394 protein-coding genes, 6 pseudogenes and 3 riboswitches (1 of these 403 only partly in view) are annotated in these 461,373 nt (G+C 48.1%); of the genes and pseudogenes, 91 read left to right on the forward strand and 309 right to left on the reverse strand.

Annotated features, from left to right (window positions below; all coding sequences use genetic code 11):
• The 8 genes and pseudogenes from D328_RS28100 to D328_RS31855 all read right to left on the reverse strand — a co-directional run.
• Positions 1-6,725, reverse strand: a 6,725-nt coding sequence (locus D328_RS28100; protein ID WP_018882875.1) for a non-ribosomal peptide synthetase, incomplete at its 3' end; no start/stop codon positions are given.
• A 156-nt stretch (positions 6,726-6,881) separates the two neighbouring features.
• Complete coding sequence (locus tag D328_RS0100010; RefSeq protein ID WP_018882876.1) at positions 6,882-8,780, reverse strand: ABC transporter ATP-binding protein; 1,899 nt, start codon at positions 8,778-8,780, stop codon at positions 6,882-6,884.
• On the reverse strand, positions 8,755-10,626 hold the full coding sequence (locus D328_RS0100015; RefSeq protein WP_018882877.1) for an ABC transporter ATP-binding protein: 1,872 nt from the start codon (positions 10,624-10,626) through the stop codon (positions 8,755-8,757). The genes D328_RS0100010 and D328_RS0100015 overlap by 26 nt, the downstream gene beginning before the upstream one ends.
• A 354-nt stretch (positions 10,627-10,980) precedes the next feature.
• Positions 10,981-11,775, reverse strand: a complete 795-nt coding sequence (locus tag D328_RS0100020) for a thioesterase II family protein (RefSeq protein WP_018882878.1) — start codon at positions 11,773-11,775, stop codon at positions 10,981-10,983.
• 735 nt (positions 11,776-12,510) lie between these two features.
• Positions 12,511-13,299, reverse strand: coding sequence for an aminoglycoside phosphotransferase family protein (locus D328_RS0100025; RefSeq protein WP_018882879.1), 789 nt, complete (start codon positions 13,297-13,299; stop codon positions 12,511-12,513).
• A 162-nt stretch (positions 13,300-13,461) separates the two neighbouring features.
• Complete coding sequence (locus D328_RS0100030) at positions 13,462-14,763, reverse strand: pectate lyase family protein (protein WP_018882880.1); 1,302 nt, start codon at positions 14,761-14,763, stop codon at positions 13,462-13,464.
• Between the two features lie 315 nt (positions 14,764-15,078).
• Complete coding sequence (locus tag D328_RS0100035) at positions 15,079-16,158, reverse strand: alpha/beta hydrolase (RefSeq protein ID WP_154658929.1); 1,080 nt, start codon at positions 16,156-16,158, stop codon at positions 15,079-15,081.
• 238 nt (positions 16,159-16,396) lie between these two features.
• Positions 16,397-16,549: pseudogene (locus D328_RS31855) on the reverse strand (hypothetical protein); the annotation flags it as partial.
• Between the two features lie 711 nt (positions 16,550-17,260).
• On the opposite strand from D328_RS31855, the gene hflX reads away from it, so the two are divergent.
• Entirely contained in the window at positions 17,261-18,541 is a 1,281-nt protein-coding gene (hflX, locus tag D328_RS0100045) for a GTPase HflX (protein ID WP_018882883.1), read from the forward strand.
• Between the two features lie 127 nt (positions 18,542-18,668).
• Here hflX and D328_RS0100050 read toward each other — a convergent pair whose 3' ends face one another.
• The gene (locus D328_RS0100050) at positions 18,669-19,826 is read right to left on the reverse strand and encodes an AGE family epimerase/isomerase (protein WP_018882884.1); all 1,158 of its coding nucleotides are present in this window, start codon (positions 19,824-19,826) and stop codon (positions 18,669-18,671) included.
• 247 nt (positions 19,827-20,073) lie between these two features.
• Between D328_RS0100050 and D328_RS0100055 the strand changes: the two genes are divergently transcribed.
• Both D328_RS0100055 and D328_RS0100060 read left to right on the forward strand, forming a co-directional pair.
• Positions 20,074-20,961 carry an AraC family transcriptional regulator gene (locus D328_RS0100055; RefSeq protein ID WP_018882885.1) on the forward strand — a complete coding sequence of 296 codons (888 nt, stop codon included), beginning with the start codon at positions 20,074-20,076 and terminating at the stop codon, positions 20,959-20,961.
• A 132-nt stretch (positions 20,962-21,093) separates the two neighbouring features.
• Positions 21,094-21,885, forward strand: a complete 792-nt coding sequence (locus D328_RS0100060; RefSeq protein ID WP_018882886.1) for a DUF7402 domain-containing protein — start codon at positions 21,094-21,096, stop codon at positions 21,883-21,885.
• Positions 21,886-22,301: 416 nt separating this feature from the next.
• On the opposite strand, the gene D328_RS0100065 is transcribed toward D328_RS0100060, so the two are convergent.
• The 3 genes from D328_RS0100065 to D328_RS0100075 all read right to left on the reverse strand — a co-directional run bounded on the left by D328_RS0100065 (position 22,302) and on the right by D328_RS0100075 (position 24,745).
• The gene (locus tag D328_RS0100065) at positions 22,302-22,907 is read right to left on the reverse strand and encodes a pentapeptide repeat-containing protein (RefSeq protein WP_018882887.1); all 606 of its coding nucleotides are present in this window, start codon (positions 22,905-22,907) and stop codon (positions 22,302-22,304) included.
• Positions 22,908-22,925: 18 nt separating this feature from the next.
• Positions 22,926-23,555: a pentapeptide repeat-containing protein gene (locus D328_RS0100070; RefSeq protein WP_018882888.1), complete on the reverse strand. Its 630-nt coding sequence runs from the start codon at positions 23,553-23,555 to the stop codon at positions 22,926-22,928.
• A gap of 191 nt (positions 23,556-23,746) precedes the next feature.
• Positions 23,747-24,745 carry an aldo/keto reductase gene (locus D328_RS0100075; RefSeq protein WP_018882889.1) on the reverse strand — a complete coding sequence of 333 codons (999 nt, stop codon included), beginning with the start codon at positions 24,743-24,745 and terminating at the stop codon, positions 23,747-23,749.
• A 216-nt stretch (positions 24,746-24,961) separates the two neighbouring features.
• Between D328_RS0100075 and D328_RS0100080 the strand changes: the two genes are divergently transcribed.
• Positions 24,962-25,876 carry an AraC family transcriptional regulator gene (locus tag D328_RS0100080; RefSeq protein ID WP_018882890.1) on the forward strand — a complete coding sequence of 305 codons (915 nt, stop codon included), beginning with the start codon at positions 24,962-24,964 and terminating at the stop codon, positions 25,874-25,876.
• A gap of 19 nt (positions 25,877-25,895) precedes the next feature.
• Positions 25,896-26,426: a DUF4303 domain-containing protein gene (locus D328_RS0100085; RefSeq protein WP_026280927.1), complete on the forward strand. Its 531-nt coding sequence runs from the start codon at positions 25,896-25,898 to the stop codon at positions 26,424-26,426.
• Between the two features lie 201 nt (positions 26,427-26,627).
• Here the strand turns inward: D328_RS0100085 and hmpA are convergent, their stop codons facing one another.
• Positions 26,628-27,845 carry an NO-inducible flavohemoprotein gene (hmpA, locus tag D328_RS0100090; protein ID WP_018882892.1) on the reverse strand — a complete coding sequence of 406 codons (1,218 nt, stop codon included), beginning with the start codon at positions 27,843-27,845 and terminating at the stop codon, positions 26,628-26,630.
• Positions 27,846-28,055: 210 nt separating this feature from the next.
• On the opposite strand from hmpA, the gene D328_RS0100095 reads away from it, so the two are divergent.
• On the forward strand, positions 28,056-28,280 hold the full coding sequence (locus D328_RS0100095; RefSeq protein ID WP_018882893.1) for a hypothetical protein: 225 nt from the start codon (positions 28,056-28,058) through the stop codon (positions 28,278-28,280).
• Positions 28,281-28,508: 228 nt separating this feature from the next.
• The gene (locus D328_RS28105; protein WP_018882894.1) at positions 28,509-28,895 is read left to right on the forward strand and encodes a hypothetical protein; all 387 of its coding nucleotides are present in this window, start codon (positions 28,509-28,511) and stop codon (positions 28,893-28,895) included.
• A gap of 271 nt (positions 28,896-29,166) precedes the next feature.
• Here D328_RS28105 and D328_RS0100105 read toward each other — a convergent pair whose 3' ends face one another.
• Both D328_RS0100105 and D328_RS0100110 read right to left on the reverse strand, forming a co-directional pair.
• Positions 29,167-29,481 (reverse strand): DMT family transporter, encoded by a 315-nt coding sequence (locus D328_RS0100105; protein ID WP_018882895.1) that lies wholly within the window; start codon positions 29,479-29,481, stop codon positions 29,167-29,169.
• 3 nt (positions 29,482-29,484) lie between these two features.
• Complete coding sequence (locus D328_RS0100110) at positions 29,485-29,820, reverse strand: DMT family transporter (RefSeq protein WP_018882896.1); 336 nt, start codon at positions 29,818-29,820, stop codon at positions 29,485-29,487.
• 115 nt (positions 29,821-29,935) lie between these two features.
• A riboswitch (guanidine-I (ykkC/yxkD leader) is annotated at positions 29,936-30,035 on the reverse strand.
• A gap of 201 nt (positions 30,036-30,236) precedes the next feature.
• Here D328_RS0100110 and D328_RS0100115 point away from each other — a divergent pair.
• The 6 genes from D328_RS0100115 to D328_RS0100140 all read left to right on the forward strand — a co-directional run bounded on the left by D328_RS0100115 (position 30,237) and on the right by D328_RS0100140 (position 36,598).
• Positions 30,237-30,911, forward strand: a complete 675-nt coding sequence (locus D328_RS0100115; protein WP_018882897.1) for a response regulator transcription factor — start codon at positions 30,237-30,239, stop codon at positions 30,909-30,911.
• Positions 30,908-32,734, forward strand: a complete 1,827-nt coding sequence (locus D328_RS0100120; RefSeq protein WP_018882898.1) for a sensor histidine kinase — start codon at positions 30,908-30,910, stop codon at positions 32,732-32,734. Before D328_RS0100115 ends, D328_RS0100120 begins: the two co-directional genes overlap by 4 nt.
• Before the next feature lie 105 nt (positions 32,735-32,839).
• A complete protein-coding gene (locus D328_RS0100125) occupies positions 32,840-33,514 on the forward strand; it encodes a GDSL-type esterase/lipase family protein (protein WP_018882899.1) in 675 nt (224 codons plus the stop codon).
• A gap of 31 nt (positions 33,515-33,545) precedes the next feature.
• A complete protein-coding gene (locus tag D328_RS0100130) occupies positions 33,546-34,952 on the forward strand; it encodes an MBOAT family O-acyltransferase (RefSeq protein WP_018882900.1) in 1,407 nt (468 codons plus the stop codon).
• Positions 34,953-34,970: 18 nt separating this feature from the next.
• Positions 34,971-36,128: a DHHW family protein gene (locus D328_RS0100135; RefSeq protein WP_018882901.1), complete on the forward strand. Its 1,158-nt coding sequence runs from the start codon at positions 34,971-34,973 to the stop codon at positions 36,126-36,128.
• Complete coding sequence (locus D328_RS0100140) at positions 36,125-36,598, forward strand: DUF4358 domain-containing protein (RefSeq protein WP_018882902.1); 474 nt, start codon at positions 36,125-36,127, stop codon at positions 36,596-36,598. The genes D328_RS0100135 and D328_RS0100140 overlap by 4 nt, the downstream gene beginning before the upstream one ends.
• 80 nt (positions 36,599-36,678) lie before the next feature.
• Here the strand turns inward: D328_RS0100140 and D328_RS0100145 are convergent, their stop codons facing one another.
• A complete protein-coding gene (locus tag D328_RS0100145) occupies positions 36,679-37,089 on the reverse strand; it encodes an Lrp/AsnC family transcriptional regulator (RefSeq protein ID WP_018882903.1) in 411 nt (136 codons plus the stop codon).
• Between the two features lie 208 nt (positions 37,090-37,297).
• On the opposite strand from D328_RS0100145, the gene D328_RS0100150 reads away from it, so the two are divergent.
• Positions 37,298-38,056 (forward strand): MBL fold metallo-hydrolase, encoded by a 759-nt coding sequence (locus D328_RS0100150; protein WP_018882904.1) that lies wholly within the window; start codon positions 37,298-37,300, stop codon positions 38,054-38,056.
• Between the two features lie 216 nt (positions 38,057-38,272).
• Here D328_RS0100150 and D328_RS0100160 read toward each other — a convergent pair whose 3' ends face one another.
• Complete coding sequence (locus D328_RS0100160; protein ID WP_018882906.1) at positions 38,273-38,905, reverse strand: C40 family peptidase; 633 nt, start codon at positions 38,903-38,905, stop codon at positions 38,273-38,275.
• Positions 38,906-39,014: 109 nt separating this feature from the next.
• On the opposite strand from D328_RS0100160, the gene D328_RS0100165 reads away from it, so the two are divergent.
• Positions 39,015-39,356 carry a DUF3139 domain-containing protein gene (locus D328_RS0100165; protein ID WP_018882907.1) on the forward strand — a complete coding sequence of 114 codons (342 nt, stop codon included), beginning with the start codon at positions 39,015-39,017 and terminating at the stop codon, positions 39,354-39,356.
• Positions 39,357-39,368: 12 nt separating this feature from the next.
• On the opposite strand, the pseudogene D328_RS31405 reads toward D328_RS0100165, so the two are convergent.
• The 5 genes and pseudogenes from D328_RS31405 to D328_RS0100185 all read right to left on the reverse strand — a co-directional run.
• Positions 39,369-39,512, reverse strand: a pseudogene (locus D328_RS31405) (Lrp/AsnC family transcriptional regulator); the annotation flags it as partial.
• Between the two features lie 96 nt (positions 39,513-39,608).
• On the reverse strand, positions 39,609-40,295 hold the full coding sequence (locus D328_RS0100170; protein WP_018882908.1) for a cyclase family protein: 687 nt from the start codon (positions 40,293-40,295) through the stop codon (positions 39,609-39,611).
• Between the two features lie 38 nt (positions 40,296-40,333).
• On the reverse strand, positions 40,334-40,969 hold the full coding sequence (locus tag D328_RS0100175; protein WP_018882909.1) for a copper amine oxidase N-terminal domain-containing protein: 636 nt from the start codon (positions 40,967-40,969) through the stop codon (positions 40,334-40,336).
• Positions 40,970-41,241: 272 nt separating this feature from the next.
• Positions 41,242-42,723, reverse strand: coding sequence for an amidase family protein (locus D328_RS0100180; RefSeq protein ID WP_026280929.1), 1,482 nt, complete (start codon positions 42,721-42,723; stop codon positions 41,242-41,244).
• A gap of 135 nt (positions 42,724-42,858) precedes the next feature.
• A complete protein-coding gene (locus D328_RS0100185) occupies positions 42,859-45,177 on the reverse strand; it encodes a helix-turn-helix domain-containing protein (RefSeq protein ID WP_018882911.1) in 2,319 nt (772 codons plus the stop codon).
• Positions 45,178-45,471: 294 nt separating this feature from the next.
• On the opposite strand from D328_RS0100185, the gene D328_RS0100190 reads away from it, so the two are divergent.
• From D328_RS0100190 to D328_RS0100200, 3 genes are read left to right on the forward strand one after another with little or no spacing between them, the layout of a single operon-like run.
• Positions 45,472-46,086, forward strand: a complete 615-nt coding sequence (locus D328_RS0100190; RefSeq protein WP_018882912.1) for a DUF2239 family protein — start codon at positions 45,472-45,474, stop codon at positions 46,084-46,086.
• A 49-nt stretch (positions 46,087-46,135) separates the two neighbouring features.
• Positions 46,136-46,300: a hypothetical protein gene (locus D328_RS30530; RefSeq protein ID WP_018882913.1), complete on the forward strand. Its 165-nt coding sequence runs from the start codon at positions 46,136-46,138 to the stop codon at positions 46,298-46,300.
• 12 nt (positions 46,301-46,312) lie between these two features.
• Positions 46,313-47,221, forward strand: a complete 909-nt coding sequence (locus D328_RS0100200; RefSeq protein WP_018882914.1) for an alpha/beta fold hydrolase — start codon at positions 46,313-46,315, stop codon at positions 47,219-47,221.
• Between the two features lie 320 nt (positions 47,222-47,541).
• On the opposite strand, the gene D328_RS0100205 is transcribed toward D328_RS0100200, so the two are convergent.
• From D328_RS0100205 to D328_RS0100230, 6 genes are all read right to left on the reverse strand, one after another.
• On the reverse strand, positions 47,542-49,212 hold the full coding sequence (locus D328_RS0100205; RefSeq protein WP_018882915.1) for a type 2 periplasmic-binding domain-containing protein: 1,671 nt from the start codon (positions 49,210-49,212) through the stop codon (positions 47,542-47,544).
• 33 nt (positions 49,213-49,245) lie between these two features.
• A complete protein-coding gene (locus tag D328_RS0100210) occupies positions 49,246-50,115 on the reverse strand; it encodes a carbohydrate ABC transporter permease (RefSeq protein ID WP_018882916.1) in 870 nt (289 codons plus the stop codon).
• A 16-nt stretch (positions 50,116-50,131) separates the two neighbouring features.
• Positions 50,132-51,127 (reverse strand): ABC transporter permease, encoded by a 996-nt coding sequence (locus D328_RS0100215; RefSeq protein WP_018882917.1) that lies wholly within the window; start codon positions 51,125-51,127, stop codon positions 50,132-50,134.
• A 190-nt stretch (positions 51,128-51,317) separates the two neighbouring features.
• Positions 51,318-52,520 (reverse strand): Ger(x)C family spore germination protein, encoded by a 1,203-nt coding sequence (locus D328_RS0100220; protein ID WP_018882918.1) that lies wholly within the window; start codon positions 52,518-52,520, stop codon positions 51,318-51,320.
• Positions 52,517-53,623 carry a GerAB/ArcD/ProY family transporter gene (locus D328_RS0100225; RefSeq protein ID WP_018882919.1) on the reverse strand — a complete coding sequence of 369 codons (1,107 nt, stop codon included), beginning with the start codon at positions 53,621-53,623 and terminating at the stop codon, positions 52,517-52,519. The genes D328_RS0100220 and D328_RS0100225 overlap by 4 nt, the downstream gene beginning before the upstream one ends.
• Positions 53,624-53,651: 28 nt before the next feature.
• A complete protein-coding gene (locus tag D328_RS0100230) occupies positions 53,652-55,391 on the reverse strand; it encodes a spore germination protein (RefSeq protein ID WP_018882920.1) in 1,740 nt (579 codons plus the stop codon).
• A gap of 266 nt (positions 55,392-55,657) precedes the next feature.
• Here D328_RS0100230 and D328_RS0100235 point away from each other — a divergent pair, with 266 nt between their 5' ends.
• The gene (locus D328_RS0100235) at positions 55,658-56,602 is read left to right on the forward strand and encodes a hypothetical protein (RefSeq protein ID WP_018882921.1); all 945 of its coding nucleotides are present in this window, start codon (positions 55,658-55,660) and stop codon (positions 56,600-56,602) included.
• A gap of 211 nt (positions 56,603-56,813) precedes the next feature.
• On the opposite strand, the gene D328_RS0100240 is transcribed toward D328_RS0100235, so the two are convergent.
• From D328_RS0100240 to D328_RS0100320, 17 genes are all read right to left on the reverse strand, one after another.
• Positions 56,814-57,410 (reverse strand): DUF1349 domain-containing protein, encoded by a 597-nt coding sequence (locus D328_RS0100240; RefSeq protein ID WP_018882922.1) that lies wholly within the window; start codon positions 57,408-57,410, stop codon positions 56,814-56,816.
• A gap of 249 nt (positions 57,411-57,659) precedes the next feature.
• Complete coding sequence (locus D328_RS0100245) at positions 57,660-58,319, reverse strand: hypothetical protein (protein ID WP_018882923.1); 660 nt, start codon at positions 58,317-58,319, stop codon at positions 57,660-57,662.
• Positions 58,316-58,822 carry a hypothetical protein gene (locus tag D328_RS0100250; RefSeq protein ID WP_018882924.1) on the reverse strand — a complete coding sequence of 169 codons (507 nt, stop codon included), beginning with the start codon at positions 58,820-58,822 and terminating at the stop codon, positions 58,316-58,318. The genes D328_RS0100245 and D328_RS0100250 overlap by 4 nt, the downstream gene beginning before the upstream one ends.
• Positions 58,803-59,408: a TetR/AcrR family transcriptional regulator gene (locus tag D328_RS0100255; RefSeq protein ID WP_018882925.1), complete on the reverse strand. Its 606-nt coding sequence runs from the start codon at positions 59,406-59,408 to the stop codon at positions 58,803-58,805. Before D328_RS0100255 ends, D328_RS0100250 begins: the two co-directional genes overlap by 20 nt.
• 283 nt (positions 59,409-59,691) lie before the next feature.
• Positions 59,692-60,732, reverse strand: a complete 1,041-nt coding sequence (locus D328_RS0100260) for an NADH:flavin oxidoreductase (RefSeq protein ID WP_018882926.1) — start codon at positions 60,730-60,732, stop codon at positions 59,692-59,694.
• 491 nt (positions 60,733-61,223) lie between these two features.
• The gene (rbsB, locus tag D328_RS0100265) at positions 61,224-62,156 is read right to left on the reverse strand and encodes a ribose ABC transporter substrate-binding protein RbsB (protein ID WP_018882927.1); all 933 of its coding nucleotides are present in this window, start codon (positions 62,154-62,156) and stop codon (positions 61,224-61,226) included.
• Positions 62,157-62,170: 14 nt separating this feature from the next.
• Positions 62,171-63,139 (reverse strand): ABC transporter permease subunit, encoded by a 969-nt coding sequence (locus D328_RS0100270; RefSeq protein ID WP_018882928.1) that lies wholly within the window; start codon positions 63,137-63,139, stop codon positions 62,171-62,173.
• A gap of 1 nt (position 63,140) precedes the next feature.
• Positions 63,141-64,622, reverse strand: a complete 1,482-nt coding sequence (locus D328_RS0100275; RefSeq protein ID WP_018882929.1) for a sugar ABC transporter ATP-binding protein — start codon at positions 64,620-64,622, stop codon at positions 63,141-63,143.
• A gap of 16 nt (positions 64,623-64,638) precedes the next feature.
• The gene (gene rbsD, locus D328_RS0100280; protein WP_018882930.1) at positions 64,639-65,040 is read right to left on the reverse strand and encodes a D-ribose pyranase; all 402 of its coding nucleotides are present in this window, start codon (positions 65,038-65,040) and stop codon (positions 64,639-64,641) included.
• Entirely contained in the window at positions 65,040-65,918 is an 879-nt protein-coding gene (gene rbsK / locus D328_RS0100285; RefSeq protein WP_018882931.1) for a ribokinase, read from the reverse strand. The genes rbsD and rbsK overlap by 1 nt, the downstream gene beginning before the upstream one ends.
• Positions 65,919-65,924: 6 nt before the next feature.
• Complete coding sequence (locus D328_RS0100290; RefSeq protein WP_018882932.1) at positions 65,925-66,902, reverse strand: LacI family DNA-binding transcriptional regulator; 978 nt, start codon at positions 66,900-66,902, stop codon at positions 65,925-65,927.
• A 347-nt stretch (positions 66,903-67,249) separates the two neighbouring features.
• A complete protein-coding gene (locus tag D328_RS0100295) occupies positions 67,250-68,041 on the reverse strand; it encodes an energy-coupling factor transporter transmembrane component T family protein (RefSeq protein ID WP_018882933.1) in 792 nt (263 codons plus the stop codon).
• Positions 68,042-68,045: 4 nt separating this feature from the next.
• Entirely contained in the window at positions 68,046-68,894 is an 849-nt protein-coding gene (locus tag D328_RS0100300) for an ATP-binding cassette domain-containing protein (protein WP_018882934.1), read from the reverse strand.
• The gene (locus D328_RS0100305; protein ID WP_033411943.1) at positions 68,879-69,679 is read right to left on the reverse strand and encodes an energy-coupling factor transporter ATPase; all 801 of its coding nucleotides are present in this window, start codon (positions 69,677-69,679) and stop codon (positions 68,879-68,881) included. Before D328_RS0100305 ends, D328_RS0100300 begins: the two co-directional genes overlap by 16 nt.
• 99 nt (positions 69,680-69,778) lie before the next feature.
• Positions 69,779-71,338, reverse strand: coding sequence for a class I adenylate-forming enzyme family protein (locus D328_RS0100310; protein ID WP_018882936.1), 1,560 nt, complete (start codon positions 71,336-71,338; stop codon positions 69,779-69,781).
• A gap of 76 nt (positions 71,339-71,414) precedes the next feature.
• Complete coding sequence (locus D328_RS0100315) at positions 71,415-71,969, reverse strand: biotin transporter BioY (RefSeq protein ID WP_018882937.1); 555 nt, start codon at positions 71,967-71,969, stop codon at positions 71,415-71,417.
• A 313-nt stretch (positions 71,970-72,282) separates the two neighbouring features.
• The gene (locus tag D328_RS0100320) at positions 72,283-72,663 is read right to left on the reverse strand and encodes a hypothetical protein (RefSeq protein ID WP_018882938.1); all 381 of its coding nucleotides are present in this window, start codon (positions 72,661-72,663) and stop codon (positions 72,283-72,285) included.
• A 268-nt stretch (positions 72,664-72,931) separates the two neighbouring features.
• On the opposite strand from D328_RS0100320, the gene D328_RS28110 reads away from it, so the two are divergent.
• Positions 72,932-76,426 carry an S-layer homology domain-containing protein gene (locus tag D328_RS28110; protein ID WP_018882939.1) on the forward strand — a complete coding sequence of 1,165 codons (3,495 nt, stop codon included), beginning with the start codon at positions 72,932-72,934 and terminating at the stop codon, positions 76,424-76,426.
• Between the two features lie 185 nt (positions 76,427-76,611).
• On the opposite strand, the gene D328_RS28115 is transcribed toward D328_RS28110, so the two are convergent.
• From D328_RS28115 to D328_RS0100385, 12 genes are all read right to left on the reverse strand, one after another.
• The gene (locus tag D328_RS28115; RefSeq protein ID WP_018882940.1) at positions 76,612-78,048 is read right to left on the reverse strand and encodes a Gfo/Idh/MocA family oxidoreductase; all 1,437 of its coding nucleotides are present in this window, start codon (positions 78,046-78,048) and stop codon (positions 76,612-76,614) included.
• A 301-nt stretch (positions 78,049-78,349) separates the two neighbouring features.
• The gene (locus tag D328_RS0100335) at positions 78,350-82,474 is read right to left on the reverse strand and encodes an S-layer homology domain-containing protein (protein ID WP_018882941.1); all 4,125 of its coding nucleotides are present in this window, start codon (positions 82,472-82,474) and stop codon (positions 78,350-78,352) included.
• A gap of 245 nt (positions 82,475-82,719) precedes the next feature.
• Entirely contained in the window at positions 82,720-84,045 is a 1,326-nt protein-coding gene (locus tag D328_RS0100340) for an amidohydrolase family protein (RefSeq protein WP_018882942.1), read from the reverse strand.
• Between the two features lie 4 nt (positions 84,046-84,049).
• Positions 84,050-85,570 (reverse strand): allantoate amidohydrolase, encoded by a 1,521-nt coding sequence (locus D328_RS0100345; protein WP_018882943.1) that lies wholly within the window; start codon positions 85,568-85,570, stop codon positions 84,050-84,052.
• A 131-nt stretch (positions 85,571-85,701) separates the two neighbouring features.
• A complete protein-coding gene (hutI, locus tag D328_RS0100350) occupies positions 85,702-87,018 on the reverse strand; it encodes an imidazolonepropionase (RefSeq protein WP_018882944.1) in 1,317 nt (438 codons plus the stop codon).
• A 17-nt stretch (positions 87,019-87,035) separates the two neighbouring features.
• Positions 87,036-88,715, reverse strand: coding sequence for a urocanate hydratase (gene hutU, locus D328_RS0100355; protein ID WP_018882945.1), 1,680 nt, complete (start codon positions 88,713-88,715; stop codon positions 87,036-87,038).
• Positions 88,716-88,934: 219 nt separating this feature from the next.
• Entirely contained in the window at positions 88,935-90,476 is a 1,542-nt protein-coding gene (gene hutH / locus D328_RS0100360) for a histidine ammonia-lyase (RefSeq protein ID WP_018882946.1), read from the reverse strand.
• A 253-nt stretch (positions 90,477-90,729) separates the two neighbouring features.
• Positions 90,730-91,197 carry a hut operon transcriptional regulator HutP gene (gene hutP, locus D328_RS0100365; protein WP_081625192.1) on the reverse strand — a complete coding sequence of 156 codons (468 nt, stop codon included), beginning with the start codon at positions 91,195-91,197 and terminating at the stop codon, positions 90,730-90,732.
• 580 nt (positions 91,198-91,777) lie between these two features.
• A complete protein-coding gene (locus D328_RS0100370) occupies positions 91,778-92,473 on the reverse strand; it encodes a DUF4274 domain-containing protein (protein WP_026280937.1) in 696 nt (231 codons plus the stop codon).
• 43 nt (positions 92,474-92,516) lie between these two features.
• Entirely contained in the window at positions 92,517-93,548 is a 1,032-nt protein-coding gene (locus D328_RS0100375; RefSeq protein WP_018882949.1) for an alpha/beta hydrolase family protein, read from the reverse strand.
• A 385-nt stretch (positions 93,549-93,933) separates the two neighbouring features.
• On the reverse strand, positions 93,934-95,115 hold the full coding sequence (locus D328_RS0100380; RefSeq protein ID WP_018882950.1) for an NAD(P)/FAD-dependent oxidoreductase: 1,182 nt from the start codon (positions 95,113-95,115) through the stop codon (positions 93,934-93,936).
• Between the two features lie 324 nt (positions 95,116-95,439).
• On the reverse strand, positions 95,440-96,999 hold the full coding sequence (locus D328_RS0100385) for a CotH kinase family protein (protein WP_233426146.1): 1,560 nt from the start codon (positions 96,997-96,999) through the stop codon (positions 95,440-95,442).
• Between the two features lie 576 nt (positions 97,000-97,575).
• On the opposite strand from D328_RS0100385, the gene D328_RS0100390 reads away from it, so the two are divergent.
• Positions 97,576-98,640, forward strand: coding sequence for a bifunctional 3-deoxy-7-phosphoheptulonate synthase/chorismate mutase (locus D328_RS0100390; protein ID WP_018882952.1), 1,065 nt, complete (start codon positions 97,576-97,578; stop codon positions 98,638-98,640).
• Between the two features lie 174 nt (positions 98,641-98,814).
• On the opposite strand, the gene D328_RS0100395 is transcribed toward D328_RS0100390, so the two are convergent.
• From D328_RS0100395 to D328_RS0100510, 24 genes are all read right to left on the reverse strand, one after another.
• Complete coding sequence (locus D328_RS0100395) at positions 98,815-99,666, reverse strand: Cof-type HAD-IIB family hydrolase (protein WP_018882953.1); 852 nt, start codon at positions 99,664-99,666, stop codon at positions 98,815-98,817.
• A 168-nt stretch (positions 99,667-99,834) separates the two neighbouring features.
• Positions 99,835-106,209 (reverse strand): invasin domain 3-containing protein, encoded by a 6,375-nt coding sequence (locus D328_RS0100400; protein WP_018882954.1) that lies wholly within the window; start codon positions 106,207-106,209, stop codon positions 99,835-99,837.
• Positions 106,210-106,417: 208 nt separating this feature from the next.
• Entirely contained in the window at positions 106,418-109,021 is a 2,604-nt protein-coding gene (locus D328_RS0100405) for a LuxR C-terminal-related transcriptional regulator (RefSeq protein WP_018882955.1), read from the reverse strand.
• A gap of 180 nt (positions 109,022-109,201) precedes the next feature.
• Positions 109,202-110,293 (reverse strand): GerAB/ArcD/ProY family transporter, encoded by a 1,092-nt coding sequence (locus tag D328_RS0100410; protein WP_018882956.1) that lies wholly within the window; start codon positions 110,291-110,293, stop codon positions 109,202-109,204.
• 18 nt (positions 110,294-110,311) lie between these two features.
• Entirely contained in the window at positions 110,312-110,545 is a 234-nt protein-coding gene (locus tag D328_RS0100415) for a hypothetical protein (protein ID WP_018882957.1), read from the reverse strand.
• A gap of 1 nt (position 110,546) precedes the next feature.
• The gene (locus D328_RS0100420; protein WP_018882958.1) at positions 110,547-111,743 is read right to left on the reverse strand and encodes a Ger(x)C family spore germination protein; all 1,197 of its coding nucleotides are present in this window, start codon (positions 111,741-111,743) and stop codon (positions 110,547-110,549) included.
• Positions 111,740-113,320, reverse strand: a complete 1,581-nt coding sequence (locus tag D328_RS0100425) for a spore germination protein (protein WP_018882959.1) — start codon at positions 113,318-113,320, stop codon at positions 111,740-111,742. The genes D328_RS0100420 and D328_RS0100425 overlap by 4 nt, the downstream gene beginning before the upstream one ends.
• 218 nt (positions 113,321-113,538) lie before the next feature.
• Entirely contained in the window at positions 113,539-113,961 is a 423-nt protein-coding gene (locus D328_RS0100430) for a VOC family protein (RefSeq protein ID WP_018882960.1), read from the reverse strand.
• A gap of 101 nt (positions 113,962-114,062) precedes the next feature.
• Complete coding sequence (gene ascB / locus D328_RS0100435; RefSeq protein ID WP_018882961.1) at positions 114,063-115,550, reverse strand: 6-phospho-beta-glucosidase; 1,488 nt, start codon at positions 115,548-115,550, stop codon at positions 114,063-114,065.
• Between the two features lie 14 nt (positions 115,551-115,564).
• On the reverse strand, positions 115,565-117,481 hold the full coding sequence (locus D328_RS0100440) for a beta-glucoside-specific PTS transporter subunit IIABC (protein ID WP_018882962.1): 1,917 nt from the start codon (positions 117,479-117,481) through the stop codon (positions 115,565-115,567).
• A gap of 132 nt (positions 117,482-117,613) precedes the next feature.
• Complete coding sequence (gene licT / locus D328_RS0100445) at positions 117,614-118,447, reverse strand: BglG family transcription antiterminator LicT (protein ID WP_018882963.1); 834 nt, start codon at positions 118,445-118,447, stop codon at positions 117,614-117,616.
• A gap of 321 nt (positions 118,448-118,768) precedes the next feature.
• Positions 118,769-120,352, reverse strand: coding sequence for a glycoside hydrolase family 43 protein (locus D328_RS0100450; RefSeq protein WP_018882964.1), 1,584 nt, complete (start codon positions 120,350-120,352; stop codon positions 118,769-118,771).
• Positions 120,353-120,555: 203 nt separating this feature from the next.
• Positions 120,556-121,392, reverse strand: coding sequence for a carbohydrate ABC transporter permease (locus D328_RS0100455; RefSeq protein WP_018882965.1), 837 nt, complete (start codon positions 121,390-121,392; stop codon positions 120,556-120,558).
• 1 nt (position 121,393) lies between these two features.
• The gene (locus D328_RS0100460; protein ID WP_018882966.1) at positions 121,394-122,329 is read right to left on the reverse strand and encodes a carbohydrate ABC transporter permease; all 936 of its coding nucleotides are present in this window, start codon (positions 122,327-122,329) and stop codon (positions 121,394-121,396) included.
• A gap of 115 nt (positions 122,330-122,444) precedes the next feature.
• Entirely contained in the window at positions 122,445-123,761 is a 1,317-nt protein-coding gene (locus tag D328_RS0100465; RefSeq protein ID WP_026280940.1) for an ABC transporter substrate-binding protein, read from the reverse strand.
• A 299-nt stretch (positions 123,762-124,060) separates the two neighbouring features.
• Positions 124,061-125,821: a cache domain-containing sensor histidine kinase gene (locus D328_RS0100470; protein WP_018882968.1), complete on the reverse strand. Its 1,761-nt coding sequence runs from the start codon at positions 125,819-125,821 to the stop codon at positions 124,061-124,063.
• Between the two features lie 17 nt (positions 125,822-125,838).
• A complete protein-coding gene (locus tag D328_RS0100475) occupies positions 125,839-127,464 on the reverse strand; it encodes a response regulator (protein WP_018882969.1) in 1,626 nt (541 codons plus the stop codon).
• A 295-nt stretch (positions 127,465-127,759) separates the two neighbouring features.
• Positions 127,760-128,008: a hypothetical protein gene (locus D328_RS0100480; RefSeq protein WP_018882970.1), complete on the reverse strand. Its 249-nt coding sequence runs from the start codon at positions 128,006-128,008 to the stop codon at positions 127,760-127,762.
• A 166-nt stretch (positions 128,009-128,174) separates the two neighbouring features.
• Positions 128,175-128,825, reverse strand: coding sequence for a response regulator (locus D328_RS0100485; RefSeq protein WP_018882971.1), 651 nt, complete (start codon positions 128,823-128,825; stop codon positions 128,175-128,177).
• A 2-nt stretch (positions 128,826-128,827) separates the two neighbouring features.
• Positions 128,828-130,024: a sensor histidine kinase gene (locus D328_RS0100490; RefSeq protein ID WP_018882972.1), complete on the reverse strand. Its 1,197-nt coding sequence runs from the start codon at positions 130,022-130,024 to the stop codon at positions 128,828-128,830.
• 151 nt (positions 130,025-130,175) lie between these two features.
• Positions 130,176-130,652 (reverse strand): C40 family peptidase, encoded by a 477-nt coding sequence (locus tag D328_RS0100495; RefSeq protein WP_018882973.1) that lies wholly within the window; start codon positions 130,650-130,652, stop codon positions 130,176-130,178.
• A 4-nt stretch (positions 130,653-130,656) separates the two neighbouring features.
• Positions 130,657-130,794: riboswitch (cyclic di-AMP (ydaO/yuaA leader) on the reverse strand.
• Between the two features lie 309 nt (positions 130,795-131,103).
• Complete coding sequence (locus D328_RS0100500; RefSeq protein WP_018882974.1) at positions 131,104-131,712, reverse strand: GNAT family N-acetyltransferase; 609 nt, start codon at positions 131,710-131,712, stop codon at positions 131,104-131,106.
• Between the two features lie 134 nt (positions 131,713-131,846).
• On the reverse strand, positions 131,847-132,173 hold the full coding sequence (locus D328_RS0100505; RefSeq protein ID WP_026280941.1) for an Asp23/Gls24 family envelope stress response protein: 327 nt from the start codon (positions 132,171-132,173) through the stop codon (positions 131,847-131,849).
• Between the two features lie 193 nt (positions 132,174-132,366).
• The gene (locus D328_RS0100510) at positions 132,367-133,254 is read right to left on the reverse strand and encodes a LysR family transcriptional regulator (RefSeq protein WP_018882976.1); all 888 of its coding nucleotides are present in this window, start codon (positions 133,252-133,254) and stop codon (positions 132,367-132,369) included.
• A gap of 117 nt (positions 133,255-133,371) precedes the next feature.
• Here D328_RS0100510 and D328_RS0100515 point away from each other — a divergent pair, with 117 nt between their 5' ends.
• Together D328_RS0100515 and D328_RS0100520 are read left to right on the forward strand one after the other, a co-directional pair.
• On the forward strand, positions 133,372-133,716 hold the full coding sequence (locus D328_RS0100515) for an antibiotic biosynthesis monooxygenase family protein (protein WP_018882977.1): 345 nt from the start codon (positions 133,372-133,374) through the stop codon (positions 133,714-133,716).
• Positions 133,717-133,719: 3 nt separating this feature from the next.
• Positions 133,720-134,139: a GNAT family N-acetyltransferase gene (locus D328_RS0100520; RefSeq protein WP_018882978.1), complete on the forward strand. Its 420-nt coding sequence runs from the start codon at positions 133,720-133,722 to the stop codon at positions 134,137-134,139.
• Between the two features lie 27 nt (positions 134,140-134,166).
• On the opposite strand, the gene D328_RS30100 is transcribed toward D328_RS0100520, so the two are convergent.
• The 5 genes and pseudogenes from D328_RS30100 to D328_RS0100545 form a co-directional block, all read right to left on the reverse strand.
• Complete coding sequence (locus D328_RS30100; RefSeq protein WP_081625193.1) at positions 134,167-134,514, reverse strand: GNAT family N-acetyltransferase; 348 nt, start codon at positions 134,512-134,514, stop codon at positions 134,167-134,169.
• 11 nt (positions 134,515-134,525) lie between these two features.
• A pseudogene (locus D328_RS31410) lies at positions 134,526-134,679 on the reverse strand (MerR family DNA-binding transcriptional regulator); the annotation flags it as partial.
• 196 nt (positions 134,680-134,875) lie between these two features.
• Positions 134,876-137,020: a sucrose-specific PTS transporter subunit IIBC gene (locus tag D328_RS0100535; RefSeq protein WP_018882981.1), complete on the reverse strand. Its 2,145-nt coding sequence runs from the start codon at positions 137,018-137,020 to the stop codon at positions 134,876-134,878.
• A gap of 35 nt (positions 137,021-137,055) precedes the next feature.
• Positions 137,056-138,525 carry a glycoside hydrolase family 32 protein gene (locus tag D328_RS0100540; RefSeq protein WP_026280942.1) on the reverse strand — a complete coding sequence of 490 codons (1,470 nt, stop codon included), beginning with the start codon at positions 138,523-138,525 and terminating at the stop codon, positions 137,056-137,058.
• A gap of 340 nt (positions 138,526-138,865) precedes the next feature.
• Complete coding sequence (locus tag D328_RS0100545; protein ID WP_018882983.1) at positions 138,866-139,849, reverse strand: LacI family DNA-binding transcriptional regulator; 984 nt, start codon at positions 139,847-139,849, stop codon at positions 138,866-138,868.
• 156 nt (positions 139,850-140,005) lie between these two features.
• Here D328_RS0100545 and D328_RS0100550 point away from each other — a divergent pair, with 156 nt between their 5' ends.
• Positions 140,006-140,317: a hypothetical protein gene (locus D328_RS0100550; RefSeq protein ID WP_018882984.1), complete on the forward strand. Its 312-nt coding sequence runs from the start codon at positions 140,006-140,008 to the stop codon at positions 140,315-140,317.
• A 294-nt stretch (positions 140,318-140,611) separates the two neighbouring features.
• Here D328_RS0100550 and D328_RS0100560 read toward each other — a convergent pair whose 3' ends face one another.
• From D328_RS0100560 to D328_RS0100615, 12 genes are all read right to left on the reverse strand, one after another.
• On the reverse strand, positions 140,612-141,013 hold the full coding sequence (locus tag D328_RS0100560; protein ID WP_018882986.1) for an NUDIX hydrolase: 402 nt from the start codon (positions 141,011-141,013) through the stop codon (positions 140,612-140,614).
• Complete coding sequence (locus tag D328_RS0100565; RefSeq protein WP_018882987.1) at positions 141,010-141,513, reverse strand: DMT family transporter; 504 nt, start codon at positions 141,511-141,513, stop codon at positions 141,010-141,012. The genes D328_RS0100560 and D328_RS0100565 overlap by 4 nt, the downstream gene beginning before the upstream one ends.
• 76 nt (positions 141,514-141,589) lie before the next feature.
• Positions 141,590-142,285, reverse strand: a complete 696-nt coding sequence (locus tag D328_RS0100570; RefSeq protein WP_018882988.1) for a Crp/Fnr family transcriptional regulator — start codon at positions 142,283-142,285, stop codon at positions 141,590-141,592.
• Positions 142,286-142,349: 64 nt separating this feature from the next.
• Positions 142,350-142,784: a DMT family transporter gene (locus tag D328_RS0100575; RefSeq protein WP_018882989.1), complete on the reverse strand. Its 435-nt coding sequence runs from the start codon at positions 142,782-142,784 to the stop codon at positions 142,350-142,352.
• Positions 142,785-142,878: 94 nt separating this feature from the next.
• Positions 142,879-144,003, reverse strand: coding sequence for a GerAB/ArcD/ProY family transporter (locus tag D328_RS0100580; protein WP_018882990.1), 1,125 nt, complete (start codon positions 144,001-144,003; stop codon positions 142,879-142,881).
• A 62-nt stretch (positions 144,004-144,065) separates the two neighbouring features.
• Entirely contained in the window at positions 144,066-145,274 is a 1,209-nt protein-coding gene (locus D328_RS0100585) for a Ger(x)C family spore germination protein (RefSeq protein WP_018882991.1), read from the reverse strand.
• A gap of 33 nt (positions 145,275-145,307) precedes the next feature.
• A complete protein-coding gene (locus tag D328_RS0100590) occupies positions 145,308-145,553 on the reverse strand; it encodes a hypothetical protein (protein WP_018882992.1) in 246 nt (81 codons plus the stop codon).
• A 15-nt stretch (positions 145,554-145,568) separates the two neighbouring features.
• The gene (locus D328_RS0100595) at positions 145,569-146,801 is read right to left on the reverse strand and encodes a Ger(x)C family spore germination protein (RefSeq protein ID WP_018882993.1); all 1,233 of its coding nucleotides are present in this window, start codon (positions 146,799-146,801) and stop codon (positions 145,569-145,571) included.
• A complete protein-coding gene (locus tag D328_RS0100600; RefSeq protein WP_018882994.1) occupies positions 146,798-148,348 on the reverse strand; it encodes a spore germination protein in 1,551 nt (516 codons plus the stop codon). The genes D328_RS0100595 and D328_RS0100600 overlap by 4 nt, the downstream gene beginning before the upstream one ends.
• 245 nt (positions 148,349-148,593) lie before the next feature.
• A complete protein-coding gene (locus D328_RS0100605) occupies positions 148,594-149,139 on the reverse strand; it encodes a hypothetical protein (RefSeq protein ID WP_018882995.1) in 546 nt (181 codons plus the stop codon).
• Positions 149,140-149,222: 83 nt separating this feature from the next.
• Positions 149,223-150,026, reverse strand: coding sequence for a hypothetical protein (locus tag D328_RS0100610; protein WP_018882996.1), 804 nt, complete (start codon positions 150,024-150,026; stop codon positions 149,223-149,225).
• A gap of 523 nt (positions 150,027-150,549) precedes the next feature.
• A complete protein-coding gene (locus tag D328_RS0100615; RefSeq protein WP_018882997.1) occupies positions 150,550-151,272 on the reverse strand; it encodes a YebC/PmpR family DNA-binding transcriptional regulator in 723 nt (240 codons plus the stop codon).
• Between the two features lie 195 nt (positions 151,273-151,467).
• Here D328_RS0100615 and D328_RS0100620 point away from each other — a divergent pair, with 195 nt between their 5' ends.
• The gene (locus D328_RS0100620; protein WP_018882998.1) at positions 151,468-152,217 is read left to right on the forward strand and encodes a spermidine synthase; all 750 of its coding nucleotides are present in this window, start codon (positions 151,468-151,470) and stop codon (positions 152,215-152,217) included.
• 12 nt (positions 152,218-152,229) lie between these two features.
• On the forward strand, positions 152,230-153,138 hold the full coding sequence (locus D328_RS28125) for a helix-turn-helix transcriptional regulator (RefSeq protein ID WP_018882999.1): 909 nt from the start codon (positions 152,230-152,232) through the stop codon (positions 153,136-153,138).
• A 433-nt stretch (positions 153,139-153,571) separates the two neighbouring features.
• Here D328_RS28125 and D328_RS0100630 read toward each other — a convergent pair whose 3' ends face one another.
• From D328_RS0100630 to D328_RS0100655, 6 genes are all read right to left on the reverse strand, one after another.
• The gene (locus D328_RS0100630) at positions 153,572-153,982 is read right to left on the reverse strand and encodes a VOC family protein (protein WP_018883000.1); all 411 of its coding nucleotides are present in this window, start codon (positions 153,980-153,982) and stop codon (positions 153,572-153,574) included.
• Positions 153,983-154,192: 210 nt separating this feature from the next.
• Complete coding sequence (gene cysI / locus D328_RS0100635; RefSeq protein ID WP_018883001.1) at positions 154,193-155,914, reverse strand: assimilatory sulfite reductase (NADPH) hemoprotein subunit; 1,722 nt, start codon at positions 155,912-155,914, stop codon at positions 154,193-154,195.
• A 55-nt stretch (positions 155,915-155,969) separates the two neighbouring features.
• Positions 155,970-157,823: an assimilatory sulfite reductase (NADPH) flavoprotein subunit gene (locus D328_RS0100640; protein WP_018883002.1), complete on the reverse strand. Its 1,854-nt coding sequence runs from the start codon at positions 157,821-157,823 to the stop codon at positions 155,970-155,972.
• 294 nt (positions 157,824-158,117) lie between these two features.
• Positions 158,118-161,489, reverse strand: a complete 3,372-nt coding sequence (locus D328_RS0100645) for a HEAT repeat domain-containing protein (protein ID WP_026280946.1) — start codon at positions 161,487-161,489, stop codon at positions 158,118-158,120.
• A 339-nt stretch (positions 161,490-161,828) separates the two neighbouring features.
• Entirely contained in the window at positions 161,829-162,848 is a 1,020-nt protein-coding gene (locus D328_RS0100650) for a Gfo/Idh/MocA family protein (protein ID WP_018883004.1), read from the reverse strand.
• Positions 162,849-162,905: 57 nt separating this feature from the next.
• The gene (locus D328_RS0100655; protein ID WP_018883005.1) at positions 162,906-163,679 is read right to left on the reverse strand and encodes a sugar phosphate isomerase/epimerase family protein; all 774 of its coding nucleotides are present in this window, start codon (positions 163,677-163,679) and stop codon (positions 162,906-162,908) included.
• Positions 163,680-163,823: 144 nt separating this feature from the next.
• Between D328_RS0100655 and D328_RS0100660 the strand changes: the two genes are divergently transcribed.
• The gene (locus D328_RS0100660) at positions 163,824-164,633 is read left to right on the forward strand and encodes a helix-turn-helix domain-containing protein (RefSeq protein ID WP_018883006.1); all 810 of its coding nucleotides are present in this window, start codon (positions 163,824-163,826) and stop codon (positions 164,631-164,633) included.
• A gap of 119 nt (positions 164,634-164,752) precedes the next feature.
• Here D328_RS0100660 and D328_RS0100665 read toward each other — a convergent pair whose 3' ends face one another.
• The 5 genes from D328_RS0100665 to D328_RS0100685 all read right to left on the reverse strand — a co-directional run bounded on the left by D328_RS0100665 (position 164,753) and on the right by D328_RS0100685 (position 169,457).
• A complete protein-coding gene (locus D328_RS0100665; RefSeq protein WP_018883007.1) occupies positions 164,753-165,583 on the reverse strand; it encodes an ankyrin repeat domain-containing protein in 831 nt (276 codons plus the stop codon).
• Between the two features lie 22 nt (positions 165,584-165,605).
• Positions 165,606-166,442 (reverse strand): alpha/beta hydrolase, encoded by an 837-nt coding sequence (locus tag D328_RS0100670; RefSeq protein ID WP_018883008.1) that lies wholly within the window; start codon positions 166,440-166,442, stop codon positions 165,606-165,608.
• Positions 166,443-166,653: 211 nt separating this feature from the next.
• Positions 166,654-166,983 (reverse strand): helix-turn-helix transcriptional regulator, encoded by a 330-nt coding sequence (locus D328_RS0100675; RefSeq protein WP_018883009.1) that lies wholly within the window; start codon positions 166,981-166,983, stop codon positions 166,654-166,656.
• Positions 166,984-167,398: 415 nt separating this feature from the next.
• Positions 167,399-167,950 carry a phosphodiesterase gene (gene yfcE / locus D328_RS0100680; protein ID WP_018883010.1) on the reverse strand — a complete coding sequence of 184 codons (552 nt, stop codon included), beginning with the start codon at positions 167,948-167,950 and terminating at the stop codon, positions 167,399-167,401.
• Complete coding sequence (locus D328_RS0100685) at positions 167,928-169,457, reverse strand: glutamate synthase subunit beta (RefSeq protein WP_018883011.1); 1,530 nt, start codon at positions 169,455-169,457, stop codon at positions 167,928-167,930. The genes yfcE and D328_RS0100685 overlap by 23 nt, the downstream gene beginning before the upstream one ends.
• 183 nt (positions 169,458-169,640) lie before the next feature.
• Between D328_RS0100685 and D328_RS0100690 the strand changes: the two genes are divergently transcribed.
• A complete protein-coding gene (locus D328_RS0100690; RefSeq protein WP_018883012.1) occupies positions 169,641-170,024 on the forward strand; it encodes an iron-sulfur cluster biosynthesis family protein in 384 nt (127 codons plus the stop codon).
• 105 nt (positions 170,025-170,129) lie between these two features.
• Here D328_RS0100690 and D328_RS0100695 read toward each other — a convergent pair whose 3' ends face one another.
• The 6 genes from D328_RS0100695 to D328_RS0100720 form a co-directional block, all read right to left on the reverse strand.
• Positions 170,130-170,990: an energy-coupling factor transporter transmembrane component T family protein gene (locus D328_RS0100695; protein ID WP_018883013.1), complete on the reverse strand. Its 861-nt coding sequence runs from the start codon at positions 170,988-170,990 to the stop codon at positions 170,130-170,132.
• The gene (locus D328_RS30105) at positions 170,987-173,221 is read right to left on the reverse strand and encodes an ABC transporter ATP-binding protein (protein ID WP_169445781.1); all 2,235 of its coding nucleotides are present in this window, start codon (positions 173,219-173,221) and stop codon (positions 170,987-170,989) included. Before D328_RS30105 ends, D328_RS0100695 begins: the two co-directional genes overlap by 4 nt.
• Positions 173,218-173,799 (reverse strand): ECF transporter S component, encoded by a 582-nt coding sequence (locus D328_RS0100705; protein ID WP_018883015.1) that lies wholly within the window; start codon positions 173,797-173,799, stop codon positions 173,218-173,220. The genes D328_RS30105 and D328_RS0100705 overlap by 4 nt, the downstream gene beginning before the upstream one ends.
• A 1-nt stretch (position 173,800) precedes the next feature.
• Positions 173,801-174,451: a YkoF family thiamine/hydroxymethylpyrimidine-binding protein gene (locus D328_RS0100710; protein WP_051091084.1), complete on the reverse strand. Its 651-nt coding sequence runs from the start codon at positions 174,449-174,451 to the stop codon at positions 173,801-173,803.
• A 162-nt stretch (positions 174,452-174,613) separates the two neighbouring features.
• Positions 174,614-174,724, reverse strand: a riboswitch (TPP riboswitch).
• 70 nt (positions 174,725-174,794) lie between these two features.
• On the reverse strand, positions 174,795-176,027 hold the full coding sequence (locus D328_RS0100715) for an aminopeptidase (RefSeq protein WP_018883017.1): 1,233 nt from the start codon (positions 176,025-176,027) through the stop codon (positions 174,795-174,797).
• Between the two features lie 70 nt (positions 176,028-176,097).
• Complete coding sequence (locus D328_RS0100720) at positions 176,098-177,393, reverse strand: MFS transporter (RefSeq protein ID WP_018883018.1); 1,296 nt, start codon at positions 177,391-177,393, stop codon at positions 176,098-176,100.
• 166 nt (positions 177,394-177,559) lie between these two features.
• Here D328_RS0100720 and D328_RS0100725 point away from each other — a divergent pair, with 166 nt between their 5' ends.
• Positions 177,560-178,408 carry a polysaccharide deacetylase family protein gene (locus D328_RS0100725; RefSeq protein WP_018883019.1) on the forward strand — a complete coding sequence of 283 codons (849 nt, stop codon included), beginning with the start codon at positions 177,560-177,562 and terminating at the stop codon, positions 178,406-178,408.
• Here the strand turns inward: D328_RS0100725 and D328_RS0100730 are convergent.
• The 8 genes from D328_RS0100730 to nadB all read right to left on the reverse strand — a co-directional run bounded on the left by D328_RS0100730 (position 178,389) and on the right by nadB (position 185,655).
• A complete protein-coding gene (locus tag D328_RS0100730) occupies positions 178,389-178,748 on the reverse strand; it encodes a response regulator (RefSeq protein WP_018883020.1) in 360 nt (119 codons plus the stop codon). The two genes, D328_RS0100725 and D328_RS0100730, sit on opposite strands and share 20 nt — an antisense overlap.
• A 296-nt stretch (positions 178,749-179,044) precedes the next feature.
• On the reverse strand, positions 179,045-179,332 hold the full coding sequence (locus D328_RS0100735; RefSeq protein ID WP_018883021.1) for a hypothetical protein: 288 nt from the start codon (positions 179,330-179,332) through the stop codon (positions 179,045-179,047).
• Positions 179,333-179,508: 176 nt separating this feature from the next.
• Positions 179,509-180,333, reverse strand: coding sequence for a membrane protein insertase YidC (gene yidC, locus D328_RS0100740; RefSeq protein ID WP_026280950.1), 825 nt, complete (start codon positions 180,331-180,333; stop codon positions 179,509-179,511).
• Positions 180,282-180,626, reverse strand: a complete 345-nt coding sequence (locus D328_RS29960; protein ID WP_051091080.1) for a hypothetical protein — start codon at positions 180,624-180,626, stop codon at positions 180,282-180,284. Before D328_RS29960 ends, yidC begins: the two co-directional genes overlap by 52 nt.
• Before the next feature lie 97 nt (positions 180,627-180,723).
• Entirely contained in the window at positions 180,724-181,737 is a 1,014-nt protein-coding gene (locus tag D328_RS0100750; RefSeq protein ID WP_018883023.1) for an acyltransferase family protein, read from the reverse strand.
• Positions 181,738-182,089: 352 nt separating this feature from the next.
• Positions 182,090-183,205, reverse strand: coding sequence for a quinolinate synthase NadA (nadA, locus tag D328_RS0100755; protein ID WP_018883024.1), 1,116 nt, complete (start codon positions 183,203-183,205; stop codon positions 182,090-182,092).
• Positions 183,206-183,208: 3 nt separating this feature from the next.
• Positions 183,209-184,051, reverse strand: coding sequence for a carboxylating nicotinate-nucleotide diphosphorylase (gene nadC / locus D328_RS0100760; protein ID WP_018883025.1), 843 nt, complete (start codon positions 184,049-184,051; stop codon positions 183,209-183,211).
• Complete coding sequence (gene nadB, locus D328_RS0100765; protein WP_018883026.1) at positions 184,033-185,655, reverse strand: L-aspartate oxidase; 1,623 nt, start codon at positions 185,653-185,655, stop codon at positions 184,033-184,035. Before nadB ends, nadC begins: the two co-directional genes overlap by 19 nt.
• A 100-nt stretch (positions 185,656-185,755) precedes the next feature.
• On the opposite strand from nadB, the gene D328_RS0100770 reads away from it, so the two are divergent.
• Complete coding sequence (locus tag D328_RS0100770; protein WP_018883027.1) at positions 185,756-186,955, forward strand: IscS subfamily cysteine desulfurase; 1,200 nt, start codon at positions 185,756-185,758, stop codon at positions 186,953-186,955.
• 223 nt (positions 186,956-187,178) lie between these two features.
• Positions 187,179-187,718: a transcription repressor NadR gene (locus tag D328_RS0100775; RefSeq protein WP_026280951.1), complete on the forward strand. Its 540-nt coding sequence runs from the start codon at positions 187,179-187,181 to the stop codon at positions 187,716-187,718.
• A gap of 164 nt (positions 187,719-187,882) precedes the next feature.
• On the opposite strand, the gene D328_RS0100780 is transcribed toward D328_RS0100775, so the two are convergent.
• Complete coding sequence (locus D328_RS0100780) at positions 187,883-188,386, reverse strand: ferritin (RefSeq protein WP_026280952.1); 504 nt, start codon at positions 188,384-188,386, stop codon at positions 187,883-187,885.
• 261 nt (positions 188,387-188,647) lie between these two features.
• Between D328_RS0100780 and D328_RS0100785 the strand changes: the two genes are divergently transcribed.
• Entirely contained in the window at positions 188,648-189,181 is a 534-nt protein-coding gene (locus D328_RS0100785) for a hypothetical protein (protein ID WP_018883030.1), read from the forward strand.
• Between the two features lie 204 nt (positions 189,182-189,385).
• Here D328_RS0100785 and D328_RS0100790 read toward each other — a convergent pair whose 3' ends face one another.
• On the reverse strand, positions 189,386-190,240 hold the full coding sequence (locus tag D328_RS0100790; RefSeq protein ID WP_018883031.1) for a sugar phosphate isomerase/epimerase family protein: 855 nt from the start codon (positions 190,238-190,240) through the stop codon (positions 189,386-189,388).
• A gap of 595 nt (positions 190,241-190,835) precedes the next feature.
• Here D328_RS0100790 and D328_RS0100795 point away from each other — a divergent pair.
• The 3 genes from D328_RS0100795 to D328_RS0100805 are packed head-to-tail and all read left to right on the forward strand — an operon-like array spanning position 190,836 to position 193,944.
• Positions 190,836-192,326 (forward strand): alpha-N-arabinofuranosidase, encoded by a 1,491-nt coding sequence (locus tag D328_RS0100795; protein ID WP_018883032.1) that lies wholly within the window; start codon positions 190,836-190,838, stop codon positions 192,324-192,326.
• A 3-nt stretch (positions 192,327-192,329) separates the two neighbouring features.
• The gene (locus tag D328_RS28145) at positions 192,330-192,611 is read left to right on the forward strand and encodes a DUF6171 family protein (protein WP_018883033.1); all 282 of its coding nucleotides are present in this window, start codon (positions 192,330-192,332) and stop codon (positions 192,609-192,611) included.
• A gap of 43 nt (positions 192,612-192,654) precedes the next feature.
• Entirely contained in the window at positions 192,655-193,944 is a 1,290-nt protein-coding gene (locus D328_RS0100805; RefSeq protein WP_018883034.1) for a glycoside hydrolase family 27 protein, read from the forward strand.
• A 374-nt stretch (positions 193,945-194,318) separates the two neighbouring features.
• On the opposite strand, the gene D328_RS0100810 is transcribed toward D328_RS0100805, so the two are convergent.
• Complete coding sequence (locus D328_RS0100810; protein ID WP_018883035.1) at positions 194,319-196,733, reverse strand: glycoside hydrolase family 95 protein; 2,415 nt, start codon at positions 196,731-196,733, stop codon at positions 194,319-194,321.
• A gap of 247 nt (positions 196,734-196,980) precedes the next feature.
• Here D328_RS0100810 and D328_RS0100815 point away from each other — a divergent pair, with 247 nt between their 5' ends.
• Entirely contained in the window at positions 196,981-197,853 is an 873-nt protein-coding gene (locus D328_RS0100815) for a helix-turn-helix transcriptional regulator (protein WP_018883036.1), read from the forward strand.
• Between the two features lie 26 nt (positions 197,854-197,879).
• On the opposite strand, the gene D328_RS0100820 is transcribed toward D328_RS0100815, so the two are convergent.
• The 13 genes from D328_RS0100820 to D328_RS0100880 all read right to left on the reverse strand — a co-directional run bounded on the left by D328_RS0100820 (position 197,880) and on the right by D328_RS0100880 (position 208,832).
• Positions 197,880-198,479, reverse strand: coding sequence for an SMI1/KNR4 family protein (locus D328_RS0100820; protein ID WP_018883037.1), 600 nt, complete (start codon positions 198,477-198,479; stop codon positions 197,880-197,882).
• 78 nt (positions 198,480-198,557) lie between these two features.
• On the reverse strand, positions 198,558-199,133 hold the full coding sequence (locus tag D328_RS0100825) for a hypothetical protein (protein ID WP_018883038.1): 576 nt from the start codon (positions 199,131-199,133) through the stop codon (positions 198,558-198,560).
• Between the two features lie 352 nt (positions 199,134-199,485).
• On the reverse strand, positions 199,486-200,061 hold the full coding sequence (locus D328_RS0100830; RefSeq protein WP_018883039.1) for a cupin domain-containing protein: 576 nt from the start codon (positions 200,059-200,061) through the stop codon (positions 199,486-199,488).
• Positions 200,062-200,169: 108 nt separating this feature from the next.
• Positions 200,170-200,937 carry a hypothetical protein gene (locus D328_RS0100835; RefSeq protein WP_018883040.1) on the reverse strand — a complete coding sequence of 256 codons (768 nt, stop codon included), beginning with the start codon at positions 200,935-200,937 and terminating at the stop codon, positions 200,170-200,172.
• Positions 200,934-201,392 (reverse strand): hypothetical protein, encoded by a 459-nt coding sequence (locus D328_RS0100840; RefSeq protein WP_018883041.1) that lies wholly within the window; start codon positions 201,390-201,392, stop codon positions 200,934-200,936. Before D328_RS0100840 ends, D328_RS0100835 begins: the two co-directional genes overlap by 4 nt.
• Positions 201,393-201,492: 100 nt before the next feature.
• On the reverse strand, positions 201,493-202,494 hold the full coding sequence (locus D328_RS0100845; RefSeq protein WP_018883042.1) for a phosphotransferase: 1,002 nt from the start codon (positions 202,492-202,494) through the stop codon (positions 201,493-201,495).
• A 236-nt stretch (positions 202,495-202,730) separates the two neighbouring features.
• A complete protein-coding gene (locus tag D328_RS0100850; protein WP_018883043.1) occupies positions 202,731-203,453 on the reverse strand; it encodes an amino acid ABC transporter ATP-binding protein in 723 nt (240 codons plus the stop codon).
• On the reverse strand, positions 203,450-204,106 hold the full coding sequence (locus D328_RS0100855) for an amino acid ABC transporter permease (protein WP_018883044.1): 657 nt from the start codon (positions 204,104-204,106) through the stop codon (positions 203,450-203,452). Before D328_RS0100855 ends, D328_RS0100850 begins: the two co-directional genes overlap by 4 nt.
• 17 nt (positions 204,107-204,123) lie before the next feature.
• Complete coding sequence (locus D328_RS0100860) at positions 204,124-204,900, reverse strand: transporter substrate-binding domain-containing protein (protein WP_018883045.1); 777 nt, start codon at positions 204,898-204,900, stop codon at positions 204,124-204,126.
• A 449-nt stretch (positions 204,901-205,349) separates the two neighbouring features.
• Positions 205,350-206,243, reverse strand: a complete 894-nt coding sequence (locus D328_RS0100865) for a response regulator (protein WP_018883046.1) — start codon at positions 206,241-206,243, stop codon at positions 205,350-205,352.
• Positions 206,215-207,498: a sensor histidine kinase gene (locus D328_RS0100870; protein ID WP_018883047.1), complete on the reverse strand. Its 1,284-nt coding sequence runs from the start codon at positions 207,496-207,498 to the stop codon at positions 206,215-206,217. Before D328_RS0100870 ends, D328_RS0100865 begins: the two co-directional genes overlap by 29 nt.
• Positions 207,499-207,896: 398 nt before the next feature.
• Positions 207,897-208,250 (reverse strand): immunity protein Imm33 domain-containing protein, encoded by a 354-nt coding sequence (locus D328_RS0100875; protein WP_018883048.1) that lies wholly within the window; start codon positions 208,248-208,250, stop codon positions 207,897-207,899.
• Positions 208,251-208,334: 84 nt separating this feature from the next.
• Positions 208,335-208,832 (reverse strand): hypothetical protein, encoded by a 498-nt coding sequence (locus D328_RS0100880; protein WP_026280955.1) that lies wholly within the window; start codon positions 208,830-208,832, stop codon positions 208,335-208,337.
• A gap of 270 nt (positions 208,833-209,102) precedes the next feature.
• On the opposite strand from D328_RS0100880, the gene D328_RS28150 reads away from it, so the two are divergent.
• Both D328_RS28150 and D328_RS0100890 read left to right on the forward strand, forming a co-directional pair.
• Positions 209,103-209,789 (forward strand): hypothetical protein, encoded by a 687-nt coding sequence (locus D328_RS28150; protein ID WP_018883050.1) that lies wholly within the window; start codon positions 209,103-209,105, stop codon positions 209,787-209,789.
• Positions 209,790-210,117: 328 nt separating this feature from the next.
• The gene (locus D328_RS0100890) at positions 210,118-212,562 is read left to right on the forward strand and encodes a polyprenyl synthetase family protein (protein WP_018883051.1); all 2,445 of its coding nucleotides are present in this window, start codon (positions 210,118-210,120) and stop codon (positions 212,560-212,562) included.
• Between the two features lie 321 nt (positions 212,563-212,883).
• Here the strand turns inward: D328_RS0100890 and D328_RS0100895 are convergent, their stop codons facing one another.
• From D328_RS0100895 to D328_RS0100930, 8 genes are all read right to left on the reverse strand, one after another.
• Entirely contained in the window at positions 212,884-213,270 is a 387-nt protein-coding gene (locus D328_RS0100895; RefSeq protein ID WP_018883052.1) for a hypothetical protein, read from the reverse strand.
• A gap of 13 nt (positions 213,271-213,283) precedes the next feature.
• On the reverse strand, positions 213,284-213,775 hold the full coding sequence (locus D328_RS0100900) for an AAA family ATPase (RefSeq protein ID WP_018883053.1): 492 nt from the start codon (positions 213,773-213,775) through the stop codon (positions 213,284-213,286).
• Between the two features lie 121 nt (positions 213,776-213,896).
• Positions 213,897-214,310, reverse strand: coding sequence for a GNAT family N-acetyltransferase (locus D328_RS0100905; RefSeq protein WP_025676443.1), 414 nt, complete (start codon positions 214,308-214,310; stop codon positions 213,897-213,899).
• A 114-nt stretch (positions 214,311-214,424) separates the two neighbouring features.
• Positions 214,425-214,790 carry a hypothetical protein gene (locus D328_RS0100910; protein ID WP_018883055.1) on the reverse strand — a complete coding sequence of 122 codons (366 nt, stop codon included), beginning with the start codon at positions 214,788-214,790 and terminating at the stop codon, positions 214,425-214,427.
• A 15-nt stretch (positions 214,791-214,805) separates the two neighbouring features.
• Positions 214,806-215,330 carry a histidine phosphatase family protein gene (locus D328_RS0100915; RefSeq protein WP_018883056.1) on the reverse strand — a complete coding sequence of 175 codons (525 nt, stop codon included), beginning with the start codon at positions 215,328-215,330 and terminating at the stop codon, positions 214,806-214,808.
• A gap of 49 nt (positions 215,331-215,379) precedes the next feature.
• Positions 215,380-215,946, reverse strand: coding sequence for a GNAT family N-acetyltransferase (locus tag D328_RS0100920; protein WP_018883057.1), 567 nt, complete (start codon positions 215,944-215,946; stop codon positions 215,380-215,382).
• 206 nt (positions 215,947-216,152) lie between these two features.
• A complete protein-coding gene (locus D328_RS0100925; RefSeq protein ID WP_018883058.1) occupies positions 216,153-216,602 on the reverse strand; it encodes a GNAT family N-acetyltransferase in 450 nt (149 codons plus the stop codon).
• Between the two features lie 273 nt (positions 216,603-216,875).
• Positions 216,876-217,454: a histidine phosphatase family protein gene (locus D328_RS0100930; RefSeq protein WP_018883059.1), complete on the reverse strand. Its 579-nt coding sequence runs from the start codon at positions 217,452-217,454 to the stop codon at positions 216,876-216,878.
• Between the two features lie 50 nt (positions 217,455-217,504).
• Here D328_RS0100930 and D328_RS31710 point away from each other — a divergent pair, with 50 nt between their 5' ends.
• A complete protein-coding gene (locus D328_RS31710; protein ID WP_018883060.1) occupies positions 217,505-217,633 on the forward strand; it encodes a hypothetical protein in 129 nt (42 codons plus the stop codon).
• An 843-nt stretch (positions 217,634-218,476) separates the two neighbouring features.
• On the opposite strand, the gene D328_RS0100950 is transcribed toward D328_RS31710, so the two are convergent.
• The 9 genes and pseudogenes from D328_RS0100950 to D328_RS0100990 form a co-directional block, all read right to left on the reverse strand.
• Positions 218,477-219,004, reverse strand: coding sequence for a GNAT family N-acetyltransferase (locus tag D328_RS0100950; RefSeq protein ID WP_018883063.1), 528 nt, complete (start codon positions 219,002-219,004; stop codon positions 218,477-218,479).
• 120 nt (positions 219,005-219,124) lie between these two features.
• Positions 219,125-219,294 (reverse strand): annotated as a pseudogene (locus D328_RS31945) (IS30 family transposase); the annotation flags it as partial.
• A 71-nt stretch (positions 219,295-219,365) separates the two neighbouring features.
• Positions 219,366-220,244 carry an EamA family transporter RarD gene (rarD, locus tag D328_RS0100955; RefSeq protein ID WP_018883064.1) on the reverse strand — a complete coding sequence of 293 codons (879 nt, stop codon included), beginning with the start codon at positions 220,242-220,244 and terminating at the stop codon, positions 219,366-219,368.
• Positions 220,245-220,432: 188 nt separating this feature from the next.
• Positions 220,433-222,478, reverse strand: coding sequence for an iron ABC transporter permease (locus D328_RS0100965; RefSeq protein WP_018883066.1), 2,046 nt, complete (start codon positions 222,476-222,478; stop codon positions 220,433-220,435).
• The gene (locus D328_RS28155; RefSeq protein ID WP_018883067.1) at positions 222,475-223,455 is read right to left on the reverse strand and encodes an ABC transporter substrate-binding protein; all 981 of its coding nucleotides are present in this window, start codon (positions 223,453-223,455) and stop codon (positions 222,475-222,477) included. The genes D328_RS0100965 and D328_RS28155 overlap by 4 nt, the downstream gene beginning before the upstream one ends.
• 156 nt (positions 223,456-223,611) lie before the next feature.
• Entirely contained in the window at positions 223,612-224,601 is a 990-nt protein-coding gene (locus D328_RS28160; protein ID WP_018883068.1) for a helix-turn-helix transcriptional regulator, read from the reverse strand.
• Between the two features lie 178 nt (positions 224,602-224,779).
• Positions 224,780-225,223 (reverse strand): hypothetical protein, encoded by a 444-nt coding sequence (locus D328_RS0100980; protein ID WP_018883069.1) that lies wholly within the window; start codon positions 225,221-225,223, stop codon positions 224,780-224,782.
• Between the two features lie 205 nt (positions 225,224-225,428).
• Positions 225,429-226,499, reverse strand: coding sequence for a HAMP domain-containing sensor histidine kinase (locus tag D328_RS0100985; RefSeq protein ID WP_018883070.1), 1,071 nt, complete (start codon positions 226,497-226,499; stop codon positions 225,429-225,431).
• 13 nt (positions 226,500-226,512) lie between these two features.
• On the reverse strand, positions 226,513-227,187 hold the full coding sequence (locus tag D328_RS0100990) for a response regulator transcription factor (RefSeq protein WP_018883071.1): 675 nt from the start codon (positions 227,185-227,187) through the stop codon (positions 226,513-226,515).
• 143 nt (positions 227,188-227,330) lie between these two features.
• Here D328_RS0100990 and D328_RS0100995 point away from each other — a divergent pair, with 143 nt between their 5' ends.
• From D328_RS0100995 to D328_RS0101010, 4 genes are all read left to right on the forward strand, one after another.
• Positions 227,331-228,284 carry an ABC transporter ATP-binding protein gene (locus tag D328_RS0100995; protein ID WP_018883072.1) on the forward strand — a complete coding sequence of 318 codons (954 nt, stop codon included), beginning with the start codon at positions 227,331-227,333 and terminating at the stop codon, positions 228,282-228,284.
• On the forward strand, positions 228,281-228,982 hold the full coding sequence (locus D328_RS0101000; RefSeq protein WP_018883073.1) for an ABC transporter permease: 702 nt from the start codon (positions 228,281-228,283) through the stop codon (positions 228,980-228,982). The genes D328_RS0100995 and D328_RS0101000 overlap by 4 nt, the downstream gene beginning before the upstream one ends.
• 428 nt (positions 228,983-229,410) lie before the next feature.
• Positions 229,411-230,082 carry a FadR/GntR family transcriptional regulator gene (locus tag D328_RS0101005; protein ID WP_018883074.1) on the forward strand — a complete coding sequence of 224 codons (672 nt, stop codon included), beginning with the start codon at positions 229,411-229,413 and terminating at the stop codon, positions 230,080-230,082.
• Between the two features lie 464 nt (positions 230,083-230,546).
• The gene (locus tag D328_RS0101010; protein WP_018883075.1) at positions 230,547-231,791 is read left to right on the forward strand and encodes a CynX/NimT family MFS transporter; all 1,245 of its coding nucleotides are present in this window, start codon (positions 230,547-230,549) and stop codon (positions 231,789-231,791) included.
• 119 nt (positions 231,792-231,910) lie between these two features.
• Here the strand turns inward: D328_RS0101010 and D328_RS0101015 are convergent, their stop codons facing one another.
• The 4 genes from D328_RS0101015 to D328_RS0101030 all read right to left on the reverse strand — a co-directional run bounded on the left by D328_RS0101015 (position 231,911) and on the right by D328_RS0101030 (position 236,104).
• Positions 231,911-233,119, reverse strand: a complete 1,209-nt coding sequence (locus tag D328_RS0101015; protein WP_018883076.1) for an L-serine ammonia-lyase, iron-sulfur-dependent, subunit alpha — start codon at positions 233,117-233,119, stop codon at positions 231,911-231,913.
• A gap of 66 nt (positions 233,120-233,185) precedes the next feature.
• Positions 233,186-234,019: an enoyl-CoA hydratase/isomerase family protein gene (locus tag D328_RS0101020; RefSeq protein WP_018883077.1), complete on the reverse strand. Its 834-nt coding sequence runs from the start codon at positions 234,017-234,019 to the stop codon at positions 233,186-233,188.
• On the reverse strand, positions 234,009-234,848 hold the full coding sequence (locus D328_RS0101025) for an enoyl-CoA hydratase/isomerase family protein (protein ID WP_018883078.1): 840 nt from the start codon (positions 234,846-234,848) through the stop codon (positions 234,009-234,011). Before D328_RS0101025 ends, D328_RS0101020 begins: the two co-directional genes overlap by 11 nt.
• A gap of 29 nt (positions 234,849-234,877) precedes the next feature.
• Positions 234,878-236,104 carry a M20 metallopeptidase family protein gene (locus tag D328_RS0101030; protein ID WP_033412064.1) on the reverse strand — a complete coding sequence of 409 codons (1,227 nt, stop codon included), beginning with the start codon at positions 236,102-236,104 and terminating at the stop codon, positions 234,878-234,880.
• Between the two features lie 223 nt (positions 236,105-236,327).
• Here D328_RS0101030 and D328_RS0101035 point away from each other — a divergent pair, with 223 nt between their 5' ends.
• Entirely contained in the window at positions 236,328-237,641 is a 1,314-nt protein-coding gene (locus tag D328_RS0101035; protein WP_018883080.1) for a hypothetical protein, read from the forward strand.
• A 170-nt stretch (positions 237,642-237,811) separates the two neighbouring features.
• On the opposite strand, the gene D328_RS0101040 is transcribed toward D328_RS0101035, so the two are convergent.
• The 14 genes from D328_RS0101040 to D328_RS0101105 all read right to left on the reverse strand — a co-directional run bounded on the left by D328_RS0101040 (position 237,812) and on the right by D328_RS0101105 (position 249,225).
• Entirely contained in the window at positions 237,812-238,228 is a 417-nt protein-coding gene (locus D328_RS0101040) for a DinB family protein (protein WP_233426138.1), read from the reverse strand.
• 137 nt (positions 238,229-238,365) lie between these two features.
• Positions 238,366-239,424: a CHAP domain-containing protein gene (locus D328_RS0101045; RefSeq protein WP_018883082.1), complete on the reverse strand. Its 1,059-nt coding sequence runs from the start codon at positions 239,422-239,424 to the stop codon at positions 238,366-238,368.
• 199 nt (positions 239,425-239,623) lie between these two features.
• A complete protein-coding gene (locus tag D328_RS0101050; protein WP_233426139.1) occupies positions 239,624-240,589 on the reverse strand; it encodes an ATP-grasp domain-containing protein in 966 nt (321 codons plus the stop codon).
• 121 nt (positions 240,590-240,710) lie between these two features.
• A complete protein-coding gene (locus D328_RS0101055) occupies positions 240,711-241,190 on the reverse strand; it encodes a DinB family protein (RefSeq protein ID WP_018883084.1) in 480 nt (159 codons plus the stop codon).
• 183 nt (positions 241,191-241,373) lie between these two features.
• Complete coding sequence (locus D328_RS0101060) at positions 241,374-242,033, reverse strand: hypothetical protein (protein ID WP_018883085.1); 660 nt, start codon at positions 242,031-242,033, stop codon at positions 241,374-241,376.
• 233 nt (positions 242,034-242,266) lie between these two features.
• Positions 242,267-242,917 (reverse strand): lysozyme inhibitor LprI family protein, encoded by a 651-nt coding sequence (locus D328_RS0101065; protein WP_018883086.1) that lies wholly within the window; start codon positions 242,915-242,917, stop codon positions 242,267-242,269.
• 11 nt (positions 242,918-242,928) lie between these two features.
• On the reverse strand, positions 242,929-243,324 hold the full coding sequence (locus D328_RS0101070; protein ID WP_018883087.1) for a hypothetical protein: 396 nt from the start codon (positions 243,322-243,324) through the stop codon (positions 242,929-242,931).
• 80 nt (positions 243,325-243,404) lie between these two features.
• Entirely contained in the window at positions 243,405-243,728 is a 324-nt protein-coding gene (locus D328_RS0101075) for a DUF2834 domain-containing protein (RefSeq protein ID WP_033411966.1), read from the reverse strand.
• A gap of 68 nt (positions 243,729-243,796) precedes the next feature.
• Positions 243,797-244,339 (reverse strand): DinB family protein, encoded by a 543-nt coding sequence (locus tag D328_RS0101080; protein ID WP_018883089.1) that lies wholly within the window; start codon positions 244,337-244,339, stop codon positions 243,797-243,799.
• 83 nt (positions 244,340-244,422) lie between these two features.
• A complete protein-coding gene (locus D328_RS28165; RefSeq protein ID WP_018883090.1) occupies positions 244,423-244,596 on the reverse strand; it encodes a pepsin/retropepsin-like aspartic protease family protein in 174 nt (57 codons plus the stop codon).
• Positions 244,597-244,689: 93 nt separating this feature from the next.
• Complete coding sequence (locus D328_RS0101090) at positions 244,690-245,646, reverse strand: IS30 family transposase (protein WP_018883091.1); 957 nt, start codon at positions 245,644-245,646, stop codon at positions 244,690-244,692.
• A 251-nt stretch (positions 245,647-245,897) separates the two neighbouring features.
• Positions 245,898-247,388: an RNA-directed DNA polymerase gene (locus tag D328_RS0101095; RefSeq protein ID WP_233426141.1), complete on the reverse strand. Its 1,491-nt coding sequence runs from the start codon at positions 247,386-247,388 to the stop codon at positions 245,898-245,900.
• Positions 247,389-247,580: 192 nt separating this feature from the next.
• Positions 247,581-248,339, reverse strand: a complete 759-nt coding sequence (locus D328_RS0101100) for a hypothetical protein (RefSeq protein WP_018883093.1) — start codon at positions 248,337-248,339, stop codon at positions 247,581-247,583.
• Between the two features lie 181 nt (positions 248,340-248,520).
• Entirely contained in the window at positions 248,521-249,225 is a 705-nt protein-coding gene (locus D328_RS0101105; protein ID WP_018883094.1) for a hypothetical protein, read from the reverse strand.
• Between the two features lie 116 nt (positions 249,226-249,341).
• Here D328_RS0101105 and D328_RS29965 point away from each other — a divergent pair.
• Positions 249,342-250,463: pseudogene (locus tag D328_RS29965) on the forward strand (IS3 family transposase).
• A 184-nt stretch (positions 250,464-250,647) separates the two neighbouring features.
• Here D328_RS29965 and D328_RS0101120 read toward each other — a convergent pair.
• The gene (locus tag D328_RS0101120; protein ID WP_018883096.1) at positions 250,648-250,872 is read right to left on the reverse strand and encodes a helix-turn-helix domain-containing protein; all 225 of its coding nucleotides are present in this window, start codon (positions 250,870-250,872) and stop codon (positions 250,648-250,650) included.
• Between the two features lie 154 nt (positions 250,873-251,026).
• Between D328_RS0101120 and D328_RS0101125 the strand changes: the two genes are divergently transcribed.
• Positions 251,027-251,314, forward strand: coding sequence for a DUF6809 family protein (locus tag D328_RS0101125; RefSeq protein WP_018883097.1), 288 nt, complete (start codon positions 251,027-251,029; stop codon positions 251,312-251,314).
• Positions 251,315-251,487: 173 nt separating this feature from the next.
• On the opposite strand, the gene D328_RS0101130 is transcribed toward D328_RS0101125, so the two are convergent.
• Both D328_RS0101130 and D328_RS0101135 read right to left on the reverse strand, forming a co-directional pair.
• The gene (locus tag D328_RS0101130) at positions 251,488-252,624 is read right to left on the reverse strand and encodes a hypothetical protein (protein ID WP_018883098.1); all 1,137 of its coding nucleotides are present in this window, start codon (positions 252,622-252,624) and stop codon (positions 251,488-251,490) included.
• A 204-nt stretch (positions 252,625-252,828) separates the two neighbouring features.
• On the reverse strand, positions 252,829-253,077 hold the full coding sequence (locus D328_RS0101135) for a DUF3024 domain-containing protein (protein WP_456093671.1): 249 nt from the start codon (positions 253,075-253,077) through the stop codon (positions 252,829-252,831).
• 322 nt (positions 253,078-253,399) lie between these two features.
• Here D328_RS0101135 and D328_RS0101150 point away from each other — a divergent pair.
• Positions 253,400-254,520, forward strand: a protein-coding gene (locus D328_RS0101150) for an IS3 family transposase (RefSeq protein ID WP_154658931.1) whose coding sequence is annotated in 2 segments (ribosomal slippage) — positions 253,400-253,649 and positions 253,649-254,520 — 1,122 coding nt in all. Because the reading frame shifts where the segments join, the coding sequence is not laid out codon by codon here.
• Between the two features lie 733 nt (positions 254,521-255,253).
• On the opposite strand, the gene D328_RS28175 is transcribed toward D328_RS0101150, so the two are convergent.
• The 7 genes and pseudogenes from D328_RS28175 to D328_RS29970 all read right to left on the reverse strand — a co-directional run bounded on the left by D328_RS28175 (position 255,254) and on the right by D328_RS29970 (position 261,778).
• On the reverse strand, positions 255,254-255,706 hold the full coding sequence (locus D328_RS28175) for a GNAT family N-acetyltransferase (RefSeq protein ID WP_018883104.1): 453 nt from the start codon (positions 255,704-255,706) through the stop codon (positions 255,254-255,256).
• A gap of 184 nt (positions 255,707-255,890) precedes the next feature.
• Entirely contained in the window at positions 255,891-256,349 is a 459-nt protein-coding gene (locus D328_RS0101165) for a hypothetical protein (protein ID WP_018883105.1), read from the reverse strand.
• 815 nt (positions 256,350-257,164) lie between these two features.
• Complete coding sequence (locus D328_RS0101175) at positions 257,165-258,886, reverse strand: helix-turn-helix domain-containing protein (protein WP_018883107.1); 1,722 nt, start codon at positions 258,884-258,886, stop codon at positions 257,165-257,167.
• Positions 258,887-258,931: 45 nt separating this feature from the next.
• Entirely contained in the window at positions 258,932-259,708 is a 777-nt protein-coding gene (locus D328_RS0101180) for a (2Fe-2S)-binding protein (RefSeq protein ID WP_026280961.1), read from the reverse strand.
• A 1-nt stretch (position 259,709) separates the two neighbouring features.
• Positions 259,710-260,750, reverse strand: a complete 1,041-nt coding sequence (locus tag D328_RS0101185) for an ABC transporter substrate-binding protein (protein WP_018883109.1) — start codon at positions 260,748-260,750, stop codon at positions 259,710-259,712.
• A gap of 151 nt (positions 260,751-260,901) precedes the next feature.
• Positions 260,902-261,180 (reverse strand): hypothetical protein, encoded by a 279-nt coding sequence (locus D328_RS0101190; RefSeq protein WP_018883110.1) that lies wholly within the window; start codon positions 261,178-261,180, stop codon positions 260,902-260,904.
• A 26-nt stretch (positions 261,181-261,206) separates the two neighbouring features.
• Positions 261,207-261,778 (reverse strand): annotated as a pseudogene (locus D328_RS29970) (TetR/AcrR family transcriptional regulator).
• A 177-nt stretch (positions 261,779-261,955) separates the two neighbouring features.
• Here D328_RS29970 and D328_RS0101200 point away from each other — a divergent pair.
• The gene (locus D328_RS0101200) at positions 261,956-262,657 is read left to right on the forward strand and encodes an NAD(P)-dependent oxidoreductase (RefSeq protein ID WP_018883111.1); all 702 of its coding nucleotides are present in this window, start codon (positions 261,956-261,958) and stop codon (positions 262,655-262,657) included.
• Between the two features lie 495 nt (positions 262,658-263,152).
• Here the strand turns inward: D328_RS0101200 and D328_RS0101205 are convergent, their stop codons facing one another.
• From D328_RS0101205 to D328_RS28185, 7 genes are all read right to left on the reverse strand, one after another.
• Positions 263,153-263,734: a chloramphenicol phosphotransferase CPT family protein gene (locus tag D328_RS0101205; RefSeq protein ID WP_018883112.1), complete on the reverse strand. Its 582-nt coding sequence runs from the start codon at positions 263,732-263,734 to the stop codon at positions 263,153-263,155.
• Between the two features lie 542 nt (positions 263,735-264,276).
• On the reverse strand, positions 264,277-264,858 hold the full coding sequence (locus D328_RS0101215) for a hypothetical protein (protein ID WP_018883114.1): 582 nt from the start codon (positions 264,856-264,858) through the stop codon (positions 264,277-264,279).
• Positions 264,859-264,922: 64 nt separating this feature from the next.
• Positions 264,923-265,432, reverse strand: a complete 510-nt coding sequence (locus tag D328_RS0101220) for an immunity 22 family protein (RefSeq protein ID WP_018883115.1) — start codon at positions 265,430-265,432, stop codon at positions 264,923-264,925.
• A gap of 881 nt (positions 265,433-266,313) precedes the next feature.
• Complete coding sequence (locus D328_RS0101230) at positions 266,314-267,198, reverse strand: radical SAM/SPASM domain-containing protein (RefSeq protein WP_033412071.1); 885 nt, start codon at positions 267,196-267,198, stop codon at positions 266,314-266,316.
• Positions 267,199-267,724: 526 nt separating this feature from the next.
• Positions 267,725-269,176 carry a 6-phospho-beta-glucosidase gene (locus D328_RS0101235; RefSeq protein ID WP_018883118.1) on the reverse strand — a complete coding sequence of 484 codons (1,452 nt, stop codon included), beginning with the start codon at positions 269,174-269,176 and terminating at the stop codon, positions 267,725-267,727.
• Positions 269,177-269,378: 202 nt separating this feature from the next.
• A complete protein-coding gene (locus tag D328_RS0101240; protein ID WP_018883119.1) occupies positions 269,379-271,301 on the reverse strand; it encodes a beta-glucoside-specific PTS transporter subunit IIABC in 1,923 nt (640 codons plus the stop codon).
• 443 nt (positions 271,302-271,744) lie between these two features.
• Positions 271,745-272,677, reverse strand: coding sequence for a metallophosphoesterase family protein (locus D328_RS28185; RefSeq protein ID WP_018883120.1), 933 nt, complete (start codon positions 272,675-272,677; stop codon positions 271,745-271,747).
• 132 nt (positions 272,678-272,809) lie between these two features.
• On the opposite strand from D328_RS28185, the gene D328_RS0101250 reads away from it, so the two are divergent.
• Positions 272,810-273,217, forward strand: a complete 408-nt coding sequence (locus D328_RS0101250; protein ID WP_018883121.1) for a hypothetical protein — start codon at positions 272,810-272,812, stop codon at positions 273,215-273,217.
• A 175-nt stretch (positions 273,218-273,392) separates the two neighbouring features.
• On the opposite strand, the gene D328_RS0101255 is transcribed toward D328_RS0101250, so the two are convergent.
• Positions 273,393-274,298 carry an AraC family transcriptional regulator gene (locus D328_RS0101255; RefSeq protein ID WP_018883122.1) on the reverse strand — a complete coding sequence of 302 codons (906 nt, stop codon included), beginning with the start codon at positions 274,296-274,298 and terminating at the stop codon, positions 273,393-273,395.
• A gap of 118 nt (positions 274,299-274,416) precedes the next feature.
• Between D328_RS0101255 and D328_RS0101260 the strand changes: the two genes are divergently transcribed.
• Positions 274,417-275,325, forward strand: a complete 909-nt coding sequence (locus D328_RS0101260; RefSeq protein WP_018883123.1) for an EamA family transporter — start codon at positions 274,417-274,419, stop codon at positions 275,323-275,325.
• A gap of 210 nt (positions 275,326-275,535) precedes the next feature.
• Here D328_RS0101260 and D328_RS0101265 read toward each other — a convergent pair whose 3' ends face one another.
• The 5 genes from D328_RS0101265 to D328_RS0101285 form a co-directional block, all read right to left on the reverse strand.
• Entirely contained in the window at positions 275,536-277,032 is a 1,497-nt protein-coding gene (locus D328_RS0101265) for an extracellular solute-binding protein (RefSeq protein WP_018883124.1), read from the reverse strand.
• A gap of 44 nt (positions 277,033-277,076) precedes the next feature.
• Entirely contained in the window at positions 277,077-277,949 is an 873-nt protein-coding gene (locus tag D328_RS0101270; protein ID WP_018883125.1) for a carbohydrate ABC transporter permease, read from the reverse strand.
• Between the two features lie 62 nt (positions 277,950-278,011).
• Positions 278,012-278,878: an ABC transporter permease gene (locus D328_RS0101275; RefSeq protein ID WP_404821466.1), complete on the reverse strand. Its 867-nt coding sequence runs from the start codon at positions 278,876-278,878 to the stop codon at positions 278,012-278,014.
• A 334-nt stretch (positions 278,879-279,212) separates the two neighbouring features.
• Positions 279,213-281,642 carry a helix-turn-helix domain-containing protein gene (locus D328_RS0101280; RefSeq protein ID WP_018883127.1) on the reverse strand — a complete coding sequence of 810 codons (2,430 nt, stop codon included), beginning with the start codon at positions 281,640-281,642 and terminating at the stop codon, positions 279,213-279,215.
• A gap of 269 nt (positions 281,643-281,911) precedes the next feature.
• The gene (locus D328_RS0101285; protein ID WP_018883128.1) at positions 281,912-282,763 is read right to left on the reverse strand and encodes an aldo/keto reductase; all 852 of its coding nucleotides are present in this window, start codon (positions 282,761-282,763) and stop codon (positions 281,912-281,914) included.
• A 166-nt stretch (positions 282,764-282,929) separates the two neighbouring features.
• On the opposite strand from D328_RS0101285, the gene D328_RS0101290 reads away from it, so the two are divergent.
• Entirely contained in the window at positions 282,930-283,379 is a 450-nt protein-coding gene (locus D328_RS0101290) for a MerR family transcriptional regulator (protein ID WP_018883129.1), read from the forward strand.
• A 215-nt stretch (positions 283,380-283,594) separates the two neighbouring features.
• Here D328_RS0101290 and D328_RS28190 read toward each other — a convergent pair whose 3' ends face one another.
• From D328_RS28190 to D328_RS0101305, 3 genes are all read right to left on the reverse strand, one after another.
• On the reverse strand, positions 283,595-283,975 hold the full coding sequence (locus D328_RS28190; RefSeq protein WP_018883130.1) for a hypothetical protein: 381 nt from the start codon (positions 283,973-283,975) through the stop codon (positions 283,595-283,597).
• A gap of 65 nt (positions 283,976-284,040) precedes the next feature.
• The gene (locus tag D328_RS0101300) at positions 284,041-285,393 is read right to left on the reverse strand and encodes a sensor histidine kinase (protein ID WP_018883131.1); all 1,353 of its coding nucleotides are present in this window, start codon (positions 285,391-285,393) and stop codon (positions 284,041-284,043) included.
• On the reverse strand, positions 285,393-286,070 hold the full coding sequence (locus D328_RS0101305; RefSeq protein WP_018883132.1) for a response regulator transcription factor: 678 nt from the start codon (positions 286,068-286,070) through the stop codon (positions 285,393-285,395). Before D328_RS0101305 ends, D328_RS0101300 begins: the two co-directional genes overlap by 1 nt.
• A gap of 593 nt (positions 286,071-286,663) precedes the next feature.
• On the opposite strand from D328_RS0101305, the gene D328_RS0101310 reads away from it, so the two are divergent.
• The 4 genes from D328_RS0101310 (at position 286,664) to D328_RS0101325 (ending at position 292,151) form a co-directional block, all read left to right on the forward strand.
• Positions 286,664-287,443 (forward strand): polyphosphate polymerase domain-containing protein, encoded by a 780-nt coding sequence (locus tag D328_RS0101310; protein WP_018883133.1) that lies wholly within the window; start codon positions 286,664-286,666, stop codon positions 287,441-287,443.
• Positions 287,436-288,122 carry a DUF4956 domain-containing protein gene (locus D328_RS0101315; protein WP_018883134.1) on the forward strand — a complete coding sequence of 229 codons (687 nt, stop codon included), beginning with the start codon at positions 287,436-287,438 and terminating at the stop codon, positions 288,120-288,122. Before D328_RS0101310 ends, D328_RS0101315 begins: the two co-directional genes overlap by 8 nt.
• A gap of 131 nt (positions 288,123-288,253) precedes the next feature.
• Entirely contained in the window at positions 288,254-290,521 is a 2,268-nt protein-coding gene (locus D328_RS0101320) for a carbohydrate-binding domain-containing protein (protein ID WP_018883135.1), read from the forward strand.
• Positions 290,522-291,125: 604 nt separating this feature from the next.
• A complete protein-coding gene (locus D328_RS0101325) occupies positions 291,126-292,151 on the forward strand; it encodes an AI-2E family transporter (protein WP_018883136.1) in 1,026 nt (341 codons plus the stop codon).
• 314 nt (positions 292,152-292,465) lie between these two features.
• Here D328_RS0101325 and D328_RS0101330 read toward each other — a convergent pair whose 3' ends face one another.
• Entirely contained in the window at positions 292,466-293,311 is an 846-nt protein-coding gene (locus tag D328_RS0101330; protein ID WP_154658932.1) for a methyl-accepting chemotaxis protein, read from the reverse strand.
• A gap of 387 nt (positions 293,312-293,698) precedes the next feature.
• Here D328_RS0101330 and D328_RS0101335 point away from each other — a divergent pair, with 387 nt between their 5' ends.
• The 4 genes from D328_RS0101335 (at position 293,699) to D328_RS0101350 (ending at position 299,794) form a co-directional block, all read left to right on the forward strand.
• Entirely contained in the window at positions 293,699-295,207 is a 1,509-nt protein-coding gene (locus D328_RS0101335; protein WP_018883138.1) for a pectate lyase family protein, read from the forward strand.
• Between the two features lie 214 nt (positions 295,208-295,421).
• Positions 295,422-295,673 carry a DUF3892 domain-containing protein gene (locus D328_RS0101340; RefSeq protein WP_026280963.1) on the forward strand — a complete coding sequence of 84 codons (252 nt, stop codon included), beginning with the start codon at positions 295,422-295,424 and terminating at the stop codon, positions 295,671-295,673.
• 374 nt (positions 295,674-296,047) lie between these two features.
• Positions 296,048-298,336, forward strand: a complete 2,289-nt coding sequence (locus tag D328_RS0101345) for a fibronectin type III domain-containing protein (RefSeq protein ID WP_018883140.1) — start codon at positions 296,048-296,050, stop codon at positions 298,334-298,336.
• Between the two features lie 555 nt (positions 298,337-298,891).
• Complete coding sequence (locus tag D328_RS0101350; protein WP_018883141.1) at positions 298,892-299,794, forward strand: manganese catalase family protein; 903 nt, start codon at positions 298,892-298,894, stop codon at positions 299,792-299,794.
• Here D328_RS0101350 and D328_RS31715 read toward each other — a convergent pair.
• The 4 genes from D328_RS31715 to D328_RS0101370 form a co-directional block, all read right to left on the reverse strand.
• Positions 299,791-299,916 carry a hypothetical protein gene (locus tag D328_RS31715; RefSeq protein WP_018883142.1) on the reverse strand — a complete coding sequence of 42 codons (126 nt, stop codon included), beginning with the start codon at positions 299,914-299,916 and terminating at the stop codon, positions 299,791-299,793. The two genes, D328_RS0101350 and D328_RS31715, sit on opposite strands and share 4 nt — an antisense overlap.
• 33 nt (positions 299,917-299,949) lie before the next feature.
• The gene (locus D328_RS0101360) at positions 299,950-300,537 is read right to left on the reverse strand and encodes a DJ-1/PfpI family protein (protein ID WP_018883143.1); all 588 of its coding nucleotides are present in this window, start codon (positions 300,535-300,537) and stop codon (positions 299,950-299,952) included.
• Positions 300,538-300,548: 11 nt separating this feature from the next.
• The gene (locus D328_RS0101365; RefSeq protein WP_018883144.1) at positions 300,549-301,055 is read right to left on the reverse strand and encodes a GNAT family N-acetyltransferase; all 507 of its coding nucleotides are present in this window, start codon (positions 301,053-301,055) and stop codon (positions 300,549-300,551) included.
• A 105-nt stretch (positions 301,056-301,160) separates the two neighbouring features.
• Positions 301,161-301,613 carry a MarR family winged helix-turn-helix transcriptional regulator gene (locus tag D328_RS0101370; RefSeq protein ID WP_018883145.1) on the reverse strand — a complete coding sequence of 151 codons (453 nt, stop codon included), beginning with the start codon at positions 301,611-301,613 and terminating at the stop codon, positions 301,161-301,163.
• Positions 301,614-301,731: 118 nt separating this feature from the next.
• Here D328_RS0101370 and D328_RS0101375 point away from each other — a divergent pair, with 118 nt between their 5' ends.
• A complete protein-coding gene (locus D328_RS0101375) occupies positions 301,732-302,163 on the forward strand; it encodes a GNAT family N-acetyltransferase (RefSeq protein ID WP_018883146.1) in 432 nt (143 codons plus the stop codon).
• 162 nt (positions 302,164-302,325) lie between these two features.
• Entirely contained in the window at positions 302,326-303,210 is an 885-nt protein-coding gene (locus D328_RS0101380) for an alpha/beta fold hydrolase (RefSeq protein ID WP_018883147.1), read from the forward strand.
• Between the two features lie 234 nt (positions 303,211-303,444).
• Here the strand turns inward: D328_RS0101380 and D328_RS0101385 are convergent, their stop codons facing one another.
• Together D328_RS0101385 and D328_RS28195 are read right to left on the reverse strand one after the other, a co-directional pair.
• Positions 303,445-306,522, reverse strand: a complete 3,078-nt coding sequence (locus D328_RS0101385; RefSeq protein WP_018883148.1) for a X2-like carbohydrate binding domain-containing protein — start codon at positions 306,520-306,522, stop codon at positions 303,445-303,447.
• Between the two features lie 412 nt (positions 306,523-306,934).
• Complete coding sequence (locus tag D328_RS28195; RefSeq protein WP_018883149.1) at positions 306,935-308,560, reverse strand: amino acid permease; 1,626 nt, start codon at positions 308,558-308,560, stop codon at positions 306,935-306,937.
• Between the two features lie 182 nt (positions 308,561-308,742).
• Here D328_RS28195 and D328_RS30540 point away from each other — a divergent pair, with 182 nt between their 5' ends.
• Positions 308,743-308,919 (forward strand): YjfB family protein, encoded by a 177-nt coding sequence (locus D328_RS30540; protein ID WP_018883150.1) that lies wholly within the window; start codon positions 308,743-308,745, stop codon positions 308,917-308,919.
• A 132-nt stretch (positions 308,920-309,051) separates the two neighbouring features.
• Here the strand turns inward: D328_RS30540 and D328_RS0101400 are convergent, their stop codons facing one another.
• Positions 309,052-309,849, reverse strand: a complete 798-nt coding sequence (locus tag D328_RS0101400) for a PaaX family transcriptional regulator C-terminal domain-containing protein (RefSeq protein WP_018883151.1) — start codon at positions 309,847-309,849, stop codon at positions 309,052-309,054.
• A 148-nt stretch (positions 309,850-309,997) separates the two neighbouring features.
• On the opposite strand from D328_RS0101400, the gene D328_RS0101405 reads away from it, so the two are divergent.
• Positions 309,998-310,693 (forward strand): metal-dependent hydrolase, encoded by a 696-nt coding sequence (locus D328_RS0101405; protein ID WP_018883152.1) that lies wholly within the window; start codon positions 309,998-310,000, stop codon positions 310,691-310,693.
• A gap of 189 nt (positions 310,694-310,882) precedes the next feature.
• Here D328_RS0101405 and D328_RS0101410 read toward each other — a convergent pair whose 3' ends face one another.
• The 7 genes from D328_RS0101410 to D328_RS0101440 all read right to left on the reverse strand — a co-directional run bounded on the left by D328_RS0101410 (position 310,883) and on the right by D328_RS0101440 (position 318,133).
• Positions 310,883-312,415, reverse strand: coding sequence for a hypothetical protein (locus D328_RS0101410; protein ID WP_018883153.1), 1,533 nt, complete (start codon positions 312,413-312,415; stop codon positions 310,883-310,885).
• Positions 312,408-312,974, reverse strand: a complete 567-nt coding sequence (locus D328_RS0101415; protein WP_018883154.1) for an RNA polymerase sigma factor — start codon at positions 312,972-312,974, stop codon at positions 312,408-312,410. Before D328_RS0101415 ends, D328_RS0101410 begins: the two co-directional genes overlap by 8 nt.
• 197 nt (positions 312,975-313,171) lie before the next feature.
• Complete coding sequence (locus D328_RS0101420; RefSeq protein ID WP_018883155.1) at positions 313,172-314,245, reverse strand: site-2 protease family protein; 1,074 nt, start codon at positions 314,243-314,245, stop codon at positions 313,172-313,174.
• 117 nt (positions 314,246-314,362) lie between these two features.
• Positions 314,363-315,547, reverse strand: coding sequence for a metal ABC transporter substrate-binding protein (locus tag D328_RS0101425; protein ID WP_018883156.1), 1,185 nt, complete (start codon positions 315,545-315,547; stop codon positions 314,363-314,365).
• Between the two features lie 162 nt (positions 315,548-315,709).
• Complete coding sequence (locus D328_RS0101430; RefSeq protein WP_018883157.1) at positions 315,710-316,612, reverse strand: metal ABC transporter permease; 903 nt, start codon at positions 316,610-316,612, stop codon at positions 315,710-315,712.
• Entirely contained in the window at positions 316,549-317,265 is a 717-nt protein-coding gene (locus D328_RS0101435; protein WP_018883158.1) for a metal ABC transporter ATP-binding protein, read from the reverse strand. The genes D328_RS0101430 and D328_RS0101435 overlap by 64 nt, the downstream gene beginning before the upstream one ends.
• Before the next feature lie 388 nt (positions 317,266-317,653).
• Entirely contained in the window at positions 317,654-318,133 is a 480-nt protein-coding gene (locus D328_RS0101440) for a Fur family transcriptional regulator (protein WP_018883159.1), read from the reverse strand.
• A gap of 312 nt (positions 318,134-318,445) precedes the next feature.
• On the opposite strand from D328_RS0101440, the gene D328_RS0101445 reads away from it, so the two are divergent.
• Positions 318,446-321,019, forward strand: a complete 2,574-nt coding sequence (locus tag D328_RS0101445; RefSeq protein WP_018883160.1) for a glycosyl hydrolase — start codon at positions 318,446-318,448, stop codon at positions 321,017-321,019.
• A gap of 195 nt (positions 321,020-321,214) precedes the next feature.
• On the opposite strand, the gene D328_RS0101450 is transcribed toward D328_RS0101445, so the two are convergent.
• The 6 genes from D328_RS0101450 to D328_RS0101480 form a co-directional block, all read right to left on the reverse strand.
• Complete coding sequence (locus D328_RS0101450; RefSeq protein WP_018883161.1) at positions 321,215-322,498, reverse strand: apiosidase-like domain-containing protein; 1,284 nt, start codon at positions 322,496-322,498, stop codon at positions 321,215-321,217.
• A 220-nt stretch (positions 322,499-322,718) separates the two neighbouring features.
• On the reverse strand, positions 322,719-324,026 hold the full coding sequence (locus D328_RS0101460; RefSeq protein ID WP_018883163.1) for a PTS sugar transporter subunit IIC: 1,308 nt from the start codon (positions 324,024-324,026) through the stop codon (positions 322,719-322,721).
• 125 nt (positions 324,027-324,151) lie between these two features.
• Positions 324,152-324,460, reverse strand: coding sequence for a PTS sugar transporter subunit IIB (locus tag D328_RS0101465; RefSeq protein WP_018883164.1), 309 nt, complete (start codon positions 324,458-324,460; stop codon positions 324,152-324,154).
• Positions 324,461-324,483: 23 nt separating this feature from the next.
• Complete coding sequence (locus D328_RS0101470; RefSeq protein WP_018883165.1) at positions 324,484-324,831, reverse strand: PTS lactose/cellobiose transporter subunit IIA; 348 nt, start codon at positions 324,829-324,831, stop codon at positions 324,484-324,486.
• 223 nt (positions 324,832-325,054) lie between these two features.
• Positions 325,055-327,007: a BglG family transcription antiterminator gene (locus tag D328_RS0101475; protein WP_018883166.1), complete on the reverse strand. Its 1,953-nt coding sequence runs from the start codon at positions 327,005-327,007 to the stop codon at positions 325,055-325,057.
• 61 nt (positions 327,008-327,068) lie between these two features.
• Entirely contained in the window at positions 327,069-328,121 is a 1,053-nt protein-coding gene (locus tag D328_RS0101480) for a LacI family DNA-binding transcriptional regulator (RefSeq protein WP_018883167.1), read from the reverse strand.
• 410 nt (positions 328,122-328,531) lie between these two features.
• Here D328_RS0101480 and D328_RS0101485 point away from each other — a divergent pair, with 410 nt between their 5' ends.
• Genes D328_RS0101485 through glpK form a run of 4 tightly spaced genes read left to right on the forward strand, consistent with a single transcriptional unit; the run spans position 328,532 to position 333,373 of the window.
• A complete protein-coding gene (locus tag D328_RS0101485; protein WP_018883168.1) occupies positions 328,532-329,995 on the forward strand; it encodes an L-fucose/L-arabinose isomerase family protein in 1,464 nt (487 codons plus the stop codon).
• 47 nt (positions 329,996-330,042) lie between these two features.
• The gene (locus tag D328_RS0101490; protein WP_018883169.1) at positions 330,043-330,888 is read left to right on the forward strand and encodes a transketolase; all 846 of its coding nucleotides are present in this window, start codon (positions 330,043-330,045) and stop codon (positions 330,886-330,888) included.
• Between the two features lie 2 nt (positions 330,889-330,890).
• A complete protein-coding gene (locus D328_RS0101495) occupies positions 330,891-331,826 on the forward strand; it encodes a transketolase family protein (RefSeq protein ID WP_018883170.1) in 936 nt (311 codons plus the stop codon).
• A 14-nt stretch (positions 331,827-331,840) separates the two neighbouring features.
• Positions 331,841-333,373, forward strand: a complete 1,533-nt coding sequence (gene glpK, locus D328_RS0101500; protein ID WP_018883171.1) for a glycerol kinase GlpK — start codon at positions 331,841-331,843, stop codon at positions 333,371-333,373.
• Positions 333,374-333,678: 305 nt separating this feature from the next.
• Here glpK and D328_RS0101505 read toward each other — a convergent pair whose 3' ends face one another.
• Entirely contained in the window at positions 333,679-334,002 is a 324-nt protein-coding gene (locus tag D328_RS0101505) for an MGMT family protein (RefSeq protein ID WP_026280965.1), read from the reverse strand.
• A 243-nt stretch (positions 334,003-334,245) separates the two neighbouring features.
• Here D328_RS0101505 and D328_RS0101510 point away from each other — a divergent pair, with 243 nt between their 5' ends.
• The gene (locus D328_RS0101510) at positions 334,246-334,554 is read left to right on the forward strand and encodes a hypothetical protein (RefSeq protein ID WP_018883173.1); all 309 of its coding nucleotides are present in this window, start codon (positions 334,246-334,248) and stop codon (positions 334,552-334,554) included.
• Positions 334,555-334,726: 172 nt separating this feature from the next.
• On the opposite strand, the gene D328_RS28200 is transcribed toward D328_RS0101510, so the two are convergent.
• Entirely contained in the window at positions 334,727-334,966 is a 240-nt protein-coding gene (locus tag D328_RS28200; protein ID WP_018883174.1) for a hypothetical protein, read from the reverse strand.
• A 272-nt stretch (positions 334,967-335,238) separates the two neighbouring features.
• Here D328_RS28200 and D328_RS0101520 point away from each other — a divergent pair, with 272 nt between their 5' ends.
• Positions 335,239-335,718 (forward strand): C40 family peptidase, encoded by a 480-nt coding sequence (locus tag D328_RS0101520; RefSeq protein ID WP_018883175.1) that lies wholly within the window; start codon positions 335,239-335,241, stop codon positions 335,716-335,718.
• A gap of 90 nt (positions 335,719-335,808) precedes the next feature.
• On the opposite strand, the gene D328_RS0101525 is transcribed toward D328_RS0101520, so the two are convergent.
• A complete protein-coding gene (locus D328_RS0101525) occupies positions 335,809-336,270 on the reverse strand; it encodes a hypothetical protein (RefSeq protein ID WP_018883176.1) in 462 nt (153 codons plus the stop codon).
• 298 nt (positions 336,271-336,568) lie between these two features.
• Here D328_RS0101525 and kduI point away from each other — a divergent pair, with 298 nt between their 5' ends.
• From kduI to kduD, 3 genes are all read left to right on the forward strand, one after another.
• The gene (gene kduI / locus D328_RS0101530; RefSeq protein ID WP_018883177.1) at positions 336,569-337,402 is read left to right on the forward strand and encodes a 5-dehydro-4-deoxy-D-glucuronate isomerase; all 834 of its coding nucleotides are present in this window, start codon (positions 336,569-336,571) and stop codon (positions 337,400-337,402) included.
• A 70-nt stretch (positions 337,403-337,472) separates the two neighbouring features.
• Positions 337,473-338,249, forward strand: a complete 777-nt coding sequence (locus D328_RS0101535) for a DeoR/GlpR family DNA-binding transcription regulator (RefSeq protein WP_018883178.1) — start codon at positions 337,473-337,475, stop codon at positions 338,247-338,249.
• Positions 338,246-339,001, forward strand: coding sequence for a 2-dehydro-3-deoxy-D-gluconate 5-dehydrogenase KduD (kduD, locus tag D328_RS0101540; RefSeq protein WP_018883179.1), 756 nt, complete (start codon positions 338,246-338,248; stop codon positions 338,999-339,001). Before D328_RS0101535 ends, kduD begins: the two co-directional genes overlap by 4 nt.
• Positions 339,002-339,101: 100 nt before the next feature.
• Here the strand turns inward: kduD and D328_RS0101545 are convergent, their stop codons facing one another.
• The gene (locus tag D328_RS0101545; protein WP_018883180.1) at positions 339,102-339,623 is read right to left on the reverse strand and encodes a hypothetical protein; all 522 of its coding nucleotides are present in this window, start codon (positions 339,621-339,623) and stop codon (positions 339,102-339,104) included.
• 68 nt (positions 339,624-339,691) lie between these two features.
• Positions 339,692-340,723 carry a LacI family DNA-binding transcriptional regulator gene (locus tag D328_RS0101550; protein WP_018883181.1) on the reverse strand — a complete coding sequence of 344 codons (1,032 nt, stop codon included), beginning with the start codon at positions 340,721-340,723 and terminating at the stop codon, positions 339,692-339,694.
• A 232-nt stretch (positions 340,724-340,955) separates the two neighbouring features.
• Between D328_RS0101550 and D328_RS0101555 the strand changes: the two genes are divergently transcribed.
• Both D328_RS0101555 and D328_RS0101560 read left to right on the forward strand, forming a co-directional pair.
• Complete coding sequence (locus D328_RS0101555) at positions 340,956-342,236, forward strand: apiosidase-like domain-containing protein (RefSeq protein WP_018883182.1); 1,281 nt, start codon at positions 340,956-340,958, stop codon at positions 342,234-342,236.
• A gap of 69 nt (positions 342,237-342,305) precedes the next feature.
• Positions 342,306-344,210 (forward strand): beta-glucoside-specific PTS transporter subunit IIABC, encoded by a 1,905-nt coding sequence (locus D328_RS0101560; RefSeq protein ID WP_018883183.1) that lies wholly within the window; start codon positions 342,306-342,308, stop codon positions 344,208-344,210.
• A 313-nt stretch (positions 344,211-344,523) separates the two neighbouring features.
• Here the strand turns inward: D328_RS0101560 and flgB are convergent, their stop codons facing one another.
• From flgB to D328_RS0101600, 8 genes are all read right to left on the reverse strand, one after another.
• Entirely contained in the window at positions 344,524-344,931 is a 408-nt protein-coding gene (gene flgB, locus D328_RS0101565) for a flagellar basal body rod protein FlgB (protein WP_018883184.1), read from the reverse strand.
• Between the two features lie 139 nt (positions 344,932-345,070).
• Entirely contained in the window at positions 345,071-348,073 is a 3,003-nt protein-coding gene (locus tag D328_RS28205) for a GAP1-N2 domain-containing protein (protein ID WP_018883185.1), read from the reverse strand.
• On the reverse strand, positions 348,073-349,335 hold the full coding sequence (locus D328_RS0101575; protein WP_018883186.1) for a TRAFAC clade GTPase domain-containing protein: 1,263 nt from the start codon (positions 349,333-349,335) through the stop codon (positions 348,073-348,075). Before D328_RS0101575 ends, D328_RS28205 begins: the two co-directional genes overlap by 1 nt.
• A gap of 33 nt (positions 349,336-349,368) precedes the next feature.
• Complete coding sequence (locus tag D328_RS0101580; RefSeq protein ID WP_025677112.1) at positions 349,369-350,004, reverse strand: hypothetical protein; 636 nt, start codon at positions 350,002-350,004, stop codon at positions 349,369-349,371.
• 20 nt (positions 350,005-350,024) lie between these two features.
• A complete protein-coding gene (locus D328_RS0101585) occupies positions 350,025-351,305 on the reverse strand; it encodes a vWA domain-containing protein (protein ID WP_018883188.1) in 1,281 nt (426 codons plus the stop codon).
• Positions 351,306-351,350: 45 nt separating this feature from the next.
• The gene (locus D328_RS0101590; protein ID WP_018883189.1) at positions 351,351-353,828 is read right to left on the reverse strand and encodes a hypothetical protein; all 2,478 of its coding nucleotides are present in this window, start codon (positions 353,826-353,828) and stop codon (positions 351,351-351,353) included.
• A 2-nt stretch (positions 353,829-353,830) separates the two neighbouring features.
• A complete protein-coding gene (locus tag D328_RS0101595; RefSeq protein WP_018883190.1) occupies positions 353,831-357,220 on the reverse strand; it encodes a tubulin-like doman-containing protein in 3,390 nt (1,129 codons plus the stop codon).
• 152 nt (positions 357,221-357,372) lie between these two features.
• On the reverse strand, positions 357,373-359,175 hold the full coding sequence (locus D328_RS0101600; protein ID WP_018883191.1) for a vWA domain-containing protein: 1,803 nt from the start codon (positions 359,173-359,175) through the stop codon (positions 357,373-357,375).
• A gap of 392 nt (positions 359,176-359,567) precedes the next feature.
• Between D328_RS0101600 and D328_RS0101610 the strand changes: the two genes are divergently transcribed.
• The 5 genes from D328_RS0101610 to D328_RS0101630 all read left to right on the forward strand — a co-directional run bounded on the left by D328_RS0101610 (position 359,568) and on the right by D328_RS0101630 (position 364,754).
• Complete coding sequence (locus D328_RS0101610) at positions 359,568-360,479, forward strand: hypothetical protein (RefSeq protein ID WP_018883193.1); 912 nt, start codon at positions 359,568-359,570, stop codon at positions 360,477-360,479.
• Positions 360,480-360,762: 283 nt separating this feature from the next.
• A complete protein-coding gene (locus tag D328_RS0101615; RefSeq protein ID WP_018883194.1) occupies positions 360,763-362,217 on the forward strand; it encodes a spore germination protein in 1,455 nt (484 codons plus the stop codon).
• The gene (locus D328_RS0101620) at positions 362,214-363,377 is read left to right on the forward strand and encodes a Ger(x)C family spore germination protein (protein WP_018883195.1); all 1,164 of its coding nucleotides are present in this window, start codon (positions 362,214-362,216) and stop codon (positions 363,375-363,377) included. The genes D328_RS0101615 and D328_RS0101620 overlap by 4 nt, the downstream gene beginning before the upstream one ends.
• 30 nt (positions 363,378-363,407) lie before the next feature.
• The gene (locus D328_RS28210) at positions 363,408-363,614 is read left to right on the forward strand and encodes a hypothetical protein (RefSeq protein WP_018883196.1); all 207 of its coding nucleotides are present in this window, start codon (positions 363,408-363,410) and stop codon (positions 363,612-363,614) included.
• A 12-nt stretch (positions 363,615-363,626) separates the two neighbouring features.
• Positions 363,627-364,754 carry a GerAB/ArcD/ProY family transporter gene (locus D328_RS0101630; RefSeq protein ID WP_018883197.1) on the forward strand — a complete coding sequence of 376 codons (1,128 nt, stop codon included), beginning with the start codon at positions 363,627-363,629 and terminating at the stop codon, positions 364,752-364,754.
• Between the two features lie 391 nt (positions 364,755-365,145).
• Here the strand turns inward: D328_RS0101630 and D328_RS0101640 are convergent, their stop codons facing one another.
• The 17 genes from D328_RS0101640 to modA all read right to left on the reverse strand — a co-directional run bounded on the left by D328_RS0101640 (position 365,146) and on the right by modA (position 381,938).
• Positions 365,146-366,249: a toxic anion resistance protein gene (locus tag D328_RS0101640; RefSeq protein WP_018883199.1), complete on the reverse strand. Its 1,104-nt coding sequence runs from the start codon at positions 366,247-366,249 to the stop codon at positions 365,146-365,148.
• A gap of 11 nt (positions 366,250-366,260) precedes the next feature.
• Positions 366,261-367,049: a hypothetical protein gene (locus D328_RS0101645; protein ID WP_018883200.1), complete on the reverse strand. Its 789-nt coding sequence runs from the start codon at positions 367,047-367,049 to the stop codon at positions 366,261-366,263.
• Positions 367,050-367,221: 172 nt separating this feature from the next.
• Positions 367,222-368,274, reverse strand: coding sequence for an ATP-grasp domain-containing protein (locus D328_RS0101650; protein ID WP_018883201.1), 1,053 nt, complete (start codon positions 368,272-368,274; stop codon positions 367,222-367,224).
• Positions 368,271-369,098, reverse strand: coding sequence for an HAD family hydrolase (locus tag D328_RS0101655; RefSeq protein ID WP_018883202.1), 828 nt, complete (start codon positions 369,096-369,098; stop codon positions 368,271-368,273). Before D328_RS0101655 ends, D328_RS0101650 begins: the two co-directional genes overlap by 4 nt.
• Complete coding sequence (locus tag D328_RS0101660) at positions 369,095-370,246, reverse strand: cysteine protease StiP family protein (protein ID WP_018883203.1); 1,152 nt, start codon at positions 370,244-370,246, stop codon at positions 369,095-369,097. Before D328_RS0101660 ends, D328_RS0101655 begins: the two co-directional genes overlap by 4 nt.
• A 13-nt stretch (positions 370,247-370,259) precedes the next feature.
• On the reverse strand, positions 370,260-371,519 hold the full coding sequence (locus D328_RS0101665; protein ID WP_018883204.1) for a phosphoribosyltransferase family protein: 1,260 nt from the start codon (positions 371,517-371,519) through the stop codon (positions 370,260-370,262).
• Positions 371,520-371,577: 58 nt separating this feature from the next.
• On the reverse strand, positions 371,578-372,750 hold the full coding sequence (locus D328_RS0101670; protein ID WP_081625212.1) for an HpcH/HpaI aldolase/citrate lyase family protein: 1,173 nt from the start codon (positions 372,748-372,750) through the stop codon (positions 371,578-371,580).
• A 238-nt stretch (positions 372,751-372,988) separates the two neighbouring features.
• A complete protein-coding gene (locus D328_RS0101675) occupies positions 372,989-373,732 on the reverse strand; it encodes a TerC family protein (RefSeq protein ID WP_018883206.1) in 744 nt (247 codons plus the stop codon).
• Positions 373,733-373,761: 29 nt separating this feature from the next.
• The gene (locus tag D328_RS0101680; protein ID WP_018883207.1) at positions 373,762-375,003 is read right to left on the reverse strand and encodes a TerD family protein; all 1,242 of its coding nucleotides are present in this window, start codon (positions 375,001-375,003) and stop codon (positions 373,762-373,764) included.
• 30 nt (positions 375,004-375,033) lie between these two features.
• A complete protein-coding gene (locus D328_RS0101685) occupies positions 375,034-375,615 on the reverse strand; it encodes a TerD family protein (protein WP_018883208.1) in 582 nt (193 codons plus the stop codon).
• 144 nt (positions 375,616-375,759) lie between these two features.
• The gene (locus tag D328_RS0101690) at positions 375,760-376,332 is read right to left on the reverse strand and encodes a TerD family protein (RefSeq protein WP_018883209.1); all 573 of its coding nucleotides are present in this window, start codon (positions 376,330-376,332) and stop codon (positions 375,760-375,762) included.
• Between the two features lie 68 nt (positions 376,333-376,400).
• Positions 376,401-376,994, reverse strand: coding sequence for a TerD family protein (locus D328_RS0101695; protein ID WP_018883210.1), 594 nt, complete (start codon positions 376,992-376,994; stop codon positions 376,401-376,403).
• 422 nt (positions 376,995-377,416) lie between these two features.
• Positions 377,417-377,734 (reverse strand): DUF6509 family protein, encoded by a 318-nt coding sequence (locus tag D328_RS0101705; RefSeq protein WP_018883212.1) that lies wholly within the window; start codon positions 377,732-377,734, stop codon positions 377,417-377,419.
• 25 nt (positions 377,735-377,759) lie between these two features.
• Positions 377,760-379,667, reverse strand: a complete 1,908-nt coding sequence (locus D328_RS0101710; protein ID WP_018883213.1) for an ATP-dependent DNA helicase — start codon at positions 379,665-379,667, stop codon at positions 377,760-377,762.
• A gap of 80 nt (positions 379,668-379,747) precedes the next feature.
• Positions 379,748-380,167, reverse strand: a complete 420-nt coding sequence (locus D328_RS0101715) for a hypothetical protein (protein ID WP_018883214.1) — start codon at positions 380,165-380,167, stop codon at positions 379,748-379,750.
• A 235-nt stretch (positions 380,168-380,402) separates the two neighbouring features.
• Entirely contained in the window at positions 380,403-381,068 is a 666-nt protein-coding gene (gene modB, locus D328_RS0101720) for a molybdate ABC transporter permease subunit (RefSeq protein WP_018883215.1), read from the reverse strand.
• 3 nt (positions 381,069-381,071) lie between these two features.
• Positions 381,072-381,938: a molybdate ABC transporter substrate-binding protein gene (modA, locus tag D328_RS0101725; RefSeq protein WP_407667778.1), complete on the reverse strand. Its 867-nt coding sequence runs from the start codon at positions 381,936-381,938 to the stop codon at positions 381,072-381,074.
• A gap of 275 nt (positions 381,939-382,213) precedes the next feature.
• Between modA and D328_RS0101730 the strand changes: the two genes are divergently transcribed.
• Positions 382,214-383,176, forward strand: a complete 963-nt coding sequence (locus D328_RS0101730) for a helix-turn-helix transcriptional regulator (protein WP_018883217.1) — start codon at positions 382,214-382,216, stop codon at positions 383,174-383,176.
• 66 nt (positions 383,177-383,242) lie between these two features.
• Here the strand turns inward: D328_RS0101730 and D328_RS0101735 are convergent, their stop codons facing one another.
• Positions 383,243-384,130, reverse strand: a complete 888-nt coding sequence (locus tag D328_RS0101735; protein WP_018883218.1) for a helix-turn-helix domain-containing protein — start codon at positions 384,128-384,130, stop codon at positions 383,243-383,245.
• Positions 384,131-384,299: 169 nt separating this feature from the next.
• On the opposite strand from D328_RS0101735, the gene melA reads away from it, so the two are divergent.
• Positions 384,300-385,601 carry an alpha-glucosidase/alpha-galactosidase gene (gene melA, locus D328_RS0101740; protein WP_018883219.1) on the forward strand — a complete coding sequence of 434 codons (1,302 nt, stop codon included), beginning with the start codon at positions 384,300-384,302 and terminating at the stop codon, positions 385,599-385,601.
• 434 nt (positions 385,602-386,035) lie between these two features.
• Here melA and D328_RS0101745 read toward each other — a convergent pair whose 3' ends face one another.
• The 8 genes from D328_RS0101745 to D328_RS0101780 form a co-directional block, all read right to left on the reverse strand.
• The gene (locus D328_RS0101745; protein ID WP_018883220.1) at positions 386,036-387,010 is read right to left on the reverse strand and encodes an aldo/keto reductase; all 975 of its coding nucleotides are present in this window, start codon (positions 387,008-387,010) and stop codon (positions 386,036-386,038) included.
• 274 nt (positions 387,011-387,284) lie between these two features.
• Complete coding sequence (locus tag D328_RS0101750; RefSeq protein WP_018883221.1) at positions 387,285-388,289, reverse strand: anti sigma factor C-terminal domain-containing protein; 1,005 nt, start codon at positions 388,287-388,289, stop codon at positions 387,285-387,287.
• A 1-nt stretch (position 388,290) separates the two neighbouring features.
• Positions 388,291-388,782 (reverse strand): RNA polymerase sigma factor, encoded by a 492-nt coding sequence (locus D328_RS0101755; RefSeq protein WP_018883222.1) that lies wholly within the window; start codon positions 388,780-388,782, stop codon positions 388,291-388,293.
• Between the two features lie 351 nt (positions 388,783-389,133).
• Positions 389,134-389,643, reverse strand: coding sequence for a PTS sugar transporter subunit IIA (locus D328_RS0101760; protein ID WP_018883223.1), 510 nt, complete (start codon positions 389,641-389,643; stop codon positions 389,134-389,136).
• A 221-nt stretch (positions 389,644-389,864) separates the two neighbouring features.
• Positions 389,865-392,540: a YhgE/Pip domain-containing protein gene (locus D328_RS0101765; RefSeq protein ID WP_018883224.1), complete on the reverse strand. Its 2,676-nt coding sequence runs from the start codon at positions 392,538-392,540 to the stop codon at positions 389,865-389,867.
• Between the two features lie 241 nt (positions 392,541-392,781).
• Positions 392,782-395,208, reverse strand: coding sequence for a glycogen/starch/alpha-glucan phosphorylase (locus D328_RS0101770; RefSeq protein ID WP_018883225.1), 2,427 nt, complete (start codon positions 395,206-395,208; stop codon positions 392,782-392,784).
• A 17-nt stretch (positions 395,209-395,225) separates the two neighbouring features.
• A complete protein-coding gene (gene glgD / locus D328_RS0101775; protein WP_018883226.1) occupies positions 395,226-396,329 on the reverse strand; it encodes a glucose-1-phosphate adenylyltransferase subunit GlgD in 1,104 nt (367 codons plus the stop codon).
• A gap of 38 nt (positions 396,330-396,367) precedes the next feature.
• Entirely contained in the window at positions 396,368-397,522 is a 1,155-nt protein-coding gene (locus D328_RS0101780) for a glucose-1-phosphate adenylyltransferase (RefSeq protein ID WP_018883227.1), read from the reverse strand.
• 351 nt (positions 397,523-397,873) lie between these two features.
• On the opposite strand from D328_RS0101780, the gene D328_RS31720 reads away from it, so the two are divergent.
• Positions 397,874-398,005 (forward strand): hypothetical protein, encoded by a 132-nt coding sequence (locus D328_RS31720; RefSeq protein ID WP_018883228.1) that lies wholly within the window; start codon positions 397,874-397,876, stop codon positions 398,003-398,005.
• Positions 398,006-398,213: 208 nt separating this feature from the next.
• On the opposite strand, the gene D328_RS0101790 is transcribed toward D328_RS31720, so the two are convergent.
• From D328_RS0101790 to murI, 15 genes are all read right to left on the reverse strand, one after another.
• Positions 398,214-398,999, reverse strand: a complete 786-nt coding sequence (locus D328_RS0101790) for a DUF3891 family protein (protein WP_018883229.1) — start codon at positions 398,997-398,999, stop codon at positions 398,214-398,216.
• 307 nt (positions 399,000-399,306) lie between these two features.
• The gene (locus D328_RS0101795; RefSeq protein WP_018883230.1) at positions 399,307-400,293 is read right to left on the reverse strand and encodes a copper amine oxidase N-terminal domain-containing protein; all 987 of its coding nucleotides are present in this window, start codon (positions 400,291-400,293) and stop codon (positions 399,307-399,309) included.
• A 289-nt stretch (positions 400,294-400,582) separates the two neighbouring features.
• Positions 400,583-402,976 carry a glycoside hydrolase family 95 protein gene (locus tag D328_RS0101800; protein ID WP_018883231.1) on the reverse strand — a complete coding sequence of 798 codons (2,394 nt, stop codon included), beginning with the start codon at positions 402,974-402,976 and terminating at the stop codon, positions 400,583-400,585.
• A gap of 134 nt (positions 402,977-403,110) precedes the next feature.
• Positions 403,111-403,593 (reverse strand): DinB family protein, encoded by a 483-nt coding sequence (locus D328_RS28215; protein ID WP_018883232.1) that lies wholly within the window; start codon positions 403,591-403,593, stop codon positions 403,111-403,113.
• 236 nt (positions 403,594-403,829) lie between these two features.
• Positions 403,830-405,320 (reverse strand): UxaA family hydrolase, encoded by a 1,491-nt coding sequence (locus D328_RS0101810; protein WP_018883233.1) that lies wholly within the window; start codon positions 405,318-405,320, stop codon positions 403,830-403,832.
• Complete coding sequence (locus D328_RS0101815) at positions 405,313-406,809, reverse strand: tagaturonate reductase (RefSeq protein ID WP_018883234.1); 1,497 nt, start codon at positions 406,807-406,809, stop codon at positions 405,313-405,315. Before D328_RS0101815 ends, D328_RS0101810 begins: the two co-directional genes overlap by 8 nt.
• A gap of 249 nt (positions 406,810-407,058) precedes the next feature.
• The gene (locus D328_RS0101820; RefSeq protein WP_018883235.1) at positions 407,059-408,066 is read right to left on the reverse strand and encodes a LacI family DNA-binding transcriptional regulator; all 1,008 of its coding nucleotides are present in this window, start codon (positions 408,064-408,066) and stop codon (positions 407,059-407,061) included.
• A 228-nt stretch (positions 408,067-408,294) separates the two neighbouring features.
• A complete protein-coding gene (uxaC, locus tag D328_RS0101825) occupies positions 408,295-409,716 on the reverse strand; it encodes a glucuronate isomerase (protein ID WP_018883236.1) in 1,422 nt (473 codons plus the stop codon).
• A 527-nt stretch (positions 409,717-410,243) separates the two neighbouring features.
• Positions 410,244-411,734: a UxaA family hydrolase gene (locus D328_RS0101830; protein WP_018883237.1), complete on the reverse strand. Its 1,491-nt coding sequence runs from the start codon at positions 411,732-411,734 to the stop codon at positions 410,244-410,246.
• Positions 411,735-411,761: 27 nt separating this feature from the next.
• Positions 411,762-413,240, reverse strand: a complete 1,479-nt coding sequence (locus D328_RS0101835; RefSeq protein ID WP_018883238.1) for a tagaturonate reductase — start codon at positions 413,238-413,240, stop codon at positions 411,762-411,764.
• A gap of 276 nt (positions 413,241-413,516) precedes the next feature.
• Positions 413,517-414,521 (reverse strand): LacI family DNA-binding transcriptional regulator, encoded by a 1,005-nt coding sequence (locus D328_RS0101840; protein WP_018883239.1) that lies wholly within the window; start codon positions 414,519-414,521, stop codon positions 413,517-413,519.
• A gap of 175 nt (positions 414,522-414,696) precedes the next feature.
• Positions 414,697-416,121, reverse strand: coding sequence for a glucuronate isomerase (gene uxaC / locus D328_RS0101845; RefSeq protein WP_018883240.1), 1,425 nt, complete (start codon positions 416,119-416,121; stop codon positions 414,697-414,699).
• A gap of 323 nt (positions 416,122-416,444) precedes the next feature.
• Positions 416,445-416,894 (reverse strand): ribosomal maturation YjgA family protein, encoded by a 450-nt coding sequence (locus tag D328_RS0101850; RefSeq protein ID WP_018883241.1) that lies wholly within the window; start codon positions 416,892-416,894, stop codon positions 416,445-416,447.
• Positions 416,895-417,005: 111 nt separating this feature from the next.
• Positions 417,006-417,695 (reverse strand): HAD family hydrolase, encoded by a 690-nt coding sequence (locus tag D328_RS0101855; protein ID WP_018883242.1) that lies wholly within the window; start codon positions 417,693-417,695, stop codon positions 417,006-417,008.
• Between the two features lie 40 nt (positions 417,696-417,735).
• Positions 417,736-418,527 carry a glutamate racemase gene (gene murI, locus D328_RS0101860; protein ID WP_018883243.1) on the reverse strand — a complete coding sequence of 264 codons (792 nt, stop codon included), beginning with the start codon at positions 418,525-418,527 and terminating at the stop codon, positions 417,736-417,738.
• A gap of 244 nt (positions 418,528-418,771) precedes the next feature.
• Here murI and D328_RS0101865 point away from each other — a divergent pair, with 244 nt between their 5' ends.
• On the forward strand, positions 418,772-419,398 hold the full coding sequence (locus tag D328_RS0101865) for an FMN-dependent NADH-azoreductase (RefSeq protein ID WP_018883244.1): 627 nt from the start codon (positions 418,772-418,774) through the stop codon (positions 419,396-419,398).
• 217 nt (positions 419,399-419,615) lie between these two features.
• Here D328_RS0101865 and D328_RS0101870 read toward each other — a convergent pair whose 3' ends face one another.
• The 5 genes from D328_RS0101870 to D328_RS0101890 all read right to left on the reverse strand — a co-directional run bounded on the left by D328_RS0101870 (position 419,616) and on the right by D328_RS0101890 (position 424,037).
• The gene (locus D328_RS0101870; RefSeq protein ID WP_018883245.1) at positions 419,616-420,128 is read right to left on the reverse strand and encodes a hypothetical protein; all 513 of its coding nucleotides are present in this window, start codon (positions 420,126-420,128) and stop codon (positions 419,616-419,618) included.
• Positions 420,129-420,350: 222 nt separating this feature from the next.
• Entirely contained in the window at positions 420,351-420,506 is a 156-nt protein-coding gene (locus D328_RS31150; RefSeq protein ID WP_018883246.1) for a hypothetical protein, read from the reverse strand.
• Between the two features lie 526 nt (positions 420,507-421,032).
• The gene (locus D328_RS0101880; protein WP_018883247.1) at positions 421,033-422,112 is read right to left on the reverse strand and encodes a lactonase family protein; all 1,080 of its coding nucleotides are present in this window, start codon (positions 422,110-422,112) and stop codon (positions 421,033-421,035) included.
• 113 nt (positions 422,113-422,225) lie between these two features.
• Entirely contained in the window at positions 422,226-422,678 is a 453-nt protein-coding gene (locus tag D328_RS0101885) for an OsmC family protein (RefSeq protein WP_025677036.1), read from the reverse strand.
• Between the two features lie 147 nt (positions 422,679-422,825).
• Positions 422,826-424,037 (reverse strand): MFS transporter, encoded by a 1,212-nt coding sequence (locus tag D328_RS0101890; protein WP_018883249.1) that lies wholly within the window; start codon positions 424,035-424,037, stop codon positions 422,826-422,828.
• Between the two features lie 330 nt (positions 424,038-424,367).
• Between D328_RS0101890 and D328_RS0101895 the strand changes: the two genes are divergently transcribed.
• Entirely contained in the window at positions 424,368-425,291 is a 924-nt protein-coding gene (locus tag D328_RS0101895; protein ID WP_018883250.1) for an AEC family transporter, read from the forward strand.
• Between the two features lie 385 nt (positions 425,292-425,676).
• Here the strand turns inward: D328_RS0101895 and D328_RS0101900 are convergent, their stop codons facing one another.
• Positions 425,677-426,351 (reverse strand): SOS response-associated peptidase, encoded by a 675-nt coding sequence (locus D328_RS0101900; RefSeq protein WP_018883251.1) that lies wholly within the window; start codon positions 426,349-426,351, stop codon positions 425,677-425,679.
• A 58-nt stretch (positions 426,352-426,409) separates the two neighbouring features.
• Positions 426,410-427,903: a glucose-6-phosphate dehydrogenase gene (gene zwf / locus D328_RS0101905; RefSeq protein ID WP_018883252.1), complete on the reverse strand. Its 1,494-nt coding sequence runs from the start codon at positions 427,901-427,903 to the stop codon at positions 426,410-426,412.
• Between the two features lie 292 nt (positions 427,904-428,195).
• Here zwf and D328_RS0101910 point away from each other — a divergent pair, with 292 nt between their 5' ends.
• On the forward strand, positions 428,196-428,513 hold the full coding sequence (locus D328_RS0101910; protein WP_018883253.1) for a hypothetical protein: 318 nt from the start codon (positions 428,196-428,198) through the stop codon (positions 428,511-428,513).
• A 150-nt stretch (positions 428,514-428,663) separates the two neighbouring features.
• Here the strand turns inward: D328_RS0101910 and D328_RS0101915 are convergent, their stop codons facing one another.
• The 11 genes from D328_RS0101915 to hrpB all read right to left on the reverse strand — a co-directional run bounded on the left by D328_RS0101915 (position 428,664) and on the right by hrpB (position 438,614).
• Positions 428,664-429,266, reverse strand: coding sequence for a nitroreductase family protein (locus D328_RS0101915; protein WP_018883254.1), 603 nt, complete (start codon positions 429,264-429,266; stop codon positions 428,664-428,666).
• A 146-nt stretch (positions 429,267-429,412) separates the two neighbouring features.
• Entirely contained in the window at positions 429,413-429,640 is a 228-nt protein-coding gene (locus D328_RS0101920) for a hypothetical protein (RefSeq protein WP_018883255.1), read from the reverse strand.
• A gap of 310 nt (positions 429,641-429,950) precedes the next feature.
• Complete coding sequence (locus tag D328_RS0101925) at positions 429,951-430,448, reverse strand: metallophosphoesterase family protein (RefSeq protein ID WP_018883256.1); 498 nt, start codon at positions 430,446-430,448, stop codon at positions 429,951-429,953.
• A 93-nt stretch (positions 430,449-430,541) separates the two neighbouring features.
• On the reverse strand, positions 430,542-430,970 hold the full coding sequence (locus tag D328_RS0101930; RefSeq protein ID WP_018883257.1) for an Rrf2 family transcriptional regulator: 429 nt from the start codon (positions 430,968-430,970) through the stop codon (positions 430,542-430,544).
• A 28-nt stretch (positions 430,971-430,998) separates the two neighbouring features.
• Positions 430,999-431,376 (reverse strand): DivIVA domain-containing protein, encoded by a 378-nt coding sequence (locus tag D328_RS0101935; protein ID WP_018883258.1) that lies wholly within the window; start codon positions 431,374-431,376, stop codon positions 430,999-431,001.
• Between the two features lie 91 nt (positions 431,377-431,467).
• Complete coding sequence (locus D328_RS0101940; RefSeq protein WP_018883259.1) at positions 431,468-432,472, reverse strand: Gfo/Idh/MocA family protein; 1,005 nt, start codon at positions 432,470-432,472, stop codon at positions 431,468-431,470.
• Positions 432,473-432,496: 24 nt separating this feature from the next.
• Complete coding sequence (locus D328_RS0101945; RefSeq protein ID WP_018883260.1) at positions 432,497-432,856, reverse strand: helix-turn-helix transcriptional regulator; 360 nt, start codon at positions 432,854-432,856, stop codon at positions 432,497-432,499.
• 312 nt (positions 432,857-433,168) lie between these two features.
• The gene (locus D328_RS0101950) at positions 433,169-434,389 is read right to left on the reverse strand and encodes an acyltransferase (protein WP_231505357.1); all 1,221 of its coding nucleotides are present in this window, start codon (positions 434,387-434,389) and stop codon (positions 433,169-433,171) included.
• Between the two features lie 231 nt (positions 434,390-434,620).
• Positions 434,621-435,253, reverse strand: a complete 633-nt coding sequence (locus D328_RS28220) for a general stress protein (protein WP_018883262.1) — start codon at positions 435,251-435,253, stop codon at positions 434,621-434,623.
• 184 nt (positions 435,254-435,437) lie between these two features.
• Positions 435,438-435,920, reverse strand: a complete 483-nt coding sequence (locus tag D328_RS0101960; RefSeq protein WP_018883263.1) for a hypothetical protein — start codon at positions 435,918-435,920, stop codon at positions 435,438-435,440.
• A 90-nt stretch (positions 435,921-436,010) separates the two neighbouring features.
• Positions 436,011-438,614, reverse strand: a complete 2,604-nt coding sequence (hrpB, locus tag D328_RS0101965) for an ATP-dependent helicase HrpB (protein WP_407667775.1) — start codon at positions 438,612-438,614, stop codon at positions 436,011-436,013.
• Between the two features lie 268 nt (positions 438,615-438,882).
• Here hrpB and D328_RS0101970 point away from each other — a divergent pair, with 268 nt between their 5' ends.
• Together D328_RS0101970 and gluQRS are read left to right on the forward strand one after the other, a co-directional pair.
• Complete coding sequence (locus tag D328_RS0101970; protein WP_018883265.1) at positions 438,883-439,755, forward strand: HEAT repeat domain-containing protein; 873 nt, start codon at positions 438,883-438,885, stop codon at positions 439,753-439,755.
• A gap of 94 nt (positions 439,756-439,849) precedes the next feature.
• On the forward strand, positions 439,850-440,917 hold the full coding sequence (gene gluQRS, locus D328_RS0101975; protein WP_018883266.1) for a tRNA glutamyl-Q(34) synthetase GluQRS: 1,068 nt from the start codon (positions 439,850-439,852) through the stop codon (positions 440,915-440,917).
• Between the two features lie 98 nt (positions 440,918-441,015).
• Here the strand turns inward: gluQRS and D328_RS0101980 are convergent, their stop codons facing one another.
• The 9 genes from D328_RS0101980 to D328_RS0102020 all read right to left on the reverse strand — a co-directional run bounded on the left by D328_RS0101980 (position 441,016) and on the right by D328_RS0102020 (position 452,388).
• Positions 441,016-441,837, reverse strand: coding sequence for an SDR family oxidoreductase (locus D328_RS0101980; protein WP_018883267.1), 822 nt, complete (start codon positions 441,835-441,837; stop codon positions 441,016-441,018).
• Between the two features lie 203 nt (positions 441,838-442,040).
• Positions 442,041-442,889, reverse strand: a complete 849-nt coding sequence (locus D328_RS0101985) for a protein phosphatase 2C domain-containing protein (RefSeq protein ID WP_018883268.1) — start codon at positions 442,887-442,889, stop codon at positions 442,041-442,043.
• 14 nt (positions 442,890-442,903) lie between these two features.
• On the reverse strand, positions 442,904-443,656 hold the full coding sequence (locus D328_RS0101990) for a vWA domain-containing protein (protein ID WP_018883269.1): 753 nt from the start codon (positions 443,654-443,656) through the stop codon (positions 442,904-442,906).
• Between the two features lie 51 nt (positions 443,657-443,707).
• Complete coding sequence (locus D328_RS0101995; RefSeq protein ID WP_018883270.1) at positions 443,708-445,810, reverse strand: hypothetical protein; 2,103 nt, start codon at positions 445,808-445,810, stop codon at positions 443,708-443,710.
• Positions 445,811-446,124: 314 nt separating this feature from the next.
• Positions 446,125-446,400, reverse strand: a complete 276-nt coding sequence (locus D328_RS0102000) for a WXG100 family type VII secretion target (protein ID WP_018883271.1) — start codon at positions 446,398-446,400, stop codon at positions 446,125-446,127.
• Positions 446,401-446,618: 218 nt separating this feature from the next.
• Positions 446,619-447,158 (reverse strand): WXG100 family type VII secretion target, encoded by a 540-nt coding sequence (locus D328_RS0102005; RefSeq protein WP_018883272.1) that lies wholly within the window; start codon positions 447,156-447,158, stop codon positions 446,619-446,621.
• Between the two features lie 5 nt (positions 447,159-447,163).
• Positions 447,164-447,988 (reverse strand): hypothetical protein, encoded by an 825-nt coding sequence (locus D328_RS0102010; protein ID WP_018883273.1) that lies wholly within the window; start codon positions 447,986-447,988, stop codon positions 447,164-447,166.
• Positions 447,989-448,004: 16 nt separating this feature from the next.
• Positions 448,005-452,000 carry a type VII secretion protein EssC gene (gene essC / locus D328_RS0102015; protein WP_018883274.1) on the reverse strand — a complete coding sequence of 1,332 codons (3,996 nt, stop codon included), beginning with the start codon at positions 451,998-452,000 and terminating at the stop codon, positions 448,005-448,007.
• 67 nt (positions 452,001-452,067) lie between these two features.
• Positions 452,068-452,388 carry a hypothetical protein gene (locus D328_RS0102020; protein WP_018883275.1) on the reverse strand — a complete coding sequence of 107 codons (321 nt, stop codon included), beginning with the start codon at positions 452,386-452,388 and terminating at the stop codon, positions 452,068-452,070.
• A 764-nt stretch (positions 452,389-453,152) separates the two neighbouring features.
• Here D328_RS0102020 and D328_RS0102025 point away from each other — a divergent pair.
• On the forward strand, positions 453,153-453,392 hold the full coding sequence (locus D328_RS0102025; RefSeq protein ID WP_018883276.1) for a hypothetical protein: 240 nt from the start codon (positions 453,153-453,155) through the stop codon (positions 453,390-453,392).
• Positions 453,393-453,563: 171 nt separating this feature from the next.
• On the opposite strand, the gene D328_RS0102030 is transcribed toward D328_RS0102025, so the two are convergent.
• From D328_RS0102030 to D328_RS0102055, 5 genes are all read right to left on the reverse strand, one after another.
• Complete coding sequence (locus D328_RS0102030) at positions 453,564-454,019, reverse strand: GNAT family N-acetyltransferase (RefSeq protein ID WP_018883277.1); 456 nt, start codon at positions 454,017-454,019, stop codon at positions 453,564-453,566.
• A gap of 111 nt (positions 454,020-454,130) precedes the next feature.
• The gene (locus D328_RS31155; RefSeq protein WP_018883278.1) at positions 454,131-454,274 is read right to left on the reverse strand and encodes a hypothetical protein; all 144 of its coding nucleotides are present in this window, start codon (positions 454,272-454,274) and stop codon (positions 454,131-454,133) included.
• A 249-nt stretch (positions 454,275-454,523) separates the two neighbouring features.
• A complete protein-coding gene (locus tag D328_RS0102040) occupies positions 454,524-454,856 on the reverse strand; it encodes a L,D-transpeptidase (protein WP_018883279.1) in 333 nt (110 codons plus the stop codon).
• A 93-nt stretch (positions 454,857-454,949) separates the two neighbouring features.
• Positions 454,950-456,074 carry a ribosome small subunit-dependent GTPase A gene (rsgA, locus tag D328_RS0102045; RefSeq protein ID WP_018883280.1) on the reverse strand — a complete coding sequence of 375 codons (1,125 nt, stop codon included), beginning with the start codon at positions 456,072-456,074 and terminating at the stop codon, positions 454,950-454,952.
• Positions 456,075-456,693: 619 nt separating this feature from the next.
• The gene (locus D328_RS0102055) at positions 456,694-457,290 is read right to left on the reverse strand and encodes a DUF2087 domain-containing protein (RefSeq protein ID WP_018883282.1); all 597 of its coding nucleotides are present in this window, start codon (positions 457,288-457,290) and stop codon (positions 456,694-456,696) included.
• Between the two features lie 268 nt (positions 457,291-457,558).
• On the opposite strand from D328_RS0102055, the gene D328_RS0102060 reads away from it, so the two are divergent.
• Together D328_RS0102060 and D328_RS0102065 are read left to right on the forward strand one after the other, a co-directional pair.
• The gene (locus D328_RS0102060; protein WP_018883283.1) at positions 457,559-458,530 is read left to right on the forward strand and encodes a YpdA family putative bacillithiol disulfide reductase; all 972 of its coding nucleotides are present in this window, start codon (positions 457,559-457,561) and stop codon (positions 458,528-458,530) included.
• A gap of 125 nt (positions 458,531-458,655) precedes the next feature.
• Positions 458,656-459,099 carry a DUF441 domain-containing protein gene (locus tag D328_RS0102065; protein ID WP_018883284.1) on the forward strand — a complete coding sequence of 148 codons (444 nt, stop codon included), beginning with the start codon at positions 458,656-458,658 and terminating at the stop codon, positions 459,097-459,099.
• Between the two features lie 142 nt (positions 459,100-459,241).
• Here the strand turns inward: D328_RS0102065 and D328_RS0102070 are convergent, their stop codons facing one another.
• Together D328_RS0102070 and D328_RS28225 are read right to left on the reverse strand one after the other, a co-directional pair.
• Positions 459,242-460,999, reverse strand: a complete 1,758-nt coding sequence (locus D328_RS0102070; protein WP_018883285.1) for an ABC transporter ATP-binding protein — start codon at positions 460,997-460,999, stop codon at positions 459,242-459,244.
• 12 nt (positions 461,000-461,011) lie between these two features.
• On the reverse strand, positions 461,012-461,373 hold the final stretch of the coding sequence (locus tag D328_RS28225; RefSeq protein WP_018883286.1) for an aminoglycoside phosphotransferase family protein. It continues 658 nt past the right edge of the window; the window shows 362 of its 1,020 coding nt (coding positions 659-1,020); its start codon lies off the right edge, out of view; the stop codon is at positions 461,012-461,014.

Here is a 461,373-nt window from a genome sequence, read left to right on the forward strand (position 1 = left end):
AGCAGCCGCACCGGGAATTCGCTCAGTCGGTAATCCCGTCGATACGCCGCTGCCGTATTCACCAGACTGCGATGCTCAATCATGACGCCCTTCGGACGTCCGGTTGTACCGGAGGTGTAGATCACATACGCTAGATCCTGCGGCTCGTTGATCCACTCCAGGTTGCTGTCATCCCCGGCATAGAGCGACTCGTCATCCAGCTCTAGCACCTGGCGCAGACGCAGCTCATCTGCGGCCTTGGACTCGGAACCAGCCTCCAATGCTTCCTGCTGCGCTAACAATCCCTTTTGCGTCAGCAGAACCGTTGCCCCGCTATCCGCCAGCATGAAGCGAATACGCTCAGACGGGTAGTCCGCATCCAGCGGCACATACGCCCCGCCAGCCTTCCACACCGCCAGCACACCAACCAGCATATCGACAGAACGCTCACTCAGAATACCGACGATAGATTCACGCCCGATGCCTTCCTCTCGCAATCGACGTGCGAGTTGGTTCGCCCTTTCATTAAGCTCACGGTAAGTAAGCTGCTGTCCCTCGTACACGACAGCTACATGCTCAGGTATGAGCTTTGCCTGCTGCTCCACATATGGATGGAACAAGCCCGCAACACCTGTCGTATCCAGCCCTTCGAGTACGCCAACAGAGGCAAAACCGTCAAGGATGCTAGCTCTTTCATTAACCGTCACCAGCTCCAGATCATCAACCCGGGCGTGTGGACTACTAATGACTTGTTCCATGACGTACACCCAATGCTCGGCAATCTGCCTGATCGCTGAGCGGTCGAATACGAGCGCATTGTATTCGAGATGAACATGGATATTGTCGCCAGGTACAATCGTAATGTTGAAATCGTAGTTCGTCTGCTCTGACATGGACGCATTCGCAATGGTGAAGCCGCCCGCATCTCGGCTGCCCATTTCCTCCATACGCTGCTCCACAGGGTAATTTTCGAACACCATTATATGATTGACGAGGTCCTGCTTTTGCTCAGTCAGAGCCTGAATTTCATACAGTGGATATGTCTCATAAGAGCGGGAAGCGAGTGCATGCTCCTGAGTCCGTTTCATCAGCTCTACGAAAGTTACTTCTTCCTCACTATGAATGCGCACTGGGACGGTATTAATGAACAAGCCGATCATTTTGTCGATACCTGGGATATCTGCCGATCTGCCAGATACAACGCTGCCAAATACCACGTCACGACTATTGTTATAGCGCTGCAGCACCACACCCCACGCAGCCTGTAGCAGCGTATTGACAGTCACTTGCTGCTGCTTGACCAGTGAATCCATCTGCTGTGTCAGCTCACGACCTAGCGTGAAGGACAGCTTGTTTGCTTCGTAGCCCTTGGCTTGAGCATCCAGCACCTTCGCCTGTGGCAGTGTAGTCTGCTGCTCGAACCCCGTGAAGTAATCACTCCAGAATCGTTCTGCCTCCGTATTGTCCTGACGCTCCAGCCATTCGATATACTCACTATACGGGGTAACCGGAGCAAGCTCGGGTGTGCGTCCTGCCAGCACATCAAAGTACGTATTGAATGCTTCCCCGACAATAAGGAACAAGCACCAGCCGTCCATCAGAATATGATGGAAGCTCCACACAAAACGGTAGCTCTCCTCATCCGTACGCAAGACAGACACTCTCATTAGCGCCCCTGTGCTAAAGTCAAAGCCCTCAGCCTGATCACGCTTCGCATACTCAATAATATAGCTGCTCTGCTCTGACTCTCCCATAGAACGAAGATCCTGGAAGCGGAAATCCGCCGCCTTATTGCAATACACCACCTGCAAAGGCTGCTCATGCCAGCCGCTATAAAAGTTCGTCCTGAAAATCTGGTGGCGTGCCACCAATTGATTGAGACTGTGCGCAAAAGCCTCGATCTGGAAGCTGCCCTGCAGCTCAAATGTCGCCTGCTCAAAGTACGCACTGGATTGCGGCTCCATCAGTCCATGGAACAGAATCCCCTTCTGCATCGGTGTCAGGGCATAGATATTGTCCAGCTCACCCGCTGCCGCAGTCTGGGTCACAATATGCTCCAGCTCTCCAGCCGTCAGTCCCTGGAAAGACAGATCGCTCGGCGTCAGCTCCGGCACTTCCTTGCCGACACAATGTGCCAGCACATGCTGCAAGCTTGTCTGAAGCAGCTCCGCAAGCTGTTTGATCGTTTTCTTCATAAAAGTCTTACTGCTATAGCTGATCGTCAGCTCCAGCACCCCAGCTGAGATCATACTGTTCAGATCCAGTGCATAGCGCTTCGTCAACGTATCGCTAATGGACGCACCGCTGGAATAGGTGGACATACGGAAGGCACTATTGCTCAAATCCTGGTCGAATTGCCCCAGATAGTTGAAGCTAATCTCTGGCTCGATCATGAACGCAGGAGACTTCTGCCCCTTCTCGTTGCTTTGTACCGCTTCCTGCTCGCCTGCCTGGGAGGACAGATAGCGTAAAATGCCGTATCCAACCCCTTTTTGTGGAACGCGGCGCAGCCCTTCCTTGACGCGTTTGACACACTGACCTACATCCTGGCCCTCACCCAGATCCAGTACGACGGGGAATTGACTGGTGAACCAACCAACGGTACGTGTAATATCCACATTCGGCACTATGGCTTCACGGCCATGGCCCTCCAGATTGACCAGCACCTGACTGAGGCCTGCCCACTCATGAATAGCGATGCCAAGCGCAGTCAGCAGCAGGTCGTTAGCCTCTGTATTGTATGCACGGTGAGCCTGCTTCAGAAATTGCTCTGTCTCCTCCGCCGTCCATGTCACGGTAAGTGTACGATCGTCACGCAGCTGCGGCTTGGCAGCTGATTTGCGCACATAATCCTTAGGTAACTTGGCCTCAGCTGCTTCGGTCCGCTCAATTCCTTGCCAATACGCACGCTCTTTATCCAAGGCTGCACTGTGCGCATACTGTTGCAACCCATCTGCCCACATCTGGAACGAATCGGTCTTGTTCGGCAATTGGACAGACTCTCCCCTTACAGCCTGCTCATAGCCCGACGCCAGATCCTCCAGCAATATACGCCAAGACACCCCGTCAACAACCAAATGGTGAATAGCAATCAGCAAATGGTCTCCGTCCGCACAACGGAACAGACCTAATCTTACCAATGGGCCATTCTCCAGCTGGATGCTGCTTTGAATATCGCTAGCTTTCTCCTCCAGTAGTCGAGCAACATCCGCTTGGCTTGACACGTGGGTCAGATCGACTACATCCAGATTGTACGCTTCACCATCCTGTATACTGCGATTCCAAGCTTCATATCCGCCATCATTAGTCTGTCGCAAGACGATCCGCAGTGCATCATGATGCTCGACTACTTGGTGGATAGCCACTCGAAGAGCAGCTTCGTCCATATGATCCTCACGATGCAGCAGCAAAGCCTGATTGTAATGCTCAGGGTTCGCAGGCTGCTGCTCAAGGAACCAATGCTGGATTGGCGTTAACGCTACCGCACCTGTCACTTCGCCTTGATCCGCAATACGAATCACCTGCTGCACCCGTCCACTCAGCTCGGCAATCGTCGGATACTGGAACAGCTCTCTCATTTCCAGCTTGTAGCCATTTTGCAGCAATCTTGAGGACACCTGAATAGCCTTGATGGAGTCACCACCCAGGTGGAAGAAGTTATCCAGCACGCCGACCTGCGGAATACCCAACACAGACTGCCATACCGACGTCAATACACTCTCGACAGCATTGCGGGCAGCGACGTAATCCTGACCTGTGTCGATACGTCCCTCTGGTTCAGGCAGTGCACGGCGGTCTACCTTACCATTTGGAGTTAGTGGTAGCTGCGGGAGTTCAACAAAATAAGAAGGTACCATATAGCTTGGTAGCTCCTGGCTTAGAGCCGTACGCAGCTCATGCATGGATGGAGTTAACAGGCCATCCTCAGCTTCAGCAGCCTTCAGCACAACATACGCACACAGCTGCTTTTGCCCCTGGTCATCCTCTCGTGCCACGACCACGGCTTCATGCACAGCCTCCAGCTTCAGCAGTTGGGCCTCCACCTCACCTAACTCGATCCGATAGCCGCGAATCTTGACCTGCGCGTCGATCCGCCCCTTGTATTCCAGCGTTCCATCAGCACGCCAGCGCACGAGGTCACCCGTCCGATAGCAGCGCTCACCGCTGCGGAAGGGACTATCCATGAATTTCTCTGCTGTCAGGTCTGGTCGGTTGCGATAGCCGCGGGCCACACCGTCTCCTCCGACGAGCAGTTCCCCCCACGCTCCGACAGGCTGCAGCTGTAGAGCACGATCCACGACATACGCAGTTGAATTCGTAATGGGGCTACCGATCGGCACCGCTTCTGTCTGCTCACCTAAAATCGCATGCGTAGTCGAGAAGGTCGTGTTTTCTGTCGGTCCATAGCCGTTGATCAGCTTCAGCGACGGATGGGCTTTCAGCACACGATTTACATGGGGCACAGACAGTACATCCCCACCAATCAACAGCTCCTTCAGCCCTGCGAACAGCTCTACATCCTGCTGGGACAGCTGGTTGAAGAGCGGTGCTGTCAGCCACATCGTGGTAACCCCATGACTGCGTACAGCTTCCTTCAGCTTAGCCGCGTCCAGAATAACATCCTGGCTAACCAGCACGAGCTGGCCACCATTAAGAAGCGAGCCCCAGATCTCAAAGGTGGACGCGTCAAAGACAACCGCTCCCGTCTGCAGAATACGCGTATCTTCACTCAGCACAGCATAGCTCGAATTCTTCACGAGCCGCACGACATTACGATGCTCGACCATAACCCCTTTTGGCTGACCTGTCGTTCCTGAAGTGTACATTAAATAAGCCAATCGACTGCCGAAGGCTACATCCTTTTCTAGTCCCTGATCGCTCATGGTCGGAAGATTGTTATGGTCATTTTTCACATGCGAATAATCGGTATATTCCATATGTTGACGCCCTGCTTGTGCTTCATCCAGCGTATACGCACCCTCTTGAGCATCCACTCCATAGATGGTTACGTCGCTCAGATCCAGCACGATTCCATCGTAATCATCTGGCTGTTGCTCCGCACGTTGTACCAGCAGTAGCTGCGCCTCGGAATCTGTCAACAGATAGCGGACCCGCTCAGACGGATAATCCGGATCGATCGGTACGTAAGCACCGCCTGCCTTGAGAATAGCCAGCATGCCCACGATCATATCCGCCGAGCGGTCAGCAACGATACCCACGGTCTGCTCCGCCGTCACGCCATAGCTGCGCAGTGTGTGCGCCAATTGATTGGCTTGCTCATTCAGTTGCCCGTAAGTCATTCGCGTGCTGCCAGAGACAATCGCGATCTGACCTGGGATGCGCTCAGCCTGTTCCTCGAATAGCTCGTGAATGCCTGCGTCCTGCGGATAGTCTACAGCTGTCGCATTGAATACATTGAGGATTTCAGAGCGTTCCTCTTCGCTGATCAGCGACAATTCTTCAATACGCTTTTGCGGACCAGCTACCATGTGCTTCGCTACGCTGAGGAATTGACGGATGATTAGTGCAATCTCCTCCTCGCTGAACAGCTCCATACGATAATCCAGATAGAGCACGAGTCGATCATCATCCAGCATTTCGACCATATGCATATCAAAGTCATTCACGGTATCACCGCAGAAATCATTGAGTACCTGCTGCAAGGCTTCGTCAAAGCGTGAGAAGCTCAGTGTACGATATTGAATCGTCACGCCGAACAGGCGCTGAAGGTCCATATTGTTCTGCTGCTCGCGCAAATCCTGAATAATCTTGTTATAAGGATAGCGCTGATGTCTAAGGATGGATGACTGCTCCTTGCCGACACCCTGCAGGAAGCTCAGTAATTCTGCCTCAGGCTCGACCTGCAGCCGCGTCGCCACGGTGCTCACGAACATGCCTACTGTATCTTTCTCCTTCTTGGAAGTCCGGTTCGCATATAGCGTACCTACCGTCAAATCCTGCTCGCCCGTCACCTTATGCATGTAAATATACAGAGCAGCCAAGAAGAATGTGAAGATGCTGGTCTTATGCTCTTCGCAGAAAGCCTTGACCCCGCGATACAGCTCATCCTCCAGCACAACACTCTCGCGAAGCGCAGTAGTACCTAAAGTAAGTGGATTGTACGATTTCAAGCCGGTGATTTCCGGTACATCAGCGAATTTCTCAGTCCAATAGGCCCGATCCTTCTCATAGCGGTCCGATTGCTCGTAGTTTTGCTCTACCTGAATAAAATCCAGATAGGCATTTTCTTTAGCTGCGGTATCTTGACCATGTACGATATCTATGTAATGACCCGTAATTTCATTAATTGCCTGATTCATCGATACGCCGTCGGAGACGATATGATGCATTTTGAAATTGTACCAGGTCTCCTCCGCATCAAGCTGTAAGATCGCGAAGCGATATAATTGGGATTCCAGTACCTTGAAGGGCTGTGGATTGTGCTGCTGAACCCATGCCTCAGCTTCTTCAGAAGTAACCTGGAGCGTCTCAATCTCCTGCTCGGCAAATGGAATTACGTGCTGGTAAGGGACGCCATCCTGCTCCGTGATCCTGATGCGGAATGAATCATTGTTTGCTACGACTCGGTTCATCGCTTGCTGCAATGCATCTATACGAATTGCTCCCTGAATTTTGACTGTAGCGATAATGGTGGAGGTATTACGCTGGGGGTACAGAAGCTCCGTATACCAAATACGCTGCTGTGGCTGGCTTAATGGAAACAGTTGAACATTGTTCTGTGTCATACGTGTCTCGCTCCTTACAAATTGTAATATGATCAAGAAACTGCACTTACGCCTGAACGTTGCTTACTGTTCATCTCTTCAACATGCACAAACTCATCTTCCAAAGGTGCTATTTCCAAAAATGGTTATCCCTGAAGCTACTGTCTCATTCGAATGTCAGGCCGATTGCTCCTGAGGCTGCTTGCGGGACTGAATGTCATACATCTCCGCATAATGCCCTCCCATCGCCAGCAGTTGTTCATGGGTTCCTTGCTCCTTCAATTCTCCCTCAGCAAGCACACAGATGCGATCCGCCTGCTCAATGGTCGATAAGCGATGAGCGATCACCAGTGTCGTGCGGCCCTTCATCAGCGCAGACAATCCCTGTTGGACTTCGTACTCAGCTTCCGCATCCAGTGCAGACGTTGCTTCATCAAGCAGCAGGATCGGCGCATTCTTGAGCATAGCCCGCGCGATCGCAATTCGCTGACGCTGTCCACCTGACAGGTTCGCTCCACGTTCGCCAACGAGCGTATGATAGCCCTCCGGTAGCTCCGCAATGAACCCACTGGCATAGGCGAGCTTAGCTGCTGCCTCAACCTGCTCATCGCTGGCATCAGGAGAACCAAAACGTATGTTATCGGCTATCGTCCCATGGAACAGCGTCGCTTCCTGCGGCACATAAGCGATCCAGTCGCGGACTTCATCCAGTCGACAGACTCCTGCGGAACGCTCACGAATCCTCAGCTCGCCTTCGTCGGGTGGATAGAACCCCAGTACCAGCTTCATGACAGTACTCTTGCCGCTGCCACTCGGACCAACAAGGGCAGTCACTTTGCCTTCGGGTACCGTTAGACTTAGCCTTCTGAGCGCCGGACGATCCGGCTGATAGGCAAAGCTGATATCCTGCAGCTCTAATGCCGCAGGGCCTCCCTCCAAGGATGGATCCTCAACAGCGATCCGTGGAGCTGCCCTGGAATCGTCACTCTGTCTTACCGGTCTGATCGTTTCCATAAGCCCCTCTGCGCTCAATCTGTCCACTGCCTCGGCCTCCCTCTTCTCAGGATGCTGCTGCCCTAGCAGCGCCGCCGGGAACTTCTCTTTCTCTAATGGTTCATCCAGCACCTCGCGGATCCGTGCCAGACCTGCCAAAGAGTTCTGCAAGAGGGACACCGCTGCACCAAGCTGCAGGAATACCGTTGAAATCCCTGTTTGCAACTGTACAATTTGACCCAGCACGCCAAGCTGCATCTGGTTCTGAGACACCAATATCAAACCAGCGACAAGTACACCGCCCAGCGCAAGGAATTCAACGAGAAAATTACACATATCTTGCAGACCCATTTGCCGTCCCTGACGGATGCTAGTACGACTCACCTGCTCACTGGCTGTATTGCACAGTCCGCCTACTTTGTTCCTTAATCCGAACAGCTTTACTACTTGCAGACCGGTGAGTAAATCACTTAGCCGTTCTGTAAATGTGCTCAGTCGTCCCTGCAGCTCCTCGCTGGTATGACGCATTCTTTTGGCAAAAAAAGCATTGATCCATGCTGAAGCGAGTCCCAGTATTATCGCTGCAACACCAAATCTCCAATCCAGTGCCAGCATGATGGTAAGCGAGCCGATAAATAGCGAAACTTCGAGAATGATCGAGCGAATATGGTCTGTATACGCCTGCTCCAGCGTCTGTACATCATTCGACATACGGGATACCAGATCACCAGAGTGTCGTTTCTCAACTTGGGCATAAGATAGATTAACAATATGGCCGAACAATCTCCTGCGCACCTCAGCAATAGCCAGCCTCACACATTTCATATACATATAGCTGCATAATGGAGACACCAGGCTTAATACGATAAATGTCCCGGTGACCAGATATATCGCTCTGTATAGCTCCTGCTCTTCACCACTCACAGCAAAATTCAACAAATAATGAACCACAAAGGATAGCAAAATCGTAATGCTTGCATTGGTCAGACTATTGCCAATCAAGCCAGCAAAGTACCATTTCCGATGGGGCTTCATCAGGGACATCAGTTGCCGGAACTCATAGAACCCCTGCTTGAAGGTCACGCTGCTCACTCCTTTCCTGCGGCGTAGAGGAAGCTAAATCGGAATCCTGCTGTTGCTGCTCGAAATTCTGCAAATACAGTCTCCGATATACACCGTTATGGGCCAGCAGCTCCTCATGCGTTCCCGACTCTGCAATCCTGCCCTGGTCGAGCACAATAATCCGGTCCGCCTGACGAATCGTGGATAGCCGGTGTGCGATGACCAGTACTGTTCGATCCTGCATTGCGGTTTGGAGTGCGCTCTGCACCATTGCTTCTGATTGGCTATCTAGTGCCGATGTAGGTTCGTCCAGAAGCAGCAATGGTGCATTCTTCAGAAGGGCTCTGGCAATCGCAAGTCGTTGCTTCTGTCCACCGGACAGTCCGCCGCCTCGCTCTTTCAAAACGGTACCGTACCCCTCTGGAAGTCGGATGATAAAGTCATGGGCATGTGCGGCCGTGGCTGCCTCGACAATTTCCTCACGTGACGCCTCCATGCGCCCATATCCGATATTTTCTGCAACGGTAGTCGGAAAAAGCGATGGCTCCTGAGATACCATCGAGATCCGACTGCGAAGGTCAACTAAATCCCAGCTCAGTAGGCTCTTTCCGAAAATACTAATCGTTCCACTCTGCTGCCCATCCTCCAGAAATCCACATAGAAGCTTGAAGATCGTGCTCTTTCCACCTCCACTGGCCCCTACGATGGCAACCATTTCCCCTTGTCTGATCTTGAAGCTAATTTCCTTCAGCACCAGACTATCTTCGTCGTAGCCAAAGCTCACATTCTCCAGACAGACTACAGCAGTCTCTTCCACACGATGTTGCTCATCCGTTGTGCGTATAGCCCCTGTGTTGGCGCCTCCCCCCCCATGTGTAGCTTCCTTCTGAAGGGCGTAGCTACTATCACTCTGGCGTTCATTGGACCAATCCAGCACCTCAAACAGATGCTTGGCAGCTCCAGCCGCCTCCTTCATCTGTGAAATGATTGTAGGCAGCATTGAGATTGGCTGCAGAATGAATGAGATCAGGTAGAGGAACAGAACAATCCCACCAGCGTTAAGTTCCCCTTGTGCAATCAGGTAGCCACCGTACACAATGACCAGAATAATGGGTGTAGCCAGCATCATGACACTGACAGGCGTAATGGCAGCATAGCGTTTTTCCAGCCCCAGTCCACGCTTGATGACATCCTCCATAATCACCATATATTTCTTCATCAAGATCGCCTGCATGTTAAAAGCCTTAATGATGGGGATGCCTCCGATAGCATCCTGTGCCACAGCGTTCAGATTGGCCAACTTCTCCTGCAACTGCTCCGAATATTTCTCAATAGGCTTACTCATGAATGAGGTGATAATCAGTCCTATGGGCATGAGTGCCAGGCTTGCGAGAACCAGCTTCCAGCTTGTCATGAGCAGCAGCGTCAGAGATGCCACGAATACTAGCGGCAGATAGAACAAATTCGCGAACTGCTGAATGAAAAAGCTCTGTAATACAGCAGTATTGCTCGTCAAACGGGATACCAGGTCACCCGTGAACTTCCTTTCTACGCTCGACACGGGTAGATCACAAAACTTATGTACGAGGTCTTCTCTTAAATCGCGCAATGCGCCAACGCTAAACCGCACTGAAGCGTACTTCATGACGAATTTGCACGGCAGACCTATGAGCATCATCCCTCCGACAAGTGCAACCATGCTCCAGGTGGATGAGAAGGCTCCTTCTGCCATTTGTTCAATAGCTTTGCCTAAAATGATATCTATTGCTGCCAGGCCTATAGAGGCTACGACGGTCAAGAATACCCACAGGTTATACGGTCTGACATAATGTGTGAGCCTTCGAAAAGCAGAATTAGATCGGAACAAGGACATCCCTCTTTTTCGCTACTCACAACTATTCAGTGCGAGTTTTTTTGAAGTTGCAATGGAGCTTGTAATATACCTGCCAATGCTCGATATAAGAGTGTCTGTGTTATGAGATGAAGTGCTTGCTTGGTGCCAGCAGTTTCACTAAGACACGGCTTGGAGCACAGTGCCTTGTGTAAGAGATGTTGATAGATACATTCGCTAAGATTTCATGTGAGTGTGTGGTATGTTGCATGTTAGCTGTTGTGTAAGCTGCCATGATCGTGTTCGCGTAGAGCTGCGATAGGTGGACATTTAGCTTGTGTCTAAGCTGTGGTTACAATACCTGGAACTGCGGGTGTATTAGAGTGTAAGTTAGTTAGAGCGATATGTTGTGTATGCTGCAGTATGCTTATGTTCTGCTGAGCCCAACAGGATATTAACGATTTTTTGGATGACTTCCTGCTCTTGCTCATGAATGAAAAAATGATTGCCATCAAACATATGTACCTCAATCGGCGAGGTTGAATGCTGCTGCCAAGCCTGTAGCGAGTCTGTACTGACTTCAACATCCTGACGACCTCCGAACACAGTAACCGGACAGGAAAGTGGATTTCCCAGCTTATATTCATACCTCTCACAGACCTTGAAGTCTGCGCGTAGGCGCGGCATGATCAGCTGCATTAATTCTCTGTTCTGCAGCACTTCCTCGGGAGTTCCCTGCATCAAACGAAGCTCCTCAATGAATGGATCGTCCGCCAGCTCATGAAGCCGTTTTTTGGAATATGGAAGCTGCGGTGCGGATTTGCCCGATACAATCAGATGGACGGGAAGCTGGCCTGTGCGGATATACAGTTCTCTGGCTGTCTCAAAAGCAAGTAACGAGCCCATACTGTGACCGAAGAAAGCAAATGGCTTGTGCACATAAGGAATCATGGCCGGAACCAGTGCGTCTACGATATCTTGTAGGTGCTCCATAGGCTCTTCCATGGAGCGACCTTCACGTCCAGGAAGCTGTATGGGCAGCACCGCAATATCCGGGGCAAGTCTGGACTTCCACGAAGAAAATATGGAAGCGCCCCCGCCGGCATAAGGAAAGCAGAATAATTGCAGTCTCTCAGCCGGATGAGCTACGGTCTTCGCCAGCCAGCGTTGTGACCGATTCATCATACATGGATACCTCCATCCTCTATTTAATTCAGGATGATACAGCTATTACAGGGAAATCCTTGTAATGGATGTATTCTTCCAGCAATTTCTAACTGGTTTTAAATATACAAACTTTAAATCGCCTTGGCATGGGACAAAAGAACCTAATTTATCCAATTCATAAATATATATTTTAATACAATTTATTACATTTAATTTCGATTTTTCAAATACTTTTTTTCACTTTTGGAATTAATTACCTGATGTTTGTGGAGTGTTATTTTGTTTTAAAACCATGCTTTCTATATTCATGCAGTATGTAAAAATAACTATTAAAAATGTTGAGTAGTCAGAAAAACGCCTTGCTATCAAAAGATTCTTTATTTACATATCCTTAACATGATGCTAACAAAATGAACATGTTTTCGCAGTCTAAATTGTATGTTTTTCCACTGTTGATTTTATTAGCCTAATTAATGGTAATTTTATTAATAATACTGCTCACTTTCTCTATTATTAACTCTTTAACTTTGGACTGAAAAAGTGCTTTTTATAGTCCCAAGGACCTATAACGCTTCATAAATATATTGACGTTTAGTCTAATTTTTTTAGTAATCTATTAATTTTTACGGAACCCATTAACGACATAATCGTATATGAGCCCCTTATATCTAAACATCCACCTGAGGTTATCTGGCAGCAAAAAAGCGGAATTCCCTTTTCACAGGAGATATCCGCTTTGCTGATCTTCTTTAATCAGTAGACTATGATACCCTTTGTTATCTGCTGCTCATTCTTGCGTAAGTACTCCATATCATTCAGATACACACTCAGATGTCCATCCTGAATATGAGACTGAAAATCCTCGTTCCCCTGTTTGGCTTCATTTCGCATGAATTGGGTTAGGGCTTCAAGCCGTTCTATAAGTATGCGGACAAATGACTCCTTACCCTCCAGGCCAATTCCATAAGTATCAAGGAACAGTCGGGCTTTTCGGATATGCTCGTCCAAGTCACCTTGAGTATCTGGATGCATGGGAGCGTTAAATGGTACCCAGCGATAGACCGCATAGGCGACATCCCACATTCTTGGTCCGGGATGCAGCGTATCAAAATCTATCATCCCCGCCGCCTGATTCGAGATAATTGTAACATTATAAGGAGCAAAATCCCCATGACACATGACCTCTACCGGGCTTACCTTCTCCAGCATCCAGTGCTCCTGCCCTGTCAGATTAGCAAGATACCTCTCACTGTATTGATGAAAGGTCCGTAATAGGCTTGCTGCCGATACAAGCATGGAGTCTGTCAGCAAGTGCTCAGGCAATGGATAGTTGAACACTTCGCCAGGCATATAGGAGACCTGCTCCTGCTTCAATTCATTCATGCCATAAGGCATGGGAACAAATTCAGCTCCTTCAGCACGAACAAAACGCAAAAAGGAATGAACATCATCAGTCCAGGCCTGAGCTGGCCGCACGACTAACCTGCCGATCTTTTGAATTTTACCACTTCGTCCCCCAATTAATTGCTCGTGATTCTCCAAGTACAAGCACACCTCACTTCTTAATTTGAAACAAAATACTCTTAGCTCATTGCCACGATGGCATCATCCACAATGATTCTACCAGAAGTTGCAATGCTAATTCAGCTTATAGTGGTATCTTCCAGATGGTTGTCCAGTCGGACATGCATGAGATTACCCCAATTACTCCAATTCTCTGGAAAATTGATATAGCCATTCATCCATGCCTTGTTCAGGCACATGTAATGTACGGTAAGTGGGATTCGTATCCGGGTATCCTCCTACATCTTCCTGGCTATCGATCAGTTTTCCTCGACCTGCAAGCACGTCAGAGATAATTCGCTGATCGGTAGCATCTCGATCCTTTGGTCTTGCTCCAGCATGCGTGGTAACCTCCTTCAAGACTACTGAAGCAGGGACAGCTTTCAGCCCTTGAATCCACACAGGAGGATTGCTGAGTTCTACGATCCCGCCAAATGTCAGCGGAACAGGCTTGTCTTTCTGATCATAAGCAAGATTATCCTGTAGATAGGCTGAGCCGCTCTTACTGTTCGTACCTACTAGTCCCAATCCTTGCACCGTGTCTGCACCGTGCCGCAAATAATTCCCAACAATACTGACCCTTGGTCCTTCTGGTGTAATGCCTGTATTGGCCCATTCCTTCTCCACATAGCCGAGACGGATGGCCCATTTTCCCGGATTATAGATCACATTGTTCACAATGACGCCCGTCGCGAATCCCTTGAACCACGGATTACGCTCCATATTATGGGCGTACAGATTGCCGATTACAGCCACATCCTGAACATAATCATGAACAAGGGTACCCATAGAATGAGATCCCTTCTCGTGTACTGAATGATTCAAGCCTTCAGCGATAATATTGTTGCTTAGCGTTACTCTGCGTGTAGTCGCTTCAGGACCATTCGTTCGTGGACCGGAGAAAGACATGTTCTCATCCACACCCCAGGAGAAGGAGCAGTGATCAATAACAATGTTATACGCAGAGGCACCATAAGTGGATACATCCGGCTCAAAGCCTGAACCCGGTGCACTCTCAGCATCTCCCATGCGGAATCGGACATGCTGCATTAGCACATCATGTGTACGGATTTGCATACCTCCTCGTATGAATGTGATGCCTGGCGAAGGGGCCGTCTGACCTGCAATGGTTACATAAGGCTCTCTTAGATCCAATCTCTCCTTCTCCAAATCAATGATCCCACCGACTTCAAATACGATAATACGCGGCCCTTTAGCCGCCAATGCCTCACGAAATGAACCTGGTCCATCGTTGTTCAGATTCGTAACTTTGATCACTTTCCCACCCCGGCCTGCTGGCGTATCCGTCCCAAATCCCACTGCTCCTGGAAATACGGGTTCAGCTCCAGCTTGTCCTGCTCCTGCCACCATGATCCAAGACCACAGCAACAGCATACATATGCTTACTTTTCCGATGCACTGCATTCTGCTACTTACTTTCATAAGTACACTCTCCTTTATGTTTAATTTGATGATAACGCTTACAACTCTAATATAACTTTTTTTAATAAAATCTCCATCTATTTCAATACAATAAATGCTGAATCTTATTTCGAACCCGTTCTTATTGGGATACTTGCCGAGTACCTTACTTTTGCTAAGATTAAAACACGTCTCCTAGCAACAAAAAAACACCTCCAAGAGCATCTCCATGTCTCACGACATGGCAGCATGCTCTCGAAGGTTTAGATTAGGGAATTCATTTACTGGAAACAGTTAAGAATATATTGCAAAAGGCTCGGGAACGATGACTTCTGACTAGCTATCCTGCCTACTTAGATTATTTTCATCATTCTTGTTTGAATTCGCATAAGGTAGATCTATCCGTTCTGGTTCCCCACCAGCAACCGGCATCGCGTATAGTTCTTTGTGGCCCCAAATAATAGCTGAATAGTCACCTACCATAAAATAGATCTGATCACCAACAGACACTGGTCTGGTGACATGTTCATCGAGATGGGTCAATTGCTTCTCCTTGCCGGCGGCCTCGTCGTATACATATAGTGCCTTGATTAATCTAGCATTTGAGTCATTTGACTCCCAAGAAGTGAAGTAGAGCTTTGTCTCGTCGGAATTCCATACAGCTTCAGTCAGTTCATCTCGTCTGGCGAAAGAGACAGCCGCACCGCTCCCGCTCCCACTATGAAGAGGAAATTTACTAATCTGTTGTTTATACTGTTCATTAAATCCATAGGGTTGCTGAGTAGAGACATTAGTATCTGACAAATAGTAGGAGCGTCCATCTGCTGCTAGCTGTAATGAATTCATAGTAGGGCTCTGTAATTGAGAATGACGTGTAGCCAACTTCGCACCCTGATTCCACTCATATACATCAAATCCAACGAGTCCCTTGTCTTGATCTAACCGTGGTGATTTGAGCAATTCCCCTTGCAGGAAATAAATGGACTTCCCATCTGGTGCAAAATCAATCTCAGTTATCATGTGCTTGACTTGAAGCGAGCTAATGAGCTTGTTATTTCTTACATCCATGACCCGAATTGTGCTAGTTGGCTCGGAGTTCAGTGAGACTAGACGCGTAATCCCGGAATTGTATCTGGTAGATTCAAGAAAGGCTACATAGGTACCATCCGCCGAGAAGTCAACATCTAGAATGTAACTGTTAGAAGTGTATATTGTGGATGCTTCCGTTAGTGTGGATGGATTATAGAGCATTAGCAGATTCTGGTTGGCAAAACCAGTCGTACTGGTTGCACTGACAACATACGCAATCTCCCCAGAGCCCGATACATCAAATACCTCTGTCAGGATAGGCTCAGTCACAATAGATGACGATGCGTTCACTACAGGGACCTCTGCACGAATAGATGTGGTTGGCATGATACCAATCGTCATAAGAATAGTTAATAGAAGAATGAATCGTAATTTGAATATAGATGTACAAACGTGCATGGCTATCTCCCTTGGTATGTTTTTCCTCAGTATACATCTTCAACCTCAGTTTGTCTCTACAGCACAGAATGTACACTGGATCAAACAAAAATAATTCGTTCGTCTTTTGTGCTGGACAATACGTGGATGAATTCATATCGCATAGGAACAGCTCCTTTGTGATGAATTAGGCCTTCAGCTGCGCCAGCATGCCTTCTCTTATCCGATCCGTAGCCTCTACCATGTTGCGCAAAGACTCTCTTGTCTCAGGTAATCCGCGTGTCTTCAGTCCACAATCCGGGTTGATCCAGAACAGCTTAGGGTCCAGTACCCGAAAAATAGCTTGGATATAACCGCTGCAACTGTCAAAATACCTGAATCCAAGCTGATCAAGTATACCTTCAAAGGAGACGTTCAGTAGCATTTCATACTAGTTCCTCATCTCCTTCATTAATCCCATTGACTGGGCGGCGTAACCCATGCTATATTTGGTATACTTTTACATGAACGGAGGGTTAGGTGTGATACATTTTATCCGGATTCGCACTTTGCGTGGCTAATTTAGAACTTGCCCCAAGGATCTGCCCGTAGGCAGAGGAATCAGGATAGGTCTGTCCACTTACCCATTCTGCAGGGTTGCTAGCTTCCTTGTATATGACTTGAGGAACTGCGTCTCCCCTGCTAATGACGAGTCATAGCCTTCATCTAACGCTTCACGTCCAGGAATTCATTTGGTCCACGGATGATTATGCTTGCAATTCTAGTAAGCTGACTCCCCCGTATATCCACTTCTGGACTAGGCTTAGAATCTAAGGCTTATACAAAATAAGTAGCTGCTGGTTGTACAGTCACCATCTGGTGACCAACCTCCTTTGGCTATGCTACTCGTCTTCTAGGAATGTGACGGTATGGGTTCACTCCATCAACCAACTGATCTCCTTTTGCTTATGCACACAGGCAGCCTTGCCTGTGTTTTTTTGTGCTTCTTGGGGGCGAATGCTCTGCATTAGATGTACTACCCGAATGGACAATAAGAAAGGATGATTCATATATGAAAGAAAAGCGTAACAAAGTATTACTCGTAGGTGTTCAATTACAGCGGCAGACGGATTTTGAGTATGGCATGGAGGAGCTCGCTAATCTGGCGACAGCCTGCGATCTACAGCCCGTAGGAGAACTGACGCAAAAGGCTGAACGCCTTCACTCATCTTATTACATTGGCCGCGGCAAGCTTCAGGAGCTGCAAGCCATGCTGGAGGCACATGACTCGCCGACTGTTATCTTCAACGATGAGCTCTCCCCCTCGCAGATTCGCAATCTGGAGGCTGTCCTCGACTGTCGGATTATCGACCGCACGATGCTGATCCTGGAGATCTTCGCTGAGCGTGCCCAGACACGTGAGGCTCAGTTACAGGTCGAGGTGGCTCGACTGCAATATATGCTGCCGAGACTCGTAGGCAGTCGTGAGAGCCTGGGACGCCAAGGGGGCGGGGCTGGATTGAAGAATCGCGGCTCTGGTGAGACTCGACTGGAGCTGGATCGCCGCCGTATTGAGGAGCGAATCACGATGCTTGAGGCAGAGCTCACGAAGCTGGCTGCAAGGCGTCAGCAGCTGCGTAAGCAACGCCGCAAGAATGAGGTGCCTGTCGTTTCGCTTGTAGGCTATACCAACGCAGGCAAGTCCTCGCTGCTGAACACGATGCTGGAACGATATCATCCCGGTCAAGGCAAGCAAGTCTTCGCACATGATATGCTATTTGCCACATTGGAGACCAAGTCCCGCAGCATTCGTCTGCAGGGTAATCGCTCAATCGTACTGACGGATACCGTCGGCTTCGTCAGCAGGCTGCCGCATCATCTGGTCAAGGCTTTCCGTTCTACCCTTGAGGAGGTTGCCGAGTCGGATCTGCTGCTGCACGTCGTTGACTCCTCTCACCCAGAACAGGAAGCCCAGATTCAAGTAACACGTCAGACCCTGCGTGAATTGGGCGCAGATCAGGTTGAGGAGTTGATCGTCTATAACAAAGCAGATCTAACCCATGAATCTTATCCTCGGATTGAGGGGGGTGCCATCTACCTGTCTGCACGTCAGGCCATAGGAATTGATGAATTATCGAGCATCCTGACCAAGCGCTTATTCCACGATGAAGTGCAGCTGGAGATCCTGGTTCCGTATGATAAGGGCCATATCGTCTCCTACTTCAAGAGCTATGCTGAGGTCACCTCGATGTCTCACGAGGAAGAAGGTACCCGGATGAGCTTACACTGCAGCCCGGCAGATATGGAGCGATACAAGGATGAGATCTTGATCTATGATCTTCCCTCTCAGTAGGATACAGCTACCGTATCTGCAAGTGACTGAGAAAATCACATAGGAACATCTAACGCACTACAGGGGATGCCCGGACCAGTATTGGTGAGGCATCCCCTTTTTTGAGCTATAGCATCACTAAGCTCTCTTACCAGAAATACAGATCCTGACCCTTCAGCTTCAGTATCGCTTCCATAAAGTAATAGTCACCGTAGATGATTGATTGATGATGCTCCTTGTTGTGATAGGATGCGGAGCCGTTCTTGAGAAAGCAATCGTTATCCATGCTCCAGTCCGTACGCGTCCCATCTAGTGCTTGAAGTAATCTCAATGCCGCTCCAAGGTACAGATCCTTTTCATAGGGTCCGACTACCTTGGAGATTTCGATTAACCCGCATGCTGCAATAGCGGCAGCCGTAGAATCCTCGTAGGCGGGTTCCTTGGGCTGTCTGAAATCAACCGGGATGATGCAGTCTGCTGGAATATTAGCTATAAAATAATGAGCAATGCGCTTGGCGGTATGCAGATACTCTTCCTTGCCTGTGTGCCTGTAGCTCATCATGAAGCCATACAATCCCCAAGTCTGCCCCCGTGTCCAGGCTGAGCCGTCCTCATATCCCTGCCCACCATAGGTTTTGACCACGCCACCCACGAAAGGATCGAACTCCACAATATGATGGACAGAGCCGTCGGGTCGGACGAAGCTGCTCATCACAGTGTCTGCATGCTTCATGGCGATGTGCTTGAAACGAGGATCTCCAGTCTCTGCGCTGGCCCAGTACAGGAGTGGAATATTGAACATACAGTCGATAATTGCCCAACCGCGGGTATCTTCATTCGGAAGATCGTTCCACGCACGGATGAATTCCCCGATTGGATTGTAGCGTCCAGCGAGGAGATTGGCGGCATGAAGTGCCCTTTTACGTGAATTGGGGTTGCCTGTTAATTGATAGTTTGCCACACTGGTCGGCAGCCACATGAACCCTACATCATGATGCAGCCCGTAGAATTGCTCAAAGCACGAATCAAGCTTATCCTCCAAAAGGTTGGCATACTCCTTGTACTTCTCCTCACCAGTAACGTGATACATCTGCCACAGCATACCGCCCCAGAAGCCGTTCGTCCACCAGCTGATGCCATTGTCGGCTGTACCGCTGGGATTCCAGGTGCCCCGATCATCATGCTCGCCCTGAATCGTGGTATATGGAATTTTATCTTTGGATTTGTCACTTACCCAATCCATTTTGTCTGTCATTCTTTGCAGCACATCCTGCAGCCATTCCGTAGATTGATCCAATGTCAGCATAGAGCACAGCCCCACCTTCGTTCATATATTTTTACGTCCAACTGCGGTAGCCCTACATCCATATGAGCGTATAGGACTATAACAAAACGTTAAAAGTCCGCTGGACTCGATTAGCGACCTCAGTATAGCACGCTAGAATCTTGAAAAGTGTGGATTTATGCAACAGAAATAACGGTTCATTTCACTTGTGATAACGCTATCATCAGTGCTACACTAAAAGCAAATTCTAGTGGAAGTGGGCTACAGTATGTCTCTTGGGTTTGAATCAGTAGCATTTCACGGCGCACCCATCGTATGGACGGATCGCCATGTGACACGAACTCCAAACATTAGCTTCTATCATTGGCATCAATGCTGTGAGCTGTTGATTGTCTACAACGGTGACGGCATCGTCGTCATGAATAATCAGACCTATCAGATTAGAAAGGGTATGCTCTTTGTATTTCAGCCCTTCGAGATTCATAAGGTATATGCCAAAATAACAGACGATTGCGCATATGAGAGAGCTGTCATTCATCTGAATCATCCTTATATTGAACAATATCTGCATGATTTTCCGCGGCGACGTGAGTTGTTTGACCGCCTATGCTACGCCAGTGACATCGAACGTGCATTTGATCTGGGGGAGGAACTGGAGCAATTCGCGCAATGTATGACAGATTACGAGCAACTGGCTCATACAGATCGAGGTGCCTCTCAGGAGGAGATTACTGTCTTCATGCTGAGGCTACTGACGGCAATGGAAAAGCTGATCCCTATATCAGAGGCCAAGCCCTCTCTGGGGCGGCGCCCAGAAGAGTATTCGGAGATTATTATGAACTGGATTGAGACGCATTACATGGAATCAGATATATTGAACAAACTCGCACATGAGCTGCACTTGACAAGGTCCTATGTATCCCGTCTGTTCAAAAAGGAGACCGGTAGCAACCTGAGTGAGTATCTAGCAGCCAAGCGAATTAAGGTGGCAGCCCACCTGCTGGAGACGACCTCGCAGCCGGTAGAAGCGATTGCCAATCAGATCGGGTTTCAGAATGTGTCGCACTTTATAGCCTGCTTCAAGCGAACCTATCGTCTGACTCCTCTGAAGTTCAGAATGAAGACCAAGGAAAGCAAACTACCCCACTTTAACTGAACAATAAAACGTGATTTTTGTGATACAGAGCGGGACTTTTCGAGACAGTGGCATGCTATATTGGAAGCGATTTATTAAATTCCGGCCTGATCCATAGCAGAATAAATAGGTTGGTAACTTATGAGGTGTACTATGACGAAGCTAACGATTGAAGTACAAAATGCGGAAGGAAATATCCTTGCAGAGCACACGGATTCCGAGAAGACACATCTGGTGTATGCCCAAGCTTATCAGCCCGGCGATTCTATTGTGCTGAGAAGCTCCGCGGCCCACTCCTATTTGTATATCCAGCTGGACGATGCCATGAGCGAGACCTTTGTGTATTGTAGCGGACAGGAGTATCGTCTTCTGATTCCTTTCGCAGAGAAGAAAACATCCTATTCACCAAAATCCTTCTCCGGTGAGCTTCATCTGCTTACAGCACGAGTGGCGACCGCTGAAGAAATCGCAGCCTATAAGAATCTAGCTAGAAACGATTATGATCATCATACCAACAGCACCTTGTTCCCACATGCTTCAGCCAACGTAGAGACCCGCGGTGAGGCTGTGTTCGCTGCTCGCAATGCGATCAACGGCAACACCGTAACGTACTCGCACGGCGAGTGGCCGTTTGAGTCCTGGGGGATTAACCAGCAAGCAGATGCAGAATTCACCCTTGATTTTGGTCGTAGCGTAAAGATTGACAAGATCGTATTATTCCTTCGTGCTGATTTCCCTCATGATAATTATTGGGAGAAAGTCACCTTGACCTTCTCCGACGGAAGTGTCCTGACACCGAGTCTGATCAAGTCGGGCAAAGCACAGTCCATCACGTTCGAGCCGAAGACTGTGGAGTGGGTCAAGCTGGGCGAGCTGATTAAATCCGATGATCCTGCCCTCTTCCCTGCGCTCACGCAGTTCGAAGCTTATGGATATGAGGCCTAAGCAGCGTCAGGATGTCGATCTGGTAGGATGTACGTAGTCACTTTGGGAGAACACTCCGCGCACAGAGCATTGTGCCAATCGTGTTTAAACAGAATGATCCTATTATCTATAAAAAAAATAAAAATAGAGCAGCGATTCTTCATTAGAGAATGCTGCTCTATTGGCTTTTACCGATTGGACCAAACTACAACCTAGCAAATTAATTAGATAGCAGACTATTACCTTGACTGGAATACGATTTCTGGTTTGAATGATCTGCAGAGAGCGTGGTTAGCGGAAAGCGGGGAAGCCCTAGAGAAACGAAGTAAACACCTTTAAGCTTGTTGTTCATCCGTTTGTCAACTTCGTTCAAAGGAACAGCAAGCTTAACAGTGGCCGACAGGGCTCCCCGCTTGCAGCGGCTCAACCAAGGAGCATCAACCGATTTTGGCCCCAAGGGCGGTAGCCAACAGCGCGGCTTGCTCCCGATCCATTCGCACACCTTTAACAGAGAATGCCGTGAAATCCACCCCGCTCATACTAGCTCCTCTGAGATCCGCCCCCTGCAGGTTGGCCTGTGCCAGGACAGCCTTCGTGAGCTCACAGTCTCTCAGATCGGCCTTTTCCAGATTGCTCGCGGATAGATCAGCTTCATCAAAACGTACTCCTCGTAAATCTTGCTTAGCCAGCCGTGCGTACCTCAAGTTCGTATAAGACCAGTCTCCGAGCAGAATCGTAATCCCATCCACATTCGCACCCGAGAAATCCGAGCCTGTCATCTTGCAATTATCGAATTTACTTACGAAGAGATTCGCTTCAATAAAGCTGCAATTCTCAAAGGCTGATTCAGTATGTATAGAGCCGTTCAATGACGCACCACGGAAGCTGCATTCGATAAAGCGACAGTTGGTTGTCACGATCTCCTCCAGTGATCCCGCAGCAAACTTACAGCGCTTGAAGGTACAGCTGATTAACTCCCCATCTCTTAGCTGCTGACTGCTGAAATCCACATCATCATAGACCTGATTCACATGCTGGTACATTCGCGCCCACTCCCCTTTCTATTTAATTGTCATACCTAACAGGCCCACAAAAGTAGACGCCTGATATGGAGAAATAATACAGCCCTTCAAATCCTCAATCTCAACCATTAACTCATCAAAGCTGCAATCACTAAGGTCAATCTGGTTCAGCTTGGTCCCGCTCAGCACTGCATGGTTCAGATGACATTGTCTGAGTTCAATATCCTTCGTGGTCAGATCAGCCAGATTCGCATGTACGAGTGAGGTCTCATCGAACATCACTCGCTTCAACGTAGAGAAGCGGAGATACGCATAATCCCCCACGCACGACTCAAATCGAACATGCTGCAAGCGGCTGCTGCCAAAATCCGTCCCCATCCATTTACAATTCCGTAAATACGTACGGTGCATGAAGGCGTGTGATAGATTTACGTTTGAGAAATCACAGTTTTCAAAAATCACATCTGTAAACTCAAAGTGTTCCAAAGTAGATTCACAAATGGTCACGTCTCTGAACAGCACCTTATCAAAGGAGGTCTTGACGGCCTCCTGCTGCTCAAGGGTGACATGCTCAATAATCAGATTGTGATATTCGACTCTGGACTCCAGCACTTGCAGTTCTGCAAGCTCAAGCTGGTCAATCTGAATTTTAGGAATATCGATATTCATATTTCCACGCCCCCATCATGTCTAGCTCTATTCATTATAGAACAAGCGTTCCTGACGATCAATCCAAGTCCTTATGATTAATTAGCCTCCACACAAACAACATAGGGATAGACGACCAATACCATGTAGACAAAAACAGCAGACCTCAAAGCTATTACAGCTCTGAGGTCCGCGAGTGCTGGACTATTCATCTATCCGATTTGTTTAGGAGCGATAGCTCCCACAACCGGGTGCGGTACATACGGCTCTTCCAGATAGGTGACTTCTTCCGGTGTCAGTGTTACATCAAGTGCAGCTACGGCATCCTCCAGATGAGAGTCTTTTGTAGCACCGACGATCGGGGCCGAGACAGGTTGCTTTTGCAGCAGCCAGGCCAGGGCAATATGTGAACGCGGTACACCGTGTTTCTCCGCAATCTCCGCTACACGCTCCATAATAACACGATCCGTATCTGCAGTCGCATCGTATTTGGATTTCTGAATCTGGTCTGTCTCGGACCGATGCGTTGTAACTTCCCAGTCGCGGGTCAATCTGCCAGATGCCAGTGGACTGTAAGGGATCACACCAATTTGCTCCTCTCTACAGAGTGGAAGCATCTCTCTCTCCTCTTCCCTGTACAACAGGTTGAGGTGATTCTGCATGGAGACGAATCTTGTCCAGCCATGACGCTCAGCCACATACAGAGCCTTCTGGAATTGCCATGCATACATAGCCGATGCTCCGATGTAGCGGACTTTTCCAGCTTTGACGAGATCATGTAAAGCCTCCATCGTCTCTTCAATAGGAGTGGTGTAATCCCAACGATGAATTTGATACAAATCCACATAATCCGTCCCCAGACGCTTCAAGCTTTTGTCGATCTCACTCATAATTGCTTTGCGGGAAAGCCCGCCACCGTTAGGCCCTTCATGCATCCGTCCATGCACCTTCGTAGCGATGACGAGCTCATCCCGTTGGCCATAATCCTTGAGGGCACGGCCCAGCACCTCTTCACTAGCTCCTAGGGAGTAGACATTCGCAGTATCGAAAAAGTTAATGCCCATGTCCAATGCTTTTTTAATGACAGGACGACTATGCTCCTCATCCAGCACCCATGGGTGAATCCAGCGTGAAGGGTCGCCAAAGCCCATACATCCCAGGCAAATCCGAGAGACATCCAGACCTGTATTGCCAAGCTTTACGTATTCCATTACATGCACACTCCCTTGTATCATTGTGGTCAAAAATATAATTACTGCTCTTCAACATCTAACAATTGCTCACTGCTATGATCTAATTATGCCGAATTTCATGAGGAGACTGTTATCTTGATTGTATTAATTCCTTGCCTAATCCTCTCACAACTATTCATATAGCCTTCCCGATTCGATTATAATAGAGCTGATTAACGATCACAGGAGGTCATCATGACGAATGAAATGCATCAGCAGCAAGCTGAGCTCGCCGAGCTGATGGAGCGACATTGTCATAGGGAAGGTAGTCAGGAGACAGCCGTTCCCTCCTTATACTTCGTCCGTTATTCCTCCATGACGGAGCCGGACTACGGTGTCTATAAGCCATGCTTCTGTGTCATTGCCAAAGGCTCGAAGCAGGTCTTGCTGGCACAGGAGCGATTTGTGTATAATCCTGCAGATTATCTGATTGCGTCGCTGAACCTGCCTGTCGTGGGACAAGTCATTAACGCCTCGCCCGACGCCCCCTACTTGAGCTTCAAGCTGGAATTTACGCATCATCAGATTATGGACACGTTGACGGAAGCGGATATTCAGCTAAGCTCCAAGGAAGAATCGAAGCGTGCTTTATTTGTAGGGCAGATCGAAGCTGAATTGCTGGATGCCACGCTGAGACTCGCCCGGTTGCTGGATAGCCCCAAGGATATTCCGTTCCTGGCTCCCATGATCACGAGAGAAATTCTGTATCGGCTGCTACAGGGACCGCATGGTGCCCGTCTTGCCCAGATTGCTCTGGAAGGAAGCAGTACCTATCGTATCAGAAATGCAATCGAGCAAATCACCCAGCACTATGATGAGCCACTGCGGGTAGACGAGCTTGCACAGATTGCCAACATGAGTGTATCTACGTTTCACCGTAATTTCAAAGAGGTGACCGCCATGAGCCCACTTCAATTTATGAAGGAGCTACGACTTCAGGAAGCGCGTCGTCTGCTCATGTCCGAATCGGCTGGTGCAGCAGATGTCGCTTTTCGAGTAGGCTATGAAAGTCCCTCCCAATTCAGTCGTGAGTACGCCCGCATGTTCGGGGCACCACCTATTGCGGATATGAAGCGACTGAAGGAGCAATATGAGCCAGCCCAGTTATAAGAAAGGTGTTGTGAATCGTATGAGCGATTTTTTAACCGAGTTTGAGGACAGATTTAGAGCAGGATTCATAGACGATCTCAAGAAAACGCTGGAAGAAGTGAAGGATGAGAAGGTTTACGCCTGTGCATTCGGGACAGACAGCGATTTTGTCACCTTGTTCCTGGCTGTGAATACGGAAGAATCGCTTGCCAGACACCTAGCGAGCATGAAGGCTCAGGACCTTTGCGATTCCGAGGAGGATGTGAGCTATTACAGATGGGGAATCAGTGAATACCAATATGGTGATGCAGCACATTTTAACCATATCAGCAGATTCTTGAATGCTACCGAGAATGTCTCGGACTACAGAGATGAAATGGTCAAAATCATAGCCAAGGTAGTTCTAGAGACGGATGATGCACTTCTTACACAATATGGACAATCCAAAGAAGATATTATCTTTTTCATGTCGATGACGGATGATGACCAGGCTGAGGAATTGGAAAATCAATCTGCAGCTCAGATGACCAATCCCCAATTGGTGAGTTCTTTCTTGCAGCGCTATTCATAAGGAAATATGGAAAAAGATAGAGGTGCCGTATTCGTTGTTAAAAACCGAGGTCCCACCAACCAATAATTGGCTCGTGGGACCCTCTGTCAAGCTTATTGGAATATCGTAATAAGAAGAGGCATGATGGGCAAGTGTAATAAGCAACTATATCTGACAGCTGAAAAATCTTAAAATACGGGTGTTCGCACCCACAGATGATAGTTATTGCAGATCCGCAGCAGGACCGAAGAATTCAAAGTGAATATCCTGATCAGGCACCCCACATGCCCGCAATGCCTGATACACCGTCTTCATGAACGGGACTGGGCCGCAGAAATAGAAAGCCGCCTCTTGATCCGGTATAACGCCTCGCAGCCAATCCAGATCGATATAACCTTCCTTGTAATATCGACTAGCCGAACGATCCTCCTCCGATGGAGCAGCATATACCCAGTGTGCCTGATAATTTGCATGGGCAAGTGTCAACTCCTCAACAGCCGAGCGCATGGCATGATATTCACTATTCTTGGCTGCATGGATGAAGGTCACTGCTCGCGATGGAGATCGTTCAGACAACGTATTTAGCATACTCATCATCGGAGTCAGCCCTACTCCTCCACTAATCAAGACTACAGGTCGACTGTCCTGCTCATCCAATACGAACTCCCCAGCTGGCGCTGATAGCTCCAGTACATCTCCTTCAGCTACCTGCTCATGAAGATACGTCGATATTTTTCCTGCCGGTCGTTCCTCGTAGGCATCCTCCCTCTTCACTGATATTCTGTAATAAGGTCTTCCGGGTGCATCCGACAGGCTGTATTGGCGAATATGGGTATACGTATCATCTGGGATGTTCATCTTGACGCTAATATATTGCCCTGGCTGGAAGGAAGGGAGTGTACCGCCATCCGCAGGTATCAGATAGAAGGATGTAATCACTTCACTTTCCCGGACTTTGCGCTCCACACGGAAGGACCGGAATCCGGACCAGCCTCCCTTCTGCGCTTCAGCTTCTTGATATAGTTCAGCCTCCACACTAATGAACACATTGGCAATTACACCATAAGCCTCTGCCCAAGCCTGCAGGATCTCCTCTGTCGCCTGTTCGCCGAGTACCTCGGCAATAGCAGCGAGCAAATGCTCGCCTACAATCGGGTAATGCTCGGGCAAAATGCCCAAACTGCGATGCTTGTGAGCAATTTGTCTGACGACAGGCAAAATGGTCTCCAACTGATCAATATGCTTGGCCGCAGCATAGACTGCATTAGCCAAAGCTGCTTGCTGGCGCCCCTGCTTTTGGTTGGCGTGATTGAAAATATTCAGCAACTCGGGATGAGCTGCGAACATGCGCTGGTAGAAGGTAGAAGTAATCTGTGTACCGTAGACCTCCATGACAGGAACAGTAGATTTAATCGTAGCAATCGTTTGCTGAGTAAGCATCCTTTCGCATCCTTTCGTTCTTGGTTGTAACCCAGTATAGAAAAGTCGAGAGGCCTAATTTGTGATCGAAATCACTCTAAAATGGTCTATAATGTGACATTTATCACACTGATAGATTGTAGTGCCTCAGTACCAATTCATATTCTTCGCTCTTGGAAGCAAGTGATAGAGATGCTATGATAGGATTCGGAAAGGAGTGTGTTATACACGATGGAGACATTAAGATATACATTTACTTACGAGGTCATCTCCACTGGGGAGGCTTCTGAATTCAGCCAAATGGCGACCAGCAAGGAAGAGGCTGCTGAGCTCATCCTTCCGCGCATTGCCGATCTGGAATTCACAGACGAAAGCGATATTCGACTGGGGAATCTTACTGCGATCAGCAAGCAAGTGGGAGATAATTATGTAGCCTGTGAAGGCTGCGCCTCCTAAGGCAAGACTAGCGCGAATCACGAATTGATCTTATGCGCTTAGCTTGAACGATGTGTATATAAGCTCCGTTATGCCCGTCTCTCTTCACATGAGAGGCGTTGGCGTAGCGGAGCTCTTTGCTTATTCCCGTGGTACATGAGAAATTACGTTGAACATGCATAATTCATTTCCTGATAAAGCCATACTAGGTCCGGTGAACCCAATACACATCTACAACGGAGGTAAGTCATGAATTCGAACATGTCATCCCAACAAATTTCACAGCTCGTACAGCAGTTGACACAACAGACACAACAAGCTTCCATGCAATATGAGCAATTGCTGCGTCAGGAGCAAAGCAATGCTGCCCAGTTGGAGCAACTTGCACAACGTGAGCATCAGGCTGCACAGACGATTCAGCATGCGCTTCAAGGACATCAGGTCGCGATTCAACAATTGCAACAAATCTCCTCGATCGCTCAGCAGCTGTCCAACTCGGTATCTCAGGCTCAAGCTTACTCCAATCAGCAGCATCAATATGCAGCGATTCAGAACAACCAAGGCATGAACAGTGGCCTGCACAGCTATTCCAACAATAACAGCGGAATGGGCTCCTCCTATATGGGACGCCATTAATACTCTGCACTTGCCCTAGCGATACCTAGGTATCGCTAAGGTGAATTAGGAGAGGGAAGCTATGTTTGCTTCCTTCTCCTTTTCCCCTGTTGTCATCTGCTTGCTGTCATCAGCTGTGTGTGTTCATTAAGCAGCACAACAAGCTTAGCCGTCGTCGACAGGGCTACCCATTTACAGTGGCTCTATACTCACATTGATCTGGGTAAGTTACTTCAGTTACTGGTCAAGGGTACAAGTAAATTTATTTTACAAGCACCTGCTCCTATTCAAGCTAGCTCACCCACTTTAGCCCCACAGCCGAACCAAGTACCATCACTATACATAGAATTCTTAGGATGTTTCGCGGCTCGCCATAGAAGATCATCCCCAGAATCGCACCGCCAGCGGCTCCAATTCCCGTCCACACTGCATAGGCGATCCCCATAGGCAGCGTGCCCATAGCCATAGTAAGGAACAAGAAGCTCAGTCCGAAGCCTGTCACCAGCAAAATCAACGAAAGAGCATTACGGTCTCGATGAAGCTTATTAATCATCAGAACACCTAGCATTTCAAATATACCTGCAAGAATAAGAAACAACCAGTTCATGGTTTAGTGCACCTCCCTCTGCGTGGACTTGCTTAGCATTTTGAGCCCAATGACACCTAGTAAGAGGACGCCGATCAGTACTAGCTTGCCAGCCTGTACCGGATATCCGAATAGAATAATCTCGGCCAAGACCGTCCCGGCTGTACCCAGGCCTACGAATACAGCGTATACAGTCCCTACCGGAAGTGAGCGAGCGGCTGCAATCATGAGCGAGAAGCTGATGATGATGGCAATCAGTGTAAGGCCCCATTCCAGTACACCGGTAGCATGCTTCAGGCCGATGACCCAGCCCACCTCAAATAATGCAGCAATGATGACAGACAACCAGGTTTTGTTCATGATAAATCGCCTCCTAGATATCGATATATTGAACAATGTCATAGAGGGCTATGCAGCAAGAAGACGCCGCAGACAACAAAAAAAGCCCAGGAGTTAACTGCTGCTTAAGCAGTTCATCTCCCAGGCTTTTATCCCTCCGTGGCACAGCGCGATGCTGTGAGTTTTCTCTCGGACCAGTCCGACGCGAGCGCCGCGGAACCCTAGAAAACATTCATCATTCAATTGTCCTTTGAATTATACACAATTCTAGCCGATATTCAACCCCTCATGGACTAGCTTTTTACTCAGCCCTTTCATGGGCGATTCAAATCGATCCGTTCATTGGGTCCTTCCCTCTACTCTTTCTCTAGTTAAATTGAGGCATCCTCTTAAACATGGTAACATCGTGCTTATAGAACCTAACCGAGGGGGACGACATGTCGAGAACGATCTTGATCGTGGAAGATCAGCAAATACTACGTGAAATTATGAAGGAGTATTTGTTGGATGAAGGATACCAAGTGTTAGAGGCCAGCGATGGAAGCCAGGCCTTGGAGCTGTTTCAAGACCATAAAATTGATTTGATTATTCTGGACATTATGCTACCAGAAATTGACGGGTGGTCTGTCTGTCGGCGGATTCGCAAGACATCGAACGTCCCGATATTGATGTTGACTTCCCGATCAGACGAGGACGACACACTTCTAGGATTTGAGCTGGGTGCGGACGATTACGTCGTCAAGCCCTGCAGCCCACCCATCCTGCTGGCTCGGTCGAAGCGGCTACTTGAAAGCCGGCAACACCGTGATGCGGGGGATATGCTATCTGGCGGGATGATCATGCTCCATCTCCCCTCCCGAACTGTCACGCTAGATGGACAACCATGTAGCCTGACACATACGGAATTCGAAATATTAGCCTGTCTATTGAAGAACAAAGGCATCATTATCACAAGAGAGCAACTCATCACGAATATCTGGGGCTACGATTATGCCGGTGACGATCGTACGCTCAGCAGTCATATTCGAAATCTGCGTTCCAAATTGGGCGAGCACGCGACAAGGATCGTCACTGTTGTTCGCTCAGGCTACAAATTCGAGGAGCAGCCATGAGAAAAAGCATCGTCTTTAAGCTGTTTCTGCTGACGATTGGCTTGTGCACACTTATTATCGCTGGCCTCTTTATAGGCCAAACTGTATTTTTCAAACAATTTTATGTGCATCAAAAGGTCGAGAGTGTCCAAAATGCGCTCCAGACAGCTTCCGAAGAAGATTGGACAAACACACAGGATGTTCTAACCGAATTTAGGAACGAGCAACAATTTTATCAAAAGTATAACACCTGGATCACCAGACTAGACAACGATGGCAACCTGAAATATACGGACAACTTCGAAGCAGAGGTACGCTTGGAGAACTCCGCGAATACTCCTGCCCTATCCGGCAAGATGCTCAACATTCCCTTGTATACGGTGATGAATGTGGAAGATCTCAGGGACGACAATCCACTTCGGCCTGATTTCCTCGTCACACCAGGGGTACGTATCGCCATCGAAGGCCTCCTGATTAATGACCAATTCTTTCCGCAGCGTATCGGTCAAAGAGCCACTGATTTGCGAGGAGAAGCCCGGTTAGAAAACGGACCATTCGTCCGTAAGGAATACGATGTCGTCGCAAGATTCAAAAGTCCCACCGAATATCATGATCGTTACCCCAGCGTTCTAATATACGGTACCGTTATGCAAGTTCAGACACCCGAGGGTGCCGAAGAATCACGATATACGAACCATTTATTTCTGGAACGGATAAAGGCTTTTCAGTCTGATCTGCTCTACGGAGATTTCAGCGACAATAGCGATACCGTCATCGATTACGAGGAAAACAACGTCCCATACAAAATATTCGTGAAGCGCTTGCCAGATCTTGCAGGAAACGTCGAGTTCCTGTTTGCCATGACCTCGCTTCAACCCGTGAACGAGGCTACGGGAGTGATGCGTGATTATTACGGCTACATTGCGTTAGGAGCTCTGCTGCTCGTCGTATCAGCCTCCTTTTATTATGCCCGTCACATTGCCCGTCCGTTGCTCCGCATGAACGCCGCGACACAACGAATGGCCAACCTGGACTTTTCCGAACGAATTCCGGTAACAACCGACGACGAGATCGGCAGCTTGTCCAATAGCATCAATGAGCTTTCGAGCTTGCTGCATGTCCATATTATCCGACTTGAGCAGGATATTGAGCAAGAAAGGCGGCTGGAGCAGACGCGAAAAGAGTTCATCGCTGGCGTATCTCACGAATTGAAGACCCCGCTCAGCGTTATCGAGAGCTGCCTGTATATTCTAGAAGACAAGCCTGAAAGCCGGAAACGCGAGTATTACTTTGCTGCCATGAAAGCCGAAGTGAAGAAGATGGATTTGCTGATCGCGGATATGCTGGAGCTTGCAAAATACGAGTCCGGTACTTATAAAATGGAGATGGCCCCATTCCGTATCGATACTGTGCTGGAGCGCGTGTGTGAGAAGCTGGCCCCAAGTATCGATGACAAACAGCTGCAGCTGCATACCCACTTCGTCCCTGCCGAAGTCGTCGCGAATCCGCTGCGGATCGAGCAAGTCGTCGTGAATTTCCTCACGAACGCAATCCGTTATACACCGGAAGGCGAGAATATCTACTTTTCGATAGCGAAAAAAAGTGAAACCGTCAAAATATGCATTGAAAATAAAGGTACCCACATTCCGAAAGATCAGATAGAAAAAATATGGGATCGCTTTTATCGCGGCGAACGCTCCCGTCATCGTTCAACCGGCGGCACTGGACTGGGGCTTGCGATATCCAAGCAAATCTTAGATCTACATGGAGTGCGCTATGGTGCGGTTAATACCGAGGACGGTGTACTGTTCTATTTTGAATTGAATAGGAAGATGGAAGCGTAGAACTTCACGTTCTGCGTTTTTTTTATTTGATCTGCACTCCGTCTGCATATGATCTTTATTTCTATCACGTAATATTCTCTTAAGTAAAAGAAAGGGGAATAAACGATGAAATATAAAAGGTTGTCCATGCTGCTGATCGGGTTGGGAGTCTTAGTGCTTGTAGCGTGCGGAAATCAAAGTGGGAATAGAGATGATCTCGCTCCCACGTCTTCGGAACCCGTGGCAACGTCGCAGTCACCGTCGTACAAAGAGTTGTATCAGGCAAGTGTGTTTCTGGGAGATTCGATTACGGAAGGCTTGGCATATCACGACGTATTAGATGAAGGGAACGTGCTGGCTGGTGCTGGCAAGACGGCTGAATTCACGCTGATGGAAGATGATGTCGACAGGCTGGTCGAACGAAAGCCCGAACGCGTCTTCATACAGTTAGGCTCAGACGATATTCTGTGGCCGACAGACGATCCTATGGAATACTCTCTCTCACATTATGCTAAGTTGATAGACAACATCAAAGCAAGGCTTCCGAAGGCGAAGATTACGCTATTGTCTGTCACCCCTGTGAACGCTGACGCTGAGAAGAAGGAGCCACGCTACGGAAATATTCAAGAATACAATGCTGGTCTTGAAACGCTCGCCGATCAAAAACAGGTTGAATATGTCGATTTAACTTCCCTCGTTACTGAGCATGCAGATCTGTACGACACGGATGGTATTCATTTCCAAGCGGCGTTCTACCCAATCCTGCTTGATTACTTGGCAACCGTTCGGAATGACCGATGAGCCTCTACAATAACTTTGGAGGTAACGATCATTGGTATTCAGCAGCCTAATTTTTCTATTTCAATTTTTGCCCGCCGCTCTGCTCGCTTATTACGTCTCGCCCACCAAGCTGCGGAATGTCGTTCTGTTCACCGCTAGCCTCGTCTTCTACGCCTGGGGTGAACCACTCTATATCTTGCTGATGCTTTTCTCCACCTTCTTCGATTATGCCAACGGTCTCCTGATCGATAAGTTCAGGCACCGGAAGGTGATGGCAAAATCGATCTTCATCGGCTCTCTCTTTGGCAATTTGGCTATTCTTTGCTTCTATAAATATGCTGGATTCTTTGCGGAAACTCTGAACCAACTGATCCACCTTCAACTACAGGTTGCCGATTTGCCACTGCCAATAGGCATTTCCTTCTACACATTTCAAACCATGTCGTATGTGTTGGACGTCTACTTTGGTAAGACAACGGTGCAGCGAAACATCATTGCTTTCGGCACCTATGTAACGATGTTTCCGCAACTCGTAGCCGGCCCGATCATCAAATACGGAGACGTTTCCCGGCAACTGACCTCGCGTAGCATGACACTTAACCGTTTCGGGAAAGGTGCGGAATTGTTCATTCGAGGTTTGGCCAAGAAAGTGCTGCTCGCCAATAATCTGGGGATGCTGTGGACAAGCGTGAAAACAGCTCCCACAGCGGACGTGACTGTGTTGTCTGCCTGGCTCGGCATCATCGCGTTCACATTCCAGATTTACTTCGATTTCAGCGGCTATTCGGACATGGCACGGGGGCTGGCCAAGATGCTCGGCTTCGAGTTCAAGCTGAATTTTAATTATCCTTACACCTCCAGAAGTGTAACGGAGTTCTGGCGACGATGGCATATTTCGCTAGGGACTTGGTTCAGAGAATATGTGTATTTTCCGCTTGGGGGCAACCGGACGGGCTTCAGCAAACAGCTTCGAAATTTGCTGATCGTCTGGTTCCTCACCGGCTTGTGGCATGGGGCCAGTTGGAATTTTGTCATCTGGGGCTTATATTTCGGGGTGCTCGTGACGATGGAAAAGATGTTTCTTTTGAAATGGCTTCAATATTGGCCTCGTCCAGCAACCCATCTCTACTTGCTTCTGGCCGTCATTATAGGTTGGGTGTGGTTCGAATTCGACCATTTGACTTCTGCTATAACGTTTATTGAAACCATGCTCGCCTTCTCCGCCAATGGCTGGGTAGACGATCAAGCACTGTACGACTTGTCAACGTATGGCATCTTACTTGTACTGTCGGTGTTGTGTGCTACGCCGCTTCCGCGCAAATGGGTCCTGCGCTTTAAGCGCAAATGGCACTTGGGAGGTGCATTAGTCAATACAGCTCTATATTTCGCCATGTTGCTGCTGTCGACAGCTTATCTTGTTGCCGAGACATATAATCCCTTCTTATATTTTCGGTTTTGACAGGGAGAGATAACAGTTATGAGACGCATTACGAAACGCATTACGAAACAGAAGTTCCTTACTGGCTTGCTGCTGTTATCATATATCGGCATGATGGCTCTAGCTAATGGTGTAACGCCCGACAGGGACTTCTCAGATTCAGAAAATCGTGTGTTGGGGCAGCGTCCTGGCTTTTCGCTGCATTCGTTCCTAAACGGACAATTCATTTCAGATTATGAGCGGTATACGTCAGATCAATTCGTCTTCCGGGACGCCTGGATCCGTATGAAGACTGATGTGGACCGTGCCTTGGGCAAGCGGGAAAGTAACGGAGTCTTCCTGGGCAAGGACGGTTATCTCTTCAAGCAATACACTTCACCGTCAGCAGCGGACTTGGAGAACAGAGCCCAGGCGATTCAGATGCTCGACCAAGCCACGCCCGGTCTTAACAAGTATGTGATGCTCGCGCCAACCGCAGTCGCGCTGCTTTCGGACAAATTGCCAGCTCACGCTCCTGTTGGTGACGAACGAGCTGATCTGGAGCGAATTCGCCAGTTGCTGCCGCAAGATATTCGCTTTGTCGATATTTATCCAGCGCTGTATGCCCAGCGAGAACAACCGATTTTTTATAGAACCGATCATCACTGGACAACTGAAGGTGCTTATTATGCCTATCGCGAGCTTGGCAGTCAGATGGGAATCGTTCCGCAAAGCACAGATGCATTCGACATTCACCAAGCGTCAGACGAGTTCTACGGCACTCTTTATTCGACAAGCGGATTTCGCCATCTGCAGCCTGACCGAATTCATCTTTATTTGCCGAAAAAGAAGAGCAGCATTAAGGTATCATATGTGAACGAGGGCCTTGTGTCGGATTCTATGTACGAGCTGGACCACCTTCGCAAGAAGGACAAGTACGCTATTTTTCTAAACGGCAATCATGCCCTGATTCGAATTGTGACGGACAATCCTACAGACAAAAAGCTGCTGGTGATCAAGGATTCGTATGCCAATAGCCTGGTTCCCTTCTTAACAGAACACTTTGGCGAGATCGACATCGTCGATCTTCGGTATTACGACGAATCCGTGCTGAGGCTCGTGCATGAACGCCAATACCAAGACATGCTGATACTGTACAATGTCACTACCTTTTTCGAAGATCCGTCCATTCTGAACTTAATGGAGGAAATACCATGAAGAACCAAAGGTTAGTTGTGCTTGCTATTGCTATCGCGTTCGGGATCTTGACTGGATGTTCCGGTCGTTCTGGGGTTCACGAATCATTAACGGCAGCCAAACTAGGCGAAGGCATAATGCAAGCGGTAAATTTAAATGAGATGCAACGAGGAGATAGCGAGAAGCTGCGAAGGATATATCATATCGAGGTAAGCGATGTGGATGATTTCGTCCTATATACTGCTGTATCAAACGTAAAGGCCGACGAACTTGCCATCATCAAGGTCAAGGATGCCAGTGAGATCGAAGCCGTTATGGATCAAATACGGCAGAGGGTCGAGGCGCAGACAGTCAAATTCAAAGACTATCGCCCTGAAGAGTATGCTCTGATCGAAAAACATGTGCTGAAATCGAAGGCCCCGTTCATTTTGTTCGCGGTTTCGGAGGACATTGGACGCATAGAACGCGCATTTGACGACGCCTTGAGGTAAATTACATGAAAGCTGCAAGCCAGGTTCGATCGAATCCGGCTTGCACTTGTGCGACACGCCCCACCCTTTTTCCCACTCCCCTAACTCTTTATAATTATGGACAGTCTATAATTTGCATGCTGGTTCAGCTCCGTCAGAAATTGATCCAGCACCTCGTTCGAAGGGAACCGACACTCCAGCAAATAACAGCCTTCCCCACTAATTTTGTAGTTCCGAATCACATGCTGCGGGTACCCCTCCAGAAAGGCTAAATAAGGCTGGTGGTGGGGACTTTTCGTAAAAATCGTGATCATAGCATGGATGTGACATCCCAGCTTCCCCTGATTTACCTTGATCGTATATCCCTCAATGACACCCTGATCCTCCAGCTTCGCTACTCTTGCCGCCGCGGCTTGGCCTGTAAGGTGGACCTTCTCCCCTAGTTCCTTCATCGTAATGCGGCTATTCCCGGAGAGCTCCTCCAAAATCCGCATGTCTGTCTGATCCAGCATTCCCCTTCATCCTTCCTAATCTGCCAAGCCCTTAGTCTTCAGCTGCTATCATACTACGATGCAGCATTCAACTGCGACCACATGACGTCGAGATCACAGCATGATTTTCAATAATCAAGTAAAAGCCTGCAATGACTTGATTTTATCCATGTAACTACGCACTGTCCATCCTGTACACTGGAGCTATCAAACAAAAGGAGAGCTCCATATGAAAATAACACTCGTAAGAAATGCTACTCTTATCATAGAATTTGCAGGCACTCGCTTTCTAGTCGATCCCTTTCTGGCTGAACAAGGCGCGTATCCACCATTTCCCAACTCTCTACGGCAGGATCAGAACAATCCGCTGGTCGGCTTGCCTTTACCACTTGAGCAAATTATAGATGTTGACGCGGTGATCCTCACCCACCTGCATCTTGACCATTATGACGAAGCCGCCATAAAGGCTCTACCAAAGGACATCAAGCTTTTCGTGCAAAATGATGCAGACGCTGTCGAGGTTGGCAAGGCGGGCTTTCACAACCTTGAGGTGCTAAGCAAGGATACGTTCCTGGGAGATATTCGCATTTCTAAAACTCATGGTGAGCATGGTAGAGGTGACATCCTGAAATTTACTGGTAGTGTGTGCGGAGTTGTCCTGCAGCATTCTACCGAGAAGACCCTCTATGTAGCCGGAGACACGGTCTGGAATCCGTATGTACAGGAAGCGATTGATACTTATGCCCCTGAGATTATTGTCGTCAATGGCGGGGATAACCAATTTCTGCAGGGCGGCTCTCTGGTGATGGGTAAGGAGGATATTCACGAGGTGCATGAAGCAGCGCCCGATGCCACGATCATTTCTGTCCATATGGAGGCGGTTAACCACTGGACTCTGTCCAGAGCAGAGCTCAGAGCATTTGCGGCAGATCATGACATCGCAGCGAAGCTGCTAGTACCTGATGACGGCGAAGCTTACAGCTTTTGAACTACTCTTCAATCTCAACGATGATATTAACTACAGATGCATCGTGATTTTTGATACGAAGTGGTGCGGTAAAGGCAGAAATGAGCTTTTTCCCGATTAAAGGAGCTTTCATAATCATAAAAATGCTCCCCGTAAAGTAACAGGGCTTTATGCCTGTCTGCTATATGGGAAGCTGTTCATCATATCTGATTGCTCAAGCCACTGCAAGAAAAAAAATTAATAATTTTTCGTGAAGCTGCCTATTTCGCTATTATACTTTTTAATGTCAGATGGTAACACATATCCATATGAAGTTTGATAAAGATTGGCAATTTCATTTCCTGCCCCATAATAATAGGCCTGCCATACAAATTTTGAACAATAGCTATCAGCAATGTTATCAAGTGGGTAATTGAAAGTATAGTTTTTAACTTTCCTTATATTATTCATCGCCCACTTAGCCGCGGCTGTACCACCCCCACCATAAGCACGAACAATCGTAAACCTATCACCTTTCGCAAATCTACCAATATATTTATTTAATTCATCGATAAGATAAGGTCCTTGAGGATGAACATGATAAATTCTACCATCGGTCCCCACAATCCCTACATGACCAGCGAGAAATGTAGAAATAGATTTAGGATTAAAGATAATATCCCCTGCTTGAACTGTTATATTAGTACCGGGATACTTCTCTGGTACCTCTGCCATCGGGGTAATAATTGTTTCATTTTCTAAGTATGTAGAATCTATCACAGAAGTTGAACCGTTGAATCCCGTTGAGCTAGCATCTGCGCTAGCTAACCCAGCAAAAAGAAATACCATACAAAAAGCAAGAATAAATCCAATTGAATACTTCAATTTCATTTACTTCACCTTCCTATAAATGTTATAATTTTCATAAATTTAGCATATAACTAGTTGAATATTCTAGCAATTTATTCTTTTGAATTTTTTTCCAAAGGGGATCATTTTTATGAAAACAAAACGATGGGTATGGGTAATCGCTTCAATATTTACTGTCATTTTCATGATCTGGGGGTATAGTAAATACACTGTAATTCATGCTCAAAATCAAGTATTAAACTATCTCACAGAAGTTAAAAAATACAATTCAGCCGACATTTATTCTATTGAAACATCGATTAGTAAAGCACCTGTAGTTAGTACAGAAGTTATTTTCAAAGACGAGATGGATGCGAGATACTTTTATAAAGTGGAGGATGGTAAAGTTATTCAGTTTTCACAAGCTCCTGCTAGAGGGATAGAAACGGAGAAGTATGATTATAAGCATGAGGAGAGCAGGAAATATTATTAGTGGCATGCTGCGAGATAGATAAGGCTGGTGGTGGGGACTTTTCGTAAAAATCGTAATCATAGCATGGATGTGACATCCCCGCTTTCCCTGATTCACCTTAATCGTATATCCCTCAATCACACCCCGGTCCTCCAGCTTCGCTACTCTTGCCATCGCGGATCTCCAGAGCAGAACTCAGAGCATTTGCGGCAGATCATGACATCGCGGCGAAGCTGCTAGTACCTGATGATGGCGAAACTTACAGCTTTTGATCTACTCTTCAATCTCAACGATGATATTAACTACAGATGCATCGTGATTTTTGATACGAAGTGGTGCGGTAAAGGCAGAAATGAGCTTTTTCCCGATTAAAGGAGCTGGATTAATATCCTCATAGATTAGCATAGTCCGCTCTGTATATTTTTCATGATCCAAGAAGGCATGGTGTACAAAATACCCGTTGCTTTTGGCCTCCGTCAGATTTTCAATGCTCAAGGTATCAATGGCCACCGCTTTACATTTGGGTAGCTCCTTACGGATGAATTCGGCAGCCTCCGGGGATACAGCTGGAAAATCGTTAGCGTATTTCTCGAAATCCGTGTCCCGGTATTTCCAATAACCTGTATTGAAGATCAAAAAATCAGCTTCATACAGGTCTGCATGTTCCTTCAGCTTGTCGATGGTGATGAAGCCATTCGGGCCAAGCGGACAATCAATGAATAGTGGTTTTTTGTAGATAAAATCTTCAATGGGAACAGCATCTATTCCCTTGCCGTTATTCAAATGATGCCACGGAGCATCCACATGGGTACCGGCGTGGAGGTAGATGCTTAGTACACTTCCGTTCCAGTCATCTCCTTTGTCCAGCCTCTCTCTTGCTTCTATTTTCACCTCTGGCAATCCTGGGTACACAGGCATTCCTTCATAGATGGGGTAAGCAATTTCAACGTATTTTGACATGCTCATGCTCCTGTATTTTAGTTTGTCGGTATGTAGTATTACTCTCCAAAGCTCGTTCCCGGAAACAGGGTATAACGATCCAGATACTGTGTCGATTGCGGTACAATCATCACCGATTGAATTTTATCCGTTCCCGCAAACGTGAATTTCCATTGCTCTACTTTGACTTTGTAATCATCTTCTGCGATAACTCGTTGCACGATTCGTACAGTTAGGGTAGTGTCAGTGCGGTTCACGGGTTGCATGTCGACAATACTGCCCATATTGTAGGTACCGGCCGGAAAGCTCTCATTGTAAATATCCGTTTTGAAGCCAGTTGCCGCTAATGCGAGAACATCTTCTTGTCTTCGATCATCATAGGCCATAATCCAATTGAATGCCATGTTGCGCTGGTTGACATAGGTTACACTGCCCGTTTCCGCTATGAACTGCACATCGGAATTGACGTATACCGACTTGCTCTTGTTGTCCCACTGAATATCTGCCCCCAGGCCCTCTGATATGGAGCGAAGAGGTACATAGACTGATCCATCAATGATTTTCGGTGCTGCACTGCTCTGAATGCGGTTGCCATGGACAAAAACCTGCGGAGCTACCGTTGCGGCATAAGCCCCCGCGCTAAATATGGACGTGAGCAGGACTCCTCCGATTCCTATTTTGACCATACGCTTCATGTATTCCATCTCCTCCAGAGTATTGTGAAAAGTTAGACGTTTGTTTGAGCATTAAGTTTCCACTTATATCAATAAAAAAAGAGTACGAGGCCCTATGTAGCTTTCTCATCATGCCCAGATGCAAAAAAGCGATCTTCATTGATCGCCTTTTTTTATTATGCATATGGAGGCGAGGAGAGTCGAACCTCTAGCCAAATAACACTCTAGAAGCCTCTACTGGTGCACATCTACCAGCAAATCCAGCAGCAGCCATAGATCAAATAGCAAAAGTCTCAACTCAAGTCAGGCGGAAAGCGATGCTTAGTTGCCTGTTCAAAACCAAACGCTATTTTGATCAGCACAGGTTCACTGAATGCTGTACCAACAAATGATATCCCTTGCGGTCCTTTGGTGGTATAACCTTCTGGGGCCATAATTCCTTTTGTGGCATAGCCTCCAGGAACAGTTATGATGGGATAGCCCGCTCTTGCTGCAAGATCAGCTCCCCCGTCACTTCCAAGGAACATAAGTGCATCCAGCCGGTGCTCCTTCAAGGTATAATCTATTCCATTTTTTCGGGCCATCTCCGTATTTTGCATCAAGCTTTGTAGATATTCCTTTTCCTTCAAGGTACCACTTGTTTCTTCCGACCAGATTAATGTACCTTGTCCATATTTCAATGCTCTCTCTGCATGCTGATCATTAAAAGCAATGATTTCTGTTAGTGAATGAACAGGGACATCTTCAGGTAACCGAGCCAAATAATTGTTGAGAGCATATTTAAATTCGTACCGTAAAACATTTGCATCCCATTCTGTATTTTCACAAGGCAGACTCACAGGATCAACAATCGTCGCCCCTTCCCTTTTCAATACTGCTATAGCTTCTTCAACAATTTGAATCCTTTCTTCATCCAAACCTTCATAATAAAATCTTGGAACCCCTATTCTGGCTTGCTGCAAAAAGTGTCTATCCAAGAATTGAGTGTAGTCTTGGTAGCCATGATGTATATCTTGAGAGTCGGTTTCCTGCTCGTCTGAATAGTCCGAATTAACCAAAGTACCAAGAATAATTGCGGCATCCGTCACTGTTCTTGCAATTGGACCAGCCGTGTCCTGGCTGAAGGTAATGGGAATGATTCCTGACTGGCTAACCAGTTCAATCGTCGGCTTGATGCCTACAACGCTATTTTGACTGGAAGGGCAAATAATAGAACCCGTTGTCTCCGTCCCAATTGCTGCTGCTCCAAGGTTTGCTGCAACAGATGCAGCAGAACCGGAACTTGAACCGCCAACAAATAACTCCCCTGGTCCATAAGGGTTCAACACCAAGCCGCCTCTGGAACTATAACCTGCCCACATTTCATTAGACATAAAGTTAGCCCATTCAGTCATATTGGTTTTACCGAGCAAGACAACACCAGCCGCACGGAGCCTGGTAGCAACAACCGAATCTTTTACCGCAATGGAATTCTCTAGTGAGATTGAACCTGCACTGGTATGCATTTTGTCATGTGTATCAATATTATCCTTGAGCAGAATGGGGATTCCGTGCAATAGTCCTCTAGCTCCATTATCTTTCCTTTCTTTATCTAAAGTCCTTGCGATCTCAACAGCCTCTGGATTAATTTCTAGAATTGAATTGATTTTCATATCCCATTTATGGATTCTTTCTATGTAGGCTAATACTAAATCTTCAGAGCTTATTTCCCCAGACGCCATAGCTTTTTGCATGCTAGGTATGTCTGCTTCAATGATCCACTTATCAATATCCATCTCATTATCCTCCTCCATTAAAGAGGCCTCCATCGCGGAGCCTCTTTCCCATTTGAATCCATCTATAACCATCTACCACTCACCGACTATCACATAGAACCATACACAACATGCCAAATGGCCTCTCTTCCTCACCTACGAGCCGCTCTTCGTCTCAAGCCGTTCCTTATGGAAGCGGGTGCGGTATTCACCAGGGGTCGCACTGTTCATTTTCTTGAACACACGGATGAAATTCTGCGAGTTGTTGTATCGAAGCTTCTCAGCAATGTCGGAGATCTTGTCATTGGTAGTCTCCAGCAGCTCTCTCGCCTTCTCCATCCGGTAGGCAATCAGATACTCCGAGAATGTCATCCCTACCTCCAGCTTGAAGACATGGCTAAAATGAGACACAGGCATCGCAATATAATCGGCCACGATAGGCATGGACAGATCAGAATCGTAGTGCTCCTGTATATAATCCAGGGCTTGCTGAATGGTACTATGGGTCCGCTGCTCCAATCTGGATTGGATATGCTCGGTCATTGGAGGATAGATCTCGGTCTTGAACCAATGTACGATCTTCTCCGTTGTATTGAGCTCGAACAGCCGTTGGTACAGCTTGGAGCCGTGAATTTGGGGGCTATTCACGTCAAGCTCCAGCATCGTGCGTTGGGAGACGGCAAGCAGCTGCGTAAAGGATTGACGAACCTGATCGTAATCCACCACCTCTGATTTCAACGCATGTGCGAAGTTATCCAGCAAATCTTGAATTTTGCCGAGATTACCGAGCTTGAGACTTGTAATAATCTGCTGCTCGTATTCATAGGGGTAATGCATGGAGGAGCCCTCCAGCTTGATCTGACCAATGTACAGTACCTTGCCGCTTCCCTGAATTAACTGGTAATCCAGCGATTCCATAGCCTCACGGAAGCTACGCTTGACCTGACCCAGCCCTTCATAGCTATGTCCGACTCCCAGCGTCACTGTGATGTGCAATAAAGACTCAGCAATGCTACGAATCTCTTCCGTTATGTGAAATACGCCAGTATTGGGGTCCAGCGTACGCTTCTGCTCTTTATGATTCAACAGCATCACGATATGCCCGCTATGCATCTGCACCACCATACCCTCTGCATGATGATGGACAACCTCCTTCACGATATTCAGCACTGCATAATGGAACAGATTGGTGTCCTGCTCGGTGTGACCACGCATGTTATCCAGCTCGATGCAGACGACCGTATAATAAGGATGCCGATCAGGTACGTCATAGTAAGCTGCCTGCTCCATCATATCAGGCCGGAAGGGCTCGTTTAACAGGCGATGAATGAAGTTGCTTCTCAGCGTCGGCATCGATTCCTCGATCTGCTTCTCCAGTCGATCATTGTTGTGCTCCAGTGACTCGAAATAGCTGCGAATCAGCGTAAATTCATTCTCTTCCGCTCGGCCATCAGCCCCTCCTGATTTCTTCTTCACTACCTCAATTAGCGATTGGAAAGCGTGAAGCCAACGCTTCGATAGTACCCCGGAAGCCAGTGCACTGACCACGACAAGCAGAAGACAGATCATTAGCGTGGCCTGCTGGATTTTTTGCAGATGCTGCGTAATATCGCTGTACGGAACAATCGTGACATATTTCCAGCCATTGTAGGGCGATTCAATGTAATTAAGTGACATCTTAAGGCCATCAATCTGTACGGATGAAGTATTCGTAGATGATGAAGGGTCCATAATGCTGCCAAGAAAGCTATATTCCTGCAATGGACGCTTCAGCAGATGCTGTGATTGATCCGAAAAAATGTTATAACGCGGGGTAATGATCAGCAGTTCTCTATTTTCTCCAAGGTTCATGTTGTTGAAAATGCGGAATAATGTAGTCTCATCCAGATTGACGATCAGATAACCGCCTGAGCTGTTATCGGGCGTATCGATCTTGCGAATCAGAGTGATCTGATGTAACCCATCTCTATAGGTATAGGATTCCAGCCGATGATCCAGCCAGATTTTGCTCGGAGATAGCGACACCGCTTCCTTGATATACGCGGGCAGCACCTGGTCACTGCGCATTCCGAAATCCGGCGAAACCACGAGCTGTTGATCTGGACGATACAAATATACGGAATTCACATCGTCAATGAGCACCTGCATGGAGCTCAGGATCGTCATCGTCATCCCTAACACTTCAATATCCTCACCGGGCTTTGACAAAGACAGAAAATGAGCGAACGTAGGATTCGTTGCATTCTGTAAAGTCATGTTTTCCAGGGTGCTTAGCTTCTCATCTATTCTTTGTTGAATCTGTAGCATCGTCTCCTGGTTGGCTGCTCCTATATCCTGGATGATGTTCTTGCTTGCGATGAAATAGGCAGTCGTCCCCATAATTAAGACCGGAATGGTAGCAAGCAGAGAGGCAATGATCAGAACTTTATTCCGCATTAATCTGGAGGAAAGAGCCTTTCTGATTTTTCTCATCATTAACAGTACCTCGTATTTGTAGTTATGTTCCACTCTAATCTTATGCCATCAAATAGCATTAAAACCATTGTATACGCTTACAACATACTATAGCACAGCATCGCAACAGGTGAATAATCATTTCAATTGAGTATGGGGTAAATTATCAGTTAAGCCCGCAACAGCGAGCTTCTCTTAGGCCGTATCTTTGTAATTATTCTCTACATTAAGAACGGAAAAAATAATTATACCCGGGTAATATTGATTTTTCAATTTCACCCGGGTATAATTCAAATTATCCGAAAGGAGGTCAACATGAATAATAACCTAACAGGCTTTTACTGCACAGCATTTTTGGATGTAAAAATTGTCGCCAGTGGTTCCTTACAGCACGTTGTTAGTACTGCTAAGGGTACTCTGAGTGACAAAGAACTCACACAGCTGCTTATATTTGACGATTCCACGGGGAAGCCAATAGATGTTGATTTTCGTGGGAAGATGGATGAGCTGCTTGAACGATTAGGAGAACAGTTGGGTGACCCATTCGGTACAGACGTGAATCACCAGACTACACGGCGGGTTGGTCGACCGAAGTTGGGTGTTGTATCCGGTGAGATTACATTATTGCCTCGACATTGGGAATGGCTCAAGAGCCAACCTGGAGGGGCATCGGTAACATTACGCAAACTCATTGATGAAGCTCGCCGTGCTGGAGAACAGCAGAGCTCAATCCGGGCGTCACAAGAAGCAACCTATAACTTTATGACAGCTATGGCCGGGGACTTCAATCAATACGAAGAAGCTTTGCGGGCACTCTATGCTAGTGATTCGGATCGTTTTTACCACCTCATTGATGAATGGGCACCTGATATCAGAGAGCATGTCAAGAAATTAGCCACCAATGCATTCGCTGAAGAGAACTATGAATGAAAGCATATGACGGCTTAAGGAATTTAAAAAAATTGCGAAGGGAGTCATTATGACTGAGTTAGAGTCTATTCGTTACATTGAACCCACGCAACAATCTGGCATGAGATTCATGCAACGAGGGATTGAGGACAGCATCGTCATGTTGAACCTACTGCGCTTTCGTGATGTTACGGATTACACAGCCCATCCTGAATTATCACCACCGAATCATTAAAGGAGAACGACCATGAACATGTTAAAAGTTAACGATATAGAGCTCGCCTATGATAGTTTCGGTAACGAAAATGACGAAGCTATTATCCTAATTGCCGGGCTTGGAACCCAGATGATCCGCTGGACGGTTCCGTTTTGCGAACTATTGGCAGCGCAGGGCTTTCGTGTGATCCGTTTTGATAATCGTGACGTAGGCTGCTCAACACACTTTAACCATGATCAGACGCTGGATTTTGACGCATTAGCGACTGCTCTCATGTCAGGACAGCGACCGGACATCCCTTACACTCTCGATGACATGTCCAACGACGCAATCGGACTGCTCGACGCCCTTTCCATTGACCGAGCACATTTCGTGGGCAGGTCGATGGGAGGAATGATCGCCCAGATTGCAGCTAGTGAATACCCTGAAAGGGCTCTATCACTCACTTCCATTATGTCTAGTTCCGGTAATCCCACCCTTCCGCAAGCTTCTCCGGATGTCATGGGAATGATGACTAGACCGGCACCGAACCCCTTTGAGGATGAAGCAGGATTTGTAGCGCACAGCCTCTCTTTTGCCAAACGCATCGCAGGCACTGGCTATCCGTTTGAAGAAGACCCTTACCGGGAACTTATTCTGGAGGAAGTCCAGAGAGCCTACGATCCAGGCAGTGTCGGACGACAAATTGCGGCGATCGCTGTGTCCGGTGACCGTCGTCCGCGACTGGCAACCATAAAAGCACCAGCACTTGTCGTTCATGGGATGGACGATCCCCTGTTCGTCCCGGCGTGTGGTGAGGACACAGCTTCTTCCATCCCGGGCGCCGAGTTGATGTTAATAGACGGCATGGGACACGACCTACCGCAACCACTGTACAAAGTAATCACTGATGCCATAGTGCGAACGGCTCATCGCAATGGACACGCACGCGCTGAATAGCAGCCATTTGGAGCTCCACGGTGCCCATGTAATATCCAATAAAAAAATGTATAGTAACAATCTTAATAAGCGCCGGCTCCAATATATCATCGTGAGCCGGCGCTATATTATCTTCGGAAGGCGGTACGATTAATCGCCAGCTTTAACTATCCTGTGCGTTCGTATAGGATGCATTGTCAGCCTTATACCATGGGCTGCCAAGTCATCTGCGGAGTGGACAGTGTATGATCACAATCAGCATATTTCAGCGCGGTGACATCTGGCTGACGAGCACAGTTCCTGTGTCCAACTCAGAGGCTAGCTGTCCCCGCTTATTGATCTTAGCGCGCTGTATAACGTTGATAAGCATCCTCATGAATTTTGATCATCTGATCAATCCCCATACTCTTGATGGTATCCACAAATTTATCGTACTCACTCATCGGAGTCTGACCCATGATGAATTTAGTCATCATTTCGTTCAGGTACGTGGTTATTGGATTCATGATCGAAGCGTTCTGTCTAGACTCATCCTCCGTGAAGTGTAGTACAGGCAGCAGAAGTGATTGATCCCCCTTGATCCAGACCTCATTCGCTTCCTTCTGCTCTTCGTAGGTCATTAAAGCATCCAGATAACGGCTGTCCTGATTCATCGGTCCATCCATGATGGACATGGCGTAGGCGGCCAGTGCCTGGTCATAGGTCAGACTCGGATTGTTCAATATCTCATCTGTGAAGCGGATTGCGTCCCCTTCTCTGACGTAGCTCTCCCCTTCTATGCCGAAGTTGAACAGATCATGCCCCTCCGGGCTATAGTTGAAATCCATCCACTGGACGATATACTTGATCTTCTCTTCATCGGCCGACGACGTAATGGCTGCACCATAGGTCAAGACCTTGTTATTAAGTGTAAAGGTCATATAAGGCTTACCAGCGGCACCTGTGGGCCATGGAGCTCCCGCAAGCTTAAAGTCTGGATCGGAAGACTTCATCAGATTCAGGTATTTGGCCATGCCACTGAATACTCCAGCGCTATAAGCACCAGCCTGACCATTCGTGATCTTGTAGTCGAAGGCTTTACCATCATTCGTCATCATTTCCGGATCGAACAAGCCCTCCTGATACCATTTGGCCATCGTCTCTATGAATTGCTTGTATTCGGGCTCTAATGGGCCATATACTATCTTCCCATCCTTGAACTGAAAGCCGCCAATGACGCCAAAGGACGGAGCAAAATCATGCAGCTTGCTCAGATTGCCCGGCCCCCAATTCGCTGTGTACGGGAGCTCATCCTGGAGACCATTTCCATTCGGGTCCTGTGTTCTGAACGCCTTGAGCACCGTGTACCAATCATCAATCGTCGTAGGTACCTCCAGATTCAGCTTGTCGAGCCAATCCTTTCTGACGATCATACCTGCTGTAGCATTCAGCTTCTCTGCATCAGCGCGCATATACGGGAACATGTAGATCGTGCCGTCATCCATGGTGATCTGCTTGCGAATCTCCTCATCACTCTCGATCAGCTTCTTGAGGTTGGGGGCATATTTGTCAATATAGTCGTTCAGCTTGATAATTCTGCCATCCGCCAGCATCTTGCCGGGACCGCCAACGGCGTCGAACCAGTTATAATAGATGACATCAGGCATGTCGTTCGTGGCAACGAGCAGGTTGAACTGATCTCTCTGTTGTCCTAGCGGTGGATGAATGAAATTGACCTTGATGCCAGTTAGCTCTTCCTTCTTCTTGTAGGCAGCCATCTCACCAAAATTCTGCAGCGATGCCGTAAGCTTGCCATCGTTAGCCCGCCAGTAATCAATCGTCATTGGCTCCTCTACTATCGGCAGCGGGATGGAAGTAAGTGCCTCTACATTAGCCAGATCTTCCGAAGGAGCTTCCTTGGACTGCTCTTGTCCAGAGCAGGCACTGAGAAAGATGGAGCACACGAATACAAGACATAAGGCCAGAGACAGGTTTTTCTTCATATTGTTTTTTGTCATACCATTTTTGTTCATAGAGCCATATTCCTCCTTCATGTAGGTTAGTTCTTATTGTTTTACAGCACCAAGCAGAGCGCCTTGAACAAAGTATTTCTGGATGAACGGGTACACCATGACAATCGGCAGGGTAGAAATAATAATGGTTGCATACTTGATATTCTCGCCCAGTGCATATCCCGTATCCGCTCCGGGCCCCATCGCCTCGGTGCTATTACTTAGCAGAATATCTCTGAGTATGATCTGGATCGGATACAGCTCTGCATTACGCAGGTACAGCAGCGGACCCATGTAATCATTCCAATGATCAACAGCATAATACAGTGTCAGCACCGCCAGAATCGGCTTGGAGATCGGCAATATGATTCGGAACAGTATGGTAAAATCATTCGCTCCATCCAGCTTGGCGGATTCGATGAGCTCTTTGGGAACGCTCTCAAAATTGGTCTTCATAATAATCAGGTAAAAGGTATTGATTGCCACGGGCAGAATCAGTGCCAGCCTGCTATTGATCAAGCCCAGATTCTGAATGAGCAGGAAGGTCGGGATCATGCCACCGCTGAAGAACATGGTGAATACAACGATCTTCATCAGTGCCTTACGGATCATCAGATCCGGTCTGGACAACGCATAAGCAGCCAGCGAAGTCATCAGCAGATTGAACGAGGTCCCTACAATAACATAGAAGAGGGTATTCATGTAACCGCGATAGATTTTGGAATCCTGCAGCACATGCTCATAGGCCGCGAATGTGAATCCATCTGGCCACAGCATGAAGGAACGATTCTGCAGTAATGAATTCGGATCGCTAATTGAAGCATTGAATATATACAGCATGGGATAGACTGAGATGAGAATAACGATGGCCAGCATCAGATAATTCGCCCCGTCAAAAATTCGTTCAGCAATGGAACGCTTCATTCCATGCTCCTCCTTTCTACCATAGAGTTGTAGAGTTCGCCTTCCTACTGATGGCATTCGCAATGATGAGCAGCAGGAAATTCACTAATCCATTGAATAGCCCTACAGCTGTCGAGTAGGCATAGTTGGCCTCCAGTACCCCTGAGCGATAGACGAAGGTCGATATGACGTCCGATACCTCATAAGTAGGCGCCGTCTGCATCAGGAGAATCTTCTGCAGATCAGAATTCATGACCGCTCCCAAGCGTAGGATCAGCATAATAACGATCGTAGGCATAATTCCTGGCAAGGTTACATGCAGGAACTGGCGCCATCTTCCCGCTCCATCCATCTTGGCTGCCTCATACAGCTGGGAATCAATATTGGCGAGCGCTGCGAGGAAGATGATTGATGCCCACCCGGCCCCCTGCCATATATTCGATATAATATACATAGGTCGGAACATATCCGGCTCCGAGAAGAACATCATTGGCTGTAAGCTGAACATATCACGGACGATATTGAACAAGCCCCCGTCAAGTGACGAGAACGTCTTCATCATGCCCACGACGACCACAACAGATATAAAATGCGGCAGATAGCTTACGGTCTGCACAGTACGCTTGAACATCTTGCTTCTCACTTCATGCAGCAGCAAAGCAAGAATAATCGGTGCAGGGAACCCCAGAATTATGCTGTACAAGCTCAATATGAGCGTATTCTTCAGGAGTCTCCAGAAGTAGTAGCTGTTGAAGAAGGTAATGAAATTCTCAACACCAACCCATGTCCCTCCCCAGATCCCGTGCGTGAGATTATAATTTTTTTGGAACGCCATCAGCAAGCCATACATCGGACCATATTGAAATATGCCATAGTAAGCAATGACTGGCACGAGCATCAGATAGATATACCTGTTACGAAGCAAGTCTTTTTTGAATAACGTCAATTTGCTCGGTGTGCTTCGTGATGCTACCAGCTTTCTCTTCGCCAGTTCCTGTTTCACGTGTATGCTTCCTCCCCCTGTAAGATTCATGTCTCAACACCCCTAGCGTACTACCACTCCATCCATAAAAATACAATCAACTCAATTGATTATCCGCTTCCCCGCTCACACCCACAAAAAAAACACACCCAGCATGCAGAATGTTCTGCCGCTACGTGTGCGATAGTCGTTGTTATATGTGCATATCCCATATCGTGTATGCATCACCAGTCATATTCCCTTATTTCGTGGAGGAGCCCCGGCTTGTTACCTTCACTTTGACCTTGTACGTGATCTTTGACTCGCTGAAGACTTCATCCCAGTTGTCCTTTACCTGCTTCCATACCTTGGGCTCCTTAATGCGAAGGACCTCTCCAAAATCAGCCACATCCACCTTGTAGGTGCGCTGGAGCTTGTGCAGCACCTGCTCAATCTGCTGCTCGGCTATGTCTGCAAAATCCTTTTCCAATTCCTTGAGATACGCACCCTTTTCCTCCGTCTCCGGGATAATCCAATCCTCCATGAGCCATCCCTCCGACTCGACGTTGACATGGAATGAGATATCCTGACCTCTGACGGTCGGCGTAATCGTCGTCTTATTTTTCTTTGTTTCGTAGACAACTGTGTAGCCTTCTTTGTTGTAAGTCTTTACGATACCAGCTCGTGATTGCAGATTAATCCAGGCAAGACCCTCCAGATCTGTCTGACTCAGTGCTCCGATATATTTGGTCGTCTTGCCACTAAATATGCCTGCCCCAGAGAATTTGTCATCTCCATCAAAGGAGACCACATTCTGAAGCAGAAAGCTTGACCCCGCCTTTAGCTTGGCATCTAGCTTGGCCAATGTCATGGGCTCCAGGATCTTGTTGATCAAATACGAATTATTGACCATCCCTGTAAGATAGAACGCCGGGACTTCAGATTGATCTTTCAAGGTTAGCACATCCAAGGCACGCTCATGGCTCAGTAATACGAGGCAATTCAGTCGAATGTCGTTATCCCGCAGCACAAAATCGAGCAATTGATCGAGTCTGTACTTCTTGGCAACATCCTTGGAGATGACGATGACCTTCAGATGATGGCCAATTAAGGGACGGTCCCTAAGTAAAGCAAAATGCCGAAATATCTGTAACAGGGAGTCACCTGTAAGCTGTTCATTTGAGTACGAGGACTTATTCGAGGTGTTTGAGCCCTCCTCAGCACTCTTGGTGGATTTCACATGACCCGGGGCAATTTGCACCGTAGCAGTAATGTTATTTTGCTTGGGATATTCTGCGCCTTCCTTCGTGAGGTATTTCTCAAGCGGGGTCTCACGCGGTGTATCGATCCCAAGGCCCAGATACACACTCAGATCTTCAATCTCCCGGCTGCTCCAGCATCCAGTCACTGTAAGCAATACAGCCAGCACGATTATAGTACAGCCTACCCGGCGAATCCAACTCATGCCCGCTTTCCTCCTTTTTTGCGAATGATGCTAGTAACCAGCAATAGCAAAGGCAGAATCCCAAACAGAACAACAGATGCATTGCCAAGCATGTCCCCAAGCGCCAATGTCTGATCGACATCTTTAGGAATCATTGCCAAAAGATAGATCATAGGCAGAAATATGTACATGATCACACGCATTCCTTTAAGACGGAACAGGTCACGTACTCCGATGGACGCTGTATAGTGGGCAATGGCGGATGTTGAGAAAATCTGTATGATCCAAATGACCAGCAGTAAGGATTCAAAGCGCTCAAAGATCAATCCCTGGATCTCAAAGCTGCGAACGAGGTCCAGTGTCGGCCATATTCTGGTTAAAACCCCATCCAAAGACAGACTACCAAGGACCATGACTACAGTGATGAGGTAAATGACCATCGAAATTAGCACCCCCCACACAACCGATCGATTGCTTTTGGCTGGATTCTTCATATAGGCTGTCATGACGAGCATAACCTCATATCCGGTATATGAGAGCAATGTCGGCTTCAGGCCCTTTATTAACGGCATAAAGCCCTCACCCAGCAGCGGTCTTAGATTGTTTATTTCAAAAAGCTGATTGCCGAGCAATATCTCGATGATGAATATAACCAATGTAATTGGCAAAATAATCTCGAACACACGTACGATTACGGGAAGACCGCCTGAGGTCATGTATAGTCCAACCCACATGAATAACATGACAACCGCCCATGTAGGTGTGCGTTCCAATAAGAACATACCTGTCACCTCAGCCATCACCCTGATCTCGAAGGCCGAAATGGTCACGAAATAGACAATCATAGGCAGCAGCAGAATGTATGCGATCCACTTACCCGTGATAAGCTGGGTAAATTCAAAGACCGTCTTCCCCGGGAACCTGCGACACAGTATTACGATAATTAGACCCAGCCCCACTACGATCAGACCAGACAAGAGAATGACGATCCACACATCTGGCGTACCAACGGCGTCAGCGGTAGTACGCGGAAGTGTCAGGATGCCTGCACCGAGCATATAGTTCACGATAATAATAGCGGCTTGTGTCGCACTGAGGTGGCCCCGAGACTTAGAGCGGCCCATATTCTCCCCCCTTTCACTACTACAAAATTTAATTTTTGCGCTCTGGATCGTTCGGCTTGGTCATTTCAGGTCGCAGCTTCATCATGCTAAGCGGTGCCCGGATGACGAAATCCTTCCAATCCCTGAGATTATATGGCACTGCCGGGGACACATACGGTACACCAAAGCTGCTTAACCGCGCGAGATGTGTGCATATCAGCAGGAAGAACATAACTACCCCGAATAGTCCAAGCATCGCCGCGCTGAACATGGCAACGAACCGTAAAATCCGCAAGGTAATCCCGGCACTATAGACGGGTATGGTGAAGGATGATATCGCTGTAATCGCCACGACAATGACCAGGAACTGGCTAATAATACCTGCCTGAACAGCCGCCTGTCCGATAATCAGACCACCGACGATTCCCATCGCTGGCCCAATCGGCTTAGGCAATCGAATACCCGCTTCTCGCAAAATCTCAATGGCCAGCTCCATGATCAAGGCCTCAATAATAGAGGGAAACGGGACACCGCTGCGGGCATCAATGATGGTTAAAGCAAGCTTGGTCGGAATAAGCCCAGGATGGAAGGAAATGAACGAAATATATAGCGCTGGAGCAAGTAGAGCCAGCGTAGCTGACATAAAGCGGAGCACGCGTAAAAAGGTACCCGGAATCCAGCGGTCGTAATAATCCTCTGGCGATTGCAGCAGCATGGTGAAGGTACCAGGCACAATGAGCACAAATGGAGTGCCATCCAGCATAATGACTACCTTGCCTTCCAGCAAGCCACCGATCGCCCGGTCAGGCCGCTCTGTATTGAGCACCTGCTGAAACGGACTCAGCGTGCTATCCTCAATCAACTGCTCTATATAGCCTGATTCCAGCATGGCATCCATATCCATACGTTGAATGCGGGTCTCCACCTGCTGGACCAGATCAGGATTCACAATATCCTTCATATACGCGATAACCAGCTTTTTCTTGATCCTGGACCCTACCTCATACTGTTGAATGAACAGACTTTCATTTTTTCCAATCTGTCGGAGCAGGGCCGTATTCTCATCCAGTCGCTCAGTGAAACCAATGCGCGGACCTCGTAGTAAGGCTTCGGACAAGGGCTCTTCCAGACTGCGAGTCTTTCCCTTCGCCGAGCCGATTAAGATCGCTACCGTCATGCCGTCTATGAGGAGTGCTCCTTTACCAGTAAGTACCGCATTGGCAATCTCTTGGATGTGCGATGACTCCTGAATATCACTAACAGGCAACAGACGCATGCTCAAGAAGTCTTTGAACGCCTCTTGCCGCGGGAGTCGCTTCCACTTCATTCCGACGGTATCCGGGACGCCCTCACGCATTAATGTGGTGATAAGGAATTCATCCATTAGCTGCTGATCCACGAGCCCATCAACATACAGGACAGCTGCCTTCAGATCTGTCCCCTTCATATAGAACTCACGAATATGTACATCCGAGTTCTTGCCAAAGCCTTGTCGTATCGTAGCTATATCCGCGGTATAGACCCCGGTCAGTGGAGAATCCTTCGAGCGAAAGGTGTCTTTTCCTTGTAAGCTTTGCTGTTGCTGCTTAGCATGTTGATTCTGTGTACTGGATTGTTGCTTATTCGTATGTTGCTTATTGCTATTCTTCGAATCGCTGAAGCTTCCATTCTTAACCGCTGTCTGTAGCCAATTCGTTAACTTCGCCAGTCCAATCGGAATCATGACCAATAGAAAGGCCTGCCACCAGATCAGCCAGCCAGGTATATATTTCATCACTTCAGACCACACATCGTCACCTCCCTGTTGTGTTCAGTCGCTTCCATGTCGATCAAGTCATATGCTCAATACGTGTGGGAAATATGGTAATGAATGACGATAAGTAGTGTTTCCAACCTTCCTATAAACATACGGAGGCATAGCTGGTGAGCTGTATGAAAAGAAGATATTTTCTAGCGTCGCTATACTTTTGCCATGTTCGAGCCATCCATTTTCCTGCACAATGAGCATATCTCAAGCAGACAGCAGGTCTGCAGCAACGATCAGGAGGAATCAACATGGCACAACAAGCGATACAACTACAGTCATTTGCAGATTTAACACCTTATATGGAAGGATTCGAGCTTGTCTCCACTCAATGGGGTGCGGATGGGCGGGTCTATGTTCTGCTCATCGATCAGCTCCCCGAGAGGGACAAAGGCATGTTCGTGCAAGCCAAGCTACACAAGCAGAGACTCTATCGAGTCCTTGTACTGACGGATCACGTCGTGAATGATGTCATGATCTGGAGCAGCTTCAATTACCACTATATACAGCCACTTCACGAGCATCTGCTTCTCGTCGGTGCACGCTGCAGCTATTACGGGAGGAATCAGTACGACCTGAATGCGAGAGTATGTGATTATGAAGGACACACAGTGAATGAATTTCTGTTAGGTGACGGAATACAGGATGTCCAGGTAAGTGAGGAAGGCATGATCTGGACCAGTTATTTTGATGAAGGAGTATTCGGAAATTACGGGTGGAGTGAGCCGGTTGGCGCAGCAGGCTTGCTGGCCTGGGACCATCAGGGGCAGCGTACCTATGAGAATCAAGCCGTGGATATCGCTGACTGCTATGCACTCAATGTAGTCAAGGATCAGGAAGTATGGTTCTATTACTACACGGACTTCTCGCTCGGCTGTATCACAGGTGGAACGCAGCAGCCAAACGTTACTTTGATGAACCCGGGCATCTCAGGCTCTTCTGGCTTCTGTACAGATGGGTATCACTTCTTGTTCGATGGTGGCTATGGCCGTCACGGGACCTACGTCCTGAAGAAGCTGGAGCATTCTCGCCATCTAACGAAAGGCACCAAGATCACCTTCCGTAATGAACAAGCCAGGCAGCTTCAAGTTCAAGCTCAGTGCTTTCGTCAGAACCGTCTCCTGCTGTATTCAGGCCAGCTACTCTATCAAGTGACCGTGGAAGAGATCGCTGAGCACCTCGGTAATCTTGCGTAGTTTAATAGCGAATCTTATGCTCATCTCTATCACCTCAACACAAATAGTCGCCATCCGGACAGAAAGTCTGGCATGGCGACTATTTAGAACAATCCATTATAACAGAGAACGATGTATTGTAGGCAAAGAACGATCTATTACAGCAAGACCATACAGATTCAAGCTGCAAAGTGGATAAAGGGAAGTCGCAATAACTACAGGACAGACGTAGCTAAAAGCGACTATCTTCATTCGGTATGGACAACTTCAAATGCTTGAACGAGACCTGGCAGCCTAAGCCTGTCGGAGATTGTGCGACAACCCCAGCCATAAATGGTCCCTCTGCTCCCATGCCAAAGTAGCGAATCAGCTTCCAGTTCTCCCCATCAACTGAGTAATGAAAGGACACCACACGACCAGCCTTCGTTATTCTCAAATAAGGCTGCTCTACATTCACACGCTCCGAATTGCAGTCATCCGAGAAGCCATGCTGCGTCACTACAGAGACAATGGTCGGATATTCTCCGTTGGATTCAAAGCAGAGCTTCGCCCAATTGTTCTCATCAGCCATCAGCATCAGGCAGCCCGAATCATACTGATGCCTCATATCTACCTTGACCTGTGTTGTCAGCTCAAAGGACGAGTCCACATTCAAATATAGAAAAGGAGCGGAATGTACGATATGCTTGCCAGCTGGGTCTTTGAAGAAATCTGCCTTAGCAGGTGTGTCAATTACCAGCTCTCCCTCCTGCGTAAATGTCCAGCTACTCGGCTCATGCATCCAGCTGAGCTGATGTCTTTCCGTTGCCTCAAATTGATTGTTCCCCATGGACTAAACCTCCGTCTGGTCGGGCTCGACTTCTGAAAAGGAGCCAGCATGATATAATTTCACGTTGATCAGCAGATGGCTGATATATAAATATATCGTCATTATATCTGTGCAATGGTTCCATTTATATATAAAATTGTAGTGATTTGATATAATAATACGGAATTGTCGTAAGAAAAATAAATCCCTATTTTAGAAATGCAGTATGCAACCACCAGATTAAATTCAGATTCTTCATTATTCTCGGCGTTATCTTCGTAATCGACTTTCTAGAAATGGTCGCTTCCTCAAATCCTGTGGTCGAAGCCCAAGTTGTTTGGCTTTACGATGCCAGGAGAAATGAGCGGCCATTCGATACATAATACGTGGGAAATTAGGCTGAATAAATAGCGATTCCGCACTACTTCTAGCGAGGATTGCCGTGCTGAGCCGAGTCATCGCATTGCCTAGATTCCTTAGTGGGCCTTTACCCAGCGGCATCTTTAACTCGTGTAACATCTCCCCTGCTCCGTGACCAACTGCCATTCCAAAACGGAAGCCGCAGCGTACGCACCAGTTCTTAATCATATCTGCTGCAATCGTGCACTGCTTCCCTTCGAAAAATCCATTATTGATTAACGCATACACGAAGAGATTCGGGTTACCTTGCTCAGTCTGACGGAAATTTTGCAGCTCGACCATCATCCGCAGTACATGTGAAGGGATAGCATCAAAATAAAGCGGAAATGCCAGTACGATCACATCGGCTTGGTTAAGCTCCCGATATTGCTCAGGCTTCAGCTGCTTCGCATTCACCCGGTACGAAGTCAGCTCGTTGCCCTCGGTGATGAAGGGCTTGAGCTTTTCTAGCAGAAATCCAGAATTGGTCGCTCCGCCCTTCGGACTGCCGTTAATCAGCACAATGTTCATGGTCGCACCTCCACCAACTCGTCAAGCGTGTTGTGAAAAGAAACACTATATTGGGACACATCCAAATTTATTGCATTAGCGCGAGTCAGTGCCTGTGCTGTGTGACGTTCAGCCTCCGTGATTCCTTCTCCATAAAAATGGACTGTGAACTTGAAGCGCTGTTTGTAGCGTTGCTGATGATGTGTCTCACCTTCTTCGATTACAAAATAGGGCAGAACATAAGGTAGTGAGCGGTTCAATACGTTGCTGACGAACGGGCTATATCCTCCATATACATTGCGGGTGATGAGTACCAACTCTTCGCAGGCGGCGAACCGGTCACCCATGTGTTGATAAGAATCTTTGAGCACGCAGGTCCCCGGAGTGCGAACCCAACAACCGAAGCAGCCTACACAATGACGAATGGAACCCGTCTCCCCGATTATTTCATCGGTATCCTCGCTGAAGCCGCTAAGGAAGGCAACATAATCATCATTCGCTAAATCATGGACTATCAGTCTCATTAGCTGTTCCTCCCGACTGAAGAATGGTTTGCCATACTTTTTGCCAATCACCTGAATATCGAATGCCACTGCTTGACAGTAGTGATGCTACGCCATGTACAAGCGACCAGTAGGCCATTAGCATGTTGTCGTCCTGTTCAGGTGGAAGACCCAGACTGCGGAACAGCCGATAGCCAGTTGCCCGGAATACTGCAAATGGTGGGTAAGGCGGAACGTTCTCAGCTCCTGCGTCTACCTGAATAACAATGCCTGACTGAAAAAATATAAATGGAAAATAAGTGGGGTGCCGCTCGAAAAAGGATATATAGGCGGTTCCCAGCTTTTCCATTTCCGACATGGGGTCATTGTGCCCCTCAATAGAGACTTGCAGGGTGGTCGTGAACTGCTCCGTGACGTGATCGGCCATCGCAGCCAACAGATCCTGTATATCCTTAAAATGACTGTAAGGCGCAGCGTGACTGACACCACACTTGGCTGCTACCTTTCGTAAGGAGAAACCTCCTAGCCCTTCCTCGCCAATGAGTTCAATACCGGTCTCAATTAAGGTGTTACGTAAATCGCCATGATGGTAAGGTCCAGGCTTCAATCCTATCGCTCCTTCGTATAACTTTACATTGTAAAGATAACTCTGTATATTGACATTGTCAAGATTGAGTTGGAGATATCTGAGGGATTATTCTCTCGGGAGGGTAATACATTTAGGCCGCCCGAGATTCGGACGGCCTATTATCAAGTAACACTATGGAATAGCAGTTGGGAATAACCTTTGAATTATCACTGACAATCAGCATCATCCCGTTAAAGAGCGGATTCAACAGACAAGACAAAGCCTGTGCGATGAAACGCCTCTGGACCTGCCTTCACACCTCTTATGACAGTGTCTTGACGGCTTCCGCTGTGAATGGAATCAATGCCTCAGAATTACCCTCGTGAATCTTGCGCACCCATGCAGGGTCGGACAGCAGTGCACGACCTACAGCGACGAGATCGAATTCCCCTTGCTCCACTCGTTCTACCAGCGCTTCGACGCCAACATGGTTAGCTCCTTGACCCGTGGTGAAGAAGCTCATGAAATCACCGTCCAGTCCTACAGATCCGACTGTAATCGTAGGTTTGCCCGTCAGCTTCTTCGTCCAGCCAGCCAGATTCAGGTCAGAACCAGCAAACTCCGGCTCCCAAAAACGACGTGTAGAGCAATGGAAGATGTCAACGCCTGCTTCTACCAGAGGTGCCAAAAATTGCTCCAGCTGCTCAGGGCTATCCGCCAGCTTGGCCGTGTACTCATTACTCTTCCACTGCGAATAACGCAGAATGATTGGGAAGTCTGGGCCGACAGCTTCACGACAAGCCTCAATGACTTCTACCGCAAAACGGGTGCGTCCTACCATATCGCCGCCGTACTGATCTGTACGGGGATTAGTTTTCTCCCAGAAAAATTGATCAATGAGGTACCCATGCGCGCCGTGGAGCTCAATGCCGTCAAAGCCGACTCGTTTGGCTTCAGCGGCTGCTTGGCCGAACGCCTGAACGATTTCTTTGACCTCAGCCTCAGTATATTCACCCACGTCGCCCTTGGCTCCCATGTGCCACAGCTGCGGAACGATGCGTCCTCCTGCTGCGTGCACCTCAGCCACTACATGCTCCCATCCCTTCAAAGCAGCTTCTCCGAAGAAATGTGGAACGTTCTCCTGATTGGATGCATCTGGATGGTTAACGATCGTGCCCTCGGTGATAATCAGACCCACTTCATTCTCTGCTCTATGGCGATAGTAAGCAGCTACATCCTGACCGGGAATTCCGTCTGGGGAGAACTGACGAGTCATCGGCGCCATTACGAAGCGATTCGACAGACTCAGCTTGCTGGAGTTGAACGGTGTAAACAGTGCTTCCAGAGATACAGTAGGTTTCATACATTGCCTCCTAAGATTTGAATTAATATATTTATATTAGCTTTCGAATGACACTACTAAGAATTACAGCGCACAGAGAAACGGAAACATATCTATAATTGGAACAATATCATTCTCATGCAATGATGCAAGAACCAGAGTAAGTACAGGGTGGTGAGATCATGAGATAAGTAACAGTACCCTGTCACCTCCCTTTCAAAATAGGATGGGTCTGTACAACAGCTATATCTCATCGTAGCAATCAAGCTACCTAGAAATAGAGATATAGTTCAGCTTTATCTGTATGATCTCAGCAGTGATAAAATTGAATAATTGTGATGACAATTCATATGTTCTTCTTGTCTCAGCGTTACTTTATCATTTATTGACCATGCAGTCAACAAAAAATAATTGTGCACAATGATTTAGATATAAAGACAGCTTACCTCCTCATAAACAGAAAGACATCCCGCTTCCGGACCCTCTGCCCAGAACGGGATGTCGAACAAATTTTAGTTGTTTACGTTGTCCTCCGTCACCAGCTTCAATTCAGCAGGAATGACCTGCTCTACCTGCTTGCCATCCAGCACGTCCAGTGCAGCTTTCACCGCCAACTCACCAATAATTACTGGCTGCTGAGCAACGGTTGCCGTTAATTTTCCGTCCTGAATGGATTTAATGGCATCATCATTACCGTCAAATCCGATCACGGGAATATTTTTACCCGAGCTCTGAATCGCTTCAATAGCGCCCAGTGCCATCTCGTCATTGTGGGCAAATACCGCTTGCACATCAGGATTACCTTGCAGCAGATTTTCCATGACGTTCAATCCCTTGGACCGATCGAAATCCGCAGATTGTGTAGCAACCACATCAAGCTGTTCATCCGCGATCTCATGGAAGCCTTTGCCCCTTTCTCTCGTTGCCGAAGCGCCAGGTACCCCCTCAAGCTCGATGACTTTCGCTCCCTTGCCAAGCTGTGCAACAAAGTATTCCGCTGCCATACGTCCTCCTTTGACATTATCCGATGCCACTAAAGCCGCGACGTCGCCCCGGTCTGCAGACCGATCCAGCGTAATAACAGGTATACCGACGCTGTTGGCCGACTGAACGGCTGTCGAGATTGCCGCAGAATCGGCAGGATTAATGAGCAGTGCATTTACACCCTGCTGCAGGAGATCATCCACATCGTTGGTTTGCTTAGCTGAATCGTTCTGCGCATCAACAACAATGACCTCAATCCCTTGTTTTTGGGCTTCAGCAACGACCCCGTCCTTCAATGATACAAAAAATGGATTGTTCAGCGTAGAGATTGACAGACCGATTTTCTTTAATCCGTCGCTTCCAGCAGAATCAGGCTTTGCCCACTCCGGTGGCTCCAGGGAGCACCCGGCCAACACAATAATCATCAGCATGCTTACGAGCGTTAAAGTCCACTTTTTCATATTTGTTTCTCTCCTTATGCTGTTTTCTTGCGGTCCAGCAGGACGGCAATGGCAATCACGACACCCTTCACCACCATTTGGTAGAAGGAGTTCACACCAAGCAGGTTCAAGCCGTTATTCAATACCCCGATAATCAGAACACCGATCAATGTGCCGACAATTCGTCCCCGCCCTCCTGCAAGGCTCGTACCGCCCAGTACAACAGCCGCGATCGCATCCAATTCATAGGATGTCCCCGCTGTTGGCTGTGCTGAATTCAAGCGCGATGTCAGAATCGCTCCGGCCAGAGCTGCAAGCATACCTGCCAGAGAGTAAATCATGATTTTAACACGCGTTACTTTGATCCCTGAGATGATGGAGGCTTTCTCATTGCCACCGATTGCGTACGTTTTGCGACCAAAGGCTGTCTTGTGCAAAATGATCCATAGCACCATAAACGCAATCAGCATAGTAATCGCTGGTACCGGAATCCCCAGTAAGTAACCTCGGCCAAATAATTGAAACATCAGGCTGTCGCCAAGCCCTGTAATCGGGTTGCCGTTCGTATATACCAGCGTTAATCCTCTGAAAATGGTCATCGTAGCCAACGTCGCGATAAACGGTGCCATCTTCCCTTTCGTGATCATGAGGCCGTTAACCATCCCCATGACACCACCCAACGCCACACCGACAATGATGGATAAGATCGGATCAAAGCCAGATACCATCATATTGGCTACAAAGGCACTGGATAAAGCCAAAATTGAGCCAACCGACAAATCAATTCCGCCTGTTAAAATAACAAATGTCATACCAAAGGCGATAAGTGCATTAATCGAAACCTGACGTAGCAGGTTCAGAATGTTAAGCGGTTCCAAGAAGCTTGGATTCAAAATAGAGACGATGAGAATAAGAATAATCAAGCCGAGCAATGGCCCCATTTTTTGAGTTATATTCGAGAATCGTACACCGCTTTGGGCCTTTTTATCCTGAATGGTTGTCATATCATTGTCCCCCTGTAGCCAATGTCATTATCTTTTCCTGTGTGGCTTCTTCCCTAGACAGCACACCACTAATATGGCCCTCATGTACCACCGCAACCCGGTCACTCATGCCGAGCACCTCAGGCAGCTCTGACGACACCATGATAATTGCCACGCCTCGGTCTGTCAGTTCATTCATTAGCTGATAGATTTCGCGCTTCGCTCCAACATCTACACCACGCGTAGGTTCGTCCAGGATGAGTACACTTGGACCGATCCCAACCCATTTGGCAATAACAACCTTTTGTTGATTACCGCCGGATAGATTCCGTGCAGAGGTTTCCGAGGATTGCGTTTTGATCTGAAGACGTTGGATTAGCGTATCGACAAATTCTTGCTCCTTTGCACCTGAGATGAAGCCTTTGCTGGAGAAACTGAACAGGTTAGGCAGAACCATATTTTCACGAATAGAGAAGTCAAGCACCAGTCCCTCGTCCTTGCGATCCTCCGTAATAAAACCAATACCATGACTGACCGCATCTGTTGGTTTACGGATGTTCACTTTATGACCACGTATGAAGAGTTCTCCGCTATCCATCCGATCCAGACCAAAGATCGTTCTCATCATCTCCGTCCGCCCCGAGCCCATAAGTCCTGCAAAACCAAGAACTTCACCCGCTCTAACCTCGAAGCTTACATTCTGGAATATCCCTTTGCTACTCGCATTTCGGACTTCCAGAACCACTTCGCCATAAGAAGGGTTTCGAACAGGATAACGTTCCGTCAATTCGCGGCCGACCATTTTTCGTACCACTTCATCAAAGTTTGTCTCAGCAATGGCTTTGGTATCTACGGTTCTGCCGTCACGCATGATCGTAATCCGGTCGCAGATCGTGAAAATCTCCTCCATGCGGTGAGAGATGTACACAATGGACACACCATTCTTCTTGAGCGAGGCAATGACGCCAAACAGCTTCTGGATCTCGCGCTCCGTGAGTGCTGCTGTTGGTTCATCCATAATGATGACCTTGGCATCCGTCATTAATGCCTTGGCAATCTCAATCATTTGCTGCTGTCCCACGGAGCATTCTCCCGCAGGCCGTTCTAATGGAATGCGTACCGACAATTTGGCAAATTGCTCATTGGCAAGCGCTTTCATTTGTTTCGTATTCAGTAGCCCTAAAGAAGACGTTATCTCCTTGCCGATGAATAAATTATCCAGCACGGTCATTTCGGGCCATACGTTCAGCTCCTGATGGATGAAGGTGATGCCTAGCTCCTCTGCTTCCTTCGGACTGCCAAAATAGGTCTCCTTTCCGTCAACAGTGATCTTACCTTGATCTCGCTGATGGAGACCAATCAGTATGTTCATCAGCGTGGATTTGCCGGCTCCGTTTTCCCCCATTAGAGCATGGACCTCGCCTTCTTGTAGCTCGAAATTCACTCCGCTCAGCACTTGATTGGTGCCGAACGCTTTATGAATATCCTGCATCTGAATATGCATTTTGCAGCCTCCTTTTTTAGCCGAAGTGGACTCCCGCTTGTAAAATGCAATTGGCATAAGGCGTCGCTTCACCTGTGCGAATAATCGCCTTCACCTGCCGTGTTAATAGCTTGAACTCTTCATGGCTCAAGGTTGAATCAATCGCATCTTGTCCGAACTTCTCCGACACGAAGCTCAGAGCTGCTGGATTGCCTACTCGAATCTCCTCCGCTACAATCACTTTTTCAATCACCATATCTTCTGCGATCAGATCCACTATGTCACAAAAGCTTGGCGTTCCCAGTCTGAGGGCCAGATCAATCTTAAGCACACCGTCCGGGACCGGGAGCCCGGCATCTGCAATTGCAATGGTGTCCGTGTGACCCAAATCAGCTAATAGCTTGGAAATATGACTGTTCAGTATGCCATTTTTTTTCATTACAGACTCGCCTCCACTTCATCACGCATGGGCATACCGCCTTGCGCTCCGAACTTGGTCACAGACAACGAGGCAGCCCGATTGGCGAAGCGGATGCTCTCCTGCAATGGTCGTCTCTCCGCCAATGCAACTGCAAATGCAGCATTGAACGTATCACCTGCTCCGGTCGTATCTACAGCCTCTACTTGGTAAGTTGGTACTAGAATTTCCTCATTCCCGTCAAAATAACGTACTCCCTTACTGCCTTCTGTAATAAACAGCTTGTTGGGATATTGACGTAATGCTTCTGCCGGGGTCATGCCTTGAAACAATATTTCAGCTTCGTGTTCGTTCGGAGTAATATAGGAAGCCTGGTCAATCACTTCTTGTGGCAACGTTCGCGCAGGAGCAGGATTGAGCAGCAACGGGGTCCCGAATTGAGCGCACAGCTTACTGACGTGAACGACAGTCTCCTCTGGAATCTCCTGCTGAATCAAGACGATATCTGCCTCCCGAATGGCCTCTGCTGCCTCATCAACATATGCGGGAGTCACTTCACGGTTCGCAGCTTCAACAACGACTATACTATTATCACCTTCAGCCAGTATGATATGAGCCGTTCCGCTTTCCGCATGTGTAACCGGTTTCACATTTTGCGTATTTACATGATTCGCTTTGAAATTCGCCAAAATATCTTTACCGAACGAGTCATCACCTACCCGACCAATCATCGTAACCTCAGCTCCCAATCGGGCAGCCGCAACTGCCTGATTAGCCCCTTTACCTCCAGGAACCGTTGTAAAGCTATCGCCAAGAACAGTTTCACCTGCTCCTGGCCGTCTGGAGGAAGTAACCACTAGATCCATCGAACTACTGCCGATCACGCATATTTTAGCCATCGATCCTCACACCTTTCTCGTAGTACCTCGCTCAATGAATTCAACAGGTAATTGTATGTTTTTATTCTCAACTGCAGCTTGCTCAACAAGCTGGATAAGTAAGCTTGCCGCTTCTCTTCCCATCTCGTAGGCTGGCTGGCGAATGGTAGACAAGGCTGGTGATAACAGACCACTCATCGGAATATCGTCAAAGCCGATAACCTGTACATCATCGGGGACCTTTCTCCCGATTCGTGCGGCCTCATGTAGCACGGCCATGGCCGCAATATCATTGCTGGCAATGATTCCGTCGGTGTCTGCGTAGTTGCTGAATAGCTCCTTCGCCCATACACCTGCCGCGTTAAAAGAAAAAGAGGTCGTCTGGATCACCCGGTAGTCTAGCCCTGCAGCACGAATGGCTTCGATGGCTCCTTCAAAACGATCCTGGGCTGGTCTGATATGTGACGGTCCCTGCATCACCGTAATGCGGCGGCTGCCGCGCTTGATGATCTCCTTGGCCGCCAGTCTTCCTCCTTCTCTTCCATCTGCATACACAGATGGCCGATCTAGTGACGTTCTATCGAGAAACACCACCGGAATCTTCAGGTTGTGATATATAGATGAATGAGGATAGTTCGTTGAAGATATCACACCAACTACGTTATTCTGGATAAACGTCTGGATGTAATCCTGCTCCTTCTGTTCATCCTCATCGCTATTTCCGAATATAAGTCTATAATCCTGCTGCTGCATGCCATCCTCTACACCACGAGCAAGCTGCGGAAAGTACGGATTGGCAATGTCGGGCAGCAATAGCCCAATCAGTTTGGACTTGCGCTTATATAGAGAGCGAGCCACTTCATTGGGGGAAAAGTTAAGCGCTTTTACAGCATCCTCCACTTTCTTGCGTGTGTCCGCATGAACGTATCCCCTGTCGTTAATGACCCTTGAAACGGTGGCTACCGATACGCCAGCCAGATTCGCTACATCTTTAATCGTTGTCATAAATTGTTCACTCCTGTGTGTAACCGGTTACACACTTAAATTAACATATCCTTTTTTATTTCGCAAGCCATTTGTCTTTGGGAATAATCGCCAGCATCGAAATTCGATTGACGAATCCAATCCTAGTATCGCTCGTGTGCAGTATCTTATACAGAAAACAGTCCTGACATCCCTATCTCTACGACAGAGATTTAACCTCTCGGCTAGACGGTACAAGCTCATAGCCTTGACGTGGGACAACTACTTGCACGAATTAAATTAGCCGCTCTATAAGCGGCTTTCAAGGGAAATATGTTCTTGTTGCCAGAATGACAATGAAGTCGCGTGACAGATTTACACACATTCCCTCACAGCAGCGCTAACATTAGCACGACACCGACTGCCACACCACCAACCCACAGATCCCTTTGCCGGAACACAAGCTGTCGGTACATGGTTCTCCCTTTGCCGTCGCCATAGGCTCTCGCATCAATGGCCTGTGTTAATTGCTCAGCACGCTGAATCGTCGTCATGAAGAGCGGCACCAATACAGGAATGTACGCCAACATACGCCTAGGCCATCTAACAGCAGCAATGTCATAACCTCTGGCCTTCTGTGCCAGTAGTATTCGGTCCAGTTCCTGAACGATTGTAGGGATAAAGCGGATGGCAATCACAATCATAAGAGCAAATTGCTCTACGGGCACCTTCAGTCTGGACAATGGCGATAACAGTCGTTCTAGCCCCTGTGCCAATATTAGCGGCTGGGTAGTCAACGTTAGCAGGGATGCCAGCAGGATCATCAGCATAATGCGCCACACGACAAAGATCCCTAGCAGCACTCCCTCACTGGTTATTCGGATGAACGACCAGGTCCAGAGAACCGTAGATCCGCTACTTAGAAGCGCATGGTACAGCAATGTGAACAATAGAATGAGCAATACTGGCTTCAGCCCACTGAACAAGCGACCCAGCTGAATTTTGGATACCAGTAGTGTCCATAGTACAAACATTGTTGCCACTGCATAACCGAGAAGCGTGTCCATTATCAGGAAGCTCAGCATCAGTACGAGCAAGGCGATCAGCTTCGTACGGGGATCTAGTCGGTGAAGCACTGAATCTGTAGTCACATACTGACCTGGCAATATACTATTTTTCATACAGCTACTCTCTCTCCTGCCAGATCGGCAAAATATGCTGAAGAATATCCTGTTCCCGACTGCTGCTAGCAGGTATCGCCTGCCCGGACAGTTCCTCGATTAGCCTTAACAGCTGTACGGGCTCCGGTAGCGGTAATCCCGCTGTAGCCAGCAAGTCAGAGCGATTCAGGAAAAGCTCCTCTGCCTCCAGATGTCCCAGAAGCCGCCCTTCATGCAGGACAATCACCTCATCCGAGTATTCCGCCACATCCTCCATATGATGGGAAATAAATAGCACTGTACGGTGGTCCTCCGCTCGCTGCCATTGCTGCAGCATCTGGAGCAGTCCCTTGCGGCCAATCGGGTCCAGACCAGCCGTCGGCTCATCCAGAATGAGCAGCCTCGGCTGCAGCATCAGCACAGAGGCCAGCGCTACACGCCGCTTCTGCCCACCGCTGAGCTGGAAAGGCGCAGAATCAAGCAAAGCCTCACTGAGACCGACCTTGGGCAAGATCTGCTCAATTGCTTGTCTGATGGCCTGCTGGGAGTATCCCTGTACGGCAAGAGCGAAAGCCAGCTCACGATACACGGTCGTCTCGAACAGCTGATGCTCCGGGTACTGGAACACATAACCGATCTCCGGAACGATCTTCATCATGCCTTTCTTGTCTCTGGATGGTGGATGATGATCTATCCTGTATTCGCCAGTGAAGTCTGGAATAAGCCCCTTTAGTATTTTGGCAAAGGTTGATTTCCCTGCTCCGCTCGATCCGATGAGTGAAATCCACTTCCCCGAACGCAAGGTACAGCTGATATCCTGCAACGCCTTATGCTCATTATAGCTGGCATTGATCTTATTCATTTCATAGACCATTGGGAACGTATCATCTCCTTCCAGTCTGCTCTCAGGGGAGTGCGCATGTGAAGCCACTGGTGAAGCCGCGAGGCGAAGGGCTGCTCTAGCTTATAGTCTGCCAGCGGGACCGTGGCGAACATCGTAGCCGGCTCTCCATCAAATACGATCTGGCCCTGATCCAGCAGCAACACACGGTCGGCAGACAGCACCTCCTCCATGTGGTGAGTGATATGGATGATGGTCATTCCTTGCCGATGCAGCTGCTGTACAATGGACATGACCTGCTGCCTGCTATGAGGATCAAGCATAGAGGTGGCTTCATCAAGAATCAGGATACGTGGCTGCATCGCAATAATCGCTGCGATGGCGACACGCTGCTTCTGACCTCCCGACAGCTGGTGCGGCATGGCCTCGGCGTACTCCTCCATCTGCACACACTGAAGAGCGTGCTGAAGCCGTACGTCCATTTCCTTCCTTGGCACACGAATGTTCTCCAGGCCGAACAGAATCTCATCCATGACGGTCGTGGTAATGAATTGATCATCCGGATTTTGAAAGACAAGCCCGATCTGCTTCCGAATCTCGTTCAGCTCAGCAGGTACCGAGGTATCCAGAGCTGCAAGCTTCACACGACCCGACTTTGGCAATACCAATCCATTCATCAATCTCGCTAGTGTAGACTTGCCTGAGCCGTTCCCACCAACGATCGCCACGAATTCACCCGGATGTATCGTCAAGCTGATCTGATCAAGAATCGTTTGACCCTTACGATAGTAGAAAAGAACATCATCTATAGTAAGCATTACTCCTGCTTTCTGGCGCTTCCACGCCGTAAAAAATGTCTCCATTTCCTATGAGTTAGACAAGACGTGCATCCATTCCACTGTTTCACAATGAGCTCCTCATTTATGTAATTGCGTCTTCACGGACACTTCCATAGCATGTCGTGCTATTTTTCCACTGCCAGTGTAGAGAAATTGTTCCACCGTGATATAGTCCTTGGGTACCTTGTAGTCAGGCAGATGCAGACGGCAATAGGCTCGGAGCTCCTCCGTCGTACAGCGCTGTCCTTCCGTCCATTGGACGAGTACAGCCACCTTCTCCCCCCAGCGATCATCTGGAACGCCCATTACCATAACCTTCTGAATAGTCGGGATACCTTGTAGTACCGCCTCGACTTCTTCAGGAAACACCTTCAGTCCACCGGTCTTAATCATATGGCTGGATCGACCAGCCATATGCAAATACCCTTCTTCATCCAGATAGACGAAATCTCCGACCTTCAGCCAGCCATCGCGGAATACAGCGGCAGTAGCCTCCGGCAGCTGATCATAGCCGCAAAACATCATACGACTGCGAAGATACAGCTGTCCTACCCTGTTCACTGGCACTTCTCTGAACTCATCGTCGCGGATTGAGATATCCACCCCATGAAAAGGTCGTCCAAGGGCATCTGCTCCTTTTTCCTCATACACATCCATATAGCTGATATAGCTCGCCTCGGAGGAACCATAATATTCATACAGCTTCGCTTCTGGAAATACGGTCTTGCAATGCAGTCTGGAGCGCTCCGTCCACTTGCCACCAGAGCTGATCAGGGCCTGCACCCGGGTCTCTCCCGGAATAGCCTGTTGTGACAGCGCATCAATCATCGTGGGCACTACGAACAGAATCATCTCTGGATAATGAGTACATAGCTGTAACACTTCAGCAGCATCAAACCTATGCACTATATGAAAGGTCGCCCCACTATACAAGCTCTGAACTAGCGCGAACAGTGACAAGGAATGCACGAATGGACCCGGAGCCACTACCTGCTTCATCTCATGTAGCTGGAACGCCTCCGCTGTAGCTTCAAAGCTGGCCAGCCAGGAGGCGTGAGTACGCATATAGCCTTTGGGCATACCCGTCGTTCCAGACGTATATCCGACAAACAGCAGTTCATTATTATCCTGTACAGCAGCCTCAGGCTCTAGCAAATTCATCCACTGCTCGTAGAGGGTGGTGGATCTGTTTCTATGCTCGTCGGCGAGCGTATCGCATGGGAGAATAGCATCCAGCTCACGATGCTGTCCCTGAAAATGCTGTTCCTGAAAGACAATCTGGCCTATCTGAGAGCATTCGGCAGTTACCCTGTGTACATGTTGGTGCTCAACGAACAGCACCTGCGCCTGACAGTGTCGGAGCATTGCATTCAGCTGTATATCATTCCAAGTCGGGTCAAGTAAAACGGGAACACAGCCCGCCTGGATGGCCCCCAGGAACACTTCCACGAATTCGATCCGATTCACAGACAGAATGGCTACTCTAGCACGACGCACTCCATATTGTCTGAGACCGTTAGCTACACTTGATACACGTTGCTTCAATTGTACATAGGTGAGCTGCTCCTGTGAGCAGGAAATTGCAACTCGATCAGGCGAGCGGTCAACCTGGTCGAATATCGGCTGTAATAGGTTCAATGCTTCCCCCACCTTCTAAGTAATAGATAGCTACATTGGTGAAGTTAATGTGGACACCCATTGGCAACTTGAAGGGCTAAGTACTATGAACTTTCTCTTCGATGGGACTAAGTGCCTTGATTCGAACAGCAATTACCGCTGCAATCACCGCTTTGATGATATCACCCGGGATGTACGCTGCTGCCCCCACGATTCCGGCCCATATAGACGTATTCGTAATAATCGCCATGACAGGGGCACCTATTAGACTCACAAGTATGATACCAAATGCAAAGTTGATAAGCACAAGCTTCCAGGTCGTCAGCTTAGGCCACACCTTCTCGGCAGCAAATCCGATGCAAAAGGCTGCGATGGGCCAGCTGATAATGAAGCCAATAGAAGGGCCAATCAGCGCAGAGATCCCTCCACGTCCGCCTGGCAGAATCGGTAAGCCTATAGCAACCAAGACGAGGAACAAGATCAGGCTGAGCAGTGCCATTCTCTTGCCGAGGAAGCACCCTGCAAGCATGACCCCAAGTGTCTGTGCAGTGATCGGGACAGGGATGAAGCCGAGTGGAATAGGTGGGATCATGCCCAGTACGCCAATGAAGGCAGCAAACAACGCTGCGTATACCATTTCTTTTGTACTCAAATTGATAACCTCCATGAATAGTCAAAATATAATCAAATAATGTCATAGCAGCGCCCTCTCGACGTTAACGAATAGAATTATAGCCTTTGGTACGTACATTGTAAACCATCATTTTAAAAATAGGTTAACAATGCGACGTGCGGTCAATCTATGAACCGAATCTAATTGAACACTTCATGACTTCCAAGATCATAACAGCTGCCCCTCTGCCGGGCAAAGAAAAGCTGACATTCACGCTTACGCACAAAAAGACCCGGAAAAAGCAATCGAGATCGCTTCTCCCAGGCGTATTCCTACCCTATTATTATATTATTCATGGGACATAAGCCCCCACGACCTCAACTCTGCGTTCGTCCCCAATCTCCAGATATTTAACGTCGATCTCCTTACCCTTTTGGAATTGCGGAATATGAATGATCGGTATAAACGTTTTGATCATCGCTGGAAAGGTGCGACCGTCCTGCTGTGTCACAGTTAGCTCCAGAGTGACCCCAGGCTGTCCATCCATCGACGACGATGTTGGGTGCACTGCATGAATGAATGCCTTGGCTGGAACACCTTTCATTAAAATTTGGGTACGCCCCTGCAGCGTACTACGCTTGGCCCTCAGTGTCGTATACACGAACCACACAATGATCAGACTCGTGAACATGGAGATTGCAACGTAGATCAGTATCAGACTCGTCGTAAACATAGCCAACCTCCTATACATAAATATGAAATGCTATTTGGCATCTTTTTCCTCCAGTATAGCATGAGACCCACATCAAGACGAGAGACTTCTGCCGTAATAGCTATCGGATTATACCCGCATTCCTCGTTGTTCAGAATCGGTTCAGTGGCCGCATCTATAATGTAAATGCATAGTTCTTACGACACTCTAAATAGCTCAGAACTCCCTGCGACTTAATACCCAAATCATGCGAAATGATGCATATCAACTAGAACCGGGAGTGAGCATTTTGAAAAAAGTCAAACGCAATAAGCTGGTTGCCTCAGCTATGATCCTAGGAATCGCTACCGGATCTGTCATTACTCTACCCTTCTCTCACGCATCCTTAACCGCTTATGCGGCTGATGCAGTATCTACTGAGTCGGACGCCATCAAGCAGGTACGAGAGCTTGGATTGATGACCGGAGGGACACAAGGAGATTTCATGGCTGACAAGGTACTAACCCGTGCCGAGACAGCCAAGATTCTGTCCCTCATCTTTCAACTGGATACCAGCCCGCAGCAAATGACCTCCTTCATGGATGTATCTTCGACTGCCTGGAGCGCTTCTTATATTGAGGCAGTACGTGAGGCAGGCTTCATGGGGGGAGACGGTGAGCTGTTCCGTCCCAATGATGCGGTCACTCGCGCTGATCTGATCTCGATCCTCGTTCGCTCCATGGAGCTGCACGCCGATGACAGCAGCGTTGACGCTCAGACGCCAGTGGACATTGCTCGCAGCTACGGACTATCCGTCGTGGAGGCCAGTGAGAATCTGAATGCCCCGCTGAACCGCGAGCACGGAGCAGAATTTTTTCTGCAGCTGCTAGATCATCCTGTTGGCGAAGTTGTTACCGACGGGAACACTGTGCGGATCGGTAATATTCCCTACCAGATTGGCAGTACCCTCCAGGGGCTACTTGGTGTAGAAAATGGAAACGTACTCAAGGGAGCCAAGCTGGACTTGAACCGTAGTCTTCGTACCGTAACAGGTATTAACACTTTGGAGCTGAATGGCAATGGTGGAACACTTGATGGTGCGGGAGCAACCTTCAACGGTAAATTAATCATTAATGGGTCTGTGACCGTGAAGAATCTCACTTCTACAGGTGAGCTAGAAATCCGGGGTACGGATTCCGTGGAGGCCATTCTAGATAACAGCAGCTTATCCAAAGTTACCATTATTGCGAAGGACGCAAAGCTGACTGCCACGGGCACGACCCGCCTGGAGCAGCTGGCCTTGGATAGTAACGCTACATTGCTGACACAGGGCGAAGCTTTCATTAACCGTCTCTCTCTCCTACAAGGCTTAAGCAAGCTCTTTATCAATGGCACTATTGGGGAACTGGATACTACAGGCTATAACGGTACCCCCTTCATTACACTTCAGGAGCGGGCTTTGATTCAGCAGCTGCGCCTGGACCCGAACAAGCTTCCGTCTGATGTGGTTATCAACTATAACGTCATGAAGCAAGCTGTGAGCGGCTTGAACGGCAATACCAATCCTGATCAAACGCAGGTAGTGACCCCACCAGATACCAGCAGCTCCAGACCCAAACCCAACAATGGCAACAATGGCGGTGGCAACAGCGGCAATGAGAGCCCGGCTGTGGACCGTGTGGTCCTTGAGACCACGATTACCCATGCTGGTTCTCTGCTGAATCGTGCTGGCGAAGGTGGACCCGACCGTAATTTGTATCCGCAAGTGGCCAAGGACAGCCTCGGCTCCGCGATTGAACTCGCCATCGGGGTACTGAACAATAATCAGGCCAATCAGGCTACCGTGAATGAAGCAGTGCTGCAGCTAAATACTGCTATCCAGAACTACCTTGGATCAGCTGTTCAACAGGGCTTGATTGATCTGACTGCCCTGGATCAACAACTCCGGATTTCGACGGAGTCTATGCTACCCGAGAATGACAATGAGCTGCCTCGTGTATGGAACGACTACTTGCAAATGGCCATTCTCGATGCCCAGCAGGTACTGGTAAATAGCAATACGACACAAGCAGATGTCGACGCTGCAACAACTCAGCTAGCTAAGAAGACCAAATTATATATGGCATCCATATCCATCAAGCTTCCTGCGCTCCAATTGTTGAACGCCATTAATTCCTTACCGGATCTGGATTTCACAGACGCAGACCGCTTCAAGCCGACAGCATTTCAAGCTATGCTCGTCTATGCCAATACCGCTTCAAGCCTGGAAGAGCTTCAGATGACTGCAAGCCAAGTACAGGCCATGTATGATGAGTACCTGCTCATTCAATCCGTCAATTTCAAGGCTTTGAATGTCAAGCTTCATGAAGTTGGAGAACTGACCGAGCTTCATCCGGCAGATGTAGTCCTCAGCGATATGCTGAATTTCTACACCAAGAAGATGCACAAAGCCATGACCCAGCCTGAGGTAGATGGGATTCTGCATGAATTGACCTCCAAGCTTTCTAACTGGAGCGACATTAACAACCCTGGTGAACAGGTAGATACCTTGGCCTTGTCCCAGCTTGTTAACACCATTGCCGAATCGCTGAATAGTGAGCCTTACTTGAGCTCCATCATGCCACTAGAATATCAGACGATGGATAGCTTGCTGAGTAACAGCATAGACATGTATCAGCCAGGCAGCACTTCAAGCCAGCAAGATATAGATCAGCAGTATACAGCGCTGGAGCAAGGCTATTTCTTGTTCAAGGAGCAGCTAGCTGACAAAAAGCTGGAGTATAGGCAGCAATTAGATTTGCTTATTCAGCAAGCTACTGATGTACTCAGCACCCAATCAGGCAACATGTCTGCACTGGATGAGAGCCACCTAAATGAGTTGCTAATTTATGCCCAGCAGGCCTATCAAATCGATTCTGCTGCCCTGTTTACTCTGCATAATGCTGTGACGGATCTGTCAAATGGACTTGAGCAAGTTCAAATTTTGGACAAAGCTGCTTTGCTGACAATTCTGGATCAGGCCAAGTCAGATTACGACGCTTATGGGAAGTATCATCCGTCCAGCCAGACGTTGTACATGGCTATCGAGAATGCAAATACGGAGCTTGCCGATGGCTATATTACACAGGAGAGCATTGATGAGGCACGGTTGTCTTTGGCGGACGCTCTAGACAACTTCCAATCGCCATGGATTACCCAAATGATGATAGACGATACCCTTGAACAAGCTATTCTGTTCGGGGATCAATATTCCAGCGGAGCAGAAAGCGAATCGCAAGAGTACATTGCTCTGGTTACGGCTATATTCGAAATGCAGTCGTTGGAGGATGCAGAGAGCTTTGAAGCTACACTGTCACAATATGTGGCTTTGAAGAAGAGTATCGAAGAATTTGAAGTGTTCCTTTCTAATCAAGGAAGCAACAATTCAGGTGGTATTCCTGGTGATGATCCGGGCGTTCCTTTCACGAGTGATGAGGCTGTACAAAGCACCGATAATCCACCAGCAGATCCGGTAAATCCAACCCCTCCAGTCGAAGAGTCTTCGCAAGGTGATGATAACGTAACTGGGGACAATGATGGAGCTAGCAACAGTGAAGTTCCATCTGAGCCTGAAACTAGTGAACCTGAAGCTACTGAACCTGAAGCTCCTGAGCCCATACAAGATGGAAGCGAACCAGCAGTCGAAAATTCGAACGAGAATTCAAACGCTCCTGAAGCAAATCCTGCTGATCAAGATGCAGAACAAGGAGCGGAGCAAGAGCAAGGTATTCCTGGTGGAGATTCCGATTTCGGCATCCCCGGCTAAGCTGATGCTGGTCTGACTTAGCCCTGATGAACTCGCTTGAATAATGGTAGTAGCTTGACCAGATCAAATATAAGATTTGATTCCCGCATTATGAAGAAGCCGTCCCTCCTCTCTTGGAGGTGGACCGGCTTCTTCATGTTATTTTTACAGTCTCACGGATTAGTCTAGTCCAACATTCCGGTGTCTCAAATCGCCGCACATGGGAAAACAGGGACTTGCTTGTCTAGAGCAACACTTAGAGCACGAATGACAAGCTCATGGTCTCTACCTTCATGCAGTCCACTTAGTGCAAGCGTCGCAACCCATTCATTGTTTACCCGAACGGGAAATGCTCCCCCGGTAGGAATGAAATGGGGTACATTCTCCATCTCTGTATTCCAGTTATGATTCAAGACATGATCAACGTGCATCCATAGGCTTGAATGCCCTGTTGCCAGGGCAGCTCTTCGTTTACCCTCCATGTAGCTAATATTGCGAGCTGACTTGCTGTCCATCATATATTGAAATAACACAAGGTCATCACTTTCGCGAAAGATCGAGACAGCAATTTCACGGTCATAATCCTTCGCTAATTCCGCGATGATGTTCCCCAGCTCTAACGCTTCTTCAGCCCCAAAGCGATCATATTGTAGTGTCTCTTCTTGTTCTACCAATACGTCTAGGCATTGTGGGGTATACGTCAGACCCGCTCGTATTGTGTCCAGAATTTCTGCACAACGCAGAGAAGCTGACAGAGGCATAATGTTGCTTTCAGTTCGTCCATTTTCCAGACACTCTACAAAATGATGGATTTCGCTATAGAAATCATCGAATTCATAGGGAAGTTGCACCCTCTCAGGCTCATATCCGTCTCGACAGACCAGCATGCTTACAGGTCGATGAAGGTCTTCGACTATGATACTCCCAGTCTCTCCCTGGAGCACGGCTTTTCGTTCCTTCTTGCGGTCAAATGCACATTCGAGGCCCGCTTGCACGTCACCCACACGGAGCTTGGCATCCACGTAATAATCAATGGAGTCTCGTTGTGAAGCAGCTACAGCTTCCAATTGAATGTTCCCAAGCGAAAAGTCCTCGATCCAACTTGCACAATAGGTTCCCACATCCAGTAACGCGCCACCTGGGCCAACTTGAACATGATATGTATTCATTTCTGCAGGCATTTCATTACACAAACTCGCATGTATCGAGGTGATGGTACCGATTTCACCCGCTTCCACTCTGCGCCGCAATTCTCTATACACGGGTACGAAGCGCTGCTTCATAGCTTCCATGAAGAGAACCTTGTTGCTTCTAGCCGCACCTACAATGTCTTGCATCTCCTTGAGATTCAAGGATGCAGGTTTTTCACACAAGACCGCCTTTCCTGCATGCATCGCTTTGATTACCCACTCATGGTGTAAATGATGTGGCAATGCGAGATAGATCGCATCAACATTAGGATCTGATAGCATCTCAGCATGTGATACGTACTGCTTATCGGAGGGATATTGTTCTGCAAACATCTTTAACTTCAACTCATCACGGCCACTGATGGCATATAATGTACTATTAGGTTCGTTTTGTAGTGAGGCTGCAAAGCGTTTAGCAATATATCCTGCGCCAAGAATTCCCCATCGAATCATCCAATAACCTCCATGCTGTGTAATATAGTTTCGTATTTTGCTAGCTGCCTGTAGAATTGTAATTTGCCTGAATCTTGCCTGAATTTAATAAAAAATAGCTCATGATGAATTCATGTAGAATGAAAGTTCTCACACCTCATTCATACAAGAAGAATTCACCATGAGCTAAGCACATCTTAGCATAGTCGAGCGCAGCATGCTAGAAAGCCGTTAGCTATGGGAAAAAGCACTCTCTACCTGATCAACACAGTGTCTCTGGCAGGATTAGTTCACGAATCTGCCAGAGACACTGTGTTGTGACTTACGGAGTATGTGTCCCAAAATATTGATATGTCCCCTTAGGGAAGACATTCCATTCGTCCGCCAGACTGAATTCAGATGAGCCATAGGAAATACCGCTCTTACGCACAATGGTTCCTCCATTGGCCAATAGCTGGCTCTGCGAGGCAGTTGGATTTCCCAGGACATCCACCACGACCCCGTTTTTCTTCAGTACCAGTGCTACCAGATTAAACTCTGTAGGACGGTGCAATACAGCTTCCTCGTTGTAGTACCATATATTCATAATATCCATGGCATCGTAGAAGATATCTCCAATAATGATAAATGGCATGTTAGGGTACGGAGCGTTAAGTGGCATAGCTACTACGTTCATGCTCTGTGTCTGCTTCATGAAGCGATGAATCTCCAGCGTATAGCCCGTAGCCCGCTCCCCTGTGCCGTCTCCATTATAATACAGCTCAATGGCTTGTCGGCCATCTCCACCGTCCAGATATTGTGAGAAATACAAGCCTACTGGCTGCTGTGCAGCCTGTCTAGCCATGAACACCACCGCTCTGCCATCCGCACCGACTACCCAAGTATAGAGCATATCTGCTGAGAGCTTGATCTCTGCGCTGTTCAGCGTATTCGGACCGATGAAGGTGGAATCCGCTGTTCCTTTATAGACTTTGAACGAGGATTCTCCTGGGAAATACTTATTCAGATCAATCGTTTTGTAAGGCAGACCGTACTTTACGTCGACCATGGTCAATCCAGCATTTACGAGCTGTGCATTCGACGCCTCGAAGCTATACGTATTCGTGCCTCCTTTGCCATCGTCCGCGGTAACCGTAATCGTTGCTGTACCATTCAAGATTCCTGGCTCTAAGGTCAGGGTATTGCCTGTTACCTGGACCTGAACTGCCTGTGCCAGGCTAGAGACGGCTGTGAATTGAAGTGCATCTCCATCCTCGTCCGCGAATAGCTGGCTTACATCATAGTTCCTTGGATTGGTGATCCCTGGCGTCAGGATCTGAGAACTAATAGACGCTACAACCTGCGGTGCACGATTATTTACAGCTGGAAGTGATACCAGTACCGGGAATTGAGCCGACTGTGAGCGACCATAGCCATCATATACACTCATAGTCACTGTTGTTGCACCGACATTATAAGGGATTAGTGATAACAGTGCTCCATTCACACTTACATCTGCTATTGATGAATCGTAGGTGGCCGCAGTGACAGATAGAGTGGACTCATCAAAATTCGACAAAAATGGCGAAAGATCAAGTCCCCAAGGCTGTGCTCCCAATTCTAATCTTTGCTCCGGGATTGAACCTATGGAAGCTGCAGACAAGACGTTCAGGTTCAGTTGTGTACTGACAAGCCCCCCTCTTCCATCCTTGGCGGTAATGGAAATGGATGCACTCCCTGGCATCCGCCCCTGAATGCTCAGCATGCCTGCTTGTTCCACTGCCTCTGCGATATCAGAATCAGAGACACTAACTTCATAAGTAAGCGTATCTCCGTCCGGATCGGAGAAGATCTGTGACAGGTCAAGCTCCTGCTGTGGATGACCTACGATCAGATTCATCATGCTCGGCGTATTCGTGACAACTGGCTGCTGATTCATTGGCGGCAGTGGGAGAATGCTTGCTTGCAGCATCGCTTGAGCCACCCCTCCTCGAGAATCGTCTGCCTGCAGGAATATGGTTACTGAACCAGCAGCCACCCCCTGCACATGAAGTAGATTCCCATTGAGCTGCACGAAGGCCAGGTTGGGATCAGAGCTCCAAGCACTATAGGTGAGCACATCTCCATCAGGGTCCGAGAACACCTGGGATACATCCAGATCATGACCTGGTATCCCTGGCATAAGCACGATCGGCATTACAGTCTGGGCAATCGGACTATGGTTCGCAGGTTCAGGTTGTGGTTGTGGCTCTGGTTCAGGTTGCGGTTCGGGCTGTGGCTCGGGTTGTGGATTGTTACCCGGTTGCTCGGCTGCCTCCACATGTACCTCAAAAGTTGCAGAAGCTTGTCCGGTTGTACCATCCGCCGCTACCTGTCCATCATCTGCAGTGACCGTAATCGATACTTGACCTGCTTGTCGAGGAGTCAGGCGAAGCTGCGTTCCCGTAATCACAGCGGATACAATACTGTTGTCGGTCGATGCGATTGTATACTTCAAAGCTGCATGCTCAGGATCTGAGAAATACGCACTAACATCCAGCTCTACGGGCTGATCATTGACGCGCACCTGCTGATCAGGTATATGTGTCGGCACAGGCGGTGCATTGACGATGACATTAAAAGAAGCCGTTAGCTTCTTGCCACGGGGGTCACTCACCGTGAGTCTGATGGTAGAGGAGCCTCCATTGCCTGGCGCAAGGTACAGCTTCCCTTCCTTGACGGTCGGTCTCACGACACTCGCTCTCAAGGAGACCGCTGCATAGGTCAGAGTATCTCCATCAGGATCTTGAATGTAATCAGACAAGTCTACGACATAGTCTTGTCCGTTGCCCGTTAAGAGTACATCTGGAATAGCCTGTTTCAATACAGGAGCCCGATTGGACGAACTTGACGTACTATCTGTTGAGCCTGCTGCAGTGGTGGCTGTTGTCTGACTTGCCAGACCAACGACACGATCAGACACGTTGGTGTTGGCAGCAACCTGTCCGACCTTGACATTCTCACCCATCTTCACGTTCTCCCCGGTCTGATTGACCTCAAGCACCGCAATTGTACCTGTCGTATCGACATCCACAGCCCCTGCTCCATCAATGATAAGCTTTTGGATCGTGGCATCTCCGGTTACTCTGACAGGCTCTGAATTGGTAGTCAGCACTGTGCCAACGTTTCCATTTAATTCGACTGCAGAGGCTCCGTCGGTCAGCACAAGACGAGGTAAAGTAGCCCCGGTATCTATGTCTATAGCTGACGAAGATTCTAATGTCATACTGGATATCGTTGTATTTCCTGAAGCAACGACATGCACGTCCTTCTTGGTAACGGAGACTTCATTCAGGCTCGATTGCTGGAATACGACCGTATCACTGTCTCCACCTTGTACGAACGTCTGACCCTTCACTTGCAGCGACTCTGCATAAAAATCATGCTGAACATTCGGGGCAATGGTCAGGTCCCCATTCACCTTCAGATCGACTACAGATACAAAATCCCCGGCTACAGTCAGATTACCTTCCAAGGAAGCTCCCTGACCGTTAAGCGTCACATTACCGCTAAATTCCTTTGCACCTGTGTTCGCTGGAAGTCCTCCCGAAACAATCTCCAATGCGAGAAGCTGATCAAGTGTGCGGCCGGTGGCATGGAACTCTACTTTGGCATCATGCAGCACCGTACTATTGTCTGGATTCAGAATTCCCTGAAGCTCTGTACCAATCTGGTAGCGTACACCATTGATGATTGCGGAGCCCTCTTGGACATCCTTCAGTAGAGATGCCCGCTGTTGCGGGAAGAAAGCAGATACTAGCATCCCCGCTGCATCTGCACGGTTGACGGGCGCAGCTGGCGACAGGCCTCCTGAATAGTCACTCAGCAGATTTGCCTCATAGGCTACTCGTAGCAGCGGCTCTGCCCAATCACTTCCTCCGGTCCACTCAGCTGGCAATGAATCCTCTGCGATAGCCTGATCGGCCACCATCTGTTCTCCTGTTCCCTGTACACCGGTAGCACGCACAAGCACAGCGATCAGCTCTTGTCCTGTAACCTTCTGCTTGGGATTGAACGTATTCTCCCCGGTTCCTTGGACCCAGCCAGCGTTCTTGGCCGCTTCAATATATGGGCTGCTCCAGCTCCCTGCCGGGACATCCTTAAATGACGAGCGGGTATTCTCTGGCAGAGGCAGCTCGAGTGCTTTGACCAGCAGTACTGCCAGCTCCTGGCGGGTGAGCTCTGCTGCAGGGCGGAAGCTACCGTCTGTATTACCTTGAATGACCCCCAGGTCCATTGCCCGGGTGATCATTTGCCGCTGCTGCTCAGTTAGGGCAGCTGCGTCGGTGAATACAGCCTCCATACTTGCTCCAGATGATACGGCAGATATTCCTGCCCCGCTTGCGCCCACTGCTGCAGGCGGCAACGCAGGTGCAAGCAACAATAGTACTGCAGCAACCTGTGCAGCTGTCATTTTTACGTTGTTCATGCTGTAGACTCCTATCTCGTTCTTCTCATTGTTTGTTTCATTCAAGGCTCAGCTGCTTACTTAGCTGTATTCTTGAATACGCAAAAGATGTAGGTCTACCGTATCACATTCCACTGAACCAATTCTGAACAAACATGCAAGGTAGACAGATGAGATGGAGGTACAAAGGAGTAGTTCATCTTTCAACGAGTTCACGAGATTGCAAGGGTGCAATAAGGCATCTGAATCATGTCGGCTCAGTCTTGTCAATGGCCATGCCCTGCCAGCCTCTCGAACAACTCATCCACACGGCTGACAATCTGACGCTCTGTAAAGTTCACAAGCAGCCCCTCGTCTACAATGAGCTTGCCATTCGTGACTACATGTGTAATCGCACCCGGCTGCATCGCGTACACCATGTTGGCGAACAGCTCCGTCTTGGGCGTCAGGGACAGATCGTGCACATTCAGTGCGATGAAGTCTGCAGCCATCCCCGTCTGCAAGCTCCCAATCGGCAGACGCAGGATTTCTCCTGCATGAGCCGTGCCCATACGGTACACGTCCTTCGCCGTAATACATGTTCCGTCCAGACGATTTACCTTTTGCAGAAGAGCACACATCCGCATTTCCTCAAACACACTGATTCGATTGTTACTGCAGCCCCCATCCGAGCCGAGCGTAATCTTGACCCCAGCCTTCATCAGCTCCGGAATACGAGTCACACCGTCCGCCAGAAACATGTTGCTTGAAGGACAATAGGCGAGCGAGCCTCCTCTACTGCCTATCAATTCAATCTCCGACTGCTCCAGCCAGACCAGATGGATCGCAATCATTCGTTCATCCAGCACTCCAAGAGAATCCAGATAGTGAAGCGGGCGAAGTCCGTAATCCCTAAGCGTATCGTGGACCTCGAACATCTCCTCGGCTACATGGATATGAAAAGGGGTATCCAGCTGTACCGCCAGACGATGCCCGGCCTTGATCATCTCCGGCGAGGCTGCATGCGGACTGTGCGGTGCTGGATGCACGGTGACCATAGCATTCCCCTGATACTTGACCGCAAGGGCATGGGTTCGCTCCACGGCCTCGGTCACAGTCTCCCGATAGGCTACTGGTGCTCCACTCCAGTCATACATGGTCCGGGCCAACACAAGTCGGATGCCTACATCCTGAGCAGCCCGAATGACTGCCTCGTCAAAAGCTGTGCCTCCGTTATGTATATAGAAGAAGTCGCTCACCGTAGTTACTCCATAACGGGCCATCTCGCCAAAAGCCAGCAGTGCCCCGGTGTAAATAGCCTCCTCATCCAGTAGTGGAGTATATTTATAAAGTGCCTGCTCCCTCCACTCCAGGAACGGTCGATCTACGGCAATTCCCCGTAGTAGACTCTGAAAGGAGTGATTGTGCGCATTGACAGTACCCGGAGCAATCGCATGCCCTGCCCAGAAGACCTCCTCGGCTTGAGGATATTCCTGACGAAGTTGTACTACAGGGCCAATCGCTACAATACGTCCATGCTCCTCCACAAGCCCGTAGTTGGGCTTAAAGCTCTCCTCCACATACATGACATCTGCTGTATAGAGCTTAGCCATGTTCTCACTCCCCTTCGTTTTCTTGCTGATCCAAGGATAATATGGTGTGCAGGAGGACATTTCCGACCTTCTCAATATCCTCAATAAGGCTCTCTTCCTCCGGACAGTGACTTTTGCCGCCCAGACTGGGCACGAATAACATGCCCGCCCTGGTTAGTGCGGCCATATGCGCTGCATCGTGACCTGCCATACTCCCTAGCAGCGTATGCGAATAGCCCAAGCCCTCAGCTTCTCTTCTGCACAAGGCAATGACCTTATCATCCATAGCCACAGGAGCCTGATCGAGCAGAAGCCGCCGCTTGAGATGCAATCCCCGTTCTAGGCAAATTCGGCTTGCATGAAGCTCCCAGGCGTCCAGTACTTGCTGAATATGTACTCGACTTCGCCCCCGTATCTCCATATGGAAGCTCACCTTGCCAGGAATAATATTGGCCGCATTCGGTTCATTATGGATTCTTCCAATCGTCCCTACCGTCTCTTCCTCGGGATGCATTCTGCATTCCGCTTCGAAGGCAAGCATTAACTCGGATGCACCCATCAGGGCATCCATGCGATCAGACATGAGCGTAGTACCAGCATGATTGGCCTCCCCAAGTACAACCACTTCCTCCCGGTAGATTCCCGTAATGGACGTAACGATACCTACGGGAATGTTACGAGCCTGCAGACGTTTGCCCTGTTCGATATGTACCTCCAGAAATGCGGCCATGTCATGGGTAGAGCGACGACACGCTTCAAAGCAATCCGGGTCTCCCCCTGCTAGACGCAATGCATCTACGAGTAGTACTCCTTCCTCGTCTTGAACTCCCTCAAGATCCGCCTTGCCTAACTTGCCTGCTACAGATCGACTACCGAAGGTGGACAGACCGAATGGATTGGGTTCCTCTGCGCTAAAAGATACCAGCTCAAGTGAATGCCTCGTCTTCAATCCTCTCTCCGTCAGCACCCTCATGATCTCCAGTGACAGCAGTACACCCAGTGCGCCGTCATACCGTCCACCACTCGGGACCGTGTCGATATGTGAGCCGAATACGATCGGCGGGAGCCCCCTTTCACTACCCTGCCGTCTGGCCCAAATATTCGCAGCTGAATCAAGCGATACGTCCAATCCAAGTCGCTCCAGCTCGTCGATGAGCCAGGCTCGTGCCTCAAGCTCTGCTGGCGTGAAGGTCGTTCGGTCCAAGCCTCCTACAGCATTCTGGCCGATCTTTCCCAGTGTCTCAATACTATGCTGCAGACGGGCTGCGTTCACCGTGATAGGCGATGAATGCCCATCACTATGCTGTGATGATTCGATCGTGTTATCTTCAATGCGATTATCTTGAATGCGGTTATTTTGAATATATTGAGCCTCATAACAATCATCTTGTACGTTGTCATTTTGTACATCGTTATCATGTACGTCGTTATCATGTATCTCGCTACCTTGTATACGTCTATCTCGCACATGTCTATCTCGTGAATTTTTATAATGTCTCTTGCTATCTCGTTTGCTATCTTGCATATCGTTATCATTGTCACGCATATCGTATCGTGCTCCTTATAACGGTTATTTCCTCATTAAGGTCTTGAGCCTATTCCTGCCAAACGGCTTCCAGACGGCTACTACACTGCTTCTGGACCGCTTCTAGACCGCTTCTAGCCTCATATATTTCCCTACTCAACCCAGCCTTCTTCACTGACTACCATCTTGCTTCGAATCCGCTTGCCTCCTAGCACGACAGGCTTTCCCTTCTTGATCACCGTGCTGGTCAGATTAACGCCGTAATGATATGTCATAAAGGTATAGCTTGGGGCATCAAGGATGACGAGATCTGCCTGCTTGCCAACCTCAATGCTTCCGATCCGATCTGCTCGACCAAGCGCATGCGCTGCATTAATGGTACATGCTGTCAAGGCCTCTGCAGGTGTCATCTTCATCGTGAGACAGGCCAGGTTCATGATTAATGGCAACGACATCGTAGGACTGGAGCCCGGATTGCAGTCCGTGGACAAGGCTACAGGCACACCACGGTCGATCATGCCCCGAGCGTCTGCCGGACGGGCCATCAGGTAGAACGCTGTCCCTGGCAGCAGCACGGCGATAACCCCAGCAGCGGCCAGGGCCTCGATGCCGTGAGAGGATGCACACAGCAGATGCTCCGCCGAGACCGCTCCTACCTCAGCTGCCAGCTCAGCCCCGCCAGTATTCACAATTTCGTCAGCATGAATTTTCGGCTTCAGTCCGTATCGTAGTCCAGCCAGCAAAATAGCTCTCGATTGCTCGGGCGTAAAGACGCCTTTCTCGCAGAACACATCACAGTATTCCGCCAACTTCTGCTCTGCTACCGCAGGAATCATCTCCTCAATCAGCAATTGTACATAGCTCTCGGGAGATGCCTTGTATTCTGTTGGAACAGCATGCGCACCCATAAACGTAGATACCAGCTCGATCGGATGCTCAGCATGCAATGCACACACCACTCGTAGCTGCTTCAATTCATCTGCTGTACAGAGGCCATAGCCACTCTTCGCCTCCACTGTCGTCACCCCATACTCAAGAAACCGATTCAGCCGCATCAGAGCTGCTTCCTTCAATTCCTGCTCTGTCGCTTGTCGCGTCTGCTCTGTTGTGCGGAGGATGCCACCACCCGCGTTCAAAATATCCATGTAAGTGGCTCCCTGTAAACGCAGTCCCAGCTCAAACTCACGGGTTCCAGCGAATACCAGATGTGTATGCGGGTCTACGAGGCCCGGAATGACCGTTTTTCCTGTAGCATCAATAATATGCAACGCTTGCCGTCTATTGAACTCCAGACTCCGAACATAGGCTTCGGCCTCGGCATGCGGCCCTACAAAAGCAATACGCTCTCCCTCCAGCACAACACCGCCGCACTCGATAATGTTCAAATGATTCATTTCAGCTCCCACTCTTGGTGCTGTATTGCTCCCGCTAACGGTCACGATCTGCTCCGCATGTCGGATATATAACAAGGTATCGCCCCCTTTTCCTACAGCATTGGCATATGTATGCCATAGTCTCGTGCCGTCTCCACAGCTAACGGGTATCCTGCATCAGCATGTCGGACGACGCCCATGCCTGGATCGGTCGTCAATACACGTTCTAGCCGCTCGCCGGCCTCTTTACTTCCATCCGCAACTACAACCATTCCGGCATGAATGGAATATCCCATACCCACGCCACCACCATGGTGCAGAGATACCCAACTGGCTCCAGCTGCGGTATTGAGCAGCGCGTTCAATATCGGCCAATCAGCAACAGCGTCACTACCATCACGCATCGCCTCCGTCTCCCGATTGGGCGACGCTACCGAGCCAGCATCCAGATGATCACGACCAATGACGATGGGAGCTGACAGCTCTCCAGAAGCTACCTTCTCATTGATGATGCGACCAAATCTGGCTCTGTCTCTATAGCCCAGCCAGCAAATGCGAGAGGGTAATCCCTGAAACGCGATTTTCTCACCTGCCAGTCTGATCCAGTTGCATAAATGCTCATCCTCCGCAAAGTTCTCCAGAATGACCTGATCTGTCTTCCGAATATCCTCCGGGTCACCAGACAGAGCCACCCAGCGAAAAGGTCCCTTTCCTTCACAAAACAGGGGCCGGATATAGGCTGGTACAAAGCCAGGAAAAGCAAAAGCATCCGTGACACCTTCGTCATAGGCGACCTGGCGAATATTGTTACCGTAATCAAAGGCAATGGCTCCCTGCCGTTGCATTTCCAGCATCGCCGATACGTGCTCAGCCATGCTCTGCCGAGCCAGCTTCATATAATGAGCAGGATCTTCCGCTCTCAGCTTCAGTCCCTCCTCCAGCGTGTAGCCCTTTGGCAAATATCCGTTAAGCGGATCATGGGCTGAGGTCTGGTCTGTAATGATGTCAGGAATGAATCCGCGTGCCAGCATGAGCGGCAATATTTCTGCTGAATTGCCTACGAGACCGATGGACAATGCGCGACCTTCAGTCTTCGCAGCCTGAGCCAGCTCAATCGCTTCATCCAGATGATCGGTCATGACATCGCAGTAGCGGGTATTGATCCGTTTCTCTATGTGGCTGGCATCCACATCCACGCCTATCATGATGCCACCATTCATCGTGACCGCCAGCGGCTGAGCTCCCCCCATGCCGCCCATACCACCCGTAACGGTAATTGTCCCCTTCAGGCTGCCGCCGAAGTGCTGTCGTCCGCATTCCGCAAAGGTCTCATAGGTACCCTGCACAATCCCCTGACTACCGATATAAATCCAGCTTCCCGCCGTCATCTGCCCATACATAATCAGTCCCTTGCGGTCCAACTCGTGAAAATGCTCCCAGTTCGCCCAAGCCGGTACCAGATTGGAGTTCGCGAGCAGTACACGTGGGGCATCCTTGTGTGTACGGAATACAGCCACTGGCTTACCGGACTGGATGAGCAGTGTTTCATTCTCCTCCAGAGATTTCAGTGAACGAACGATGGCATCGAAGCTGTCCCAGTTGCGTGCAGCCCTTCCAATCCCACCATAGACCACTAACTGGCTAGGAGCCTCCGCCACTTCCGGGTCCAGATTATTCATCAGCATACGAAGAGCAGCCTCCTGTACCCATCCCTTGGTATGCAAGGCTGTTCCACGCGGTGCTGTGATCTTTCGTTCCGGCTCGCTTGATTTGCAGTCATTTTTATCCTTCATTAACAATCCTTCCCTTCTCTTAATATAGTTCGGACACATTTGGAGGTTGTTCTACTTTACTGAACTGAAGACGTTAAGAATTCCAATCCGTACACTAAGATGAATGTGAAGTTCGAACTCCACTAAATGGCATTAATGCAGGTTTGTTATGGTACTAATGCAGGGTTTTGATGCGTGGTACTTTTGCATGTTGTTAATGCGTAACACTTATGCGTGTTGTTAATGCATGAAGATGATCTCCGCTATTGCAGCCTTTAGATTCGTAGCCTTCATCCATTCTGCCAATGTACGAAAGTCCGTGGACAATACGCGATCCTCTTGTACAAAAGACACCCGCTGCCGACATTGCTCGTATACCCATCTCGTTCCTGTCCCCAGTTGCTCCGGTCCCCGGTAATCCGCAGCCTGTGCTGCACACATCAGCTCAATAGCCAGCACCGAATAGGCATTATCAATAATCTGTCTGGCCTTGCGAGCACCAATCGTCCCCATGCTGACATGATCCTCCTGGTTGGCCGACGAAGGAATCGAATCGACACTGGCCGGATGAGCAAGCGACTTATTTTCGGACACGAGGGCTGCTGCAGCATATTGCGCGATCATGAACCCTGACTGTACCCCACCTTGCTCAGTCAGAAATGGCGGTAACCCCTCATTCAGCTGTGGATTGACCAATCTTTCAATTCGACGCTCCGCTATATTCGCCAGCTCCGATGAACAGATCGACAGATGATCCATAGCTAACGCAATCGGTTGCCCGTGAAAATTACCACCCGAAATAACTCGGTCCTGCTCCGGGAAAATTAGAGGATTGTCCGTGACCGCATTGATCTCGATATCAAGCTTCGCCTGAATGTACACCAGTCCGTCTCGACTAGCGCCATGGACCTGCGGTGCACAGCGAATGGAGTACGCATCCTGCACACGAAGCTCGCCTTGCGTGGACAACAGTCTGCTGCTCCGTGTTAGTGCCCTGAAATTATCCGCAGCATAACCTTGACCGGGCTGAGGTCTGAGCCGATGCGTGAGCGGGTCAAAAGCATCCTTCACCCCACGAAGCGCCTCTGCCGTCAAAGCTAATGTACAATCGGACCAACGAGCCAAATTCCACGCATCATAGCATGCGAGCGCCCCCACCGCTGTCATCACCTGCGTACCATTAATCAAGGCCAGACCTTCCTTGGCCTCCAGTACGACAGGAGGCAATCCTGCCAACGCCAGCGCCTGAGCACCTGGCATACGCTGTCCTTCATAATACGCTTCGCCCTCGCCGATCAGTACCAGTGCCATATGCGCTAACGGAGCCAGGTCACCACTTGCTCCCAACGAGCCTTGCTGTGGAACGACGGGAGTGACACCATAATTAAGCATGTCGACCATTTGCCCCACGACCTCCGCCCGTATCCCTGAATAACCAAGCAGCAGCGCATTAATCCGCAGCAGGAGCATGGCTTTCACAGTATCGTTAGAAAAGGGCTCTCCCAGCCCACAAGCATGGCTGCGAATCAGATTAAGCTGGAGCTGCTGCACATCGCTGCCTTCAATGTACGTGTCACTGAATTTACCAAAGCCAGTGGTCAGCCCATAGACAACCTTCCTTTCACGCAGTAGCTTTTCTACATATTCACGGGCGTGCCTTATCCTACCCAGACTGCCCTCAGAGGGCTGAATTTTGGCTCCGTAACGAGCCACATGTACCAACTGCTCCAAGGTTAAAGATTGACCATCCAATACGACAGTCTTGTCTACGGTTGACTGCATCCAGGCACCTGCTTTCCTGTCATGTATTAAGACCTCAGGGTGAAGATCTCCTTGCAGCTGTGAGGACCATTGAGTACGACAAAAAGCCCATACCAAATAACATTTGGTACCGGCTTTTCTAGACACTCTAATCACTAAATGGCCGATCCGGATCGAACCCCACGAATAGATACTAAAAGAACACTAATGAGTACTATTGAACACCATTTCATACTAGTTAATTTGAGCAATTCACTGTTACGAGTAGCTCCTCCTAGATATGGTTAAAGCCGAAGCCGATCGCTTCATGCTCAAATCCCTTTTTGGGTGCACCGATCGTTCCATATACACTGACAGCGATCCATTCGCCCTCATGTGCAACAGCACCCTCCATCTTGCCCCGGACAATCGCGAAGGTCAACCCCACCGTTCTCAGAATATCGCCAAATTGGAACACCCCGCGACCGAGCCCCTGAATCGCTTCAATAATCGCATGATACATCGCATGCACTTCACGGTAGGACTGACCGTCGATAATGTGATTATTCTTCGCGGCAGTCTCCATCGCGACCACGACCTTCGTAATATCCATCGCACCTACCCGGCCAATCGTATACTTGTAGCCTTGGTCCGTGAGCTGCTGCTCGATCTCTTCCTTCCATGAATGGCCCTGAAGCACCGCCAGCAAAATGGACAGCTTTCCAATCGGCAAAGAGCTCGGAGATTCAGACATCATTGTCATCCCCTTCAATAGCATGTTATGAATACGTACAGCAAATGGCGACTACGCCATACTTATTTCCCAAGGGAGCATCGAATCTTCAAGTCAGCTCACAGACAGCTACAATCCTCTTGCAACTACAAAAAAAATGCGTCACAAATTCAGGAACTCCGTTCCCGATATTCTGGACACATTCTGCTCACTAATCACTATACCGTGCTCACTTGATATCACTATACTTCGCATTAAATATGGGGTCAATCCTTGTGTAAGGTATATTTACCAAAAAAACCAATCATTACACCAACTACTTTGTGCTCTAGTTTTCTTTTGTGGATAAAATTGACATTAAATTCAGTCTGCTTGCTCTTCCCTTTGTGACGAAGGTATATGGATAGAGAGCAGATAGTATGGGATTCATGTGAATGTACAAGATAACACTATTTGATTTTACTATTGTGAATTTTTCACTACCTGTAATGTGGATATAAGTGCTGATAAATATTGAAATGAAGTATTGGCGTCGATCCGTATGCGTCTATAAACAAAAAAAGAGAACCTTATTCCGGCTCTCCTCTTTCATATGTAAGTATTGTCACTATTATAGTGAGCATTTCTCCTTAATCGACAGCGCCAGCTTGGTGTACGCCGCTCCATCCATTCGTTGATTAACTTCCTCTGGCTCCAGAGACAACCAGTAATCTGCCTCCATTAACTCATACATATCGAGCATCGTAATCTCTGCACAAGCGGGATGCTCAAAGACAGCCTGCATCGGCTCTGGGCCATCATCCCAGTTATACTCGTTCACGACCGCGTGCAGTAGCACATCCGAGTCCAGCTGGCGAATCCGCGAGATGACCACATCCATCGATTCCTCATATAGGATAGCCTCCAGCTGCTCTTGCTCTTCCTCAGTTAATGTTAATCGCACAGCTCCTGGCGTATCCAGCAACAGATCTGCGATCCTCGGGTTCCCTCTAGCCTCCTGCCAGGCGGTGCCCTGAATCCCTTGCGGTGAGTCCAGTCGTGCTCCGCTCTCCACTAGCAGCTTAACGGCCTCGATCTGCTTGAACTTTACTGCCTTCTTAAGGGCCGTTTTCCCAAGCCTGTCCTCCTTCTCCAGATCTGGTCCATGCTCCAGCAGACAACGAACACCTTCAATTGGCATTCGATAGGTCATGAACAGAATCAACGGGGTCCGTCCCTGTTCATCTACTTCATTCACATCGAGCCTGGTTACGGCCTCGCGAACCTGCTCTACATCCTTTGCTTTGCTAATGTCCAACCAGTTCATACCAGCTTTAGCTCCCTCCATCGACACAGTTCCCCGTATAATTCTACTGGATAGATTCGGAAGGTTCAATCTTCGTATGAATGAGGAACTTCTCAATCTCGTCCATATACCCCTCTACTGTGATCCTACGGGGAGCGAACAGACTGATAAGCAGCGCCCTGAACGGGGAATCTGCCGCCGAGGTCCTTAACATGGAGTGCTCTGTGTCCGCAAAAACTCTGACCGTCAGCAAGGAAGCTGGGCTCACCCGCTCACGGTATAGGCGCTCTGTCTCCTTGATGTCCACATTCACGTCACGATCGCCCAACAGAAGCAACACAGGCGACTTGAAGTTGTGCAGGTCCTGTGTGGCATCCGAAGTATAGTTGCGACGGACAAAGCCCCAGCGCTCCGGGGACATCCTGTCATTCCGATGCGCCAGCCTCATATACTCCTCGTAGGAGGCTCCTTGCTTCAGCAGACCTTTAATCTGATGCTCATACGCCACCTGCTGCTCAATCTCCTCCGGCGTAGAGCCGTCCTTTGCCATCTGGCTCCGTGTATTATATTCCCCTTGGGTTAGCCAATTGATCGCAGGAGAGACGAGGATACTGAAGGCCAACTTTTCTTCACCTGCAAGCTTGGGGATGACCCATCCAGCCTGACTTGCTCCCCATACGCCCATATGCTCGGAATCAATCATAGGTTGGGTCCTTGCCCATGCCAGCGCTTGCTGAGCTTCCTGAACACGGTCCTCCATGCTCTGCTGGAGCCAGTCTCCCTCCGAACCGCCTAGCCCTCGTTTGTCGAGAGATAATGAGGCATAGCCCAGTGATGCGAGCTTCTCCCATAGTGGCTTGTAGCCATCATCGTGGGTGGCATCAATGGGACCGTCGCCATGAATGAATAAGACCAGGCCTAATTTCCCCGTATACTGCTCTGGCAAGACCAAGGTTCCAGTCAGTTTGCCTTGCTTTGAATTAATTACTACTTGCTGTTCTACCATTTCGAAACTGTTTTGCTGCAAAATATACCCTGCGACGCCTGTTAGCAATACTACGCATACGAGCATGACAATGGCGATTTTCTTCCTCATACGATTCTTCCTCTCTTGGCTACCACAGGAATGGATTGGCTTTCATCTGTCTAATCCTACAGTTGGGTTACTGTATTGATGTCTAGCCCTCACTTCGTTTTTTGCACTTGAATTCTTCTACTTGAGTTGATTTACTTGAGTTCTTCTACTTGAATTTTCCCACCTGAATTCTTCTACTCTCTTCTACTTGGATCACTGCCTTCACAGCTTCAGAAGTCAGCATATACCCTAGGTCAGACCTAAGGTCAACGCTGCATTCGTAGAAATATCAAAAGACCGGAAGTGGAGGCTCTCTCCAATCCAGGTCTTTTGATATTTCTTGAATTCATTATGCAGAATTAGCACACAGAAGCTAGAAGCCAGTACGCTTCCCTTATAGCTGAGCTTATTGTCGCTTATTGATGGCTTGCTGCAGATCGTAATGCTGAAGATCGATATCGGCTTCCATACCGAGCACCAGCTTCGCCAATTGACTTCCCACATAAGGTCCTACTGTCAAGCCGGAGGCTCCAAGTCCATTTGCTGCAAACAAGCCCTTCCAGCCGGGAACCGCTCCAAGCACAGGCAGAAAGCCAGGCGTAAATGGACGGAATCCCACCCTTACTTCCAGCAGCGTACTATCAGCAAGACCAGGGGCCACGGCCAAGCCTTTATTCAGCACCTCCTGCATTCCGCCAGCAGTCACGCTGGTATCATAGCCTTCAATATCATTTTCGTGTGTTGCCCCCATTACGACCCGTTGCTGGTCGAATGTCAGCAGATATTGATCCGAAGGCGGTATGACTACAGGCCAACTCCCTGTATTGCCGGCATTTGTCGTCTGCAAATGGAGGATTTGCGCCTTCTGGTAATGCACTTGGAAGTCTAGTCCCAGTGGCTCCAGCAGCTGACTAGCCCACGCTCCCGCACACACGACAACCTCATCTGCTGCATATGTCATGACCGTCTCATCTTCTTCACTATTGTCCGGATCGTTGGCGTGCTCAGTTACATCCCTGACGACAACTCCGGTTACACAATCCCCCTGATAATGTAGCTCGGCACTCCCTTGCACGAGCCGTGCCCCATGGCGCTCAGCGGAGCGAAGCAAGGCATCTCGGAGTGCACGACCGTCAACACGTGCCGCCCCACTAATGAGAACAGAATGATATTCTTCAGCCAGCAGTGGAAAAGCATCCCGCGTCTCCGACTGCGATAGTCTGCTAATCTCCCCCATCTCGGCTGCATCAGCCTTTCTCTGCTGTGCACGCTCCTCCAGCTTCGCAAGCTTATCCTCATCATAGTGAATGCTAAGTGCCCCTACTTGAGCATAGCCCGTATCTGTCTCCCCTTCATGGGTAAGCTCTGCGATCAGTTGGGGATAAAAGCGTGCCCCCTCCTTGGCCAGCTTGTACCAAGCCTGGTTACGCCGCTGTGATATCCACGGGCATAGAATGCCTGCTGCCGCATCTGTAGCCTGACCAGGGTCCTTTCGATCCACGATCAGGACCTCTGCTCCCGATTTTGCAAGCTGATAGGCTGTTGAGGCCCCCAGAATACCCGCACCGATGACAATGATCTTCTTCATGCATACATTCCTTTCTCACAATCCATGCATGTATTATAGCGCATAATATCTCTTGGAATCACATAGCTCTGCTTAGAGCATTCGTTTGTTTCGCGATCATTCGTTATGAATGAACAGACGTGTATCAATAACAACAGCCGGGAACAGCTCCTACTTCGCGGAGCTGTTCCCGGCTGTTCCATGCATAACTAACCATCTACTGCAACTGATTTACCTTGAGAGCGTGGGAATTAGTGCCTTGACCGAAGCAAAGATAGTGTAGAGCCGCTGCTAACCACGATCTTTGCAGATCATTCAGACAAGAAATCGTATCCAGTCAAAAAACTAGTCCGATATCTCGCTTGCAGCATCAGTATTCATCGCTGCTGGAAGCGAGACCACTTCCCTACCCAGCTGCTCCTGCAGATTAGCTAGTCGATTCAGTGCAAAGCTGGTAATGGAGCCGGATGCCATCAGTCCCATGCCGCCACGATCTCCTCCATTGCCGGAGGGCCTATTCCCATTCTCTCCTCCAGCGGTACCATCCGGTCTAGCTGGAGGTGCCATCGCACCGTCTGGTGGCGTGAAGTCCTCCGGTGGTGTCATCCCTGGCTGTCCGTCAGATGGGGGCACGCTCCCCCCTTTCATATCCCCCATATCTCCTACAGCAGAGTAAGCTATATTGGATTCAAATTGCTCCATCGTATAGAACTTCGTAGGGTCCGCCTCGACAGAAGGACGAATGAGATCACTCAACTCGGTGATTCTGCCTTCAATGCTCTCCAGATAATCAACCAGTTGATTCACATATTCTAGATATTGAGACTTATACTCGGGCACCGCCAGCAGGTTATTGATCATCGGCACCTTGTCCATGCTGATCCCGAGCACAGGCTCCTCGATGGATACGTTCGTCGCATTCGTACTACCACTAGCCCCAGAGTCACTGCTCGTGCCTCCTCTACCTCCACCATAGCCATTAAAGGACATATTGAAGTCCCACGGAATGACCGTAAACTTGCCATTGGCATCTCCATACAGCATATAATTGTGTCCTTTATCCCCGTTATAGCTGTCATAATTCCCCAATACTACGTTGCCAGCAATATACTTCAATGCAGAATCCACGTCCAATACACTCTCGATGTCCCCTTTCTCCCCTTCTGGCATATCGTTCAGCACCTGAATGAAGTTCTGAAGACGAGCCTTATTCTCATCCGTACCCAGATCCTCCGTCAAAGTGCTGTACTCGCCGTTCTCCTCCGTCTGCAGATAGCTCTTCTCATCGGTATCATACAAAATGCCATCTTCGTAATCCTCCCCGTAGTTGCGTTCCAGATAACTGTCGTCTACAGATTCTACACCTGTGTAGAAGCCAAACAGCTCGCCATTAACATACAGGTTCACGAACGTTGTCATCGGAACATCCAGACCCATGCTTCTCAGCGCCTCATAGTGTAAATATTCCCGCAGGTATGACGGATCTGAGTAATTGTTGTTCAGCACCATTTTATCCAGGCCGAGTAAGGTCTGAGTCTTGTCATATTTGTCAAATTTCAACCGGAAGCTGTAACGATCCGAATCCTCCATGGAAGCTACAGATCTTAGGGTCATATTTCCCTTCGTGGAGAATCCGACATTATCCAGTTGATGACCATCTACCTCGACACTGACGCTCTTGTATTCTTTATCCAATGGACTTGCCAGAATGCTCTCCCAATCTGCATCGTCGATGGTCACGTTCACGTTAATGATTCGATCTCCTTCAAACAAAGATGCGTATGCAGGAGCAGAACTGGCACTCTCCTCCGCCTCAGCACTTGATATGGTGTCATGACCAATCCAGCTGATGGTTGCAACGAGTAGTGTCAGGGCCAGGGCCACTAGAGCGAATCTTTGAATCATATTCTTCACTGTAAAAGTCCTCCTTTGGAATGGGCTACAAGCCATTTGCTTATGTCCCAAGTGTAAAGGATGAACCTTGAATGAATCTTAAATATTCGCTTACTCTATTCGCCACACTAAAGCGTCTGGGTTGCCCAGCATCACTTTAGCATCTTGTCACATCCATGTTAGCGTGCTAATATGGACTCAATTCATAAGACAAGGCAATGACGGAGAGAGTAAGCGGAATTTGTTCGTTACAGGGACGAGGTACCATGGACTGAAAGTACCCGAGAGAGCACACCGCCGAAGTTCACTCCCGAGCCGATTGCTGAAGGGCTGCATATTACTTGTAGCCAGTAGGACAATCCGTATCCCTTACGTTACAAGGCTGAAGTGAGAGATGGCACTTGCAATTTGCATACTTATGCGCATGCTTTGCCGTTTCTAATAAGGGTGGTACCACGGCTCCTCGTCCCTTGCGACGGAGGGCCTTTTTTGCATATTTTTTTACAGACAAACAGGCTATTTGCACCAGGCGATCACAGGAGTAAATACAAGTAAAACCCAATCATAATCAGAGGAGTGAAGGAAACGATGAGTTTGGAGCAATTAAGAGACAAGTTAAATGAGATTAACCATGACCTACTGAAGCTATTATCAGAACGCGCAGCACTGGTCCAGGAAATTGGACAACTCAAGGAAAAGCAGGGTGTTCCCAAGTTCGATCCTGTTCGTGAGAAGGATATGCTGGAGGAACTGGTCGCCGCCAATACTGGGCCTTTCCATAACGATACCGTAAAGCAGCTGTTTAAGCAGATTTTCCAAGCCTCCCTTCACCTGCAGGAAGACCAACACAAGAAACAACTGCTCGTTAGCCGTAAAAATCAAAAGGAAGACACCATCGTGTCCATTGGAGATGTGCAGGTAGGTGCAGGTAGCCCGATCATGATCGCAGGACCGTGCTCTGTCGAGAGTCTCGAACAAGTGCGAGAGGTTGCGGCTGCGTTGAAGCAGTCGGGCATGACGGTTATGCGTGGTGGTGCCTTTAAGCCTCGTACTTCCCCATATGATTTCCAGGGATTGGGCATTGAAGGACTTAAAATTCTGAAGGAAGTATCCGAGGAATTCGGTCTGAAGACAATTAGCGAGATTGTCCACCCGGCTCATATCGAGATCGCTGCTGACTATATTGATGTCATTCAGATCGGTGCCCGTAATATGCAGAATTTCGAGCTGCTGAAGGCAGCCGGGGACAGCCATCTTCCGATCCTGCTTAAGCGTGGTCTCGCGGCAACGATTGATGAATTCATTCATGCAGCAGAATACATCGTCTCACGGGGCAACAAGCAGGTCATGCTGATTGAACGTGGTATTCGAACCTATGAAAAGGCTACCCGCAACACGCTCGACATCTCGGCTGTGCCAATTCTGAAGCAGGAGACTCACCTCCCGGTATTGGTGGACGTTACTCACTCCACAGGTCGCAAGGACATTCTGGCTCCATGTGCCAAAGCAGCATTGGCTGCCGGAGCAGACGGCGTTATGGTCGAGGTGCATCCGAACCCTGCCGTTGCATTATCTGATGCAGCACAGCAGCTGAACATTGAGGAATTCGGGCGTTTCCTGGGCTCCGTGCGAGAGTCGGGTTTGTTGAAGTAATTTGTTGAAGTAAGTGGTGCTGACAGATACATATGGAAATAAATATCTGTGAAGCAACAAAGTCAGCGGACGCTTGGTAGCTCCGCTGACTTTGTCTATCTGCTGACCCTGTCTAATTGTAGCCTAGTGATCGTCAACTACCTTGACCGAATTTGATTTCATGTTAAATGATCCTTATATTAATCCGAAATGCACAAAGCTCTTATAAAGCCCATCGTTCTCCACGCTATCCGTTACATGATCAGCAAGACCTATTAACCCTGGCTTTGCATTGCCCATAGCAATCCCGACAGCACAGAATTCCAGCATCTCTGCATCATTCATGCCATCTCCAATCGCAATGGTGTTATCTCTGGACATTCCCAGATGCTCCAGCAGATATTCAATGGCTACGGCCTTGTGAATACCTGGAATCATCATTTCTCCACTATCTCTGCCGAAGGCCGGAACGGTGCATTGAATGACCTCGAATTTGCCCTGGAATTCCTCCTTGATTCGGCTAAAAGGAACCTCGCTTTCCAGAAAGCATACCTTATTGACGTCATCCTTGCAGAGATCAGCCTCACCATACGTCAGCCCCGTGATAAAAGGATGCGGTGAGCTCTCCTTCTTCTCTCTAGCCACAGGATCATTGTCGATATCTCCATAAATTCTCCGCTCCAGATGAGAGCGCAGATTGCGGCTTGCATAGAGGGCAGAATTCGATTCCAGATAGAAATCTATACCGTGTTCATTGAAGAAACGCACCATATGCTGCACATCCTCTGGCTGCACCTTTTTATGATAGAGCATCTCCCCCTGATACTCTACAAATCCACCTCCGGCACCGATAATTCCGTCGAAGCCGACATCCCATATCTCGTCATAGATTTCAGCCTTTGAACGCCCTGTGCACAGAAGCAATATATGACCATTTTCTCTGGCCTTTTTACAGGCAAGCTGGGCCGACTCCGGTACATAGCCATCATCAGTGACGAGCGTCCCGTCCACATCTATAAATACAATCTTTTGATCCGCTTTGTTCATCTTCCATTAGCTCCTTTGATTGTCCCAACTCAAGCAGTTGAGTGAATGTACACCCACTATAATTTCTGTAACGCATTACAAGTCAAGCTATTTTGCACAAAAAAAATCAGCAGGCAAGTTAGTGCCTACTGATTTCCCATAACTGTAATTACTGCGATTGTTGTAATATCATTGCTGCTGCATGATTCGGGCGAGTATCGACGCCGTCTCGGCACGAGTCGCGTTACGCTGAGGATACAATCGACTTTCCTGATCACCTATGAGAAGACCTTGCATCGAGAGTCTAGCTATATCAGCCTGAGCCCACCCTGCAATATCAGCATAATCCTGAACATTCAATCCCTTCCCCTGCATTGCTTTCCCTTGCTTCGCGTAAAAACCCTGCTCCGTTGACTCCTCACGCTCGCCCTGCTCTGCTGATGGAATGGCTCTGGCGATCATAACCATCATTTCCTGACGTGATACCGCAGTTTGGGGACGCAAGCTTCCATCCTCATAGCCTCGTACCCAACCTGCAAGGCTGGCTTTTCGCATCACGGCTTCGTACCAGTCTTCACCCTCATTCGGAAAAGATACATCGTCTTGATCGTCAGCAGGATGAAGCATTCTGTCCAGCATTGCGACCAACTCGGCCCGTGTGACGGGCTGTTCCGGCTCGAATCGTCCTGTTCCACGGCCTTGCACAATCAGCTTACTTGCGAGCAGTTCTACTGCTCGCTCCGCCCAGTGCCCCTTCATATCCGTGAAGGATTGGTGATTCTCCAGCAAGGTATAGTGCTTGCCAGTTGCAAGGCGAAGCTGTATGGTGCCCGGTAGAACAAGCTTAGCTGGGACATACCGGAAGTATCCAACGTGTGGATCATAGACGGCTGCCGTCCAGTACGGATCGGTCATGTCTGCCCATGTGCTGGCAGAGAACAATATGGACTGAGCACGCAAGGCAAGCAGCTGTTCATCGCCTTTCCCTTGCTGTCCGATGAGACTTACAGAGAATGGATGCTCGCGTATCACTGCCCCTATACCGTTAGCTGCACCCTTGAGAAGTACATGCGCTTCTTCATCAGCTAGTTGCAAGGTAAGTCGAATGGAATCGACCGTGGTTGCTCTAGCCGCCTCACTCAATTCCACAACAGGAACCTCCAGTACTCCTACGGGTGTATGCCATTCCAGCACCAGAGCAGGATTTTGCTCAAGTAGACGTGCCAGGGTGTTCTTCTCCATCAACACGCCCCATACGCTGGCGCTGTCCATCATCCTCACTGTGATTTTCCCTGAAGCAATCTGCTCGGCTGTCAGTGTGACCTGCTGATGCAGTTGTCCATCCTGTAGCAATTGGAGGCCAATGGATTGCCCTTGAATGACTGTTGGAGGCAGTGGACCCGGATTCATATCCACGTTCGCGCTTCCCGAGCCCTTCCCTGGAGCGGAGCCACCGTCTGATCCATCAGAGCTGCCATCATCTGATCCACCTGAGATATCGTCACCACCGCCTGAACTCGGCGGCTCATTCGCTTGTCGTGTCAGAACTATAACATCCGCAGTAGCCTCCAGCCCCTCGTAGCTTACGATCAGCTCCGTCATTCCTGGCTGAATGCCCAGCACGCGTCCCTGAACATCTACAGCTGCAAAGCTCTCATCCTTAAGATGATATAGCGCTCTTGAGGTGACGTCTTCTTCGGTTCCATCCGAATAATGAACTGTCACATGTAGCTGCCCATACTCTCCTTCTTTGACCTGATGGCGTGTAGCATCCAATTGCAGTCGTACAGGCAGTGCATAGACTGTGACTGGAGCACTGGCTCTCAGCGTCCCTCTGTCTCCCTCATAGACGGCCTCAATAACCGTCTGTCCGGTTCGCAGTCCCGTCATGTACCATCTGCCATCCAATCCCTGACCTATGCGAACCATACTGTCGTCATAGCGAAATTGTGTAGCATCGGTCTGATCGTGGATGAAATTATCCTGTCCATAGGTGACCTCAACGACGGTCTGAGCTGCCTCCCCCACCTGAATACGATAGGAAGAAGGGTTGAACCACATGCCCTTAGTGAAGGTGACCTGTACCGGGGCAAAGATCTGTTCCCCATTCATTAGCACACGGACATCTGCTGTACCTGGCTCCGTCGAGCGAATATCGAACTTATACAGCCCGGTCATAGCCTCTCCCGCTTCACCATAAGTGACTTCCGTCACGGTACCAAGAGAGGCTTCAATGCTCACTCCCTCAGCATTGGCCGTCGGATTCCCATAAGCATCCATGAGCTGAACTGTCACTCGTGCAGTCGCTGTGCCATTGGCAGGTAGCGCCATCTGAGAGACCGATACCTCTGACGCGGAGGCTAGTGGAGGGCCCGGGAGCCAATCGATCTGGGCGGAAGCCATTAATTCAATGCTATCCATAAATGCTCTAAGATGAGCAGTTCCCGACTTCGTTGAACGAAGTTCCGCCGTATACCTGCCCTCTCCCACATAGACTAACGGGGACAAGATTCCCAGGGAAGACTCGAGACGAAGCAACGATACATCCATTTCATCAGCGATCATATGTCCTGTAGCATCCTTTAGCTGTAGTGTAATCCGTGCAGTCTCTCTACCATTAGCTATCAACGTGCCTTGTTCAATCTCCAGAGTCGACGCTGTAGCTGAAGGCTTTCCTGCGACAAAATCCACCGTTATTGGAGCATTCATCAGCTCCATTCCATTCATCGTAGCGCTAATGACAGCCTCCCCTGTCTCACTAGACCTCAGATCTGCTGTATAACGCCCTTGTCCAGCATATTTCAGTTCACCTATCGTGCCCCGTGTCGAGGACAACTGCAGGCTCAGATAGGACACTTCTTCAATCAGATCATTGCCATACTGATCTCTTGTCTGAACCGTCACAGTAATCGCGTCGCTTCCGTCCGCCGTCGCTGAAGTCTGCGAGACTGCAAAGGTCGAGGTGTTCGCGACTGCAGGACCAGGTAGCAACTGGACCTCTCCCTGCTGCAGCACGGATTCTCCGTTCACAGAAGCCAAGAGTGCAGCAGTACCAGAAATTGTCCCTGCTGTCAGCTCCGCTGTATACGTGCCATCACCATGATCCGTGATCGGGCCCAGTATTCCTGTGCTGCTCCTTATGGTAACATCATCTCCACCAGCTGTAATCGTGTTGCCGAAGGCATCCTTTAGCTGCACCGTTACCGTCGTCGTATCCATACCATTGGCCGTTAGAGCCATATGGTCTATACGAAGCTCTGAAGTCGTCGCAGATGCAGGACCGGGTATAAATTCTACTGCTGTAGACGCAATAAGATTTGTGCCGTTAACTCTTGCTGATACGACAGCTCTGCCTGTCAGCGTACTGGACCATAATAGGACCGAATAGCTGCCGTCACCGTTGTCCACGGTATTCCCAAGTATACCGGCTGTCGTATTGAAGACCACCTGGTCCCCGCCTGCATCTAGTGCATTGCCGTAAGCATCCTTCAAGCGAACTGTAATCAGGCTCTGACTGAGACCGTTTGCTACAATCACAGGATGCAAGGACTCGATGGCAGAACGATCTGTTGACACCATTCCTGGTACGATGCGAATGGAGAGCCTTTCCTGCAGCTTGCTACCATTCACCATAGCCTCTATTGAAGATATACCTATAGCCTCGGGTGCTGTGAACATAGCACTATATTGGCCATTCCCGTGATCCTGGACATGATCAATCGTACCGCTTGTGGTCTGAAAGACAACCTGATCCCCGCCACTGGATAACGGATTGCCATGCAGGTCTAGCAGTTGTACTGTTAATTCCGTACTACCACTACCCGCGACCAGCCTATCCTCCGCAGCGGTTAGCATCGACCTCGATGCAGCGGCTGCTCCGGCGACAAAGGCTACCTCGACCGTCTGCTGGAAGGTGGTGTCGGACAGTCTTGCTGACACGACAGCAATTCCGGTCTTATTTGCAGAACGCAAGGTTGCCGTGTATTGACCATTCCCCAGGTCCGTTACGTTGGACAAGAAGCCTGCTGTAGTGCTCATGCTCACGGTTCCAGCTGACGTAGTCCGTGGATTACCATAACGATCTATAGTCCGCAGGGTAATGGTTGTCTGGCTACTTCCATTAGCGACGATCGAGCCTGTGGCCGCCTTGAATTCAGACCGTTCCCTCGATGTCTCTCCCGGAACGATATGAACGATCGGTGAGGACTGCAGCATGCTACCATTCACGGTGGCTTTGATCGCCCCACTACCTACAATTGTGCCTGCATTCAAAGATGCCGCGTAGCTGCCATTACCGAGTGCGGTTACCTGCGTGAAGGTACCAAGTCCGTATTCCAGTCTGACAACATCCCCGGCGGACGTAAGTTCATTGCCGTGGGCATCCTTCAGTTGTACGTGAACCTGCTGACTACCCTCTCCAGCCACCATGGAAGTCAGAGGCACAATAAGCTCTGAAGTCTCGGCAGATGCAGGACCAGGAACGAAGTGAATCGTTGCTGTTTGCTGAATCGCTGTATTATCTACTGTAGCCGTGACTACAGCCGTGCTACTCTGGGTTGGTGACCGTAGCTGAGCTGTGTATGTCCCATTTCCCAGATCTCTTACGATGCCTACAGTACCGCTTGTTGTGCTTATGCGTACTGAACGCCCTCCCGTAGTAATCGAATTGCCATTGGCATCCTTCAGCTGCAAGGTAATGGTGGACTCACTGCCGCCATCTGCGGTCAATGTCGTAGCACTGGTATTTAGAGTAGACACCGCAGCAGAAAAAGCACCTGGAACAAATTGCAGCCTCGCTTGCTGCTGCAAGGACACGCCGTCAACCGTTGCCGTGACTATAGCTTCTCCTGTTCTTGTCGGCGACCGCAGTTGAGACACATACGAACCGTTGCCCATGTCTCTTACGCTGCTCAATGTACCATTTGTCGTGCTGAATCGAACCGTCCGTCCGCCCGTAGTGATCGGATTACCATTGGTATCCTTCAGCTGCACCGTAAGTGTAGACTCACTGCTGCCATCTGCCGTCACGATCGCCGGACTTGCAATCAAGGTCGAAAGTGCTGCCGAAGGGGCCAATGCATTCAGGACGACTGTTGCGCTGGATGCTAAGGGATAGCCATTCAGCGTGCCCGTGATCACAGCATTGCCCGATATCATAGGCGCAGTCAGCTCTGCTGTGTATGTGCCGTCACCATGATCGGTGACCGCTCCTAGCTGTCCGAGCGTAGAGCTGAGTTGCACCATGCCTTCACTGGAACCCAGCAGATTATTGACACCATTACGAAGCGTGACAGTAATCGTTGCTTGACTGAACCCGTCTGCATCAATTCGGTTAGGCGTAGCACTTATGGCAGAGCGAGCCGGATAGACTTGAATTGCCTGTGTTAGATAGCGATTCGGGGAATTCGAGGGGATTCCTAATTCTCCATAAGCAGTCCAGCCCGCTCCCCACACGGTGCCGTCGTTCTTCAGGACCAGACCATGATTATCACCTGCAGAAAAATCGGCTATGTCGCTAATAAGACTGCCTGCCATCTGCAGGTTCCGGTTCTGCATCCCCCACCACCATACTGTCCCATCCGCCTTCTGGGCCATACTAAGACGCCCGCCACCCGAAATGCGGACCACACTTGTGAGCGGAATTGAACCGGACTGCAGCACCTGTATCGCCTTATTGCTGCTAGTTACTCCTGAGCCTATTCCCAGATTGTAGTTCTCATTGTAGCCCCAGCTCCATACTGTCCCATCATCACGGAGGGCTAGACCGCCTAAACGGTGACCCACAATGCTTCTGACAGCCCCAAGTGGTTGATCGGAGCTGTCCATTACCTGAACTGGATAGGCCGAGCCATTGCTCGACTGTCCATTCCCGAGCTGGGATAGTCCATTATGTCCCCATGCCCAGACGGTTCCATCTTGCTTGAGCAGCATGGAGTGATAATCACCGACTGCAACCTCCTTCACACCTGTGAGGTAAGTGCTGCTCGAAGCTTTGATCTGAATAGCTCGTGAATACATGCTATCCCACGAGTCCGACAACATATTCGAGCCGTTGCTTCCCCAGCCCCATACCGTGCCATCCGTTTTGAGGGCAAGCACATGGCTGTAACCTGCGGCTATACTCTGTACCTGTGTCAATGGTGACCCGTCGGACTGCATCACCTGAACGGCTTGGGACAAATTTTCAAGAGAACCGTTCCCTAGAGTTCCAGTGTTACCCTTTCCCCAAGCCCAGACGGTACCATTCTCTAGCAAGGCTACAGAGAAATATCCACCTCCGTAGACAGCCTTTGCGTTCGATAGTGGTGCACCGTCTCTCTTGGTCACCTGCACCGGTCGATAGTGACTGGTCGTTGTACCATCCCCGAGCGCGCCAGCGGAATTGTCTCCCCAAGCCCACACCGTACCATCCTCTGCAATGAGCAGAGAGTGCAGGTACCCTGCACCGACTGTCTTCACTCCTGTAGGAAAAATGGAGTCCGCAGCTTGTGCCTTTGGCGCCAGTTGGGGCATCGCGAGCAACATGACGAGCAGCACACAGCCTATTTTTCGAAATACTTGCAATGTAACCTCCCCTTCATGGTAGTTCGGTAGCTGTAGACGAACGACGAAAATGAAGCCAGGTCGTCAATGCTACCAGCCGTATCGACATACTAGCACAATCGAGTATGAGGGAATACTAACCAAAGTTAACTGTTCTAAAAAAAAGAAGCCCCTGGTTCAGGAGCTTCATCTCATGCATTCATTTCTGATTTGTTAATCTCCGGGTTCATTAGTCCTTTGCTTCCTCCAACCTCGTACGGCTAGCTTGGATACTATTCGAGGTAGCCAGAACAGCCTGTGTGCGTGAACGGACACCCAGCTTGCTATAGATCCGGTTCAGATAGACCTTTATTGTCCCAAGCGTCAGGCCCATCTGATGAGCAATCTCCTGGTTCGTGCAGCCGCTATGCAGCAGCCGAACCACCTCCAGCTCTTGTGCGCTAAGAGAATCCATACCAGCATAAGAGTTAGGAATGGATATTTCCCGCTCTGCTTGGGGCTGCATTGCCACCAATAACACGTTGATATATTCCTTCAGAGCCGATTGCTGGTCTGGAGATACCGCAGTAACAATCTCTTGCAGCAGCTCTCTCATCCACTTTCCTTCATCTATAAACGTACGAATATATCGGAAAGGCAGAACGAGCAACAAGGCCTCATTAAGTCTTTCCACAGCTTCTTTTTTCCTGCCACGAATATATTCCGCCTTCGCCTGGAGCACCATCGTCAGAGCAAGGATATTGACCATTCTCACTTCTTCCGCTTGCAACCTCAGTGTGGTCAGCAGGGCAAGCGCGTCCTCTCCCCGCCCATTAGCCATGTGCAAGCGCGCCAGTGTCACAGTCTCTTGAACGTTCCCCAGGTGAACGCGGTGAGACGCTGCGTCCTCTTGGCCCTGAAGCTGTTCTCTACTTGCTGCCAGATTCTCTCCTTCACCCAGATTCAGTTCCACAAGGTAAGCCCGCAGTGCTCTATACCAATGGCCATCTGTTGCAGGGTCTAGACGCTGCATACTTTCCTGAATCATAATCCGGGCTGCTGCAGGCTCACCTGCCGCCAGTCGACGCTTCGCCATCATGATCCGCACAGGCACATACAAGCCCGGTACCTCCAAATATCTCCCATCTGCAATCAGTCTGCTCAGGAACTCATCGCACCGATCCAGCTCGTTCCATTCGTAGTATCCCTCCGCAAGCGATTGGATGACATATTGACACATTAATGACTCTGACCAGCCATTGCGGCTCAGAATGGAACAGATACGCTCCCCGACCTCTGCTGTAGTGGGCGTAATTACACCCTTCAGGCCAAATGTCGTATTTCTTACAAGCGGTTGATTGAAATTATAATTAAAATCATAAAATACCGGGTCCTTCGGCAGTCGATAAGGGATCGAGTCCGCGAACTGGAACCACTCCTCGAACTGCCCTGAATAGAAGGCATCATTAGCCTTCACAAAAAACAAACCACTCAGCCATTCTGACTCGACCTGTTGTGAGCGGCCCAGTAATTCCTGCTCCAGTTGCTCTATCAAGCTCTGTGTCACCTGCCGCTGCCCCATGAACAAATGTACAAATGCATTGACCAACTGCAGGCGCGGCGGCAACGCAAAGGATGCTGGAAAACGGGCAAAATCATTCTGCAGCAGCGTGAACTCCCCACGCGTAACCAGTTCATGCAGATGCCTGTCGAGCAGCGAAGCAGCCAGCTCATAATCCTCAGCCATGAAGGCATGATCAATGGCTTCCTCGCTTAAGCCCAGCTGAGCATGGACCAGGCTGGCCTGTCTGTGCAGCTCACTCCAGCGTGCAGGAGCTTGCTGCTTCAGCATACGGGCGTAAAATTCACGAACCAGATGATGATAGCGGTATTCGTCTTGCTGAATGTGCACCAGAAACAGACCGTTTCGTTCCAGAAATGCCAGCTTGCTGTTGCAGCTCCCCTGGCCAGTAATATCGGCGCACAATGCAGCATTGAACTTTCTTAGAATAGAGGTCTCTAACAAAAAAGTACCCATCTGCTCATCGAGACCCTTCCATAACTCTTGAAAAAGATACTCCTCAAGCTGCTGTCCAACATGTCCTGTGTGAATCCAGGCAGACCACTGGTCACTACTTCGCTGCTGCAATGACATCAAGGCAAGCTGCAGGCCTGCGGCCCAGCCTTCGGTGCGCGCTACCAGAGCTTCTATCCACTGTGATGGCAGGGCAACCTCCAGCACAGACTGACAGAGCTGTTCAGCATCTTGTGTCGTAAATGCCAGTTCTTTTGCGTTAATACGCTTCACTTCACCACGAACAATCCATTTGTGCAGTCCTTCGAATGGGGGTTCAAACCGTGAAGCGAGCACCACTTGTATAGATGAAGGCAGATGCTCCAGCCAATAGTGAAGACTTCCATGGATTTCGGGGCGTGTAATCAGATGGTAATCATCAAGTGCCAGCATTATGGGCTCCGGTACATCATACAGTTCATTCAAGCATTGATCCAGAAATTGATGTAGTGCGTGCTCCTGATGTTCGGCCAGCAGTGGAAGCAAGCGCTCGGTAGCCCCGGCAGCGAGGTGAGGAGCCAGCGCATGTACAACGTATCGCCAGAATCGGCGCAGGTCGTTATCGTGCTCCCCTAGAGAATACCAAGTCGTTCGCGCTGAGCTCATCTGCATATATTGGGCCATGGCCGTCGTCTTTCCACTCCCGGCAGGAGCAACAATCAGTATTAGCTTTGGCGAAGATAAGCCACGGACAGGCTCATGCAACGCGGCTCTTTTTACCAGATTAGGTCTTAAAGCAGGCATTTGAAGCTTGTATTTCAAAATAACAGGGGTATTCATGATGTGAAGCCTCCATTGCTGTGGGCGTGGAATTCGTACTTTATTATAGCGTCAAATTCTCTCTACCGGAATGCCTAAGCATCTAGTTCTGTAATACGCCCTTGAGTTCATGAATCGATCAGGGAATTAATGAAGTTACTGCTGATAATGCAAAAATACACCGCTTGGATGTCTGTGGTATCAAGTCACTTTCCTGATCCAGTGCCGTATCAGTGCAATAACGAGCAGTAACAGTGGAATCACCAGCATCATCGTGTATGAGTACAAGTACCACGTTTCGAACAGGAACTCTAGATATGCTGTAACGTTGGGATAGACTAACGAAGTATACACAACCATTAGAATACCAACCGGATAGGTGTATAACTGATAATTTCTCATATTCAGCGTCTGTGCCAGGCTCAATACAGTACTAAACAAACATACTGTCGTCTTGATGAATACACCCAAAAACCAGAGAGCCAACATGATGACTTCCACACGCTGCAAAAACTGTCCCAGACTGATCTTCTTAGCAAGCACGAAGGCCGGGAACAGGTTTCTTGCCGAAAAATCAGGGCCAAGTACAAGCATAGAAATGGTTGTCACCATGACGATAATTAGCCCACCAATTCCTGCCCCAAGCAGCAAAGCTTTCGGGATATGCTTTGGTCGATTTACAAATGGTGCCACCATCATGAAGCACACAAGCTCTTGAATGGAAGCAAAATGAACCCCCGCATACACAATTGGCCCAATACCAGCCTCAAATACAGGCTCAATTTTCGTAACATCAATAAGGGGAATTAACGCAATAAAAATGAACAAGAAGCAGAGAAATATAAATGGGGCAAATAACTCAGCTGCTCGTGAGAAGACCTCAAGCCCATAACGAACAGCCATGACCACAACCAAAGTAAAAGTGATGTGAATGGCGATTAACGGAGTATCTGTGAAGATCGTCGTAACAATAAAGTTAGCGGTTAAATTAATCAGATAGACCGTTAGAAGAAAGAAAAAAAGGACATACAGGATCGAAATGGCCTTTCCCAGCCACTTGCCTAATATGACCTCTGTCATTTGTGCCAGGGTCAGGCCCGGATACATATTCAAGAGCAAAATATACAAAGAAACCATTAGTATGTTCACCAGCATACCAATGATAGATGAGATCCAGGCATCTTGTTTCACCTGTATCGCTAGCAGTGAGGCAACAACCAATATGGACGTACCAAATGTAAAGTTAATCGTCAAAATCGTTAGTTGCCGACTGCTTATTTTCTCTGTTTCCATAACGGATTTTTGCCCCTTTCACTTTAAAAGCAACTGAATCTGTTCATGGATCGGCTTGAAAATCGTTGTAAGAATCATTGTAGGATTGGGGAGCTCGAACTCAAACGATTGCAGCATCCCAGCAACGAAAGCACATCCTAGCAAGATATAGAACACGGCCTTATCCTTACGGTTCGCGATTCGGCTTACATGCGGTTTTTCCAGTAGAAAAACCGCAGCCACTGCAACAGTTACCAGAAACAAGCCCCGCATATCACTGCTTCACCTCATAGGTATTAGTAGTTCTGCCCATCCCTCTCAATTGAACGTCCACATGTACACTTATCTGCATCTGCTCAAAATGATGATCCCAATTCTCCTTCCACAGCTTCCATTGCTTGGGATTGGCCCGATGAATAGTGCTGCCCATACCAAGAAAGTCAATATGAAACGTTTCTTGAGCTTTTTGAACGGTATGCTCCAATTGTTCTTTTAAATACTTCTCCATCTCCTTTTCCAGCTGTTGTATCGTTGCCTCCTGGGTCAGATCAAGGCTGCAGCTTACCTCTCCCACATCAGCCTGAACCTTGACCTCAATTGCACCTACTGGCTGGTTGTTCATTACGAATCCCTTGATTTTACTTTTAGCAGACAGGACTTTCAGCGTTATTGTACCTTCACTTTGAGGACACGGTACGACCTCCACAGTACTCCTAATAGAGTCGGTTATATAGCTATACGCCTTGCCTTCCTCTTCATTGAGCCAGCCTATCAGTTTGTCGTTGTGAAATACTGCCATACCATCATATTGGAGTAGCACATTACCTTGAATTTTCTGCGTGTTCTCCTGCAGACCAGCCATTTCCTTATCTCCTACAATTCTGATTATGCCGAGTACCGGGTCTTTTCCTACCGTCCCTATTTCATTGATCAGTTCGTCCAGAGTAACTTTAGCCGTTGCACCCCATGCTCTACTTGTCGCCTCTAATGAGGCATACAATTTGTTGGAGGGAATTTTCTCAAGGATCGTCAAAGTTCTCATGATGTCAGCAGCCTGAGTCTGCTTGCTAACGAGGATATAAAAATCCGTTCGAAACAAATAATTGCGGGATAGATAATCCAGCATATGTCCAATTCCAGCTCTTGCCGCCTCTTCCCCAATGACTACAACGCGTAGATGAGAGGCATACAAACGGCGAGGAGAGACGAGCGTAACTCTGCGAAATACTTCAAACAAGGATTTTCCCTTGATCGTATAGGTAGCTACTGGAGCAAGACTTCCTCCTGTTTTGGAGCCAGCAACCGCACTCGGATTAATGACCTGGATGGTTACTGAATACTGATCATCTATCTTGTCAATTCCAAGTCCGGCAACAATAGCCAGCTCATTCAGTTCCCTTTTGTTCCAACATCCGGTCAGCAATAGACTCACACAGCATATGCAGCAGCACGTCTTGAACCATATTTTCATGATAGCCTTCCTTCATCGTCAGCTTCTGGACGTGTGCGAACATTATTGACTGGCTTCATAAATACTGGACGCTTCAGCATGGCCCATCGCGGCACACGAATCAATACATCCTCCTGATCATGCTTGCTGAATGGGGCTATTGTGCCTAGATAGGGAACACCAAAGGATCTAAGACTACACATATGGAGGGTAATGGCAATAATTCCGATAGTCACGCCATATAATCCAAAGGTAGCCGCCAGCACCATCAGGATGAATCTCAGTATGCGGGCAGATATGCCAATATTAAAAGAGGGAGATACGAAATTCGCAATGGCTGTAGAGGCTACAACAATAACCATGGCAGCCGATACGATACCTGCTTCTACGGCAGCTTGGCCGATAACCAAAGTACCTACGATGGAGATCGAAGATCCAATTGCCCGCCCCATTCGCGTCCCCGCCTCTCGTAATACTTCAAACATAACCTCCATCATCAGGGCTTCCACAAAAGCTGGCAGTGGAACACCTTCCCTTTGTGCCACCAAGGTGACAATAAGCTCTGTAGGTATCAATTCATGATGATAGGTGGTGACTGCTAAATAAATTGAAGGAGCTAGTAGAGAGATGACGAAGGAAAAATATCGAAGTAAACGAATCAGAGAGGCGATATCCCAGCGTTGATAGTAGTCCTCACTGGCCTGAAAAAATTGTATGAACTGCGTTGGGCAAATGAGGACAAATGGCGTGCCATCGACCAAGATGACAATCCGTCCCTCCAATAATGCCGCAGCAGCAACGTCGGGTCGATCTGTATTTTGCACCGTCGGGAATGGCGTAAAGGTCTTATCTTGAATTAGTTCCTCGACATAACCACTTTCCAGAATCCCATCAATATCAATTTGGGTAAGCCTGAGTCTGACCTCTGCGACAATGTCCTTGTTGGCAATGCCATCAATATACATCATACCTACTTGTGTGCCGGTTACCCTGCCCAAGCGAAACATTTCAAGCCATAGATGAAGACTTTTAATCCTCCGACGAATTAACGCCGTATTGGTCCCGATGGATTCAATGAAGGCATCCCGCGGCCCTCTGATGACCGTTTGGGTCGACGACTCAGAGACGCTACGCTCCTCGCCTCCAGCAGAAGAGGCAATCAGCGCAGTAGCACAGCCATCCAGCAATACTACCGTACTGCCAGACAGTAAGAAGTCATATATATTGTCCAGCTCATTCGTTTCCTTTACCTCTGTTGTCGTTAACACTTCCTTTACCTGATCAAGCCGATCCTCATCAGGCAATACAGCTTCCTTATGAAGGAGCTGTCGTCCTTCTGCTTGCAATGGTTCTACAATATGTCTTAACACGATTTGGGAATCTACAAGCCCAGTGGTGTACAGGACCGCAATGCTGTCCCTTATGTTATTCCAATAGTATGTCTGAATAACAATATCCGGGCTATTACCGCTCTCATTTCGGATCATCTCTATATTTCTGTTAAGTGATCTATGTAATGACTGTTCGGATACCTGTTGCTCTGTACGGATAGAATCATCTGCAGATGGATTCAATGGATTATGACGGGTTCTTCTCATCCTACTTCACCTCAGGTCGCTTAATCTTGCTGCTTCGAATGGCTACGAAAGCAAAGATGCTATTGGATAATTATTTCCAATAGCATCTTTCATTTATACCATCATTTTTCTGCAAATCTCACCTATCAAGAGAAAAACGCCCCTTGCATATCCGATAACATGAGTCTGCACATGTTCGAATGCAAGAGGCTTATTAAAGTTTGTTTTGAACAGGCTAATTACACTGTATTGCAGTTGACATGGAAAAGAACACCGTATTTATCTGTCACCATACCATAGGCTGGGCTCCAGAACGTCTCCTGGATCGGCATAATTACATTGCCGCCCTCCTGCAGCTTGCCGAAGATGGTGCGTGCTTCCTCCGGGCTGTCGGCCTGAACCGATACCGTCACATTATCGCCCTTGGTATGAGGCATTCCAGGGAACGTATCAGACAGCATCAGCATAGAGTCGCCAATCTTGATCGAGGCATGCATAATCCGATCCTTCGCTTCAGGTGGTGTAGGATGGTTCGGATCCGACGGAGAATCCCCAAAGGTCGAGATCATCATTACCTCGCCCCCGAATACTTCCTTATAAAACTCAACCGCTTCACGACCATTACCATCAGTAACCAGGTAGACATTCAATCCCACTGCCATATCTGCGTCAACTCCTATGTCCATAGTGTGGTAGATACTTCATCATTATACCCTACCATTATGTTCGAGTAGTGCAGCCATTAACCATATCTATATTAAAATTAGCTCAAGTCTTCTCCGTTAGAGGCGATAGCCTTCTTATACCAATAGAAGCTATCCTTGCGGGAACGCTCCAGCGTCCCCTGTCCATGGTCATCCTGATCCACATAGATGACTCCATAGCGCTTGGACATCTCCGAGGTAGAAGCGCTGATGATATCAATGGCTCCCCAGCTTGTATAGCCCATCACCTCGACACCATCCATGACGGCTTCCTTCATCGCGGTAATATGCTTGCGCATGTAGTCAATTCGATACTGATCATGAATGGAGCCATCCGCTTCCACCTGATCTCGTGCGCCGAGACCATTCTCAACTACAAATAGTGGTACACCGTAGCGGTCATACAGCTCCTTCAGGACAATACGCAGCCCAAGCGGGTCCATCTGCCAGCCCCATTCCGTGACCTCCAGGTTCGGATTCTTGACCGAGCTGTAGAGGTTGGCGCCCGTCACACCATATTTCTCAGGCGTCGTCGTGGATACCAATGAAGTGTAATAGCTGAAGGAGATGAAATCTACCGTATACTTCCGCAGAATTTCCTCATCCTCTGGCTCCATCACCACGGTAATCCCCTGCTCGGCAAAATAACGATGGATAAAGGCAGGATAGACTCCCCGTACCTGTACATCCGTATGCAGCAGATTCAACTGATTATCGACCAAGGCTTGATGAACGTCATCCGGACTGCTCGTAGCTGGATAGTGAATCATTCGTGCTAACATACAGCCAATCTGGAACTCGGGATTAATCTCACGGGCAAGCTTGGTAGCCAGACTGCTGGCAACGAACTGATGATGCAGCGCCTGATAGGAGGCTTCCTGTACGTTCTCCACCCGGTCCTCCACTACACCGCCGCCAGTGAACGGTTCAATGATCGTCGTATTAATCTCGTTGAAGGTAAGCCAGTATGTGACGAGATCCTTGTAGCGATTCATGACGGTCTCGGCATATTTCAGATAGAAGGCTACTACCTTCCGATTCGTCCAGCCTCCATAGTTCAGTACCAGCGAGATCGGCATTTCGTAATGAGAGAGCGTCACAATCGGCTCGATGCCATGCTTCTTCATTTCTGTAAAGACGTTCTCATAGAATTGTAGACCTTGCTCGTTCGGCTCTGCATCATCCCCGTTCGGGAAAATACGTGCCCAGTTAATGGATAGGCGGAATGCCTTGAAGCCAAGCTCTGCGAACAAGGCGATATCCTCTTTATACCGATGATAAAAATCGATGCCGTATCGCTTCGGATATCCCTCGGCACTCTGATGGGCAATAGCCTTCTCAATCGTCTCACTGCTGACGTGCATCAAGGCTTTGAGATTCGTGTAGTCCTTCTTCTCGAAGTAAGGGACCATATCTGCCGTCGATAGTCCTTTGCCTCCTGCATCAAAGGCACCCTCTGCCTGATTGGCAGCAATTGCCCCTCCCCACATGAAATGCTGCGGGAATCCCTTCAGGTAATCTTTTGGCAGCTTCGGGTTGGCTGTCATATTATCACTCCTCATCAAGAATTAGATGTCGTCTTCACTTCAAGCACTGGCTGAGTAGCAGATACCTCACCAAGCTTCAGAGCCTGAATCGATTCATATTCAGCCGTATTGGTCACGACCATGACGCTAGTGATGTCGTACTGCTCGGCAATCTTATCCAGCTCGAAGCTCAGCAGCTTGTCGCCGGCCCGCACAATATCTCCAGTCTGAACATACGCTTCGAAGAATTGACCGCGCAGCTTCACAGTATTGATACCTATATGGATTAGCAGCTCTGCCCCTTGCTCACTGCGAATGACGATGGCATGCTTGGTCTTGAATACATTCATGATCTTCCCGTTCACCGGAGACACCAGTTCACCATTCGCCGGAACGAAGCCGATGCCCTTACCCATCATTTCCTCGCCAAAGGTCGGATCATTCACCTCGTTTAGTGGAATGATCTTGCCATTCACAGGTGAGCCCACTGTCTCATCATGAAGCTCATAATGCTCCTCCTCCACAGTCGTGACGGAAGAAGTTGAAGACTCGGATACCGCTTGACCTTCAGCAGCCTTCCCCTGCTCACCTTCCAGTGGTGCAACAGCGTCCTCCTTGATCCCCATAATAACGGAAGCCACCAACGATACTACGAACGCAATCGCCAGACCACCCAGCGCATAGCCGAAGGTAGGACCGATGAAGGCAGGGATGCCTGGCAGACCACCATTTCCAGCTAGTACATAGGCATTAACACCGAACATCAGGGCGAAGCCGCCACCAGCAGCACTACCGATCATTCCAGCTACGAATGGCTTCTTGTAGCGCATATTAATTCCGTACATCGCCGGCTCGGTCACACCCATGAGCGCGGTAATGGAGGTTGATAATGCCAATGATTTCAGCTTCTTATCCTTAGCACGGATGAATACCCCTGCAGTCGCACCTGCCTGCCCCATATTGGAGATATACGTAAGTGGCAGAAATTTATCAAAGCCCAGATTCGCCAGATTGCTGAGAATGACCGGAACTAGCGCATAGTGCATTCCCGTCATGACGATTAGTGCCATACCGCCTCCCAAGAGAAGCCCTGCCAGCAAGCCGCCCTCGGACAGCAGCCAGTTGATCCCGCCAGACAAGCCGTTACCGATCAGCGTACCGAGTGGTCCAATAGCAATCATCGTAATCGGGACGACAACGAGCAAGCTGAAGAGCGGAACGAGCAGCAGCTTCAGCGAAGCTGGGATGATGCGGTTGAAGCCCTTCTCTACATAAGACAGCAGCCAGATGGAGAGCAGAATGGGAATGACCGATGATGCGTAGCTTACCGATACGACCGGAATTCCCAAGAAGCTGACCGGATTGCCGCTGGATAGCAGCGCGCCGATGTCCGGTGCCATCAAGGTCATACTGACCGCAGCCGCTACATATGGATTGGCATTGAATTTACGAGCTGCGCTGAAGGCAATCAGCATCGGCAGGAAATAGAACACACTGTCCCCGATTGCTGATATAATGCGGTACGTATCTGTACCTGCTGTTGCCCAGCCCAGAGACACGAACAGTGCAATGAATCCTTTGAGCAGACCCGCTCCAGCTACAGCCGGCAAAATCGGTGCAAATACACTCGCAATGAATTCGAACAGGCGAGATATGACATTTTTGGAGCTTGCGCCTTCTGTGGGTACTTCCTTCTTCTCTTTCAAGTCGGGATGCTGCTCCGTCAACGCATCGAACACCTTGGATACGTCATTGCCAATAATGACCTGATACTGCTCCCCAGCAATGTTCGTACCCATAACCTTATCTAGTCGCTCCAGCGCTCCTTTATCCGCCTTGGCGTTATCCTTCAGCTCAAAGCGGAGCCGAGTTACACAGTGATAGACAGAATTAATATTGCTCTTACCGCCGACACTCTCCACGATTTTCTTCGCTGTCTCCTGATGATTCAAGAGGAATCCCCCCATTTTCAATTTGTTGAACCAATACAAAAAACCGGACAATGACAAAGAGAGTCCGCGTCTGCGTTCCATCCTCACATCATCCGGGTATTGCCTGATTGAACAGTAACAAGCCCGTAAGCTTTATTTTCTTTTCAGTAGTCTTTCCAGATGAAGCGTCAGATAGAGCTGCTCCGCATGTGTCATATCGTATCCATAGTTCTTTCGAATGAAAGACTCAATTTTGGTGATACAGCTGAAGGTCTGCGGATAATTTTTGCGAACGACGTCATAAAGATACTGCTCTGCATCATCATGGGCGGTATGTGTAATCACACGCTGGCAGAAGTACTTCAGATGAGTGATGAAGCGAAAATAGTTAACGTTCTCCTCATCGAACTCCACATTGAAGTGGTATTTAATAATATTCATAATCTCCTGCAGCAGCTGCATCAGATGCGCGACATCGTTCATGGAATCATTGATCTCTGCATTAATGAAATGAAGGGCGATGCTGGAGATCTCCTCCTTCGGGAACTCAATGCCTAGTCGTTCGCGCAGAAGCAAAAGCGATTCCTTCGCCACATCATACTCCGCCTTGTAGAAGTGCTGAACCTCCCAAGCCAGGGGATTAAGAGTGATCATGCCCTCTTTGATTCGTTTAATGGCAAAGTGAATGTGATCCGACAGAGAAATATAGATCCCGTCACTGATCGTCTTATTCAGTTGCCGCCGTGCCAGACTGACAATATCATCTGTCACCTGCATAATTTCAATGGGCGTCTCCATCAGTGTGGCCTTGAACTTCTCATAGATGGCATCATTCTGGAGCTGGAATATCTTTTCCACCCTACTGTCGTCAATCTCATCACCTACACGGTTGTTGAAGCCAATGCCCCGGCCGAGGATCAGTAGCTCCTTCCCCCGCTCATCCAATGAACTGACGATATTGTTGTTGAACACCTGTTTGATAATCATAGCAACCACCTGTTTTGAGGGAATAAAAAAAAGCGGGCAACACAACAATAGCCCAATGTACATCACTGTACAACGGAACTACTGTGGTATTGCCCGCGTTACCGGTAACAAGCCTCACCTACAAGATAACATAGAGTGAAAGCGGTGTCCACAGTGAATAAATATATTATTACCCTTTTACTAGGAAAACAGACGCTCCAGACATAGATGAACGAGCTATTAGACAGGCTGCCACTACCAACTACGCATTAGCGATACACATTAGCATAAATTAGAGTTATTCCAACTATAGCCTGCCTTCTTAACTTCATCTGATGTCGGTTAACCCAGTGGAAGATATTCAAAGTAATCAAACCACGCCTCGCGAGACTGTTGATCCAGATCCTGAGCGCACATGCCGACGAAAGCGCCTGTAAAGCCGAGTTTGCCTCCGTATTCGTCGGATAGCGTACCCATATCCTGCGGTGTGCATACAGCTGTCCAGCTCTCCCCATCCGGTGACGCATAGAACATTAATTCATGCTCATGAATAACTGCCCTCAGGTAATACCGCTCCCAATCCTTCACGCACAGCTGCATAGCGAAGACTTCTTCGTACTTCCCTGCTCTGGACATCACGACGCCTAGTGCTGCTCCACGAACCTCATCGCCCGTTACCCGCAAATAATAATAGTCGCTGTCATCGTAATAACAGACCAGACCAGCCATCTGCATAAAGCCATCGGGCTTGAATTCCATGCATGTCTCTATGGCACAGTGAACATGCTGGATCGGGCGGGCTACCAGACTCTGCTCATGCATGGAAGCCAAGGATTCTCGGCCACGCAGGCGCAGGAACCCGGGACGGTCCGTCAAATCGACCCATGAAGGGTCAAAGGGAACGCGCAAGCTCTGATAATCTGGACCCAACTCAGGACGATCAAAATGATCCCTCGCCTCAGGACGTGGAAAAGGATGACTGGGTAGCTGCGGCCCTTCCACTTCAAGGGCTGGTAATTTGCCTCCTTGTGCCAGTCGAAGCCAGCCATCGTCGGTCCAGCTGCATTTTTGAATTGCGGTCTCCCTGCCTAGCGGATTCATCTTGGTAGTGCCTGGTAGCGGCCGTGTACACAAATGAGCCATGTACCATTCCCCATCCGGAGTCTCAACTAAGGATCCATGCCCTGCCTGCTGGAGCGGATGCAAAGGCTCATGGGCCGTGGTCAGGAGTGGAAAGTTCGGGTCTGTCTCATAAGGACCGAAGAGACTGTGGCTACGTGCCAGCGTAATCATATGGTTGACGCCTGTACCACCTTCCGCCGTAATCAGATAATAATATTCGCCGCGTTTGAATAATTGTGGTCCCTCGGTAACACCAATGGAGGTGCCATGATAAATATCGTGAACAGGACCGACCAAAGCCTCCTGCTTGGGGTCATACTCCTGCATGACAATGCCGGAGAAACTGGAATGATTCTGACGAAAATCCCAGCGCATGTTCAGCAGCCATTTGCGACCATCATCGTCGTGGAACAGGAACGGATCAAATCCGCTGCCGTTCAATCGCACGGGTGCGCTCCAGGGTCCCTCAATGTTTGTGGACGTTGTAAGATAATTATGCAGATCCTTGTATACCCGATGACGTGACCGCACATTGGTGAACAGCAAATAAAATAATCCATCCTGATAGGATAAAGCCGGAGCCCAGATTGAGCCGGATGCCCCGTTCCCGCGCAGGTCCACCTGGCTAGATTCCGTCAGCACTCTCCCAGCTAGGCGCCAATGTACCAAATCTCGGGAATGGTGAATCTCGACACCAGGGAACCACTCGAAGGTCGAGGTCGCGATATAATAATCTGCACCCACACGGATGAATGACGGATCAGGCTTACAGCCTGCAAGAACAGGATTGACAATGGTGCTCATATTTTCGAATCAGCCTCCTATAGTGATCATTCAGCAATTGCCTTGCTTGCCTCCGATGACAATGACCTATTGTCCCGATATGAAAAAAACGTCTCTCGACGTCTTCTCCTTGTATCTCTAAGTCTGCACAGCCTGTATGCAGGAACGCATGCGCCGCATGTCATCATGGATATGCACAGCGGATGTGCACAGCTTGCTTAGTCTTAGCCCTTGGTGGCTCCAGATGAGATTCCCTTTATAAAATATTTTTGCAGCGAGACAAATACAATCAACACCGGTACGACGGAGATCGCCGTTCCAGCGAAGATCATGTCCCATCTGGACGAGAATTCCCCGATATAACGGTATATTTCAACGACCAACGTCTTCGGTTCGCCTGATGGCAACACCAGCATGGGCAAGAGAAAATCATTCCAGATCCCTAGTCCATTCAAGACGACCATACTCGCTGTAACTGGACCAAGCAGCGGAAATACAATTCTCCAAAAGATACCGTAACGGTTGCAGCCGTCAATCTCCGCTGCTTCTTCAATCTCCTTCGGGATTCCCTTCACGAAGCTGGTATAGAGCAGGCAGCCAAAGCCAACGGCGCCAGCAACATAGACCATAATCGGCCCAGCCAGACTTCCGTACAGCCCGAGCATTCTTAGCTCCTTGAACAATGGAATCATGTACGCCTGAAAAGGAATCATCATCCCGGCCAGGAAGTACAGGAAGATCAAGTTCGTCCATCTGGCATTTCTTCGCTCAATGGCATAGCCTGCCATCGGAATCACAAGAATCTGTGCCACGATTGACACCACGGTCAGAATGAGACTGTTCAGAATGGCGCGCGGGAACTCTGTCTCTGTCAGCAAGTACCGGAAGTTCTCCAGATACAATGAGGTCGGAAAGGACAGCGCATCCCGCATAATCTCTGCATTACTCTTGAAGGCAGACATCAGGTTAAAGAGAATCGGAAAGAAGAAAATGGCCGCTACTAGCAAAGTAACTATGAATAGTAGTATATCGGTCATTCTTTTGCGTGCTTGTGTGCTCATCTCAATACTGCACCTCCCTCTTGCGCAGGATCTTCACCTGAATAATCGTAATGATCATGATGATCAGGAAGAGCACCATAGCAAGCGCCGTGCCGAAGCCTTGTCTCAGCTCACCGAAGCCGACCTTGTAAATGATGTACGTCAGGGTCTCTGTAGCGAATCCTGGTCCACCATCCGTCATGACAGCAATCTGATCGAAGATCTTCAGCGCACTGATCATCGACAATACCAGACAGACCGTCAGAGAGCCTGCCAGCAGCGGGAAGGTAATGAAGCGGAATTGCTGCCAGCCGTTCGCACCGTCAATACTCGCAGCCTCCGAGAGCTCGGCGGGAATCCCCTGCAGGCCAGCCAGATAGATGATCATATAGTAGCCCGCTCCCTTCCAGACGGTGGACAGCACGACGGCAACCATGGCGTACTTGGGATCGCCCAGCCAGTCCAGAGCCCAGCTTCCCAGCCCGATCACATTCAGCATCTGATTCACTACGCCGAAATTGTAATTCAGGAGCATCGCCCACACGAAGCCCATGACAATGCCGCTCAGCAATGTAGGGAAGTAGAAGATGCTGCGGAACAAATTGCGAAACCACTTGACCTTATCGACCATGAGCGCCATAGCTATGGCAGCAATATTCTCCAGTACGACGAGACTCACCGTCAAAATCAATGTATTCTTCAGCGCATTATGCACTCGCGGACTATTCAGAATTTCTACAAAATTAGCAAATCCAATATAACGAATATCCTCACTGATGCCGTCCCAGGAGGTAAAGCTGAGATACATGCTGCCGAAGGTCGGCACGATCACGAACAAGGTGTAGAGAATGAACGATGGAAGGATGAACAATACGGCATACGTGTGCAGCTTTTTTTTCTTTGGACGAAGGGGCGCTTCAGCAGCGCTTCTCTCCGTGGATGAGGCGGGTGCCCCCATACCTAACACTCCTTTCCTGAACCGAGGAGGGAGCAGCTCTCGCTGTGTCGCCCTCCACTTGTATATCTCTTTTGCTGAATATCGCTTTTGTTTACACTTTATGTGATGCTACTGCTTACATCGAATTCGCCTTCACCTGATTGTCATACTCTGCATCCACCTGCTGCATGTAGGTCTTCACATCTCCATCACTGATGACCATTTCCTGTAGCTTCTTGTAATACCAATTGCGGAACTGCGGCGGAATCAGATTATCGCCCCACCAGTTATTGATCGCAAGGGATTTAGTGACCTTCGGATCGGCAATCAGCTCCAGCGCTACCTTCATGGCTTCATTGCTCTCATACGTCACCTCTGCCTTGGTAGAAGCGATGGCGTTCATACTCGCCAGATAATCGGCATACTGCTCGGGTTCAAAGAAGAAGCGGATGAATTCCTTGATCGCCTCCGTCTTCTCGGGGTCCTTCGCCGCTTCGGCGGACAAGGACCAGCCAGCTGGCGATGGAAGGCCGATGACATTGATGTTGCCCTGACGATCAGGAACGGCATAGAAGCCATAATCAAAATTCGGGTCCGCCTCCTCAATCTGCGAGAACATCCAGGTACCCGAGAAGAGCTGAGCGGCCTTACCTGATACAAGAATAGATGCAGTCTGATTATCCCCGGTACTAAGCCAGCCTTTGTCCACATAATTCTGGAATAGCTGCTTGAAGTCTGTCATGGCCTGCACGACATTCTCGTCCGTGAAGCTCACCTGCTTGGCGGTCTTCTTGGAGTTCCAGTCTGGATCTTGCGCATAGACATTGTCGATCAGGAATTTATTGACCCAGAAGCCCATATGAAATATATCCTTGCCGCCGACTACGATCGGCGTAATTCCGCTAGCCTTGAGCTTCTCCTGAATAGCGATGAACTCATCGTAGGTGGTAGGAAGCTCCGTAATTCCGGCATCCGCGTAAGCCTTCTTGCTGTAGATAATCCCCTGCGGAACGTTCACGGCAATGGGCGCATTCCATACCTTCCCATCCACCTCTGGTGGTGAATCGAAGAGCTCCAGCAGGTCCGCTGGAAGCTCGACGATCTTGCCTGCCTCCGCGAAGACCTCGGTATCGCGCATTTCTACCAAATCAGGGAACTCCCCAACAGCATCCTTTGTCTTCAGCCAATCCAGATACGCGCTGCTGCTCGTTTCACTGAGATCCTTGATTTCAATGTCTGGATGTTGTGCCATGAAAGTCTCAACTGCAGTTGCTATAGCCTTTTTGGCAGCCGGATCACCCGAGGCATAGCCGATCGTGAAGCTGACCTTTTTGGCCCCACTCGGTGCCTCTTCTCCACCGGCTCCCGGACTGGCATTACCTCCACAAGCACCAAGCAGCAACGCTGTCGCCAGCATGATTGCGGATAACTTGAATTGTGATGCTTTTCTCATTTTTAACATTGTGGTCCCCCCTTTGTAGTCAACCCAGCATGTTTCGTCATCGGAGAACGCATTCACCATTGTCAGTGAACTTATTCTATCTGATTGGTAAGCGTTTTCTAAGATTAGAATAGCATTCGTTCCGGTAGCCTTGAATGAACTTTTTTAAGCGCCGTATGCGGGAAATTTAAGCTTATGAAAAAGAACGGAGACTCGTCTCCGTTCTTAGCATTTCTCTGTGATGCTCCCCCAGATACTACTACAACGCACTGGATTCCTGTAATACCCTTTGCTGATTCAATAGAGACCTATCAGGGCTGCTCCGATTTCGGCAAGGGAAATACCAGCAGCACGGAGGTACCGATTCCTTCATGACTGCTTACCGACAATCCGTATGGTTCACCATACGAGGAGCGAATGCGTTCGTGGACATTTTTCAAGCCAATGGATTTTCTCGGCGCGACCGGGTCACGAAGCAGGCACTCCAGCCGTGACAGGCTCTCCTTGTTCATCCCGATGCCGTCATCATAGATGGTGATGGCCAGATCATGAGGTCTCTTTTCGACCGTGATGCCTACCGTTCCTTTCTTCTTCTGGCGCAAGCCATGCTGAATGGCATTCTCCACAATCGGCTGAAGACTTAATTTCAAAATCGGCCAATCCATAAGTACGTCCGGTGCGATATCGTAACGAAGAGCGTATCTGTTATCGAAGCGAACAGAAATGATGTAGAAATAATCTTGCAGATGCTCAAGCTCTTGAGCCAGACTGACCCGATCCTCTCCATAATCAATGACATATTTCAGCTGATTGGATAACGAATGAATCATATCCGCTACCTCATGAGCCTCCTTATCTACCGCATTCATACGAATAACCTCTAATGTATTGTAGAGATAATGCGGCCTGATCTGGCTCTTGAGTGCATTCAGCTCCGTTTGCTTTTGCTTGATCTGGGCCACATACGCCTCATCAATATACACTTGCAGACGCTCTACCATTCGGTTAAAGCCTTGTGTCAGGCGGCCTAATTCATCGTTGCTAGTCACCGGAAGTCTAATATCCAACCGACCAGATTCCACGACGGACATGTGCCGCATCAGATTGCGAATCGGGGCAGCGAGCCGACGTGAGAACCAGGTACCCATGATGATCAGTGCAGTCGTACAGATCAGGATAGCCGTATACACCGTAGCTCTGGCAGAGAACAGCTGCTCGAATAAGCCTTCGCGATGAATGCCCGCAATCAGCCTACCATTTACAAAAGGAATCTCCTCCTGCATGACCAGCACCTCATTGTTCCTTTGCATCAGCAAAGCGTCCTCGATTCTCCGAATCCCATGATTGCTAAAATAGACGCTGTCATGCTCCCCAACAAGGATCAGCTCATCCTTCTCGCCCAAATATAGCTCGTTCAAAAATGGCTTGAACACGGATATATCCACGTCCATATATAGGGTACCCACTACCTTCGGCTCTGCCGTGAGCTTGCCTGAGGTGTCGATCAGATTACGGGCGATCGTGAACACTTCACGATCGGCGCCAATGAAGTAACTATCTGCATGTGTCGGAAAAAACGCAACTTTGGAGGGCTGCCTCATCAATTGCTCGTTCCAGTGCTGGAGCGGAAGCTCCTCGCTACGAAGCCCCCTGTTCTCCTTTTCCTGATAGTAGAGCTTGCCATCCATGTCACGCACGAAATAAACGCTCGTAATATATGCATCGCTATAGAGAATTGTCTTCAGGAATGAATCAATGGGCGTTGAGTTAATCTGCTCCATCTCATTCACATTATAGGTCTGGTTCTGCCGTATACTGTCTGATAGTCCTTCGTAGCGCCCCGTATACATGAGCTTGGATATATCATTATATTGTTGGAACGCAGAATCCAGATTATAGCTCATATAGAGCACCATCTGCTGTAGATTACCTGTGGTATATCGCTCTACGTACGTTGAGAACACTTGCACGGACAGGTAACTGAGCGCAAATAAGGGGATCAGGCCAACCAGAATAAATGAAGCCGAGAATTTTACAAATATACTCCTGGGGAAACGCTTCCATAATCGCATGTAGAAGCACCTCCTTCCTATGACTGCTGCTTGCGAAAGGCCTGTCTGTATTCCTGCGGTACTTGGCCGAATTTTTTCTTGAACATGTCACTGAAGTGCCTTACATGGTTATAGCCTACGCGCTCAGCAATCTCATATACCAGGAGATCTGTCTCCAGCAGTAGCTTGAGCGCTTGTTCCATCCGGACCTCGGTTACATAGCTTTTGAAATTTTGCCCGGTGTGCTTTTTGAAAAAGCTGCTAAAATAATATGGATTCATGTAAGCGAGTGCTGCCATGGAATCCAGGGTAATCTGGCTTGCATAGTGCTCCTCGATATAGCCCTTAACCTTGGAGAGCACAAGGATTTCTTTACCTGCCAGCCTGCGCTGCAATTGCTGCTGCATGTCAGACAGCATCGTCATCATAAGAAGCTCAACGTCCGCATAACAAGGGCAATGGACTAGACCCTCCATTAATCCTTGCTCGGCGAGCAGTTCCTCCGCTCCTCCGGTTAGCTTCATCATCTCCCGGTTAAGAGCAATCAGGACATCATACACTGTCGTAATGGCAAGACTTTTATTATATCCAGCCTGAACACGGATCAGCGTCAGCAACTCTCTTGTCATGTGCTGGATGGCTTCTTCCTCCTGCGCAGGTAATGCCTGCGCCAGCTTGGACTGTAGCTCTGAGATAGACTGTGCGGGCTGCACATCACCACTCATCAGCTCTTCCTTCTTCAAATCCTCCTGACTAATTACACGATGAGGGCCGATAAAATATTTAAGATCAAGCGCTTTCAGGGAAGTGCGGTACGATTGCTTGGCTTCGCCAATACGTGTCACAGCTTGACCAATACCTATGGATACCCTCAGCTTCAGGTAGCTCTGAACCTTGTGAAGTAGATCCAACGCCAGTTGATTCGGTGCTTGAGAATCATCATGCTGCAGCAAGAGAGCAAATCGTCCATCCTTGAACAGCAACAGTCCCTTCTCTCTCGTCCCCTCCAGACCTTCCAATGTCTCCCGAATAATGTTGGATAACGCAAAATGCACCAGATTCCGTTCCCGCTCATCCCAGCGTGAGCCATCTGTCTGCTCATCCATCTCCAGTACACTAACCGTTGCATATCGACTGGTTCCCAATGCTCCGATGTCCTCCAGTTCAACCAGTGCCTTCTGGTCACCATTCAGTAGCCCGTCCAGAAGCTGCTCAATGGTGGTTGAGCGATTCTTCTTCTCGTAATAGCTCAGCTTTTCCTTATTACGCTCGTCCATGCTCTCCTCACGAATCATGGATACGGCCTTTTTGACAACAGCTTCAAGCTGATTCTTATTAATAGGCTTCACCAGATAATCCAGGGCACCCAGTTGAACAGCCTGCTGAGCATAGCTGAACTCCTGAAAGGCACTAATGAAGATGACCTTGATGTGGCGTCCCGACTTATTCAGCTCTGACATAATCTCGAGTCCACTGCCTCCAGGCATGCTGATATCACTAATGATGAGCTGTGGGTCATGAACAGCAATCAGCTGACGCAGCTCCTCACCGTCTCCCGCTTCACCCGATATAGTTAAGCCAAGCTCCTCCCACGCCAGAAGCTTTTTTAAGCCACGCAAAATGATCGGTTCATCATCTGCCAGTAATAATTTTATAGCTTCCATACATGACTCCTTCCCGTATGCAGCTGTCAGTATGTGACTGAGAGACTGGATTTAGATGATTATCTCGATTATATACTCTGGATTCAAATCAGAAAAACAACAAAATCACGACTTGCAAAGGCAAGACGTGATTTCTCTGGACAAACGAACAAAAAAAGCCCCTTGCACACGGCGGCTTCTCTTATACTATAGCTTGATCATATGTAATATTGCATTCTGATAGTGATTTCGTCTTCTTATTGCTATCCTCTGGATTCAACACGAACTCACGAATTCATGTCTAATGGCTCATTGATTATTTCACAGTAGGAAGAGAGATGAGTCCATGATCGCTATGATCTCTTTCTCTGCTCACCATCTCAGCAAGCTTGGGAAGTCGGTGTATGAATATATCAAAAAACTGATCATCAAAGAATAGCTGTAATCCCAATTGCTCCTCAGGCTCTACCGTGTGCTGATCCGACTCATGTACGTGTGCTGATTCAGATTGCTGTAGATGTTGCCCATCCTTCAATTGGCTTGCTTGTGCTTGGTACGATTCCATGGTCTCTCCTCCTTGAAGCTAAGTTTAGAAAATAATTCCTTATATCTTAGAATATATCAATTTCCAATCAATTTCTCACATAATTTATTCTACAGCGGTTTAAATGAAAAAAAATCGTACATAAGGGCAGAACCTTGATGTACGAGCGGGCGACAGATTATATCGGCTATAAATGCAGAATTCCTCGATCAAGGGATACCGCCACAGCCTCTGAGCGGGAATCTACACCTAGCTTATTGTAAATATTCGTGAGATGCGCCTTGACGGTTCGCTCCGATATGCCCAGATCAAAGGCAATCTCTTTACTGCGAAAACCACGGGCGACAGCTTGCAGAATCGTTAGCTCTTTCTCTGTCATTAGCGATTGCTCCTGCTGCATAGAAGTCGAGGAGGCGGGTCTGAGCGAGCTGGCAAATACCTTGGCTGTAATCTCCGGCTGCAGCAGCGTCTCCCCACGCAAAGCGGATTCAAGGGTACGAAATAGATTATCCCGGCTCGTATCCTTAAGCAGATACCCTTTGGCACCGAGAGATAGTCCCTTGACCATCAGGTCATCCTCGTTGTATGTGGTCAATATAATGACTGGAGTTGTCATTTGCCTGTCCCGCATAGCCTCCATCGTCTCCAGGCCACTCATGACAGGCATGTTCAGGTCCATCAGAATAACATGAGGCTCAAGCTCCTCCATCAGACGGAGTGCTGTTCGTCCCTCCTCTGCTTCACCAATCACTTCATACTGCTGGTCTGTCTCCAGAATCAGCTTCAGACCTTCCCTGACCACCCAGTGGTCATCTACAATCAGTACTTTGTATTTCATACCTAGGCCTCCTTTGCAATAGGCACCTCGATCTCAATGGTTGTTCCTTTCTGGGTAGTGCTTTCAATCTCAATAGTCCCACCCAGCAGTCGTACACGCTCTTTAATGCCGATTAGTCCATAATGTCCAACCCTCTTCCCAATCATTCGAGTGTTGAAGCCCTTGCCGTCATCCCGAATGACGGTGAGTAGCTGCTGTTCATACTGGACAATACGAATAAAGAGATGGCGCGCGTGCGCATGCTTGGCCACATTGGTCAGACACTCTCGAATGATATGCTGCCCATGCTCCAGAACAAGTATAGGCAATGTAGTCTTCAGATCCAGCTCCAGTTGGACAGGAATCCCCGTCGCGAGCGTGAATCGCTCAATCTCCTCACGCACAGATTCAGAAAAGTCGATCTCCACAGCAGGCTGGGATCTAAGATCATCGATCGCCTGCCTTGCCTCGGCAAGTGCACGTCGTGCCTGAGACATAGATTGCTGTACAATTTCGTGGGCTCGCTTCGTACCGCCCTTAGTCAGATGGGCGTCTATTGCCTCCAACTGCATAATGATTCCCGCCAGGCCCTGTGCAAGCGTGTCATGCAGGTCACGTGCCATACGTTGTCGTTCGTTGGCAAGTGTAAGCTCTTCAACCTTCTTATGAGCCATCTCCAGCTCTCTCAGAAATGTCTGCGCCTGCACCCTGGCATGAACCTGCTTGAAGAAAAAAGAAGCATAGGCCACTACAACGACGACTATGTTAATTAAGAACGGAAATAAAAAGCCAACACCCTCCGCATCCTTCAGCCACACAATCAGCACCCCGAACAGGGAATACAGCACCAGGAACAGTACGGACACCTTGAGCGGATGATAATAGACCCCCACGCTCTGCCCGATCAGGACGGGAATCAATCCGATGAGGATTCCATAAAAGCCGTGCGGAAGCACCAAGGCACTCGCCACGATAATTACTCCCTGTAACGCAAAGTACAGCCAGGGCTTGTAGCTGACCATTTGGTGAGAATACCAGTAGCAAGCAACATGTAATCCCATAAGACAGGAGAATAACAGGCTCCTGAGCAGCAACGGCTCAGCCATATATTGCGAGATCATCACATGAGCATATACCAGCGCGACCAGCAAAATGACTGGGATTCGCGAAGGCGTAAGCTTGTCCGATTCAATCAGCATAATTTTTTTGCTATAATTCATCCTTCACCTCTTGCTGCCTCCGATAGGGCCGCCATAACAATAATAATCTAATAATACCTGCAAAAGTCCAATAAAAAAACGTACACAAGGGCAAATTTGTGTACGTTCGGGCAATCGTGTATGTACTTTCGCTTATTAATGCTTGTACATATTATGGATGAATCTCGTCTGTCATTTTGTTCATGGTTCTCTCAGATACTACACGTCTTGCAGTTACATAACGATCCTTATAGTATTTCTCGGACAGCTTGCTGATAATAACGCCTCTGCTTGTCGACGAATGGGCAAAGGTATTGTCACCCATATAGATACCCGCATGAGAGATGCTGCGTCCATTCGTATTGAAGAACACCAGATCTCCTATTTGCAGATCATCCTGGTCGACCTCAGTTCCTGCCATGGCCTGGGATTGCGAGGTCCGCGGCAGATCTTCACCATATTTCTCCATTATGTATAAAATAAATCCCGAGCAATCAAAGCCCGCTGTAGTCGTTCCACCCATTCTGTACGGGGTGCCAATTAATTCATCAACCTGACTTTCAATTCTTACAGCACTTGCGGAGCTGACTCCTGCCAAGGAAGACCAGAGTATAGCTGCTCCCAATGCGCCTGTTAACCACTTTTTCAACTGAAAAATCCTCCTTCGGTGCCTACGGAGTTAGCTAAGGGTTCGGTTGAAGGTCACCTAGAATATCTGCGGCCCAGCAGATTCATTCACCCAAATCGGGGTCCCCCGTTCTCACATACATGAAATTCGGCAAATTATTAAATTTTTGTAACCATAAATAATGTAGTACATGTTGAGGTATTCTGTCAAATGCATATCGGAAAAAGTTACAATTTTTTTTCGAATCCTTCCTCCACCATTACAATATCATCAACGATATCACCTGCAATATCACACAACTATACGACATAACCCCCATCTGTACAGAACCGATGCCGACGCTACGGTTTCTGAGTGCACAGTGGGGGCTTACGCAATAATGACGCAATTAGCAGTGATCATACCATTTGCGGTGATGATGCCACTAGTTTGTGTGTTGATATGAGAAGTCAGTTATGTGCCGAACGTATAATCAGACGAGCTCTTTAACCATACGAAATAAGGAGAAGCCCGGTCTATTAATCTTGCCTGATACCACGTATCCTACTCGTTCATATAGCTTCGCCGCCCGTGGATTGTCCTGCCGTACAGTCAGGGAACTCCTTGAGTATCCTTGAAGCTGTGCTTGTTGTTCCGCAAAATGGAGCAATTGTGTACCGATCCCGAGCCCTCTGCTCTCAGGCAGCGTAGCCAGGGTACCGATATGGTATTCCCCTTCATAGCCTTCTTTAAGAGTCAGCATCGAAAAGAAGGCTCCTGGATGTAGCAAGCTGTACTTGATCAGCTCCAAATTGCGGAGCGCCCAAAGCTTCTTCGCCGTCGGCCAAGCTAACTGCTGGAGCAGCCCTATGGGATAACATGTAACTATGCCGAGCGTTTTGCCCTCGACTTTGGCTTCGTAGGCATATTGATGACTGAAACGGTTATAGCTGTTCTTCCAGAGCTTTTCCAGTGTCGATTGTATGATCTTCTCGTCTCTCGAGCCAGCCAGAGTATATGCCACCGAATCCAGTGCCATCCGATTAAGCCGGGACCCTGCTAACGAGTCAGGATGCGCTTTGACGATTGATATTTCTGACATGTCATCACTCCTTCACTGCTTGCTTATCATACTTATTACATGCCGACCGTTATACCCATATGACTTCTTCTATTCAAATATTCAGGCAAGAGATTCTTTCTTACTTGTCACTAGTTTCTATCTCCCTCTGTTCATCAGACCCTGGGAATAATAATCCCTTCCACGTCTACATGCACGGCTCGAATGACTAGCCCCGTGAGACTCTCCATCGTCTCTCTGACGTTGCGTTGAAGCTCTCGACCTACTTCGTGGACATGGCTTCCATATTGCACAATAATGCCTACACGGATGTCCAGACTTGTCTCGTCGCTAGTCAGACTGATCCCTCCGCTACTCTGTCCGGTCATTTTTTGGGCCAATCCCTCTATCAGCTTAGTGGATATGGCTGTTACACCTTGTGTAGCAAGAACCGTCCTACTAACCGTTTTGAAGACTACAGCCTTTGAGGACCTTATATCAATTCTGTATTTCTTACAACTATCCTCTCTTCAGCGCATCCATGCCAGCGGTCTCTTACCTGGATATCCTCTACCCATGTCTTCACGCTATATGGTTACCTTACGCAATGTGGTCATCTTCAAGCTATATGGTCATCTTCAAGCTATATTTTCAACTTTACGCTATATGGCCCGCGGTTACGCTGTACGATCACCTTTATGATGTATGGTCTTCTTCCATGCAAAATGTACTCCTGATGAACGAGATGGCACGTCGCGCCGCTGGACTTCCTTTCTTCCAGGATATCGCTGCCAGGCCAATCGTGCGGTAGGCTTGAGGCGCAAGCGGTCGCACTGCCAACCCTTCTGGCAAGGCGTTCAGTATCGTACCTGGAAGGATGCTAATGCCCAGACCCTTCTGCACCATCGCCATAATCGCATGGTCATCCTCTAGCTTGAATCTGGTCCGCACGCTCCCGCCCTGCTCATTCAGCCATCTATGTAGGTCTCTATCGCAGCCCTTCGCGGGCATAATGAACGCTTCGTCTCTAATCTGCTCTGCCGTCACCATTTCCTCCACACACAGTCTATGATCCTCTGGAAGAACGCACAGCAGTTCATCCTTGTGCAGCTCCATTTGCTCCATTCGCTGATCTGTGGGCATATTCACGAAGCCAAAATCGACAAGACCTCCTGCAATCCACCCTTCAATCTCCTGGTAATCGCCATCCAGCAGCCTTACTTCAATGAGCGGATATTGCGTCTGAAACGATTGCAGGATTTGGGGTAACCAGTGAATCGATACGCTGGTGAAGGTCCCGATCGTCACAATCCCCGTCTCCAGCCCTTTGATAAGGTCCGCTTCCTGTAGCAGCTTCTTCTGCAAGTCCAGCATAGCTCTCATATAGTCGAGCAGCCTGGCCCCTTCATGAGTAACAACAATCCCTGCACGCCCACGATGAAGCAGCTTCAGATCCAATTCCTGCTCCAGGCCCGATACGGCATGGCTAATAGCCGACTGAGATAAGCCCAATGCTTCGCCAGCCTTGGTCAGACTGCCCGACTCCACAACCTTCAATACAATTTCATACTTCGATAGACTCATTGTCCCTCCCATATTCATGAATATAATTCATATAATAGATCAATAACATTCATTTTATTTATTCAAAGAATACGACTATAATCCATGGTAGTATATAACCGACTGGAGGACAAGATTATGAGTACAATTGCACATTCACCAGTTCCGCCCTATTATGCCGTTATTTTCACTTCGCAGCGCACCGATGAATACGGGGCCGCCTATGAAGCTATGGGCGATAAGATGGTAGAGCTGGCCGCACAGCAGGAAGGATTTCTGGGCATCGAGAGCGTTCGATCTGCAGAGGGTTTCGGCATAACCGTATCCTACTGGAGCTCCCTTGAGCACATACGCACCTGGAAGGAGCACAGCCTGCATCGGGTTGCACAGGAGAAAGGGAAGTCATCCTGGTACGAAAGCTTCGGTCTGCGGATCAGCAAGGTGGAGCGGGATCATTTTATGGGAACAGAATGGAGTCGATAATGCGTGCATATTCAGCCAATAGCCCAGGAACAAGCCTGGCAGCTGCGACATGAGGTCATGTGGCCAGACAAGGAGCTCGACTATGTTAAGCTGCAGGATGACCATGAAGGGGTCCACTATGGGCTCTTCGTGCAGGATCAGCTCATATCGGTGCTCTCGCTGTTCATCTACGAAGACGAGGCACAATTTCGCAAATTCGCGACGCTCAGTTCACACCAAGGTCAAGGCTATGGGAGCCGACTTCTTCAATTTGTCCTGGAAGCAGCTCAGAAGGCTGATGTGAAGCGAATTTATTGCAATGCAAGAGTAGAGAAGGCTCCCTTCTATGAAAAATTTGGCATGATTCGAACGCAGGGGTCCTTTCAGCGAGGAGGCAAAGCGTATGTCATTATGGAACGCTGGTTCCCTTCAATTCAACGCTAGCACCTTGATCAGATTAATGCGAATATTTCATCCTAATTCATTCTGCATCTTCTCTATCCTTGCACTGGTAAACATGTCTGATCCATGACCTGCATCAGACTCAGCTTCATGACTTTGGCGCGGTATTGGCTGTGAAGTCATATAATGCCACGTCCGTTCTCCGAATAAAAGCTGGGATAGCAGACTGTGCTTCATCTCCAGCGTTCGAAAGGAATGCTGCTCATATAGATGCTGAGCACCTGAGTTGCTGGCAGCTACATGAAGGCTCACGTAATGAAGCAGCGGATGTGTATACACATATTTCTGGGCCAACTGGATGAGCAATGTCCCTCCCCCCTTCCCACGGAAGTCAGGATGGACGGATACATCGGCAATGTAACACTCTGCCTATATACCTCATCTATGCAATACATTCGATATTGATTGTCACCAAATATATGCTGGTAGCAGTACCCCTTTTTCTTCAAAATACCGAATCTGATGCACCGATACCTGCATGAGCTTCGCCAGCTCACTGATCGTCATTCCATTCTCTCTCATATGATCACTCCTTGGTTAAATGAGCCTCACTAGATTTAAGCTACTTAAAAGATACAGCTTAGGTCAGACCAAACGTCAACCGCTCACATAATGAGATCCATACAACACAAACAGCCGCTTCACAGTACATGATCTCTCATGCCTGCTAGGCGGCTGCTATTCGTAATGAATCGGACTCTTACTGATCGTTAAACCATTATGCCTTCAATGTAACCGCCAGAACGGTCTCTTGATTAGCCTGCACATCCGAGCTGGCGGCAACCTCAATACTCGCTACCGCCTCCAGGCCCGAAGGAACGATAACTGGCGTGATGGTCGATAATCCTGCCTGCTGGATATGATCCATATTAAATTCAAGCAGCAATTGGCCTGCCTTCACGGGGTCCCCTGTCTTGACATGAGCTGTGAATCCGGCTCCCTTCAAGGATACCGTATCAATGCCAACATGAATCAATAACTGGACACCGTGCTCCTGTTCAAGAATAATGGCATGATTGCTCTTGCCCATCAGATGCGCGACAGTACCATCAAACGGTGCATATACCTTGCCTTCCGCAGGCTGAATAGCATAGCCGTCACCCATATGCTTCCCAGCAAAGGCGGGATCAGGCACCTGCTCCAGCGGAATTATAGTACCGGCAATTGGTGCAGGGAGCTGCAGCTCCTGCGGTGTCTCAGCCTTTTCCTGAGTTTCTTGAATTCTTTGTGTTTCTTGTGTTTCTTGTGTTTCTTGTGTTTCTTGTGTTCCTTGAGCTACTTGTGACTCTTGAGTTCCTTCTACATCTGTAAGTGCTTGTGTTACCTCTGTTGGCTGCTCTACGCTATTCGCAGATGCACGCTCCTCTGTCTGCTTTGACTGCTCGACTACAGTGTTCACAGAGGCCGCCTCAACCATTGACTGTTGCACCACTGCACTAGCATTGGCTCCCTCAGCAGCAGGCTGCTGAACCTCTGCCAGCATTTGATCCTTGAAGCCGAAGAACCAAGTCAGGATGAAAGCGACAAGCATTGCCACCAGATTACACAGAATATACAGCGGGAGCTGACTGTTCAGGTACAACAGTGTACCTGGAATGACCGTGACCGCCATACCTGTAGCTGACAGTCCGAACAATGAGGCCAGGAAGCCTCCGACGCCGCCTCCGACCAAGCCCATAATGAACGGCTTCATGTATCGGAGATTGACTCCGAATATAGCTGGCTCCGTAATCCCCAAGAAGGCAGAGAAGGAGGACGGCAACGCCAGTGCCTTCAGCTTGACATTCTTCGTCTTGAAGCCTACTGCGAGACAAGCAGCCCCTTGAGCTGCCATGGCGCAGGTAATAATAGCATTGAACGGATTTGAGCCTCGTTGCTCCAGCAGCTGGATTTCAAGCAGATTGAAAATGTGGTGTACGCCAGTGACAACAACGATCTGCTGGAAGAAGCCAATGAGGAGACCTGCAATGCCCAAGGGCAGATCCAGCACAAATATCGTACCATGCAATACCCATTCCTCGACCGAATGGAATACTGGGCCGATGACGAACAGCCCCAGTGTGATCATCACCAGCAGGGTAATGAACGGCGTGACGATCAGATCCAGTGCCTCTGGCACCCGCTTGCGCAGGAAGCGCTCGAACTTGGCACCAATGAATCCGACGAAGAACGCTGGCAGCACAGAGCCCTGATAGCCGACTACCTTAATAAAACCAAGCATCGTGAGCGCTTCGGCCGAGCCGTCAGCAACACCATAGGCATTGGGCAAAGCTGGGTTAACGAGCATCAGACCGAGCACGATCCCAAGCACCGGACTTCCGCCAAATACTCTGAACGCGGACCAAGCCACCAATGCCGGCAGAAAAGCGAAGGCCGTATCTGTCAGTACCTGCGTGAAGAGCAGGAAGTTTGGTGAAATATCCCCTGGCGTCATGCCGAACAAGGCCAATATCTGATCCTGCGTAAGCAAGCCTCTCAGTCCCATGAAGAGACCAGTGGCGACGAGAACGGGAATGATCGGTACGAATACATCACCGAAGGTACGAATGGCGCGCTGGAATATGTTGCCCTGCTTCTTGGCCATCGCTTTCATCTCATCCTTGGTCGTGCCACTAACGCCAAGCTTCTCGACCTCCTCATAGATCCGGTTCACCGTACCCGTACCGAAAATAATCTGGAATTGGCCCGAGTTAAAGAATGCTCCCTTTACCTTGTCAATTCCCTCCACGCGTGACTGATCAATCTTCTCCTGTTCATGCACCATAATGCGGAGACGGGTTGCACAGTGTGCGAATGAAGCGATGTTCTCCTTACCGCCGATGGCCTCAATAACCTGCTTGGCGATCTCCCGATTTTCAGACATTAGTTGTCATTCCCTTCAGTCTCATTTATATAATCCTACAGTTTCCACCAATCCGCCTCGCATGAGGCTGTGCCGCCTTCCGCAAAGAAACGAATCCCGGTGCTATCCGTCTCTGGAAAGATACGGCTCGTGAACACCTCTTCCCCATCATTAACGAAAATCTCAACCGATGATGTATCTACGAACAGATGGAATCGGATCTGGTCCGCTTCAAGTGAACAGCTACGCTGTTCACCGTATTCTACAGCTACTGGCTTCCCGGAGCGTGAACGATCAAGCACAACCTGGCGCAGTTTTCGATCATAGGTCAACACGGTCTTCTCATCCGTACCTATTCGGAATTCAATGCCGAACCGATCTCCATCCATCGTGTCAAATTGGCATAGCAGTTCATAGGAGCTTCCCTCGAAGCCCGTGAATGAGACGCACTCGTCGCGCAATTCTACCTGTGCATGGTGGTGCTCCTGTCGCAGCCGCTCCAGCTCACGTGCAGGTCGTTGAATGAGCTTGCCCTCACGCAGCGTTAGTTCTCGTGGCAGTGTCAGACAGTGGGCCCAGCCATGCTCATCTGTCGGGTAGTCGATCTCCGGTAATCCCATCCACCCTACAAGGATGCGCCGTCCGTCTGGAGCGACTGTCGTCTGCTGGGCGTAGAAATCAAATCCCCGATCCAGCTCCTGGAAATCCCCGTGTGCGAAGCTTCTTGTATCCAGTTGGAGCGGAGCTCCCACCACATAGCCGGACTGATAAATATTGCGATAATATGCCCCCTGCGGTTCAATGCCTTGAGGAGAAAATAATAAGACACCTTGGCCATCCAGTTCGAAATAGTCCGGGCATTCCCACATGTATCCAAATGGATCTAGTCTGGTCGAAATCTCACCCTCGAAGGACCATTCCATTAAATCTTCCGAGCTGTACAGTACAGTACATCCCGTATGATCCGTTCGCTGTGCTCCGATCACACACCAGTAACGCCCCTCTTGCTCCCATACCTTGGGATCGCGGAAATGATCAGTATAACCATGTGGAACAGAATCAATAACTGGCATTTCTCGCTTCGTAATCCCTCCACTTGTATCCATGATGGCCATGTTCTGAAAGGGATGTCTGACCCAGTCCTGATCACGTGTATTGCCTGTATACATCAAATACAACAGCTCATCCTTGACAATTCCACTACCGGAATAAGCACCATGTGAATCATAACGCCCTCCGGGTGTAATGCCAATTCCCACATCCTCCCACTCAGCCAAATCTCTGGACTTGGTATGGTACCAGTACTTCATGCCATGATCCGTACCTAAGGGGAACCACTGATAGAAGAGATGGTACTCACCTTGGTAATAGGTGAACCCGTTCGGATCGTTCAACAGACCGATTGGAGGCTGGATATGATAGGACTGTCTCCAATGACTTTTTTCTACCATCTCATACAGCCTCTTAAGCTCGTTCGGCTCCGCCTGCTCCAGCAGGCGGTACTTTTGCTCATTGCTTAATTTCATGACACGCTCCATTTCTATCCTAGACTACACTTTCTGTTAGAACCGGTTCCAAAAATGCGCAAAAAACTGAACCTACATAAAACGTGATCATACGTGCTCTACAATTTCTTCAAATTCATGCTCGCTTTACAATTACGACAATTTCACGCTTTACAATATGACAAACTCATGCTCCAACAATCACTACCATCAAGCAGGTACCATCTAGATGAAACTTAATGATACTCGGAGCACACCATTGCGGAACCGGTTCCGCAAACAATCAAATAATAGTTCCATTCAACTTTGTGTGAACACAAATTGATATGGAACCGGTTTCTTTCCTGCATTATAAAATAGCCTATGCTTTGTTGTCAACGCTTTCCCGCTTCATTAATTCAAAATTCATGGTCGTTACAGGCTCGAGCAATTCCTCTCGCACTAATTTAATAATGTTCTGCGCAGCCTGTCTTCCTGTTTCCTTGTACCCATACTTGACGGTTGTCAGCGTTGGATGAATAATCTCGGTTACATCGTAGCCGCCGAAGCCGGTTACGGACAGCTCTGAAGGAATATCGATATTATGCAAAAATGCAGCCTTCATCACGCCAAGCGCAATATTGTCGGTTGCACATACAATCACGGATGGCCTTTGCTCCTCCAAAAGCTTGAAGGCGGTATTCATCGCATCGGTCATGCTGAAGGTCGTCTCCATATAGCTGACTTCACAATCATAAGATTGAATTGCGCTCGCGAAGCCCTCCTTGCGGCGCTTGCCCACAGCTACATCCTGTTCAGTGACACCCAGGTATATGATCCTGCGATGGCCCATGCTAATGATGTATTCCCCCATAACCTGACCAGCTCCGTAGTCATCGTGGATAACGCAAGCAAAATGAGGATGGGATTGTCCGACCAGCAAAATAGGCAGTCCAGTCTCCTCTGCCGCACGCACATGTTCCTCTGTAATCTGGACAGCAATCAGAATGACTCCCGCTACCTTTTGCCTTGCAAATTCATAGATCGCTTCGATCTCCCGCTTCATATCCTGACTTGTGTTCGAGATCAACGTCTGAAAGCCCGCATCTCTCAGCTCCTGATCGATCACCATCAACATCTGTGAGGTAGCAAAGGAATCCAGACGTGGTACGATCGTTCCAATAATATGAGCTTTCTTCGCCTTGAGGCTACGCGCGAACGTATTCGGAATATAATTATGCTCTTGAATCACTCTCTCAATCTGCAATTTGGTGGCCTCGCTGACCGAGCCTCCGTTCAGATAGCGAGATACCGTGCTTTTGGCCACACCGGCCAGCTTGGCTATATCGGCAATTGTCTTCATCATCAGCTTCTGCTCCTCAATCTGGCATACAGACTCTATTATAGCATAGTTGAGTTGCTCGATTTCAGCACACCAGCATGGCCTCAAGCATATCCTGAATCGTATAGGAATCCGTGGACCGTTCCATTGAACAATTAGTACAAGGGAGGAAGGGACATTATGGCTCCTCTCGGAAAACGTAAAAAAAACGGCGGCAAAAAACAGTCCTTGGCCACCCTCATCCAACAGAAAAAGGGCCTTGAATACACGGTAGCGGCACTGCTGTTAACTGGTAAGCTCCGTACGGACTCGGTTCAAATTTATAAGGATGGCTCTGTGTTCGTCAGCCTCGTCGGCAAGTATAAGTCATTATCCGATTCCAACAATGGAAATGTCGACAAGCTCGTTAATTTTATAACCCAGAATAGTGATGTGACAATCAATGATCTGATGGAAGCCGTCAAGCAAATGACTGCTCCCCCAAAATCGTAAGATACTGTACAGGAAGGAGTGCCGTCCATGAGTGAATTTGACGGAGAAGGCTTTGCAAGTGGAATTATTCTGGTCATTGTTATTACGTTGTTGATCTTTGGCTCTACCGATATTGACACGCTAACAGGAGCGCCAAGCACCGTGTGATAAATGGGAACAGCCCCTCACTTCCAAACTTCCTCTCCGCCGCTTCCCCCTTCCTTCTACAATGCAGGTTCGATCTAGCTAGATTCCCATAAAAGCATGAAGGATGCAGCTATTGGAGTAGACAGCATCCTTCACCGTATTTATTGTTCAGTCTATCTGTCCTGAGGCATGGAGCTGCTCCAGAATCAACTGTGAAGCTGGAGAGACCCGATCACGATCCGCATATTGAAGCCAGGACAGCTCGGCAATCTCCGAGTCAGGCTGTAGCTCACCAGTGTATTCTGCCGTGTAGCAGGTCATTCGGACAGGCGTTCCTCCAGATTTGCCATGGGCCTCTGCTTCGAAGGTGCCAACTAAAGCAACTGTCGCAGGTACAATGTGTACGGACAGTTCCTCCTGAATTTCCCTGATCAGAGCCTCTGCATCTGTCTCTCCTGGATCACGCTTGCCGCCAGGCAAATAAAAGATTTCCTTCCCTTGTGAACGGGCTCCTAGCACTCGCCGCCCCTCGATATGAATCCATGCAATTTTATCTATAAATGCGCTCACTGCACCTTCACTCCTTTCTGCTCACGAACCATTCGTAGCTGTTGCCGTACTCGTGCAGCATGCTGCAGATCTCCCAGCTTGAACACCAATATGCCGCCAATAATTACGATAACCCCTAGCAACTTGCTCCAGCTAAACGGAATCTTCTCCAGACCCATCCAGCCTAGAGAGTCCCATAATAGTGCCGTACCCAGCTGTGAGGTAACGACAATGGAGATGGCGAAGGTGGGGTCCAGTCTCTTCATTCCTTGTACCAGGCAGATGACGACTCCCACTCCAATAAGCCCACTGAAAATATACCATAGCTTCATGTCCCCGATCTGGAACATCTTCGTCCCCTGAACGGCCAACCCTATTAGCAAAGATGCGGCAAAGCCCATACCGAGCACAAGCGTCGTTGTGGCCCATGAGCTGTTGTGCTCATTAACCTTGCTGTTGAATACCGTCTGCATGCTTACCAAGATTCCAGCGATACACGCCAGTATGATGCCTGTAATCATAAATTCCTCCTGTCATTCACTACCACTATCAATCAGTACCGCCGCCTGCCCATTACTATCGCGGCCCATACTTCGTCTACGGCATGGACCCGTTCACGATGGCTCTAAGGCCATCCAGGTCACGAATCCGTATACTCCCTCTTCCCCGCTCCACAAGCCCCTTACTGCAGAATTTCATAATGACCCTGTTCAAATGACGGTAGCTCGTTCCGATCAGGTTCGCTGTATCGGTCAGACTAATGGAGTCGAGATGGGCTACCCCTGCCATGTCCGATTCCTCCGTGCTCACTGATAACAGATAGCTGGCCAGTCTGACCTCGACAGGATGCATCAGGTTGAAGCTTAGAAAATCTGATTTGACATAGAACTTCCTCGTAATAATGTCCAGGAGAAAATGTAGCAGTGGGGGGTGGTCATCTCCTACCTTACGCAGCCATGTATAGGGGATGCCGATCAGATCCACACTCGATACCGCCTCAACCGTATTAATGATCTCGATCTGCCGTACATACTCAATGTCGCCGATGACCTCTGGCGGTGTCTTGAACGAGACAATTAAGGACTGTCCCTCAGTCGAATTAGTGTAGATCTTCACCTTGCCCTGAACGAGAACATACATCTGTTCAGCCCTCTGGCCCTGATAGCAAGCGACATCTCCAGGAGCAAGTCGATACAGGGTCAAGTAGGGACGCAGCGGTTCGTGGAACACCTTCTCCAGTTGATACTTCCGCAGATATTCATTCAGTTGCTCCATATTTTGTACTTCCCTCATTATGTCTGTACTTCCTTCATCTACGTCTGCCTCCGCCAGCTTTTATTCAGCCCGTAACTTTTCGCTACATCTTCAGTATCATAACACCTGCAATCATCATACCAATGCCAATAAAATGCGCTGCTCCCATGCGGCGCTTCAGCACATCGAACCAGCCATTGCTATCGATCAGAAAGGCCATGCATAGCTGGGCAATCAACAACGCCGAGATCGTGAATGTAACCCCGATGCGCTGGATCGCCGTCACCTCACTGAAGATAATAATCGCGGCAAAGGCTCCTCCGATCAGATAGAGCGGCTTGACACTCCTCATGCCTTGCCACACCCCTTGCCAGTTACGCCCGCGTACGAATGCCAGAATCATCAAGGCCGCAACAAAGCCCGTGAACTGGGTTAGAGCAGCTGCCTGCCATGTTCCCATATCCTGACTAATACGTGCATTCGCCACACCCTGCAAGGTAATGAAGGCTCCAGCAAGTATTGCATAAATTATTCCCATCTGTACTCTTCTCTCCTTACCTCAGTCTGTTCTAATTAAATGATACATCCTGAGCGGAGAAAAGGACATATGTCCTGAACTGTAAATGCCTCTATCAGCTCTGGGCCGAGGCGGGCTTGGCTCCCTTGCCAAACTTCGACCTGATCGCATGTATAACGAGCAGCAGTAAGGGAATCAGAAATGCCGAGGTGAAGTTCCAATCCACCCAATAAGGCGGCATCGTCTTGACATAGAAAATGATCGTTGGTGACAGAATTTCAGACATGGCGAATATGACGAAGCCTAAAGGAAGTATGAGCAAATCATAATTTTTGAGCTTGCACAGTTGAGAGATCCCTACAGACAGAGCATAATGATAGAGGGCTGTCTTGAAATATGTTGAGATGACCCAGGTAACAGCCATTAAAGCTTCGATCCTTTGAAAAATATTCGCGATATTAATCTTCTGAGCCAAAATATAGGCCGCATAAAAGTGATGCTTGGAGAAATATAGCCCCAGCACCGTTAGCGACAGGAACAGGATGAAATTGAGGGCAATCGCAGCGGTCAGGGTCGCAGTCAGCATATCCCGAGTCATATGAGGCTGCTTCTTCACCTTGGGCAAGACCATAAGAAAGACCATCATCTCACCGAACGGGTAGAATACGCCAAAAAAAGAAGCGTGCAGCAGGTTTTTAATTGAGGTGGTTGAAAGTACAGGATACAGCTTATCTATATGAGCATCGGGCAGCAAGAGGATTAGCAACGTAGACAAAAACAGGGCAAACAGCGGAAACATGAGTTCAGCGGCGCGTCCGATCGTTTTCAAGCCCAGCTTGAGTCCATACACGATAATGATTACCGCCATGAAGCGAATCACATTCCCTGGGGTGCGCTCGTAAATTTGAGTACACATGAAATCTTCAATTTCCCGAACGTAAACCGAGCCTAGCATTAAAAAGAAAAACAGGTAAAAGACGGATATGACACCTCCGAACCATTTTCCTGTAATTTTCATGGCACTCTCCACAAGCGTGAGCTCCGGGTACAGACGATAGAAGCGCAGCATCAGCCACAGAGCACCAAGACCAATTGGAATACTGATCAGACCAGCAATCCAGCCATCCTGGTTCGCATAAGCCGTCATTACAGAGGGGTAGACAAGTCCCATATCACCAATGAGCACCAAAATGGCTAAAATGGTTAATTGTCGGTTGCTGAGTTCAGCTTTACTGCCCATATGATCCACCCTTAGTGTTAAGATTTGTACTGCTGCCTGTCGTCTCTGTGCAAGCATGTCGTCTACGATTTGATTTCCTTGTAAAACGGGGTATCCAGTGTTCCGATCCGGTTAAACAATATATCGACCTTGTAGTGAACAGGAATGTGGACCAGATAGCGGTGTCCGTAGTTCGCGATCATCTGATACCAGGCTGAGGGACTGGATTTGTATATAGATTCCCCAAAACCGAAAATATCCAGCTGCTGCCCCTCCGACATGCGATCAACCGTTTGCTGCATAAGCGCCTGTACTTCTTCTTCGGTCTTGCGAGTCACATAGCGCATTGCTTCGTCCGTGCCCAGGTCCATAGCACTTTCCGAGCTCTGGATATTGAAGGTACCCTTGAGATGCAGGAAGATATGAGGAACGCCATGGATGATCTTCACATTGCGTTCAGTGTTGGAGAACACTGGCCCGACCGTAATCCGTTTACCGTCGGTTCCCCTGATGCTTCTGGTTGTCCTCTTAATCTGATTCATGATAAAGCTATAACCGACCGTCTCATTCTCATCCAGCCATTCGGTCAGCTGATCCTTGCGAAATACCGCGACATCCTGTAAATCCAACCGTGTCTTGGGCATTACACTCTGAACGTTGCTCTTCTCTCCCCCGGTCTTGGCATTTCCCTTCAGTCTTACTCCGGTTAGTACGGCATCCTTACCGTTCGACACCAACGCTTCAATAAGCTCGTCAAGGGTGACCTTCGTCGTTTTCCCCGTCTTCTCCGATGCCTCATCGAGAGAATGAAACAGCTTGTTCGCCGGAATTTTATCCTGCTTGGTCAGCACATTCAGCACCTCGGCCGCACTGGCATCCCTTGCAACCACGATATAGAAATCCGGACGGATGCCGCTGCTGCGCTTCATGACATCCAGAATCGGCGTAATGCCTTCCCTTGCTACATCCTCGCCGATCACCAGTATGCGAATATGACCCATATAACATAACCTTGGTGATCTTAGCGTAAACGTTGTAATGGAATGGTAGATGGATTCCACGGTGCTGATATATTCGGTAATAGGCATTGTGTAATTCCCGGGCTGATTCGTCATCTCCGAAGGAACAACTACCTGCATGGAGACCTTGTATTGATCCCCTGCCTTATCAATCCCCATCCCCATGACAAAGGCTAGTTCATTCAGTTCTCGTCTCTCCCAGCATCCACTCAGCGCAAGGGAGGCCAGCAGTATACATGTCATCATGATGATCCACTTGCGTGGACATGGCATACCTGATTCCTCCCTTTACAGATTTCATGCAGCCTATAGGCCCACTGCCTTGAACAGCATATTCACCCAGGCATTGAGGGGAGTATATAACCACTTGATGATATAGAGCGGGCTTGGAAGGGAGATGCCCATCACAACGCAGCTGCTCAGTACTATGCCAAAGAGCATGACGACTGTATATACAATGATGTCCCACACCCCTGATTCCTGCCGCAGCTTTTTCCAATCAATCCAGATACACAAGGCTGCTACGAACAACACAAGACCAACAAGCAGCATACATGCGCTCCTTTCCTACTCCTTCACCTCACTGCGGAAGGACTTGTCCAGGGTACCTATACGAGTAATTCTGATTTTGGCCGAGAAATGTACCGGAATTTCCGCAAGGTAGTCGTCCCCGTACTTCCCCCTAAATTTGAACCAGGCCTGAGGATTGTGCTGATAGATCAGATGTCCGAAGCCCATGGCGTCTATATTGTATTTGGACAAAATACGATTGTAAGCCGTCTGCATCAGCTTCACCGTCTTCTCCTCTGCTTCCTTGGTAAGATAGTTCATTGCCTCGGTTGTACCGATGTCCATCTCGCTGGGCACATCCTGCACATTGGAAATGGTCTTGACTTTAATGTAAATATGGGGTCGACCATCAATGAATTTCACCTCACGATCAGTCGATGTCCTCAGAGCCTCCATAATGATAGGACGGTCATCTGTTCCCATGACGAATCCTGTATTTGTCACGACTTTATCAGTCATGTAGTTGTAGCCTATGGCTTCCTTTTCATCAAGCCAGCCCACCATTTTATCCTTCTGAAAGATAGCAATCCCGCGATAACGTAGCTTCGTCTTGGGCTCAACGCTCTCCACATTTGAATGCTCCATCCCCTCACCAACGCCGCCATCTATAATGACCCCCGTCAGAACTGGACTCAGCCCCCGGGCAAACAAATCTTCAATAATCTGATCCAATGTAGCTGTGGTTGTTGTTGCGGTTGCCTTGGAGGAGCGGTCCAGAGAATTAAAGAGCTTGTTCGCAGGGAGCTTTTCCAGCGGGGTCAACACACTAAGAATCTCTGCAGCCTGACTATCCCGGGCCACCATGACATAAAAATCCATACGAGGCTCCCGACTTCGCTTGAATACGTCCAACACCGGGGAAATACCCTCTCGCGCCAGCTCCTCTCCGATGATCAGTACCCGGATATGACCCAAATACGACTGTCTGGGGCTCATCAAGGTAAATTCCCTTAAGGCATCATAGACGTTATCTACCGTATTCTGATATATCGTTACAGGTGTGCTGTACCCCGAAGATTTCCCCGCCACCTCGGAGGGAATTACCGCCTGCATGGATACATTGTACTTATCACCTAGCTTATCAATACCAACCCCTACGATAAACGCCAGCTCATTTAGCTCCTGGCGCTCCCAACAACCCGTCAGAAATAGGGATAAGGTTAAGGATAAAAACAGCATAGCTTGCCAACGCCAGGAGCTGATAGTTCGATGCCATAATTTCTGTTTCATTTGGCACCTCTTCGGTTCTTGTCGGATTGGCGGACAAGATTCTGCGGTTTGTTCTGCTTGGGGCGTGTCGTAAGCTTAGGCCAGCTGAAGCGGAATATGGAATCCTTCATATCCTCCTGTACATACGGTCCAAGCGGGCTAGTATAAGGCATGCCGAAGGAGCTCAGGGAAGCCAGGTGAAGCACAGTAATGAACACGCCGAACATAATGCCGTACAGCCCCATGAAGCCTGCCAGACCCATGAAGACGAATCGCAGCATTCGGACCGCGATCGACATACCCGTCTCCGGAATAACGAAGCTAGAGATGGCCGTAATCGATACAATAATTACCATGGCAGAAGAGACGAATCCGGCTTCCACAGCAGCCTGACCAATGACCAGCGTGCCGACAATTGAAATGGCCTGTCCTACATTCTTCGGGATACGAACACCCGCCTCCCGCAAAATTTCATAGGTGACCTCCATCAGGATTGCCTCGATCATGGCTGGGAACGGCACACGCTCGCGTTGAGCAGCTAGACTGATGACCAGATTTGTGGGGATCATCTCCTGATGGTAGGTGGTAATGGCCACATACAATGAGGGGGCTAGCAATGTGATCAGAAATGCCATAAAGCGAATTTGTCGCAGCAGTGTGGATATTCCCCATCGTTGATAGTAATCCTCAGCAGACTGAAAAAAGCTGATCATAAAAGATGGCACCAGCAGCACAAAGGGGGTACCATCCACCATAATCGCAATTCTGCCCTCCAATACGCCGGCAGCAATGGTATCAGGACGATCACTGTTATACATCGTTGGAAAAGGCGTCATGGCTGTATCCTGAATGAACTCCTCAATATATCCGCTTTCGAGGATACTGTCCGTATCAATTTCACTTAACCGATCCCGTACCTCCTTAACAACCGACTCATTTGCAATATCATGCATATAGGCAATAGTCACATTGGTGTGGCTAACCTTACCGATTTTATAATTTTCCATCCACAGCTTGCTGTCCTTAATCCGTCTTCGAAGGAGGGCGGTATTGGTACGCAAATTCTCCGTGAATCCTTCCATGGGTCCTCGTACAACAGCCTGCGAGCTTGGCTCGCTCACATTTCGATCCTTCCAGCCTGGAGCGCCTATTCGCAGACTATCATTCACACCATCCAGCAGGATAATAATATCCCCCGAGAGCAAGTTATCCAGAAGCTTGTTATATTCCCTTACATACTCTACATCAGCTGCGATAATCACTTGCCTTTTGAGATAGGCAAGCTTGTAGGTAGGTGTAGTTCCCTTCGTTTCTTCCATTTTCCCCGGATTCATCAAAGAGGTCAGCACGGATTGATGCAGTATCTGATTATCGACCAGGCCGTCAATATGCAACAGGGCGATCCGTGTCCCCTCATCCAGATCAAGGACACGAGTAATCAGATCAGGACTATTCCCGAGCGCGCCTTGAATATAAGACAAATTATCATCCAAGCCTTCAAATAAACCGATGTCATGTTGTGTAACCTGCTCGATCGAATCTCCTTTAGGCTGATCGTTGGTCCTCATGGAAGTCCCCTCCTTACTCTCCGGTCAGAATCAAATTTGCTCCCCCCTAGTATGAGCACGAATTCCATAAATATGCCTGCATATCCAATTACGGAAAGCTATGAATAACAAAAAAGCTGCTTCTCGCTGAATACTTGTCCCAGTAGACATTGTATTCAGCCAAAAACAGCTTCTTATGTAATTCGCAAAAAAAACCTTCATATTCTGAAGGCGTTGTGTCCTATAGTGGGTTGTACTTTTAAGAATTAATAAAATCCTTTTAGCCAATCTTTGTATAAATAGTTCTCATAACCATCCTGCATGCCAAAGAAACGAAAACAGTAACCCTCTTTATACCGAGCAATTACCTGATCAATTAATGAATCATTCTCGAATTGGATATAGCCTGTTAAATAAAGGACAATCAAGAATTCTTCAAAACGCAAATTACCTAGCACCATTTCTTCTTTGTCCATGCCGTGGAATACATAAATCTCCAGAGATAATAATTCAGAAATTCCAATTAACGTTGAGTTGATAACCCAGGCAAATTCGAGCGGTTCATGAATATCTTCGTCTCTATTTAGCTTAACCAGCTCCCTAATTCCTCTCTCGTCTTCAAATACGTATGCAGCTAATGCCTTATCAAAGCCAGCCTCAGGATCTCTGCGCAAATTAGAGAACCTCTCCAGATCGACCTTCTCTCCATAATACTTTTGCGTTAGTCGTTCGTGTATCTGTTCTAATGTGAATGGGTTCGGAATATCCAAAGTTAGATACTTTTCATACAATTTTTGAATATCAATCTCCAATTCGATCCCTCTTTCTTCAGTTATGATGATCATTTCTAGTTTTGGAGAGGAAATGAACACTAATCAATTCTATACAAGCAAAATTATCTTATACCAGGTCTGTTTAATCCCCATCTACCATTTGTGCCGAAAAATATATGTCCAGTTCGATAGCCTCCTCGTTCACCATGAACATGATCAAAATAACGGGTGTCATTCCATCCTGTATCAAAATGGTTTTCGCGGCCAGAGGACTTTCCGATTTTTTTTGCAATATACTGAGCATCAGAGTAGTTTGCTGTCCAGATTTCCAACCTCGATGACATATTTAAAGAATTGACAGCTTCGCTTTCTGTTAGTGGCTTGCCAACATAGAGGTTCATACTATCCTTATACGCTAGGAAATATTTAGGTTTCTCTCTTTCTCTACTTCTGGAAAGTTCTCTTGCAAATTGCCTTACTTCTACAGCATCCTCTGCAAATTTATAAACTACAACAGCTGCAGCAGTACCACCAGCAAGCCAACCAAGTAACTGACCAATGCCCATTCCAACCCAAGGAGCAGCAAATACTACCTGAGTAGTAACGAGTTCTTCTTCACTCTGAACCTCTATGTCTTCCAGATTTACTTCATGAAAATTCTCATCAGCAGGTGTCACTTCAGTGTCCTGCTCTTGAATGATCTCTTCAGGTAATAAATCTTCAGGTTTTTCTTCTTGGGGCTCAACTATTACTGGTTCATCACTATTATTAGAGGTAACATCCTCTGAAATTTCTTGAGTAATAGTCTGGTGATCAATCTCTGCCGCCAATGAGTAAGATTGAACGGATGTGGCAAATAAAATTATAAATGCAAGGGTTGCAGAAGTAATACGTAAAAATGACTTAATGGTTGCTTTTTTAAACAAGTTATTACCCTCCTGAATATATTGTAAGCACCTCTCCAAAACTAGGCATTTAATCTAAATATATACATATTTAAACCCAATATTTACTACTATAGTTTATATTTAAGCATTTTACAATTATGTAATCATTAACACAATAGTTATAAAAAATTATTTCAGGATAGATTCCCAAAGCTAAGTAGCCTAAAAAAGCAGCCTAAAAAAGTAAAGATTAAACACCTATTATTTAGGTATTTAGTCTAACTTGTCTCATTAACACTGTTATATGTATTTACTATTCTTCTATTCTTAGCCAAAAGCATTCTAGGGAGTATTTAGTCATTATTTTCTCTTCATTGTAAGCCTGATTGACCCCATCTACTTCTTCCCCTTGAATATGTCAAGCTTATCTTGATCTACAGATCAAATAGAAATTATTCATAAATTCCCTCTAACAACATAAAAAACCCACTCCTTGTATAGATGTTCCATACAAAAAGTGAGTTTCAAATTACACCATTCTGATTAACTCAGACTTAACAACTTACTCATCCTCAAGCTCTACATTATGGTAGACCTGCTGTACATCCTCCAGATCCTCCAGAGCGTCAATCAGCTTCTCGAATTGAACCTGTGCATCACCGGACAGAGTTACGAAATTCTGCGCCAGCATGGTAAGCTCCGCCACGGTGAACTCCGTTACGCCTGCCGCCTTGAAAGCTTCCTGAACCGCATGGAATTGATCCGGCTCGGCATACACAATGATGGCTTCATCCTCTTCAAGGATATCACGCACATCCACATCCGCCTCTAGCAGGATATCCATAACTTCATCAGCATTCTTGCCTTCTACGCCGATAACAGCAGTCGGCTCAAACATGTAGGATACGGAGCCGCTTACACCCATGTTTCCACCATTTTTGTTAAAAGCCGAACGAACATCCGGTGCCGTTCTATTCACATTATTGGTCAATGCGTCGACAATAATCATAGAGCCGCTTGGTCCAAAGCCTTCATAACGAAGCTCTTCATAAGTCTCGTCACCGCTACCTTTAGCTTTCTCCATTGCACGGTCAATGATAGCTTTCGGTACATTATATGTCTTGGCACGTTCCAGAACGACCTTCAGAGCACGGTTGGATTCCGGATCAGGCTCGCCTTTTTTGGCAGCCACATAAATCTCTACACCGAACTTGGCGTACACGCGGCTAGTATTTGCATCCTTGGATGCCTTCTTTTCTTTAATATTATTCCACTTACGACCCATGAAGATTCCCGCTCTCTATTCGTATTCAGTTCGACTCATACCAGAACCGGATATGAGCCTATCTTCTTTATTATACCTCTTCCTCCAATCTTCAACAAGCGTATAAAAGGATACGCTTTCTGAGTAGTGGGGTGCAATGGTATACTGTGGGTATATATAACAAATCGCATTATCGTTTTCAAGGAGATTTCTCATATGCAGACCATTTACTATCATGATAGACGCTTACCAGAGCTGCGTGTAACTGAGTTGGAGGAATTATATGGTGAACGCGGTCGATTCCGTGTCCTCCAATTCGGGGATGGGGCCATTCAGGGCGCCCAAGACCTTGAGCAGCCAGAGCGGGTTGTACTGGAATATCCACGGGCGATGATTCATTTGATGGAGCATAACCTAATGCAGTTTGATAGAGCCTTCGTAATCGGACATGGCATCGGCACCATCGCCGGTTACTTCTCGGATCGAAGGGTCATTACTGCGGAGCTGGATGAACGCATACGCGACATCAGTGAGACCTACTTTAATTGCCAGATTCAGGATGTCAGGCTGGGCGATGGCCGCGCTCTACTTGCTGAAGAGCAGTCGGACAGTCTCGATTACATTGTTGTAGATGCCTTCTCCGACTCCATTACGCCACCCCATCTGGTATGCAGCGAATTCTTTGAGCTCGCAGCTGACAGGCTGAGCCCAGATGGTACTATCCTGCTGAATTTGATAGGTAGCCCCACAGATCGCTGGATTCATGCCGTGCATAGTACACTTCAGCTACACTACTTGTATACATTAACCTTTATTTTGCAACCAGAGCATGTCCGGGAGCATACCAATATCATCATGGTTGGACGACAAAGACCGATTGCTTATCAGGCTCGTCATATGGCGGGATTTAAATATTTTCTACCCCCACAGGGACATATTATTCGAGAAGACACCCAGCAGGGGTAAAGGAGCACAAGTATGAGCAGTCTGTCACACGCTTCATGGCACAACATGAACATCATTGCACAAGTAGGCAGTCTTCAATTTAATATTCGTTGTATTCAATTCAAGGATACGAGCATAGATACTAAGGACACCCCTTGTTCAGGCCCTCATATGTACGCACTTCACTATATTCGTGGCGGTAGAGGCACGCTGCTGCTCGCCGGGAGAACATGTCAGATTGGTGCCAAAAGTCTCTACATGAGTGGTCCTGGGCTTGTATATGAAGAGATGACCACGGCAGAAGAGAAGCTTACAGGGTATTCCCTATTCTTCGAGGTTGTTGATCCTGGGGCGAATCTCTTTTTGTCCAAGCAGATGCTGGATGAATATACCTCTACTGCAGATCGTCTGCTGACGGCTTCCTTCTGGCATGGCAAGGATGAGAAGGATATGCTCACCTTGTTCGAGCAGCTTGAAGCGGATTTCTCCAGCTATTCCCCTTCAAATGAAGCCATAATAACGCAGATTATTCAGCAGATCATGATATCTCTAATGGACAACTATGCTGACAGTCTTCCTACACCCGCACACGCCTCAGAGAAGACTCTTGACGAGCAGCGCATGCAAATTATTGAGGAAAGCCTGTTATACCAGTACTCATCCTTGACGATTGGTGAACTGGCTGAACGACTTACATTAAGCGTACGGCAAACAGAACGCACGGTGAAGCTTCTATATGGTGTGTCGTTTGCGGAGAAAAAAATGCAGCTTCGCATGCGAATGGCAGCTTATCTGCTAAGTCACACCAAGCTGCCGATTCATTACATTGCCGAGCGCACAGGCTTCGCCTCGCTTGAACATTTCAGTACCACCTACAAGAAGCATTATTACCAGACCCCGACGTCCTACCGAGCTAGTAGAGATTATACAAGTCCTTCCTAGGAGCGATTAGCATCAGGAGATGTAAGCCTGCTCCTGGTGCAACTTTGTACCTCGACCAGATTAGAGGTGAGTACAGAGCTGCTTCAAACGAGAGTTCTGGCCTTCTAAAAAGGCAAATAACAAAGGGATTTGAAAGACTCCCCCCTTTACTCCGTTAGATTCATTTTACCCTTAAATTCCATATAATTCTATATTTAGTTTTATAACAACCACATTTTATTACAGCGCTTTAAGACTGGCTAATGGTTAAAAGGCATGTTGCATTACTTTCTTTTTCACATGAAAAGCCTTGCTCGTATATACAATTTACTCGGCGGGCAAGCAAAGAAAAGCTGTAAATAGAGCAACAGGACCGCCTCTACTCCTGGCGGTCCTGTCTCAACATATATAGCATTATTAAAAAACAGCCTTTATATTACAGAGTATTCTTGAATTACTGGTAGCTGCTAGGGTCCATATAAGTGATTTCCCACAGATGACCGTCCAGGTCCTCAAAGCTCCATGCATACATAAATCCATGGTCCGTAGGATCATTATATTCCTTGGCGCCAGCTGCAAAAGCACGGTTGACAATCTCATCCACATGCTCCCGACTGTCTGCTGAGATCGCTAGAATCACCTCAGTAGTACTGCTTGCATCAGCAATCTCTTTGTTAATGAAGGAACGGAAGTAGCTCTCCACCAGCAGCATGACAAATATATTGTCACCAAGGACCATGCAGGCTGCCTTCTCATCCGTAAATTGCGGATTAAATTCAAAGCCAACCTTTTCGAAAAACAACTTGGACGCCTCGAGATTCTTGACTGGTACATTCACAAAAATATTACTCGTCTTCAATGCCATGGTCATCACCTCATCCTTTGAAGTTGCATTGCTGATTAGTACCTTGACCCAATCAAGGTGAGGTTACGTTGCTGTCCATCAAGGTACTATTCTCACAATCATAGTATAACATCTAATATTGTAAATACTTATACAATAAATTATAAATGTAAATTATATAGATTGTGCTCCCATGACAAGACGAGTGAAAAGTATCAACTCAAGCAGATCTCAAGCGTGGAACTCCTGTCCGTCACGTACCTCCTGTACAATGCCGGCGCGAATAACGAAGTCGCCCAAATGCTCACCAGGTTCACGTTCTTGGCCATATTGTTTGAAAATCGGCTGTAGCGAGGCTAGGATCTCCTCTTCCCCTATGTTCTCCTTGTATAGCTTGTTCAAGCGCTGGCCGGCAAATCCGCCACCCAGATAGAGGTTGTACTTGCCTGGAGCCTTGCCGATCAGCCCGATCTCAGCGAGCATGGGACGAGCACAGCCGTTCGGGCAACCCGTCATACGGATTACGATATCCTCCTGCTCCAACCCGTTCTCGACCAGCATGGGTTCGATTTTGTCGAGGAAGCTTGGGATGTACCTCTCGGACTCCGCCATCGCCAGACCGCAGGTCGGAAGGGCTACACATGCCATAGAATTCCGGCGCAACGCGGAATAATGCTTGCCGTCAGTCAGCTTATACTGCTCCAATAGCTGCTCAATTCTCTTCTTGCTGCGGGCACTGACACCGCCAATGATCAGCCCCTGATTAGGAGTGAGTCGGAAATCCCCTTTGTGAACGGTGGCAATCTCGCGCAGCCCCGTCATTAGTGGGTAATCCTCCAAATCCTTGATTCGTCCATTCTGAATGAACAACGTGAAGTGCCATTTTCCGTCACCGCCCTTCACCCAACCATAACGATCACCATTATGATCGAAATGATAGGCGCGCGCTGGCTCCAGCGACCAACCCAGTCTGGATGTCAGCTCTTCCACGAACCACTCTAATCCCCGATCATCAATCGTATATTTGAACCGTGCATGCTTACGCACAGCCCGATCACCGTAATCCCGCTGGATGGTAACCGTCTTTTCCGCTACATCAATCAGTTGCTCCGGTGTGCAGAAGCCGATCACTCGGGACACCTGTGGGTAGGTCTTCGGATCGCCATGAGTCATCCCCATGCCGCCACCAACAGCTACATTGAAGCCGATGAGCTTGCCGTTATCTACAATGGCGATGAACCCCAGATCTTGAGAGAATACATCTACATCATTGGTTGGTGGCACCGCAATCCCGATCTTGAACTTACGCGGTAAATATACCGGACCATAAATCGGCTCCTGCTCGGTATCATCTTTGCTGTCGATGACCTTCTCTCCATCCAGCCAAATCTCATGATATGCTCTCGTGCGCGGGTCCAAATGCTGGCTCACTTTTGAAGCCCACTCATACACCTGACTATGGACCTCCGATTGGTAAGGATTCGGACTACACATAACATTCCGATTCACGTCTCCGCAGGCGGCCAGTGTACTCAGCATCGCGTCGTTGACCTCACGAATCGTGTTCTTCAGGTTCCACTTGATTACACCATGCAGTTGAAATGACTGCCGCGTTGTCAGACGGATTGTACCATTTGCATACTTATGAGCTACGCGGTCCATCATCAGCCACTGCTCTGGCGTAATGACACCACCAGCTGCGCGAACACGCAGCATGAACTGATAGGCCGGCTCCAGCTTTTGCTTCTGCCGTTCATTACGCAGATCCCGATCATCCTGCATATAGCTGCCATGGTGCTTCATCAGACGATTGTCATCCTCAGGGATGGAACCCGTCAGCGGGTCCTTCAAAGTCTCTTCCAGACTTCCCCGCAGATAGAAGCTTCTGCGCTTAATGTCCTCCACATCGCTGTGAGGAGCATTCTGGGGGTGGAGTAATTGCTTTTGAGTCATCGATTCATATCTCCTCTCGGGCTCCTGTACATGTCACTTATGCTTGGGCATTCCCTTAATATACATCCCGTTGATAACGCTTCTCCTGCTGCAGGCGAATAAGCTCGGCTGCTGCCTCATCTGCGGAACGTCCGCCCTCTTGCTCCAGAATGCGTATCAGTGCAGCATGCACGTCATGTGCCATCTTCTTCTCGTCTCCACACACATAGATATACGCACCTGCCTGCAGCCACTCATACAGTTCACGGCTATGCTCCAGCATACGATGTTGCACATATACCTTCTCCTCGGTGTCCCGTGAGAAAGCTACATCCATACGGGTCAGTACCCCGCTCTTGATCCATTTCTGCCATTCGATCTGATACAGGAAATCTGTAGCAAAATGCTGATCACCATAGAACAGCCACGACTTTCCTTCCGCTCCGGTCTCTTCTCGCTCTCCTAGGAAGGCTCTAAATGGAGCTACTCCTGTGCCAGGTCCGATCATAATAATCGGGGTATCCGGTTGCTCCGGCAGCTTGAAGCCCGCATTGTGCTGAATAAACACAGGCAAGGTATCCCCGGCTTCCACACGTTCGGCCAGTTGAGCCGAGCATACCCCAGAGCGCTCACGTCCTTCGTTCTCATAGCGTACCGTTCTCACCGTGATGTGGACTTCATCCGGATTGGCACTAGGACTGCTGGCAATTGAGTATAGGCGAGGCGGGATTTTACGGAGTAAAGGAACGAGTTCCCCAGCCGCAATCCCTGTCAGCTCGTAGTGCTGCACGAGATCCAGCAGATCATGCCTGCTGATATAGCTCCGCAGCTCCTCCTCTTGTCCGGCTGATAGCAGCTTGCTTAGTGCAGAGTCAGGGGCCAATCCTGCTATCTGCTGAAGCAACGGCTTCGTCAGGACAGTAATCTCTACCACGCGAGTCAACGCTTCACGAAGTGGTAGCTGCTGCTTGTGCACGTGAATCTCTTCCTCCGGATTCCACTTCAATGCCTCAATCAATTGATCTACCAGCTTCGGATCATTCTGCGGATAGACTCCCAGACTGTCACCCGGCTCGTAATGAAGTCCCGAACCCTCCAGTGATAGCTCCACATGTCGGGTCTCCCGCGCGGAGCCGCGTCCGTTCAGATTAAGATTCTCCAGGACCTCGGCAGCAAATGGATTGGATCTAGAATAGTTCTCTTCCACGGAAGGTGCTACCGTGCTTGCTACCGATGATCCTGCAGATACCGTGGCAGTATTCCCTGAGGTCCGCAGCTCAAGCGCGCCAATAACCTGCTCCATCCATTCTGTAGCCGAACTATCGAAGTCCACATCGCAATCCATACGCGGTGCAAGCTTGCTCGCACCAAGCTCCTCCAGCTTGGCATCAAAATCCTTACCCGTCTGGCAGAAGAACTCATAGGAGGTATCACCCAGTGCCAATACCGAGTAGAAGGTGTCTGGCAGCTGAGGAGCCCGCTTGCTGTGCAAGAACTCGTATAGGCCTATCGCTTGGTCCGGTGGTTCGCCTTCGCCATGCGTGCTTGTAAGTATGAGCAAATGCTGTACTTTCTTCAGGTTGCTTGGCTTGAAGTCTGCCATGGAAGCGCGGGTGACCTTGTAGCCCAACTGCTCCAGCTTTGTAGTAAGCTTGCCTGACAGCTGACTGCAGTTACCCGTCTGAGAGCCATACAGAACAGTGACCTCCTTGGGCAAGGTCTGTACCTGCGCTGCCAGTGGTAACGCCTGTGTCTGTTCTGCGACTACAGCAGGTGTCTGGAGTATGGCCTGCCCTGCACCTCCAGCACCAGTAGCAGTCAGATATCCGGTCAGCCATATACGCTGATTCTCGGACAATGTCGGTACGAGTCGGTTAAGCAGATCAGCCTGCTCCTCATTAAAAGGACTATTGCTTACTTGAAAGTTCAATCCCATCCACCCCAATATGCGCTCATTTTCTAAATCCGACTATTATGATCTCATTAATACTATCTTGAACCTAACATACGTACTGCACAGGGTCAATTAGTTAGATCTTATCGGTTCTATCAGTAATCCTGATACGTCATGTAAATCAGCGAATTATAAGGCTTCTTCCCCCTATATGTAGCTATATTCTGACACGATAAAAAGTCCCGACAGCTATTACACTGCCGGGACATACGGATGTAGACATTATATCTAAATCATTGCAACGTTCCTTTATTTTCGACATGCTCCGTTCTATTCCAGAACGGTCCACATGTCCATAGCCAACATTCGAATGATCTCATGCTCGTGCTTCCGGTAAGTCCGCAAACGGTCGGCGCTGTTCTGATTCCACAATAACGCCTTGCCCGCAACCTGCAATAAAGAAAGTCCTACATACTGAGCCTCGAACGGCGTCTGGCCATTCAAACGATCCACGATGCTCAGAAGCTCCTCTGCGGTCCAATGCCCTTTGCTTTCATTAAGCGTTTGAACGATCCGCCGATACGCATAATCCAACAAATGTGGCTTCCTACTCGCGATCTGGATCACATGATTTAGATAAGCAACGGCCTGTTCAGCGCTGTTCCATTCAATCATGGCTATATGCAGCTTAATCACAGCGGATTCCATCGCCTCTTTGTCAGTGAGTACATCAATCACGCTTTCATACAGCGGAGCTAGTCCGTACCTTACATGCGGAGACAATAAGACAAGCTTGTCAACCAGTGCCAAGAGGCGCTGACGATGCGGCAGATCCCTGTCGGCAGTCGCATTCCATTCGACTACTGGTTCCATGGCTCCCAGCTGCTTGCAAAGACTAATCACCTGCTCGTTTACCGCTCCATCACGGCAGACCACGATCAAAGTATCCAGTGCCGCCTTCCATCTGGAGCTGTTCTCCATATCCAATATGGCTTTACCAGCGGCAGCGGCAAGCAACACTTCATGGCCATCCGCCCAAAGATTCATCGCTCGGAAAGCCTCCTGGGCAACCTCCGCATCCGCATGACTTCCATTCTCGGCAATCCACTGCACATATCGCGGCCGATCCTTCAATGGAAGCTCTCTTGGGTTCTGGTAGAGCAGGCTTTTTGCGATATCCCGCTCCGGCGACAAAGCCATTGCGCTTAATATAGCCCAGCTTCGCTCATCTTCGAGCCATTGTCTGGCGGCATGCCCTATCGCAATCACAACATCCTTATGGGAATTGGGTTTCTCGTATTCACGAAGAAGTATCGCCATATTCTCACTGCTCTTAAAGGCTCCCAGCAGCCGGATCGCTTCTTTTCTCACTGTAATTTTCAGCTTATCCCGGTTCAAAAGGTCTGCAAGCATGGAGGTCATCGCCTGCGGCTTCATTCGACGCGCACATCGAGGGATCGCATACATTGCCACACGGGCGCGGTCCCCATCCAGATTGTCCAGCAGCAAAGGAAGCGCCTTCTCCGGGTCCTCCCATAAGGAGCAAGCGTGTAGCGCCGCCTCAGCAATCTGCACTTCCTCATCCTGCTGCAGCTTCTTCAACTTATCGGAGCAATAGTCCGGCATTTTTGCCAAGCTCCGCATGGCAGACGAACGCTCATAAAAGTTACGCTTGGCATCCAAGGCTACTTTTTCGAGTAGAGCAGCCAATGCTTTTTGCTGACGCGGCAACCAGCGATGGAACCCGTCCGAGGCAGGCAGAAGATAGATCGACTTCCCTGAAAGATGCCTGCCCTTGATGACTGTCCCTGCAATGAAAGGGTCCAGCCATTCTTGACGCTTCAGGTGCAGATGCTTAAATACCTCATAAAACGAAATGAAGGAGAGGTCCCTATCCAGCATTTCTTTTACCCGTTCATCGCGTGTTTTTCGTGGAGCCAGCCAATAACGAACAGCCTGAGGAGATACGTTTTTTACCTGAACTAATTCCTTCAGCAGCAGTTGGAGTTTAGGAATTCGCTCTGCCAATTTGCCAAACGATTCGGCCATCCGCAGAATATATGTATAGCTCTCTCGCTTGTTAGCTTCCATGCCAAGAGCATAAAATTCATCGAACACAATGTTCAACACATGATCAGGCATTCTGTCCCAGTCCATGGAACGCAACATAAAGTGTCCGTCCCGCATTGCCATTCTGGCGAATGTTCTTAGAGCAAATTTGAAGAGTCTGCTCTCGGGCTGGGAAGTATGGTAGCACAGAATGGCAAAGGCCAAATTTTCTGTGGCTGCTCGTGTCCCATAGGAGGTGTCTCTGGCTTCAATCACACTGTCGACCAGCAAAGTCAATTCCCCGATATGGTCTTCCTTAAAGAGCGTGGGAGGGCAGTTCGACAGCTCGACCATGACTGCATTCCGCACTGGGTCCTGATCGTTTTTAATCCGGGTCACGAAATGCAACGTTTCATCCATTCCGCTTCGGGATAACGCCGTGCTTCGGATGAGATGGACATAGGCCGCAGCCCGCTCATCAGCTCCGGATACAGTCGCAGCTTTCTCCAGATGTTCTCTGGCATCCGCAATGAATAGCCTCGAAGTTATTTCCAGCTTACGGTTTCGGCGCTCCCGAATATCCCGCAGGCCTAGCATTCGAGCCGCCTCCTGATGGCGCAAACGATGTGGCAGTACATCCAGAAGCGATGTCGGGAAAACGCGCATTCCTCGTTCGTCTTCTCTATAAGTAGCCTCGAAGACCAATCCCCGTAAGGACGGCGCAAGTGTATCCAGTACCTTCGCTACATGCAAAGGCTGCTCAGCCAGCAATGATGTTAGCTTTGCCCACTGCTCGATGGAAAAAAGCTTGTTTTTTTTCAAAACACCTACAGGTACGCCGTGAGTCAGAAGGTCCCCCCTCGCCTCCTCTCGCGTCAGGAGCTTGAATACACCCTCCGAGCTTACTTCCATTAGACGGCCCAATCGCGGTCTGAGAACAGGATGAAGTACGTCCATAGGCCCATGCTTCAACGCACATTCCAAGACCATACTTGGTTTTAATTCACACAGCATCTCGATGGCTGAGCTAAAGCTCCACCATACAAAGGTCTTCTCGCGCTGTGTTGCCTTTTGCAGCACATCATGGAAATAATCCGCTACGATAGCAGGGTGACGCTGCGTCAGCATTTTCCAATTGCGTACCCCATACCCCAGCTCCGGGAGGTATCGACGAACCGTTTCCTCGCTGCATGCAGCCAACAATGTTGCGGCCTCATGTCCTCCCCAATTAGCAAGCACAAGTGGCAGCAATCTCTCCGCCCAGTCCTGCCGGCAGCTGATCACGATGCTTCGCAGCAATTGGCGACGACATTCGTGCGACATCGACACGATTTCAGACTCTATCAAAAAATCTGAATCTATGAGAACCTTCGGCAAAAGTTTGGCTGCCCGGCACCTAACGCCTGCCTTCCCATGACTTAAAGCCGCCAAAACGGCATGAGCATCATGCGTTACACTAGCACCAGTTAATGCCAAATGCCCCTCATAGGCGCTGTCACTCTTCAACAATGATGTAAGCAGGGCGCTATAAGCAGTATCTCCTTTATATTGGCACCCCCAGGCTGCCATTTGCTTCATCCTGTCCGAGTACCCCATTACGTCTAGTTCCTTTAGTACCCGTTCTCTATTCAGCGGAGCAATGTGAAATAACAATATTACCCTCTCCTCTCACACGCTGACACCCATCTACTAGATCGCTCTAAGCCATTTTGGTCCACAGCTTACGAACTAGCCATTTTCTATTATTTTTATTGAAAAAAAATACCTATCGTACAACATTATACCTTGTCTAATCCATGTTAACAAAGACATGCGGCTAGTCTACGGACTTATGGCAAGTAAAAAAAACGAGTGTGGAAGCTGCGCCCATGGCGAAAGGGTACGCGGCTACTTCCACACTCGTTATCAGCTTTGCTCAATGACTAGTTAATCTCACAAAATACATACTTTATGGTGCTACTTTCTCGATTGCACGAACAGCTTTCCGAGGCTCTATAGTTTGATAAATTGTCCCGTACGCTGTGATTCAAATGCAGCCAGAATCACGTTCAGGGAACGCAATCCCTCTTCACCAGAGATCGTTGGCGGCGTCTTCGTAACAATGCTATCGACAAAAGCATCAATGACACCGCTAGGTACCTGCTTTTCATTCGTAGCCATGGCACCGACCTTGTATGTCTCAACTGTCCCATCAATAAGCTCTACGATGACCTCGTCCCCATCTACGGTTCCGATCTTCATGACGCCTTTCTCACACCATAGCACGGTGCTGTTATCTCCGCCCTTATACTGTGTCCAGCTGGCAACCAGTGTTCCAATGGCTCCACCCTTCATGCGGAGAATGCAGACGGCATTATCATCCACCTTTGTATCCGACTTATGCAGCGTATCAATAAATCCGCCGACCTCTGCGACCTCATCTTGTAACAGGAAACGGATGAAGTCCGACTTATGGACCCCAAGATCCCCCATTGCGCCCATACTGGCCTCTTCCTGACGGAAAAACCAGCTATCCCGGCCATCAACACTCCAGGCTTCAGGACCAGGATGCCCGAAGGCCGTACGGAAGGTAAGAACCTTACCCAGCTTACCCGAATCGAGAATCTCCTTCGCTTTTACATGCGGTGGCATGAGACGCTGATTGTGACCTACCATGAGAAATACTTTGCTGGCACGTGCTGCTTCAATCATTTGCTCAGCTTCTTCGGAGGTACACGCCATTGGCTTCTCTACTAGCACATGCGCACCAGCCTTGGCTGCAGCAATAGACATAGGCGCATGCAAATAGTTCGGGGAGCAGACGCTCACAGCATCCACCTTCTCTTGGGCAAGCAGCTCCTCATAGCTACTATACGCTGTGCCCCCGTAAGTATCCGCCATCTCTTGGGCACGCTCCAGCTTGGGATCGGCAAAGGCCACCAGCTCCACATGCTCATTGGCTGCATACTCCGGAATATGTCTACGCTGTGCAATAGCACCGCATCCCAATACGGCTACCTTGATTGTACTCATCAGCACTTCTCCTTTTCATGATCTATGATGGTTGTGGGGTATGAACTGGAACCAGAGCTAGAATTGGCTCAGGTAATGCTCTTTTACCCACTGCAGACTGTTTGCAACACTTTCAAGCGGTGGCTTCTGACAATGATCCTGCTCCACAATCAGCCACTCCACTCCGGCATCTCCAGATTCGCGAATGACGGCTGGCAGGTCCACCAGTCCCTCTCCAAGCTCCAGCGTATTAATTGCACCATCCGTGGCTCTGTCAAAATCCTTCAGGTGCAGGAGTGGAAGGCGCCCGGCATATTGGCGGATGTAAGCCAGCGGGTCCTGTCCAGCGTACTGAACCCAGCACACATCAAGCTCCACCTGAAGGGACTCAGGTGCCGTCGTCTGGAACATTGCATCGAATACCAGCGCTTCTCCCGTCTTCTCCAAAAATTCAAAATCATGATTATGATAACCAAATTGAAGCCCCTGCTCCCGCACCTTGGCTCCTGTATTCTCTAGGAATGCAATAAATCCCTTCCATTCTTCACCCTTGGGGCGCTGATCCGGCATAATATAAGGACAGATCATATAATGAGCACCAATCGTCTTCAGGTAATCTATCTGGCCTTGCAAATCATCCTTGAGCAAATGAATGCCTACATGACTACTGATAGCTTTTAGCCCAAGCTCGTCTAGTAGCGCTTTCATTTCCAGGGCTGGAATGTCACCGTATCCGGCAAATTCTACACCCTCATAACCTAGTTCGGCAACCTTACGAAGTGTACCCCTAAAATCCGTAGCTAATTCCTCACGGAGCGTGAACAGCTGCAAACCCACATTCATTCTTGGCATGTACAAGACACCTCGACTTCTTAGAGTTTTATATATACTGCTCTATCTGGTACTATCCTATCGAAAATTGACCTGAAGTGACCATACACAATATAATTATCACATGCACTATTTGCTCAAATTATGTACGGAGGTTCTTGTCTCGTGGATACTGCACTATTAACCTGTGATTATTCTTACCACTATAAAGCCTTCAATTCTCATTATACAAATGGGCTGACACACTACCTCTTCCGATTGCAGACCGAGGGCTCCAGCCGGGTCTTCTGTCGGGATCGCGAATACCAGCTTCGTAGAGGAGATCTGCTGCTATTGAGACCAGGAGATGCCTATGATCTTGCTGTAGATGACCCCGAGCAGGAGGACCGCATTTCTAGTGGAGACTACTATTTGTTCTGTGAAGGCCAGTGGATTGATGATTGGTGGAATCGCACCAAACGCCCGCCTGTGACCCGGATCGGCTCCGACGAGAAGCTGGTTGGCTTATGGCGCAACCTGCTGCTTGAGAAGCGGCGCGGAGCAGACGAGGAGAACGGAGAATTGATCGACTACATGCTGCGAAGTCTGTGTCTCTATTTTGATAGAGCCATCTCGGAGCATACCCAGCAGGATCGTACGGTGTTTGCTGCACTCAGACTGAAGCGCTTCATAGAGGAGCATGCCACCCTCACGTTCAAGCTGGAGGAGGCTGCCCAGTATGCCGGACTTAGCCTGTCGCGCGCGGTAAAGCTCTTCAAGGATTACTATGGTCAGACCATGATCCAGTATGCAATTGATATTCGACTGAACGCAGCCCTGGAGCGTATGAAATACAGCTCACTGACACTAGAGCAAATTGCGGTTACGTGTGGATTTTCCAGCTATTCTTATTTCCACAGGGTGTTCCGCTCCAAGTACGGCGTGACTCCGGTCAAATATAGAAAATACGAGCAGGAGGCCCCCTATCGCCTGTAAAGGTTCTTACCTTAGGCAAAGCAGCCTCCTGCCTCTCATGGGTCAAGATTCGTATTCGATCGAGTCATCTAGCTTTTTACAGAACTATAGGCCTTCATTGCGATCAAATTGACAGCCTCTCAGGATGCTCCGATTCTGCTTACAATTTTGTCCTGCCCAAGCTGTGCAGCCCGCTCCAGCGGGGTTCCCTCGAACTTGATAAAATTTTTGTTGTACTTGACCTTCATGTTGAAATCTACGCCATGATCCACTAACAGACCAATAATATCCTCGTATTCGTTAAATACCGTGTAGATTAGCAGTTCGCAGCTGCGGTCATACACGCAAGAAATGTCTGCCCCCTTGCTTAACAGTAATTCCGCCAGCTCTCTCCGATTACGTCTGCAAGCCCACCAGAACGCTGGTGTGATCGTCTCAGGATGAATTCCGTTGTCTATGAGCACGCTAGCTCCTTCTACGTTGCCGGTATTTGTTGTCCATTCCAGAGCGTTTATTTTCGCTGTTGCCAGTTGGTTGACATCCAGACCCAGATCAATCAACTTCTGCGTCATTGCACCGGAAGCGTATGCCGCAGATAGGAATAACGCTGATTCCTTCTTACAGCCAAGCGCCATAATATTCGCACCCTGATCCATGAGATAACGAGCCACATCCTCATGACCATGGTGCAGTGCCCATAAGAACGGTGTCTCCTGCACCGTATTGCGTACCTCCAGATCAGCTCCTGCTTCTACAAGCCATTGAACGATATTCAGAGCACCGTCTTCGCAAGCGATATGTAAAGAAGTACCGAAGTAGCTGCATTTCTTGTTCAGTGCCGTTGCCTTGATGGAGGACAGCATACGGCGAATCTCCTCCATATTCCCGGTTGCACAGGCATAGTTCAGCGTGTTCTCGAACCCTGCCAATTTCATTTTTTCATTACGTTCCTGCCGTACATCCTGAGTCATCTTCATTCTCCTTACTTGCCGTTCAGACTAATGATTGCTCCGTAGCCTCTTGAATGAAACTGCGCCGACGGAGCCACTGATGGCATAACTCAGGCCACGCCTGGGCTTGCGGATGTGCTTCTGCGAGTCCAAGACCATGACGCCCATCCTCAAAAATGTGCAGCTCAAACGGGATATTGTACTGACGCAGACCAGCAGCAAACATCAGGCTATTCTCGACAGGTACAGAAGCATCATTGGCGGTATGCCATAGAAATACAGGAGGAGTATCCGCTGTAATCCGCTGTTCGGATGATACGGACTTCAACCACTCCGCACTTTTCTCTTGTGGACCAGATAGGGCTTGCTGGCTTCCTGCATGAGCATGCTCTCCGGCCATTGTGATCACTGGATAGCACAGAATAGCGATATCTGGACGACAGCTGAGCAGATCCACCGGATCTTCGAGGTCCTGCTGCCCTGCATTGAAGCATGTGCTGGTCATCGAAGCCAGATGCCCCCCCGCCGAGAAGCCCAGAATCCCTACACGGTTCGCATCAAGTCTCCACTCTGCGGCATGATACCTGATAAGTCGAATTGCACGCTGTGCCTCCTCTAATTGGACAGGGTGAGCATGAGGAGCGACGCGGTAATTAAGCACTAAGGCAGACACTCCGATCTTGTTCAGCCACTGCGCAATCGGCTCTCCCTCATGATTAGCTCTGTTCACATAGCCGCCCCCTGGGCAGACAAGGATTACCGGGTACGGCCCCTCTCCCTCCAGTAGATAAGGTGTAATGCTCGGACAACCATCGTTAATGCCTTCTGTATCGAGCGGCATGTCCTCCCAGAGTTTGATGTTCTTTGGCACATTCATCATTCGTAACCTCCCATTCATTCGTTAGCGTCTGTGCAACCTCTTGATAATTTCTCTATAAATACTTTACTTCTCCGCAGCTGGCGCGATCACCTTCCTGAGACGCTCTCTCCCATCTGTCAAGGAGGGTTACAGGTTCATTGTCTCACAGGAATGTCTGCCTCAAGCCTCGATGCTACTCATTGATGATGGTAGCTGGAGCTACAGCGACACGCTATACCAAATGTCCGGTCGATTCATTCGATTCATGATGTTCCTCCAGAGCCATAATGCGAAAACAAATGGAGAACAGGTTACGAATCGTACTTGTGCTCGTCTTCTTCTTGATATTTGTAATATGTACTTGAACTGTCTTCTCGCTGATATAGAAGATATCTGCAACTTCCTTGTTACTGAGCCCATAGGCTACAAGAGCACTTAGTATTTCACTTTCGCGTGGAGTCAGGTCATAGTAATCCGTCATCGTCTGTGACGTTCGCTGGATTTGCCGTTGTAGCGCTTCTTTTTGTGCACCGCTCATAAGATCATACATCTCTGAATTCATCAACTGCTCTCAATCCTTTTCTCTTTCGATTTCTGCATTCAGCCTTGCTACAGAAACGTTGGGCAATGATGAAGCTTAAAAAATGAACTCTGATCGTACTGTGTTATCAACGTTTCTTACTTACTGCACGACAAATGCTACACTTCTACTGCTTAGTCCTTACTCGTTTTTCAATATCGGACTAAAGCTGTTATATTTTGATAGTTAATTGTAAAAACATTACCAATGAATTAGAGATGACAGATGCAATCGTTACCTCAGTATTACAACTGTAATTGCAGTCTGCATAATTACGTAATCATTTCGGTAGGAAGTCGGACGGAGTGACAAATTCCGCCCAACCCCACACCGCATAGCAGTATCAGGTCAGCGCTGCGCTAAGTTAAATCAAGATAGCAGACCTGGTTTAAAATACTTATTCCGCGATGCTGACCTGCATCAGAATCTCGCCTGTAAAATCCTTAATGCTAAATACGCCATTCTCCAAAATCCCGTACGAATGCGAGTAATTCCCTTTCGGAAGCGATATTGAGCCTGGATTACATAAATAGACGTCCCCCTCACTCCTCGCCACAGGGATATGGGTATGTCCCTGCAGGAATAGATCTCCGGACTGGAGTGGTGGCAGATTTTCCATGGAATGACCATGCCCGTGAGTCACATAGATTCTGCGTCCCTCATAGAAGAGTACAGCGTAGTCCGCCATCATGGGGAATTGGAGCAGCATTTGATCAACCTCGGCATCACAGTTCCCTCTGATTGCAGCTGCAATATGAGGTGACTGCTGGTTCAGCAATTCTGCAACTCCTGCAGGGTCATAGCCCTCCGGCAACGGATTACGTGGTCCGTGATATAAATAATCCCCTAGCAGTACCCAATAATCCGCCTGCTCTTCTTCATATTTCTCGACAGCTCTCTTGAGCCAGTACAATGATCCATGAATATCAGATACGAACATGAATTTCATCAGTCTTGCTCCTCTTCTGCAACTTATTAGCATTCAGCACATAGCGGCTTGCTTCTCTTGCCGCCTGTCGCCCCTCATCAATCGCCCAGGCAACAAGACTTGGCCCCCGCCGTATGTCACCCGCTGCGAAGATACCTTCTACACTGGTCATATAAGATCCTGCCTCCGCCTGACCACCAGTCCGAATATTACTGCGTTCATCCCGCTCTAGTCCGAGCTCTCCGGCCAGGGCTTCCTCTGGTCCGGTGAAGCCAAGAGCAAGCAGAATCAATTGCGCTGACAAGCTATTCTCACTGCCCGCCAACTCGACTGGAAGCATCCGCCCAGCTTCGTCACGCTGCCATTCTACCTGAATCGTACGCACTGTGGTTACCCGATTCCCTGCATCTCCTTCCAGACGGGTCGTAGCAATCTGATAGCAGCGTGGGTCCTGCCCGAACCGTTCAATTGCCTCTGCTTGCCCATAATCCGTCTTGCGAACCTTGGGCCATTCCGGCCACGGGTTAGTCCCTCCTCTGCTGAGTGGCGCCTGCGGCATAATCTCCAGCTGCGTCACGCTTCGGCAACCCTGACGGATTGCTGTCGCAACACAATCGGTGCCGGTATCTCCGCCACCGATGACGACGACATCCTTCCCACACGCTGTAATCGCTTCCTCCTCCATCCCTTGACTCAGTACGCTACGGGTGCTGGAAGTCAAATAATCCATAGCTTGGTGTACACCAGCCAGTTGTCTTCCCTCTACCTGCAGCTCTCTTGGCTTGGTGGCTCCTGCGCATAGAACTACAGCGTCATACTCTGCGTGAAGCTGCTCCAATAGAATATCCGTGCCAACTGCCATGCCTGTAATGAAACGAATCCCTTCTGCCTTAAGAATTTCTACTCTTCTGTTCACAATCTCCTTGTCCAGCTTCATGTTGGGAATGCCGTACATCAGGAGTCCGCCAATACGATCTGCCCGTTCCAGGACCGTTACCGAATGTCCTTCCTGATTCAGCTCCCAGGCGCAGGCAAGCCCTGCAGGACCTGATCCCACAACAGCAATCGTTCTTCCTGTTCTTGACTGAGGAGGATTAGGCTGAATCCAGTCCTCCTCGAAGCCCATGTCTGCAAGGGATTTCTCAATGGCCTTAATCGCTACTGGGCTACGGCTTAGTCCCAGTGTACAGGAGCCTTCACAGGGAGCAGGGCACACTCTGCCTGTGAACTCTGGAAAAGGATTCGTCTTGAATAGTCTGGACAATGCATCGTGCCAGCCTCCACGATATACGAGATCATTCCATTCGGGAATCAGATTATGAAGCGGGCAGCCTGCCGTCATGCCATTGAGTAGTCGTCCTGCATGGCAGAATGGTGTCCCACAGTCCATACAACGGGCAGCCTGAGTCTGTAGTGTCTCCTTATCCCACGGCATGGAGAATTCACACCACCCCTCAATCCTGTAAGGCACCTGCTCCTCCGTCAGGTTCCTGCGTTCGAATTCCATAAAGCCAGTAACTTTTCCCATTCCAAATCCCTCCGGTCATCACTCGTATTGGTCGATCGAAAGACGCCTGCAAAGAACCAAATGCTTAAATAAATGACACTATCTTACCATCGGATGGAAATACCAGAAATGAACTACGTCACGTAATGGTGTTATAATGGATATTAATAGCTGTATATAGACACTTAGATAGGAGTGACAATCATGCATATTCAAATCAGTGAATTGGCCGCTCAGCGTATGACAGAAGCGCTCGAAGGACGTTCAGGATACTTCAAATTGCTGTATGATACCGAGGGCTGTGGCTGTAATGGGGTCATTGTACTCCGTATTGTGGATCAGCTGGAGTCTTTGGACGAGATGCTGGAGACCAATGCATTGCCGATCTTCGTTGACCCCAAGCAGCGGCACAATCTGGAGGAGGCGATGCGACTCGATGCAGAACCCAACTTCCCTTCCTTCAGCCTTGTTGGGGATTCCGGTACTTACAGCACCAATATCCGAATCTATGATCTGCGCGCTAACCCAGGCAAGTCGGACATCATTGCAGATGAGTCAGCAGCAAGCTGCCTGATCCAGCAGAACTAATAACACAGATGGTGGCCTACGATACTCAAAAAACCTCTCCACGCTTACCGTTCATTCGGCCAGCGGTGGAGAGGTTTTTTCACAAGCATGATGAATGTATACTCGCTACAGTTGTCCCCGATACCACTCTAATGTACCGAAGAGCGCTGCAAGCGCATAGCTAACCGCTACACCGCCAAGCATCAGCAGAAGGAAGCACCAATCGGCCTTGGTTATTCTCCATTGGACATAGAACTCGCGATGCGCTTCCCCTGTAAATCCTCTGGAAATCATGGCGACGGCTACACGCTCGGATTTGCGAATCGCACTCGCCAACAGCGGTATAGAATATCGCTTCACAGCACGTAGCAGCTTGCCCCAACCCCGCTCTTTGCCTACACCACGCATGCGATGTGCCTGCTGCATGATTCGCAGTTCTTCCCGAAATAGTGGAAGGAAGCGGAAGCCTGCCAATATCCCGTAAGCGAGCTTCGGAGGCAGCTTGCATTGCTGCATCAGACTTAATATGAAGTGAACCGGGTCTGTAGTAAGGATGAAGAGCAGGGACAAGGCCGAGAAGATCAACGTCCTTAAGCCAAGTGATAGAGCTGTATGCCAGACAGCTTCAGTGATCTCCAATGGTCCAATGCTGAGCAATACTGGTGACAGCAACACGGTGTCCTCCCGAGGAAATAGTGCAGCAGTCCATATATATCCGAGGCCCATGATGACAAATGGAGTGAACAGCAACAGCCATCTCCGCCAGGATATGTCCCCGGCGAGCCAAGTTACAGCCACCGTGAAGACCAATGCTACAAATGGAGTCACAGGATCGAAGGCAAAGGACAAAAAGAGCACACATAATGTCACCGTCAATGCCTTCATACTAGGATTCAGCATCTCAAGCCGGATCAGAGCTCTCCTGGGCGCTACCGTGTTGCCTGAATTGAACGATCCAGCACGGTTCATGGACCTTGGGACAGTCATCGGAGCCCTCCTTGTCTTACAGAAGGCTCACTGCTTCCAATCGTTGATGTTTTCACGGCGCCCGCAAGTGACCCTGACCATGATGCATTCAGTGATTCCTTAGGTGACTCATCTAATGAGTTACTTAAGGAATCTGATAACAGCTGACTGAACCGTTCAACAAGTGGTAGTTTCAGATGCATCATGTCCAATTCCTGCTTGGTCAGCTTCCACAATGCGGCAGGCGTGTCATCGAAGACAATGTGGCCTGCTTGTAGCACAATCACTCTTGTAGCAAATTGGCGTACCCATTCCATATCATGTGTGATCATAAGCACCGCCTTTCCCTGCTCAGCCCGGCTACGTAGTGCTTGCATCAGCTCCAACGATGCATATGCGTCCTGCCCATAGGTAGGCTCATCACAGATTAGAATACGCTGGTCATCCATGAGCATAGCTGCGACGCTCAGCCTGCGCTTCTGCCCTTGACTAAGGGAAAATGGACTCATATCACGTTGCTCCTCAAGTCGATATTGCTTCAGTACAGCCTCCACCCGCTTCTCGATCTGCCCTTCTGACCACTCCTGTCGCAGTCTAAGTGTATAAGCTAACTCGTCATAGACGGAATCCGTCACAAATTGATGCTCTGGATGCTGGAATACCAAGCCAATCTGGCGTCGCAGTTCCTCCTCGCGCCAATCATCCATGCTCCTGCCATTAACGTATACATGCCCTGATGCCGGAGCAAGCAGGCCTGTTAGGAGACTAGCAAGCGTAGACTTCCCAGCACCGTTCGGACCTGCCAATGCCACAAATTCACCTTCATGAACATGTAGCGACACATGGTGTATTTGATGTGTAGATTGTGTTGCTAGCGTTGTTTGTGTTGTTTGTGTTGCTTGCGCAGGTTTTGCTGATATCTCAACATGTGCTGACTTCCGTTTCTTTAAAAAGCTATAACGACGCTTAGGGCTTCTTCCATGGGAATATACCAGCTCATGTGCTGCAAGCAACAGCTTCGGTGGCTTTCCAGACGAGTCGAATACGCCTGTTGTCGATGTATCTGCTGCTTCCAACTCGCCTGCTCGGGATTTCTGCTGAGCGGATATCATATGTTCCCTGATTGAAGATACAGCCTTCAGAGCTGCCTTACGGACCTGTTGGGGCTGGATACTCCATAATTGCCATAGCTCATTGAGGGTCAAAGGGAGCGCGCCCTCCGCTGCCTGCCAATCCCCCATGTCATGCTGGCTTAACAACAATTGCTCGTATTCAGCACTCCTTTCAAGAGTCGGCATTTGGGTATACCCTACTTCAGTAACCAACAGCTTGGAACTACTTTCCTTGCTCATGGGTACGTTCATAGCCTGCTGCTTGGTACTCTCGGCATCACTATCTGTGCTGACCCGCCCAGCAAGCTCTTTAATAAGCTGACCATGCAAAGTAACAGCTCTGGGCTGCCAAATACCAAGCTCTTGAGCCTTCAATGAGTACCTTCTAAAGTACTCGTGAGGCGATCCTTGGTAGAGCAGACTCCCCCGTTGATCAAGCGCGGCAATGCGATCTACGGCATACATCCACTCATCCAGTTGGTGCTCGATAAGCAGTACTGTCAGCTCTTCGGCCTGCTTGATCTCACGAATGCGAGCCGCCAGTGCGGTAGCAGCAATGGGGTCCAGATTCGAGGTTGGCTCATCCAGAATCAGAATTGAAGGCCGCAGCACCAAGGCACAGGCAATCGCTAGCTGCTGCTTCATTCCTCCAGACAGACTGTGAATGTAAGCTTGTCTGTAATCACTTAACCCAGCCAGCCCCAGTGCCGATACGATACGAGCTTCCATCTCATTTCTCGGACAGCCTATGTTCTCCAGACAGAACGCCAGCTCCTCTTCCACTCGCAGCATACAGAATTGACTATCCACATCCTGAAAGACAATCCCCACCCGCTGAGCAATCTGAGCAGGATTAGCCTCTAGTAGCAGCTCGTTATAGAGCCTCACTTCCCCACTTACAAGGCTGTCAACCGCATGGGGATAAATTCCATTCAAACAGAGCGCCAGTGAGCTTTTCCCACCACCACTGGGACCAAGAAGCAATAGCAATTCTCCTTGCACCAGGTTCAGAGATACCTCATTGATGATTTCAGAGCTGCCTTCCTCGAAGCACATAGACAGCGCTCTAGTCTCTAGGGCATAGCTTGGGGTGCAACTCTCTCTCTTCTTCGTTCCGGTCCTCTTCTTATCCTGTGTCATGCCTTGTATGCGCTCTGCGAACGAGTCTTGGCAATCGGAAAGCTGCGTAACACTCCTGTTGAAGCCAGAGCATCCGCGATCCATTTACCCAATAAGCCAGCAAGCAATGCGCCACTAATGATTCGTACAATCAGCATAGCAAGCACCAGATCCATAGACAGAGCTGCAAAGCCTGAGCGGAAGTAGCCCCAAATGAAGCTGAACACAGCTGCCCCCATACCAGCCAGCATTAGTACAGCCAGATTATATCGACGATAGCGGAAGGCTGCGAATACCACCTCAGCGCCAAGTCCCTGTATAATCGCTGACACGATCAGAATCGGTCCCACGGTATTCCCGATTAGTACCTCTACTATTCCGGCAATCGTCTCAGACAACAGGGCTACCCCTGGCCTCCGAATAATATAAGCGGTAATGATGGATACGATGAACCAGATGCCGAAGATGACCTCATAGCCCATCGGCCCCATGAATCCGGTTAGTACATTTCCCACCTGCAAAAACAGCAAGTATACGACCGCGAACACGACAGATAGCGAGCTGAGCACAATAATATCCCGAAGCTTCCAAGAGGCCATCTTAGGCTTCCTCCTTTCCGGCTGCGCGAGAAGATGGGCTGTTGCAGGAGAGATTCACGGTCATGACCACATGAGATACACTCTCTTGTGTATGAGCGAAAGACTGCTCCAGGGTAGTGAACACCCGGTTAGCATCACCATCCAGCCTGCTCGCATAATGCACACCTCCACCGAAGGTTCCATGCTCCTGAGCGATCTCTACAGCTCCGTATATTTTTTTCATATAATCAGTAGTTCCCATCGGATATAGCGCGAACTGAGCGGCTGTCTGAATAGGAATTGCTGCACTGTTCATCTCATTCATTCGCTGATCATTCTCGGACATGAATACATCCCCCTCCGTATCCCCTGGGCAACCAATGGAGAACGTACCATTCAAGACGACATGCTCTCCGCTATTCGCCGCCTGCAGGAAGATCGCCTTCGTGACATCGAATACATGCTCCATTCGTCCACGTATACAGGTACTGACATCATCCGTCTTGCTCCATACTTTGGAAGTGTCTACCTTGCTCAGAGCATCCATGATAATGTCCACGAAATGATTGCTCATGGGATACAGGGAGAAGCGACAGCCTACAATTCGACTTGTCCCACATGCTTGTCCCTGTACACTTTGTTGCTGCGTGCTTCCTTCAGCCTTGCTGCTCATGATGCTTCCTTCGTTCATTTTGCTCAGCCTCTTTCCCATAGAAGATTCGTTGGAATGCTTCTGTGACAGCTACCCGCACGAAAAAACCGCACGCTGTATGCGTGCGGCTGTACAATGACCTATAGGTAATCTAACACTAGTAATAGCATTAGCCTAATAATTCTGTCAGTCACTGCACTTCCCCACGCTAGTATGATCTAGATCGGGTAAGAAGGGTTAACCACGTCCACCGGACAGGTCTCTCAGCCAATAAAGGCACCCCTAGTGCATGTCTCATTCAATTGTATTCCAATCGGTACTCATTATACAGGGTTTCCCCTTGTTGTAAAGGGAAAATCAACAATTAGTACGCCCAGTTCCCTTTACGGAATACCGCTTCCACCGTACCATCCTGTAATTCTCCGTCAATATCCATCTCAGCTGAGCCAATCATAAAGTCCACATGTGTCAAGCTGACATTGCAGCCACGACGCAGCAGCTCTTCCTCCGATAGCTCCGTTCCACCCTTCATCGTCCCCGGGTAGGCGCTTCCCAAGGCCAGATGGCAGGATGCATTCTCATCCACACCTGTATTGTAGAAGATACGGTTCAGATTCGAAATGGGCGAATCGTGAGGAACAAGCGCTACCTCTCCAAGGTACTGCGCTCCCTCGTCCGTCGCTAGTAGATTCTTCAGATGCTCCTCACCAGACGCAGCGGAATATTCAACAACCTTACCGTCCTTGAACGTCAGCTTCAATTGCTCCACCAATTGACCATTCAAATTGAGCGGCATGGTACTTGTCACGACTCCGTTGACTCCATCACGCTTCGGCATAGTGAAGACCTCTTCGGTCGGCATGTTCGGCACAAAGATATCTCCACGCGCGTTGGGACCACCGCAAGCTCCCCACAGATGTCCTTCAGCCAGCTCGACCTGCAGGTCCGTACCTGGTGCGCGGAAGTGAAGCTTCTTGTAGTTTTTATCGATTAGCTTGATCTGCATGTCTCTCAGATTAGCCAAATGCTGCTGCCAGTTCTCAATGGCATTTCCCTCTCCTACCCGGTTCATGCGGAAGATCGTATCCCACATGACCCGAATCCGGTCGGCTTCAGGAACATCGGCAAAAACCTTATCCGCCCAAGCCTTCGTTGGCGCTTTGATCAGACACCAGCTAATCTTGGAATTACGAGTGTACTCGCTATATTTGCGGCGTGCCTTGGCTGCCGCCTTGTTCGCTCTGGATACCTTCGACGAATCAATCCCCTCGAACAGATCAGGATTAGGCACCTTAATGAACAGCGTCGCACCACCTTCCTCGGCGAACCGCTCCAACATGTCGGCTTCCCACTGCGGATAGAAGTCAAAGACCTCATCAGCGCCGTGTTCGAATTTGGCCTTGGCCAGCTCATCATCCTCCAGGTCTACGTGCACATGCTTAGCGCCAGCCTTGTAGGCTTCCTTGACAATGAGTCTTGTCAGTTCCAGTGTCTCCACAGGTGCCGTGACACGCAATGCCTGCCCAGGCTGAATATTAACGCCGACCTTGACGACAAGCTCGGCGTATTGTGCCAGTAGCTGTTCAAAATTTTCCATTACAGCATTCATCTCCGATTCATTAACATAGAATTCAAGGCAAACCTCGCATTCTATCATATCGAACATTTCAAGATTTCGCCAGCAAGACACGTCTGCCTACCGTCATGGCAAGCAGCAGCAAGAGAATTCCAATCCCTGTAGGAAAGCCATATAGCTCAATCCAGCCCAGATGCTCGGGAAGGTCTTTCATGCGTTCATACAGCAACCCGCCAATAAGCGGTCCCCCGAAGGAGGCAAGCCCCGTCATACTGGAATACATCGCAATGAACATTGGCCGTTCACTCTTGGGCGTATCCCCAATGGTAAAGTTAAAGGCAAGCTGGTTGAACCCACCCACTCCGATGCCGAGAAAAATATGCGAGATGAGCAACACGACAAGCGCCGGTGCAAGCGGGAGTAACAACCATGACAGGCAGGAAGCGGCGATCAACGGCAAAGTCCAGAAGAGAAGACGCTTATTGCTGTATCGCGCATTCAGGTTCCCCCAAAAGTAGAAGCTGATCATCATTGCAACCGTTTGCACAACCGTGATAATGGATACCTGACTATAGCTAATTTGTAGCAGCTCCAGCATGGCGTAAGAATATAACGGCACAACCAATGTCTGCAGCAGCAGCCAGCTTGCCAGAAAAGCAGATGCCCGCATGAAGCCTGAATCCTGCAATGGCTTGCGCAGCATAGGTAAGTAAGCGGTTTCCTTAGAGCGTTCAAATGGCAAATCCGGATAAAAGAAAAACGCCACAATATTGGCCACCGCACAAATCCAGATAGGGATAAATAACAGCAAGAACCCCGTCTCACCAGGGTAATGATCCAGCAGCATGCCACCCGAGAATAGACACACACTGCCAAGCGCATTCAGGATCGTATTACGGATACCAAAATGTCTTCCTCTTACTTTGGCGGGAACAATATCGCTAATCATAGATGTCCAGAGCATACCTGATACGGCACTGGCCGAGAAAGCTATCGCATAGACCGTTATGTAGACCCCTACCCATAAAGGCTTGGGGAAAATAAAAGGAATCAAGCCCGTGCTTGCCCAAAGGAGGCGATGAATGATGATGAAGCTGATCAGCGTCCATTTTCGGCTACGGATGCGCTGAATGGCATATGCAATATAGAGCTGGCCGATGTTCACAAGTGTCGTGATGGCCAGTACGAAACCGATCTGACTAGACGTCGCCCCCAGATAAAGCAAATACCCTGTCAGGAACGGCCCGCCAAGCAACGTCTGAAAAATCGTCGAGGGAACACCCTCCCATGTAGCAATACGAAGATGACGTCGCTGCTCGGACAGCTTTCTGCGCGGCTTCGGACGCTGGGACGGTCTGTGCTGTGTCAACAGATGTTGAATAACCATACTCTCCTTTGGCCTACTATGCATTCCCTTAGGCATAATAATTCGACTTCTCCCACCTATTCTACTCACGCCCATGCTCGTGTCAATGATCATTATTTATCACTGTATAACACTTTTTTGTCATCGCTAGCCTTCGCACTTTCACAAGGCTTGGAGCTGCTAATTGATGGATGTATACGTGGTTTCCATTTCAGGGATTCTATATAACGTTGTAGTGCAGAATACCAATAATTCAAGGGGAGTGGTTGTATTGTTCCGATGGATGTCCATCATTTGCTCCATGCTATGTTTATCGTTAATTGCTGTACCGAATAGCGCGGCGACAGCTCCCGTTAAGAAGGACCGCTTCTATTATGAAAATAAAGGTGAGGTCTATTGGGAGGTACGGACAGATCAAAAGATGATTGCACTAACATTCGATGACGGGCCTGACCCGCAGCAGACCGTTGAAATTCTCGAGATCCTGAAGCAATATGATGCGAAGGCAACCTTTTTCGCGGTGGGAGAGAAAATAGCCAAATATCCGGAGATTGCAAAAAGAATTGTTACAGAGGGACACGAGCTTGGCAATCATACATACCACCATAGGATGTTCCGGCTTCCAGCGAATGCAGAGGCAGTGAGAGCTGAGATGGACCAGACCGAGCAGGAGATCGTACGGGCCACGGGCCGCCACTCCACGCTCTTTCGCCCACCAGGCGGTATCTATGATGAGACGATTATCAATGTGTCGAAGGAAATGGGCCTAACCCCAATCATGTGGTCCTGGCATCAGGATACACACGACTGGAGTAGACCTGGAGTTCGTAAAATTGTTAACAAGGTGCTGAGGAACGCCCATAACGGCGATATTGTGCTGTTCCATGACTATGTCAGTGGAGGCTCACAGACAACGACGGCCCTGAAGGAAATTTTGCCAGAGCTTCTGAGACAGGGCTATCGGCTGGTAACTGTATCCGAGTTGATTAAGCCACCTATTATTTCTATCCCCGACCCTACTTCAACAGGTTCGTGATGCTTTGCTTGATTTTGTCATTCTGGAACGGCTTTACGATGAAGTCCTTGGCTCCCGCCTTGAAGGCTTCGATGATCACCTCATGCTGGCCCAGTGAGGAGCAGATTAGTACCCTCGCCTCTGGGTCAGCCTTGACGATTTCTCGCACAGCATCAATGCCGTTCATCACAGGCATATTGACATCTGTGGATACAAAGTCAGGCCTCAGTTGTAAATACAAGCTTATTGCTTCACGACCGTTGCTCGCTTCGCCAATAACCTGGTGCCCCATTCCAGTAATAATATCCTTCAGAACATTGCGCATGAACATGGAGTCGTCCACAATAATACAAGTAGCCATTTGTTTTCCCCTTCCGAAAGCCAAAGACAGATAACAAGCACGAAGACTGTAGCCTATCCGTTGGCAGCTGCATATATGCTCAATATCGGAGAAAATGTGGGGAACTTGATAGATAGGCAAAAAACGCGACCGGGGTACGATATTTGTAGGTCTTTATATCTCGGCACCCTGTTCGCGGACCTGCAGAGACATACACAAATACGTACTCACGGTTCGTCACCTCTCAATCAGCAAGCAGGGTTCCATGTGTGAATGCGCATCTGTGCCCCTGACTATTTTCACGCTGACATGTGATGTCATCCGCCTGAACGACTCACACGTTGATAGGCCTGGATGAAGGCCTTGGGATCATCCCGCACCTGATACGAATAGACACCCGTGCCTGTGTGCAGGTAGAGCAGTCCCCCTTCGCCGAGCTTGCGGTAGGACATATCAAATACCTGCGGTAACGAAAATTCACGATACCGAGTCACGACCCGATCCGTGTACAAATACATGGTACGTTCATCTACAATCGCTTTCTGCTCCAGCCCATTTACCTCACGCTGTATCTTCTGATAAGCCTGTATCGCTACCCAGTCCATCCGTTCACCTCTTTCATGTATGTTCTATCCGTAGCTTTCAGTATATGTTCAAGCTTCTTGCTAACAGCCTAGCATATTCCGTCCTTGGTCTCCACTCAGCCAGTTTTTAACATATCTGCTTAAACGCAAAGAGACCGCCCGGGTCTCAGCCCTGTGGACGGTCTGTAATTCATAGATTATGAAGCGTGCTGTGGTGCAGGCAACGCCTGCTCCTCTGTCGGATACAGTCTGCGGAACCAGATCGACTGCAGCAGCAGGAATGAGCCGCTGACCATCCAGTAGAGCGGCATAGCCGCTGGAGCACTGAATGAGAACACTGCCATCATGAGCGGAGACAGGTAGCCCACCAGTGCAAATTGCTTCCGCTGCTCAGGCGACATACTGGCCTGTGACACCCGAGCCTGGAGCAGATAGATCCCGGCTACGACAATGGCCATGATGATATCCGGCTTGCCAAGCTGGAACCACCAGAAGGAGTGGCTGGATAGCTCCGGCGTCAGACGAATGGCGGTATACATGCCTGAGAGAATCGGCAGCTGAATCAGAATGGGCAGACAGCCGATATTGAGCGGATTGAATTGATGCTCCTTGTAGATCGCCATCATTTCCTGCTGCATTTTCTGTTGGCTAGCTGAATCCTTCTTGCTCTCGTACTTCTGCTTGAGCTCGTCCAGCTGTGGCTGCATGGCAGACATCTTCTGCTTCATTCCCTGCTGTGCACGCGCTTGGCGCATCATCAGAGGCAGGAGTGCCAAGCGCACGATCAGTGTAAGCGCGATGATGGATAAACCATAGCTTCCACTGAACCAAGCGGCAAGCTGCTGTAATACTAGGGACAGCGGGTATACGACGTAGTGATTGAAGAACCCTGGTGTCTGGCTGTCAATTTGTGCCGCCTGAGTACCGCAACCGGATAGTAGCATGACTATTGCTAATAAGGCGATAACTCCTAAAATCCGTACCTGAACTGATCGGGAAGTGAATCCCTTGAATGACTCCATAATGCTCCTCCTCGTTGAATGTTCTTCTTGAGCTTCAACGAGGTATGACAAGCAGATATATCATCATCCGGAGCTTCTCTACGACGAATGACACGAGATAAATGGCCAGACAACTGACGAATATGAATGCAGAGCTGAGGGCTGCTGACCGTATCGCTCCACAAGCTGCCACCCTCGTAATCAAGCCAGTACTTCGTCACTCCGCAATAAAGATGTGCGATGTAGGCATAGCTGACTGTGCAGATGAGGCCAATGGTAAATATATACGGAATCAAATCATGTAATTCCAGCAAGGGATTCACCTCCTTTCATGTCCCTTCATTGTACCATGCCATGACACAGATCGCACGAGTTGCTGGCGATGACACAACTTCGTCATGATATAGACATTTACTGCCACTGTCGCCGTTTCTCTCCTTTGAATATTCGCTCCAAGCGTGGCTCAACTAACCAGCTCATAGACATGATTACACGTCCCGATGAGAGTAACAGTGTCAGGAGCAGACCAAGCAGGATCACCAGGACAAGGCTGGGTGCTGAGGCTGCAACGAAATAGGAATAGAACTCAGTAGCCAGCAAGCCTTTTACAACAAACCCATGCAGCAGGTAGACATACACCGTATGCTGCCCCTGCTCCGAGATCAAGGGAAGACGACGGGCAGGCACGAGCAGTAACACACAGCCGCCTATAAACGTGGCTACCGCGATATGGAGCAGACGATACAGGCCCGCGTACCATTCGGGATGGCCGAGTGAGGCATAGGAGTAACTGCCATAGAGCCACTGTGCATTCCAGTCCTGGCCATACCACGCATAGGCCATGTACAGCATGCCAAAAGCTAAGCCCGCCACTAGCCGCATACCTGGGGTCCGCAGCCGTTCGAGCTTGCTTTTATCCAGCAGGTAGCCTGCCAGAAAAAAAGGAAAAAACACAAGTGTCCGTGAGATACTCGCATAATATTCCGCATCCGCTGCGTAACCAGCAAGCACAGCAACCGCAATGGATAGTGGGAGTGCGTACTTTACCTTGACGGCGAACGGCAGCACTGCCTTCCAAATGATCATGCTGAAGAAATACCACATCAGCCAGTAGGGCGTGAAAAGGGAAAAGCTGAGTCTGGATGTCCCCAATACAGCGTAATCGAACAAGGAGTACAGGCTCTCAAAAATAAAATAAGGGACCACCAATTGACTGATGACCCTTGTCGTATACTTGGAGTTGTCGATCTGCTTGCTGAAGTAGCCAGATACCATGACAAATAGTGGAATATGAAACGTATAAATTGTCAAATACAAGGGCTGTAGTACCGTCTTGTCCGGTAGTGGTTCGATGAGATGGCCGACGACCACAAGCATTACCAGCAGCCACTTCAGATTGTCAAAATAAGCATCCCTCGACTTCATATAATCCCTCCCCGTTCCTGCAGGTGGTCAGAATCGTCGCATGTGTAATAGGCCACATAGTACTGTACAGTACATCTCTGTACTGTGCTGTGCTGTATTTAACCTATCTGCGCACTCTTTACCCCGAAGGAGGGAATATGAACCCGAATATGTCTGATTGGTACCTTTCCATTTATTCGTAAATTCAGCAATGCTGCAATGCCGCGTTATCCTGCAGACAATCTTCATAGGTTAACCACGCTACATAAACTAGCAATTCAACAAACCTATTCGCTCTGTTTGTTTGTTCTTATTGCCAGCTCTTCATGTCCTCGTTGTCTCACAGGTCGGTATTCGACTCTTGGATTCACGCTCAGCCCGGTATGCGCAGCATCCGCTCAAGCGCCAACACCGCATCCTTACGAATCGCTTCTGGTACCTGAATAATGCCTACTGGCTGCCCCTTCTCGATCTGCTCCAGTGACCACAGCAGGTGTGGCAGATCAATTCGGTTCATCGTCAGACACGGGCACATGTCCGGGTTCAGCGATTCAATGTGCTGCTCGGGGTGCTCCTGGATGATACGCTGGACAAGATTCATCTCCGTCCCAACAGCCCATTTGCTGCCTGCGGGTGCCTTAAGGATCGTATCTATAATATATTTCGTAGAGCCTGCACAATCCGAGAGCGCTACGACCTCACGAGAGCATTCCGGATGAACAATGATTTGCACCTCTGGATCACGCTCACGGATCATTCGAATGTTCTGCACGGTGAACTTCTCATGCACAGAGCAGTGACCCTTCCACAGTATGATCCGCTGCTCATCACGCTGCTGGTCCGCTGTCAGCTCCAGTTCATCTGTGAGCGGATTCCATACAGTCATCTCACCCAGCGGAATGCCTAGATCGAACGCGGTATTGCGACCCAAATGCTGATCCGGCAAGAACAGAATACGTTCCTTCTGCTCCAATGCCCAGCGAAGCACCTTGCTTGCATTCGAAGAGGTCACGGTGGCTCCGCCATGGCGACCGACGAACGCCTTGATCGCAGCCGTCGAGTTCACATAGGTGAGTGGAATGATCGTATCCCCATAGATCGCCTGCAGCTTAGCCCATGCACGCTCCGTCTGCTCCACATCAGCCATGTCAGCCATCGAGCAGCCTGCTCGCATATCGGGTAAGACGACCGTCTGGTGCTGTCCGGTCAGCATGTCAGCAGTCTCTGCCATGAAGTGCACGCCGCAGAAAACGATATACTCTGCCTCCTGATTCAGTTCGGCCAACTGCGCGAGCTGCAAGGAATCGCCTGTCATATCCGCGAACTGGATAACCTCGTCCTTCTGATAATGATGACCAGGAATCAGCAACTTCGTCCCGAGTCTTTCCTTAATAGCTGTAACTCTTCGTTCCATTTCCTCCACTGACAATGATTTGTAATGCTCAGGCATCATGGCTGCTCTGGACTTTAATGCCTCCAAAATAGACATGTGTCATTCCTCCTCTGAATCTGTAATATCCATGCTAATGTCCAGGCTCTGCACCGAATGAGTCAGGAAGCCAAGTGATATATAATGAACACCCGTGCCTCGGTATGCAGGCAACGTATCCATGGTGATTCCACCGGATGCTTCGGTGACAATATGCTCCGGGGTAAGGGCGGCGAATCTGCGTACATTATCCGGAGAGCAGTTATCGAACATGATAATGTCCGGACTGGCTGCAATCGCCTCATGTAGTTGCTCCTCCGTCTCAATCTCCACCTCGATATTCATCATATGCCCTGCAGCACTGCGGGCTCGCTCCACCGCCTTGGTGATGGAGCCACAGGCAGCAATGTGATTGTCCTTGATCATAATCCCGTCATACAGACCCTGCCTATGATTGAAGCCTCCACCTGCACGTACCGCATATTTTTCCAGCATCCTTATACCTGGTGTCGTCTTCCTTGTATCGCAGATACGAATGCTAGGGTCATTAAGGGAACCCACGGCGTGCGCAGTCATTGTCGCAATACCGGACATCCGCTGAATCAGATTCAGGATGACACGTTCTCCGGTCAGCAGTGCGGCAACCGGCCCTTCCATGCTGGCAATGTACTCCCCACGGCTGACCCCCTCGCCATCTTGCTTCCGTAATTCAACCTGAATGTCCGGGTCCAGCAGCCTGAAGCCCTCCGTGATGATCTGTCCCCCCGCAAAGATCCCGTTCGACTTGCTATGAATAATGGCTCTACCGTGCTGCCCGTCGAAAATGACCTCCGAGGTACAATCACCGCTACCGATATCCTCCAGATAAAAGGCCTCCAGCATTTTTCTTAGCTGTAAACGTTCCATGTCTCCATGATCCTCTCATTCGTTCTAATCTTGATATCACCTTGCTGGTGAATAATCTGACGTCCCCTCCAAGATGCCTGACTGTCTGGAACATCCGTGCGAAAATGCGCTCCGCGGCTCTCTTCCCGTAGCAGCGCGGACCGAGTGACCATTTTGGCCAGCATCCATAGGTTGGTCAGCTCACGCTCTTCATTTGTGATATTGTGCACATTCTTAAGCATTCTGGGTCTACTATCCAGCCAATTCCTTAGCTGCGCCAGCTCACCCTGGGTACGAGCAATGGATACATAAGCTGTCATTCGCCGTTGCAGCTCTTGTCTCGTAAGCTCTGGCACCTCAATCATACGCACCTGCACATTAAAGGGGTCTGAATGATTGCTTTTATGCCCTTTTCTTGGCTCACTAGCAGACGATTGCCCGAATTGCCATACCTCTTCTTCAGCTAAGTGGCGAGCCACTCTTCGGCCTGTGACTAAAGTTTCCAGCAACGAATTGCTGGCCAGTCGGTTGGCCCCATGCAGACCTGTGCAGGCGGCCTCACCGATCGCGTATAATCCTGGCACGGCCGTTGCACCGTGCTCATCTGTCACAATGCCCCCCATCATGAAGTGCATCCCCGGAGAGACAGGAATTCTTCCTTCCTCCAGTCGAATACCTGCATGCTCGCAGAGGCTGGCAATGGTCGGAAAACGTTCGCTGAAGCTCGTGCAGTTCCGGATATCCATATAGATCCGATGGCCTTCAAGCTGCTCACTCAGCATGATGCGTGCCGCAATATCACGGGGAGCCAGATCACCCAGCGGGTGACGCCCCTTCAGTATCGCCCGGCCCGTCTCATCAACCAGTGTACCGCCCTCTCCTCGTACGGCCTCCGACACAAGGCCATAGCATGTGCCTTCATGCACTAGCAAGGTCGGGTGAAATTGCATGAATTCTAGATCAGCCAGTTCTGCGCCTGCCCAGTAGGCCATTAGCAGCCCATCTCCCGTCACTGTCTTATCATTGGTGTGACAGGCATACAGCTCCCCGCAGCCCCCAGCTGCAATGACCACCGCATCCGCCGCATAGGAGTCAACATTACCTTCGCGGTCCTTCGCAAGAACACCCTTGCAGTGGCCTGCCTCATCAAGCAGCAGCTCCAGTGCCGTGGTGTGCTCAAGTAGCTCAACCTGCCGCCGCAGACGAAGCTGCAAATACTCCACGAGACGACGCCCGGTAGCATCTCCTCCGGCATGAAAGATCCGATGTGCAGAATGGGCTCCTTCCCTCCCTAATTTCACACTCCCCAGTTCATCTCGATCAAAGGGAAAATCCTGAGCCAGTAGCTCCTCCACGATCACTTTCCCTTCATGAATGATCTCCGTCACAGCACGTACATCATTATGACCACATCCGACCGTCAGCGTATCCTGTATGTGGGCCTGCACTGTATCTTCTTCAGCATAAGAGGTTGCGATCCCGCCTTGAGCGAGTGCAGAATTACTGCGGCCTATGGCAGCCTTCGCCATCACGGTCAGATGGATGTGCTCCGGCAGAGCCGTTGCCAGCGACAAGGCTGCCGCTCCTGAACCAATGATGATTATCTTGCGTTGCGGTTGCTGCAATACACTCCCCCCTCAATGTCATTACATGTGTCTTGACACCTATCTTTACACAACAATACAATTAGCACAAGAGTTTTGTTGAACGAAAAGGAGATTTCACATGACCTATTTGGACTTTGCGGCAACGACGCCCATGAGTGAGGAAGCATTGGAGGCCTATCGAGCGGTCAGTCTTGAGGTGTATGGCAATACGCGCAGTCTTCACGATACAGGTGGGCAAGCACAGCACATCGTTGATTACTGCCGAGCCGAGCTTGGGGAGCTTCTGGGCGCGGAGACAGAAGGCATTTACTTTACTAGTGGGGGGACGGAGTCGAATCATCTCATCATTCAAAGCCTACTCCAAGGGCTTCCTCCCTCACGGCGCCACTTCATCACAACATCAGTGGAGCATGCCTCCATTCGCAGCCTGACTCAATACTTAACAGGAATAGGCTATGAGGTTACGATTGTGGAACCGGATCGGCGAGGACTGATTACACCTGAGGCTCTAATGTCTCATTTACGGGACAATACAGGGCTGGTATCCATTCAGCATGCCAATTCAGAGACGGGCATAGTCCAGTGCCTGGCCGATCTCTCGTCTTTATTGAAGAAACGTGGAATTATACTGCATACAGATGCTGTACAGAGCTTCGGGAAAATACCGATCAATGTGCAGGAGCTAGGTGTGGATGCACTCTCCATCTCCAGCCACAAAATATACGGACCCAAGGGAGTAGGCGCGGCTTATATTCGCCCAGGTGTACAATGGAGACCAGTGTTTCCTGGTACGAATCACGAAGGTGGCTTTCGTCCAGGGACGGTCAATACACCGGGGATTACAGCATTTGTGGCTGCAGCCGAAGCGTTAATGCCACATATCGAACAGCTAGGCAGGGGCTATGAGGAGCTACGCACCCTCTTCTTCCGTAAGGCACGTGAGCGTGGCCTTCCTCTACAGCCTGTCGCTCATCCTGCCCACACAGAGCAGACTCCGCTCATGGTGACGTCTCCAATCCCCCTCGTTCCGCACATTACAGGGTTCTACTATTACGGATATGAAGCGCAGTATGTTATGCTAGAATGTAACCGTAAAGGAATTTGTGTATCTACGGGAAGCGCCTGTGCATCAGGCTATCAGGAGCCTTCACCAAGCATTACAGCTCTTGCAGGTCCTCCCGAGAATGCGCTTCACTTCCTGCGTATGTCCATGGGAAGAACAACTACGGCAGAAGACATTTATAGACTGCTGGATGTTCTGGAGGATCTCACTAATAGACGTGGGAATAGATCAGAGAGGGGAAGTACAATTGACTGAAAATTCTGCACACAACGTGGAGCCACATGCAGCTAATCATAGCGTGAGAAACAACGCCAGAAATGCGAGCAGTATTACGAATCAAAGCGTAAATCAAAGTACGACTGAAATGATGAATCAAGCAACGGCTCAGAGCACACCAAGGGATGCTTTGAACAACACACCTCACTCTTCTGACCATGACACGACTGGTGCGGAATCCGGAGCTCCGGACAACACAGAGTTGACCCGGTTGACTGGGGCCGAAAGACGTGAGCAACTGCTACAATGGCTCAAGAAGGATTCTCCTCTGACCGGAAATGAGCTGGCTCAGCGGGCCTCCGTGTCCAGACAAGTGATTGTACAGGATATCTCCCTGCTGAAGGCAAGAAATGAACCCGTGATGGCGACGAGCCAAGGCTATATTTACATGGGACAGCCCGAGCTTACAGCACAGCGGTTCGAGCGTATTGTCGCTGTCCAGCATGGACCCGAGCGTACCGAGGAGGAGCTGAATCTGATTGTGGATCTAGGCGTCACTGTTCAGGATGTTATCGTTGAGCATCCAGTCTATGGTGAATTGGTCGCACCGATTCGAGTCAGTACGAGACAGCAGGTACAGGGCTTCCTTCGGAAAATCCGCTCCACGCAGGCAGCCTATCTATCCGAGTTGACTAATGGCATCCACCTGCATACGCTTTCAGCCACCGACCCGGTACTCATTGACGAAGCCTACACAGTGCTCCAGCAAGCAGGATTCCTCATATCCGATACCGATGATTAGCCCTTATAGGGACCCATGTGCAATTGGAACGTAACTAATACGTAACTAATATGTACTGATAAACATCTGACATGCATAACAGCCCCGCATCGTAGGTATGCTCGCATTGAGCATCTACGTTCGCGGGGCTGTCGTCTGTACAATCCTTGGTATGGGAATGTAGTTTACTCGGCTGGTGGTGTGAAGGAGCGTGTCGCAAATTCAGCATCCAGCGCATAGAAAGCATTGCTGTCCTGCTCGATGCGCTTCAGCTTGGTGATGATGCCGTCGAACAGTGCTTCTTCCTCTACCTGCTCATCAATGAACCATTTCAGGAAATACATCGTAGCATGCTCTCGCTCATCAAGCGCCAAGTCAGCCAAATTATAGAATCGCTTGGTGTTCTGCTGCTCATGCGCATAGCCGTGCTCGAATACGTCCAGCATGGACTTGTATTCATTTTGCGGATCTGGCATGGAAGTCAGTGTCGCACGACGATTACGATCATTCAAGAAGCGATACAGCTTCATTGCATGAAAGCGTTCTTCCTCTGCTTGTACCAAGAAGAAATTAGCAAACCCCTCCAGGCTTTCGCTGGAGCAGTAGGCTGCCATGGCCATATAGACATGAGCGGAATAGAATTCAAAATTCATTTGCTCATTCAGAGCTTCTGCGAGTCCTTCTCTCATAATTATCACCTCAAGTAGAATATGTAGTTCAGCATCCGGCATATGAAGGACAGCAGGCACGTAGCTCCACGGGCCTCAACCATATGTCAGCTGTGAGTAACCACATTGTACCACAAGCGCTACTAGCCAGCTAGCATTCGACATCCACAGCAATTCGGGTGTATTTATGATACAATCACAGACGGTAGATCATGGTATAGCACGATCTTGTACAGAACAAATCATTAGGATTAGGGACATACCCCTAACGATGGAGGACACATGTTAACTTTTGCCGACAAAATTGAACTGCTGCAAACTTTTCCTGAGCTGACACGACGGGACGTCTCGCTGGGAAGAGTCAACTTCCACTATGAAGACAGCATTTATGAAAAAACGATCGTAGCTTATCACATTCATCCGAATGGAAACGGCTTTGTATATGCCGGTCAGTTGGGCGGCTATGACACGAATGATAAAGGTCTGGTGAATATTCGAGATTTTACTGCTGATGCGCTGAGACAGTTAATCGCAGCGTCCATAGCCTCACTCTCGGGCAAGCCGATTGCAGAGGGCAGCTTGTCCACGGAACTGAACGCATCTTCCGAGTCTCGTACAGGAGCGGACGAGCTGACAGCACAAGAAAGCAATGAGAATGTCGAGATCTGGATGGACGACGAGGGTCATACCTTAACACTGACCTGTGAGGATGGGCTGTGGTTGATCCAGGCAGGACTTCAACTGGAGATGGCAGCAGAATCCCGAGAAGAAGCCGAGGAATATTTGCAGGAGGAAGGCTTCTCACCAAAACGCTAGACTGAAGCTGAGCCTACATATGATTTTTGATCGCTAATACACTGGGTGATGGATAGTGATCGCTGGAACACTGCGTTAACCCCATATCTTGTACAGAATATCTTGTACAGACCAAAAAACCCCCTTGCCAGGCTCTGCAACGAGCAGTTGTCTGGACAGGGGATTTTTGTGATAGGCGGCATTGTCGCCAAAAATGCTGCTGCCCTACGCTTTCGCAGCCAACCGTACCCGCTCCCGAATCTCATCAATATATGCTTTGGATGCAGCCATTCGGCCCGGATTCGCTTCTTCCATGATGATATAAGCCTCCGGCTTGTACTGATGCAGCAGCTCCAGATACAGCTCATAATTCATGCTGCCCAGCCCTGCAGCAACCGTCTCGATTCCCTGCTCGCCAGCGGCCTTATCCGTGAGAATGCGATCCTTCGCATGACCAGCGACTATGCGGTCACCCAGCAGGTCGAAGGCTTCACGAATCACATCATCCTGCCTGCTCATATTGTCAGCGGTCAGCAGATTACCTGGGTCGATGACGACCCCGATCTGGGAGGTAGGGACCTCCTGCAGCAGTTGATGTAATTCCTTCGCTGTACCGACCAGATGATCGTTAGCTGCCTCAATCCCGACGATTACTCCCCAGCGCTCGGCTTCCTCAACCAGTTCCTCCACCGTTGCCTTCAACACCTTCCAGTCCTCATCCCTGTCGTCTCCAGCCGTGGGTTTGCCTGTCTCAAATGCAACAATAGGTGCCCCCAGCATAGGGGCATAACGGATGAGCTCCTTACAGCGCTCAATATTCTCACGAAGTGCTTCCCGATCTCTCTGAAAAAAATGAAGATAACAGCCCAAAATGGATATGCGGACTCCTTCCTTCTGAAATGCATCCGCCATAGATAATGCCAGTCCTGGGCTGAACTTGCCAGGCTTACTGAAATCCACATCGTTCACGGCTTTCCAGAGCGCTAGCTGAATATGAGTAAAGCCTGCTCCCCCAACTCTCGCTGCCAATTCCCGATACGAATGTGTTCCGAATAAATGCGCAAGTACTCCGACTGTCATGCTCATCTTCCTCTCTCATTTTTCATAGTGAACAGTCAACTTCCTGAAGCTCGCTTAGGCAGCCTCTCTTAGTAGAAGACATAGTACTGCTTATAGGCTGCAATAGCCTCATGTCACCGCAAGGGCTTTGCCAGCAATAACAATACTTTGACCGAAAGGCTCCACAGCAAATGGTGCTTAATACATTACCGCCAATATGCGCTCTGCTGCAGACCTATCCCTAAAGTAACCTATAATTCCTGGTGAGGGTGAAGCCTGCGCGGTAAAGGACGGTTTTGTGATCAAAAAGAGCGGATAAATGATGATATTCGGGCCGTAAATCACCAAATTCCACATTGCAAAACGGCAAGGGAGTGATTATGATAAGAGCATAGTTTATACAAATATTATTAACGTAATGATTTTGTTACCCAAATAATCTATGCTACCAACGAACTGCATTAATGAACGGTATCAACGAATTAACTCATTTAATTACATTATCGCCTCTCTTATCAACCTGCCACTCGCCACTTCCTGTAACCGTTTTCTACTTTATTATGGAATACTTGTCCACCACAATCAAGAAGTCGTTAATCAAAGGAGCTGCTGAAGGATGAACAAGCTAATTGTAAATGCTGACATTACCAAGGGAATCATTGATCGTAATCTGTATGGACATTTCGCTGAGCACTTGGGACGCTGCATCTACGAAGGGATCTGGGTAGGTCACGACTCACCAATTCCTAATGTAGATGGGATGCGTACCGATGTCATTGAGGCACTACGTGCCCTTGACATTCCAGTGCTGCGCTGGCCCGGTGGATGCTTCGCTGATGCGTACCTGTGGAAGGACGGAATCGGCCCTTATGAGCAACGCAAGCGGATGATCAACATTCATTGGGGCGGAGTCGTGGAGAATAATCATTTCGGCACGCATGAATTTCTTCAATTCTGCGAGTTGATTGGTGCCGAGCCTTATATTGCCGGGAATGTGGGCAGCGGGACGGTACGCGAGATGGCCGAATGGGTGGAGTATATGACATTCGATGGGGAATCCCCGATGACGGATTGGCGCAAGGCGAATGGTCGTGAGGAGCCATGGAAGCTGAAATATTTCGGAGTTGGTAATGAGAACTGGGGCTGCGGTGGCAATATGCGACCGGAATATTATGCAGACTTGTATCGTCACTATGCTTCCTACGTCAGAGATTATGGACCTGAGAAAGTCTATAAAATTGCTTGTGGTCCTAACTCGGATAATTATGAGTGGACCGATGTGCTCATGCGTCAGGCCGGAACGATGTTCGATGGGCTTAGCCTGCACTACTATACTCTTCCGACCAATAGCTGGGTAGGCTCCAAGGGCTCCTCCACCGAGTTTGACGAGCACATGTGGTTCAAGACGCTCAAGAACACCCTCTACATGGAAGAGCTGATCGTACGACATGATGCGGTGATGAGCAAATATGACCCCGAGAAGCGTGTGGCCTTGATCGTTGACGAATGGGGGACCTGGTATGACGTGGAGCCAGGCACGAATCCAGGCTTCCTGTACCAGCAGAACACTCAGCGTGATGCGCTCGTAGCAGCGATTAACCTGAACATTTTCCACCAGCATAATGATCGTGTGAAAATGGCCAACATCGCCCAGCTCGTCAATGTGTTGCAGGCTGTCATCCTCACCGAGGGCGGACGTATGCTGCTAACGCCAACATATCATATTCTTCATATGTACAAGGTTCACCAAGACGCAGAGCGTCTCGATACGGTGCTGGAATCCTCCGCCTATGAGATGGAGGGCGAATCCATTGATCAGATTAGTGCATCAGCCTCCAGAGATGCGGAGGGTCGCATCCACCTGTCACTATGCAATCTGCACCATGCCGATGCTACAGAGCTGCGCTGTGATCTGCGAGGAAGCACTGCCAGCATCATCGGTGGAACGATCGTTCAGGCTGATACCCTGCAGGCACACAACACGTTCACTGAGCCCGAGCGAGTCACACCTGCCGAATTCACCGCCTTCCGTCGTGAGGAGGATCAATGGGTCATTACGCTACCAGCCGCCTCCGTCGTCACCCTCCGTCTTCAGGAGCAGGGGTAAAATATGAGCACACGCCATCCGAATACCGATGTATCCACCATTTGCAAGGGATGCACTGCCAGCGTGCATCTCTCCGCAGAGGACATTGAGACTCTCTTTGGCAAGATGAACGTCAAGGAGGTCAAGGTAGTAGATGAGAGCCAGTATGAACAGCGCATGCAGGCCTGCCAGGGCTGCGAGGCCTTTCAATTCGGTACCACCTGCCGTTGGTGTGGCTGCCTGATGCATATTAAGGCAAAGCTTCAGGCTGCCTATTGTCCGGCACCGGATGGAAGTCGCTGGTAGGCATAAATATATTCAAATTGACCGTTAAAGGAGACTCGACCTCATGACGCATCAACAAGTCGCCCTGGTACCACCGCTGGGCTGGAACAGTTGGGATTGCTATGGTGCAGCCGTTACGGAAGCAGAAGTGCGAGCCAATGCCGAATATATGGCTGATCAGCTCAAGGAGTACGGCTGGAAGTATGTCGTTGTAGATATCCAATGGTACGAGCCCGGAGCCGTATCCTCTGCTTATCGCCCATTCGTACCACTTGAGATGGATGCTTATTCCCGCCTCATGCCAGCAGAGAATCGTTTTCCCTCTGCGGCGGGTGGTGCCGGCTTCGCTCCTCTCGCTGATTACATCCATAGTCTGGGTCTCAAATTCGGAATTCATATTATGCGTGGCATTCCGAGACAGGCCGCGCACGCCGCAACACCAATCCTTGGCACCACCGCTACCGCGAGGGATATCGCGCATACCAACTCCATCTGTCCATGGAATACCGACATGTATGGGGTAAATGCCGACAAGGATGGAGCGCAGGCGTATTACAACTCTTTGTTCGAGCTCTATGCATCATGGGGTGTCGACTTTGTCAAGGTTGACGATATTGCTGCCTCCAAGCTATACGACACCCATCTGTCAGAGATTGAGCTCATCCGCAAAGCAATTGACCAGTGCGGGCGACCTATGGTGCTGAGCTTGTCTCCCGGTCCTGCGCCGATACAGTATGCCGAAGCGCTGGCAGCTCATGCGAATATGTGGCGGCTCACCGATGATTTCTGGGACCAATGGCCGCAACTGCTGGATATGTTCGATCGTTGCGAGACGTGGCAAGGAATCTCTGGCGATGGGGCATGGCCTGACTGTGACATGCTGCCACTCGGACATATTGGTATCCGCTCCGTGGATGGCGGCGGGTCAGACCGCTGGACCCGATTTACCCGTGACGAGCAATTGACGATGATGACGCTATGGGGCATCTTCCGCTCTCCCCTCTTCTTCGGAGGTGAGCTGCGGGACAATGACGATTGGACCTTGGCGCTACTGACGAACCGTGAGATGCTTCAGATGCACAGCACAAGCAGCAATGCACGCCTGATCCGGCGTGATCAGCATGAAGTCATATGGGGAGCTGACGGGGCAGAGGGCGAGAGCTATGCCGCTCTGTTCAACATAGGTGAGCTGGAGCAGCACATCTCTGTCACAGCAGAACAACTGGGCCTCTCTGGATTCTGCCAAGCACGGGAGCTATGGTCAGGACAGTCGCTAGAGGCTGGCGCGGATGGCTCTTACACGCTGCGAGTGCCTTCACATGGAGCTGTGTTGATCCGCTTCGACTCTAATTGATGATTTTACGTAGTGCGCTGACTATGTCTTGTCTAAATTAACACGGAAGTCCGATGCCCACTTCATGAGGGTCATCGGACTTTTCTACGTATTTCGTACCATATTATTCTTACCATGTTATCCATACTATGTTATTAGTTCTATGTTATTAGTACTATGTTATTAGTACTATGTTATTCGTTACCATGAAAGGAAGTTAAAACTTCTACTCTTTTCCATGAAGATAGCTAATAGGAACGGCGAGCCTATAAGGGGTACTTCACTTCTTTAGGGCTTCACTTCTTTAGGGCTTCACCTCTTTAGGGCTTGCCTGATTTCAGCTAACAGCAACTATTCCTACACCATTCAGCTTGAAATCAGATTTGGTTCATGCTCTAGGAGGTCAGCATGTACTCTCTGCCTGCCTTTGCTTTGAATACAATTGTATCAGCTTCCACTTGGCCATGTGGTATCTTAATCCACTTTTGTTGCTGCCCTTGTGGTTGCCGCTCTTGTAGTTGCTGCTGATGCAACTCTGGCCCTTCAGCCGGCGGTATCCTCCATTCCGATTGCTCCTGTAGTCGCAGCCCTTCAGCACCTGCCACACGAATACGAATCTCCCCGTCCTGATGCGGGCGGAGGACAGCATGTACGAGAGTCCCAGCCTTCCAGCACATATCCACCTCTACTGCCCCACGTGCTCGTAAGCCACGTATCTCCCCATCGGCCCAGGCTGTGGGCAAGGCTGGCAGGAGGTGAATGCAGCCGGCATGGCTTTGTAGCAGCATTTCCAGCACCCCTGCTGTGCCACCGAAGTTGCCGTCAATCTGGAAGGGAGGATGATTATCGAGCAGATTAGGTAGCGTCGACTGCGCCAGCAGAGCCATGATATTCTCTAGTGCCAGCTCCCCTTCCTCCAGTCGTGCCCAGAAATTAATGATCCAGGCCCGACTCCAGCCAGTATGCCCCCCACCATATGCAAGTCTGCGCTTCAACGTAGCTTTGGCAGCCTCTGCCCACGCTGGCGTATCCCGAATTGTGAAGCGAGTACCCGGATGAAGCGCGAACAGCTGCGAGATATGGCGATGACCAGGCTCTGCCTCCTCGTAATCCTCCACCCATTCCTGTATCTGTCCATGCTTGCCTACCTTCGGCTGAGGTAGTCGTTCTCGAAGCTGAAGCCATACCTTCTGTTGCTGCTGATCCACCTCCAACTCGGTAGCCGCCTTAATACAAGCGCTAAATAGCTCATGCAATATTTGGCTATCCATGGACGGACCGATGCATAACGTGCCTGAGGTACCGTCAGGTAAGATGTACCTATTTTCCGGGGATACGGAAGGATTCGTCACCAGTTCACCGTTGTCAGTCTCGGTCAGAAAATCCTCAAAGAAAGCGGCCGCTTCCTTCAGTGTCGGATACACATCAGCCAAATACGCCTGATCTCTTCCATATTCATAATGCTCCCACAAATGAAGACTAAGCCATGCTGCACCCATCGGCCAATGTGTCGCCGGCAGGTAGATATCCTGAGGAGCTGTATCTGCCCATATATCCGTATTATGATGCGCCACGAAGCCACCACAATTGTACATCAGCTTCGCGGTATGTCTGCCCGGCTCCCTCATCCGTTCAATATGCTCCAGCAACGGTTCATGGCATTCTGCCAGATTGCCAGGCTCTGCCGGCCAATAGTTCATTTGGGTATTAATGTTGATCGTATATTTGCTATCCCATGGTGGCTGCATATGCTCATTCCAGATGCCCTGCAGATTCGCAGGCAGAGAACCTGGGCGACTGGAGGACACTAACAAATAACGTCCATAATTCACGTACAAAGGAACTAGCCCCATATCCGTCTCCCCCTGCTTGAGACGTTCCAGCCGCTCGGCTGTCGGTAGATCATTTGCCGTGGATTGCTGCGCCGCAGACAGCTTAAGCTCCACGCGATCCATCAGTACACTGACATCCTTGATATGACGCTGCTGCAGAGCTTCATAGCTCTGCCCTGCGGCCTGGGCAAGTCGCTCCATGACCCACGCCTCGGGGTCCTGATGCCGAAAAGTCGTAGCGGCTGCCAGCAGCAATGTGACCTGATCTGCATGCTCCACAACCAAATGCTCGCCAATCAGCCTTACAGTGCCACTATCAGCTATGACTCGCAGCCCCGTACGAAAATGCACAGCCCCTTCGCCACCACCATGCCCGCGCATCATGAGTGTGTTCTCTTCCAGCTTCACATTTTCATCAAAGTATCGATTCTTCTGCCCGCGCATTAGTCTCGCGGTGAATCCAATGGCTCTTGACGTGGAGGCCGTGAATCGGATAACAAGGACTTGATCCGGGTGACTTACAAAGTGCTCCCGCCTAAATGCTCTGTCCCCTACCTGATAACCTACTGTCACTATGCCCTCACGAACATCCAGATCCCTTCGATAATGTTCTGGCTCCTGTCCTTCACTGTCGAAGGTCAGCTTCAAATCTCCCAGGGGTGTGTAATGACGCTGATTCTCAGGTACGGCTGACAGCGCCATCGCAGCGAGCTGATGGGCAGACTTTAGCTGTCCGTCTCGCAGCCGTGTGCGAATCTCCTCCAGATGAGCAAGCGCATCCGGATTGTTCCTGTCCCTTGGCCCACCATACCAGAGGCTATCCTCATTCAGTGCAATGCGTTCCTGCTGCACATCGCCAAATACCATGGCTCCCAACGTCGCATTTCCCAAGGGATAAGCCTCCTCCCATACAGTTGCAGGCCGATCTGACCATATATGACGCGCATAATCCAAGGGCTGGTGTAGCTTCATTTGCATCAAGATATCCCTCCACTTATAGCAGGCTGCATGCTAAAACCAAGCGTGAATATGAATAGATCATTGGCTTCATTTCATATCTTCTGCTCGGTTGATTTAGCCCGTGTTTACCCAAGAAAAATAATATGGAATAATAATGCTACAGCCATTATTGTAAACGCTACCTCGACTGACGTCATCGCAGGATGTTGAGCAAAGATCAAAGGATATTGACCTACTTATCGCAAATTGAGGAAGGAGCATAACATTGAGTAGCTTTTGGGAGAGGAAACAGCACGTATGGACATCCGATTCCATCATGAAGGTGTGCACACCTTCGGATGCAGCCAAATCTATGTTTTTCTATGTTCAGGAAGTGGGGCATTTACATACCTTTCATCCTTATTTCACCGAACGGGAGCATCTGAATTCTTACCTGATTATTTATACATTGAGGGGAAAAGGAGTCTTGACCTATCAGGGAGAGCGATATGAAGTGAACCGTCATCAGGTCCTGTTCATCGACTGTATGAGTTATCAAAAATATGAAGCAGTCGGAGAAGCGTGTTGGGAGGTTGCATTTGTACATCTCAATGGGTCTTCGATCGGAGGATACTATCAGCAATATAGCCTTCATAAGCCACCAGTGCTGAACGTAGGAGAGGATTCAGGAATTGGTGAAATACTGCAGGGATTGTTAGTGATCCAGAAGGAAAAGGGACTTCGGGCGGAAGCAATAGCCTCACAGCGGCTTACTGAGCTATTGACCCTACTCCTGCTGTATCCTGATCAGCACATCCATGAAGACCATGCCCCCCCACCGTACATCTCCTTGTTGCAACAGGAGCTTGAGGAGCGCTATACGGAGAGAATCACGCTGGAGGAGCTAGCTAGAGCATACTCCCGCAGCAAGTTCGTGCTTTCTCGCGAATTCAAACGTTACATCGGGATATCGCTGCAGGAATATATCATTCTTCATCGCATTACAGCGGCCAAAAATCTGCTTAAGCACACCGAATTAACCGTTACAGAGATTGCAGCACAGGTTGGCATAGACAATCCCAGTCATTTCATTAATCTGTTCAAGGCCCGGGAGGAGTTGACTCCCCTAGCCTATCGCAAGCGGTGGAACGAATATTGAGAGGGCATAGGGCGTATGCCAGAATGTCAATATTCAATCGCAGTCTTCTGCCCCAGATTTCGATTAGAATCACGCAGCATATCGCTGAAGCTTGGGGCAATATAATAGATAAAATCTGGATCATGTACATAGCATATAATCTGTCCTAGAGTTCCCTGCTCCGAGGGATAGAAGTCCAGCATGAGATACAATGATCCCCCTGCCATCGTGGCAAACGGGAACCAGCGGCTATGGGAAAGAAACGGCTGCAGCTCGGGCTCAAGCTCAGCAATCTCCTCTGGAGTAAAATATTGCTCTAACGGCTCGTCCTCGCTGCAAAAATACGTCTTGACCTCTCTCATTTCATCCAGTGACATGAGATAAAAGGGTGGATATCTTGCATCCGGCTGCTCTTTACCCGGATAGAGCACATGGAAGTGGTAGCCACTGCCATTCTTCTGTCGGTAAAATGCACGAAAGTCCTCCGGTAGGCGAATTCCAAAGTCCTTCTCAAACTGGATCAGTTCATGCTCGCTTGCACCGGACTGACGAACATAGTCCTCATACATTTCACGAATCTCAGGGTCTTGTGCCTTTTCCTGAAGCAGTGTATCCAATTGGGCAATCAGCTTGTCCATCTCCTGCATGGTGGCCCTCCTCTGTATCTATCCTTTATATTTCTATACTGAACAGTTCTCCTTAACTGCTCAATCTCCTGCAAGGAATTAGGCCAATTCCTCCTGCAGTAGCTCCGTTCGAAATCCCCGACTATTCACGACGGTGATGCTGATGGCATCAAAGCCATTGCGTTTCACCTCATCGAAGCTGCATTTCTCACCTGTGATAAGCTCCATATTGCCCTCTTCATCTACTTCATCTGCGAATTCTTCATCCCAGTCGATGTTGTAATAGGCCGTGACGTAGATTTCGAAGGTGTCCTCGCCTTCCTCATCCACATAGGAAAGAAGGGGCCCACGGCGGTTCAGTTGAGCCTCCGTCAGATCCTCACACATCATCGAATCATAGCCATGTCGGCAGCCATCAAAAAGCACCCACTGCTCCTGCGTGTCAGGATCTTCAGCGATGATGAGCTGTGGAGCCTGCTCTGTACCTGCAATAAGCTCTTCCATCAGTTCACCATAATACAGAATATGAAAGCGTGTGCGATTCTGACCTGGGGTGAACTGACCTGTCCACTCTTCTTCAATCCATTGCTCAGCATTGTAGGGGACGGCGAGTCCTGACAGATAGGCAGGTCCTTGACGGAGAGTGCCCTCTACGTTGTGCTCTTGTTCATTCATTCACGATTTCTCCTTAGGGATGGAAGCCAGTTTGCTGCACGTCAGCGTGCCGGGAACCACCTTGAATATTTATCCATTTACTGATTGTCATGTGAAATGACACTCCCAATGCCCACACATGACAGGACCCGAGCTACTAGTACCTTGACATCATGGATCAAGGAACTATATCCGCAGTAGGAGCGCTGCGACGCCTGAGTGAGTGTGAGCATGATGGAGTGTGAGCATGATGGAGTGTGCGACATTACGAATATAACGGGATAGTCAGCCTCTTCTCGCCATCGTCTTACCATTGCAGCAGAAGTGCACACTACCCAGCAAAAGTGAACACTGCCTTGCTTTTTGAATCACACTAGCTATGATCCTCATCATACTCAGGGCGTCCATGCTTCGGCGGCAAGATACAGCCAGGGGGAGGGCCCAGAATTACCGATTGCTGAATGGGTGCTACGGCACGAGCATAGTCCTCGGCTGAGGCGCAATACGCCCGTTCAATGACCTCTGGAGGCGTGCAGCGCAGAAAATCCGAGCCTAATACGACATCCGGACTTGGCTCATCGAAAATGGTCAGCAGGTGAACACAGTCGGTCTCCGCAATGATCCAGTGAAACCAGCCTTTAGGCAGAACGGATACCTGCCCTGGTCGCAAATAATACGCCATGATCTTACGGGTAAAAGGATTGAAGACCGCCGTGACGGCCTCGCCACTAATCATGAAGATCATTTCAGTCGTATTCGTATGCCAATGCGGTTGAACGATTACCCCTTTGGACATATGAACATTGAAGAATCCATTACGAATAGCCGGAAGCTGCTCTCCGAAGAGTTGGGTAAGATAATTGCATGAATCCAGCTTGTAGTTCAGTACTGACGTAGAATCCGCTGCCAGGCTCAGATTCGGGGATTGCAATACAGGATCGATCATCATACGAGTCCTCCTTGATCTGCTTTCCTGTACTGTATGCCTCCATCTGGGCATTTGACACCCTTCTCGTTGGCTGTGATCCTGTTTCAGGGGTTGCCACGATCCCAAAGCTTATAATTCAAGCGACTCTACTGTATGTCTGTCCACAAGCCAGACGGCTCCAGTCTGCTTGAGCTCAAGTACGAGCCGAATCGGCCCCAGCATCTCATTTTGTGATTCCTGTACGACGAGTACAGTATCCTGCTCCGTGTTCTCGATCTCGTAGGGCTCTTCCTGGTTTAGCCATACCGGGGCCTCGGTCGCAATCAACCATATCATTCCATCTTCCTCATAAAAATAAAATGCGGTTAACGTCTTTGCCCATTGGGGAGACATCACGCTCTCAAACTCTGCCTCAATCTGCTTCAGAGAAGCATAGGGTGGAGATCCATCATAGAGTCCAGCCTCCCGGACGACCTTCATAAAGACCGTGCGATAATCATCTGCTATCTTCTCTACCTCGGATTTGTCCAGAGCAGCAACTGCCTCCGCCCCAGCCTCTCCAGCTGTATTAGAAGCTCCTTGCTCGACAGCCGCATTATCTTGAGTTGAAGCTGAAGCCTCCTCTTGAATCCCGGCCTCAGCTGTCTCCGTAAGCGTGTTCTCTGTCCCCTCTAAGGACATCTCTGGGTCAGCCTCTGAATCGACATGCTCTGTCAGCTCCGTATTTGACTCTGATATCCCTGCCTGTACAGGTGGTGCCTCCTGCTCAAATGACTGTGTGATTGGGGCGCAGCCCGCGAGCAGTAAGGTCGCAGTACTACAGCCAAGCCAGTATCTCATTTGGCGCAATGCAGTTGTTCTCTTGATCGTTGACCCTAGTGTACCTGATTCAATCATTCAAACTGCCTCTCCAGCACCTGTGAGTTAAAAGGACTCTTAAGCTTGTAAGCATTCAGACGAGGCTTGCTGGCATTGTTATCGTATATGATCAGATGCTCTCTACTCTTAAGAATGATGTCAAAACGATGTCTTAAATCCTTTTGAATAATCGTGATGTAGTAGCTGAATTTATGATCTGATTTCATGTTTTTGGCAGACTTGACCAGTTGAACCTCATTAAAACCTTTCATAATTTCATGAATCGTTTCCGGATCGGTAATTACAATATCACGCTTCTCGCCTGGCTCGGAAGATAGTCTGGTCAGCTCCAGCGCCGTAATCTCTTCTTCCTGAATATAGTTGGCTACCACTCTCTTGAAGGATGTGAATTTTTTGCCCGCATAGACCATAATTGATACGGCAGCACCCAAAACCAGCGCTCCTGCAATAAAATACTTGTCATTTTTTCTCATCGTTAATTCCTCCTGTCTAGTTGCTGATGCTGTAGCCCACAACTCCAGCATAACCGAGCACAGCTACTTTCAGCAAATTTGCAGTCCAAGCCTGCTAGTATTATCCATTTAGTATAAGAAGCTCATCCTCAAGCCACATCCTGCTCTGCTCCAGTACCACCAGCTCTTCCGAAAGCAGCCTCGCTTGCTCAGCGAGCACGTCAGCTCCGTCTGTCTGCTGCCAGAATCGACTCAGAAAGTGCAGGAATACGTCTGCCTTGCGTAGCTTCATTAATAACGGTAGTGCACTTACCTCCTCGGGAAGCAGATGTACATGCTGCACGTAGCCGTGGCAGAATTCATGAATAGCAATGCGTTCCTGCGCTTCTCCTAGCATACTGGACAGAATGACCGCGGGTTCCATTACCCGGATATCGCGAGTACAAAACTCAAAATCCAGCAGTGCCATCACCTGCGCGGGTCGCTCTGGATGTAGCAGCAGATTGGAGGCATTCAGATCCCCATGTACCCATTGCTGGGGAAAACTCTCCAGACCATGGAGGGCATCATAAATATCTACACAGGTATCAGCCAAATGTCCTAGCTCTGACCGAACGTGCATCAGTTCAACAGGAGGACGGCTACAAAAATCCAGCACTCGCTCACGAGAGCATAAAGGATAAGATTGCAGCAGGTTATAATACGGCGGATAAGCAGGAGTTCTCTCCAGACTCAGGTCAGCCAGCAAGCATGACAGCTGCCCGGTTGCCTCACCCAACGAACGAGCATACTCAGCATAGCCTCCCCTTGGTGAGACACCGTCAATATAGCTGAACAAGCAGGCATATTTGCCACTTCCGTCCGTAAGCTGTACCAGACTTGCTCCATGTTGTGTCAAAATCGGCGCAGGCACTCTATAGCTCAGCCCTGTCTGTTGAAGCGCTGCTAATACTGCATGCTCGAACAGAATCTTGTTCTTGTCCTGATGCGTGTCATAGATCCGCAACACGCTGCAGCAGCTGTCATTATGTATGAACCATGTTGTATTATTCCATCCACCTGACCGCTTGCTGGCAGTTCCACTGAATGCAGGCCAATGCTGCCGAATGAGCTCTGGAATCATTTCTGTACCGCCTTTTCTATAAATCTTATGGTTAAGCCTTTATTAGTACCAATCATCAGTAGAGTTTATCTATTGTAGCTATAGTGTACCTTGCTTCCCCCTTGCAGCACAAGTGTTCTTATAGACGCATATCCACGAAAAAAGACTCATCCCGAGAGCCGGAATGAGTCCTTGATCACAAGAAGGTTTTCAAGAATTTATTTAAGAGGTTATTTAAAAATTATTCAAAAAAATACTTAGAGCACCTTGCTCAAAAACGCCTGTGTACGCTCATGCTTCGGCTGCTGGAACAACTGTGCAGGAACATCTTCCTCGACAATGTAGCCTCCATCCATGAAGATGACGCGATCCGCCACCTCACGCGCGAAGCCCATCTCATGGGTCACCACAATCATGGTAATCCCTTCATGAGCAAGATCCTTCATGACCTGAAGCACCTCGCCCACCATCTCCGGGTCAAGGGCTGAGGTTGGCTCATCAAAGAGTAGCACGGACGGGTTCATAGCCAAGGCCCGAGCAATCGCTACACGCTGCTGCTGTCCGCCTGACAGCTGTTCAGGATATGCATCCCTTTTCTCAGCCAGTCCTACCTTCGCCAGCAGGTTCATGGATGTCTTCTCATTCTCCTGCTTCGTCAGCTTCTTCACATATTTCGGCGCAAGCATGATATTTTCCAATACGGTAAGATGCGGGAACAGGTTGAACTGCTGGAACACCATACCCACGTTCTCCCGAAGCTTATCAATATTCGTGCTTGGTGAGGTGACCTCTACGTCGCCAATAATCACCTTGCCCGACGTTACTTCCTCCAACAGGTTCAGGCAGCGCAGAAAGGTACTTTTCCCTGATCCCGAAGGACCGATGACACAGACAACCTCTTTCTCACGAATGGTCGTGGAAATATCCTTCAGCACCTCGTTGGCGCCGAATTGCTTTTTCAGATTTTGTACGACGATCATCGCGCCACGTACCTCCTCTCCAGAACACGGGAAATGCGGGATAAGATATAGATGATAATCAGATAGAAGACACCTACCGTTCCCCAAATCTCAAACGCTCGGAAGTTGGTGGAGATAATAATCTCACCACTCTGCGTCAATTCTGTAATGCCGATCGCGGACAAGAGGGACGTATCCTTAATCGTGACAATAAGCTGGTTAACGAACGCTGGCACCATCCGCCGTGTAGCCTGGGGCAGGATGACGAGCCTCATCGTCTGGAATTTGTTCAGACCGAGTGAACGAGCCGCTTCGCTCTGCCCTTTGCTGATCGATACAATCCCCGCTCGAAATATCTCCGAGATATAGGCACCAGCATTCAGACTGATTGCGATAATCCCTGCTGTTTCTGCGGGAATACGCATATCCAGGAACACTGGCAAGCCGAAGTAAATGAAGAATACCTGCACCAGCAGCGGCGTACCCCGAATCAAATCAACATATACCGAAGAGATGAAGCGCAGCACCTTATTGGTAGATACGCTCATTAAGCCGGAGATCAGACCAATAATGAAGGCAAAAATCAAGGAGATAACTACAATCTTCAATGTGATGAGCGTACCCTGTAATAGAATGGGTAATGCGTCACCAATGACTTGCCATGAGAAATTCAATAGCTACACATTCCCTTCTATTTAGCAGATGTGCCCAGGTACTTGCTTACAATCTCATCATATTTGCCGTTTTCCTGTACTTTCTTAAGACCACTATTGATCTTATTTAGCAATTCCTCATCGCCCTTGCCAACCGCAATACCGTAGAAATCACCATTCAGACGATCACCTACGATCTTAAGCTTGGAATTCGGGTCCACAGCAATCTTATAGGAAATGACCGGAAAGTCTTCAATAGTAGCATCTGCATTCTTATTCGCTACTTCCTGATACATGGACGGGCTATCGTCAAAATACTTCACAGTTGCTCCGTAGGTTTTCGCCAACTCGTCAGCCTTCACTGCACCGGAGGTTCCTTTTTTGATCGCAATGACCTTGCCCTTCAGGTCTTCTGGCTTCGTAATATCCGTGTTGTCCTCGTGTACAATCAGGGAAAGACCTGCTTGATAGTAAGGCTCAGAGAAGTCTACAATCTGTTTGCGCTCATCCGTAATGCTGATGCCTGCAATCGCACCATCCAACTGCTTGGAGGTGATGGACGGGATAATCCCCTTGAAATCCATTGGCTTGACTTCAACCTCGAACCCTTCCTCTTCGGCAATCGCATGGATCAGATCAATATCAATACCTACATACTTGCCATCCTGCTGGAATTCAAAAGGAGGATACGTTGCATCTGTACCGATGATATACTTTTCAGAATTGCCTGCACTACTTGATTGATTCGCAGCACCGCATGCTGTTAGCGACAAAGCTAGAAGCGAAGTCAATATAATGGATACTGTTTTTTTCATGTGATAACCCCTTTTCCCGATTAGTATAGGTTCGGATCGAACGTTCGACCGCCTGAACTCCGCCTGCTGTATAGCTATCTGCTTTTCCCTTGCCTTCCCCGTGTCAGGTTCGTTTGTCTCTCTATGATTCTGTATGTGACCTGAGGATTTCTGAGAGAAAGCTATACATGTGGCATTTCTTTGAACGTATTTTAGTGTCTGACCTACATCAACCGACATGATCCTACAAAAATAAGAGTCACAAATTATGAAATTAAAATTGACACACATCAGAAAAACTTCAAAAAAACACTCAAAATCCATGATTTCACTCTATAAATAACATGTAAAGTCATTATAGCTAACAATAAAAATTCTATTTGTTATTAAAAAACAAAAAAATCCAAGCAGCACACGAGATACATCGTAAATGCTGCTTGGATTTGAAATCAGATTTTATTAATGACACGCTAGCCGTTCATTTTCTCCAGCGTCTCCATATAGAATACGTGCAGGAATTTTTTGATATTGACCTTCCCCTTATCTACAGGCTGTTCCTCCTCCATCGCTCTCATCTTCATTCTCACATCCTGAAAGTCGAAGTACAACGGCGCATAATGCTCAAACTTGGGATTACTGTAATCCGTAAGGCCGATGGATGCCATATTTGTCAGCGCGGCTAAAATGGTCCGGCGAATACGCTGCTCAATCGCTTTGCTCTCCTTCTCGACCTCCTTATCCGTCTCTTTATAGGTCTGGGCAACGGCTTCATACAGCTCCTTAAGAGAAGGCAGCTCTGTCACCTGCTTATGCTCGATCATATACTCCATCATGGCCATAATGTCCTTACTGCCGTTCTCGCCAATAATGCCAAGGTCCATCAAGAGCGGGCGACACACCTCGCGGACCGAACGAATCTTGGGCGCAGCCGGAGATTCACCAATGTTCAGCTTTGCAAGTGATTGTCGAATCTCCAGTAGATAGCGCTCATACTTCCACTGTTCATTGACTTTGCTGAGCACATGCTCCACCTCAACACGGTTAATAGGCTTATGAATGAAAAATTCTATGCCTTGCTGGTAGGCAGCGCCGACCATGTCCTTGTTCTCAACCTGCGAGATCATGATAAATTTCCCCGTAAAGTCATTCGCCTTGAGCTTGGCAATCGTCTCAATTCCATCCTGATCCGGCATCAACAGGTCCATGAGCACCACATCCGGCTTCAAATCCAGAATCATCTGGGTGCCTTCGAGGCCGCCGTTCGCCGTTCCCTTCAGCTCCCCCATGGAAGACTCCTCGATAATGTCCTCCAGCATGCTCCGGCTCACGATATCATCATCCACGATTATAATAGAAAGCTTCATCGGCACTGCCCCCCTTCATAATGCTGGCCTTCGGTAGTCTAGTCACAAATGTCGTACCTCGCCCGTGCCGCTTCATCTCTACCGTAATGCGCCCTCCCATGGAATGTACAATATCACGCACATGGGACAGGCCAATGCCCGTAGCCGCTATGCCAGCTTCATTGTATTTGGTCGTGTACCCAGGTTCAAATATAACTTCCTGCTTGGACTCAGGGATTCCCTTACCGGAATCCGTCACAATGAAATATACATCGTCTATCCGTTCGAGGACTTGAATTCGGATGTCCCCCGTATCATCAATAGCCTCTACTGCATTTGCAATAAGATTGTTCATCACCGTCAGCAATGCGATATAATGCGGAGAATCACAGTCATATTGCTGCTCCTTGTGAATGTGGACGTTTTTACCCAACATTTCGCTATATTTCAGATTTCCCTTAATTGCAAAATCGAGCATTTCCGTCAAGCTCATATGCACGATCTTCTCACGATCGTAGAGCTTCACGAGACCAGCCAGAATTCGCTGTGAGTCCTTCTTCACCTCATGGATTTGCTGGGCAATGCCTAGCGTACGTTGACTATATTGCTTCAGCTCACTGGCTTGCAGCTCACGGTACAGCTCATAGCTTGCTGCTGTAATCTCTTCGATCGTATTCATGGCTTTCTGCAGATAAAATACCTCTCCATACAGCCCCGAGCTCACGTTCAGCATTTGCTCAATTCGCTTCTCCTGCTCCGCATGAATCAGTCTCATCTGCCGAATGCTGATGCTATTGTACAGCCCTGTGACAAAATAACTCCGCAGTCCGGCTACCACAAGCAAGTACAGCCATTCCCGCAAATGAAATATATTCGTGCCGCTCAGCACTCCGCGAACCAGCAGCTCCAGAATATTCGAACCGAAATCAATGGCTGTAATCCAGCCTCCGATCAGCAAGGGCTGAGAGATATGCAATCGACCCTTCAGCATCCCGAGCGCATAGGCAAAAGCAATGTAATATAACCCTGCACCGAAGTTATTCAGCATGCCGTCAAGAATGGATGGGGAGCTCGTCTGAACGAGCCAATCAATCGACTGAAAGATGAAGCTAACGATACCCGTCAGAATTCCTGTCTTGACATATGACAAATGAGGCATCATTAACAGAAAAAATAAAAAAATGCTTACCCCGAGCCCAATGCGAAACAAGTCTTCCTGAAAAGGGTTGATCTTGAACTGCGCCCCAATGGCGGTAGCAAAAGCGACTATTGTCATTTGCACATTTTCATTTCTGACCCAGCTTCGTATCTCTTTCACCCACTATTTCTGACATTATGTATGGTTAGGCTACATGTTTTCATTTTAGTTTTAGTGTTATATATACTAACATAAACTTCCTCTATAAGAAATACTAAATTCAATATGCCAAACGAACCAATTACACTGTGACGTACTAACCACCACACATACCATGAATCTGGTGAAAACGTATGTTACGTAGACATCTCCTTTGCAAGTGCAGCTGACTACAGCGCTAATATACTACAGTGATTAGATAGAGAGGAGCTAGCTCCTCTTGGACATATGGTGGTCTAGCGTAGTCGCGGCATCAAGGGTCTTTGCATCATCGGTAGACCTGTTACTATACTGCCCCTGCGTCACCCTTTTGTAACCTATTCCTGGTTCAGCAATTGCTCGTCGAACCACACATCCTCGTAATCTTCCGCAATTACAAAACGCCAGCCTGGCGCAAGACCGAGATACTTCCTGATCTTGGGGTCCCATTCATCAATATGAACTACATGCAGCGGTGCAAAAAAATCATCGGCATCCGAATATTCGTCCGCCCATATATACCAGCCGGTCGTATCTCCTTCTGGTAGAAGACGCAGACCATGGATTGGCTCAAGCCCCTCCTTCACATTCCAGGCAATGCCCACCTTCAGATGGGCTTCACTCTCCATGTATTCCGCACCATATTTACGGCAGATGCTTAATTGCTCTGGTGTCGCTGCCTTTTCTTTCATGCCAGACCCTCACTTTCATGTACATACCTTAACCAGATCAAATTTCTATATAGAGCAGCTTCTAGCATGCCAATTTAATATTCATCAAAGGAAGTAGTTTTTGTTATTTATGATCCAGTATCTCTCTACAATGGGGACTTGATCTAGGAAGCTCTCATACGTTCCAACCCAGCCAGCTGGCACATAGTATTCAAAAGAGGCGGGCTCGGGATAAGCAGATATTAGATATTTTTCATCAAAATGAACGAGCAGAGCAGGTAGGTAGTCGGTTAAAGGACTTTCGACATCTGACTCCATCCCAACTGTATGTAGTAGTAATTCACTCAATTCTGCTGTACTTACCTGAAAATCACGGATCTCATCTAAAAAACGTTCAGCAGTGTGTTCATCTAATATACCAATATGGTAACGGTACGCATAATTCCCTTGATCAGGCAGCTCGTAGCCTTCGGCCAAATACGCATGCTCCAATTTTACTAGATCCAGGAACCAATACTCCTTCTCGGTGACATACCAGACCCATTTGTCTCTAAATATAACTGCCACTAATATATTCTCGCCATATTCGAGCTTTGCTTTCAAAACAATCACCCGCTCTCATATCTTCAACACGGTATATGGAACCTGTTCTGACTACATTTTTATGACTATTATTATAGCTGGATTTTTGTCTATTGTCGTGAGGAATGGGCATGTGCTAAGGCAGTTAGTAGAATACGTATGCTCTTGTCGTCATATAAAAACAATATACGACAAATATTTACAAACTAGTCTTTTTGGCCTATTGTATTAGTGACAGTATAAAATTAGCCAATTCCCCATCCGATGGGATACAGAGAAGGAAGAGGTTCTTTGAAAAAGATTACTTTATTCACACTTGTTCTCGCGTTATCAGCTGTGCTCACCGCATGTGGTGGCAAGACAGAGACTACCAGCTCAGAGCAGACCACGCCACCAGCCACGACTCAGGAAGCACCGGCAGCTCAAGCAGCTGTTGAGACTGCTGCTGAGGAGCCATTAGCTGAGGAGCCGGTAGCCGAGGAACCAGCAGAAGTGCCTCAAGCGCAAGGAGATACCATGGCCGCTGATTTAATGAACGAATTAAATGCCGCACTCGTTGATGGAGAGACTCTCGATCCAAAATCATATGATTTCCTCGTAGCCCATGCCGATCTGTTCCCGGCTACTACAGCTGAAGCCAAGAAAGAAGCTGCAAAGCTGGTTGACAAAAACGTGTCTTCAAGACATCTTTTCAAAAATATTAATCCTTATCTAGACACGATGGTGACTGTAAGTGGTTATGTTCTTGAAATTACGGAGGAAGAATCCGCATACGGAACCATTGCCTTTATACATATCATTGACGAGAATGACAACTCCATTACTGGCATCTATAATAACGAAACAGGCGACATCCTGGATGGCGACGATGTAACCTTGCGTGGTGTACCTGTCTCAAACTACTCGTTCGATAATCTTGGGGGCGGAACAACCAATGCTATACTGTTGGCTACCTCTACCGTTCAAAAAGCGCAATAATACTCTAGCCCTTCGGGGCTTTTTTTGTGCATTAGAGCCTACTCATACATACATGCTAGCGATTAAAAAACTTATAGACATAGTCCTCTATACTTATGACCCTCGTGTGACCCTCGGGTTCAAAAATTACTATGCGCATTCCGGAAGGCTTTTCAGTATGATAAGGATAGTTAGACCGTTAATTATGCAATAAATTTAATATATGCAGGTATATAGCCTCAGAGGTCGATCGGAAAATCTGTAACATTTAGCAACCGATCCCTTGGATCGTGCGTATAATTCAATCATCTACGAAATGTGACTAATGACAGAAACAGAGGGATTACCTATGAGCAACGAATTTGTGGACCGGGCAGAGGCGTGCTACCAGCAGTCTGAGCAGCAAGCAAGGCACTACTTTACATGGTTGAATGAACAGATGATAACCAAAGAATATATTCAGGCGCTTACACAGGATTTTAAGGAATGGCAGCCAGAGCATGTACACGGCTCTTCGTCACGCGCCGGGTGGCTTAACTGGTCCCTCCCAAGCCGCAAATCGATCACGGCTACCGTCGAGACCCTGAAGACACAGATTACCAAGCCCTCATTACGCACACCACGCGAGTATATTCAGTGGCTTCGTCATGCGGGTAAGCTGGATGCGTATTTAGAGCGAAGTGTCTCGTACATGTACATGCGCGATCTGGGCAAGGATCTGACAGACAGCCGCACTCAGCTGCGAATCGAGGCTACTGTAGCGGATATTAAGAAAACTTTGCTGCGACCGGACAAGGACCAGACAGGTAGCTTCGCTAACGACCTGAGCTGGACTGCGCTGTATCGCTGGTCCCAGAAGGAAGGCGTTGAACGGGCCGTAATCTGGGTCATGGATAAAATCAAGCTCGCCGCCGCCATGATCCCGGAGGGACTAAGTGCAGAGCATGCCCAGCGTAAGCTGATCAAGATCATCATCGGTGTCGTGCAGCATGTGCTGGATGAGCTAGAAGAGGACACACCAGCAGCAGAGCGTACACGCAGGCTGGATGAGGCGATCCGCCTCGGCTACTCGTATGGGCTGACCTATCCGTTTATAGATGATTTGCTGGATTCTACCGTACTAAGCCTGGCAGAGAAGGAACGTTATTCGGACATGATTCGCACCGCGCTATTGACCGAGGCTGTTCCTGAGCTAGAGCAATGGGACGGCCCTAATGCCGAACTGGTCCGCTATGTACACTCCGAGTTGAGCGAGGCATTCGAATATATCCGACAGCAGCTGAAGCCGGAGCGAAGAATCAAGTTCTTCGAGCAGGCTTATGTATTTTTTGAATCCCAGCAACGGGATCGCATCAAGGAATTGTCATACGCCCATTATTCCAACGAGGATCTGTATCTCCCGATCATTCTCAAGGCAGCCTCCTCCAGATTAATCGTGCGCTCCGTCCTTAGCGCACCGGAGGATCAGGATTTCGAATTACGCACCTTCTATTATGGTCTTTATAATCAATTAGCCGACGACTTTGCGGATGCGTTCGACGACATGGCAGCAGGTGCGGTAACACCGTATACGTATTATTTGCAGCACCATGAAGCCCGTCCGGATCTGATCAATCCCTATGAGCTATATTGGGCTGTTATCTTCTATCTGATCCATCAGGTGTATCGTGCTGACCCGCAGACGAGAGAGATTATCCTGGATCGGGCCATCAACGGTCTGAAGCGCCGCAAGGAACGTCTGGGTGCGGAGCAATATGATGAGTGGATGAAGCGCTGGACCGCAGACTCGGCTGAATTCCACCAATATGTGCAGGAGCTGGTATCCCGTGCGGATGATGTGGATTTCTTCGATAAGCTGCTGCGAGACCAGATGGTCGAGTCATTGAAGCGCGACCGTGAGGAGCAGGCCCTCTTCCAGGAAAGAGTAGAACAGACCCGTGAAGAGATTCGCAGCCAGCTTCCGTTGGCCCCGTCTACAGATGAGCCACCGATCTCCGAGCTCTTGATGCAGACCGTGAACTACAGCCTGAACGGGGATGGCAAGCTGCTGCGGCCCATTTTGGCTTCCGTCATGGGTGTGCACGAATACGGATTGGATGCGTCCGCGATTGCTCCGCTGCTCAGGTCCCTGGAGTACATGCACACTGCCTCCCTGATCTTCGACGACCTGCCTTCACAGGACAATGCGGATACCCGTCGCGGACGCCCTACTTTGCACCGGCTATACGGCAGCGGTACTGCCGAGTTAACCGGGATCTATCTGATGCAACGTGCTACGGAGGAGCAGGCGGCCTTAAGTACACAGCATTTTGGCGCACAGTCTGTGCTGCAGCTCATCCGTTATTCCTCACGTAAAGCGCAGGATATCTGTATGGGCCAGAGCCTGGACCTGCACTCTAAGGGCGAGCAATTAACGCTGGAGCAGTTAAATACATTGTGCTTTTACAAGACAGGGATTGCTTTTGAAGCTGCACTCGTCATGCCCGCTATCCTGGCACAAGTGGAGGAAGCCGAGATCGAGGTTCTACGGACCTTCGCCTTTCATGCAGGAATTGCCTATCAGATCAAGGACGATCTGCTGGATGTTGAAGGAGATGGGGACGTGCTCGGTAAGCCTGTCGGTCAGGACACGGATAATCAGCGCTCTACCTTCGTATCTGTCCTGGGTCTGGACGGTGCGAGACAAGAAATGTGGGAGCACTACTGTCTGGCCATGGAGGCCTTGCGCGACTTACCAAGACAGGTGCCCTTCCTGAAGCACTTGGCCGGATTTATCATTCATCGTCAGTATTAATACGTATTTCGTAAGGTTAACGAACGGCAAGTCATAGGGTAATGGACAAATTCGAAGGGGAATAAGTAACTTCATAGCGTAATAAACAAAACAGCAGCGCGATAGGAGTCAATGGGGACAGATACTCATGGGCTCCTATCACGCTGCTGCTTCTATGTTTTCTGGACTACTTGTTGCGTTGCTGATCTATGTTTGTCGTCCTTCAATCAGTTGCTTGCTGTTCCCCTACTGGGTTTGCATCAAATTGAAGAGCACTCATCTGGGCATCCACCCAGGTCTGCCATTCGTCGTGGCATGTACGCTTCAACGCAGATGAACATGTTAATTGATTAGTAATTCGTTTATATAAGCGTGCTTAGGAATGGCTTGTTCAGGCAGAATGAACTCTATTCCAGTGTATTGGTTGTTATGAAGATCAGTTGTACAACTGTGTGCTTCTTCTCTCGCTACTGTCTTATCAGCTCTGAATAAGATGGTCCAAGCGCCCTCCGAATATCTAATTGCAATCAGGTCATTAGGCTCTAAATGATCCTCAATCAGGTTTTTGCTGGTAAAACATACCCCAAGCCATTCGTCTTCAGCATCAAATAATAAGTCGCAAGCAATTTCATACTCTCCTCCATTATTTAGTTGCTTACACTGCTCGCTTGAAAAGAAATATAAATATATGAGAGCTGAACCTCCCTGTTTATACAAGGTTATCTTCATCTTATGTCCCTTCTTATTCTGACCAATTATTCAATATCCATTGTTTAATTTCTTGTGCCACTTCTTTTGGTGAAAGTTCAGACGTATCAATGGTCGGCATCGGTGGATTAAAGGCAGTGCTTGAATTTTGTATTAACCAGTTTGCAAAATTCTTATATTCTATAATGACACTGTCTTGCCATCCTCTTGCCTTTAATCTTTCTTCACGGATTGAATCATTGCAGTGTAAATTTATATAAAGAATCCTATCAAACTTATTTTTGTGGTCAGCAGATTCTATATTCTCTGGAATCATAGTTCCGAAGAGAACCGTGCCACGACCACTTAGAGAGATACTATAAGCAATTTTCAACCAATTCGCTTTTGCTATATCCCAATCCACATTATTGATAATATCCATATCAAATATATCAAAATCAGGAAGCATCTCACGGACAATAGAACTAGTAGTAGTTTTACCTGTCCCACTAGAACCTGTAACTACAAATAAAGGTAATTTCTTCACGGAATCCCTTCCTTATCTTTGGATCAGTACAAGACAAAACTTTCGTAGAAACAGCCCTTACATATACAGATGCTTGAATATTATGTTTGCAGTCGTCAGTGCATCCTTGGCTCACCCAACGTCAATTCTTGTTCAACGGCTTGGTCAGTATTATTTCCAGTGGTTCATTCTCAAGTAGTAAACATCCTGCATCCCTATATCCAAGCTTCCTATAAAAATGTTGAGCTCCTTCATTGGACTGTGTTGAGGTCATAACCATCTCAAATCCTTTTTGGCTCATCAACTCTTCCCAATACCGGACAACTTTCTTACCGATCCCTGCTCCCCTGTACTCCTCATCGAGCCATATCATATTCATGAATGGTGTATTGTCCCAAAAAAATCCGTATCTCATCCACCCTATTGCTTGATCACCGTCTCTAATGATTAGAATTTCATTTTGTTTGATTTTGGTTCGTATAAGCGACTTATGTATATGCTTGTCTCTAAACAAAATAAACTCATAATCTGATTCCATCGCAAAATCAATTCTCATCACAGTTCCCATCGTAGATCCTCCACTTCCCCTTTTTTGGAATCTATTCTTGGATAACATTTAGGCACTGGCATCTGATAACGTTCCTGTGCTCACGAGTCCCAAGCCTATCCTTTATCCTATGATATCACCCTTCCAGTTAACGATTTGTATTTCTTTATCTTCCAGTAGGCACCAATCAATGATTTCACCGATTAACTTGGGAGTGATTATTTCATCATTCCATGTCGGTGCCAATACTCTCCTCCACCCTATGTAGTCTTTCTCCCAGCCTACAAATTCTTCCCCTATAATCACAATGATGGGCGTTTTGTTCTTAATGCTATACTGTCCTACCTCGTAGGTGACTAGAAGCTTCTTATTCTCTGATACAATATGTAATTTGATGATCCGTTCGTCATCAATATCCGGTTCAACATACCAATAGAATAATCTATTGGAGCGTATGATCTTGCGTTTGTATTTTTTTCTTATTCCCATTGTTCACCTCTCCTTCTACTTCCTATATTCGATAATATGTGCATGTGGAATATCATCTATTTCATATTGAGTTCTAAAAGCCATTCCATGTCCCGCAATTATCACATAGTCATAGTTCAAATATTTATTAATGACCCCATCCATTCGTGCTTTCATCATTGGTTTAGATTCCCATAATCGGGTTTCGCCCACAGGATAAATTCCGTGATTTAAATCAAAATCAGTTCCGAGTTCTTTCAATTGTTCTACTGAATCATATTGGAATGTTAGATCGGGTTGCCATTCTCTTAAATCAAGCTCAACCTGAATCTCAAGATTCAATTCCTTTGATAAAATTGCAGCTGTTTGCATTGCCCTTGTATAGGGTGATGAAAGTATTAATTGAGCATTCTGAAGTCTTTCATCTTTGGAAGCCTTATGGACTTGCTGAACTCCACGTTGAGTTAAAGGGACTAGATCCCTGCCATGCCCCTTAAGTTTATACTTCTCATTAATCTCCCAATCTGGTTCACCGTGACGAACAAGATAAAAGGTAGTCATAGTCTCATCCTTTTTTTTGAAGCCTCCTGATATCACCGACAAATACTTTCTATTTCATGTCTTCCCATTCTTCTCTCAAGACTCCCATCCGGATTGAATCATAATATTCATCGTTGTAGAATCGGCATTTCCGAAGTCTTCCTTCTAGCTTCATTCCTAGTTTCTCTGCCACTTTCATCATTCTAAAATTTCCTGACCATGTCGTTAAGCCGACTCTTACTAAGGGTAATTTCCCGAATAAGTAATCAATCCATAATCTTAATGCGGTCGTTCCATATCCACCATTCCAATACTTAGGATCATAGATGACTATGCCTACCTCTAGCCAATTTGAAGGTTTATGTTCCCAATAATAATTTACCGTTCCTATAATCGTTTCATTGACTTGAATTATCATTCTATCATTTGGTTCATCTGAAGCTTCATTGCCATTCTGTTCATAATGATTCTGAAATTCTTCAAATTCTATATATTCGAATGGAAAATAAGGTGCGTTCCACTTCTTCCATTCCGGTTGCTCAGCATAAATGAAGTTGTACAGTATACATAAATCCTCAGGTTGTATTGGTCTCAATCTCACCTCACTATGTTCAAGTTTTAATTTGATAATTTCCAAATTTATCACCTCGGTTAATTTTTGATTCCTCAGTTATATATGCGTCCTTACAAGCTCCCAATCTAATTAGAATGCTTTCAACTTATCTTCTACAGAGGTCTCAGATCATGTTGCTGTATCATCAACACCTCGCGTATACGGGGGTGTCTGGCCTATCATGCTGCCCCAAAATTCTTCTGCCCAACTGAGCCGTTGTCAGACAGTAATTATTCATTCCAGCTCTTTATAAAATTCATTTGGTCCTTCGTGAATACATACCCGCGATTTTCATAAAATCTGTGGGCACTTTTTCGACTTGGATGGGATAACAACTTTATTCCAGCATACCCATTGTCTTTCGCCCATTCTTCAAGACGTTCTATTAACCTGCTACCAATCCCCAGTTTTCTGAAGTTTTCTTTTACGACAAATCCCAATATATTAATTAGTGATTCGGAAAATAGCAATTCATAAGGACTTCCATGAATATATCCTATTACCTCGCCGTCGTGTTCATATACAAAAATGATATCTTGCGTGCTGTTACAGATAATTTCAATTTTCTCTTTTACTCTCTCTTCGGAAAATAGCTCCAAATGAGGATTGAAGTCTTGATTCAGCAAATAAATATCATGATAATCATTCGTTTGAATTTCCCTGACTCTACTTGTTATCATATCTAGTTATGCCTCTTTTCTTGACATGAATTCATTTGACAACTGCTCACTATCTGCAAAGTTGCTATTTCAGATATTATTTATAATGGCATTGATACCCGCTAGTGTCCTGGTATTCACGAAAAGCCCAAGCCTTAGATAACTCTGATCTTAGACTTGAGCGTTTGTTGACTGATCTTCTTCCATGATTATACATCTATTGACCAAGTGACGATAGCCTTCTATGTAAATGTAAAGTTAGTCGATGGATTACCTTCTCGGATATGTTTCATGTTATTTGGTGTGTAAGTGAATAGTACAATTGTATAGTGCACAATCCCATCTAACTTGCGATTTATTTAAAATGGTTACCGATGTATTGTCGAGATGAACCTCTGTATCCACATGAGGAATTAGTTTCTTCAAGGTCCGTCCGATTAGGGCTGCATGACTTATGATCAATACTTTTCTGTCGGGATGTCTTTCACAAATATCCATGATACATTTCATCCCTCTGGTGACGATCTCATCGTTTGGTTCTATGCCGAGATCTAGCTTGGACCAGCCGTAACCCCACTTATTAACTCTCTCTTGTTCAGTGGTTCCCTCAATCAGTCCACCGTTCATTTCTCTTAATCGCGGGTCTGTTTTTACTTCAATGTTCTTAATTCTTCCTATCATTTGTGCTGTTTCGAGCGCTCGTGATAAGTCACTTGAATAGATGTAATCCCACTCCTCGTTCCCCATCCTCTTAGCTAGCAATTCAGCTTGTCTTCGTCCCTCATCATTTAAAGGTATATCCGTGTGTCCCTGTGCTCTGTATTCATAGTTCCAATCGGTTACGCCATGTCTTACAAATCCGATCAATGTCATACTCTCTCCTCCTTCATTCACTTTATATTTATTAGGATGCTCTCGGTCTTTTGTCTAATGCTATTGTATTCACCAAGTCCATCTTTGGCAAAAAAAGTATGATGAAGCGCTTGCAATACATCAACCTCCACCAGACCAAGGACACCCGAGGAGTCCCGGCTTATTGGCAGCATTATTGAACCAGCTTACTAAGTTCTTCCCGAATCTCAAAATCCAGACCCTTTTTCCTCAACAAGTCTCTTATTAAATGTTTATCCACAATGTCTCTATATGCCTGTAGGTAATTTAAGATTAAATTGGATTTTTCTACTCTTCCCATCAAATGATAGGCTACATACCAGATTTCAGGACTGGATACCTTTATTCCACTCCATGATCTATTCACAACATGAGATACAGGTAGCTGAATGGATAATATAACATCCCACTTCCACCTAGTGAATACGCTAACTCATTCTCTTCGAATCTTCTTATAATTGGCAAAATTTCTTGATGATCTAACATTGCTCACCCTCCTATATATGCCACAATCACTTAAAACTTTCCTTTCCTTAGAGCCATTTCAAAAATGTTGTATGGGTGAGCTCAATGTTATTGTTCTTTGCCCATTTTATAAAGTTGTCTATTTCGGCATTGGTATTACAAAACTCAAAACACAGTGCTACAGGGACAATTCTATTCTTCTTTGGTTTGATTCCGATTAAGCAATCGCTTTGAATATAGATCCGCCTTATATCGTTAGCTGCTATTTGATTATGATTAATAATCAATACTTCACTATGGAGAAATAACAGTCTGGGTTTAAGAAATCTCCTTGCAGCAGCTATGATATTAACAAGCAGACAAATCATAATAATTGTTAAAAAAGAAATTTATAGGCCCTGTTAGTAGCTGTATACACATTGAACATGCATAATACAGCCAGAATTGACATGCTAATTATTAACTTCATATTTAGAGGATATCTTATATAAGCTTTCATGGATAGAAGCTCCTGTTTGGATATTGTAAATGATTGCATATCACACTTTATAATCACTCTCTAACATGGAAAATAAATAGGAATCATGAAACTTCCCTTTAGCCCATATATGTTCTCTTAAATGGCCTTCTTTTTTCATTCCAATTTTAGTTAACACCTTCGCTGAACCAATATTACCAGGACGACATGTTGCATACACTCTATGCACTTTGAATTTTTCAAATGCTAATCGTAACAACGCTTCTGACGCTTCACTTGCGTATCCATTTCCCCAGTATTCTGGATGAAAGCAATAACCGATTTCAGCGTTTAACTCCTTAATATACATTCCACATCCACCTATGAATTGATTGGTATCTTTCAGTATTACGGCGAATTCAAAATCGGTTCGGTCATTTGTTCGTTGCTTTTCAAGTTGCTGGTTCACATATGATTTTGTTTCGGCTTCATTGTTTGGTCCCCAAAGCATAAATTCAGTTACTTCAGGATTAGACGCATATGAATGCACATCTCTCCAATCCTCGATGACGAGGTCACGAATGATTAATCTAGATGTTTCAATAGCCATCATAGATCCTCCCTAGAGTTTATTTTTTACATTTGACGGATGGCCAAGCTAATTGCGACAGTTCCTCAGAAAAGGATTCGCGAGAGGTTCTCCAGCCAAAGGCGATCTCCATGGGCAAGGACGATCCGGCATAGAATCGCTATGGCGCAGGCATGTATTGCGCTCGATGAAAGTGGTCACGCAGCCCCTGCCTTTCCCGAGACGACCGCATCGCGCTCCCAATAACCGAAGGCTTCACGGGAACAAACCTCTTCCGGACGCTGAGAAATAGCCTTGCCCACGGCTAACTTGCATTACATCCAACATATATTGCTTCGATACATAAATTATTCAGCTGCACTTTATTGAAATTTCCTTGCGATCAGCTCGCCTTGGCGAGCTTTGTGCCGCGAACCGATGCGGCAGCGTATATTACAAGCGCTGTCCAAATGAGTGCAAAGCCGATGAGCAGGACAGACGAAACCGATTCCTTGAACACAAATACGCTCAGTAACAGCATGATCGTCGGCCCGATGTATTGTACGAAGCCGAGCGTGGATAACGGCATGCGAGCGGCCGCTCGTGCAAAGAAGAGCAGCGGCAGCGCAGTTACTACGCCAGAAAGGAGTAATTCGATGAACATGGACGGAGGTAGCGTCCATGCCGTCGCCTTTCCTGCGGAGGCCAAATAGACCCAGTACCCGAGCGCAACAGGCAGAACTACAGCTGTCTCCGACAGCAAGCCTACAGAAGCGTCTTGAACAATTTTCTTTTTCGCGAGGCCGTACAAGCCAAATGACGCAGCCAGTGTAATCGCGACCCACGGGAACCGCCCGTAGTCAATTGCGATAATGAGCACCGCGGCGCCAGCGACGGCAATCGCGAGCCATTGACCACGATTGGGCTTCTCACGAAGGAAGACGACCGCTAGCAACACATTCAGCAACGGGTTCAGATAATAGCCAAGGCTTGTCTCAACGACGTGGTTGTTATTGACAGCCCAGATGAAGATGAGCCAATTAGCAGCGATCAGCAGTCCGCTGGCGGCGAGGGATAGCAGGAGCGAGCGACTCGTCACAATTCGCTTCATGTCACTCCAGCGGCGCTGAATGGCGACGAGAACACCCATGAAGACAAATGACCAGACAACCCGATGTGATAGAATCTCGCCTGCTGGCACCTCATTAAACAACTTCCAGTAAAGCGGGAGAACCCCCCACATGATATAAGCGATAATAGCGTTAACTAACCCGTTATTCATAATCAAATTCCTTCTTCCCGTTCCGATGTCTGAACGTATTATGCGTTGTGCATATACTCTTTTACATTACCATATAAGTTCCAGATTAGGACTTGCTCCTCGTAAAATTTAATAAATTGTGGTCTTTCTTGCTTCAAAAGCATAGATCATTCATCCAGTTCTTTATTCCTACACCAATGAATCTGGCCTTACAATGAACCGACTCTACGGCCGTTTCGATACAGCAGATAAAGCAAATATGGCGCCCCAATAAGCGACACCATCAATCCTGATGGGACTTCTTTCGGCACAGCAACCAAACGTCCCACAACATCGGCTGTTGCCAGCAGCAAGGCGCCGATGAGCATAGAGAGCCCCATCGTTCTACGATGAGCCGTTCCTGTAAACAGTCTTGCCGCATGCGGAGCCAGCAATCCGATAAATCCAACGGTGCCTACGGTGGCTACAACGATCGCCGCCAATGATAGTCCCAGGCTTGCCGTCAGCAGTCGATCCCACTTGATGCGCTGTCCGACTCCTGTCGCAACCTCGTCGGTAAAGGACAATAATTCCACGCGCTTTCCCAACCACCAGGCGATTGGGACGACAAGAACAAAAACGATGACTAATGGAAGCGTATCTGTCCATCCTCGTGCATACGTACTGCCCGCAAGCCAGATGAGAGCAGCCGTAAAGCTTGTCGTCCGCAGCACCAGGATTTGAATGACGGCTGTACTTACTGCGGATATGCTGATCCCCGCCAGAAGCAACGTTCCGGGTTCTAGACCGCTGCGCCAGGCGGCTGCAAAAATAATGATGGAGATCATAACCGCGCCAGCAAATGCGCATAACCCCATCAGCCATCCCGGCGCATAAGGCCATATAACCAACAGGGCCAATACCCCCGCGCCTGCGCCGGATGTAACCCCCATGACTGATGGATCGGCCATCGGATTGCGCACGGCACTCTGAATCAATAAGCCGGCTACCGCCAGCGCCGCACCGCCAAGCCAGGCGGCAGCCATACGCGGCAAACGCAATTGCCACACCAGATAATGATGAGATGGTTCCCCATGGCCTAATAAGGTCTGGATTAACTGCTCCATGGTCAGCATGGAATGTCCTGAATGCAAGCAACCATATAGGGTAACGCCGAACAGAGCCAAGCCCAGCAGAAGATAGGCCGTGAACATTCGCCTTTTGTTAGCTCTGAAGCTGGAGACCGAAGACGAGGGCATCCCGCCGAATCCACCAATTCCTTGACGCTTCTTGTGCGTGCGCAGCACGAATACGACCAACCAACCGCCGCCAAGCAATGCCGTCACAGCCCCAACAGGAAGCGTGCCGTAAGTCGCTTGAAACATAGAGGTCAGCAAATCGGCAACGAGCAAAAGCCCAGCTCCCAGCATCGCGCTTGCAGGAATCAACAAACGGTGTTGCCGAATGCCGGTCAGTCGAATGATATGCGGTGCGAGCAGACCGATATACCCAATGGGACCAGCGAGGCTTACACTGAGCGCGGCAAGTGTAATGGCGATTCCAGACATCGCCACCTTCGTCCACACCATCCGCTGTCCCAGGGAAGTTGCTGACTCCTCACCAAGCGTCAGTAGATCAAGGGATTTGCCAGAAAGAAAAACAATCGTCAGCCCGATAGCCATCCAGTGCCATGTGAGCTGAAGGCCGTGCCAATTGTTCTGCATCAAGGAACCCGAACCCCAGACGAACAGGTGGCTAGCATCTTCCAGATACAAAATTTGCATCATACTCGTTAGCGAAGACAGCAACAAGGTTACAATTAAGCCTGACAGCACCAGACGAATCGGCGGAGCTCGATGACCCCCGGCCAGCACATAAGCCATGCCAGCCGCCAGAATACCGCCAGCAAGTGCAAAGACAAATGAAAACTGGTGAAGCAGAAAGGGACTCCATACCGTTCCTGCAACGACTGCCAAGTATGCTCCCGCATTAATGCCGAGCGTGCTCGCAGATGCGAGCGGATTGCGCAGCACGGTCTGCAGCAGCACACCGCTGGTCGCCAATGCAGCTCCACAGAGTATGCCCGCAACTGCCCGCGGCAAACGCAGTCCCCATATAGCCTGATCAACGCTCGACCCTTGCGCATACAGAAGAGAATGCACCATATCAGATACGCTGATATCTACTTGTCCCTGCATGAGATGAAGCAACAAGAGCAGCACCAGAAGCAGAGCGCTTCCTCCTATTACGCTGACCGCCTTCCCATTCATTTTCATTGCCCGGCCAACGCCTTCACAACCTCACTGACAAGTCCCTTGGCGCTGATCGGTCCACCATACGCCCACATCCGTTGATCTATCGCATAGACACGCTGCTGTTTGACGAACTCCAATTCGTTCCACAACGCATTGGCTTTCAGTTGATCCTGCAATCCGCCTATGCTGTCCATGTTTAAATAAATCAAAGAAGCATCCTCGTAATCCATTAACGCTTCTACCGTTGTCACCGTCACGCCTCGTTGTTCAAAAATGTCAGGCCGATAGACGGGATGTAAGCCGATTTCTTTCATGATTCGCGCACCTTGGGAATTACCGGTGAACAACCATACGGAAGGACCTGATTGACCAGGTGTCATTTGGGCAAATACAACATTCGCTCCCGCTTGATTCGCCGCTTCCAGCTTCCCTTTGGCCTCATCATACACCTTTTGCAAATCCTCAAGCTGCTTCTCGGCTTCAGCCTCTTTGCCTACCATATCTGCAATCACACGGAAAGTCTCCGTCATTTCATCGTACTGCTCCTTCCCTTCCGGTGGATAGGGATCGAAGACCATGGTCGGCGCAATGGCATTTAGCTTCTCATAGTTCTTTTGAACAAAGTACACATTGGTCAAAATGAGATCCGGCTGAAGCTCGGCAATGATTTCGAGATTAGGCTCCTGCCGGCCACCGACATCCACAACCTCGGGTCCCAAAGCAGGCTGTATATTCACCAAGGTGTTAAAGCCTGTTGGAGAATCAATATCTGCCACACCTACCGGCGTAATTCCGAGCGCCAGCAGATCTTCCGTGTAATTAAAATCCAATGCCACGATTCTTTTTGGCGTTTCGGTCAACCTTACTTCGCCTAACGGATGCTTGAATATACGAGCCTCTTCCATGTCGGACTCTGGCTGCCGATTCTCGGAACAGCCGGTCAACATCACTACAACCAAAACAATAGCTGTAAAGATAAATCCTTGTCTAACTACCATCCTTATGCGCCCCTCTCTATGAATGATAACGATTATCACATACATTCACAGTTCAGCTCTACCCGAGAAAGACGCTCAGCCGCCTATTAAGGACGGCAAAACGGATATACATCAGATGACGATGCATATCCGTTTCGATTGTAAAGGATTCCGTTTTTATCGTTCAAGATGCTGACCATATTGGCTTGGATTGCAACCGTATTGTTTTCTGAAGGCGGCAGCGAATTGACTCGGGTTGCTATATCCAACGACCATGGCCACATCGCACACCCTCATCCGACTCGTCTCCAGCAGCCATGCTGCTTTTTGCATTCGTTGTTCGCGTACATATTCAAAGATCGTTTTATCAAATACCGTGCGGAAGCCTGTTTTTAGCTTGGTTGTACCCATTCCCGCTATTTTCGCCAACTCCCGAATGGACAGAGGGTGATCCAAGTGCTCAGTGATCACCCTGCGAACGTTATGCAGCTTCTCCAAATCACTGCGGCGGAGTGTCGTTAATTCTTTGCTCAGCCGATCATATGTCGGCAGCTCATGAATAAAGAGGGTGACTAATTCGAGCACCTTACTTTCCATAAACAATCGCTTCAGCGCCCCGTCATATTCACACGTCCACATCGCCTGCAAAATCGCTTGAACAGCCGGTGAAATGGCTTGACCGCGAATCGTGTTTTTATATGCATTCAGCATCTGCCGCAGTTTGCGATTCTCCTCCCCGTCGGCAAAATACGCATCCAATATACCCGGACTCATTCGAATCTTAATCGCATTGTTCTGGATCGCTGAGCTTGTCTCCAAATAGACTTTGGTGTGATGGGTAAAGAACACCGTACTCTCCGGACCGGATAAATTCGTACAAACGGCATTATTCCATTCACAGTAGCTTTCGCCGCTTAGGCGATAAACCAACCCCAAAACCTGGCACTCTTGGTCGATTCTCAATCTCAGATTTTGATGCAGACTTAAACGCTCCAGTAACACTTCCATCCCCGGACGAATGACCATGCGATGAATCGTACCATTTCCAATTTCATTCGGAAGGATCAGTTGTTGTCCCCAACTAGAACGAGACAGTTTTCTCTCCAGCCCCAGCGATAAATGATCCATATATTCGTGCATGCCGGTTAATTTGAATTCGTGCTGCATAAAGCCACTTCCTCGATATCTATATGAGTATTATTCTCATTATAGATTACAAGCTGGAACGATGCAGGATTATTTTAGCCTACTCAACAGAATGAAAAAGTCCGCTCTTCTGATCCTCAATGGCTTCTTAGAGCAACTTACTCTTACATGGCCCTATCACGCCTAGTGCTCCTTGATCTTAATCATTCAGGTTGAGCAGCTTCTGACTGATAAAGATTTCGTTCAAACCTATAGCAGTTGCTATTGCAAAATCCGTTAATTTACTATCATATGGATGGATATCAAGTCTCTTTAGTTTGAATTTGAAATTTCCTATGGCTAGGTTACTGTCATTGTATCTATAATCAATAAACTTTCTCACGCCATCATAGACGGAACATATAACCATAGGGAATGCTAATTCCCAATCCATATTATCTCTCAAATCCTCCTGTAGTCGTGCCTCATTTTCAAAGACGATCCCTCCATCATAAGGCTCAATTTCGAAATCTATGATGGCGAAGCGTCCTGGCGGCCCAGACTGTCTAATGTATCTGGCTTGCTTCTCAACACGTTCATCCACAGAAATAATCGATACTTTGTCTTTTTCATAAGGTGGAAATATCCAAAGTTGATTTGGCACTCGTAAAGTCCCCCCAGATCATTCACTATATCCTTACTCTATTACTTATTTATTTGGGTTCACAGTCTTTACATGCAGTCGCCTGTATAACGGAATAACCACAATTCTCACAATTCATTTTATAGTTCTCCTCAATATATTTATAGACCGTTTGATTTTCTTTAATTACGTCTTCTCTTGCAGTAGGTTTATCCTTCAATGGGCTTCAATTTCGCTTTGGCCCCAATGGGAGCCTGATCGTAAAAATTGAACCTCGATTAAGCTCGCTTTCTACCTCAATCGATCCTTCGCACAAATCGACAATACGCTTTACCAGCGTTAAACCGAGTCCGTTCCCCGCCGTTGTGCGAGAAGCATCGCCTTGATAAAATTTGTCAAACATCCGCCGCATCGTCTCTTTGCTCATCCCGCATCCTTGGTCCTCAAGCCGAAACACCGCGTCCCCTCCGCATTGCCATAAGCCAACCTTTAGCGTCCCGCCGCTGTTCGAATGCTTGATCGCATTATCCAACAAATTGATCCACACCTGCTGAATCATATTTTTATTGCTGCATATTTCGATCTCGTCGTCCAAAGCAAGCTCCAAATTGAGGTTGCGGGTATTCCATTTCGGCTCCAGCATCAGAATCGCCAGCCTGACTTGCTCGTCCAAGCGGTAGGCGGACTTTTCACTCACAATTTCAATATTCTCTACCTTTGACAAGTTGAGAATACTGGTCGACAAGCCGACCAATCGTTCAGATTCCTGGATAATGCTGTCCAAGTAGTCTTGTTTGTCCGCCTCACTCAGGCCGCCCTTCTTCAACAATTTGGCGAAGCCGCTGATAGAGGCTATGGGGGTCTTGAATTCATGAGAGAAATTTCGCACGAAATCGCTGCGCAACGTTTCAATCCCCCTTAGCTCCTGCACCATTTTGTTAAAGCTCGCCGCCAGCGCATCCAGTTCAAAAACAATACTGCCCTTCGCTCTCACCTCAGCGGAAAAATCTCCCTTCGCAACCTTATCGGTGGCTTCCATCATATCCCGGATTGGTCTCACCGAGCGTCTGCTCAGCAGCGCGGCAATGACCACTCCCAGAAAAAGGCTGATATATAACAACACATACACCCCGCGCATGGGCTCAGGGTTACTCATGTCAAGCAGGCCTGCCCGATAAAGTAAAAAAGCAAGGAAACCTGCCGAACCAATAGATAGCACCATGACTACAAACACCAATGCCACCAAGGAAAACGCCAGACTGATTTTTTGTGGAAATATCCTTCGCCTTCTTGGCATCCTCTTCATCCCCTCACCCACGCTTCACCATCTTGTACCCCAACCCGCGCACCGTCACAATCTCAAAATCAGGATTGTTCTTGAATTTGTCGCGCAATCGATTGATATGGACATTCAGGGTATGGCTGTCTATCTCCGTTTCCATCCCCCAAATTTCCTCCATTAAATGCATACGGGTAAAAATTCTGTCGGGATAGCTCATCAGCTTAAACAGCAAATAAAACTCCTTTTGGGGTAGAAAGGTCTGCACCTCTCCTCTCGTAACCGTTAGAGCGCTGTAATCCAACGTAGTATCTCCCAGCATGAGCTTGTGTTCACTGACAATCTGCGCCCTACGTAGCAGCGCCTTGATGCGGAACAGCAGCTCCTGCTCGTCGAACGGCTTCGTCATATAATCATCCGTACCAGCAAGGAAGCCGTGATGCTTATCCGTGATTTCATGTGCAGCCGTGACCATCAGAATCGGGATATGGTCCCCGGCGCTGCGTAATTCCTTGCATAGTTGATAACCGTCCATCTCCGGCATCATCAGGTCCAGTACAATCAAATCAAATCGCTGCTCCTCCATCCTGCTCAGCGCTTCGAGCCCGTTCTTAACCGGATGGGCATTAAAGCCTCCATGCTTGAGTACAGCACATAGCAGCTTTTGCGTATTGGCATCATCTTCGACCACAAGTATATCAAACACTGTCCACTCCCCCTCGATCCTATCATTATTATACTGTTCCAACATAAACCGAACATCAACTCCGACTCGCTGCATCGCTTGAGGTTCAGTTGATATTTAGCAATTAAAGTTCAGGTTATCCCATCAAAAAGAGAGGTTATGAAATGAGATCAAGCAGAACAGGCAACATTGGCAGTGCCAATGCCATCCATCTTGAGAATGTCAGCAAAAACTTTGGCGATTACCCGGCCGTGCACAATCTTTCATTGGAGGTGAACCGGGGAGAAGTTGTCGGATTCCTTGGACTGAACGGTGCCGGCAAGACCACGACCATCAAAATGCTCCTGTCCCTGCTGAGACCATCATCCGGCAGCATCCACATGCTGGGGAGCAAGGTTGACGCCGGCAATTACAAGCTATGGGAAAAGGTTGGCTATTTGGAGGAGGCAACCTTTTATCCAGAACTTACGGTCAAGGAAAATTTGGACATTGCACGCAGAATGCATCTTCTCTCTGATCGCAATTGCATTGCTCGCGTCATCCAGCAGCTTAACCTGGGCGCCCATCAGGACAAGCAGGCCAAGAAGCTTTCCCTGGGAAACAAGCAACGGCTAGGATTGGCAAAGGCTATGCTCCACAACCCGGAGGTATTGATTCTGGACGAGCCGATCAACGGACTTGACCCGGCCAGTGTCGTCGAAATCCGGGAGCTGCTGCTCGACTTGTCGCGCAATCGTGGCATCACCATCCTCATTTCCAGCCACCTGTTAGAAGAATTATCCAAGCTGGTGGACCGTATAAGCATCATGCACAAAGGGCAACTCATCCAGGACATGAAAGTGAACCAACTGGAGCAATCCCTGCAAAAAAGTTTAATCCTGGACGGGCGCAATCGCGTTGCACTGATGCGTATTCTCACAGAGCATGGGTACAGCTATGAAGAAGCCGCTGACGGGCGCTTGGTCTTGGCAGAAGGCCGCGCGATAGCGCAGCCGGAGAGGCTGGCAGAACTGTTGGCACGAACGGGCCAGCCACCGACTCACCTGAGCGTCGTTACGGAAGATCTGGAAGGTTATTTCTTGCGCATGATCCGTACAGAAGGGAGGAAGCAAGCATGAAGCTCCTTTCTCTCATTCATAACGAAGCTCGTAAGATATGGCGGTCTGTCGTCTTTTGGGTCATGCTTGGGGCCTTTACAGCATTGCCCTTAATGATTGCTGTATTCAACAGTTCCGCAGCCCATTGGGAAGCCTACTTCGCAGATCTGCTCGGCTCCATAGGCTCCTTGCTGGTCGTAGGATTCGCCTTCACCTCCGCTTGGGTGTTTGGAGCGGAGTACACCAACAATACCATCAAGGACATCCTTGTTAAGCCGGTCCCCAAGACCTATACGGTATTGGCCAAATTTATCGCCATCGCGATGTGGAATACAGGAATGGCTGTTTTCACCTTTTCGGTAATCACAGGCGCGGGTTTCCTGATTGGCGTCAGCGGAGGCTCCGTATCCACCATTTTGCATTTTTTCTGGCCGTTCATGGCCGCTTCCCTGCTGATTATGCTCATCAGCACAACGAGCGCGTTAATCGCCAATCTCACCCGAGGGTACCTCGCTCCTATCGGAGTCATCTTTGTCATCGTGATCGTCTCGAATGTGGTCGTGCAGTTAGGCTACGGACCTTATTTTCCTTGGACGATTCCAGTTCTACTGCTAACCGGTTCAGAGCTCGGCTTGATCAGTATGGTGATACTGGCTGCCACAGGGATAGCAGGGTTCGCCGGAACCGTGGCTTGGTGGCGATTTGCCGAGCATAAGTAGCAGCCCTGCTTGGAAAAATATAGCCCCCCGGTATCGACGCATTCATATACATTTCAATATGAATGGCATCTTATCCTTCTACCTCATATTGCCTAAGGATTGGGGTCACATCAGCAATAATCTGGTTACACTTTGTAATGGAAGTATGGACGAGGATTGCCAACAACAGTTGATAATTGCCTTTATCCTGGCAGTTCGCCGCTTTGATCTAGTCGTTATGAATAAATGGACAGGCTATGTGGAGTAAGCCTCACATGGTCTGTCCATTTTTTATTCTCGTACTATAATTTTATCTACGTTTCAAATTGGATTCCCTGAAAGAGATAAATGATAATAATTATCAATTTCATCTTCCCAAGTCAAAGCCAATCTATTATAATACTACCTATATACCAAACATCCTACGTTTAAATAAAGGAGTGATGCTGTTGTTAACTCAGACGCAACGTTTAACCTTGGTGGAGCAGGTAGCCTCCCAGATCCAGGGGAAGATCGAAAACAACGAATGGCAAGTAGGGATGCGTATTCCCCCAGAGCCCGAACTGATGGAACAACTTCAAGTCAGCCGCAATACCTTGAGGGAAGCTATTCGGGCTTTAACATATGCGGGGCTGCTGAGGACCAGACAAGGGGATGGGACCTATGTCTGCTCCTCAAGTGTTTTGGGGGCAGTGATTGAAAAGGTGATTCAGCACACCGATAGGCTTGAGAGCCTGGAGGTTCGATACGCCATGGAAAGAGAGGCTGCTACCCTGGCTACGCTCAGGAGAAGCGAAGAAGATTTGGAGGCCATTCGGTCATGCTTGGAGCAGTGCAGACAAGCAGCGAGCCAACAGGATCTCAAAGCTTATGCTCACTGGGATGTCGAGTTTCATAAAATGGTGATTGCTGCTTCGCATAACCAATTGATGTCAAATTTGTATAATCATATTTCCGAGGCGCTGCAAAACACGATTTTAGAAACGACGGACTTCAAAAATGCAGCTTTTTATCACGACTCACATGAACTGCTTTATCAAGCCATTGTGAATCAAGATTGCCATCAAGCCGAGGAAGCTGTTCGCTCATACATTGAAAAGGCTCGTGCTACACTATGCTAAATGAAGCACTTTAAATGCACGAGCACGACTAGACCCAAGAATAACAGGTTTGGAGCTTTTTGACGTGCTACTCCGTTATTTTCTTGTCCGTGGGACGAAAACAGCAATTGGTTATTTCACGAATGTTCCTCAAAAATTCGCCGATTCTGACTTAGGACGCGAACACCCCTGTACTGGGTGGCGAAATGGAAACTGCAATTCAGCAGTCCCTTGCTGAGCAATCATCAGGAAGAATAACTCCGGTGATTGCTCACCTAGAGAGAGCAGATCAAATTGTTATCGTGACGGCAGATGCTTCAAGAACAAGACTAGTACGAAGCACCCTTGCCGCTGCTGGATATTACAATCGACTATATCACGCACAATTTAGTAACAAATAATGCATCCCCTCTTAAGGGCACTTCTTCTACAAGGAAGAAATTGACGATCAATTAACCTAAAACTAAAGCGTAGGAGGAAGCCTTATGAGTTCATCTGAACAATTGTTAAAAAAACAGAATGCGATACTCGATACCAGAACTCGCAAGCAAGCGACATTCTGGTTCATGATCTTAGGAATTATTTTTATCGCAGCAAATTTGCGTGCTCCCCTCACATCGGTGGGGCCATTAGTCAGTATTATTCGGGAGAACGTCCACATTTCAAATACCTTAGCAGGCCTGATTACTACAGTTCCACTGATTGCATTTGCATTGTTATCACCCTTTATACCAAAATTAGGACGTAGATATGGTGTAGAACGTATTATCCTCATTTCCCTTATTGTTTTGACCATGGGTATCGCTGTTCGCTCGTTATCCGGGGTGGTGACCTTGTATGTTGGAACCGCAGTTCTGGGGTTCGCTATTGCCATATGTAATGTATTACTACCGAGCCTGATTAAACAGGAATTCCCACAGCAAATGGGTACTATGACAGGGGTTTATTCTGTTTCCATGAATCTATGCGGGGCGATCGCTTCGGGTATTAGTGTTCCCTTAGCCGTGGGGGCAGGCTTGAACTGGCAAGGGGCCTTGGGGGTATGGGGGATACTTAGCGTCGTCTCCATTCTCTTATGGGTACCGCAACTCAAGGCTCCAGCGAAACCAGCCGCAGTTGCCAGCAGCGCAGGGAACAACCAACAGATTAATATATGGCGCTCTCCATTAGCATGGCAGGTAACTCTTTTTATGGGAATACAATCAACCATTTTTTATGTGCTAGTGGCATGGCTACCTGAAATACTAAAAGGTCAGGGCATCAGTTCAAGTCAATCAGGCTGGTTTCTCTCGATTCTGATTATAGCTTCGCTCCCCTTTGCATTTATCGTTCCTGTTATAGCTGGGCGCATGTCTAACCAACGGTTGTTAGTGATTATTACAACGATTCTGCTTTTGATTGGAACACTTGGACTTCTCTATAGCAGCATCCATCTGTTTTCATTTTGGGTTATTATTCTAGGTATTGGCGTGGGCTTTGCCTTTGGCTTATCTATGATGTTTTTCGGCTTGCGTACCCAAAGTGCCCATCAGGCGGCTGAATTATCGGGGATGGCCCAATCCATCGGATATCTACTGGCCGCAATTGGCCCAGCGTTAATTGGATATTTGCATGATGCCACTCATGGTTGGAGCGTTCCACTCCTGATGTTGGTTGGCGCTTCTGCTCTACTCGGTATGGTTGGTTTGGGTGCGGCTAGAAATCAATTTGTTGATTCTGCAAAGTTGTAATAGCCCGCCTTACATAGCCTCCCAAAAAAGAACGCCCCTTCTGCCAACCGGCAGCAAGGGACGTTCTTGTCTCATTACACAAGTATGGAATTAATGCCCCATCATCATGGCAGTATCATTTAACTGTCAATTTTGTAGAGCTTAGCGAGCCCGCCTTCTGCAGTTTCACGGTAACGGCTACTCATATCCAGGCCTGTCTCATACATGGTCTGTACAACCAGATCAAAGGATATTTTACGGGTACCCGACAAGAATTTGGCCAGGCTCAGCGCATTGATCGCCCGCATCGCACCGACCGCATTCCGCTCAATGCAAGGAATCTGAACTAGTCCGTTAATCGGATCACAGGTTAACCCCAAGTGATGCTCCATCGCAACCTCCGCCGCATACTCAATCTGGTCGATCTCCATACCGGACAATTCAGCCAGTGCAGCCGCTGCCATAGAGCAAGCCGTGCCAACCTCCGCCTGGCAGCCGCACTGAGCGCCGCTGATGGAGGCGTTCTGCTTGACCAGATTACCGATGAGCCCGCCGACAGCCAGTGCACGAAGAATCTGTTCGTCCGGGACCTGCATCTTCTCCTGCATATACCGTAGCGAGGCAGGCACAACACCGCTGGCTCCGCAGGTCGGGGCCGTTACGACTGTACCGGCGGCGGCATTCTGTTCGTTGACGGCGAAAGCATATGCGCTGACGATCCGGTTCTCCCGCGTCTCCGGGCTCTCATCCGCATGCCCCTGATGATACAGATATTTCGCCTTGCGTTCGACATGAAGACCGCCTTCCAGAATACCTGTGACAGACAGCCCTTCGTCGATCGACCGCTTCATCGCTTCCCAGATGCCTTGGAGGAAATCCCAGATCTGTATGCCTTCACGCTGCTCGACGTAATCGCTTAGCCGGATATGATTCGCTTTACACAAGGCGCTGATCTCTGCAAAGCTGTTCTCCGGGTAGACATCAGGTCCCCGCACCTCCTCCCGTCCCTCAATCACAATGTCTCCGCCGCCGATACTGACAACGCGCATGGAGGCTGTTTGCTGACCGTCTTGGTAAGCGAACAAATCCATCGTATTGGGATGGGGTAGAATAAAATCTGGCTGCGGAACAAATTCAACCTCCGCTGAAGCGGGTGACAATGCGCGGATAATCGCCTTGTCCGTCATATGGCCTTTGCCTGTTTTGGCAAGGGAACCATAGATCAGTGCCTTGAACTGGTCTACGTCTTCATTTTCTGCTTTGAAGATTCTGGCCGCCTTCTCCGGCCCCATGGTATGGGAGCTGGACGGTCCGCTGCCAATCTTAAATAGCTCAGTCAACGATCTCATAGCAACCTTATCCCTTCTCAGTTGTCTTTGGCTTAAGATCTTCCTCCTACGGCTTGGCCAGGCGTATTACCCATTCCTCTGAAAACGTTCCTTGAGCTTCATCAGCCGTTCTTGAACCCCCTCTTCATCAATAGCCATGTCATACAATTGGTGCGTAAGCTGGAGACCTTGATTCTCTGCAAAAGCTTGTTTCCACGGGTGCGAGACAATCGAATGCGTAAGATGTCTTGTAGAGCGGGGTGCCTGCATGATCATCTCTGCCAGCTCCCATGCCCGTGGAAGAAGCTGTTCACGAGGCAATACCTCACTGACCAGACCGAGGTCTAGTGCCTCTTGGGCAGTTATGTTCATCCCCGTGTATGCGTAGTATGCTGCTTTCTTGTTCCCCAGAATCTTTTGAAGGGCTAGGACGATTCCATCTCCAGGCGGAACACCGCCCAGATAATGGGCATCGAAGAACGCGGTGTCTTCCGCACAAATGGTAATATCACAAAGCGTTCCCAGTTGCCAGTGTGCACCTGTACCATTGACCGCCCCGATCGTGGGGATGTCAAGGCAATGAACCATATTTTCAATCATTCTGAGTGACTCATGGTACATTTCCAGCTTCCGGCGATACGGCCAATCCATGAATTTCGTATTCCAGACTTCAGGGTTGCCTATCTGCCACAACTCTCCTGTCCCTGTAAGGATCATGACCTCATTCTCAGGATCACGGCCAATATCTGACCATACATGACCATATGCGGCTTGGACCGGCCAGTCGAATTGTAACGGTCCCCCGTCAGTGTGCATACGCACTTCGAGGATGCCGCCACGGCGGGTCATGAGGAATAAGTCCTTGTATTTCTCCGAGTACTCTTCGAACCGTGTAGGTCCCGTCATCTTTCTATTGAACATCGTTGCCCATCAGGCGTCCTTGCATTTTCTTCAGCCGCTCCAGCGCTCCTTCTTCATCAATGGCCATGTCGTACATCTGGTGGGCAAGCTGGAATCCCTGATCGGCGACCAGGGCTTGCTTCCATGGCCGGGAGATAATGGAGTGCGACAGATGTCTCGTTGAACGTGGTGCCTGCATGATCATCTCCGCCAGCTCCCATGCGCGCGGAAGAAGCTGCTCGCGGGGCAGAACTTCACTGACGATACCCAGCTCCAAGGCGGTCTGACCATTGATATTCTTGCCGGTGTAGGCGTAGTAGGCTGCTTTTTTGAACCCGATCATGCTCTGCAGTGTGAGCAGCATTCCATCTCCTGGAGGCGTGCCTCCCAGATAATGCGGATCGAAAAAGTCAGCGTCTTCTGTACAAATGGTAATATCACAGAGCGTTGCGAGTTCACAGTGCGTTCCCGGCCCGTTGACCGCTCCGATGGTCGGGATGTCAATGCAGAAGATCAAATTCTCAAGTAATCTCAGCGATTCATGATACTGTTCGAGTTTCTTTTGTTTCGGCCAGTCCATAAATTTCGTATTCCAGACCTCCGGGTCGCCAATCAACCATTTATCCCCTGTTCCCGAAATAATCATGACTTCGTTCTCAGGGTCGCGGCCAATATCTGACCAGGCATGAGACCAGGCGGTATGAGCTTCCCAATTGTGCTTGTACGGCCCTCCGTCAGTGTGTAGCCGAACTTCGATGATTCCGTCACGGCGGGTCATTAACAGGAATTCCTTGTATTTCTCCGAGTACTCTTCAAATTTGGTGGGTCCAATCATACGTCTCTCTGTCATTGTAATTCCTCCTAAGTTTGGTTTAGAGCTTATCTGTTACTTTCAAGCCAATCTCTGGCAAAAGCTGCGTAAGCCGCAGCCCCTCTATGAAGCACCTCATCCGCGAACATCGTCTTAGGATGGTGTACAGGGTAACTATAACCTTCTTCGGCATTGCCTGCGTTAAGAAACACTGTGGTACTTGGCACCGCCTGAGATACAAACGCGAAGTCTTCCGAGCCCATTAATTTACCGCCGGGTACCAGCTCAGTTATACCGATATAGGAGCCGTCGCCAAACGTATTTGCAATCGAAGCCCTCATTTGCTCATTAAGTCCGCCATCCGTTTTCACTTCAGGACAACCCCTCGTATAGATCACTTCCACCTTGGCCTGAAAAGTATCTCCGATCCCTGCACTAATTTCGCGGATACGGGCTTCCACTTTATCCCGCAATGCAGCGTTAAATGTGCGCACGCTTCCTTTCAATCTGGCCGTATCGGGAATCACGTTGTTTGTACTTCCGCCTTCCATCACGCCAATGGTAAGGACTGCATGTTCAATCGGAGAAATTTCCCGGCTGAGGATACCCTGCAGTGACAGATGAAGATGAGCGGCCACATTCAAAGGGTCCACTGCCGCCTCGGGCATTGCGCCATGTGAGCCCCTGCCGCGGATGATGATTTCGAACCAATCCGACGAAGCAGAGATCGCTCCACCTTCCTCAGGCACTACAAATTGCCCGAGAGGAAGCGGCATTCCGGTCAATACATGAAGCATCATGGCGGCATCCACCTTGGGATTGTCGAGAATCCCATTCTCCAGCATCATCTTTGCCCCGTGCAGCGTCTCCTCACCCGGCTGAAACATAAGCTTAACCGTCCCGCGAAGCTGCTCTTCGTTGGCCTTCAGGATCTCTGCAGCTCCGAGCAGCATGGAAGTATGCATGTCATGACCACATGCGTGCATGTTTCCGTTCAACGACGCGTAAGAAAGCTCAGTCTCTTCTTGAATGGGCAACCCATCCATATCCGCACGGATCAGAATCACCTTCCCTTCATGCTGTCCGCCAATAGTAACTGTCAGCCCTGATTCCCCTACGGGAGTGGGCTTCAGCCCCATCGACTCCAACACTCCTTGTACGTAGGCCGTTGTCTTGGGCAAACTTAAATCAAGCTCCGGAATCGCATGAAGATGATACCTGTGCATGACCAATTTGTCCTGCAGCTGATGGGCCATACTCAAAAAATCTCCAGCTTCTTCAATCACAATGAACATCTCCCAAAGCACAAATTGAATGAACGTAAGAACAGAGTAAACATTCCCCCTTCACATTTTAAGACTTTTCAAGAACACTTTTATCGTACTTTTTAATCCATTCGCTGTCAAGATAAAATAAGACATTTTAAGAACATTATTTTAGAGGCTGCCGGAACATTGAAATATCACATTTATTGTGATATAACTCTTTTGATTGAACTGTTTATGAAAGGAATCTATCATGAAAATCAAGCTGGGTATTATCACGCCTGAGACCCATATGGACTATTTCCGCGCCATTGAAGAAGAAATGCGGCCCTTATGTCAGTTCAGGTTTCTTACAATCAGCAACTTCCGGGAAACAACAGACATCTATCTCAAAAACTTAGATTCGGTAGATGGATTTGTGATCAGTGGCAGGATGCTTTACGAGTCAATCGATAAGGAATGCCTGGATGAAAAAGTACCTGTTCACATTTTGCAGGATAATGAAAACCTTCTATATAGGGAACTTTTCCGGCTGCTGGTTACAGAACCTGGGCTTGATATATCCCGGATCTATGTGGATTATGCGTATATAATCGAGTCTTTCAGCGAATTCCAGCAATACCTAACTCATGAGGGGAAGCCCATTGACAGCGGAGATCTGCTCGAACAGGTGGAGACAATGCTGGAGAACCATATCACGCTGTGGGAAGACAAGAAAATAGACCTGTCCATCACGGCGTTCGGCCACTTTGTTCCAGAACTCAAAAAGCACGGAGTCAGATATATCTTAATCCGGCCCACTTTGGAGAACGTTAAAGAGACCATCAGAGAGATCATCAACGAGATTACCATCCTCAAGCTTAAGAGTCAGAGGGCAGTTGTCGCATGCTTATCGACCAAAACGGCGGAGCCGCCATCCGAAGAGCAGCTTCATGAGCTAAAGGTCCTTGTCGGCAGGTTTCTGAGCAGTGTGAATCTGGCAGACACGGCCCAAATTTCGGAAGGCTTTGTCAGACTATACACCACCTATGGAAATTTCATGAAAATCACCACTAACGCGCATAACTGCACCCTGCTGGAGTATCTGGAAGAGCGCATAAGCGACAAGGTGAAGATCGGGTGGGGCTCGGGGCATGAATATTTTCAAGCTAACATTAACGCTACCAAAGCTCACAGACAGGCGGAAGCCTTTACGGGCAGCTGCAGCTTTTTTATAAACGAGGATCAGAAGGTTATCGGCCCAATGCGGAGCACGAATGTCATACAGTTCTCTGAACAGGGGGACCCGGAAATCATCGCGTTAGCCAAAAGGATCGGAATAAACAACATCAACCTGCAAAAAATCATGTCCTATGCAGAAATCATGAGAACAAATAAATTATCCTCTGAGGATGTTGCTGGGTGCCTGTCCATGACGGTCAGAGGTGCAAACCGTATCCTTAACAAAATTGAAGAAAGTAACTACGTACAAACGGTATTTGAAAAACGAGACAACAGTAAAGGGCGACCCAAAAAATACTACGAACTGTTGTTTCTCGACAAAGAAGGGCGCAAATTAAGCAGATGACACTCATTGTTACGTTTGCCATTTCGACTTTAAATTAATGGCAAAAAAGGCACATTTTCAAAACTGAAAACGTGCCTTTTTTGCACTTTATTTACCAAGTCAAATCACTTCCTGGCCGGACGACCAGCTCTGCATATGCTGCCCCCCATCTGCGAACAGCCTAAAAAATATTATTTAACTTGGATTTGTTTCTTTAACAGCATGATTTGTCCGATATGATATGCATTATGAATACTTAGATTAGAAACCACTCTCCACCAAGGTGCATTAAAATATTCTGGAAGTTGTTTGGTGAGCTTTGATTCATCCGTTTCTTCTAAAACAACTCTCCAATTGCTAAATACGTTTTCAAGTCTATTTAATGTTTCCTTCCAGCCTGCATCATTCAATTGATCTTGAGTCAAAGAAAATGTCTCATCATTGTTAATCGCATTATTTAATATAAATTCCCCTTCCTTAAAACGCTCAAGCCATGTTTCATTCCAATAAATAAGATGATTCACTATGGACCAAATCGTTTGCTTATTGTCATTCTCAGTAACTGCTTCTGCTACTGTTAAATCTTCCAGTATATCCGCTAGAGGCAAAAACCAGCTCTTATCATTATAACATGCAGTTAATTGATCTAGCCAATTGCCCCTCGCGGACCGAGAAACCATCAGGTTTCGATGCATGATAATGCAATTACCTAATCGGTGAACATTCCCAATATCAGTTCGCGTACTCATATAATGGGGTTGTATACACCATTGAAATGATATTCATAGTTGTTATCTATCCGAATGTATCCTAATATACAATGCCACCTATCCCTGTAAAAAACACTGGAGTAATTCTGATTGTCCCTATTACCTTCTGCTACTAATATTTCATTATCGTTGCAAGCCAGCACAATACCTATGTGATCATGCGAATCATTGGATAGTAATTTTTCATATATCACAATATCACCACGTTGAGGAACAAATCCATTATGCTTATCCATACAAAAATAACCAGTCTCAGGTAATTGCCCCCATTCTAGCAATGCACCTACACCAGCAAGTCGATATTTACCATTAGGGTATCGGATCGGCAATAAAAACCCGGCTTCAAAACAACAATGATACACAAATGCAGCGCACCAATTATTCTGTAAAGCTTTATAGATTTCTCGATCCGGCCAATATTTACAGATTTCTCGGTATCGTTGATCCCCTGGCATTCCTATTATGTTTGCTCTTCCTAGATCTTCAGCAATTTCAGCCATTCTAAGTCGCTTATCTGCGTTACTAACAGCAACTTCAGCTTTACTGCTCTCCTCCACTGAACAATCTTCCGGTATTGCCAGTTCACGAAATATCTTCCGCAGTCTATCGGCATCTTGTTGTACAATACATTTCGGATTTTGAAAATATAAATGCAGAACATATGCATCCTTTAAGATTTCATCGAAGGGACCATGCGTCTGATTTCTGTAATCTCTATAAAAGATGGCCCGTAAAATTGTGGTTTGTTCTTCTGTAGTAAAGGCATTCAACTCTCTTAATATCGGTCTTACGGTTTCTGCACTATTGGTACCAGGAAATTCTATTATTCCAGTGTTAAAATGATAATAATCATGAAGAAGGCCACTAATAGCCGCGATTTCTTGATTTTGATCCCTTCTCTTTGCAAGCAACGAGGCCATATTGGACACTCCATATAACTGAGTACAAGCTTCCTGTCGGTGAACCTCGCTATCCATAGAATTGATCATTTCTTGTACAAGAATTCGAATGCTTTCCAGTCGTTTATTGGTCAAAGTATCGCCTCCTTGGTATTAATGCGTTTTCAAGATTGCGCTGATTTCCTATAACGTCCTGTATTCACGACCTTGGCGTATGCCAAGGTGTCCGGCTGATTTTCTCCTCTGCCCATCACCTTCAGGCGTAGCGAGGAGCCTACAAGTTCCGATGCGTGGATATGATGTTAGCTGATGCTTCAGCCCTCTCTGAATTAGCTTACACGTCTCTAATCGCTCTATAAAATCCTTCAATGTTTGATTCCAAAGGTAATCCTGATACTTGTCCATCCCCAAGCTCAATAACTATCCATTCTCCTGTAACTGTTTTTCCTATATCCATCGTAAAAAAGTTGCTGCTAATATTTTGAGCAAGTTGATTGAAAATCATTAAATCCGGTTTCTCGTCATCATATTCGCTATCTTCCCAGTAATCGAATTGAAATAGGAATCTATTATTGTAGTAAAATAACCTGAATTCTTTAGAGAGAGGCATCTGACTTTTAGAATGTACTGATAATTGTTCGAGATTTACGAACTCCCTCAACACAATACCTGCATTTAATTCTTCACCTTGTCTATTAATGAAATTACTGATCACTTGAGTTGCATGATTCTTATCCGAAGCATCAGGTATGAAAAATGCTTCGTGCCATTCATGTTTTCTGGACTTAACATAGTCCTTTATGATGATTGGCTTGTTACCAAATTCCGATAGATTCTTATATATTTGATCAAAGTCGTTCTTCAGATTCTCAATTTGAATCCAATTGCTATAAGGTGTAACGGTATTAATCTTTTCATAAAAATTGGGGAAATAGTGACAATTTCTATATTCATCAGGATCATTAATGAGAACTACATTCTTCTTCAATAATCCATTAAACAGATTCTCATAGATTTTAGGCTTTATCATCCAGCCTCTATAAATAGCTAATTCTTGTTGTCCAGTTGCACTAACTTTATTTAATGCCTTATCAATATTTCCTTCCAGTAGCTCTTCAAGATTAATCAAGATGACAGAAATACCAAGCGATCTTGCACATGAGTATTCCGCTTCATAATCAATATCGACTGTATTCCTATTCATTGGATCAGCACAAAAGATTAGAAACATATATATTCGACTCCTAAATTGGTATGATCTTGCACTTGCAGAAGTTTCAGCTAACGTTACCGTATTCACGACGTCTCACCACCTTAAGCCCGAAGGGAGACCGTGATGCGGTTAGGTGGTGCGGATGTGCTCGGCTGATTTCTGCTTCTCTGTATACTGAATGCTTCACGCGAATCACGTCCAAAACATATTATCTAACTCGAATTTGTTTCTTTAACAACATGATTTGTCCGATATGATATGCATTATGAATACTTAAATTAGAAACAACTCCCCACCAAGGAGCATTAAAATATTCTGGAAGTTGTTTTGTGAGCTTTGATTCATCCGTTTCCTCTAAAACAACTCTCCAATTGCTGAATACATTCTCAAGTCTATTTAATGTCTCCTTCCAGCCTACATCATTCAATTGATCTTGAGTCAAAGAAAATATCTCATCATTGTTAATCCCATTATTTAATATAAATTCTCCTGCCTTAAAACGCTCAAGCCATGTTTCATTCCAATAAATAAGATGATTCACTATGGACCATATGGTTTGATTATTGTCATTCTCAGTAACTGCTTCTGCTACTGTTAAATCTTCCAGTATATCCACTAGAGGCAAAAACCAACTCTTATCGTTATAACATGCAGTTAATTGATCTATTAAAATGGATTTATAGCTCATCAAATGATCCTCATCTCTTAATTCGATTTAGGGTCCTTTCCGATAACGTTCCTGTATTCACGACCCAACGAATGCTGGGTGTCTGGCGCCTATGCTTCTCCGAAACTCCTTTGCCGGACCCAGAGCGTATGCCCGCAACGTGAATATTATGTTAAGGGTGATGTTCGTGCTTTCTTGAATCAGCTATATGGTCTTTATACTCCACTTTTTTGCAAATATATATATCGAGTCATATGTTTTTGAAGAGTTCAACCCGAAAAAATAAAACAATCTCTTATCCTTTATAGAACTTAGGTTAGGAATATTTAAATGCTTCAACGCAAAGCTGATGTTCGGAGCTTCCCCCTCTGACAAAATACAAAAATCGTGAATGCTATCTAAGTTCTCAATAATCAATCCTTCATTTGTTTGATGAAAGCAACTACTCACTTCGTAAAAAGTCAGTTCGGCTTTATCGTATTCCCAGGAGTCAAGTTTTATATGGAAATCGACCTCCCTTTCATCATTAATAGAAAATCCTTCTATCTTTGAATCATGAAAATTGAATTCATTTAAGTCTGAAGGTAATGAATGATAAGGTAAAGAAAGAGGCATTCCATCTAACCCGTTCAAGTTTGGGGACTTCCGTGGGAAACTTAGACATTCTAGCCAAAATAGTTGATAGTCAGCAGTAGGGTTATCTAATAGACTTAGTTCGTTCAATAACTGATTGTGATGAGTATTCCATACTTCTTTTGTTAGCATCCTAATACTATTATAAGTATTGGTATAGTCATCTTCTTCAAGCCAATGATTAGCAACATTGTACACAAGCTCGACAATTTTATTTATTTTTTGCTTCATTCGATCACTCCAAAATAATCTGTTTGCCAATTTTGTCTAACGTTCCTGTATTCACGAAACAACCCAGCCTCAGATAGCTCTTATCTTAGACTGGGTCGTATGTTGACTGAGTGTTCTTCCATGATTATACATCTGACAGCCAAGGGGCGCTAGTCCCGCAGCGTGAGAACATTGTTGTGCGCCATTACTGTCTTCAAAGCATCACCTAAAAAACTTTGATCAAGATTCCAACTCTATTTTTTACTTTGGTATAAAAACTCAACTTCACCATCTAGCAAATACCGATATTCAAATAATTGCATTGTTCTTTCCCTTATCCTCTCCATTATAGCTGTGGCTAGGCTTACCGATCCTTGTGATCCAAGGTAACCATTATTAATAAATGTCTTCTCTACAAATGTTGTTTCTCTTAAGTGATACTGTAACCATTCTTTCTGCGATTCAATTAGTGCTTCTCTTGATTCTCTATCCAACTTAGAAAGAAGCTTATTATATATTTGGTTCAACTCTTTATCCCAAATCTCTATGTACTTGCTTTCCAACGCCCCCCATCCCAATGTTGTAGACTCATTAGAATTTTGAAGTTCATTCAATTCCACTTCGTAATCATGATCTATAGGATTTCGGAGCATTTCATCATAAAATTCTCCTTTCAAATCATAGTTTCCAAGGCTCATGGATAACACTTCATTGTTAGAAGGAGCTGATCGGCTTTCATTTATTTCTTTCGATTCTGTAACATTACCTGTACTCACTACATCAGGAGGCAGTTCAGAATTCATGATTGATTTAGTTTCGTTGTTCAAGGTATTCGATTGACTAATATTTTGACAAGATGAACACATGATCGTAATAAAAAATAATAAGAATATCTTACCTTTCATAAATGATCTCCTTACATATTATCTTTAATGTTAACTTCGTAACTCTTCGCTAAGACCCATCCACTTAACCCATAAGAAGACATGATTTCGATGTATTTATAGCTTTCATCAGTGATCTTTTTTTCTAATTCTACTATTGAGCTATAACGGATTGGCCAACCATAATTTTTGCTCTCTTCTAATATTTTTAGATTATCTTTAATAAAATGACTAATATCGGATTCAACAATGTCTAAGATAATACTATCCTTTAATTGGTGTTCGAACCTATGATTCAATACATCTTTGAATACAATATTGGTCTCTTCCCTTGTACTGCCACCTTCATAGGTTGTATGTAATATGATTTGGTCATGTTGTAGATCAACTTCATATGCCAAAATCACATTGTCGTGTACCTTTGACATCAATTAATCACTCCTTTAATGACTTGCCTGGATATCATATAACGTTCATGTGTTCACGACTTCCCACCGACTTAAGGCGATCAAGACACTTTCATTTTATCCATTTGAATTTCACGCAATAACAAAAATAGTGGCAATCCAAATGAAACACCAACTGTTAATGTTCCAATGATCGGGATCCACTTATGCTTTATGCCAATTCGCTTTCCTTCATATAAAATAAATCCAATTAAAACAACTGCTGAAATTATGACATCCCACCAAGCAAATGCACTAATTCGATTCTGGCTTGCTTCATTCAATAGTGTCATCAGATTAAATCCGTTCTCACCAATCCAAGGAATAAACTCCATGTAAGGTAATACAATTCCTAAAATTGATAACACCCCATAAAAATATTTCAAGTCTCTCACCTCAGAAATTAGTTAGTTATAAAAGATTACAATAGTCTTTAACGATCTGTTCAGGTATTTCATACAACGTTCCCGCATTCACAATCCAGCATAATATACCATTTTCTAAGTTGACTTATATGGGCTTGATGATAACGGCAATGGTCAGCTATATGCCATAACCCCCAACGAATAGTCGCTTGCTTTTCATTTTGATGACCGAAATGAACCACTTGATCAAGATTGGAATCGGTTAATTGTGTGCATGTATCTTCTAGCAATCTTATTACATCTTGGTAATCTGACATTAGAGTATTTAAAGACCTCCCCTTAATCATCGGAAGTTTATTATTCTCATCTATCATAGGACCATATTGCTCTTTCAAAATATCAGATAGAGGTTCTCTCTTTAGCCTGTAAACCCAGTTAAGGTCTACATACAACAGATGCCTAATCAACTGAGCGGTACTATTATAGTTGCCGTTAGGACCTTTATAATCAACTTCTTCTTGAGACATGTCCTCAGTGATAAGTTTTAAACGTTGATTATTTTCCTTTACTGCGGAAAATAACATCCCAACAATTGGTGACATATTTGCTTCACCTTGTAGATCATAAAGCATCCTAGCTTCCTCCCTTTCTTTACTGAGTTTTAATATCTTCTCCACTGTATTTAAATTTGTTTTTAGGTTGAACAGATTTTCGTTTATTTGATGCTCTTACGCTGATGTCCTATAACGTTTAGTACAAACGAATGATGAAGTTCCTTACCTCCAATTCCGTAGCTTGTTACGATCTCATCCTCTAGTCCGACTTGAATTCCAATATCATCTACTTCATCTTGTGAAATTAAGGTATGGCTCGCTCCCGTATCAATCACTATGTTATTAATGACTTTCTTTTCCCCATTAAAATGGACTGTTATTTCAGTGAATAACAGTCCATCTATATTCGATTTTCATTTGACGGATTGTCAAGCCAAGTGCGACAGTTCCTCTGAAAAGGATTCGTGAGCGGTTCTCCAGCCCAGGCATTTTCGTGGTCTGTGATTGATTAAGCAAAGGACGGTCTCCAGGGCTTCATCCGTGATTTGTGCGAAATCCGTCCCCTTGGGGAAAAACTCTCGCAAGAGACCATTGGCGTTCTCATTCGAGCCGCGTTGCCAGGAGGAATACGGATCTGCAAAATACATCTGTACGTTATGAGTGCCTTCTAGGCTGGCGTAACAGGCAAACTCCTTGCCACGGTCTGCGGTAGCAGTTCGAAATGCCTGGGCAGGATACTGCGAGGCCGCTACGCCAAAGGCAATCTCCATAGACAAAGCGGTACGGTCAGGCATCCGAATAGCGGTGTACAAGCGTGTCTTGCGTTCGATGAACGTAGCCACGCAGCCCTTGCTTTTCCCACGGCCCGAGACGACCGTATCAAGCTCCCAATGGCCGAAGGTCTCCCGAGAACGAACCTCGTTCGGACGCTGAGAGATGGCCTTGCCCACGGCAAACCTGCCGCGTGTCTCTGCTGGCTTCTGCCGTTTACCTTTGTGTCGCAGAACGGCAAGCACGCCTTTCACCAAACGGCCTGTATACAGCCAGCGATAAATCCTTTTAAAGCAAGGGAGGGCTTCTCCTTCCTTACGAAGCCGCTGTACGATTTGTTCAGGGGACCAGGTGGCACAAAGCTTCTCTTCAATAACCCTTGCTAGTTCAGGTGTCCATTTCCCGATTGGAACAGACACCTGACGACGCTTAGCATAGTTGTCCTGGGAACGTTCCGCCTGATAGGGAACTGCTGCTGGATTTCGGTGTAATTCGCGGCTGATGGTTGCGTGATGCCTGCCTAATTCTTTGGCAATGGCTCTGGCACTTTTCCCCTGCTGGTGGAGGATTTCTAGCTTGCTACGTTCGATTATGCTAAGATGTGTGTAGCTCATGGTGGATTCTCCTTGTGTGAATGGGGTTGGGGAACTTTCATTCTACACGAATCCGGCCATGGGCTCTTTGGTATATTTATTTCCAGTAGGTGTCGCACTTCATATTACAATCCGTCACTTTTAAAAGACTAATCTTTGTAGATTTTAGATGTCAAATAACTTTCCTTTGTTCATGAACTCCGAAGAAGTTGTATGCTGAAATCCCTTTACGAACTCTAACAAACCAAGGCTCCGTTAGGAGCATTTTCCATTTAATTAAAGGGGCTAAGATAAAAACGCACATTATTACTTAATGCCTCAGTTAAAAGTCTACTTTGATTTAGCATTTTCTTTAATCCTGTAATCCATTGATTTCTGTTAATTTCGTATATGAGAATCCACTTATCTCCGTAGATAGTTTCATTTATCAGTTTAGATTTTAAATTACTCTTACTAATTTTAATTTCATTCTCTCTAATCAAGCCTTTCTTTTGAACATAGTCTAAAGCCATAATTGTAGATAACGGTTCAGCATGGACAATAATATTAACAAGATTCTTCACTTCAATCTCCATATTAAGAGAACCCATTACACAAAGTAGCCATATGGTTTCAAGTTCATGTTTGTAATTAAGGCAACTTGCTAATATGTTGTTTATATTCTGTTGTATTGATCTATCAAAAGTGAAGCTATTGTTTATTATTACATTATGTACATATTCAGCCATATTAGGGAATGATAAAATTATATTAACTAGGTGCGAGAAGACAAGTTTCTTCTCTTTATTTGGAATAGTGTGGCTACTTAAAATTTTCAAACCGTATTTTAGAACACCTTTGTTATTTTGGTGAAGTTCTATCATTTTCTCTATATATTTTAAGTATCCGTCTTTAGAAAAATCATGTTCTTTTAGAATTTTGGTAAAGTCTTGGTTCAACTGATATGGATATTTACTTATTTGTGTCTTTTCAGTATTAATATGCATTTTATAATCATAAAGTATATTTTGAAATAGAGGGATAAATTCATTGATCTCACTTTCAGTTCTAAAATAGAAGTTGTAATCATCCACATAACGCTTAAAATGGTGCCCTTTCCCACTTAAAATCTCATCAATAGAGGTCAAAATAATTTCCGAAACAATTCGAGAACTCAAAGGACCTGTTGGAATACCTTTAGTTTCATTATTGTTTATAGATCTAACCAACTTGTCAAACTCATCATAACTTGCGTATGTCAAATTTCTTAGTGATGGACTTTTTTTAAGTTCATCTTTTGATTGTTCCTTACCATATAAAGCCCATGTTAGACTATGCGTATAGATGTTCTCATAGCATTTACTTAGATCAATTTTTAAAAGATACTTGTAACCAGCAGAATATATAGTGCGGTCATGATAATTTTTCATAAATCTAGAGAATACTTTGTACCCTCTGATTTGATTAGGTGCAATGATATTAGAGTACGAATGTTGATTTTGGCGAAGCTTATATTCTATAACTCTTCTATGTTTTTCAATAGCTTCGCAAAGCATAAGATACAAATCTATGTGAGGGATAGCTATAATTCTCCTTTCAAGGTCACTCTTGTAACTTGAAATAAATAAACAAGGAGTAGATTCAATCTTCCTAGATTTTAAACTTGTTGAACTCAAATTTATCATTGATGGATTAGCTTTAAGAAAGTCTGCTATTTCAATACTTGTAAATACTTGAGATGGTAGATTATCCGAAAAAAATCCACATTTAATCAAATTATACATTGTTAATCTCATCATAAATCTCCATTCACTTTTAATAGTTTGCATTGTGTTTGATTCTGTTGTATAACGTTCCTGTATTCACGACCTCAGCGTATGCTGAGGTGTCCGGCGAACGCCGGGCCAAGGACTAATGTCCGCAGCGTGAATATTATGTTATACGCTGTTACTGTCTTCATTAGATTCTTACTAAAATCACTTCAATGCTTCCTTAGAAATTCTACTAGCTTCCTGATCACATTGACTAATCATACTATTTAATATGCTGTCATTCTTTTTGTCTGCACTAGCATAAACAAGAGTAAAATTGTTAGGTAAATACAGATCAGTGTCTTCTATCATAGGAATTTCTCTGGAATTATAACGATCAATGTTTCCTAAATCATGGTCAGTGACCAGTAATATTTTTAGGCCGTTAGTTTCTAAATTCTTATCAATGATAATTTTCTTTATTAATTCTACAATTCCTAATTTCTCAGCAATAAATTTTTCTCTATGGTTAAATTGAATTGTAAATGAGTTTTGAAATTGAAGTTCTTGTTTGTTATTATTTTTGTATTCTAAAGCTACTCCCACAGAAAAATACTCGCCATTGATTAGAGAATTATGAGTGTTGGTATCAACTGCATAGACAAAGTCATAGTCATTAATTAAAGCATTTATATTAGTCTGTAAATTTATTGGATTTTGATTAATTTTCAACGTTTGCTTGACTTTTTCATTTGGTCTATCAAGAGAAATATTTAGGTTAGCCATTTTGGGAATTACCTCTCGCCCGCCTGCAAATAATTTCAAATCTCCATTAGAAGTCAGTTCATAGCTTGTTATAGCTATGGGATTTTTCATATCCATAGTTACAGATTGATTTCTTGTTTTTTTATCTTTACAACACTTCTTCCTCTTTTTCCCACTTCCACAATCGCACAATTGTTTTTTTTCATTTCCTTCACCCAAATCCCTCACTCCTTCAGCTATATTTTTTAGTACAGTAATTGCGTATAACGTTCCCGTATTCACGACCCAACGAATGTTGGGTGTCCGGCCTATGCCGGGCCAAGGACGAATGTCCGCAGCGTGAATATTATGTTAACTGATGTCCGATCTTCTAGAGTCTACCCATATATTTTTTCAAGTTTTAACCATTTCTTATAAATCTTAAAAACTCTCTTCCAAAATCAGTAATATAAAGGTGTGCAAGGCCTTCCTTTGCTAGATCTTTGTAAGTATTGCCTGTTGTTTTTGTGTCTATAAGAAGTGCTTTAGATATCAAATCACATATATAAAATTCATATTTACCATGAGACTCGATAGTAGACAAATGCACTGATTCAACCCTTATCTTTTCTATAATCTTATCTTTATAGGATGCATTAGTCAGTATACTTATGCTACCGTTATCATCTTCACTAATATCCATACTTCCCGACCTTCCAGTGTGTTCAAACATCTTTAAAATCTCTATCTCCATGAAGTCCAACCTAGTGACTAAATCTAAAAATGTTTCTATAAAATCTGATTGATATGTCGTAATTGACGACGAGGTTAAAATATCTCTAAAAATTTTTATCTTATGTTCATTTTTTGTATCAACTACACGCTTAATTATTGCTGCATAAATATCATTAAAATCTTCGGAACTAATAATATCTTCGTCTAATGTAACCCCTAAATCATTTAGATGCGCTAAAAAGCTCTCTACAAATTGATTTATTCTATCTTGTGCAATTCTTCCTCTGACTTCAAAAAGTGCTTCATTAAGTGCGCAACCTAAATAAGGGAATGCAGCAGAGATGCTACATTTCGCTACTCCAATCAAAACCTGTTTTAGTTTATTATTCATCTAATAAATTCTCTACTTCCCTAATTATTTTAATAGTGGATCGGCTACACTTAGTTGGACAGAAAAAATAAGGGCTTGTAGAATAAACCTATCAAGTTAAGGAGCGGAACTCTACAATGCCAAAACAACTACGACGCACATTCACAACCGAGTTCAAAAAACAAATGGTAGGGCTCTATGAAAACGGTAAGTCCAGAGCTGCAATTGTGGAGGAATACGACCTTACTGCTTCGGCTCTAGACCGCTGGATCAAGCAATCGCAGGCCACGGGCTCTTTCAAAGAGAAAGACAACCGTTCACCTGAAGAAAACGAATTAATGGCTATGCGTAAAGAGCTCCAACGTCTACGGATGGAAAACGACATTTTAAAGCAAGCCGCGCTGATCATGGGACGAAAGTAGCTATCATCCAGAATAACCGTGATAAATACTCGGTATCAGCAATGTGTAACGTCCTCGAAATCGCGAAAAGCACCTTCTATCATGAAGCGAAGGAAAAGCCCAATGAAGATGAGCTCACGGAAGCAATTGTGGAGATATTCCACAACAATCGAAAAGTCTACGGTACACGAAAGATAAAAGTCAAGCTTCAGGAACGAGGACTCATCGTCTCTAGACGTCGTATTGGTCGAATCATGCAAGAGCAAGGCCTCGTCTCCACGTACACCGTTGCCCAGTTTAAGCCTCACAAAACGCCCTGTAATGAGACAACAACGGCGAATGAACTCGATCGTGAGTTTAATCAGACGAAAGCGAAGCGTTTCGTAGTGAGCGATCTAACATATGTGAAGGTCGGGTATCGATGGCATTACGTTTGCGTCCTCATTGACCTGTTCAATCGCGAGATCATTGGCCATAGTGCAGGTCAACATAGGGACGCTGCTCTGGTTTCGCGTGCCTTTGCAACGGTGGAAGGCGACTTGAGCCAAATCCAGTGGTTTCATACGGATCGTGGGCGTGAGTTTAAAAAACCACATGATGGACCAGCTTCTAGACGCGTTTGGTATTGGCCGATCACTCAGCAAGAAAGGATGTCCCTACGATAACGCCGTGGCCGAAGCCACCTACAAGATCATGAAAACGGAGTTTATTTACCAGACGGAATTCCGAAACCTCCGTCATTTGGAATTGGAATTATACGACTACATCAACTGGTTTAACAGGCACCGAGTTCATGGATCACTGGGGTATTTGACGCCTGTTCAGTATCGCCAAGAAGCCCTTAAAAAAGTTGTCTGATTTAATGTTGACAATCCATAGTGTATCTATCGGATTTCAGTTAACGTTCCTGTATTCATGAACCCCGAAGGGGTTGTCTGCTGAAATTCCTCCTCGAAATCCCTCCCGCAGACCAAGGCTCCGTTAGGAGCCCCTGCTTGAATATTATGTTATACGACGGAATCTCTTCTCGAATCGGCTCTCACTATTTATTTTCTTCTGGTACATATTCGATCAAATCAGACAACTTACAATTAAACGTATCACACAACTTGAATAGTGTTTCTAATTTTGTTGTTTCTATATTCGTCTCCCTATATAACTTGTTGATTGAGTTACGACTTAAGCCTGATCTCACCATCAATTCCGTTATATCATCTATTCGATGTTCTGCCATGAGTTCTCGTATATTGCACTTGATTACGTTCATCTTTTCCCCTCCATAGCTCTATCTTATCTTCCACATTAGTAACCATCAACGAAAAGCGAAGTTTTAACTCTATAAAGTCAAATATTCACCTTGTAATCGACCCCGCAAGGTTATATAATAACTCTGTAGGGTTAATTTACAGGAGGGATACTTTATGATCAATACGTTAGAATCATTAACAGAACCGCTTATAAGAATACGTTTAGAATTACTATATGCGGAGCTTCTGGAGTATCATAAGGAGTACACTCAGCTTTCTGCAGAGACAAATCAATATCTCAAAACACTTCGTGATGCTCTGCCCGATCAACTTCAACATACGGTTTTTCTTTACGAAGATGCCCAAATTTCTCTACAATCCATCCTAGAAAGAAATATTTACATACAAGGTTTCAAAGATGCTCTACTATTATTTAGTGAATTGCAAAATTCTAGTATTTAGAGGATTATATGACTCTCTTTTTCTATTATTTTCGATTCTGTCGTATAACAATACCTGATTCACGACCCAGCGCATACTCGCTATTCGGCCCCAACCAGACCAAGGACGTAGGTCAGATGCCTGAATATTATGTTATACGACAGAAACTTGTTCTTCAATCTATCATTGTTAGTTTAAATCATCTTTTTTATTTCATTTATTGTGCCCACTGCAGTCGACATCAATTTACTCATAGTAGAAAATTGAACCCAAATACTTTTCTTAGATTTATTTAAGTTCTTCTGAATAGGTGGTATTGCTGACAAAAGTTCTTTTACCTGTTCTATGCCTTGACTAGATTCTTCAAGTATTGAACTCACTTTATTAATAGACTCTAAAAACTCAGGATCTTGTGAAAATGATGCATCAAATTGATCTACTAAAGAAACCACTTTACTAAAAGTATCCATAAAATTATTTAAACTCGTACTTAACAAACCCACCTCAGGTTCCATTTTTGTAGCAAAACTATCCATGACCATCGCTGTTTTAGTTATTGCCATCTGAGTAAGACGTAGATTTTGTACATCGCTAAATTTTGTAACCTCTTCAGTTCTTTCCTCAAGTTCGCTGATGAATTCGTGTATCAATGTCTGTATTCCATTCATACTGATCACTAAATAAAATGAACTTTGATTGAGATCAGTGTATAAATCTAACAATCCTTCTTCTACTTCCTCTTCTTCAAAAATATTATCCTCCTGCTTGAGCGTTTCAACTTGTTGAGAAGATAAGTTGTGTCTAGAATACCATCCTTTAATTTTCATCATTAAATGCATTCTAACAAGACTTTCGAAGTTTTTACTTTCCTTATAACTCCAATAATACACTCCCTCGTTGCCCAAACTAGATCGAAAATCTTTTATAACCTGGATTTGCGCAACGTCAATATCGCTTATAGATATAGGTGCGTCGTTAAAATAAAACATTATCTCTACATCTTCACCTAATTTTGCTCTATCATATGCTCTTTTGAATTCTTCAATTGTTCCTGAATCTGCACGAGAAGTTTTCGATCCAGCCCTTGACCACATTATTCCAATGAAAATATCATAATCATCATTAATTTGTTGATTAATTATGTCTTGAGCATCATTGCCCAGTACTGAAGGAGAGGTGTTTTTCTCCCACTTCACAAGTTCGAGACGAAGGTTATAAACATCCGCAATTATTTGATTTAATTCATCAATTACACCTTCCAACATTATTCTTTCCTCTACAACATCACTCGGAGAACCGATAAATACTTTTAATAATTTAATGTTTTCCATTTGATGAACCTCCAAAATAGATTTTTTGAATAAGATTTTATATTTCATTTTGATTCTGTCGTATAACGTTCCTGTATTCGCGACGTCCGACGGAGTCGGATGTGTCTGCTGATATGCCTCTTGGAATTTCTTCCTGCAGACCAAGGCTCCCTCAGGAACCGATGCGTGAATATTATGTTATGAGGTGTCATAGGCCTCTCTGAGTTAATTCCAAAACATTCCGTTATGCCCCTCGTCTACAATCTCCAACTGGGTTTCAAAGTTTTCATTCGGTTCTATATCATCTATGAAATGCCATTTATTTTTACTATCTTGCCAATAGACTTTCCATTTGCTTTTTTCATCTATTCTGAACTGAGCTACTGGCACCTGCACCCATATATCACTTTTGTAGCCTTGTCTTTCTTCTATTAGTGTCACATTGTTTCCTCTGATCTTGTAACTGACTTTAATCTGGTTTTTTAAATGAACTGGTACTTTGTTTTGTTGTGTAACTGTCCATAATTTTCATAATACGCTTCTTCGTAAAATCATCCATTTATGGCTCTCCTGTCTTATCCGTTTTGCTCTGATTATATCACTATGATGTCTCATAACGTTCCTGTATTTATGAACCTCAAAGGGGTTGTCTGCTGATATTCCTCTCCGAAATCCACCCCTCAGACCAAGGCTCCGCAAGGAGACGCAGCTTGAATTGGATCGGCTAGACTTAGTTGGACAGAAAAAATAAGGGCTTGTAGAATAAACCTATCGAGTTAAGGAGCGGAACTCTACAATGCCAAAACAGCAACGACGTACCTTCACCTCAGAATTTAAAAAGCAAATGGTTCAGCTCTATGAAAATGGAAAGTCTAGAGCCGCCATTGTGGAGGAATATGACCTCACGGCTTCTGCTTTAGACCGTTGGATCAAGCAAGCTCATACGTCCAGTTCCTTCAAAGAGAAGGACAATCGTTCGCCCGAAGAAAATGAATTGAGTGCTCTAAGGAAAGAAGTTCAGCGTTTACGGATGGAGAACGATATATTAAAGCAAGCCGCGCTGATCATGGGACGAAAGTAGCTATCATCCAGAATAACCGTGATAAATACTCGGTATCAGCAATGTGTGACGTCCTGCAAATCGCAAGAAGTACATTCTATTACGAAGCGAAAGAACAACGAAAAGAAGATAAACTCACGGAAGCGATTGTCGATATTTTCCACAAAAATCGAAAAGCTTATGGCACGCGAAAGATCAAAGTCAAGCTTCAGGAACAAGGTCTCATCGTGTCCAGGCGCCGCATTGGCCGGATCATGAAAGAGCAGGGCCTAGTTTCCACGTATACCGTAGCCCAGTATACGCCCCATAAAACGGCTTGTAATGAAGAGACAACAACGAATGTGCTGGATCGTGAGTTTGAGCAGACCGAAGTCAAACGCTTTGTCGTCAGCGATCTGACCTATGTGAAAGTCCAGAATCGGTGGCACTACATTTGTGTGCTCATCGACTTATTCAATCGAGAAATTATTGGTCATAGTGCAGGCCCGCATAAGGATGCTGCTCTGATTTCACGAGCCTTTGCTGCCGTACAGGGTGACTTGCGTCATATTCAATGGTTCCATACAGATCGTGGCAGTGAATTTAAAAATCAAAAGATGGACGAGCTTCTGAAGACATTTGAAATCGGCCGATCTCTAAGAATGAAGGGCTGTCCCTATGACAATGCCGTGGCTGAGGCCACTTACAAAGTCATGAAAACCGAGTTCATCCACCAGATGAGCTTCCAAAGCCTTCGTCATCTGGAATTAGAATTATGTGATTATGTCAACTGGTTTAACAAGCATCGAATTCACGGAACTCTGGGATACATGACACCTGTTCAGTATCGCCATGCAGCCCTTAAAAAAGCTGTCTAATTTACTGTTGACAATCCAAATATTATGTTATAAGATGTCGGCGACTTCATTGAATTACTCAAAACACTTCTTTTTATCTATCTTCGAACCATGCGGTATTTATTAAATCGTCCCATTCAATTATTAATGTCTTGCACTTAATGATCCAATATCCAAAATCCTCATTGTACTTACACGAACTTAATCCATCAAATCTATGAATATACATATTGCCCTGTGTTTGTATTTCTGTAGTCTTTAACACTTCAAAATCGACCAATAATTCTGATATGTCTACTATCTTTTTCTGCGCATCATTTTCAACAAGAATTCTCCTCTTACTCTTAATTTCCGAAGTATCATATATAACTGATTCCAATATTTCAAAATCAACGAACTGTAGAAGCGCTTTCCCTGAATACATTGCCTTAACATTACTGTTACTTGGATGAGTAGACAAGACATCTATATGTTCAAAGACAACTGACAAACTCTGTTTATCATTTGAAATTGATTCAATAACACAGTCATGTAATGATATATGTTCTAATGTGTTTTCAGAAACGAATTTAATGACATCTCACCTCAATTTCAGTTTTTGTTTGATTGGTATTCGCCGATTTCTCATAACGTTCCCGTATTCACGACCCAGCGTAGCTGGGTGTCCGGCGTATCCCGGACCAAGGGCGTATGTCGGCAGCGTGAATATATTGTTATCTGTAGTTACCGGCATCTCGAATTTCCTTACATTTATCTATAGCTTCAAGCAATAAAGCATTTCATCGTCTAAGATTTTTCCTGTGTTTTCAAATCCGAATTCTTCATATAGTTTTTTTGCAGAGTAGTTTTCGGGTTCATATGATATATAGATTTCAGAGCATTGCTTATTCTTGCTCATTTCTTTGATGATTAGACTTAGCGCCTTTTTACCAAACCCTTGACGCTGAAATTTATGATCAATCATTAAACGACATATTTCAAAAAAATCATTTTCTTCTGAATATCCATACATTGCAAATCCTACTATGGTGTCCCCATCATAAATGGCTTTGGTTATCCATCCTCGCTCTATCTTTGATTGTGCAATTGAAACAGCATTTGAAGCTACAAACTTCTCTAAAAGATAATGATTGTTATCAGGATCAGTCGTTAGAAAAATGCATTTTGTCCAATTTGTTTTATCAATGTCCTTTAATAAAACTCCCACGAATTCGCCTTCTTTCTGATGTTCTATTGGTAATTTCAGCTAACGTTCCTGTATTCACGAACCCCGAAGGGGTTGTCTGCTGAAATTCCTCTCCGAAATCTTTCCCGCAGACTTAGGCTCCAACGGAGCCGCAGCGTGAATATATTGTTAGGCGATCTCGCTTCTCCCTGATCTACTTCCACAATCAATCTTTATCCCAAGGCCACTTGTACGATCCCATTCCTTTTGAATCTATTAACGCTTCTCTATATTCATCAAGATTGAAATGAAATTCTTCAATATGATCGAGATACTTAATAGAATTGTTTAGATTATCTTGTAACCCAAATTTAGACCATTTTACAATATCGTTTGTTATTTCAATTTCTAACGTTACTGCACCACAACCCAAGTCCGCACATGCTGGACATATGTAAATTGAATTACGATTATTAGAAAAATCAGAATGGTCCTGTAGTAATAATCTTCTTATTTGTTGTCCCTGAAATTCTTTATTTCCCCAACCTAAACATGAAACAAAATCATATTCATGTGCTATTAATTCGTGTAATGAGGTGTCATTGATAATAATATCGCCGTAGATAATTAGGCCCGGATAACCCTCCCTATGCTTTTCTTGTATTTTAATAGTTGATATCTTCATTGAATAACTCCCTTACATATATGTTCCGAGCGATTTCGCATAACATCTAATTTATGTACTTCGTAAATCCCCCCATTTAACGTAATTTCAGAATTACGTATATGATATCCTATACGGTGATTTTTGCGAAGAAAAATTTGGTGAAAAAGGGGGAGCTTCTGCATCCCATAGGGAATTAAGCAACCTTCCAATGTCTTCTTAATTCTTTACCCAAGCTGTAATACTAATAAATTTGTTCTGATGAATAATAATAAACCATTGAACCAGCCACTATTTCGCTTGGCGATACCCCTTTCCCCAAACAAATACCAATATTCTTTTTACCCGCAATTGAATGGTTGATCTGAGAAGAAACAACATCTTTGTTTCCATTCTCTGACCTCCTTATCTCTAATCTATGAATACTCGCCTTTAACATCTCGTACTCGAAGATCGGCGTTATGAAGTCTAACTATGGCATCTTTCAATAAAGCATAACGTTCAGTAGAATTGAGTTCAGGTGCGAATCTTGCTACTAGAATGCTTGCTTGAGCCCCATCAAGGGCATAGTTTCTTTTCACAACCTCGGCTTCAGGAGAATCTACCTTCGTTAACGTTAATTACACTGTCAACGATATGTAAAAAGCTACAACTCTTTAATCACTTAATCAAAGTTGTAGCTCCTGATCCTGATATACTTTTTTCGTTATCATGTTTGTATATTTTAATCTCGTGATTTCAATCAGTTCATTTGGCTGCATTATATTCAGGATATTCTCCACTAATCCAATGCATCTTGGATATACGTAAATAGGGGAGTCACAGTTCAACTCCCCTCACCCCAACAACGCCTGCTCAATCTGATCCACAATCCCATTAATCCCCATCGGCCCATAACAACCAATCCACATTGCCGCATCTACCGAATGCACTCGTTGCTCTTCGCCCCCACCAAGCATCCCCAAAACCCGCTGCTCTGTCGCAGATATCCCATCCTGCATAAGTTCATTACTTAGCAAAAAGTAGTGACTTGCCTGCACTGCTGGTAATCTCTCAACCGAGATATGATAGGCTGTGTCGGAGGTATCTGCGACAAATAACGGAACAGGCAGACCTAGATCACGGTACAGCACAGCCCCTGTGCGATGAGCGGCGGAATGCACGCGAACGAGAGAGTCCAGCGGACGGATCAGAGCGACGCTTTTGCCTGCCAATACGGAAGCTAATTCCTCAGACAACAAAGCCGTTCTACGAAGATAATCCGCAATAATCTGCTTGCCTTCTGCTCGTTTACCTGTCAGTTCACCGAACAGACTAAGGATTGTATGCCAGTTTTCATTACGTTTGAACATCAGCACAGGAGCAACCCCACTTAACCGTTCAAGATACTGCTCATGCACCTCAGTGCAGATAATAAGATCCGGTGCAAGTCGTTCTACGGCAGGCACATCGGGGTATTCATACGTACCCAGTAATTCGGTGTCCTGGAGACCTGCCCGAAGGGACTGGGGGAAAGATAACACGCTGCTTCCTAGTCCAACACTCCCTACCGGAGACAAGCCCAGCGCCAGCAAATGATCTGTATACTGCACATCAAGGACAGCGATACGCTGTGGTGTTTCGGTGACCGTGTACTCCCCTTGCATATGGCAGATGACCGGTCCTTGGGCTGATTCATAGGATGAAGCTGTGCGGTTTTGCACTAGAGCTTTCGCATAGTCTGCATCGGTTCTCGAAGTGGCAGCATGCCGATAATGCAGAGGTGGGACGCCAACATACTTTTTAAACGCCTTGCTGAAATAATACATATCCCGATAGCCCAGCTTGTCGGCAATTTCTCCTATGGAAGCATCCGTATGACGTAGCATGCGTGAGGCACTTTCCATGCGTAGCTGAATGACGTACTCCATCGGTCCGAGGTGCTTTTCTTGCTTGAAGCGGCGCTGCAACTGTCTTACACTACAGCCCGCGAGGGCAGCCAGATCTTTCAGCTCCAGGTTTTGACGATAATGCGACGCAATATAGGAAGCGACCACATCCACCATGTCGGGCTCCGCTCCCCCCTGACCACGCTCATATGCCATGATCAGTTCGTAGATCATCCCCTGGAGCAAAGCATTGGCATAAAATCGTTCCAGCCCTTCGCCGCGGCGCCATTTGGCAACGATTTTTTCGGCGTTTTCGATCCATTCAGCATGGTCTACCGAGTTTTGTACAAATGATCTACGCAGCGGATGTTTTCGGTACGAGGGCGTAACAATAGAGGCTCCCTCCATGGAAGAAGCCTTGTACTTGATCACCATATAATGAATATCCTCTGATCTGGCCGTCAGCGTGTAGGATGATCCCTTCACCGCATGACAGGCAAAAGAAGCTCCAATGTGGCAACCCTCGCCATCCATTGCAAGCTCCCCTTCCCCTCCGTATGCCAGCAGCAGTACATTAGAAGTTACATTTGTTTCGTGTAAAATGCTGCCTGTCTGCAAAGTACCGCTATATCCGTCAAGCATCTTGATTGCTGTATCACTCCAACCACTTGTCTGTTCTTGCAGCGGCATTTCTCTCATCTCCTGACAATCGCATAAATATAATCATTGCTGTTGTCATTGTAGTTGAGATTCTTTCTCATTGTCAATTTTCGGACATTTGATACAATATTCCCCTGACATCTGGTAGTAAAAACAGCAGGTGATCCGCTCACTTTTGGCAACATGCACATTGTCCTTACAGTCGGTAAAACGGGTCAACGGATTCTTTCTCTCACCAAACACTTGCCCCGATGCCACCTGCGTCAGATAGGAGAAGTCCTCTCGAATGATCTTACGTTCCTGCTCCGTCTCACCATCATCAGGAGCGAATAGTCGCCCGATCCGTACCATGATATTCTCCCAGAGAATACTCATCGAAAGGGGTGCAATCGTAGCAAGTGTCTTTAACAGAGGTGTCAGTTGAACTGCAAACATCTCCTGGACCGCCTTTTCCCGCCATATGTCCCGGTCTCCAGTCAGTTCTTCAGCCCGAAGCTCGTTCACCGCTAGAAAAGGAAATCGTGTGCCCTCCTCATGTTCTTCTAGTCTCGGATGATAGAGAAAGCTGTTCTCCAGCTCAAAGGTTACATGCTGATGATGAAACGTCATCGCGGTCACCAGCGGAGCCGTCCATAGATAGCCAAGTCGCTTGGCTAACATGGAAGCAGCAACCTTCATGTCTGGTGCATCGATATAATGTTGAAACCAACTGATATACTCTCGGCACGCCTCTTCGTCATGCAGCTCACTCAGCGCAATGCTACGGACACTATGTTGAGGCGGCTCGCCAAGCAAAATCGAATGATCCTCCACCGTCTCTTTCCATATGTCTGTCGAGAGATATCGGCTCATATTAGTTCGATCCGAGCAGGGCTTCCGAAGCCTGATCTACAATCAGATTAATCGCAAGCGGTCCGTAGTACGCAATCCATAGTGTGGAGTTTACATCATACGTACGGTTATTTTTCACAGCATCAAGAGACTTCCATACCGGATTGTTCACCATCGCCTCTGCTTCTACGGCAAACAGCTCATCCGACAGGACAAAATAACGATCTGCTCCAATCTCAGGAACTTTCTCCATCGAGACTTCTACGGAAGTATCATCCTTGATTCCCTCAACGAGTGCAGGCATTTTCAAGCCCAGATCATTATACAGAATAACACCTGTACGGTGCTCGAGGCCATGAACACGAATGCCTTCTTTACGCGGACGAATCAGCGCTACCGTCTCATCACCCAGCTTCTCAGCCAGTTTCGTTTTCATTCCTGCCACTTTCTCTTCATATGCTGTACGTACTTTCTCTGCCTCGTCCTGCTTGCCAGTAATTTTAGCCACTGTAGCTAACGTATCGCGCCAGTCTTCGTAGAAATCGAGTACCAGGATAGGTGCAATTTTGCTCACACTCTCATAATGCTTCTCTTGGAAGTCGGTCATGATGATCAAATCTGGATCTAAGGCTACGATGGCTTCCAGGTTCGGCTCGTCCCGTGTACCGAGAACTTCAACGCCATTCGCCTGATCGCCCAAGTATTCTGGAAAATCAGTGTTCCCTCCAGCGATAACACTACCTGCCGGCTTCTCGCCAACCGCTAACATTTGATCCAAAAACTTAACATCCAGCACGGCAACTTTCTTCGGTTGTTCGTTTAGCGTGATGTCGCCCATCATACCCTTGATCGTTACTGGAAAAGCGCCGTCAGTCTTCGTCTCTGTACTCGCAGGTGTATCCGAAGGTGTTGCCGCGGATTGTTTACTGCTATCTGTACCTGCTCCGGCACCGCACGCCGTCAGGACTAGAATCAGGGCCAACATCAAGCCCATCAGTAATCGTGATTTGTGAGCAGCATAGCCTTTGCTTCCGGCCGCTTGCCCGTTTGTTCCTTGTTTCATTTGTAAATCCCCCTTATGCATACTAGCGATAATGATTTTCATTATCGAAACATAAAGAGAGCATAAACGATCTGTGCATCGTGTTACCATGTACTTTTGCGACATTTCAGTCGAACTAATGCGACATCATGATTCATGTTTTCCCTATCCATTATCCGCCTTTTAATTTCTCAGCAATATAAGCATGCAGACGGTAAATGTCTGAAAGAAGCTCTTCTTCCTCCGGCGTATTTCCATACTCCCCGAGCCAACGTGGTGTGCGGATATGCCAATCCTCTGTCAGGTATTGCTTGTCATCGCGATACTCTAAAATATGTTCCAGGAAATATTCCAGAGAGCCGAAGGATTGTTTCTGATTATCGCTGATAATGGATTGTGTGTTCTCAATGATTGTATGTAACATTTGTTGAATATGCCCTTCTGGAGTCATAGTTGATCTCCTCCACAGGAATATTTTTAAGGATTCATATCCAGATTTCGTTCAAGCATTGCTCCTATACGTTCAGCCATCACGGAAGGTGGGAGAGGCCTTTCATGTGTAAACCACCATTCCACGACTCCAACGATAGCCCCCCCCCCACAAACTGAACCTCCACAAGTTGATCTTTCATTAATTCGGTGTTCATAGTAGCTGGAATGCTCTCGTGCCCATTCTGTAATTCATGGATAAAAAAGTCCAGAAACTGCTTACGAAAAAAAGAACTGCCTTTACTCACCAGCAATGCGGAGAAAAATAAAAAGTGCTTCTCAAAATATTCAAACCACATGAATACCATGTTGTTATAACCCATGTCTATCTCCGTAGATTCACAGACTTCACGCAAATTCTCAATATGCTCTGTGATGAGTTTATTCAGAAGATCAAATTTATCTGTGTAATGAAGATAGATCGTTCTCCGGCTGATATCCGCTTTGTCGGAAATGTCCTGGATCGTAATGTGATCAAAATCTTTGTTCATCATCAGTTCAATAACCGCCGTTTTGATAGCTTCTTGAGATTTGCGTATCCTTCGATCCACCTTTACCACTTCATATCACCCTTTTTCTTCATTGTTAATACGCAGTCTCAAACCATCTGTGCACAAATGCACGCAATCCAGCTTTTTAGCCATTGCAAGATTTTTATTTGTGTATACCATTATACATATATGATTAATAATACACTGCTGTGCACTAATTCACAGTAAGAAATGGAGTTTAACCATATGAAAATTGCAGTAATTGGGGCTACCGGAGGAACAGGAAAAAAAGTGATCGAACGCGCCCTTGGATTAGGGCATGAAGTTATTGCCGTCGCTCGTCGTCCCGAAGCCATTTCTTCAACAGAAGGACTTACAGTTAGAAAAGGGGATGTGTTCGATTTACCTGTTATGATTCAGGCGATTTCAGGGGCAGAGGCTGTCATCAGTTGTATAGGTCCTCCCCTCAACGTATCATCCACTTCCGCCAAGAAGGGCTTGGGTAATCTCAGCGCCTCTTTACGTACAATTAAGGCTAATTTCTCACCAGGAACGGTCATGTCTGAAGGAATTCCAAATATCATTACGGCCTGTCAGCGTACAGGGGTTAAACGTATTGTGATGCAGAGCGGCATTAATTTGAGCGATGGTGGAGAGCTTTCTTATTCCAGCAGTCTCGCCGTGCGTCTGATGCGCCGTATTTTTTGGAAGGCCATTCAGGATAAAAGTATTGCGGAACAAGCGCTCATCCAAAGTGATCTCGAATGGGTCATCGTTCGTGCATCCGCGCTTCAGTATGCGGAAGGGAACTTGAAATATACGGCTGGCCCACTCGCTCGCATCAATCCACTTGGTGCACTTCCTTTTGCAGATTGTGCTGATGGGCTAGTACGTGCGGCAGCCAGCCAGCCCGATTGGACCGGGAAAATTGTGAATATAGGGAGATAAGTAGTTCGGATTGGAGGTTCGTTTAATTTCTTATATGCTCTATGTAGGCCATTGTTCAAAACCAATAAATCGATGCCCCAATGAGTACGGGGACATCGATTCATATCATCTAACTATGAGGTGAGGCTTGGTTGGCCCAATCCCTGACTTTCATGTGAAGCCATATTCAGCTCATCCTGGTCACTTCCTATTCAATTCCAGATCATATCCTTCACCAGACATAACGGTTGCCTGCCTTCCGGTAGCTCTCATCACTGCATTTCCTATTACTGCACCTGCTTTTCAACCAACTCTTGTTTGATTCTGCGAATCTGGTTGAGGCGGTTCTGCACATGAGCGACAAAAGCTTGAATGATTGCGGCTAGAGATACCGTCTCTCCTTTGAAGTTAATGCCGGTTTTCTCCCATTCTTCGTTAGGTTCAGCACGATCATCAGCATCAAGATGGATTCCAGTTAGTCATCTCTTCTATTTACTTCCGCCTGTCTTCCATCTTCTATCTTCTACTTAATTTCCTAAATGCCGAGTACTCCTTCTCGGAGTTCATATAACTTAGTATCTTTTCCGCACATGCAGCTGAACTTAATTCTTCCGTGTTTACTTCCAGATCATACTCATCATAGGCGTATATGTAATCGAACTGGGAATGGGCTAGACCAATCTCGCGATCCCCCCTGCTTTGCTCTCTTCTGGTGAGTTCTTCTTTGGAGCAGTGAACACCAACAAACAATATCGGATAATCGGCAAGCAAATCATAAAATTCGTTAAACCACTTGTCATCGCTGATAACCGTATCCACAATTACATTCAGGCCCAACTCCGAAAATAATTTAATGGTAGAATAGTACAATGAGCCAATCGGGCCAAAAAGGATATCTGACATCACACCCGGCTCCACTTCTCTTGTTGGTTTCATATCTGGATATGTCGTATCGATGAACTGATCATAATTTTGAAAAAATTGATCTACTGACAGATGATGCAACGGCATTTCTGCCTGCTTTTTCATTTCCAGCGCAATGCTTGTCTTTCCTGAACTTGACGTTCCGTTTAAAAAGATAATGAGGCCTCTTTCCATATAAATCACCCTTATCTATCTAATGACACTATCCCAATATATTACGCTCCACAAAATCCAAAAAATCTCTCTGCATCGAGCCAAGCGGAAGGATTACTTTCATGATCCTGAACCTACAACGCTGCCCCTTGATGCTAAATGACCATCCTGCAGCAGACAGAGAGGCATCCTTATACTTTTGATCCTCTAGCTCAGCTACTTCGTACTCAACTTTATGTACCACTCTAGTAGAAAATAGATTGAGATAGAGAATAATCACTCTATCCTGGCTTATTAGCAATATAGCCCGGCTTGTATGAGCCGAAAAGCTTTGAGGCGTTGCATAGCAAGCTAGCATATCCGGTTCTCTGTAGGGTTCGGATAGCCTGTTAATCAATTTTTTGGTGATGAATAGCATAGTCAGATACCTTTACCTTTCTACCTTTTACTTTTCTACCATTTACCTTTTGATTGGAGTGTTCTGACACCTACTTATCAAAAAGAAAACAACAGAAGCAACAATCTAGCCATCGAGTATTAGTCACCTCAAGGCTCAGATTCTGCTACTGCTGCTCTACAGGCTCAGCATCAAATTGAGCTGCATGCACCTGGATATCCATTTCATGTCCATCATTCGTTGTGACATATACTTTCCAGTCGGTTGGAACCTCTGGCTCCGTAGGCAATTGATAGACCAGATTCGCTTGCGTTCCTGCCGGAACTTCTTCTACGATGTCATCCTCGGCACCTGATTGTGTTAGATGAAATAGCACCATACCCGACGTATTCTTATTATCCACCTGTACTCTCAGGTATGAGCCATTGGAGGCAAGTGTCGTGAATGAATTCTCGAAGCTGCCCACTCCTCTGTGTCGTGTATCCACGAATTCTACGCGGTCAGGTTCGTTCACGATGGACTCCAGCAGGGCTTCGTCTTGAATTAGCACAGGTAGGCTATCTGAATCATTGGTCTGTTCATCTACATACGATGAATTGTGGGAACTCGTCTGCACAGCTGGGGTCGAAGAAAGTGCCTCTGAATCCACGCTACTCCACATGACGTTCTGACGAATGAGAAGTGATCCGACTACGATCACCCCGATGCCTAGCACAACAGCAGGGATATACCTTTTATCAAGCTTCATGGCTATATGGGACGCATATGTACAGCATTGGGTTCACGCCCCTCCCTCCTTCCATATCTATGTATTAAAGTGTCTCATAACGGATAGCGTGCAATAACGCCAGCGGCATGCGATCATCCTCGTGCTCTACTGCATTTCCTGGTATCGCCGGGCCGAGAGGTCCGATCGCACTGATCCGCTCAGCCGCACTGGCTGCAGTTGCACAGCTCGAAGGGTCTTCCACCAGATTGAGCAGACATTCATTGATCGCTCCATGCGGAGAATCATTGCCATAGATCAGGATTAGGGAGTTATAAGGAGCTAGCAGCACCTCAAGCCCTTCCGGCAGATGCTCGGTAAATGCATGATGGGGACTGTAGTCATTGCGCATATAATTTATGAATTCCTGACGTTCCTTCGGTCCCCGGATATAGTGAGCCTCCATGAAATCCTCATCCAGATCGGACAGTCCCGACTGCTGCTCAAATAACGAAGCATGCCGCTCATCGTTCGCATCCCGCACAATGGCTATGTATGACATGAATTCCTCGTCTGTAGCAAAATTCCCTGCCCAAATCGTCACAATATGCCGCATCGTTATCTCCTTATGAAGAGTTATGTAAGTTAGATTTCATATTTCAGTAGGTTAGATTTCATATTTCGAATGTAGGGATCTCACCGAAGAAAGCGTAATCAAATGCATTCCTTATAGTGTACCTAATATGTACAAGCTTTTCAAATCTTTGTATCATTCTTTGTTCTTTACTCTTTGTTCTTTGTACTTTTTTCTATTCTTTGTTCTATTCTTTGTTCTATTCTTTGTTCTATTCTTTGTACTGTTCTTTGTACTGTTCTTTGTACTGTTCTTTGTACTGTTCTTTGTTTAGTTCCTTATCCTCTTCTGATTCACCAAGGTTCGTGCTTTATAGAACATCCAGGTACTCAACAACGACTCTTGATCTCTATGAACTGCTATTTTATCGGAGAAATAAAAGTCATCTAAGGATACACTGATCTTCCCGATCGGGGCTACAGGTTCTTTGCAGATCCATTCATCGAATTGAACATGCCCTTGACCAGACATGTGAAACTGTTCTTTGCGTAGTAGATACAGCATGCCATCCGTCCACGGATGATTCTGTAATGTAGACTCGTTAATGGAATAGTAATGATAGTTCGTCTGTCGTCCTTTAATGCACCCATTTCGTCCTTAGCAAAGACAACTGTGGGAGAAGGATACATCACTATCGATAGAATCAATGAAATCATCTGCTCTGATATACCCTCCCTCGCCAAAGAAGTCTTCTATGCACTCACTCATCACGCTAGATCTAATGCCAACATGACACTCCCGTAAGAGTATGATGCTATGCTAGTATGTGCATTTCACAGAGCTGTTTATAGCGGTATCATCAGCTCATACTCCATACTGCTCACACGACCTGCTCACGAACAATTAGGCTGCACTAGACTCAATTATGCTCCCTCGCCGAATCGCTTGCGGTAGCCACATTTACGGCATAGCTCCTCCACCGCTTGTCTATTGGAGAATCCATAATAGATCCGGTTCGCGCGGTCGCCATCCACGATGCTGCTGAAGGACTGCTCATATACATTACCCAAATTAATGACGCCTTCACCATCCAGACAACATGGCACAACGGTACCGTCGACCAGAATCGCCGCTTGACTACGGAGCGCATGGCAGAAGCCACGGCCATCATCCTCGGGCGCGTCCAGACTTGGCCATTCGAACTCGTGGTCTTGGTTCAGATAGACATTCGGGGCGATCTTGAGGCCTTTGCCAGGCTCGACCTTTTCCTCAATTCGAAAATCCAGGTTGAATTCCCGCTCCAGCATCTCCAGTGTCTCCCGGTTGCGCTGCCGCTCCATATTCGTAATGTTGTCTTGGGCCAGGTTCCAAAGACGGAACGAGATCAGGACGTTATGCTTCACCGCTTCACGGACAAATGACAAAATATGTCCCACGTACCCCTCACGATCCACCGAGCCCGCGTGACCGTCAAAGCTGTGCAGCGAGAAGTTCATTTGCCGCAAGGCTGGTTGTCCTAGCAGCTTATGAGCAGTCTTTGGCAGCAGCGTGCCGTTGGTCGTAATATTCACCTTCAAGCCCTTCTCATGGGCAGATTCCAGCAATTGATCGATCTTGGGATGCAGCAGCGGCTCACCCTTGACGTGCAGATAGATATGATCCGTATGTAGCTTGACCTGATCCAGCACGGTGCGAAAGGTATCGGGATCAATGAATTTCTTGACCCGCTGTGTCTGCGGACAGAAGCTACAGGCCAGGTTACAGATGCTTGTAATCTCAATGTATACTTTCTTGAACTTTTTCAAAATCCTAGTCCCCATTCTTACGTTCTCAGGGCCCTATGGGCCGCTATCCAAGTGCTATGATTATACCGGGTTCTGGACCTAAGGTAAACCGTTGGCTGCTGTCACTCATCCCTGACCGGCTTTGTTAAGCCCTCAACTGCAGTGACGCCCACACCTGCACAACATTGCTACCGCAGACTTTAGTTAGCTACTCCATTGCTACATACGCAAGGTTCCTGCAAAATCGTTCCCCTCTCCTATATCTATCCCAACTATTAAATTATCGAAACCATATACCTGATCTGATCCCTCATAGATTCCTCAAAAAATCCCTCCAAAAACAATAAAAGATCAGGAACGGAGCATGTACCTCCCCCTTCCTGACCTTTACGGAATTTGTTCATTATACTGTCTAGTTACTTTTAGCTTATACTGGTCCTTTTGCCTAGCTGTACCGTTTCGCTTACGAATTCGTTCCTGTAACTTGTAGCTAAATTCATTCCTCCGGCCACACTAATGTTAACACTCGATACGTACAGTGTGCATGCCTCTATTCCTCATCGAAATAGGAAGCGCCATTGCTGGCAATGACTTGCTTATACCAGTGAAAGCTTTTCTTCCGCACACGACGCAGTGTTCCCGTACCATCGTTGTTGCGATCCACATAAATGTAGCCGTAACGCTTCTTCATTTCACCCGTACCTGCACTCACCAAGTCAATCGGACCCCAGCTCGTATAGCCAATCAGAGGGACTCCATCCTGAATCGCTTCCGCCATCTCGGCAAAATGTCGATCCAGATAATCAATACGGTAGTCATCCTCTACCCTATCGTTGTCCAGAAGCACATCCTGTGCGCCCAGTCCATTTTCTACAATGAATAATGGTTTGTTATACCGATCATACAGCTGATTGCACGTAATACGCAGTCCCTTCGGATCTATCGCCCAGCCCCATTCCGACAGCTGCAAATGCGGGTTCTTAATCGTGCCGAACACGTTCCCATCCGTCGTATCTCCCTGCAGCTCCGGATCAGCGCTGTCTACATTGCTGGCGTAGTAGCTGAAGCCAATATAATCGACGGTATGGCACCGTAATATCTCTTCATCCCCGATCTCCATGTCGATATGTAGCCCATGCTCACGGAAGTAACGCAGAATATAGCCGGGATATTCACCTTTGGACTGCACATCGATGAGGAACAGTGATTCGCGATCTCTGCCCATCGCCTTCCACACGTCCTCAGGATTGCAGCTATACGGGTACACAGCTCCCGCAGCGAGCATGCATCCGATCTGGGCATTCGGAATGATCTCATGACATGCTTTGACGGCCAGGGCACTGGCGACCAGCTCATGATGAGCGGCCTGATACAAGCTCTGCTTGAAATTCTCTCCAGGCACCTGCACCATCCCCGCACCAATGAACGGCAAATGTAGCAGCATGTTAATCTCATTGAAGGTCATCCAGTATTTCACTTTATGGCGATAGCGCTTGAAGAGTGTACGGGCATACCGCTCATAGAAGCCAATCATCTTGCGGCTATTCCAGCCCCCATAGGTCTTCACGAGATGCACAGGCAGATCGAAATGACAGATCGTTACGACAGGCTCAATGCCATACTTGAGCAGCTCGTCGAATACGCGATCATAAAATTGTAGTCCTGCCTCATTTGGCTCACTTTCATCACCATTAGGGAAAATCCGTGTCCATGCCACCGACATGCGGAACGATTTGAAGCCCATTTCGGCGAACAGCTTGATGTCTTCCTCATAGCGATGATAGAAATCAATCGCCTCATGTGACGGATAGTAGGCTCCCTCCTGAGGCTCAAAGGACTCTAGATTGCCCAGGGCAATATTCCAACGTTGCTCACCAATCGGCAGCAAGTCTACCGTCGAAAGACCTCTGCCGTCCGCCTGATAGGCTCCTTCCAGTTGATTCGCGGCAGTTGCTCCTCCCCACAAAAATCCTTCCGGAAATGCGGTCATTCTCTCCTGCATACTATATCCCTCCATAATAATTCTTATAATTCTTAGCGTTACTTATATGCGTAGTATTCCTCATGTACGTTGTATTCCACTAAGCACTGGCCTCTCTTCACAGCGCCTTCTCAGAAAAAGGAGATGAACACGAACCCTGTGCCCATCTCCAAAGATTGATGCTAATACATCTCACATGTCATCTGGTCAAGGTACTAGCGCGTTAAGCCAACACAGTCAGCAACTTATCTCCCGAGTGTATGGAGCCCCCAGACCCACTGCCTACAACATCGGCAAATTGTCCTGTATTAGCAATTACGATGGGGGTAACCAGCTCATAGCCTGCCGCCTGAATGGCGTCCATATCAAATTCCACAAGCAGATCGCCGATGCTGATCCGTTGACCGTCCTGCACATGCACGGTGAAATGCTCACCCTTCAGCTTCACGGTATCTTGACCAATATGAATTAGCAGCTCCACGCCGTCATCCGATACTAAGCCGATTGCATGCTTTGTGCGATACACCGTCTTGACTACACCATTCACTGGGGATACGACCTTACCTTGGGTAGGACGAATGGCAATGCCTTTCCCCATATGCTCACCAGCAAACGTCACATCTTGAATATCCTTCAGCTGTACAACCTCACCAGTCATGGGGCTAGCAATCTCATGTTGGCCACTAGTAACAGACTGCGGTTTGTTCTCAGGAGCTGGTGTCGGGTCAGCTTGCACTTGCTCCTTGAAGCCGAACAGGTATACGAGCAGGAAGCCAAGTACAAAAGCTACCACGACTGCAACAATCGACATCAGGAAGGAGCTATCTACTCCTGTCTCTGGATTAATCATGCTTGGGAAACCAAAGATACCGAGTCCGCCGATCATAAAGGTCTTCGTACCTGCAAGACCCAAGATTGCTCCGCCTGCTGCCGCTGCGATACAGCTCATGATGAACGGACGCTTCAGAGGAAGCGTTACCCCGTAGATCGCTGGCTCGGTTACCCCGAAGATCCCGGAGATGAAGGCAGGAATACTAAGCGATTTGAGCTTCTGATTGCGAGTCTTCAGCATGACGCCCAGCACAGCACCAGTCTGAGCAAAGGAAGCAGCGAATACCATCGCGAGAACCGGGTCTTGCTTCAGTGTAGACAGGTTGAGGATCGCCACTGGCACCAAGCCCCAGTGCAGACCGAACAATACGAATACTTGCCACAGACCACCCAGGATGATACCAGTAATTGTCGGGCTCAGATTATAAATCCAGATAGCTCCTGCACCGATCAGTTGACCCGCCCAGGTAGAGATTGGACCAATAACAATGAATGTAGCAGGTACAATGACGAGCAGCGTGAAGAAGGGAACCAGGAACGTCTTGACGACATTCGGAATCACTTTCTTAAAGAAGTTCTCAATCCGAACAGCCACATAGGTTGCCACAATAATAGGAATAACCGATGAAGAGTAAGTCATCAGTATGACCGGAATGCCCAGGAACGTGATGTGCACCGGCGATTCAAATAGTGAGCCTGAGAATAGCGTGTACAGTGCATCACCACCGGTCAGTGTAGACAGTGTCGGATACACAAGGGTTGCCCCGATGGCCATCCCCAGAAACGGCGAGCCGCCGAATTTCTTGATTGCTGTATAGCCAAGGAAGATCGGGAAGAAGTAGAACAGGGAATCCCCGGTAGCATTCAGCAATTGATAGGTTCCTGAGGTATTGCTAAGCCAGCCAAAGGACACGAACATAGCGGCGAAGCCCTTGATCATCCCTGTAGCGGCCAATAATCCGAGAAGCGGTGTAAATACACCGGAAATCATATCGATAAAGCGGCTGAACAAGCTTACTTTTTGACCGTCATTCGTGCTCTCATCCTCTACAAAGCCCTCCGTTGGGAGATTCCCCACTTTGACCACAGCCTTGTAGACATCTGGCACCTCGTTGCCGATGACGACCTGGTATTGACCTCCGCTTTGCATAACTGTAATAACGCCAGGGAGGTTTTTTAGCTCCTCCGTTTTGGCGACGCTTTCATTTTTGAGCTTGAAACGGAGACGGGTTACGCAATGGAATACACTATTTACATTCTCCGTACCACCGACGCGCTGCAAAATATCCTTGGCTAATTGATCGTAGTTGCTCATCCTGATCATCTTCCTTTCTGATCAGCATTTTTGCACCATCGTTCATGGGATGAGTACAAATTTGCTCATGGTCGTAAATGCTGCTAGGTTACAAGGAAAATTCGAAGCTCTAACCAACCGCCCTTATAGATAAAGCGCTTTCAATATCTGCTTGAATAGATTTCTACTTGCAGCAAAGATCTATCCTTGCAGAAGATAATTGAAAAAACGCAGCCTGCATAGCAGGTTCATCCAAAGTGCGAATATTACTGACGCAAAAAGGCAAAACCATACCTTTTGTCCAAAGGTATCGGTTTTGCCTGATTTAACAGTAACACCCGATCTTTGTATGCGTTTTCTTAATACTAACGTACCATCTTCGATTATGCAATAGGTCTCGCAAAATTTTTATAAAGGTAGGGCTGATGGCACACTCGCTCCTACCAATCCCCCTAGAAAATGCCTTATAATTCCCGGGTGAGAATGAGCAGCCTGCTATCCACGTTGACAACCTTTGTTCCGTTATCCAGCTCTACCATCGGCGTATCCCAGTGAGTATGTCCGCAGAATACCACCGTCTTCGGCCCGGTTGCCAGCTCACACTGGATCAGCGCTTCACCCTGTAGCCCCTGCTCTGCTAAGCCAGGGCTCTGATGCAGTAGGAGTGCATCTGGCTTGCGCTGCAGCAGCAAGCGCACGGAGCGCAGGTACGACGCCGGGTCCATGCGATTCGGCTTATCCTGACGCCCGATAATACCGCCAACCCCAGCAATCTGTATCTGATCCGCAGTCACGATGGATGGCGAAGCGATATGGTGTATCCCTTCCTCCGACTGAAGCCTCCGAGCTACTTCTGTACTGACGAGATCGTGGTTGCCGTCCACGCCGATGACCCAGCCGAAGGCCTGTTGGAACGCTAGCCATACGGGAAGGGGATTTCCACTAGCCCCCCTCCGCCCTCGCTGAGCATACAGATCTCCACACAGCAGTACTCCTACTCGCTCTGGGCGAATGTCGGGAAATTCCACTGCCAGCAAGAGTCTGACATGCTCTGGTAGCACCTCCCCAAGCAGCAGATCACCTTGAAATGCATCCGTAGACAGTTCATTATGCACAGTATTCTCTACTGCTACCTCCCCTACACTCTGCTGTGTATCCATACCTGCAGATGTCGTTACAGATGTCGAATTAGTATGCAATTCTCCAGCAGAGGAGCGACTTACAATACCTTGCAGATCTGAAGCGACAATCAGAGCATCCAGTGATGGGGGCAATCCGGTCACCGTGCCATGCAGGATCGGAAGCCAAGCTTCCTGGACGGTTCCTCCCGTCCCTGCATTGATATATGGATACTGATCCAGCGGATCGTTTCTTAGACGTACAACATTCAAGGCCATACAGCAACCTCCTTTCATCCTTCGACCTACTAGTACTTTGACCAGCTCAAAATACTCCTTATTATATATTCCACATTTTCCCTAATGAGTGTATACTTGAACATTATAACCTGACAAAGGAAGTTGTGTCTTATGAAAATGCCTGTTCTGCTTAATGTCTTCCGCATTCTGCTTGGTGGACTTATTGTGCTCATGACGTTATCTACTACCTTGGTATTATTTCTTCTCCCGCAGGAGCACACCTTCTCTCCCGTCCTTGGATCACAGGAAATTCCTTTCTACATCTGGATTATGTTCCGGACCTTGCTTATCCTGCTCCCACAGACGCTAGCCTTTATATTCATTACTCAGCGCAAATACAAGCTCAGTGTCGCTATGCTCGCCACAGGCTGCGTTATTGCCTTGTTCAGTATAACTGGCATCTCGTTGCCGATTCAGCTCGGATTGCTCCTTGTGCTACTGCTTCATGGCCCCAGCAAACAGTACATGCAGACCAAGACTCCAAGCTTGAATTCATCTATGAACAGACTTCAATCCTAGCGCCTCAGGCCAACATCTCACTTGCTCTCTCCTTCAACGCTCTGCCAGGACACGCCACATTGCCTCTTCTAGTGGTGTTGTCCTGTGTCTGTTATAGCCCTGTCTCTACTCTAGTTCTTTCTCTACTATAGTCCCTTCTTCACTATAGTCCCTACTCTCCTATATCCCTTCCTAATCAATGTTGCCCCGTGTCCATGCTCCCTATCTTCTGTTTCCTGTAAGCTAGCGGAGTCATGTTCATCGCTTTTCCGAATTGATAAATGAAGTAACTTGTGCTATTGAAGCCCACCTGATACGCCACATCCGTGACATTATTTTCAGGCCGCTGCAGCAGTAGCAGGCTTTGCTGAATCCGATAATCCATCACATAAGTCACAGGTGTCCGCTTCAGAAATCGCTTGAAATACCGGCAGCATTCCGCCCTGCTCAGCTGTCCCGCTCCTGCAATATCCTCCAAGCTAATTCCTTCCGCAAAATGTTGATGGATATAGTCCAGCATGTCCTTCATTCTGCGATTCTTCAGCATTTCGCCTTCCTTATACTCCAAGGAAAACCCGTAACTCAGCAGGCCCTTCCATATATGTGCTAACTGAATCGTGATATCCAGCTCATAATAAGCAGGTCGCTGCTCAATCAGACGATCGATTTCCATAATGGCCTCTGCAATGCTATGAGCCCAATGCTCTTGAGTATGCAGCACAAGATAAGGTAAATTCGTCGCTTCTATATACGGGAATACATAAGTGCCGAACAGCTCCTGTGAGACCACAAAGCTCGGGGACACATTCAGACAGATATAGACACATCCTGAGTCATGATAATCCGTTACCTGATGAAGTCGGCCACTATTGATGAATAATCCGTCCCCTTCATTCACGATCACTTTGTCTTCTTGAATGTGGAACATGGCCTGTCCCTTAACGACCAGAACGAATTGAAACTCCTCATGCCAGTGCAACGGGATATGCCCATTTATATTGTGGCTGATCGTTGTGCGGTAGCATGCGATAGGCAATACAGTCGTACGATGCTTGGTCAGCTCTTTATGCTGTTGATCAATGGTAAAATCCTTAATTTGCATGCCAACACCTCAACATACTTATATTTTCAGTTCTGATTATAGTATATATTAATGCATTTATTCTTTATCATAGTCAAAGATAGATACTATTTTGATATTTCATTGGAGCGATTAAATTATGAGTAGAGGAAGAGGGATATTTTTCATCATTACTGGAGCTATCTTTTGGGGGATCGGTGGCACCGTTGCCAAAAAGCTATTTCAACAATATGGGATCGATATGGGCTGGCTCGTTACGATTCGCCTGCTGATTGCGGGCGGTCTGCTCCTTGGGGTCCACACTTGCAAAAGAGGGCTAGCTGCCACCTTTGAAATCTGGAGTCATCGCAAGCTATCCATCCAGCTTATTATATTCGGAGTAGTAGGCATGCTCGGAGTTCAATATACTTATATGGCTTCTATCGACAGGGGAAATGCTGCAGTAGCGACATTGCTACAATATTTAGCTCCAGTCATGATTATTATCTATGTAGCCATCCGTAAGTACGCAATGCCGACAAGGAAGGACCTGTATACCGTAGTTCTTGCTTTGCTGGGCTGCTTTCTCTTACTGACAAATGGATCACTATCACAACTATCGGTACCGCCGGATGCAGTGATCTGGGGCGTACTATCCGGGGTTGCGCTCGCCTTCTATACTCTATATGCTGTTCGTTTTCTGGAGTCCTACGATTCGCTTGTCATTGTGGGCTGGGCGATGATGATCGGAGGAGCAGCGTTAAGCATCATCCACCCGCCTTGGCACATGGGTGCTGCGAACTTGCCGTTGGAGGCCTATATTTATTTGATCTTTGTGATCCTGTTCGGTACGATGCTGGCTTTTTGGATGTATGTCGAAAGCTTGAATAGCTTATCCCCCAAGGAATCAAGTCTTCTGGGCAGTCTGGAGCCGCTTGCCGCCGTATTAACGACTGTGTTCTGGTTACACGATTCCTTCGGATGGGTACAATGGCTGGGGACCGTCTGTATCCTTGTTATGGTGCTTTTCTTGACAGTGAAGGGAGAAGCTACATTAGAGAAGGCTTGAGCAACAAAGGTCTCGCTAGTGGAGTTATGGAGTTAGTGGAGTTAGTGGAGTTAGTTCAGATGGTTTCCTTCAAGGAAGGTACGGGCTCCAATATTCCTCCATAAAAGTATAAACAGAAAGAAGCCCCGACATTGCTGAGGCTTCTTTTCGCTTCTATGTGCTCTGCTATTACCGACTTGAGCCCTGTTATCTTCTCATCCGTGAGTCCCGCTACTTCTTCCCGAGCGCTTCATAGGAAGCCTTGTACTCGGCAGCCATGGCATCCCCGCCGCTGTCTCTCCAATGCTGGACCTGTGCTCTCCAGCCCGCCTCGTCGATATTCCCCATGATGAACTTCGTCTGGGCATCCGTAATCAGCTGCTCCAGCTCACCACCACGCTCTACAAAAGTCTGCGATCGCAGTGTCAGAACAGGATTCGGCACGATATGCTGCTCATTTCCGTATACGATCTGCTTGTTCTTATTGAACAACTCACCCTCCTTGGGCTTGCGCTCCATGTTGTAATGCTCCCCGCGTTGCGGGAATGTATCCCGATAAGGCTTCACCTCCTGAGCATCCTTATCCCGATCAATAATGACTGTGTGCTCACCTTCCACCTGATAGTGGATGCCCTCCACTCCTTTATTAATCAGATTCACCATCTCTGGCTCGAATAATTGATTAATGAACGTTAGGATTCGCTCTAATTCTTCCTCGCTGGTTACTTTAGAGGTAGGGATCGCCAGAAAACCTGTATTGCCACTCTCACCGGGTACCCGAATGCCATCCGGTCCCTGAAGCGGGGCCACATCCATGACTGCACCAGGGACTACCTTATCCAGCTTCGTCTGCACAGACTGAGCGTTGCCGCCAGATATGCGCAGGTTGGCTCTGCCCGATTCATAAGCCTTGTTCAGTTCAGAGGAATCTACGACGGCAAAATCCTGATTAATCAGTCGTTCCTCGTATAGCCTTCTAAGCAGCTTCATTACCTCGAAGAAGGTCTCATGCTCGAATTCGGGATAAAAGTTACCATCGCCATCCATGCCCCACTTGTTCGGCGCTCCTTGAGAGACAGCCAGCCGGGTGATCGTGGAGGCCGTGCCCTGATTGTAACCTTTATCAAGCATCATGCCATAGGTATCGCGCTTGCCATTACCGTCGGGATCACCCTCGGTGCTGAATTTGATAATCTCATACCAATCCTCCAGCGTCACCGGTGCCTCAAAGCCGCCCTGATCCAGCCAGTCTTTGCGATAGCTTACAATCGCGCGCCCCATATCGCGGAAGAGAGGTACTCCGTACACACGTCCATCGACGCTAATGTTATCGTAGTAGGCTTGCGGCTGCGCAGCCAAATGCTCGTATTTGGGCAAATGGTCCGTAATATCCCAGAACAATCCTGCCTCCAGCGAGTTGATCGTCGTTGGGGTGTAATTCAGCTTGATCAGCTTGGGAAGCTCATTGGAGGCGACCATAACGTTAACCTTCTCATCGTAGGCCGAGTGCGGAATCCATTGAATGCGCAGATCGGTCTGTGTGAATTCCCGCAGCTTTTCCTCTAATCGATTGGTGGGGTTCGGAATCTCACCGACCTGATTCACCACCAGGGTCAGTGGATAGGGCCCGTCGCCAAGCTCTGCTCCCTGATCTCCCGCCCCACATGCACTCAGTATACTTACCGCCAGTAGCGCGGATACAACCTTGCCAGCCCATCTTTTGTTCATTACCAGCCCTCCGTAGCAGTTGGATTGGATGATTCAGATTTTTACTAGCCTTTGACCGAGCCCAGCATCACTCCCTTGGCAAAATGCTTCTGGAGGAAGGGGTACACGAGCAGGATCGGGAAGGTGGCAAATACGATTACCGCCATCCGAACCGTCAGCGGCTGCACATCGGTCTGATCGAAGTTCGCGTCACCTACGCGGCTTTGTGCCAAGATAACAATCTCCCGCAGCAGTACCTGAATAGGCCATTTCCGGTTATCGTTGATGTAGAGAATCGCACTGAAGAACTGGTTCCAGTGGGCCACCGCGTAGAACAGACCAAATGTCGCCATAGCAGGCAGTGACAGGGGAATGACAATCTTAATTAGCACCTGAAGCTCATTGCAGCCGTCGATCTTGGCCGAGTCCTCCAGACCATCCGGGATCTGCTGGAAGAAATTCTTAAGCACGATCAGATTGAAGGCACTTATAGCACTCGGAATCATGAGAGACCATAGCGTATTCGTCAACTGCAGCCCGCTGACCACGAAATACGTAGGAATCATGCCCCCGCTGAACAGCATGGTGAACAGCACGCCCAGCAGAATCATATTTCGTCCCCGCAGATTCGGCTTGGACAGCGGGTACGCCATCAGGGAGGTAAATACGAGATTGATCAAGGTGCCCACAACGGTAATATAGACGGAGACCATCATACTGCGCGGAAGCGTATCCGATGAGAAGATATACTGGTAGGAGACTGTGGACCACTCCTTGGGCCACAAGATCAAGCCTCCTCTGGCTACCTCAGCCGGGCTTGCGAAGGATACTGCCAGTACATAGACAAATGGCAGCACACACACAATAGCGGTGAGCGCAAGCAGCGTATAATTCACTACATCAAATAGTCGATTCCGCCACGACTTGTCTTGGATCATGGCTCTCAACACTCCTTTGGAAGGAAGCTTGGAATGGATGTCACTGATTACACTGAGTACACTTAATACACGCCCTCCTCACCGAACCTCTTGGCAAGCCAGTTAGCCCCCAGTACCAGAATGAGCCCAACCAGCGATTTGAATAGACCGACAGCAGCACTGTAGCTGTACTGTGCCTGAGTCATCCCCTTGGTGTAGACATACGTATCGAATACATCCCCGACCTCCCGGTTGGTAGGGGCAATCATCAGGAAGATCTGCTCGAAGCCCGTATCCAGAAAGTTCCCCAGTCGCAGAATCAGCAAAATCACGATCGTGCTGCGAATGGCAGGCAATGTAATATGCCAGAGCTGGCGCCATCTGCTGGCCCCATCAATGCGAGCTGCTTCATATTGCTGCAGATCGACTCCTGCAAGTGCAGCCAGGAAGATTACCGTCCCCCAGCCTACTTCCTTCCAGATCGACTGCGAAATAATCATCGTTCGGAACCAATCTGCCTCCAGCAGGAAGGCGATCTTGTCGCCCGTAAGGCGATAGATCAGCTCATTCAGAATCCCGTTCTCGGTCGTGAACAGAATATAGAAGATCCCGACCACCACCACCCAAGACACGAAATGCGGAATGTAAATAAAGGTCTGCACAAAACGCTTGAAACGATGATGCCGCACCTCATTGAGCATGAGAGAAAGGATGATCGGCAGCGGGAAAAAGAAAATTAGATTGTACAGTGCCAAAATGAACGTATTGCGGAACAGCATCCAGAATTGCGGCTCACTGAAAAAGCGTTCGAAATGCTTGAACCCCACCCACGGGCTACCAAAGAAGCCCAAATGCGGCCTGTAGTCCTGAAAAGCCATCGAGATGCCGTACATGGGTACATATTTGAAAATAACAAAATACAGCACGCCTGGGAGCAGCATCAGATACATCCATTTATCCCGGACCAGATCCTTGATCAGCTGCTGCCGCTTCTGTCTGCGAAGATCACGTCGAAGTGATGGTCTACTGCCGTTCAGCGCTTCATTCGCATTCATTTCATTGACTCCCCCTCCTGCTTCGCCGAGGTTATTTGTAAGCGATTACAGATTCAATTATTTCTTGTTCCCCCTATGTACGTCTATACGCCGTTCATGACTTCATGAGAAGACCCATGGCAGTAGCACTCTCTGGCATGCATTGTGCCGGAAATGACCTAGGAGTGTGCCTATCTAAACTTTCAGCATGCTAGGGTCATGCAGAATAATCGCTAGCTCTCCTAGCTCCCTAGCTTCCTTTATCCCGGTATTGTCCTGGCGTCATGCCGAAGGCCTTGCGGAAGGCTCGAATGAAGGCGCTAATATTCGTATACATGACCTTGTTGCCGATCTCGGCAATTTTCATATCCGTCGTATCCAGCATCACCTTGGCCTGATTCATTCGATACGCGAGCAGATATTCACTGAAGGTACTGCCGACCTCCCTCTTGAACACTCGGCTCAGATAGACCGGATGAAAGCTCATGACCGTAGCACAATAGTCCAGCGAAATATCCTGATCGAATTGCTCATGAATGATGCTGACCATCTTGTGCGCGATATTGACGAATTGTCCCTCTGTCCTTTCAGATAGCACCGTGCGTATCGGCTCAAACAGCTTCGTATGGAACCAGTGGACGATCTCCTCCTTGGTCTGAAGACGAAATAGCTGCTTCAAGGTGCGCTCACTTTCCAGCACGGTAAGTATGGATATCCCCTGCTCCTGCACCATCTTCAGAATCTTGGAGGCCAGTTGCAGCAGCAGCAAATGACGCTGACGAAGCAGCTCACCCTTGCCCAGAATCTCTCCCAGATATTGCTCGAATACCTCCTGAGCCGGCTCTAATCTTTGTTCCCGCAGAAAGCCGATCAAGCGATCCTCCAGGGCTCGAAGATGGGTGTAAATCGCTGTTTGGCTCTCTCCGTTCTTCTCTACATCCTCGAAATGAACGACGATGTCGGCGCCGAGACGAAAGCGAAGGGATAAAGCAGAGGTACTCTCCTCGTAGGCTCTTACGGTATCAGAGAGTTTGCTGAAAGACGAGCTGATGCCTATGCTAACCTGCAGGCCAAGATAATGCTTCACCTGCTCCCTGATCCGTTCAGCGCTGTGTAGGAACTGCTCCCGGCAGACGGCTACATCGTCGGAATCGGACGTGAGCAAAGTCACCTGAGACTGGTATACACTGATGGGCGTGAATCTTTCTCGTTCTGGTAGCAGCTCCGCAACGATATTGCTGATCGCAAACAGCAGCAACTCTCGATCCTCCTCCTGGAAGCGCGTCTTCTGCAGGTTATCAATCTCCAAGGCAAGGACACCAAGACGCCTCCAGTCTGAGGGAAAGCCGTATCGCTCTGCCTGTCCTTGCTCCTGCTCCCCAGACATTTGACCCGTGAATAGCTTAAGCACATAGAACTCTCGTAAATAATTCACCTGCGCTCGCATCTGCTGGTCCAGCTCTTCATTGGTTCGCGCCAGGAAATGCAGGCTGCTATGAATAAAATCAAGCTCGTCCATTCTTCTCTTTCCGTGCTCATCACGGGAGCGTCGATCCAGGCTCATGGCTGCATGGAACAGCCTGTGGATCGGACGATACATCTTCCGGCTTCCTAGCAATGCAAAAGCCAGCACAGTGATGAGCAGCAGTAAGCACGTAGTTACTGTCAACACAGCCATCTTGCGCGTCTCCTCAGTCACTTGCTTCGGTGAGACGAGAGACACATAGGACCAGCCATTATATTCGGAGCTGTTATATATAACACGGACCTCATCCCCATGGATATTCGCCAGGAATGTGCCATGAAGAGCAGCCGTACGTGCCTGCTCAGCGGCAATTCTGCGGTTAATGCCACCGTACTCCTCCGCGTCAGCGTCAGTTGACAGCAGGTCTTCACCTTGACGATTGATAATGAACTGGCGTGTAAGCGGATGGTTCGGAATTAGCATGCTACGCAGCTCGTCCTTATTGATCTCCAGGATGAGCATTCCTGTAGGACTCGTGTGCCGCTTTGGCTGGAGCGGGATCTTATGAATGAGCTGCAGCGTATCCGATGGGGCGGAGGCCGTAACTGTGATTTCATCGGGATCTGCGGGCTCGGTCATGGGTTCGTTACGAGATGTGACTCCGCTACTTGAGATGCCTTGGGTAACTGTGTTGTTTGGGGCATCTATGGGATTTGTAATACCCGGAGTATTGGTGAAGTTTGGCCTTGATTCATTGGGCTCTGTATTCCACAAGATATTGTCCTTTCTGCTCAGTATGTCACCCCAGCGCTGTTCCGCTTCTCCAGGCTCCAGCTGCTTCAGCCCATAGAGATCCACCTTCCACCCGTGTTCAAGATTGATTAGTTGGACCTGATTCAGTACAGCCTGGCTTTGTAAATTGAACATCTCCAGCATGAGCTTCCTCACCTCAACGAAATCCTTGCTTGTGAGATGCTGCTTCATGACCGTATTGAATTGCGTGGATTTCTCGAATTGCAGGGCTGCATTCTCCATGGATCTAAGCAGTTGCTCCACTCGCATCTGCGTCTGGTTCAGCAGATGGACGTTGCTTTGATTCACCTTCTCTTCCATATCACGCGCAGCAGCATAATATAAAAAAATCCCGATCACAATCGTCGGGACAGCGCCTAACAGCAAGCTGAAGGTGGCGATCTTCAACATATATTTGTTCATATTCTCTCGCTCCTTCGGTGATGAGCCTTGGCTTCCATACCGTGAGCCTGTGCTTGAACATGCAAGGCCCATCCACGCTCCGCGACAGGGAGCATGAACAGGCCTGCTGGTCATGGGCTACAATTCCATATCTATGACATGTAACTTGGAAATAGAACCCACTGAATATAAAGAAAGGACAAAAGATGATCAGCATGACCATCCTGCCCTTTCCCTTCATTATAGAGCTGTGGTCAACACGTGATAAGTGAACGGTTCACGCTAAGTTGCTACAGATCCACTCTCAAGGTGCCCAACATCTTGACGAATTTCGGATCGTGGTGCGAAAAGAAAAGACTTTCCCGCGTATCGAGTGCTGAAATCTGCTCAATATCGTCCGCGCTCAACTCAAAATCGAAAATGTTGAAGTTTTCGACGATTCGCTCCTTACGCACCGATTTAGGGATAACAACGATATCACGCTGAACGAGCCAGCGCAACACGACCTGGGCCACGGACTTGTTGTGCTGCGCTGCGATGGAGGTTAGCACCTCGTTGCCGAACATATTGTTAAGCCCTTCAGCGAACGGTGCCCAAGACTGATGCTGCACTCCCTGCTCTTTCATAAAATCAGCGCTCTCATACTGCTGGTAGAACGGGTGCGTTTCCACCTGATTGACGGCAGGTACGATTTCGTTATGCAAAATGAGGTCCATCAGACGGTCGGGAAGGAAGTTACTGACACCGATCGCCTTGATTTTGCCTTCACGGTACAGCTCTTCCATAGCCCGCCAAGCACCGTAGTAATCGCCGAACGGCTGGTGTATAAGGTACAGATCCAGATAATCCAGCTGCAGCTTGTTCAAGGATTTGGAGAACGCCAGCTGGGTGCTCTCATAGCCTGCATCCTGAATCCAGAGCTTGGTCGTAATGAACAGCTCCTCACGCGGTACGCCGCTGCGCTTAATCGCGCGTCCCACGGCTTCTTCGTTCAGATAACCAGCAGCGGTGTCGATTAGGCGGTAACCAGCCATCAACGCTTCGTATACCGCGCTCTCGCACTCCTCCGCATCGGGAATCTGGTAGACACCAAAGCCGATAATCGGCATTTTCACACCGTTGTTCAATGTTACTGTTTGCATTGTATTTCCTCCCATGGCTCAAATGTATAATGATAAACGGCCATCATTCACTAGAACCGGACATCACAGCAGGTGATTTACGCTTCCAGCCGTTTTGCATTACACTAAGCTTATTACCTTCGTGTTACACTAAGTCAATCGAATATTTTATTAAGGAGGATTACATATGCATACCGTCAAAGAAGCGGCACGGATTACGGGGCTCACCGAGCATGCTGTACGTTTTTACACAGATAAAGGGCTGGTGCCAAGCTTACAGCGCGATGAGAATAATATCCGCCTGTTCGATGGAGAGTCCATCAACTGGTTGTATGGTGTCAAATGCCTCAAGCAATCCGGAATGCCGATCGAGGTCATCAAGTTGTACGTTGATCTCTGTATTGAAGGGGATGCCACGATTGCGCAGCGCTTCGAAATCATGATGGAACAAAGAGAATCGGCACTCCTTCAGCTCGAAGAAGCCAAGCAGCGCGTAGCCCACTTGGAAGAGAAGACCGCCCTGTACCAGGCCATCCTGGAGAATCGGGCCCCGGACGTAACCAATCCCGCCACTTGGGACAAAATTCGGCATATGCATTGTGACGTATTCTATTCGCCCACTGTTGGGAAGGCGTAGAGAAAGTATTCATAACTGTATCCGCCATTTTGAGCAGTAAAGAATGAAGTCTATATCCTTCTGTATTGCGCTAATATAGCACGCTGGTTCAATGAAAATAGCGACCGTTCGGGACTTTGTTCTCTCGTCCCTGACTGTCGCTATTTCATGTCTTTATTCTGTCCACTAATGAATCTGCCAGTACTTGCCGTGTAAGGCAGGAGTGTACAGAGGACTCAAGTCTCTTGAGGTGGGAACTGGCCTTCGTCATAGGACAGCTTCAGTATTTGTAGAGCCCATGATGAGGCCTCCCCGAGCAGAAGGCTCATCGCGATGAGTTCCAGATCATCGGAAATATATGCCGAGACGTCTGGACTGGACATGACCCGGTAAGACTGCTTGAAGGCTTGCTCGCGTAGAGAATGAATAGCAGCCAACTCCTGCTCGGACAGCTGTTCACGAGACTTCTCCAGGCGCTCGAACTCCGCTACCCAGTGCTGGTCGAATTCTGGCTCCTCCCGCCGTTCCAGCGCCTCTTCCTCGTTCAGCTCTCGCAGGAACTCATAATATTCAGGGGTTATGGCGCGATTATGCCATTGTCGAAATAATTCATTCATCGTCTATCCTTCCTCTCCATATCCACCGGCATCTTTGATTATGTTAGGTCGTTATAGCAGCATATTCAAGAGAGCTTGACGTAAAAGGTAGCTCCCTCTCCGAGCACGCTTTTGGCATAAATCTCTCCCTTGTGCTGTCTGACGATGGATCGGGCGATCGCAAGTCCCAGTCCATATCCGCCTTGCTTGCGGTTACGTGATGCGTCTGTACGATAGAACCGATCAAATATTCGCTCCAGATGCTCCGGTGCAATCCCTTCTCCGCTATTGGTCACAGCCAGAACTACGTCATTATGCTGCTTGGCGAGCGACACCTCCACCATCCCCTTCGGCTGCGAGTACTTGATGGCATTATCGAGCAGGATTAGAACCACCTGTATGATCTGCTCACGATTACCATGCACCGTCAGCTTCGGCTCGACCGTATATTCAAGCCGGATATCCTTCTCGAACATGACCGCTTCCATGGTGAGAACAATATTCTCTACGGCCTCACTTATGTTGAAGGTCGTCTGAATGAGATCAGGCCGCGAATGCTCCATCTCGGTCAGATACAGCAGATCATTCGTCAGCTTGGCCATCCGCTCTGTCTCGGACTTGATGTAATGCAGCCATTTCGCCTGAGACTGAATCGTCTCCTCGGAATTCGCAAGCAGTACATCCGTATTCGTGTTAATCACCGCAAGCGGTGTCTTGAGCTCATGTGAGGCATCTGCAATGAACTGCTTCTGCTTCTCGAAGGCTTCCTTCACCGGCGCTATAGATCGATTGGCAAAATACCGACTCAGGAAATAAATCACGATTAGCATCACCAACCCTACCAGTGTAAAGGTATAGATCAGATTGTTCAGTATTCCCTGGCGGGAGGTCACATCCATGAACACATACATATATCCTGTATCATAGGGCATTGAGGTATATATCCACGCATTGCCATTCAGCTTGAACTGACCCTCATTGCGTCCCTGCTTAATAGCAGTCTGGAGGGCTTCCATGTAGAAGGAATCCTCCATGTCGATCAGCTTGGAGGACACGCTGGTCTGCTGTCGATCCGCATCCGTTTCGATCATGAAAGAGACAGAACGCTGTGGAGGTCCCTCCCCCTGCATGCCACCACCAGATTCATTTCCCCCTACTGGGCGTGTTGGTTGATCTTCCGCACCAGTCCCACTGTCCATATTACCTTGCGCGCCGCGATTTGCAGGCTCTCTCGCTCCTCCTCCACTCCCATTACCCGGCATATGTGAAGGATCATCGGGCATTCGGTAGAAATCCGAGACGCGGTACAACTCCATGCGAATATCCCGGTACACATTCTGATACGTGATGATATAAATGGTTGCGAACGATACAAGCATCATGATAGATATGAAGACCAGATTAACAAGCAGGAAGCGATTTCTAAGCTTGTTGAACATTAGGTCGTCACCTCAAGCACATAACCTACACCCCGAATGGTACTGATCCGTACACTGGATTGCAGGAAGGTCAATTTTTTGCGTAAAAAGGAAATATAGACCTCTACGTTGTTGTACTCCACCTCCGAATCGAACCCCCACAGCTTCTCGATGATCTGTTCCTTCGAGGTAACCGCCTGCTTGCGAGTAATCAGCAGCTCCAGCAGTTCTCCCTCCTTGAGGTTGAGCTTCATTTCCTTGCCTTCAACCATCAGCTTGAGATGCGTTTTGTTCAGCTCGATATCCCCGAATTTCATGGCATCCTCCGGGATGACCTCCCCCTTGCGTCGTAAGGCTGCACGAATGCGGGCCAACAGCTCTTCGGTTGCGAATGGCTTGGCAATATAATCATCGGCCCCATAATCCAGTCCGCTTACCTTATCCGAGAGCTCTCCCTTGGCCGTGAGCAGAATGACCGGGGTATGCTCTCCATTCGCCCGCAATGTCTTCAGTACAGTCAAGCCATCCAGCTTCGGCATCATGATGTCCAGCAGCAGCAGATCATAAATGCCGCTCTGTGCATAATCCAGCGCATCCCTACCGTCATGCACCATATCCACCGAATAGTTATTCTTCTTCAGGATCTGAGATACCGCCTCTGCTAAATGTAGCTCATCCTCAGCTATCAATATTCTCATGCTTCGTCACCCTTTATGTCTGTATTTATCGCAACGGTTATTTTGAGGCGATTATCTTCTTCGCACGAATCACAAGACCTTTCATGCCTGGTCCACCTCGTGAATGGCCTGCTACTTACTATATTACCGATTTTTGTAGTTCCACCTTCAGTATTGCTATTCATTATAGCAAGGCAACCTTGAAAATACCTTAATGATGTACGTATGTTCCTAGCTTCGATAAGTTAATATATCGTTCTGTTTATTTGCTTAATTTGCTTATTTGCTTATCTACATTTTTGCTTATGTTCTAATTTAGATTGTGCTGAGCGGGCTGTTCCATTTATTTGTGTGGAAGCATCAGAGTATCACAAGGATCTGTTAAAGGATGATTAATAGTTTTTATTAGATGAAGGTAAAAAACATTAACGCTATGTAAACATATTTAAGATTCATTAAAGGTTCGACCTCTAAGATACAGATATCAAAGCAAGACAGCATCACAACACAAACGCACAGCACAGATGCAATTCATTACAGGTAACTCAAGCAAGCTATACATCACTTGGGCGATCCCTGACCTACCAACTTCCATTAGAAAGGATTGACTACATATGGCTATTGAAGTGTTCAACCGCTATGAAAGCAAATATCTGCTCGACTACACCGCATATCAGAGATTACTGACCGACCTGCTTCAGTATATGGAGCTGGATGATTACAACAAGCAGCATGAGTTCTACTCCATCAGTAATCTGTACTTCGATACTCCCAGCAATACCTTGATTCGCACCAGCCTTGCCAAGCCCAAATACAAGGAAAAGCTTCGTCTGCGAGCCTACGGAGTACCTGCCGACAATGCGAAGGTGTATCTGGAGATCAAGAAGAAGGTGTTCGGATTGGTCAACAAGCGCAGAACTGCCTTGAAGCTGAATGAAGCGTATGAGTTCGTAAGAACCGGGAATGCTCCGGCCCTGGCTGATTACATGAACCCTCAGGTTGTGGAGGAGATCAAGTATTTTCTAAGCTTGTACAACCTGGAGCCCAAGGTCTATCTGGCTTATGAGCGTAAAGCCCTGTTCGATAAGGGAAGTCGTGATCTGCGTATCACCTTCGACACCAACATACGCAGTCGCCGCTTCGACCTCAAATTGGAGGATGGCGATTATGGCGCTCCCCTTGTAGAAGACGGACGCTGGCTGATGGAGGTCAAGGCCGAGAAGACTGTGCCACTGTGGCTTTCCCGAATGCTCTCCGATCACGGATTGTACCGGACGAGCTTCTCCAAGTATGGCAATGAGTATAAGAAAATGCTGCGCAATGGCAGCCAGGCAGAGACAGAGCTGCACATCCCGCATAACCCAAGAGAAATGGAGCGTGTCTTATATGCTTGATACTTTATTTAATTCCACTGTGAGTGATTCCACCCTGACGCTGGGAACATCCATATTAACGATCGGCATTGCCATTCTATTAGGCGCCATCATCAGCCTGACTTATATGAAGACTAATACAGGAGCCCACTCTCAAAGTTTTACATTAACCATGGTAATCCTGCCCGTCATCGTCGCCATCATCATACTGCTCATTGGCAGCAATATTGCACGGGCGTTCAGTCTGGCAGGAGCCTTCTCCATCATTCGTTTCCGAAGCGCACCTGGTGATCCGAAGGATATTGCCTATGTCCTGTTCACGATGGCAGCTGGTCTAGCTTGTGGTGTCGGTGCTTTTGAATACGCCGTGCTATTCACCCTGATTCTATGTGTGCTGATGTTCGTCCTGAGCAAAGTGAACTTTGGTGCACGCAAGCACCAGCAGAAGCTGCTGAAGGTGACCATACCGGAGAATCTCAGCTATGAAGAAGCGCTTGATGAAGTGTTCAAGCAGTACAATGTCGGCTATGAGCTACGTAAAATCAAGACAACCGAGCTGGGCAGTCTGTATGAGCTGGTGTATGCAGTCACGCTCCATCCGGCTACCAACCAGAAGGAATTCCTGGACGCCATTCGCTGTCGCAACGGAAATCTGGACCTCTCGCTCACGATGAATCCGACACCGATGGCTGAGTACTAATTCATTGATCCATTGATTTTATCCAAGTGAGCATTATTCAACGACTGTTATCCATTAATAAATTTGTTGTTTAACCCGAATCGCATGTATTGTTCCGTTTCACTAGTTCATTCTTGAAAGGAAGATTAATGATGAAGAAAATAATTGCAGGCAGCAAACTTTGGTCTATTGTGATGATTACCGCATTGGTTACAGCTTGCGGAGGGCCAACAGGCACTTCCGCAACTACGACCTCCAGCGCAGCAGGTTCTCAAGTGAGTGCCGCGGCGGTGGCCAGCTCCAGCCAGACGAATCAGGCTACCTTCGCCAGTCTCGTGAGCTTCGATACAGCAGATCAGACAGCTATCTGGTCCGCCAGTGAGGCAACAACGATCACCTTGAATGGCACAACTGCCGCGATCTCCGGTAACGGAGCAAGCGCAGAGGCTGGGCAGATAACGATCACCGAAGCTGGTACCTATGTGCTAAAGGGGGAGCTGAGTGACGGACAGATTCTCGTCAATGTCGCTGACAAAGGCACGGTACAGCTCGTCCTGAACGGAGTGACCATACACAATGAGGATAGCGCTGGAATCTTCGTGCAAAAAGCCGGCAAAGCCATCATTACACTTGCCGATGGTACTGTAAATACAGTCACTGACGGTGCTAAATATGTGTATGCTGATGCTGCAACAGACGAGCCGGATGCCGCGATCTTCAGCAAGGCAGATCTAACCTTCAATGGAACGGGCAAGCTGAATGTCACAGCAAACTACAATGACGGGATCACGAGCAAGGATGAGCTGCGAATCGTCAGCGGAGAGTTCAATGTGAAGGCAGCCAATAATGGTATCAAGGGCAAGGATCTCGTGGCGATTCAAGCAGGTACCTTTACTATTGAGGCAGAGAATGACGGGATCAAGTCCACCAATGACACCGAAGCAGACAAAGGCTTCGTCGCTATTCAGGCAGGTACCTATCATATCCAAAGCGCTCATGATGCCATCCAGGCTGAGACAGTGCTTGTGATCGAAGATGGAACATATCAGCTAGTCACAGGTGGTGGCAGCGCCAATGCAGAAGTGAAAACAGAGCAAATGTCTGGGGGCCGAGATGGATTTGGTGGTGGCGACTTTGGAGATAGCAGCATGACTCCACCGGAGATGGGCACGCCTCCAGAGGGTGCTCCTTCAGATGGCACTCCTCCCGAGGGACTCCCAGACAACTCTACTCCCGACGGCAATAGTCAGGCTGGAACAGCAACGGACAGCAGCAGTACAAGTACAACGGTGACAACGGAAGACACAGAAAGCACCAGCGCGAAGGGCCTCAAGGCAGGCACGGATCTGATGATTCACGGCGGCTCCTTCACCATTGATGCCAAGGACGATGCATTGCACAGCAATAGCAGCCTGACCGTGAATGACGGACAGCTCAGCCTCGCTACCGGTGATGATGGACTTCATGCCGATGCAGTGCTCACCATTAATGGTGGAACCATCGAAGTAACACAAAGCTATGAAGGGCTGGAGGCCTCGATCATCACCCTCAATGGTGGCGATGTACGGATTACAGCCTCCGATGATGGTGTTAACGCAGCTGGCGCCGAAGATCTGATGGCAGACACAAGTACAGATAGCTTAGCAACGACCAGTAATGTATCTGCTTCAGCTAGCACTTCCACCTCTTCCATGAGCAGACCTGGTGGACCGGGACAGGCGACCAATGATGCGCTCTATATTCACGGCGGCACATTGACAGTGAATGCCGATGGTGATGGCCTGGATTCGAACGGCTCCATCTACATGACAGGCGGTACCGTCATTGTCAACGGTCCTACCTCTAATGGCAATGGCGCTCTGGATTACGATGGTAGCTTCGAGATGAGCGGTGGATATCTGGTAGCAGCCGGAAGCTCGGGCATGGCGCAAGCTATCTCTGATACTTCCAGCCAGAATGCCATTTCGATGACCTTTACCGAACAGCAGCAAGCGGGCACACTAGTACATCTGGAGGACAGCAGCGGCAATTCGATCCTGACCTTTGCCCCGGCTAAAAACTATCAATCCATCGTCATTAGCTCACCAGAGCTTAAGGCCGACGGCTCCTATGTTCTCTACTCTGGCGGTACCTCCACAGGAACAGCAAAGGATGGACGGTATAGTGACGGAACTTACAGTGGTGGCACCAAAATAGTCTCGTTTACCGCATCAGGAAATGTAACCTGGGTGAACGAGTCTGGAGTCACAGAAGCTCGCAGCGGCATGGGTGGCCCTGGCGGCATGGGTGGCCCTGGCGGCATGGGCGGCAGCCAAGGCGGGCCTGGTGGTGGAAGAACAAGATCTCAAGGCGCTGGCGCAAGCTCAGATTCTAATTCGAACACAGGCTCGAGCTTTACTACGGGTACCTCCACTAATTAAGTACCATACATGGGCGACAGACTATTCATCGATCATCACATAGAACAACATTTATAGATCAGTTCTTATATATCAGTTCTTATATATCAGTTCTTTTGGATAACATTTATAGATCAATTCTCAGCTAACTCTTATAATAACGCAGTAAGGCAGTCCCCTTGGTAGGTCCTTCTACCGGGGAGACTGCCTTGTTCTTTATTATCCGAGTAGTTCGGCTCAGTCCCCTGATCCAATCCACCAGAAGACTCAGAACACATGATTCGATTTACGAAGCTGTTATTAGCTCATAATCCGAGCACATACTACCGATAATATGATTTTGTAAGGGATGATTCACGAGCCTGCTCATATACATAGAACAAGTCTTGCGGTAAAATGGAAACTGTTCGGTTACAGATTCGTATATACTTAGATGTAGCTGTCCTATACATATGTCATGCGTCAAGACATGTGTCAATGACCAAGTCATTGTATTCATGTCAGAATGACAGGGTGTCTCTCACAAGAGCCATCATGCGTTATTATCCATAGGTATTAACTGTGGATCGCTCCGAGCTGTTAGCTCGTGAGATCAGTCTTTTGCAAACGGGGGAAGTAACACATTATGGAAACGTTGCGCGTATTTTTTGCCAATGCAGTGGTCCGCAGAATATTATTCCTTCTGTTGGTCGTGCTGCTCTTAGTCAGCCTGAGGCATATGCTCAGCCTGCTACTCTTGCTCTTTCTGGTGACATTCGTCATGGGGCGCCTTCAGGAGCTTGTCACACGGAAGCTCAGTCGATTATTCCCCGTCTCACCGGTGCTAGTTATTATCTTCCTGTATTTGCTGCTAGTCGGTGGGTTGCTTTACGGGATATTCAATTACATGCCCAAGCTGGTTACGCAGCTGATCGCCGTCATTGGCAGCATTAGTCATTTTCTGGACACACCGCACAATAACGAGATCATACGGTATCTGATCAGTCTACTGGAGAAGGGCGATATTAACTATCAAGCTTATCTTGGGAATGCCATAGCCTATATCACTACTCTCGGTAAATGGCTGCAGATTATCCTGATCGTTATCATTCTCAGCTTCTTCTATCTACTGCAAAGAAAGACGATCGTCCAGTTTACCGAGAAATTCCGTACCAGTAAAATTAGCTGGGCTTATAAGGAATTTGCATATTTCGGGCAACGATTCACTTCCTCTTTTGGTAAAGTAATCGAGGTTCAGCTAATGATTGCCCTCTTCAATACCGTGTTCACGATGATCGGGCTGTGGCTGTTCGGCTATCCATATTTGTTCGCATTGACGATTATGGTATTCCTGCTGAGTCTGATTCCGGTAGCAGGGGTTATCATTTCTCTGATTCCGATCAGCATTATCGGTTTTCAAGTGGGCGGCTTCATGCTGGTGGTCTGGACTTTCGTGATGATCATGGCAGTACACGCGCTAGAGACGTACTTCCTGAATCCGCGGCTATACGCCCATAAGACTAAGCTGCCTATGTTCTACACGTTCTTGATTCTGATCTTCTCCGAGCATTATTTAGGCATCTGGGGACTGATCATCGGTATCCCGATCTTCATGTTCTTGCTGGATATTCTGGAGGTTGAACAGGGTCCCAAGAAGCCTACGAACGTATAATTACGAGTACCACTAAGCTTTCAGGTCTCTATTGAGACCGACCTAAACAAACAGGCTCTTCGCTCTATACCAGCGGAGGGCCTGTTTTCAGTTCCATACCGTGTCTGCAAAAATAAAACAAAAAACGAAGAAGCATCATCGTCATTTTCCCATATGCATATGTTGCATATAGCCACAATGTAATTCCATGTAGAGCAGCATTTTTCATAGTTCGATTAGTAACACTATAAATGCAATATATAGACGATTAGAACCATTTCAATCATATATATTGCTGAATGAATATTGCTTGATGGATTTATGAAAATTGCCACTTAGATACGTTTGGCGATGTCCCGTATATTCTCGGCGTAGGCTGCAAGCTGCTGCATGGAAGCAGCGATCTCCTCTGTTCCTGCGGCCTGATTCCCGCTCAGCTCGGAGCAAGCAGTGAGCTTGACTCGTAGCTCATGGATGTGACTATGAATAGAAGTCAGCATCTCCTCCACCTCGCTGGACGTAGCACTACTTGAGTCTGCCATCGTACGAATCTCCTTCGCCACAATCCCGAAACCTCGCCCAGCATCTCCTGCATGGGCAGCCTCAATCGCTGCATTAATGCCGAGCAGCCGCGAATTATCTGCGATACTGCGAATGAAGCGGAGCATGCTGTCAGCCCGCTCCAGCTCCGTGAGCACCTGGCCTCCCAGCTCATTCAGTACATGTACCTCTGACATCAGTGTATTGGCTGCTCCTGCTATGCCATCCGACAATTCCCGAATTTCAGTTGAGCTATCGGCCAGCTTCTCAGCGGCTCCTTCAAGCGTTAACTGGTTGTGCAGACTGATTCCCATCGTCAAAATACCGAGACATTGCTGGTGTTCATCATGGATGGGCATGGATACCGATTTGAAGGGATAGCCGTAGACCTCCTCCGGCACACTGACTGTAATCATACTATTCGTATCCAGAGCCTTTCGAATACCTCCCGTTGGTGGAATCGGGACCCCAAGCTTGAGGCCTATATCCAACTTTTCTCCCGGCAAATAATATATAAATTTCTCTTGATCCGTTAGGGCAAACATTACATCCGAAGGAATCAGTCTCTGCACTAATGGCAAAGTTGCCGCTAATGAGCTCAGCATATGCTCTAGGCTGTTTGATGCGTCTTTGTTTGTCATATCCACCATCCTCATTTCTCATGCTTACATTACAAGTCTACTAAGTATATCGGCTACCAGGTTGATTTAATATGCGCTTATTTACATCTGAATCACACAGAATATGTAACTTCGAAAAATGTAAATATAAGTCATAGAAAGCGCTTGCAATTCTTGGGGATTTTGCTATATGATGTTGCCATGAACGTTAGCAGCCTAAGTCTTGCACCGAGATAAGACGGTCTATATCTTGAGGGCGACAGGAGGGGTGTCCGGAATTGATCGTGTTCACAGCTTATACAGCTGCAACCAGAGCATGCTTATGCCAATCCATCAAATGATGGGGTAATCCATCTGTGATGGCTGATCGTCCTTATTCTTTTAATCTCTATGAAATGAGGTACGTACATGAAGAAAAACTATTGGAACATGCTGACCGCGTCTGCCCTTGCTGCCGTCTTATCTCTTAGTGTAGTGCTGCCAGTCGGTGCTGAAGATGCCATTTTTGAAAACGTTAACATTTCTCCTACCGTCAATGGAGTTACAGCGGACGTGTATGCCAGTAGCCTGACTCTCGCCGGGGCCAACAGCGTCTATGATCTGAAGGGCTTCTCAAGCGGGAATACCGGGGGCGGGATCATCGCCGAGAGCAATACGACGCTGTATAAAAAAGTGTATACGGCCTCAGATTTGGCTGCAGCTTTGAAGAAAAACTCCGGCGTCAAGGTTGTAGAGATTATGAACGACCTCAATCTGGGCTGGAATGAACTACCGAGCGATGCCAAAAAGTCACCTTTTGCTGCACATAACTCTCCTCTCACCCATCCTGTGCTGCTGCAGACCGGAGTCAGTAAGGTAACCATTGACGGCTTCGATGGACTGACCATCTTCTCTGCGAACGGCTCCAAGATCAAGCATGCTGCCTTCACGATCAAACGGAGTTCCAACGTCATCATCAGGAACCTTGAATTCGATGAGCTCTGGGAATGGGACGAGTCCAGCAAGGGTGATTATGACAAGAACGACTGGGACTATATCACAGTGGAAGAGAGCGACAAGGTATGGATTGATCACTGTACCTTCAACAAAGCCTACGACGGGTTAGTTGATTCCAAAAAAGGAACGTCTGGTGTAACTGTGTCGTGGTCCCTCTTCAAAGGGGACGACCGTTCCTCTAATAGCTGGGTAACCCAGCAGATTAACGCTTTGGAAGCCACTCGCTCCGCATACCCCATGTACGATTATCTGCGTAGCAGCGCTGTTGGTCTGAGCAAGAATGATATCATTGCCGTGGCTAGCTCCCAGAAAAAAGGACATCTCGTCGGTGCCAATGAGCTAGCGTCAGATAACCCTGATCTGAGCATTACACTGCATCATAATTATTATGTAGACCTGCAGGATCGCTTGCCTCGTCTTCGTGGCGGAAATGCACACGTGTACAATGTCGTTGCGGATAGCTCCGCTGCAGAGCAGGCGAGCAAGATCATTACTCCTGCAATGGCAAGTGCCATCTCCTCCAAAGGATATAAATTTGGTGTTACCAGTAACGGGGCAATCTCTACGGAAGGTGGAGCTGTACTCGTCGAGAAATCACAGCTCATTGGCATTCAGTATCCGCTGCGCAACAACCAGAAAAATGCATCGAATGCCACATACACTGGCAAGATTAAGGCCATAGATACCATCTACACCTTTAACGGCCAGACGTTCCGTGGAGGCAGCGAGACAGCTAACAGCCCATTAGCACCTATACCAGCAACGGTAATCCCCTTCTCGTGGTCAGGCATCTCCTCACTGCCTTACAGCTACAGTCCCGAGGACCCTGCTGGGCTGAAGACTCTGCTTAGCGGCAATAACGGAGCAGGTGCAGGAAAGGTGTCATGGGATAAGCAGAACTGGCTTAAGACATCCTACTAGATTCGCCTATTATCAAGAAGCGACAAACCCTATTGTGGTTTGGTGAGTTGATGAGTTGGTGAGCCCGATGGACTCAATGAACTTGGTATAGTACCCCTTCGATATGGGGACGATACGCATAGCCAAGATCAGCTAATAAAGATAAGGAGTTGTTCGACTCATGCAGTCTAACCAACCTAACCAACTTAATCAACCTATTCAAACTACGCAGTCCATGCAGCCACTCCAATCAAACACCAATACGCGTGAGACCTTCGTCGCTGTACAAAAAAACGGTGACGGTGATCTGACTGCATTTCAGACCTCAAGCGGGCGCGTATTGGATTATCAGCAAGCACTGCTGGAGGTTCAGAATGGTGCCATCGCTGGGGTCAACGTATTCAAGGGAAAAGACGGGGAAGCCTATATCCGCGGTGATGCTGACGGAGATCCGACCAACAATCTGGACCAGCTTCCCCTATTCTGATTTTATTTCAGAAGACATCAAGAGAAACGACTCTGACGTCATTCATTGCATCACGATGAATGGCGTTTTTTTATTATGCATTGCTGTATTTTTCACACTGGCGTCATTCAACAATCACAGCATGATTTCATGAATTTGCAAATACTTGTACATAATCGAGCAAATAAAGTCACGATTTCCCTCATCGGATATGATTCGAAATACTCAAAAAATAACCCCTCCTCAATAACGATAATAAGGTCTATATAACTATAAAATTTCATATTTTTCGCAATTATCTATATAAAATAGTTCTTTAGACGGAGTTCTTTTGTAAGTATCATGACTTTATAATATTGATTGTGAAAAATGGTAATTTTAAGGAGGAAATCACGTTGAGAAATCGAAATATTGGCTTCACTATTATGCTGTTAGCCTTGCTTTGGGTCGTTTTTCCAAGTACATCCATGCAAGCTGCGAACCAATATAGTGGGGGACTGCTGAATCAGGCTGAACTTAAAGTAGGTCCCGCTGTAGGTAGCAGCACCGCAACGACTACTCTATTGACCGATGGAGATGGCAACACAAGATACCTGCTTGCAAGTGGTAATCTAGTCTGGTACACCTTTTCATCGCCCCAAAATATTTCAGCTGTTGTATTAAAGAGCGTGTCGATGAACTCAACCATTGAATTTTATGATTCTAGCAATAATCTGATTACCTCGTTTACGCCAACATTAAATGATGCTGTTCAATCCTTGCCCACACCTGCAAACAATGTTGCCACTGTAGTATTGAAATCAAAAGCCAGTGGTTACCACTATGAGTGGAATGTCTTTACGACACCATCAGCTCCTCCTGCTGCAACAAGCATTAACTGGATTCAAGCTGGTGACAAGAGCATTGACATGAACTGGAACAACACGGAAGCCAAAACTTACAACGTGAAACGTGCCAACTCGACAGGCGGACCTTATACGGTTCTTGCCTCTGTGTACGGTACCTCTTACACTGATAATTCGGTTAACAACGGAACAACATACTACTATGTTGTCTCCTCTGCCAATGAGGCTGGAGAAAGTGTAAATTCTCCCGAGAAGAACGCAACACCTAACTCAGGCAAATATACTGGTGGGTTGCTTGACCGAGTCACATTAAATGCTGGCCCGTCCACATCAAATAGAACTGCTACGGTTCGGGAATTGACAGATAATAACGCTAGTAGCCGTTATCTCTTAGCCAATGGCAATCTAATATGGAATACTTTCGCAGCTCCGCAGACCATTTCAGCGATCATTTTGAATGGAAGTCTGACTTCAACCATTGAGTTCTATGATGTGGACAGCAATCTGCTGTATGCCTATAAGCCTATAGCAAATGACACCGTACAGTCTTTGCCTGCTGCAGTGAGCAATGTGTCAACAGTTGTCTTGAAATCAACATCCGCTGCGTATTTTTACGAATTCAACGTATTTTCCACCCCAACTGCAGCCCCTGCAGTCCCGGTAATCAATTGGATTCAGGGTGGAGATGCGACGGTCGACCTGTACTGGGGTTCAACTGCCTCCAAATCCTACAATATCAAGCGCTCAACAAGTAAAGGTGGTCCCTACTCACTCTTAGCATCGACCAGCGGGACGTCTTACACAGATACATCCGTTCTGAACGGAACAACCTATTATTATGTAGTTTCTTCTGTCAATGAGGCAGGTGAGAGCGCTGACTCAGCCGAGAAAACGATTACTCCGAACAAGAGTAGTTACACAGGGGGGCTGCTGGACAGAGTCGCACTTAATGTAGGCACTTCCATCACGACACCGACTGCAACCATTCGTGAGTTAACCGATAATAATATAAATACCCGGTCACTTCAATCAGCCGCCAACCTGATCTGGTATTCCTTCCCATCTACAGTGGAAGTATCTTCGGTTATTTTAAATAGTAATAATATTGCCTACTCAACCATTGAGTTCTATGATCGTGATAATACCTTGCTGTACGCCTATACGCCTACAGCCAATAATACCGTAGAAAGCTTACCGCTCCCTGTTCAGAATGTCTCAACCGTAGTGCTTAAGGCCAGATCAAGCGTGTATCAAAATGAATGGAATATTTTCGGAAAGAGCTCCGATGGCCCTCCAGCCGAGCAACTGAACTTGACCGCTGCAGCTGGTAATGGAAAAGTCACATTAAATTGGAACTCTATTGCCAATGCCGCTAATTATGAAGTACAGCGTGGAGCTGTCGCAGGTGGTCCTTATAGTGTGATTGGCACGGTTGATGGAGCAGTTAGCACTTTCGAAGATAAAGACGTAGTGAACAACACGATTTACTATTATGTCGTTCGGGCATTCAACGGAAGCGTTGAGTTAGCCTTGTCCAACGAAGCTAGTGCGACTCCTCAGAGCACTGGTAATCCAACTGAGCCTCCGGTAGATACGAGCGGGGACAGAGCCTTGCTCTCCATCATGATTAATACAGGGGAGATTAAAGAGTACGATCTTTCTATGAATGAAGTAAATGCCTTTATTAGCTGGTATGAGCAGCGGGCATCTGGCTCGGGTTCCGTTACGTTTGCGATCAATAAACACAGCAATAACAAAGGACCTTTTACAAGCCGCAAAGATTACTTAATCTACGACAAGATTATTACCTTCCAAGTAGACTCGTACAGCAACAACTAGAATCACCATTGCGAAGCATAACGAACTGAAATATATAGGCTGTAATGTAGCAAATCCAGGGCTTCTCAAGCTCTGGATTTTGTTGTGTTACAAAGCTCCGTACTACTGTGTCATCAGAAAGTCTGCTTAAAATGGTTCAACACATAAAATAGAAGAGTATAACTGCTTTATTCGGGAAAAGCTTAAAGAAGGTCACGAGCGACACCTCAGCCAATCGACAGATATGATCCACCTTCACTTCATGGCGCATACGTCCCTGCATGAAATGCAGGCTGCTCCATAGATCGTAATTTTGGACTTCGCTGTCTTCATTCTCCACCAGGAAGTGTTGTAAAAGGCATTCGCATCTCTGGTTCAAAATTTTGAAGATCTGGTGTAAAACACTCTCACTTATTGGAAAAAGCTTATTCGAATTGCCAAATAACGTATATGTACAAGTATATCCTCGTTGCTCTGATAGCTGTTATGACAGATTGAACTGGATGATGAGCGCTGCGTCTAACTGGTTAAGCATTAGTCCAATTCATTAAAGAACTACAAGGAGGCTACACAAAGATGTTCAAACGTATGGATGAGATTGCAATTGAAATTCCTAATGTCGGAAAGCCAGACCCTAATGCTGCTGCTGCGGTACAGGAGCTTCTAGGCGGGAAATTCGGTGAAATGTCAACTTTGAACAACTACCTCTTCCAGTCGTTCAACTTCCGCTCCAAGGAAAAGTTAAGACCTTTCTATGATCTGATCATGAGTATTACCGCCGAGGAATTGGGCCATGTCGAGCTTGTCTCTCACGCGATAAATAAATGTCTGCAAGGATCTACCTTCCTTCAGGACCCTGATCGAACACCGCTGGACGGCGTAAAGGACGCTCGCTTATCCTACCACTTCCTAGCCGGAGGCCAAGGAGCCTTGCCCGTCGATTCCATGGGTAACCCGTGGAACGGTACTTATGTCTTTAATAGCGGTAACCTTGTAGAGGACCTGCTCCACAACTTCTTTCTGGAATGCGGGGCCAGAACCCACAAGATGAAGGTATATGAGATGACAGACCATCCGGCTGCCCGTGAAGTCATCGGCTATCTGCTGGTCCGTGGTGGCGTTCACGTCATAGCCTATGCCAAAGCACTTGAAGTGGCTACCGGGGTCAATGTTACAAAGCTGGTGCCTATCCCCTCATTGAACAACAAAGCCTTCAACGAAACCCGCAAGTATGAGGATAAAGGGACTCACAGGAAGCTGTATACGTGGAGTGACAAGGACTTTACAACCATTGACCAGATCTGGAAAGGTACTCATCCTGAGGATGGTTCCACATTGGAGGTCGTGCATGGCGTTCCAGCAGGCGCTTCTATTCCAGAGGCTCCAGCAGTAGAAGAAGAATTTGCCCCTGGTATATCCCAGGACGAATTCAACGAAATCGCCAAGCGGCTCAAGCAGGCAGGAAATATCAGAAGCTAGACCAGCTGGCAGCTGAAGGATAACGCAAGGCTGTAATTCATTGAGGAGCTCCCTAGCTCAATAGCTAACCATGATTCGTTGTAGGCTACGTCATTCGCAACAGCAGGAGATTGTTGTTGCAACGAATTCCCTCCTGCTGTTGTTTTCAATATCGTTCATGCTTCTTCTACAACAACTCCCTGTGTCTCGTAGGGATAATCAATGCCACGCTTCACCTGCTCCTTCGCTTCCATACCCAGAAGTAACTCAATCATATACAGTCCGAGGTCAATCGAGGTGGATACACCGCCAGCAGTGATTACGCGCCCATCCTGTACGATTCTAGCCTGCAAAACCTCGCTTACATAGGGTTCGAGCAACGCATATTGCAGCGGATGGGTAGTTGCCTTAATATCCTGAAGTAGTCCAGCTGCCCCGAGCAGCAGAGAGCCTGTACAGACAGAGATCAGATATTGCGCGTGCTCGGCCTTCCTCAGCCAAGTTACAAACTCCTCATCATACCGCAATTGGCGTGTACCCATTCCACCTGGAATGAATACAGCATCATAGTCTGACAGATCAGGATTGACGTTGTCGATCTTGATGGTAAGACCGAGCTCATCACGAACCTCTGTATGGAGGGCACAAATATCAAAGGTTGCGTCTCTCGTGATGTCAAAATACCGTAGTTTTGTGATCACATCATAAAAGCCTATGAAATCCAGGAAAGTAACCCCATCAAACAGCACCAGAGCAAACTTCATAGCAAGTCCTCCTACTCCACAAAAATACGGGCCATATAATATTCATCCATGTATTGTCCACGAATTCGAATGGAGTTTCTCTTGACTCCTTCAATATCAAAGCCCTGCTTGGTGTACAAGGCAAGTGCAGCCTCATTATGTGCCATCACTGTCAATTCAAGCCTAGTAATATGGTTCGCCTGTCTCCAATGCTCCAGTGCTCCGAACAATTGGCTGCCTAGCCCTTGGTTCGAGTATTCACGTAATACACCGATAACCAGATAGACACTATGACGAATCCGCGCCAATTCACTGCCCCGTGCAACTAGATGACCTACCAGACGCCCTTCGTCCTCCGCTACAAGAATGGTTGAATGCTCAGCATCCATCAATGGCTGGTTGATGAATCGATGCTGCTCGACTGAAGTCGTTCGCTCATCAGGCTCCAGCAGCATGAATTCGCTCTCCTGATCCAGCGCAGAGCATAATTGAAGATGCTGTTCCAGATCAGCTTCTGTTAACGGCCTGATCATTATCATATGTATATTTCCCCTCCTATGAATACACCCTGCTTATCAAATTCTCCTAACATTGTAGCAGGAAGCGTGGAGGGTTTGATGTGACATCGGATCTCCATCCGGCATTTAATAATCGCGCTTGTTCCCCTTTTTCACATATTCCCATTCGACCTCCACATTATGCCGTACTTGCTTCAGCAGTCGATAAATCGTCTGGGTCTCTTCCTCGGAAAGTCCTGCAAGCGCCGTCCGATTAGAATATTCCCCTTCTCTACGCAAAACAGGGTAGAGACTTGTCCCCTTCTCCGTGGGATAGAGCTTTTTGATCTTCTTATTCCGATCATCTTCTCGCTTCTCAATAAAGCCTTGCAGCTCCAGTTTGGCTATGGCACGAGCCGCCGTTGTACGGTCCACCTTGAGCATCTCTGCTACCTTCTCCTGAATCGTTCCAGGGTTCTCACATATTCGCACCAGATATAGGTATTGTCCTTTGGTAAGCTCAAACTCCTTGAATTCAATGTTGCTGATTGAATCTAATGCTCTTGCGATCATTCCGATTTCACGGAGAATTTCTGGCATACACACACCCCTCATTTTGTTGCATTTACAACAATAATCATTTCATATATACTCATCTTGCGACCTAGTTTTATTATGACGTGGTGCACGGACTAAATCCAGAGAGGATGAACACGAAGTGAATGTGAAGAGAATAACAGAGGACTTTGATCTACAACGTGTGATGAACATTCGCAAGGAAGTATTTGTCCTTGAACAAGGCGTTCCTTTGGAAGCCGAATTTGACGAGTTCGATGTATTGGATGGCTTATGTGAGCACGTACTGGTATATCATGAGCAACTCCCCGTAGGAACAGGCAGAGTTCGGCAAGTAGACGGGACGGGCAAGCTGGAGCGAATCTGTATCCTCTCCCCTTATCGCAAGTATGGACTTGGCAAGGTGATCATTCAGGCACTGGAAGAGGTGGCGCGGGAACAAGGTCTCTCCCAGGTGAAGCTTCATGGACAGACACAGGCCGAAGGCTTTTACCAGAAGCTAGGCTATCAGACAGTATCGGATGTCTTCATGGAGGATGGTATTCCTCACGTGCTGATGACGAAGACACTTTAGGGACCTCTCCCTTGATGCACTACTTGTCGGATTATCTCAGGAGGTAGGACTCCCATCACATAAAAACACCTGAACATCCAAATAATGAATTGAACCACAGTTGATCGGGTTAAGAACCAGTAGCTACTCGATCCAACTGCCCATAATGAGGAGGTTCAATGAATGAGAAGATACCCATACGCCTTAATCCTGAGTGCCTGTGCATTGGCTGTAATGATTAGCATAAGCACTGCATGTCCTGTAGGAGCAACTAGCGCTGCTACAACTGGAGCCGCTGCAACCGAAATGCATAATACACATAAGCCACAGAAGCAGCAAACACTTACCTTTGTTCTCGTCCATGGAGCATGGGCAGATGCTGCTTTTTGGGATCGGACGGCTGAAGCTCTACGCAAGCAAGGGCATACGGTCTATGCTCCTGAATACGCTGGCCATGGCAGCCTCTATAACCCCCGCGTTACTCACGATCAAATCGCCGACTCTGTCGTCAAATATATTAAGGACAAACGTCTCAAGCATTTTGTACTCGTCGGTCACAGCTTTGGGGGATCTGTCATTCAAAAGGTGGCAGAGCAGGTACCTGAGCGAATTCAGCGTCTGGTCTTCTGGGATGCCTTCGTCGTGCCTGACGGGCAAAGTGTGGCCGATCAATTCCCGGCACCACTGCGGCAAGCATTCCAACAGCTGCTGGACGCCTCCGGCAACCGTACGATTAATCTGCCCTTTCCCGTCTTCCGGGACACCTTTGTGAACACAGCCACCTTGCGGCAGGCCAAAGATATCTACAGGAAGGTTAAGCCTGAGCCGGGCGGACCTCTTTTTGAGCCACTAAAGCTCAAGTCCTTTTATCAGCTAGGTATCCCTAAGAGCTATCTCTTTTTGACGTCCGACATAGCACTACCGCAGACGCCTTTCGGGTTCCACCCCGCACAGAGCAGTCATCTTGGTCAATACCGCCTTATTGTTGGCAAAGGTGACCATATGACATCAGCCTTCGTCCACCCTACCTATCTTGCGCATAAGCTGTATGAGGCAAGCCGGGACTGAGCTCAAGCGGCACTGCAGGATTCTTCCTTCCACAAACTCACATGTCAGCAAGCGACAGCCATCCCACAACTAGGGTTAACTATCGCTTGCTGCGAATCACTTATACTTTTAGCAAAGCTATCCGGTTATGGGTTGTCAGACACTAAGTTCAAATGCTCAGTTCATATGCTTAGTCCACATGCCAAGTTCATGACCCGCTCATTCACTCAGTTGCTCAGCCCATATGTTTGACAATCATTTAGGCTCTCTACCCCAAAGTAGCTGCCCACCTGCATAGACTGGAATCTCCGGACGCTCCATGTAAGCGGTTGCTGAAGAGTTGAAAGAATAATCATCAGCCTGATTATAATTACTCCAGTCGTTCTTCACGATGCGTACTTGAATGTCCAGACTTTGGCCTGCAGGTAGAATACCTGCTCCTGCTCCAAAGCCAATCTCGGCGTAGGTATCTGCCGTGACGGAAGGCTGGGTTACCTTCTTGAAGCTTCCTTTCAGATGTTCTGCCCCGACAGTAGACCAGTCGAAGAAGATCTGCTGCCCCTGCTCTCCATTAGCTGTATAGTAATAACGCAGAGTGACATCCGACAACGCCATAGCCTCACTTCCTGTGTTCGTTAGACGAATCCGCGGATTCAGCGTGTTGGAAGCAGGTGCTGTCGTTCCATTGTAGGCTGCCACCTTCAGCGCCCCTTCGGGAAGTGGGATAGTTGGCGTTGAATCCAGTACATTTAAGGTCAACGTAGCAGGATTGCCACTGCTGAAATGGAAGACCAGTGCATGGTTCCCCTTCGTCAGCTCGGATAGATAGTCCTTCAAGATCGTGACTGTCGAGCCGACAACGGTGTAATCACGGCCTTCGACAAGTGTTGTTGCACCGCTGCGAACATCAGTCAGTGTATTCCCGTTAGGTGTGATAGTAACCTTCACATCGCCCGCCACCTCGGGATTGAGATCGAAGGTTGCGCTTTGTGGAGTAATGGATGCCGATTGCCCTGGTCCTGGCAGCTGCGGCGTATTCGTCGGATCGGCATATAGAATCCCCCGCCCGTTCGTACCCAGATATACGCGTCCATAGATTCTCGGATCGCCTGTAATGGCTACATTTATAGATGCATATTGATGTTCATCATCGTTAATACGAACCCAGCTTGCGCCAGCATCATCCGAGCGGAACACACCGCGCACATCATCGACCTTGGCACTTGTATAGATTGCCATGTAATTCTGATCTGGCGCTGCCTTACCAAAGCCTACCACGTTAGCCTCCTGCACATTGGAGAGCTTGGTGAAGCTGGCTCCCGAATCCGTCGAATGCCATAATCCGTACAATCCGTCCTTCGAGCCTCCTGCTAGCCAGATATCCCCTTCACGTCCTGGCATGGCCTTGAAGTCCAAGTCACCGCTGCCCGGCAACCCCGTTGCCGCTGTCGCCGTGAAGGTAGCTCCCCCGTTGTTACTCACATAGAAAGTCCCAGCCGAGAAGCCATAGAATTTATCCGGATTCACCCGATCCGAAGCTACCTTAGCACCTGCTGGAATACCCGTGCTGAGCGTCCACGAGTTACCTGAATTTGTTGTGTAGTACACACCTTCAGCAAGACTCCAGACGATAGCCTCTCCATCCGCAGCCAAGGCTACTGTGCCTCCGCCTTCCTTGGTCTGAGGATGATTGGCAGTGTACCAGTTCGCTCCTCCGTCACGGGAGAGACCAAAGATTTTGGCAGTCGGATAATTGGCATCCACTCCTCCAGCTCTTACGACAAAGCCAGGGTCCAGTTCAGCATAATCCAGACTGAATGAGTTAGAGGGATTCAGGTGCATTCTGGTCGGCACTGCATCCAATTGAGTATGCCTGAATCCGCTGATATCAGCCAAGGCACTGATTAACGGTGCTCCCGTAGGTGGACTGATCAAATCTCGAACGTACGTCTCCTCAATCCCCTTAGCCATAACGGAAATGTCTATTTTGCCATTAGGCTCGTCCCATTTGGTGACGTTATCGCTTCCGTATAGTGTAGCCCCGGTTCCATACATCATCCGATCACTATCGAACGGGTCAATCTCCAGATCACCGATCATCCAGCCGAGCTTAGGTGTAGTCTCCGGTGGAGCAGGATGCGAGCCAAAGTCAAGCCAAGGAGCCGCTGATATATCTTGCTTGTACTTGAGCTTGCGGCCTGGATACCCGTCCCATTCCCAGATTGGGCTCCATGTCTCCCCGCCGTTGGTGCTCCGATAGATCTGTTCATCGGGCCACCAGGCATTTAACGAAGCGACCATCACAGTGTCAGGGTTCTGTGCATCCACAGTCAGGCCGCCGAATCCGAAGTGCAGATCAGGATCATTCGATTTGAGTGGGCTGACGTCTGTCCAGACACCTGTAGCTGTATCCAGCTTCCATACCGCCCCTTTCTCCCCACGATACGGCCCCGCCCCGTCAATGTAGCTGATATACAAGTCACCGTTCGCGGACAGCACACCATGGTGCGGTATATAGCCTGTAGGCTGGCCCGGGATTGCAGTCCATGTCACGCCCCCGTCTGTGCTGCGGAACACACTGTTGCTCTTATCCGCGACACCAACATATATCGTCTGGGTAGCAGTGCCCGGCGCACTTGAGGACTTGTCGAAGGTAATCCAGGATAACCCCACGATGTCGCCCTGATAAGAGTCCCCGGGAACCTCAATATAGGTGCCCGGATTCGGGAAAGCATTTACTTGCGTCCATGTGGCCCCATAATCAGTGCTCTTCCATAATCCATTGCCGCTACGTGCTCCAAAGTACAAAATATTATTCTTATTGGGATCAACAGCCAGCCGCTCTCCCATCGACCGTCCAGGCATATTGCCACCTACCTTGAACGGAAGCTGTGTCTCTGCCCAAGTGTTCCCCCGATCTGTAGAGCGCAATATATATCCATTATCGGGGTCCCAATCATTCGTGTACGTCCCCACAGCCATGTATACCCGATCGGGATCGACAGGGTCCGTGGCTAGCGCATCGACCCCATTTTTGTTCCAGTCCTCGAATCCGACCCAATCGGTTAGCGGTATCCAGCTTTCGTCACTGGGATTCCAGCGATAGGCACCTCCTATGTCAGTGCGTGCATAGATCAGATCCTGTTCGCTTTCATTAAAAATAATCCCTGGAATAAACCCGCCACCTCCACCTGTGACTACACTTTTCCACGCATAGGATTCACTAGGTGCCGCCTCCAGCGAATTTGGAAGCGCTAACATAAATGAAGAACCTAATAGTGTCGTCGCCAGCACCATCGTTCCCCATTTGCGACCCTTTCTTAGCCTCGACATGACAATCCCTCCTTTTTCATAGTGGATGAATGTGTTCAACCTCTGAGAAAATAAGAAATGAATGCTCATCATCACCTCACTTCCTTCAGCATGCCAGGAACACGATGCGACTGAACGATCTGTGGCTTCCTGCGGAATTATCCCTATCCACGGAAGTTGTCCAATGCGTCGGTTAAGAAAGGAATCATTTTCCTTTCAATATCTTAACACAAACGACTCCTTGCATCCATAGTTTCAGCTCAAAAAAAGTAAAAGTTTTACATTTTTAGTCAAAATGAAAACACTGTATGCCGCATCGCACACAGTGTTCTTCATTCCTCTATACTTGCATATTTCCTACCTACGTATCTCCAATATATCCACTTAATTTTCGCTACCTGCTCTGCTTACATTGGCTTGTGGAGCAAGTATATTAAGGCTTGTCAGGCCTTTCCTGCTCCTGTTGAGCCTTTGCAGAGTGCGACGACTCGGACTCCTCCACTATGGGGTGATGCATATTCGCATCATAAGGCTCCTTGCTTGATTGTTTTCGTCCATTCCGTTCATTCCCCGCCTGTCGGACTGGAGCCAACTCTTCAGCCAGCTCTACTGACACTGGAATATAGGCTGGAGCAGGAGCTGGACCTTGCAGCTTGGACTGCGGCGCTATGGCTTCCACGCTACTGCTGGCTGCGAGCCGCCTACGCTGCAGAAGTGCGCGAGATAGATATATCGCAGTGAACAAGACCATGAACGACAAACCTGCTATCAAGCCGCCTCCCTGCCCCGGAATCAGTGGCATACTCACGATAATGACAAGCAGACCTGCAATTGCGAGCCACGAGGTATATGGAAAGCCGCGCATTGGTTGTGAGGCAGCCAGAGGGCCTCTGTTCCTGAGACGTAATCTGTAGTGGCTTAGCAGCATCATGACATATGAGAATAACAGGGCGAAGCCACCTGAGCTGACCAGGAACAAATACACACTTTGCGGCAGGAGCAACCCAAAGCCAAGTGCAGCCAGCATACCACTACCAGAGATGAGGATCCCACGATAAGGGATATCAGAGCTGTCCTTCATCCAGCGAGGTGTGTGCCCTTCCTCCGCCAGTGAACGCAGCATTCTGCCTAAGCCAAACACGGAAGCCAGCATCGTCGAGAGGATCGCAGACACGAGTACAATGTTCATGACTGTGCCAGCCCAACCAAGCCCATAGACCTGAAGTGCGGACACGAACGGGCTAATATGCTCGGATATCCGCTGTGGAGGCATCAGCATGAACAAGGAGATCATCGCTAGTAAATACAGGGTTACTAACGTAATCAACGTATACCGGATCGCCTTCGGAACGATAATGTCCGGCCGAGTCGTCTCGGAGGCTGCCAGACCAAGCACCTCAAAGCCCGCATAGGTGAACATGACCATCAGCATGCTACCAGCAACCCCACGAATGCCACCAGGCAGCCACGCGCCATGGATCAGCTCATCTACGCCTAATGGACGTTGCTGTCCCGAAAAGGTCACAGCGACCAGAATTCCAGCTACGACGACGAAGCCCACTATAGCCGCCAGCTTCACCGCCGCAAGCCCACTCTCCAGCTGACTGAGTCGCTTTGCACCGAGCAGATTCAACAGGGTGACAGCAATAATGATTAGCGCCCCAACCAAAGGTAGTGAGATTCCGGGATACCAGCCTTGCAGGAGAATCGAAGCCGCCGTAGCTTCACTAGACATCGCAAGCACCAGTCCACTCCAATAGACCCAGCCTACAATGAAGCCTGCCCCCTTTCCGAAAGCCTGCTCTGCATAGCTACGGAACGACCCTGCCACTGGTCGCCCCACGGTCATTTCAGACAACGCAGAGAGAATGAAATACACGAGAATTCCGCCCAGGATATACGCGAGTAGCACCGACGGTCCTGCTGCGCGAATAGCAACAGATGATCCGAGAAAGAAAGACCCACCGACCACGGTTCCCAGCGCCAGCATCGTCAAATGCCACACCGACAATCCTTTATTGTGTTGATTGTTATATGTCTGCTTATCGTGAGCCTCCATAAGTGTCCTCCCGTACTTGTGTATACGAGAAGTATTTGCATGCAATGCTATGCTTAACCAAGTTTTTTATAGATAGGCATGCTAATGGTCGCTCTTGAAAAGTTAAGAATTACAAGATTAGTAGACAATGACCGATATATACACATGTAAAACACTACTCTCAACGAAAGGAGGCGTACACGATGGATATTGGAGCTTTATCCATGGCCATGAGCCAGGGCTCGCTTGCTCAAGCAGCCAGTCTGAAAATGCTGTCCGTATCTAAGAACATGGCAGAGCAGCAGGGTCAGCAATTAGCAGAAATGATCCAGAGCGTACCCCACCCGAATCTGGGCCAGCAGCTGGATATTCGCGTATAAGTCAGGAGAAGTGTAAGCAGCAAAGGCCGAGCAGGTGTATCCTGATCGGCCTTGCTGTATTGTATAGACTCGGAGTATGATTCCAGCTCTCAATCACATAGCAGATATCTCGTACAGTTATCGCACAGTCACTCATGTATTCACAAGAAATTGATAATAATCTGAGGAGCTGGGAATGAGCGTAGCAAACGACTGAAATGAACGATACAATTCGGCGATTATCGTGTGCCCCATCCAATCCTCTGGAAGCAGAGCGATCGGGAGCATCGGGTCTCTAAGGCTGAGTTCGCTAATAACCTCTCCAATGTGCAGATAAAGAACAAATAGCTCGAGCGGGTCCATCCCACCCCTGATCTCCTGATTCAAAGCCGGTAGGAACTCGCCCTGATACCACTGCCACTTCTCTTGGTACAGTTGATGGATGTCCCCGAGTGGCCAGATTTCGGCTGCTCGCTCAGGGGTAATGTCTCCAAACAACATGGATGCTTCGGAGATCGTGACGTATTCCTCCATGGAAGACGCATGAATCCAAGGCAACAGCTGCTTGCTGTAGTCCCAAGGCGAGACATAGACACCTTTATACAATTGACCAAATCCAAGCTGCAGTAGATGCAAGCGGAATTGGTCCCTTTTTACCCTCTCAAGCTCCGGTACCTCAAAGTGTACAAAACACCACTTATGTTTCCAATCCACATCGTATTGCCATGGCTTCCGATTCACGAAGGATAGGAACTGCTCCCCTTTGTCTACAATAGAATACAAGGAACGTTCTTCTGCCTGAATATACTGTTCTTTCTTCATTCGTGATAGAACGTTACGGATCGACTGTTCCTTATAACCCCGCTTGGTATAAATTTGAACCAATTCCTTGGCATGCATGCAACGCTTTTTTGTCAGCAGGAAAAGGATCTGTTTTTCAATAGACTGCATTCGATAATTGAACTCCTTCCAGAATACTCGCTTACATCATACTACAATAATTTGATCCCAAAAGAAATAAAGTTTGACAAGAGAAGAAAACAAAAATATAATCACATTGACGTCGGACGATAAAATATAAGTATGTGGAGGAAATAAAATGAATCTTACTTTTCATGGGCACTCTTGCATTCAAATCTCGGACAAGGAGCACTCGATCATCATCGACCCATTCCTGAGCGGTAACCCTGCTGCCAAGACTAAGCCAGAGGACATCCAGGCTGAATATATTTTACTTACACACGGGCACACAGATCACACCGCTGATGCAGAAGCGATCGCTAGAGCTAACGATGCGACGATCATCGCCACTTTTGAGCTTGCTACATACTACTCCTGGAAAGGACTGAAGACGATCGGAATGAACATGGGTGGCACTGTGGATCTCGGATTTGCGACAGCCAAGCTTGTTCACGCGTTCCACAGCTCATCAATCGTATCGGATGATTCCCAGAGCATTGTGTATGCAGGCATGCCCGGTGGATTTATCATCGACTGGAACGGAACTACACTTTATCATGCCGGAGATACCTCCTTGTTCGGTGATTTGAAAATGTTCGGCGAGCTTCACGATATTGATTATGCGATACTACCGATCGGTGATTTCTATACCATGGGACCCAAGGATGCTCTGATTGCGGCCAAGTGGCTACAAGCCAAAAACGTGATCCCGGTTCATCACAGCACATTCCCAGGCATCGTTCAGGATGCTGTCGCCTTCGTCTCTCAGCTGAAGGAGCAAGGAGTCGGAGGTTTTGCACTTCAGCCTGGGGATCAGCTTACTCTTGAGAAATAATGCTTGATGCTGAACATGGAATCTGAGCGAAGAGCTTGAACGTGGAAATCGAGCTATCTTTAAGCCCTTGTGACTGACCTCGCTAAATAAATGAATAAGCCCACCATCTATCTAGAGGCAAATTGACTCTAATATAGATGATGGGCTACTTATTGTTATATCAGGCTGTTCAGGAATGAACTCTGATCATCAATCCTGCATATCCAGCTTTTCAAGCCTCAGCTTCATCGACTGACCGACAGCAATCTGCTTCCGCTCACCGATCAGTTCTATCTGATACGCAGGCTGCTGCTGTGCCATGAGAGAGACCTCGTATTCCTCTTGCCCCTCCTTCGCCCAGAGCTCTCCCCTGCGATATCCCTCCTGTCCAATATATAGCCGCTGATACAGCTGCTCGTCCTTCAATACCTCGGCTACATAGGATGGTATGCTGAAGCGCACGTTCTGGAGCTGGTCTGCTTGCTGTAGAATGTCCAGGTCCAAGAATCCATCCGCATAGCTCGCTCCGGTAATCGCCAGTTCTTGGCCATTCATGGTGACCCTAGAAGGCCAGGACTGATCCATAGATAGCTCCAAGCCGCGACGTTCGCTGATCAACAACTCGTCCACTTGCAGCTTCAGCTCCCTAACCTTCGGATTAAAATAGGGAGAGGAAGTAAATACAAGCCGGATTGTACCTGATCCATTACGTCCTTCTTGCTCATACAGCGGAAAGTAAGTATCCAGCGGATATTCCTTTCCCTGATCATCTATGAGATGAATTGCCGGATCGGAATGACTGGTATCGAGAATGAAGCCTTCCTGGTCATCCAACGCCAGGTCCACATACGTATTCAGGGGTGTCATCGTGACCTTGTTTACCGCTAAGGAGCTCACACCATCAATACCATCTAGCTTCAAGCTTTCGTTCATGGTGAATGTCCGGTCCGGCTGCCACTTAGACTTATCGAACTGTACGCTGAGCTCATGCTTTTCTGGCAAGTGGCTGCTGTAATCTGGACCTGATTGAATATAGAAGGCGAACCTTAATTCATGTGGAGCCGCCGCAAGGAAAGCTGCTACCTCCGCTGGTGTAACCTCCGTCTCTGAGGTGATGACCATGACTGGCTCACGGCGATCCTCAATCGTGACATGCACTATACCGTTACCGATTCCCGGGAAATCCAGACTTGCTGCGTGATAGCTCACTTGGGCGGGATCGACTCCACGGGTACCATCCGGATAAGTAATCAGATGTCGCTGTAGCTCATCCGAACTGATGAATACCTTATAATAGAGCCTCTCGCTCGTCAGGTACACATCACCGATCCCAACCTTGACGTCACCGAACTGCTCCATAACTGGCGTTGAAGGCTGGTATCCGTGCTGTTGCGCATTGTCGATGCCATCCAAGCCTCGCTGTGAGCTCAACCATTCGGAAGCGGCAGTGAAGCCGGGGATATGATTCATTACACTCGCGAAGGCTGGCGAGAACTGTGCGGTTAGCAGACTGAGTGTGACTGCCCCGACAATGCCTGCTGCCAATCCTGCATATAGCATTCTGCCACGACCTCGGGATCGTCTGTGAGTCACGGAATGATTAACCGAAGCATCCGAGCGGACAGCCTGCGTGCCGATATTCCGTGCAAATTGGTGAAGGGACTCCGGTGCGCTTATGGTAGCCAGAGATGCTTGCAGCTCTTCTCGTAGCATTTGATCCTCAATAGATGACTTCTTATACATTATAGGTCACCTGCCTTTCATTAGAATTCTCATACTGCTGAAGCAGCTTCAACCTGGCTGTGTGAAGCCTAGATTTGACCGTCCCGGGCTTCAGCCTAAGGAGCTGTGCGATCTCGTTGATCGACATCTCCTCATAATAATGTAGAACGATAACGGTTCGATGACGAATGTCCAAGGACATCACCTGCTGCAGGAGATGGGTGTGCTTTTCCTTTTGCAGCAGAGCCTCCATCGGCTGAGCCTGTTCGTCTGGTGGGTCCGTACCCTCAAGGTGATCTGTCCGTTGGACTTGCTTAGCTCTCACTCTCGCGAGATCCAGTGCCCGTGAAGCTGCGAGCTGCTTGAACCAAGCGCCGAAATTGCGAATTTCCTTTCCTAGCATGATGGATTGATAGGCCTCCAGCATACTATTCTGCAGCGCATCCTCCGCCAGGTGCGTCGAATGCAGAATAACAACTGCCGTACTATATGCCCGATCGAGATGAGGCTTGACTAGCTCGTAAAATGCATCCTTGTCGCCGTGTCGACACTTCAGTAGCCACTGCTGTTCATTGTGCATGTTGTGATCACATCCTAAGTCTATTTCTTTATGATATAGGCGAAATGAAGCTCACATCGGTTCATTTTTTTGAGAATCTAACTAGACATATATAACCATCAAGACATTATAACTCAGCCTATAGCAAGAATACGTCTGATACAAAAAAGGACGGCATTTGCCGTCCCATTGTCCTGAATCTAGTTATAGATGCTCTATCACGTTAAATTGCTATATTCGTGGGTAAGGTACATCATTCCTGCAAGGAAAGCTGCGAGTACTACATACCCGATTCCGAATTTCCAACGCGTAGCGGCAGGCACCTCGTAGTAGGCATCGTTCTCATAGAGAGCGGAATCCACCTGACAGTGCACACGCAAATACATGCCATCCTCCTTCGGGACCTGCTCTATGCTGGTCGTATAGACCTGCTTCACAATACCCTGTTGCTTGAGAGGAATCGTGCCCTCAAGCTCCATACTATCCCACCGTAATTTGACGAATTGCTGCCCATCGAGGGTACTATATGTCGTCCAATCCAGCCCACGTCGATGATGTGGCCCAGGTAGCGGAAAGCCTTGATCCAGCAGGTGCTGAACCGGGATCAGGAAGCTGTCCTTATCCTCCAGATCAATCTCATTCTTCTCTTTCTTGATATACTTCTTATATAAATCATAAGCAAAGAGAGCCCAAATGATAAAGAACAGGAAGGATTTCAAATAAATAATAACTACAAGTCCCCCAATAAGACCAATCAGCCATAGCCAACGAGTTACTGCTGTAGCAATTCGTCCCCCATCCAGCGGGTGAATAGGCAGCAGATTAATCAGATTCAGAAAAAAGCCCACATAGGCAATCGCATAGAGCAACTGGTGATCAAGGATATGAGCCAGAGCGAATACAGCCAGAGCCCCTACCGTTCCCCAGAGCGGACCGCCAAAAGCCATATAAGCTTCAGTGGCAGCATCACGGGGATGACGCCGCATATTAATCAGCGCCCCTACGAATGGAATAAATACCGGTGCTGATACCGGAAGTCCTTTACGCTTGGCTGCAATGACATGCCCCAGTTCATGTATGAACAGCAGCAGTACAAAGCCAGCTGCAAAGCCCCATGGATACAACAAAGCATACGCTCCGATCGAGGCTGCCATGGATACCAGAGCTCCGCCGAATTTACCCAGCTTGAACAGCGCGAGTAGAGACTTCCCTTTAGCTAGGATAAATACAGCAAGCGCGCCAAGCTGAAGCCATGTCGAGCCTGTCTTCCTTGTTTCCTGCTTCAAGTCCATCACATTCCTTTCCCGGGTGTAACCAATTATTGCTATCTGATTATTAAAACCCAGGAAAAGTATCTATGTCAAATGCTGTGAAATATGGCTACGCGAGCTTCACAAATTACACACGGTTTAAGCCTCGTTAAGTGCGCGTACCAAAGCCTGCAAATTATCCTTCATAATCGAGAGGTAATCACGATTGTTCTGCTCATCCTCAGCCGTCAGCCCTTCAAGTGGATTCAGCACATCGGTCTTGGCCCCCACCTCATCGGCAATCGTCTGTGCGATCTTCGGATCTACCAGCGTCTCGAAGAAGATCGTCTTCACCTGATGCTCTCGCGCAAAGCTTACAACCTCTGCCATCTGACCCGGGGAAGGCTCTTGCTCCGGAGACAGACCAGAGATCGGCACCTGCACCAATCCGTACTGTTGAGCCAGATAAGCGAACGCAGCATGCTGGGTCACAAATTCCTTCCGCTTGGCCTGCTGGAGCTGGGCGCTAAACTCTTTATCGAGCTCCTGCAGCTTGGCTACATAGGCAGCCGCATTCTTCTCATAGTCTGCTTGATGAGCCGGGTCCTTGCTGATCAGTCCATCGCGGATGGCCTCTACCTGCTTTTGAGCCAGCGCTGGACTCAACCATACATGCGGATCAAGGGCGTAATCATGATGATGGCCTTCTGCCCCGTGCTCATGATCGTGGCCGTGCTCTTCTGCACCTTCAGATGCATGATCATGGGCTTCAGTCGCTGCTGCTTCAGCTCCGTGATCATGCCCATGCTCTGCCGCATCATGTGAAGTCTCTGCCTCGTGATCATGGTCATGAGTATGCTCTGCTGTAGACTCCGCACTGTGCTCATGATCGTGCGCGTCACTTCCCTCGCCCTCATGATCATGCTCTTCTCCTTCTGTACCTTCCATCAATTGCAGTCCATGGCTCGCCTCCACGACAACACGCTTATCGTTCGCTGTGCTCTCCAGTGCCTGCTCAGCCCAGCCTTCCACAATACCGTTATATACGAAGACATCAGCCTCCTGAATCTTCGCCATCTCCTTGGCACTTGGCTCCCAATCATGCGGCTCCGTACCGCTCGGAACGAGCATCGTTACGTCAGCGTGCTCTCCAGCTACCTGCCTTGTAAATTCATACATCGGGTAGAAGGTCGTGACGACCTTAATTGCAGCAGTATCATTTCCTGCATTTCCGGCTTCTGGTGTGTCACCACTCGTCGTACCGGCGGTATTAGAACCGCAGCCTGTCAGAATTAATGCTGCACCCGCAGCGGTAATAAATGATTTTTTCAACCATGAGTTCATAATTCGATCTCCTTTGCGTTATATATAGACTTTCTTCACCAGCAACTTGACCAGATAAAATATAGTGTAGAGCCGCTGTCCTTTAACGGTTACGCTTCTCAGGCCATTCAACCTGAAATGATTCGGGGAGCGTGGTCGCTCTGAGCATTAACGCGCTGATCATTAACGCTCTGCCGTTTCACGAACCTCCTGTGTACGAGCAGATACGTATGCCCGGATTGGCCCGGCTTCTGGTACCGACTTACTAGTGAGACTCTTGCTGAGCATCCGAATCAGCTTCTTGACCGAAATGCCCGTAATCAGAAAGAGCAGCAGCACGAAAGCAATCGTACCTCCTGGTGGTGTACTGAACTCATAGGATGCCGTCAGTCCAGTGAAGACACCTGTCAGCCCAATGATCATGGCAATGACTAATGCTGACTGAAAGCCTGGGGCAATACGGATCGCAAGGGCCGCAGGTAGGACAATCAGCGCAGACACCAGCAATACACCAACAATTGGCATGGCTGCGGCCACAATCATCCCGGTAAGCACACTGAAGCTATAAGAGATAAGATTTACAGGCAGCCCACTAGTTCTAGCGGTCTCCTCATCGAAGGTGATCAGATAGAGCGGTCTGCGGAACACAAAGAAGTACAGCCCTCCAACGACAGCGACGAACAACATCAGGAACAGCTCCGTGCTGTTAACGGCTACGACCGAGCCGAATAGATAGGAGGAGAAGCTTTTACTAATCTTCTGATCCAGACTCATGATAATGACAGCCGATGATAGTCCACCTACCATAATGATGGCGATGGATATCTCACTGTAGGCTTTATAGAATTTCCGTACAAATTCGACTATGAACGCCCCTAGCACCGCGATTAGAAATCCACTGATGGTAGGATTCATTTGCAAATACGCTCCACCAGCAATCCCTGCTAGCGATACATGCGAGAGCATATCCGCCATAAGCGCCTGACGCCGCAGCATCAGATACACACCAAGCACTGAGGCTACTAGTGCAATGAGCCCACCGGCGTAAAATGCCCTCTGCATGAAGTCGTAGTGCAGCATTTCCATCCTCCATCCTCCTTTCGCTCCAGCTCGATTAGCCGATCAATATATGGCTCTACCTCAGACAGTCCATGAGTCACCATCACCACAGTCCGTCCGTGCTCCTTGACCTGATGATCAAGCAGCTCATAAAAGCCTTCTCGACTCGCCTGATCCATGCCTGTTGTCGGCTCATCCAGCACAAGTAGATCCGGCTCCTGAGCCAGCGCCCGTGCAATGCAAATCCGCTGCTTCTGTCCCCCGGACAGCTCGCCAATTTTACGTTGACGCAGCTCCCACATGCCTACTTGTCGCAATGCAGCTTCAGTCAGTTGCTCATCTCTGAGCTGAAGTCGCCGCAGCCACGAGCCCGTCGCATGCCGGCCTGAGCGTACGAATTCAAATACCGAGCTGGGGAAGCCGCTGTTGAATGCGGCAATCTGCTGTGGGACATAACCAATAACCAGCTTCTGTCCTTCCTTATTCTTCGTGGTCAGATATACATTGCCGCTCCATGGCTTCAACAGACCAAGCATCAGCTTCAGCAGCGTAGACTTTGAGGCTCCGTTCGGCCCGGTGACAGCAACCATCTCACCACTATGTATCTCTAGCGTAGCCTGCTCCAGTGACGGCACATCATCATAGCCAAAGACTACATTTTCCAAAGAAGCTATTACCATGATACGTCCCTCCTGTCTCTATACGATTTGTCCTGCGTTACGCATTGAAGACTCCTCGTATCTCGCATCCAATCTATTAATTATGTAATTATTACGATTAAACAAACTCAAAAAAATAAATGCCTTCCCAATAATGGCAAAGTGCATTTCTAAAAACGTAATTATTACTAATAGAGCATATCAGCTTTTAACTTTCAGGTCAACACTCATAGAAAAAGAGCGGCCACGATCCGCTCCTCCTCTATTCGTACCCTATTCACATCTCACATGTTTAAATGCCGTTATCTCGTTGCTAGCTGCAGTTGTGTACACAGCTGGAGCCTAAATTGCCTAGTTCTTTGCTTTGGAGAAATATCGACTCTGGACATATCAGAGCTATGAACTAATGTCAGGATTGAACCGGTGCTTGCTGACATTCCTCACATACCCCGTATACCTCGAACCGATGGTTCACAATCTTGAAGGAGCCTGGCAGCTTGAGTGCTTGCTCCATCGGACAGTAATCGAAAGTAAGGGTCTTCTCACAGTTCACACAAATCAGATGGTGATGGTGATGCTCCGTGCAGCTGGCCCGGAATTTCAGACCGCCGTCCATAAAATAAAACTGCTCCAATGCGCCCATCTCGCTGAGCAGTCGCAAATTACGATATACCGTATCAAAGCTTACATTAGGATAAGGAACCGTCATCTGTTCATATACGTCCTTGGGCGACAGGTAGCCTTCCGCCTTCACGAAGATATCTGCAAGCTTGCGGCGCTGCTCTGTAATCCGCCACCCATGCTGGACCATGACATCAATGATATCCTCCACCGTCGGCTTATGACTATGATGTCCACCCTGTGTGGATTGATGGTTGGCCTTTGTCATGATGATCGTCCTTTCTTTACCCGAAATTCACAACCGGAGCTATGCCGTATCTGTCACGGGAAGCCCTGAAATCCAGACTTTGACCGGAACGCCCGGGATAAGTGACAAAATTGATGCTACTATTATTTTAACAGTAAAATCGACTTTTCGCCATCTATCCCCTTCTTTCAGCTCGTCTCCGATGCGATAAACTTTTCAATGTCGACATATTTACAAAATTTGGTATACATGCTATCTTTACTATGAAAGCGCCACCATGAGCTGAAGATGCATAATTATTTTTCATATTTTACATGGAAAGGGACGATGTAAATGAAAAATGTGCTCACGAAGGCAAGCTTGATGATGCTGGCATTAACGATGTTGATTGGATTACTTACAGCCCCCGCTCATGCGGACGCCCCACTGTTCACTATCGAGAGTGAAAATGCTGAACTTACCCCTGATCTTCAAGTCGTTACTCAAATTTACGGACAACCCAAGCCAGGCTATACAGGTAACGGATTTGTCTGGATGCAGAATTCCGGCACAATAACCTTCAAAGTCACGGTCCCTGAAACCGGCATGTATTCGATCTCCACCCGTTATATGCAGGAGCTTAGTGCTGATGGAAGACTTCAATATCTAACGGTTAATGGCGTTACCAAAGGCTCGTATATGCTGCCCTACACAACTTCGTGGTCAAACTATGATTTTGGCTTTCACAAGCTGAATCAAGGAAGCAACACCATCCAACTGAAGGCGGGCTGGGGCTTCGCCTATTTTGACAGCTTCACTGTGGATTACGCCGAGCTGGACCCCCTGATTGTGCAGCCTGTCCTCACTGATCCCCAGGCCACACCAGAAACTCAGCTGCTGATGAATTACCTAACAGAAGTATATGGCAAGCATATTATCTCGGGTCAGCAGGAGATTTATGGAGGCGGAAATGACGGTGATTCGGAGCTGGAGTTCGAGTGGATCTACAATTTGACCGGCAAGTACCCCGCTATCCGCGGCTTCGATCTGATGAACTACAATCCATTGTATGGCTGGGAGGATGGCACAACGGATCGGATGATTGATTGGGTGAATAATCGCGGGGGCATCGCGACGGCCTCCTGGCATATCAATGTGCCGCGGGATTTCAATGCTTATGAGCTCGGAGAGTTTGTCGATTGGAAGGAAGCCACCTACAAGCCAACCGAGACCAATTTTAATACAGCCAATGCCGTAATTCCCGGAACAAAGGAATATGAATATGTGATGATGACCATTGAGGATCTGGCAGAGCAGCTGCAAATTCTGCAGGATAACGATGTGCCAGTGATTTTCCGTCCATATCATGAGGCTGAGGGTAACGGCGGTTTGAACGGAGAGGGCGCATGGTTCTGGTGGGCTTCGGCAGGCGCAGACGTCTACAAGCAGCTATGGGATCTAATTTATACGGAGCTTACCGAGACGTACGACCTGCACAATCTGATCTGGACCTACAACAGCTACGTATATAGCACTTCTCCGGCATGGTATCCTGGCGACGATCAAGTGGACCTTGTCGGCTACGATAAGTACAATACGATCTACAACCGCTATGATGGATTATCTGGCGTGCCTAACGAGGATGCCATTACCTCGATCTTCTACCAGCTTGTTGATCTGACGGATGGCAAGAAATTGGTAGCCATGACGGAGAACGATACCGTTCCAAGTGTACAGAACCTGATAGAGGAGAAATCAGGCTGGCTCTACTTCTGTCCTTGGTATGGCGAGCATCTCATGAGTACAGCCTTCAATTATCCTGAGACCCTGACAACGCTGTATCAAAGCGATTATGTCATCACCTTGGATGAACTACCTGACTTGAAGGTTGACAATCCAACCCCAAGCGCCACCATTTCACCTACAAACGTCGAATTCGACAAAAATGCACCACAACCAAGCGATCAAGCGATCACTGTGAATTTCAACGATCACACGTTAACCGCTCTTCGGGTAGGCAACCAATCGTTGATCGCAGCTAAGGATTATATTTTGAACGGAAGCACTCTCCTGCTAACCAAAGAATTTCTGTCCGGGCTGCCAGCGGGCGAGCACTCGATCGTCTTTGATTTTAATCAAGGGCAGGACCCTGTGTTAAAGGTGAAAATCGTCGATTCTACACCGGGTGCCTCCATTTCACCTGTGAATGCAACATTCGATAAAGCAGCCAATCCGGGAGAGGATATATCCGTAGCCCTGACCTTGAACAGACAACAGCTGACAAGCCTAACGAGTGGATCTGTTACTCTTCAAGCGGGCGAGGATTACACCGCATCGGACACTACAGTCACTTTGCACACATCCTATCTTTCTACACTTCCCTTGGGCCAGCATGAGATAACCTTTCATTTTAATGGGGGAAATAGCGCTGTGCTTACAGTAACTGTTGTAGATACCACGATTACTGTACCAGAAGGCGACCTGACCATCCAGGCCTTCAACGGCAACACAAGTGCCTCCACCAATGGAATTGCGCCCAAATTCAAGGTGGTCAACACCGGCGATTCGGCGATTCAACTAAGTGATGTCACGCTTCGATATTACTATACGATTGACGGAGAACAAGAGCAGAGCTTCTGGTGCGACTGGGCCAGTATCGGTAGCGAGCATGTAACCAGTAAATTCGTTAAACTGGAGAATCCGGCTGACGGCGCCGATTACTATCTGGAGCTTGGCTTCACAAGTTCGGCTGGAACACTCGCTCCTGGCGAGAGCGCAGACATTCAAGCACGCTTCTCCAAGAACAACTGGTCCAACTACAACCAGGCCAATGATTACTCGTTCAAAGCATCCAGCAGTCAGTTCGCAGACAACGAACAGGTTACCGGGTATATGAACAATCAGTTGGTCTGGGGCATTGAGCCATAACATAAGGAGACCGCAAAAAAGGGTTGAGGCAGGGAATACTTCCTGCTCCAACCCTTTTTACATATTTACGTTTATAGTCTTATAGGATTGTAGGCTTATGGGTTTATGGTCTTATGGTCATTTTACGATCTGAAAAATATAAGAAAAAGGTGCTACCGTCTATTCACATCCAGTAAACTAACTTGAGATCGCTAGCTACGGCTTCTTAACGCCCAGCACAAGCACGTCTCCCTCAAAATCATGCATGCCCAGTACGGTCTTCTGATCCTGCAACGTTACAGCGGGCTTGGCAAAGCGTCTATTCTCCAGATCAATCATTGTTAGCTCGTAGCCCGACAGATCCGCATTCAATGTAACGACAGTGTTGATAGGGATATATACAGCTACTCGATCCACAGCAGGTGTCGCTGCCGCACGAATTTCTTGCGTGTTGTTAAGGACGACCTCCCAAGGCTGTACATCTACCAGCTGATAGGTCTCGAATACCCACTTGGCAAATCCATAGTCCCACGCCCCCTCGAACTTCAACGCTTGGCTCCATTCATAAGGACTATCGAAGCCCTCTCCCGTCACACCGAAGCGCTTGCCTTTCTTATGCCAGCTCCATATGCCATGTGCTCCGTACGTAATACCTGCGCCCGCGCCTGACAACAGACTTTGCCATGCAACCTTGCGTACATCTGCCCGCTTGAAGCGACCATAGACTCTACGGCTGTACCCCATTTGCTCATAGCATGGCTCTGAGTTCAGAACAGGTCGTGTATGCGGCTTTTGGTTGAATTCCATGGCCAACTCATAGGCCTTATGCTGAAATTCAATGTTGTGACCCGACTGGTACATATAAAAATCCAGATTGGGATCTGTAGCAAAGGTGTCTGGTATGTCTCCCAATCTGCCCTGGATGTGAAGTGTAGTCAAGCAATGCGGGCTTCTCTCCTTCACAAGCCGTAGTGCCGTCTCATAATAAGCATTGGCTCGCTCTGATGGGAAATCCGTGTCCCCACTGACGATATATATGGGGTGAAAACGTGAGAACTTGTCCGTTACATACTCTACGTAAGGCGCAACCGCATCCAGTGGCATTTTCTTCTCCTCACGTAATCGTGCAGCCCAGGTATCTGGTATATAATTACACCACAGCAGAACCAGCGCAGGTACGAATCCTTTATCGACAGCCATCTGCACCATCTGTTCGGCACGTTCAAAATAGCCTGTATTCAATGTGTAAAAATCAAAGCTACCATCCTCCAGCACAGGAAATGGCTTGTAATCCAGATCCGTACCACTCGCATCCCATTGCTGAAGCATATTCATCTGCAGGACGTTGAAGCCTTGACTCCAGCGATAATCCAGATATACGGCCCATTCCTCTAGCGAAATATTTGTAAAGGCACTCCACAGTGTATCCGCTAAGTAAAAGAAAGGCTGACCGCTCGACAGAAAATACCTTCGGTTGTCTGAAATGGTGAGCTGGTGCAACGTGATGCCCCCTTTCTGAACCTCAACCACACAATAGGTCAGGTTCACTTCGTTAAACGGGTGAAACTGTATTCCATTTCATTCATGCAGATTCCCATCTTCTTATGATATCTCCTGGATGTATCTGAATGAAAGTCTTCATTGTGTTCTGGGTTCTCGATCTGTTTTTCATGATTCATGATATAGACTCCCGATTCATTCCGAAATTCCGAGCACCGCATCAGGCATTGCTTAATGCTGCATTCGTCGCACCAGTCTGCGCTTCTGCTGATTTCTCTTTTTCAGCCGCCAGTTCCTTACCTAGCATTTGTTTATCCAGCATTTTGAAGAACGGATAGTAGATGAGCATGCACAATGGAATGAGCAGCAGTTGAATGACACCCAGCATCCAGCTTCCCTGTAGAACACCCACCACGAATACCGGAGTTCCAAAGACCGGAACAATACCGATTGCCTGTGGTAAAATGTTAGTTGCCATCAGAACATAACCAATGACTGCACAGATAATCGGTGACGCAATAAATGGAATCGCCAGAATAGGATTCATCACGATGGGAATACCGAACAGGATCGGCTCATGGATACCGAAAAATGAACCCGGAAAGCCCAGCTTACCAATCGTTCTAAGCTGCTTGCTCTTGGCGCGGAAAGCGAGCAGAAATGCCAGACCGATCATCGGGGCATAGTTGGCAAAAATGAACCAGAAAGCTTTTCCGATAATGTTGGGCAGAGGCTCCCCTGCTTCAAAAGCACTCAAGTTAGCCAGATCTAGACTCAGCCAGATCGGGTTCATAATAGCCAGAATAACAATAGCACCATGAATACCGAACATCCACAATCCCTGCATGACTAGCAGCACCAGAATCATGGCTGGCAATGTTCCGCCTAATCCCTGTAACGGAAGCTGTAGATAGGAATAGATCAAGCTGTGAACGGTTTCAAATGAGGTCTGCTTGAAGATACCAGCAATGATCATGAACAGAACGCTGATCAGAATGGCTGGAATCAGCCCTGAGAAGGTCTTTACCACCGTCGGTGGAACACCTTCAGGCATTTTAATAGTCCAGTTTTTGTCCAGAATCCAGATGTAGAGCCTTGACGCAATAATGGCTACAAACATCGCTACGAACAATCCTTGTGCTCCCAGCCATTGCAGCGGAAGAGCTCTTACAGAATCAAAGGACTGTACCGGTGTAAGAATTAAAAATGAGGCTAATGCCGTCGCTGCCGGGAGCAACGGGTCCTTATCAAAGTCCTGAGCCAGTCGATAAGCAATGAAGAAGACCGCATACAAGGATATGAGTCCCAGCGTCATCGTAGACGGAATCCCCAGTATGCTCTTCACAGGGGCAATCAGATTCTGATAAGGCTCCCACGCCAAGGAAGTAAATAAGGTAGAAAAGGCACCTATAATCAAAAAGGGCAGCGTGGACATGAGACCGTTCGAGATCGCGCTAATATATCGGTTGCGTTGAATACTCCCCGCGATTCTCTGTAGCTTGTGTGTAATTTGTGTTGTGTTTGACATTTCGTTCAACTCCTGATTAAGACTTATGTCAAATTATGAATTCAAGGGATATCCTCACTACTGGACATCTCCATTTTTCTACTGCCTTTGCATATCCTCCAACAGATTCAATGCAGCCTCCGGGCTTATCCCTCCAGCAGATTCAAGGCATCTACCAGCACCTTTTCCCCATTCATCATGCCGTAATCGACCGTATTAATCACTTGTACCTTAATACCTTTAGGCTCGTATTTCGTCTTGAAATCCTGCTCCAGGTAGCCAACCTGAGGTCCGATTAGCAGCACATCCGTCTTGTCAGCATATTCCTTGAAGGTGCTCTCGGAGGTGGCTCTAATCTCAGCGGCGATCCCTTTCTCCGTGGCGGCTTTCACCATTTTCTGAACCAGCATACTTGTAGACATTCCCGCAGCACACACTAATGTAATTTGTTTCATGATCATATTCCTCCTCTGAATGGTTAGGATTGTGTATTGGTGTTCAATGTTGATGCTTCGTAGCGTTCCAGCCTGTTGTACAAATCCACAATATGTCCCGCCAGATCCTTGGTCGTAATAGCCGACATCAGATGATCCTGAGCATGCACCATCAAGAGTGTGACCTCATGGGCAGTCCCTCCTGCTTCCTGCTGAATCAGCTTGGTCTGTGATTTATGCGCCTTGACCAGCTCGCTCTTGCATTCCTCCAACAGTCCGAGTGCCAAGTCCCCATCCCCTCTCTGAGCAAGTTGGATGGCCTCCATTGCTTTACTCTTCGCAACACCTGCATTCGTGATCATTCCCATAATAATTTCCTGGTACTCTTCCATGTCCATTCACCTCTGCGTAAATACTATATCTATTGGTTATAGGCTTAGTGTAAAGCATAGCTTTCAGCAACTACACCCATTCATTTTCCTCTACTAGCGGAAATGCTTTCATTGTTGTCGTACCAGCATTGTAATCGCATTCAACAATAAGCTCTGAAGTCGCACACCAATCCGTATGGCGCAGATGATGCTGTGCAGAGCCGCTTGTCCTTCTCCTTGCCTATCAGTGAAGCTTGTGTCTCACAAAAATCTGGGCAAATTCGTCATAGGTCTGGCAATTCAATAACTGTTGGATCATGCGTGAGTCATCCGTCAGGCGGATAAGCTGCTCATACATTCTCGCCGGGGGCTCACTTCCTCCTTGCTGAATGCTGAGCAGACATATGAACTGGACAGGCTTCCCGCCCCAATCCATAGGCTGCTTCAACGTACAGATCGCCCATACCGTCTGCGTGCTTTGCGGGATAATCGGGTGCGGGATGGCAACAAGGTTACCGTAAGCCGTTGACGCAGCATGTTCTCGTTCCAGTACCAGACCTGTAAAGCCCGTCGAGGAACGGATCAGGCCCCTCTCAACCATTTTCTGCCCCAAAAAAGCAATAATCTCATCTCGCTGCGTAAAATCCTTCTGCAAAAATACCAATTCCTTCATCAGGTATGGAAGGTCAGGCTCGGCATCTCCTGCAAGCGCTTGCTCAATCTTCGCCAAATCACCGCCTCCCAATAACGTCTGCACCACAATGACCGGGACGGACAATACATCGGGAATAGGAATGGTGCTGATCACAAAATCAATCCCATCCAAGGATATGTTTTTGAGCTTATAGTATTCTGTAGTACCGACGATCTCTAGCCTGGACCCAAATTGGCTCCGCAGCTTGTAAAACAGCAGACGAGCGCTGCCAACACCCGAGGTACACACGATTAGACATTTTTGGCAGCGTGCAGCATCCATTCGCTGACGTTCTATAGCCGCACCGATATGTAAGGCCAGGTACCCCATCTCTGCCTCAGGAATGACCAGATTCAATTTGCTTTCAATCAATTTAGCCGAGATGACTCCGGCCTGAAAGGCCAAGGGATAGTTGCTTTTAACATGCTCAAGCATTGGATTGCGAATCTTCATGCCGTATCTCACCCGATTGAGTGCCGGTTTCAAATGAAGACAAATCCCCATGAGCAGCTCAGGGTCTCCGCTGATCTTTAGCTGCAGATCCTTGTCGATCTCGCTCAATAGCTCCTGAGCCAGTTCATATATGCTGCGATCCAGTAGCTTCTCAGGACCTAACTCCTCCAACTGCTGCTCCGATATGCCAGCGAACCACTTGGTTCCTGCCAAATGCATCGCTATATAGGCAATCTCATCCTCTGGAAAGCTCAGCTTCATCTCCGCCTCGATCAAGGCAATAATCTGTTCCGCTGCTGCGAATTCCTCGGTATGTCGGAAATCCTTGATCTCTTCGGTCAAGATACCGACCCTGTTCCCATGACGAATTCGTTGGCAGGCAATTGCAATATGGATGGCTAGATTGTTAAAGGCCACGTCAGACATGACGATTCCATCAAGCTGAATCTGATTCAATATAATGCTTCGAATCAACGTCATCTCACGGGGAGCTACCATCATGGAGCTCTGATTCTCTCCTCTGGAGCTCTCATCATGATTACGGTTGACGATAAATTCCGACAGACAAAAGCGCAGGTGAACCTCACTGCCTGTAAGCTTAATGCCATAGTTTGGACGTTTACCTATCTCTATTTTGTAATCATGCAGCACACGCTTGACCTCTTTCAGATCATTTTGCAGGGTTGATTTGCTAATGAACAGTTCATCTGCCAACTCCTCAAGCTTGAGGTAATCATCCGCAAGCAGCAGACGCTGGATCAGATACCGCTGCCTGTACTCTGGAGAATTGGAATTATCCGGCTCGTTATTCATGAACAACTGCTGGAGAAGGGTACGGAAGCTGTGATCATTGGTAATCTCCAGAGCATAACCTCTCGATCTTACCGATCGGATCGAAGCACCATATTTGACGAGAAATTCATCCAACTCTCTAATATCGCTGCGAATTGTGCGAGACGTAACCTGTATCAATTTGGCCAGATGCTCGCTTCTGACCGGGGCATCCGCTGCCAACAAATGCTGCAGGATCGAGATCATACGGGTATTCATATGCTACGGCCTCCTGTTGTTGATGTATACTGTCTTGCTGTGTCACCCCAAGGTAAGCCGTTCAATGCTTATATGACACTGGAGCAGCACAGGATTTGCGTTCGACGAAATGCGTATCCACAGTAATCTTGGCAGTAACCCGCCTACCGTGCTCAATAAATTCGCTAAACAGATCAACAGCCAATGCCGCCATTCTTTCCTTCTCGACATGGATCGTCGTAAGCTCGGGGCTCACAATCAAGGATTCGTTAATATTATCAAAGCCTATCACTGACGTGTCTTCAGGCACACGTATCCCCAGCTCTCCGAGTGTCTTCATCGCACTGATCGCTATATAATCACATTCGCAGAACCAGGCTGTGGGTAGCGTATAACCTTTGTCCAGATAAGCTGTCAATTGCTGCTTGAGGGCATCCTGTGAAGTAAGTATGGTGGGTGCTACGGCCAAGATTCGCTCTTCCAGGATGTCTATTCCACGTTCCTGCAGAGCAAGCATGAATCCACGCCGACGTTCATTGAAGTTATGGATTCGCACATTTGAGGCGATATACCCAATTGAGGTATGGCCAATATTACACAAGTATGCCCCGGCCTGATAGGCACCCATAACATTATTGATCTCAATAAACTGAACAGGCAACGTCTCGAAGCATGTATCCAGCACAATCAGATTCGGGAGCTTCTCATGGATATCATGAATTTGCGCACGTGTCAGATTCGTGCCGAGCACAATGACTCCATCACTTCGTTTCTCCTCTCTTATGACCCGCGTATCTCGCTCGAAGAATTCCACATCTATGGTCGAGAACATCAGAGAATATCCATTCTGGCGGCAACGCTCCTCTACATAATGAATAAGCTCCTTGAAAAAAGGCTGCTGATAATATTGCTCCAGCACAATTCCCGAATTCGTGCAGACCAGAAACATTAGTGAGCGCTCCACCTTCAATGCCGCGGCCCCAGTCGTTCTACTTCTCGGAACGTATCCAACCTCTTCAGCAACCTGGAGAATGCGCGCTCGTGTGTCAGATCCGATCCCCGGCTTGCCACTGAAGGCCAGAGATACCGCGGATTTAGATACATTCGCCAGTCTGGCAACGTCCTCCATCTTCATCTCTTATACTCTCCAATCCAAGCATTACGGAACTCTACTGCGTGTATGGAATCCGCAACGTATTCTGCTGACTATAAATAAGAAATTTATCTATAGAGAAATCACCGCTAGATGTTCTATAGCAGGCTAGATATTCTACCGCAGATTAGTTTAGTTGTAAGGTTTAGTATAAACAACACCCTATAGTTTAGTCAAACAAATGATATTTTAGCTATAAACAATGCTAAAATATAAATTGACAACGTTTTTTTACGATGTTAAGATGACCTCGTAATTAATAAAAATATTCAAGTTTAGTTTTGTTTAGTTAGTGAAGTCGTTATTTGCATCTTTTGTTTACATCATTTACTGCGTTATTTGACTCATTCATTCATTCAATCATTCATCTATTCAACGTAAGGAGACCTTGTATGAAAAAACTAAAGCTAGGTTATGCGCCCACTAGACGTTTTACGTTTAGTGCAGAAGATGCCTTCCGCTACAAAGTGGAAATTCGCAAGCAAATTGAGAGCTTTGGGATGGACATCGACATCGTGGATTTAGAGGGACTGAACGAAGAAGGTCTGCTCTATGATGATCACATCAACGCGGATCTCATTGCCAAGCGCTTTAAGGAAGAAGAGGTTGACGCTGTATTTTTCCCGCATTGCAACTTCGGAACAGAAGATACTGTCGCTCGGGTAGCCAAGGCACTGGGCAAGCCAACTCTACTCTGGGGACCACGCGATGAAGCTCCCCTGGCAGATGGCATGCGCCTGCGGGATACGCAATGCGGTATATTTGCGACAGGTAAGGTACTGCGTCGCTTTAACGTACCTTTTACCTATGTGACTAATAGCTGGGTGCATGATCCGGTGTTTGAACGTGGCTTTACAAATTTCGTGGCTGCAGCCAATGTAGTTCGCCAATTCAAGAGTCTGCGCATTTTGCAGATCGGGCCTCGTCCAGCTTCCTTCTGGACGATGATCTGTAATGAAGGCGAGCTGCTGGAGCGCTTCGGCATTGAGATCCACCCAATCACCCTCGTGGATATCCAGCTAAGAAGCAAGAAGATTGCTGCAAGCAATAGCAGTGAGCTGCTAGAGACCATAGATTTTATCAAAGAGAAGCTGGACTACAGTGAGGTGACCGAGGATGATGTGCGGCGTATTGCTGCCCTGAAGGTAGCGATGAAATCCTTTGCCCGCGAGACAGGCAGCAGCGCCATTGCTATTCAATGCTGGTCGTCCCTTCAGGATGCACTATCCATCATGCCTTGCCTTGCCAATGCCATTCTGACGGATGAGCAGATTCCAGTGACCTGCGAGACAGACATTCACGGAGCGATCACCTCCATCATGATGCAAGCAGCCACGATGAACGAGGCTCCTACCTTTTTCGCCGATATCACCGTCCGTCATCCCGAGAACGAGAATGGTGAGCTATTATTCCATTGCGGCAATTTCCCGGTATCGCTGTCCGTAGAGAACAAGCCCAAGCTGCGCAAGCACTTTCTGTTCGATGACCATGCTCCAGGCACGCATGAGGGTGAGATCAAGGGAGGCAACATGACGATTGCCCGTTTTGACGGGGATCATGGTGAATATTCGATGTTTTTGGGACGTGCACGCGGGATTGAAGGTCCATACACCCGTGGCTCATATGTATGGGTTGAAGTCAATGATTGGCCACTGTGGGAGGAGAAGCTTGTTAAAGGACCGTATGTGCATCATTCTGTAGGCGTCCATGCCAACGTCATTCCTGCCATCTATGAAGCCTGCAATTATATTCCCGGCCTTACACCTGACCCCGTTGACCCTACCGAGCAGGAGATTCAACGCTGGCTCAGGGGCTCTGATCTGACTGCCAAGCAGCCAAGCAAGCTATCATTGTGATGCGATAACAACCCCTAACAGAATTCATTAACTTCAAGGAGGATTCTATGAATATCCGAGAACTGAAAGTAAAAGCTGCCCAGATTCGGATGGACCTGCTGACCATTATTCATCGTGCCAAAACAGGACATACGGGGGGCTCGCTAAGCAATACTGATATTCTGACAGCCCTTTATTACGACATTATGAATATTGATCCTAGTAACCCCCACTGGGAGGAACGCGACCGTTTCATTGCCAGCAAGGGCCATTCTGTTGAATCGCTGTGGTGTATTCTTGCTGACCTTTGCTTCTTCCCCAAAGAAGAGCTGACAACGTATAGCCAGTTCGGCACTCGCCTCATTGGACACCCGAACAATAAGGTGCCTGGGATTGAGATGAATACTGGTGCGCTGGGGCACGGACTTCCCATCTCGGTGGGCATGGCGCTCGCAGCCAAGCGGGATGGACGTTCTTACCGCGTGTTCTGTCTCATGGGCGATGGCGAGCAGGCTGAGGGCTCGAATTGGGAAGCTGCCATGGCGGGCGCTCACTACAAGCTGGATAATTTGATCGGAATCATTGATCGCAATCGCCTGCAGATCAGTGGCTCCACTGAGGACGTCATGGGGCTTGAGCCATTAGAGGACAAATGGACCGCCTTTGGCTGGAACGTCGTATCCATTGACGGCAATGACATGGAAGCACTCCTTCAAGCCTTCCGTGCCATTCCGGAGACAGTCGGCAAGCCTACGCTGGTCATGGCTAATACCGTGAAGGGCAAGGGTGTCTCCTTTGCTGAGAATGTACCTGCATGGCATCACCATGTGCCTGATGACGAGCAGCTAGAGCGTGCACTGACAGAACTGAAGGCAAGCATTGCAGAGCTCACAGAGGAAGGACAGGTGAAATAAGCATGAATACAATCCCCAATCGTCAAGTGATCTGCGATACATTGATGGAACTCGCTCAAGAGGATCGTGATATTGTCGTGCTGGCGAGTGACTCGCGCGGTTCAGCTGCTATGGCCCCATTCGCGAATGCATATCCAGAGCAGTTCGTAGAGGTTGGCATCGCGGAGCAAAACATCGTCGGCATGTCTGCCGGTCTAGCCCATAGCGGTAAGAAGCCCTTCGTAACCTCCCCTGCTTGCTTTCTCAGCATGCGTAGCATCGAGCAAATCAAGGTGGATGTTGCATATTCTGGTACGAACGTGAAGCTGATCGGAATCAGCGGCGGAGTCAGCTATGGTGCTCTAGGAATGTCCCATCATTCTGTTCAGGATCTTGCGGTAGCACGTGCCATCCCGGGTCTTGCTGTTGTTATTCCGGCGGACCGTCATGAGACGAAAAAAATGACTGAGGCACTCGTACAGCATAATGGCGGTGTATACGTCCGAATTGGACGTAATCCCGTAGAGGATGTCTACGCTTCGGACGATTATCCGTTCGAGATCGGTAAGGCAGTTACGATGAAAGATGGTTCGGACGTGACGATTATCGGCGTTGGCGAGACGGTTCGGGTAGCTTTGGATGCTGCTGAGGAGCTGGCTAAAGAAGGTGTCTCCTGCCGCGTAATCAACATGCATACCATCAAACCGCTGGATGAGCAAGCCATTATCGCCGCAGCGAAGGAGACGGGTCATATCATTACCGTGGAGGAGCACAGCATTTTTGGTGGACTTGGAGCTGCTGTAGCCGAGGTTGTCGTCCAACATCACCCTGTTCCCATGAAAGTGCTCGGCATTCCGGATGAGCCTGCCATTGCCGGGAAAACGGCCGAGGTTTTCCAGCACTATGGCATTAGCAGCGAGAATCTCAAACAAGTTGCACTCCAACTGACTAACAAGTAAAGGGCAGACGATCTATGGAACTTCATTCTAAGTATATACTGGCGATTGACCAGAGTACGTCTGGAACCAAAACCCTGCTTGTAGATCAACAGGGTACCGTAATAGCCAAGTGCTCCATCGAGCATAAGCAGCATTACCCCCAACCAGGCTGGGTAGAGCATGACCCCATCGAGATCTATAATCATGTCAGACACACGGTGGCCGAGGTCCTCACATCGGCTGGAATATCAGCAGAAGCCCTCGCAGCAGTCACGATTACGAATCAACGCGAGACTGCACTCATCTGGGACAAAGTAACAGGCTTACCCATATATAATGCTATTGTGTGGCAGTGTCAGCGAACCATTGACACCTGCTCTCTCTTGAAGAAGGCTGGACACGAGCCCGCGGTTCGCGCCAAGACGGGCCTCATGCTTGATCCGTATTTCTCTGCAGCCAAGTTCAAGTGGATTCTTAGTCATGTCGAGGGTGCAGCCGATCTTTTGGCAGAAGGTAGACTGTTAGCCGGTACCATGGACAGCTGGCTGATCTGGAAGCTAACCCAGGGGGCCGTTCATGCTACGGATTATTCCAATGCAAGCCGAACCTCATTGTTCAATATCCATACGTTGACATGGGATGAGGAGCTCTCCTCCCTGTTCGGTGTACCACTCTCCCTGCTGCCGGAGGTCAAAGCCTCCGACGAGGTCTACGGATATACAGCAGAAGGCGAGTTATTCAATCATGCGGTTCCTATATCAGGGGTCATTGGCGATTCACAAGGCGCCCTGTTCGGACATCAATGTCTGGAGAGCGGAACAGGCAAGGCAACCTATGGCACTGGCACCTCGGTCCTCATGAATGTCGGGCTGCAGCCAGTGAACGGCGGTGAAGGCATAGTTACGACCATTGCCTGGGGAGCTGGTGGAAAGGTTACGTATGCCTTGGAAGCCGTCATTCGTACGACGGGGGACAGCATCAAATGGATTCGTGACAATATGGGATTGTTCTCTTCTTTCGAAGAAATGCAGCAGCTCATCGACAACGTCGCGGATAATGAAGGCGTGTATATGGTGCCGGCGTTTGTTGGCATGGGGGCACCTTATTGGGACCCTTACGCCAGAGCCGCCATTGTCGGTATGAATCGCGGCACGAAGAAGGGCCACATTGTGAGAGCCGCTCTGGAGAGCATTGCTTATCAGGTAAAGGATGCGGTAGATTTCATTCAGCAGCAATCCGGTATTGTACTGCGGCATCTTCGGACGGACGGCGGCGCCTCCTCCAACAACTGGCTAATGCAATTCCAGACTGATATGCTGGGAGCAACAGTCAATCGCTCTACCTGTGCAGAATTATCTGCCATGGGCTCTGTGTATCTTGGTGGATTAGGTACGGGGTACTGGAATGCTATATCAGACTTACCCCAGCAGAGCGTTGAGTACCAATCCTATGAACCGTCCATGAGCATCAGTGAGCGCGACCGCCATTATTCGGGCTGGCAGCGTGCTGTCCGTTCTGTTCTTGGCAGTGACAAGAGTGAGGACCGTGCCACTACGGCATCCTCATAGGCTGTTCACTGTGAATTGAGCATATGAAAGATCAATCTAACTAGTACCTTGACCAGATCAAATGTGAGTGTAGAGCCGCTGCAAGCGGGGAGCCCTGTCGACCTCTGTTAAGCTTGCTGTTCTTTTGAACGAAATGGAAAAGCCTGAAATTAGATTCGGTCAAGCTACTAGTATACTGTATATGCAATTTAAACAAGGCGAAGAAAAGGATAGACGGCTACAGCCGTGTGCCTTCTCTTCGCCTATGGATGCTCCAGCCTTTTTCGATACTTAGCCTTTTTTTACTTGTCAGCGTTGACTCTGAATTATGATTCATCCGGCTCTGTGCCATCATAAAGATACCGCTCCAGACTGACCTTTCGTTCTCCCATCAGCTCGATGCCTTCACTCTCCAAGAGCAGGCGCTGCAGGGACAGCGCTTCATCCTCCTGCAAGCCCAGCTCCCCCTTGCTATTGATGACCCGGTGCCAAGGCAGGCCGTATTTGCTGCTCATGGAATGTAGAATGCGCACGACCTGTCTTGCTGCTCGTGGGCTTCCTGCCATACGTGCAATCTGACCGTATGTCATGACCTTGCCTTCGGGAATCCGCCCAATGATTCGAATAACATCCTCGGTAAATTTCGTCATCATCGTTACCTCTCTTACTTCTATGTCTTCGTTGTTACCTCTCTTACTTCTTCGTGATCACTGTTACCTCTCCTACTTCTATTCTTCTTTCTGCTTCCAGCTTTCTTCAATTTCATTCTTTCTACTTTGATCGCCACTATATTTTCTATACCTAGTTACTCTGTTGTATTTTTATGTATCAAGTACCCGGACAGGGACACATGCATACAATGTGAGAGCCCAATCAATAAGAGGAGTGATCATATGTCTTTCCTTCCCCCTTCAGGCCCTCCGGGATCATCCATGCTGCCCCAAGGTACGCAGGCACCTACCTCGGCGCCGCCATCCTTCACACCACCAAGACCGCTTACCAGCCTGTATGCGGTAGATCCGGGCGGGATTGCTGGCTGCCTGTTCAAATTCACGTTTGTCTGGCTTGAGAATGGCCAACGCTTTTGGTTCTACCCGGTATTTGTAGGTCCTTCCTCCATTGCCGGATTCAGATGGACGGGACGCAACTGGTTCTACTTCGGCATTGATCTGCGGCGGGTCGAAGCGTTCAGCTGTTATTGATTTCGTTACCGTTCGAGTACGACAAGCCGCCTTGATTCATGGTCTCACCCTGATCAAATCGGACCTCACAAGAGAGCAAAGCAAGGAACCGGTGACAGGCTATGCCGCTGCACCAGTTCTCTTGTTTATGCTCATTTTATCATATGGACATGCTTCATGAAAAAGCTAAATACTAGTCACGCCCAGCTTCTAATGGCTCTTCTGCTTGTTCCTTGGAGTAGAGTGCAAGCTCGGCATAGCTCTCCATCCCTGTGTGGATCTCTGTAACGATATAAGTACGACGCGTCAGATGTGACATCAGCTTATCACCCGGGCTCACCGAATACTCCTCACGATAGTCTCCCATTTTATGAAATCCACACGACATGCGCAAGTATAGCAAGCCCTTCCGGGTATAGCCATTTACTGTCATTGGTACCCCTCCTGTACTCCCCTGATGTCATAGTCCCATTGCATGAGTTCTTGCCGTGATCTGTTAGACTACCTCAAAAACGGGTTTAGTATGAAATACCTATATTATCGGTTGAATGGCGAAATTCGTTAATTGAAATGCATAAGTAACAAAAAAGTTACATTTTATTTACAACTCACCCATCAATCCACTAAGGTAGCCCACTTCCCGATCATGGTATCGTAATCCTTAGCAAGTGCTAAATCCCATCAATGGAAAAAGGATGTGTTATCATGAAGAAAATGGCTATAGCATCTACGCTAGCTCTTTCAATGATTTTTACGGGAGCCTCCATGTCCATTGCAGGACAAGCCTCCGCTCAGGAAATCTATGCCACCAATGGTCACAAAATTGTAAACACCGCCAAGGCGTACCAGGGCAAAGTAAAGTACAAATTCGGTGTACGAGATGCAGGTCGTCTCATTTTTGACTGCTCTTCATTCACCCAATTCGTATTCAAGCAAAATGGCATTAATATCCCTTGGGGCTCCAAAGCCCAGACGAGATTCGGTACACCAGTAGCGAGCAAGGCCCATCTGGCTGTAGGAGATCTGGTCATGTTCAGCGTGAGCAAGCCGGGTCAAATTAATCATGTTGGCATATACATAGGGAACGGTCAGTTCATCGGCAATTCTCCTGGCAAGGGCGTTGTGGTCTCCAGCATTCACACGGGCTATTGGGGCAGCCGCTACATTACAGCACGCCACTACTAAGCCTACTTTATGCCCCCCTGCCATAACGTTATATCCACATCCAGGACAAGACCCGGGAAGGTGCACGACAGTGCCCTTCGGGTCTTGTCTTTACTCATTCATCGTGAATCGCTCTGCACAGTGCTCTATCCATCGGCAAAACGAGCGATTATGGCCCAGGAAGAAGGAAGACAGATCATACCTTCCCCGGCCTGGTTCATAAGTGACAAGCAGACGTCGTCCCATCATCCCCATGGCCAGCTGCACGAACCTCTCCGCTCTGTCATCAGCATACAATGTCACATAGGCATACAAGGAATGCTCCTCCGGCTCATCCAAGGGACTTACACCTGCACACGAAAATTCTGTACGCACCCTCTTCTCTCGCAGCAGAGATAGGCTCTTATATAGCTCCGCGTCCACCTCCACTCCTTCAAGGAGCATGGTCTGCTTAGGGTGGAGTACAATCTTCGGTCGTTCCAGCCACAGTGCGAGCTCCTGTCCTCGCCTGCTCCATAGCGCTCCTGACTGCTTACTAATTAATATTTCATCATCCGATCGTTCCTGAAGCATAAGCGGCTTCCTTCCTTAGTTATGGTAACAGCCCTTAACTTTCATTTCCGTGGCATTAGTATTCAATAAATTATCTTTAGATTCGATGTCCCCATGTATCCATACCTCTATCATACCGCAGATCGTTCCCTGAACCAAACACCTGTCATGCGTCCAATGATCTCCATGATCTACAACTAACGAAAACATAAAGTTTAAATAGTTAATGATATAAGACTTGCAAAATAAACATATATGGAGTAATTTAAACTTATATAAACATAATTTTAAACAAAATGAACTACAAAGGAGAATTCACATGGAAAACCGTTATGCTTCTCATCCACATGAGGTCTCATCCTTCAAAACTACTCGCCTGCGCGATGAATTCCTGATTGATTCGCTGTTCAGCCCTGATGAGCTGACGCTTGTATACTCTCACGTTGACCGTTATATTATTGGCTCAGCTGTTCCTGTCAAAGGCTCCATTGAGTTGAAAGCGGATTCGAAGGTCATTGGCGCGGATACCTTCCTGGAGCGTCGAGAGCTTGGGGTCATCAATATCGGCGGTAGCGGCACCATCCAGGTTGACGGTACAACCTATGAGCTGGGGCACCGTGAATGCCTGTACGTTGGGCTCGGCGCGAAGGATGTGCTGTTCGCAAGCAATGATCCTGCACAACCAGCCAAATTCTATCTGAACTCTACCCCTGCCCATCATGCATACCCTACAGCCAAGACAGGCCCAGATGACGCATTTAATGTTCATTTAGGTTCGATTGAGAATTCTAACGACCGTACAATCTACCGTTTCATCCACGAGAAAGGCATTCAAAGCTGTCAGCTCGTCATGGGACTGACGGTGCTTGAGCCAGGGAATATGTGGAACACGATGCCTGCCCATACCCACAATCGTCGCTCTGAGGTGTATCTGTACTTCAACCTGCCTGAAGACAGCGTTGTGTTCCATCTGATGGGAGAGCCTGAGGAGACACGCCACGTTGTAGTTCGCAACGAGCAGGCCATTATCTCTCCAAGCTGGTCCATTCATAGTGGTGTTGGTACCAGCAACTATGCCTTTATCTGGGGGATGGCTGGTGAGAATCAAGTATTCGAGGATATGGATGGCGTAGAAATGAAGCGTCTGAAGTAATTCGTCACCCACATTTGATATAGAGCATACTCATGTACCGCTCAATCGCACAGAAATGGATGTATGTCGTATGAACCCTTTGCTTCGATATGAGAAGATCATGGAAGCCCTGTTAACCGATAAGGAAATCACCGTAAATGAACTAAGCCAGCGGCTTAAGGTGACAGGCAAGACGATACGCGAGGATTTAAAGCGACTGGAAGAACAAGGTCTGGTCGTACGTGTCCACGGCGGAGCCATGCTGGCGAATCGTGAGCAATTTGGAATCCTCCCGGAGAAAGAGACCCGTGTCAAGAATGCCGATGAGAAGCAGCACATTGCCGAGCTCGCGTCCCAGCTCATTGAACCGAATGACATTATTGCACTCGACGGTGGCAGTACGACACTAGCGATCGCTCGTCTTCTGGGGTCGTCTCCTGTCACGGTGATCACCAACGATGTTCATATTATCAGTGAGCTGGCCACCAAAGACTTGATTCGTCTGGTTATTCCTGGCGGCTATCGTGTACGCAATATGCTGACGGGTCCTGAGGGTGTCAATTATGTTCAGCATTTAAATATTCAAAAGGCGTTCGTATCCAGCACCGGCGTTCACTGGGAGCATGGACTATCCGTCTACACAGGGGATTTCATTGACTTCAAGAAGGCGCTCGTGGATACTGCACAGCAGGTCTACGCCGTAGCCGATCATCACAAATTCGGACAGACCGCCCTGCGCACCTTCGCACAGCTGAGTCAACTGAATGCCGTATTGTCAGACCGATTACCCACTGGAGATATGCTGAAGGCTTTCCAAGCCACTGGAATAAGTATGATTTGCACAACTGAAGGAGTGTCCGATCTATGAAACCATTGTTTAGTCTTGAAGGAAAAACAGCCCTTGTCACCGGAAGCTCGGGAGGACTGGGAGAAGGGATTGCCATAGCTATGGCGGAGGCTGGCGCAGATGTCGTTATGGTGTCACGCTCCGGTAGCGAGGAGGCTGCACAGGCTATTACTGCTTTGGGCCGTAAAGCATTGTCCATCTCTGCCGACCTGGGCCAGATCGATCAGATCGAGGCTGTATTCCAGGAAGCGCTGACCCTGACCGGGCGTATTGACATTCTGATCAACAATGCTGGCACTATCCGCCGCGCCCCTGCTGCAGAGCACAGTATGCAGGATTGGAACGCTGTCATCGACCTGAACCTGAATTCTGTATTCCTCCTGTCGCAGCTTGCAGGTCAGCATATGATTGCTAGAGGTAGTGGCAAAATCATCAACATTGCCTCCATGCTGTCCTTCCAGGGAGGTATTAACGTACCAGGGTATACAGCAAGCAAGCACGGAGTAGCTGGATTGACCAAAGCCTTCGCAAATGAATGGGCAGGCAAAGGCATTCAGATTAATGCAATTGCTCCTGGCTATATGGAGACTAACAATACCGCTCCGATTCTCGATGATCCGGACCGGACTCGTTCGATTACAGAGCGAATCCCTGCTGGACGTTGGGGTACTCCTGAAGACCTGAAGGGACCAGCTATTTTCCTGGCCTCTGCTGCCTCCGACTACATGAATGGTCACGTTCTTTGTGTAGATGGCGGATGGCTGGCTAGATAATACACGAATAGACCAATACACTACTGATGTATAGTAATGTGACAGGAAGCCCCAGGTTCGTTATCGAATCCGGGGCTTCCTTCTATAATTGCGTCGAAGATTAATGCACGGACTCCCAGCGGTGGCGGAATTGCTCAAGTCGCGGGTGAACCTGCTGAGGCTCATGGGTGAGAATTAGACGAATTCGGGTAATCCAGCCTTCAAAAGACGAATACGAAGCGAATTGCTCTGCCGTCTCAGGAGCCATGTACACAAAATAAGGTGCTGGATACGTCTCTGCCAGATACTTCAAGGCAGTATCCACTGGTGTATACTTCTTTCTTTTACCATCCCAATTCTGGATAATCGCCTCTAGATGACCATACTCCTGCTTCCACTCGTCCAATCTCTTCGCACGCTTATGAAAAGGGCTAACCGGCTGCTTGGACATGCGTCTAGCCGTTTCCTCATGAAGAGGATAAAGCACGACGGTCGCAAAGCTACGCTGCTCAGCCGTATGCATGAACTGCTCCAGCTCCGAATCCGTAATCTGTTCGAACGTGTCATAATAAATTAAAGTTCCCTTCTCCTGTTCAACGGGCGGCTCATAGCCGAATGGAACCTTTATATTGCCTCGGGCCACGCTTGTCCCCTCCTTAACAGTAATTCACATGAATAGTGTGTTCTTTATTGAAATTGTAATACTTAGAATCACTTCCTGACAGCCTGAGGGGGGCATGAGTTACGCTCGACAACCTCCGTGTTAATCAGAACCCCACTATTGTGGTCTTCCTGGTCATTGATCTTTCGCAGCAGGATATCCATCGCCGTCTTGGCCATTACATCTTTCTTCACATGAATAGTCGTGAGCTCAGGGCTTATCACCTTGGCTTCCAGAATATTGTCAAAGCCCATGACAGCCACTTCTTCGGGAACCTTTACAGCAAGCTCCTGAAATGTCTTAATCGCACTGATCGCCATGTAATCATTCTCGCAAAAAACGACTGCGGGCAGTTGCTTCACATGGCCTATCTCTGTTTTGAAAGCATCCTGTGACACAACCAACATGGGCTCCATCGCAAAATTCCCTTCAAGCTCCATGCCTGCCTCTTTAAGCGCAGCCATAAAGCCTTCTTTTCGCTTCACAAAATTCAGAATACGCACATCGGATTCGACGTAAGCAATACTCTTGTATCCCAGTGACAGCAGGTGTCTGCCCGCCTGATAACCTCCAAGATAATTATTAATCGCTACAAAGCTGGCATCCAAATGCTCAAACCATGTATCCAATATCACGATATGTGGATGAACAGCTAAGACGTCCTCTAGGAGTGATGCCGTTAAATTCGTGCCCAGCATTAAAATCCCTGCGGAAGGCTGCTCCTGTTCCAGCGTCTGGATCTCCTCATGCAGCTTCTGAATCGGTATGGAGGAGATAATCAGCGTATGTCCCTGCTCTCTTGCATAAGCCGTCAGATGATGAATCAACTCATTAAAGAACGGCTGAGATTCATACCGATCCGTAATGATGTCCGTATTTTTGCAGGCTACAAAACGAATGATGGAATTGTTTTTAGTTGACGTTTTGTTCGTTTTGAAAGTCCGCGGGGTATACCCGTGGGCCTGTGAGATCTCCAAAATATGCTGGCGTGTCGCTTCACTCACACCAGCTTTATTATTGAGAGCAAGGGAGACAGCCGCCTTGGATACCCCCGCCAGTCTCGCAATATCATCTATTTTCATGCATACCACTCCTGAATAGTATTAGTGCTTTCTAAATTATAACATTATCATACACAAAATTTCATAAAATTAACTAAACTAAACTAACTTTTATATCCGCAAAATTCATTTGACTAAATGATATTTCGGTGCTAATATTCAGATGAAAACGCATTATTTTAGTTAAAAACACTTTATTTGCAGTTTAGTTTACCTAAAATAAACTAAATGAAATGTGCTGAAAGGCTAGGTGATGAGTGTGAAGGTAACTGTTGCGGGCCATGAAAGAGCCTTTGAGCTAAATGGTAAGCCGTTATTTTATTTAGCGGATACGGTATGGAGTGCATTTACCAACGCCTCCCTTGAAGAATGGGCAGAATATCTCGATTATCGAAAATTACAGGGCTTTAATGTGCTTCAGATTAATATCCTGCGCCAGTGGGATGCAAGTGAATCGGATCTCCGAATGGAACCCTTCTTACTACAGGAAGATGGCTCCTATGACTATCGGCAGTTGAATGTAAAATATTTTGACCGCGCTGAGCAGATGCTTGGCATGGCTCTTGAGCGTGGCTTCATTCCAGCCCTCGTGCTGCTGTGGTGCAATTATGTACCAGATACTTGGGCTGGGATGTTTCAGGAAGGGAATAAAATGCCCTTTGACTGTGTTGAGCCGTATGTCCGATACGCTGTGGAACGCTTCTCCAAATATAATCCGATCTACCTGGTCAGCGGTGATACCGATTTTCCAAGCGAGCAAGCTATTGCGTATTACACCAAAGCCCTTGAGGTTGTGCATGCCTTGAGTCCGAACAGCTTGAAAACGCTCCATATTCGAGGACGGCTACGGGAGATCCCGGATACACTGGAGCAGCATGATGGCCTGGATTTTTACATGTACCAATCTGGTCACAATTCCGAGTTTCAAGCGACAGCTTATGAGATTGCCGAGAATTTTTATACACGTCCACGCACACGTCCAGTCATTAACGGCGAACCCTGCTATGAACAGATCAGCTACAGCCGCAATGTATACGGCAGATACTCTGCCTTCGATGCGCGGAAGGCCGCTTGGCAGAGCCTGTTGGCTGGTGGTGGAGCAGGTATCACCTATGGAGCACACGGCATCTGGAGCTGGCACAAACAAGGCAAAAAGTTCGGGATCGTCGAAGGGGAAGGCTTTGACGCCCCTTACGACTGGAGAGAAGCTGTCCGCTTTGAAGGGGCATGGGATTACTCCTTTATCAAATATGTATTTGAAAGCTATAACCTGATCGGGATCTCGCCAGCTGACATCGTACTCAATGAGACGCCTGAAATTCGTGCCGCCGCGAACGATACCACCATTGTCCTGTACATTCCGGTCAACACTAAGGTTCGCTTGAATCTGGACGTCCAGGATTACAGCTTCACAACCATTGATCTGACAGCCAGAAGATTCGCCTGTACAGAGATTACAACCCACGATGGGAAATCCGTCATTGCTATGCACCGTTTTGAGAAGGATGTCGTGGTCATTGGCAAGCGAAAATAGGCATCTATGTGCCTCTCATTAGAAAGCGCATACACCTGATGAGTATTATTACTGCAAGGAGTGACTAGAGTGAATTACGAGAAAACAGCCCAGGAAATTCTGAAGTCGGTTGGCGGAGCAGGTAATGTGAACAGTGTCATGCACTGCATGACCCGTCTGCGCTTCAAGCTCAAAGACAGCAGCTTGCCCAATAAGGAACAAGTCAAACAGATTGACGGAGTCATGACGGTCGTGGACAGCGGCGGGCAATTCCAGGTCGTCATTGGGAATGACGTACCAAAGGTATATGCCGAATTAACAAAACTACCGGGCATATCGGCAGAAGCTGCCCCTGTGGAGAAGGATACACAAGGAAGCCTATTTAGTCGTTTTGTAGATGTCATCTCTGGTGTGTTCATGCCAGTGGTTGGCGTGCTATCAGCCGTCGGGATTCTCAAGGGTCTACTCTCCTTATTCGTAACCCTGAATTGGTTAAGCGACGATATGGGTACTTACAAAATTTTGTTCGCTGCAGCGGATGCCTTATTCTATTTCTTCCCTATCTTCCTTGGCTTCTCTGCCGCTAAGAAATTCGGAGGGAATCCTTATATATCGGCAGTAATCGGAGCCGCCCTTGTGTATCCAACCATGACGGCCGCCTTTGCAGAGAGTACGCCTCTTAGCTTTATGACTATCCCGGTAGTTCTGATCAGTTATACGTCATCCGTTATACCTATCATTCTTGGGTCGTATTTGGCCGCTATTGTCGAAAAGTTCTTCAGCAAAGTATTACCTTCAGCCGTAAAGCTGTTCTTTGTACCCCTGTTAACCATACTGATTGTCCTGCCACTCGTCTTTCTTGCCATTGGACCTATAGCCACATTCGTCAGTAATCAACTAGCTGCTGGCACATTGTGGGTGTATGGCTTGAGTCCGATCATCGCAGGTCTTCTGTTGGCCGGGTTCTGGCAGACCGTCATTATCTTTGGTCTACACTGGGCGTTCATTCCCATCTTGCTCAACAACGTTATGAATAACGGCTTTGACCCTATTAACGGTATGCTGTTTTGTACCATTTTCGCGCAGACAGGTGCAGCTTTTGCCATTTCGCTCAAGACAAAGGATACACGTCTGAAGCCTATTGCCACCTCGGCTACGATCGCCGGGATTATGGGGGTAACAGAACCAGCTATCTATGGGGTTACCCTGCCGTTGAAGAAGCCATTCATCCTGGCCTCCATCGCTGCGGGGATCGCGGGCGCCATCGCAGGGATGTTCGGCGCCAAGAACTACTATACGATTGCTGGCGGCGGTATCTTTGGTATTCCGATGTTTATCGGTCCGGAGGGCATGGACCAAGGCTTTGTGGGATTCCTCATTTCGGTGGTTGTTGCCTTCATCGGCGGCTTCGTTCTAACTTACCTGTTTGGGTATAAGAATCAGCCCGTGACTCAGGCGGCTACGGAAGCTCAACCTACGGAAAGCCAAGCTAAGGATATCCAAGCAACAGACTTATCTACTCGTAACGTTGGAGATCAGCCTCAAGAAGTGTCTATATTCAGTCCTCTAGAGGGCGAATGGCTACCATTAAGTGAAGTAGGCGACGAAGCCTTCTCCAGTGGAGCCATGGGCAAAGGAGCCGCAATCCTGCCTACGGTCGGCGTGGTCTATGCTCCATTTTCGGGAACTGTACAGACACTGTTCAAAACCAGGCATGCCATTGGACTTGTATCGCCTGAAGGCGTGGAGACGCTCATTCATATCGGCATTAACACTGTAAAGCTGAAGGGAGAGCATTTCACGACCTTTGTTAAGGAGGGTGATATCGTTCAAAAGGGTGACAAATTAGTCGAATTCGATATCGAAGCCATCCGAAATGCCGGCTACGATACGACGACCTCCGTCATCGTCTCCAGCCTTGCAACATATACAGAGATTAGCATCAAGGAACACGGGTACATCCGCTCAGGCGAGCCTTTGTTCAACCTTAAATAAAACACATGAGGGAAGCAGGTAAGATACCTGCTTCCCTTCTTATGCTCCCGCCTGTTCCCACCTGTTCTCGCTTGCTCCCGCTTGTTCCTGCTTGCTCCTGCTTGCTCCTGCTCCTAACCTATTATCATCCAAATTGGCTACCGCAGCATATTGGAGTCTGTCGGTGCACTCCCGAACAATGGCTAGACACCGGCTTGTACGGATGAGTTCATTTATACCAAGCTGAACCTGGGCACTTATATTCCACGAAAAAGAAGGACTATCCCAGTAGATACCTACATGGAATAGCCCCGCTTTTACTACAACTTTGCTATTATTTCAGTTGAGACAGTAGATTCTTCATTCTTGAATAATACCCGTTGACCCGGTCAATGGTATAGTTATACATCAGATGGTTCTCGGCCAGCTCCGACATTTCCTTATCCACATCGACGTTATTGAAGTTATTATTCATAGCAGTGTTCTGTGATTGGACTACCTGATAGGCAACCTCGTTAGAGCTTACTGGAGTCGGCATATGCCTAGGATCTGTGCGTCTCATCCTTAGCTCACCGTTCTTATCACGCTCCAGCTTGCGTCTTAATTCTTCCTCGAATACAACGGATTGGGCCTTGTAATAAGGCGTATCTGCATTCGCGACGTTATTGGCAATCGCTCTATTCTTCGCATTGAGCGCTACTAGCAAGGAAGCGTGCATGCTATTGGTATTCGAATGAATCATGGCTGGCTCCTCTCTCAATCGCCATTTTCACGATTTTACGTATATATACAATTTATAAGAGCAGCGTCCATCAAGTCAATCTATTTCGTAGAAAAAGTGCGTTATTTCTACAAGAATCGCATAGATTGCGCTTTTGCACTTAATTCGACTTTCCTTTTTCTATGACTAAAGGCATAGTAACTTCATCAATCACCAGCTTGCTGTTATCCTTGAAAGAGTAATCCTCTTGAATGGCAATGGTCAACGGATACATGACAGACGGCTGCTGAGTTTCCTCAAGTGCAGGACCAGAGGCTGATTCTGGCGCTACTGCATTTGACGAATCCCCCGTGCCATCAGCAGCTGTCTCATTCCCACCTCCGGCAGAGCCGGAAGCTGATTCACCGGACGGAGTCGATTCACCAGAGGTATTCGCGTTACCAGAGCCTGCAGAGTTCGAGGAGTCGTTGGTGTCTGTTGCACCCGTTAAGTCCGCAGCGCTTGAAGAATCAGAAGATGGATTCTCCGTGCTAAGGGTACTGAGCTCATCAACAGGCAGCACCTTGAACTGCTCGAACTTATGAGTTGTGCCGTCAGGCTCTATGACTGAAATATGCTCAGGAGCAAAGACCAGCCTGGATGCCTCATCAGGAAACTGCAGCTCAAGTAACCACTCGCCTGCCTGCGATTTGGCTGCTTGTAGTACAGCTGTTACTGCAGCAGGCTCCACACTCTCCTCTGGCTGGCCCGATGGGGCTGGCTGCTGAACGGTTGGAGACTGTGGATCTGGCTGCTCAGCCTGATCCTGGCCCCATACACCTGCCGCAAGTAGACTACCGCAGACAACTACTCCCAGCAAGGCGATCATGATGGTCACTCGCCCTCCCTTACCCATCTTGCGAAATACGCGAAGCCAGCCTGCCTCCGTCTGGCGCTTGGCCTGGACATAGAATGACTGATAGGGCTCGGGAGCAGGCTTGAAATACTTGTTCCATAGCTGCTTCTGGTGCAGCACCTCACGTCCTTCTGCCCTGAAATAAGCTAGCAAGGCATGACGATAGCGTGTCTCGTAACCGCCTCGTACCGTTCCGAATTCAATCCGCTCTTCGCTCCAGCGAATGAACGTACAGATCGTCTCAGGGGAGGCGGCCCAATTGCGCACGGCTTGCAACATACCAACATAGTTCACCATGCCAGCCTGTTCCCCTGTGGAAGCATAGAACGCTGGGAGAATAAGGGCAAATTTCCCTTCGCGAATCTCCTCCGGAAGCCAATGTAACGCCCAATCCTGCACGGCCTTCTCATCCTCAGCGGATAGTCCCTCAAGCAAGGTCAGGCCTGGATCAGCATTCGCGAACCAGTCGTATGCAGCGATGAGCTGCACTGCCCTTTGCTGCAAGGAGCGGTTCAGTCGAGCCACCCAAGGTCCCAGATCCGATCGGTTGCAGAAACGAAGCTGTGTAATCTGGGATGGCTTCATCTCCTGAAGACTCAGCTTTGTAATCATGTACATATCTGCGGCCTCTTTTAATGCATCCGCCATACCTGGAAGGAACGAAGCAGCATCAGATTCATCGCGCTCAACTTGTTCCAGCCTGTCATGCAAGATATTGGCCGCCGCGACCAGATCTGCCTCCTTGCCCATCGTCTGTGCTACAGCTGCGATCATCGTCTCCTGAATCTGCTCATCAGCCTCCAGACCTGGACGATACCGAACCCATTGGACGAGCATACTCATCAGCTCTTGCATATTCCGAGCAGTGCGAAGCTGCCCCTGCAAATAAGGAACGAACAAGGTAGAAGTCAGCAGCGAGTTACTCAGTAGCTTGGTCAGCAGCGAATTCTTCAGGTCAGGGGCCTGCTCCACAGCAGCTACAATGCGAGCAGCCTCAGCTTGCCGCCCTGTAGCAAAAGCATTGTTCAATGAACGGATCAAATATTCCACTAGCTTGAATTCAATATAACGCTTATCTATTTTGTAGTACTCCCGAAAGGTCTCAATTAAAGACGGGTCCGGTATGAATTGATTTTTGACCCGGTCAAACTCGCGATCAAATGCCTCAAGAAACAGGTCATTCAGTCTCATCTTCTGAGGCAGTGCGTTATCTATGGATAAGTATTGGATAAGGGCACGGAGAAGACGCTCCCGATTGTTCTCATAGCCACTCGGGTCCCCATTTTCCATTCGATATAACATTGCCAGCTCGTCATAGGCATTTAGCGATAACTCTCGTTCAGACTCCATGCCTTCCAGCATTTGGGCAGCGAATTTGAAATATTCCTCAAGGGACTCCTCCTGCTGTAACTGTTGCCAGATCCAGGACAAGTACCCTCTCTGTTGATCCTCCGGTTCCGCATTCAATACCCGGCTCTGGGCTAGATCGAATATATAATCCTTATCAATGCTTCGATCTCCCTGCCGGAGGCCGCCCGGCTCCGTGAATGTGACATGAATTCCCTTACGGCTAGAGGGCTCTTTGACATATGTAATGAAGCCAAGCTTGCGTCGGAACGCAAAGGGCAGTACGGAGTACAGGATTTGCAAGAGTGACTTCGCTGCCTTACTGGTGTCCTCCGCCTCTGTATTCAGGGCAATGTAGACCTTCTTGCGGCCTGCAACAGACATCATCACCGCGTATAGCAGCTTCGTAAAGATCGCTTCATCCAGCCCCAGACGCGTCAGAATTTCACGACTGCTCTCCTTTGGAATCAAGCCCTGCGCCGGAAGCTTATCCAGCTCTGGTAGCTCGGTTCCCTGCTCGATGTCATAGCTGTCCGCAAAGGCTACATTCAGCCACAGCTTATAATCGGCTGCACCCTCTGGAGCTCCCTTCGGGATGATCAGATTGTGGGTGAAGAACGCACTTCGCAAGCCAGTGAAGTCGGTAGCCTTGAAGATACTTCTGCCCAGAATCATTTCACCGGATTCTGTTCGTATCAGATGAAGCGCATCAGGATAGACGCTCTCCTCCTTCACTCCGCGAGCCGTCAATGCCGCAGGGGCATCATAAGTGCATAACGGATGTAGCACTTTTTTAATCCATGCCGCCTCCAGGCCCGCGGATTTGGCCACCGTGTCAAAGCCTTCGGTTGTACGAAAGACCCCACGTCTTTCCCTTGTGTACATTTGCTGCTGAATGAGGTGGAGCTCTGAAAAACTCACTACGACTCTCTCCCCTCAATATACTTCAGTTTGTATAACAGCCAAATGAAGGGCTCATCCACACGGATCGGACTAACTAGCCCCTGTAGCTTCTGATCAACGGGGTTACTGCCGAGTGCAGACACCGCAAAATAAGCTGTATCTGTGAAGTATACATCCATCGTCCCCTTGAACGGCTTGTCTACCTTCTCGATGAATCGTCTAATCTCACCATCAATGTTGGCGAACTCTGTCAGATCAAGATACTTCCGATGCTCCATTGGATTGAAGACATTGCTATTTCTCTTGATGTAAGTTCCCTCATCATCTGCCAGTGCAGTCAGCATATCGCTTTTGGTCAGCACAATTGCTGTTGGAATGGACGTTTTGTTCTTCTCCTGATACGCAATGAAATCGCCGAACAGGGTCAGCACCACATCTCGCGGTTCATCGTATTGGGAGACGAACTCCCCACGCTCATCACCCAGATTGAGCTTGATTCGCTCGCGGATCGAACGAATCTGTAGCGGATCGACCATGAACAGAATGCCTGCTGAGTTCTTGATATGTTGACCATGCAGGCCCAGATAGTCCTGATCGACCATGCCTTCCCCCGCAACATCGAAGAATACCAGCGTAAGGGGAGCCTTGTCCTCATCCTTGAAGACGAATTGAAAAATAAACGGCTCCTGCATCTTCTCTTTCTGCGTGGAGGACAACAGATCCCCTCGCTCGAACAATGGCTCTTCATAAAGACTTCTGAACTTCCGACTGATCTCGGCCGTCAACGGCATACAAGCTGCATCAAAATGATCTGCTGTGTAATGCTGCAGAGTATGGATTAGGGAGGTCATATAGACGGATTTTCCAGCCTGTGAGGCACCAATAATTGATATGATATTGCTAGGCACCTTGCCTGCTGTAACCGGAAGCTCGTTATGACAATGCGGGCACAAACGACGACGTGTAAGCTCACCGTATCGGTCTGTTAGCCCTGTTAGCACCTCATCGGTATAGTGATGATATTCCTCAGGCACATCCCTTGGGTCAATGATCGCTTCGATCTCATAGACCATATCCAAGCCGAAGCGCTCACGATACTTGTTCAGTCGATCATCCTCGCCAAGTGCGAAATCCTCATCATCCTCACGATGATGAGCTGCCCGGAAGACGACATCCTGCGGCTCGAATTTGCTGAAGCAATAAGGGCAGACAATATCATAATATAGTGGTCTGGGCTCTTCCTGAGGCTTCTTCTTGAAGAATTGCTGAAAAAAATTCATAGAAGCTCCTCCTCTCATTCAGTCTCTTAATTCCTACTCAGGGATCAGCTCATACGTCTGACCGTATGTAGCTCCCTCCGTGAAGAACAAGCGGACATACTCATCCGCTCGCACTTCAATCGAAGGCAGTATATTGGGGCCAGCCATAAAGGACTGGGTGAAGGGATAGACCGTTCCGTCCTCTTTATCGAGAGGGTATCCCCCCATCTTCTTCACATAGCAGAGAACCTCCCGCGGAACGGGGACCTCGGCTGTGACCTTGATCTGGACCGATTTACGGTCCCTGAACCATGCCTTCTTATGCTGTACAGAATACATGATCTTCGCCTTACCAGCACTGACAGCAATCTGATTCCCGGAATCCTGCTGCAATATTAAGACAGGCCCGTCCTGCTCCAATACGCTTGGATAGACTGTATATACAACTCGACCAATGCCCTCCAGTCTGTCCCGATAATAGCCGGCCGCCTTGTATTCATCACGGGTGAAGAGACGGAGCTGACTCTGGTCAGGCTCAGCAGGTACGGGCAGTTCATCGCTTTGTTTAGCAATATATACAGCGTGGACTCCAGAGGGCCAGCGCCAGCGCAAGGCTAATTCATGATTTTCAATTTTGGAGCTAATGTCCGTTATTCCAGGATACCCCGGCTCTGATCGTCGTGTCTTCATTATCATCGGGCCTTTCGTCATTAGAATCCTCTGTTTCTTCTGCCCCGGGCTGGACGTTCCTCTTCCTCACCTCTACCTGTTCTGCGACCAGGTGCATGACCAGAATTGCGGCGCGTACTCTCGCTAACCGGAAGGACGAACATGAACAGCGCAAGAATACCTGAGAGCAACAACATCGCTGCTAGACGAATCAGAGAGTCACCAATAGCCGAGCCAGACAGTCCCTGCTCAAGCACCAGTCCGGCTAGCACACCGCCGACACCGCCCCCAATGGCAAAATTGCGGGCAAGGAAGCGGTTGTCAAACACAAGCCCCAGCGCGAGTCCTAGCACCACACCCACAATAGCAAGCGCTACAACACGATAAATAGCGAGAAAGGTGTTCATCTCCAGCTGTCCGCTCCGTTCCGTGACAAGAGTACGGTCCCCGACGCTGCGCTCAAATATTTCGCTAAACACAGCAGATAACGTATCTGCTCTGGCTACATCGGTATAGGTACCACCTGTAGTCTGGGCGATATTCTGCAGCAAGGCTACACCAGACGGCTCGGTCAGGGCTAGACCAACCGTGTTGATGGCAATTCCACGCTCTGCATAGGGTGCCAGTACATTAGGTACATCCACAGCACTGTCACCGTCGGACAGCAGTATGACCATCGTGCCAGCATCAGCATCTCCCTGCTCCTGAATATGCAGTAATGCCTCGGAGAGAGCAAGCCCGATATCCGTACCTGCTGTCGTATCGACAATTTCGTCAAGCTTGGTGTTCACAGCCTGCTTCTGCGCATCCGTCCCTACCTCAGTGAGAGGCTGCAATATGGTCGCACCTACATTAAAAAGGATGACGCCCACTCGATTGCGACGATCCATCTGCTCCACCAGATTTTTGGCTGCCTGTAGGCGTTGGCGGTCTGGGTCCGTGACCATCATGCTCCCCGAGTTATCAATAACGAGCACAATGTCCCGTACCTGTCTGCTTCCGGACGGATTGAACTGATGCCCCCATTCCAGTAAAGTACCTGTACCGAACAGAAGCACAAGGGTAGCGGGCACCAGCCATTTCCAGGACACATCCGAATATCGTTGCTTCCAGGATACTCCGTTCAGCTTAGGGGTGATTAGCTCAGCCAGCAAGCAGGCTAGCCCTATAGCGAGTGCCATGATTCCGAAATACAGTCCGATCACAATGATTCTCGGCCAGGTGTCCAGCAGCTGGTGCAGGACTATTTCGCCGAGAATGAAGCCGATGCCTCCACCCAGCAGACTGAACAGCAGAAGGAGTGGATTAAATTTACGCTGCATAGATGTTCATGCTCCCTTTCTACCTTGGATTATATCGGGGTGAGATCAGCGAAGCTCAGGCAACACCTGGGGGTCAAGCCCATGCAGGAGATAGCCGTTAGCAATGTAGGTCTCATAGTAAGTACGTCCATTACGATAGACCAGTATATCTTCGATCTGGAAGCCTCCCATCAAATGAAGCTTCTCCACTCCGCTGCTGCGGGTCACATGCACAAATCCTAGCTTATACATACGAGCATCATGGTCATACTTCATGGCATACGGCAAAAATTCACCCTCATAGTCCCCAAAAAAATATTTTTCCTCGTAACGGTGTTCGTGTGTGTAATCGAGTAAGCGAATATGCACTGTCGCGCCTTCCTCCAGCGTATGGTAGAGCTCCTTGAATAGCTGATCCTTCGAGACGATCTGCCGATTCTCATATGCAGAGGCTACATTGGCTCTTAGAAGGAGCTCCTCCTCGAAGGTCTGCCGGAACGGAGCCGCAGTCAGAATAAGCGATTGACATGTGTGGATCAGCCGCTCCAGAAGTGCTGGACTCTCCAGTGTAACCAGAGAGAATTTACTTCCCATATGGCGATCCGAGAAAAGTACATCCTGTCCCCGCTTGCTCTCCAGTTCATCAAGCACCTCCGCCGTCACCTTCGCATAATATTCCAGCACATTCTGTCCTGTATATTGGTCAGCTCGCCGCAGGTGCTCCGTGGCTTGCGTCTGCAGCTGCTGCTCGATATCACGCAGCCGATCAAGCTGTGCCTGAACACGACCATGGAGGCGTTCAAACGCGGCCTCACAGGTGCGGAGCAGGTCTGTATACATCTGTAGCTCCAGCAGCTCCAGCTTACGGCCATAGACCTGTTCTGCTACATATCGAATGAAATTCCTGACATTCGGCTTATCCAGCAGAGGTACTCGTGGGAAGGACAGCTCCTCAACCGACTGGTTATATAGCTGTTCGAGGCTCGCTACCAGCTCTGTGCGCTCATTCGTATAATCACGAATTAGACCTCTTACAGCTGTCAGCACATTTCCAGGCTGATCCTCATCCGTCCAGGACAATATCTCATACAGCCCAATATCCGGAAGACGTGTCTCCTGCTCCTTCAACAGCTGCTGAAGCCACTGGTCTGCATCGAAAGAGTCCAGACGTTGCTTCGCAGGCAACTCGGCATGCTCGCGGAAGAAGTCCCCACAGGCTTCGCCGAACAGCGACGCCTCAGCATCTCTTAGCGTCATGCGGCGGAGCGCTGAGAAGCTGGCACCACTCGTCATCAAGCCCGTCATATCTCCAAGAAATTCAGCTTGAGGCAGCAGTGGAGTCATCCAGCTCTCCCTCCCGGTTGAGTCCAGTCGGAAGAAGGACAGCTTATCCTTCGGACTCCATTCGATCTCGCTCCTCATTCGGCCCAGAAGCTGCTTGTAGAACTGATATAGCACGGTGAGGGCAATCGGTTCGTTTGGACGTTTTACCTTTCCCAGACCAGCAGAAACGTAGACTGGACGCCCTGTTTCTGTACCCATATTATTCTTGAAGGACGTGTTGTTATAGCCGCCTTCCTGTGGCCAACGCTCAGCGGTACCATAGTCGTCCATAGCGCTTCCCTTGGAAGCATGCAGACGGTTCTTCAGCAGCTGAATATGACAGATGAGCTCACCGTTCTCCCGCAGGCTGTCAGGTACAATCCTTCCTCGTTCATCCTTATCAGATAGCAGGTAGACCAGATCGAATAGGGGAGCTGGACCATGCTTTACCTTGATACCGAGTCGATCCTCAGTCATATGAAGTGTAGCTGTGATCTGATATCCTGGGTCCTGCATATGGTCGAGTTCACGAAGGAATGCTACATTCAAGGCACTGCTGTACCCATAATTTTCTTGTGTCCCCTCATGCAGTAGCGCATACAGATCCATCTGGACCGACTTGAAGGATTGAGCCAGCAAATATTCGGATAGCAGTGTGATCTCGGGTACGAGTACATTCAACGGATCATCACCGACGGTAATGACAGTGAGATGGACCCGATCAAAAGAGGAATACAATCGTCCATATTCCGCCAATTGAAGACTAGCCCGTCGAAGACAGCCATTCAGTTGGATCAGACCCTCTTCGTCCGCGTAGAAGTCCCGGTACAGATCACTTCGCGCATAGCGGGGATTGGTAACCTCGGTATGCAAAGACAGGTGCTTATCCCCATGAACATCCTGTCGTGCATCATTCATTCTCTTCTCATCTTCTCTAATATCTGCAGCCTGCTTATAAGGCCTGATCTGATGGGTAAGGACTCTGGAATGCCCTTTTGAGATGTCCGTCCCGGAGTGAACATGAATATAGGTGACACCTGCACTGTTATCCCACTTGCGGTCATTCATGTCCATGACATGGCTAATGGCAGAGCCTGCATGGTCGCCAATAAAGAGAAACACAGCGGGGTAATGGATGCTGCTGCGTCCATCCCCACTGCCAATGAATTGGTCTTCCGCTGCCGCGTAGGACACAGCGAACTGCTCCAGCTTATCTCTCATTTCTACTTCAGCCTTCTACGAATGTCATTTAGTTTGCTTGCCATTTGCTTGTAGAAGGAGTATAGCTCTTCTCCATTCGCATGCTCCACTCGCTCATACTCCAATTGATCTCTTGCTTCCATGAAAAGGGTGACGAGGCTCTCCAGCTTATCCAGCAGAGGCGCGATATCCTCCGAAGATGTCAGCTCATTGTCCCGTCGGTCCGCCTTGCGCATCAAAGCTGCACGACTCTTCTCATCCAGCCCCCGGAAGTGCGTATACACATCGTATTCCACATAATGACGGCTCTTCAGGACATTGCCGAACGGCTCCCATGCCTCCTCCTCTGGATCACGGTCATATACGTAGAGAGCACCTTTTTTGGTAATAGTATCCGTATACAGTGCCTGGATGAATTGATCAAGCCGCTGCTCTTCATCTTGGTGCTTGCCTAGCATACTCTCCAGCTCTGTCAGCTTAGCCTGCAGCTGCGCATACTTTGCAAGCTCCTCACGGAGCACATGAATTAGCTCTGGCGTGCGGATCAGGTTTTCTTTGCCCAGCTCCTCGTTAATACTGCCGAAGATATCCTTCGCTCCCGTCTGCTCCATTCCTCCGGCAAGCAGTCGCTTCAATTCATTGGTGGCACGCTTAACCTCTCCCAGATTCGGCTTGGAGGCGTCTAGCTGCATATCATAAGCAGACAAGATTCTGTCCACATCAAGAGCACCGGTGCGAATGACTTCATATCGACTGCTGGTATTGCTCTCGTCACCCTTCATCCGAATGACTCCCAGGGCCAGACCACGATCAAAATCACTTCGTACATTAGCGTTGAAGGCCTGCACCCGAGGGTTCACATACGTATCCCCCCAAGATTTCTCCGGGATCGGCGAAGGCAGGTTCGTCCAGTTGTTGCGACCTGTCTGCACAAGATGTCTTCCAATTCCTTCTCGATCCAGAATCGTACGCTCATAGCTCTCCTCATATACCTTCAGTGGCGTATATACGAATAGCGGTACGCCGTTACGGGTGTTCAGCCAGAAGATGCGATTCTTGACCTCACTTTCCTTAATCGTGAAGTGCGATTTGCCGATCGCATTATTCTGATAATTCCGAATTCCCTTCAGGATGCTTGGTGCCTGTACCGGGACGGACACGAAGCCCCATGATGGAAAGTACAGATTCCCCGCACTGTTGCTGAGGTGGAACACCGGCACTGCTTCCTCGTCAAGCTTGCTCGCGATATGACGCTCTACGAACTTCTCAATGGCCTCATCCTGCCCGTATTTCATGATGAGGAAGTCTTCCATGGAACGCGTGATAAGGTCGCCGAACTTTTCTGTCAGGAACTCCGAGATTGAGGTGACAATGTCGATATCCTGTTCCTTGACCCAACGATCGGAATTTTCCAGCAGGGCATGGGCAAAATCACGAATCAGATCGTCGCCATCCCTCTTCTCCAGCATGCCAGAGACAACGGTTTCGATATCAGGAACACTAACAAGATTCCAGTAGTAGGTCTTGTTGCCTCTATGATCCTCCTGTTCGGCACCGTTCACGAGAAGATCGCCATTCTTCGAGAAGATGCTGCTAAGAGCATTAAGCACTTCTGTATACACATGATAAATGCGATTGTTCTCCTGATTCAGCAGATCATATAGATCCTCGTAAAATTCGATCAACTGCTCCGTACGCTCAATATCTGCGTGCAGCCAGTATTCATTGATTTTCGCTTCAATATAAGCATTCTTCTTCTTATCCTTGGATACGAAAGCACTCTTCGCATCCCCCATCTTCTCCTCGGCCTGCTCCCTGGCCGCCTCGATGTCCCGAGGAATCCGATGCAGGCTATCCTTCAGTGCCTCAATGTACGATAGAAGCATTTTGAGCAGACAGAAGCCCTTCTCCGTGTAAATAAGTCGAGATACGTAGAATGGCCCCTGCTCTGGATGCAGGAACATCCGGCGAATCTGATCGGTAAATTGACCGACGATCTCACCTGGAAGCTGCTTCTTCGCCTTAATGTATTCCTCACGCGCCCGATTCAGGAATGTCTGCTCCAGCTCGGTGTCCATGTTCACGACCTGCATTTTGATCACATTGGCGTAGCTAAGACGCTCACTGTTCTCAAACCCAGGTAATGGCTCTGGCACACGGGATTCGAAATTCTTGATCATACTGTCCAGATCGACGCCAAGCTTACGGGCGAACTTTTCGACCTCCTCCTGACCCGGTGCTTTCTCGAACATCTTGCCCATTTTCTCGAACAGGCGATAGGCCAGATAGGTCGTCATCTCTTCCACCGGAAGCACGGCTGAAGACGCTCCGATGATGTTGTACTCGTAATTCGCAGGATAGGCCCGATTCATCTGGGCAATGTTGGTACGGATGTTGCTGATATAGTCATGAATGGCGAACTCTTCGCCAGATTGTTTCTCTTCACTTGCCATAAAGTTCGTGATGTTCTCAGCTGTAACGTTCATGCAGTAATCGTAGGCATTCTCAAGCAGCTTGCCCTCGGTATTCGTCGCTGAGATCAGATGACACAGATTGAACGGCGGCAATGGCGAGTTGACGTTCAGGATGTTGCCATATTGTTGACGGAACCGCTCACCGCGATTGTCCACGTTCATCCAATAATCGAGCTCCTTAAGCGCTGCGTACCCATTCTTCTTGATGTATTCACGGGTATGCTCACTCAAGCTCTTATTCGAGAGATTGACATCAGGCGTGAACAGATAACCAAGTGTATTGACACGGTCAATCCCTGCTGATCCATAATCACGCTCAATAAGTCCACGTACGATGTAAGATATATCCAGGAAGGTACCACTTCCGGTACCACCAGATAGACCTGACAGAAGGAACACCATGAGCTTCTTGTTGGTGCCGACAGATAATGTCTTGATCTTCTTGTCGATGCTCTGCACGACCTGGTTAATCTTGGTGAACAGCAGTAAGCGTCCTGCCTGACGTACACCCGCCGCACCGTTCATACCATCTGTAATGCTTAGCTCTGGTGAGAGCCAGTCTGTAATATAAGGCTCCAGAATGCTGCGATTTTGCAGCAGGCCACCGATCTCTGCATTGGAGAGCAGCACGAACTCATTGTTCGGGTCCAAGCCGATGCCTCTATATTTTTTATTCCTGTCCTGTTCATTCGTCTCGAAGGCGAGGAACTCTACATTGTCTGGCTTATCATGCTTTTTCTTGGACAAGGGATCTTCTGGCAGCTTGAATCTGCGGTTGATCTGATATTTCAATCTCAGCAGAGCATCAATCCCTGTCCCGCCAAGACCGATAATTAAAATAGGGTTATCAATCGTATCTACTCTAATCTTCTCACTAACAATCCCGCCGCCCAGTGATACATCCAATTGCTGTATGTGTTCTCTGACTACTGGTTTCATTTGGATTCCCCCTGATTCCTGTAATAATCCGATGAATAACTATATATTCTATTATTCTGATTCATTGCTTCTTAATCTGATTGTTGTTTCTTATCTGATCGTTGTTTCTTATCTGATCGTTGTTTCTTATCAATTACAGTTTCTTAATTCAATTAACGGCTAGTGGACAAATACTCCAGCAGGATCGTCTTGCCTACACTTCCCAATGGTACGGTAATCCGATCATTGTGCCCCAGTTCAATGCCCTGTGCAGCCTGAACGGCTCGCCCGGACTTCTCAATCGGGATCGCCCCAGTGGAACGAACAGCGAGCTTATCATTACGACCTGGAGTAAATACGATCTGAGCTGACTCTGCCAGCTCCGGGGCCAATTGCAGCAATTGATGCAGTGTGAATTTGCCGCGGAAGCCCGTCAGCTTTTTGTACTGGGGATATGACTTCTCACCAGTATTGTCATCCTGAATCTCAACGACAAGCTGCCCGACAAAGCCTTTGCCTGACTTCTGCACATATTTCCAAAGGAAGTATGCAGCCGCAAGTACGATCAGCAATCCAGCCCCCCCAAGAATCGCAGGTAACAGCAAGCCTGCCCCGGACTCCTCAGCTGGAACAGTTGAGGAGCCTGAACCTGAAGTTCCACTTGCTCCAGAGCCGTTGATGGTTATCGTCGCTGATTCACGGTAGAAGCTCTTCTCCTCTGCCCGTACAGTCAATTCATAGTCATGGGCCTCTGGCAGCTGGAATTGTCCTGCAAAATGATCCCCTTCATTGTTAAGGTCAATGGAACTGTCTGCTCCTGTATTCACATCATGCACAAGCAGCTTAGCTGTCATATTCGCATACAGGCTTTGGTCCTGAAGCCGCTGGTTGTTGCTGCTCAGGAAGGCCTGAATGTCAATGCTGTCTCCTTTGGAGTAGCTCTGCGCAGGAATGTCCGCCAACGTGAGCTGCAGATCATAGTTAAATATCAGGTTAATATCAATCTGATCCTGCTTTACTCCTTTGATCTGCAGCGTCCAGTCTCCCTCCTCTGGCTTGAGCAGCTTCAATAAAGAATAGCTCTTCGACGATGAGAGCAGAATATCGTCAGCCGGGATTGTGCGGGTCTGACCGCTTGGATCGATCAGGCGAGCATCTACTGGCTGCGATGAAGTAATCGAGATATTAGCCTCCATTACACTGTCATTGGGGACGTGAATCTTGACGTCCTGGTAATTACCGTTACCCGTGATTGAATCAACTGGCACGACATTCAGGTTGAGGTTACTCGCAAAAATCTGGCTTAGAATATCTGGCAGATCCTCAGCAGAGTCCGTAATAAATGACTTACCACCAGATTGCTCTGCAATATCGGCTAGTCGATCCTTGTTCAGCTTGCCATCGGCATTCAATCCAATCGTGTAGATGGGGATTCCTGCAGCTGTTGCCTCCGCGACTGCCTGCTTCATATCCTGATCGGCCTGGGTATCTGTTCTCCCCGTGCTTGGATTGAAATCATTGTTACCGTCAGCCAGCAGGACAATCATCGGCGCATGCCCTGGCTCAGCACCATCCTTGAGCAGTTGCATCGCTTCACGAACACCTACAGAAGTATCTGTATATGCTCCCCGGTTCAGACCGTCTATGAAGCTCTTCAGCTCCTCCTTGTCCTCCTGCGATTGAATTGTTAACAGCGCCTTCTCACGCTGGATGACATCGGTATAGGAGACGATCCCCACCTTGTCTCCACCCGTCGATAGCATGTCTACGAACATCTTCATCGCTTCGTTTCCAATTTTCTCCGGATCACTGGTGTTCATGGAATTGCTCACATCCACGACCAGCACTGCGTCAACGCGGGAGGCAGAGCTTGAATTCGCTGCTCGTGCAGGTTGGGCTATGAGGCCAGTTAGCAGAAGCACTACCATCCAGACAGCCATCAGACTCCATATCGTATGTTTCATTTTTTCTCTCATGACTTGTTCCCCTTCACTTGTAGAACTTTGATACGTCCTCTTAGATGTACTCTATTGGTCTTCCATTAAATCTTTCTGAAAATGTGATGAAAAAATGCTGAAATATCTAAAATAGAGGTCTGCCTCTTGTTACAGGAGGCAACAGCGAATTTTACCAATATCCTGCAACAATGATATAATTATACCCTGATAAGTGCAAACATCTATGAATATTCTGTCATAAAATTGGAAAAGAAAGAGGACCCATATGATCTCATACGGATGTATCGCGATAATGTTTCTTTTTGTCGTCGCGAAAATCATAACTTACTATTTACATAAGAGACGTGCACCGTCCTACGAGCAGACTGACAAAGAGCTGCTTACCGCTTTGAACAGCAGGAATGAACGCTATGAATAAACACAAGCAGCCTGTGCAGTTCAGGCCATTTCAGCGCACAAGATATGCGTACGATAAGCTTAAGGTCTGTCGGCGCTGCGACAGCGTTACAGCCTTGCCACGAGAAGCCTGTGCTTCATGTGGACGTCGTCGACTCGTTCACTTCATGGTCGTAGCTACCAGCAAGACGAGCTGGTACTACCGGCGGGATCTGATATTCGCATTACTGCTGCTCGCTACAGCGGTCTTTCTTGCCCCCGACTCCCTTAGTCGCGTCCTGTTCCTTGTAGGAGGCATCATCATGCTCCTCATCTTGTGGAGCCTGCAGCGTAAGCTGTATCCCTGGGAGCTGAAGCGACAGCTCCGGCGTACCTTCAAGCATCGTATCCAGTCCATTGAAGAAGGACTTGCCTATGATCGGGAGGAAGCTGCCAGCATCAGACCGGATGACGAACAGCGTGCTTACGAAATGCTTCGTGAAATCGCTGTACTGAAGCGTGATGATCGCATTCGTCTTCAGCAGCTTGCCTTGCTGCAATCCTTTATTCTCCGCAAGGATATGGATCTCGAACTTGACTCACTGCTGCTAAGAAGCTTCGATCCGGTCCTAGTCGATTATATTGGCGAGATCGCAAAAATCAAACGGGAGCTGGTTCGAAGCCGAACCCTGCTCTATGTAACCTTCTATGAGAGAAGGATATTGGAGCTTCCTGGCGGACGCGCTGTCCTGGTAGCAGTAGCCGCTGCGGCTGTAGGCAAGAAGAAATATGTTGCTGAGCATGCAGACTTCATCTGTCGTTATGCAGCAGACCTCCCCGAGGATCGCTTCATACGTCTCCATCGGATCGTAACGAGCAATCGCTCGACTCCTTTCGGCGACCTTATGGATGAGGTGGTTCGCATCCACAAGCTGAGGAGCTATTGATCGGGATACCAAGATAGCTGCTATGCGACTTCTGTAGCAGCTGGAACCCCCTTTTAATAAAGACGTCACAGGCAAACCTCACCCCTGCAAAGTTCACCTATCCCCTATATCAAGATTACAAAGAACCCGGTTCATCAAGGAGATTCCTTGATGAACCGGGTTCGTTTTTTTGTCCTGTGAAGACAATCTCTATCGATTATGGAGAATAAAACCTGTGTTCCGGCACACCCTAACACCATCAACATCATTTCTATCTTTCAGATTGGAGGTGTGCTCTTACAATATGAATAAATCGAACCTGCTGCTGCAGGAGGTGCTTTCCAATCTCCAAGGCTGCTCAGACCTCATTATCCAGCCCTTCCAATTAGGTAGCTTGCCTTGCAAATTGCTCTACATCGCCTCCATAACGAATACGCAGCTACTCAGAGAAGCTGTAACCAAACCGCTGCTGGAGGAAGCAACCCGTCTGCAGACAGACGAGCAGCTTTTGAGCCGCATCAAGGATGAGGCTTTCTTCACCATAACTAATAAGACGGCTTCGACAGCCAAAGATGTGACCGATGCGATTGTAGCTGGTGAAGCTGCATTTTATGTAGCTGAACAACCACACATGCGCTTGTTCGAGCTGAAGCAGTATCAGAGTAGATCCGTACCTGAATCCACTAACGAAGTTGTCGTTATTGGACCTCAGCAGGCTTTTGTGGAGGATATTCAGGTGAATATGTCACTGCTGCGTCATATCATCAAGCACCCCAAGCTCAAGACTGTAAAGTATGAGATTGGCCGTTACACACGAACGACGATTTATTTGACCTACATTGAAGGACTGTGCAAGCCAGAGGTGCTGAAAGAAATTACCGAGAAAATGGATTCCTTCGATATGGATAGTGTGCTTAGCATCAATTATTTGGCCGAATATATGGCTGGCACCCCGTACTCCCCTTTCCCGCAGAGTCAGTTCTCAGAACGCCCGGATTCTGTTGCTTCCGCCCTTATGGAGGGCAGAGTTGCCATTTTGCAGGATGGTACTCCTTTCACGCTGCTTCTGCCTACGACTTTTTTCGCCATGATGCAGTCTGCCGAGGACTATTACCAGGGCTTCTATCCTGCCTCCTGGATTCGCCTCGTCCGGCTCCTGTTCTCCATCATGTCCTTGCTCTTGCCTTCGATGTACGTAGCTATGACAACCTTCCATCCGGAGATCATACCGACAAGCCTCCTGCTTACGATCGCAAGCGCCCGGGAGAATATTCCTTTTCCAGCTCTCATTGAGGCCTTGATCATGGAACTCACCTTTGAAGGACTGCGGGAGGCTGGTATACGGATTCCCAAACCACTCGGACAGACGGTATCGATTATCGGCGGGATTGTTATTGGTCAAGCCGCTGTACAGGCGGGGATCGTATCCGCCCCTATGGTCATCGTCGTGTCTATTACAGGGATCGCATCCTTCATAATCCCACACTTTGAACTAAGCCTGACACTGCGTCTGCTGCGCTTTCCGATCCTGATCCTCGGGGGGACGCTTGGACTAATCGGCATTGTGATGTCACTATTCATTACCTACTGGTATATGGTGAATCTTCGTTCATTTGGCATACCTTATATGCAGCCGCTTGCCCCCTTCGTGTTCCAGGATCTTAAGGATACGCTCTTGCGGGTACCCTGGTTCGATATGAAGCGACGGCCAAGCTCGTTTACGAATACCAATCAATTGAAAAGGCGGAGCTCCAAATGAAGCCCTTAGTCTTTGTTCGCTCACTTCTGATGGTCACTCTTCTGTTCATGTGCAGTCTCCTCACGGGGTGCTCCTCCAAGGTAGAGATCAACGAACGAGCTTTTGTGAGCTCCATCTATGTGGACAAAGCTGAGAAACCAGGCGAGGTTGAGCTCACGATTAGCGTCCCGCTTCCGAACCGCATGGCAGGTGAGAATACTGGTGGTGGTGGTGGCGGAGGCCGACCCTATGCCGTGTTCACCAAGACGGGCACGTCTCTTACGGAAGCTGCTGAGAAACTGCAGACGGACCTGACACGAAAGCTGTCCTGGGGACATGCGCGAGTAGTTGTCTTCGGTCGTGAATACGCAAAGGCTGGAGTCGGAGATACAATTGAGTGGCTTTTCAGAGAACCATTATTTCACATTAACAGCTATATTTTTGTAGCACCAGGTAAAGCAAAAGATATCACATCGCTAACCCCTGTGGCGGAGACGACTCCAGGTGAGGTCCTACGAGAATTTGCCAACCAACGCAATCTGCTGCAGACCCAGATACGGGATGTGCTGATGGCAGAGGCTGACAATCAAGGCTTCGTCGTCTCCTTGCTGAATATGCAGAACGAAAAGATGATTAGTGAAAATAATGAAAACATGAATTGGGTAGGTCTGCAGGGTGCAGCCATGTTCAAGAACATGAAGATGGTTGGAGAACTGGATCTGGACGAAGCACGTGTTATCGCCTGGACGAGAAATAATCTCAAAACAGCCTCCATTACCATTGAGAATAAGAAGGAAAAGGCAAGCGTCTCTCTGTACGCGATCAAAAGCGATCTAAAAGCTCATATGTCGCAAGGAAAGCCGGTATTCAGCATCCACCTTTCGGCCAAGGGTCAGCTCCGTAGCATTTATCCACCACATAAGGCCGAGGAAGTCCGACGAATTCAGCAAATTGAGAAGCAGCTAGAGTCCCATGTGAACGATTTAGTGCTCTCTGCACTCCACAAGGCCCAGGCCCATGAAGCCGATATCCTAATGTCAGGCTATCGACTGGAGTGGAAATATCCCCATGTATGGGACAAGCTGCGGCCCCATTGGGCACAGCATTTCAAGGAAGACATACAGTTCAGGGTCATATCCGATATTAGCATTCAATACTTCGGGTCAGAGTTCCGTACCTAGCCTGAATTGCCAACAGGGAGGATGAAATGGATGATCGTTATCCTGCTATACTCGGCGCTCGCATTAATGGAATGGAAGTTTATCGACAAGCGGGACAAAAAGGACCACTACATGTTCATCATCCTGTTCTGTCTGTTTGTAATCTGGTGCGGTATGGCCAACTATGTGGATAAATGGCCACAGCCTAACAGCATCATCATGATGCTGTTAGGCTGGATCGACGTACTCCTTAAATAAGGTGGGAGATCTATGAAAGTTAACAATTGGCAGATCTATCGATTTGCGTTCGTATACCTTTACTCACAAAATGTTGCATTTCTACTGCCCAGGTTATTTGGAATGAGCAACTACTATGGCTGGATCGCCCTGCTCGGGGGTTATGCGATATCCGGCTTCTTCCTGCTCCTTACGGTTAAGCTCGGGAGACTATATCCAGATAAGCCATTTCAGGAATTCGGCGCTCGTATTATTGGAAAATGGCCGCATAAGGCTGTGCTTACCTTCATCACCTTATACACTCTGGCACTTATCGGTATAGATGTGGAGAATTTTATCGTATTTCTTCACTCGATGTACATGCCGGATACGCCAGTCTGGATTACCATAATGCTCACTGTATTATGTATTTCGTTAGCTGGACGCTCGGGGCTACTTACGATTATATACATGGCTGAGGGCATTTTCCTTCTACAATTGTTGATGACGGTTACTACCGTTCCTCCGACGATCAGTCAGGGGAATTATGATGTGCTCGTATCCATGGTCACCAACCATGACTGGAAGCAAATAATGGTTCATTCCAGTATGACCGTCGCTTGGTTCACGGAATGGATCGTTATGCTTTTTCTGGTGCCGACGTATAACTTCAATCGCAGAACGATGCAGTATTTGTTCTTTGCCGGATTTACGGTGGTGCTACTGGTGATTCTGTACTGGATAATTTGCCTCATAAATTTTGGGCCATACTTATCCGCACAGCTACGTTATCCCTTGCTTGAACTGATCAGGTATGTAAGATATGGAGATTTTCTGGACAATCTCGATCCGGTATTGATTGCGGTCTGGTCTACGACCATGTTCATTCGAAGCTCCTTCTTAATGTATGTGTGCTCCAACTGTGTCAAGGAGATCTTCAACATCAACAAGCGTCGTATGCTCACCTTCATGATTGGAGGTACCGTGGCCATCACCGCTCTCCAGTATTCACGAGATCCGTCCAGTTATGAAATGGCACTTCGCTCGTATGCCCTGTACTTCAATGCGATCATTATCAATGCATTGCCACTACTGTATCTGCTTGTGCACCGTATCCGGTTCGGGAGACAGCAGCCTGAGGAGAACGACACATCAGCTGACCAGCATAACAAAACGGCCTGAGTCTTGATGGAACATCAAGTCCAGGCCGTTCTTCATAAATATAACTCCTTGATACATCCTGCACATCACCCATCACTACCGTCATCTTCACTATCGCCACCTGTACCCTGGCAGACTGCTTCACACAAATGATCATCATTCTTCATTTAATTCAGCAATAGATTCAGCTTTCTCACTACTTGCTACTATAAGCACAACCAGGACAATCCCCGCTATTACGGTAGTTAACATACGTATACCTCTCTCCTCAGAACAGATGTATTCCAATTCTTACGAGATTGTATGCACAGGAATCAGATGTATGTTATTCTCCCCGGAAATCTCCTTCATAAACTTCATAAATGAAAAAGGCACCTCATATCAAGAGGCGCCTTCTGTTAAAGCTATGAAATTAGTCCAAAAACGAACTTAGTGCATTGCGATCTGCACTGCTTGTACTTTGAATAGCTGGCCCCTTAGAACCCTCTAAACCAAGACGCTCACTCATCTTCGCATTCAAAGCAGTCATCTTGGTTGTATAGTCATTACAGCTCTCAATGATACGACGGTTGGACTGCTCTGACGAATCCAATGCAGACATCAGGTCACCAATTGCCTGATTGACAGCTTCAATAGACATAGCTGGTTTGGACATCAGATCGTTTGTACGCTCTGTGGTTGTGCGCAGCAATCTTGCATTTTCCTTAAACTGATCTTCAATAGTCTTGTTTGTGGCCTCGACTGCAGAGATGACCTTCTCCTGATCGTTCAAGGCCATAGCAATCATAGCAGATACTGTGATCAGGTTCGCTGTCTTATCAATCGCATTGTTCACTGAATCGATCAGCTTGTCATTGTTATCATTAATGATGTCTGTTGCAGCAATCGCTTGATTATATAGCATAATCATCTCGGTCATTGATTGAATGCGACTCACCACCTTGCGTAGTCCACGCTCAAGATGGGGCTTCCGGTTCTCATTCTCTAGCTTGGCAATCTCAGCCTCGAACAGTGTCTTCAATTCGTTGCCGAAGGCAATCTTCGTCTGCAAATTATAAATCTCTTGAATGGAAGACCGCTTCAATTGACGCATATTCACAATGTTTTCTTGGAGATTATCCTTGCCATCCCGCAGGGCATTAATGATACTATCAATATTTTTACGCACCGATTGATAGCGATATACATAATTCTTAAGTGGGCTCTTGCGCAGAAGACGGCCGAATAAGCTGATATTTTTGCTTTGCTGAAGACTTTCACATTCGTCCCGTAGCTTCAGAATCATATTGGATACTTCAGCGCGATTGCCGGACATCAGATCATTTACAGGACGATCCAGTTGTTTCAGCGTCATTCCAGCACGTTCCTGGGTCTTGATGCCGAGACTGCCAATATCGTCCATCAGTGTATCTAGCTGAAACACATCACTTTGAGATACGCGCTGAATGAGCTGCGCCGCCTCCTGAGAAACTCGCTGCTCATCCTCTTGCTTTAATTGAATCCAATCCGTAGCCATCTCTATTCCTCCTATAATTCCGAGCTATTGTATCGCTGGTGAATGAGCTCCGCCTTACTTTGCAGCTCGATAAGATCCTTATGCTCAATAGTAGACACGATCTCGGTAATCTTCGCATCTACATCCCTCAGACCATTAAGCAGTGTTCGCCGATTAGTCCGTTTAGCATCACCGCTTAGACGAAGGAACGGATTTATCAAGCTGTTCAAATCCTTGAGAATCAGCCTTCGTACCGTATGATTGACATCGCCGTTGTTCAAGGCATGCAAATCAGGTATGACACGCTGCAGCCGGGCAAACAGAGACAAAGACTTCTCCACAATCTCATTGTCCAGCTCATTTTTTCTACCCTCGGAGATAACCATATCCTCAAGAACTTCAAGATAAGCAATAACAGGTCCAAATACAGGATCTTGCTCCGTTAGTGCATCCGGACGACTCATCTCCGGCGATTGTTGCGATTGTTGCGATTGTTGCGATTGTTGCTGTTGATTTTGTTGCTGATCTCCAATGGAGCTCTCACCAGAACGATATGAACCATCGAGATCGCTAGAGCTACCTGCACGGGGTGCCCGCATGTCCATACCGGCTTGCTCTTGTCTCAGACGTGACTCACTACGCTGATTGACATCTCTAGACTCTGTCAGAGGTGCCCTCGTCGACGAAGGAATCATACTTCCTACCAAGGTAGCCAACGCCGGTATTGCCCAGGACACAAACTCAGGCATGAGAGGGCTACTGATCGCCGCGACAACATATCCGATTAGAGCTCCCCATAAGATTTTAGTAGTTCTTAACATAGCTTGTCCTCCTGACTCTTACAACACCTAGAAGGGTAAACAACCGCTCTCCATAGTCATTCCTTACGCTAACAGATGTCTCACCCCGAAGTGTGTACTATCTGATATCTTAAGAAAACATGCAGAAGGTGTCAATCTATGGAAAGCTCACACCCAGCATCGGATGTTCAAACTATGAATCCGCCGCATGTCCTCGCACCTTCCCGGCATCGATCACCAGTGGCTGTTCAACATGGCTCGCAAGGATGCCATACTGCGGCTGCAATTCACCCACATCCAGTCCAAGGGCAAGCCGGACGGCCAGATAAGGAAAGTTAATGCCCGACAGGCAGGAGGTGTGCAGACCTCCCGACATACGCGGATTAATCTCCAGCAGCTTAGGAACTCCACTGTTATACTTCATCTGAATATTGAAGTTGTAGGGAATACGATAGGCTGCTGCAACATCGGCTGCAATCTGTAATAGCTCCGTATTCTCTTCTAACAAGCGAAGACGACCGCCTGCCTTGCGTCGTGGAACCGCAGCAAGCAGCTGACCTTCCCTGTCTGCGAGGCAATCAATGCTATATTCGTAGCCTTCCAGCAGCTCCATAATCATTATATTCTGGAATGACTCTACCGAAGAAAAGGCAAGATATGCGTCCTCATAGCTTATTCGGTTCTGGGCATGTCCGAATAGCTCCTGCAGTGGATTTCGGCTGTTATCTATGACACGGAAGCCCATCCCACCCTCTCCGTTGCAGGGCTTGAAGCACACTTTAAATCCCTGATCAACTAGGGCTTCGTACGCTTTGGAGAACTGATCTGCATTACTAACAGCATAGTATTCAGGAATCTGCATGATCCCCAGCTCTCTGACGGATTGGTAAAAGCGATCCTTTTCCATAAGCTGTTCCAGCAATTCTGTATCGCTTAGTACCATGACCCTCGTACCATTCGCTTCGAAGAGATGAATATTTCTACTAATATCAAGCATATTCCAACGAGGAATAAAGACATCAATCTGGTGACGAGAGCAAAAATCCAGACAGAATTCAACATACTCCATCCCTGTCACTTTGGGCTCCTGCTCTGCATGATCACAGCCCTGAAGCGCCATATTCGCCGGATCGGAATGGGTGCCATAGATCTCAAATTCCATGCCATCCTCATTATTCCGAATCAGATTCATATAGTGATAGGCAACGGAGAACCAGCGGTTAAAATAAATGCGCACTTTATTCATGAAGCGGCCTCCCCTGTCAATGCTTGATAAGTAGTTCGCACGTAGTCCAAGATCTCATTGGCTGCGAACACACCAGACTGCTCCGTGAAGACATAGGGCACAAGTTCAGGATTACGTTGCTGTTCCCGATACAATTCACCATGCCTGGGAGCAATCGCGTAGTCCGCACCATCCAGCAAGCAACGATCCAGCAGCGAATCGCCCGATGCCAGCACCGCTTCAGCACCTACAAGCTGGCGTATATGTTCAACTGCATTGTGCTTGTTCACCGCTGACGGAACCAGATACAGCTTGCGACCCTGGATGGAAGCCTCCCAGCCAAGAGAATCAAGTTGGCCGATGGTGTCCATTACTGCCTCTAGTGGCATGTTATCGCGCTGGATCACGTAAGCGAAGAAGAGCTCATCACACAGGCGTCCTCCAATGACCCATTCATCACTCATCAACGGCTTGAATAAACGCATCACTTCATCAGGGGCTGCTGCATTCTTCGAGAGCTGTGCGCGAATTCGTTCATTCCAGGAGGCCTCCACTTGACCATCTATGAGTATATTCCCCCCATTACTAGTGATCGCATATGCTGGTATAATCTCCTGCTGAAAAATTCGAATACGTTGATATTGCTCCACTGTACGGGTAGTAACAGGAACAAAAGTAATCTGCCGGGATATTAGCTGCAGCTCCTGTAGCGCCGACTCTGACATATAAGCCGACAGCTTCCCATCGATCCATTCCGCAGGCACAAGACCCTCGCTACTCTCAGGAACACCCATAGAGCGGCGAGAATAGATCAACGTCTGATCAAGGTCACTGGCAAAAATCATTCTCCTCCCCCCTTAACAGAGCGGATAATGCCGCAGCAGGAATACGTCAAGCCTGGGAATACTTCCACGGGCACTCCGCGTTCCTTGGCAAGCAGCCTAATATGCTCCAAGTGTGGATTATCCGGGTGATTCACGAGGATTTTCCACGGAATGCGTCTAAGCAATACTCTGGTGGTCTCACCGATCCCCGGCTTCACCAGATTGATATCCTGGATACCAAATACCCGCTGGATTGCTTCAATATCCTTCTTTCCTTGCCAGGTGACCTCAGGTGGATGGTGTAGTAGCTCCTTCGCTTGCCGCGAGGCAGCGGCTGCAACATCAGAGAAGCAGTCCGATATTGTATCTACAAAAAGCTGTGACAGATCCGAGCCTTCCCATTCCTTATACCATTTGGCACCATGGAAATCATCGGGCCCAATTAGATCGTCGCGCAGTACGGTACGGCTCATTAATCCAGAGACTGTGGAGTTCAGACATGCACTTGGTATCAAATAGTCTTCGCGGGTACCGTAAGTTGAAGAGCACTGTCCCGGATCAGCCAGTACAGCCAAATCATCATCTAACCTCACACCATAGCGCTGCTCAAAATCACGGCAGGCCTCGATGAGCACCTGGCGAATTGCTCCTTTGCCTGTCCAGCCGTCAATGAATTGAAGCTTTGCATCCAGTCCATGCTGCTGCAAGATATATAGGATCGCATTTTGGTCAATGCCTTTGCCCCGGATGATGGAGATACTATAATGGGGAAGATCTGCACCATACTTCATTTTGATAAATCGCTTCACCAAAATGCCAATCGGTGTTCCGGCACGAGCCAGTGATACCAGGATCGCCTGTGGCCCCTTCTTGTGCATGATGCATTCGGCTACCGTAGCGGCTGCCAAAGCAACCTTAGTAGCTGATTGCGCAAGGGTCTGGTGGAACAGCTCTATATATTCATCCGTGGGGTGATACTCCACAGGCAGCATCTCCGAATAATGCACACCCGACTGAATGGCATATTCACGCTCACCGGTCTCTTTTTCCAAATTGACGTTACTCAGGTCCTTTAACAGAAATACAGCATCAGACGGATCATAGCTTCCCATAGGCTCAGGCGGCTTCACCTTACGCTGCATTAGCTGTTCAATCGTTGATAGATTCATGCTCAACTTCCCCCTACTCTGGAGCACCGCAGTACACAACATGTATTTGATTGCATCCGAGACGTGACAGTACATCCATCATCGACTGCATGGACTCTTCAGGCCATCGCCTCTCCAGCAGTACGAATATTTCGTCATATTGTCCTGGCTGTACATTGTAAATATAATGAGTCACGGACAGGTCCTCTGGTGAAGCGTAGTCATAACCGGCTACGACGGCATATCCTGGGCGGTCTACCGTGTAGATCGGACTGCGCGTAGTGGACTGGTAGTGAACTCCTTCTCCCATCTCTGCGGCAATTCGCATCGGGATGTACATGAATTCCCCGGTCCCCATGACAAGGGTACGCTTTCCGGTACGACCGTTTCTCAGTGTCGAAGCCATCTTCGAAATACCAGCGCTCAGGCTGGCATTGTGGGAAGAGTGCAGCCCGAATCTCCCGCTATAACGGAGATAAGGACTGGAGCAGCGTCGCCCCTGTGCATCAGAGGATTCTACGTATAGAGGCTCCAGATGGTCTGCGACATACCAAGAATTCAACTGGACTGTCGAACGCAGCTCTTGGTCCTTAACAGAGGTTTCAAGAATGGGCTCTCCTTGAATATGAATTCTACCCTTCAGAAGGCTAAGCGGGGTAATCACAATGCCCAATTCTGCTTCCAACGCCTCAAATCGACGCTCATTTTCCCCTGTACGCCAGTCAAGCAAGGAAGCAATATAATATTGCTTACGCGGAAAATTCCGCTGAATATCCCGAATGATATTCAACGTCGTATTGCCTGTTGTAATCTCATCATCTACCAAGACCAAAGGAGTAGAGCCCTCCAGCGCCTCTCTCTCCAACGCATAACAACGATGTGCAGTAGCATGGGAATGCTCTTCTTCAAATTGAATATCTGGAGTGATGTCTGAGAGATGCTCTCTCGTGGAATGAATGTACGTAGCCTGATCTGCGAATGCACCATACATGCTGTGCCCAAGCGCGGTTGCCGTTTCGGCAAAGCCGACAAAACTGATCTGCTCTGTCAATACCAGGTTCGCAGACATTAAGTATTCATAAGCCTGACGGGCATACGACGGATCACAAAGCCCTTGTACAATATGTTTCTTCCACTCTGGAATCCGTTCATCCTCCCCTGCCTGTTGCTCATAAAGCAAGACGGCAAGGGCAGCCCCGCTCAATAGAGAGGTATATGGGTTGACGGCAATATGCTTGCCTAGCAGCTTGCTTACAAAAAGAAACGAGCGCTTCTTGTTCAGTCTGGCCGCCATGGAGAATAGACAATTCAAAGGGAGTTGTAAAGGATTATGCGTGGCTTCAACAGTAACTTTAAATGTGTCCAGAATAGGAAACGTAAGTGTGCTCATGCTGTGGCAAGAGTCCGACATAGTGTTGATGTTCATGTAACACCCCATATATTTGTGATCGGATCAAGATGCGGCGGGCCCAGTTCAAATGCGGCTTAATCTCGTTCATCTTATTTGTGTAGACACTCTTGAATACACCAAGCGAACCATTATCGCGGCTAATAATCTCTTGGGCATCCAAATATTCTTCATGTGTGACCACATACATAGCTTGCACGGGCTTGATGTGCGAAGGATGAATAATCGTTTTGCCAATGATGCCATTCTCCTTGTCCATCATGACCTCGCGCATCAGTCCATCCATCGAGCTGTTAATATACTTCATTCGCAAGCTTCGCCCTGGTCTGCCGAGCGTCTCCTCGAATGGTGTCTGCCGTAGTTGTGGCTTGAAGACCCGCTCACGCTGGCTGAAATACTCCCAGACAGGACCGGATATGACATAGCCTCCATCGGCACGACCATACAAATTGATAATATCAGCAATACAATCACGAATCGCCGCTACATCGTAGATGGTAATCTCGGGACTGCGCCGAAGCCCAAATAGACTAGAGAAATCTGTAGCCCCAATTCGTACATTTAGCACATACTCGGCATGATCATCAATGACCTGCTTCAGATACTGCAAAGTATCCCAGCGCGTCTCACGATAAATAATTTCTGCGGTTTCCAGAATTGGCATCGCATACAGCGTTGGAAATTCCGAGGATCTCTGCCGATTATATTCAAGAATGAGATTCATGTACGACTTCGCGTTATGGAGCCCGAACTTGGGCAGTGCGATTCCAGTAAGCAGACTGACGCGCTCACCCAGTTGAATCAGAAGCTGCTCAAGCTGCTCCGGAGTCCTGACCCGAGCAAAGATCAGAGGCAATTTGTCATGCGCAAGTCTTCCCGTGCCTAACGCCTCTTTCAGACCATCTAGATGCTGCCCAAGGCACCGTTCCGCCAGTTCAACCTGTCCATCGCCTATAGCATCCTCCAGATCTATTACAATGCTTGTTAGGCCTTCGTATTTGCCGCTCACAATCTCTTCCACGATATGCGGACGTGTTGCTGGCATGTATAAAGCAGCCCCAACGGTGTATGCCAGGGTGTCCTTGCAGGTCCAACGGTCAAATGATTCAGGTGACATGTAAAACAGTGCCGCTTCTTCTTCAGCGTTCAAAAAGCTAAAGTATTTCAGGGTACTTCCCTCCTTCTTCCGCTGTGACTTAAAGACCTTGCTGATGTCTTCATTTAGAGAAACTGTTGGAGGAGATAAAAACCAATCCCCCCATAAAACGGAGGGATTGTGGTGTCTAATTTTAGCATTCTAGACCATTTGATTCGTGTATTGCATCCCTGCAACATACTCATCTGTGAAAGCCGTATTAAGCCTCACCTTTGTTTTCGTTGTTGGCTTTTTTGCTCTTGTAGCTACTTAACAGCATCGCCCCCACGAAAACAGCAATCAGCAGTGAGAAGAAAGCAACATTTGGAATATGAACGCCAAATGCGCTTAGCATCATTTTACCGGAGATAATGGCGATCAAGATGAAGGCCGCCTTCTCTAGTTCCGGGAACTTCTCTATCAGGCGAAGGAATACTTGGGCCACACCACGCATCATAAGCACCCCGATGATACCTCCAAGGAAAAGAACCCAGATCTGCTCACTTACACCGAACGCAGCAATAACACTGTCAATACTGAAGGCAATGTCCATGAGTTCGACCATGAGCACTGTTCGCCAGAAGGAATATTGCTTACCTTCGTGAGTATCCTCACCACTTGACTTGAATAGCCCCTTGTAAGCAATGTACAGCAGGTACAGTGCTCCAATAACCTTAATTAGTGTGAACTTTACTAAGATTGTTCCGAGACCAATAGCAATGAAGCGGAAGATGTACGCGCCAAGAATACCGTAGAATAATGCGCGCTTTTGCTGTTCTTTTGGTAAATGTCGGACCATGACAGCCAGCACCAGTGCATTATCAGCCGACAACAGGCCCTCGAGAATGATCAGAGTACCAATAATTCCCCAACTAACAGGATCAGAAAGTGTAGCTACAATTTCGGACCAGGAGAAGAAGTGACCATAATTCTCGCCAATACTTCTAAAAAAGTCACTAAACATGAAGAGGCGGCCTCCGCTAATTCAAATTATTATTTACTACCGGCTGTCCAACGCATATTCCAACCATGAGCTCGATCCAATTGTTTATGACCAGAATAAAACTGGACAATCCGCTCAATGCTGAAAGTCTCGTTATTGACATTACGAAACATAGCAATGCCACACATCCCATGCGAGCTTCCATATTCGTTCATACGAACGATGATATCTGGACCATCTTTTTGATAAATGGTGACAATACCATCAGCTTGAGACCAATTAGCAACTCCGTCATAGATATACGTGAACACAAGAATACGATTAATTTCGGAGATTTTGGCACCATTAATCCGGAGGTTCTCACCTGTCTTAATCGATCCGGTTCGATCGTCACCATCAAGGGAGATATACGGGAAGCGATTCAAAGAACCGAAGGACCTCCCAAGCGCTTGTACGACCCCTTTACTGCCATCCTTCATCTCATACAGACAGCCAAGATCCAGATCAACACCACTACTCCGTCCAAACAGCCCTCGACTCGTCTGTTGGTTCCAATTCAGATTAATTAGAATCTCACCCAGTACCCCACTGGCATTTTTCTTCAGGTTAATGGAATCGCCCTTTTTCTTCAGCTCAATCTTGCTCAAATTAAGTTCAGACTTGGGCTGAGAAATAGGCGCGGGAGGGGGTATTGGAGCTGGAGGCACCGGAACAGGTGGAGGCGTAGATGAGGCAGAAAGACTACTGTCCACTTCCACACCGAAATTACCACACAACGCATTCAGCCCTCCTGCAAAGCCCGCTCCTACCGCATTGAATTTCCATTCACTGTTATAGCGGTAAAGCTCGCCGATGACAATCGCTGTCTCGACAGTCAAGCCACTGGCTAGATCGAATCTCAGCACCTCTTGACCCAACGCATCATCAACAAAGCTGATATACGCATTCTGAACCTGCCCAAAGCTCTGTCCTCGGGTTTCTCCGTCATAAATAGTGAGACTAAAAGCAATCTTCTCAATGCGTACCGGAATCCTGCCTAGATCGATATTAAATAACTTTTTGGCAGTTGTCCCTACTGCATCGCTATATGTGATAAATCCGGCGGTAGGCTGATTATAAAAGATAAAATCCTCATCCCCAGACACCTTTCCTCTGGCATCAAGCAAGAAGGCAGATGTGTCAAGGTCGAGCATCGAAGACGCGTCCCAGCCAATAGCGACGGTCAACCGCGCAAGTCCGGGATTGACCTTAGTCAGATCAGCCTTTTGGCCTTTTATAATAGTCACAGCCATCAGTAATCCACCTTTTCTATGTGTTCAATCCTATTGAGCATCTAGACCGTAATTTTTGCAAAGTGCAGCCAAGCCTCCGGAAAACCCGCTACCAATCGCTTGGAACTTCCAGTCTGCTCCTGAACGGTAAAATTCACAAAAGACCACTGCTGTCTCCGTAGAGAAATCCTCTCCCAGATCAAAGCGAAGCACTTCATTATCATTAGAAGCGTCCACAACACGTACAAATGCATTGGAAACCTGGCCGAAATTTTGAGCACGTGCCTCATACTCATAAATAGTGACGGTAATTCCTATACGTTGGATATTTGCTGGCACTTTACTGAAGTCAACTATGATCTGCTCATCGTCGCCTTCTCCTTCACCAGTCCGGTTATCCCCTGTATGGCTTACAGAACCCGCTCCACCATTTGGATTATTATAGAACACGAAATCCTCGATTCCTTTGGCCTTACCATCCTCATGTAGCAAAAATGCCGATGCGTCAAGGTCAAAGTCTACGCCACCGCTATATTTGTTGGTATCCCATCCTAGTCCAACCACAACACGCACAAGGCCTGGATTTGTTTTGGTCAAGTCAATTCGTTGCCCTTTGGCTAAGCTGATTGTCATTCTTAAATTCCGCCTTTCCGTGATCTTAAGGTAAAGCGTAAACCTGTAACCGTGATAATCTGGATTATAAAATCCCTTCTACTAACTAACGTTCCCCAGCCTAACAGGCCGGAGAACGTTAGTTCAATCCCAACTTAATACTTATTACAGACCATAATCGCGGGTCAGACCAAGCAAGCCGTCCTTATATCCGCTGCCAATGGCATTGAATTTCCATTCTCCACCATGACGATACAGCTCTCCTACCACAACCCCAGTCTCAATGGAGAAATCTTCTCCCAGATCGAACCGGACAATTTCTTCATTGTTGGCATCATTGACAATACGAGCATACGCGCGTGAGACTTGTCCAAAATTCTGACTGCGCTCTTGCGCCTCATAGATGGTGATCGTAAATGCAATCTTCTCTACGTTGGCAGGCACGCCAAGCAAATCGACTTTGATTTGCTCATCATCGCCATCACCCTCACCTGTCCGGTTATCCCCCGTATGAACCACGGAGCCATTTTCATTTTGTGGATTGTTGTAGAAAATAAAGTTTTTCTCGCCTTCCACTTTACCCGCAGCATTCGTGCAAAATACAGACACATCTAAGTCAAAATCTTTACCGCCATCATATTTATTCGTATCCCAGCCGAGACCAACAGTGATCTTGCTCAAGCCCGGATTCGTTTTTGTTAAATCTACTTTTTGCCCTTTGGATAGATTGATTGCCATGAAATTCTCACTCCGCTCTTTTATATTCTAAAATGCTCGTCCAGCGACTTTCATGATAGATAAAATAGTTACGTATAACGACGGGCGAGCTCATTTATATGTACTGCATGAGCACCTTCACCAATAGCAGAGAATTTCCAATCATTGTTATGACGGTACAACTCTCCACAAATTAGAGCTGTCATTCCTCCGTAATTATCTGATAAGTTAAAGCGCACTAGCTCCTGAGAGTTTCCGCCATCCAAAATACGGATATAGGCTCGCTCAATCATTCCGAAATCCTGTTTGCGATTCACACAATCGTAAATATTCACTACAATAAGAATTTTGTGCACATCAGCAGGGACATCTGAAAGGTTGATCATGATTTGCTCATCGTCACCTTCACCTTGACCTGTTAGATTGTCACCAGAGTGAATGACTGATCGGCACTGACTTTGCTTGTTATGAAAACAGACAAGGTTGGTATCCTTCGCAAGTCTTCCACTCTCATCCAGCAGCAAAGCAGAAGCGTCACAATCAATGTTCGTCTGCTTCAATCTGCCAAAAAATCCTTTTGGAGTGGCTGGGTCCCATCCAAGTCCAGCAATAACCTTCGTGAGATTTGCCTTTCCTTTGGTAAGATCAATCTTCTGACCTTTAACCAAACTAATTCCGGCCATGATATTCACCTCCTTTCACGAGTCTAGTGTCTATTAACTCAAGATTCGACATATCATGACTGTATCTCTCATGGACCAGATCCCTGTCAAAGGCATCTAAATCCTGACTCAAACTTAAATATTCCGCCAGCTTGTTTTTTTGCAGATATGTGCCCTTCAAGGAATGAAAAACCTTTGGAATCACAGTTAAATTATTCCTCTACTATACGCTTTTTTTTGTCATTTTTCTACATAGAATAGTAAACACAATAATAAAATTAAGAGTGCAGACATTGATAATGACGAAAAATGTCGAACTTTCATATTTTTTCGAATTCAAAAAATGCCCTGCATTATTTTCATAATAATGGTACAGGATTATGACAAAAAAACGCAGTCTTCAGGTAAATCATAATCCTGAATCTGCGTTTAATTTCCAAAATCTATTCCTCGGCCGTCCCGGTTATAATTTCTGTCTCATGCTCTCGGCAGAAGGCTTCCAGCGCCTCTAGCTCGTCCTCTTCCAGATCATAGGCCAGATAGTTACCTGAGGTGCGCTCAAGTAGCTCATATTTCACGATGCCATTCGGACGCTGTTCTGCTCCGACGCCATAGATGACTCTGGCCGACAGTCCGTTCTCCGAATATAGCTCATCCTCCTCGTCAACTTCCAGCTCCAGCACTACCTCATAGCGCTTACCCGGAATGATGCCGAACGGATCCCTGATTTCCTCGCTTGAAAAAGCTGTTATCGTTATCATCTAACCAGACTCCTCTGAATTCAATTTAGGCAAAGTGCCCCAGCAATGCAGCCACTTGTTGTTGAACATCCTCATGCTCCTTACGGCTACTAAGAATGGAGACAATCCCGTTATCCGTGTGACTGCGAATTAGACGTCCGATTCCCTGCCTGAGTCGCAGTAGCATATAAGGAAGCTCCACATCATGCAGCGCACTGGAAGCATCTCTCCGCTTCGCATTGAATACCGGATCAGCCGGCGGGAACGGTAGATCCCAGATGATGACATGCGACAACGCCGGTCCTGGGATATCCAGCCCTTCCCATAGCGAGACCGCACAGAGCACGCTACTTTCATCTTGCTGGAAGCGGGAGATCAGATGGCTGATCTCGGCTGTTCCCTCATACAGCATCGTATACTGACGATTAGCTACTTCCCCATACTGACTGCTTTGGAAGTTATCAAGCTCTTCTCGCGACGGGAATAATACGAGTGCTTTCCCACCGCTAGCTTCCAGTAATTCAAGTACCTTCTGTGACTTTTGTTCCTCTGGCTCCTGGTACAATGCTGTACGCATTTGCTCCGTATAATGATAGGGGGACGGTACAGTAAAGGACAGATAATCCTCCAGACCAAGGCTGTCTGCCATGTACTGGAAGGAATCTTGGGCCGATAGGGTTGCTGAGGAGAACACGATCGGCATCTTTTTGGAGAAGACACGCTCACGCAAAATCGCCTTTACTCCCTTTGGCATCATAACAAGTGTTAACCCATCCTGGTCTTCCCTAAGCCAAGTAATAAACTGACCAGGCTGCCTGAACAATGCCAATGCCGTCTGCAGCATCTCCAGATGCTCCTCTACGATCCTTAGCTGATATTCATTAAGCGAGAACAGCCCATCCTCGAATACCAGTTCTTCCTCAATCGTGGATAACAGGGACGAGAAGCGCTGCAACTCCGCTTTCAAGCGGTCCGTCATATGAATCTCCCGACGTTCAGAGCCTGACACCGCCTGACTATTCCTTGTCAGTAGCTCAAACAAGCCCTCGCTGCATTCAATAGCCTGATCGACCGCCATAGCCAATGATTCTCGTACCTCTCCCTCCAAAAGACGAAGAATAATCTGTTCAAAAACACTATGCTTCAGCGAATAAGTCAGTGCATTCTGCGCTGCTTGCTCCAGCAAATGCCCTTCATCAAAGACCACCGAGCTATGCTCCGGTAGAAGTGGTAGCTGTCCTTCACGCTTCTTGGATTCGTAGGTCCAGATATGCTCCATATAGAAATCATGGGAACAGATAATCAAGTCCGTAGCCTTGCGGTAGTAATCCCGCGAGATGGTCTGACCACAGCGATGACGCTGAGCACATACCAGACAATCCTGGAACACATCCCAACTCAAGCGGCTCCATTCCTGATCGGATAGCTGCGGGTAATCCTTGCGATTACCATAAGGCTCGAAGGTCTGCATGGTTCCTGGAAGACTCACAAAGGCAGGAAGGCTCTCATAGATATCCTGGTAGCGCTCTTCCTCCATGCGAACTTGATCCAGCTTGTTCAAGCATATGAACTGCTCAGGCGATTTCCCCATGCGGGCATCAATCTGTAAATCCAGGTAACGTGCCAGCTTGGCAATATCCCCCTCAGGCTTCACCAGCTGTTCAATTAGCGATTCATCTGCACAAGCGATAATAGCTGGCTTTCGCGTATAACGTGCATAAGTGACAGCATACAGAAGGTAAGCGAGTGTCTTGCCGGTACCAACCCCTGCCTCTGCCAGAATGGTTTTTTTCTCTGCATAAGCCTTCTCCAATTGAAAGGCCATATAAATCTGCTCGTCTCTGACCTCGAAGCCAGCTTCGGGCAATACTTCATAAAAAACATCCGCAATCCAGTCGCTCGCTTGCTCCACGAACGGCCGGGACGGATCGAATGTAAACGGATATGTGATCAAGCTTACCTTAGCCTCCACTTTCTATTGAAATGACTTCGTCATTATACCCTAAGGGAGTGCCAGTGTGAAGCTTGCCCCATCTAGAGATTGCTGATCAAATCCTGGAGCCGGATTTCCAGTTGCATTCGCTCCATCTTGAGCATCCAGATTTGCTCATTCCATAGCCTGCGCTCCCGCGCATTCGGCTCACTCCGCAGCCTGTTCATCAGTTCGGCCAGTCTCTCATTAATTGCATCGAATTGCTCCCACAGCTGGTTGATCAATTCCTCTACTTCCTCTTGCTCATGCTCATCGTGCTCTCCATTATAATTATTGGCCATAGCAGCAACAGGCTTAGTTATGCCAACCTCTTCCTTATGCATTGTAGATAAATGGCGCAGTATATGGATCAATTCCTGTTCCCATAGATCGTCTCCAAGCTGCTGGGCGTAATTCAGAAGATCCAGATAATCATCCGTTGCCTGGCTTAAATGCTTCGAACGTGACATGGATGTAGACATAACGAATCTCTCCTTATTAGTTATGTATACCTATCACTTTACTATGAATTGATGAAATTGCAAGATGCTACCCTGTATTTCTAGCTTTATTTTACAATTTACATCCCATGGTATAGATAGCAGCGCTTCTTCAAGTTCCATGTACCAAAAAAGCTGTCTGTATTTAGGAAGTCTGAAGTCTTCCCTATACACACAGCTCTCTGACTATAGAATATGTAACACTCGCTCTGATCCATCAAATTTTTCTTCTAGCCACGAGCAGCATTATGAATGAAATGAACACAATGGCAGAAGTCCACGCCCAAGCCATCGGCTGGTTGCCAGCATCGACAGCAACATAAATGGCTGTTGGCACCGTCTGCGTCTTCTCCGGGATATTCCCGGCAATCATCAGCGTTGCTCCGAACTCGCCCAGCGAGCGGGCAAAGCCGAGAATGGCTGCGGTGAGCAACGAAGGATACGTCATCGGCAGCGTGATATAGCGAAACACCTGCCATTCCCCAGCTCCTGCGGATCTCGCAGAATCCTCCAGCGAATGATCCACGGCATCAAATGCGGTCTTCATCGTCTGATATACCAGTGGGAACGCCACCACAATGGATGCCAGCACGGCCGCCCACCAGGAGAAGATAATCGGTGCATGGAACAGCCATTCAATCCATTGCCCCAGCCAGCTTCGGCGTCCCAACAAGACGAGAAGTAGAAAGCCGACGACCGTAGGCGGTAGCACTAACGGAAGCATGAAGATCGTCTCCAGCACCAGCTTGCCACGCATGCGGCTCCGACTCATCCAGCGGGCTGCCAACACGCCTAGGACAAGCACAATTACACAGGACAGTGATGCGACCCGAAGTGAAAGCAGTACCGGAGGCCAGAACTCCGTCCAATTCACAGCAGTCAACGATTATTCCGCCTTACGAAAGCCGTACTTTTCCAACACTTGAAGTGCAGGCTCAGTCTGCAAGTAGTCATAAAATTGACGAGCGTCTTCCTCATGACTGGTGGCAGCAACGATACCGAGTGGATAGGTGATTGGAGAATGAAGCTTGGAATCTACCGTCAACGAAATGCTGGTGTCTGTAGTGGACAGAGCATCAGTCTTGTATACGAAGCCTGCATCTGCATTACCTGTAGCAACGTACTGCAGCACCTGGCGTACATCCTTCGCTTGTACAAGCTTAGGCTCCAGCTCATCCCACAGCTGTTGATTCGTTAAAGCTTCCTTTGTATACTTTCCTGCTGGCACACTATCAGGAATACCAATCGCAATCTTTTTAATTGCATCTCCCTTCAAGTCATCCAATGTTTTGATTTCTACTCCATCCTTGGCTGGAACGACTAATACCAGATCATTTTCAAGCAGGGTCTTGCTGTCCTTCACCAGAGACTTCTCTACAAGTGCCTTCATATTGGAGGCAGAAGCGGAGATAAAGACATCTGCTGGAGCACCTTGCTCAATCTGACGCTGGAGGGCTCCCGAAGCACCAAAATTAAAGTTCAGCTTCGCGTTTGGATGCTCTCCCTCATAGCTGGTCTTAAGCTCATTCAGGGCATCCGTCAGGCTTGCCGCTGCAGAGATCGTCAGTTCTACCTGCTGCTGTGCGTCTGGTGTTACTGTACTGTTCGTACTACTATTGGCCGTCTGAGCTGCCGGAGTTGTTGACTCTGTCGGAGCGGATGACTCGGTGCTCTGTGCCCCGCAAGCAACCATCAGAAGCAGTGCACATGCAGTAAGCATACTGAACATAGTAGATTTGATTCGTTTCACAATTACATCCCCCGTTTAATCTTGTTTAGTTATAATTAGATATAACTTGTATAAATTCATAACCCATTATAGCCATGAAGGGAATCCTTGTAAACTATTAACGAGCTCTATTCATATGTTCTATGCGACATTCCTTGAACGTCAATATAGAGTTCAGCTTTTTCGATTTTTTCGTAGCCCCTGCTGTATCAACTGTTTTGGTGTACAATGGATATGACATGCGAATAGCACATCACAGAATTGTCACATTCCTAATATTTATTAAATGGAGGTCTCTCATGAATTCTCCTGTATCGTATACAACAGAGGAAATCGCCAAGCTACTCAAAATATCGAAGCTAACCGTCTATGATCTGATCAAAAAGGGAGAGCTCCCTTCCTATCGTGTAGGTAAGCAAATGCGTGTGGATGCCAGTGATCTTGAAGCCTATAAGCAGCGTTCCAAGAGCCCATCCCTCAGACAAGAATCCTCAGCTCCAGCCATTTCTGTAACTATTCCGTCACAGGTACTGTATGCAGCCCAGCCACAGGATTCCAATACAGCAGTTATTACGGGTCAGGACATTAGCCTGGACATTCTTGCGAAGCATCTGGAGAGCCCACAAATGTCTATTCGCCCCCTTCGCTCCTACGCTGGCAGTCTGGACAGTCTGATCGCCATGTATCAAGGCAAGGCCGATATTGTCAGCACCCATCTGTGGGATGGGGACAGCGGTGAGTATAATTTGCCCTATATTCGCAAAATTCTGAACGGCTTCTCCTATATTGTCGTTCGCCTCTTATCCCGACAAGCCGGGCTTTACGTCCAGAATGGTAACCCGCACCATTTGCAGGGATGGAAGGACCTCGCACAACCTGGGCTTCGTCTGGCAAATCGTGAGAAAGGCTCTGGGGCGCGCGTCCTGCTCGAGGAGCAGCTTCGACTGCATCAGATCGACCGCACTGCCTTGCTCGGATATCAGGACGAATCTGCTCATCATATGGCTGTTGCAGGTAAAGTTGCTTCTGGCGAAGCCGATGTCGGCATCGGGATCGAGAAAGCTGCCAGCATTGTAGGCTCGGTACAGTTCATTCCACTTATTCAGGAGCAGTATGACATCGTCATGCTTCGCACACCCGAGCGGCAGGAATGGATTGATCATGTGCTGCAGGTTATTCATTCGGATAGCTTTCGGCGAGAATTGGGAGCGATTCAGGGATATGACTTGTCCGAGTCGGGGAAAATTTTGCTGGAGACCTGAGTGATCGGGAGATTTTGATTTAAATATTACTGGTCAGAAGTCATTGTTAGGATTTATGCAAAATGCTCAATCATTAGATTGAGCATTTTCAAGATAGATCCGTTTCATTCCATCTCTGAATTGGGTTGGGGACTGTCCTGTCCAGCTCTTGAATTGCCTTGAGAAATACAGCGGATCGGAGAATCCGCAAGAAGCTGCCACCTGCTCTACGTTAAGGCTAGTGCTAAGCAGCTCCTTGGCCTTCTCCATACGGATTCGCTTAATATACTGCTTGGGAGATAAGCCAGTCACCTGCTTGAACACCTTGGTAAAATGTGTCCGATGGTAGCCAAGTGAGGCTGCCAAATTCCCGATACATACAGGCATCATATACTGTGTTCGAAACCATCTGATCGCCTGTTCAACTACGCGTTCTGATTCTGTCAGGATTCTTGCCGAAGATGGGAGTCTGTCTGTGTTCAGGCGAGCAAACTCTGCCAAGAGTACACGGAACCAGCCGCCAGTGTCTAATTCAGTTGATACCTCCCCCGCTTGTTTAGCCAGACTCTGCTCAATGTGTTCATATATATAGGCCAAGCTATCCGAATCAGCACCTTCGATGACTGGATTTGCGGCTGTAATGCCAACCTTTGTGAGCATTTCCAGCACGGATATGCCCTGGATAGCGATCCAGCGGTAGGACCAAGGCTCAGACCCGTCAGATACATAGCTGAACAGTCCACCTGGAAAGATAACGAATGTATCGCCTTGGCCCACATAGTATGATCGTCCCTCCCACTCAAAAACACCATGACCATGGTCCACACTGTGAAGCAGAACATAGTCGTGAACAGCTGGACCGATCCTGTGATGAGGATGGGGCCTGGCGGCACCGGCAAACATAACATTCAGCTCAGGGTTAGACAGGTATGGATTAATATGTACTCTGTACTCGTAGTGTTCCGGAGTCTCCACGATTACTCCTCCTCTGCCTTATAAGATGTCTCAAATGACCACTCATACGACAAATGTCCATATGTTGATTGCAATGTTCCATGCCCATCAGATCATTTCGCCTTTATAGTAAAGGATGTAAAAAGCATTATCAATATTGAGGCACTAAACATTAAGGAGGCTGAAACATATGGATAAAATCGTGTTTTTGGGCGCTGGAAGCACTGTTTTTGCCAAAAATGTATTAGGAGACTGCCTGCTCACGCCGGCTTTGCAGGATTTTGAAATTGCCTTATTTGATATTAATCCAGAGCGTTTGCGTGATTCTGAAACTATGCTGAACAACATTCGTACTACCTCCGGGAGCAAGTGTAGGATTAAAGCGTACACGGACCGCAAGGAAGCATTGCGTGGAGCCAAGTATGCCATTAATGCGATTCAGGTTGGCGGGTATGATCCTTGTACAATTACAGATTTTGAAATTCCCAAGAAGTATGGGCTTCGCCAGACCATCGCAGATACCGTAGGAATCGGTGGGATCTTTCGTAATCTTCGAACCATCCCGGTCCTGGAACAGTTTGCAGCAGATATCCGGGAGGTCTGCCCTGATGTGTTGTTCATCAATTATACGAACCCTATGGCTGTCTTGACCAACTACATGAGTCGCCATGAAGGTATTAACACCGTTGGTTTGTGCCACAGTGTTCAAGTATGCGTACCGCATCTTTTTGAGGCTTTGGGAATGGACCCTGAAGGAGTCAGAACTCGTATCGCAGGTATCAATCATATGGCTTGGCTGCTGGAAGCCTCTCGTGACGGAGTGGACCTGTATCCTGAGATCAAAAAGAGGGCCATGGAGAAACAAAAGGAAGGAAAGCACCATGACATGGTGCGATTCGAGCTCATGCTGAAATTCGGCTACTATGTAACGGAATCATCTGAACACAATGCAGAATACCACCCCTATTTTATAAAAAGAAATTATCCTGAGCTCATTGAGAAATTCAACATCCCCCTTGATGAATATCCACGGCGTTGTATAGAACAGATTGACAACTGGACACGGATGAGGGAGGAGCTCGTTGGGAATGTAAATCTGGAGCACCAGCGCTCGCATGAATATGCGTCTTATATTTTCGAAGCGATGGAGACTAATATTCCTTTTAAGATCGGAGGGAATGTGCTAAATAACGGACTTATTACCAACCTTCCCAATGAAGCCTGTGTCGAGGTGCCCTGTCTTGTGGACAGAAGCGGTATTGCCCCAACATATATAGGTGATCTTCCTCCTCAGCTGGCAGCATTGAACCGGACGAATATCAATACTCAGCTCCTGACCATTGAGGCTGCTCTAACCAAGCGCCGAGAGCATATCTATCACGCAGCAATGCTCGATCCACATACGGCTGCCGAGCTATCTATAGATGATATCGTTGCGCTATGTGATGATTTGATAGAAGCTCACGGTGAATGGCTGCCTGCTTATCATTAATTTCATTCCTTGAGTAATATAATGATGTCAAACGGGACATGAGTGCTAAATGAAGATTGGCTACTAGAATGTCAATAGCCTGTAAATACAGCGAATGTGACTAAACAATAGAAGCCGCTGATCTCTCTCGATGAGGATCAGCGGCTTGTACTATATCTATTATTTTTTCAACCTCAACAATACACTCTAGCCACACTAATCATATCGCTTTTCAGTTGTCCGTGAATCAGCTATATTGCATATATCTCTATTAGGTCCTTAGCCCTCAAGTTTGTTCGTAGATGTCTTGAGAGATTGGCCAGACTCCTCCAGATCGATATCTAGAAACGTGCCAGTATCCATTCTGATGAAGTCCCTTCATGTAAAATGTAAAAATCCACTAACCATTACAGGTCTCCACACTCATGAATCTGAACCCCATTGGTCTAACGTGCTCACCATGAATACGCTTCTGGTGCTGGTCTGCCTGGTCCAGGGAAAATCTCATTGAGCTGTGTCAGTACATCTTCACTCAGCTCAACCTCCGTGATGCGGAGAGAATCCTCGAGCTGCTCCAGTGTTCTCGGGCCGATGATCGGTGCCGTCACTGCCGGATTCGTCAGTAGCCACGCCAAGGCGACTACATCCTCCTTCTCACCTAACTCACGGCATAATGCCCCGAACCGCTCAAGCTGCTCACGATGTTGCTCCAGCTTCTCCGTGGAGCGCGCGCTACGAGCGCCGGTTCCTGCCAAAGCATTGCGTCCAAGCAAGCCTCCAGATAACGGGCTCCATGGAATAACTCCGAGTCCGAGTGACTGTGCAGCCGGAAGCACCTCTAACTCAGCTGAGCGTTGCAGAAGATTGTATAGATGCTGCTCAGAGACCAGTCCCAGGAAGTGTCTCGCCTTGGCTTCTGCCTGGGCTACCGCAATATGCCAACCAGCAAAGTTACTGGAGCCGATGTAGTCCACAGTCCCTTGTTGCACAAGGCCCTCGAACACACCCCACAGCTCGTCCCAAGAGACGTTGCGATCAATATGATGCATCTGATATAGCTCAATATGATCCGTCTGAAGTCGCTTCAGTGAGGCGTCCAGATGCCTTCTAATTTTGTACGCTGACAGGCCACGGTCTGCATTAGGACCGTCCACGTCATTTTGCATATCGCCATAGACCTTGGTAGCCAGTACCACCTTCTCACGACGGCCTCCACCCTGCTGGAACCAGCGGCCGATAATTTCTTCTGTCCAGCCTCTGCGGTCCCTTCCGTATACATTGGCTGTGTCAAAAAATTGAATGCCCGCATCTACAGCAGCATCCATAATCCGAAAGGCTTCCTTCTCCTCTGTCTCCGGTCCGAAATTCATCGTACCCAGACAAAGACGACTAACTTTAAGACCCGACTTTCCCAGATAGGTATATTGCATGCTTGCACAACCTCCTGATCTTTAGTTAGAATAACTGCTAACATTCCCTATTCTACCTAATTTTTCAGCAACATGAAAGAAAGCGTGGTTTAGGCTTCTCAGAATAATAATCTGACGAGAGTTAATTAGAGGAACCTTACACCAAATTAATAACCCAGCCCTTGGAATGAGCTACTCTGCAAATCCCTCTCATATTCCTCTCTCAGCATGGACATGATCACCAGTGACTCATACTGTGCATTCTAAAATCAGATGCGCTACTATAGACGCTCTCTTAATACTTATCTACAATCGCCCCCAATACGGCTCCTCTCACATAGCTATTTCCATTCAAAGCCTGCAACTCCTCGGCTGTTCCTGTCAGTACGACTCCGAGCAAGCGGACATCCGAAGCCACGGGAGCACTCTTGTCCTGTCTCAAATAGTCATAGATTTTGCGAAACTCCATATCCTCACGACCATCCTGCTGAAGCTGGCGCAAATTCTCTATGAATTGAGCGGGTGCTGGCTTCACAATCCCCTCCCAATCGGGCCCATACCCGTACACCTGCCTACTTGATTCGGGGATACCATATTTCTGGACTCCCGACGGCCCCGTAATGAATTCCAGCTTCTCCCTCTGCTTCTGATCATAAGTGTCCACCCAATACCACGCTTGAGTTAGGCCTGATGGCAGCATATTGACGACCTCCTCTGGCGTATAAGCCTGATCAAAGGATATCGCCATCTCGACAAGCTTGTTAGGGGATATCTCTGCCAGAGCAGGCAGATCATTCAGTATCTTGTCGTTATAGTTGACACCTGGAACGTAGAAGCTCATTTCCCGCTGCCCATTAAATGGATTATAGCTGCGATAATATTCGAACTGATTGCTCTGCATGCGCGGATCTGGCACACTAATGCTGTTCTGTCCATATGAAATGCCACGATAGTCGTTACCGAGCGAGTATTCCAGCTTATCCGTATTCCACGGTACAGGAACACCCTCGACTACTTTATAGCGATGGCTCTCCACTTGTAGAGTAAGCCATCCCCTTCGTACCTCACGGGAGGATTCGAAGAGATTGGCACCTTTGATTTGTAAAATGGTATGCTCTCTCCACATTGCCTTTCCATCAATCCCATTCAGAAACTGCGAATTACCAATGATGGCAGCCAGCCCTACCACTACAGTTACTACTATAGATATCGTAATATTACGAAGCCACGTCATTAACTTGGCTTTCTTGATTAAGCTCGTGAGCTCTTGATCATCTTGCTTATTCCAGGGAGCTGTCATCTTACCATTCACCTCTGTACTTTTTTTGAAATTGCTTCCGTGCGCGAAACAAAGCAGACTTCACCTGATTCACCCTGATTCCTAGCAGGTCCGATATTTCCTGATAAGATAGCTCCAGCTCATACTTCATGATCAGAAGCTCCTTATAGAGTGGCAACAATTCATTCAGTGCCAGCTCAATATCTTCAAGCCTTTCTTGCTGCAAGACAAACACTTCCGGGTCCTCATCCATTGCGGGTAATTCCAGTTCATCTACTGGAAGCACAATTCGTTTGCGACGACGACATAAGTCATAATAGCCGTTGATAGCAACCCTATAGAGCCAGGCGCTCAGCTTTCGTTCATCAATTGAATCCAGATACAGCAATGCTTTATACACCGTATCCTGAACCACATCCTCCGCGTCGGCCGCAGGAGCCCCGAGACGAATCAGATAGTTGCGAATATCCTGCATTTTAGGCTGAAGTATGTACTGCAGTTGCCCGGGCTTCATCCTGCACCTCCCTTCGTATGTATAACGATTCAGCTTTTGAAATGTTAGCCTTGTTCTATAAATAACTTTATAAATTCCACAATATTAATAAAAAACGCAAAAAGCCCCTTCCGTCAATCCGCCTATAACCATGAACGAAAGTGGTCATTCCAATTTTCATTTCTTTTATTCATTTCTTTAAATGTTTTTCATGCATACCCACGATTACAGCAATCCACTCGTTTTTGCCTGTGAACAAAAAACTGCCCTTCCCCTCTATGAATTTCTGAAGGAAAAGGCAGTCGATTCTATTTCAACTTCAACATGTTGTAAGCATAGGGCTCGTGCGCCTTGGCTACCTTTGCACGCTTATTACCTCAGGTGCACAGTGAAGATACCACCTGTGTTCGCCGTCACCTTCGAATCCAGCTCCACCTGCCCGGTATCCACGCTCTCCACCGAATCCAGTCCATCCGGCACAATAACAGGACTCACCACTGAATATCCCGCCGCCTGAATCGCCTGTATATCAAATTCCAGGAGTAGCTGTCCTGCCGTAATTGAGTCTCCACTCTGGACATGGGCGGTAAAGCCGTTCCCCTTCAGAGCCACGGTATCCACACCCACATGAATGAGGACCTGTGCCCCACTCTCATGCTCCACGATTACAGCATGCTTGCTCTTCTCCATCAGATGTGCGACCCTTCCATCAAAGGGGGCATAGACCTTACCCTCGGTTGGCTCAATTCCTACCCCCTGTCCCATATGACCCTGCGCGAAGGCTGGGTCAGGTACTGCCTTGAGGCTGAGAAGCTTACCTGTAATGGGAGACATGACCTCCAACTGCTCCAGCTTCTTTTTTCCCTTTAACCATTGAAACATTCCGAATCTCCTCCTAACCATCCCTGCTTCAGCTCCAAGACATCTCGCTTGTACGCTCATTCCCTTGGAGCTGGAAGCCGTTGTGATTCATTTATAGCTTATTAACCACATTTTGCGCTAGAGAAGCAGCATTCGGCGGCACAAGGTTATGGTGTATCTAAGTTCTGCAGTAGACGTGACTATACTCAAATGAATTTTTTATACCAGGTGCAACACTGGTGTCAAGGGATCAGCTTCGTCTCACGGGCCCGTTCAGCCATTCGTTCGGTAATCCGGCTCAGCGGCTTCTTCAGTAGCAGAGCTACAACGAAGCAAATCCCGATGAAGATCAGCAGCATCACCACATCTCGCAGGACCGTCTCTGGAAGGATTCCCCCCACCGTCTCACGCAGCAGACTTACTGCGTAAGTGAATGGCACCACCGGATTCAAGGCCTGGAAGAACGCCGAGCTGGTGCTGACAGGGAACGTTCCACCCGAGCTTGAGAACTGAAGCACGAGCAGGATGACCGCCAGCCCTTTGCCAATATTCCCAAATACAGATACCAGTGTATAGGTTATCGCCGTGAATACCAGGCTGATCAGCATGGAGGATAGGACGAACAGCACCGGATGACTCACATACGTACCCAGCAGGAACAAATCACCAAGCGTCACACTAATAGCCTGGAAAATACCGATCGTAGCAAAGGTCATATATCTTCCAAAGTACACCTGATAACTCTTATAGCGCCCTTCTGGGTCTTCTACGTCGACACGGAACATGGACACAAGCAGCATGGCTCCGACCCATATGGACAATGTTGTGTAAAAAGGAGACATCGCCGAGCCGTAGTTCGGAATGGGATACAGACGTTCTTCCTTCAGCTCTACCGGATTGCCAAGGAAATCACTTTCCTTCTGCACATCCCCTTTCAGTAGTTCTATGACCTTACCGATCTCGTTCCCTTTCCGCAGTGACAAGATCGTGTCTGCCGCCTTTCGAATAGCATTCTCGGCCGCAGGCAGGTCGTCACGTACAAAAGCAGCCACCTGATGTACGGCACGCTCTACCTCAGGGAATCGCTCCTCGATCAGGTCTGCCATCTTCACGAACTCACTCTCGACCCGCGGGAGATCATTGCGCACAAAATCTGCAGCCTGATGTATCTTCTCCTTCACGCCGGGGAGATCCTGATTCACGAAAACCGCCGCCTCATTCACAGCGTTCGTGAAGTCTCCCATCCGTGTCTGAATCGTAGAAGCAGCCTCATGCAGCTTACTTCGGATTTGTGGCAAATCCCCCTTCAGCCGATTCAACTCCTGCTGGCCGAAGAGCGCAGCTTCCTTAGCATCGGACAACAGCTTGTCCAGCTTGGGCAGCTGTTCCAGAGCGGATTGCAGCACATCAGCCGAAGTTCCTGCAATGGTCTGAAGCTGCTGCAGTGCTTGCCGGATCACTGGTACGATGTCCGAATCGTAGCGGCTCAGAATGTCCCCGACCGCTCCACTAATACTGCGTGACAATTGATCCGCCTGATCAAGCAATTTACTGGCTGGCTCCTGACCTTGGCGAATGGCTTGTCCGATGCGACCCAGCGTGCTACTTAATTCTGTTAGTCGACCACGAACCGTATCGATCCTGCTGATGACCCCATCTAGCGGTGCACTTGGCAGATAGCTGTTGATCGTCCCAAGCATACCAGACAATCGCCCTACGATAGCTGCTGCCGTATTTAGCCGGCCTTCCATGCGATTCAATCTGTCAGCCGCGAGCTGCGGGTCCAGATCGGTATCGCGAACGAGACCGATGATCTGCGTAGTCTCATCCGCAATCTGCTGGACGAGGACCAGGTTCTGCTTCGTCACATCCCCCACAGCATCAAAGGCTGCCTCATTACTCTTAAGGAACTGCTGAATACCACCCGCAAAATCGCCGCCAGTCTCCGCAATCTGCTGTAGCTGTGGCAAAGCTTGCTGGGCAGCGTCGATGACCTCTAGTGCAAGTGCCGTATCCTCTATAGCCGTATCAAGGGCATCCTCTACCTTGCCGAAGTTGTTGTCTAGCTCTACAATGCGGTCACCTGCCCTCTGAATATCGGGTAACCGCTTCTGAACGTCCAGAATAATCTGACCGACCTCATCCAGCTTATCCAGGTTACCTTCTACCTTGAGGATGACATCTCCTGCCTTGTTAATCTCGGGTATCCGATCCCGTAATGCGAGTATTTTCTCGCCCTGCTGCTTAATTTCTGGCAGCTTTTGCTCCAGCTCCAGCGCTTGCTGTCCCAAGCTCTCCACATCCACCAGACGATCATTCAGCTCCAGCACCCGATTCTCAATGTTACGAATGGTCGGAAGCTCCTCCTCTAGCTGGATGCCAGCCTCCTTGAGCTTCGTCAACACCGCCTCACTAGCCGTTTCAATAAAATTCTGACTAATCTGAGCGGTTAGCGCCGTTGCTCCTGACGAGGTGATTTTCGGAGCGATCGCATTGACCTTCTCATTAACGGTATAGTCAATTTCCGGCTTTTGAGGATTTTCAGTCAGCACACTGCTAATTTTTGTAGAGAAATCCTCGGGGATGAGGAGACTGGCATAATACTCCCCTGTCTCTACTCCCCGCCGAGCTTCTTCAGCATCGACGAAGGTCCAGCCCAGCTTTTTGTTTTTGTGCAGGTTGCTGATAACCTCTTCCCCGACATTTATATGCTTGCCATTCACTTCTGCCCCTTGATCCTGACTAGTGACGGCCACCTTAATGCCGGAAGTATTGGCATAAGGGTCCCACATAGCCTTGAGGTTGATCCATGCATAGACCGAAGGCAGCAAAGCAATTGCAATTACGAGCAATACACCTGTGGATACCTTGCCTACATTTCTCCAGTCCTGAATATAAATCTGCCAAATATTCCGCATACCTTGCTCCCTCTTGATGAAATAAATGTATCGCCTGCAACCGTTGCTTACCGGGTTATTGCTACATTAACCCAAAACGTGCTCGAGTATCCATAGCATCATACACTCTGCTAATATAATGCCTTGGACCACCGAATCTGTCCATCACCCTCTGAACATTTCAATCTCCTCACAACCCAAAAAATCCGGACCGTTCATCGGCCCGGATGACATCACAGGATTCAATTACTACTACATTGAGCTAGTGCACAGGTCGAATGCCCCAGATCTCTTCAGCATATTGAATAATCGTACAGTCGCTTGAGAATTTGCCTCCATGGGCCATATTCACAACAGTCTTGCGCCCCCACTCGGATTCGTTACGATAGCAGCGATCAATTCGCTGGTGTGCCTCTACATAATCGTTGAAATCCTTCAATACAAAATACTCATCATTGTGATCAAGCAACGATTTGTGAATGGATTCGAACTCGTAGCCCTGACACGCGAACGGACTATCCTGCAGCAATTGATTCATAATACGATATAGCCGCGGGTCCTGCTCGGCAGCCTTACGGGCTGAATAATGTCCTGTTCGGTAATATTCCAGAATCTCCTCGGAGCTGAGTCCGAAGATGAACATGTTATCATCACCGACCATTTCATGCATCTCTACGTTCGCGCCGTCCATCGTACCGATGGTCAGAGCACCATTCATCATGAATTTCATATTACCAGTACCGGAGGCCTCTTTGCTCGCCGTTGATATTTGTTCACTAATATCTGCTGCAGGGATGATGAGCTCCGCCAGAGATACTGAATAATTAGGGATAAAGACAACCTTGATCCGCCCCTTGATGAGCGGGTCCTGGTTGACGACTGCAGCCACGTTATGAATCAGCTTGATAATCTGCTTCGCCAGATAATAGCCAGGAGCAGCCTTGGCGCCAAAAATAAACGTGCGTGGCACCATGTCAAGTCCCGGATTACTCCGAAGCTCATTATACAGATGCATCACATGCATAATGTTCAGCAACTGCCGCTTATAGCCATGCAGACGTTTGACCTGCACATCAAATATGGACGTAGGATCCACTTCTATACCAAGCTTTGAATGGATATAGGCGGACAGCTTGTCTTTATTCGCTCGCTTGATCTGCTGCAGGTGTTCCTGGAAAGACTTGTCCCCACAATATTTTAGCAACTCAATCAGCTCACGCGGCTTCGTTGCCCATGCCGTTCCAATCGTCTCGTCAAATAATGAAGCCAGCTGTGGATTCGCATGCATCAGCCAGCGACGGTGCGTGATACCATTGGTCTTGTTATTGAAGCGGCCCGGATACAGCTCATGAAACGGCTTCATTTCCCGATTCTTCAGAATCTCCGTATGCAGGGCAGCGACACCATTGACACTATGGCTTCCGACGATAGCCAGATTGGCCATTCGTACCTGATCATTATAGATGATAGCCATGTCCGCCAGCCGCTGCTCGTCACCTGGGTAACGCTCCAGTAGATAAGCACAGAAGCGCCTGTTGATTTCTTCAATAATCATATAGACTCGCGGGAGCAAGCTGCGGATCATGGACACGGGCCATTTCTCCAGAGCTTCACTGAGCGTCGTATGATTGGTATAGGATACAGAGCGGGTCGTAATACCCCAGGCCTCATCCCAGCCTAGCCCCTTAGTGTCTATAAGAATACGCATGAGTTCGGGGACGACCAGTGTTGGATGCGTATCGTTAATATGCAGCGCTACATGCTCAGATAGCTGATCATATGGCAGCTTCTGTTTTTCGTAGGTGCGAAGAATACTCTGGAGTCCCGCCGAGCACAGGAAATATTGCTGCTTCAGGCGAAGCTGCTTGCCCTCCTCGTTGGAATCATCCGGATACAGAAAAGCCGAAATGGACTCGACAGAGCGATTGTAATCCAGATAGCGATAATAGCCGCCTTCCCCTGGCATACGGCCATTAACCGCATCCATAGAGGATTCTGCTTCCCAGATGCGCAGCGTGTTCACCTTTTGGTTCTGATAGCCTACAAGCGGGATGTCATAGGGGACTGCCCACACATTTTCCGTATCCTTCGTTTCATAGATGATCCGTCCGTTCTCTTCCCTACTCTCGACCCGTCCCCAGAAGCGAACCTCCACCTTTTTGTCAGGTCGTCGAACCTCCCATACATTCCCTTTCTGCAGCCAGTAATCTGGCAGCTCTACCTGATTACCATCCACGATCCGTTGCTCGAATAATCCGTATTTATAACGAATACCGCATCCGTGTCCGGCATAATGAAGCGAAGCCAGGGAATCCATAAAGCAGGCTGCGAGCCGGCCGAGCCCCCCATTGCCAAGCCCGGCATCCGCCTCCTGTTCCTCGATATCGTCGAGACTCCAACCAAGGTCATTCAGACCGTCACGAACCAACTCCAGCATACCAAGATTCAATAGATTGTTCCCAAGCAGACGCCCGATCAGGAACTCCAGGGAGAAGTAATACACCTGCTTTTCCCCCTGCTCCTTATAGATCTGATTTGTCTGTGCCCAGCTTTTGCCGACAAATTCACGGATCATACTGCCAAGAATCTTATAGACATCCTCGGCCTGCGCCTCTTCCATGGGCTTGCCCAGTCGACCGACCAAATGCTCCTGAAATGCTGTCTTGAATTCTTCCTTGTGATTAAACAAAAGATCAGTCCCTCCGGTTATAAATGAATGTTTTTGGCAATCACATAAGGCTTGCGGGCATCGCCAATCAGTGTTCTGCCCTGGCTTAGTCGCACATCCTTGTCAAGAATGACATTATCAATTACGGCTCCCGCTTCAATAACGCATTTCTGCATGATGATCGAATTGGTGACCCGTGCGCCCTCATGAATCTTTACCCCGCGGAAGATAATGCTATTCTCTACGGTGCCACCGATCATGCAGCCGTTGGCCACGAGGGAGTTGGCTACCTTGGCTCCATCCTGATACTGGGTGGGCGGTTCATATTTAATTTTGGTGTGGGCTGGATTTTCCTTGAACAACGCTTTATATTGCTCTTGCTCCAGCAGCTGCATGCTGTTCTTGAAGTAGCTTTCCACCGAATTCACCACCGCATGATAACCCTCATAGCGATACGCATAGATTTTCAGCTTACCCGGATTTTTCTGAATGGCGGCCTTGAAGAAATGGCTTTCTCCATGGGCAATGCAACGCTCCACCTGCTCCAGATAGAGCTTTTTGTCCATAATGAACATTTCCATATAGATATTGTGGTGATCCTGCTCATGGTGAATCTCCATTACTCTGCCTTGCTCATCTACATCCAATCTGGTGCATGTCGCATACTCCGGCTGCAGCTGTCTCACCTGACGGTACACCAGAGTGACATCGGCACCTTTCTCCTGGTGAAAACGGTAGGCATCCAGAATATCGACCTTATTGATATGCTGAGTTCCCGCATGAACCAGCGTACGGCCGGAAGAGCGGTTGAAGAAGTCCAGATTATTATGCACATGCTGGAGATCACCAAGCGAGGTATCTGTCGGGTCATTCCAATCTGGTGGCAGGATGAACATGCCTCCCACCTTGCGATCCAGATCCCATGGGCGACCATCTCCCAGGTGATCCAATAGGGAGCGATACTTCCGGCGGATGAACAAGGCTGTATCCTTGATGCCGGCATACATCATATTGGACAAGGTGAAGTCGATCAGCCTATATCTACCGGCGAACGGCACAGCAGCGCCGCAGCGGAAGTAAGTCAGCTCTTTCAGAAGATCCAGTTCATAATCAAGATTGATTACACCAATTAGCTGATTCATAAACTCACCCTCCTTATTCATCACAAATGATTCCAGTATTACAGTGTGATCTGCGCAGACAGCACCTCTGATCCGTGTTCCACGAGCACAATATCCTCCTGTTTACTGTTGTTCCCAATAATCGTATTATCCGGGATGACGACATTCTCACTAATAATCGCACGGTGAATCTGCACATTGCGTCCGATCCTGACGTTCGGCATAATCACCGAATCGGTAATCCGGCTCCCCTCCCCGATCTCTACCCCATAGAACAGAACGGAATGCTTCACCTCACCGTGAACGATGCAGCCCTCGTTAATGATGCAGTTCGTGACGACAGCCTGATCCGATACATACTGCGCTGGTTGATTCGGACTGCGAGTGAAGATGCGCCAATTCGGATCATTCAGTTGTAGAGGCGGGTCCTTCTCCAGCAGATCCATATTAGATTCCCACAGACTTTGGATCGTGCCGACATCCTTCCAGTATCCCTTGAAGGGGTAAGCATACATGGTACGGCCTTTGCTCAGCATCAGAGGAATAATATCCTTGCCAAAATCATGAGAACTCCCATGATCAAGCGCACTGGCAATCAGATATTCGCGCAGAACCTTCCACTTGAAGAAATAAATACCCATCGACGCCAATGTGCTCTTCGGCTGACTCGGCTTCTCCTCAAATTCATAGATCCGCAGCTGATCATCGGTGTTCAGAATTCCGAAGCGACGCGCCTCCTCAATCGAGACATCAATGACAGAGATAGTGCAGTCTGCATTTTTTTCCCGATGATAGGCAAGCATAGTACTGTAATCCATCTTGTAGATATGGTCGCCAGATAGGATAAGTACATGCTCAGGATCGAACTGATCAATGAAATTCAGATTGCGGTAAATGGCATCGGCGGTGCCGCGGTACCAACTGCTCCCATCTTCACGTTCATGCGGCGGAAGCACATAGACGCCCCCATTTAACCGATCCAGATCCCAATCACTGCCGACCCCGATGTAGGAATGAAGCACAAGTGGCTCATATTGGGTCAGTACACCCACCGTATCAATGCCTGAGTGGGAGCAATTGCTTAGCGGAAAATCAATAATTCGATACGTACCGCCAAAATAAACCGCTGGCTTGGCTAATGTTCTGGTCAATCCCTTGAGTCGTTTTCCTTGGCCTCCGGCTAACAGCATGGCCAGCACTTCTTTCTTCTGCATAGCAAGCTCCTCCTTCTAAAAAACTCGGCATAATGCACCAGTTCCATACCACTTGCGATACGCTCAGGGTACGTCAATGAACGACTTTCAGCTCGACCGCTTCATCAGGATAAGAGTAAGAATTCAGGCTGGCAGGAAACATAAGATGTGGGAGCTAGGCGATGGCATGCATGCTTCACGCACAATATGTACACGAAGATATGTACACAATGGTATGCACCTGATCCATCTGGCATGAGTAATGCAATGGAGATTAATGACCTAAGAAAAAGGGTAACAGTGTGTGTATCATTCTTATGTTGAAAAGGGTAAGTACAGTCCACTAATGATAGACTAAGGAGGAAAATTCCCATGGGAAAAAGAAAATTGTTGTTTGCAGCATTGGGACTTGGAGCCACATATCTAATGAGGAATAAGGATGCCCGCGACAAGGTGATGCATCAGGTGCAATCATTCATGAAGAGCAAGGGTAGAATCAGGTAGGATGAATTGGCGCGAATTCAGCTGGCAGTAGATGTAGCTGACGAGTACAAACAGGAGACATGCGGCTCCCCTTGGTGTCATTCCAGGGGGAGTTCGTTATATGCAATACCTCACATGAGCCATTAGGCCCATGGAGGTCATCCATAGAGGTATCCTTGCAGCTTATAGCTGCAACATTATAGCGAAGTAGCTAAAGGGAAATAGGAGCTTAATCCTTGCCATGTAAGGTGATTGTTCGATGTTGAGGTGGAGCATGATGAAATGCTGCGTATAGTCCATGCTCACGAATGGCCTTCTTATAGACTTTACGATAAGTATGAGTAACTGAGGCATTCGGCAGCAAGGCATCTGTATCCAACTCAATGGAATTTTCAGATGTCCAGCTGACACGCATTCGCTCCTCACCAGGTCCGGGAGAAGGGTGATGCAGCCCATCTGCGAACCATTCGTATTCGGAACTCGGTGTACCAGGTTCGGCGAGACATACGAACAGACTTAGCTCGTCACAGAACAGCAGCATGTTTAATTCCGCTTCAGCCCGTTGACGTAAGGAAGGTGTATCTCCCAGTTGCTCATAGAGACGGGTACGGCGCTGCACCTCTCCATCCAGAAATGCACGATTCGCCGCTTTATCCTGCGGATCAGGAATCTGAATTCGTTCGAACAGTTCGGTGTACATCAGACTACATAAGAGAGCTGCATAAGGGGAACGTTGTTCTACTTCTTGAATACCAAGTCTGTAAAATACATAACGTGGCCTTAGGGGAAAATCCTTGAAGGAATAAGGTGCTGTGGAAGCATCATTCCAGAAAGGGGCCGCATCCAAATTGATCCAGCCACGATCATGCTCGGTCGCCGCCAGCTGCAATTCGTCTTTGGTATCGGGGTTGTACAGGTGTTCATTTTTCCAGTGGGCAACAACTTCTCCGGAGATTCCGGCATGATCGTGCTGCTCCGTAAGTACAAAAGCATCCGCTGTCTCATATACGATCATTTCTGAAACCTCCCCTCTGCTGCGACTAATAGCGAAGTATTCGTTACACCAAACCCTACTTACTTACACAAGGTATAAACACTTGAAACATAAAGTCGATCATTCACGATCCATTTAAGGATATGAATTAAGTATACAAAATAATTATAGCATTTACGATACCCCAACGGTTCCTCGATTAAAAAATTGAAATTAAACAAAATAACCCCCACAGTTGTGGAGGTTAGGGGTTAAGCTTATCCTCTATGCGTGACTACGTCTGCTTTGCTCGTTTGGATTGCAGCTATATAGAAGTTCAGTAAAGTGATTATTGAGCAGCAGGCTCCTCATACACCACAACAGATTGGCTTTCAGGCTCCCATTTAACGGTCGCTCCCAGGGCTTCTCCAATTACTCGCAATGGGACAACTGTGGTGCCATCAATCACCGCTGCCGACTGATTCAAAGTATACAGCTCGTTATTGATATACGCTTTTTTACTGTTGATCTGCAGTTTGACGTTCACCCCATCACGGATAACGGTTACTGATTTTTCCTTAGGGTTCCAGGATACTTGCGCATCCAACGCCTCCGAAGCAGCACGTAGCGGGACAAGTGTCGTGCCATTGTGATTAATCGGCTTCGCTTCATGCTCCTCCCCGTTAACGAACAGCCTCATTCCAGCTGGTCTCCCGGCTTTTTTGAAGAGCGCACCTAATCTTTTATAGCTGTCCAGATGGGATACATCCGCTAGCAACGCTTCCTCCTGCATGTACACGGCATCTGTAACACTTCCGTCTGCAGCCAATAGTTCAGCAGCCTCCGTTAGGGCCTCTCTTGAATCACGGATTGTTTCCAGTTGAGCAATCTGCTCCGAGTTCAGGCGATCAGGGTATTTCGTTAGGAGCAGATTCGCAATAACCGTTCCCGCCGGCGTATCTTTCGTATTTTCTACAGCCTTAAGCAGTCCCTTATATCCGTTTGGTCCATTTTGTCTTTTATGGCCTCTGGACTCTCCGTAGGTATCTTCCGTTACGACAGCAGGGGCGGCTTCACCATCTTCTACTGCTTTGCTTTGTGTATTGTTTTCGCCATTCTTGCCCGTCTTGATCCTGTTGTATTCGGATTGGTCTTTGCTCCGGTTCAGGTTCTTACTCTGCTCTTCTCGGTTCTTTTCGTTCCCATTTGTTTTAGACGTTACAGCTTCTTGTCCGCTCTTCTGATCATTTCCGCGTCCCTGCTTAGCTGCAGCGGTTCCTGCTGTCATACCCAACACCAGTATGCACGCTAATAAGGCTGTCCAAGTTTTTCTCATGCTGTCATTCCTCCTTGTAATTAGCCGGGCATAATTGACCCTAAATATAATTTCGGCTTTTATAAGCAAGGAATTGAGAGCTATAACTTTCGCTAGTGATACGAGTTCACCGCCACTACTTCCAGAGGCCTACCAGCAATTAGTGGCTGACCAGTTAGTATAAAAAAAACACCTCCTACAATGTATTGGCTTCCCCATATAGGACATCCAATGGTCATTGCAGAAAGTGCGATTCAAGGCTTCTGGTTACCTTATGGGATCAAGACACCCATAATTGTTCAAGGTACATTCAGGCGTTGGATGGCTGCTGCATGTCGAATTTCAGGATATATCTTGAGCCTGCCTTCGTCGGAAATGATAACAGTCTTTCCCCGACAGGTGTCAAAGGAATCAAGAGGCCGTCTTCACGAACCTGCATTGAAGTATCGGTTAGGACCACACATCCTCTTCCCATATCCGATATGACTTCAGCTTCACGTATAGCTCCATCCTGCCAGTTCAAGCTGACCTCGAAGCCTCCCCGAGCTCTGAGTCCTCTTACAAAGCCTGACTCCCAGCGATCAGGCAGCGCAGGAAGGAACTCCAAGTAGTCTTGATGGGATTGGAGCAGCATCTCTGCAATCCCTGATGTCGCAGCAAAGTTACCATCGATCTGGAATGGAGGATGAGCATCGAACAGATTCGCATAGACTCCTCCCCGTTGACCGGATTCGCCATCCTTAACAAGTGTCAGCAGATTGGAGATCAGCTGCTCCGCTCGGTTCCCCTCCCGAAATCTGGCCCACAGGCCCATTTTCCAGCCGAGGCTCCAGCCTGTTCCCCCATCGCCCCTTAGCTCAAGTGAGGTTCTAGCCGCCTTGAACAGTTCAGGAGCCGAGCTGCCTGTGATCAGCCTGCCAGGGTAGATACCTACAAGATGTGAGACATGTCGATGATGGACATCCTCATCCTCAAAATCAAGGCTCCATTCCTGAAGCTGCTTCTGGCGACCGATACGCAAGGGCAGGATTCCTTCTTTTTTCTCACGCAGAACCTCTACAAAATCACCATCTATCCCCAACAGCTCGGCGGCTTGAATACAGTTGTCGAACAGCTCGCTAATCAAGGATATATCCATCGTCGTAGCTTCACTAATAGCATGATAGCCATCTTCAGCCACGAATTTATGCTCAGGTGATGTGGAAGGGGACGTCACCCAGAAGCCCTCCTTATTCATAACCAGCCAATCAAGACAGAACCATGCCGCTTCCTTCATCAGCGGATATGCCTGATCCCGCAGATAAGCTTCATCTCCCCCAAATGCATAGTGCTCCCATAAATGCTGGGTAAGCCACACACCACCCATCGGCCACAGCACCCAGATCGGGTCTCCGTCTCCGTATTCTCCCACAGGTGCCGTCTGCCCCCACAGATCGGCATTGTGGTGGGCAACCCAGCCCTTTGCCCCGTAATTGATCCGGGCTGTCTCTCGTCCATTCACAGCCAGCCGTCCAATGAACTCAAGCAACGGCTCGTGCAGCTCTGACAGGTTGCAGCTCTCCGCAGGCCAATAATTCATCTCCGCATTAATATTGAGCGTGTAATTACTGCTCCAAGGAGCCCGCAGCTCTTCGTTCCATAGACCTTGCAGATTGGCTGGTGTCGTACCGGGACGGGAGCTGGCAATTAGCAGGTAACGACCATAGTGGAACAGCAGCTCCACCAGACCAGAATCGTCGCTTCCATATTCGACAATCCGCTGGTCTGTTGGTAAATTCGCAGGAGCGATGCTTTCTCCCAAATGCAGCTCTACTCGGTCAAATAACCGACGGTGATCCTCCAGATGACGCTCACGGACCTCCTCGTATTTCCTGATGTACACTGCTCTAATCGCTTCAGCCGTGAGGCGACGAGGATCACGGCTCCTGTTGCTTGCACCCAGGGTCGGATCGAAGGAGGTCGCAGCACTGAAATACAGCACGGCCCCGGATGCACCGCTGATATGCAAGCCATCCTCATCAGCCTGTAGTGAGCCCCCATCCAGTACGGCGACCAGTCTGCCGTGAAAATGCAGAGCTTTTGTGGTTGCTGCCTCACCATAGCGAACGGGATGCTCCACGTCGTAATAGTTAGGCGCAACATACTCTGGAGCTACCCCAAATAACGTAAGCTCCTCTCCCTCCATAGCCGTCTGGACCCGGAGCTGGCTATCCAAACTGGCACGAAAGCTGAGCTGACCCGGCTTGCTCGCTGTCAGTCGAACCACCAGTGCTTGATCCGGATAGGATGCCAGCACCTCACGTGAATATTGAACGTCACCCACCTGATAGGTAACGCTTACAATTCCTGTGCTGATATCAAGTCTTCGCTGATATAGCTGGTTGCTGTCCAGAGGTCCATGCTCCATCCAGATATGCAAGTCGCCAAAGGGCAGATAGGATTGAGTGTAGGGTCCCATCATCTGCTTGCTTAGCTCATCCGCTTCGGCATATCTCTGCTGAGACACAAGCTCTCTCATTCTGGGGAGAAGCTCTTGTGCGACCGGATTATTCCATTCACGGGGGTATCCTGACCAGAGCGTATCTTCATTCAGGGCAATGCGCTCTCGTTCTACTCCTCCAAATACCATACCGCCAAGTTTGCCATTTCCAATGGGTAATGCCTCTACCCAGTTCTGGGCAGGGGTGTTGAATTGAATGTTCATCGACGCTTGGACCTCCATTGCGTGGGATCGTTGTTTTGAACAGGATGTGGACGTTGTAGTTGAATCATTGACCATAACTATTCATAGTATAACGCTAATTATGCCATGTGGCTCGCACATTTCCGTCCCTGCAGCTACAGATCAAACACGTTCCTGATGAACCTCTGAATCTGCTTGCGATGATGCTTGTCATGGGGAATGAAGCCCTGCAAATACCCGCGTATAGCAAATGTCTTCCCGTCTCCACTCTTATACTTCCGAGTATAGGCCTCCTCAGTCAGTCCCGAGATTTCAGCAATAATGCGCTGCCGCATCACGCAGAACTCATCCACAATGTCCGCTCTGGTCTTGTTTTGTGCGTAGCGGGTCGCATCAGCATTAAATTCATCAAAATTGAGACTACGAACAGTAACAGCCTCTCCCAACGTGATCTTGTGAATGCCCTCCTCATAAAAGTATTTGTCCCACAGCATCATATGACTGATGACATCCTTCAGACTCCATTTCCCCTCTTCCAAGGGAATGGTCCAGTAGCTCTCCTCAAGTGCCTTCAATCGCTCTACGTAGGCGCTGAATCTCGCAAATTCCTCCACCATATCAGCTGTTGCTCTTGCCATCGCACACCCTCCAAATGATCAAATTTTTAAAAATCCCTCACATCTACCACCACTACCATAATAGACCATGCTTTTCCTTTTTTCTATCAAATTGGACACCCTCCAATTACTATGATCAGTTAGTACAAAAAAAAGCAGGCTGACATCGAGACACCCTGGTACCATCCAGTGCATACTCTCTCATCAGACCTGCTGATACTATCTCCTATTATGCCATAACAAGATATCAAGACCTCTTACAGCGTTACCCCGTTCTTGAAGATCGCCAGCTCACGGAACTGATTCTTCTCGTTGTTAACTTGCTTGCCGCTCGCTACCTCAATGATATATTGTACGAATTCCTTCAAGGTATCCTCCATGCTCGCACCATCTACCAGACTACCCGCATTAAAATCGATCCAGTGTGGCTTCGACTGATAGAGTGGCGAATTGGTAGATACCTTCATCGTCGGTACGAAGGAACCGAACGGCGTGCCTCGACCTGTCGTGAAGATGACCAGCTGACAGCCGGATGCAGCAAGTGCTGAAGAGGCCACCAGATCATTACCCGGCGCACTCAGCAGGTTCAGTCCCTTAGTCTGAAGACGTTCGCCATAGTGGATCACATCATTGACAGCCGAGATACCTGATTTTTGCGTACAGCCTAGTGATTTGTCCTCCAAAGTCGTAATGCCCCCAGCCTTATTGCCTGGTGAAGGATTCTCATATACTGGCTGCTTGTAATCCAGGAAATATTGCTTGAAGTTATTGATCAAGTCCACAATTTTGTGGAACACAACTTCATCCGCTGCACGTTCCATCAGAATCGTCTCTGCGCCGAACATCTCTGGCACCTCAGTCAGTACAGTTGTCCCGCCCTGAGCGGCCATATAATCTGACAGCTTGCCTACGAGTGGATTCGCCGTAATGCCAGATAAGCCATCCGATCCGCCACATTTCAGTCCAATCTTCAGCTCTGACAGCGGCACCGTCTCCCGACGATCCTGACTGGCTTCACGATGAAGCTCATGCAGCAGAGCCACACCAGCCTCGACTTCATCCCCGACCTCTTGGGATAGGAGGAATTTTACTCGTGCAGGATCATATTCGCCAATCGCCTGCTTGAAATCCTCCATGCTGTTATTTTCACAGCCCAGGCCCAGCACCAATACCCCGCCAGCATTTGGATGCTGTACGGCGTCGGCCAGAATGGTACGAGTCATCACATGATCATCCCCCAGCTGAGAGCAACCGTAGTTATGCTTGAGCACGAGGGTGCTTTCAAAAGGAGCTATGCTTCCTGCCTCCTCCTTAAAGCGGTTAATAATCATTTCAGCTACACCGTTCACACAGCCTACAGTAGGCACAATCCAGAGCTCATTACGAATACCGACATTGCCATTTTTGCGTACATAGCCTTCAAAAGTAAGGTTCTCCAGCTCGAACTCGTTGGGCTGAAGTCTAGGCTCATATGAATAGGACTCCACTCCGGTCAGGTTCGTACGCGCATTCTGGGTATGAATATGCTCTCCGACTTCAATCGTTTGCGTAGCATGACCAATCGGATACCCGTACTTCAGTACATTCTCTCCCTCAGCAATGCGCGACAGCGCAATCTTGTGACCGCGTGGCACATCCTCCAGCAGCACAGTATCCTGGCCATCCACATGAATGGCCTCCCCCTTGACATAATCACGCAGGGCTACAACTACGTTATCACGTTCATGAATTTTGATAAATTCAAGCATGCTGTTCGCCTCCATATGGTTGAGATCCGCTAACAGCGTATATTTGCTGTCTTAGCGCCTCTTTCATTCCATGTGTTTCCATAATGAACATTTGATCTGCCAGCTGATCCACCAAATCCGCTATCCCGGTCAGATCCTGTCCCCACCAATCCTCGTGCTGCAGTACAGCCCTTGCAAGAATGCCCAGCTCTTCTCTCGTGCAGGTGCAATCGCGCCACATATCCTGTAGCTCCTGCAGAATGACCGGATTATCGGAGAGCTCAATTTTCTCTGCCCCTCTTCTTCCTTTATACATGACCAGTAATGCCGCTAGGGCAAAGACCGTAGCTGAGGGGAGCTCATTGTGCTTAGCATGATACTCCAGAAGAACCGGGAGATTCCGGGTTCTGAATTTGGAAAAGGAATTGAGCGCAATGCTCATCACGTAGTGCTTGATGAAAGGATTGCGGAAACGATCTATAACATCCTCTGCAAAGCTTTTCAATGCCTGCTCAGACAGATCAAGCGTCGGAATAATCTCACGGTGAATCAAATTCCGGATATAAGCGCCCACCTCAGGGTCCTCGACCGCCTCTCGAACCGTCTCCAGACCGCTTAGATAGGCTACTGGAGTCAGGGCTGTATGCGCTCCATTCAGGATGCGAACCTTTTGCTCTCGATAAGGCTTCAGGTCGTCCACAACAAGAAGGTTCAGCTTCGCCAGATCGGCTGGAAATTCCGCACGCACATACTCTGGTCCTTCAATGACCCATAGATGATAAGGCTCGCCTACAATCATGAAGGGGTCCTGGTACCCTAGTTGCTGCTGAAGCTCAGCTGCCCGATCCTTCGGATACCCCGGAACAATTCGATCCACCAGACTGTTGCAGAACGTATTGGCTTCCTTCAGCCAGTGAAGAAATCCTTCCTCCAGTCCCCACCGATGGGCATGCTGCACGATAATGTCCCGCAAAATCTCTCCATTGCGCTCGATCAGCTCACAAGGAACGATGATCCAGCCCTTGGAGGGGTCTGCCTGGAACGTCTGATAGCGACGATACAGGAGAGCCGCCAGCTTGCCTGGGAAGCTGCGCTGAGGCTGGTCCTCCAGTCGATCATCCGGATCGTAGACAATGCCCGATTCCGTAGTATTGGATAAGACAAAGCGGATGTCGGGGCTGTCCGCCAACTGCATGAAGGCTTCGTATTGACGGTGAGGATTCATTCCCCGCGTAATGCACTCAATGACACGTTGCTCTCTTACTTCCTCCCCATGCTGAATACCTTCCAGCTGTAAGGTGTATACTCCCCCCTGCTCATTGAGGCCTTCAGCTGACGTTCCTTCTGCCCTGGCTTGCAGTACAACTACACCTGTATTCCAGCCCAGACGTTCATTCATCACATCAATATGCCATTCGGCAAAGCCGCGCATAAAATTCCCATCACCGAACTGGATCACTCGTTCCACCAAGTCGGAGGATGCTTCACTGCTTCTGACAAGCCTCTCCATTGTTGAACCCCTCCCAGGTATGTTTGGTAACTCATTACGTTTGTTGCCAATACGAAATATTCGCAATTTATTGCACACGTTAACATTTTCACGTAGTCCAGACTCCCCCGTATCTTAGCTGGGGAATCGTGGACTTCTATACTTTTGGGTCGCTTACATGCACACGAGCGCTTCTGAAGTGTCACCAAATGTCTGGAAGAATCATTTTCCACCAAGACCAGGATAGTGATTCGCCCCAGGTTCACTTAATTATCGCGTCCATAATGGTGCTGTCGAACGTCGCTCTATGAAGCGCGTATCTACATAGATCAGCTCGCCCGCCTGAGCGCCGGATTCCATCCGGTTCATCATCCGCTTTGCTCCGAGTGAGCTTATCTCCTCAATAGGTCGTTTTACCGTTGTCAAAGCAGGTGTCGTATACAGGGAGTACCCGATATCGTCGAAGCCCACGATGGATACATCATCAGGCACCCGCTTCCCTGACTCGAAGGCCGCATTCATGGCACCGATTGCCATATCGTCATTCGAGCAAAACACAGCTGTCGGCGGCTCCTCCAGACTTAGCAGTTCCTTCATTGCACGACTTCCGCTTTCGTGATCATATCGCCCCTGCACCATATAATCGGAACGGATCGGCAGATGATGCTCAATCATGGCTTGCATGAAGCCTTCTTTCCGCTGCAGGGTGGACATGAAGCCTTCCACACCTTCAATAAGTGCGATGCGCTCATGCCCTTGGTCAATCAGATGCCGGACAGCATCGCGCACGCCTTCTTTATCATTAGGCACGATATTGACGATTCCCGGATCGGCTACATGACGGTTCATGACGACGATCGGGATTTCCTGCTGCAGTACATGATAGATAAACGCATTATCTGCCTCACTTTGGCTCATCAGCAGAATTCCATCAAAGCGCTTGCGATGAATCGAGGAATAGCTCTCGTAATCATCAATCCCCCGCACGAACAGGTTATAATTCACGTCAATGATGCTGTTAATGCCACGAATTGTGTCCGCGAAAAAGCTGGAGGATGTACCTTTAGATATGCTGGTAAAAAACAACCCAACCGTATGTGAGCGCTGCAGCACAAGGCTCTTGGCATTCACATTCGGAATATAATTCAATTGCTCGGCGATCTCCATAATCTTGCGCTTCGTTACTTCTTTAATTAGCGGGCTATTGTTCAGTGCTCTGGACACTGTTGTATGGGATACATTCGCCAATCTGGCGATATCCTTGATGGTCGCTGCCATATTCATACCTTCCTTATGCTTCTTCCATAAGATGACCATGGACATCTTTGTAATCAAGCATAGCATACCCGCTCGTTTGCGGACAGCGTATCAGCACACAAATTGCTATGTCAGTACACATTTTTGCTATGTCAGTACACATTTTTGCTATGGCAGTTCACATTATTACATAAATGTGGTGGTTAGCTCCGCAAGAAGCTGCTGCTGCCCTGAACAGCTATGTTCCTGTTATTGCTTAACCAGCGCAGGAAAGCGGAAGTATTCCACAGCATTATAATAGCAAATCCCCCGAATCAGCTCTTCCAGCAGCTCATCATCCGCAGGTGCCTCACCTTCTTCTACCCACGTTCCAACCAGATCACACAGGATACGACGGAAGTATTCGTGACGTGTATAGGACAAGAAGCTACGGGAATCCGTTAGCATTCCGATGAAGCGTGGCAGGACACCAAGATTGGCGAGAATCTTCATCTGCTCCAGCATACCTTCCTTATGATCATTGAACCACCAAGCTGTACCGAACTGAATCTTGCCCTTGACTCCACCAGATTGGAAGCTGCCAGCAACGCTAGCCAGTACATGATAATCAGTTGGGTTCAAGGAGTACAGGATCGTTCTTGGCAGGCCACTTGCCTGCTCCAGCGCATCCAACAGCTTCATAAGCGGCTCGGCAATTGGACCATCATTGATGGAATCGTATCCGGTATCCGGCCCCAATTTGCGGAATGCTGCTGTGTTGTTATTACGCAGAGCGTGAATATGGAATTGCATCGCCCAATCGAGCTCGGCGTAGAGCTGACCTAAGAAGACCAGTGTATAGGACTTGTGCTTCGCTTCTTCCTCAGCGCTGACCTGACCTTGCTCCAACGCTTTAAGGAAAATCTCCGATACTTCCTCCAGCGATGCATGCTCGTATCCGAGCGTATCCAGAGCATGGTCTGACACACGACAGCCAATGGAATGGAAAAAGCGAACACGAGATTCAAGCGCTTTCAAAAACTGTCCATAATCCGTAATCTCTTGCTTCGCTGCCTCCGACAGCTTCGTTACCCAAGGACGGAATGTAGCGCGATTGATTTCCAGGCCCTTGTCGGGACGGAAGCTTGGTAGCACCGCTGTCTCAAAATTCGGAAGCTGGCTGATCTTCGTATGATAATCCAGATCATCTACAGGATCATCCGTCGTGCAGACCACCTTCACTTTGGATTTGGTAATCAGGTCACGTGCACCGAAGCCCTCTCCCTGCAGCTGTGCATTCACCTGCTCCCAGATGACTGGCGCATTCTTCTCATTCAGAAGCTCTGTTACACCAAAAAAACGCTGCAGCTCCAGGTGCGTCCAATGATATAACGGGTTGCCGATGAGCTGAGGTACGGTTCTGGCCCATGCCATGAATTTATCGTAGTCGTCACCATCTCCCGTAATTAGCCGTTCATCAACTCCATTTGCGCGCATAACTCTCCATTTATAATGATCGCCGTACAGCCACGCCTCAGTAATGTTCTTGAAGGTCTTGTTCTCATAAATCTCCTGCGGGCTCAAATGACAATGATAATCCACAATCGGCATATCCTTGGCGTACTGATGATACAGCTTGACAGCTGTGGGTGAGTTGAGCAGAAAATCCTCATTCAGAAATGCTTTTGCCATGAGATACATTCCTTTCTGGTAAATAAGATTGTGTTAACGTGAACATTTTATAATCAGCTACACCCCATTATAAAACATATATCATATATAAATGCAATACCCTTTTATGATATTTATCATATTTCCCTTGTAAAACAGTACATTTCAGAGCTGTGTCTCCTAGCTTCATATCTAGGATGCAGCAGCATGCACACATGTGCACATCTTCACTTATCTTACATCGTCCATTCACCTCTGGATGACAGCAACAAGACTCCTGACCGACTGGGGGCGGCAGGAGTCTTGAGATTCAATGACAACACTATTCAAGCTATAATACCAACTAATACAGACCTGTTAACAACAGTCTACAATAACAATTCGAATAACCATATAAATCACAAGTTAAAAGACAAGTTAAATAATAATCTATAAATAATCTATAATTATTCTATAGACTTAACACATAAGCTTCTTCAAAGGCTTCTTCAAAGGCTTTTTCAAAAACTTATTCAAAAGCTCACTTCATACCCTTCTTCGTAGCGATCTTAAAGGGTAACGCCATTCTTGAATATAGCAATCTCGCGGAACTCATTCTTTTCGTTATTGACCCATTCCCCGCTAGCCACTTCGATAATATAATCGATGAATGCATTCAGGCCATCCTTCATACTGACATCTTCAACCAGGGAGCCTGCGTTAAAATCAATCCAGTGCGGCTTCGAGCGATACAGCGCCGAGTTCGTTGACACCTTCATCGTCGGTACAAAGGCACCGAACGGCGTACCGCGTCCTGTCGTGAAGATGACGAGCTGACAGCCAGCGGCTGCCAAAGCTGATGAAGCTACCAGATCATTCCCTGGAGCGCTCAGCAAGTTCAGCCCCTTGGTCGTAAGTCGGTCTCCATACGGAATCACATCCATGACCGCTGAGTTGCCCGACTTTTGTGTACAGCCTAGAGACTTATCCTCCAGCGTTGTGATGCCACCAGCTTTGTTACCTGGGGAAGGATTCTCATATACTGGCTGTTTGTAATCCAGGAAATATTGCTTGAAGTCATTAATGAGATGCACGATTTTATGAAATACCTCTTCGTTCGCAGCACGCTCCATCAGGATCGTCTCTGCGCCGAACATCTCTGGCACTTCCGTCAGCACAGTCGTTCCGCCTTGAGCAGCCATGTAGTCCGATAACTGACCGAGCAATGGATTCGCTGTAATACCCGAAAGTCCATCTGACCCTCCACATTTGAGACCAATCTTCAGCTCGGACAATGGAACAGGCTCACGCCGATCCTGCTGCACCTCTGCGAAGATCTCCTTCAGCAGACGTACTCCTTCGGTCACCTCGTCTCCCACTTCCTGCGATAGCAGAAATTTTACACGAGACTCATCGTACGCTCCGATGGCTTCCTGGAACTCGCCCATGCTGTTATTTTCACAGCCTAATCCCAGTACCAGCACGCCAGCCGCGTTCGGATGCTTGACTGCATCAGCCAGAATCGTCCGCGTATGGACGTGATCATCTCCTAGCTGGGAGCAGCCGTAATTATGCTTCAGCACAAGCGCATTTTCGAACGGCGCAATGTCACCCACCTCCGCTTTGAAACGGTTCAGGATCAGCTCGGCGACGCCATTGACACATCCCACTGTAGGCACAATCCACAGCTCGTTACGGATACCCACGTTCCCGTCTTTTCTTCGGTAGCCCATGAAGGTCCGTTTCTCCAGCTGGTATGGATTCTCTTCCAGCCTTGGCTCGTACTTGTATTCCTCCACCCCGGTCAGATTGGTCTTCGTGTTGTGAGTATGCACATGCTGACCTGGCACAATATCCTGTAATGCATGGCCGATCGGATAACCATATTTGAGCACATGGCTTCCCTTAGCGATCGGAATCAATGCAATCTTGTGGCCTCTTGCCACAGGCTCCAGCAGCTCAAGCTCTGTATTCCCAATAGGGAGCTTCTCTCCCTGCTGATAATCTCTTAATGCGACTGCTACATTGTCTCGTTCATGAATCTTGATGAATTCCTGCATGTGTGGCTCCTCCCTGACCTACGTGCTTTACTGGCTAATTTTATTCATATGTCTATCCATCAGCTTATCCAGCGTCGAAGTCATTCCTTCCAGGCTCAGCTTGTTCAGATATCCAGTCAGTTGCTCGGTAAGCCCGTCAATCTCGTTCAGATTCTGCCCCCACCAGTCTTCACGACTCAGCACTTCCTTCGTCAAGACACGCAGGGAAGCCGGGGTTCCGTCATATCCACGCCATAGCTCGCGGAAAGCTTCCAGTATATCTTCATTATCTGCCAATTCAATAACCTGACCGTTGCGATCTCCCTTGTAGAAATAGAGCAGGGAAGCGAATGCGAACACCAGCTTCTCTGGTAATTGTCCACGATCCTCCACATAACGCAGCAGCGTAGGCAAGTCTCTAGTCTTGAACTTCGAGATGGAATTCAAGGAGATGCTCATCAGATAATGGCGTACGTAAGGGTTACGGAAGCGCTCCAGCACAGCATCCGCGAATTCTCGCAGCTCACTCTCTGGCAAATCCAGTGTAGGAATAATTTCCTCATCAATCAGTGCCTGAACGTAAGGACCCACCACGTTATGCTCAACGGCATCACGCACCGTATCCAGCCCGTACAGATATGCCACAGGCGTCAGTGCCGTGTGCGCCCCGTTCAGAATGCGTACCTTGCGGGTACGATAAGGAGTCATATCATCTACGACCAGCACATTCAGACCAGCCAGATGAGCTGGGAACTCTTCCTTGATGAATTGCGGACCTTCAATGACCCACAGATGGAATTGCTCTGTCACCACGACAAGCTGATCCTTGTAACCCAGCTCCTCAGTAATTTCCTCCATACGGTCACGCGGATACCCAGGCACGATACGGTCTACCAGACTGCAGCAGAACGTATTCGCTTCATGCAGCCATTTGACGAAGTCTTCCTCCAGGGACCACAGCTGTGCATATTGGAGTACGATCTTCTTAAGCTCATCCCCATTTCTGTCGATCAGCTCACACGGTATGATGATGAAGCCCTTGTCAGCTGCACCATTGAACGCCAGATATCGACGATACAGCAGTGCTGTCAACTTGCCCGGGTAGCTGCTCTGCGGCTTATCCTCAAGACGATCCTCAGGCGCAAAGGCAATCCCCGCTTCGGTTGTATTGGATACAATGAAGCGCAGTTCAGGCTGGCGTGCCAGATCCTCATAGGCTTCAATTTCAGCATAAGGATTGATCACCCGTGTCACACAATCCACTAACGTGTGCTCACGAACAGCCTTACCTTCCTTTATTCCTTCCATGTATGTCGTATACAGTCCATCTTGCGAATTCAACAAATCTGCCAGCCCGCCTGCCAGTGGCTGCACGATGACAACACCGCCATCCCAATCTGCCTTCTTGTTCAACTCGTGGATCTGCCAGTCCACGAATGCACGCATGAAATTACCTTCACCGAATTGAATGACCTTCTCTGTGTGTCTGACAGCGGATGGACTGGACGCTCTGCTTAAATTTTGCATTGGATGAACCCTCCTAGTCGCTTTATAGTTTTAGTTTAATAAATGCACACGTTAACAAAAGTGATAAAAATCACAATGTTATTTGTTTTTTTCCACAATTATGTCTAATCGTCAACAGATTCCTTCGTAAGCATGGATCATTAACGCAGAATCTTATCCTTATACGCACACGCTTTCAACTTACAGGATGAATCTCTGTATGCTCTGCATTCTCATCCCCATCTTAATTGCTCCATCCTCTATATGCAGTCAGGGGCCCGCATTCTATTCTCTCTATCATGTATGGGGCGCTGAGACAGAGCCACGCGTAACGAGTTGGGTGCTCAGCAGGACCTGCTCCTCCTTACAGGAGGTAGCGTTCATCAGACTGAGGATATACTCGGCTCCTCTGGCGCTGATCTGCTCAATCGGGCGCTTCACTGTTGTTAACGCAGGTGTAGTATAGCGCGAAAAACCAATGTCATCGAAGCCGACCACAGACACATCTCCAGGAACCTGCAATCCCTGCTGGAAAATGGCATTCATTGCACCGATCGCCATATCATCATTGGAGCAGAATACGGCGGACGGGGACTCCCTGAGTGCTAATAGCTGCTCCATGGCATAACTCCCGCCTGTCATCGTGTAGTCCCCCCTGACAATATAATCGCCACGAACAGGTAGGTCATGATCCATCAAGGCGTTTAGGAAGCCATCCCTCCGCTCTTGGGTCGACTTGAATCCCCCCACCCCCTCGATGAGTGCGATACGCGAATGCCCCATGCGAATCAACTCCAGTGTTGCCGTGTATGCCCCTTCTTTGTCATTGGACAGTACATTCACAATTCCATGACCGCTCATCTGACGGTTCAGGATGATTAATGGAATGCCCTCCCTGATGACATGATACACGAAGGGATTGTCCGTCTCGCTCTGGCTCATCAGTATCATACCGTCAAATCGCTTCCGATGAATGGAAGAATAATCATCATATTCGTCAATACCTCGGACAAGCAAATTGTAATCAACACCGATGACACTGTTCACCCCCCGAATCGTATCTGCGAAGAAGCTTGACGAGGTCCCCTTGGAAATACTCGTGAAAAACAGTCCAATGCTATAGGACCTTCGCAGCACGAGGCTGCGGGCATTATAGTCCGGAATGTAGTTCAACTGGCTGGCCAGGTCGAGAATACGGCGGCGGGTCTCCTCTTTGATAAGCGGACTGCCATTAAGTGCTCGGGACACCGTCGTATGTGACACATTAGCCAATTTGGCAATATCCTTGATTGTCGCCGCCATTACTCTATCCTTTCTGCTGCACCCAGCGTCATATCTGACAGACTCGCAGTTTGTTATGATTCTAATTTAACTTTCTTAGCCCATCAACGAACTCGCTTATTCTATACACTAACTCATCTAGAATATCCCACAGACACACTTCAGACCACCTAAGCCCCATTGAAGTCTCTGCGATCTATTTCACCGGTACGACTGCTGGAAAAGCAAAATATTTCTCTGCATTGTTATAGCAAATATCCTGGACAATGCCACCCAGTAGCTCAAGATCATTCGGCGCCTCGCCATGCTCAGCCCATTCTCCGATCAGATCGCACAGCAGACGTCGGAAATACTCATGTCGCGTATATGACAGGAAGCTGCGGGAATCTGTCAGCATACCAATGAAGCGAGAGAGCACGCCCATACTTGCCAGGAGCTTCATCTGCTCCAGCATGCCTTCCTTGTGGTCATTGAACCACCAAGCGGTCCCGAATTGGATTTTGCCTGCAGTCCCACCAGCCTGGAAGCTCCCAGCCACACTTGCAAGCACCGGATAATCTACCGGGTTCAAGGAATAAAGAATGGTCTTCGGAAGATTGCCTGTTGCGTCCATTCCGTCCAGCAAAGCCGCGAGCGCCGAAGCGATACTTCCGTCATTAATGGAATCATAACCGGTGTCAGGGCCCAATCTGCGGAACATCGCCGTGTTGTTATTCCGCAAGGCATGAATGTGGTATTGCATTGCCCAGCCACGCTGAGCGTACAATTGCCCAAGATGAATTAGCGTGAAGCTTTTATACTTGGCCTCTTCCTCTAATGTAACCTGTCCTTCTTGGAGTGCCTTGGCATAGATAGCCGATACTTCCTCCAGTGTAGCAGGGGCATATAGCAAGACGTCTAAAGCATGGTCCGATACGCGACAACCGACGCTGTGGAAATACTCTACTCTGCTCTCAAGAGCACGTAGCAAGCCGCTATATTCCGTCACATCAAAGCCAGATACCTCGCCTAGCTTATCGATCCATGGACGGAAGGTAGGTCGGTTTAGCTCCAGCCCTTTATCCGGACGGAAGCTTGGCAGGACAGCTGTGTCAAAATCCTTCAGCTTGGCGATCAGCTTATGCTCCTCCAGAAGATCCGTCGGGTCATCCGTTGTACAGACTACAGTCACGCCCGATTTGGTGATGAGATCGCGTGCACCGAAGCCCGAGCCCAGCAGCTGAGCGTTCACCTTTTCCCAGATTGCAGGAGCTGTCTGCTCATTAAATAGCTCATGTACATCGAAAAAGCGCTGAAGCTCCAAATGTGTCCAGTGATACAGCGGATTGCCGATCAGGGTAGGAACGGTTTTGGCCCACGCCATAAATTTGTCAAAATCCTCCGCATCACCCGTAATGTATTTCTCCTCGACCCCATTGGCACGCATTACCCGCCATTTATAGTGATCGCCATATAACCAGGCCTCTGTAATATTCTTAAAGCTCTTGTTCTCATAGATTTCCTGCGGATTCAAGTGACAATGATAGTCCATGATCGGCATATGCTTGGCATACTGGTGGTACAGCTGGACGGCAGTCTCGCTGTTCAGCAGGAAGTTGTCACGCAAGAAGGAGACGGACATTGCTTATCAATCCTTTCCTGAGGTTTTGATTTCGGCAAAATGTTAACGTTAACATTTATGGATTTATAATAGCGCTTTCTATTCTTCAGGAAAGTGACTTTTATCATGCTGTATGAGGCGAATACGTGAACATTTTGTGGTCATTGTACATCATCTCATTTTAAATCATGCTTTATCGTCTTCTTTACGACCTTGTTTTGGACCTTGTTTTGGACCTTGTTTTGGACCTTTGTTTTGGACCTTGTTTTCGAGCTCGCTATTGAAACTTACTATTGAGCTTGCTTTCTTGCTTTACAGCCTTTTTACAGTTATGTATGTGCACTTCATTTAGGGGAGTGATTTTTATGCAATGCCCTTTGAAATCCATTCTGAGATCGGCCCAGTCGCCAATCGAGAAGGTATGCTAGTCCGATTCCAGCCGTATAACGGAACAGGTCCACTATGAGAAATCCTCTTCCCAGCACCAATGCACCAAGCGTCGTGCTGCGAATCGCATTGAGCCAATCCAGCTGGAGCAGCTGCGAAGCCTCAATCGCATAGCAGAACAGTAACCCTATGAGGGCTGCGAGACGTCTACTTCCTTGTGGCCACAATGTTCTTACACCAAAATAAATCATGACAGCCCATAGTGCATCTCCTGCATGAGCCGTGATCACAGCAGGCAGGTGCAGCCCATCATAGCGGGAAGCAAGTCCCAGCCCGATCGTCGCAGCGACACCTGCTGCATAAATGAACCTCTTCCGCCACACCCCTGATTCTCCTGCCTTCTTCATCTGTAGCTGATCCCCCTACAATCTAAAGTATTATCTGTAATACATTCTCAACAGTCTACCGCCTCACTCAGTTGCTGCATAGCAGGTATTCGCACCTGACCCTCCACCTCTTTACCACTGGTTCCAAGCATGTAGCTCCGACAATTGGCGAATCGTGTGCTGTGGACACTCTATGACCTCATCGGGCCACTCCTCAAAGCCCTCCAGCCAAACTGTCCGGAGACCTGCCCGACTTGCCCCCTGCACATCGTTGACGGGATGATCTCCGACATACCAGGTTTCCTGGGGGGAGACCTTCATGCGCTGTAAAGCTAGCTCAAAAATGCGACGATCCGGCTTATCCAGCCGAACCGCCTGTGACACGATAACCGTCTCAAAATATGCTCGAAGCTGCAGCTGATCCAGCTTGCGATTCTGCACAGCGACCGAGCCATTCGTAATCAATCCTAACCGGAAGCCTTGGGCACGAAGGTCATGCAGCAGCTCTTCTGCTCCCTGCATCATAGTCGTATGACCGGCAAATTCAGAATACCAATATTCCAGCAAATGTCGTACAGTCACCCGTTCATCCTTGAAGGGCAAAGTACAAAGAAGCTCCTGAAACAGCTCCCGCTTGCTTCTGTATCCATTCCGGTCAGCGATTCGGATCGTCTCCATGAGTGCAGCCTCGTTGTCCATACTGGAAGTGCCAATGTCAGAGGTAGCCAGGAAATCTTCAATGAATTGACGTGTAAAGCTATCAAATGCATGCCTGCGATTAGCAAGCGTATTATCTAGATCGAATAGCACCGTGGTCGTCACGCCATCACCTCATTTGATTACTTAAACCCCTGTTGCCTGCTTAGTTCCCTGCCGGAATTCCTCTGCGGCTTCGTAGAAAGGAAAGCGCCTGTTGCATCTTCTCTACATATTGCTCATCCCTGCTTGAGCACAAATATCGAATTTCAGGGTGAGTGGAAGCTTCCAGTAAATGATTCTCCTGTAGGACGCTCTGCAGACGCTTAACAGTCCCTTCGCTCCCATCAATGATGTGTATATGTCGTGGTAAAATTTCTTCTAATAGCTTTCTATAGTAGGGATAATGCGTACAGCCAAGCACCACCGTACCATACTGGTCCAGATCAAAGGATGCTAGCTTCGTTGTGAAATAATCCACGATCACCTCGCGGTCCCATATCAGCTGCTCACAATATTGCACCAGCTCAGGCAAGGGAAGAGAATCCACACTGCCCTGGTCGTCAACTCTTGCTACCAATTCTGTGTATTTGGACTGGCTTAATGTCAAAGGGGTAGCCATGACAAGCACTCGCTTGCCGTGAGGGCGACTCAATGCGACAGCTGGCTTCACAGCTGGCTCCATTCCGATGACAGGAATCCGATATCGGGCACGAAGCTCTGAGATCGCAATGCTGGTAGCTGTGTTGCATGCCACCACAAGCGCCTTGACATCCTCCTGCATAATTCGATCTGCACACTCCATAATATACCTGCGAACTTCCTCTTTTGGCTTACTGCCATAAGGGACATGCAGGGTATCTGCATAAAACAAGTAATTCTCTCCAGGCAGGACAGACAAAGCCTCATCCAGGACGGTCAAGCCGCCAATACCTGAGTCAAACAGCGCTACTCTCATATCATTCACCTGATTTGTTTAAAATTGATGTCAACATGCTCATCTAGGTCCTGTATCATTCTAACATGATTACTACATAATTGTATGCTGGCCCTCAGGCATGTGTATTTACTTCCAAGCAATGATGAGTCACCATAAAAAAGAAAGTAACTCCATAAAAAATATTATGTGAAAATATGTTGACTGAATTGTCTTAATGCTGTAATATTCCACTTGAGAATAACTCTTGGGAGGAATTAAATCCATGGCTAAAGTTCTATTTGTAAAAGCTAATGACCGTACTGCTGAAGAAGCAGCAACAGTTAAATTGTATAACGCATTTCTGGAAAGCTACAAGGCTTCCCACCCAGCTGATGAAGTAACTGAGCTGGACCTGCACAGCGTAGAGCTGCCTTACCTGAATGCTAACATGATCCGTGGTCTGTACAAGACTGCTAACGGATTCGAAGCGACTGCTGAAGAAGCACGTCTGGCTGGTATCGCTAATGGCTACCTGGATCAATTCCTGGCTGCTGACAAAGTCGTATTCGCATTCCCACTGTGGAACCTGACAATTCCTGCTGTCCTGCATACTTACATTGACTACCTGAACCAAGCAGGCAAAACGTTCAAATACACTGCTGAGGGTCCTGTAGGTCTGGTAACGGACACTAAAGTTGCTCTGCTGAATGCAAGAGGCGGCTTCTATTCCGAAGGTCCTATGGCAAGCTGGGAAATGTCCCTTAACTTCGTTAGCAACATCCTTACTTTCTTCGGTGTTCGTGACATTACGAAGATTGTTCTGGAAGGTCACAACGCAACACCTGACAAAGCTCAAGATATCGTTGCTGATGCCTTGAAGCGTGCTAGTGAAGCTGCTGCTCAATTCTAATTGAGCTAGGGAGTCTTAACGGCTCTCGCCCATGTATCTGACTGCATCCGCTGGCACGATGATACATCATGAACAATACACCCGCAGTCACACTACTTGTGCTGACAGCATCAAAAAGGATGCTTCCAGAGTCCATCGACTTGGGAGCATCCTTTTCTTATAGCTTTGATTTGTACATGTACACCTGTGCCCAATGTTGAATATAATCCTATACTTGTTATGGGATGAACTGCTGTACGATCTTCACAATTTGTCCGTTCTCCACCGTGATATGATACGGGAAGTCCCCCAGATCCAGGCGCTCCTTATTCTCAAAGCCATCCACGAAGGTCTGCAGCGATACTTCCTCATTCCAGTTCACCTGGACATCCTCCAATTGACCTGTGCGATCATAGATCTGCATGATGACCTTGGCATCAGCTGCAATGGGCAGCTCCTCGTTCTCAATCTGGTCATTCACGATATAATAATTGTCTGGGGCCTCCGTCATCTCAGAATCTCCTTCACGTTCCCGGAAGATCTCGTGTGCTGCCTCGCCCTCATACCATTCAATCCGATCAGCCTGCACATAGACTGTGCCATCCTCATTCCGCTGTAATCCGTTAAAGAAGACTGTCTCCTGTTGATCTGCTGCCTGCACTGGTTCATAGCCTGTGGCTGCAGTTCCACCTGCTGTAACGAATATTAGGACTAATGTGAACATCAGCAGCTTTGCAGTAGCTTTTATCATGTTGCTTCCTCCTCACGGTACGGGAATGGACACCGCCATCTGTGTCTTACAAGTTCATTACCCTTCTCTTCAAATCATAAACGATCCTGCCTGCAAAAAAGTTTCAGAAATCGCTGAAAGTAGTTACAATTTCTTTAGAATCGCTTGGTGGGCAAGCGTCTGGATGAACCTAATGCTACAGTGGTCTGCTTCTTGCAGCAGTCTGTTTCTTACAATTGCCTGTTATCGCAGTAGCCCAAGCTTTCTAGCTCGTTCCTCCGAGAGAATAAACTCCTCACTCTCCCATACTGTATCATCCTCATCCAAGCCAAACATCGTCATGATCTCAGGCCAGATCCCCTTCTCCAGCGCTTCCTGCTGCGTGATGATGACCTTCATACATTAACACTCCTTTTATTCTACAGGCTGTTTGATACGTCTCTTACCCATTACCTAGCGCCTAATCTCAGCGCCGCCCAGATCATTGCTTATTGCTATGTATGCTAATTGAACTGATTTGGCTACGATTGATCCACAATCCAGCCCATACCTAGATCTTATGACATAGCTTGGCCCCGATCTGCAGCAGCAACTTCGCTCTTCCAAGTGAAATCAATCCTCTACGTTGCAATCACTCTTCTATTTGCAATCACTCTTCTATTTGCAATCACTCTTTCTATGTGAGATCACATTTTCTACGTACAATCAATATACTTGTCTTATTTACTATATACACAGGTTTGTCCAGGTATGCATACTTAAATGTATACTTTAATGCCTAATTTCTTTGCAAATAAATAAAGAGCCACAGGATTCACCCAAAAGGTGAGACCCATGACTCTTCACTTCATTTCCTATCTGTATTCTCTATGTTCATTTCTGTATTCTCTATGTTCATTGCTCCCATCAACTAGCATGGAATGCATTAGATGGAGAAGTATACTGGCTTCACGCATACCGGCTTCGATACTTCAACGCTGAGTCCGGTGTATTGCAAGCGACCTGTTGTGCGATCTACCTTGAAGGTCACAATGTTGTTGGTGTCACGGTTTGCAGCAAGCAGGAATTCCCCGCCAGGTACGATAGCAAAGTGACGTGGGTGACCGCCTTCTACAGATACATATTCAACCACTTCCAGCTTGCCGGATTCGCTATCAAAAGCATAGACCACAATGCTGTCATGTCCACGGTTAGAGCCGTATACATACTTTCCGTCCTCAGACACTGCGATCTCAGCCGTCGTATTCTCGCCCTCGAAGCCGGCAGGAAGTGTGGAGATGTTGCCTACCTCTGTAAGCTGTCCCTTCTCAGCATCATAAGCAAATGTCGTCACAGAAGAATCTACCTCGTTGATTACAAAAGCATATTTGCCATTAGGATGGAATGCCAAGTGGCGTGGGCCTGCACCCGGATGCGTCTTAGTCTCCCCGTGCAGTACCAGCTTGTCACCTTCAACCTTGTAAGAGCGGATCACGTCGAGACCGAGGTCCTGTACGAACAGGAAACGTCCATCCGGGCTGTAGAAGGAGGAGTGTGGATGTGGGCGATCCTGACGCTCTGGATGGTGTCCATGACCTTCATGCTGTGCAACATCCAGTAGCTCGCCGATCTCGCCATTCTCGCGGATCGCCAGGAGTCCAATCATACCACCATGATAGCTGGTTACGGTAAGGTAAGGCAGCGTGTCATGCTGTTGAATATGGCAAGTCGTTCCAGCAACGGTGTTTACGCGATTCAGCAGAGTCAGCTTGCCAGTAGATGGGTCAATGTCGAAGGATACTGCTTCTCCGGCTTTGCCGCCTTCTTCCGTCAATCTGTCGCTGATGGAATAGAGCTTACGCTGATCCGCATCCACATGCACGAACGTAGGGTTGCTCAGACCGGACTGCTCGTCCAACAACTCCAGGGCACCTGTTTTTTCATCAAAAGCGTATACGTATACGCCGCTCCCTTGACTTTCAGCATAGGAACCTGCAAATACCAATAATTTTTGTGCATTAGACATGTGAATATCCTCCTCGGTGTGTTAAAAATAGTATAGAATGTGTAGAAAATGAATGACTACATGTGGTTGTCAGTAGAGACCCACTATGGATCGCCTTTCTTCATTAGAAGCGGCTATCCGGCATCATCCAGCACCACGACTGCCTGAGTAGACAGCTCTACATTGCCCGCCAAGGCGCGAGAGATCATACACGATTGCTCTGCCTTGTCAGCCAGACGCTCCGCCTGCACCAGATGCTCATGGCTTGATCCAGCAGCAAGCACAATTCGTGGGCGGTGAATAATACGCCGGTAAGTAAATATGTTATTCGTCACATCCACAATGCCTTCAGAGGACAAAGCTAGCGATTGAACTAGCAATCCTGCTCTCTCCATCATAGCAGCTAATGTAATGATATAACAGGTGGACGCCGCACCCAGCAGCATTTCATCCGGGTTGGTCCCCGTGCCGGGTCCACCCATCTCTGCAGGTATGGAGATCACTGAACGCAGACCGCCTGCATCAATCTCCCCTTCACTGTTACGCCCACCCTTCCAGGTAGCCTCCAAATGAAATACATGCTCCACAACCATCAGCTCCTTTCCCATGGACTCTTACCATAATCTCTGTCAGCTCAGACATTTCATTCTTTATTTCATGGCGCTGATTCCTTGACACAGACTCGGGCAGCATTAACTCATCAGCACTAACTAAGCGACATTGGCAAGCCCTGTCTACGTGAGCTCCTTGCCCTTCGTCTCCGTACCAAGAAATAGCACAGCGAAGGCTCCAATCAGAATAGCGATAAAGAAGATGCTGAATACCGTGACAAGACTGACACCGCTAGCAAGCAGAATCCCGACCAGATAAGGGCCAATAACCCCACCGATTCGGCCAAAGGAAGCTGACATGCCAACGCCAGTCGAACGTACAGATGTTGGGTACAGCTCTGGTGTGTAGGCATACATACCACCCCAGGCCCCCAGATTGAAAAATGATAGGCAGATGCCTGCTGCCAGCAAGGAGCCTGCGCTCTCCGCTGTACCGAACCAGATCGCAGCTCCTGCCGTAAGTAGCAGGTAGACCACCAGCACGAATTTGCGTCCCAGCTTCTCAATGAAATAGGCCGCCGTAAAATAACCTGGAAGCTGTGCCAATGTCATAATCAGTACATATTCGAAGCTCTTCACCAGCGTGAAGCCCTTTAGTACCATGACACTTGGCAGCCATAGGAACATGCCATAGTAGGAGAATACTACGGTGAACCATAGCACCCAGAGCATAATCGTGGATCTACGATGAGGCACCGACCAGATCGAGCGCAGTCTATCACCTAACGGCAGACGGTTCGCCCTTTGCTGAAGATAGCGAGGCGGGTCCTCTATGGCTTTGCGTAGATACAGAGCATACAGAGCAGGTATGGCCCCGATCAAGAAAGCTGCCTCCCAACCAAAGCGTGGAATGACGAAGTAGCCTACGAGTGCTGCCACAATCCAGCCACCCGCCCAGAAGCTCTCCAGCAGCACGACCATTCGGCCGCGTTCATTCGCTGGAACGGATTCGGAGACCAAGGTAGAAGCAACTGGTAGCTCTCCCCCAAGGCCTACCCCTGCTACAAAGCGTAGAATCAGTAGCATACCAAAGCCCACGGCAAAGGCAGATAAGCCTGTCGCGATTGAAAAGACGAGCAGTGTCCACATTAGAATCACTTTACGTCCATACTTATCCGCCAGAATTCCAGCAAAGGCGGCTCCAAAGACCATCCCAATAGAATTCATGGCTGTCAGCAGCCCAACTTGCTCCTTCCCAAGCTGCCAATCAGCAGCCAATGCAGCTACCACAAAAGACAGCAGTCCGATATCCATGGCATCGAACAGCCAGCTGAGTCCTGCACTGAACAGCAGCTTTTTCTTCTTGGCAGGGCTCAAAGCAGGAGTATCATTCATATTCTCGCCCCTTATCCATGTACAATGTTATGTATTGCATAACTGTAGGTCGAATTGGCAGACAGCAATGCATCCGCATATTGACCCTCTCCCCTCAGGAGGTATACAGTAATGATTATACATCCAAATTCATCATTTGCATAAAACAAACAAGCGACTTTTCAATCAAATCATCGAGCACTCGCGCATTTCGCATGGAACCTGCTGAGCTTGTCCATCAGGAACATGCAGCTGAATGTGCTTCTTGTTGAGTGTTCGATTCGAGTGAGTAATGCAACAGGCTTAATTCAGTTATTTGATTGAAAACCTTTCAGAAAGTAGGAGTCATCGTTGCTGCATACGTTCCTGATTACGCTCTATGAAGTATTTGTCCCTATTGCCCTACCGCTCATCGCCGGAGCAGCACTTGCCCGGTTCCGCTCTATGGAGACACGACCGTTGACCACGCTCGCTCTATATGTACTTAGTCCGGCCATCATCTATCATACGTTAGCGAATACTGCCATTTCCTATGCTGATGTGCGCGATAGCGTTCTATTCTCACTGAGCAATCTGCTCGTGCTATGGTTGCTTGCAATCAGCGCTTCCCGATTGCTCAGGCTGGATCGGTCGGAGCAGGCTGGTCTTACACTAGTAGTTGCCTTTACGAATAGTGTTAATTATGGGCTTCCGCTTGTCTTGCTGGCCTTCGGTCAGCTCGGTCTGGACAAGGCCTCGGTATATGTCGTTACCCAGATGATTATCGTCAATACCGTCGGTATTCTATTCGCAGCACGTTCACACTTTAACTGGAAGCAGGCTGGCTTGTCCGTATTGCGACTGCCCAGCATTTATGCAGCACTAGCCGCCATGCTTGTCCGTGGCGCAGACTGGCCGCTGCCTTCGGCACTACAGGAAGGAATCTCACTGATTGCCGCTGCCTATTCTCCGGTAGTACTGGTCATCCTTGGTGCGCAAATGCTTCATGTCTACAGGGCTCCGCGTGCAGAGCAGATGGATCGGGCCTTTTGGGCCGGAATGGGCATTCGCTTGTTGATTAGTCCGGCTGCTGCTTTTGCCATCCTGCTGCTGCTGAATGTCGAAGACACCCTGTTCCGGGTGTTATTGATTTTGGCTTCAATGCCTACCGCGGTGAATGCAGTCCTGCTCGCCGAGCAATTCGACGCCTCGCCAAGGCTGGTCTCTCGCTGTATTTTGTGGACGACATTGTTATCGTTCATCCTGTTGCCACTTTTCATTTCCTGGCTTGCCTGAGGCTCTATGAATGAAGGACACTGGACACAGCACACAGCCTGTAGTCCAATCATACTCAGCACTAACGAAGCGATGAATCCATCGCCCCTCAAGTTCACAGCCCCACACAGCATCTCAAAAAAAGACGGAAGCCCGGCCTCACGGCCAGCTCCCGTCTTCTGGAAACCTACGACCTACCGGCACCAGAACTCAGACCGATGATCATGACGATGAGCACCAGCAGTTGGATGAGTGTCTCGATACTCACATCCAATCGCCTCCATCCCTCATGGAATGCTCCTTCGGCCGATTCCCCTCTCCCCGGAACCTTGCGCAGTTTCCCACTAACATACCTATGAGGGATGTGACGGAATTATGTATTACGAAGGCTGGTGCTTCTATGAAGTCATGGCTTGAACCAGGCCAGCTTCAGATCCATTTCCTGGATGCACTGTCTAGTATCATGCTGATCATTTCCGACGAGGGGAGTTACTGGATAGATCTGCATATCTGATTCCTCATAGGTCTGTAGCAGCGGCATCAGCCGATCCATCTCCTGAATGTCTGGATCAAGCCAGCGATCGACTTGGTCAGCGGTCAGGATGGCTGGCATACGCGAATCGAATTCACGAATGGCCGTATTGGCCACGGTCGTGAGCATCGTGCAGGTCCGAAGCGGCTCCTTGCGCGTATCCTTCCATACCTCGTATAATCCGGCCACCGCGAACATGGCCTGCCCCGGGAGCACAACTCTTACTGCACAGCTCCGCTTTCCTTCATTTCTCCAATAATAGAAGCCATTGCAAGGAATGATACAGCGCCGGGTCTCAATCATTTTGCGATAAGTGGGATTTACACGTACCGTGCTTAGCTCAGCATTCACGCAATCTTTGCCCCAATAAGGAATGATGCCCCAGCGAAATTCATCAAGTACACGCTCGCCATCTTGCTCCAGCACGATGGGAACTTGTTGGGTCGGACTCATGTTGTACCTTGTCTTATAATAATACATGACCCGCTGCACCCCGAAATACTCCCGGACCTCATCTAGCTCCGCAGATAACGAAAATCTTCTGCACATGTCATCATCACAATCCTTTCTGGTTGCTATGATTACAGTGTGCAGAATTTATGGAAAATTATACAGGAATCTCCTTGGTCCGAGGCTCGTACGCATCCAGATGCCAACGGAAGCCATCGCTCGCCAGCAGATCATCCGATGCCTGTGGGCCACAGCTTCCTGCAGGATATGGATACAGTGGGAAGGAAGCTACCTGGAAGGCATCCAGAATTGGTTGTACCCATGCCCAGGATAGCTCTACCTCTGCCCAATGCGCAAAGAAGGTGGAATCTCCCTGCCAAGCATCCAGGATCAAACGCTCGTAAGCTTCAGGGACATTACCTGCTGGTGCATGGAAATCCATCGTAATCTTCTCAAGCTCTCCGTTAAGCGGATTGGTGCTGTTGAGCTGTAGACTGGCTCCCTCCTGCGGATTGACGGAGATCACTAGCAGATTCGGAGCAGCAGCCCCGTGAACGCCTGTATGGGCTACAGATGTCTTCGACTTGAATTCCACTACAATGCGCGTCGATTTCTCTTTCATCCGTTTACCTGAACGCAAATAAAACGGAACGCCACGCCATTGCTCATTATCAATCCACGCTCGCGCTGCAATAAAGGTGTCATTGCTCGAATCTGCCTCAATACCAGGCTCCTCCAGATAACCGACATAAGCGGTGCCCTGATGCTCAGCTGCTGTGTATTGCCCACGGACAATGTCGTTCGATACATCAGCCGTCTGTAAAGGACGAATGGCCTCCATCACCTTTCGCTTGGCCGTACGGATCCCTTCCGGGGTGAAATGCTCAGGTTCCGGCATGGCTGTCATCATGAGCATTTGTAGCAAATGATTTTGAATCATATCACGTAGCGCGCCCGAATGATCATAATAAGCAGCTCGCTCCTCCACACCAACGGTCTCGGAGGCAGTAATCTGAATATTCGCGATATGCTCGCGATTCCAGATACCCTGCAGCAACGGATTCGCGAACTTCAGCGTCTCCAGATTCTGAATCATCGGTTTGCCAAGATAATGGTCAATACGGTAAATTTCCTCTTCCGCAAATGCCTGACTCAGATGCTCGTTCAGCTTACGTGCAGATTCCAGATCATGACCGAACGGCTTCTCGATGATGAGTCGCTTCCAGCCTTGGGTACCTGCGAGTCCGCTGTCTCTGATCTGACCTGCAATAACCTCGAAAAACTCTGGGGCAACCGATAGATAAAACAAACGATTACCCGGGATGCCCAGCTCTGCTTCACGCTGCTCCGCCATGTGCAGAAGCTTCTTGTAGTCTTCGGCATGATGTACGTTCAGCGAGCAATATTGAAAGGCGGATAAGAATTGACCCATGCGGGCTGTATCCCCATCCTTCTGTCTTGCAAATTCAATAATGGAATGTTCTACCCGCTGGCGGAAATCAACATCTGTTACCTCACGTCGGCCTAGGCCAATTACAGAGAATGAAGCAGGAATTTTGCCCTCGATGAATAGTTGATATAATGCAGGATATATTTTGCGCTTTGCCAGGTCCCCTGTTGCCCCGAACAAGACAAATGTAGTTGCTTCCATGATTCAATCCCTCTTCCCCATCGTAATACAGGTCAGCCGTTGGCACCTCTGGATTTCGCTTATCCTCTATATATGAAGATGTCATATCCTAAGTGTTTATGACTCACGCCTAACGCCTAGCTTATTAAAAGTTACTCGTTAAATTAATGTAACCTATAATACACCTTTTGGTCCTTTTTAGTCAATTTAGTCGATATGATTTGTAAGCTATCTCACGGATTTCAATACGGGCCTATGCTATGCTATCATGTTAGTCAGGAACATCGTCTAACAGGAAGGACGGGATGACCAGTTGGCATTCGGTATTACTAGACAGGAGCTGGTTGAGTGGAAAAGGCGAGTAAACAGCGGTGAGATTGCCTTTATCACACATTATTGGACCGATGAACGCTTCCCACATGCTACAACAGTCACCAAGGTTGGCTGCTCGGACTTGAACCGGTTGGAGGACTGGTGCAGGGCGAATGGTCTGAATCCGAGGTACATTCATCGCCGGGATGAGTATCCACATTTTGATCTGATTGGGCCACGTCAGATTGAGATATTGTCCAGCCATGGGCTGGAGGACCATCTCCGCCGCTTTCGCTTACTTCCAGCCTACAAAGCTTGATCCGTCACACTTATATAACGAGTATCATGACAACAGGGGCTGCATTCACGCTATTATAGCGATGTAATGCAGCCCCTGTTTATTGGATTCGTACTGCTTTTCAGACTAGTACTTCAACCCTTATTATGCTCAGAGTCTTGCTAAGCTTATTTATTTGAAGGTCTTCACGCGTTCCTCGATGGGCTGGAACTCTTTTTCGCCTGGCTCGAACGTAGGTGCACCAAATGGCATTTGAGCAATCAGCTTCCAATTCTCAGGCAGCTTCCATTCGTTTTTCACATGCTCATCGATCAATGGATTGTAGTGCTGAAGGGAAGCTCCCAGACCTTCCTCTTCCAGAGCTGTCCACACGACCAGCTGAAGCATGCCGTTGGATTGATTAGCCCAGATTGGGAAGTTGTCCGCATAGGCCTTGAAGTTCTGCTGTAATCCTGCAATCACATCATTATCCTCGAAGAACAGCACGGTACCATATCCACTGCGGAAGCCAGCCATTTTCTCAGCTGTGGACTTGAATTGCTCCTCGTTACCCACAACCTCACGCAAAATATTTTCTGTAATGTTCCACAGCTTATCATGCTCACCGCCGAACAGAACTACAGCACGAGCCGTTTGAGAGTTAAAGGAAGATGGAGTGTATTTTACTGCTTCTTGAACGATTTCTGTAATCTTCTCATCGGATACTGACACAGATTTGCTGATTCCATAATAGGAGCGTCTTGCTTTAAGTGCTTCAAAGAACGATTTAGCCACGTAAAAAACCTCCGTTATTTTTATATTTCATTACTTTTCGTAACTTAATATACATTACATAGAATCAGGAAGTCAAGTAAAATATACCAGACTGATCATATTTATTTTACCCTGCTACCTATTTGTACATTCAATATCTACGGAATTTATGACTCAGGCTTGTATTTTCGTTCGCTGGATGAGCTGCTTTTGCTCTTGTCCTTCTCCTGCTCCTCTTGCTTCTCCAGCGTCAGATCTTCCATGGGAATGGCATCTACACTCTGCTCGGCCTCATGAATATCCAAGATACTCTTACGCTCAGTAGGATATTGCTCAGGGTGATCCCGGTTAAATGGTTGCTTTTGTTCTTCCCTGCGTTGATCACTACGTCTCATGGCATGCTACTCCTTCCATATTGCGTGTCTACTATTTCTTACCTGTTCCTGTAAAAAACTAAACACCATTCGTGAGATTCCTAAGATATAGGAAAAAACGTCTATCGTCTTACTTTCACGGGAGACAAGCGGCGTATAGTGGAATTATTTCTGGCGATAATCGAATGACTCAACTCCTGTAAGAATTTCCACAACTCTACGATCGCGAAAAAGGCCAAGACTGGGACAATGCTGCCCGCTGTCTTGACCTTATATCGGATGTACATGGAATATAGGAATTGATATGTGTTCATGCCTGCAAGCTGGATATTCAACGCGCTGAGTAAAAGATATGCTCCGCATGCAGCTTGTCCGCTTGCACCGTCAGAATGGCAAACGAATATTGCTGTTGCATCCGCTTATCCGTCGCAGATCCAGGATTGAGCAGCATAATTCCGTTAACTTCATCAAGCAGTGGCACATGAGAATGGCCAAACACAATGCAATCCACCTGCTGGTCGGCAAAAGCCTTCAATGCCCGCTGTTCAGTCGTTCCCCGGAAGCCATCCCCGTGAATCATTCCGATTCGTTTGCCCTCTGCTTCAATAAGCTTCTCATAGCCCAGCCGGGATACGATATCCTCCCCATCATTATTGCCTGCTATCCCCTCTACCGGAGCATAGGCTGCCAATGCTTCATAGACGGACCAATCCGTCCAGTCCCCTGCATGCAGAATCAAATCTGATCCGGGAAGTTCCTCCAATAACCTTGCTGGTAAGCCTTTGGACCTCTGGGTCATATGGGTGTCAGATACGACGATGATTTTCAAGACTTCTCCTCCTTGCAATAACCTGCCGCTGGCCTGACTCACAGTCTCACACCGAGAACGGTGTAGATAGCAAATCTGTTATTTACGGACGGGTTAGCATATGGTGTCTTTATCCAATTGGGCAATCGACTGCTTCAGGTCATATAGTGTAATGGTCTCGAAAAATTCGAGTACCTTTTGCTCAGCCAGGATGTTGATGGACTGCAGTAGCGCATCTATATTTCTTCCCACATCACAATCGGGATTGGTATCCTGATGGACCGTGAATAACGGCCTGTCTTCCTTCGTCGCTTCGTAAATATCCCTTAAATGGATTTTCTCATCGCTGCGCACCAGACAGAACCCTCTTGTACCCGGGGAAGACTCCACAAGGCCGGCTTTCTTAAGACTGCCCATAATTCTTCGAACTACGACAGGATTGGTGTTAATGCTCGAAGCGATCACGGAGGACGTAATGCGATCCGGTGCACTCTGGCTTAACAACAGCAAGCAGTGAATGCTCACCGAAAAATGGGTGCTCATGCTTCATCATCCTTTATTAATCTAAGGGTTACTCTGGAAAATAATCATGCTCGGGTCTTAGTCGAACCTTTAGCATCCGTACACTGTTCTCCAGTTGCTTAACTACATCCTCTAGCTGACGGCGATCAATGCTCTGATAATCGGGTACGGGCTTTGGAGCATTTTGCAGGTCACGGAGTGCAATCTGCTGTTCCTGCCATTTATCCATCAAATCGGAAATATGGGCGTAAAAGCGCTCATAATCCTTAATAATCTCGTCTAGATAAGCATCCACTTCCTCTGGGTCGTAGCCGCGCATCTTGGTCTTGAACTGCTTCTCATGTATGGCTAAAGCATCGAGCTGAATTCCTAGCTGATTGAATAGCTTCTTCTGTTTATCCAGCCGACGTTTCATATGCTCATCCATGCAAATCCCCCTTCCACTTCCTCTACAATTTATATCATATTCAGGCTCGAGATGAAAACACGTTGGTCACAGGTAAATGAATAAAATAGTCTCAACTCACCACGACACGCTGCCGGGTCTGAGCCGATTGCAGGCAGGCATCAATCACCTTCATATTCAGCACAGAATCCTCCGGTGAGTAGGGTAGCGGAGTTCCATCCAGTACGGCACTTGCGAACACATCAGCCTGTATTTCGAAGGAATTGTGACCCTTCAGCCGCTCTTCACGAGTAACAGTGCCTCTATGGACGAAGATCTGGGGAACAACTGCTGTCTTCTCCCACCCGAACATTTTTGGCATGGCGATCGTGCCGTTTGTCCCCAGAATCTCCATATTCGAACGATGAGCCGCCCACATTCCACAATCAAAGGTAAGCGTAACGCCATGAGGGAATTCCAGTAATCCAGACGCCATCATATCCACATTATCGTGCTCCTCCGAGAACAGTGCATGCACCGTAACCGCTTCCGGTTCACTCTTCAGATACATTCGCGCTGCGGAGATCGGGTACACCCCCACATCGTACAATGAGCCGCCACCCATCTCCTTGTGAAAACGCACGTTATCACTTCCATTGGCATCATTATACGTAAATGTGCAATGAATGCCTCGAATCTCGCCGATCTCACCACTGTCAATGATTTCCTTAATCCGCTGATGCTTCGGATGATAGCGATACATGAAAGCCTCCGCGAACAACACATCATGTCGCTTACATGCTTCCACCATCTCCTCGGTATCACTGGCACATAGGGAAGAGGGTTTCTCACAGAGCACATGCTTACCCGCCTCCGCCGCCCGTATGGTCCATTCCTTGTGCAGATGATTCGGCAGCGGTATATACACCGCTTCTACCTCGGGGTCCAGCAACAGCTCTTCATAGCTGCCATAGGCAGTCTGAATATTACACTGCTTGGACACCTCCACCGCCAATTCAGCATCACGGCTGGCAATGGCGATGACCTCACCGCGCTCGGATTGCTGTATGGCTGGAATGACAGCGGTTCTCGCAATTTCTGCTGTACTAAGAACTCCCCATTTCAACTTGCGGGTCATGACAATCATCCTTCCCGTATGTGATTAGTAGTTGTCCTGTTCGGCTTTATGCAGCAGACCCAGACATCTGTCCAGATCGGCCTTCACCTGCTTCCTGTAAAGCTTGGCTTTCTCGGCACCCTCATCGGTAAAATGATACAATACTATTTCCTGGAAATCGACGCGTGGATCGGAGCCTTTCAGACGCTTGGTCCTGTAAAATATCCCCTCCTGCACAAGCTCATGAAGAGCTCTGTATACCTCACTCTGCGGCGGGATATACCCAAAGCTGCCAAACTCGCTTTTCATCGCCTCCAGCATTTGATACCCGTAGCCCTGATGCCTCTCCACCATGGTAATCAAATAAAGCTTGATGAATGCCCGCTGGGATATCATGAATGCCATCTGCATCCCCCTTTTCGTAGTCAAAATGCTACCTCATCCTTCCATTATAAACCAATCCTTCTGGATGCTCTATTCGCAATTCCCGTTTGTAACGAAGCAGGCGCGAATGATCTGGATGCTCAGGTGGGCAGTAGCACGGGTGCGGAGTATGATTTTCTATTATGAATTTTTCATATAATGATATTTTGACAAAAATATCACAAGGGTGTCAATCGTTCTGGCGACCGATTTTCGGGCGGATGCTTGGACTACTGTTTATCGTACCTTGCGGACTCATACTTTTACGATGATTGGACTGCTACTTTTCGCACCTTACGGTACCAAGCTTCGATCAGGAGCTCGCGGCGGGACTCCAGTGCCCTTGTAGCGATGCTCGCTCCTTCTTCGTAGCTTCATCCCCGTGAGCCATCGTCCCCCTGGCAGTTGGGCAAGCAGCCATGTTGCTGCAGTCGACAGCACCAATGCCAGCACGAAGGAGAGAAGCATTCTAACAACGACTGGTAAGGAGGTCAGCAGAGATTCATCAGGTACGTAGGTTACCCTTAGCATCAGAGCATGGATTAGATAACTGCCATAGGACAAATCTCCCAGCACACTCCACCAGCGAGTCATACGCTCACTATAGTTTACGACCATTAGAGCTACCCTGTAAGCAGCCAGAACCAGTAAAATGCAATACAATGCCATCAAGGGTCTTAGCAAGGATACGCTATGAAAGCGAATCACCAGCTCCTGGCCCTGCTGAAAGCTACCTGTTAGTGTATATAGCAAATATCCTGTAATCACAGCAATAGCTGGCCAGTATACCCATTGCAGCCTTCGGGCCCATTCGGTCCACCGGTGCATATGGCTTCCAGCCGCCGCTCCCAACACGAAATAGAAGATAAAATAAAGTATATTACGGTCAGCAAGTGTCGTGAACATAGCCGTAACCACAGGTATATTCGTTCCAGACAACAGCTGCTGCATAGGCCCTACTGCGTACATCAGGGCGATATATAGCAGTCCTGCACCAGCAAGTACACTCAGCCTCCATCGCTCGGATATGGATGCTGTAATTGCACGATACCCCTTAAGGAACAGCGGATACACCAGATAAAATTGAATGATCATGATGATATACCACAGATGGTAACTGCTCTTCCCCGTGAAAAGCTTCACTACGCTGTCTGTCAGGGCAGCGAGATTCCAGTTGGTGAGTGGAATAGCACCATTAGCTATTTGATAAATGACTGACCATAAGAGATATGGAATGATGACGCCTGACAATCGTTTTCGTAAAAAGACGCCGTAGCCCACATCCGCACCAGGCTCCCGATCATTATAAAGAAGAAGCATCCCCGTAATGAAGGCGAAGGCTGGCACTGCAAATTTGGACAGCAGCAGCAGGATCGACATGAGGACTCCGTCCTCCAGTCTTACCTCCTGTACGATGGAAAAATGGGCTATTGCGTGCTGCAATACGACGGCACTGAAGGCCATTCCCCGAAGGACGGCTATTTCATTTATTTTCTCTCTTGAATGTTGGCTCACGTTGACCCCCTGAATTTCTATGGACATGCTGGAACGGAACACACAAGAGAGCAAGGGCATCTGTCGGAGGCTTCATTGCTCTTCCGAAGATACCCTTGCTCTGCACAGACTCACCTTGGTCTGATCTTGTACAGCTAATATCCGATTATAACACCTTACTAAATCAAATGCGGGTGTAGAGCCGCTTGATAAGAATATTTAGTGTAAAGCATGGGTCAACAGCTGGATGAATTAAAGGATTCGATGGGAATCAGGGTAGGCATTACGAGCAGCCTCTACCCGCCGATCGCGATCCTCATCACACAACCTTGGCTTCCCCTCGCCGGGGACCACATCTGCTCGTTGATTCACAGGAAGCTCATCCCCCCAAGCATAACGATCTGTGTTCAGAGAACGGTTGTCACGAAATGTATTATAGATGTCCTCTCCCCGACCATTCTCATCGACGAGCACCAGAATTTTTCCCTGATCCACAAATTTCTCGTATTCAGCGGCCTCATCCTCGGGAATGCCAAGCCCAACAAGTCCACCTACCAGACCACCAGCTCCCGCACCTACAGCTGCTCCAGTCAAGGTAGCTGCAATCGGGCCAGCCGCCAGGATTGGACCGACACCCGGAATCGCCAATGCACCAATCCCAGCCAATAGACCGGCCACTCCACCCAGAACACCTCCAGTTGCAGCTCCTGCGGCTACCCCTTCGGGTGCCCGCGTTCCAGTGTCTTCCTCAATCGCCCGCAGATCGTCCCGATCCTTGGTAAGCACTGAGATCTCATCCTGATGGATACCTTGACGCTTCAATTGATCAATTGCTTCCGAAGCCTCTCGCTCTGTATCAAATACTCCTACGATTTTCCTGCTCATGACAGATACCTCCTCGAAGTTTTGAGTAGCATGTCATGTATTTACCCTATATTCGTTGATTCAAACGATTGGAAGGAGATTTGCTAGTTTAACTTTGAATCTATTGTAATAAATAGACCAGCATAATATCACTATGAAACTTAGGAAAAAGGACCAGCATATAGCAGCTTCTCAGCAGGTCAACCTAATCTGCCTGCAATGGAAGACAACTTATAAGCAACTCGTCGTTTCCTATATTTAGCACCACATAAAAATTAGCAGTAGATTGAATATACAGCAGATCATCTTTTCTAATCATGTTCACGAAGGGATTGGAGGTTGTGGAGAAGAGCGCCCATTTCACTCTGTTACTTGAATCTGTCTTCACAATAAACCCTTCATTGCCCATCTCGCCTTCGCCACACAGGACTACCGTCTCTTCATTTACCCATAATGTATCGTTAACTTGAATCGCTGACCAAATATCGTCATCGTCATGGCTATTAGAAATGGCTGCTAGTGTGGTCTCTTCTCCATAGTTAAGGCGGTATTCCCTCCTAAAGCTGTATATGAATTGATCATTAGGAATGCAGTCGATCTCTACATTGATAACCTTACCTGATTCATAGATAATCGTGTCAAGGCCCAGCAGCTTATGTTGCAGCCACTGCTCCTGTATTGTATGCATGTATTTTACAGCCTCCTTACTAAGGCTCATTAGGTAGCATCCAGCGCGGGCTAAAGGATCTGGAAGCTCTCAACTGTAGCAGCCTTCATCTCACGCTTTGGGCATCTGCCGCGGCTTCGCCCGACTCGTTGGCTCAGCCTCCAGCGGATTATCCGGCCAATAGTGCTTGGGATAACGACCCTTCAGGTCCTTCTTCACCTCAAAATACGCATCGCGCCAAAAGCTCGCAAGGTCTATCGTTACTTGGACGGGCCGCTGCGCTGGTGATAATAAATGTAGCACAACAGGCACCCGGCCAAAGGCGATTCTGGGCGTATCCACCAGCCCGAACACCTCTTGCAGCCGAACATGGAGGGCCGGGGCAGATGGATTCGAGTAATCCAGGGGAATACGCGAGCCGCTAGGCACTCGCACATGCGTAGGAGCCTCGTGTTCCAGTAGCCTCTGCTGCTCCCAGCTGAGCATTCCCGTTAGTAGCTCGGCTGGATTCAGACGCTTCAGATCATCCAGACGCGAGGCTTGGGCTGCATACGGAAGTAGCCAGTCCTCCAACTGCTGTAGGAGTGACTCCTCGCGTACATCAGGCCAGCTCGCATCCTGCTCATGTAGTAACTGGAGGCGAAGCTGCAGCTGTCGCGCTGCCTTGGACCAGTTCAATACGCTTAATCCTTGTTGGCGGATGCCATCCATGAGCGCAGCTGCTACTTCTTCTTGTGACGGGTTAGTCAGCGGCTGATCCTGAAGCACAATAGCCCCAAGTCGGGTCTGCTGACGGGCACGGACCTGCTTCCTGTCTGCGTCCCAATAGACGTTCGCTTGTATAGTTACAAGCTCATTTCGCAGTCCTGTCAGCTCTTGCTCCTCTACTGGAGCAGCCCATTGTATGGTTCCATCTGCACCCTGATCATCGGCAGTAGCTACTACGATGTAGGATGCTCTCGACAGCAGCTCTTCCTTGACGATGCGGACACCCCGGCCATTACTCAGCAGAAAGCGTCCATTACCGCGTGCTTGTCCGATTCGATCCGGATACGCATAAGATAACAGGAGACCGCAGTAATTGGAAAGGCTCTTGTAAGTGGAGAGACTATCAGCTTTGGAGAGTTGCTGAGCTTTGGAGAGATTCTCCATTAATTCAGGCTCAGTTGCCACAGGCACGGTCACAGTAGCGAGAATAGATAGTATTTGTCTACTGCTCATCCATATCCGCTCCACAAGCTCCCTGTCCACCTCCCTGTAGCCTATCACATCGGATTGGCTCGCAGTGGCACGCTTATGCAGCTGCAGCTTTTGCAGTCGATCACGAAGATCTACCCCTCCCCGTGTTAACGGGTCACGCTCCTGAAGCAGAGCTGCAAGGAGTGAAGCCTCTTCTGTTAGTCCGTAGCTGGCTGACCTGATCAGCATATGCCCCAGACGAGGATGTACGCCCATCTTCGCAATGGTCTGTCCATGTGCAGTTATGGCTTCCTCTTTCAGACAGCCGAGTTGCTCCAGCAACTCCTGTGATTGCTGAAACACAGCAGGTGGCGGAGCATCCAGCCACTGCAGCTCCGCAGGACTGTTCACACCCCATACCGCCAACTCCAGTGCCATGGAGGTCAGATCCGCAGCCAGGATCTCCGGCTTACGCTCCTCCGCCAGAGCTCGATGCTCTTCCTCACTCCACAGTCTGTAGCACACCCCCGGCCCTAATCGTCCTGCCCGACCACGTCGCTGATCCGCGGAGGCTTTGGATACACGGACAGTTACAAGACGGCTCATGCCTGTATGATGTGAGTAAAGAGACTCGCGACTTAGACCGGCGTCCATCACGATTGTTATGCCTGCAATGGTAAGACTGGACTCAGCAATTGAAGTTGCGAGGACAACCTTCCGTTGCCCGATAGGTGCAGGGCGCAGGGCGATATCCTGCTCCTGTAAAGACAGGGAGCCATAGAGCTTGTGCACCTGCGTCCCCGCTGGCAGCGACTGCTTTGTCAATTCCTGAGCCGTCCGGTGAATTTCTCGGGCGCCAGGAAGGAAGACCAGCATATCGCCTTCATGCATGCGAAGTGCCTGCTCTATCTTCCCTGCCATGAATCCTTCAAGCGCAGCCATTGCGGGTCTGGGACTATAGATCGTCTCGACCGGAAAGGTTCGCCCGGGACAATGCAGTACAGGCGCTTGCTGCAACAATTCACTTACACTGGACGTATCCAGAGTGGCTGACATCACAATCACTCTCAGATCTGGCCTGAACAATTCTCTTGCCTGCAAGGACAGTGCCAGTCCCAGATCCCCATGAATGTTGCGCTCATGAAACTCGTCGAAGATGAGTAGTCCCACCTCCTCCAAGGCTGGGTCCTGCTGTAGCATACGTGTCAGGACCCCTTCTGTGACCACCTCAATGCGGGTACGGGAGCTGACCTTTGTATCCATACGAACTCTGTAGCCGACCCTCTCCCCCGTCTGTTCCCCTAAAGAGGCTGCTAGACGTGCTGCCGCAGAGCGAGCTGCCAGACGCCGGGGCTCCAGCATAATGATTTTTCGTCCAGCCAGCCAGTCTGCGTCCATAAGGGCCAGAGGTACTACTGTCGTTTTTCCTGCACCAGGCTCTGCCACAAGCACAACCGAGCATTGCTGCTCCAGCGCATGCTGTAATTCGGGAATGATTTGAACAATGGGTAAGGATGTTGTTTCAGTCAATTTCATCGCTCCATACTGTATTCTAATACCTTGAACAATCAAATGTGAGTGTTCATGCTCTATTGAAATCAATGCATCATATTTTGAGTAATTGCAGCCAACAAATCACGACTCATTATAGCATAGTGGCTCACGTAGTAGTTTTGGTTAAATGGAATGGTGATTGAGTTCCTGTATGGAGAATAGCTCAGTTGCACATACTTCCCAGTTAGAGCTACACTTAAAGATACATTATTCGGTAAATATATATTGGAAGGTTACGGGAGGAGACACGATGACACAATTCATTCATCTTGCACCAGAAGACACGATATCGGCCATTCGGCGGAGCGGTATACGAAAGAGTCGTATCCACTATCCGGAAGCGAGCAGCGGGGTCTTCTGTATGCCTGTCATTGATGATTACTATGCGGTCCATCAGTGGCTAAGGGAGCTTAAGCGCTTCAACAAGAAGAATCTGAAGGCCGTTCATTTTCGTGTACGTGATCAAGAGCAGGTCTACTTTGGTAGCTTTTCAGGTAAGCATCGGTACGGAACTGCCGCAGCAGCGGCTGGCCAATTCAGACAGACAGAAGATCGCATGGGCTTCCAAGTCATCATTCCACGCAGGATCGCTGCTGCGGAGATCATCTCTGTACGCTCTGTATCCCAGGTAACTGGCTGGCGTTACTCTCCCAGCTCCAAGGGACGTCCCCCTTGTCTATGTCCGGCTTGCTTTTGGAGAGGACAACATAATGCGAATCGACTGGTCATGCACAAATTCTCGCAAATGCTCACGCAGCTCCGTGAGCCAGAACCTCGCACGCAGATTCAAGCCTTGCAGGAAATTAGTGAGCTAAGGTTCAATCATCCAGGCCGGATTAAGGACTTCGAGCCGCTGCTTCATTTATTAAGCTCGCCTGACACGGAAGTCGTCATCCATTGCCTTGATGCTCTTGCCCAATTCCAGAATAATACGGCCTGGCACGTACTTACGGACCACCTGCACCATCCTGTGCAGCAGGTACAGCTCGCAGCAGCCCAACAGCTGCTATATTGGCGAACCACTCAGGCACAAAAGCTGCTCAACCCCAGAAAGGATGATATTCCTGGACTTCATGAGTTGTTGTTGCTATATGGAGAGGACGGAGAGGACACAGAAGCCTAGAGAAGCCATATTCTCGGTCTTGAATCGCAGCAAGTTATAGTCCTTAGCACACAGTACGTGATACATAAATACTGAAAATAAGGAAGCGAAGCCGATGAAACCATCTGTTCATGATCTGAATCAACCATCACATGCAGGCAATATACCTGATTCCTTTGCAGCTTTCAAGGACCAACACCCCTCTAGAGACAGACGTGGACGATTTGCGCCCACTCCCTCTGGACAGCTCCATTTGGGTAATGCCAGAACAGCCTTGCTTTCCTGGCTTCAAATGCGCTCAGCAGGCGGAGAGTTCGTATTGCGGATTGAGGATACAGACCTGAACCGTTCTCGCACTAGGATTACCGAAGGAATCATCGAGGACCTCTACTGGTTAGGTATCGACTGGGATGAAGGTCCCGATGTCGGTGGAAGCCTAGGACCCTATCAGCAGAGCTCCAGGCTCTGGAAGTACGAAGCCGCCATGAAGGAGCTTACGGCAGCAGACCTTCTCTTCCCATGCTTTTGCAGCCGCGCTGATCTGGCAGATGTCGTGCACGCTCCGCATGGCTTGACCCGTGAAGGTCCTCGTTACCCCGGAACCTGCCGTACACTTACCCTGGAGCAAGCTGCGGCTAAGACCAAGCAAAAGGGCCCCTCCTATCGCATACGGGTAGACAGGTTGCCTTCAGACGAGATTCATTTTGTGGATGCCATGGAAGGGGTAACAACATTTCCTGCAGGCTACGGAGGGGATTTTATCATCAAACGGGCAGATGGAATGTACTCCTACCAGTTAGCTGTTGTAGTGGACGATGCTGACATGCAGATTACAGATGTATTACGGGGAAATGACCTGCTAGATTCCACCCCAAGACAGCTTATGCTATATGCTGCTCTTGGGGTGACTCCTCCACGATTCGCCCATGTGCCGCTTGTCTATGGCCCTGATGGACGAAGATTAGCCAAACGGCATGGAGGAATCTCCCTTCAAGCGGCACGCAGCCGAGGAATTCGGCCGGAGCAAATCGTAGGCTGGCTAGCTTACCTGAGCGGTCTGCTCGAATACCCTGAGCCTGTCGCGGCCACTGAGCTTATCGCTCACTTCGACCTCGACAGGCTCACAAGAGAAGCTATCCACCTGTCTAGTGAAGATTTGCAGCGACTCCAGACAGCACTGTAGAATGACTTCCACTTTAGGGGTAGTTATACTGTTAGATTCCTTTCAGTCGAGCCTATTTGAGCAACTTTAGAACAATCAAGTGTGCAACAATGTATAGGCTAAAATAAGAGGGACTCCGCCCCATCAATGACAATTTGCGAGCCAGTAATATGTGAGGAATACTCTGAAGCCAGGAAGGTAACCAGATCAGCAACATTCTTAGGTTGGCCAGGACCATCCGCCAGTGGCTGTCCACCCTCAGGGAATTCTACCGGAATAACAATTTCCTTCAGCCCGTCCGTCTTATCAGTAGTCTCATCAATGTTCGTCGCAATCGCACCTGGGCAGATGACATTGACGCGAATTTTGGATTTAGCTAGCTCCAGAGCTGCCATCTTGGCAAACGCCGTCTGAGCTGCCTTGGAGGTGCTGTAAGCTGTCATGCCAAAGCTAGTGAACCGCTGATTCCCATTGATCGAGCTCGTAATTATTATACTTCCGCCCCCACGTGCCTTGAGATGGGGAACAGCATATTTTACTGTCAGGAAGGTGCCGTCCAGATTAATGTTGAGCGTCTTCCGCCAATCCTCCAGTGACAGCTCCTCAATCGGCGCGAGCACCCCGTTGATTCCAGCATTAGCAAATACAATATCCAGCCCGCCGAACAACTCCACCGTCTCCAGCACAGCTCTCTCCAGCCGTTGTGAGTCTGATATATCCACATCGAACGCGCGTGCAGCACCAGGACTGAAGCTGTTGATCTCCTGCTCAGTAACTGCCGTACGCTCATTAATCAGGTCAAAGAGCGCTACTTTCGCTCCCTCACGAGCCATCTGGATCGCTGTAGCTTTGCCAATGCCGGAGCCAGCTCCAGTAATAATAGCTACTTTACCCTCAAACCGTGGGCCATGCACTGCAGGAAAGTCCACTGGAAACATCATATGTATACACGCTCCTTTGCCAATGTTAGCATTCTGTATTCAAGATTACCCAAAATAGCATGGTTTATAATCAGCTCATTAGTGCACGAGCTTATTTCGGATACTTAAATCATATTAGGAGACGGCAAAGAGCACCGAAATGGCCTGTAAGCTCTCCGGTGCTCTCACTTGTACTTATTATATTCCGTGACTGCCTGTACAACCTATGATGTCCCTTGCCAGCCAAGTTCAATGTAGGCTGCGTCGTCATCCAGCCCATTTGTATGTCGCGCATCTAGCAGGACTTGGATTTGATCATCTGGTAGCCAGTCTCGAATAGCATCCAGGTCAGACAACCCATCCGTGTACATTTGGAGACGGATCGAATCCTTATGGGATAGCTTGAATTCCTGCCAGTGCGGTTCGCCCCCGACAGGGCCCCGAGCAGAAGACCAGCGCTCTCCCGTCTTGAAGGAGCCACGGAACATATGCTCCAGTTCCTGATCTCCCTGCCATAATCGCAGACGTGAATCCCCCTGCCAGGCGAGAATCATACGCCCCTTCTTACCGCTGCGAGCCGGAAGTTCGATTTTTCCACATATGTACATCGACTGACTGCCTTGCTTGCGCTTGTCCTCCAGCACATTTCGGAGCATCTCCGATACATGAGACAACGACTCTGCTGCCAGTTCGCTTGCTGCGTCTACTGCGAGTGATTTCAGGTAGGACTTGAATCTGGCGGGGGTAATGTCACTCTCGCGCTCCATCCAGTCCAGCAGAGATGAGCCCAGAAAACGAGCTGCAAAATCTCCGCGATAGCTCATGCCCACCCCGTCACATACAACAAAGCTGCAGCTCCCGTCCTTAATCCGAATAGCCGCAAAATCCTGGCCGCTCTCTCCTACACTGATAGATTCCGCCGCCCGTCCATAACCATAGCGACAGTAGAACCGGCTTTGAATTGAGGTCAATGGCTGTTCTCCCATCTGGGAGCTGATGTATTCAAATGATGTTCCCTTCTGCTCCTGCTCTCTACGCTTCTTCAAGGATAACAGTGACAGCAATGGCCTCATAGACAAATACCTCCTTACCTCACTGGAGTAGCTGCTGACATTTGAAAACCGATGGATATCAGCTCGGCACAAGTACCTGGCAGCATCATAGTGGCCCCTTCACCCAGCTGATAATCTGCCTCATATAGCATTTCACGGTAACTCTCTGGCAGCTTGGAGGACATATTGCGCAGCTTGATGGCATGCTCGTCCTTTAGCTCTGTCTCGTCAGTAATCCCCTTCCAGCGACGCGGGTCCGGAATGGGGCTATCAAGCAAGCGATCCGATATAAAAATATTCTCCACCAGCACGTTGCCGTCCGGAACACTCATGGACATAATCCGCTTGGCGATTGGCTCCGGATCATCCCCTGTCGACACACCATCTGTCATATGGCATACGAGTGGAGCCGGACAATCCTGCATGCTTGGTAGCTCTGCCTGCAATATACGCTCTGCCTGCTGAAAAGCCTTGGCCGAATCCGAGAAGCGCTTGGGTGTCAGATCAGGCAGTGACCCGATGGCTGCAATCTCATCAATACCCTTGATACCGTTCAGTAGGTCATACACATCGTCACTATAGGCCAGAATCGCGATTCGATATCTGGGTGTCAGACGATTGCCCTTCGTGGAACGAAACACCATCTGTCGTATCGCAAGAGACAGTGCCTCGTACACCACATCCATTCTGCGCCGTCCATCCATGAGCATATTCATGGACGCACTGATGTCAATCAAATAGATAACCAGAGCCGGAGTTCGTTGGGATGCTTGTATACTGTAATTCATTGTTTATGGTCACCTCGGTCAGCCATTAATTTCTCTAGTGTCCCGCTCTGGTCAGATTTTCGGAAGTCTATAATCTGAATTCCCCAAGAAATTATAGATCGAATTCGCCCGATAGCCGACTTCACCTACAGATTTATAATAGCTAGGGTCCTGATTATAGATTTGGAGGAACTGCTTGGCAAATGTTTTTGCCTTGTCTGTACGTCCTCCTTCTTGTGAGCTATAAGCCTTGTTGTAGATATTAATCAGTTCAATAACGTTGGCTTTGCGCTCTGCTGCCAGTTGCTTTTTACGCGCCTCAGCCGCTGCCTTTTCTTGGGCTACTTTGGCATCGCGTTCCTTCTTCCATGCCAGATAGGCCTCATACTTGGCCTGACGATCATATTTCTCCTGCAAAGCCTGTTTGTCTGCCTCGGTCTGCTTCTGTTGCTTCTTCGCTGCTTCGGCAGCCTCCTTGGCTTTAAGATCAGCTTCAGCCTGTAGTCGCTTCTGCTCTTCCTCCTCTTGCTGCTTCAGGACAGCCAGCTGAGCTTCCTTGGCTTGATTATCTGCTTCAGCTTGAATACGTGCAGCCTCCTCAGTCTGTCTGCGCTCCTCTTCCTCCCGAGCAGCCTGCTCCAGCTGAGCTGCAGCCTCCAGTTGCTTGGCATGATCTCGATCCGCCAGGATCTGCACCGTCGGAATAGAGGCCACCAGCAGCACCGCTACAGCAGCGGATGTAATCATTACCTTCTTCGACTTGTACCAGGCAGGAGTCTTGGGCTTCTCCACAGCAGGCGGATTCAATTCGGCTTCGAGACCATCAATAGCTGCTCGAATCTCAATCTGCAAGGGGCTATCTTCCTCTGTAAAGTGATACAGAGAACGATAGATCTCCAGAGCCGCCGCGAGCTTGTTCTGCTGCTCCAGCTCACGCGCTTCATCGAATAAGCGATTCATAACACCTTTGTCTCCCCGGATCTCAGCGGAATTAAGTCCCGACAAGGCTGCCTTGGCCTCTTCACTCAGGTCGTCAACGGACAGTTGTCTGCCTGCTGAGCTTCCAGCCACTACACTTGTCTCTGCAGCCTGTCCCACTCTTTCGGTGGCATAAGGTACAGGTCTGGATGGCGACGGCTGCCCTGCAACGGAATCAGACAAAGCAGATTCGTCCGAAGACTTAGCGGCCCCCTGGTTGTTCTCGCTCGCAGAGCGTGGAGACACGGATGACATATAGTTCTCCATCCGCAAGGAGCTAAGCACCACCAGCCATTCTCCAAAGGTAGGACAGCTACTCAAATCCTGACTGTCCCAGGCACGCTCGAACAATTCAGAGACCTTGGTCCCCCAGCGGGTTTGAAGGGATTTCTTCAGTATGTGATAGCGCTCGGACGGGCTCTGCATTTCATGCTGGTCAAAATAACTCTCGCCCCACGCTTTGTCAACGACAATGGCATCGGACCAGCCCATCATCTCCGCGATAATGACTGCCCCTGCAAAACGGTCTGCATAGCCGCTCCACAAGCCGCTAGACACCGTTCTGTGTGCAGCATATCCCGGTGAGCCTGCCAGCAGGGAATCAGGCCTGTCCAGCTTAGTGCTGTACATTTGCTCGACATCCACCAGCTCCACGGGTGATCTTCCATCTGGCAGTTCTACTTCAGAAAAAAACGGAAGCATGACATTGGGAGCAGACAGATCACAATGAGCCAGACCGCGCTGCTCCATAGATGAACCAATGCCGGCCAGCGACTTCGCCAATGCGAGGCTCTCAGCAGGGGTGATCACCCGTTGCTCCGTAATGCAGTCGAACCATGTCATACCATGGACCCATGGCATGAGGACCGCATACAGCAAATCCGGCTGCGCGGCAATTAGGTCTCCGTTTCTTTCGGGAGTGAGCACGTCTCGTTTGCAGACCTGCAGGCCAGGGATATTTCCGTAGGCTTCCATGTGCTCCGATTGGTATACCATGGAAGGTATACGGAACTTAGGGAAAAATACCTTTAACGCTTTGGCTTCATGAAGCTCTCCATTAGGTGCAAGCAATTGATAGACAATTCCCTGTCGACCTGCCTGCGCGTAAGCAATACCAGGTGCTGCAGGATGGCTGCCGACAATGTACCTCTTTCCATTAATCAGCAATTCATCCCCAGGGTTGGGTTGAAAAGACATTCGACATCCCTCTCTTTGACTTCGATCGGTAGGTTATACATGGCTGTAGAGGATTGATTGCTCATCCTCAAACATGTCAGAATCCACTTTAATGACGGTGTATGCTTAAATGACGGTGTATGGCAAGAAAACCGGGTGTCCTAAGAGCGCCCGGTTTTCTTGCTTGCAGCCAATCGCCGATCTATCGATCAGCTTATGCTGCTCCATACATCCATTGTACAACAGGCCTCCCGCCGTGAACACATGCGAGGTGCTCAGCACCAGCTTTACTGTGTATCTCTAAGCAGGTGCAACTACGGCTAACAGAAGCACTGTTACTTCGCTTGGTCCACTGTACGGAATTTATTGGCAATAGCAGTCAGCTCTTGGCTGATGCTGTTCAATGTTTGAACGAACAATTGCATTTGCTTGCTAGCTTCCTGGAACTCCTGGAAGAAGCGTTGCTTTGTCATACCTTCCCATTGGCCTTCCATGCCTTGAATGGATTGTGTCAGGCTGGAAACGATCTGCTGACTTTGCTCGCCACTTTGCTTAAATTGGTTCGCCACCTGATCTACTTGTTCTGGTGTAATTAAAATACGTCCTGCCATGGAATGAATCCTCCTTGTTGAGTTAAATTGATTTGGATGAAAATGTTGGGAATCGAACTGGTTCAAATTGTACTATAACCTTTTTTCAAATAACAAAAGGCAAAAGACCTAATCCTTATTACCCCATTTCCCTCACATAAAACACATCTTTAGTAACTTTTAGGAGACGGCAGGTCCCATTCACTGCAAGCTGGCATTAGATAAAAGTGAATCAAAGCTTAGCTTTGTGTAGCTGCATGTTCATTACGTATGAATGCTGGATCGGAGAAATGCCAGTCGCTAGGCTGCTCCAAAGATGCTTGTCGCAGAATATCACCGTGCAGATCAACCGCACGATACTCGGCTCCTCTAATGACGGTCATGACAGACGAGGGGTCTGAAATATTCATCATTCGTTCACTCTGCTCGGTCAACAAGGCGGATGTTCCTGAGAAGGAATGTCTGAACATCGTAGCTGGCCGGGCTTGGCTGGAGTGGGCAAAGGACAAGATGGTGCTGTACTGATGATCTGCGGTCTGGAATTGATCGGCCTTGGTGTTCAGCTGAGTCCCCATCGTCCGAAGACTGGAATGAATGTGCTCGGAAAGCCTCCTGGCCTGCTGCCATTGCCGCAACACGTCCTCACGAGCAGAGGTCTCCCAGCTCATGGATTGAAGTGCCCTTTCCAATTCAGATGTCAAATGTTGAATCTGCTCCGCCGCGTTGTGTAGCTGACTGCTAAGCGTTCGAAGCACATCCGGTTCTACACGAATGCGCATGTCTATCACCTTTCTTCTGTCCCTGCAGACTGTCTTAACCAATCAAGGAGTAATGCCAAAAACTGCTCCTGCGTCGTTAATGTAGCAATCAACCAATCCCCGTTACCGACTGAGCTCATCCGATATAGCCAGCTCATGGAATCACATACCGTAAAGGCAGCACGCTGCGATTCCCATTCCTGTCCGTTCCATACCAGAAGGGTAAGCTCCCCTTCAGATACCTTGGAACAGAGCGTCTTGGCCAGCATGGCTGCTCCCTCGGGATCACCACTGGCTTCGGTCAGCATGGCACGAATTACCTCTGTGTTGTTTTTATCGGCCAGCTTATTAATTTCGTGAAATCTTTTTTGGGAGAACATTAGAGCCGGGGATTCGGCTGGCACCTGTTCACGCCATCCCATCTTCTCAATGATTGTTTCACAGGCGCTCTCTACATCACCAAGCTCACTTAAGCGGTACTCATCTTCATCCGACTGCGCGAGCTCTACAACCTTCTCGTTCGTGCAATGAAGATAGCCCTCAAATCGCCTGCCATCCCTTGTGTACTCGATTAGACATGCTCTTCTGGACAGTCCGGCAATAGCGACTCTTGAGAAGACGGTCGGCGGAATTGCCAGCTCGCCCCCCTCTTCCACCTGCCGCAGATAACCCTTCTCCAGCAATGACGTTTTTACCTCTTCCCATTCTCGGGTTAGCTCTTCAGCAAGATATCCCTGAAATGGATCCTCCACGCCCAGCAGTCTCTCCGATCCAAGTACACCTGCCAGAAAAAACAGCTCCTTGGATTTCAGATGTATCATTTTTTGTTGGGAAACTTCAAACGTTAACATTATGTGCCACCTCCCCTCAAACCACAACGTGCCATCGGTCACGAATTTTGATAATCCATTCCTCACAGTTTTGGCTATTTTCAAATGGAATTGCCGCTTTAATCCTTGTAAATTTGCGACGTACGTAGTATCCCTGGCCAGGAGGCAGGACTTTCAGCCCTCCTGATACGGAGTTCGATTCAGTATAAGGAATACGAAAGACGGATAAATCATTGGGATCAACGGTGCCAAATAAAACTCCACTTTGACTGGCTTTGACATCGTTGAACCAATCTACACCAAAGGTCGGGAAATCAGCAGGTACACCCGAAAGGACTACGTGCACGTTCCGATCACGGCCGAGCCGCACAATCGCGGACAACTGATCCTTCACTGTAAAATCATTAAGCTGCTTGCCAAGCATATCAGCATCATCAATAAATAGTACAATCTCCGGGTCGGAGCCTTCCTTCGTCCGTTGCTGCACGGCTTCATAAAGCCTCGCTACAAGCGGTGCCAGCTCTTCCTCGCTTTCTGCGGCTGCCGTTACATGCGGCAGATGTCGCAGTCGGGAGAGTCCACCACCACCATAGCGTGTATCAACGGTATAGATCTCCAGACGAGTTGGAGAGTTGTAATACGCCAATGATAGAATCCAGCTCATTAGGAAGGACGTTTTGCCCCCTTCCATCGGACTACCAACGAGAAAGTGCGGGCCTTCCTTCAGATTCAGCAAAAATGGCTCAAGGTCATCACTTTGTAAGCCGACAGGTACATGGAACGGTTGAGCTGTCTCCCAGCCTTCCGGCCTGTTCCAGCTAGCTAGGAGATCAGCCAGCTGAACCTTCTCGGGCAGTGGCAGAATCTCAGGAGCCGTGCTCCCCTCCCAGCATTCAGCGATCTTGCGAATCCATTGTCGCAGATTGGACGAACGCTTCGTCTCATCTTCACCCGGCGAAGGGAGTGCTGTCTGAAACTCCAGCGGCGGAACCTGCCCCTTGAGCAAGGCTCGGCCTGGAATCATTGGACCAGGGATTTTCGCTGGTCGTCCTACAGCGTAGTAGTAGTCACTTGGGTCGGACAGCTCGAAGCTGACAGCATTAGGTATATTGCTGCGGAACTTCTCGAATAGATCCGTAATCCGATTAGCAGTAATAATGAAGGTAATTCCAAGACTTCCACCCTCACGCAAAATCGTCTCAAGCAGCTCATTTTCGTCTGGAAACGCATTGCGGAAGTTCAGATAGCCGTCGATTACAACTAAAATTTGCGGGATGTTCTCCACTGCCGAGCGACGATAGCTGTTCACAGTCTTGACTCCGGCTTCCGCGATCAGCTCTTTGCGCAAAGCTGCCGATCTAGACAGGTAACGGAACAATCTCTTGATCCGGTCCTCCTCTTCAGCCATCATTACTGCACCTACTTGCGGCAGGTCTACAAAATCACGCATCGTTCGGCCCATATCAATTATATAGCCGTTCCACTCTTCCGCTGTATATTGACTGGCCATCGAGATGAGTAGCGTCTGGACAAAGGTAGTCTTCCCCATGCCTGGCATACCGTAGATCGCCCAGTGACCGTGGTCAGTAGCGATACTAACAGGCTCCTGACGCTGATTCGGCAGGTCATCAATAAGCCCTACCACGGTCGTTAAGTCTTTTGGACCATAGAACCCAGACCCCTTGGCATGTGGAGAAGGGATCTCTGTAAGATCAATGCTCTCTGGCAACGGAGGAAGCCAAGGACCTTGCAGCCTCTGGATGCCTGCCTGCTCAGCCTGCGCTGCAATATAATCAATGAATACTTGCAGCTGCTTTTGGGATTCCTCCATCTGAAGCCCGGTTGCTGCACGCTCTCCAGTCAGCAACGGCTCACGCTTGCCATTCAAGCGTAGCTCATTCACAGGCAATGCAGCTGATACATCATTATCTGTTCGGTAAGGAGCGCCGCTCCAAGCATACTGAAGCTCTTCGAAGATTTCGTCACTTCCGACTTGAAAATAACCTCTACCCGGCTTCGTAATCCAGGCAGCATTTGGAATCTTGATCATATCCCGGCTATCCCCTTCGCTTTGTACACGAAGACATATTCTGAACCGGGAGTTACTCCATATTTTATCGTCAACAACGCCTGCTGGTTTTTGAGTCGCAAGGATTAAATGGACCCCCAACGTACGACCTATAGCCGCAATACTGATAAGTTCATCCATGAATTCAGGCTGATCCTTCTTCAGCTGTGCGAATTCATCAATAATAATGACGAGATGAGGCAAGGGTTCGGCCTGACGTTGTCTGAGCAGACGATAATATTCATCGATATGCTGTAGATTTCCTGCCTGATTCAATATTTTCTGACGTCGTACCAGTTCCGCCTTGAGCGAGATTTTGGCTCGCTCGATCAGGCTATTGTCAAGATTGGTAATCGTCCCCACCACATGAGGCAGATTTATGAAGGTGTTTGACATGCCTCCGCCTTTGTAATCAATCAGCATAAAGGCCAGATCATGAGGATGGAACTCTGCCGCAAGCGAAGCTACGATGGATTGAAGGACTTCACTCTTACCCGATCCGGTCGTACCAGCGATCAGACCATGCGGACCATGACCTTGTCTCTCAATCTTGTCGTGCAGGTTGATCATTACAGGCTTGCCACCAGCTCTGACTCCCATTGGCACTGGCAGCGTATCTGGATGTCTGGTCTCCTGCCAACGCTCCAGCACACTCAGTTCCTCCACTCTAACAACACCAAGCATATCGAATAGCGGCAAAATCGCTGGAATGTCCGAGGCGGAGGAACGCTTGAGGCGGATGGGTGCCATGAAGCGGGCAGCTGCTTCTGCCTCTTCTAATGAGAAGCGATCAAGTGCGAACTTTTGCTGCACTACAGCAGCAGAGTCGGATTTGAGCGTCGACACGCCCGATTCGGAATCCACCTCTACGATCAGTTGACACTGCATCGGGAGCGCCTCCTTACGTGAGGCGAGAACAATGGTACAGGAGTCGATTGCATCTGCTTCCTCCAGCAGCAAGGGCAGTAATGGCTCTTCTTCGATAATCTGACCGTCAGACAGCAGTGTAATGTAGCATGGAAGCTCCATCTTGCGATTGCTTCGTTCTGAGCGGCTGCCCTTGCGACGATTCAGCACAGCAAACAGGCTGTCTGCCAACTGGTGTGCACTGCTGCTGCGATCAGACAGCATTCGCTGCGAACGCTCATCATCCCACACATGGGGCATCCAGCGCATCCAGCTCCATTCCTGTTGCTCACGCTCCTCGTAGAAGGCAGCGATCTTCACCTCATCTGGTGAGTGCCGCACAGTCACCTGAGCAATCATAACGCGCAATGCGGCAAGCACATGCTTGCGCTCGCCAACGATGCCGATGACCTTGGATTTGAACAACGGTAGTGTAATGGAAGCCTTGGATACCGTCTGAAAATCATGGGCCAGCTCATGTGCTGCCTCAATAAGCGGCTCCTTTTCGTAACCGTCGGCTCTTGGAACCTGCACCTGAATATGAAAAGGAACCTCCCCGGTTCCAATTCTTACATCGAGAAAATCTTCGTCCTCGGGAGACCGTTCCCACAAAGAACTGCTGCGACTTTTGACAACCTGGGCGCACAGTTGAGGATCACCATGTATATCATACAGGATTCGTACCTGCTCCTGTCGCTTCTCTTCCAGTTCTGCGCGATGCTTGTCCAACTGCTCACGATACATTCGTTCGCGCTCCTCCAGTCGCTGCCGATATTCCTTCTTATTATGAAGGTATACGAAGAAGGGAATGGTGTAGGAGCTAAGCATCATGAAAATAGTCACCATCTGAAACATTAAATAGTTGCTGTTAGCCATTTTACCGGTTCTGCTCATATAAATGTAGAAGCCAACAGTTACAGCCGTCATAATTACTGGGATAATAATAGAAATAATCGAAAAGGTTGGTTTGCTAGGCTCGGACGGCGGCCGCAGAATCTCCAGTTTCTCATCCTTTAGAGCAGGGCGAAGACGCGGGGATCGTTGATAAAGTGCATTCACGCCAAAAGTCCCCTTTCTATAAACTGATCAATTTGACCTCGTTTGAAGTCACGAGATATGGGTGTATTTACCCATTTTTTTGTTTTTGAAACAGAGTCCTTCGTCCATAAATCGGCGCCTCATCCTCTGTCGTAGAGAAGGTTCGTTGAATCCGGATCGTACAGCCCTCTCGCAGGCCTGCGTCCATCAGCAATTGCCTGTCATCCACCAGGAACCACAGACCATCTGGAAACTTGGCTTCCATCATATATTGCATCCCCTCACTCGGGGCCTCTCCAAATATTCGAATTCCGAGCATCAGCTTCAAATGCTGCACAGAATACTCATCATCTACATCAATATCGAACCAGTCACTTTCCTCTCTTCCTGAAAGTACGGTCAAAATCATCCCATGGCCTCCGCATCTGTTAAGGATTGTGTATGGGGTCTGGAGGAACTCCATCTATTTATTTAGCTGCATTCTACTATTACCTATTATATAGAAGCTCCACATTCATGGATTAGCAGCCGTCCCATATAACTGGTTGGTAGCCAATACATTCAAGAGCTATGTGATCATTAGCATGTTAGATTAAGTCTTGTGGCGTCCTTATAAGCTATATCTGCAAAATCAGTGTGGATTATATGTGCTTTCTATTATATATACTGTATGAACGTTAATCTGTTGCGCAAAGACTTGGACAGCCTCTAAATCCCGTCTTTTCCCACTCACTCCAGTTGCCTGGCAGCTCTCAGCCTGAACAATTAAGTGTAATACCACCTGAAGAACCCGCTAAAACGCTAATGTAACTGTACCCTAGCCCTATGAATCTGTCAATTTGTTACAAAATACCCATAGACCCTTATAAAATAAGTCTTAAGTAGTCTTTTTTATCTGAGAGAAGTGACTAGCGATGCGATTAATCACACTTCTCTTGTGGGAAATGGATTGCTCTTGGCTTGTTCACCAATCGTGCTTTGCTTGTAGTTCAAGGGATCGTGAGCACAATCGACAAAAATCCCCTAACAGATAATTGATTGTGATTTCATTCAATTGTGAACAATTTGAAAACTTTTATGACCTTTATGTTTTTATAAGGTGCTTTTAAGGTAATTTTAAGCAACGGCTTTTAGAATAAATACCATGAAATAACTCTAGCGAGGTGATTTCTTATGAAAACATTAATTACATTCCAAGACAAAAAAATCCCTGTGTACTTTACTCAAGAAAATAAACAGCCTATGCAAAAAACATTAAAGCTTCTCTCCAATACATTGGAGAATAAAATTAGCACTGGCAAACGTACTCTGCAAAAGTATTTGAATTCCTTGATCAGTATCGAAATTGTAGGCAGCGAAGCTATTCTGCACAGCATTAATGAGAATGATTCGCTCGCATTGTCCCTCTACTAATCTTAATCAGTAATCGAACATGGACGCAGTGACATAGACTACCCCCTAACTTCGCCGAAGCTTAGGGGGTAGTCTTATTGAATACATTATTGATATATTAGCTTCATATAGATTATAAATTCAATCTGATCAATTTACCATTGTACATCCGCTGCATTAGTTAGAGCAATCCTAGATTTGATAAGCATAAATGCTCAGCTCCTGATCATCCAGGGTGTAGCCTGTACCTGTGTGACTCCACCCCGTTCTCTCGTAGTAGCCCTCAAGATCTGTGCACAGGAACAACCGTGAATAGCCCATCTCGCGCGCTTCTTTCACAGCATGATTTTGTAGTAGATCTCCAATTCTTCTGCCTCGATGTGAAGACTCCACATGAAGACAGGCCATCCATGGAGATAAATCCTGTCTACTATTAAGATCACTTCTGAGTAATGCATACGAACCAATAATCTGTTCATCCTCCATCGCTAGATAAAATCTGGGTACTTCACTATCCGTACTGCAGGACTGAATAATACAATCTTTATAAAAGTTAAAATTAGATTCCGTTCCCCAATGCGTCCAGAAATATTGAACAGCCTGCTCAAGCAAGTCAGCATGATCACGAACATTAACGATTGCAATCATCTTGATCTCCTTTGCATATAAGTTTCGTCTATAGAATAGCACAATATGAAAATAGAGACCCGGATGGGTCTCTTCAAAAAGTTGTTGTTGTTACGTACCCTACAGCTTTCCTTACACTTTCCCCTTCATATGTCTGTGTGAGGACTGCACCTTGGCTCGCTCAATGCGAATCCTGAACAGCTGCAGCAGATTATGTCTGGTGTGCACATCCCGGCAGTTGTCCAGTTTTCGCAAGATAAACCGATCAATGGACATTAGACTCGATGCTCCTTTACAGCGTTCTCTGCCGCTCAGGTAAGTACAACCATCTGCGGTAATTATACCTTACCCAATATATGCCATTCCAAACCGTGTCTACAGTCAAGAACCCGTGCTGTCAACATCCAAGGAACACTTACGTAAGAGAGTCCGTTTCCCGATTGAGCATCGTACAATCCAAAGCCATCGGCCTTCTCTTTCAATTCTGAGCTTAAGCAAATCCATGAACATGAACTGCCCTGGAGGTCAGGGGCGGATTGTCACCGAGGTTCCAATGGGTACTAGCCCCGCGAGTTCAACTACATCGTCGTTGTACATTCTTATGCAGCCATGTGATACAGCCTGCCCAATCAGCCAAGGCTCGTTGGTACCATGAATGCCGTAATGCGGCTTAGATAGTCCCATCCAGAACGCACCGTAAGGTCCGCCCGGGTTGGCCTGTTTGTTCACAATGGTAAATTGCCCGTGAGGAGTCTGTGTTGCCAATTTTCCAACCCCAATGGGATAACCTCTGACGACCTTGCCATCCTGAATGAGATACAAGCGGAAGTCGGATAGGTCAATAATAATGCTGTACATATATCGCATCCCTCCTGTTAATCAATGTATGCAGATGAGGTTCACGATATCGCAAAGCACGGTCGACAGAACTCCACGCTGGCAGCGACTACACTACCAGCCCAAATCCCGACGCCAGCCCGTCTCCCTGCGACTAGCCGCAGAGCCACCACTTTGTCTCTTGCGCTCCTTTTGTGCTTCCTTACGTGCCTGGTACTCCAGCTCCCGGCGCATTTTCTTGAAGCTCTCTATTCTCTGCTGAGGGATCTGACCATTCTGTACTGCTTCTTTCACTGCACAGCCTGCTTCATTCTCATGACGGCAATCCCGATAGCGACAATTCCCTGCCACTTTATCAATATCTTCAAATGCTGCCGTTACGTCCGCACCATCGTCCCACAGCGTAAGCTCCCGCATCCCAGGAGTATCGATCAGCACAGCCCGGCTGGCAAGTGGTAGCAGATGCCGATGTGTAGTCGTATGTCGCCCTTTGCTATCATCCTCACGAATGCCCTGAGTCACCTGCTGCTCGGAGCCTGTTAGCCAATTGGCCATGGTTGATTTGCCACAACCTGACGAGCCGACCAGAGCAATCGTGTGCCCAGGCTGAAGGTAGCTTTCCAGCTCCTCCATACCTCGCTCCATTTTGGCACTGATCACGGCTACTGGCACACCAATGGCGACACTACTAATCTCGGCCACGAACGGAGTGGGGTCCTCGCATAGATCACTTTTGCTCAGTACTACTACGGGATTCGTGCCGCTATTCCATGCCATAGTCAGATACCGCTCCATTCTGCGCACATTATAGTCTCCATTCAGAGCCTGCACCAGAAAGAGTGTATCGACGTTCGCTGCAATCAGCTGTTCCTTCGTCTCCATCCCCGCTGCCTGCCTGGATATTCGGCTTCGACGCGGGAGCACCTGATGAATTACGGCATCATCCACAAGGCCAGTGCGGGTGATCATTACCCAATCGCCAACAGCAGGAAAATCAGACTGGCGTTCTGTCTGATGCCTGAATTTGCCGGAGACCCCACCCCAACACTCTCCTTCCTTGGTTACTAGCTTTAATTTTTGACCGAAATCCGCAATCACTCTAGCAGGCTGTGAGTTCTCCTTGAATTCCGCCGCCTGTCTTTCTGACGCTTCTGCTTGCGCTAGCAGCATCCCATTCCATACTTCGTTCCAGTCTTCTGTCCAACCATATTGGCTAAGATCTGTTACTTGATTATTCATTATTGTTCATGCTCCTAATCGTGTATTTAAATGTGTACTCTACCCATAACGACGACCATACTTAATTTGCCAGCCCGAATGAATCCTGAAGCCCTCATATCTCACCGAATTAGTGCATTTCAAGCTCCATTCGCGGGCTGCCCCCCGTTGCGGAACAACGCAAAAAATCCGCAGGGATATCCCTGCGGAGACTGCGCTGTGTATTCTACATACACGGCAACCAGAACCAATGCGTTCCACTTCAAACCTCATCAGGATAGACGACGCTTGGGACACAGTAATTCCAGTTATTACAAAATCGGAGACTCTTTAAAGAGACCTCCCCAATTCTGTAATGCAAAAACCGCAGGGAATCCTCCCTGCGGCTCAGCATTATAAACAGCTCAGACTGCCAATATTACAGTCTTACTGCTCGCTACTATTCCGTACGGGAGGCGATATTTACAATCTGAGCAATTCTATTCAGCTTCATCATAGTTACCGCCTCCTTCTTAAATTTAACTGGATTATACTTGTAATTGAACTGCTTTGTCAACCATGAACTTCCAAATACAGACCACAGATCCGCTTCCCCTTATATTCGTCCGTACTGATCACCGCTACAGAAGATGAGACAGCACTAATGGACCTGCTCCCAATTGGTCCACATTTCTGGCGGATTCAGCTCATACACATCATTCTCCCGATACATGAATTGATGCATGATGAATTCCCGTCTGATCGTGGCAAAATCATCATGGAACTGCTTGATCCAGACATTCAACTCCCGCTCCTCGTATTTGCGCCCAGGCTCCAGCTGCTCGGCAAGCAGCTTCAGCACGATTAGCTTTTTCTTATATTGAGCCGGGATCTGGCGAAGTCGTCCATCCTTTGCAAAAAAATTACGTTTCACAGAAGCCTCCATCCCCTCATTCACCTCCGGGTTCATCGCTGTATCATCCCCTTTTCCAAAAATAAACTGCACCGTTGCGGCCGCATGCTGCTTGATCAGTTCGGCATCTAAGCGAAAGTACACTGTATTTCGTTCCCTACGTTCCTTAATCAGCCCAGCTACTCTGAGCTTAGAAGCGTGATGCGTTACTGTAGGCTGAGATAAGTTGAGCTTCTCTGCCAAAGTCTGTCCATTCAGCTCCCCCTGTGAGAGCATAAGCAGCATTCTCATTCGAGTAGGATCAGCTAGCGCTTTATGGTAATTGATCATTTTATCCAGCTGCACTAATTTCACAACCTTTTAATTAGATATATATCTAATATATAAACATTTCTTCTCTCTTGTCAATTCTCGCTCCGAAAATTCATTCCTCGAGAAGCCAACAACTGCTCTTCCGCTGCAATCTCAGCTTAACTAGTAGCCTCCTCATGCAAATTCGGGGTAAACCCGGAGTTTTTTGGGAGCTTCGCTGGAAATCCGGCCATGATTGCGGTAGGATGGTAATGCTCTGGTATGAATAAAATAGTCTGTATATCAGGAGGTTGTACCCATCATGCAAGACATTATCATTATTGGCGGTGGACCATGTGGTCTATCCGCAGCTATAGAATGTGGCCGTAGAGGCCTGAAGTCACTCATTATTGAAAAGCATAACATTGTTCAGTCTATCTATCTGTACCCCACTAATATGCAATTCTTTAGTACAGCAGAGCTGCTAGAGATCGGAGACATTCCGTTCAGCTCATCTAATGAGAAGCCCTTCCGTCACGAAGCATTGGCTTATTACCGGAAGGTCGCAGAGCATTATGATCTACAAGTGAAGCCATATGAGGAAGCACATACCATCGAGAAGCAACCAGACGGCACATTCGTAGTACATACACTGAATCGACGCGGCGAAGCGCAAGCTTATGCTACACGATATGTGGTCGTAGCAACAGGCTACTTCGATCATCCCAACTATCTGGGTATTCCTGGCGAGGATCTGGACAAGGTTACCCACTATTTCCGTGAAGCGCACCCTTATACCAGAACACGGACAGCCATTATCGGCGGGAGTAATTCAGCTGTAGATGCTGCCATGGAATTGGTACGTGTAGGCGCTGAGATTGATATGGTCTATCGCGGAGACGAGCTCTCCACTCACATTAAGCCGTGGGTACGCCCGTTATTCGAAAGTCTTGTGAACAAGGGAAAGGTGCGACTCTATCTGGCCTCCCGTGTCACCGATATTCGTCCCCAAGAAATTACGGTCACTCCGTCTCAGGGGGAGCCATTCGTTCTGCCTAATGATTTTGTACTGGCTATGACTGGCTTCCGTCCGGATCGCAAGCTCTTGGAATCAGCAGGTGTACAGATGAATGATGACCTGAACAAGCCTGTCCTGAATCCTGAGACGATGGAGACGAATGTACCAGGCGTTTACGTGGCAGGGGTTATTGCTTCTGGAAGCAATGCTAACGAGGTGTTCATCGAGACAGGCCGCTGGCACGGAAAACTTATTGCTGAGCATATTATAGGCTAGTAGCAGGGAACTCTAGACTACAGATGTGCCCTATTGCTCTACGAGACTACTCACGAAGAATAGTTCTGCTAGAGAACCAAGTATTTAAATCACGTTACTAACTTGAAATTGGAGGGTGAACTGCTATGGATATCACCTCATTGCTGCTCCTCCTACTCGCTGCGTTAGGCATCCTGAGCGGGAATGCAACAGTCACAATCCCGATGCTCATCTTGTTGCTGCTGCGAATAGCCCATGTGAATCAGGCCTTCCCCTGGCTGGAGAAATACGGCCTGACTATAGGCATCATTATTCTGACGATTGGCGTAATGACTCCACTCGCTAGTGGGAAGATCAGCATGAATCAAGTGCTCGAATCCTTCACACACTGGAAATCGCTACTTGCGATCGTGATCGGCATCCTTGTTGCATATTTGGGGGGACGGGGAGCTTCTCTTATGTCAAGTCAGCCTACAATCGTGACCGGGCTGCTGATCGGTACCGTTATCGGCGTCGCGCTCTTCAAGGGCGTTCCCGTCGGCCCACTTATTGCTGCAGGGTTGTTGTCACTGTTGATCGGAAAAGTGTAGTTTGAAGCTACACCCCTATGATGCTATACTGCTCAGGTTCACTTGCCCGGCCTATACTTATTTATACACAAAGGGTCCCCGCGCAGCCTATTACAGGATGCCGAGGACCCTTGTCTTACAGATCTGTCTCATCTGTCCATAGCTAGTGTGTATGTTCTGGAAGCTGCTGAATATTGTACAGCCGGGCGTAATCTCCCTCACGCTGCAGTAGCTCCTCATGTGTACCCTCTTCGGTGATCCTCCCCTCCTGAATGACAATGATCCGGTCCGCATGGGTAATCGTGGACAGACGATGTGCAACGATGATCGTCGTCCTCCCTTCTGAGAGGCGTAATAGTGATTCCTGAATCTGATGCTCCGCTTCCAGATCCAATGCGGAGGTAGCCTCATCCAGGATGAGTACAGCAGGATTCTTCAGAAATACACGTGCAATCGCAATTCGCTGCTTCTGTCCACCCGACAGCTTGACTCCGCGTTCACCAATTTCGGTATCGTAACCTTGAGGCAATTGCTCGATGAAGATATCTGCGTTGGCCGCTCGAGCGGCAGCTCGCACCGCTTCCTCATCTGCGTCAGGGTTGCCAACTCGGATGTTATCATGGATCGATCCGCTGAACAGGAAATGATCCTGCAGCACCATTCCCATTTGGGAACGCAGACTGCTGAGTGTCCACTCTCGCACATCCAGTCCATTCACCAGCACGGCACCTTCCTGCACATCATAGAATCTCGGCAGCAGACTGATCAAGGAGGATTTGCCGCCCCCACTCATTCCCACCAATGCTATGGTCTCGCCACTACGGATATGTAGCTGAATATTTTGCAAAATCCATGAACTTGATGTCTCATACTTGAAGGAGACCTGCCGTAATTCTATGTCCTGGATCGGTTCCTTGAGCTCCTTGGCCTGCGGAGCATCACGAATATCGTAAGGCTCCTCCATAAGCTCCATGACTCTTTCCAGCGAAGCGGAAGCCTGTGTCAATACCGTAGAAGCATTCACTAGGCGCCTTAGCGGATTATACATTCGTTCCAGATAGCCGAAGAATGCCACGAACGTTCCCAGCGTCACCTCACCCTGAATAACAGCGTAGCCGCCATAGCCAATGACCAGCAAGGGCGCAATGTCAGTCAACGTATTGATAATCGCGAAAGTCATGGCATTCCAGCGTGTCTGGCTCAGTGCCTTTTGCAGAAATTGCTGATTGACCTGACCAAATTGCTCACGCTCATAGCGTTCAAGTGTGAAGCTGCGAATGACAGCAATGCCCTGGATACGTTCAGTCAAATAGGCCTGAATTCCGGCTAGCGCCTTTGAGCGATCCTTCGTAAGCTGCTTCAGTCGTTTATACAGTATTTTCACAGAGATCGCATACAGAGGCAGGACAACAAAAGCCGCAATCGTCAGCTTGAAATCCATATAAATCATGAATCCCAATGCCAGCAGTAGGGAGAAAAGATCCAGCCAGACATTCATCATGCCGACCTCGACAATGTTTTTGGTCTGCTCGACATCGTTGATGAACCGTGAGATCGTGTCGCCCGTCTTCCGGTTATGATAGAAACGCAGTGACAATCGCTGTAGATGATCGTACATGCGATTGCGTATATCGAACAACACGCTGCTCGTAATCCATTGTGCAAGGTACTGCCGTGCAAATTCCACTGGGCCTCGTAGCACAACGAATACCACGGCAGCCCCGCCAAGCAGCCAGAATAATTGGCTGATCTTCTTCTCCGCACTTATGCTCTCCTCCAGCAACAGATGATCCACCGTATACTGGATCAATAGCGGCAATAGTAGCGGAATGCTGAACTTGATAACACCAATGGATAATGCTGCTACAATACGTAGTCGATAGGGCTTGATAAAGCCCAAATACCATTTCAAATCCTTCATGCTTCCCCCTTCTTATCCATTCCTTGCTCGGGCGACAATCTCCAAGGCATATTTATCCAGCCGCGCTGCCATCAGGGTAATGGTCATCGGAAGTCCCAAATCAAGCCAGCCCTTATGAACCTCTAGCGGGTCTGTTACAAAGTCAGTGAGCGCATTCATATCCCAATAGGGATGGCTTGCTTCCTGCAATCCCCCAGCGTTAAGGTAGCTATTCATAAAGGAATCTGCTATCTTTTCCCCTCCAAGAATGGCGAGATTCACCCGGCAGTGGCCTGTATCCGCTCCAGCAGGTCCCATACAAGCGTTCACCCAATCAACGACCCCACTAATTTTCCCTTGATCCCAGAGCAGGTTGCCAGGATGGTAATCACGGT

This window comes from Paenibacillus massiliensis 2301065 = DSM 16942 (assembly GCF_000377505.1).
Lineage (GTDB): Bacteria > Bacillota > Bacilli > Paenibacillales > Paenibacillaceae > Paenibacillus > Paenibacillus massiliensis.

What these genes read in the sequence shown, in the direction of transcription:
- D328_RS0100020 (WP_018882878.1), bottom strand. Translation starts at nt 11,775, where the DNA reads ATGATGAATCGGTCACAACGCTGGCTGGCGAAGACCGTAGCTCATCCG.
- D328_RS0100030 (WP_018882880.1), bottom strand. Translation starts at nt 14,763, where the DNA reads ATGAAAGTAAGTAGCAGAATGCAGTGCATCGGAAAAGTAAGCATATGT.
- D328_RS0100035 (WP_154658929.1), bottom strand. Translation starts at nt 16,158, where the DNA reads ATGCCAACCACATCTATTCGTGCAGAGGTCCCTGTAGTGAACGCATCG.
- hflX (WP_018882883.1), top strand. Translation starts at nt 17,261, where the DNA reads ATGAAAGAAAAGCGTAACAAAGTATTACTCGTAGGTGTTCAATTACAG.
- D328_RS0100050 (WP_018882884.1), bottom strand. Translation starts at nt 19,826, where the DNA reads ATGCTGACATTGGATCAATCTACGGAATGGCTGCAGGATGTGCTGCAA.
- D328_RS0100055 (WP_018882885.1), top strand. Translation starts at nt 20,074, where the DNA reads ATGTCTCTTGGGTTTGAATCAGTAGCATTTCACGGCGCACCCATCGTA.
- D328_RS0100060 (WP_018882886.1), top strand. Translation starts at nt 21,094, where the DNA reads ATGACGAAGCTAACGATTGAAGTACAAAATGCGGAAGGAAATATCCTT.
- D328_RS0100065 (WP_018882887.1), bottom strand. Translation starts at nt 22,907, where the DNA reads ATGTACCAGCATGTGAATCAGGTCTATGATGATGTGGATTTCAGCAGT.
- D328_RS0100070 (WP_018882888.1), bottom strand. Translation starts at nt 23,555, where the DNA reads ATGAATATCGATATTCCTAAAATTCAGATTGACCAGCTTGAGCTTGCA.
- D328_RS0100075 (WP_018882889.1), bottom strand. Translation starts at nt 24,745, where the DNA reads ATGGAATACGTAAAGCTTGGCAATACAGGTCTGGATGTCTCTCGGATT.
- D328_RS0100080 (WP_018882890.1), top strand. Translation starts at nt 24,962, where the DNA reads ATGACGAATGAAATGCATCAGCAGCAAGCTGAGCTCGCCGAGCTGATG.
- D328_RS0100085 (WP_026280927.1), top strand. Translation starts at nt 25,896, where the DNA reads ATGAGCGATTTTTTAACCGAGTTTGAGGACAGATTTAGAGCAGGATTC.
- hmpA (WP_018882892.1), bottom strand. Translation starts at nt 27,845, where the DNA reads ATGCTTACTCAGCAAACGATTGCTACGATTAAATCTACTGTTCCTGTC.
- D328_RS0100095 (WP_018882893.1), top strand. Translation starts at nt 28,056, where the DNA reads ATGGAGACATTAAGATATACATTTACTTACGAGGTCATCTCCACTGGG.
- D328_RS28105 (WP_018882894.1), top strand. Translation starts at nt 28,509, where the DNA reads ATGAATTCGAACATGTCATCCCAACAAATTTCACAGCTCGTACAGCAG.
- D328_RS0100105 (WP_018882895.1), bottom strand. Translation starts at nt 29,481, where the DNA reads ATGAACTGGTTGTTTCTTATTCTTGCAGGTATATTTGAAATGCTAGGT.
- D328_RS0100110 (WP_018882896.1), bottom strand. Translation starts at nt 29,820, where the DNA reads ATGAACAAAACCTGGTTGTCTGTCATCATTGCTGCATTATTTGAGGTG.
- D328_RS0100115 (WP_018882897.1), top strand. Translation starts at nt 30,237, where the DNA reads ATGTCGAGAACGATCTTGATCGTGGAAGATCAGCAAATACTACGTGAA.
- D328_RS0100120 (WP_018882898.1), top strand. Translation starts at nt 30,908, where the DNA reads ATGAGAAAAAGCATCGTCTTTAAGCTGTTTCTGCTGACGATTGGCTTG.
- D328_RS0100125 (WP_018882899.1), top strand. Translation starts at nt 32,840, where the DNA reads ATGAAATATAAAAGGTTGTCCATGCTGCTGATCGGGTTGGGAGTCTTA.
- D328_RS0100135 (WP_018882901.1), top strand. Translation starts at nt 34,971, where the DNA reads ATGAGACGCATTACGAAACGCATTACGAAACAGAAGTTCCTTACTGGC.
- D328_RS0100140 (WP_018882902.1), top strand. Translation starts at nt 36,125, where the DNA reads ATGAAGAACCAAAGGTTAGTTGTGCTTGCTATTGCTATCGCGTTCGGG.
- D328_RS0100145 (WP_018882903.1), bottom strand. Translation starts at nt 37,089, where the DNA reads ATGCTGGATCAGACAGACATGCGGATTTTGGAGGAGCTCTCCGGGAAT.
- D328_RS0100150 (WP_018882904.1), top strand. Translation starts at nt 37,298, where the DNA reads ATGAAAATAACACTCGTAAGAAATGCTACTCTTATCATAGAATTTGCA.
- D328_RS0100160 (WP_018882906.1), bottom strand. Translation starts at nt 38,905, where the DNA reads ATGAAATTGAAGTATTCAATTGGATTTATTCTTGCTTTTTGTATGGTA.
- D328_RS0100165 (WP_018882907.1), top strand. Translation starts at nt 39,015, where the DNA reads ATGAAAACAAAACGATGGGTATGGGTAATCGCTTCAATATTTACTGTC.
- D328_RS0100170 (WP_018882908.1), bottom strand. Translation starts at nt 40,295, where the DNA reads ATGTCAAAATACGTTGAAATTGCTTACCCCATCTATGAAGGAATGCCT.
- D328_RS0100175 (WP_018882909.1), bottom strand. Translation starts at nt 40,969, where the DNA reads ATGAAGCGTATGGTCAAAATAGGAATCGGAGGAGTCCTGCTCACGTCC.
- D328_RS0100180 (WP_026280929.1), bottom strand. Translation starts at nt 42,723, where the DNA reads ATGGATATTGATAAGTGGATCATTGAAGCAGACATACCTAGCATGCAA.
- D328_RS0100185 (WP_018882911.1), bottom strand. Translation starts at nt 45,177, where the DNA reads ATGATGAGAAAAATCAGAAAGGCTCTTTCCTCCAGATTAATGCGGAAT.
- D328_RS0100190 (WP_018882912.1), top strand. Translation starts at nt 45,472, where the DNA reads ATGAATAATAACCTAACAGGCTTTTACTGCACAGCATTTTTGGATGTA.
- D328_RS30530 (WP_018882913.1), top strand. Translation starts at nt 46,136, where the DNA reads ATGACTGAGTTAGAGTCTATTCGTTACATTGAACCCACGCAACAATCT.
- D328_RS0100200 (WP_018882914.1), top strand. Translation starts at nt 46,313, where the DNA reads ATGAACATGTTAAAAGTTAACGATATAGAGCTCGCCTATGATAGTTTC.
- D328_RS0100205 (WP_018882915.1), bottom strand. Translation starts at nt 49,212, where the DNA reads ATGAACAAAAATGGTATGACAAAAAACAATATGAAGAAAAACCTGTCT.
- D328_RS0100210 (WP_018882916.1), bottom strand. Translation starts at nt 50,115, where the DNA reads ATGAAGCGTTCCATTGCTGAACGAATTTTTGACGGGGCGAATTATCTG.
- D328_RS0100215 (WP_018882917.1), bottom strand. Translation starts at nt 51,127, where the DNA reads ATGAATCTTACAGGGGGAGGAAGCATACACGTGAAACAGGAACTGGCG.
- D328_RS0100220 (WP_018882918.1), bottom strand. Translation starts at nt 52,520, where the DNA reads ATGAGTTGGATTCGCCGGGTAGGCTGTACTATAATCGTGCTGGCTGTA.
- D328_RS0100225 (WP_018882919.1), bottom strand. Translation starts at nt 53,623, where the DNA reads ATGGGCCGCTCTAAGTCTCGGGGCCACCTCAGTGCGACACAAGCCGCT.
- D328_RS0100235 (WP_018882921.1), top strand. Translation starts at nt 55,658, where the DNA reads ATGGCACAACAAGCGATACAACTACAGTCATTTGCAGATTTAACACCT.
- D328_RS0100240 (WP_018882922.1), bottom strand. Translation starts at nt 57,410, where the DNA reads ATGGGGAACAATCAATTTGAGGCAACGGAAAGACATCAGCTCAGCTGG.
- D328_RS0100245 (WP_018882923.1), bottom strand. Translation starts at nt 58,319, where the DNA reads ATGAACATTGTGCTGATTAACGGCAGTCCGAAGGGCGGAGCGACCAAT.
- D328_RS0100250 (WP_018882924.1), bottom strand. Translation starts at nt 58,822, where the DNA reads ATGAGACTGATAGTCCATGATTTAGCGAATGATGATTATGTTGCCTTC.
- D328_RS0100260 (WP_018882926.1), bottom strand. Translation starts at nt 60,732, where the DNA reads ATGAAACCTACTGTATCTCTGGAAGCACTGTTTACACCGTTCAACTCC.
- rbsB (WP_018882927.1), bottom strand. Translation starts at nt 62,156, where the DNA reads ATGAAAAAGTGGACTTTAACGCTCGTAAGCATGCTGATGATTATTGTG.
- D328_RS0100270 (WP_018882928.1), bottom strand. Translation starts at nt 63,139, where the DNA reads ATGACAACCATTCAGGATAAAAAGGCCCAAAGCGGTGTACGATTCTCG.
- D328_RS0100275 (WP_018882929.1), bottom strand. Translation starts at nt 64,622, where the DNA reads ATGCATATTCAGATGCAGGATATTCATAAAGCGTTCGGCACCAATCAA.
- rbsD (WP_018882930.1), bottom strand. Translation starts at nt 65,040, where the DNA reads ATGAAAAAAAATGGCATACTGAACAGTCATATTTCCAAGCTATTAGCT.
- rbsK (WP_018882931.1), bottom strand. Translation starts at nt 65,918, where the DNA reads ATGGCTAAAATATGCGTGATCGGCAGTAGTTCGATGGATCTAGTGGTT.
- D328_RS0100290 (WP_018882932.1), bottom strand. Translation starts at nt 66,902, where the DNA reads ATGACAACGATTAAAGATGTAGCGAATCTGGCTGGCGTATCGGTAGCC.
- D328_RS0100295 (WP_018882933.1), bottom strand. Translation starts at nt 68,041, where the DNA reads ATGAAAAATAGTATATTGCCAGGTCAGTATGTGACTACAGATTCAGTG.
- D328_RS0100300 (WP_018882934.1), bottom strand. Translation starts at nt 68,894, where the DNA reads ATGGTCTATGAAATGAATAAGATCAATGCCAGCTATAATGAGCATAAG.
- D328_RS0100305 (WP_033411943.1), bottom strand. Translation starts at nt 69,679, where the DNA reads ATGCTTACTATAGATGATGTTCTTTTCTACTATCGTAAGGGTCAAACG.
- D328_RS0100320 (WP_018882938.1), bottom strand. Translation starts at nt 72,663, where the DNA reads ATGTTTACGACGAGTCTGATACTGATCTACGTTGCAATCTCCATGTTC.
- D328_RS28115 (WP_018882940.1), bottom strand. Translation starts at nt 78,048, where the DNA reads ATGATTCGATGGGGAATTCTTGGCGCAGGATATATTGCTAAACGCTTT.
- D328_RS0100335 (WP_018882941.1), bottom strand. Translation starts at nt 82,474, where the DNA reads ATGAACAACGTAAAAATGACAGCTGCACAGGTTGCTGCAGTACTATTG.
- D328_RS0100340 (WP_018882942.1), bottom strand. Translation starts at nt 84,045, where the DNA reads ATGGCTAAGCTCTATACAGCAGATGTCATGTATGTGGAGGAGAGCTTT.
- D328_RS0100345 (WP_018882943.1), bottom strand. Translation starts at nt 85,570, where the DNA reads ATGCGTGACAATGATAACGATATGCAAGATAGCAAACGAGATAGCAAG.
- hutU (WP_018882945.1), bottom strand. Translation starts at nt 88,715, where the DNA reads ATGAAGGATAAAAATGACTGCAAATCAAGCGAGCCGGAACGAAAGATC.
- hutH (WP_018882946.1), bottom strand. Translation starts at nt 90,476, where the DNA reads ATGCAGTCAACCGTAGACAAGACTGTCGTATTGGATGGTCAATCTTTA.
- hutP (WP_081625192.1), bottom strand. Translation starts at nt 91,197, where the DNA reads ATGACAATGATGTCTGAATCTCCGAGCTCTTTGCCGATTGGAAAGCTG.
- D328_RS0100370 (WP_026280937.1), bottom strand. Translation starts at nt 92,473, where the DNA reads ATGAACTGGTTGGACATTAGCAAAGCAAAGGATGTAGAGCAGGTTCGC.
- D328_RS0100375 (WP_018882949.1), bottom strand. Translation starts at nt 93,548, where the DNA reads ATGAGGAAGAAAATCGCCATTGTCATGCTCGTATGCGTAGTATTGCTA.
- D328_RS0100380 (WP_018882950.1), bottom strand. Translation starts at nt 95,115, where the DNA reads ATGAAGAAGATCATTGTCATCGGTGCGGGTATTCTGGGGGCCTCAACA.
- D328_RS0100385 (WP_233426146.1), bottom strand. Translation starts at nt 96,999, where the DNA reads ATGATTCAAAGATTCGCTCTAGTGGCCCTGGCCCTGACACTACTCGTT.
- D328_RS0100390 (WP_018882952.1), top strand. Translation starts at nt 97,576, where the DNA reads ATGAGTTTGGAGCAATTAAGAGACAAGTTAAATGAGATTAACCATGAC.
- D328_RS0100395 (WP_018882953.1), bottom strand. Translation starts at nt 99,666, where the DNA reads ATGAACAAAGCGGATCAAAAGATTGTATTTATAGATGTGGACGGGACG.
- D328_RS0100405 (WP_018882955.1), bottom strand. Translation starts at nt 109,021, where the DNA reads ATGAATACCCCTGTTATTTTGAAATACAAGCTTCAAATGCCTGCTTTA.
- D328_RS0100410 (WP_018882956.1), bottom strand. Translation starts at nt 110,293, where the DNA reads ATGGAAACAGAGAAAATAAGCAGTCGGCAACTAACGATTTTGACGATT.
- D328_RS0100415 (WP_018882957.1), bottom strand. Translation starts at nt 110,545, where the DNA reads ATGCGGGGCTTGTTTCTGGTAACTGTTGCAGTGGCTGCGGTTTTTCTA.
- D328_RS0100420 (WP_018882958.1), bottom strand. Translation starts at nt 111,743, where the DNA reads ATGAAAATATGGTTCAAGACGTGCTGCTGCATATGCTGTGTGAGTCTA.
- D328_RS0100425 (WP_018882959.1), bottom strand. Translation starts at nt 113,320, where the DNA reads ATGAGAAGAACCCGTCATAATCCATTGAATCCATCTGCAGATGATTCT.
- D328_RS0100430 (WP_018882960.1), bottom strand. Translation starts at nt 113,961, where the DNA reads ATGGCAGTGGGATTGAATGTCTACCTGGTTACTGATGGTAATGGTCGT.
- ascB (WP_018882961.1), bottom strand. Translation starts at nt 115,550, where the DNA reads ATGACAGCCAACCCGAAGCTGCCAAAAGATTACCTGAAGGGATTCCCG.
- licT (WP_018882963.1), bottom strand. Translation starts at nt 118,447, where the DNA reads ATGATTATCAAACAGGTGTTCAACAACAATATCGTCAGTTCATTGGAT.
- D328_RS0100450 (WP_018882964.1), bottom strand. Translation starts at nt 120,352, where the DNA reads ATGAGCACCATTGTCAATCCTGTTCTTGCAGGCTGTAAGCCTGATCCG.
- D328_RS0100455 (WP_018882965.1), bottom strand. Translation starts at nt 121,392, where the DNA reads ATGAGCACACAAGCACGCAAAAGAATGACCGATATACTACTATTCATA.
- D328_RS0100460 (WP_018882966.1), bottom strand. Translation starts at nt 122,329, where the DNA reads ATGGGGGCACCCGCCTCATCCACGGAGAGAAGCGCTGCTGAAGCGCCC.
- D328_RS0100465 (WP_026280940.1), bottom strand. Translation starts at nt 123,761, where the DNA reads ATGAGAAAAGCATCACAATTCAAGTTATCCGCAATCATGCTGGCGACA.
- D328_RS0100470 (WP_018882968.1), bottom strand. Translation starts at nt 125,821, where the DNA reads ATGCGATTATGGAAGCGTTTCCCCAGGAGTATATTTGTAAAATTCTCG.
- D328_RS0100475 (WP_018882969.1), bottom strand. Translation starts at nt 127,464, where the DNA reads ATGGAAGCTATAAAATTATTACTGGCAGATGATGAACCGATCATTTTG.
- D328_RS0100480 (WP_018882970.1), bottom strand. Translation starts at nt 128,008, where the DNA reads ATGGAATCGTACCAAGCACAAGCAAGCCAATTGAAGGATGGGCAACAT.
- D328_RS0100485 (WP_018882971.1), bottom strand. Translation starts at nt 128,825, where the DNA reads ATGAAATACAAAGTACTGATTGTAGATGACCACTGGGTGGTCAGGGAA.
- D328_RS0100490 (WP_018882972.1), bottom strand. Translation starts at nt 130,024, where the DNA reads ATGAATTATAGCAAAAAAATTATGCTGATTGAATCGGACAAGCTTACG.
- D328_RS0100500 (WP_018882974.1), bottom strand. Translation starts at nt 131,712, where the DNA reads ATGTCAGAAATATCAATCGTCAAAGCGCATCCTGACTCGTTAGCAGGG.
- D328_RS0100510 (WP_018882976.1), bottom strand. Translation starts at nt 133,254, where the DNA reads ATGAGTCTATCGAAGTATGAAATTGTATTGAAGGTTGTGGAGTCGGGC.
- D328_RS0100515 (WP_018882977.1), top strand. Translation starts at nt 133,372, where the DNA reads ATGAGTACAATTGCACATTCACCAGTTCCGCCCTATTATGCCGTTATT.
- D328_RS0100535 (WP_018882981.1), bottom strand. Translation starts at nt 137,020, where the DNA reads ATGTCTGAAAATCGGGAGATCGCCAAGCAGGTTATTGAGGCCATCGGC.
- D328_RS0100540 (WP_026280942.1), bottom strand. Translation starts at nt 138,525, where the DNA reads ATGAAATTAAGCAATGAGCAAAAGTACCGCCTGCTGGAGCAGGCGGAG.
- D328_RS0100545 (WP_018882983.1), bottom strand. Translation starts at nt 139,849, where the DNA reads ATGATGAAGACAATTGCCGATATAGCCAAGCTGGCCGGTGTGGCCAAA.
- D328_RS0100550 (WP_018882984.1), top strand. Translation starts at nt 140,006, where the DNA reads ATGGCTCCTCTCGGAAAACGTAAAAAAAACGGCGGCAAAAAACAGTCC.
- D328_RS0100565 (WP_018882987.1), bottom strand. Translation starts at nt 141,513, where the DNA reads ATGATTACAGGCATCATACTGGCGTGTATCGCTGGAATCTTGGTAAGC.
- D328_RS0100570 (WP_018882988.1), bottom strand. Translation starts at nt 142,285, where the DNA reads ATGAGGGAAGTACAAAATATGGAGCAACTGAATGAATATCTGCGGAAG.
- D328_RS0100575 (WP_018882989.1), bottom strand. Translation starts at nt 142,784, where the DNA reads ATGGGAATAATTTATGCAATACTTGCTGGAGCCTTCATTACCTTGCAG.
- D328_RS0100580 (WP_018882990.1), bottom strand. Translation starts at nt 144,003, where the DNA reads ATGGGCAGTAAAGCTGAACTCAGCAACCGACAATTAACCATTTTAGCC.
- D328_RS0100585 (WP_018882991.1), bottom strand. Translation starts at nt 145,274, where the DNA reads ATGCCATGTCCACGCAAGTGGATCATCATGATGACATGTATACTGCTG.
- D328_RS0100590 (WP_018882992.1), bottom strand. Translation starts at nt 145,553, where the DNA reads ATGCTGCTTGTTGGTCTTGTGTTGTTCGTAGCAGCCTTGTGTATCTGG.
- D328_RS0100595 (WP_018882993.1), bottom strand. Translation starts at nt 146,801, where the DNA reads ATGAAACAGAAATTATGGCATCGAACTATCAGCTCCTGGCGTTGGCAA.
- D328_RS0100600 (WP_018882994.1), bottom strand. Translation starts at nt 148,348, where the DNA reads ATGAGGACCAACGATCAGCCTAAAGGAGATTCGATCGAGCAGGTTACA.
- D328_RS0100615 (WP_018882997.1), bottom strand. Translation starts at nt 151,272, where the DNA reads ATGGGTCGTAAGTGGAATAATATTAAAGAAAAGAAGGCATCCAAGGAT.
- D328_RS0100620 (WP_018882998.1), top strand. Translation starts at nt 151,468, where the DNA reads ATGCAGACCATTTACTATCATGATAGACGCTTACCAGAGCTGCGTGTA.
- D328_RS28125 (WP_018882999.1), top strand. Translation starts at nt 152,230, where the DNA reads ATGAGCAGTCTGTCACACGCTTCATGGCACAACATGAACATCATTGCA.
- D328_RS0100630 (WP_018883000.1), bottom strand. Translation starts at nt 153,982, where the DNA reads ATGGCATTGAAGACGAGTAATATTTTTGTGAATGTACCAGTCAAGAAT.
- cysI (WP_018883001.1), bottom strand. Translation starts at nt 155,914, where the DNA reads ATGACTCAAAAGCAATTACTCCACCCCCAGAATGCTCCTCACAGCGAT.
- D328_RS0100650 (WP_018883004.1), bottom strand. Translation starts at nt 162,848, where the DNA reads ATGAGTACAATCAAGGTAGCCGTATTGGGATGCGGTGCTATTGCACAG.
- D328_RS0100655 (WP_018883005.1), bottom strand. Translation starts at nt 163,679, where the DNA reads ATGCCAAGAATGAATGTGGGTTTGCAGCTGTTCACGCTCCGTGAGGAA.
- D328_RS0100665 (WP_018883007.1), bottom strand. Translation starts at nt 165,583, where the DNA reads ATGACTCAGGATGTACGGCAGGAACGTAATGAAAAAATGAAATTGGCA.
- D328_RS0100670 (WP_018883008.1), bottom strand. Translation starts at nt 166,442, where the DNA reads ATGATGAATGTGCCAAAGAACATCAAACTCTGGGAGGACATGCCGCTC.
- D328_RS0100675 (WP_018883009.1), bottom strand. Translation starts at nt 166,983, where the DNA reads ATGAATTCAGAGATGTATGATCTTATGAGCGGTGCACAAAAAGAAGCG.
- yfcE (WP_018883010.1), bottom strand. Translation starts at nt 167,950, where the DNA reads ATGAAATTCATGTTCGTATCTGATATTCATGGATCATTGTACTGGCTC.
- D328_RS0100685 (WP_018883011.1), bottom strand. Translation starts at nt 169,457, where the DNA reads ATGGGAAAAGTTACTGGCTTTATGGAATTCGAACGCAGGAACCTGACG.
- D328_RS0100690 (WP_018883012.1), top strand. Translation starts at nt 169,641, where the DNA reads ATGCATATTCAAATCAGTGAATTGGCCGCTCAGCGTATGACAGAAGCG.
- D328_RS0100695 (WP_018883013.1), bottom strand. Translation starts at nt 170,990, where the DNA reads ATGACTGTCCCAAGGTCCATGAACCGTGCTGGATCGTTCAATTCAGGC.
- D328_RS30105 (WP_169445781.1), bottom strand. Translation starts at nt 173,221, where the DNA reads ATGACACAGGATAAGAAGAGGACCGGAACGAAGAAGAGAGAGAGTTGC.
- D328_RS0100705 (WP_018883015.1), bottom strand. Translation starts at nt 173,799, where the DNA reads ATGGCCTCTTGGAAGCTTCGGGATATTATTGTGCTCAGCTCGCTATCT.
- D328_RS0100710 (WP_051091084.1), bottom strand. Translation starts at nt 174,451, where the DNA reads ATGAGCAGCAAGGCTGAAGGAAGCACGCAGCAACAAAGTGTACAGGGA.
- D328_RS0100715 (WP_018883017.1), bottom strand. Translation starts at nt 176,027, where the DNA reads ATGGAAAATTTTGAACAGCTACTGGCACAATACGCCGAGCTTGTCGTC.
- D328_RS0100720 (WP_018883018.1), bottom strand. Translation starts at nt 177,393, where the DNA reads ATGGTTATTCAACATCTGTTGACACAGCACAGACCGTCCCAGCGTCCG.
- D328_RS0100725 (WP_018883019.1), top strand. Translation starts at nt 177,560, where the DNA reads ATGGATGTATACGTGGTTTCCATTTCAGGGATTCTATATAACGTTGTA.
- D328_RS0100730 (WP_018883020.1), bottom strand. Translation starts at nt 178,748, where the DNA reads ATGGCTACTTGTATTATTGTGGACGACTCCATGTTCATGCGCAATGTT.
- D328_RS0100735 (WP_018883021.1), bottom strand. Translation starts at nt 179,332, where the DNA reads ATGGACTGGGTAGCGATACAGGCTTATCAGAAGATACAGCGTGAGGTA.
- yidC (WP_026280950.1), bottom strand. Translation starts at nt 180,333, where the DNA reads ATGGAGTCATTCAAGGGATTCACTTCCCGATCAGTTCAGGTACGGATT.
- D328_RS0100750 (WP_018883023.1), bottom strand. Translation starts at nt 181,737, where the DNA reads ATGAAGTCGAGGGATGCTTATTTTGACAATCTGAAGTGGCTGCTGGTA.
- nadA (WP_018883024.1), bottom strand. Translation starts at nt 183,205, where the DNA reads ATGTCTATTTTGGAGGCATTAAAGTCCAGAGCAGCCATGATGCCTGAG.
- nadC (WP_018883025.1), bottom strand. Translation starts at nt 184,051, where the DNA reads ATGGAACGTTTACAGCTAAGAAAAATGCTGGAGGCCTTTTATCTGGAG.
- D328_RS0100770 (WP_018883027.1), top strand. Translation starts at nt 185,756, where the DNA reads ATGACCTATTTGGACTTTGCGGCAACGACGCCCATGAGTGAGGAAGCA.
- D328_RS0100780 (WP_026280952.1), bottom strand. Translation starts at nt 188,386, where the DNA reads ATGAGAGAAGGACTCGCAGAAGCTCTGAATGAGCAAATGAATTTTGAA.
- D328_RS0100785 (WP_018883030.1), top strand. Translation starts at nt 188,648, where the DNA reads ATGTTAACTTTTGCCGACAAAATTGAACTGCTGCAAACTTTTCCTGAG.
- D328_RS0100790 (WP_018883031.1), bottom strand. Translation starts at nt 190,240, where the DNA reads ATGACAGTCGGAGTACTTGCGCATTTATTCGGAACACATTCGTATCGG.
- D328_RS0100795 (WP_018883032.1), top strand. Translation starts at nt 190,836, where the DNA reads ATGAACAAGCTAATTGTAAATGCTGACATTACCAAGGGAATCATTGAT.
- D328_RS28145 (WP_018883033.1), top strand. Translation starts at nt 192,330, where the DNA reads ATGAGCACACGCCATCCGAATACCGATGTATCCACCATTTGCAAGGGA.
- D328_RS0100805 (WP_018883034.1), top strand. Translation starts at nt 192,655, where the DNA reads ATGACGCATCAACAAGTCGCCCTGGTACCACCGCTGGGCTGGAACAGT.
- D328_RS0100810 (WP_018883035.1), bottom strand. Translation starts at nt 196,733, where the DNA reads ATGCAAATGAAGCTACACCAGCCCTTGGATTATGCGCGTCATATATGG.
- D328_RS0100820 (WP_018883037.1), bottom strand. Translation starts at nt 198,479, where the DNA reads ATGCAGGAGATGGACAAGCTGATTGCCCAATTGGATACACTGCTTCAG.
- D328_RS0100825 (WP_018883038.1), bottom strand. Translation starts at nt 199,133, where the DNA reads ATGAATGAACAAGAGCACAACGTAGAGGGCACTCTCCGTCAAGGACCT.
- D328_RS0100830 (WP_018883039.1), bottom strand. Translation starts at nt 200,061, where the DNA reads ATGATGATCGATCCTGTATTGCAATCCCCGAATCTGAGCCTGGCAGCG.
- D328_RS0100835 (WP_018883040.1), bottom strand. Translation starts at nt 200,937, where the DNA reads ATGATTGAATCAGGTACACTAGGGTCAACGATCAAGAGAACAACTGCA.
- D328_RS0100840 (WP_018883041.1), bottom strand. Translation starts at nt 201,392, where the DNA reads ATGAGAAAAAATGACAAGTATTTTATTGCAGGAGCGCTGGTTTTGGGT.
- D328_RS0100845 (WP_018883042.1), bottom strand. Translation starts at nt 202,494, where the DNA reads ATGATTCCAGAGCTCATTCGGCAGCATTGGCCTGCATTCAGTGGAACT.
- D328_RS0100850 (WP_018883043.1), bottom strand. Translation starts at nt 203,453, where the DNA reads ATGATCGTCGTACAAAATCTGAAAAAGCAATTCGGCGCCAACGAGGTG.
- D328_RS0100860 (WP_018883045.1), bottom strand. Translation starts at nt 204,900, where the DNA reads ATGAAAAAAACAGTATCCATTATATTGACTTCGCTTCTAGCTTTGTCG.
- D328_RS0100865 (WP_018883046.1), bottom strand. Translation starts at nt 206,243, where the DNA reads ATGAAGCTTTCTATTATAATCGTGGATGATGATATCGTGAGCCGGAGC.
- D328_RS0100870 (WP_018883047.1), bottom strand. Translation starts at nt 207,498, where the DNA reads ATGACAATAGTCGCTTTTGCTACCGCCATTGGGGCGCAGTTCAAGATC.
- D328_RS0100875 (WP_018883048.1), bottom strand. Translation starts at nt 208,250, where the DNA reads ATGAAAGAAAAGGCAGCGACACCAGAGCAATTAAGCATCTGCCGTAAA.
- D328_RS0100890 (WP_018883051.1), top strand. Translation starts at nt 210,118, where the DNA reads ATGAGCAACGAATTTGTGGACCGGGCAGAGGCGTGCTACCAGCAGTCT.
- D328_RS0100895 (WP_018883052.1), bottom strand. Translation starts at nt 213,270, where the DNA reads ATGAAGATAACCTTGTATAAACAGGGAGGTTCAGCTCTCATATATTTA.
- D328_RS0100905 (WP_025676443.1), bottom strand. Translation starts at nt 214,310, where the DNA reads ATGAGAATTGATTTTGCGATGGAATCAGATTATGAGTTTATTTTGTTT.
- D328_RS0100910 (WP_018883055.1), bottom strand. Translation starts at nt 214,790, where the DNA reads ATGGGAATAAGAAAAAAATACAAACGCAAGATCATACGCTCCAATAGA.
- D328_RS0100915 (WP_018883056.1), bottom strand. Translation starts at nt 215,330, where the DNA reads ATGACTACCTTTTATCTTGTTCGTCACGGTGAACCAGATTGGGAGATT.
- D328_RS0100925 (WP_018883058.1), bottom strand. Translation starts at nt 216,602, where the DNA reads ATGATAACAAGTAGAGTCAGGGAAATTCAAACGAATGATTATCATGAT.
- D328_RS0100930 (WP_018883059.1), bottom strand. Translation starts at nt 217,454, where the DNA reads ATGACATTGATCGGATTTGTAAGACATGGCGTAACCGATTGGAACTAT.
- D328_RS0100950 (WP_018883063.1), bottom strand. Translation starts at nt 219,004, where the DNA reads ATGGCTATTGAAACATCTAGATTAATCATTCGTGACCTCGTCATCGAG.
- rarD (WP_018883064.1), bottom strand. Translation starts at nt 220,244, where the DNA reads ATGAATAACGGGTTAGTTAACGCTATTATCGCTTATATCATGTGGGGG.
- D328_RS0100965 (WP_018883066.1), bottom strand. Translation starts at nt 222,478, where the DNA reads ATGAAAATGAATGGGAAGGCGGTCAGCGTAATAGGAGGAAGCGCTCTG.
- D328_RS28155 (WP_018883067.1), bottom strand. Translation starts at nt 223,455, where the DNA reads ATGGTAGTTAGACAAGGATTTATCTTTACAGCTATTGTTTTGGTTGTA.
- D328_RS28160 (WP_018883068.1), bottom strand. Translation starts at nt 224,601, where the DNA reads ATGCAGCACGAATTCAAATTAACCGGCATGCACGAATATATGGATCAT.
- D328_RS0100985 (WP_018883070.1), bottom strand. Translation starts at nt 226,499, where the DNA reads ATGCCAAGAAGGCGAAGGATATTTCCACAAAAAATCAGTCTGGCGTTT.
- D328_RS0100995 (WP_018883072.1), top strand. Translation starts at nt 227,331, where the DNA reads ATGAGATCAAGCAGAACAGGCAACATTGGCAGTGCCAATGCCATCCAT.
- D328_RS0101000 (WP_018883073.1), top strand. Translation starts at nt 228,281, where the DNA reads ATGAAGCTCCTTTCTCTCATTCATAACGAAGCTCGTAAGATATGGCGG.
- D328_RS0101010 (WP_018883075.1), top strand. Translation starts at nt 230,547, where the DNA reads ATGAGTTCATCTGAACAATTGTTAAAAAAACAGAATGCGATACTCGAT.
- D328_RS0101015 (WP_018883076.1), bottom strand. Translation starts at nt 233,119, where the DNA reads ATGAGATCGTTGACTGAGCTATTTAAGATTGGCAGCGGACCGTCCAGC.
- D328_RS0101020 (WP_018883077.1), bottom strand. Translation starts at nt 234,019, where the DNA reads ATGTTCAATAGAAAGATGACGGGACCTACACGGTTCGAAGAGTACTCG.
- D328_RS0101025 (WP_018883078.1), bottom strand. Translation starts at nt 234,848, where the DNA reads ATGACAGAGAGACGTATGATTGGACCCACCAAATTTGAAGAGTACTCG.
- D328_RS0101030 (WP_033412064.1), bottom strand. Translation starts at nt 236,104, where the DNA reads ATGTTCATTGTGATTGAAGAAGCTGGAGATTTTTTGAGTATGGCCCAT.
- D328_RS0101035 (WP_018883080.1), top strand. Translation starts at nt 236,328, where the DNA reads ATGAAAATCAAGCTGGGTATTATCACGCCTGAGACCCATATGGACTAT.
- D328_RS0101055 (WP_018883084.1), bottom strand. Translation starts at nt 241,190, where the DNA reads ATGAGCTATAAATCCATTTTAATAGATCAATTAACTGCATGTTATAAC.
- D328_RS0101060 (WP_018883085.1), bottom strand. Translation starts at nt 242,033, where the DNA reads ATGAAGCAAAAAATAAATAAAATTGTCGAGCTTGTGTACAATGTTGCT.
- D328_RS0101065 (WP_018883086.1), bottom strand. Translation starts at nt 242,917, where the DNA reads ATGAAAGGTAAGATATTCTTATTATTTTTTATTACGATCATGTGTTCA.
- D328_RS0101070 (WP_018883087.1), bottom strand. Translation starts at nt 243,324, where the DNA reads ATGTCAAAGGTACACGACAATGTGATTTTGGCATATGAAGTTGATCTA.
- D328_RS0101080 (WP_018883089.1), bottom strand. Translation starts at nt 244,339, where the DNA reads ATGCTTTATGATCTACAAGGTGAAGCAAATATGTCACCAATTGTTGGG.
- D328_RS0101090 (WP_018883091.1), bottom strand. Translation starts at nt 245,646, where the DNA reads ATGAGCTACACACATCTTAGCATAATCGAACGTAGCAAGCTAGAAATC.
- D328_RS0101095 (WP_233426141.1), bottom strand. Translation starts at nt 247,388, where the DNA reads ATGTATAATTTGATTAAATGTGGATTTTTTTCGGATAATCTACCATCT.
- D328_RS0101105 (WP_018883094.1), bottom strand. Translation starts at nt 249,225, where the DNA reads ATGAATAATAAACTAAAACAGGTTTTGATTGGAGTAGCGAAATGTAGC.
- D328_RS0101120 (WP_018883096.1), bottom strand. Translation starts at nt 250,872, where the DNA reads ATGAACGTAATCAAGTGCAATATACGAGAACTCATGGCAGAACATCGA.
- D328_RS0101125 (WP_018883097.1), top strand. Translation starts at nt 251,027, where the DNA reads ATGATCAATACGTTAGAATCATTAACAGAACCGCTTATAAGAATACGT.
- D328_RS0101130 (WP_018883098.1), bottom strand. Translation starts at nt 252,624, where the DNA reads ATGGAAAACATTAAATTATTAAAAGTATTTATCGGTTCTCCGAGTGAT.
- D328_RS0101165 (WP_018883105.1), bottom strand. Translation starts at nt 256,349, where the DNA reads ATGAAGATATCAACTATTAAAATACAAGAAAAGCATAGGGAGGGTTAT.
- D328_RS0101175 (WP_018883107.1), bottom strand. Translation starts at nt 258,886, where the DNA reads ATGCCGCTGCAAGAACAGACAAGTGGTTGGAGTGATACAGCAATCAAG.
- D328_RS0101180 (WP_026280961.1), bottom strand. Translation starts at nt 259,708, where the DNA reads ATGAGCCGATATCTCTCGACAGACATATGGAAAGAGACGGTGGAGGAT.
- D328_RS0101185 (WP_018883109.1), bottom strand. Translation starts at nt 260,750, where the DNA reads ATGAAACAAGGAACAAACGGGCAAGCGGCCGGAAGCAAAGGCTATGCT.
- D328_RS0101190 (WP_018883110.1), bottom strand. Translation starts at nt 261,180, where the DNA reads ATGACTCCAGAAGGGCATATTCAACAAATGTTACATACAATCATTGAG.
- D328_RS0101200 (WP_018883111.1), top strand. Translation starts at nt 261,956, where the DNA reads ATGAAAATTGCAGTAATTGGGGCTACCGGAGGAACAGGAAAAAAAGTG.
- D328_RS0101205 (WP_018883112.1), bottom strand. Translation starts at nt 263,734, where the DNA reads ATGGAAAGAGGCCTCATTATCTTTTTAAACGGAACGTCAAGTTCAGGA.
- D328_RS0101215 (WP_018883114.1), bottom strand. Translation starts at nt 264,858, where the DNA reads ATGAAGCTTGATAAAAGGTATATCCCTGCTGTTGTGCTAGGCATCGGG.
- D328_RS0101220 (WP_018883115.1), bottom strand. Translation starts at nt 265,432, where the DNA reads ATGCGGCATATTGTGACGATTTGGGCAGGGAATTTTGCTACAGACGAG.
- D328_RS0101235 (WP_018883118.1), bottom strand. Translation starts at nt 269,176, where the DNA reads ATGCAGGAGAGAATGACCGCATTTCCGGAAGGATTTTTGTGGGGAGGA.
- D328_RS0101240 (WP_018883119.1), bottom strand. Translation starts at nt 271,301, where the DNA reads ATGAGCAACTACGATCAATTAGCCAAGGATATTTTGCAGCGCGTCGGT.
- D328_RS28185 (WP_018883120.1), bottom strand. Translation starts at nt 272,677, where the DNA reads ATGGCCTTGAATGTTGTACGTCTAAGAAACGATCCGCTGGATCAGTAT.
- D328_RS0101250 (WP_018883121.1), top strand. Translation starts at nt 272,810, where the DNA reads ATGAAAATGCCTGTTCTGCTTAATGTCTTCCGCATTCTGCTTGGTGGA.
- D328_RS0101255 (WP_018883122.1), bottom strand. Translation starts at nt 274,298, where the DNA reads ATGCAAATTAAGGATTTTACCATTGATCAACAGCATAAAGAGCTGACC.
- D328_RS0101260 (WP_018883123.1), top strand. Translation starts at nt 274,417, where the DNA reads ATGAGTAGAGGAAGAGGGATATTTTTCATCATTACTGGAGCTATCTTT.
- D328_RS0101265 (WP_018883124.1), bottom strand. Translation starts at nt 277,032, where the DNA reads ATGAACAAAAGATGGGCTGGCAAGGTTGTATCCGCGCTACTGGCGGTA.
- D328_RS0101270 (WP_018883125.1), bottom strand. Translation starts at nt 277,949, where the DNA reads ATGATCCAAGACAAGTCGTGGCGGAATCGACTATTTGATGTAGTGAAT.
- D328_RS0101275 (WP_404821466.1), bottom strand. Translation starts at nt 278,878, where the DNA reads ATGTATCTGATGCTGCTCCCAGGCGTGCTGTATTTTGTTATTTTCAAA.
- D328_RS0101280 (WP_018883127.1), bottom strand. Translation starts at nt 281,642, where the DNA reads ATGAACAAATATATGTTGAAGATCGCCACCTTCAGCTTGCTGTTAGGC.
- D328_RS0101285 (WP_018883128.1), bottom strand. Translation starts at nt 282,763, where the DNA reads ATGCAAACAGTAACATTGAACAACGGTGTGAAAATGCCGATTATCGGC.
- D328_RS0101290 (WP_018883129.1), top strand. Translation starts at nt 282,930, where the DNA reads ATGCATACCGTCAAAGAAGCGGCACGGATTACGGGGCTCACCGAGCAT.
- D328_RS28190 (WP_018883130.1), bottom strand. Translation starts at nt 283,975, where the DNA reads ATGAATGAATTATTTCGACAATGGCATAATCGCGCCATAACCCCTGAA.
- D328_RS0101300 (WP_018883131.1), bottom strand. Translation starts at nt 285,393, where the DNA reads ATGTTCAACAAGCTTAGAAATCGCTTCCTGCTTGTTAATCTGGTCTTC.
- D328_RS0101305 (WP_018883132.1), bottom strand. Translation starts at nt 286,070, where the DNA reads ATGAGAATATTGATAGCTGAGGATGAGCTACATTTAGCAGAGGCGGTA.
- D328_RS0101310 (WP_018883133.1), top strand. Translation starts at nt 286,664, where the DNA reads ATGGCTATTGAAGTGTTCAACCGCTATGAAAGCAAATATCTGCTCGAC.
- D328_RS0101315 (WP_018883134.1), top strand. Translation starts at nt 287,436, where the DNA reads ATGCTTGATACTTTATTTAATTCCACTGTGAGTGATTCCACCCTGACG.
- D328_RS0101320 (WP_018883135.1), top strand. Translation starts at nt 288,254, where the DNA reads ATGAAGAAAATAATTGCAGGCAGCAAACTTTGGTCTATTGTGATGATT.
- D328_RS0101325 (WP_018883136.1), top strand. Translation starts at nt 291,126, where the DNA reads ATGGAAACGTTGCGCGTATTTTTTGCCAATGCAGTGGTCCGCAGAATA.
- D328_RS0101330 (WP_154658932.1), bottom strand. Translation starts at nt 293,311, where the DNA reads ATGACAAACAAAGACGCATCAAACAGCCTAGAGCATATGCTGAGCTCA.
- D328_RS0101335 (WP_018883138.1), top strand. Translation starts at nt 293,699, where the DNA reads ATGAAGAAAAACTATTGGAACATGCTGACCGCGTCTGCCCTTGCTGCC.
- D328_RS0101340 (WP_026280963.1), top strand. Translation starts at nt 295,422, where the DNA reads ATGCAGCCACTCCAATCAAACACCAATACGCGTGAGACCTTCGTCGCT.
- D328_RS0101350 (WP_018883141.1), top strand. Translation starts at nt 298,892, where the DNA reads ATGTTCAAACGTATGGATGAGATTGCAATTGAAATTCCTAATGTCGGA.
- D328_RS0101360 (WP_018883143.1), bottom strand. Translation starts at nt 300,537, where the DNA reads ATGAAGTTTGCTCTGGTGCTGTTTGATGGGGTTACTTTCCTGGATTTC.
- D328_RS0101365 (WP_018883144.1), bottom strand. Translation starts at nt 301,055, where the DNA reads ATGATAATGATCAGGCCGTTAACAGAAGCTGATCTGGAACAGCATCTT.
- D328_RS0101370 (WP_018883145.1), bottom strand. Translation starts at nt 301,613, where the DNA reads ATGCCAGAAATTCTCCGTGAAATCGGAATGATCGCAAGAGCATTAGAT.
- D328_RS0101380 (WP_018883147.1), top strand. Translation starts at nt 302,326, where the DNA reads ATGAGAAGATACCCATACGCCTTAATCCTGAGTGCCTGTGCATTGGCT.
- D328_RS0101385 (WP_018883148.1), bottom strand. Translation starts at nt 306,522, where the DNA reads ATGTCGAGGCTAAGAAAGGGTCGCAAATGGGGAACGATGGTGCTGGCG.
- D328_RS28195 (WP_018883149.1), bottom strand. Translation starts at nt 308,560, where the DNA reads ATGGAGGCTCACGATAAGCAGACATATAACAATCAACACAATAAAGGA.
- D328_RS30540 (WP_018883150.1), top strand. Translation starts at nt 308,743, where the DNA reads ATGGATATTGGAGCTTTATCCATGGCCATGAGCCAGGGCTCGCTTGCT.
- D328_RS0101400 (WP_018883151.1), bottom strand. Translation starts at nt 309,849, where the DNA reads ATGCAGTCTATTGAAAAACAGATCCTTTTCCTGCTGACAAAAAAGCGT.
- D328_RS0101405 (WP_018883152.1), top strand. Translation starts at nt 309,998, where the DNA reads ATGAATCTTACTTTTCATGGGCACTCTTGCATTCAAATCTCGGACAAG.
- D328_RS0101410 (WP_018883153.1), bottom strand. Translation starts at nt 312,415, where the DNA reads ATGTATAAGAAGTCATCTATTGAGGATCAAATGCTACGAGAAGAGCTG.
- D328_RS0101415 (WP_018883154.1), bottom strand. Translation starts at nt 312,974, where the DNA reads ATGCACAATGAACAGCAGTGGCTACTGAAGTGTCGACACGGCGACAAG.
- D328_RS0101420 (WP_018883155.1), bottom strand. Translation starts at nt 314,245, where the DNA reads ATGGACTTGAAGCAGGAAACAAGGAAGACAGGCTCGACATGGCTTCAG.
- D328_RS0101425 (WP_018883156.1), bottom strand. Translation starts at nt 315,547, where the DNA reads ATGAACTCATGGTTGAAAAAATCATTTATTACCGCTGCGGGTGCAGCA.
- D328_RS0101430 (WP_018883157.1), bottom strand. Translation starts at nt 316,612, where the DNA reads ATGGAAATGCTGCACTACGACTTCATGCAGAGGGCATTTTACGCCGGT.
- D328_RS0101435 (WP_018883158.1), bottom strand. Translation starts at nt 317,265, where the DNA reads ATGGTAATAGCTTCTTTGGAAAATGTAGTCTTTGGCTATGATGATGTG.
- D328_RS0101440 (WP_018883159.1), bottom strand. Translation starts at nt 318,133, where the DNA reads ATGACAAAGGCCAACCATCAATCCACACAGGGTGGACATCATAGTCAT.
- D328_RS0101445 (WP_018883160.1), top strand. Translation starts at nt 318,446, where the DNA reads ATGAAAAATGTGCTCACGAAGGCAAGCTTGATGATGCTGGCATTAACG.
- D328_RS0101460 (WP_018883163.1), bottom strand. Translation starts at nt 324,026, where the DNA reads ATGTCAAACACAACACAAATTACACACAAGCTACAGAGAATCGCGGGG.
- D328_RS0101465 (WP_018883164.1), bottom strand. Translation starts at nt 324,460, where the DNA reads ATGAAACAAATTACATTAGTGTGTGCTGCGGGAATGTCTACAAGTATG.
- D328_RS0101470 (WP_018883165.1), bottom strand. Translation starts at nt 324,831, where the DNA reads ATGGAAGAGTACCAGGAAATTATTATGGGAATGATCACGAATGCAGGT.
- D328_RS0101475 (WP_018883166.1), bottom strand. Translation starts at nt 327,007, where the DNA reads ATGAATACCCGTATGATCTCGATCCTGCAGCATTTGTTGGCAGCGGAT.
- D328_RS0101480 (WP_018883167.1), bottom strand. Translation starts at nt 328,121, where the DNA reads ATGAAGATGGAGGACGTTGCCAGACTGGCGAATGTATCTAAATCCGCG.
- D328_RS0101485 (WP_018883168.1), top strand. Translation starts at nt 328,532, where the DNA reads ATGAAAAAACTAAAGCTAGGTTATGCGCCCACTAGACGTTTTACGTTT.
- D328_RS0101490 (WP_018883169.1), top strand. Translation starts at nt 330,043, where the DNA reads ATGAATATCCGAGAACTGAAAGTAAAAGCTGCCCAGATTCGGATGGAC.
- D328_RS0101495 (WP_018883170.1), top strand. Translation starts at nt 330,891, where the DNA reads ATGAATACAATCCCCAATCGTCAAGTGATCTGCGATACATTGATGGAA.
- glpK (WP_018883171.1), top strand. Translation starts at nt 331,841, where the DNA reads ATGGAACTTCATTCTAAGTATATACTGGCGATTGACCAGAGTACGTCT.
- D328_RS0101505 (WP_026280965.1), bottom strand. Translation starts at nt 334,002, where the DNA reads ATGACGAAATTTACCGAGGATGTTATTCGAATCATTGGGCGGATTCCC.
- D328_RS0101510 (WP_018883173.1), top strand. Translation starts at nt 334,246, where the DNA reads ATGTCTTTCCTTCCCCCTTCAGGCCCTCCGGGATCATCCATGCTGCCC.
- D328_RS28200 (WP_018883174.1), bottom strand. Translation starts at nt 334,966, where the DNA reads ATGACAGTAAATGGCTATACCCGGAAGGGCTTGCTATACTTGCGCATG.
- D328_RS0101520 (WP_018883175.1), top strand. Translation starts at nt 335,239, where the DNA reads ATGAAGAAAATGGCTATAGCATCTACGCTAGCTCTTTCAATGATTTTT.
- D328_RS0101525 (WP_018883176.1), bottom strand. Translation starts at nt 336,270, where the DNA reads ATGCTTCAGGAACGATCGGATGATGAAATATTAATTAGTAAGCAGTCA.
- kduI (WP_018883177.1), top strand. Translation starts at nt 336,569, where the DNA reads ATGGAAAACCGTTATGCTTCTCATCCACATGAGGTCTCATCCTTCAAA.
- D328_RS0101535 (WP_018883178.1), top strand. Translation starts at nt 337,473, where the DNA reads ATGAACCCTTTGCTTCGATATGAGAAGATCATGGAAGCCCTGTTAACC.
- kduD (WP_018883179.1), top strand. Translation starts at nt 338,246, where the DNA reads ATGAAACCATTGTTTAGTCTTGAAGGAAAAACAGCCCTTGTCACCGGA.
- D328_RS0101550 (WP_018883181.1), bottom strand. Translation starts at nt 340,723, where the DNA reads ATGAAAATAGATGATATTGCGAGACTGGCGGGGGTATCCAAGGCGGCT.
- D328_RS0101555 (WP_018883182.1), top strand. Translation starts at nt 340,956, where the DNA reads ATGAGTGTGAAGGTAACTGTTGCGGGCCATGAAAGAGCCTTTGAGCTA.
- flgB (WP_018883184.1), bottom strand. Translation starts at nt 344,931, where the DNA reads ATGATTCATTCGAATACCAATAGCATGCACGCTTCCTTGCTAGTAGCG.
- D328_RS0101575 (WP_018883186.1), bottom strand. Translation starts at nt 349,335, where the DNA reads ATGAATTTTTTTCAGCAATTCTTCAAGAAGAAGCCTCAGGAAGAGCCC.
- D328_RS0101580 (WP_025677112.1), bottom strand. Translation starts at nt 350,004, where the DNA reads ATGAAGACACGACGATCAGAGCCGGGGTATCCTGGAATAACGGACATT.
- D328_RS0101585 (WP_018883188.1), bottom strand. Translation starts at nt 351,305, where the DNA reads ATGCAGCGTAAATTTAATCCACTCCTTCTGCTGTTCAGTCTGCTGGGT.
- D328_RS0101590 (WP_018883189.1), bottom strand. Translation starts at nt 353,828, where the DNA reads ATGAGAGATAAGCTGGAGCAGTTCGCTGTGTCCTACGCGGCAGCGGAA.
- D328_RS0101595 (WP_018883190.1), bottom strand. Translation starts at nt 357,220, where the DNA reads ATGAAACCAGTAGTCAGAGAACACATACAGCAATTGGATGTATCACTG.
- D328_RS0101600 (WP_018883191.1), bottom strand. Translation starts at nt 359,175, where the DNA reads ATGAGAGAAAAAATGAAACATACGATATGGAGTCTGATGGCTGTCTGG.
- D328_RS0101610 (WP_018883193.1), top strand. Translation starts at nt 359,568, where the DNA reads ATGAATAAACACAAGCAGCCTGTGCAGTTCAGGCCATTTCAGCGCACA.
- D328_RS0101615 (WP_018883194.1), top strand. Translation starts at nt 360,763, where the DNA reads ATGAATAAATCGAACCTGCTGCTGCAGGAGGTGCTTTCCAATCTCCAA.
- D328_RS0101620 (WP_018883195.1), top strand. Translation starts at nt 362,214, where the DNA reads ATGAAGCCCTTAGTCTTTGTTCGCTCACTTCTGATGGTCACTCTTCTG.
- D328_RS28210 (WP_018883196.1), top strand. Translation starts at nt 363,408, where the DNA reads ATGATCGTTATCCTGCTATACTCGGCGCTCGCATTAATGGAATGGAAG.
- D328_RS0101630 (WP_018883197.1), top strand. Translation starts at nt 363,627, where the DNA reads ATGAAAGTTAACAATTGGCAGATCTATCGATTTGCGTTCGTATACCTT.
- D328_RS0101640 (WP_018883199.1), bottom strand. Translation starts at nt 366,249, where the DNA reads ATGGCTACGGATTGGATTCAATTAAAGCAAGAGGATGAGCAGCGAGTT.
- D328_RS0101645 (WP_018883200.1), bottom strand. Translation starts at nt 367,049, where the DNA reads ATGTTAAGAACTACTAAAATCTTATGGGGAGCTCTAATCGGATATGTT.
- D328_RS0101650 (WP_018883201.1), bottom strand. Translation starts at nt 368,274, where the DNA reads ATGAATAAAGTGCGCATTTATTTTAACCGCTGGTTCTCCGTTGCCTAT.
- D328_RS0101655 (WP_018883202.1), bottom strand. Translation starts at nt 369,098, where the DNA reads ATGATTTTTGCCAGTGACCTTGATCAGACGTTGATCTATTCTCGCCGC.
- D328_RS0101660 (WP_018883203.1), bottom strand. Translation starts at nt 370,246, where the DNA reads ATGAATCTATCAACGATTGAACAGCTAATGCAGCGTAAGGTGAAGCCG.
- D328_RS0101665 (WP_018883204.1), bottom strand. Translation starts at nt 371,519, where the DNA reads ATGGCGGCCAGACTGAACAAGAAGCGCTCGTTTCTTTTTGTAAGCAAG.
- D328_RS0101670 (WP_081625212.1), bottom strand. Translation starts at nt 372,750, where the DNA reads ATGTCACCTGAATCATTTGACCGTTGGACCTGCAAGGACACCCTGGCA.
- D328_RS0101675 (WP_018883206.1), bottom strand. Translation starts at nt 373,732, where the DNA reads ATGTTTAGTGACTTTTTTAGAAGTATTGGCGAGAATTATGGTCACTTC.
- D328_RS0101680 (WP_018883207.1), bottom strand. Translation starts at nt 375,003, where the DNA reads ATGGCTGTGACTATTATAAAAGGCCAAAAGGCTGATCTGACTAAGGTC.
- D328_RS0101685 (WP_018883208.1), bottom strand. Translation starts at nt 375,615, where the DNA reads ATGACAATCAGCTTAGCCAAAGGGCAACGAATTGACTTGACCAAAACA.
- D328_RS0101690 (WP_018883209.1), bottom strand. Translation starts at nt 376,332, where the DNA reads ATGGCAATCAATCTATCCAAAGGGCAAAAAGTAGATTTAACAAAAACG.
- D328_RS0101695 (WP_018883210.1), bottom strand. Translation starts at nt 376,994, where the DNA reads ATGGCCGGAATTAGTTTGGTTAAAGGTCAGAAGATTGATCTTACCAAA.
- D328_RS0101705 (WP_018883212.1), bottom strand. Translation starts at nt 377,734, where the DNA reads ATGATAACGATAACAGCTTTTTCAAGCGAGGAAATCAGGGATCCGTTC.
- D328_RS0101715 (WP_018883214.1), bottom strand. Translation starts at nt 380,167, where the DNA reads ATGTCTACATCCATGTCACGTTCGAAGCATTTAAGCCAGGCAACGGAT.
- D328_RS0101730 (WP_018883217.1), top strand. Translation starts at nt 382,214, where the DNA reads ATGAATTCTCCTGTATCGTATACAACAGAGGAAATCGCCAAGCTACTC.
- melA (WP_018883219.1), top strand. Translation starts at nt 384,300, where the DNA reads ATGGATAAAATCGTGTTTTTGGGCGCTGGAAGCACTGTTTTTGCCAAA.
- D328_RS0101745 (WP_018883220.1), bottom strand. Translation starts at nt 387,010, where the DNA reads ATGCAATATACCTATCTGGGAAAGTCGGGTCTTAAAGTTAGTCGTCTT.
- D328_RS0101750 (WP_018883221.1), bottom strand. Translation starts at nt 388,289, where the DNA reads ATGACAGCTCCCTGGAATAAGCAAGATGATCAAGAGCTCACGAGCTTA.
- D328_RS0101755 (WP_018883222.1), bottom strand. Translation starts at nt 388,782, where the DNA reads ATGAAGCCCGGGCAACTGCAGTACATACTTCAGCCTAAAATGCAGGAT.
- D328_RS0101760 (WP_018883223.1), bottom strand. Translation starts at nt 389,643, where the DNA reads ATGTTTCAATGGTTAAAGGGAAAAAAGAAGCTGGAGCAGTTGGAGGTC.
- D328_RS0101765 (WP_018883224.1), bottom strand. Translation starts at nt 392,540, where the DNA reads ATGCGGAATATTTGGCAGATTTATATTCAGGACTGGAGAAATGTAGGC.
- glgD (WP_018883226.1), bottom strand. Translation starts at nt 396,329, where the DNA reads ATGAATCAGCTAATTGGTGTAATCAATCTTGATTATGAACTGGATCTT.
- D328_RS0101780 (WP_018883227.1), bottom strand. Translation starts at nt 397,522, where the DNA reads ATGCAGAAGAAAGAAGTGCTGGCCATGCTGTTAGCCGGAGGCCAAGGA.
- D328_RS31720 (WP_018883228.1), top strand. Translation starts at nt 397,874, where the DNA reads ATGGGAAAAAGAAAATTGTTGTTTGCAGCATTGGGACTTGGAGCCACA.
- D328_RS0101790 (WP_018883229.1), bottom strand. Translation starts at nt 398,999, where the DNA reads ATGATCGTATATGAGACAGCGGATGCTTTTGTACTTACGGAGCAGCAC.
- D328_RS0101795 (WP_018883230.1), bottom strand. Translation starts at nt 400,293, where the DNA reads ATGAGAAAAACTTGGACAGCCTTATTAGCGTGCATACTGGTGTTGGGT.
- D328_RS0101800 (WP_018883231.1), bottom strand. Translation starts at nt 402,976, where the DNA reads ATGAACATTCAATTCAACACCCCTGCCCAGAACTGGGTAGAGGCATTA.
- D328_RS28215 (WP_018883232.1), bottom strand. Translation starts at nt 403,593, where the DNA reads ATGGCAAGAGCAACAGCTGATATGGTGGAGGAATTTGCGAGATTCAGC.
- D328_RS0101810 (WP_018883233.1), bottom strand. Translation starts at nt 405,320, where the DNA reads ATGCTTGAATTTATCAAAATTCATGAACGTGATAACGTAGTTGTAGCC.
- D328_RS0101815 (WP_018883234.1), bottom strand. Translation starts at nt 406,809, where the DNA reads ATGGAGAGGCTTGTCAGAAGCAGTGAAGCATCCTCCGACTTGGTGGAA.
- D328_RS0101820 (WP_018883235.1), bottom strand. Translation starts at nt 408,066, where the DNA reads ATGGCAGCGACCATCAAGGATATCGCCAGATTGGCGAATGTATCCCAT.
- uxaC (WP_018883236.1), bottom strand. Translation starts at nt 409,716, where the DNA reads ATGGCAAAAGCATTTCTGAATGAGGATTTTCTGCTCAACTCACCCACA.
- D328_RS0101830 (WP_018883237.1), bottom strand. Translation starts at nt 411,734, where the DNA reads ATGCAGGAATTCATCAAGATTCATGAACGAGACAATGTAGCAGTCGCA.
- D328_RS0101835 (WP_018883238.1), bottom strand. Translation starts at nt 413,240, where the DNA reads ATGCAAAATTTAAGCAGAGCGTCCAGTCCATCCGCTGTCAGACACACA.
- D328_RS0101840 (WP_018883239.1), bottom strand. Translation starts at nt 414,521, where the DNA reads ATGGCGGCGACAATCAAGGATATTGCCAAATTGGCTAATGTGTCACAT.
- uxaC (WP_018883240.1), bottom strand. Translation starts at nt 416,121, where the DNA reads ATGTCCGTCTCCTTCTTGCGTGACAACTTCCTGCTGAACAGCGAGACT.
- D328_RS0101850 (WP_018883241.1), bottom strand. Translation starts at nt 416,894, where the DNA reads ATGAAGAAGGCAGGAGAATCAGGGGTGTGGCGGAAGAGGTTCATTTAT.
- murI (WP_018883243.1), bottom strand. Translation starts at nt 418,527, where the DNA reads ATGAGAGTAGCGCTGTTTGACTCAGGTATTGGCGGCTTGACCGTCCTG.
- D328_RS0101865 (WP_018883244.1), top strand. Translation starts at nt 418,772, where the DNA reads ATGGCTAAAGTTCTATTTGTAAAAGCTAATGACCGTACTGCTGAAGAA.
- D328_RS0101870 (WP_018883245.1), bottom strand. Translation starts at nt 420,128, where the DNA reads ATGATAAAAGCTACTGCAAAGCTGCTGATGTTCACATTAGTCCTAATA.
- D328_RS31150 (WP_018883246.1), bottom strand. Translation starts at nt 420,506, where the DNA reads ATGAAGGTCATCATCACGCAGCAGGAAGCGCTGGAGAAGGGGATCTGG.
- D328_RS0101880 (WP_018883247.1), bottom strand. Translation starts at nt 422,112, where the DNA reads ATGTCTAATGCACAAAAATTATTGGTATTTGCAGGTTCCTATGCTGAA.
- D328_RS0101890 (WP_018883249.1), bottom strand. Translation starts at nt 424,037, where the DNA reads ATGAATGATACTCCTGCTTTGAGCCCTGCCAAGAAGAAAAAGCTGCTG.
- D328_RS0101900 (WP_018883251.1), bottom strand. Translation starts at nt 426,351, where the DNA reads ATGTGCAGAAGATTTTCGTTATCTGCGGAGCTAGATGAGGTCCGGGAG.
- zwf (WP_018883252.1), bottom strand. Translation starts at nt 427,903, where the DNA reads ATGGAAGCAACTACATTTGTCTTGTTCGGGGCAACAGGGGACCTGGCA.
- D328_RS0101920 (WP_018883255.1), bottom strand. Translation starts at nt 429,640, where the DNA reads ATGAGACGTAGTGATCAACGCAGGGAAGAACAAAAGCAACCATTTAAC.
- D328_RS0101930 (WP_018883257.1), bottom strand. Translation starts at nt 430,970, where the DNA reads ATGAGCACCCATTTTTCGGTGAGCATTCACTGCTTGCTGTTGTTAAGC.
- D328_RS0101935 (WP_018883258.1), bottom strand. Translation starts at nt 431,376, where the DNA reads ATGGATGAGCATATGAAACGTCGGCTGGATAAACAGAAGAAGCTATTC.
- D328_RS0101940 (WP_018883259.1), bottom strand. Translation starts at nt 432,472, where the DNA reads ATGACCCGCAAGTTGAAATGGGGAGTTCTTAGTACAGCAGAAATTGCG.
- D328_RS0101945 (WP_018883260.1), bottom strand. Translation starts at nt 432,856, where the DNA reads ATGGCATTCATGATATCCCAGCGGGCATTCATCAAGCTTTATTTGATT.
- D328_RS28220 (WP_018883262.1), bottom strand. Translation starts at nt 435,253, where the DNA reads ATGAGCAGGAAAATCGTAGGAGTATTTGATACAGAGCGAGAGGCTTCG.
- D328_RS0101960 (WP_018883263.1), bottom strand. Translation starts at nt 435,920, where the DNA reads ATGCATACAATACAGGAGCAGTGGCTGCAACATAAGCTGCTGGGCCTT.
- hrpB (WP_407667775.1), bottom strand. Translation starts at nt 438,614, where the DNA reads ATGAAATTGACTGAAACAACATCCTTACCCATTGTTCAAATCATTCCC.
- D328_RS0101970 (WP_018883265.1), top strand. Translation starts at nt 438,883, where the DNA reads ATGACACAATTCATTCATCTTGCACCAGAAGACACGATATCGGCCATT.
- gluQRS (WP_018883266.1), top strand. Translation starts at nt 439,850, where the DNA reads ATGAAACCATCTGTTCATGATCTGAATCAACCATCACATGCAGGCAAT.
- D328_RS0101980 (WP_018883267.1), bottom strand. Translation starts at nt 441,837, where the DNA reads ATGATGTTTCCAGTGGACTTTCCTGCAGTGCATGGCCCACGGTTTGAG.
- D328_RS0101985 (WP_018883268.1), bottom strand. Translation starts at nt 442,889, where the DNA reads ATGAGGCCATTGCTGTCACTGTTATCCTTGAAGAAGCGTAGAGAGCAG.
- D328_RS0101990 (WP_018883269.1), bottom strand. Translation starts at nt 443,656, where the DNA reads ATGAATTACAGTATACAAGCATCCCAACGAACTCCGGCTCTGGTTATC.
- D328_RS0101995 (WP_018883270.1), bottom strand. Translation starts at nt 445,810, where the DNA reads ATGTCTTTTCAACCCAACCCTGGGGATGAATTGCTGATTAATGGAAAG.
- D328_RS0102000 (WP_018883271.1), bottom strand. Translation starts at nt 446,400, where the DNA reads ATGGCAGGACGTATTTTAATTACACCAGAACAAGTAGATCAGGTGGCG.
- D328_RS0102005 (WP_018883272.1), bottom strand. Translation starts at nt 447,158, where the DNA reads ATGCGCATTCGTGTAGAACCGGATGTGCTTCGAACGCTTAGCAGTCAG.
- D328_RS0102010 (WP_018883273.1), bottom strand. Translation starts at nt 447,988, where the DNA reads ATGTTAACGTTTGAAGTTTCCCAACAAAAAATGATACATCTGAAATCC.
- D328_RS0102020 (WP_018883275.1), bottom strand. Translation starts at nt 452,388, where the DNA reads ATGATTTTGACCGTACTTTCAGGAAGAGAGGAAAGTGACTGGTTCGAT.
- D328_RS0102025 (WP_018883276.1), top strand. Translation starts at nt 453,153, where the DNA reads ATGAAAACATTAATTACATTCCAAGACAAAAAAATCCCTGTGTACTTT.
- D328_RS0102030 (WP_018883277.1), bottom strand. Translation starts at nt 454,019, where the DNA reads ATGATTGCAATCGTTAATGTTCGTGATCATGCTGACTTGCTTGAGCAG.
- D328_RS31155 (WP_018883278.1), bottom strand. Translation starts at nt 454,274, where the DNA reads ATGTCCATTGATCGGTTTATCTTGCGAAAACTGGACAACTGCCGGGAT.
- D328_RS0102040 (WP_018883279.1), bottom strand. Translation starts at nt 454,856, where the DNA reads ATGTACAGCATTATTATTGACCTATCCGACTTCCGCTTGTATCTCATT.
- rsgA (WP_018883280.1), bottom strand. Translation starts at nt 456,074, where the DNA reads ATGAATAATCAAGTAACAGATCTTAGCCAATATGGTTGGACAGAAGAC.
- D328_RS0102060 (WP_018883283.1), top strand. Translation starts at nt 457,559, where the DNA reads ATGCAAGACATTATCATTATTGGCGGTGGACCATGTGGTCTATCCGCA.
- D328_RS0102065 (WP_018883284.1), top strand. Translation starts at nt 458,656, where the DNA reads ATGGATATCACCTCATTGCTGCTCCTCCTACTCGCTGCGTTAGGCATC.
- D328_RS0102070 (WP_018883285.1), bottom strand. Translation starts at nt 460,999, where the DNA reads ATGAAGGATTTGAAATGGTATTTGGGCTTTATCAAGCCCTATCGACTA.